Raw genomic sequence first — 461,373 nt, 5'->3', positions numbered from 1 at the left:
GGCGCGGAGGCCAAGTTCGAGGCCGGGACCGGCCTCGTCAAGACCAAGAAGATCCCGAAGAACCGCACCGGCACGCGCGTGCGCTACTGGGCCGACCGGCAGATCTTCCTCAAGGACGCCAAGCTCTCCCTGGACCACCTGCACCAGCGCGCCCGGCAGACCGCGTTCCTGGTGCCAGGCCTCACCATCGTCGTGCGCGACGAGATGGGCCTCGGTGACGGCGGCAGCAAGGGCGAGGAGTCCTTCCGCTTCGACGGCGGCATCAGTGAGTTCTGCGAGTACCTGGCGACCGACAAGCCGGTCTGCGACACGCTCCGCTTCTCGGGTCAGGGCACCTTCAAGGAGACCGTCCCGGTCCTCGACGACCACGGCCAGATGACGCCCACCGAGGTCACCCGCGAACTGGGTGTCGACGTGGCGCTGCGCTGGGGCACGGGTTACGACACCAACCTCAAGTCCTTTGTCAACATCATCGCCACCCCCAAGGGCGGCACCCACGTGGCCGGCTTCGAGCAGGCGGTCACCAAGACGATGAACGAGGTGCTGCGCGCGAAGAAGATGCTGCGCGTCGCAGAGGACGACGTGGTCAAGGACGACGCGCTGGAGGGCCTGACGGCGGTCGTCACCGTCCGCCTGGCCGAGCCGCAGTTCGAGGGCCAGACCAAGGAGGTGCTCGGCACCTCGGCGGCCCGTCGCATCGTCTCCACCGTGATCGCCCGGGAACTCAAGGCGTTCCTCACCTCCACCAAGCGTGACGACGCCGCGCAGGCGCGCACGGTGATGGAGAAGGTGGTCGCCGCCGCCCGCACCCGGGTGGCCGCCCGCCAGCACAAGGACGCCCAGCGCCGCAAGACCGCCCTGGAGTCCTCGTCCCTGCCCGCCAAGCTCGCCGACTGCCGCAGCGACGACGTCGACCGCAGTGAGCTGTTCATCGTCGAGGGCGACTCCGCGCTCGGTACGGCCAAGCTGGCGCGAAACTCCGAGTTCCAGGCGCTGCTGCCCATCCGGGGCAAGATCCTCAACGTGCAGCGCTCGTCGGTGACCGACATGCTCAAGAACGCCGAGTGCGGCGCGATCATCCAGGTCATAGGAGCGGGCTCGGGCCGCACCTTCGACATCGACGCCGCCCGCTACGGCAAGATCATCATGATGACGGACGCCGATGTGGACGGCTCCCACATTCGCTGCCTGCTGCTCACCCTCTTCCAGCGCTACATGCGGCCCATGGTCGAGGCGGGCCGGGTCTTCGCCGCTGTGCCCCCGCTGCACCGCATCGAGCTGGTCCAGCCGAAGAAGGGGCAGGACAAGTACGTCTACACGTACTCCGACCGCGAGCTGCGGGACACGCTCATGGAGTTCCAGCGCAAGGGCGTCCGGTACAAGGACTCCATCCAGCGCTACAAGGGCCTCGGTGAGATGGACGCCGACCAGCTGGCCGAGACCACGATGGACCCGCGCCACCGCACCCTGCGCCGGATCAACCTCGCGGACCTCGAAGCCGCCGAGCAGGTCTTCGATCTGCTGATGGGCAACGACGTGGCGCCGCGCAAGGAGTTCATCTCCAGCTCGGCGGCGACGCTGGACCGGTCGCGGATCGACGCGTAGCCGTGCGCACTCGGCTTTGACCGGGTGCGGGCGGAGGACGGGAGTGCCGGCTTTGGCCGGTGCTCCCGTTTTCGTTGCCGTGCCGTGCCGTGCCGTGCCGTGCCGTGGCGGCTTGGCTTGGCTTGGCTTGGGGAGCTCAGTGCTCCAGGTCGAGGGGCCGGGAGGTGCGGGCCGGCCGGGAGGCACGGCTCAGGGGTCGCCCCGAGATCGCTCCACCCGTGGGTGGAGAAGTCCGCCCCGTGGAGATCCACCCGTGATCCACCCCGGCTCCGATCCCGTGGCCTGCGGATTTCCGTAGTTTCGAGGGTGTCGGGAGCGACCGCCTCCGACACCCCCTCTCGTACACGGAGGCTCGGATGTCCGGGTTCGTCGACGCGTTGGTGATCGTGGCCGTCGCTGTGCTGATGATCGCCAGGCAGTTCCGCACCCATGCCATCGACGCCGAGCGGCGCTGGTGGCTGGCGCCGGCGATTCTGGCGGTCATGGCGCTGCGCGGGCCCGGCATAGTGGACTCCCACCATCGCGTCGAGTCGCTCGGACTGCTCGTCGCGGAAGTGGCCGTCGGGGTCGCCACCGGAGCCGGCTGGGCCTGGACCACCCGGATCTGGAGGGCACCGGACGGGGTCGTGTGGAGTCGCAGTACCAAGGCCAGTGCCGCGGTGTGGGCTGCCGGGATAGCCCTGCGCGGCGGCCTCTTCGGGCTCGGACACGCCCTCGGGGTCCGGCAGGACAGCGCCGCCCTGATGCTGGGCCTCGCCGCGACCCTGCTGGTTCGCGGTGCCATCACCGCCTGGCGGGCGTCGCTGCTGACCTCCTCGTCCGCCCTGGCGTCGACGTACGGTGACGGCACGCCGTCGGCACCGGCGGCCCCGCTGGCACGGCCGACGTGGAAGGAGCGGGTGTGAACGAGAACGCCTGGACCCGCTGGCCCTCACGCGAGGCGCTCAGCAAGGACGGCGTCAGCCGCCCCCGGCGTCTGCTGGCACAGGCCATCAGGGCGGTGCTGCTCGGGCTGCTGCTGTGGGCGGCCCTCCGGCAGGACGGCGTCCCTCTGTGGGGAAAGGCCGCCGCTGTGGTAGGCATCCTGCTGGCTTCCGGCGCGGCGTGGGGCTACTTCCGCGCCACCTACGCACACCGGCTGCTGCCCTCCCTGGCGCTCGTCGCCGTGCTCCTGGCCCTGGCGGTCACCGCCCAGGTGACAGGTTTCGGGAGGCCGGCCCTGGTGCTCTGGTGCGGCTGCGGCATCGTCGCCCTGGAGCGGCTGCCCCTAGCGGCTGCGGTACCGGTGACCTCGGTCGCCCTGGCCTCCTTCGCGCTCTTCAACAAGGACGTGTGGCTCACCACCGCGTCCACCGCGGCCGGACTGGCGCTGGCCGGCTACGTGGCGCGGCTGGACTCGGAGGCGCGGGGCAACGCGCAGCGGCTCCTCGTCCAGGAGCGGGCCGCGCGGGAGGCGGAGGCGGAGTCGGCCGCGCTGAGCGAGCGGGCGCGCATAGCCAGGGAGATCCACGACGTGCTGGCCCACAGCCTCTCGGCGCAGATGGTGCACCTGGAGGCGGCCCGCCTGCTGCTGGAGCGCGACGCGAGCCGTGAGCAGGTGCTGGAGCGGGTGGTGGCCGCCCGGGGCATGGCCCGTGACGGGCTCGCCGAGACCCGTCAGGCGCTGTCGGCGCTCAGGGGTGAACTGACCCCGCTGGAGGAATTCCTGACGGATCTCGTCAGCGTGACGGACGGAGGCGAGGTCACCGTCACGGGTGAGCGCAGGGTGCTGCCGGCCGAGGCGTCGCAGGCGGTGCGCCGGGTGGCGCAGGAGGCGATGACGAACGTCCGCAAGCACGCCCAGGGCGCCAGGGTGCGGGTTCGGCTCGACTACAGCGAGCACCAAGTGACCCTCGATGTGCGGGACAAGGGCGGGCGTCCGGGCGAACTGGCCGCCTCCGGCGGCGGGTACGGTCTGCTGGGCATGCGGGAGCGCGCCGAACTGCTGGGCGGCTCGCTGGACGCGGGGCCGGACGAGGAGGGGTTCGTGGTGACGTTGAAGGTGCCGGTATGACGGCGCCGGAGGGGGAGCGGAAGCCCGCGCGGGTGGTGGTCGCCGATGACCAGACCGTGGTGCGGGAGGGCATCGTGATGCTGCTGGGGCTCTTGCCCGGCCTCGAAGTGGTCGGAGCGGCCGGAGACGGCGAGGAGGCGGTGCGCCTGGTCGGTGAACTGGCTCCGGACGTGGTGCTGATGGACCTGCGCATGCCCCGGTGCGACGGGGTGGAGGCCACCCGGCGCATCCGGAGTGAGTACCCGGGTACCCAGGTGGTGGTGCTGACCACGTTCGCCGACGACGAGTCGCTGTTCGCCGCGCTACGGGCCGGGGCACGGGGGTACCTGACCAAGGACGCGGGCGGGGAGGAGATCGTCCGGGCGGTCCAGAGCGTGCTGTCGGGAGAGGCGGGGCTGGCGCCGGGCATCCAGCTCCGGCTGCTGGAGAAGCTGTCGCAGGCCGAGGCGCGGACGACCGCGGCGCCGACCGAGCCGCCCGACGGGCTGACCACCCGCGAGAGCGAAGTGCTGGTGCTGATCGGCGAGGGGCTCAGCAATCAGGAGATCGCGCGGAAGCTGCATGTCTCCACCGCGACCGTGAAGACGCACATCAACAACCTCTTCGCCAAGACGGGGCTCAAGGACCGTGCGCAGGCGGTGCGTTACGCGTACGCGAAGGGCATGGTGCGGCCGAGGGTGGAGTAACTCACCTGATGGGGTGAAGCGGTACGGGAAGGTGTGTCGCGGATCTTCCCGATCTGTCCATCCTTGGGTATGCAGTCAAGCAATGGTCGACACTTCGGTGCCGGGAACGGTCCAGGAAGTTTGGCCGACAACCAGGAAGAGCAGAGCGTGACTTCCCGCGACGTGCGGCAAGAGGACCCCTGGCACGACACGCTGACCGCCGGCTGGGGTGAGCTGGACGGGGCGGGGATGCCCGCACCGGCGGCCGTACCGCGGCCGCGCGGTACGGCCGAGCGGGAGATCGCGGAGGCTCGTGCCCGCGACGTCTATCTCGCAGTGCAGCAGAGCGAGGCGTTCCAGGAGGTGCGCAGCCGCTACCGGCGGTTCGTGGTGCCGGGAGCCGCCGCCTTCCTCGTCTGGTACGTGGGGTATGTGATCACCGCGACGGCGGCGCCCGGTCTGATGGCACGGCCCGTCATAGGGGCGGTGAACGTGGGGATGCTCGCCGGGCTGGGGCAGTTCGCCAGCACCTTCCTGCTCACCTGGGCCTACGCGCGGCACGCGCGACTGCGGCGCGACCGGCCCGCGCTGGAACTGCGCTGGGACACCCAGGAGCTGACCCGTGGCGTCCAGGGAGGCACCTCGTGACCAGCCACCACCAGATGCTGGCGCTGGTCCTGTTCAGCGCGTTCGTGGCCGTGACCCTGGGCATCACCACGTGGGTGAGCCGGCGCAGACACGGGTCGGCGGAGGAGTTCTACGCCGGCGGGCGCCTCTTCACCCCGCTGGAGAACGGGTTCGCCATCTCCGGCGACTACCTCTCGGCGGCCTCCTTCCTCGGGGTGAGCGGGCTCATCGCGCTGTACGGCTACGACGGACTCCTGTACGGCGTCGGGTTCCTCGTGGCCTGGCTGGTCGTGCTGTTCGTCGCGGCCGAACTGGTGCGGAACTGCGGCCGTTTCACCCTCGCCGACGTGGTCGCCGCCCGGATGGCGGAGCGGCCGGTGCGGATCGCGACGGGCACCGCCTCGGTCACCGTCTCCGTCATGTACCTGGTCGCCCAGATGGTGGGCGCCGGAAGCCTGGTGGCGTTGCTGCTCGGCGGCTCCGGCGGGGCCGCGCAGGCGTGGACGGTCATCGGGGTCGGCGCGCTCATGGTGATCTATGTGTCGCTGGGCGGGATGCGGGCGACCACCTGGATCCAGATCGTGAAGGCCGTCCTGATGCTGGTCGGGACGATCGTGATGACCGTGCTGGTTCTGGTGCGGTTCCACGGGGACATCAACCAGTTGCTGCTGACGGCGGCCGAGCGCAGTGGGCACGGGTCGTCGTTCCTGGCGCCCGGGCTCAAGTACGGCGGTGACTGGACGGCGCGGACGGACTTCATCAGCCTCGGCCTGGCGCTCGTGCTGGGCACGGCGGGTCTGCCGCACATCCTGTCCCGCTTCTACACGGTGCCGACCGCGCGGGCCGCCCGGCGTTCCACGGTGTGGTCGATCGGGCTCATCGGCAGCTTCTACCTGATGACGATCATCCTGGGCTTCGGGGCGACCGCCGTGGTGGGCGCCGACGCGCTGCGCCGGTCCAACGCGGCCGGGAACACCGCGATCCCGCTGCTGGCGCTCGACCTGGGCGGGGGTGCCTCCTCCACCGGCGGCACCGTGCTGTTCGCGGTCGTGGCCGCCGTCGCCTTCGCCACCATTCTCGCGGTGGTCGCGGGGATCACCCTCGCCTCCTCGGCGTCGGTCGCCCACGACCTGTACGCGTCGCTGCGGCGCAGGCCCACCACCCCGCGCGGCGAGGTGGCGGTGGCGCGGATCTCGGCGGCCGCCATCGGCGTCGTGGCGATCGCGCTCGGACTGCTGGCCCGGAACCTCAATGTGGCGTTCCTGGTCGGACTGGCCTTCGCGGTGGCCGCCTCGGCGAATCTGCCGACGCTGCTGTACTCGCTGTTCTGGCGGAACTTCACCACGCGCGGCGCCGTCTGGGCCGTGTACGGCGGACTGATCCCGGCGGTGATCCTGGTGCTGTTGTCGCCCGTGGTGTCGGGGAGCCCCGGCTCGCTCTTTCCCGGCGTCGACTTCCAGTACTTCCCGCTGCAGAACCCGGGCATCGTCTCCATCCCGCTCGGCTTCCTCGCGGGCTGGCTGGGCACGGTCACCTCGGACGAGGTGCCGGACGAGGCCAAGTTCGCGGAGACCGAGGTGCGTTCGCTGACCGGAGCCGGAGCCGTGTGAGGACACCGGGCCTGGGCGGCGTCACGGCGCCACCCAGGCGTACCGGTGCTCGGGCCGCCCGGTGTCCCCGTATCTGAGGGACAGCCGCAGGCGGCCCGCCTGCTCCAGGTGACGGAGATAGCGCTGGGCGGTGGAGCGGCTCAGCCCCGTGCGGGAGGCCACCTCGTGCGCCGACAGGGGCTGCTCCGCGCCGTGCAGGACACCGCAGATCAGGTCCGAGGTCGGCTCCGTGTGACCGCTCGGCAGCCCCGGGGCCGAGGGGGCGGGGGCCGTGCGCAGGGCACCGAAGATGCGGTCGACCTGTTCCTGGCCGGTCACCCCGCGTCCGCCCACTCGGTCGACGGTGCGGCGCAGGGCGGCGTACGAGTCGAGGCGGCCGCGCAGCGCGTTGAAGGTGAAGGGCTTCACCAGATAGTGCAGCGCGCCGAGGCGCATCGCCTGCTGCACGGTCGTCACATCGCTGGCCGCCGTGATCATGATGACGTCGGTGCCGTGGCCGTGCTGGCGCATCAGGTGGACGAGTTCGAGGCCGGTGCGGTCCGGCAGATAGTGGTCGAGCAGCACCAGGTCGACGCCGCCGCGTTCGACGGCGGCCAGCGCCTGGGCGGCACTGTGGGCGCGGGCGGCCACCCGGAAGCCGGGAACCTTGCCCACATACCTGGCGTTGATCTCGGCGACACGGAAATCGTCGTCCACGACCAGCACGTCAATCATCGGGCCTCTCCCTTAAGGCCGGCGAGCGTTAAGCCCGTGTTTCGGCTCCGCAGTTGTAGCGTGAGCAAAACGAGCACAACAGGTTCTTGCGAGCAAAAGAAGGGGTTGCGCGCACAAGACTGCTGCCGGAGCGGCGCCGCCCCTACCGTCCCGGTGCATGAGCGCAGACACCAGCCCCGCCATCGAGCTGAGGGGCGCGAGCAAGATTTTCAGAACCCCTTCCGGCGATCCGCACACCGCGGTGTGCGGCCTGGACCTCACCGTGGAGCGCGGCGAGTTCGTCGCCGTCGTCGGCCCGACCGGCTGTGGGAAGTCCACCACGCTGACCCTGGTCAGCGGCCTGGAGGAGCCCTCCGAGGGCGAGGTGCTCGTGGCCGGGCAGCCGGTCGACGGCGTCGGCGACCGGGTCGGCTTCGTCTTCCAACAGGACGCCACCTTCCCCTGGCGCACGGTGCTGTCCAACGTGATGGCCGGCCCCCGTTTCCGGGGCGTGCCCAAGGCGGAGGCCAAGCAGAAGGCCCGTGAATGGCTGGCCCGTGTGGGGCTCGCCGCGTTCGAGGACCGGTATCCGCACCAGCTCTCCGGCGGCCAGCGCAAGCGCGTCGCCCTCGCCGCGACCTTCGTCAACGACCCCGAGATCCTGCTGATGGACGAGCCGTTCTCCGCGCTCGACGTGCAGACGCGCGCCCTGATGTCGGACGAGCTGCTGGAGCTCTGGGAAGGCACCGGCTCCTCCGTCGTCTTCGTCACCCACGACCTGGAGGAGTCGATCGCGCTGGCCGACAAGGTCGTCGTGATGACCGCCGGGCCCGCGACGGTCAAGCAGGTCTTCACCATCGACCTGCCCCGACCGCGCAAGGTCGAGTCCATCCGGCTGGAGCCCAAGTTCATCGAGATCTACCGCGAGATCTGGGAGTCCCTCGGTGAAGAGGTCCGCATTACCCGTGAGCGAGGTGCCGTCGATGTCGCCTGAGACCGTGACCCCGCCGCTCGCCGGCCCTGTCAAGCGGCCGGCCCCGGCCCCGACCCGCTCGCGGGCGCAGGCCGCCCGCAGGCGCCGGGTGATCGTGATGGTGGCCCGCGTGCTCCTGCTGGTCGGCGTGCTCGGCCTGTGGGAGGCGCTGTCCCGCGCCGAGGTCATCGACCCGTTCAACTTCTCGATGCCGTCGGAGATCTGGAACCAGATCACCTCCTGGGTGCTGCACGGCACCGCGCTCGGCTCCCTGGCCGAACAGATCTGGTACACCCTGTACGAGGCGCTGCTGGGCTGGATCATCGGCGTCGTGGCCGGTGTCGTCCTCGGTATCGCGCTCGGCCGGGTCGCCTTCCTCGCCGACCTGTTCGGCCCCTACATCAAGGTGCTGAACTCCATCCCGAGGATCGTGCTCGCCCCGATCTTCCTGATCTGGTTCGGCCTCGGTCCCGCCTCCAAGGTCGCCTCGGCCGTGGTCCTGGTGTTCTTCCCGGTGTTCTTCAACGCCTTCCAGGGCGCACGCGAGGTCAACCGCGACCTGGTCGCCAACGCCCGCATCCTGGGCGCCACCGACCGGCAGGTCACCCTCCAGGTGGTCATCCCCTCGGCCACCTCGTGGATCTTCACCAGCCTCCACGTCAGCTTCGGCTTCGCGCTCATCGGCGCCATCGTGGGCGAGTACATCGGTGCCACCCGGGGCATCGGCCTGCTCGTCGCCCAGTCGCAGGGCACCCTCAACTCCGCCGGCGTGTACGCCGCGATGGTGATCCTCGCGGTCGTGGCGCTCCTCGCCGAGGGGCTGCTGACCTTCGCCGAACGCCGCGTCTTCCGCTGGAAGTCCTCCGACTCCGGGCACTGAACCGCCGTTCCGCGCCGAACTCCCCGTACCCGCACAGTCCCAAGGACGTGACTCCTCATGCGCAAGCGCACCAGAATCGCCTCGCTCACCACCGCGTGTCTGCTCTCCCTCACCTCCCTCACCGCCTGCGCCAACGAGGTGGCCGGCCCCAGCGGTTCCGGTGGCGGCGGCAAGGGCACCAAGGTCAAGATCATGGTCGGTGGTCTCGACAAGGTCATCTACATGCCCGCCATGCTCACCCAGCGGCTCGGCTACTTCGACGCCGAGGGCCTGAACGTGGAGCTGCTGACCGAGCCCGCCGGGGCCCAGGCGGAGACCGCGCTCGTCTCCGGCCAGGTCCAGGGCGCCGTCGGCTTCTACGACCACACCCTCGACCTCCAGGTGAAGGGCAAGTCGGTCGAGTCCGTCGTGCAGTTCTCGCACGCGCCCGGCGAGGTGGAGGTGGTGTCCGCGAAGAAGACCGGTGACATCCACTCGCCCGGCGACTTCAAGGGCCGCAAGCTCGGTGTCACCGGGCTCGGTTCGTCGACCGACTTCCTCACCAAGTACCTCGCGGTCAAGCACGGCGTCCAGGTGAACCAGTTCAGCCCGGTCGCCGTGGGGGCGGGGCCGACGTTCATCGCGGCGCTCCAGAAGGGCTCCATCGACGCGGGCATGACCACCGACCCGACCGTCGCCACGATCCTGGCCAAGAAGGCCGGCCGCGTGCTCATCGACATGCGCACCCCCGAGGGCTCCCAGGAGGCGCTCGGCGGGCCGTACCCCTCGTCGAGCCTGTACATGAACACGGACTGGGTCAACGATCACAAGGACACCGTCCAGAAGCTCGTCAACGCGTTCGTCAAGACGCTCAACTGGATGTCCACCCACAGTGCCGAGCAGATCGCGGCCAAGATGCCGTCCGACTACTCCCAGGGCGACGAGAAGCTCTACGCGGCCGCCATCAAGAGCACCCTGCCGATGTTCACCAAGGACGGGATCATGCCGGCGCGGGGACCGCAGACCGTTGAGAAGGTGCTCAAGGCATTCAGTCCCAACATCAAGAACGCCGACGTCGACCTCGACAAGACGTACACCACCGAGTTCGCGGAGAAGGCCGCCAAGTAGCCGCTCACAGGGCGCGGGGAGCCTGGTGCCCCCGCGCCTCCTCCGTGCCCGGCGGCACCGGGTCGCCCAGCGCGTCCGGCAGTACCACCGTGAACTCGGCGCCGCCGCCCGCCGCCGCGCCCACCGAGGCCGAGCCGCCCTGGCGTTCGGCCAGGCGCCGCACCAGCGACAGGCCGATGCCGCGCTTGCCGTGCGCGGGCGGCTCCTTGGTGGACCAGCCCTCCGTGAACACCGACTCCCGCTGCTCCTCGGGCACTCCCGGACCGGTGTCCCGCACCCGGAGCACCACCGTGCGGCCTTCGGGGCGCAGCTCGGCCTCCACGCGCGCGTGCGGAGTGCCCGCGACCGCGTCGAGCGCGTTGTCCACCAGGTTGCCCAGCACCGTGACCAGACCGCGCGGGTCGATCAGCCGGTCCGGCAGCCAGGTCTCCTCCGACAGCCTGAGGGCCACCCCGCGCTCGGCGGCCACGGTCGCCTTGCCCACCAGCAGCGCGGCCAGCAACGGGTCCTCGATCCGCTCCGTGACCTGCTCGGCCGTCGCCCGGTGCTCCCCGACCAGTTCCCCGATGAACTCCGCCGCCTCGTCGTACATCTCCAGTTCCAGCAGCCCGAGCAGGGTGTGCATGCGGTTGGCGTGCTCGTGGTCCTGGGCGCGCAGGGCGTCGATCAGGCCGTGCGTGGAGTCGAGTTCGCGGCCGAGGCGCTCCAGTTCCGTGCGGTCGCGCAGGGTGGCCACGGCGCCGCCGTCCTCGGTGGGCATCCGGTTGGCGACCAGGACGCGCCGGCCGCGCACGGTCAGCAGATCGGTGCCGGTCACCCGGCCGGCCAGCACGTCCGTCGTGCGGCCGGCGCCGAGCGCCTCGTCCGGTGAGCGTCCGACCGCCTCGTCCCCGATGCCGAGCAACCGGCCCGCCTCGTCGTTGAGCAGCCGTATCCGGCCGCTGCGATCGAGTGCCACCACGCCCTCCCGGATGCCGTGCAGCATCGCCTCGCGCTCCGCGAGCAGCGCGGAGATGTCGGAGAAGGCGAGGTCACGGGTCTGCCGGTGCACCCGGCGGGAGATCAGCCAGGCGGCGAGCGCGCCCACCGCCAGCGCGCCCCCGGCGTACGCCAGCAGGCCGGGAATGGCACCGAGCAGCCCGGCGCGCACGCTGTCGTAGGCGATGCCCACCGAGACCGCGCCGACGATCCGGTGCCCGGCGTCGTACAGCGGCACCTTGCCGCGCGCGGAACGGCCCAGGGTGCCCCGGTCGATCTCCATCACCTGGCGTCCGGCCAGGGCACGGCTGGGGTCGGTGGAGACGCGGCGGCCGATCTCCCTGGTGGTCGGGTGGGACCAGCGCGTCCCCCGCGCGTCCATCACCACGATGTACTCGGCGTGTGTGGCCCGTCTGATCCGCTCGGCCTCCCGCTGCACGGGCCCGTCGGGGGTGGGCCGGGTGTGCAGGACACCCTCGGCGATCGCCGGATCCTGCGCGGTGGTCTGCGCGATGACCAGCGCCCGGCGCATCGCCTCCTGGTCCAGCTGTCCGCTGAGCGGCGCGAGGAAGAGACCGGTCGCCAGGACCGCGACCCCGGCCGCGATCGTCACCTGGGTGAGCAGGACCTGCGCGAACGCCCGCCGGGGCAGACCGAGTCGCGGACGGCGGGCCGGGGGAGTGGGAGACATGCGGAGACGGTACGCGGAACCGCGCACGCCTCCCAGGGCGGCCGCGGTGTCAGCCCGCCAGGGCCGCCGTGTGCAGCTCCCGGATGCCGACGACGTCCATCCGCGCGGGGGTGCCCAGTACGTCGACCCCGCAGCTCTCCGGGCGCGGCGTCAGCGCGGCGGTCTGAGCCACGCTCACCCGCCAGCCCCGGCCGTCCGCGTGGCCGACGGTGACCTCCCAGCGGGGCGCCTCGCCCTCGGTGCGGACGACGTGCAGCGCGTCCGCCGTGTACTCGGCCGTCGCCGCCCGTACGGCCAGTTCGGCGGCCTGGCCGGGGCGGTCCCAGGCTGAGCGGCCGCGGCAGTCCTCCAGCAGTACCTGCCCCTCCCGGGCGCGGTGCAGGGCCTCTTTGACCGTGTGCGCCTCGGCACGGGCGTACGCGTATCCGTACGGCAGCACGAGCACGGTCGGGGCGAAGCGATGACCACCCAGATGAGTGACCTCCCAGACGCCGGGCACGTCCGACGCGGTCAGTTCGGCGGCCAGCGGGCGGCCCAGCAGGGCACAGCAGCGGTCGCGCTTGCCGTTGGTGCACACCAGCGCGAGCGGCTCACCGGTCTGCGGGCGCCCGCCGAGCACCAACGCGAAGGAGCGGGGGTCGCCCGCGCCCAGGGCGGCGAAGTCCAGGCCGAGGAGCCGGCGCGGGTCACTGGTGGTGGTGCCGTACAGCCACACGTTTCCCGGAACTGTGTGGGCCACGTACACCTGACGTACGGGCGGTGTACCGGGGTCGGCGTGCCGGCCGGGGTGTCTGATCAGCGCCACCCGTACACCGGTGTCCTTGGCGGCGGCCTCCAGGGCGCGGCCCAGCGCGGGGTCCAGATGGCTCGCGGTCAGCGCTTTCGCGCCCCAGGGGCCCGGCTGTTCCAGCAGCAGCCACGTCGTCGCCGTGGCCGCCGTGCCGGAAACGGGCTCGTCGAGGTTCCGGGAGACGGTCGCACACCTACTCACACAGGTGAGCCTAACCTGACTTGCAGGCGAATACGACTCACTGTTCGGGCAGTGGCCGCGGGGGTCGCGGGCCCACGTACAGGCCACTCGGGCGCATGCGCAGCGGGCGTTCGCCGTACTCCTCCAGGGCGTGCGCGATCCAGCCGGCGGTCCGGGAGACGGCGAAGAGGGTCTCGCCCGCCGTGTCGGGCATGCCGCAAGAGGCGGTGAAGACCGCCAGGGCGAGGTCCACGTTGGCGTGCAGCGGGGTGTGCCGCGCCGTTGTCGTGACGATGTCGCGCGCGGCGAGCAGGGCGGGTTCCGCGGACGGGAGCTGCTCCAGCAGCCCGAACAGTGCCTGCGCGCGCGGGTCCTCGCCGGGGTAGAGCCGGTGACCCAGGCCGGGGATGCGGCGGCCGGCCCGGAGTTCGGCGGCGATCACAGGGCCCGCGGTGCCCTGGTCGAGCACTTCGAGCAGCAGCCGGTGGGCCAGGCCGCTGGCCGCGCCGTGCAGCGGGCCCTCCAGGGCGCCCAGCCCGGCCGAGACCGCCGCGTACGCGTGCGCGCGGGCCGAGGCGGCGACCCGTACCGCGAGGGTGGAGGCGGCGAGATCGTGGTCGGCGAGCAGACCGAGCGCGGTGTCCAGCACCCGCACCGAGGCGTCGTCGGCGGCCCGGCCGGTCAGCCTGTGCCACAGGCGGCGGGCCAGGGGGCCGTCGCCGGGGTGGTCGCGCCGGGCCGGGGGGAGGGCGCCGACGAGCGTGGGGATGAGCACGCGCCCCGCGCCGAGTACGGACTCCTCGGACAGGTCGAAGCGCAGCGGGTCCTCGGCCGACGCGGCGATGGCCGCCGCGCGCAGGCGGTCGGTGGGGGAGGCGTGCGCGGGCAGGGCGTTGACGGCCCGACGGGCGGCGTCAACGGTTGATTCCGGCGCGGTGAAGGAAGCGCCGGGGACGAGCCGGCCGGTCCACAGCCACTCCGCGACCTCCTCGAACGAGTGACGCGCGGCCAGTTCCGTGGCATCGACCCCACGGAAGTAGTACCGGTCCTCCTCGATCAACGTGATGCCGGTCCGTACGGACAGGTCGACGCCGGAGGCCGAAGTCGCCGCCGCCTCGCGCCTGTTGCGCCGGGCCAGAGCCGTCACCTCCTGCGCGTCGAAGGTGCTGGCGCGGCTGCCGGGCTCCCTTCTGCTGCTGAGCAGTCCCCGGCTCACGTAGGCGTAGACCGTCTCCGCCTTCACGCCGAGCAATTCGGCGGTCTCCTTGGTGGTCAGCCGCCCTTCGGGCCGGCCGGGGGCGAGTTCGTGAGCGCGCATGAGGGTCACCGTAGCCCTCTCTGGACAGATGGACGGGCTACATTGATTCAATCAACATTGACAGGAAACTGGTCAAGCATGGACAGTCGGATCAAGTTCAGGGAGGAACATCATGGCCAGCAACAGGACCGCACCCCTCGTCCAGGCACCGCGTGGACTCGCCGGCGTCGTCGTCACCGACACCGAGATCGGCGACGTCCGGGGAGTCGAGGGCTTCTACCACTACCGCCAGTACTCCGCCGTCGAACTCGCGCGCACCCGCGGCTTCGAGGACGTCTGGCACCTCCTGGTCCACGGCGACCTCCCCGACCCCGAGCGGCGGGCCGCCTTCACCGCCGAGGTCGCCGGACTGCGGCACCTGCCCGAGGAGGTCCGCGCGGCGCTGCCCGCCGTAGCCGCCGCGAGCGGCGTCGCCGGCCCCCTCGCCGGACTGCGTACGGCCCTGTCCCTGCTCGGCGCGGCCTGCGGCTTCCGGCCCGTGTACGACATCGACGCCGGCCGGCGCCGCGCGGACACTCTCGCCGCCTGCGCCGCCGTCCCCACGTTGCTGACCGCGCTGTACCGGCTCGGGCAGGGACTTGAGCCGGTCGAGCCCCGCGTTGATCTGTCGTACGCCGCCAACTACCTGTACATGTTGACCGGTGAGGAACCCGGGACTCGCCAAGCCCGTGCGGTCGAGCAATACCTCATCTCAACCATTGACCACGGATTCAACGCGTCAACCTTCACCGCTCGCGTCATCTCCTCCACCGGAGCCGACGTGGCCGCCAGCCTGGTGGGTGCCCTCGGCGCGCTCTCCGGACCCCTCCACGGCGGAGCGCCCAGCCGCGCCCTCGACACCCTCGACGCGATCGGCACCCTGGACCGGATCGGCCCCTGGGTCCGTGAACGCGTCCTCGCCGGTGACCGGATCATGGGCTTCGGCCACGCCGTCTACCGGACCGAGGACCCCCGTTCCCGCATGCTCCGAGAGATCGCCCTCGACTTCGGCGGCCCGCGCGTCGACTTCGCCGTGGAGGTCGAGCGGCACGTCGAGGCGATCCTCGCCGAACTCAAGCCGGGCCGTGAACTGCACACCAACGTCGAGTTCTACGCCGGAGTGGTCATGGAACTGTGCGGGCTGCCCAGGGAGATGTTCACCCCCACCTTCGCCGCCGGACGCGTCGTCGGCTGGAGCGCCAACATCCTGGAGCAGGCGGCCGACCCGAAGATCATCCGCCCGGTGGCCCGCTACGTCGGCCCCGAGGCGCCCGTCCCCGTCCCGGCGCCGACGCCGGTGCCCGCCGGTATCTGACGCTCCCTCGCCGAGGTCCCCCGGCGTGCCGCCGCGGACCGTCGCACCCTTCGTATCCTGGTCGGACAGTCCGTCCTCCGGGCGCCCCACGCCCGTGCGGCGCCCGGCGAGAAGCGTGGGAAGGGTGCCACCCGTTGGCGAACAGCCGTAGTGCGCAGATTCCGGTCGTCGTGCTGGCCGGGTTCCTGGGGTCCGGGAAGACGACGTTGCTCAACCACCTGCTGCACCGCAGCGGAGGCAGCCGGATCGGGGCCGTCGTCAATGACTTCGGGTCGATCGAGATCGACGCGATGGCCGTCGCCGGGGCACTCGGGGACTCCACCGTGTCGCTCGGCAACGGCTGCCTGTGCTGCGCGGTCGACGCGAGCGAGCTGGACACCTACCTGGCCCGGCTCGCCGCGCCCGCCGCCGGGATCGACGTGATCGTCATCGAGGCCAGCGGGCTCGCCGAGCCGCAGGAGCTGGTGCGGATGGTGCTGGCCAGCGAGCAGCCGGAGATCATGTACGGCGGGCTCGTCGAGGTGGTGGACGCCGCCGAGTTCGACGACACCCGCGCCCGGCACCCCGAGATCGACCGGCACCTCGCCCTCGCCGACCTCGTCGTGGTCAACAAGCTCGACCGGGCATCCGACGCCGACCGCGTCCTCGGCCTGGTCCGCGAACTCACCGAGGGCGCCGTACTCCCCGCCACCTACGGCCGCATCGACCCGGAGTTCCTCTTCGACTGCCGGCCCAGTGAGGAGCGTGTGGGCCAGCTCTCCTTCGACGACCTGCACGGAGACGGGGACGAGCACGAGGACGGCCCGGACGCCCACCCCGGCCACCTGCACACCGGCTACGACACCCTGTCCTTCACCTCGGACGCCCCCATGGACCCCCGCGCCCTGATGCGCTTCCTGGACGGCCGCCCCGAGGGCCTGTACCGGATCAAGGGATACGTCGGCTTCGGCGCCCACGACCCCGCCAACCGCTACGCCGTACACGCCGTCGGCCGCTTCCTGCGCTTCCTGCCCGAGCCCTGGCCGCCCGGCGCGGACCGCCTCACCCAGCTCGTCCTGATCGGCACCGGCATCGACGCCGACGCTCTCGGCAAGGAGCTGGACGCCTGCCGGAGCGGCGCCGGAGAGACCGCCGACACCGACGAGCAGGCCATGTGGGGCGTGCTCCGCTACGTGCCGGGCTCCGAGGACGAGCCCGGCACACCGTGAAGCCGGCACACCGCGGCGCCCGCCACCGCGGCGCCCGCCACCGCGGCGCCCGCCACCGCGGCGCCCGCCACCGCGGCGCCCGCCATCGCGGCGCCCGGCACACCCCGACCCGCGGCTAGACCACCGGCCCGGCCACCACCGACACGGTCTTCGCCAGCGACGTCCCCGACCCGTCGCGGCGCGGGTCCAGCTCCGGCAGCTCCACCGGCAGCCCGGTCTTCTGCGCCGCCCGCGCCGGGGCGGGACCCGCCCAGGCCAGCGCGAGGCAGTCCTCGCCCTTCAGGAAGCGCTGGCAGCGCACACCACCGGTCGCCCGGCCCTTGCGCGGGAACTGGTCGAACGGGGTCAGCTTGGCCGTCGTCTGCACCGAGTCGTCCAGCGTGCCCCGCGAGCCCGCCACCGTGAACACCACCGCGTCGACGGCCGGGTCGACCGCCGTGAAAGAGATCACCTTCGCGCCCTCGGTGAGCTTGATGCCCGCCACGCCGCCCGCCGCACGGCCCTGCTGGCGCACCTGCGCCGCCTGGTAGCGCAGGAGTTGCGCGTCGTCGGAGATGAACACCAGGTCCTCCTCGCCGGTGCGCAGCTCCACCGCGCCGACGATCCGGTCGCCCTCCCGGAGGGTGATGACCTCCAACTCGTCCTTGTTGGACGGATAGTCGGGCAGCACCCGCTTGACCACGCCCTGTTCGGTACCGATCGCGAGGCCGGGCGAGGTCTCGTCCAGCGTGGTCAGGCAGACCACGGTCTCGTTGCCCTCGAGGGACACGAACTCGGCCAGCGGCGCCCCTCCGGAGAGGTTCGGCGCGCTCGCGGTGTCCGGCAGCTGGGGCAGGTCGACCACGTTGATCCGCAGCAGGCGCCCGCTCGACGTGACCGCCCCGATCTCACCCCGCGCGGTCGCCCGCACCGAGGAGACGATCACGTCGTGCTTGGCCCGGCCGCCCTCGCGCGGCACCGGCTCGGCGCCGGTCGTACGGGCCAGCAGCGCGGTCGAGGACAGCAGTACCCGGCACGGGTCGTCGGCCACCTGGAGCGGCACCGTGGCCACCTGGGAGGCCGCCGACTCCAGCAGGACCGTGCGCCGGTCGGAGCCGAACTTCTTGGCCACGTCGGCCAGTTCACCCGAGACCAGCTTGCGCAGCTCCGCGTCCGACTCCAGGATGCGGGTCAGCTCCTCGATCTCCCGCTCGAGCCGGTCCTTCTCCGCCTCCAGCTCGATCCGGTCGTACTTGGTGAGGCGGCGCAGCGGCGTGTCGAGGATGTACTGGGTCTGGATGTCGCTCAGGCCGTAGCGCTCCATCAGGCGCTCCTTGGCCTGCGCGGAGTTCTCGCTGGACCGGATGACCCGGATGACCTCGTCGATGTCGACGAGCGCGGTCAGCAGGCCCTCGACCAGGTGCAGCCGGTCCCGGCGCTTGGTGCGGCGGAACTCGCTGCGCCGGCGCACGACCTCGAAGCGGTGGTCGAGGTAGACCTCCAGCAGTTCCTTGAGGCCCAGCGTGAGCGGCTGGCCGTCCACCAGCGCCACGTTGTTGATCCCGAAGGACTCCTCCATGGGGGTCAGCTTGTAGAGCTGCTCCAGGATCGCCTCCGGCACGAAGCCGTTCTTGATCTCGATGACCAGACGCAGGCCGTGCTCGCGGTCGGTGAGGTCCTTGACGTCCGCGATGCCCTGGATCTTCTTCGCGTTGACCAGGTCCTTGATCTTCGCGATGACCTTCTCCGGGCCTACCGCGAAGGGCAGCTCGGTGACGACGAGGCCCTTGCGGCGGGCGGTCACCGCCTCGATGGCGACCGTCGCCCGCATCTTGAAGGAGCCGCGGCCGGTCGCGTACGCGTCCCGGATGCCGTCCAGGCCGACGATCCGGCCGCCGGTGGGCAGGTCGGGGCCCGGAACGTGCCGCATCAGGGCGTCCAGGTCCGCGTTCGGGTGCCTGATCAGGTGGCGGGCGGCCGCGATGACCTCGCGCAGGTTGTGCGGCGGCATGTTGGTCGCCATGCCGACCGCGATGCCGGAAGAGCCGTTGACCAGCAGATTCGGGAAGGCGGCGGGGAGGGCGACCGGTTCCTGCTCCTGGCCGTCGTAGTTCGGCGCGAAGTCGACCGTGTCCTCGTCGATCGACTCCGTCATCAGGCTCGCCGCGGCGGCCATCCGGCACTCGGTGTACCGCATGGCGGCCGGCGGGTCGTCGTTGCCCAGGGAGCCGAAGTTGCCGTGTCCGTCGACCAGCGGGACGCGCATCGAGAAGGGCTGCGCCATGCGCACCAGCGCGTCGTAGATCGACGCGTCGCCGTGCGGGTGCAGCTTGCCCATGACCTCGCCGACCACACGCGCGCACTTCACGTAGGCGCGCTCGGGGCGCAGGCCCATCTCGTTCATCTGGTAGACGATGCGGCGGTGCACCGGCTTCAGTCCGTCCCGGGCGTCCGGCAGAGCACGCGAGTAGATGACCGAGTACGCGTATTCGAGGTAGGAGCCGCGCATCTCGTCCACGACGTCGATGTCGAGGATCTTCTCCTCGTACGAGTCGTCGGGCGGCGGGGTCTTGGTGCTGCGGCGGGCCATCGCTGCCGGCTCCTTGCTGAAGGCGTGGGACGGATCGGACGCGGACCATTGTGGACCGGGGCACTGACAACGCGGGCCGCGACCCGGTCCGTACGGGTCCGCCGCCCCCGGTGCTCGGCGGCCCGGCGCTCCACCGCCGTACGCCGGCCGGGAGCGCGCTCGCCATGAGCACGCCTGACGCAGGCTAGTCGATCCGCTGTGGGCGTACGTCGGGCGGGAACTCCGCCGGGCCCTCGCACGCTTTGCATACAGTGGCTGGAACGGCAGGAAAACCGCGGTTTCACTCGACCGCCACCGCTTGCGAAGGGACGTACATGCCCATGGGTCACACGACCACAGCCCAGGCAGGCTCCGGGGGCCTGACAGCGACCGAGCACCGCCTGGCCAACGGTCTGCGCGTGGTGCTCTCCGAGGACCACCTGACCCCGGTCGCGGCGGTCTGCCTCTGGTACGACGTCGGCTCCCGCCACGAGGTCGCGGGCCGCACCGGCCTGGCGCACCTCTTCGAGCACCTGATGTTCCAGGGCTCCGGCCAGGTCAAGGGGAACGGCCACTTCGAGCTGGTCCAGGGCGCCGGCGGCTCGCTCAACGGCACGACGAGCTTCGAACGCACCAACTACTTCGAGACGATGCCCGCCCACCAGCTCGAACTCGCCCTGTGGCTCGAGGCCGACCGGATGGGCTCCCTGCTGGCCGCGCTGGACGACGAGTCGATGGAGAACCAGCGCGACGTCGTCAAGAACGAGCGCCGCCAGCGCTACGACAACGTCCCCTACGGCACCGCCTTCGAGAAGCTGACCGCCATGGTCTACCCCGAGGGCCACCCCTACCACCACACCCCGATCGGCTCCATGGCCGACCTGGACGCGGCCACGCTGGAGGACGCCCGCGCGTTCTTCCGCACCTACTACGCGCCCAACAACGCGGTGCTCTCCGTGGTCGGCGACATCGACCCCGAGCGGACGCTGGCCTGGATCGAGAAGTACTTCGGTTCCATCCCCGGCCACGACGGCAAGGCGGCCCCGCGCGACGGCTCGCTGCCCGAGGTCATCGGGGACGAGCTGCGCGAGGTCGTCGTCGAGGAGGTCCCGGCGCGCGCCCTGATGGCCGCCTACCGGCTCCCGGAGGACGGCACGCGCGCGTCGGACGCGGCCGACCTCGCCCTCACCGTCCTCGGCGGCGGCGAGTCCTCCCGCCTCTACAACCGCCTGGTGCGCCGCGACCGCACGGCCGTGGCCGCCGGGTTCGGGCTGCTCCGGCTGGCCGGCGCGCCCTCGCTGGGCTGGCTGGACGTGAAGACCTCCGGCGACGTCGAGGTCCCGGTCATCGAGGCCGCGATCGACGAGGAGCTGGCCCGCTTCGCGGAGGAGGGCCCGACCCCGGAGGAGATGGAGCGCGCCCAGGCCCAGTTGGAGCGCGAGTGGCTGGACCGGCTCGGCACCGTCGCGGGCCGCGCCGACGAACTGTGCCGGTACGCCGTCCTGTTCGGCGACCCGCAGCTCGCGCTGACGGCCGTCCAGCGGGTCCTGGAGGTGACCCCGGAGGAGGTCCGCGAGGTCGCGGCGGCCCGCCTGCGCCCGGACAACCGCGCCGTGCTCGTCTACGAGCCGAAGTCCCCGGAGGCGGTCGAGGACACCGACCTGCCCGACGACCCGGAGCACGAGGCCACCGTAGAGGCCGGCAACGACGACGAGGAGACGGCCAAGTGACCGAGCTCGCCCCCATGGAGTTCCACCCCCAGCCGCAGGCCGGCGAGGCCAAGCCGTGGGCGTTCCCGGCCCCCGAGCGCTCCACGCTGGACAACGGCCTGACCGTGCTGCGCTCCCACCGCCCCGGCCAGCAGGTCGTCGCCGTGGAGGTGCTGCTCGACGCCCCCCTGGACGCCGAGCCGGCCGGCCTCGACGGTGTCGCCACGATCATGGCGCGCGCCTTCTCCGAGGGCACCGACAAGGACTCCGCGGAGGAGTTCGCCGCGGAGCTGGAGCGGGCCGGCGCCACGCTGGACGCGCATGCCGACCACCCCGGTGTCCGGCTCAGCCTGGAGGTGCCCGCCTCCCGCCTGGAAAAGGGCCTCACCCTGCTCGCCGACGCCCTGCGCGCCCCCGCCTTCGCGGAGAGCGAGATCGAGCGCCTGGTCCGCAACCGCCTGGACGAGATCCCGCACGAGCTGGCCAGCCCGGCCCGGCGCGCCGCGAAGGAACTGTCCAAGGAGCTGTTCCCGGCCACCGCGCGCATGTCCCGGCCGCGCCAGGGCACCGAGGAGACCGTCGAGAAGATCGACGCGGGCGCCGTCCGCGCCTTCTACGACCGTCATGTCCGCCCCGCCACCGCCACCGCGGTGGTCGTCGGCGACCTAGACGGCATCGACCTCGACGCGCTGCTCGCCGATACCCTGGGCGCCTGGTCCGGCACGCCCGGCCAGGCCCGCCCGGTGCCGCCGGTGACCGCCGACGACACCGGCCGCGTGGTCATCGTGGACCGGCCCGGCGCCGTGCAGACGCAGCTCCTCATCGGCCGCATCGGCTCCGACCGGCACGACCGCGTGTGGCCCGCCCAGGTGCTCGGCACCTACTGCCTCGGCGGCACCCTCACCTCGCGTCTGGACCGGGTCCTGCGTGAGGAGAAGGGCTACACCTACGGCGTACGCGCCTTCGGCCAGGTGCTGCGCTCCGCCCCTGACGGCACCGGCGCCTCGATGCTCGCCATCAGCGGCTCCGTGGACACGCCGAACACCGGCCCGGCGCTCGCGGACCTGTGGACGGTGCTGCATACGCTGGCCGCCGAGGGTCTGACCGACGCCGAGCGGGACGTGGCCGTGCAGAACCTCGTCGGCGTGGCCCCGCTGAAGTACGAGACGGCCGCCGCCGTCGCCGGCACCCTCGCGGACCAGGTCGAGCAGCACCTCCCCGACGACTTCCAGGCGGAGCTGTACCGCACGCTGGCGGCCACCGGCACCGTGGAGGCCACGGCCGCCGTGGTGAACGCCTTCCCGGCCGACCGGCTGGTCACGGTCCTGGTCGGCGACGCCGCCCAGATCAAGGAGCCCGTCGAGGCGCTCGGCATCGGCGAGGTCAAGGTGGTCTCCGCCGAGTAGTCGCACGCGCGTGGGTCCTGACGTCACACAAGTCGTCAGGGCCCACTCGTGTGTTCGGGAGTGCCTTCGAACGAGGGTCACCAAATGTCCGGATTGGGGCGGAGGTTACCCCTCTGGCGTGTGGGATGCGCTACAAAAGTCCGGACCCGTTTGAAGATCCGCTCCCGTCCCCTTTAGCTTCATCCGGGCTGTTCGTCAGGCAGTGCGCCGCGCCCGCGGCACCGGACAGCCATCGCCGAGTCCCCCGTAGGGGGAGCCGGGGACCCACGCAGTCCCTGGGGTGAATCGGGCGCCCGCGCGTGAGCGAGGGTGGCCGTAGGAGACCTTCCTGCTCCGAACCCGTCAGCTAACCCGGTAGGCGAGAGGGAAGGAAAGGAACAGCCTGCTCATGGCGTTCATGTGCGCCACCGGGAAGCACCGCAAGCCCGGCCGGGTCAAGCGCACCACCGCGACGGCGGCCGGTGTGGCGGCTCTCACCACCGGTGTCGTCGGCACCCTCGCGGCCTCCCCGGCGCTCGCCGCGGACAACTCCGTCGAGAACACCGGCCTCACCCCCGTCATCGCCGTCAGCGACACCCTCGCCGACGAGATCGCCGCGCAGGCCACCGCCCAGAAGGCGTCCGCCGAGCGCAAGGCCGCCGAGGAGGCCGCCGAGCGCGCCGCCGCCGAGCGGGCCCGCGAGGCCAAGGAGCGCGCCGCCCGCAAGGCCGAACGCGAGCGCCTCAACTCCTTCGTCATGCCGATCACCGGCTCCTACGTCTCCACCGCCTACCAGTCCTCCAGCTCCCTGTGGTCGTCCGGTTCGCACACCGGCATCGACTTCCACGCCGCCAGCGGCACCGCGGTCCACGCGGCGGGTGCCGGCACCGTGGTCTCCACCGGCTGGGGCGGGGCGTACGGCAACGAGATCGTGATCAGGATGGCCGACGGGATGTACACCCAGTACGGCCACCTGTCGTCCATCGGCGTCAGCGTGGGCCAGCGCGTCGTCCCGGGCCAGCAGATCGCCCTGTCCGGCGCCACCGGCAACGTCACCGGCCCGCATCTGCACTTCGAGGCCCGTACCGGCCCCGACTACGGGTCCGACGTCGACCCCGTCGCCTACCTCCGCAAGCACGGCGTGAACGTCTGACCCTCACCCTCCCGTAAAGCCCCGGCCCACCCGGCCGGGGCTTTTCGCTGCCTTTTCCTCCGGGCGCTGTCCAAAAAATGGCCATGGATTCCGGCAGGCCATCGGAAATTCTCACGCATTGCCATAGAGTCACGGGACAAGCGCTGTCGTCGGCGTTTCACGGGCATTAAGGCGGAGGTGGGTCATGCGTATTCCGGCGCACTCGGTGTGCACGGCGATCCGGGACGACATCGTCGCCGGAGTCCACGAGCGCGGCGGCCGGCTCACCGAGGAGGTCCTCGCCCGCCGCTACGGCGTCTCCCGCGTCCCCGTCCGCGAGGCGCTGCGCACGCTGGAGGCCGAGGGCTTCGTGGTGACCCGGCGCCACGCGGGCGCCTGCGTGGCCGAACCCACCGAGCAGGAGGCCGCCGACCTGCTGGAGATGCGCCTGCTGCTGGAGCCGCTCGGCGCCGCGCGGGCCGCCCAGCGGCGCACCGAGGCCCATCTGAAGGTGCTGCGCGGCCTGGTCAGACTGGGTCAGGAGCGGGCCAGGCTCGGCAACAGCGACGACCTGCGCGCCCTGGACGGCTGGTTCCACGAGACGCTCGCCCAGGCGTGCGGCAGCCACGCGCTGACCTCGGCGCTCACCCAGCTCCGGCACAAGATCGCCTGGATGTACCGCGTGGACGGTCCGGTCAGCCCGCCGGAGACCTGGACCGAGCACGGCGCGATCGTGGACGCGGTGGCGCGCGGCGACAGCGACCGCGCGCGGGCGGTCACGGCGCTGCACACCGAGCGCGCGACCCTCGCCCACCGGCTGCGCACCCCCGCCGGCGACCGCGCCCGGCACGCGCAACATCCTGTAAACACAGCAGGACTCCGGAATTAACACGGGCGCTGTATACAAAGAGGGATATTCGCGTGCCGGGCAATTGTGCTGCCCAATTCCGGCGCGCCGTCGATTTCCGGCGGTGCGCCATTAGCGGCGCCTGAATTCGGCGGCCGGAAACACAGAAGCCGCGCCGTCCCCGAAGGGGCGACGCGGCTTCCGCCGAGAAGTGGGTCAGACCGTCTCGGGCAGCTCGTCCAGGCCCTCGGCGACCAGCTTGGCCAACCGGTCCAGCGCGGCGTCCGCGCCGTCGGCGTCGGAGGCGAGGACGATCTCCTCGCCACCCTGGGCGCCCAGGCCCAGGACGGCCAGCATCGAGCCCGCGTTGACCGGGGTGCCGCCGGACTTGGCGATCGTGACCGGGACGCCTGTGGCCGTGGCGGCTCGGACGAAGATGGAAGCGGGGCGGGCGTGGAGGCCCTCGGCCCAGCCGACGTTGACGCGGCGCTCAGCCATGTGATGCTGCCCTTCAGTCTCTCAGGTTGTCTAGACCAGTTTCCCATACGGGGAACCGTGCCCGAAGCGGCACTTCACCGCCCCGGAACCGCTCCGGACCGGCCGTCGGACCGCGGCCTCGGCCCGACTTCCGTGTCCCACACACTGCCTCGCGCCGTACGCCCGCGCGAGCCGTACGCTGGGGCCCATGCAGACCCCGGCGGACCGGCAGGACCGGCACGAGTATCCCGCCCACTGGGAGGCGGACGTGGTGCTGCGCGACGGCGGTACCGCGCGCATCCGGCCCATCACCGCCGACGACGCCGACCGTCTCGTCAGCTTCTACGAGCAGGTGTCCGACGAGTCGAAGTACTACCGCTTCTTCGCGCCGTACCCGCGGCTCTCCGCCAAGGACGTGCACCGCTTCACGCACCACGACTTCGTGGACCGGGTGGGGCTCGCCGCCACCGTCGGCGGCGAGTTCATCGCCACCGTACGCTACGACCGCATCGGCGCCGACGGCATGGCCGCCTCCGCCCCGGCCGACGAGGCCGAGGTCGCCTTCCTGGTGCAGGACGCCCATCAGGGCCGGGGTGTCGCCTCCGCGCTGCTGGAGCACATCGCGGCCGTCGCCCGGGAGCGCGGCATCCGGCGGTTCGCCGCCGAGGTGCTGCCGGCCAACACCAAGATGATCAAGGTGTTCACGGACGCCGGGTACACCCAGAAGCGCAGCTTCGAGGACGGCGTGGTCCGGCTGGAGTTCGGGCTCGAACCCACCGACCGCTCGATGGCCGTGCAGCTCGCGCGGGAACAGCGTGCCGAGGCCCACTCGGTGCGGCGGCTGCTCGCCCCCGGCTCCGTGGCCGTCATCGGCGTCGGCCGCGCCTCCGGCGGGGTCGGGCGCAGCGTGCTCGGCAACATCCGGGACGCGGGGTACGCGGGCCCGCTGTACGCGGTCAACAACGCCTTCCCCGACGGCTGTCACGAGGTGGACGGAGTGCCCGCCCACCGCTCGGTCCGGGAGATCGAGGGCCCGGTCGACGTGGCCGTGCTCGCCGTACCGGCCGACGTGGTGCCCGCGGTGGTCGCCGAGTGCGGGGAACACGGGGTGCAGGGGCTCGTCGTGCTGTCCGCCGGATATGCCGAGAGCGGGCCCGAGGGACAGGAGCGGCAGCGGGCGCTGGTCCGGCAGGCGCGGGCCTACGGCATGCGGATCATCGGCCCCAACGCCTTCGGCGTCATCAACACCGCCGAGGAGGTCCGGCTCAACGCCTCCCTCGCCCCCGAGATGCCCCGGCCGGGCCGGATCGGGATGTTCGCCCAGTCCGGTGCCATCGGCATAGCCCTTCTCTCCCGGCTGCACCGGCGCGGGGGAGGGGTCACCGGCGTCACGGGCGTCTCCACCTTCGTCTCCTCGGGCAACCGCGCCGACGTATCCGGCAACGACCTCCTCCAGTACTGGTTCGACGACCCCGACACCGACGTCGTCCTCATGTATCTGGAGTCCATCGGCAACCCCCGCAAGTTCACCCGGCTCGCCCGGCGCACCGCCGCCGCCAAGCCGCTCGTCGTGGTGCAGGGCGCCGGCTCCGCCCCCCAGGGGCACGCCGTACGGGCCACCCGGCTCCCGCACGCCACCGTGTCCGCGCTGCTGCGGCAGGCCGGGGTGATCCGGGTGGACACCATCACCGAACTGGTCGACGCCGGGCTGCTGCTCGCCCGCCAGCCGCTGCCCGCCGGGCCGCGCGTCACCATCCTCGGCAACTCCGAGTCGCTCGGCGTCCTCACCTACGACCGCTGTCTCGCGGAGGGGCTGCGGCCGTCCCGCCCCGTGGACCTGACCACCGGCGCCACCGCCGCCGACTTCCACCGGGCGCTCGCCCACGCCCTCGCGGACGACACCTGCGACGCCGTCGTGGTCACCGCCATCCCCGCCATCGGGGAGGGCTCGCCGGACGACGCCGAGCTGGCGGAGGCGCTGCGCTCGGCGGCCGCCGCGGTGCCGGGCAAGCCGGTGCTGGTCGTGCACGTCGAGCTGGGCGGGCTGGCGGAGGCGCTGTCCGCCGCCACCAGCACCGCCCCGAGAGCGGGCGCGCCCGTGCTGCCGCCCCTGCCGCCGCCGGACGGCGCCGCCGGCGAGGACGCCCCCCGGCTGATCCCGGCCTATCCGGCCGCCGAACGCGCGGTGCGCGCGCTGGCCGAGGCCGTCCGGTACGGACAGTGGCGCCGGGAGGCCGCCGATCCCGGCAAGGTGCCGGAGTACGACGACATCGACGAGCGCAAGGCCGCCGAGATCATCGCCGGGCTGCTGGAACGCGGCGAGGGCTTCGCCGTCGGCCCGGAGGACACCCGCGAGCTGCTCGCCACCTACGGCATCCACGTCCGTCCCGCGCTGCCCGCGCCCACCCCGGACGCCGCGGCGTCCGCCGCCCGCTGTCTCGGCTACCCGGTCGTCCTCAAGGCCACCGCGCCCCATCTGCGGCACCGCGCCGACCTCGGCGGGGTCCGGCTCGACCTCGCGGACGAGGAGCAACTGCGGCGCGCCTACGGCGAGTTGACCGAGCTGTTCGGGCCGCCGGAGCAACTGCGGCCGGTGGTCCAGGCCATGGCACCCCGAGGCGTGGACACCGTCGTCCGGGCGGTCATCGACCCGGCGGCCGGTGCCGTGCTGTCCTTCGGGCTGGCCGGGGCCGCGTCCCAGCTCCTGGACGACACGGCGCACCGGCTCGTCCCCGTCACCGACCGGGACGCCACCTCCCTGATCCGCTCCATCCGCACCGCACCCCTCCTCTTCGGCTGGCGTGGCTCCACCCCCGTCGACACCCCCGCCCTGGAGGAACTCCTCCTCAGGGTCTCCCGCCTGGTGGACGACCACCCGGAGGTGGTGGCCATCACCCTCGAACCCGTCGTGGTGGCCCAGCACGGCATCACCGTCCTGGACGCCACCATCCGCCTCGCACCCCCGCCGGCCCGCAACGACCTGGGCCCCCGCACCCTGCCGGCGTACTGAGGGGGAGCCCGACGCGGATCGCCGGCCGGGCGCCGCGTGACGGGAGCTGGCCCGGCTGACACGGTGGCTCGGCGGGGAGCCGCCGGTGATCGTGGCCTTCGAGGATCGTGGCCTTCGAGGCCGGCGGCGGCGGGGAACCGGTCTCCTGCCTCATCGCCGCCGAAGGCGTCGAGATACGGCCGGGACCCGTCCGGCGGGAGGTGCCGGGTCGTCCCGACTGGCCCGGAGTGCACCTGGCCACGGATTAGGATGGACGCCATGGCCAAGACCAGTACGACGACCCAGGGGCTTCGCACGGCGATCGAGCGCAGCGGCTACTACCCGGCCCTCGTGGCCGAGGCGGTGGAGGCCGCTGTCGGCGGCGACGCCGTCCGGTCGTACCTGGTCCACCAGGAGACCACGTTCGACCAGAACGAGGTCCGCCGCCATGTCACCGTCCTCGTGCTGACCGCCAACCGCTTCATCGTCAGCCACACCGACGAGCAGGCCGCCGACGGCACCTCCCCGACCCCGTACGCCACCACGTCCACCGAGTCCGTGAAGATCGGCCGGATCTCCTCCGTCGTGGTCAGCCGGGTGGTGGCCAACCCCGAGCAGTACACGCCGGGCACCCTGCCCCGCGAGGTCGTCCTCACCATCGGCTGGGGCGCGGTCAGCCGCCTCGACCTGGAGCCCGCCGCCTGCGGCGACCCGAACTGCGAGGCCGACCACGGCTACACCGGCAGCTCCACCGCCGACGACCTCAGCCTGCGGGTGAGCGAGGCCGGGGACGGCCCGGAGACCGTGCGCCAGGCGCTCGCCTTCGCGCAGTCCATCTCCGAGGCGACCGCGGACGCCACCCGCTGATGTCCCAGCCCTCTCCCTGGGACGCCCTGGAACCCCTCGCCCTGTCCTCCGCGCCGCTGCCCGAGTACGGCCACGGCTCCCTCGCCGACCTGCTGCCCACCCTCGCGGCCGGCCTGGGCGTCCCCGGCATGACCCCGGCCATCACCGAGCTGACCCCCGCCGACCGGGTCTGCGTCTTCCTCGTCGACGGCCTGGGCTGGGAGCAGCTGCGCGCCCACCCCGACGAGGCGCCGTTCCTGAACTCCCTGCTCTCCAGCTCGCGCGGCGGCACCGGCCGCCCCCTCACCGCCGGATACCCGGCGACCACCGCGACCTCGCTGGGCTCCGTCGGCACCGGTCTGCCGCCCGGCGCGCACGGCCTGCCCGGCTACACCGTGCGCGACCCGGACACCGGCCGGCTGATGAACCAGCTCCGCTGGCAGCCCTGGACCCCGCCGCACGTCTGGCAGCCGTACCCGACCGTGTTCGAGCTGGCCGACCGCGCCGGGGTGCACGCCGCCCAGGTGTCCTCGCCCCACTTCCAGAACACCCCGCTCACCAAGGTCGCGCTCAGCGGCGGCACCTTCGTCGGCAGCCTTGCCGGCGAGGAGCGCATGGACCTCGCGGCACAGCAGCTCGCCGCCGGGGACCGCTCGCTGGTCTACACCTACTACGCCGAACTCGACGGAGCCGGCCACCGCTACGGTGTCGGCTCCGACACCTGGCGCGGCCAGCTCATGTACGTCGACCGGCTCGCCCAGCGCCTGGCCGAGCAGCTTCCCCCGCGCAGCGCGCTCTACGTCACCGCCGACCACGGCATGGTCGACATCCCCTTCGACGAGGAGCACCGCATCGACTTCGACGAGGACTGGGAGCTGCGCGCCGGTGTCTCCCTCCTCGGCGGCGAGGGCCGCGCCCGGCACGTGTACGCGGTGCCCGGCGCGGAGAACGACGTGCTGACCTGCTGGCGCGAGGTCCTCGGCGACCGCTTCTGGATCGCCTCCCGCGACGAGGCCGTGCAGGCCGGCTGGTTCGGCCCGCAGGTCGACGAGCGCGTGTACCCGAGGATCGGTGACGTGGTCGCCGCCGCCCACGACGACGTGCTGATCACCGCCTCCGAGCGCGAGCCCAAGGAGTCGCTGATGGTCGGCAACCACGGCTCGATGACCCCCGGCGAACAGCTCGTCCCCCTCCTCGAAGTCCGTTCCTGAACTCCCCACCCCCCACTCGCCGAAAGGTGCTCAACCCCTCATGCCCGAGCTGGTGTTCTTCTCCGGAACGATGGACTGCGGGAAGTCGACCCTGGCTCTGCAGATCGAGCACAACCGCTCGGCGCGAGGACTCCAGGGCCTGATCTTCACGCGGGACGACCGCGCCGGCGAGGGCAAGCTGTCCTCCCGCCTGGGCCTGGTCACGGACGCGGTCGAGGCGATGCCGGGCATGGACCTGTACGGCCACGTCGTCGCCCTGATGTCGCGCGGCGGCAAGGTCGACTACGTGATCGTGGACGAGGCCCAGTTCCTCGGCCCCGAGCAGATCGACCAGCTCGCCCGCGTGGTGGACGACCTGGACCTCGACGTCTTCGCCTTCGGCATCACCACCGACTTCCGCACCAAGCTCTTCCCCGGCTCCCAGCGCCTGATCGAGCTCGCGGACCGGATAGAGACGCTCCAGGTCGAGGCGATGTGCTGGTGCGGCGCCCGCGCCACGCACAACGCCCGCACGGTCGGCGGCGAGATGGTGGTGGAGGGCGAGCAGGTGGTGGTCGGCGACGTCAACCGCCCCGCCACGGCCGTCGGTTACGAGGTCCTGTGCCGCCGCCATCACCGCCGCCGGATGACCGCCGCCGGAGCCCAGGCCGGCGCCCTCTCCCCGGACGTCCTGCCGGTGACCTCGGGCTGACGGCCGTACCGCAGTCTGCCGGCCGGCCCCGGCGAGGGGCATCGGCCGCGGGAGGAGGCGGTGTGCGGACCGTGCTCTTTGGTGGAACCGTGCTCCACCAAAGGCGCGGAAGTGATTCCGAGTGTGCGGTCGGCTCCGGCGCTCCTCCTACAGCGGATGACGCGGAGCCACCCGTTCCCCAGGATCGGTGCCTGTTCGGCTGAGTGTCCGGACGCGTACCAGGTCCTTTGGGGGAGAAGTGAACGAGCACGCAGCACCCCGTCGTATATCCGTCTTCGACACCACGCTCCGCGACGGCGAACAGGCGCCGGGCAACGCGATGAGCCCCGAGCAGAAGCTCGAACTCGCCCAGCTGATAGCGGGGTTGGGTGTGGACACCATCGAGGCGGGCTTTCCCGCCTCCTCGCCCAGCGACTTCGAGGCGACCCGGCTGATCGCCCGGCACCTGACCGGGACCAAGTTCGCCACGTTCTCCCGCACCACCCGCCGGGACGTGGAGATCGCCGTCGAGGCCGGAGGCACCGAGAACCACCAGGTGCAGATGGTGGCCACCGGCAGTCAGATCCACCTCACCCACAAGCGCGGCATCACCCGCCACGCGGCCGTGCGGGAGGTCGTGGACACGGTCAGGTTCGCGGTCTCCCTGGGCGTCACCGACATCGCCGTCGGTATCGAGGACGCCAGCCGCGGCGAGGACGACCTGCTGCGCGCGCTGACCGAGGCGGCCGTGGAAGCGGGCTCGACCTGCATCATCCTGGCCGACACGACCGGCTGCCACACCCCCGGGGAGTTCGGCGAGCTCATCGGCAAGATCCGCCGGTGGGCGCCGGCGCCCGTCAAGGTCTCCACGCACTGCCACAACGACTTCGGCCTGGCCACCGCCAACACGCTGGCCGGTCTCGCGGCCGGTGCGGACGAGGTCCAGGTCGCTCTCGGCGGCATCGGCGAGCGGGCCGGCAACACCTCGCTGGAGGAGGTCGCCGCCGTCCTCGCGTACAAGAGCGAGCTGCTCGGCATGACCACCGGAGTCCGCCTGGAGGCCATGTACGCGGCGTACAACCGGCTGCGCGAGATCATCCGGCTGGAGGAGCCCCGCAACAAGCCGATCTTCGGCAAGTACGTCTTCGGCACCGCGGCCGGCATCCACCAGCAGGGCATGCTCAACGACCCGAGCACCTACGAGTACGTGGAGCCCGCGCGGTTCGGCCGGGAGCGTTCCCTGCTCATCGGGCGCCACTCGGGGCGGACCGTGCTGCGCCATCTCATCGAGCAGCTCGACGTGCAGGTCGACGAGGCCGAGCTGGACGAGCTGTACCGCGTCCACATCGCCGAGCGCGAACAGGGCGACTGCGAGGACCTGTCGGTCGTACGGGCGCGGCTCGCCCGCGAGCTGGGCACGCGCCGGGCGGTGGCAGCGGCGCGATGAGGTACTCCTATCTGGGTCCGGAGGGCACCTTCACCGAGTCCGCCGTGCGGCGGCTCGCGCCCTCCGCCCAGCAGACCGTTCCCTTCCCCACGGTCCCCGCGGCGGTGGAGGCCATGCGGTCCGGCGGGTTCGCGCGGGCGGTGGTCCCGCTGGAGAACTCCGTCAGCGGTGTGGTGCCGCCCACCCTCGGGGAGCTCGTCGAGCACGCGGGGCAGCTCAGGATCGACGCCCAGGTGGCGATCGGGGTCACCTTCGCCCTGATGGCGGCCGAGGGCACACGGCTGTCGGACGTGCGGCGGGTGGTGAGCCACCCGCACGCGCTCGGCCAGTGCCGGCAGTGGGTGGAGCGGCACCTGCCGCACGCGGAGACGGTCCCCGCCGACTCCACCGCGGCCGCCGCGCTGGCACTCGCCGCCCGGGGACCGGCCGGCGAAGCCGCGATAGCCGCTCCCGCGACCGCCGCACGCTACGGACTGGGCGTGCTGGCCCACGACATCGGCACCCGCAACGACGCCACCACGCGGTTCGTGTCGCTGCGCCGCGCCGGCCCCGAGGGGCCGCCCACGGGCCGGGACCGCACCGCGCTGCTGATCACCTCCGACCGCTCCGCACCCGGCGTGCTCACCGGGGTGCTCGGCGAGCTGAGCCGGCGTCACGTGTCCATCGCCTGGATCCAGTCCTGGCCCCGGCAGACGGCGCGGGGGCGCTACCACTTCCTGGTCGAGGTCGACCAGCACATCGCGTATCCGGGGCTGGCCGAGGCGGTCGAGGCCATGCGCCGCGGCGTCGATTCGCTGGACCTGCTCGGGAGCTATCCGTACATCGTCGACCGTGAGGTCGAGGGGGAGAGGGCGGCCGCATGAGTGCGACACGCATCGCTGTCATCGGCAGCGGACCACGAGGGATGATGGTGCTGGAACGGCTCGCCGCCCGGCTCGCCGAACATCCGGGCCCGCTGGACGTCCGGCTGTTCCTGGTCGACGCCGTGGAGCCGGGGGCGGGCCAGGTGTACCGCACCGACCAGCCCGACTGGTTCCTGATGAACACGGTGGCGGGCCAGTGCTCCGCCTACTCGGGCGAGCCCGACGGCGGACCGGCACGGGCCGGGGCCGGCCCCTCGTTCGGCCAGTGGTGGGAGGCCGCCGGGAACTATCCGGGCCCGGACGGCTACGCCCCGCGCGCGCAGTACGGCCGCTACCTGCGCTCGGTGCTCACCGAGGTGGGAAGGACCCTGCCGCCCGGCGTGACGCTGAGAAGCATCCGGGAACGCGCGGAGGAGGTCGTGCGGGTCGACGGCCGCTACCGGATCGCCCTGTCGGGCGGCGAGCGGCTCGACGTCGACCGGGTCGTCCTGACCACCGGCCACTCCCGCAACCGGCTGACCGGCCGGGAGGGCGAGCTCGCCGCACACGCCCGCCGGCATCCGCGACTGCGCTACATCCAGGGCGAGTCGGCGGCCGACATGCCCCTGCACGAGATCGCGCCCGGCTCCGCCGTCGGCGTCATCGGCCTCGGTCTGTCCTTCTACGACGTGATGGCGGCCCTCACCATCGGCCGGGGCGGCCGCTTCACCCCGGGCGAGGCCGGCACGCTGGTCTACCACCCCAGCGGTGACGAGCCGGTGATCGTCGCCGGTTCGCGCAGCGGGATGCCGCTGCCTGCCCGGGGCCACAACCAGAAGCCGCCCCGGTACTCCTACCGCCCCGTGCTGTTCACCCCCGAGCGCGTGCGCTCCCACCAGCCGCGCGGACCGCTCGACTTCAAGAGCCACGTCTTCCCCTGGCTGCTGGCCGAGATCGAGCTCGTCCACTGTGCGACGGCGCTGCGGCGGACCCTGGGTCCCGAGGTCGCCGAACGGTTCGGCGAACAGGTGGAACTGGCGGCCGGGCAGGGCGTGCCCCCGGTGGCGGCCATCGCGCGGCGGCTGGGACTGGAGGACCTGCCGCCGATCGACATCGACGCGCTGGCCAGGCCGTTCGCGCACCGCACGTTCGCCGGTCCGGAGGACTTCGAGCGGGCGCTGCGCGAGGAGATCGGCCAGGACCTCGCGAACGCCGCCGAGGGCAACGTCGACTCCCCGCTGAAGGCCGCGCTCGACGTCATGCGCGACACGCGCTGGGTGATCCGCGACCTCGTCGACTTCTCCGGGCTGACCGGGCGCTCGCATCAGGAGGACTTCCTCGGCTGGTACGTGCCCCGGGCCTCCTTCCTCGCGGCGGGGCCGCCGAGAGAGCGGCTCCAGCAGGTACTCGCCCTCCTCGACCGGGGGCTGCTGCGCATCGTCGGCCCGCGGACCCGCTTCGACACCGACCCGGCCGGGGGGCGTTACGTCGTCTCCTCGCCCCAGGTCCCCGGTTCCGCCGTCCCGGTCACGACCCTGGTCGACGCGCGGATACCCGACCCCGACCTGCGCCGTGACGTCAGCCCGCTCACCGCGCGGCTGCGCGAGTCCGGCGCGTGGACGACCTACGTCAACCACAGTGGCGGAGCGGGCTACGACACCGGTGGCGTCGCCGTGACCCGCAGCCCGTTCCATCCCGTGGACCGTGACGGCGGCGTCGACGAGGGCATGTACGTCCTCGGCATCCCCACCGAGCACACCAGGTGGTTCATGCAGGTGGGCAGCAGCCGGCCGGGCATGTGGAGCGACTTCGTCCATGACGCCGACGCCATCGCGGCGCACGCGCTGCGCGCGCTGGGCCGGGCCGAGACGTCCTGGACGCCCACGCCCGAACTGGTCGGTCCGGGCGTGGAGACCGCGGCCGAGCGGTCGCGGGAGAGGAGGGCGGGATGAGCGTGCGGGTGGCACAGCGGTTCTCAGGGGTCGAACGGTCCGCGACCGTCGCGCTGCTGGAGACGGTCCAGCGGCTGCGGCGCAGTGGCGTCGAGGTGCTGGACCTCAGCGGCGGTGAGCCGGACTTCACCACACCGGCGCCCGTCGTCGCCGAGGCCGTCTCGGCGCTGGAGGGCGGGGACACCCACTACACCCCGAGCCGGGGCGTCCCCGAACTCGTGCGGGCCGTCGCCGACAAGCTGGAGGCCGAGAACGGCATCCGCCTGGACCCGGCCACCGGCGTCATCGTGACCCCCTCGGCCAAGCAGGCCGTCTTCACCGCGCTGATGACCCTGCTCGACCCGGGTGACGAGGTCATCGTGCCCACCCCCGCCTGGGTGAGCTACCCGGCCATGGCGGGCCTGCTCGGTGCCCGCGCGGTGCCGGCCGAGCTCCGTGCGGAGGACGGGTTCCGGCTGTCCCGGCGGCTCCTGGAGGGCCTGGTCACGGACCGCACCCGGGCACTGGTCGTCAACACGCCGGGCAACCCGACGGGGCACGTCCTGGACCGCGAGGAGGCCGAGGAGATCGTGGCGTTCGCGGTCGAGCACGACCTGGTCCTCGTGGTGGACGAGATCTACGAGAAGATCGTCTACGACGGCCGGGCCCACCTCAGCCTGGGCGCTCTGCCCGGTGCCGCGGAACGCACGCTCACCGTCAACGGTTTCTCCAAGGCGTACGCGATGACCGGCTGGCGGCTCGGTTACCTCGCGGGACCCGAGCCGCTGATCTCCCAGGCCCTCAAGGTCCAGGAGCACACGGTGAGTTGCGCCGCGTCCTTCGTGCAGCGCGGCGGGGTCGCGGCGCTGACCCGGACGGCCGACGACGTCGCCGCGATGCTGAAGGAGTACACGGTGCGCCGGGAGATGACGGTCTCCGCCCTGAACGCGCTGCCTGGCGTCACCTGCGCCTATCCCGAGGGCGCGTTCTACGCGTTCGCCGACGTGCGGGGCACGGGGCTGTCGTCGGCCGCCTTCGCGCAGCGTCTGCTCGACGAGGCCGCGGTCACGGTGGCCCCGGGTTCGGCTTTCGGGCCGGGCGGCGAGGGGTATGTGCGGCTGTCGTTCGCGGCGTCGCGCGAGGTCCTGCAGGGCGCGGCGGAGCGGCTGTCGCGACTGGCCGGCCAGTGGGCGGGCAACTGACGGCCGGCGCCACGGACGCCGTGAGGCCGGCCCCCGGCGGAGGGAAACCGGCCTCACGGTGTGTGCGCTGTCGAGCCCGTTTCAGGCCACTTCGGCGGCGTGGTGCGGGGCGGCGGGCAGGGCTTCCATCTCCGCGCTCCAGGACTGCTGGAAGAGCAGCACGGCCTCCAGCCGGTTGCGGGCCCCGAGCTTGGTCAGCGCGTGGGAGACGTGGCTCTTGACGGTGGCCGGTGACACGCGGAGCCGGACCGCCGTCTCGGCGGTCGACATGCCCTCCGCGAGATTGCGCAGTACCTCTTGTTCGCGGGACGTGAGGGTGTGCAGGAGGTTCTTGGCGCCCGCGGGGGCGGCGACCGGCGCGGTGGCCGTCCGCCGGGCGTACAGAGCGCGCAGCTCCGGGGAGAGCACGGTGTGGCCGCAGGCCACCGCGCGGACGGCGGCGGCGACCTTGGCGACCTTGATGTTCTTGACCAGGCAGCCCGCGGCACCGGCCGCGAAGAACGCGTCGAGGCGCCGCTGGGTCCAGCCGGTGCCGACGACCAGTACCCGCACCTTGCGCAGGTCGAGCTGGCGGATCAGGCCGGCGGCGTCGTCGCGCGGGGCGACCGCCAGGACGGCCACGTCCACGCGGTCGAGCGGCCACTGCCGCAGTGGCTGCTGCTGGTTCACGCTGCCGACCACGTCGAGGTGGGCCGAGGTGTCGAGGACGCGGGTCAGGACATGGCGGGAGATGGGGTCGTGATCCGCGACCAGCACGCGGGCCGGGGCGTCCTGGGCGTGTTCCGCGCCGAAGAGATCACGTTCCAGAGACATGAGGCAAGTCCTTCGTGAAGGTGTTCGATCCCGGTACTCAGAGCCTAGTTTTGGGAACGCTGTTCATCAATGCTGAACAATGTTTTGGCGAGTTTTAGGCGCTCCGTGAGCGGGTGGCCACGTTTCGTGGATCAAGGCGCCGGTTTTTCCGGCAAGACCTTGATCCAGCCTTGTTCCAGCGTTTGTTGACCCCGGCAGAGTCCGCATCTACGGTCTAGCTTTTGCGGGGAAGCCTGGGCCTGTCGCCTGAAAGCACAGGGGGCTCAACGGGGGTCTCTCCGTCGGGGGTCGTTTTCGACAGCGTTGTCGGGTGTCGACTTCCGCATGCCGCCGCAGCGGAGGGAGAAACATGCAGGACAACGCGCTGGCCAGGGCTTGGCTCCGGACATTCGCACGAGCGGTCGAGGAGGGGGAGCAGCGGCTCACCGCCCTCGACTCCGCCATCGGGGACGGGGACCACGGCGTCAACATGCGCCGGGGCACCTCACACGTCCACCACATGCTCGCGCGGGACGGGACGCCGGCCGCCACGGGCCAACTACTGGACGAAGCAGGGGTGTTACTCCGTACCCACGTGGGCGGAGCCTCCGGGGTCCTGTACGGCGGCACCTTCCAGGCGATGGGTGCCGCGCTGATGGTCCGCCGGGCCGGGATGGCCCACCTCGGCGACGCCCTGGACGCGGGACTCGCCGCCATCGTCAGACTGGGCGCGGCGGACCCGGGCGACAAGACCATGGTGGACGCCTTCGCCCCCGCCGTACGGGCGTTCCGTGAGGTGTGCGCGCGGGGCGGGACCATGGCGGCGGCCGTGACGGCCGCCGCGGCCGCCGCCGAGGCGGGCGCCCGGTCCACGATCCCGATGCAGGCCCGCAAGGGCCGCGCCTCGTACCTCGGCCATCGCAGCGTCGGTCACCTGGACCCGGGGGCCGCCTCCACCGAGATGCTCTTCAGGTCGCTCGCCGAGGAGGTCGTGGGCGGCCCCGCGCCGGCGATGGCCCACGGATGGCAGGACTCGTGCCCGTAGTGAGCCGGTGGGTGTCCGCGCCCGCGCACCGGCGGCCCGCGGAGGCTACCCCCAGGCGCCCGCCACGGCGAACGCCTGCTGGGGATTGAGCCGCGGACCGCACGGCGAGACGGATCGCCCGGCCGCCCGGTCCACGCCGAGGGCTCCCCAGGCGCACTCCGTCACGGAGTCGGGCGTCGTCTCCAGCCGTAGCCCCGCGGCGACGCCGCCCGCCTCCGCCACGGCCTGCCCGAAGGCCACGACCTCCTCGATCAGCATCGGCACCAGCCGTGTCCGGTGGCCCGCGCGGGCGGTGATCGTGTTGCCGCCCATCGGATCGCACATCCAGGCCGCCGGGTGCCCGGCCTCCCGCACGGCGGTGACGAGCGGGGGCAGCTCGGCCGCCACCCGGGACGCGCCCATGCGGGAGACGAGGGTGAGGCGGCCCGGCTCGCGGCCGGGGTCCAGCGCGTCGCACAGGCGCAGGAGGCCGCCGGGGGAGGTGCCGGGCCCGACCTCGCAGGCGAGCGGGTTGACGGCGTCGGCGAGCATGCTCACGAGCGCCCCGTCCGGCCGGCTCCCCGTGCGGGTGCCGAGACAGGGCAGATGAGTGGACGTCAGCAGGGTCCGGCCGGCGGGCGTGCGCCGCAGGAAGGGCCGTTCGTGGTCGGGTGCCAGGGCCTCACGGCTCGTCCACACCGGCACCCCCGAGGGCCGGCCGGCGAGAGTGCCGATCCGGACGACCGGCCTGCCGGTGTTCGTCCCGATGATCCCGGCAAGGGCGTCCAGCAGCCGGAGCCTCGGGGTGAGGGCGGCCGGGTGGCACGCGCCGCCGTCGCCGGCCTGGATCACCTGGTACTCGCCCGAGGCGGCCCGGGCCAGCAACCGCCGCAGGGCCTCTGCCTCTTCCCGGGTGACCACGCCGGGCTGCCCGGACACGGGCACGGGAGGCCATGCCCCGGGCCGCGCCGCGGGTGCCGCCACCGCGTCGTCGGCCGGGAGGGGGTACGGCGAGACCACGGTCAGGCTTCCTCTGGCGCGGCGGCGGGCGCCTCCGGGGTCAGATCGGGGCGCAGCGCCGCGGCACCGTGCAGGTACACGTGCGCGGCCGCCGCCCGGGGCCGGCTGGAGTGGGTGTGGATCAGCACGCGTACCGTGCGCGGGCTGCCGCCCGGTACGTCGATCTCGCTCGCGCACATCAGCGGCACGTCCACGAACCCCATCTCCCGGGCGGCGCGGGCCGGGTAGGCGGCGGTCAGGTCGGGGCTGGCGGTGAACCAGATGCTGATCAGATCCGCCGGGTCGACCGCGTTGCGGACGACCAGCTCGCGGAGCAGCTCGGTGGTGGCCCGCACGATCCGGTGCGGATCGTCCGAATCCACCTGGGTGGCACCCCGCAGCGCCAGCACCCGGGAGGCGGGTGGGGCCCCCGTCGGGCGCGGCCGCCCGAGGGAGGCGTGTCCGTTCGCTTCACGGTGTCTGGTCACTTCTTCTCCGGAGGTGCTGACGGCAGGCCGAACAGGTGCGGAACGCCCGTCATCCTGATCGCCCCCCGGCCCCCGCGTCATCCACCGACGGAGGACGTCGGCGGCCCCCGTGACACGGGTGCGCGGAAGGAGGAGGGCCGTGCACCGGTGGAGGAGGTCTCCACCATCGGCCGATGCCCGGGCGCTCCACGGGCCGCGAGCCTTGCGGCCATGGGTTCAACGCTTGCGCAGAAGGTCTGGGCCGGTCACACGGTCCGCAGTGGCGAGGCAGGGGGCGACGACCTCCTCTACGTCGACCTGCACCTCCTCCACGAGGTGAACACGCCCGCGGCGTTCGACGGCCTGCGGGCCGCCGGGCGTACCGTGCGGCGCCCCGAGCTGACGGTGGGAACGGAGGACCACAATGTGCCCACCACGTCCCCGCTCGACGGATTCGACGACCCCGCGGGCCGCCGGCAGGCCGCCCAACTGCGGGACAACTGCGACGCCTTCGGCATCCCGGTGCACCGGCGCGGCGCACCGGGACACGGCATCGTGCACGTCATCGGGCCGGAACAGGGCCTGGTCCGGCCCGGGATGACGGTGGTGTGCTGCGACTCGCACACCACCACGCTGGGCGCCTTCGGCGCCATCGCCTTCGGCATCGGCACCAGCCAGGTGGAGCACGTGCTGGCCACCCAGACACTGTGGACGCGCCGGCCGCTGGACATGGCGGTCGACGTCACGGGGACGCTCCCGGCGGACGCGACCGCCAAGGACCTGGTGATGGCGCTGATCGCGGTCATCGGGACGGGTGGCGGCCAGGGGCACGTCATCGAGTACCGGGGCCCGGCCGTCGAGGCGCTGTCGATGGAGGGCCGGATGACCCTGTGCAACATGTCGGTGGAGGCGGGGTCCAAGGCGGGACTCGTCGCCCCCGACGAGACCACCTTCGCGTACCTGCGCACCCGCCCCGGCATGCCCCGGGGAGCGGACTGGGACGCCGAGGTGGCCTACTGGACCTCCCTGCGCACCGACCCGGACGCGCGGTTCGACAAGAAGATCACCCTCGACGCCTCCACGGTCCGGCCGTACGTCTCCTGGGGGACCAACCCGGCGCAGAGCCTGCCGCTGGACGGACGGGTGCCGAGCCCGGGGGACTTCGCCACCGCCACGGAGCGCGCGGCCGCCGAACGCGCCCTCGACTACATGGACCTGAAGCCCGGCGGCCGGCTGACGGACATCGGGATCGACACCGTGTTCGTGGGCTCGTGCACCAACGGCCGGATCGAGGATCTGCGCGCCGCCGCCGAGGTGCTCCGGGGCCGCAGGGTCGCCGACGGGGTGCGCATGCTCGTCGTGCCCGGCTCCGCCGCCGTGCACCTGCAGGCCGTGGAGGAGGGGCTGGACCGGGTCTTCACCGGCGCCGGCGCGGACTTCCGCCCCATCGCGGGCTGCTCCATGTGCTGCGGCCTGAACGAGGACCGGCTGCGGCCCGGTCAGCGCGCCGTGTCCACCAGCAACCGCAACTTCGAGGGCCGGCAGGGCAAGGGGTCGCGCACCCACATCGCCTCCCCGGCGGTGGCCGCGGCCAGCGCGGTCGCCGGCCGGATCACCGCACCCACCGACCTGTGAGGCCACGCACCGCCATGGACCAGTTCACCGTGCACGTCGGCACGGCGCTGCCGCTCAGGCGCAGCAACGTCGACACCGACCAGATCATCCCCGCCCGCTTCGTCCCCTACTTCAGCCCGACCGGGCACGGCAACGGCCTGTTCGGGGACTGGCGCGACGACCCGGCGTTCACCGCGAACCTGCCCCAGTACCAGGGGGCGACCATCCTCGTCGCCGGGAACGAGTTCGCCACCGGCTCGTCCCGTGAGTCCGCCGTGTGGGCGCTGCAGAAGTCCGGGTTCCGTGTCGTGATCGCCGCGAGTTTCGGAGACATCTTCCGTGAGAACGCCCTCATGCGCGGCCTGCTGCCCGTCGTACTGCCGACGGCGGCGGTGGAGCGGCTGTGGGAGCTGACCGAGGCCGACCCGACCACCCGGGTCACCGTCGACCTGGAGCGGCGAGAGGTCCGGTTCGCGGGCGGGAGCGAGGAATTCCAGGTCAACGAGGGGGCCCGGGACCGGCTGCTGCGCGGTGCGGACACCATCGGCGACACCCTGCGCCACGAGGCGGAGATCGACACGCACGAGCGGGGGCGCCGGCCGCTCCTGCCCACGACGAAGAGGAGCGCGACATGACCCGGATCCCCGCCCTTCTGGTGCTGGACCTCGTCAACGAGATCGCCCACCCGGACGGAAAGTACAACGACGTCTGCCTCGGCCAGATCGAGAGCAGAGGCGTCCTCGGCCACGCCCGCCGCGCCATCGACCACGCCCGGGAACAGGGCATACCGGTGGTGTACGTGGTCGTCGGCTTCTCCGAGGGACTCGCGGACTGGCCGCCGGCGTCGCCGCTGTTCGCCGAGGCGGCCGACGGCGACCGGCTGATCCTGGGGACCTGGGGCACCGAGGTCCACGACTCCCTCAAGCCCGAGGCGCACGAGCAGGTCATCGCCAAGCGGCGGGTCAACCCGTTCCTCGGCACGCACCTCGAACTGCTCCTGAGGTCCTACGGCGTGAACACGCTGCTGCTGACCGGCGTGACGACCGACCTGGTCATCCTGTCCACCGCCCGCGAGGCCCACGACCTGGACTTCCGCGTGGAGGTACTGGAGGACGCCACCGCCACGTCGAGCCCGGAACTGCACGAGGCGGCGCTGACCCTGCTGCGCCGTACCGCCGAAGTCACCACCGTGGACGAGGCGCTGGGGCGGACGGCGGCCGCCCCGGGATACGAGACCGAAGGGAAAGTGTGAGCCGATGCAGCCGTTCCACGTCATGACCGACCGGGAGAAGGACGAACTGTACGGGGTTCTGGAGACCGTCGGGACCAGCCCCTACGACGACTACCACGCCTTCTCCGCGGCTGTACGGCAGGTGACGGAGGGCAATGTTCCGCAGTCGCTGCTCCAGGCCGCCGAACGGATCAGGGCGGACCGCGCGGAGGGTGTCTCCGACACCCACGTGATGCGCAACTGCCCGGTGGACAAGGAGCTTCCGGAGCTCGGCCACGAGGACCCGCAGGCGGACAAGTACGCCCGCAAGCGGACCTTCGTCGGCGAGGGCTTCCTGGAGCTCGTCGCCCAGCTCACCCGCACCCCCGTGATGGCGTACGCGACCCGCTTCAACGGGGACTTCTTCACCGACGTGTACTCGATCAGCAAGTACCACGGGAAGCAGACCGGTTACAGCGACGGCGAGCTCGTCTACCACAACGACCGCACCGCCCATCCCGTGCGGGCGGACTACATCAGCCTGCTGGGCATGCGGTGCCCGGTGCAGGAGTACACCTGCACCAGCCTCGTCGAGGCCCGGACCCTGCGGGCCGCGCTGCCGGAGGACACCCTGCGCGTGCTGAGCGAGGCGCACTTCGTGACCCCCTTCGACGTGGTGTCCCGGGACAACAACAGCAGCCTGACCTTCTCGGAGAAGCACCCGGTCTTCCAGGGCGATTACGGCATCCGCTACCTGGACACGCACACCACGGTCCCGCCGGACGCCCCGGCGGAGGCCAAGGACGCCCTGATCGAGCTGAAGAACGCGCTCACCCGGGCGGAGAAGAAGCGGCACCGCATCCTGGAGGGCGACCTGCTGATCTTCGCCAACCAGAACGGGCTGCACAGCCGCGAGCTGATCGAGGTCAACGACCCCGAGCGGTCCCGCTCACGCTGGCTGCTGAAGACGTACACCCTGCGCAGCCAGGCCGTCGCGGACGGCTTCGCGGACCGCTGGGTGGAGGGTGTGGCCGGCCTGGTCGGCGACTGACCTCGCCGCCGGGTCCTGGGGCCCGAGGGGGAGGTGCGCGGGAGGTGTTCCCGCGCACCTCCCCCTTCGCCGTTCCCGTCCCCCGGCCCCGGCCGCGGTCAGTCGGTCACGCGCCACGCGACGCCCCGGCCCGCACCGAGCTCGCGGGAGAGCAGCGTCGCCGCGTCGCGCACGGCCGCGGCGTGCCGGGTCCGGTTCTCCTCGGACAGGATCCGCTCCACGGGGCCGATGACGCCGATCGAGCCCACCGGGTCGCCGGAGTGGTCGAACACGGGCGAGGCGATGCCCGCCTCGCCCAGCACGCTCTCCTGGTCCTCCAGGGCGTAACCGGTCTGCCGGGTCCGGGTCAGCTGCTCCGTCAGGACATCGGGGTCCGTCACGCTCTTCCCGGTCAGCCGCGCCAGTTCGCCCCGCAGCAGTTCCTCCTGCCGCTCCCGTGGCAGGAAGGACACGAGGGCCTTGCCGAGCGCGCAGGTGTTCCACGGAACGGTGGCGCCGAGCTCCAGGATCTGCACGCCGCCGCCGCGCCGGAAGGCGTGGTGCACGACGAGGATGTGCCGGTCGCCGTCGAGCACCGCGACCCACACCGTCTCCCCGGTGTGCTCGGCCAGCATGTCCGCACGCCCGGCGGAGCGGGACCGCAACTCCTGCGTCGCCAGGTAGGAGTTGCCAAGGCGAAGCAGGGCCGGTCCCAAGAGGTATTTACTCGTCCCCTTTTCCTGGCGTACCAGACCTTCGGACTCCAGGGTGCGCAGCAACGCGTGGACGGTCGGCTTCGAGACGCCGAGCCGCGCGGCGAGCTCGGTGACGCCCAAGCGGGGCCCCGATGTCGACAGTTCCCTCAGGATGCGCGCCGCACGCTGAACGGACTGCACCATATTCGACTCGCATTCAGTATTGCGGAACGCCGTTTACAATAGCATTACTCGCCAAGAATGCGCTTGCCGCCAAATGTGTAAGTCGTAACCCTTTGCGATCGGTATGGGAATGAGATCGCAAAGGGTTATGGGACGGATCGTGTGCCGTGTGGGGCCCTCGTGAACGCCGCGCGCCGGCGGGCGATGTGCCGGGGCATCACCCGTTCGGACGGGCGCAGCCTACGCCCTGGTGGCGGGAAAGGGGAGGTGTGTGCCGGACGCGTTCCGGCCGCCGCCCGGGCGGCCGGAAACCCGTCGACCGGACAGCCCCGGGGGCGGCTCGCGGAGCGCGCCGGGGATTCCCCGCCTCACCGGCGGCGGGGAATCCCCCATGGCCTCAGCGGGTCCGGGCGGCGTCCGCCCGGCGCCCGGTGGCCGCGGCCAGCACCGACGCCACCAGGAACGCCACAGCCGCGATGACCGCCGAGGTGTGCAGCCCGCCGATCATGCCGCCGGTCGAGCCGAGGAGCGTCCCGAAGAGGGCGACACCCAGGGCGCAGCCCACCTGACGGGAGACGTTGAACACCGCCGACGCCACGCCGGCCTTCTCCGCGGGGCTCGCCTCCATGATCGCGACGGTGGCGGCGACGACGGTGACGGGCGTAGCCAGGCCGGTGGCCATGAGCGCGAAGAGCAGGACGGGGTAAGGCGTGTCGGGCCCGGCCGCCAGCCAGCCCAGGAAACCGACGCTTCCGAGCAGCAGTGCGCCGGCCATGGGCAGGTAGGGACCGCTGCGGGCGGTCAGACGGCTCGACAGCGGCGCCGCCAGGAAGCCCATGCAGACCGACGGCAGCAGGGCGAATCCCGTCGCCAGCGGGCTGAGGTGACGCTCCTGCTGGAAGTACAGCGTGGCGACGAAGAGCAGCCCGTAGTAGCCGAAGCTGAGCAGCAGACCGATGACGTTCGTCGCGGTGAGCCGGATCTCGCGGAAGAGCGACAGCGGCAGCAGCGGCCGTACGCCCTCCGGTCGCAGGACGGCGCCCTTCTCCAGGCGCAGTTCGAGGACGACGAAGGCGGCCAGGGCCACCACGCCCCCCGCGAACAGTGTCAGCACCTCCGGCGACGACCACCCCTTGGTGCCCGCCTCGTTGAGGCCGCCGGCCACCCCGAGCAGCCCGACCACGCCGAGCAGCAGTCCGGCCGGGTCCATCCGGCCGGGCCGGGCCCGCCGGGCGGGGGCGGGAACATGGCGCAGGGTCAGCAGTACCGCCACCGCGGCCACGGGCAGGTTGACCCAGAACACCGAACGCCAGTCGAAGCCCGAGACCAGCAGCCCGCCCACCGCGGGACCGGCGCCGAAGGCGACCGCCGAGACGAGCCCCCAGTAGCCGACCGCCCGGGAACGCTGGGCCCGGTCCGGGTAGGCGGCCTGCAGCAGGGCGAACGAGGCGGGAACCAGGAGCGCGGCTCCGGCACCCTGGGCCAGCCGGGCCGCGATGAGCACCTGGGCCGAGGGCGCCACCCCGCAGCCGACCGAGGCGGCCGCGAAGACTCCGAGGCCCGCGAGGAAGAGTGTGCGGTGTCCGAAGCGGTCACCGAGTCCGCCGCCGAGCAGCAGCAGTCCGGCGAAGAAGGCGCTGTAGCCGTCGACGATCCACTGCATGTCCGACGGGCCGGCGTGCAGCGAGTCCTGGATGGAGGGCACGGCCACGTTCACGACCGTGACGTCGAGCATCACCAGGAAGTAGCCGAGGCTCAGCGCGATGAGCGGCGGCAGCGAGAGGGGCGGCCCGCCCGAGGGCGGATCGGCGGCGACGGCCGCCTGCGCGGACGAGACGGAGGGGTCGGTGGAGGTCATGTGATCCAGTCTCGGGCCGCGAAACTTCGTCACGCGTCGAAGTGTCATCGGACTACGCTTGCCCCATGGCCAGGACGACGACCGGTCGAGACCGGGACCAAGTGCACCACCAGCCCGACATCGCCCGGGCCGCCGCGCTGATCGCCGACCCCTCCCGCGCCCGGATGCTGAAGGCGCTCAGCGACGGCCGCGCACTGCCCGCCGGCCTGCTCGCCGCCGAGGCGGGCGTGAGCGCCGCGACGGCCAGTGCCCACCTGGGCAAACTCGTGGAGGCGCGCATGGTCAGGATGGAGAGCGCCGGCCGGTGCCGCTACTACCGTCTGGCCACCCCCGACATCAGCCTCGCCCTGGAGGCGCTGGCCGTCATCGCGCCGCCCCTGCCGGTCACCTCACTGCGGGACAGCAGCACCGCCGGCGCCCTGCGCCGCTCCCGCACGTGTTACGACCATCTCGCCGGCCGGCTGGGCGTGGGCCTGCTGGAATCCCTGCTCGCGGGTGGCCTGCTGGCCGGGCACGACGGCACCCACCGCCCCGACGAGGCGGTGCGCGACGGCGCGACCGGATACGGACACGACTTCGACTACCGGCTCACCGAGACCGGCCGGCGGACGCTGGTGCGGTTCGGCGTCGACCTGACCCGGCTGCCGGCCCGCCGCCCCCTGATCCGCTACTGCGTCGACTGGAGCGAGCAGCGCCACCATCTCGCCGGGGCGGTGGGCGCGGCGCTGACCGCCCGCCTCTTCGAGCTGGGCTGGCTGCGCTACGGCTCGAGCCCCCGGGTCGTCCATGTCACCGAGGCGGGCGCCGAGGGCCTGGCCGGAACCTTCGGGCTGCGTCCGGCGGACTGACCGCCCGGCGCCACCTCCACCTCGGCCGATCGGTGTACTCCTGCGGAGGAGTGGACCTCGGTGGTTCCTCCGATGAGCGATGACGTGCCGCCCGCCTCCGCCGAGCCTGGGTCCAGCCCACCGGCAGAAGCAGAGGAGAACACCGACGTGCCCATCCCACCGAACTCCGTCGGCGGCCCCACGGACCGGACCGTGACGGTGCTGCGCGACCTGCTGTCCCCGGAGGCGCTGGACTCCGTCGAATGGAAGCGCTGGATCGAGCCGGGGCGCACCGGCACGGCGATCCACCCCCTGTACGAGACCGACGACGACCGGCCGGCGTCGGCGCAGCTCATCCGCTTCGACCCGGGATCCCACGGCGATCTGCACGAGCACCTCGGCTACGAGCTGATGTTCGTCCTCCAGGGGGAGTTCAGCAACGACAACGGCGACCGGTACCGGGTCGGCGACCTGGTCATCGAGGAGCCGGGAAGTGTCCACCGCATCGGCACGGAGACGGGTTGCACGCTGCTCGGCATCCGTGAGGCCCCGGTCGTACCGAAGAACTGAGGGATGGCGTGAGCCCCGACAGCCCCACCAGACCCTGGCAGTCCCTGCCCGCGGCGCAGCAGCCCGAGTACCCCGACCCGGAGGCCCTGCGCGCGGTGCTGGCGGATCTCGAGACGTTCCCGCCGCTCGTCTTCGCGGGCGAGTGCGACCATCTGCGCGCGCGGATGGCCTCCGTCGCCGAGGGGAAGGCGTTCCTCCTCCAGGGCGGCGACTGTGCCGAGTCCTTCGAGGCGGTCTCGGCCGACCACATCCGCGACAAGCTGAAGACGCTGCTCCAGATGGGGGCCGTACTGACGTACGCCGCCTCCGTGCCCGTGGTCAAGGTGGGCCGCATCGCGGGCCAGTACTCCAAGCCGCGGTCCAGCACGACCGAGACCCGGGACGGGGTGACCCTGCCCAGCTACCGGGGCGACTCGGTGAACGGCCGGGCGTTCACCGAGACGGCCCGCGTCCCGGACCCGGAGCGGCTGAAGCGGATGTACCACGCCTCGGCCTCGACGCTGAACCTGGTGCGGGCCTTCACCGCCGGCGGCTACGCCGATCTGCGTCAGGTGCACGCCTGGAACCAGGACTTCGTGAAGTCCTCCCCCTCCGGCCGGCGCTACGAGCGACTGGCCAGGGAGATCGACAACGCGCTGAACTTCATGCACGCCTGCGGGGCCGATCCGGAGGAGTTCAGGACCGTCGAGTTCTACTCCTCGCACGAGGCGCTGCTGCTCGACTACGAGTCCGCCCTCACCCGGGTGGATTCGCGCACCGGGCGCCTCTACAACGTGTCGGCGCACATGGTGTGGATCGGTGAGCGCACCCGTCAGATGGACGGCGCGCACGTGGAGTTCGCCGCGCGGATCAGCAACCCGATCGGGGTCAAACTGGGACCTGGTGTCGAAGCGGACGAGGCGCTGACCCTGATCGACCGTCTGGACCCCGGCCGGGAGCCGGGCCGGCTGACCTTCGTCACCCGGATGGGCGCGGACAAGGTCCGCGACCGGCTCCCGGAACTCGTCGAGAAGGTCACGGCGTCGGGCGCGCGGGTGGCCTGGGTGTGCGACCCGATGCACGGCAACACCATCGAGGCGGCCTCGGGGCACAAGACCCGCCGCTTCGACGACGTACTGGACGAGGTCAAGGGCTTCTTCGAGGTCCACAAGGCGCTCGGCACCCATCCCGGCGGCATCCACGTCGAGCTGACCGGCGACGACGTCACCGAGTGCGTGGGCGGCGGCGACGAGATCCTCGTCGACGACCTGCACCAGCGCTACGAGACGGCCTGCGACCCCCGGCTCAACCGCAGCCAGTCGCTCGACCTCGCCTTCCTCGTGGCGGAGATGTACCGGAGCCAGTGAGGGAGCGGGCCGTGCCTCCCCTCGGGGAGCCGCACGGCCCGGCTCCTTCGGCGGGGCGGAGGGCCGTCCCGCCGGCGGGACGGCCCGGCCTCGGGCGTCAGGCGGGCGTCTGGAGCACCGCGAAGACCGCCCCTTGCGGGTCCGCGACCGTCGCCGACCGGCCGGACGCGGTGTCCCGGGCCGGTTCCCGTACCCGGCCGCCGAGCGCCGCCACCCGGGCGAGTGCCCATTCCACGTCCGTGACCCGGAAATGGGTGAGCCAGTGGGCGCCCCGGTCGCGGAGCACCGCGCGTCCGGCGCCGCGCAGCGCGGCCGCCGGTCTCCCGGCGCTGCGCAGGGTCACCCGGTCCAGGCCGTCCGTGCCCGGCTCCCGCTCGTAGCCGCACACCGCCTCGTAGAACCTGACGACGCGTCCGGTCTCGTAGGTGATCAACTCGGTCCACACCGGCAGTCCGTGTCCGTCCTCGTCCGGCGCCGCGGACGGGCCGGTGCACTCACCGAGTCCGAAGACCGCGCCCGCCGGGTCCGCGGCCACGACCGTCCGGCCCTCCCCGGCGCTGTCGAGCGGCCCGACGGCCACCGTGCCACCGTGCAAACGCACCTGATGGGCCGTCAGGTCGACGTCGGGCGACGTGAAGAACGGCGTCCAGGCGGCCGCGAACTGCCGGTCCGGCGGCGACTGGCCGATGCCCGCCACCTCCTGGCCGTCCAGCAGGGCCCGCGCGCGGCGTCCGGGCCCGGGCCCGAACTCCCAGCCGAAGAGCGCACCGTAGAACTCCTCGGCGGCGGCCGGCCGGTGTGTCAGCAGGCTCACCCGCCAAGGTGCGCCGGGTGCCCGCGTCGCCCGGGGGATCGCCGCCTGCCGTACCTGCGTCATCCGCCACTCTCCCTCCGGCCCCTCTTGGGGGCCGTGTCGCATCCGCTCCCTGAGGGCCCGTGCCGCCACCGGTACGTGGCGGCGCGCGGTCCAGGCGGAAGGCCCGGTCGGCCGCCGTCCGCCCTGTGGGCGATGACCGGCGCGTGCCGCCGAGCGCACACTGTGTGCCCGATACCGTACGCCGTGTGATCGGGGCTGTCCGGCCCGGCAGAGCAGTGGCAGCCGGGCGTGGCGGCCACCCCGTGCGCGAGGATGGCGCCATGACAGTCATCATCACCGCCGCCGAACTGGCCGGGGACCTGGCCGGACCCACCCCGCCGACGCTGCTGGACCTGCGCTGGCAACTGAGTGCGCCGGACGCCCCCGCCTTCGACGCCCGCGCCGCCTACGAGGCCGGACACCTCCCCGGGGCGGTCTTCGTCGACCTGGACCGGGAACTGGCCGCGCCCCCCGGCCCGCGCGGCCGCCATCCCCTGCCGGACCTCGCGGAGTTCGGCGCCGCGATGCGCCGCGCGGGCGTCTCCGCTGGCACCCCGGTCGTCGTGTACGACGGCGGCCAGGGCTGGGCGGCCGCCCGCGCCTGGTGGCTGCTGCGGGCGACGGGTCACCCGGACGTGAGGGTGCTCGACGGCGGGTTGACGGCGTGGGAGGGCCCGCTGTCCACGGAGGTACCGACCCCGGCCCAGGGCGACTTCGAGCCTCTGCCGGAGCCGGCCGGCGCCCTCGACGCGGACGGCGCGGCCCGGCTCGCGGGCTCCGGCGTGCTGCTCGACGCCCGCGCGGGGGAGCGGTACCGGGGCGAGGTGGAACCCATCGACCGGGTCGGCGGCCACATTCCGGGCGCGCTGTCGGCCCCGACCATGGAGAACGTGGGCCCCGACGGCCGCTTCCTCCCCGCGGCCGACCTCCGCGACCGCTTCAAGGCCCTCGGCGTCTCCGGCGACGCCCCGGTCGGCGTCTACTGCGGCTCGGGCGTCTCCGCGGCGCACGAGGCGCTGGCCCTGGCCATCGCGGGCATCCCGGCCGCGCTGTACGTGGGCTCGTGGTCGGAGTGGTCCAACGACCCGTCCCGCCCGGTCGCGGTGGGGCCGGACCCGCGCTGAGAAAGCGTGAGGGGTGGAGCGCACCCGCGCTCCACCCCTACGGGTCCCGCCACTCCCGCTATTCCTGCTTCTTGCGCCGGGTGCCGAACACGATCTCGTCCCAGCTCGGTACGGCGGCCCGGCGGCCGGGGCGCACCCCGTCGGCCTCGGCCTGGCGGTCCGTCGCGCCGGTCAGCCGGTCGCGGTGGCTGGAGACGGCACGGGGCATCAGTACGTCCGCGTAGGCGGAACCGGCCGACGCGGCGGGCGCCGGAGGCTCCTCCTCCATGACCTCCTCGGCCGGCTCTTCCGCAGGCTCCGGCGGCCGCTCCGGCACCACCAGGTCGCCCCGGAAACTCGGCACGGCCTCCAGCAGGCTGGTCAGGGAGTCGCGTTCGCCCGTGGACTCCTCGACGGGCTCGGACGGCTGCGCGGGCAGGCTGGGCCGCTCGCGGTCGCCCCGGTCCAGTGCGCGGTCCATGCCGCGGTCGCGCGGGAGCCGTGCGATACGCGGGACGAACGGGAAGCTGGGCTCCGGCACCGCGAGGTCGTCGGACTCGCCGATCAGCGAGCGCGCCTCGTCGTCGACGGCTTGGACGAGCCGCCGGGGCGGGTCGTACGTCCAGCTCGCCGAGTGCGGTTCGCCGGCGACCAGGTAGACGAGCAGGACCTCCCAGGTGCCGTCGTCCCGGCGCCAGGAGTCCCACTGGACGGTGTCCTTCTCCGCGCCCCGCAGCAACAGCCGCTCCTGCACGGCCTCGCCGAGCAGCGGGCCGGAGTTCTCGCCGGGGCGGCGGACGGGCGTCTTGCGGGCGCGCTCGGCCATGAAGGCGCGTTCGGCGAGCACCGGTCCCTCGAAGCGGCGGACCCGGTCGACGGGGATGCCGGCGAGCTGGGCGACCTCTTCCGCGGTGGCACCGGCTCGTATCCGCGCCTGGATGTCACGGGGGCGGAGGTGGCTCTCCACCTCGATCTCGATCTGGCCGAGGCGGGGGCGGTCACCGCGCACGGCGGCGCGCAGCCGCTCGTCGATCGGAAGGGTGTACTCCGTCGCGTCGGCAGCCTTGAGCACCAGCCGTGTGCCGTCATTCGAGACGGCCACGACACGCAGTTCGGGCATGGGGACCTCCCGGATGGTGCCTGCCGACGTCACGTGCGTCGCTGCTTCCGCTAGTCGAGTGTGGCCTGCCCGAGCGCAACCTGCCACAACCTTGCCGAGTTGCCCGGCGTGTCGGGCGCGAGCCGAGCACCGCCGTTATGGCACGGTTACCTGTTCGCAACGCTGAGTGACGAACCTCATCACCCTGTGCAACTCTCCCCCTCCTGGCGGCCCTGCGGGGCTCCGGACATCCCGATGGGACACCGGTGCCCAGGGCTCGCAACAGTACTCCATTCGGGCCATGCGCGTCGTTCGGCGCGCCCGTCAACTTCTGCCGGGGGGTGCGACTTGGCCGCTCGTGGGCGGGTTCCGGCCGTCACCAACGTGGCGAAGTTCACGCAATCCGGCGAAACGGAACTAATGGTTTCGTCGGCACGTCCCTCACTCGTCACAGGTCGGCAGGAGCCGACGCCGAGCGAGGGAAAGGCAGCGGGTTCCGGGTATGCGTGAAACGCCCGAAGCGGGTCGGAAGCGGTTCGACCTGAACGTCCCCCAGGTCGCGGGCAGCGCGCTCGCGGCTGTCGTGGCGGCCAAGATGGCCTCCTACTTCGGGGTGTACGGCACGATCCTGGGCGCCGGAGTGGTCAGCATCGTCGCCACCTGCGGCGGCTCGGTCTTCCAGCAGTTCTTCCGGCGCACGGGCGAGCAGTTCCGCGAGGTACGGGACCCCACCCGGTCCCGTACGCCGGCTGTCGCGGGCCGGCCGGTCCCGGAGCCGGAGCCGGTGCCGGGGGAGTTCACCGAGGGCACCGTCTACCGGGCGAAGGTCAAGAGCTGGAAGCGCCCGCTGCTCGCGGCGGCCCTGGTCTTCGGGGTCACCATGGGCGGCATCACGGTTTACGAGGCGGCGTCCGGCAACAGCTTCAGCGGCGGCTCGGGCACCACGGTCAGCGACGCGGTCGGCGGCCACCACTCCTCCCACCACCGCAGGAACGACGACCCCGCGCCCGCCACCACGCCTTCCGGCACCACCGACCCCACCGGGCAGACCCCGTCCGAGGGCGGCTCCGCCACCAGCCGGCCGACGTCACCCGAGACCACCCGGACCCCGGGCGACGGGCCGAGCAGCGCCCCCGGGGAGGGCGCGGCCACCCCGGCCCCCACACCGAGCGAGGGCGCGACCGACCCGGCGCCCACTACCCCAGAACCCTCCGCAAGTAGTCGTTCTGGAACAGCCGTTCCGGGTCCAGCCGGTTCCGCAGCGCCGTGAACTCGGTGAAGCGCGGATACACCCCTTCGAGGTACCCCGCGTCCCGCGTGTGCACCTTGCCCCAGTGCGGCCGCCCCTCGTGTGCGGTGAACACGCGCTCCGCCGCGCTGAAGTACGCCTGGTACGGGGTGCCCCGGAACATGTGGACCGCGATGTAGGCGCTGTCCCGGCCCGAGGCGGTGGACAGGGTGATGTCGTCGGCCGGGGCGGTGCGCACCTCGACCGGGAAGCTGACCCGCAGCCCGGACCGCTCGATCACCGCCCGCAGTTCCCGCAGCGTCTCGGCCAGGGCCGCGCGCGGCACCGCGTACTCCATCTCCACGAACCGCACCCGGCGCGGCGAGGTGAAGACCCGGTACGGGATGTCGGTGTACGACCGCGCCGACAGGGCCCGGCTGGCGACCCGGGCGATGGCCGGGACGGAGACGGGGGCGGCGCGCCCCATCCACTGGACCGCCTGGAAGACGCCGTTGGACAGGAACTCGTCCTCGAACCACCCGGCCGCCCGGCCCACCGGCTGCGCGGGGCCCTCGCTGCGGTTGTTGCGCTTGGTGTTGGTGCTGCCGGTGTGCGGGAACCAGTAGAACTCGAAGTGCTCGTTTTCCGCCCAGAGTTGGTCGAACTCGGCCAGCACCCGGTCGAGCGGCATCGGCTCCTCGCGTGCGGCGAGCAGGAACAGCGGTTCGACGGCGAGGGTCAGCGCGGTGACGACGCCCAGGGCGCCGAGGCCGATCCGGGCGGCCGCGAAGATCTCGGGGTTCTGCTCGGCGGAGCAGGTGAGCACCGATCCGTCGGCGGTGACGAGTTCGAGCCCGGTGATCTGGGCGGCGATGGAGCCGGACTCCCGGCCGGTGCCGTGGGTGCCGGTGCTGGTGGCCCCGGCGACGGTCTGCTCCATGATGTCGCCCATGTTGGTGAGCGACAGGCCCTCGCGCGCCAGCGCGGCGTTGAGCCGCTTCAACGGGGTGCCCGCCTCGACCGTGACGGTCATGGCGGCGCGGTCGACGGCGCGGATGCCGGTCAGCAGATCGGGCCGGATCAGCACCCCGTCCGTGGCGGCGACGGAGGTGAAGGAGTGTCCGGTGCCCACCGCCTTCACCCGCTGCCCGCGCTCGGCGGCCGCGCGCACCTCGGCGGCCAGTTCCTCCACCGAGGCCGGTGTCACCTGCCGGGCGGGCCGGGCGGTGACATTGCCGCCCCAGTTACGCCACGTTCCGTGCTTCCCGTTCGCCGTGCTGCTCAACGGTGCCTCCCCGCCCCGTGACCGGCCTGCGCAGCCGGCGGTACCCGAGGAAACCGACCACGACCGCGGCGGCTCCGGCGGCCACCGGGACCCCGTACCCGGCGCGCGCTCCGGCCGCGTCGATCACCCAGCCCGCCATGGCGGAGCCGAGCGCGACCCCGACCGCCAGACCGGTACCCACCCAGGTCATGCCCTCGGTGAGGTTCGCGCGAGGTACGTGCTTTTCGATGAGGGACATCGTCGTGATCATCGTCGGTGCGATGGACAGCCCCGCAACGAACAGTGCCGCGGCCAGAAGGACCAGGTTTCCGACCAGTAGGAGTGGGATCATACTCATGGCCATCGCGGCCACGCCCAGCAGCCACCGGCGCCGCGGCGGACCGGAGAAGCGCAGCAGGCCGAAGACCAGGCCCGCGACACAGGAACCGGCGGCGTAGAGCGCGAGGACCACACTGGCCGCGCTCTTGTGGCCGCGCTCCTCGGCGAAGGCCACGGTGACCACGTCGATCGCGCCGAAGATCGTGCCCGTGGCCACGAAGGTCGCCACCAGCACCTGGAGTCCGGGGGAGCGCAGCACGCTGCCGGTGCTGTGCTCCGCCCGCGGATGCGGCACCGGCTCGGTGCCGCGCTGGGCGGTCAGCCAGAAGACGCCGACCGCCAGGAAGCAGGCCGCGAGCAGCGGTCCCGCCTCCGGGAACCAGGCGGTCGACAGACCGATGGACAGGATCGGCCCGAAGATGAAGCAGACCTCGTCGACGACCGACTCGAACGAGTAGGCGGTGTGCAGCCTCGGGTCGCCGGCGTACAGCGCGGCCCACCGGGAGCGGATCATCGCGCCGAGGCTGGGCACGGCGCCGATCCCGGCCGCGAAGGCGAACAGCGTCCAGTCCGGCCAGCCGAAGTGCGCGGCGAGCAGCAGCCCGGCCCCGGCCGTGAGCGCCACCAGGGTCGCGGGGCGCAGCACCCGGCGCTGTCCGTGCCGGTCCACCAGGCGGGAGATCTGCGGTCCGAGCACGGCGGCGGAGAGCGCCATGGTGGCCGAGAGGGCGCCCGCGAGGCCGTAGCGGCCGGTGAGCTGGGAAATCATCGTGACCACGCCGATGCCCATCATCGACAGCGGCATCCGGCCGACGAGACCCGCGGCGGAGAAGCTCTTGGTGCCCGGTTCGGTGAACAGGGCGCGGTAGGGGCTGGGCACGCGGGGCTCCGTCTGGACTGCTCAGTAAGGCGCGAAGTAAGTGGATACAGCTTACAAGTTAGGCGACCCTAACGCAGCGGTTTCCGGCGGGGGGCGAATGGTAAGAAGAGCTGCTTTCCCGGCGCGACCCCGTGCCGTTTCCTCCCTGTCGGTGGGGGGTGGCAGGATCGAGTCATGCCAGACGCGCTCGATGTCACCCCCTACGACGCCCTCCTCCTGCTCTCCTTCGGCGGCCCCGAAGGCCCGGACGACGTGGTCCCGTTCCTGGAGAACGTCACGCGCGGCCGCGGCATCCCCAAGGAACGCCTCAAGGAGGTCGGGCAGCACTACTTCCTGTTCGGCGGGGTCAGCCCGATCAACGAGCAGAACCGCGAACTGCTGGACGCCCTGCGCAAGGACTTCGCCGACCACGGGCTGGACCTGCCGGTCTACTGGGGCAACCGCAACTGGCAGCCGTACCTCACCGACACCCTGCGCGAGATGACCGCCGACGGCCGCCGCCGCGTGCTGGTCCTCGCCACCAGCGCCTACGCCTCCTACTCGGGCTGCCGCCAGTACCGGGAGAACCTGGCCGACGCGCTCGCCACGCTGAAGGCGGAGGGGCTGACACCGCCCGAGGTCGACAAGCTCCGGCACTACTTCAACCACCCCGGCTTCGTCGAGCCCATGGTCGACGGGGTACTGCGCTCGCTCGCCGACCTCCCCGACGAGGTGCGCGCCGGCGCCCACATCGCCTTCACCACCCACTCCATCCCGCTCGCCGCCGCCGACACCTCCGGCCCCGCCGAGGTCCACGGCGACGGCGGCGCCTACGTCGCCCAGCACCTGGACGTGGCCCAGCTGATCGCCGACGCCGTCCGCGAGCGCACCGGCGTCGACCACCCCTGGCAGCTCGTCTACCAGTCCCGCTCCGGCGCCCCGCACATCCCCTGGCTGGAGCCGGACATCTGCGACCACCTCCAGGAGCGGCACGCCGCCGGGGTCCCGGCCGTGGTCATGGCCCCCATCGGCTTCGTCTCCGACCACATGGAGGTCCTCTACGACCTCGACACGGAGGCCACCGCCAAGGCGGCGGAACTGGGCCTGCCGGTACGCCGCTCGGCCACCGTGGGCGCCGATCCCCGCTTCGCGGCCGCCGTCCGCGACCTGGTCGTGGAGCGGTCCGCCGCCGAGCGCGGCCGCGAGATCACCCCGTGCGCGCTGGGCGCGCTCGGCGCGAGCCACGACGTCTGCCCGGTCGGCTGCTGCCCGGCCCGTGCCCCGCGCCCCGCCGCCGCGGGCGCCGACAGCCCTCACGCGTAAGGACACCCGTGACCGACCCGCTCCCCTCCGAACTGCTCCAGCTCGCCCAGGAGGCCGCCCGCCGGGCAGGCGCTCTGCTGCGTGACGGTCGGCCGGCCGACCTCGCGGTGGCGGCGACCAAGTCCAGCCCGGTCGACGTCGTGACCGAGATGGACCTGGCCGCCGAGAAGCTGATCGTGGACCTGATCTCCGGGCGACGTCCCGACGACGGGTTCCTCGGCGAGGAGGGCGCCAGCACCGAGGGCACCAGCGGGGTCCGCTGGGTGATCGACCCGCTCGACGGCACGGTCAACTACCTGTACGGGCTGCCGACCTGGGCCGTCTCGATCGCGGCCCAGGTGGACGGCGAGACCGTGGCCGGAGTGGTCGCGGCTCCGATGCGCGGCGAGACCTACCGTGCCGTGCGCGGCGGGGGCGCCTGGGCCACCGGCTCCTGGGAGGGCGAGCGGCCGCTGGCCTGCCGCCCGCCGGCCCCGCTGGACCAGGCGCTGGTCTCCACCGGGTTCAACTACGTAGCCGAGGTCCGTGCCCGGCAGGCGGAGATCGCGGCCCGGCTGATCCCGCTGGTCCGCGACATCCGGCGCGGCGGTTCGGCGGCGATCGACCTCTGCGACCTGGCCTGCGGCCGGCTCGACGGGTACTACGAACGCGGGCTGCACCCGTGGGACGTCGCCGCGGGGGACCTCATCGCGCGGGAAGCGGGCGCCGTGACCGGTGGGCGGCCCGGAGAACGCCCCTCGGCCGAGCTGACGCTCGCCGCCACCCCGGCCGTCTTCGAGCCCCTCCAGCGGCTGCTGGGGGACTTCGGCGCCTGGCAGGACTGAAGCGCGTCCGGGTCGGGTCAGGCGGGGGTGACCCCGACCTCGACCCCGTGCTCGGCGGCGAGACGGCGCAGGTCGTCCAGCTCACCCTGCTCCACCTCGACGAGGAAGTCGTCCCCCTCGTCACGCGCCCGTGTCAGATCGGACTCGGTCGCCTTTATGCGCTGCAGAAGTCCCGTGGTGAAAGCGTCCATGCTGCGCCCCCTCGTCCTGGGTCGTGGGTCGGTGGCACGGGATGTGCCGGGTCAAGGAAGGGGCGATCATCGCCGCGGGTGCCCAGCGCTGCCCTGCCGGGCGGCGACGGTGCCGGACACCCGCGCCCGCTCCGCCGAGTGATCGCGGAGTACCGCATGGTGCTGCGGCACATGCAGAGCGTGATCGCGGGGTGTAAAGCCGTCCTCCCCGTCCGCCTCAGCGCGGAAACCTCGCCGGCGGGAGAAATTCCGGCATTCTCGTCCCGCCCCCTCCGTCCCAGCGGCCCCCGCCTCCGGCTTACAGCCGACTTATGGCCGAAAAGGGCAGGATGGAGGCCCGATCCCACGGCCGTCTCCACCCGTCCGCGCCCCGGCGCGGCACCCGCGGGTGGACTTCAGGAAGGACTAGCGACGTGCGTGTACTCGTCGTCGAGGACGAGCAGTTGCTCGCCGATGCGGTGGCCACCGGACTGCGCCGGGAGGCCATGGCCGTCGACGTCGTGTACGACGGTGCGGCCGCCCTGGAGCGCATCGGCGTCAACGACTACGACGTGGTCGTCCTCGACCGCGACCTCCCCCTGGTGCACGGCGACGACGTCTGCCGCCGCATCGTGGAGCTGGGGATGCCCACGCGCGTGCTGATGCTCACCGCCTCCGGTGACGTCAGCGACCGCGTCGAGGGCCTGGAGATCGGCGCCGACGACTACCTGCCCAAGCCGTTCGCCTTCAGCGAGCTGATCGCGCGCGTGCGCGCCCTCGGCCGCCGCACCAGCGTGCCCCTGCCCCCCGTCCTGGAGCGGGCCGGCATCAAGCTCGACCCCAACCGGCGCGAGGTCTTCCGCGACGGCAAGGAGGTCCAGCTCGCGCCGAAGGAGTTCGCGGTGCTGGAGGTGCTGATGCGCAGCGAGGGCGCGGTCGTCTCGGCCGAGCAACTGCTGGAGAAGGCGTGGGACGAGAACACCGACCCCTTCACCAACGTGGTGCGCGTGACGGTGATGACGCTGCGCCGCAAACTCGGCGAGCCCCCGGTGATCGTGACGGTCCCCGGCTCCGGCTACCGGATCTGATCCGCCGTGGCCGCCTCGCCCGCGCCGCCCCAGGCGCCCCCGAAGCCCACCTGGGACCCCCGCCCCCAGCCGCCCTTCCCCTGGCTGCGTCCGACCATCCGGATACGGCTCACCCTGCTGTACGGCGGCATGTTCCTGATCGCCGGCATCCTGCTGCTGTCGATCATCTATCTGCTGGCCGCGCAGGCGATCAGCACCGGCAACCAGCCGCTGTTCAAGATCGTCGGCTACCAGGACCTCCGGGTCTCCAGCGGCAACTGCCCGGCGATCAACAACACCACCAGCCTGTCGCTCCAGGACTTCAACACCGCGATCAGCCAGTGCGTCGACCACCAGCGCCAGGTGGCCCTGGACAACCTGCTCAGCCGCTCGCTGCTGGCCCTGCTGGGCCTCGCGGTGATCGCCTTCGCGTTCGGCTACGCGATGGCCGGCCGGGTGCTCTCCCCGCTGGGCCGGATCACCCGCACCGCCCGCCAGGTGGCCGGGTCGGATCTGTCCCGCCGGATCGAGCTGGACGGGCCGGACGACGAGCTGAAGGAGCTGGCCGACACCTTCGACGACATGCTGGAGCGGCTCCAGCGGGCCTTCACCGCCCAGCAGCGCTTCGTCGGCAACGCCTCCCACGAGCTGCGCACCCCGCTGGCGATCAACCGCACCCTGCTGGAGGTCCACCTCTCGGACCCGAACGCCCCGGTGGAGCTCCAGCAGCTCGGCAAGACCCTGCTGGCCACCAACGAACGCAGCGAGCAGCTGGTGGAGGGCCTGCTGCTGCTCGCCCGCAGCGACAACCAGATCGTCGAGCGGGGTCCGGTGGACCTCGCGGAGGTGGCCGGGCAGGCCATCGACCAGGTGCGCGGCGAGGCCGAGAGCCGGAGCGTGGAGATCCGCAGCGAGCTGGAGCCCGCCGTGGTGCGCGGCAACGGCGTGCTGCTGGAACGCATCGCGCTCAACCTCGTCCAGAACGCGGTGCGCTACAACGTGGCCCCGGACGAGACGCAGCGCGACGGCGAGGCGGCGGAGAGCGGCTGGGTGGAGGTCGGCACGGCGGTCGAGCACGGCCGCGCGGTGCTGACCGTGGCCAACACCGGCCCCGTGGTGCCCGCGTACGAGATCGACAACCTCTTCGAGCCCTTCCGGCGGCTGCGCACGGAGCGTACGGGCAGCGACAAGGGGGTCGGGCTCGGGCTGTCCATCGTGCGGTCCGTGGCGCGGGCGCACGGCGGTCACATCGCGGCCGTTCCGCGCGAGGGCGGTGGTCTGGTGATGCGGGTGACGCTGCCGTTGTGACCGTCCTTGTCACAGATCCCGACACTCGCGGAGGATGTTCGCTTCGCGCGGAATTTTCCGAGCACCGAAAGAGGTTTTCCCTGTGTGATCAATCACATGGGCGGATTTCCGGCCATGCACTGTCTGTGATCATGAAGAGGGCCGAAAGGCCGGGAAAATCCGGGTTTTCAAGGCTCCTGATCACGGGAAGTACACGATGAGGCGCCTTTGAGGTGCGGCATTCGAACCGTGTACGGTCCTCACCGCCATCCAAGCCGATCACTCACGAGGGGCCGGGTTGGGTGTCGATTGAGTAACAGACCTTGATGTGAGGCAAAATCTCCGCCTCAGGTCGGGCACAAGTCCGGCCTCTCACGCGTTACGTGCGCTGAAGACACCGCAGACACCCAGAGGGGGAGAGCGACACATGGCAACCGATTACGACACTCCACGCAAGACCGACGACGACGTCGACTCGGACAGTCTCGAAGAGCTGAAGGCCCGCCGGAACGACAAGTCCACCTCCGCGGTGGACGTCGACGAGTTCGAGGCCGCTGAGGGCCTCGAGCTTCCGGGAGCCGACCTCTCCAACGAGGAGCTGGCCGTCCGCGTGCTGCCCAAGCAGCAGGACGAGTTCACCTGCATGAGCTGCTTCCTGGTCCACCACCGCAGCCAGTTGGCCCGTGAGAAGAACGGCCAGCCGATCTGCCGCGACTGCGACTAGGGACGGGTCGGCCGTGACTGGCTCGACCCCTCCGCGGAAGCGCCGCTTCCACCTTCCGGGAGCGGACAAAGGGCTCTTCAAGGGCTCGCACGGCACACGTGACCAAGACGAGCGGGGCCCCGCCGGACCGGGGGCCTCGCTCGAACCGGCGTCCGAAACCGACGCGGCCAGGACGGCAGAGCCCCCCGGCCGCGCAGCGGGGGTGCGCTCCCGCGCCCGCCTGCTGGCCCACGAAGGCGCCCGCAGGGGGCGCACGCACGCCCGCGCGGGACTCGCCTACGTCGCCGACCGGGTCATCGACCTGGCCCCACGCGTCCCCGTACGCGACCTCGCGACCCTGCGCCGGCAGTTCCCGGGCCTCGGGCCCGAGCAGCTCGCCGACAAACTGGTGGCCGGAGCGGCCGCCGGAACCTCCACGGTCGGTGCCGGGATCGGCGCCGCCGCCATGCTCCCCGTACCGCCCGCCATGCCTACCGAGCTGGCCGCCGAGATCACCGGGGTCGCCGCGATCGAGCTGAAGCTCATCGCCGAACTCCACGAGGTCTACGGCCTGCGCCCGCCGGGCGGCCTCCGCGTCCGCAGCATCGCGTATCTCTCCTCCTGGTCGGGGGAGCGCGGAATCGACGTGATGAAACCGGCGTCCATCGACGTCGCCCTCAGCGGAAGGATGAAGCGCGAACTGCGCCAGCGGATCATGAAGCGCATGGTCCGGAACCTGCCCAACCTCATGCCGTTCATGGTCGGCGCCGCCGTCGGCGCGGTCATGAACCGCCGGGACACCCGGAAGCTCGCCGCACGCGTGCGGACCGACCTGCGCAAGAGCCAGGTCCCCTGGGACAGGCTGACCGACCTGCCGCCGCTGGAGGAGCCCGAGGACCCGCTGAGGATCACCGGATACCCGGAGGGCACCGGCAGCTGACGTCCCGCCGGGCTCAGGCGGCCGGCGTCTTCGCGTCCGCGATCGCCGCCGCCAGCCTCTCCGGCTCCCGCGTCGACAGGTACAGGTACGGCGTCGGGTCCTCGGGATCGGTCACCTCGACCCGCAGCGCCGTCGGGATGTAGGCGCGCAGCAGCAGGAACGCGCGGACATCGGCCTTGTGGGTGCGCCAGGCGCGGGCCTCCTCCGCGTCCAGCACCTCGGCCGCGCCGAGCGCCGACACCGGGATGCGCGCCTCGCCCGCGATCAGCGCGTCGCCCACCACACGGATGCGCGGGGAGCCGTACGCGCTGGCCATCACCGCCGCGACAGCCGTGCCGCCGACCAGGCCGCCGAGCAGCGGCAGGGTGCCGAAGGGCAGCAGGATCAGGGCGAAGGAGACGCCCACGAGCACGCTGATCAGCCACCACGAGCGCGGGGCGGTCAGGCGTTCTTCGTAGGGGGCGGCGGAGAGCTGCATGAGCCAAGCTTGGCACGGTGGACGGACATCCCGGACGCCGGGGCGGCGGCGTGGTGGCGGCCACAGGACGGAACGGTAAGGTCTGCGCCTGTGAGTTCAGCCAGTCTCCAGCCCCCCGCCGACGCGCAGCCCCCCGTCCGGCATCCCGACGCCCCCGCGCCCGGTGAGCCGCTCGGTGCCCACTACGAACACTGTTTCGGCTGCGGCCCCGGCCAGCCGCACGGGCTGCACCTGGAGGCACGCGCGGGCGACGGCGTCTCGCTGACCGCCGAGTTCACCGTCCAGCCCGCCCACCAGGGCGCCCCCGGCCTCGCGCACGGCGGGGTGCTGGCCACCGCCCTCGACGAGACCCTCGGCTCGCTGAACTGGCTGCTGCGCACCATCGCCGTCACCGGACGGCTGGAGACCGACTTCGTGGCTCCGGTGCCCGTCGGCACCGTGCTGCATCTGCAGGCCGAGGTCACCGCGGTCGCCGGACGCAAGATCTACTCCCGCGCCACCGGCCGCATCGGCGGCCCCGAGGGCCCCGTCGCCGTCCGCGCGGAGGCGCTGTTCGTCGAGGTGAAGGTCGACCACTTCACCGAACACGGCCGCGAGCAGGAGATCCGGGCCGCCATGAGCGACCCGGACCAGATCCGGCGCTCCCGCGCCTTCGAGGTGAACCCGTGAGCGCCCCGCTGGACGTCTCCCTGCGCCGCATCGACCCCGACGTACCGCTTCCGGCCTACGAGCACCCCGGCGACGCCGGGGCCGACCTGCGCACCACCGAGCGTTGCGAGCTGAAGCCCGGCGAGCGGGCCGTGCTGCCCACGGGCGTGGCCATCGCGCTGCCGGAGGGGTACGCGGCCTTCGTGCACCCCCGCTCGGGGCTGGCGGCCCGCTGCGGAGTGGCGCTCGTGAACGCCCCGGGGACGGTTGATGCCGGGTACCGTGGAGAGATCAAGGTGATCGTGGTGAATCTCGATCCGCGCGACAGTGTGCGGTTCGAGCGCTTCGACCGGATTGCCCAACTGGTCGTCCAGCAGGTCGAGAGGGTCCGCTTCCAGGAGGTCGCGGAACTTCCCGGTTCGGTGAGGGCCGAGGGGGGCTTCGGGTCCACCGGAGGCCACGCCTCGGTGGACGGCTAGCGCGGCACGACGGTCCGGCCGCCGCAGGTGGCCGGGCGGGTGGGAATCGATACGCTTCGGTCGTATCCGACCGGGAAGGACAGTGACGTGTTCGGACGTCGCAACAAGAAGGGTGCCGCCGAGGACGCGGCCGGCGAGGCCGAGCAGGTCGTCGACAGCGTCGACACCGAGGCGGAAGAGCAGACGCGGGTACGGCTCGAGCCCGAGCCGCGCCCCGACGGACCCTGGGACTCCACCGAGGTGCGCGACCCGGCCGAGGGCCGCGTCGACCTGGGCGGTCTGTTCGTGCCCGGGGTCGACGGCATGGAACTGCGGGTCGAGGTCGCCGGTGACGCGATCGTCGCCGCGACCGTCGTACTGCGCGACAGCGCCGTCCAGCTCCAGGCGTTCGCCGCTCCCAAGCGCGAGGGCATCTGGGGCGAGGTCCGCGAGGAGATCGCGGGCGGCATCACCCAGCAGGGCGGCATCGTCGACGAGGTCGAGGGCCCCCTCGGCTGGGAGCTGCGGGCCCAGGTGCCGGTGCAGCTCCCCGACGGCACGGGCGGCTTCCAGGTCGTGCGGTTCATCGGCGTGGACGGCCCGCGCTGGTTCCTGCGCGGGGTGATCTCCGGCCAGGGCGCGGTGCAGCCGCAGGCGGCCGGGCTGCTGGAGCAGATCTTCCGCGACACGGTCGTGGTGCGCGGCGAGGGCCCGATGGCGCCCCGCGACCCGATCGTCCTGAAGCTGCCCAACGACGCCCAGATGGTTCCCGAGGGCGTCCAGCAGCAGGAGGAGGGCTCCCGCTTCTCCGGCGGCATGGGCCAGCTCCAGCGCGGCCCGGAGATCACCGAGGTCCGCTGAGCACCGAGGTGCGCCGAGTCGAGAGACAGCCGCGAAGGGCCGTACCCCCGGGGGTGCGGCCCTTCGTGCGCGCCCGACGCGTCAGGGTTGCGTCAAAGCGTCCCGTCGCGCCGCCCCCCGCCCGCTTTGTCCGCACCGGCCGCCGTATGGTCGACCCGGCGCAGACGGCAGACACCGGAAGACAATGGGGCCATGGCACGCGGCAAGCTTCGGATCTACCTCGGCGCGGCACCCGGCGTGGGCAAGACCTACGCCATGCTCGCCGAGGCCCACCGCCGCCTGGAACGGGGCACCGACTGCGTGGTGGCGTACGTGGAGCACCACGGCCGCCCCCGTACCGAGACGCTGCTGCACGGCCTGGAGCAGGTGCCGCGCCGCCGGCTGGAGCACCGGGGCACCTCCTTCGAGGAGATGGACGTCGACGCCGTACTGCGCCGCGCGCCCGCCGTCGCCCTGGTGGACGAACTCGCCCACACCAACGTGCCCGGCTCCCGCAACGCCAAGCGCTGGCAGGACGTGGAGGAACTCCTCGCCGCCGGGACCGACGTCGTCTCCACCGTCAACATCCAGCACCTGGAGTCCCTCGGGGACGTGGTCGAGTCGATCACCGGGGTCCGCCAGCGCGAGACGGTGCCCGACGAAGTGGTCCGCAGGGCCGACCAGATCGAGCTGGTCGACATGTCCCCGCAGGCGCTGCGCCGCCGTATGGCGCACGGCAACGTCTACCAGCCCGACAAGGTCGACGCGGCCCTGTCCAACTACTTCCGCCCCGGCAACCTCACCGCCCTGCGCGAACTGGCCCTGCTGTGGGTGGCCGACCGGGTCGACGAGCATCTGAACGCCTACCGCAGCGAGCACCGGGTCTCCCGGATCTGGGGCTCCCGCGAGCGCATCGTGGTCGGCCTGACCGGCGGACCCGAGGGGCGCACCCTGATCCGCCGCGCCGCCCGGCTCGCCGAGAAGGGCGCCGGCGGCGAGGTGCTCGCGGTCTACATAGCCCGCAGCGACGGCCTCACCGCCGCCTCCCCGAAGGAACTCGCCCTCCAGCGCACCCTGGCGGAGGACCTCGGCGGCACCTTCCACCACGTGGTCGGCGACGACATACCCGCCGCCCTGCTGGCCTTCGCACGCGGCGTCAATGCCACCCAGATCGTGCTCGGCTCCTCGCGCCGCAAGACATGGCAGTACGTCTTCGGACCCGGTGTCGGCGCGACCGTCGCCCGGGAGTCCGGCCCCGACCTCGACGTGCACATCGTCACCCACGAGGAGGTCGCCAAGGGCCGCGGACTGCCCGTCGCGCGCGGCTCGCGGCTCGGCCGGGGCCGGATCGTCGCGGGCTGGGCGACCGCGCTGGCGGGCCCGGCGCTGCTGGCGCTGCTGCTCAACGCCGTCGACCTCGGCCTCGCCAACGACATGCTGCTGTTCCTGGCCGTCACGGTCGCCGCGGCCCTGCTCGGCGGACTGCTGCCCGCGCTCGCCTCGGCCGCGCTGGGCTCCCTGCTGCTGAACTTCTTCTACACCCCGCCCCTGCACCGGCTGACCGTCTCCGACCCGCGGAACATCGTCGCCATCGCGATCTTCTTCGGCGTCGGCATGGCGGTCGCCTCCGTGGTCGACCTCGCCGCCCGCCGCACCCACCAGGCGGCCCGGCTGCGGGCCGAGTCGGAGATCCTCTCCTTCCTCGCCGGCAACGTCCTGCGCGGCGAGACGAGCCTGGAGGCGCTGCTGGAGCGGGTCCGGGAGACCTTCGCCATGGAGTCCGCCGCCCTGCTGGAACGGGCGGGCGACCTGGAGCCCTGGACCTGCGCGGGCCGCGCCGGACTCGGACCCCCGCTGGAGCGGCCCGAGGACGCCGACGTGGACATGCCGGTCGGCGACCACATGGCGCTCGCCCTCACCGGCCGGGTGCTGCCCGCCGAGGACCGCCGGGTCCTGGCCGCCTTCGCCGCGCAGGCCGCCGTCGTGCTCGACCGGCGCCGCCTGAAGGCCGAGGCCGACCGGGCGGGCGCGCTCGCCGAGGGCAACCGCATCCGCACCGCCCTGCTCGCCGCCGTCAGCCACGACCTGCGCACCCCGCTCGCCGGGATCAAGGCCGCCGTCTCCTCGCTGCGCTCGGACGACGTGGCGTGGTCCGAGGAGGACCGGGCCGAACTGCTGGAGGGCATCGAGGAGGGCGCCGACCGGCTCGACCACCTGGTGGGCAACCTGCTCGACATGTCCCGCCTTCAGACCGGCACCGTCACCCCGCTGATCCGCGAGATCGACGTGGACGAGGTGGTGCCCATGGCGCTGGTCGGCGTCCCCGAGGACAGCGTCGGCCTGGACGTGCCCGAGACGCTGCCCATGGTCGCCGTCGACCCCGGCCTGCTGGAGCGCTCGGTCGCCAACCTGGTGGAGAACGCCGTCAAGTACAGCCCGCCCGGCCGGCGCGTCACCGTCTCCGCCAGCGCCCTGGTCGACCGGGTCGAGGTCCGGGTCGTGGACCGGGGGCCCGGCGTGCCGGACGAGGCGAAGGACCGTATCTTCGAGCCGTTCCAGCGGTACGGGGACGCCCCGCGCGGTGCCGGGGTCGGACTCGGCCTCGCGGTGGCCCGCGGCTTCGCCGAGGCCATGGACGGCACCCTGACCGCCGAGGACACCCCCGGTGGCGGACTCACCATGGTGCTCAGCCTCCGCGCCGCCCGGCCCGGCCCCGAGCCGGTGCCCGCCGGGGAGGACACCGCAGAACAGGAAAGGCAGCCGCAATGACCAGGGTGCTGGTGGTCGACGACGAACCGCAGATCGTGCGGGCCCTCGTGATCAACCTCAAGGCGCGCTCGTACGACGTCGACTCGGCCCCCGACGGCCGCACCGCGCTCCAGCTCGCCGCCTCCCGCCACCCCGACGTGATCGTCCTCGACCTGGGCCTGCCCGACATGGACGGCGTCGAGGTGATCCGGGGCCTGCGCGGCTGGACGCGGGTGCCCATCCTGGTGCTGTCCGCCCGCCACTCCTCCGACGAGAAGGTCGAGGCGCTGGACGCGGGCGCCGACGACTACGTCACCAAGCCCTTCGGCATGGACGAACTGCTGGCCCGGCTCCGGGCCGCCGTGCGCCGGGCCGAGCCGGTCGGGCCGGGCGAGGACGAGGTGACCACCGTGGAGACGGCCGGCTTCACCGTCGACCTGGCCGCCAAGAAGGTCGACCGGGGCGGCAGGGACGTACGGCTCACCCCGACCGAGTGGCATCTGCTGGAGGTGCTGGTCCGCAACACCGGCCGGCTGGTCGGCCAGAAGCAACTGCTGCGGGAGGTCTGGGGGCCCTCCTACGGCACCGAGACCAACTATCTTCGGGTCTACATGGCCCAGCTCCGCCGCAAGCTGGAGGCCGACCCGGCCCACCCCCGGCACTTCATCACCGAACCCGGCATGGGCTACCGCTTCGAGAACTGAACCGGTGTCCCGGCCGGGGCCCTCTGGAGTACGGCCTCGGGGGCACACCCCGGTACGCTTCAGATATGAGTGGCGTTCCTCGATCCGAAAAGTCGGCAGGCCGGTTCCGCCGCATGCTGGACCGGCTCTCCACCTCCCAGGAGGACCTGGAGTCGGAGGAGCTGCGGGAGGACACCGAGACCGCGGGCTGCACCCGGATCGGCGACTGCCACGACCGGCAGATCGTCACCGTAACTGGTACCTTGCGCACGGTCACCCTGCGACCGCGGGCGGGAGTCCCGGCGCTGGAGGCGGAGTTGTTCGACGGCACCGCCGCGCTGGACGTGGTGTGGCTCGGCAGGCGCTCCATCACGGGCATAGAACCGGGACGCAAGCTGATCGCATCGGGCCGGATCTCGATGAGCCGGGGCCGCCGCGTGCTGTTCAACCCGAAATACGAACTGCGACCCCTCGGACGGGAGTAGCCGGTGACGTCCCTCGACAAGCCGACCCAAGACGCCGGACAGAGCCCACCGGGCGGCGGGCGCGAGGACGACGGCCAGGTCCACGACTCCCGGGCGGTCACCGAGGCCGCGCTGTTCGAGGCGTTCGGCGGCATCCGCGGCATGGTCGAGACGGTGCTGCCCGGCCTGATCTTCGTCACGATCTTCACGATCAACAAGGACCTGCACTTCTCCGCGATCGCCGCGCTGGCCGTCTCGGTGGTCATGCTGGTGGTCCGGCTGTTGCGCAAGGACACCGTCAAGCACGCCTTCAGCGGTGTCTTCGGGGTCGCCTTCGGTGTCGTGTTCGCCATGTTCACGGGCAACGCCAAGGACTTCTACCTGCCCGGCATGCTCTACACCCTGGGCCTGGCGCTGGCGTACATCGTCACCACTCTCGCCGGGGTGCCGCTGATCGGGCTGATGCTGGGGCCGGTGTTCAAGGAGAACCTCTCCTGGCGCACCCGCAACCCCGGCCGCAAGAAGGCGTACACCAAGGCCAGTTGGGCCTGGGGCCTGATCCTGCTCGCCAAGTGCGCGATCCTCTTCCCGCTCTACTGGTGGGCCGACACCACCCAGCTCGGCTGGGTCCTGGTCATCCTGAAGATCCCGCCCTTCCTGCTGGCGGTCTGGCTCACCTGGGTCTTCCTGGCCAAGGCGCCGCCGCCGATCGACGTGTTCGCCGAGATGGAGGCCGCCGAGAAGGCCGAGGAGGCCGAGAAGGCGGCGAACGCCGAGCGCGAGGGCGCCGCCGCCGAGAACGGCGAGCCCGCGGCGGGACGGCACCGCAGGGGCGTTTGAGGGCAGACGGAGAAGGGCGCCCCCGGAGAGATCCGGGGGCGCCCTCTGCGTGTGCGGTCTCAGACGCTGTCGCGGCGGACCGACAGCAGGTCCTCCAGCTGCTCCTCGCGGGCCTGCGCGGCCACGAAGAGGAGTTCGTCGCCCGCCTCCAGGGAGTCCTCCTTGGACGGCGTCAGCACGCGGGTACCGCGGATGATGGTGACGAGGCTGGTGTCCTCGGGCCACTCCACGTCCCCGACCTGGGTGCCGGCCAGCGCCGACTCCTCCGGCAGGGTCAGCTCCACCAGGTTGGCGTCGCCGTGGCTGAAGCGCAGCAGCCGGACCAGATCGCCGACGCTCACCGCCTCCTCGACCAGGGCGGACATCAGACGCGGGGTGGAGACGGCCACGTCGACGCCCCAGGACTCGTTGAAGAGCCACTCGTTCTTGGGGTTGTTCACCCGGGCGACGACGCGCGGGACGCCGTACTCCGTCTTGGCGAGCAGCGAGACGACCAGGTTGACCTTGTCGTCGCCGGTCGCGGCGATCACGACGTTGCAGCGCTGGAGCGCGGCCTCGTCCAGGGCGGTGATCTCACAGGCGTCGGCCAGCAGCCACTCCGCCTGCGGCACCCGTTCCACCGAGATGGCGGTCGGCGCCTTGTCGATCAGCAGGACCTCGTGGCCGTTCTCCAGCAGTTCCGCCGCGATCGAGCGGCCGACCGCACCGGCTCCGGCAATGGCGACCCTCATCAGTGACCGCCCTCCTCTTCGGGGCCGTCGGCGAACGCGGCCTCGACCTTCTGGACCTCGTCCGTCCGCATCATCACGTGCACCAGGTCGCCCTCCTGGAGGACCGTCTGCGAGGTGGGCAGCACGGCCTCGCCCAACCGGGTCAGGAACGCCACCCGGACGCCCGTCTCCTCCTGGAGCTTGCTGATCTTGTGGCCGACCCACTTCGCGGAGGCGTGCACCTCGGCGAGCTGGACCCCGCCGGTGGGATCGCGCCACAGCGGCTCCGCGCCCGAGGGCAGCAGCCGGCGCAGCATCTGGTCGGCGGTCCAGCGGACCGTGGCGACGGTCGGGATGCCCAGGCGCTGGTACACCTCGGCACGGCGCGGGTCGTAGATCCGGGCGGCCACGTTCTCCACGCCGAACATCTCACGGGCCACGCGGGCGGAGATGATGTTGGAGTTGTCACCGCTGGAGACGGCGGCGAAGGCGCCCGCCTCCTCGATGCCCGCCTCGCGCAGGGTGTCCTGGTCGAAGCCGACACCGGTGACCCGGCGACCGCCGAATCCCGGCCCCAGCCTGCGGAAGGCGGTGGGGTCCCGGTCGATCACGGCGACCGTGTGTCCCTGTTGCTCCAGGGTCTGGGCGAGAGCGGAACCCACTCTGCCGCAGCCCATGATGACGATGTGCACGACCGTCCTTCCGGTGTCCAAAAGTTGCTGCTCGGCATCAGGGTCTCAGACCGGGGCCCAAAGCTGCACACGCGTGCACGTCCTGGCCGCCGTCAACCCACCGTGACGGCGTTCATCTGCGCTGTTCGGTGACCGCGGTCACGCCCGGCGCCCGGCGCCGAGTGATGCTGCGCACGCTGCACCCGGTGAGGACGGCGAGACCGGCCAGGGCGAGCACGGCTCCGAGCAGCTCAGCGGCGGCGGGCATGGGACCTCCGAAGTGCGACGACGGGCCGGAGCTGTCATCTAGGCACGGGGGCGCGCGCACCCGGCACACCCCACTTCCGGGCGCCCCGGAATTCACTCGTGAGGCAGAACGTGCCCACCGGTTGCGCGCCCGCCTGTTCGAAGCCTTACGATCCTCTCTCGTGTCCAAACTGACCGACGTGCCCAAACGGATTCTGATCGGGCGCGCTCTGCGCAGTGATCGGCTGGGCGAGACGCTCCTGCCGAAGCGCATCGCCCTCCCCGTCTTCGCCTCCGACCCGCTGTCCTCCGTCGCCTACGCGCCGGGGGAGGTTCTGCTGGTCCTGTCCATCGCGGGCGTGTCGGCGTATCACTTCAGCCCCTGGATCGCCGTCGCCGTCGTCGTGCTCATGTTCACGGTGGTCGCCTCCTACCGGCAGAACGTGCACGCCTACCCCAGCGGCGGCGGTGACTACGAGGTGGCGACCACCAACCTCGGTCCCCGCGCCGGCCTGACCGTCGCCAGCGCCCTGCTGGTCGACTACGTCCTCACCGTGGCCGTGTCCATCGCCTCCGGCATCGAGAACCTCGGCTCGGCGGTCCCCTTCGTGGTCCAGCACAAGGTGCTGTGCGCCTGTGCCGTGATCATCCTGCTGACGCTGATGAACCTGCGCGGGGTGAAGGAGTCGGGCAAGCTCTTCGCCATCCCCACCTACGTGTTCGTCGGCGGCGTCTTCATCATGATCGCGTGGGGCGCCTTCCGCGGACTGGTCCTCGGGGACACGATGCGCGCGCCCACGGCCGGCTTCCACATCCGGGCCGAGCACCAGGGCCTCGCGGGCTTCGCGCTGGTCTTCCTGCTGCTGCGGGCCTTCTCCTCCGGCTGTGCCGCGCTCACCGGCGTGGAGGCCATCTCCAACGGCGTCCCCGCCTTCCGCAAGCCCAAGTCGAAGAACGCGGCGACCACGCTCGCCATGATGGGCCTGCTGGCCGTCACCATGTTTTGCGGCATCATCGCGCTCGCCATGACCACCAAGGTCCGCATGGCCGAGTACCCGGCGACCGACCTGCTGCGCGACGGCGTGCCCATCGGCTCCGGTTACGTCCAGAACCCGGTGATCTCCCAGGTCGCCGAGGCGGTGTTCGGCAAGGGCAGCTTCCTGTTCATCGTCCTCGCCGCCGCGACCGCGCTGGTCCTCTTCCTCGCGGCGAACACGGCGTACAACGGCTTCCCGCTGCTCGGGTCGATCCTGGCGCAGGACCGCTACCTGCCCCGCCAGCTGCACACCCGCGGCGACCGCCTGGCGTTCTCCAACGGCATCGTGCTGCTCTCCGGCACCGCGATGCTGCTGGTGGTGATCTACGGCGCCGACTCGACGCGGCTGATCCAGCTCTACATCGTCGGCGTGTTCGTGTCCTTCACGCTCAGCCAGACCGGCATGGTCCGGCACTGGAACCGGCACCTCGCCGCCGAGAAGGACCCGCTCAAGCGCCGCCACATGGTCCGCTCCCGCGCGATCAACGCCTTCGGCGCCTTCTTCACCGGCCTGGTGCTGGTCGTCGTGCTGGTCACCAAGTTCACCCACGGTGCCTGGGTCGCCCTGCTGGGCATGTGCATCTTCTACGTGACGATGACCGCGATCCGTAAGCACTACGACCGGGTCGCGGACGAGATCGCCGCCGTGGACGGCCCCACCGACGACAGCGTGCGGCCCTCGCGGGTGCACTCCCTGGTGCTGGTCTCCAAGATCCATCGCCCCACGCTGCGCGCCCTGGCCTACGCCAAGCTGATGCGCTCCGACACCCTGGAGGCGCTCACCGTCAACGTCGACCCGGCGGAGACCAAGGCGCTGCGCGAGGAGTGGGAGCGGCGCGGGATCACCGTACCGCTGAAGGTGCTGGACTCGCCGTACCGCGAGATCACCCGGCCGATCATCGAGTACGTCAAGAACCTCCGCAAGGAGTCCCCGCGCGACGCGGTCTCGGTGATCATCCCGGAGTACGTGGTGGGTCACTGGTACGAGCACCTGCTGCACAACCAGAGCGCGCTGCGGCTCAAGGGCCGGCTGCTCTTCACGCCCGGCGTGATGGTCACCTCGGTGCCCTACCAGCTCGAGTCCTCCCAGGTGGCCCGCGACCGGGCCCGCCGCAGGCAGGAGTGGAGCGCGCCGGGCGCGGTGCGCCGGGGTCCGGCCGAGCGGCCGAAGGACGGGGCCGGGGCGAAGGAGTGACCGTAGGGGTCACCGGGACCCCGTAGACTGGTCGGCTGTTGTCCTCGCGGGCCCTTGTCCGTCCGCCACCCCCTCCTCCCCGATCTTGGAGTCACCCCACCATGCAGGCAGAACAGAAGAAGTCTCTGGTGGGCGAGGAGTACGAGGTCGAGGTCGGACCCGTCGCCCACGGCGGTCACTGCATCGCCCGCACCGCCGAGGGCCAGGTGCTGTTCGTCCGGCACACGCTGCCGGGGGAGCGGGTCGTGGCGCGGGTGACCGAGGGCGAGGAGGGCGCGCGCTTCCTGCGGGCCGACGCGGTGGAGATCCTGGACGCGTCCAAGGACCGCGTCGAGGCGCCGTGCCCGTTCGCCGGCCCCGGCAAGTGCGGCGGCTGCGACTGGCAGCACGCGAAGCCGGGCGCGCAGCGACGCCTGAAGGGCGAGGTCATCGCGGAGCAGCTCCAGCGGCTCGCGGGCCTCACCCCGGGGGAGGCCGGCTGGGACGGCACGGTCATGCCGGCTGAGGGCGACAAGCTGCCCGCCGGCCAGGTGCCCCAGTGGCGCACCCGCGTGCAGTACGCGGTCGACGCGGACGGCAACGCCGGCCTGCGCCGCCACCGTTCGCACGAGGTCGAGCCCATCGACCACTGCATGATCGCCGCGGCCGGTGTCAGTGAACTCGGCATCGAGGAGCGGGACTGGTCGGGCATGGCCTCCGTCGACGCGATCGCCGCGACGGGCTCGCAGGACCGCATGGTCATCCTGGAGCCCCGCCCCGGGGCCCGGCTCCCGCTCGTCGAGCTGGACCGGCCCGCGTCGGTGATGCGCGTCGACGAGAAGGACGGCGGCGTCCACCGCGTCCACGGCCGCGCGTTCGTGCGCGAGCGCGCCGACGGCCGCACGTACCGCGTCGGCAGCGGCGGCTTCTGGCAGGTCCACCCGAAGGCGGCGGACACCCTGGTGACGGCCGTCATGCAGGGCCTCCTCCCGCGCAAGGGCGAGATGGCCCTGGACCTCTACTGCGGCGCCGGCCTCTTCGCCGGTGCCCTCGCCGACCGCCTGGGCGAGACCGGCGCGGTCCTCGGCATCGAGTCCGGCAAGCGGGCGGTGGAGGACGCGCGGCACAACCTCGCGGACTTCCCCCGCGTGCGGATCGAGCAGGGCAAGGTGGAGTCCGTGCTGCCCCGGACCGGGATCACGGAGGTCGACCTCATCGTCCTCGACCCGCCCCGGGCGGGAGCCGGCCGCAAGACGGTCCAGCACCTGGCCGGCCTCGGCGCCCGCCGCATCGCCTACGTGGCCTGCGACCCGGCCGCGCTGGCCCGGGACCTGGGGTACTTCCGGGAGGGCGGGTACCGGGTGCGGACGCTGCGGGCGTTCGATCTGTTTCCTATGACGTCGCACGTTGAGTGCGTGGCGATTCTGGAGCCTGCTAGCAAGGGTTCCTGACCTGCGCTTTTGTCATCCGGGTGAGTTGCTCGACCTGTTTCCCGCCGTTCAACCGGTGAACGGCGGAGTTCATCGCTGGATGCCGCTTGACCAGCACATAAGGGCAAGCGCGGCGACAGCGGAGCAGATCGTGTCTGCGTGTTCCTCAGGATGCTGACGCTCACATGACGCTTGTCCTGAGGCCCCGTCATGTGGGTAGGCCCGCGTCCGACGGCTGTGCGGCTCTGTACCACGACGGTGTCGGCAACCTTGGAACCGTCACAGGTAGGAGCTGCGTGGCGGCTCGGCGGTGCTCTTCGCGCCAGGTGGATCAGTGCAGCAGCATGGTGAAGGGCTGCGTTGATGAGCCGGGAGACCTTAGAGACGGTCAGGTCGATCGAGGCGCGGTTGGGGCGATCCAGGATTGCCTTTGGATGGTGGGTGAGGGAGACCGGCGCGACCATGCTGAGGCGTCGCGCCGGCAATCGACCGCCCCGGACAACCCCGGCCTAAGCGTGCAAGGCGTTTGGTTGGACGCCGTCTTCCGTCGGTGCCGAGCGTCCATTGCGATGGCTGGCGGCCGGACTGATCTTGTCCTGCGCCTGGAATACCGGTCGTCCCATTCCTCCGGGGCGCCGGATATGCGCACGATCGACCGGAGTTGAGTGGCTGTCGGCTATCAGGAAGGCGGTGTGGCAGGGATCGTCAGGGAGCTACACGAAGCGGGCGACGGAGCGCGAGGCGTGGTTTTCGCGTGGCATGAGGGCGCAGACCTAGGACACTACTTCAATGCGGTGAACTATGGAGGGGACGTGAAGTTCCTTGATGGGCAAGCCGGTGGATACGCCGACTTGGACTACGATCATAGGGAGTTCATGCACACGGCGGGTGGTAAAAAATGATCACACTGGAGGCTGCTAGGGTGATCGCGCAGGAATTTGGGTCTCGCGATCTTCCTGCAAGTGATGAATTTCAGTGGGGATTTGCCTTTCGAGGTACATCAAAGGGCGGTCTCTATCTGTTCCAGGTCACTGTCAACCCTCCAGCCCCTAGCGGCAGGCCACGGTTCGGTGGCAGCCCGGGGGTCGTGGTTGACTCCAAGAGCGGTGACTGCCGTTACGTGCGAGGCCACGCGGAGTACAGAGAACTTCTGCGTGAAATAGCCGACGATACTCTCTGACCTCCAAAACGCCCGGTATCCCCTCTTCGTGAAGGGGTGCCGGGTGTTTTGTGTTTCGGGCATAAAGTGGACGTATGCCCTGCCAGGTGGGGGTGCCCAAAAATCTGAAAACGGGGCCTCGTAAATGTTCGCTTACTGTCTGTATTGCCCGCTCTGGTGCCCACAGCGGTGAGCTCTAGCGGCTACCAGGCACCCAGCAGCACAGTCTTTTCATCAAAGACCGCGATCTTCTGGTGCATGATGTTCATCGGGATCACGATAGGGGCCACCACGCGAAGATCCGTGACCAGCGCATGACTTGCGCCCTTGCGCTGCAACTGGTCGGTGCAGTCGCGGATGAAGAAGGGGATTCATACCAACCGGCTGGCGGCGGGAGCCGGTGCGGGTTATAGGGAACGCTGCGGCTTCGCGACCCACGGCGCCCAGAGTCACAGTGAGTGCTCTGCTCGGTTGATCTCCTCCGCGAAGGTATCGTTGAAGGTTGTCTCGTCGTGAACGTCGGTTACCTCCACGTGCCGACCCGGTAGCTCCGCCAGGTTCGTGCCGTACTCGCTGCGGAGCGGGACCGGGGCTGTCGGTGGAGCGATGATGCGCTTGGCCTTGAGGACCCGAACAGTGTGGCAAGGTGTGCCGTCAACGTTCCTGACGCAGGCTCCGCCGGCGACGACGTGGAGCCGGGCCTTCTCCTGGTCACTGCCACGTTGAAAAGACGGATGCCGTTGCGGTGTCACGGGTCGGCCCCCGGATGCCGATGAGTGAGGGCCATCCACAGCTCGCGGCTGTCGCAGTCGCCTTCCATCATGTCGAAGACGACGACATCGAACTCCCAGCCCTGGCACCGGTGGGTCGTACCGGCTTCCGCGAGGGGGCGCGTAGCGATGTCGACGTCGTGCGGCGCCTCAAGAGTGGCCTCGGCCTGGATGCCGTTCGGCGGGACGATGCCCAGCCCCTTCACCCTGTTCGCGGTGGAGTTTCTACCAAGGCGCAAGCGAGGAGCGAGCCGGCGGCTCACCATCCTTTGGGGCTGCCCGTCAGGTGGGCGCGAGCCAGTTCGTCTGAGCCGTCGGTGTCTATGAGGACGATTTCGGGGTGCTGCATCTGCTCGCCGTCATCGCACTGCACCGTTCAGCGCCCGAGGCGTCGCGGATACCGGCCGCGCCACTACCGGTTCCGAACCCGCAAGGCCGCCGATGCCCTGTTGTCCGTGCTGGACAACCCTGAGCAGTTGCAGGAGATGCGAGTGCGGGCTGGCACGCTTCTGGCGGACCTTGGCGACCGCCGGGCAGAGTGCTGCCTTGAGCTGCTCACCCAGCGGCGTTCGGTCCGGCAGTGCGGATCCGTGCCGCCGACGCGCTAGGCAAGATCGCCCTATGGAACGGGTGCCAGACACTGGAAGAGCTGCTGACAGACGCGGCGGTCGACCTGGCTCCGCGAGTCCGGTCACTGGAGATGCTGTGCCGGTCGCACCCGAAGCGGGCCAGGCACGTGCTGCCCGGCGTGGCGGCCGACAAATCCAAGTGACGCCGGTCCGAATCCGCGCACTGGCGCTGACCAGGGGCCGCCTGCTGCCGGAGACGAGCGCCGCCGGCCAGGCGATCACTGCGGCCCGGAACACATGGCTGGGGTCCGCTTCGGCGCGGTCCAGGTGTTGAAGCACCTCGGCGGCGCCGACGTGTCGGGCTTGCTCGAACGGTTGGCAAGTTCGAGGTGCTCCAGGTGCTGGCCGGTTCCCCAGTCGGGGAGCTGCGCCAGGTCGTTCGGGACATCTCGCTCAGGACGGTCCCCTCCGATTTGTTGCAGGACCACTGCCGCGCGCTGCTCGCGGACGCACGCAGATCCGGCCCCCGCAAGGTCGGCACCGACTGACCGCGCGAGGACTACCGTGCCCAGCTCACCGCGCACGCCAGTGGACGGTTGTTGCCGCGGTCCACCCGCTGCGGGAGCGCCTTGCCAGCTTGCTCATTCCGAACCGGCGTTAGGCCGTGACGCTCACTTGACGCTCCGGCCGCCCACAGGCCCTCATTCGGAACCCCAAAGCCATCCTGACCTGCGATTTTATTGTGTGTGTCCGGGACGACATGTTTCCTATGACGCATCATGTGGAGTGCGTGGCGATTTTGGAGCCGGTTAAGTAGGGCGGCTGACCTGCGGCTTTGTGGCCTGCGGATTCAGACCTTGAGGGCTGGGTCACCCGTCGTCCGGGTGCCCCCGCCCTCAGGCGCACCGCTGGTTAGACAGCGGCCGGGGCACCACCGTTGTGCTCCTCGTCGACACCCTCTAGAGCAGGGGCTTCTGTCGTGCGTCGCATTTCGTCGAGAGCGTCTGACGGTGCTGCGGGCCCTACGGGAGTCCCGCACTGGCGTGGAAGCCCTCGACCTCACGGTCATGCGGCTGCGCCACATCCAGGACAGGTTCGCCAGGGCAGCCGACGCATCCCGCGCCCGCGCGGACCGCTATGCCGAACAGGACCATACCGGTGGAGTGCACCCGGTGCGCCTGCCGTGTCCTGGGGGCAGTGCCGTGATCGTTGGAGCGGCCGCGTGACCGCACCCGTACGGGATTGACGCGTGCTTGGACGCCGTGGTTCGAGGACACTTGTGAGGCTCCTGTTTTCAGACGTTCCATGTACACCGTGCTGCCTACTGCTTCGCTGACTTCAGGCGCCTGGGAAGCCGCCCATAAGCCCTTTCGTGGCGCCTTCTTGGGTGTTCATTTATCGGGTCCTGACTAACTCTTGATCCTCGGGCTGCACTTTTGATTCTTTCTTGAATTAACGACTTTCGGTCATGCCGGCCCATGCTCGTGGTGAATCCCTGTCGTGGGATTCGATCTGCGGTTAGGTTGGCCGCTGCATTCCGAACCCATGAGCGGATCTGCGGGGTCAACACCTCTGCCCCCGCAGTCCGTGATGGGCTCGGATTGTGCTGTCAGTGGGGGGCTGGCACGGTGCTGTCTGTGCGGCTTGGAGTGATCTTCAGGGGGCTAGCGAACATGACCAATGTCAGGGCAAGTCTGCGCCGTGAACGGCTGCTGCGCTTCTGACCTTAGGTGCGACGGTGGGGCCGTAGGCGATGGCCGCTGAACGGCCTGCGGTCTCGATCTCGCCGAGTGCCGATGCGACCATTCGGGCCCTCGGAGGCGTTCCGCTCCCTTGAGGCACGAACCCCATCCAGCGGTTTGGCACGCTGTTCTCCTGCCGGAACCGGAGCAAGGGGTGGGCCATCCTCGACAACAACGTCGGGGTGTCGCAGTACATGTACCTGCACGTCTGCAAGGTGGACAACACGGGTTGCGACACGGACTCCGGGAACTTCACCGAGTGCGCCGGCCCCGTCTACGTCGCCGGCTCGGTGTGCGCGCCCGTGACAGCAAATATGGGCCAAAGCTCAAGTAGCTTGTACATCAACTTGAAAAGCGAGTACATGTTCGCCTGTGACTGACAACCTGCCCGGCAAAGCCCGGGTTTCCGCGCGCTTCCTGTTACTGACCACGGCAGCAGGCACGCTCGCTCTGACCGCCTGCGGCACCCAGGGAAGCCAGAAGGCCGACGCGTCCACTCCTCCGCAACCCTCGGTGGCTGCTGAGGCAGCGTCCACGCCGCCTCAGCCGTCGAAGAATGCCAGCGGCCTCAGCAAGGCAGCACAGGAAGCAGCTGCCCAGCGCGCGGCCGCCGCTCCCAGTGGTGATCCCGTCAGCCCTGCCGACACCGCTGTTCCGGACCCCTCGGATTATGGGTTCGGCAAGGCCGCGGCCACAGCAGCGCGCGGTGAGGTCGTGGCGTACACGCCTCGCATGGAGTCCGGACGAGAGGTCGTACCGCTGACCATCCACAACAACGGAGACAAGCGGATGACGTACACCGTCACCGTGACGGTCGCAGGCGGCACGCAGAAGTCTGCGTTCTCGGTGACCGAAAAGGCTGACGGTGTGTGGCCGGGCACCACGTGGCCGACCAAGACGGACATCACGGCCTCCGGTCTCAAGGGGACGGAAGGCGGCACGAAGATCAGCCTCAAGGTCGTCAAGGCCGACCCGTTCGCCGACGCCCACTGACAGGGCAGGCGCTTTCTCCGCTCTGCGAACTCCATCTGGCGCTCGACCACTTCGGACAGCTGTGCTCTGAAAGTCGCGGCTGACAAGGGCAGCAACACGGCCACGTCCGTCGCGCATTGGCAGACACCTCGTCTGGCAGACCGCCTCAACTACCGCCCGTCCTACAGGCTCCTCGTGGGCCGGGGCGGGCGGGCTCAGTCGTGCCCGAGTCAGCGAGGGAGCGTCGGACATGCCGGCCAGGTCGCCGTGGACGAGGCGGCGCATCGCGTGGGCCAGGTCGCGGATGGCGTCTGCGAGGTGTCCCGCCGTCATCCTGGCCGCCTCATCGAGCGCGCCGGGGTTGTTGAGGGTGGCGGCGATGTCGGCCAGGGGCGGGGTGCGGCCGCTCTCGGCTGCCCGGGTGACGACCGTATCCAGGGCGACGTCCAGGGCGGTGTGTTCCCTGGGCATCAGCTCGCGTCCCAGGATGGTCCTGGCCAGTGACCCGAGCAGCAGCAGGCGGTGCTTGCGGATCAAGCAGCCGGTATCGCCGTCGCATTCGCTTGCCGGGGCGGCCCAGGCACGAGTGGGATGACTGTGGCGGTCAGAGCGTAGAAGGGATCAGGGAGCGGAGCTTTTCGCGGGTCTCCGGGTCCGTCGAGTAGATGATCGTGCCGATCATGCCCCGGGTCAGCAGCACTTTGTACGTGTTGCGGACGAGGCGGTCGACGTCCTCGTCCGGGGTTGCCTTGGTGAAGGACGGGTCCTTGGAGGCGCTGCGGTCGACCACCCATCGGTCCGTGCGCCAGACGAGGTCCGGACCCATGATCACGCCGGACCAGTCGTACTCGAAGCCCTGCGCGGTGTAGACACAGCCGACCTGCCCGAACCCTGCCGGGTCGGTGGCCCAGAGGGGTGCCGGAGGGGCGCCGAGCAGGGCGCGGTCGCCGTAGAGGTTCCACGGCTTGGCCCAGTCGCCGATGACCACGTCGGTGGGCAGGGTGTGCATGCTGGAAGTGATCTTTGTCGTCCACTTCCAGCAGTAGCCCGCGGACATGCGCGCACCGTAGCCCTCGGCCCGGCGGGCGGCCAGGAAGTCCTCCAGTTCCTGGGGGGTGTTCGCGGTCAGGAGCCGTACCTTGTCGTCGGGCTCCCACCCGGTGGGCGCGTTTCCCTCGAGCCCCAGCAGGTCGACCACCCAGCGCAGGTAGGCGTCGCTGCCCCCGCACCGGAACTGGCTGTCGAGTTCCACCACCGTGCAGTCGAGCCCCTGCTCGGCCGCCGCCTCCTGGATCTGTTCCACCGTTCCCATCTCGCCCGGACGCACCACCTGGTGCTGGTCCAGCAGGAACACCGGTACCCGCGCGGCGTCCATCAGCTCCGCCACCTGCGGCCGGCCGGTCCGCAGAGCCGCCTTGGTGTAGCGGTTGGCGGAGGTCTTGCGCAGCCGGTGCGCCTCGTCGCAGACCAGCACGTCGAGGTCGTTCGGCTCGGCCTCCATGAAGCTGTTGAAGTAGCGGAAGAGTCGCTGCACCTCGGGCTTGCGGGCACCGGCGACCTTGCGCATCGTCTTGGTGAAGGACTGCGAACCGGTGGCGTGCAGGGCCGGTACCCCGCGCCGGTAGAGGTCGCCCAGCAGGGAGAGGGCGATCACGCTCTTGCCGGAGCCCGGCCCGCCGGCCACGACCACGACCTGCTTGCGGTTGGAGCGCCGGGCCCGTCGGACGGCCGACATCACCGTCTCGTAGGCGAGCCGCTGTTCGTCCAGCAACACGAACTGTTCCCGGTTGCGCACCTCTTCCGCGGCAACTGCCATCAGCTGCTTCGACGGGCGCACCTTGCCCTGCAGCAGGGCGTCGGCCGCCTCGGCTCCCGGCTTCGCCGCGAGCCTGGAGCGGAGGTAGCCGAGGAAGGCACCACGCTGGTCACCGGTGAACATCCGGCCCCGGTCGTCCTCGGTGACGGCGCGGAGTCCCGCCACGCCGAAGTCGGTCGCGTTGTGCAGGTAGGCGACCCCGGCGACGGAGTGGGGAATCCGTTCCAACGCCCCGTTGAACGAGACGAGATAGTCGCAGTAGCCGCGCACCTGCTCGATCGGGTTGAGGACCGGGTCCGGGTAGGCGTCGATGCGGCAGAGCAGCGGATCGTCCTCCTCCGGGTACGCCTCGCTCCACTGCTTCAACTCGACCACCACGTACGAGGGTTCTCCGGTACCCGGGTGCACGCCGGCCAGTATCACGTCCGCGCGCTTGCTCGTCAGGGGCAGCGTGTACTCCAGCATCATCTCGACATCACCGAGCCCGGCTTCGACGAGCGCGTTGGTGAGCGCCGGGATGCTCCGCTCCCAGGAGCGCACCTCCGACGGCTGGGGCCGGTGGCGGTGTCTGTGGAGGAAGTTCTCGGTCAGGAGCCCGGTCAGCTGTCCTTCGAGGTGGGTGCGGTGGGCCAACGAGGCCGCGGACTCACGGAACAGCAAGGAAATGCCCCCAGGCAGCACGAAGTAGCTCGTGCGGGTGGGGGCATGTCCTTCGGTTCCACGGAAGTGGAGCGGAAGCCCGTCGGGCCGCTGAGATGGATGTCGCCATCCTAGAACAGGCTTCGGACCGGGAGTTGGGGCGTCAGGCCCCTTCGGGGACGCGGCCCTGGTGGCTTGCCTCAGGCGCGGAACACAGCGTTCGGCCGACCTTCACCGCGGTCAGGTGAGGGCCCCCGGCACGAGGAAGGCCCGCAGCGAAGCCCGGGACGAGCAGCCGCGCGCTCGCCGAGGATCGTTCGTGCTGCAGCCGACCAGCGGGGAGAGCCCGTCCGGTAGTGGGCGGCGAAGCGCGCAGGCGGGGGAGAAGCTCATCGGAGCGCGGGGGCGCGGGGCGCATCGAGATTCCTGGGGTCGACGACCGCGGGTGCCGGCCGGTTGTCCGGCGAAACGGGCATCCTCGAAAACTCGTACCGGATGACTCGTACCGACCGGGTGCGGCGGGTACCCGAGGCTTCGGCCGGACCGGGGGGCTCGGTCCTGACGAGGAGGCTGTGGTGAGTGCGAGTGACGTCCCGCGTGCCGGCGCGAGCGGTACGCGGCAGGGACGGCTCCGGCTGGACCTGCTCGGCATCTATCTCAACGACCATCTGGCGGGGTCCACCGTCGGCACCAACCGGGCCTGGTATCTGGCCCGGGCGAGCCGCGGCACCTCTGTCGGTGAGGCACTGGGACCGATCGCGCGTGAGATCGCGCAGGACCGGCGGAGCCTGCTGGACATCATGGCCCGGCTGGGTGTCCCGGCGCGGCAGTACAAGGTCTGGGCGGGCCGCGCGGCCGAGCTGGCCGGGCGGTTCAAGGGCAACGGCCGCCTGGTCCGCCGGTCCCCGCTCACCACGGTCGTCGAGCTCGAGTTCCTGCTGCTCGGCGTCGAGGGGAAAGCGGCCGGCTGGCGCACGCTGCGTCCGCTCGCCGAGACGGACGAGCGCCTCGACCCGCTGGAGCTCGACGAACTGCTCGAGCGGGCCGAACGGCAGCTGCGGACGCTCGAGGAGCTGCGCTTCCGGCGGTCGCAGGAGGTGTTCCGGGGCCTCCTGGGAGACTGACTGGGGCCCGCGCGGGCGGTAGGCCCGGGCTGTCCCAGCATCTGCGGGAGGAGCCGACGGCCCCGGTCCAGGAGGACCGGGTGCGCCGGCTGTCCCAGCACCTGCGGGAGCAGCCGAAGACCCCGGTCCAGGAGGACCGGGTGCGCGCCACCGCCCCCGACGGCATCGGCTGCGCGACCGACCTGTTCGGTACGGAGACCGCCGAGACCGCCCTCGCCCCCGGCGCCCCTGCCGAGCGCGTCTCCACCATCGCCGCAGGCCCCCAACCCGCCCGGTGGGGTGCGCGCGACCGGCGGCGTCGACGCCGAGCACGAGGACCACGCCGGTCTCGGAGCCGCTCGCTACCGACGTCACCGGGAGGGGGAATCCCGTGCGTCACCGGCCCGCACGGAGGGTATTCTCCGCTGATTCGATCAACAGTTCCCAGGGGAGGGCACATGGAGCGCCGTGCGGAGACCGCGGTGGGGGAGCATGTCGAGCTGGAGTACCAGCTGACGCGCGAGGACATGAGGCAGGCGCTCAAGGCGCGGGCCAAGGCGTCGGGCCGTGCCCGGCGGATGCGTGGGTTCGCTCTGGTCGGCGTGGCCGCGCTGGTCGGGGGGTCGGCGGTGCCGCTGGCGCACGGTGAGGCGCCCGACACCGGGACGTGGGTGATCGCCGGGCTGGTCGTCGTGTCGTTGTTCGTGCTGCAGCCCTGGCTCCTGGCCCGCCAGTTCCACAAGATCGCGTCCCGGAACGGGGCCTGCCACTCCCGGGTCGACGACTGCGGTGTCACCGTCGAAAACGCGGGCGGCTCCAGCCGGCTGAACTGGACCGCCGCCCCGCGTTACGCCGAGACCGCCGACACCTTCGTCCTGCTCAGCGGGGACGACAACGCCTCGTGCCTGACCGTGCTGCCGAAGCGGGGCGTGCGGACCCCGGAAGACGTGGACGCCGTCCGGGCCCTCCTGGACCGGCAAATCCGCAGGCTCTGACGCGTCCGCCCGGCCGGTGTGGGCCGCCGGCGGCAGGGGTACTCGGGTGCACCCACCGTGCGGGGCACCCCGCAGGAATGCAGGCCGTCACGGCTCGACGGCCGCGAGGCGCCCCGGCGTCCCCCACCCCTCCTGCGAGGCCCATCATGAGCCGTCTCTTCTCACCGCTCACCCTCCGCGGCACGACGTTCCCGAACCGGGCCTGGGTGGCTCCCATGTGCCAGTACAGCTCGGTCGACGGCTATCCGCAGGACTGGCATCTGGTCCATCTCGGCTCCCTGGCGCGTGGCGGCTCCGGCCTCGTCATGCAGGAGGCCACGGCAGTGGAACCCGAGGGCCGGATCACCCCTTCCGACGCCGGTATCTGGGAGGACGGGCAGGCCGCCGCGTACAAGCGGATCACCGACTTCGTCCATGAGCAGGGAGCCGTCGCCGGCATCCAGATCTCCCACGCCGGCCGCAAGGCGTCGACGGCACCGCCCTGGGAGGGCGACGCTTACGTCGGACCGGAGGCCGGGGGATGGCAGACGGTCGCACCGTCACCGCTGCCGTTCGACGACTGGCCGGCCCCGCTGGAGCTCGGCGCGAACGACATCCGCGCTCTGGTCCGGTCCTTCGGCGAGGCCGCCGCGCGGGCGCTGGCCGCCGGCTTCGAGGTTCTGGAGATCCACGCCGCGCACGGCTATCTGCTGCACCAGTTCCTGTCACCCCTGTCCAACCACCGCAGTGACGAGTACGGAGGCGATCTCGACGGACGCAGCCGCTTCCTCGTCCAGGTCACCGACGCCGTACGGGCCGAGTGGCCGGAGGACCGTCCGCTGTTCGTACGCTTCTCGGCCACGGACTGGGCCGACGGCGGCTGGACCCCGGAGGAGACGGTCGAGCTGTCGCGGCAGCTGGTGGCCCATGGCGTCGATCTGGTGGACGTCACCAGCGGCGGGCTCGTCCACAACGCGCGTATCGAAGTGGAGCCCGGCTACCAGGTGCCCTTCGCCCGGGCCGTCCGCGAGGGCGCGGCCCTCCCCGTCTCCGCGGTCGGTCTGATCACCGCACCGGAGCAGGCCGACCAGATCCTCGTGGACCGCTCGGCCGACGCGATCATGCTCGCGCGCGAACTGCTGCGCAACCCGACCTGGCCGCTCCGCGCGGCCTACGTGCTCGGTGACGACGTTCCGTGGCCGAAGCAGTACCAGCGTGGCCGTCTGCGTCATCGCTGAGGCCGTCGGCGCGAGTTGAGGCCGCGGGCTCCGCAGCGTACGGGTGGACACGCTGACGACGGCCGACCGAGCCCCGACCCCGGGCAGTCGGACGGTCACGACCGGCCGGAGGCACGCGACTTGGCCGTCTCCGCCGCGAAGTCGGCACCGACGGCGCCCCGAGGCGGCGTGCCCCCCACCGCACCTCGGGCGGCCACGTCGGCGCCCGAGGTGCGCAGAGGTACGGCAGCAGTCGAGATGCGGTCTCCGACCCGCGCTGGATATCCTTGCGGGGGACCGGGCGGAGCCGCCCGGGGCGTGGCCGTGCAGGCCCCCATCCCGCCCGGCGAAGAGGGCGTATCCCGCAAGCCGCCTTCGCGGCGCTCACACCTCCATGGGAGGGAGTTGCGATGAGGCTCACCCACATGCACACGGTCAGGTTCACCGGGGCGGCACTGGCCGCCATCCCGCTCGCGCTCGGTGTTCTCACATCCCAGAGCAGTGCTCAGGACGCGTCCCCCAGTCCCTCGGGCACCTTCGGATCGGGCTGCTCGGCGCTCTCCCAGAAGGCCGACACGGCCAAGGACAAGGTCGTGGACGCCGCGGCCGCCTACCCGCAGCTCAGTCAGCTCGTCTCGGCGGCCGTCCGGTCGCATCTCACCGACACCCTCAACGACAAGTCCGCGGTGACCGTCTTCGCGCCGAACAACGACGCCTTCAAGAAGGTGACCGCCTCCCAGCTCTCCTCGCTTCTCAGCAACGAGGGGCAGCTCAAGAAGGTGCTGACCTACCACGTCGTCGACAAGCAGATCACGCCCGATCAGCTGTCCGACGGTTCCTTCACCACGGTGGAGGGCGGCAAACTGACCACGTCCGGGTCGGGCAGCGACTTCAAGGTCAACGGCAAGGCGAACATCGTCTGCGGCAACATCAAGGCGGCGAACGCCACCATCTATGTCGTGGACTCGGTCCTCCAGCCTCCGTCCTGACCTGCCCTCGGGCTCTCCGCCCCGCTCGACGAGGCACGGCGTCGCACACCCGCGCGGCCGCCGTGCCTCGTCCTGTCACCGTACGAGGGACTTGATCGGGCCGACGGCAGCGTGGATATGGTGGGCGCCGTGCCCGACGGGACTTGGGGGAAGCGGTGGCGTTCGAGCAGGAGTGGGCAGCGATGCGGGCGGCGGCGTCCGAGCGGAGTGCCGTGCGGCTCAACAGTGTTCCGGCCGAGGGCGGCGGAGGCGGTGGCGGGTACGACCTCGTGGTCAACCGGGACGACCTCGGCGCCATCGGCAGTGACGCGTACGACCTGTTGGGCCGGATGGGCAAAGAGGGCGACATCGCCCGCGCGTCCACATTCGACGCCGCGACGGCGTTGACCAACGGGAACTTTGCCAGCGGTGCTGCCGTGTTGAAGGTGCACGACTTCTGGCAGACGCATCTGAAGACGCTGCTGGACGCCTGTGCGCAGATCTCGAACCACCTCGACTACAGCAAGGCGCGGCACGCCAAGGACGAAGTGAAGATCGTCGGGGATCTGACGCAGATCTCCGCGCTCACGGACTACATGAAATAGGGCTCGGGGGAGCGCTGCATGCTGAAGTACGAGGACATCATCGACGCCCCGCTGGGGAAGCTAAAGGCCGCCGCCGACGACTGGTCGGAGATGGCCGGGAAGCTGGACAAGCTCGCCGCCGACGCCGCCGCCGGGATGAAGGCGAAGGCGGACAAGGCCGACTGGGAGGGCGTCAACGCGGGCGTCACCAAGGCGTTCATCGGCAAGACCGTCAAGGAGTTCGAGGACGCCGCGGCGGAGGCCAAGGGTGTGAAGCTGGTCCTCGAAGACGGTTACACGGCCATCAAGCAGGCCCATGACGACCTGGTCGGCATCCGGGATCACGAGGGGCCCGCGGCCGGCATCCGCGTGGACGAGAAGGGCAAGGTCACGGCGCGGAAGCCGATTTCGGAGATCACCGCCGCACGGCACGACCCCGACTACGGCAAACTTCTCCAGCAGGAGCGGAAGAACATCGAGTCGTGGCAGAAGAGGATCGACCTCATCGTCGACAACTGCAACGACACCGACGTCGCCCTCAAGAACGCCCTCGAGGCCAACGTCACCGACCGCAAGGACTTCAGCGCCCCCACGTACACCAAGCTGGACCAGGAGGAGGCCGCCCGCGCCGCCGCTCTGGCCGCCAAGGGCCGGGACCTCACCCACGCCGAACTCCAGCAATTGAACGAGCTGTTGAAGGACAACAGTTCGTCGACGGAGTTCGCCAAGGACTTCTACGGGAAGCTCGGCCCCGAGAAGTCGCTCGCGTTCTTCGGTCAGCTCTCCACGAACACGTACGACTACAGCAAGGTCGACCCGGAGCGCCTCAAGGACGTCCAGGAGCTCCAGAAGAACCTCGGCCTCAACCTGGCCACCGCCTCCCACGACAAGGACTTCACCGACAAGTGGGGTCCGGAGCTGCGCAAGTTGGGCACGGAGCGCATCCCGCTGGCCAAGCACGACTACGGCGGCCCGTTCGGCTACCAGCTCCTCGGCGGGATCATGCGGAACGGCAACTACGACGCCAAGTTCCTCAACCCCATCGCCGAACATGTGGCGCAGCTGCATGCCAAGCACCCGGACATGTTCGCCGAGAACAAGGTGGTGAACGGCTGGCTGAAGAACCCGTTCAACCCCTCCGGCGTGAACGGAGCCGGTTACGACCCGGCCACCGCCATGCTCGAAGCCCTCGGCAACAGCCCTGACGCGGCGAAGCACTTCTTCGCCGACCCGCCGACCGCGTACCACCAGGACGGCACGGTCGACCACGGTGCCACGGCCGCCCTCGGGAAGGACAAGGACGGCAACGCGATCGACAACTACCTGGACTTCTTCAGCAACGAGAAGTGGGAGTCCTTCCCTGACGTCAACTCGACCGACCCGGACGAGCACAAGGCGTCGCTCAACCAGATGCCCGACGCCCTGGGTCACGCCCTGGAGGCGGCGACCCTCGGCTACCCGGCCGGGCACCCGGACGGGCATGTGGTGCGGGACGCGGACAACGCCGCGATCATGCAGAAGGTCATGGAGAAGTACGCCTCCGACCCCGAGCTGCTGAAGAAGCATCACGAGGCCATGGCCGACAGCCTGGGCACCATGGGCGCCGGCTACATCGACGACATCAACTGGGCGCTGGACAAGAACGATTCGCAGAGTGTGTTCGCGCCGGGCAGGAATCCGGAAGGACACATCGACTTCGGAGACACCGTGGATGGGAACGGGCGGAGTGTCGTCCGTGGCTTCCTCAGCACGCTGGGTCAGCATCCGGACGCGTACGCGACGGTCTCTGCCGCCGAGCAGGTCTACACCCGCAGCGCACTGGAAGGGGCGGTGGGCCCGGACGGAAAGATCACCGACGAGGTCGCCGCCCAGGCCAGGGCGACCGTCCGTACGGGCGCCGAGGTGCAGGGCATGCTCGACCAGTCGCGGGCCGATCAGGTGGAGGCGACCAACCTCAAGACCCACGAGGACTACGAGAAGGCGGTTGCCAGCCGGGCGGGCTGGGTCGAGTTCGGAGCCACGGCGGGTATCGCGGCGGGGGTCGCCTTCCTCCCCGCGACCGCAGCGGTGGGTGCGGCGGCGGTGCTCATTCCGCTGGCGACGGATACCGCGAGCGGGGCGGCGGAACAGGTTATCGGGCAGATGGTCGGGGATGTGGCGGACGGCTCAGTGGATGAGCACAAGGAGAAGTTGGAGGACCTGTCCCGGACCGAGAAGACCAAGATCTACTCCGCCGGTGAGAGCATGGCTGAGGCTCCCGCAAGGGCCTTCCTGGACCTCCACGGCGTGGGCAGGGACAGCCAATTCAGGCAAGACCTGATCGAATCGATGCTACTCGGCTATGGAGTCGGCAACGATCGGGCGCGGCAGCAGGGCAACGACCCGGAGACCGGCTGATGGCGGCCGACGGCCAAGGGCACGTAAGGATGCGGACAGTGTTCAATCGCAGGTCGGTGTACGGGGGGCTGCTCACCGCGGCCGTGGCCGGCTCGTTGCTTCTCGGGGCCGTGGGTTGTAGCGGTGATGAGGACGAGGACGGCCTTCCGGAGGACTACAAAGTCGTCGCGGGGACACAGCTGTGCGGTGGTCACGCCATATCCGAAGACGCGGCTAAGGCGCTGAAGGTGATCACGGGGTCGTCGCGGTTCGAGGCATCGGAGGAAAAGTACACCGTCGCGCAGGCCGCGACGGAGCTTGTCTCTGTGTTCCCATCCACCGGCGTCGGCAGGGAGGACGCCTGCCGCATCTTCACGGCCATCGGTACGCCGAATTTTCAGCTCAGAATCACTTGGAGCTTGGAAGACAGCGCCCCGACGGGTGCGCCGGCTTCGAAGTTCACCGTACTGAAGATGGGGGAGCGCACCGATGCAGCGACGGAAAAGGCTTACGTCTTCTTCGCGTGCCGGAGCGACAAGGTGCTCGGCTCGTCGAGTGCGGCCCACATCGCAATCGGCGTGGAGTACTGGGGCATGCCGAAGGACCCGCAAGACAACGTGCAGGCCTTGAAAAACGCCTACGCCACCGTCGCCCACTCCTACTCCCTCGCCATGGCCAAAGAACTCCGCTGCGACAAGAACGGCGGCCTCCCCCCGAAGCCCGTGCTGGACCCCGCGTAACCGTCCTACGCCGCCATCTTCTGGTTGTACGACGTGCCGGTCGTCGGGTGCTGGGACTCGGGGTACTGGGCGGACACCGTGTGCCGGATCTTCTTGCGGAGGGCGGTCGGGCGGATGCCGTGGCTCTCGTTGTGGGCCGTCTGCAGGGCGCGGCGGCGGTTGGTCTCGTCGATGGCGCGCGCCATCGAGGGGGTCAGCCGGTTCGCGTACATGTGCACCTCGCCGCTGACGTTGCGCGCCGCGCGGCCGATCATCTGGATCAGCGCCGTGTCGTTGCGGAAGATCCCGTCCTGGTCGGCGTCGAGGATCGCGACCAGTGAGACCTCCGGCAGGTCGAGTCCCTCGCGCAGGAGGTTGATGCCCACGAGGACGTCGTACTCGCCCCGGCGCAGGTCGGCCAGGAGCTCGACGCGGCGCAGGGTGGTCACGCCGGAGTGCAGGTAGCGGACGCGGACTCCCTCGGCGTCGAGGTAGTCGGTCAGCTCCTCCGACATCCGCTTGGTCAGCGTCGTCACCAGAGTCCGCTCGCCCCGGGCGGACCGCTCGCGGATTCCCGCGAGCAGGTCCTCCATCTGGCCCGCGGTCGGCTTGACCGTCACCTCCGGGTCGAGCAGGCCGGTCGGCCGGATGATCTGCTCGACGACGGCGCCCCGCGCCGCCGTCAGCTCGAAGCGGCCCGGCGTCGCGGACAGGTAGACCCGCTGCGGGCAGCGCGCGGCGAACTCCGACCACGTCAGCGGACGGTTGTCCATCGCGGACGGCAGCCGGAAACCGTGCTCGACCAGGGTGTTCTTGCGCGCGGCGTCGCCGTGGCTCATGCCGGAGAGCTGCGGCACCGTGACGTGGGACTCGTCGATGACGACGAGCATGTCCTCGGGGAAGTAGTCCAGCAGCGTGGACGGCGGTGCGCCGGGGGCGCGGCCGTCCAGGTGCCGGGAGTAGTTCTCCATCCCGGAGGCGACCTGGGTGTGCCGGATCAGCTCGATGTCGTACTCCGTACGCGTCCGCAGACGGTCGGCCTCGAGCAGCTTGCCGGCTCGGGTCAGCTCCGCGACGCGCTCGGCCAGCTCGGCCTTGATGGAGTCGGCCGCCGTGCGCATCCGCTCGGGGCCCGCGAAGTAGTGGGTGGCGGGGAAGACGCGGGTACGGTCGATGACCTCGCGCACCTCACCGGTCTCCGGGTCCGCGACGGTCAGCCGTTCGACCGTGTCGCCGAACATCTCCACCCGCAGCATCGTCTTCTCGTAAGCGGGGTGGATGTCGATGGTGTCGCCGCGCACGCGGAACCGGCCCGCGGCCGGCTCGCCGTCGGTACGGGTGTACTGGATGTCGACCAGCGCCGCGAGCAGCTCCTCCCGGTCGACGGTGTCGCCCACCGCCAGCTGGAACGAGCGGTCGAGGTAGGACTGGGGCGTGCCGAGGCCGTAGATGCACGACACGGACGCCACGACGATCACGTCACGGCGGCTGAGCAGCGACCAGGTCGCGGAGTGCCGCAGCCGGTCGACCTCCTTGTTGGAGACCGACTCCTTCGCGAAGTAGGTGTCGGTGCTCGGGGCGTACGACTCGGGGCGGTAGTGGTCGTAGAAGGAGACGAAGTACTCGACCGCGTTGTGCGGGAACAGCTCGCGCAGCTCGTTGGCGAGCTGGCCTGCGAGGGTCTTGTTCGGCGCGAGTACGAGGGTGGGGCGCTGGAGCTTCTCGATCAGCCAGGCGGTCGTCGCGGACTTGCCGGTGCCCGTGGCACCCAGCAGGACCACGTCGCTCTCCCCGGCGCGGAGGTGCTTCTCCAGCCCGGTGATCGCCTGCGGCTGGTCTCCGGACGGGGTGTGGGGAGAGACCACCTGGAACGGCCGACCGGTCCGTATGACCTGGTCGGCGGTGTGCTCGGCGAGAGTGACGCGCCGGTTCTCGGACGGGAATGCCATGGGGGTCGCTCCTGAACTCGATGTAACCGCACAGAAGCGGACAAAAGCTGCTCAGACTTCGTCCATTTTGCGTGTAGCATCCAATCTTGTCAATGTCTAATATCTTTATGGTCGAGTTGTGTGATACAGCACCCGTGTGTCCGGTTCAGGGGGTCACAGCACGGCCAGCCGGTCCACCAGGAGTTCCAGCCTCCGCTCCGCGTCCCCCGGCGGCAGCCGTCCCGCTCGGGTCAGGGTGGCCAGGCCGTGCAGGGAGGCCCAGAACGTCTCGGTGAACAGGCCGGGGTGGCCGCCGTCACCGGCGACCTCCGCGAGGCACTCCAGCAGGGCGGCAAACGCGTCCTTCAGGGGCTCCGGGGTGTCCTCGTGCGCGAAGGCCAGGCCGCCATCGAGGCTGAACATGGCGTCGTAGACCGCGGGATTGCGCTCGGCGTAGCCGAGGTAGGTGCGGGCGAGGGCGGTGACGCGGTCGCGGGGGTCGTCCGCGGCGGAGGTCGCGGCGCGCAGGGCTACGGCCATCTCGGCGGCACCCTCCAGGGCGACCGCCCCGATGATCTCGCGTTTTCCGCTGAAGTGGCTGTAGAGAACCGGCTGGCTGTACTCGATGCGCTCGGCGAGCCGGCGTGTGGTGACCGCGTCCCAGCCCTGCTGTTCGGCGAGTTCACGGGCCGTCGCCACGATGAGGCGTTCACGGACCGCCCGTTCGCGTTCCTTGCGTTCCTGTACGGACATACTTCGATTCTAGCAGTGCTAGACAATCGAGCGTTGGCAGTACTAGCGTTGAATCAATCGCTAGCAGTGCTAGAAAAACGGAGGGTCAGCCATGCTCACCGCACTCGAGGTCTTCACCACCGTGGTCGTCGGTCTGATGGTGGGGGTGGAGTTCTCCGTCGCCTTCGTCGTCAACCCGATCCTCGCCGGGCTCCCCGGCGACAACGGCCTGCGCGGCCGCGTCCATGGGGCGCGGATGCTCGGCGCCGTCATGCCGTTCTGGTACGTCGGCTCGCTCGTGCTCGGTGCCGTGTGGGCCACGGCCGGCTGGGATCACCAAGGCGCCGGCCTCGTCGTCATCGCCGCCGGGCTGCTGGCGGTGAGCGTGATCATGTCGGTCCTGCTGCTCGTCCCGATCAACAACCGGACCAAGACGTGGACCACGGGCAGCCTGCCGGAGGACTGGAAGGAGCAGGCTGCCCGCTGGGACCGCTTCCACCACGTCCGCGTCGGCATCCTCATCGGCGCCTTCGCCCTGCTGGCGGCCGCGCTCGCCTGACGGGTCTGCCCTGAGGTTCTTCCCGCCGGCTCCCGCTGAGGAGCTGAGACGTCGCGCGCTGACGAAGATCGCGTGAACACCGTCGACGCGGTCCGCGAGGTCGTCGCCACGATCCCGCGTGGCCGTGTCGTCACCTGCGACGGCATCGGTGGGCGGCCCGAGGGCCGGGGTGTGGCGAGAAGTCGTTCGGTGGTTCGAGAAGATGTCCCCATGACAGAAAGCAACCTGGCCGCCGAGGCCGCGCAGCGCCTCGTGGCCGGTGACCGTGCCGCCGCCCTCTCCCTCTACCTGCGGGCCTGGAACCGTCCGGACGACGAGGTGGCGGAGAGGATCTTCGACCTCGTCTCCGAGTGGGGTGACATCGACGCCGCGCTGAAGACCGTCGAGGCCGAGGCGCAGGGCGGCAACCCGGCCGCCTACGAGGCCCTCGCCGAGCTGCTGGTCGAACTCGAGCGGCCCAAGGAGGCGTTGGCGGCACTCCGGTCGGCGGCCGACGGTGGCCGGGACGTCACCCTGATGATCGCCTCCGTCCTGGCCGACGAGCTGGGGGACCGCGCGCAGGCCGAGGAGTACTACCGCCAGGCGCTCGTCGACGACAACCCCCGCGCCCTCAACGACTACGGCGCCTTCCTCAGCGAGGACGACGAACGACTGGACGAGGCCACCGACTTGCTGCGACGGGCCATCGAACGCGGTGACACCATGGCGGCCGGCAACCTCGGCCGGCTGCTCGCGGACGAGGAGAGGTACGAGGAGGCGCTGCCCTGGCTGAAGCAGGCGCTGGACGCCGGGCACCGTTCCGTACTGGCCGTGCTCGGCGAGACCGAACACACCCTGGGCGACCTGGAGTCGGCCCGCACCCACCTCCGCGAGGCCCTCGCCGAGGAGGTCGCCGGCGCCCACTTCGCCTATGCCCTCCACCTGGCCGACACCGGTTCCCCCGAGGAGGCCGTACGCCACTACGAGGCCGCCGCCAAGGAGGACGGCGAGACCAACGCGTACCTCAACCTGGCCTTGCTGCACGAGGAGTTGGAGCAGTGGTCCCGCGCCGACCACCACTACCGGGAGGCCCTCGCCCATCAGGACGAGACGGCGTACGTCTACTACGCGCAGTTCCTCGCGGACCAGAACCGGGGTGACGAGATCGCCGCGTTGCTGAAGTCGGCGGAGCGAGTCGACCTGGACGAGGAGGACTTGGCCGAGCTGCGGACGCTCGCCGAGGAGAGCGGCTCCCGCACGTCCTGACCCTTACGGGGGTGAACCTGCCGGGGTCCGTCAACGGTCCTCGGCAGGAGAGGAGTTCACGAAGAGCGCGCGCCCAGGACCCGCAGTGCCAGTTCCCCCCACCGCAGGTTCTCCCCCTCGAAGGCGATGCCCCGCAGCAGGGTGAGGTACGGGCCCACGCGGTCGGCGCCCGCCAGGTACTCGTCCTCCGTGCGCCCGTCCAGCAGCCGTTCGCGCAGGCGCTCGTAGCGTGCGAGTTTGTCGCGGGCCCAGGTCATGTGGGCGGTGATGTCGGCCTGGACGGGGGCGAGTTCGCCGATGTCGGCGCACTGGACCTTGACCAGCAGGCCGTCGCGGATGGCGGTGGGCCGGGTGATGGGGTCGGCGAGGTGCGCGCGGAGGGCGTCGTGGCCGGCGTCGGTGAGGGAGAAGAGGCGTTTGTCGGGGCGGCGGTCCTGGCGGACCACGCGCGCGGTGACGAGGCCCTCGCGCTCCATCCGGTCCAGTTCGCGGTAGAGCTGCTGGGGCGTCGCCGTCCAGAAGTTGGCCACCGAGGCGTTGAAGCCCTTGGCCAGGTCGTAGCCGGATGCCTCTCCCTCCAGGAGGGTGGCCATCACCGCATTGCGCAGGGTCACGTTCTCACCCTACTCTCCAACACACCTATTCAACTTGTTGAGTAAGGAGCACCCCGTGCATCCCTTCCGTGCCGCCGTGGAGAACCGCGACGCCGACGCCATCGAGGACCTCCTCGCGGACGACGTCGTCTTCACCAGCCCTGTCGCCTTCAAGCCGTACGCGGGCAAGCCCATCACCGCCGCGATCCTGCGCGGCGTGCTGCGGGTGTTCGAGGACTTCCGGTACGTGAAGGAGATCGCCGAACCGGACGGCCGGGACCACGCCTTCGTCTTCACGGCCACCGTCGGCGGCCGGGAGATCCAGGGCTGCGACTTCCTGCACTTCGACGAGGAGGGGCGGATCGACGACTTCACCGTCATGGTCCGCCCCCTCTCGGCGGCTCAGGCGCTGTCCGAGGCCATGGGAGCGCAGTTCGAGCGCATCAGCCGCGAGGCCGCAGGCGCCTGAGCGGCTTCCTCAGCCGAGCCGCTTCAGGACCTCCTGGGCCAGCGGCGCGGAGGAGGCCGGGTTCTGCCCCGTGACCAGGTTCCGGTCGACCACGACCTTCGGCGCCCAGGGCTCTCCCACCTGCACGTCGACGCCCGCCTCGCGCAGGCGCGTCTCCAGCAGCCACTTCGCCTTGTCGGCGAAACCGGCCTGCGCCTCCTCGGCGTTGGAGAATCCGGTGGCCTGGTAGCCCGCGAAGGCGTTCGTGCCGTCAGGCCGGGTCGCCGCGAGCAGGGCGGCCGGGGCGTGGCAGACGATCGCGAGCGGCTTGCCGGAGTCGAGGGCGTCGACCAGCAGCCGGCCGGAGGTGGCGTCCACGGCGAGGTCCTCCATGGGGCCGTGGCCGCCGGGGTAGAAGACCGCGTCGTAGTCGTCCAGGTTCACGTCCTCCAGCGGGACGGGGCGCTTGAACTCGGGCGCGGCCTCCAGCGCGGCGGCGATCCGGTCGGCGCCCTCCTGGCCGCCGTTGACCTCCGGCGCGAGGCTGCCCTTGTCGACGGTCGGCACGACTCCGCCCGGCGTGGCCACGACCACCTCGTCACCGGCCTTCTTGAACGCCTCGTACGGCGCCACGGCCTCCTCGGCCCAGAAGCCGGTCGGGTGCCGGGTGCCGTCGGCCAGCGTCCAGTGGTCGGCGCCGGTCACCACGAAAAGGATCTTCGACATGAGGTCTCTCCAAGCACTCTGAGGTCAGGGGAGCACCGGCTCCCCGCTCGACCGTAGACGGATGCCCGGAACGGTACCCCTGAAGCCGGGGCCTGACCTGCGGCGACGTCTACTCCACCCCGGCTCCCCGGAACGTCCGCCGGTATGCCAGCGGGGTCACCCCGATCGCCGCGTGCAGATGCTCGCGCAGGGAGGTCCCGGTGGCGAAGCCGACCTGCGCGGCGAGCTCGTCCACGGCGAGGTCGGTGGTCTCCAGCAGGTGCCGGGCGCGGGCGACGCGCTGCTGGATGAGCCAGCGCCCGGGACTCGTCCCGACCTCCTCGCCGAACCGCCGCGCGAAGGTGCGCCGGCTCATCCGGGCGTGCCCGGCCAGCTCGGTCAGCGACAGCGGCTCGTGCAGGCGCTCCAGCGCCCACTGACGGGTCGCCGAGGTGCCGTTGGCCTGCTCCTCGGGGACCGGGTGCTGGATGTACTGCGCCTGCCCGCCGTCGCGCCACGGCGGCACCACGCAGGCGCGGGCCACGTCGTTGGCGACGGCCGCGCCGTGGTCCTGGCGTACGACGTGCAGGCACACGTCGATCCCCGAGGCCGCGCCCGCCGAGGTGAGGAGGTCTCCGTCGTCCACGAAGAGCACGTCCGGGTCGAGGCGCACCGCCGGGAACCAGGCGCGGAAGGTGTCCGCGAGGGCCCAGTGGGTGGTGGCGCGGCGGCCGTCGAGCCGTCCGGCGGCGGCCAGGACGAAGGCGCCGGTGCAGATGGAGACGATCCGGGTGCCGGGGGGCACCGCCGCCAGCGCCGCCTCCAGCTTCGGTGGGAGGCCGCGGCGGACCTGGGAGACGTCGAACGGCACGAGGACGACCGTGTCCGCCGTCGCCAGCACCTCGGGCCCGTGCCCGACCGTGACCGAGAAGTCGGAGTTGGTGGCGACGGGCCCGCCGTCGGCCGAGCAGGTGAGCACCTCGTAGCGGCCCCCGGCCGAACCGAAGACGCGGCTGGGGATGCCCAGCTCGAAGGGGTAGACCCCGTCCAGGGCGAGGACGACGACGCGGTGCGGAGCGGTCATGGCACGATCCCGTTGAAAGATGGCATTCATGCCATGGTACGTCGGCTCCGCCCGGGTGAACCTGGACGTATGACGAACCACGCCACCATGCACGCCATCAGCCAGGACGAGTACGGCACCCCCGACGTCCTCAAGGAGACCGAGGTCCCCCGCCCGAAGCCGGGCCCGAGCGAGATCCTGGTCGCGGTCCGCGCCTCCGGACTCAACCCGACCGACTGGAAGCACCGCACCGGGGGCATGTTCCTCGACCGGCTCCCGCTCGTCCTCGGCTGGGACGTCTCCGGTGTCGTCGAGGAGGTCGGCTACGGCGTGACCCTCTTCAAGCCCGGCGACGAGGTCTTCGGCATGCTGCCCTACCCGTACGGCGTCGGCGCCCACGCGGAGTACGTGAAGGGGCCGGCCCGCGCCTTCACCCACAAGCCGGACTCGATCGACCACGTCCAGGCGGGAGCACTGCCGCTGGCCGCGCTCACCGCGTACCAGGCGCTGGTGGACACGGCGCAGGTCCGTCCCGGCCAGCGCGTGTTGGTGCACGCCGCCGCCGGAGGCGTCGGCCACCTCGCGGTGCAGATCGCCAAGGCGCTCGGGGCGTACGTCATCGGGACCGCGAGCGAGCCCAAGCACGAGTTCCTGCGGTCGCTCGGGGCGGACGAGGTGATCGACTACCGGTCCGTCGACTTCCGGGACGTCGTGGGGGACGTGGACGTGGTGCTGGACACCATCTCCGGGGAGACCCGGGTGCGTTCGCTGGAGGTGCTGCGGCCCGGGGGCGTGCTCGTCTCGCTGCTGCCCGGTACCGATCCGGAGGAGCCGGCCAAGGCCGAGGCCCGTGGCGTGCGGGTGGAGACGTTGCTGGTGGAGGCGGACCAGGCGGGGATGAAGGCGGTTGCCGAGCTGGCTTCCTCCGGCGCGCTGCGCGCCCACGTCGAGGGCGTGTTCCCGCTCGCGGAGGCGGCCAAGGCGCACGCGGTGGGGGAGACGGGGAGGGTCACCGGCAAGCTGGTGCTGACCGTCGGGTCCTGAGGGATGTGGGTGAGCCCTGCCGCTCCGTCTTGGGGGAGGGGCAGGGCTCTTCGCTTTCGCGCGTACGGAAGTCGGCGCGGACCATCTCGGTGCGGTCGTCGGGAGCCGAGTGAAGGTACGTTCTGGCCATGACTGGTGACTGGCGGACGGACCGGATCGGGTCTGCGCTGAGGGGGGAGAACCCCACCGTGCTGCGGCGGTTGACGGCGGGGTTCGCGGTGATCGGGGACGTTCAGTTCCTGCCTGGCTACTCGGTTCTGCTCGTGGACGAGCCCGGCGTGCAGCGGCTGTCGGACCTGCCGAGGGCGAAGCGGCTGTCGTTCCTGTCGGACATGGAACAGCTCGGCGAAGCGGTGGAGCGTGCCTGCCGGCGGCTGGACCCGGCTTTCCGCCGGGTCAACCTGGAGATCCTGGGGAACACGGACCCGTTCCTGCACGCGCATGTCTGGCCGCGGTTCGAGTGGGAGCCGGCGGAACTGGTGGGCAAGCCGGTGTGGCTCTATCCGGGCGACCGGTGGAGCGACGTCCGCTTCCGGCTCGGACCGGGGCACGCCGAGCTGCGGGACGCGATCAGCGCGGAGTTGGACCACCTGCCGTCGGACACCGCGAGCAGCGTGTGAACGGCAGCGCTCCTGCCCCGTCCCGTCTCCCGGCCGCGATCCTCCTACCGGGCGCGGCCGCCCTGGCCGCCTTCGCCCAGTTGCTGCTCCTGCCGTGGGACCCCCGCAGCAACGTGCCGGTGAGCCCCGGCTCGGACACCCTCACCACCGGCTACACCTGGTGGGGCACCGCCCTGTTCGCCGTCGTGCTGGCCGCGCTGGCCTGGGCGGTCGGGCGCTGGTACCGGACGGGGGCGGCCGTGCTGGTGGTGGGCGGGGTGCCGGCCGTGCTGCTGCTGGCGTCCTTCCTCGCCCACGAGCCCGACCCGGACGGGTTCGCCGGGCTGTGGCCCACCAGTTGGCTGAGCGGCGCGGTGCTGATGCTGGCGGGAACCGCACTCGTGGCGGGCTGGGCCGGCGTGGATCTCCCGCGCACCGCACAGGCGTTGCTGGTGCCGTTGCTGGTGGCGGGCGCCGCCGCCTTGTCGGGCTTCCTGTGGGAGTCGGTCGCCTCCGATGAGGGGTGGATCGCCCGCGTCGTCTCGGCCGTGCTCGCGTCGGCGGCGGGCTACGGCCTCGGTCGGGTGCTGCGCGTGTGCGGGTGGGACGCCCGCTGGAGCGTGGCGCTCACGACCGGCGCGGTGCTGCTCATCGCGGTGGTCGACAGCGCCTCCGGCCCCCTGTGGGGCTGGGCGCCCCCGGACGTGACCGCGTGGCTCGTCACCGTCACGGCCTACGTTGCGGGGACGGCTTCAGCGTGGGCGTGGTGGACGCGGACCTGACCTCGCCTGCCGCTGGCGTCGCCCGTCGGCTCACCCCCTGCCCCGTCCCAGCCGTACCGGCGCCTCCCTGTGACCGTTACTGATCAGCGACGGCACCGGCTGCAACTCCCCGACGGGCACCGCGAGTTCCAGCTCAGGGAACCGTGCGAACAACTCCCGGAGCACCGTCCCCACCTCCAGCCGGGCCAGCGGAGCGCCCAGGCAGAAGTGGATGCCGTGGCCGAAGGCCAGGTGGTCCTTCACCGGGCGGGTGGCGTCGAAGGTGTCGGCGGAGTTTCCGTGCCAGGACGGGTGGCGGTTGGCGGCCGCGTAGGAGGCGAGGACCGGGGCGCCCTGGGGGATGATCCGGCCGTCCGGCAGGGGGATGTCGCGGACCGCGTAGCGCAGGGGGAGGTGTTTCACCGCGGGCTCGTGGCGGAGGGTCTCCTCGACCACGTCGGCCCAGCTCGCACGGCCCTCGCGGACGTGGGCGAGCTGGGACGGGTCGGTGAGGAGGGCGGTGATCGCCTGGTCGATGACGTTCACCGTCGTCTCGTAGCCCGCGCTGATCACCAGGAGGAGGGTGTCGCGCAGCTCCTCCTGGGTCAGCGCGTCGCCGGCGCCCTCCTCGTCGCGGGCCATGATGAGGGCGGAGGTCAGGTCGTCGGCCGGAGTCACCCGCTTCGCCTCGATCAGTGCGTCCAGCCACTTGTACAGCGACCTCGTGTTCTGGGTCGCCTGCTCCACGGTCAGCGTCGTGTCGAACACGCCGTCCACCGCCGCACGGAACTCCGGCGTGTGCACCTCCGGTACGCCCATCAGCCTGCTGATCACCGTGATGGGGAGGGGGTACGCGAGGTGTTCGCGCAGGTCGACCACCTCGTCACCCGGGCGCTCGGCCATGGCGTCCAGCAGGTCCGCCACGATCGACTCGATCACCGGCTGGAGCGCGGCGATCCGGCGGGCGCTGAACGCCGGGGCGACCATGCGGCGCAGCCTGCGGTGATCGCCGCCGTACGCCGTGAACATGTTGGTCACCGCCACCCAGAGAGCCAGCGGCCAGGTCGGTGCCGTCTCGGCGAAGGCCGGCCAGTGGGCGCGGGGGTCCTTCGAGACGTCCGGGCTGGTCAGGAGGGCTTTCAGCAGGGCCGGGTCGCTCACCGACCAGGCCGTGACCCCGAGGATGTCCACCTGCGTGGCCGGGCCTCGGGCGCGCAGCGCCCGGTGCTCGGCGTGGTGATCGGCGCCGGTGGGGTCGAGGACCAGGGGTGGCGGCTGCTCGGGCACGACAGCTCCTCGGCGAGGGGAGTACGGCACGTTCAACGGTAGGAGCGGCACATCCGGTAGAACAGGCCGCCTCACCAGGGCAGCACCCCCGCGCCCTCCTGGAACGTCCCGCTCACCTCCGCCTCGCACGCCAGGCGCACGATCACCTCCGCTCCTTCCGCCACACTCTGCGTCCCCGTGTTGTGGTTGAGGTCGGTCGCCGTGAAGCCGGGGTCCGCCGCGTTGACGCGCAGGTTCGGGAACGCCTTCGCGTACTGCACGGTCAGCATGTTCAGGGCTGCCTTGGAGGCCGGGTAGGCGAGGTCGGGGTAGAAGTGCTCCGGGGCGGACGGGTCGGCGAGGGCGCGGGTGAGGGCGAGGCCGCTGCTGACGTTCACGACGACCGGGGCGGGGGAGCGCAGGAGGAGGGGGAGGAAGGCCTGCAGGACGCGTACCGGGCCGAAGACGTTCGTCTCGAAGACCTCCCGGACGTCGTCCGCCGTGACCGCCGCCGGGTCGACGAAGCCGCCGTCGGGGCGGCGCGGCTCGATGCCGGCGTTGTTGACCAGGACGTCCAGGCCGCCCGCCGCCTCCAGCGTGCGGACCGCCGCCAGGACGGACGCGTCGTCGGTCACGTCGAGCTGGACGAACGTCGCGCCCAGCTTCTCCGCCGCCCGCCTGCCCCGCTCCTCGTCGCGGGCGCCGACGTAGACGGTGTGGCCCTCGGCCAGCAGGCGGCGGGCGGTCTCGTAGCCGAGGCCCTTGTTCGCTCCGGTGATCAGTGTGTTCGTCATGGTTCCAGCCTCCGCCGGGTGCCCGCCGGCAGCCAGAGGACCGGTTTTCCTGGGACTGGCGGTACCAGGCGGCCGCACGCCCCGCGCGGCACACTGGACCGTATGGCGAGCGCGGAACTCGGGACGGCGATCCACCGCTGGCGGGACCGGCTCCCGCCCGGTGAGGCGGGGCTGCCCCAGGGCGGCCGCAGGCGGGCGTCCGGGCTGCGGCGGGAGGAGCTGGCCCAGCTCGCCGGGATCTCCGTCGACTATGTGACCCGTCTTGAGCAGGGCCGCGCCACCAACCCCTCCTCCCAGGTCGTGGAGGCGCTCACCCGGGCGCTGCGTCTGTCGGCGGCCGAGCGGGACCACCTGTACCGGCTCGCCGGGCTCGCCCCGCCCGCCCCGACGGCCGTGCCCACCTTCATCCCGCCCAGCGTGCACCGCCTGCTGGACCGGCTCGGCCGCACCCCGGTCGCCGTCTACGACGCCAGCTGGACCCTGCTCACCGCCAACTCGCCCTACGCGGCCCTCATGGGCGACTCCACCCGCTGGAAGGGGCGCCGACTCAACGGCGTCTGGCGGCACTTCGCCGGCCCCGGCTCCGGTGTACGGCACACCCCCGAGTCACTGGCCGCCTTCGAGTCAGCCCTCGTGGCCGACCTTCGCGCGGCCGCCGGACGGTACCCGCACGACCGCGCCCTCGTCGGTCTGATCGCCGAACTGCGCACCCACAGCAGCCGGTTCGCCGAACTGTGGGACAGCGGCACCGTCGGCGTCCACGAGGCGGCGCGCAAGACCATCGACCACCCGGCGGTCGGCCCGCTCACCCTCGACTGCGACATCCTCACCGTCGCGGGCAGCGATCTGCGGATCATGGTCTACACCGCCGAACCCGGCACCGAGGACGCCGAACGCCTCGCCCTGCTCATGGTGCTGGGGACGCAGGAGGTGGCCGTCTGAGTCCCACCGGGTACCCGTGACCGCATCCCGCCGTACGGAAGGGAAGCACCATGGCCTCCGCAACACGCGCCCGCTCACGTCGACTTCGGTCCTGGCTGACCCTCGCCACCGACAACTGGCTCTCGCGGGGCTACCTCGTGGTGGCCGGCTCCGCGCTCGGGTTCTTCCTCTACGCCGTCTACCTCTCGCCGGACCCCGGCTTCGCCGCGATCTGGCCCTTCGCCGCGACCCTGCCGCTCAGCGCCGTCGCGTTCCTCGCTCCCTCGCCGGAACTGGACCCTTCCGTCAACTGGCTCACCCCGCTGCTCTTCGCCGCGTGGGTGTCGGTGTGCGCGCTGGTCGACGCGGGGCTGCTCGGGATGGCCGTACGCGCCTTCCGCACCCGGTCCGCCGCCTAGGCGCCCGCCAGCGGATACCGGTGCACCGGCGGCAGGCCCGTCAGCAGGCCCGGCCACACCGTGTCGATGACGTGCGCGCTCGGGGTGAACAGCGGCCGGGGCAGCACCGCCGGGTCGTGCCACTCCCAGCGGTCGATCAACTCCGGCTCGCGCACGCTCGGTTCACCCTTGTACGCGCTCACCCGCACCGCGGCCGTCACGCGCGGGATCCCGTGCACGGAGTCCATCAGCAGCGCCAGCAGCCGCGCGTCCTCCGCCTCGGCCCGCAGCCCCGTCTCCTCGGCCAACTCCCGTACCGCGGCCTCCGCGAAGCCCTCCCCGGCGTCGTTCTTGCCGCCGGGCAGCTCCCACACCCCGCGCTTCTTCGACCAGCCGAGCAGGACCCGGCCCGCCGCGTCGGTCACGGCGACCCCGGCACCGGTGAGCGCGTGCGGCGAGGGCCGTCCCTTGTCGGCGTAGGCGATGTCCTCCACCACTTCCCCTTCCGATGAGGCGGAAGCGCCCGTCACTCCTGCTTCCGCCATGCCTGGACCCCCAGTCTGCCCGTCGTCCCGAGGTCCAGTTCCGGCGTCAACGTCACCGGCGCGGCGCCCGCCTTGGCACGGACGCGGAGGTAGGGGGCGTCCACGGCCCCGCCGAACGCCTCCACCGTGTTGCGCCAGACGATGCCGGACAGGGCGCGCTCGCCGGGGCGCAGGGTCAGCGGGCGGGCCACGTCGGGGGTCCCGTCGAGCGGGGCGACCTCGGCCGAGGGCACGATCCGCACCCCTTCGACGCGCTCGTGCCCGGCGTCGATGATCTCCAACTCCGGCCGGCCGTCCACCGCGTAGGGCTCCTTGCCGCAGTTCTCCAGGTGCAGGCCCACCATGCGCAGCCCCATCGCCGCGTCCCCCGCGTCGGCGTACACCCGCACCCCCGACGCGGGGCACGGTCCGCCGGGGGCCGGGGCCTCGGCGCTCGGGATGCTGCGGACGGACAGCAGCGACACGCTGGTGCCGCCCGCGACGTCCCCGTAGCTCCGGCTCATCGCCACCCGGCCGTGCACGGTGCTGCCATGCCGCACCGGCCCCACGACCCGGCTCGCCCCGGTGTACCCCTTCGCGTCGAACAGGACGGTGTACGTCATGTCGTGCGCGGCCGGGTTGGTCACCTCGAACTCCGCCGTCAGGCCACTCGGCCGGCAGACGCCCTCCTCGTCGATCGCACCGGCGTACTGCCGGGTGATCCGTACCCCGTCCCGGGAGGTCCCCGTGCCGGACGGCACCGGGGTGGGCGTGCCCGGCGGGCGGGAGGCGTCGGCGGTGGCCGTGGGGCGGGCGCGAGGGATCTCGCCGTAGCGCGGGGCCTTCGACGGGCACAGGGCCTCCGCGCGCACCCCGTCCGCGTCCGCGCCGGGCCCGGCGGTACCGCACCCGGCGAGGGCCAGAAGGGCGAGCACTCCCACACCTGCGAATGATCTGCGCATCCGGTGAGTCGATCAGGAGCGGTTCCCACCGGCTGTGGTGGAAGCCACTCCTCCGGTCACAGGGCTGTCACAGTGCCCCGTCCCGCTTCTCGAACGCCCGCAGAATCCGGTCCGCCGCCAGGGTCGCCGTCAACGACCCGTCCCTGACCTCCTGTTCGAGGTCCGGTGCGAGTCTCCTGACCTCGGGGTCGGCGTGCAGCCGGCCGAGCAGCTCGTCGCGCACCATCGCCCAGGTCCAACGCACCTGCTGGTCACGTCTCTTGGCGGTCAGCCGGCCCGTGGAGTCCAGCAGGGTGCGGTGCTGCTCCAGCCGTTCCCACACCGTGTCCAGACCGCTCGTCTCGCGGGCACTGCAGTGCAGCACGGGCGGGGTCCAGAACGCGTCCTTGCCGTGCATCAACCGCAGCGCGCCCGCGAGTTCACGGGCCGCGGCCCGCGCGTCCTTCTCGTGCGGACCGTCCGCCTTGTTGACGGCGATCACGTCGGCCAGCTCCAGCACGCCCTTCTTGATGCCCTGGAGCTGGTCGCCGGTGCGGGCCAGGGTGAGCAGCAGGAAGGAGTCCACCATGTCGGCGACCGCGGTCTCCGACTGGCCGACGCCGACCGTCTCCACCAGGATCACGTCGTACCCGGCCGCCTCCATCACCACCATGGACTCACGGGTCGCCTTCGCCACTCCGCCCAGCGTGCCCGCGCTGGGGGAGGGGCGGACGAACGCGTGCGGGTCCACCGCGAGGCGCTCCATCCGGGTCTTGTCGCCCAGGATGGAGCCGCCGGTACGCGTGGAGGACGGGTCCACGGCGAGCACGGCCACCCGGTGACCCTGCTCGGTCAGCATCGTGCCGAACGCGTCGATGAACGTGGACTTGCCGACGCCCGGCACCCCGCTCACCCCGATCCGCCGCGCCCGCCCGCTGTGCGGCAGCAGCTCGGACAACAACTCCTGCGCCAGCGCGCGGTGCTGGGGGCGGGTGGACTCGACCAGGGTGATCGCGCGGGCCACCAGGGCGCGCTTCCCGTCCAGCACGCCCTTCACATAGGTGTCGAGATCGATCGCGGCCATGCCGGGCTCAGAGATCGTGGCCGAGGTCGGCGGCGAGCCGCTTCACCAGGTCGTGCGCCGCGTCCGGGATGACCGTGCCGGGCGGGAACACCGCCGTGGCGCCCATCTCCAGCAGCGTCGGCACGTCCTGCGGCGGGATCACCCCGCCCACCACGACCATGATGTCCCCGCGCCCCTCCTCGGCCAGCTTCTCCCGCAGCGCGGGGACCAGCGTGAGGTGCCCGGCGGCCAGCGAGGACACGCCGACCACGTGCACGTCCGCCTCCACCGCCTGCCGGGCGACCTCCTCCGGCGTCTGGAACAGCGGGCCGACGTCGACGTCGAAGCCCAGGTCGGCGAAGGCGGTGGCGATCACCTTCTGGCCCCGGTCGTGCCCGTCCTGGCCCATCTTGGCGACCAGGATGCGCGGCCGGCGCCCCTCCGCCTCCTCGAAGGCGTCGACCAGGGCGCGGGTGCGGTCCACCGACGGGGACTCGCCTGCTTCGTTGCGGTACACCCCGGAGATGGTACGGATCTGGCTCGCGTGCCGGCCGTACACCTTCTCCAGCGCGTCCGAGATCTCGCCCACCGTCGCCTTGGCGCGGGCCGCGTTCACCGCCAGCTCCAGCAGGTTGCCCTCGCCGTCCGCCGCGCGGGTCAGCGCGTCCAGCGCGTCCCGGCACGCCACGTCGTCCCGCTCGGCGCGCAGCCGCCGCAGCTTCTCGATCTGCTGGGCGCGGACCGAGGAGTTGTCGACCTTGAGCACGTCGATCTGCTCGTCGGTGTCCACGCGGTACTTGTTGACGCCGATCACCGGCTGCCGCCCGGAGTCGATACGGGCCTGGGTGCGCGCCGCGGCCTCCTCCACCCGGAGCTTGGGGATGCCGGCGTCGATGGCCTGCGCCATGCCGCCCGCGGCCTCGACCTCCTGGATGTGCTGCCACGCCTTGCGGGCGAGGTCGTACGTCAGCCGCTCCACGTACGCGCTGCCGCCCCACGGGTCGATGACCCGGGTGGTGCCCGACTCCTGCTGGATCAGCAGCTGGGTGTTGCGGGCGATGCGCGCCGAGAAGTCGGTGGGCAACGCCAGTGCCTCGTCGAGGGCGTTGGTGTGCAGCGACTGGGTGTGGCCCTGGGTCGCCGCCATCGCCTCCACGCAGGTGCGCGTGACGTTGTTGAAGACGTCCTGCGCGGTCAGCGACCACCCCGAGGTCTGCGAATGGGTGCGCAACGAGAGGGATTTGGCGTTCTGGGGGTCGAACTGCTTCACCAGCTTGGCCCAGAGCAGCCGGGCCGCCCTGAGTTTGGCGACCTCCATGAAGAAGTTCATGCCGATCGCCCAGAAGAACGACAGCCGGGGCGCGAAAGCGTCCACGTCCAGCCCCGCCTCCCGGCCCGCCCGGATGTACTCCACGCCGTCCGCGAGGGTGTACGCCAGCTCCAGGTCGGCCGTCGCGCCCGCCTCCTGGATGTGGTAGCCCGAGATGGAGATGGAGTTGTAGCGCGGCATCCGCTGCGAGGTGTACGCGAAGATGTCGGAGATGATCCGCATCGACGGCTTCGGCGGATAGATGTAGGTGTTGCGGACCATGAACTCCTTGAGGATGTCGTTCTGGATGGTCCCGGCCAGCTTCTCGGGCGGTACGCCCTGCTCCTCCGCCGCCACGATGTAGAGCGCCAGCACCGGCAGCACGGCGCCGTTCATCGTCATCGACACGGTCATCCTGTCCAGCGGGATGCCGTCGAAGAGCTGCCGCATGTCGAGGATCGAGTCGATGGCCACGCCCGCCATGCCGACGTCGCCCATCACCCGCGGGTGGTCGCTGTCGTACCCCCGGTGCGTCGGCAGGTCGAAGGCGACCGACAGGCCCTTCTGGCCGGCGGCCAGGTTGCGCCGGTAGAAGGCGTTGGACTCCTCGGCCGTGGAGAAGCCGGCGTACTGCCGGATCGTCCAGGGCTGGTTGACGTACATCGTCGGGTACGGCCCGCGCAGATACGGCGCCATGCCCGGGTACGTGTCCAGGAAGTCCAGGCCCTCCAGGTCACGGCCGGTGTAGAGCCCCTTGACCTCGATGCCCTCGGGCGTCTCCCACAGCGGCTCGCCGCCCCCGGTGTCCCGCTCGACGGCGGCACGCCACTCCTCGGCGCCGCCGTCGACGGCCGGGGTGCCCAGCTCGATGCCGGAGAAGTCGGGGATTCCCATCAGGACACTCCGATGCGGTCGAGGGTCGCGGTCAGGACGGCGACCGCGTCGCAGCCCGCGAAGACGTAATGGTCGACGCCGGTGTACCCGGCGGGGCGGCCTGCCAGGTGGATCTGCCGGGCGCCCGCCGCGCGCAGGGCCTCGGCGGCCTGTGCGGCCTCCTCGGCGTAGCGGGCGTCGCTGGAGCAGAGGACCGCCTCGGTGGCGCCGCTCTCCTCGAAGTTCCCGCCGGTGACCGGCTCGATGCCGCCCGCCTGGAAGAGGTTGGCGGCGAAGGAGGCGCGGGCGGTGTGCTCGGCGGCCGGGCCGAGCGTGGCGAGGAAGACCCGGGGGCGGGCGCCGGTCGCGGCCAGGTGGGCGTCGGAGCGGGCGCGCAGTGCCTCGTACGCCTCGTCCCGGCGCACGCGCGGCAGACCGCCGGACGGGGGCTCGGGGGCGGGCTCGCGGTGCACCGGCTTCTCGTCCAGGAAGGGGAACTCGCTGACCCCGGTGATGGGTTCGCGCCGCTTGGCGAGCTTCGCGGACCGCTCCGCCCAGGTGCGCGCGAGGTCGTCCCGGAGCCGGCCGGAGCGCAACACGGCCGCCTGGCCGCCGTCCCGCTCGATGGACCGGAAGAACTCCCAGGCCGCGTGCGCCAGTTCGTCGGTCAGCCGCTCCACGTACCAGGAGCCGCCCGCCGGGTCGACGACCCGCGCGAGGTGCGACTCCTCGACCAGGATGGTGGAGGTGTTGCGGGCGATGCGGCGGGCGAACGCGTCGGGCAGCCCCAGCGCGTGGTCGAACGGCAGCACCGTCACGGAGTCGGCGCCGCCCACTCCGGCGGCCAGCGTGGCGACGGTCGTGCGCAGCATGTTCACCCACGGGTCGCGCCGCGACATCATCACCGGCGAGGTCACCGCGTGCTGTACCTGGGCGCCCGCGCCCGGCGCCCCGCACACCTCCGCGACCCGCGCCCAGAGACGGCGCGCGGCGCGGAGCTTGGCGATGGTGAGGAACTGGTCGGCGGTCGCCGCGTACCGGAACTCGATCTGGGCGGTGGCCTGTTCGGCGCTCAGCCCGGCCTCGGTCAGCTCCCGCAGACAGGCCACGGCGGTGGCCAGCGAGGCGCCCAGTTCCTGCGCGGCCGAGCCGCCCGCCTCGTGGTACGGCAGCGCGTCCACGGTCAGCGTGCGCAGCCCCGGATACGCGGCGGCACGGGCCGCGAGCGCGGCGACGGGGGCGAAGTCCAGCGGGGTGCCGGTGCGGGCCTCGTACCCCAGCGGGTCGGCGCCGAGGCTGCCGCGTACGTCCTCGGGGGAGACGCCCCGCTCCTCGTACAGCTTCAGCAGCGCGTCCGCGGCCGCCTCGGTGTCGGCGCCCGCGTCCAGGGCCACGGGGGCGAGGTCCAGGTAGACGCCGTCGAGCGCCCGGCCCAGGTCCGCGACCGGGATGCCGCCCTCGCCGAGCACCAGCCAGAGCGAGGTGACGCCGTTCTCCAGATCGGCCAGCACCGACCCGTCGGACAGGGCCGCGTGCCGCTGCCGGACGTCCCAGCCCCCGGGGGTGTTGCCCACCGGGCGGCCGCCGCGGGTGAACGGCGCGAAGCCGGGCAGGCCGGGGTCGGGCGCGGCGTCGCGCGGGGTGTACAGCGGCCGGGTGCGCAGCCCGTCCTCCAGCGTCGTGGACAGGGCGTCCTCGACTGCCGCGCCGGAGACTTCCTTGCCGGACTTGCGCAGGACACCCTCGACCAGGCGTTGCCACTGCTCATGCGTCGCGTCAGGGAACTCGGCGGCCAGTGAGAGCCCGTCGTCAGGCAGGACCGTCATGCTCGGATGTTAGGACAGGGTGCTCAGGTGACAGCAGAACGATGGCCTGTGACGTTCCCCTCGTTGCGGTTGTGATCCGGGCCTCCCGGGGGGCCTGCCGGCGCCGTGTGCACGGCAGATGGGCCGGACGCCGGATCAGGGCCGTGTCGCACAGTGTGTCGTTGTTGGGCCGAACGGGTGACTTGGCGTAAGAATTGGCTGGTGCAGGCATCGAAAGCGAGTCAGGTCAGGGGGAGCCGGTGAGCCGTTACGACGTCACCGATGAACAGTGGGAAGGGCTCGCCCAGGTCGTGCCGCTGCGAGGCCGGGACGCGTGGCCGTCCGCGGTCAGCCACCGGACGCTTCCCGACGCGGACACCGAGACGCGCCGCCGGTTCGTCGTCCTGCGGGTCAACATCTTCGCGGACGCCCGCGACGTCGCCGAGACCCTGATGGCGGGGGTGCCGGTGCTGCTGGACCTGTCCGGCGCGGAGGGCGATGTCGCCAAGCGGGTGCTGGACTTCAGCACCGGCGTGGTGTTCGGGCTGGCCAGCGGGATGCACCGGGTGGACCGCAACGTCTTCCTGCTGACGCCGCCGGGGACCGAGGTCAGCGGGCTGATGGGGATGGAGGCGTCGGGCTGAGGGCCCCTCGCGCTCATAGGCTCGTAGGACGGTTCGGCCGAGCGGGTGGCGCGCCGGGGGCCCGGGCGGTCGCCCGATCGTAGGAAGGTCCGGGGAGAAAACGGTTCGCCCCGCGAGGGCGGTCCTACGGTCCGCACATGTCGGTCACCTCCCTCCCCACGCCCCCTCCGGCCCCGTTCCCCGACGGGTACGACGTGCTCGCCCGGATCACCGAGCTGCGGCTGTCCGCCTTCGCCGGGCACCGCCGGGCCGCGTTCCCGCTGGGCGCCGTCACCCTGTTCGCCGGGCCCAGCGGCTCCGGCAAGTCCACCGCGCTGGCCGCCTACGAGGCGCTCGCGCGGCTGGGCGGCGGGGCCGCGCTGGCGGAGGTGTTCCCCGATCCGTCGGCCTGGGTGCCGGACCGGGCCCGGCCGGACGCCGAGGGGCGGCGCGGGTTCCGGATCGGCTGCACCGCCGACGGAGCCGGGGGACCGGTGCGGCTCGACGTGGCCGTGCAGGCCGAGCCCCGGCTGCGCGTCGTGGGCGAGCGGCTCAGCGCGGGCGGGGTGGTCCTGCTGGAGACCGCGCTGCGCGATCCGGCACGCCGCACGGTGCAGGCCGCCTGGCACACCGCGGGCGCCGCACCGGTGACCCGCGCGCCGCTTCCGGACGACGTGCTGGGCACGACGCTGCTGCCGCTGCGGGTGGCCGGCAAGACGGACGGGCAGCGCCGGGTGCTGGCCGCCGCCGAGCAGATGGTCGTCGCGCTGCGCTCGGTCTTCGCCTGCGACCCCGCGCCGGCCCGCATGCGCGTCCCGGTGCCGACCGGCTCGGGCCGGCTGCTGCCGGGCTGCGACAACCTGGCCGACGTGCTGAGCCGTACCCGCAGCGAATGCGGGCGCAGACACGCCCAGTTGGTCGATGTGGTGCGCGCCGGGTGCGTGGGCCCGGTGACCGACCTGGCCGCCGAGCGGCTGCGGGACGGCACGGTCCGCGCGCTGCTCGACCGGGGTGACGGCCACCGCACCGAGCTGTCCCGGCTGGGCGAGGGCGAGCTGCGGTACGTCGCGCTGGCCCTTGTCCTGCTGACCGGGCCGGGGGTGCTGGAGGTGGACGCGCCGGGGGAGGTGCCGGACGCTCTGCGCACCCTGACGGTGCTGGCCGACGGCTTCGACCGCTGCCTCGACCCCGGCCAGCGGACCCAACTCCTCGCCACGGCGGCCCGGATGGGCGAGCGCGGACACATCCGCTGCGTGGGCGCGATCAGCGATCCCGGCTGGGCCGCGGGGACACCGGGCGTCACGGTGGTACACCTGAGGCCGTGACCGAACACTCCGATCTGGCCGGACTCCAGCGCAGGCTCGCCGAGTTCGCCGCCGCCCGCGACTGGCAGCCCTACCACACCCCCAAGAACCTCGCCTCCGCCCTCAGTGTGGAGGCGGCCGAACTGGTCGAGATCTTCCAGTGGCTGACCCCGGAGGAGTCCGCCGCCGTGATGTCCGACCCGTCCACCGCGCACCGGGTCGCGGACGAGGTCGCGGACGTCCTCGCCTACCTCCTCCAGTTCTGCGAGGCCCTGGGCATCGACCCCCTGGTCGCCCTCGCGGCGAAGATCGACCGGAACGAGGGGCGGTTCCCGGCGCCGGGAGCGGAGGACGCCACCTGACCGATCGTCCGGACCGATGTACTCCGCTATCACTCTATGGAGTCAATTTCCCTGCCGATTCCGAATTGTTGTCCACAGATTTCCGGCTTCCTCTGGCTTTTCGCACCAAGTGGCGTCACTCTGGGTAGTGAAGACGTGTGTGCGGTCGAACGGACGGACGGGGACGGGGCGGCGGATGGACGCGTTACGGCTCATCGAGATCGGCAGAGAGGCGTTGGTGGCGGGTGCCGACGCGGCGGGGACTCTGAGGGAGGTGTGGCAGGCGCAGGCACTGTCCCAGGCGATCGGCAGCAGGCTGGCGGTGTCCGGGCCGCCGGAGCTGCGGGGGGAGGCGCTGGGGCTGATGGAGCTGGCGGGACGGGGGTGCGGGGTGCTGGACCCGCCCGAGCTGGACACCGGCGAACTGCTCGCCGCCCGGCTCACCGAGCTGGCCGACGCCCGCCGGACCCTGCTGGGCCTGTGCGGGCTGCTCGGAGAGGTCGGCATGGCCCTGGTCGCCCTCGCCAGCGGGGCCTCCGACGAGGCGGTGTACTGGCAGTGCATGGAGGCCATCGACGCGGCGGACGAGTCCCGTGACCGGGTGCTGGAGATGCTCCGCAAGCTGGCGGCCAGGGAGGAGCTGCTGCCGGAGGGGGAGCGCGGCTGAGCCGGCCAGGGGGAGGCCCGTACCGCGGTGCCGGGGGCTTCGGCCCGGTGCGGGTGGTGCCGATGCGGCTCGGCGGGCCGAGGGCGGGCAGGATGGAGGCCATGGACCTTCGTATCTTCACCGAGCCCCAGCAGGGGGCCACCTACGACACCTTGCTCACCGTGGCGAAGGCCACCGAGGACCTCGGGTTCGACGCCTTCTTCCGCTCGGACCACTATCTGCGCATGGGCGGCGCCAGCGGCCTGCCCGGACCGACCGACGCCTGGATCACCCTCGCCGGACTCGCCCGTGAGACCAGCCGCATCCGGCTCGGCACCCTGATGACCGCCGGTACCTTCCGGCTGCCCGGCGTGCTCGCCATCCAGGTCGCGCAGGTCGACCAGATGTCCGGCGGCCGGGTCGAACTCGGTCTCGGCGCGGGCTGGTTCGAGGAGGAGCACAAGGCGTACGGCATCCCCTTCCCGAAGGAGAAGTTCGCCCGGCTGGAGGAGCAGCTGGAGGTCGTCACCGGTCTGTGGGCCACCGAGGCCGGCAAGACCTACGACTTCCACGGCACCTACTACGACCTCACCGAGTCCCCCGCGCTCCCCAAGCCCACGCAGCAGAAGATCCCTGTGCTCATCGGCGGCCACGGCGCCAAGCGCACCCCCCGCCTCGCGGCCCGCTACGCAGACGAGTTCAACATCCCCTTCGCCTCCCTGGAAGACACCGAGCGCCAGTTCGGCCGGGTCCGTGCCGCCGCCGAGGAGGCCGGCCGCGCACCCGACTCGCTCGTCTACTCCAACGCCCTGGTCGCCTGTGTGGGCCGGGACGACGCCGAGGTGGCCCGCCGCGCCGCCGTCATCGGCCGCGAGGTCGACGAGCTGAAGGCCAACGGCCTGGCCGGCACTCCGGCCGAGGTGGTCGAGAAGATCGGCCGCTTCCAGGAGGTCGGCTCCCAGCGCGTCTACCTCCAGATGCTCGACCTGGACGACCTGGACCAGCTCGAACTGATCTCCGCCGAGGTCATGCCCCAGCTCTCCTGAGCCCGCCGCCGGGGCCCGCCGACCGGGAAGAGGCGGGCCCCGGCTCCGGAAAACCTGTGGTCAACGCACCCCACGACCGCGAGACTCGGACATGTGTTCCTGACGATCTCCACACGCGGCACCGCCGCCACCCCCGCCACCGACCTCGGGTTCCTGCTGCACAAGAACCCCGGCAACGCGCAGACGTTCAGCACGTCCCACGGGACGGCGCACGTCTTCTACCCCGAGGCGGAGGTCGAGCGCTGCACGGCCGCGCTGTTGCTGGAGGTCGATCCCATCGCGCTGATCCGGCGCGGCAAGGGCAAGGGCCGGGGCGGAGCCCCCGACGCGGCCCTCGGCCAGTACGTCAACGACCGCCCGTACGCCGCCTCCTCACTGCTCGCCGTCGCGCTCAGCGCCGTCTTCTCCACCGCCCTGCGCGGGGTGTGCAAGGCCCGCCCGGAGCGCGCCGCCGCCCCGCTGCCGCTGCGCATCGAGGTGCCCGCCGTCGCCGCGAAGGGCGGCCCCGACCTGGTGCGCGCCCTGTTCGCCCCGCTGGGCTGGGACGTCACCGCCGAACCGGTCGCGCTGGACCCCCAGTTCCCCGACTGGGGCGACTCCCGTTACGTCCGCCTGGTGCTGGAGTCGGAGCGGCTCACCCTCGCCGAGGCGCTCCGCCACCTCTACGTCCTGCTCCCGGTGCTGGACGACGCCAAGCACTACTGGGTCTCCCCGGACGAGGTCGACAAGCTGCTGCGCGCGGGTGAGGGCTGGCTGCCCGGTCACCCCGAGCACCGGCTGATCACCAACCGCTACCTCTCCCGCCGCTGGTCGCTGACCCGCCAGGCGATGGAGCGGCTGGAGCTGGTGCGCCTGGCCGAGACCGACGACAGCGAGGTCGAGGACATCGACAACGCCGTCGAGACGGAGACCGAGGCCGAGCCCCGGCCGACCCCGCTCGCGGTCCAGCGCCGGGAGGCCGTCCTCGCCGGGCTGCGTGAGGCGGGCGCCACGCGCGTGCTCGACCTCGGCTGCGGCGAGGGCCACCTCGTACGGGAGCTGCTGCGGGACACCCGGTTCACGGAGATAACCGCCGTCGACGTGTCCGCGCGCGCCCTCGCCATTGCCGCCCGCCGCCTGAAGCTGGAGCGCATGGGCGAACGCCAGGCGTCCCGTGTGCGGTTGCTCCAGGGCTCGCTCACCTACACCGACAAGCGGCTCACCGGCTACGACGCGGCCGTGCTCAGTGAGGTGATCGAACACCTCGACCTGCCCCGGCTGCCCGCGCTGGAGTACGCCGTGTTCGGCGCGGCCCGCCCGCGGACCGTCCTGGTGACCACGCCGAACGTCGAGTACAACGTCCGCTGGGAGACCCTGCCCGCCGGGCACGCCCGGCACGGCGACCACCGCTTCGAGTGGACCCGCGCGGAGTTCGCCGCCTGGGCCGCCGCCGTCGCCGAACGCTACGGCTACACCGTCGAGTTCCGCCCGGTGGGCCCCGACGACCCCGAGGTCGGCCCGCCCACACAGATGGCCGTCTTCCACCGCGACACCACCGAGCAGGACACGACCGGGCAGGACAAGGCCGGGCACGACAAGGCCGGGCAGGACAAGAAGGAGGCGAAGGCCGCATGAGCGGGACCAGCACGGGACGGGCGCTGCCCGTCACCGACCTCTCCCTCGTCGTCCTCGTCGGTGCCACCGGCTCCGGCAAGTCGACCTTCGCCCGCAAGCACTTCGCGCTCACCGAGGTGATCTCCTCCGACTTCTGCCGCGGCCTGGTCGCCGACGACGAGAACGACCAGAGCGCCACCGGCGACGCCTTCGACATCCTGCACTACATCGCGGGCAAGCGGCTCGCGGCGGGCCGCCGTACCGTCGTCGACGCCACCAGCGTCCAGCCGGACGCCCGGCGGCAGCTCATCGAGCTGGCCAGGAAGTACGACGTGCTGCCGATCGCCATCGTGCTGGACGTGCCCGAGGAGGTGTGCGCCGAGCGCAACGCGGCCCGACCCGACCGCGCGGGCATGCCCCGCCGGGTCATCCAGCGGCACACCCGCGAACTCCGGCGCTCGCTCAGGCACTTGGAGCGGGAGGGCTTCCGCAAGGTGCATGTGCTGCGCGGGGTCGCCGAGGTCGAGGGCGCCACCATCGTCACCGAGAAGCGGTACAACGACCTCACCCACCTCACCGGCCCCTTCGACATCATCGGCGACATCCACGGCTGCTCCGCCGAACTGGAGTCGCTGCTGGCCAAGTTGGGCTACGACGACGGAGTCCACCCCGAGGGCCGTACCGCCGTGTTCGTCGGTGACCTGGTCGACCGGGGTCCCGACAGCCCCGCCGTGCTGCGGCGCGTGATGGGCATGGTCGCGGCGGGGACCGCGCTGTGCGTGCCGGGCAACCACGAGAACAAGTTCGGCCGCTACCTGAAGGGCCGTACCGTCCAGCACACCCACGGCCTCGCCGAGACCGTGGCCCAGATGGAGGGCGAGAGCGAGGAGTTCAGGGACGAGGTGCGCCGCTTCGTCGACGGGCTGGTCAGCCACTACGTCCTCGACGGCGGCCGGCTCGTGGTCTGCCACGCCGGTCTGCCGGAGAAGTACCACGGCCGCACCTCCGGCCGGGTCCGCTCGCACGCCCTGTACGGCGAGACCACCGGTGAGACCGACGAGTTCGGGCTGCCCGTGCGCTACCCGTGGGCCGAGGACTACCGGGGTCGGGCGGCTGTGGTCTACGGCCACACCCCCGTGCCGGAGGCCACCTGGCTCAACAACACGATCTGCCTCGACACCGGCGCCGTCTTCGGCGGCAAGCTGACCGCGCTGCGCTGGCCGGAACGCGAGATCGTGGACGTCCCCGCCGAGCGGACCTGGTACGAGCCCGTCCGGCCGCTGCGGGTCGACGCGCCCGGCGGCCAGGACGGACGGCCGCTCGACCTGGCCGACGTCACCGGCCGGGGCGGGGTCGAGACGCGGTACCTGGGCCGGGTCGCGGTGCGCGAGGAGAACGCGGCCGCCGCCCTTGAGGTGATGAGCCGCTTCGCCGTGGACCCGCGCCTGCTGCCGTACCTCCCGCCCACCATGGCGCCGACCCCCACCTCCCGGGAGGAGGGGTACCTGGAGCACCCGGCCGAGGCGTTCGCGCAGTACGCGCGGGACGGGGTCGGGCGGGTCGTGTGCGAGGAGAAGCACATGGGCTCGCGCGCGGTGGCCCTCGTCTGCCGGGACGCGGCGACGGCCGCCAAGCGGTTCGGCGTGGGGGAGGGGCCCACGGGCGCGCTCTACACCCGTACCGGGCGGCCGTTCTTCGACGACGGCGCGGTGACCGAGGAGATCCTCGGACGGCTCCGCGCGGCGGTCACCGAGGCGGACCTGTGGGAGCGGCTCGACACCGACTGGCTGCTGCTGGACGCCGAGTTGATGCCGTGGTCGCTGAAGTCACAGGGCCTGCTGCGCCGCCAGTACGCCGCCGTGGGCGCCGCCTCCGGCGCCGTGTTCCCGCCCGCGCTCGCCGCGCTGGAGGCGGCCGGGGACCGGGGCGCCGACGTGTCCGCGCTGCTGGCCCGGCAGCGGGAACGGGCCGCCGACGCGGCCGCGTTCACCGACGCCTACCGCCGCTACTGCTGGCCGACCGACGGCCTCGACGGCGTCCGCCTCGCCCCCTTCCAGGTGCTGGCGGTGCGCGGCCGCAGCCTCGCCACGCTTCCCCACGACGAGCAACTCGCCCTGCTGGACCGGCTGGTGGAGCACGATGCCTCCGGCCTGCTCCAGACCACCCGGCGCCTGTACGTAGACACCGGCGACCCGGAGTCGGTCAGGGCCGGCGTCGACTGGTGGCTGGAGATGACCGGCCGGGGCGGCGAGGGCATGGTCGTCAAGCCGCTCGGCGCGCTGGTCCGCGACGGACAGGGCCGGCCGGTGCAGCCGGGCGTCAAGTGCCGGGGCCGGGAGTACCTGCGGATCATCTACGGTCCCGAGTACACGCGCCCCGACAACCTGGCCAAGCTGCGGGGCCGGTTCCTCAACCACAAGCGGTCGCTGGCGCTCCGCGAGTACGCCCTCGGTCTGGAGGCCCTGGACCGTCTCGCCGACGGTGAGCCGCTGTGGCGGGTGCACGAGGCGGTGTTCGGCGTCCTCGCACTGGAGTCGGAGCCGGTGGACCCGCGGCTGTAGGCGGACGCATCCCAGGGGCGGGCGGCGGCTTCAGCCCACCAGCCGCAGCCGCCGCCCGCACACGCCGACCCGCACCGTCTGCCCCCAGGTGAGCTGGAGCGCGTCGGACTCGACGCCGTCGCCGAAGGCGATCAGGCGGTCGGACTCCACGGTGAGCGTCAGGGCCGCCGAGGCGGTGAGGCCGCCCCCGACCAGGCTCGTGCCGGTGGCGGGGGAGGGCCACGCCTCGCGGACGAACCACAGCAGCCGGTCCTCGGCCGGCGCGGGCAGGGGCAGGGTGCCGCCCCGCTCCTGCCACACCGACCGGAGCCAGCCGGTCGCCCCGGTCCCGGTGCCCACCAGGACCCCGGAGGAAGCCTGGGCCTCGACGACACCCCTGTCGCCGTCGAGACCCAGGCGGTACCGGGCGGTCTGGTGGCCCGGCGCGCCGAGGTAGATCTCGTTCAGCGCCACCAGCCGCTGCGTGTCGTCGGTGACGGCCTCGACCATGGTCAGCTCCTCGACCGCGCCCCCGGCCGAGGCCAGCAGGGCGGCGGCGTCGCGCGGCCGGTGCCGTACCAGCACGCCGGGGTTGCGTCCCGGATCGGTGTCGATGCCGATCACCGGCTGGCCGTCCAGGTACTTGGCGGCGTTCGCCACCAGCCCGTCCTGGCCCACCACGACGACGACGTCCTCGGGGGCGAAGAGGAAGCGGTCCAGGTCGGCCCGCTCCACGAGCGCCTGGCGCCAGTTCAGCGGAACGGCGGCGGTCACCTGGGCGAGGGCGCGGCGCGCGCGGCGGTGGCGTTCCGCGACCTCCTCGATGTCCCGGCCGCGTGAGGAGAGGAAGAACGCGGCCTGCCCATGCGTACCGTGCCGGGCCACCAGTTCCTCGTACTCCGTGGTGCGGTGGACCATGACGGCGCGCGGGGCGAGGCTCACCGAGCGCCGTCCGGTGTCTCGCCGGTGAGCCGGGCGAGCAGCCCGGTCAGCACGTCGGGGGAGACGGTCACGCTGTCGACGCGCGGCAGGTTCTCCGCGAGCCGGGCCGCGGTGAGCGCCCGCAGCGCCTCGGCGCCGCCGACACCGGCCTCGGTGTGGACCCGCAGCCACGCCGCCCGCTCCTGGGCCCGCGCCTCGCCGGTATCGCGGGCGGCCTCGGCCTGCGCGCGGGCGATCCGTACCGTCCGCTCGGCCTCCGCCTCGGCCAGCCGGGCCGTCCGCGTGGCCTCGGCCTCGGCCAGCTGCACCGACCGGGCGGCCTCCGCCCGGGCGCGCACCGCGTCGGCCGCGGCCTCCTCCTCCGCCTCGCGGCGGGCGTTGGTGCCCCGCTGCTCCACCAGCCGCTCCTCGCGGCGGGCCAGCTCGATGCGGCTGGCCAGTTCGTTCTCCGCGATGGCGCGCTCCCGCTCGACGGCGACGGCCCGCCGTTCGTAGGTCGCGCGGTCGGCCTCCTGCTGGATCTGCTCGCGGGCCGGGGTGCGCAGGGCCCGCTCCACCTCCGGCTCGGGGCGCAGCGCCATCACGCGCACCGCCACCACCTCGATGCCGGTGGCCGGCAGCCGGGGCTCGGCGCCCAGTCCCGCGGTGACGCGTTCGCGCACCGCCGCCGCCCCGTCCACCAGCGCCACCGCCAGGGGCGTGCGGGCCAGCACGTCCAGCGCGTGCTGCTGGGCCGTCTCGGTGAGCAGGGTGCCGAGCTGCTCCAGCGGGGCGCCGCGCCAGACGCCGGTGTCCGGGTCGATGGAGAAGTCCAGGCGGGCCGCGGCGGTGGCCGGGTCCGCGATCCGGTAGGTCACCGTCGCGCTGACCGCCACGTCCTGGAAGTCATGGGTGCGGGCGTGGAAGGTCATCGCCAGTTCCCGGTCGTCCACCGGCACCTCGGAGAGCGCGGCGGTCAGCGGCCGGAACCAGAAGCTGAGCCCGGGCCCGTCGTGCACCAGCGTGCCGGAGCGGTGGTGCCGGATGTGCGCCGTGGGCACACCGCGCAGGTGGCGCCGGCCGAGGCGCCGGGTGATGTCGGCCATGGGAACCCCTCACTTCTCGTCATGAGGACGATAAGCGGGGCGGCGTGTTCTCGTCAACAGGACGAAAAGAGGGAGTGCCGAGAGAAGAGTGAACGCGCCCCCCGGCGGCCAGGATGAAGGCATGGGATTCCACGTCGACTCCGAGGCCGGGCGGCTGCGCCGGGTGATCCTGCACAGACCGGACCTCGAGCTCAAGCGCCTCACCCCCAGCAACAAGGACGCCCTGCTCTTCGACGACGTGCTGTGGGTGCGCCGGGCGCGCGCCGAGCACGACGGCTTCGCCGACGTCCTGCGCGACCGGGGGGTCGAGGTGCACCTCTTCGGCGACCTGCTCGCCGAGACCCTCGCCGTCCCCGAGGCCCGCACCCTCGTGCTGGACCGCGTCTTCGACGAGAAGGAGTACGGCCCCCTCGCCACCGACCATCTGCGCACCGCCTTCGACGCGATGGCCCCCGGCGAGCTGGCCGAGGCGCTGGTCGGCGGCATGACCAAGCGGGAGTTCCTGGCCGGCCATGCCGAGCCCGCCTCCGTCCGCTTCCACGTCATGGAGCTGGACGACTTCCTGCTCGGCCCGCTGCCCAACCACCTCTTCACCCGGGACACCTCGGCGTGGATCTACGACGGCGTCTCCATCAACGCCATGCGCTGGCCCGCCCGGCAGCGCGAGACCGTGCACTTCGAGGCGATCTACCGGCACCACCCCCTCTTCAGGAAGGAGGGCTTCAACATCTGGTCGCGCGGCCAGGCCGACTACCCCTCCACCATCGAGGGCGGCGACGTGCTGGTGATCGGCAACGGCGCCGTGCTGATCGGAATGAGCGAGCGCACCACCCCGCAGGCGGTCGAGATGCTCGCGCACAAGCTGTTCGCGGCGGGCTCCGCCCAGACCATCGTGGCGCTGGACATGCCCAAGCGGCGCGCCTTCATGCACCTCGACACCGTGATGACCATGGTCGACGGCGACACCTTCACCCAGTACGCCGGGCTCGGCATGCTGCGCTCGTACACCATCGAGCCCGGCGTCGGGGAGCGCGAGCTGAAGGTCACCGACCATCCCCCGGAGCACATGCACCGGGCCATCGCCGCGGCCCTGGGTCTCGGTGAGGTCCGGGTGCTCACCGCCACCCAGGACGTGCACGCCGCCGAGCGCGAGCAGTGGGACGACGGCTGCAACGTCCTCGCCGTCGAGCCGGGGGTCGTCGTCGCCTACGAGCGCAACGCCACCACCAACACCCATCTGCGCAAGCAGGGCATCGAGGTCATAGAGATCCCGGGCAGCGAGCTGGGGCGGGGGAGGGGCGGACCGCGCTGCATGAGCTGCCCGGTCGAGCGGGACCCGGTCTGAAGGAAGCCGCCCCGGGAGCCGGGCGCCGTGTGAATCCGCGCATAATCATGCCGCAGCGTGAATAGAAATGCCGAGGCTCGTATAGAATTACCGGAGTCAGTGCACCACGTACCCTTGGAGCGCCCCCATGGCGACAGTCCCGACCGCCCTCACCGGCCGCCACTTCCTCAAGGAGCTGGACTTCACGGCCGAGGAGTTCCGCGGGCTGCTCGCGCTGGCCGCCGAGCTGAAGGCGGCCAAGCGGGCCAGGGCCGAGACGCGGTACCTGACCGGCCGCAACATCGCCCTGATCTTCGAGAAGACCTCGACCCGCACCCGCTGCGCCTTCGAGGTCGCCGCCGCCGACCAGGGTGCCCACACCACCTACCTCGACCCGTCCGGCTCCCAGATCGGGCACAAGGAGTCCGTCAAGGACACCGCCCGCGTGCTGGGCCGGATGTACGACGCCATCGAGTACCGGGGGCACGGCCAGGGCGTCGTCGAGGAACTGGCCGCGTACGCGGGCGTCCCCGTCTACAACGGGCTCACCGACGAGTGGCACCCCACCCAGATGCTCGCCGACCTGCTCACCATGACCGAGCACAGCGACAAGCCGCTGGAGAGCCTCACCTTCGCCTACCTCGGCGACGCCCGGTACAACATGGGCAACTCCTACCTGGTCACCGGCGCCCTGCTCGGCATGGACGTCCGCATCGTCGCCCCCCGGCTGCTCTGGCCCGACGAGACCATCGTCGCGCTGGCCCGCCGGCTCGCCGACGCCTCGGGCGCCCGCGTCACCCTCACCGAGGACGTCAAGGAGGGCGTGCGCGGCGCCGACTTCGTCGCCACCGACGTCTGGGTGTCCATGGGTGAGCCCCAGCAGGTCTGGGACGAGCGCATCGGGCTGCTCGGCCCGTACGCGGTGACCATGGACGTGCTGCGCGCCACCGGCAACCCGGACGTGCGCTTCCTGCACTGCCTGCCCGCCTTCCACGACCTCGGCACCAAGGTCGGCCGCGAGATCCACGAACGGTACGGACTGACCGAGCTGGAGGTCAGCGACGAGGTCTTCGAGTCCGAGCACTCGGTGGTCTTCGACGAGGCGGAGAACCGGATGCACACGATCAAGGCCGTGCTCGTCGCCACTCTCGGGGATACGTCACAAACCCTTGCGTGACCCACCTCACCTGGCCTTATCCTGACCGACGGCCTGGCCCCCACCCTTAGTGCCGCGCCGACGCAGCGGCCTGACCCGGGCCGTCCGCACCACCAGAAACGAGCACCACCCGCATGCCCGCTCCCCGCATCAAGTCCCCGCATCTGCTCGTCGCCGAATCCGGCGCCGACCGCGAGGGCCACGGTCTGAAGCGCACCATGGGCCTCTTCCAGCTCATCTGCTTCGGTGTCGGCGCCATCGTCGGTACCGGCATCTTCGTCGGCCTCTCCGACTCCGTCGCGCAGGCCGGACCCGCCGTGGTCGTCTCCTTCATCCTCGCCGCGATCACCTGCGTGTTCACCGCCTTCTCCTTCGCCGAGCTGGGCGGCGCGATACCGGTCTCCGGCTCCTCGTACTCCTTCGCCTACGCCGGTCTCGGCGAGTCCACCGCCTTCCTGGTCGGCTGGTGCCTGCTGCTGGAGTACGGCATCTCCATCTCGGCCGTCGCGGTCGGCTGGAGCCAGTACGTCAACGAACTCCTGCACAGCCTCACCGGCTGGCAGCTCCCCGACGCGCTGTCCGCCGGTCCCGGCGACGGCGGTGTGGTGAACCTGCCCGCTGTCATCGTCATCGCCATGGCCGCCGTGCTGCTGGTGCGCGGCGTGCGCGAGAGCGCGCGGGCCACCGCCGCGATGGCCGCCGTGAAGCTCGTCATCCTGCTCGCGTTCTGCGCCATCGGCTACAGCGCGTTCAAGGACGGCAATCTCACCCCGTTCTCCCCGGCGGGCCTGGGCGGCATCGGCGCGGGCACCACCGCGGCCTTCTTCTCGTACATCGGCTTCGACGCGATCACCACGGCCGGCGAGGAGGCGAAGAACCCGCGCCGGGACATCCCGGTGGCGATCCTCGTCTGCATGGGCCTGGTCACGCTGCTGTACTGCGCCGTCGCGGTCGCCGCGATCGGTGCCATCGGCGCCCACCAGGTCGGCGGCCGCCCCGCCGCGCTGTCGTACGTGGTCAACATGGTCACCGGCTCCACCATCGGCGGCGGTGTCATCGCCTTCGGCGCGGTCGTCGCCATCGCCTCGGTCGTGCTCGCCGTGATGTACGGCCAGACCCGCATCCTGCTGTCGATGTCCCGCGACGGACTGATCCCGCGCGTCTTCGAGAAGGTGTCCCCGAAGACCTCCACGCCGGTGGCGGGCACGCTCATCGTCGCGGTCGTCTTCGCCGTCCCCGCGGCCTTCGCCTCGCTCGACTCCGTGGTGAACCTCTGCACCATCGGCACGCTCGCCATCATGGCGGTCGTCAACATCGCGGTGATGGCCCTGCGCCGCCGCGAGCCGGGTCTGAGGCGCAGCTTCCGGGTGCCGCTGTACCCCGTCGCCCCGCTGCTCGGCGTCGTCTTCTGCCTCTACCTGATGTACGAGACGGGCTGGCAGACCTGGCTGCAGTTCGCGGTCTTCCTGGTGGTCGGCCTCGGGGTGTACTACGCCTACGGCCGCCGGCACTCCACGCTGGGCCGCGCCGAGGCGGCCGGGGTCACGCCGAACGCTGAGCGGGAACGACAGGCAGTCTGAACCACACCGCCTTGCCCGACGAGGTCGGGCGGTGACCACAGGACGAACTGAGGGCGCGGATCAGCAACAGGCCGCGCCCTCCTTCCTGCCAGGGGTCGGGCTCCTCGATCACCGGACGGGTGAGATGGCCGGGCGGCTCCGGGTCGGGGTCGTGCACCTCGACCTGGCAGCCGGTCGGCCGAAGCTCCACCACCAGCTCGATCGGGCCGCCCCCCGCGGTGTGCTCCACCGCGTTCGCCACCAGCTCGGCGGTCAGCAGCTCCGCCGTGTCGCAGTCGGCCATGTGCCCCACCTCGGCCAGGGCCGACCGCACCAGGGCACGCGCCACCGGCACCGCCGCGGCGGTGTGCGGCAGCGCGATGCGCCAGGAGGCCGATTCGGTGGGGCGTTCGTGCACGGCGAGTCCGTTCATGGAGCAGGCTGTCCTGCCTTCGACTGTAGGAAATGGTACGGGTCCGGCCATCGGAACCCTCGGCGGGCGGTGGCCGGAACCACAGGGCCCGATACCCGTCCGCACACCGCGCCGAACGCCCCACCACCCCCTCGCGTAGCTGCTGTTACGTCCCTGTCGATCACCGGTGACACCGGTGACGGGACGGTCGCGCGCCCCGGGCCGCCCCCCGCGCCGAGTGACCACAGTCACAGCCCGGTGGTGTCCGTTCCAGCCGTCCGGTGCCACGGAGCGAGCGGCCGGTCACCGGCCGCCGCGTTCACACCCCGACGAAGGCCGCGCCCGCGTCCCGCAGCCGCTCGTGCAGTGCCCGGAACACCCGCGCCGAGCGCGCCCCCGGCCAGTCGGCGGGCAGCAGCCGGGCCGGCAGGCCGGGATCGGCGCCGGGCACCCGGCGCCAGGAGTCCAGGGCCAGCAGATAGTCCCGGTAGGCGTCCTCGGCCGGGGTGTCCGCCCGGTCCTCCCAGGCCCGCAGTACCGGCGCGTGCGCCGCGAGGAACCGCTCGTGCTCCGCGGCGATGGCCGGCAGGTCCCACCAGCGGCCCACCGCCTCGACGGTCGGGGCGAACCCCAGATGATCGCCCCGGAAGAGATCCACATAGGCGTCCAGACCCAGCCGGCCCAGCGTGTGCCGGGCCTCCTCGTGCAGCCGGGCCGGGGCTATCCACACCCCCGGCGCGGCCGCGCCGAAGCCCAGTGCGGCCAGCCGGGAACGCAGAACATGCCGCTTCTGCCGCTCCGACTCGGGCACCGAGAACACCGCGAGCACCCACCCCGCGTCCTCGGCGGGCCCGGTGGCGTGGATACGGCGGTCGTCGGCGCTCAGCAACCGGTGCGCCTCCGCCGACAGCTCGTATCCCGCCGCGCCCCCGGCGGTGCGGGCCGGCAGCAGCAGGCCGCGCCGCTTGAGCCGGGACACCGAGGAGCGCACCGAGGGCGCGTCCACCCCGACCGCGGCCAGCAGACGGATCAGCTCGGCGACGGGCACCGGGCCCGGTACGGAGCGGCCGTAGGCGCCGTACAGCGTGACGATGAGGGACCTGGGGGCGTGCTGCTCGGACACGTTGATCATTTTAGGTTGTCGGCATACCTGCTGGTCACCATCGGTGCGCGGGCCCGGAGCGGGTTACGGGGACGACTGCGCCCGGCCCATTGACGCGCCACCGATGGGGTGACGGTCGCGTGGCGCGCGGGGTGCCGCCGGTACCTGTGGAAGCCCCCACACCCCACACCGGGAGGCATCCGATGCCCGTACGCCCCGTCCTCGCCGCCGCGCTCGGCGGCACCGCCCTGCTGTGCGCCCTCGCCGCCCCGGCCGTCGCGGCCCCCGGAGAGAGCGTCACCGTCGACTCCACCGCCCGCCTCGCGGCCGACGGCACCGTCACGCTCTCCGGCACCTACCGCTGCCTGCCCGGCACCGGCCCGGTCTTCGTCAGCTCCTCCGTCAGCCAGGCCGACCCGCGCGTCCGGCACGGCATCGGGGGCGGCGCCGCCCGCTGCGACGGCGTCGAGCACCGGTGGGAGAACACCGGGAAGGTCTCCTCGGAGACGCTGAAGGCGGGCGCCGCGCACGTCCAGGCCAACGTGATGGAACTGCGTCCGAGCGGTCTGGTGCCGCTGCCCGTGTTCCATGCCACCCAGGACCGGGACATCATCCTCGTCCGGAGCTGACCCGCGGGCCGGCGGCGGGCTAGGGCGGAGGCATCCGCCCGGTGTGCCGCCGCCACTCCAGCCGGGCGGCCTCCAGCTCGGCGCGGGCCTCGGCCAGGCGGGGGTTGTCCTTGTTGCGGGCCTGGATCTCGGCGTGCCGTGCGCGCGCCCGGTCCACCGCCTCGGTGTCCTGCTCCAGCAGCTCGCGGTCGTGCTGGGCCTGCTTCAGCTGCTCCGGCAGGGTGGCGCGGAAGGCGTTCTCCCTGGCCACCGCGCGCTGCACCGCGTCGGCGAAGTCCCGCACCCGGTCCTCGGTGAACCCCTTCGCCTCCTCGCCCTCGCCGGTGCGGCGCGGGTAGTCGGTCCGCTCGGGGGTGCCGTCCGCCTCCAGGACGTACAGGTAGTAGGCGCTGTCGCCGGAGTCGATCCGGACCCGTCGCTCGGCCAAGTGGACAGTCCGGAGACTGCCGTTGGTCTCGCGTTTCACCAGCGCGTGCTCGTACAGGGTGAGTTCGCCCAGCGCGCCGAGCCGCTTGCCCCGGCCCGGCTTCTCCAGCGAGGCGACCCGCCGCGCGGCGGCACGCAGGTCCTGCTCGCGCTTCTGCTCCTGCCGCGCCACCTCGGCCCGCGCGGCGGACTCCTCCGAGCGGGCGATCTCCTCCAGGCTGCGTACGTTCGCCCGCGCCTGCGCCAGCGGGCGCCGGTCCTCCGCATGCCTCGGCAGGACCGCCAGGGCGAGGCTGCCCGGAAACCTCCGCGCCCGCGCGTGCACCGCCCAGCCGGCCAGTGCCGCCGCGAAAAGCACCACGATCAGGTACGCCATGCTTCCCCCCAAGGCCGCCGCCACCGTCCGCTGTCTGTTACTGCTCAGCGGACGATGACGGCAAACTGGCCTGCGGGGCCCAGTGGTTGTGCGCCGTACGGATCGAGCCGCCGCTCAGCCGAAGGCGTCGCGCAGCGCGGGCAGCAGTGTCTTCTCCGACCAGTCGATGAAGGCCGGCTGGGTCGGGCCGCCGATCTGGACCAGGGCCACCTCGGTGAATCCGGCCTCCGCGTAAGGCCGTACGGCTTCCACGAAGGCTTCCGGGTCGTCGCCGCACGGGATCGCGGAGGCCACGTCGTCCTCGGTGACGAACTGGGTCGCCTGCTCGAAGGAGTCCGGGCCCGGCAGCTCGGAGTTGACCTTCCAGCCCAGACCGAACCAGCGGAACTGGTCGTGCGCGCGCCGGATCGCGGCGTCCCGGTCGGGGTCGAAGCTGACCGGGAGCTGGCCCACGCTGGGCCTGCCCGTGCCGCCGTGCCGCTCGAACGACTCCAGCAGGTCCTTCTTCGGCTCGGTGGCGATGACCAGGTCAGCGAGATGCCCGGCCAGCGCGCAGGACTGCTCGCCCGAGACGGCGATGCCGATGGGCGGCGGCGGCTCGGGCAGGTCCCACAACTTGGCCGACTCCACGTCGTAGTGCTTGCCGTGGTAGGTGACGTGGCCGCCCTCGAACAGGGCGTGGATGATCTCCACCGCCTCTTCCAGCATCTCGTGCCGCACGTCCACCGCGGGCCAGCCCTGACCCACCACGTGCTCGTTGAGGTTCTCCCCGGAGCCCAGGCCGAGCCGGAAGCGGCCCTCGGACAGCAGTTGCAGGGTCGCCGCCTTCTGCGCCACCACCGCCGGGTGATAGCGGAAGGTCGGGCAGGTCACGTAGGTCATCAGCGGTATCCGCGACGTGGCCTGCGCCGCCGCGCCGAGGACGCTCCACGCGTACGGGGCATGGCCCTGCGAGCGCAGCCAGGGGAAGTAGTGGTCCGACGTCACGGAGAAGTCGAACCCCGCCTCCTCGGCGCGCACGACATGCTCGACCAGCTCCCGCGGCCCGGCCTGCTCGGTCATCATCGTGTATCCGATTCGCACCATGAGCCACGAGTCCCCCCTATGACGAGGCGAAAACAGCCGGGCGCGCGGGGCGCGTGTCCGGCTGCTTCGTCCTCGCGCCCACTCCGCCGGCGGGCACCGGCCCCGGACCCGCTGCCCGGCGGGCGGTGGCACGCGCTCGTCGCGCACACCCTGGCCGAGGAAGCGGGCCGCCGGCCCTCGCCGCGATCACACCGTGGCGGTCGCCGGATCGCTCGTGCTGGGCGCGCCCGTCTCGACGTGCCCGGCGAAGCGCCGTACGAAGGCGGAGTCGCCGCTCGCGGTGACCGTGACGTCGTACCAGCGGTTCCCGGCGGCCACGCCCCACCCCGCGACGACACGGGAGGCGCCGGGCGGCACGGTGTACGTGTAGTGCTGGGCCGGGGCGTAGGCGTCGGTCGCGGTGAAGGTGACGGCGCCGCTGCCCGCGTTGGTGAAGGTCAGGGTGACCTGCCCGGTGGAGGTGTCGTGCCGGGCGGTGACCTCGGGACCGACGGCGGAGTTGGTCCCCGCCTGGCGGCGCAGGAAGCCGCCCGGGCCGTACACGGAGAAGTCGTAGCGGCTGCCCGGCAGCGCCCAGCTGTCGGTCAGGCTCTTGCCCGCCTCCACGGTGTAGGGCCAAGGGCCGTCGGTGCGGGTGGCGGAGGTGACATGGAAGGCTGCCCCGGCGGCACCGAGTGCGGCGAAGGTGAACTGCATCCGCCCGCCGACCGCCTTGGTGTCCACGGCCAGGTCGTAGGGGAGCGCCCGCGCTCTGCGCGTCCCGCGCTCCTGCTTGGGCAGCGCGCCGGCGGCCGGCGGCCTGGGCACGTAGTTGCCGGGGTTGGAGTGGTCCGGCGGCCGGTACCCGCTGGTGTCGGGCAGGCCGGGCGCGGTGGTGTCACCGCGGGAGAAGTCGAAGGCCGAGGTGAGGTCCCCGCACACCGCGCGCCGCCACGGCGAGACATGGGGGTTGCGCACCCCGAACCGCTTCTCGATGAACTGGACGATGGAGGTGTGGTCGAAGGTCTGCGAACAGACCCAGCCCCCCGTGCTCCAGGGCGAGATGACGAGCATCGGCACGCGAGGACCGAGCCCGTACGGTCCGGCCGCGTACCCGGCCGAGCCGCCGTACAGCTCCTTCGTCACATCGGCGGTGGACAGCCCGCGCGCGGCGGAGGCGGGCGGGAAGGGCGGTACGACGTGGTCGAAGAAACCGTCGTTCTCGTCGTAGGTCAGCAGCAGGACGGTGCGGCTCCAGACGTCCGGGTTGGAGGTGAGCGCGTCCAGGACCTGCGAGATGTACCAGGCGCCGTAATTGGCGGGCCAGTTGGGGTGTTCGCTGAAGGCTTCGGGAGCGGCGATCCAGGAGACCTGGGGGAGGGTCCCGGCCTTCACGTCGGCGCGCAGACGGTCGAAGTAACCGTCGCCGCCCGCCGCCCTGGTGCCGGTGCGGGCCCGGTCGTAGAGGGGGTCGCCGGGCTTGGCGTCGCGGTACTGGTCGAAGAACAGCAGGGAGTTGTCGCCGTAGTTGCCGATGAACGCGTCGCTGGTCCACCCCCAGCCGCCCGCCGCGTCCAGCCCGGTGCCGGTGTCCTGGTACACCTTCCAGGAGACGCCCGCCTGCTGGAGTATCTCCGGGAACGTGGTCCAGGAATATCCGGCCTCCTCATTCCCGAGCACCGGCCCACCGCCCTTGCCGTCATTCCCTGAATAGCCGGTGTACATGTAGTAACGGTTCGGGTCGGTGGAACTCAGCATCGAGCAGTGGTACGCGTCGCACACCGTGAACGCGTCCGCGAGCGCGTAATGGTACGGAATGTCCGCGCGGGTCAGATACGCCATCGTCGTCGTGGACTTGGCGGGAATCCACTTGTCGTAGAGGCCGCCGTCGAACGCCGCGTGCGTCCCGGCCCAGCTGTGGTCCAGGTCCTGGATGAACTGCATGCCGAGCCGATCGGCGTCCGGCCGGAACGGCAGCGTCTCCCGCCCCGACCCGTCGGCCTGGTGAAACACGCTCTTCCCCGACGGCAGAGCGACCGGCCGCGCGTCCCCGAACCCCCGCACCCCTCTGAGGGTGCCGAAGTAGTGGTCGAAGGACCGGTTCTCCTGCATCAGCACGACGACGTGCTCCACGTCGGCGAGCGTCCCGCTCTTCACCGCGGGCGCGATGGACGAGGCCCGCGCGATCCCGTCGGACAGCTGCGTGGCGGCCGCGCTGCCCGCGGCGATCTGCAAGAACCTACGACGACTGACATCGGGCACGGAATATTCTCCTTTAATTCATCCACCGTTCTCGGGCGGAGTATTCTGGCGAATTGCCGCGAGAGCTGAACAGTGCAACGCGGCCCGTCTTGCCTTGTCAATACGTGCGCCGGAATTAACGGCCCGGGAGCCGGCACGGCGTCGGCGAGGCCCAGCGCAAACACCTCAGGGCCGCGCGGCTCGGCTGCTGATGCCGAACAGGTATCACAGACGCCGGAAAGGGTCTTGGACGGGCGGGTGAGCGGGGGCGCAGGCTGGTGACCGAAGCAATCGAGCTGCGGAAATCGGAGCCATATCCATGAAGGTTTTCCTCACCGGAGGATCCGGCTACATCGGAAAGGCCACGATCAGCGTCCTGGTCGCGGACGGACACACCGTGGAGGCGCTGGCCCGCGGTGACCGCGCCGCCGAGGTCGTCAGCTCCTTCGGGGCGACACCGGTGCGCGGTGGGCTCGGGGACCTCGGTGTGCTGAACGCCGCCGCCGCCCGTGCCGAGGCGGTCGTCCACCTGGCCCAGGCGGAGACCGGTGCCGAGGACCTCGCCGCGGCCACCGCCATGCAGGACGGCATCGGCAGCGGCACCTACGTGCACACCGGGGGAACCTGGGTCTACGGCGACACCGACGGCATCGTGGACGAAACGGCACCCTGGAACCCGCCCGAGCTGGTCGCCTGGCGTGAGCCGGTCGAGGACACGGTCCTGCGGCGCGCCCGGCAGGGCGGCCGCCCCGTGGTGGTGCGGCCCGGTCTGCTGTACGGCGGCGAGAATCGTCTGATCGACGTCTTCTACACCGCTCCGGGCAAGGAGGCGGGCTTCATCCCCTTCATCGGCGACGGCTCGAACCGCTGGCCACTGGTGCACGTGGAGGACGTCGCCGCGCTGTACGCCGCCGCGCTGAAGGCCCGGGCCGGGTCCGTGTACGTCGGTGTGGGCGGCGTGAACCCGACTGCCAGGGAGGTTTCCCTCGCCGTCGCCGCATCCGTCGGTCTGCCGGGCAAGGTCGCCTCCATCACGCTGGAGCAGGCGCGCGAACAGATGGGTCCGGTCGCGGACGCGTTCGCCCTGGACCAGCAGCTCACCCCGGCGCGCGCCGAGGCGGAGCTCGGCTGGAAGCCGAGGTTCACCGACCCGCTCGGCGTCCTCTCCAGGGGCGAGTGACAGGGCCGTGGACACAGCGGTGGGCGTCGGCCGTCCACCGGGTCCGGACGGTAGATTCAGACATCCCCCTTCGGGGTCGTCGCGGCGAACACGACCGGGCGAGTCGACGCGGGAGCGGCCCGGCGGGGAAAGCGGCCGACTACCTCGGAAAGCGAGCGGTGCGTCCAGGTGGACCCTGACCTGAGGAAGCTCCGGTATTTCGTGGCCGTGGCCGAAGAACTCCACTTCGGACGCGCGGCCGAACGACTGCACATCGCGCAGCCGGTGCTGTCCCGGCAGATCCGCAGCCTGGAGGAGGACCTGGGTGCCGAGGTCTTCCACCGCGACCGGCGTGGCACCCTGCTGACGCCGGCCGGGGAGCAGCTGCTTAAGGACGCTGTGCCGCTGCTCGCCTCGGCAGAGGCACTGGTCCGGCGGGTGAGGCGGGCAACGCAGGACACCCCCACGCTGACCATCGGCTTCATGCCGGGCATCACGCTCACCCCGGCGACGGTGCTCTTCACCGGCCGCCATCCCACCGTGCGGGTGCGCCTGCTGCGGACGAGTTGGGGCGACCAGGCGGCGGTACTGCTGGACGGCCGGGCGGACATCGGCATCGTACGGCTGCCCCTCGACCAGCGGGGCCTCCAGGTGCGGCCGCTCTTCCGGGAGCCCCGGGTCGTCGTGCTGCCGGCGGGGCACCGCCTGGCGGAGAGGCCGGTGGTGACCGTGGCCGACCTCGCATCCGAGCATCTGCTCCAGGACCCCGACGCCGTCCCCGAATGGCGCGATGTCGCCGTGGAGTTGCGCGCCGGACGACGCCCCGACACTCCGGTGATCCACCAGGTGGAGGAGAAGCTGGAACTTGTGGCCTCCGGAGCCGGCATCTGCGTACTGCCGCTGTCCACTGCCAGCTTCTACACCCGCCCGGACGTCACTGCGCTCCGCGTGGACGGTCTCGGCCCGAACGAGGTGGCTCTGGCATGGGTGGCGTCCCGCCGCTCCCCTCTGGTCCGCGCCTTCGCCGAGGCCGCGGCGGAGACCCTGGGCCGGCCCGGCACCTCAGATCCGGGTGCGGGCGCGGGTGCGGAGCCGTAGACGAGGAGCGGGTGGGCGCGGCAGCTCCCGTGCGCTGGGCCGTTCTCTCTACGTCGTAGGGACCGTCAGAGCTGCCGCGTCCCCGAGTGCTCCGCTCAAGGCCGCTGTTCGAGGGTCTGGTGCAGGGCGTCGAGGCCCTCGCGGTAGATGTCCGTGAAAAGCGCCACGACGTCGTCGTCGCCCGCTCCCTCGGGGACGAAGCGTCCGGACCACTGGACCTCGGCGACCTCGCCGTCACCGCTCACCGCGTGCACCCGCAGTGTCGAGAGGTAGTCGACGACGGGGAAGGGGGCCTGCACGATGGTGTAGGTGTAGTACCGCTCGGTGTCGTCGAACTCCACCAGGCGCTCGACGATGACCTCACCGTCCGGGTTCCTCAGCCGCCGCACCCGGCCGCCCTCCGCGAAGGTGCTCTCGGGGATGAAGGGAAGCCAGTCCGGAAGGGACCCGAATCCGCCGATCAGCCGCCACACGCGGTCGGGGGAGGCCGGCACGAGCCGGCTCACTGACGTCGATGCCACGGGATTCCTCCAGATCGTTCCGGCCGTCCATGCCGTGCGGACCGTCGGGTATGGACTCGGACGCGCCGGAGAGACGGGCGGTCGCGCACGGGCCACCGGTTGCGGCGCAGGAGCCCTGCGGGCCGCGTACGGGCGGTTCAGCTCGGCTGCGCGGTGGGCATGATGGTGACCTGCTGAAGGTTCACGCGCGAGGGAAGAGCGGCCAGGTAGCCGACGACATCGGCGATGTCCTGCGGAGTGAGCCACTCCATGCCGCTCTCCTTGGAGTCGGCGAGCCACTCCAGCGTGCCCTCGTCGGTCACGTGGTTCTGCAGTTCGGTGCCGACGATCCCGGGTTCCAGGGCGGACACGCGTACGTTCTTGGGGCCGAGCTCGACGCGCAGATGCCGGGACAGGTGGGTGACGAACGCCTTGGTGCCCGAGTACACCGCGAAGTTCGGGAAGATGTTCTGGGCGGCGATCGAGGACATGTTGACGAGATCGGCGACGCCGCGCTCCTGGGCGGCTTTGACGAGCTGAGGCGTGAAGGCGCCGATGACGTTCATCAGCCCGGAGATGTTGAGATCGACCTGCTGCTGCCACTGGTCGGTCGCCCGCTCCTCGATGGGGGCGGGAAGCATGACGCCCGCGTTGTTGACGAGCAGGTCGGCGTCGCCGAAATCGTCGGCCACGCGGTCGGCGGCCGACTGGACGGCGGCGGCGTCGGTCACGTCCACCGCGATCGCCAGAGCGCGCCCGCCCTTCTGTCCGATGCGCTCGACGAGACCGTCGAGCCGCTCGGCACGGCGTGCGAGGACGGCGACCTGAGCGCCCATGGCCGCCAGACGTTCGGCAGTCGCCTCGCCGATTCCGCTGGAGGCTCCGGTGACGACGGCGACCCGTCCGCTCAAAGGCTGGTCGGGCGTGGCGGGAGTATTCACAGGACCCCTTCCGGCATGCAGGAGAGATTCAGCGGCTCTGGTACTTGGGCGCGTCTTTCCGGCGCAGCCTCAAAGATACGTCAGAAACGGATTCCGCACCTGCGGACAGGCGACGGGCCAAGTCCGTTTCCCTGCGGGTGAGTTGGCCGGGACCGAGCAGGCATGTCCATGGGGTCACGGCCGGCGACGCCCTGTCCTGTGCTTTCCGAAACGTGAATCCCGCCTACCCGTGAAGTCCCAGCGCTCGATGGACCGCCGCCACCACGATCGAACCCTCACCCACCGAAGAAGCCACACGTTTGACCGACCCCGAGCGGACGTCACCGACAGCGAATACGCCCGGCACGCTCGATTCCAATTCCATGGGGCGGCCGTCCGTCGGGATGGCTGAGGTGTCGGACACTTGATGGCCCACGCGGATGAATCCCTTTTCGTCGGTCTCCAGGCAGTCCGTCAGCCATGACGTGTTCGGAACGGCCCCGAGCATCAGGAAGGCATTGGAACTGGGCGTCGCCCGCACCTCACCCGTGCAGTTGTCCCTCCAGCGCACTTCCTGCAGATGTCCCTTTCCCCGCAGCTCGACGACCTCGCTCCTCGTGTGCACGGATATCCGGGCCGCCGCGTCTATACGTCTGGACAGGTATTGCGACATCGAGTTCGAGAGCGCCGAGCCGCGGACCAGCATGCGTACGTGCTCGGCGACCCGGGACAGGAACACCGCGGCCTGGCCCGCCGAGTTGGCGCCGCCCACCACGAACACCTCCTCGCCCTGACAGCACGCGCCTTCGAGGGCTGTGGCGGCGTAGTGAACGCCGTTGCCCTCGAAACGAGGCAGTTCCGGCAGATCGAGACGCCGGTAGTGGGCGCCGGTGGCGACGATCACCGTACGGGCGGACAGCGCCTCCCCGTCGCCCATCCGGAGGGTCAGCGGGTGGGCGGAACAGTCGAGCCTCTCCACGGTGTAGGGAAGGGCGATGCGTGCCCCGAACTTCATCGCCTGCACCTGGGCGCGTGTCGCCAGATCGCGTCCGCTGATCCCGAGCGGGAACCCGAGGTAGTTCTCGATCATCGACGAGGTTCCGGCCTGCCCTCCCGGAGCCGTGGCCTCGACGACGACCGTGCTCAGCCCCTCCGACGCCGCGTACACCGCTGCGGCCAGGCCCGAAGGCCCGGCACCCACCACGGCCACATCCACCGTTCCCAGATCGCCGATGTCCTCCCTGAGCCCCAGGCACTCCGCCACCTCGGAGATCTCCGGATTCTGCATGTACGTACCGGGGCGGCAGATGACGACCGGCCAGCGGGCGTCCGGCTGCACGCCGTAGTCTCGCAGCACGCCGGCCGCCTCGGCCTCACCGGGGTCGATCTGGCGCACGGGGTAGTTACTGCGATCCAGGAAACTACGGATCCTCAGCGTGTCGCCCGAATCGGGAGGACCCGCGAGAAGAACGGTGCCGAGACCCAGGTGAACGTAGCGCAGCCGCCGCCGCATGAATGCCTGGAGAACAATCTGCGCGATGTCGGGCTCGTTCGCTATCAAGGCCCGTAGTTGGGCCGGGCGCAGGCGGATCACGGCGCAATTCTCGCGTGCCACCGCCTGGACGAGCGATTTCTGCCGGTGCAGCAGGGACAACTCGCCGGTGAACTGTGCCGCGGTCAGCACGGCGACGGTCCGGTCCTCGACAGAATCACCGGGGTTTCCCTCCTGGTAGATGTCGATCACTCCGTCCAGAATCAGGAAGAAATCAAAACCCGTCGTTCCGCGACTGTAGAGAATCTGCCCCCGTTCCAATGCGTCGGCGTTTCCGTATTCACGGACCCGGCTCACCTGGTCCTCGGAAAGCACCGGAAAGGCTTCCTCGTCCATGCCGGCCCGGACAGAACCTTCGTCGCTCGTCATGTCATCCACCTCCCGAGCAGGTCGGTGTACCGATGCCCCGGCTCCCTACGCCCCCAGTGTGCTCCCGCACGGGGAGACGCGGCATCCGGGGCGCGAAATCCGCGCCCCGGTATATGCCGCTCGATCTCGCCACCGTATTCCACTTGGATGGACACGCCAGATTATTGGACGACCGCGCCTCGTTCGACACACCTGGACGGCACGCCTCATTCTGCGAGTTGCTCCCGTTCTCCTGCCGCGTTAGCTTGAGTGGGACTGCCTGAAGTCCTCACCTGACGACTCGTCACTCACTCCTTCATATAACGAGGAGAAGATTCGTGGCTGAAATTCTTTTCGTGCTGACCGGCGCGAGCTACTGGACACTCCGGGACGGGCACCGCCACCCGACCGGCTACTGGGCCGAGGAGTTCGTGGCCCCTTACACCGCGTTCACGGAAGCCGGACACAAGGTCACCGTCGCGACGCCGGGGGGAGTCGTCCCCGTCGTGGACACGATGAGCCTGCGGCCGAGCATGACCGGCGGCGAGGAGAACTCCCTGGAGCTGGAATCCGCCATCGAGGCAGCCGAGGAGCTGCGTCATCCGGTGCGCCTCGACCAGGTCGGCATCGACGATTTCGACGCGGTGTACTACCCCGGTGGCCACGGGCCGATGGAGGATCTCTCCTCCGACGCGGACTCCGCCCGGCTGCTGCGCGAGACCCTGGCGTCGGGCAAGCCCCTGGGCATCGTCTGCCACGCTCCTGCCGCGCTCCTCGCCACACGTGACGAGAACGGGACCACGCCCTTCGCCGGTTACCGCGTGGCCGGGTTCAGCAACGAGGAGGAAGCCGGTGTCGGTTTCGCCGACCGCGCCAAGTGGCTGCTCGAGGACGAGCTGAAGAAGCTGCCCACGGAGTACTCGCGGGGCCCGGTGTGGGAGCCGTACACGGTGGTGGACCGCACGCTCTACACCGGGCAGAATCCCGCGTCCTCCGGACCGCTGGCCGAGGAAATGCTCAAGGTCCTCACCTGAGGGTTCCGCCGGGCACGGACAGGACGCCGACCTCCAGCACCGGAAAGGGAACCGGTCATGGCCCTCGATCACGTACTCCCCGGGCGTATCGGCTTCGGCACGGCCCCGCTCGGGAACATGTTCCGCGCCGTCCCGGACGAGGAGGTGTCGGCGACCCTCGACGCGGCCTGGGACCAGGGCATCCGCTACTACGACTCGGCGCCGCTGTACGGAGCCGGACTCGCCGAGATCCGCCTGGGCGAACTGCTGTCGAAGAAGCCGCGGGACGAGTTCGTGCTGTCCTCGAAAGTGGGCCGGGTGGTCCTCGACGAGGTCGAGCCGGGCAGCAGGGACCTGGGCGACAAGGGTGATCTCTTCGCGCACGGGAGGCCCAACAAGATCCTCCACGACTGGACGGCCGACGCGACCGAGCGCTCCGTCGAAGGCAGTCTGGAACGTCTCGGAGTGGACCGGCTGGACATCGTCTGGGTGCACGACATCGCACAGGACTTCCACGGCGACGGGTGGCTCGGCAAGTTCGAGGAGGCGCGGACGGGCGCCTTCCGCGTGCTGTCCCGTCTCCGGGACGAGGGCGTCATCAGAGCCTGGGGGCTCGGGGTCAACCGCACCGAACCCATCGAGATCGCCCTCGAACTGGACGAGCCCAAGCCCGACGGCTTCCTGCTGGCGGGCCGGTACACCCTGCTGGACCACGCGCACGCCCTGGAACGCCTCCTGCCGATGGCGGAACAGAGGGACGTCGGCATGGTCGTCGGCGGCCCCTACAGTTCCGGCATCCTCGCCGGCGGTACCAACTTCGAGTACCAGGACGCACCCCCGGAGATCGTCGAGCGGGTCAAGCGCATCAAGGAGATCGCCGGCCGGCACGGCGTCTCGGTCAAGGCGGCCGCGCTCCAGTTCTCCCTCGCCCACCCCGTGAGCGACGCGGTCATCCCCGGTGCGACCAAACCCAGCCGCATCAGCGAGGACCTCTCCGCCCTGCGGGAGGACATCCCCGTCGGGTTCTGGCGGGAACTGCGCGAAGCCGGCCTCGTCAGCCCACTGGCCCCCCTGCCGGGCGGCGTCTGAGAGTCCCGAGAGCGGAGGCGGTGCGACCGGAATGATCCTCGGGGTCGTCTTCGCCGTCCTGGCCGCTGCCAGCAACGCCCTGGGCACCGTGCTGCAACGGCGAGCAGTGGTCCATGTGCCCGACTCCCGGGGGCGGGGACTCGCTCTCGTCGGCGACCTGCTGCACAACCCGGCCTGGTTCGTGGGGATTCTGGGCACCGTTCTCGCCGCGCTGTTCCAGGCCCTCGCCCTCCTCACGGGGTCGCTGGCCACCGTCCAGCCGATCTTCATCCTGGAGCTGCCACTGGCTCTCGTCTTCGGCAGCGCCGTGTTCCGGGTCGGGGTGTCGCCGAAGGCCTGGGCCTGCGTGATCTGCATCTTCGCAGGCCTGGCCGTCGCTCTGTTCTCGGCGGCTCCCTCAGGGGGACGGCCCCAGGTACCGGGCATGGCGTGGGTGCCGACGCTCCTCGTCCTCGGCGGAGGGGGCGCGGCCTTCGCCGTCGCCGGACTGCGGCGCCCGCAGGGACTCGCGCGGGCCGCCCACCTGGCGCTCGCGGCGGCGATCGGCAACGCGCTCACGGCAGCCCTGGTGAAGTCCTCGATGTATGTCCTGTCCCAGGAGGGAGCGGCGGGCTTCTTCCTGGCCTGGCAGACCTACGCGTTCGCGATCACCGGGTCGGCGTCCATCCTCCTGCTCGGTTACGCGATGCAGGGAGGCCCCCTCATCGGCTCCCAGCCCGCGCTGACGCTCGGTGACGCCGCAGTCAGCTTCCTCCTCGGGGTGACGCTCTACGCCGAGTCGCCCCGCGGCGGCTGGTGGCTCGTCCCGGCGCTCGCGGGAGCGGCCCTGGTGGTCTACGGGGTGTTCGCGCTCTCCCGCACCCGCTGCCTCACCAAGTGCGTCAATCCCGCCGAGGAGAACCGGGACGAGTCCCGGCACGGGCGGTCGGCGGCCGAGGCCATGTGAGGCCCGCCCGGAGATCGCGCCGTCGTGCGCGCTGCCTCCGCACGGACGCCGCGGCGGCGCTGACGGGGCCGTCGATCTCCGCCTGGAGGCGGCGCATCGTGTCGAGGTGATCTGCCATCCAGACCATCCGCACCGCCGTCGCCGTGCCCTGTTCCGTGCCCGCCCTCAGATCGCGGCTCACGCTTCCGCGCAGGGCCGCCTGCACGACCGGACGGCTCAGCGGGCGGCCGGGCGCGGCCCCGCCGCCGGCCAGTGCCCGGCCGGCCGACTCGAACCACGAGGTGAGGGACTCGCACGAGTCGAGGATCTCCTGACCGGCCGCCGCCCGGCCGTGCCCAGGGGCCTGCCCCGCGCGCGACCACAGATCGGTGACGGCGTCGGAGGTCAGCCGGAGAATGGTGACCGCGTCCACCAGCGCGGTCACATCGGCCAGCGCGAGGTGCTTGGTGCCGCGTTCTGACAGGTACTCGCGGAACGCGTCGTCGAGCCGGCGGGCGGAGGCCAGCGCGCGCCGCCGGTCGTCGTCGCTCACGGCCGGGTCCGCGGCTCCCGCCCTGTCGCACAGCGCCAGCCCTGTCACGACGGCACCGCGCAGATACCGCGCGCCGTCGCCGAGGGCGTCGCACAGCACCCGGCCCAGCGCGGCCGCGGCACCCAGCGGCCAGAGCAGCAGACCGACCACCAGGCTGACGGCGCAGCCGAGAGCCACGTCCTCGATCCTGACCAGTCCGAGCTGCCACCCCTCGGGGTCGATGATGCTGAACAGGACCAGCAGCACGACGGTGAATCCGGCCTGTCCGGCGGTGAACGCCGTCACGGCGGTCTCCATCCCCACGAGGAGGATCGCCACGGGCAGCAGCAGCCACAGCACGACGGGATGCGCGCCCAGGGCCAGAATCAGGGGTGCGCCCACGACGAACCCGAGCACCGTGCCGAGGAGGGCCCGCCTGACCGTCTGGCCCGTGCTCACGGCGTTGGAACGCAGCACGGCGAGCGTGCCGGAGGCCACCCAGAAAGCGTGGTCCAGGCCGGTCAGATGGGCGATCACCACGGCGAGACTCAGCGCCGCCGCCCCGCGCAGGCTGTTGTGGAGCCAGACGGAGTTGCGGCTCAGGTGTGCCGCGAAGCGTTCCCGCACCGAGGACAGGGCGGAGTCGCTTCCCGGAGGACGACGGCCGAGCAGCCGGTCCCGGCGGCTGCGCTGCCGCGCGGTCACGGCGAGCTGGACGTTGCCCGCGATCGCGCTCACGACGTAGCTCATGCTCTGAGCCCGGAAGCTCGGCCCCAGCGAACCGATCAAGATGTCGGCCGGCCCCGGGGCGGCGGCCGGCGCGGTCCCGTTCCCGGCGCGGGCCACCGGGACGGCGGACCGCCGGGGGAGGAGCCCGATCATGGACTCCTCCAGCCTCGACCGAGCCTCTTCGAGCCGGGTGACATGGGGATCGAGGCCGTGCGGTACCGAGACATCGGCCTGGAGCAGTGCCGCGCTGTGCTCCAGGAGCTCCACCGTCGCCATCTTGGTCTCGCACACCATGAGCTCGCTCAGCGCGTCCCTGTTCCGAGGCGGGTCCCGGTGCAGTACGGAGCCCAGCCAGATCACCTGGTCCACGAGCCGGACCACGGCCCGCGACGACAGTGACAGTCCGGTGGGCCGGTACGGCGTGCCGTAGAAGGTCTTCCGCAAGTCGGCCACGCCCTGCCGCGCCTCTCGGACCGCTGTGTCGAGGGCCTGACCGTGCACGGCCGGATCGGGGGCACAGTCGACCTCGGCGCGCAGTCTGCCGGCGAGCAGGGCACAGGCGTGGGCGCCGGCCACGCGCAGCGGCTCGCTGGCCGGGACCGGCCACATCAGGGTGACGGCGATCATCGAGGCCGCACCGCCCAGCCCCCACCCGGCCGCGTGCGCCGGGATGGCGCCGAGGGGCCCGCCCAGCGTCACCGGAAGGATGTAGGCGAACAGGAGTGAAGTGGTCGCGCCGGCCAGGGCGGAGCTGACGATCCCGGAGAACAGGACGCAGAACGCGATGACGAAGGTCACCGATCCCGTCAGCCAGAGCGTCCGGCCGGCCAAGGTGCCCAGGCAGGTTATGACCGTGGTGGCCAGGATCAGCGCCGTCTGGCCGGCGATCCGCTCGCGCATCGGGCCGCCGAAGTCCACGAACAGCGTCAGCACCAGCGTGCCGAAGGCCGCGAAGACCGCGATGTCCGGCCGGTCCAGGCCGAAGTACGTCCCGGCGAGGACCAGGGGGGTCAGGATCGCCGCCCGCAGCGCCCGCCGCAGAGCGGCCAGTCCCGGATCGCGGCCGCGCAGCCACGCGAGCGCGCCGCCCGGCACCTGGCCGGGGTGGACGCGCCCGCCGTCACGTCTCCCTCTCGTCACCCGCCCACCCAGACGGTCCTGGCGTTCATGAACTCGCGCATGCCGCGGTCCGGCAGTTCGCGGCCGTGGCCACTGCGTTTGACTCCGCCGAAGGGGATCTCCGGGTGGCTGGTGGGGTGGCCGTTGATGAAGGCCCTACCGGACTGGACGTCACGCACGGACAGCGCGCGTTCGGCCTCGTCCTCGGCGACGTCGTCCGCCTCGCTCTCCAGGCGGTCGGCGGTGGCCCGCGCCGGCCGGTCCTCCAGCTGATCGGCAGTCAGCTCCTCGAATCTCTCGACAACCTCGCCTGAAGTCGGATTCGTCGATGCGATGGCCATATCGATAAGGGTACGAGCGGCATCTGGCGTCGGCAAGTTCTGGAATTACCTTGAGATCACGGCGCCGGAAAGAGATTCCTTTCTTCGTCGGAATGTGCTGCGCGTGGCGCTCGGATTCCAGAAAAAAGGCGTTCCTGTTCTACTCGATATCACCGATCGCGCCGCCCCCGGTCCGTATTCCGCTCCACCGTCCGCCCGTCACTCACCGCTCGTACGTGGCGAACATGGAGGCCCGCGCGATCGCGTGGGTGAACAGCAGGAAGTCCATGAGCGCGGGGGTCGTCGTCCCGGACACCTCCAACTCCTCCACGTCGACGGCGTGCACCACCAGGAAGTAGCGGTCAGGGCCGTTCCCGGGAGGTGTCGCCGGCCCGAGGTACCTGCGGTGACCGGCGTCGTTGGCGAGTGTCACCGCGTGACCGGGCAGATCGCTCCCGTCTCCCGCGCCGGCGGGGAGCTCGGTCACGGAGGCGGGCAGATTGGCCACGGCCCAGTGCCAGAAGCCGGAGGCGGTGGGGACGTCCGGGTCGAACATGGCGACGGTGAAACTGCGGGTCTCCTCGGGGAATCCCGACCAGCTGAGCTGTGGGGAGACGTCCGCTCCGCCCGCCCCCAGGACACCGCTCACCTGCTCCATGGCCAGCGGGGCACCATGGGCCACGGACCGCGAGGTCAGGGAGAAGGCCGGAATCGACGGGACATGGTCGTACGGACCATAGGGCTTGATCATGGCAGCCCCTCGCATTCGCGGTGGATCGTCTGCTGGAGGCGACCGCCCGGCGTCACCGCCGCGCGAGCCGTGCGGCAACCGGATCTGCCCGGGGCGCACCGGCGAGGCAACTGTGCCTGCGGCGGCCGTCATTCAACGCTAGGAGCAGTGTTTCGGGTCGGCAATCCGGACCTGGCCGACCGGAAGGCGGGCCCTGCTCCGGGAAACGGGACCCCGCTCACGACGCCTCGGCAACGGGCCGCGCCCGCCCGCTGCGAGCCCCGGCCGACCGTGGAACCGCCCCGCGCGCGATGCCGGTTCATCGGTGCGATGGCGCTGAACGACGATCGCCGTCGTTCCCGGCATCGATCGCGTCGCGCGGTTCCGCCGGGCGCGACCTGCCGTGACGCGGGAAAGCCGAGCACGGCGACCGAGCGGCCGACTATCACATGACGCCTCGGAATCAGATGCCGATTGGCGCCCATATTCCATGGGATATCAATGCGCCGGGGCCCCGGTTGCGTGGCGAGGGAGTCGTGCAGGATTCTGGTTTCCATGGCATCGGTTGCAGCGATATCGGCGTGAGGCCGGCGACCGTTCCGCGACATCCCTCGCCCCGGAAGAAAGGCGGCTGCTCCATGAAGAAGATGCGCGCGGCCCGAATGCACGGGTACAACGAACCACTCCGGATCGAAGAGGTCCCCGTACCCGAACCCGGGCCGGACGAGATCCTGATCAAGGTGGCCGCGGTCGGGATGTGCCGCAGCGACTACCAACTCCTCGACGGCTACTTCAAGGGCCCCTTCCCCGTGGACTTCCCCTACATCCCGGGCCATGAGGTGGCGGGCCGCGTGGTCGGGCTGGGCAGTGAGGTCCCGGACACGGTCGACTACGCGGTGGGTGACATGGTCGTGGTCAACCCGAGCTGGGGCGACGGCACGTGCCGCCAGTGCCGGGAGGGCAACGAACAGCTGTGCAGCGGTGACGGCAGGTGGGTCGGCTTCGGCCCGCAGGGCGGGTTCGCCGAGTACATGCCGGTGCAGTACAACCACGCCATCCCGGTCTCCGAGGAAGCCGCGAAGCATCCCGAACTGCTCGCCCCCATGACCGACGCGGGCCTCACCCCCTTCCGGGCGATGAAGAAGCTCCGCGACACCGGGAAGATCGGCCCCGACCGGGTGGTCGGCGTCACCGGCATCGGCGGCCTCGGCAGCTACGGCATCCAGTACGCGAAGCTGCTCGGCGGCGGCGCGACCGTCGTCGCTCTGGCCCGGTCCGACAACAAGCTCGACGTGGCGAAGAAGAACGGCGCCGACTACGGGATCAACGTCAGGGACAAGTCCACCGAGGCCATCCAGAGCGAACTGGAGGACCTCACCGGCAGCGCGACCTTCGACGCCGTCCTGGACTGCGTCGGCAGCGAGCAGTCCATCCCGATGGCGTTCGACCTGCTCGGCCCGGAGGGTGTGGTGGCGAGCGTCGGCCTGATGAGCGATCACGTCAGCATCGCCCAGTTCCCCTTCGTGGGCACCGAGCGCACCTACCTCGGTTCCTTCTGGGGCAACCACGCGAATCTGGTCGAGGTGCTCTCGCTGGCCGAGAAGGGCCTGGTCGAACACGATGTCACCAAGGTCAAGCTCGAGGACGTCAACGAGAACCTCGAAGCTCTCGGGCGAGGAGAAGTCGTCGGCCGCCTGGTCATCGTGTTCGAGGACTAAGGGCTGTCCCGCGAAGATCGGCTTGCGTGCCCGGCCTCAGGGGAACTGAGCCTGGGAGGCAGGATGTCCTCCGTGATGAGCAGTGCGGATCTGCATCCTGCCCGGATACCGGGTTACGACGGTGGCCCCCTCACGTACCCGGCCGGGCTCCTGGAGGAGCCGCACTTCTGGCTGGGTCACCTCTCCTCGTGTGTCCAGAGCGAAGAGGCCGAAGAACTGCTGTTCGGCGCGGACTACGACGTTGGATCCTGCGACGACGGACCTGCTGTGAAAGCGAAGAGGCTCAGGTGATGTACCGAGAAGCGAACAGCAGTGAATCCGCGCAGTCGAGCCGGAGTCGGCCGACGGACTTTCGCTCCGCCATTCACCTGCCCACTCGGCAGACCGACCGCACCGAGAACATCGTCCGGGCCTGGGAGGGGGGACCCCTCGCCCACTTGAACCGCCTGGCCATCCCGGAGCCCGATGCCCGCAACGGGTTCAGGTTCCTGGCGAACGGCCACTACTTCGAGAACCTCCTGTCGATCAGCGTGTACTGCGACTCGCTGTCGGGGATCTCAGGTGACGACCGGGAACAGGACCCCGTCGTGGCGGACCTGGTCACCGCCGGCAAGATCCTGTTCACGAGCAGGCATGCCTCGCACGTCGTCACACCGGGCCGTATCTGCATCCGTGACACGAAGGCGTCCTGGGAGTTCTACTGCGCACCCGCGACGCGCGTACGCGTGGTCACCCTCCCGCGTCACCTGGTGTTCTCGGGCACCGCGTCACCGGAGAGCGTGAACGGGTCCTGTCTCGCGGACGTCAGCACCCCCGAGGTTCGCTTTCTGCTCAACTTCCTGGAGGCGATCGAGAAAAGCGGGGACGATCTCCATCGTTCCGCGTCGGCGCAGGCTCTCGCGGCGGACGCCTGTACGGCTCTCTTCTCCGGAATGCTCTTCGGCCGGCACGCGTCCGCCTTCCAGGACCACCCGGACGCGGCCGTGACGGCTGCCCGGAATTTCATCGAGAAGAATCTCGGGAGCGCTCACCTCTCTCCCGCGATGGTTGCCCAGAACGTCGGGGTGCCCCTGCGCACTCTCCAGCGATCCTTCTCGGATTCGGATGACACGATCATGGCCTTCATCCGCCGCCGGCGTCTGCAGAACGCACACGCGGACCTCAGGCGGCTGGGCAGCACCGCGACGATCTCCGAGATCGCCGCACGCTGGCAGTTCGCGGACGCCAGCCACTTCATCAGGCACTTCAAGGCGCTCTACGGGAGCACACCGGCTTCCTATCTGAGGAACCTCGACGGCGGGGGTACGGCGGAGTGACCCCGGCCTTCTGCCTGCCTCACGCCCCCTGCGGGCTGCCGTCCGGGCCGCCCCGTGCCGACCGTCAACTCGGCCCCCAGGGCTGCCCGATCTCCCAGGACGGAAGGGTCGTCCAGTAGGGGGTGGCGCGCGCTGTCCGCGGACGCCGGGCGCGGCCGCGCGCAGCGCGGGGAGGAGTCCGCGGCGCGCCAGGACGGCGAGCAGCGGCTGGTCGTACGGCCCTCAGCTGGTCCGGAAGGCCGCCGGCCCGGAGGGGTCGAGCCCGGTGGGCCCGAGGGGGGTGTTGATACCGGACTACCGGCCGTCACCGCCGCAGCTTCTTGTGCCGGCGGTGCGGGACGTGGGCTGTCCGGTCACCGGCGAGGTTGCTGTCAGGACGAACGTGCACGGGCTCCGTGCCAGGCCGCTCGCGGAGGCGGAGGCTGATCAGCGCGGTGACCGTGAAGGCGGCGGCTTGGTAGAGCATGGCGTGCCGGAACGCGGTGCCCGCGTCGGCGGCGGGGGCGTAGTAGGCGAGTCCGGCCGCGGTCACTCCGATGGATCCGCCGAGCTGCTGGGCTGTGGGCAGCAGTCCGGAGACCGAACCGGCGGCGGGGCCGTGCACCTCGGCCAGGACCAGGGTGAACACCGAGGCGGTGAAGGCGCCGAACGCGGCTCCGCCGAGGGCCAGCACGGGCAGTGCCGCCTGGCGTCCCGCTGCCGAGCCGATGAGCGGGGCCAGCGTCAGGCACATCCCGGCCAGTGTCAGGGACGCGACGGAGAGCACCGTCGGCCCGTGCCGACGGGTGAGAGCGGGCGCGGCTCTGCTGCCGAGGACGGCGGCGGCGGCGAACGGTGCTGACGTCAGCGCGGCCGCCAGGGCCGAGTACCCGACGGCGGACTGCAGGTGGAGGAAGAGCAGGTAGGTGAAGGAGGGCACGCCCGTGTTGAACACGAACACCAGCAGCGTGCCCCGGCGCGCCGACCGGTCACGCAGCACCGCGGGATGGATCAGCGGGTCGGGTCGGTGCGGAAGGCTGTGAACGAAGTGGCCGAGGGCGGCGACGGCCACGGCGAATCCAGCCCATGTCCACCAGGGCCAGCCCGCTTCCCGCCCCAGCGCCAGGGGCAGGACCAGCGCCCCGGCTCCCACGGTGACCAGCAACGCGCCCAGCTTGTCGACGCGGAGTCCCGCCGTCCCGCGGGTGCGGGGCAGCGCGGTCGCTCCGGCCAGCGAGGCGAGCGCCACCGGCACGGTGAGGAGCATCACCGGCCGCCACCCGAGGCCGAAGAGGTCGGCACTGAGTACGAGGCCGCCGAGCAGGGGCCCGGCCAGTGACGCGACGGCCATGGTCGCGCCGTACAGGCCGAGGGCGCGCGGCCGGCCTGTCGCGGGAGTGGCGGCCTGGATGAGCGACAGGACCTGGGGAGCGACCAGGCCGCTGCCCGCGCCCTGCACCAGCCGGGCCGTGATCAGTGACGCGGCGTCGGGGGCGCACGCGCCGGCCACCGAGCCCGCGGTGAAGACCACGGTGCCCGTCACGAACAGGCGGCGGTAACCGTACCGGTCACCCAGCCGTGCGGCGGGGATGAGCAGGCACGCGTACGTCAGGGTGTATCCGGCGAGGACCAGTTGCACGGCGCCCGGACCGGCGCCCAATCCGGCCTGTATCGCCGGCGCGGCCACCTGCGCGACAGTGACGTTGAGCAGTTGCACGAAAGTGGCGCTGAGCACCACCGGCAGCACGAGGCGTCCCCGGCTCACGGCAGCAGCGCCGCGGCGAGCTCACGGGGCCGGGCGGCGAACGGGCTGTGACTGCCCGGGAGGGTGCGCACGGTGAACGGGTCCCCGGGCATGGCCCGGTCGGCTTCCGCGATCATCAGGTCCTGCACGGCCGTCGGCAGCGCCCGGTCGTCCGCGCAGCGCAGGAAGGTCCGCGGGATACGCCCCCACCGGCCCGGGGTCACGACGACCGGGGTGGTGGGGATCGCCAGAGGCAGATCGGGGCTCAGCGCCGATCGCCAGCGGTCGAAGCGGTCCAGGGGGGTGTCGTGGTAGTGGGTCTGCCGCAGTTCCTCGACGTAGACGGGGTCCTGCGAGAGCGGGTTGATCCGCACGGCGCCCAGTTCCCCGGGGTCGCCGAGGTTCAGACTCCGGCCTCGCGCCGTGGCGTTCTCGGGCGAGCCGAGGTAGTCGAAGAACCGGGGCCGTCCGGCGGGTACGAAGGCGGAGAGGTAGACGATCTCGTCCACGAGTTCGGGTGCGCGCTCGGCGGCGAGTGACGCGGGGCCGCCGCCCGCGCTGTGTGCGACGAGCACGACACGACGGTGGCGGCGGGCCTGGCGCAGCGTGTCCAGCACGGCCTCGGCGCTGTCGTCCATCGTCACGGTGGCGAGCGCGGACCTCTCGGTCGACAGGCCCGGCTGGCCCGGCTGGAGGTATCCGCTGGGCAGCGGCACGTCGAAGCCATGCCCCGGCAGGTCGACGGCCATGCTCGCGGCACCGTGTGCGGCGAGTGCGCGCCGCGTCGCCGCCCACTGCCCGGAACCGTGCCAGGCCCCGTGCACGAGGACGAAGACGGTGTCTGTGGAGGGAGAAACAGTCATGACCGCATTCCACGCGGCCCGACTTCGATCATCCATCAAAAGATCTGGCAAGCTGATGCGCGATACCTGTGAGATATGGAGGGGGAGTCTGACATGGAGGCGCGGCACCTGCGATACGCACTGGCCCTCGCCGAGCACGCACACTTCGGCCGGGCGGCCGGTGCGCTCGGCATCGCGCAGCCTCCCCTGTCCAAGCAGATCGCCGACCTCGAACGAGAAGTGGGCGCCCGCTTGTTCGACCGCACCCGCCAGGGGGTGTTCCCGACAGCCGCGGGTGCGGCCTTCCTCTCCCGCGCCCGCAGAGCGCTCGACGAGATCACGGCGGCCTCGGTCGACGCGGCCAGGGCGGCACGCGGCGAGACGGGTCGGCTGCGCCTGGGGTTCATCGCCTCGGCACTGCTCGAACCCCTGCCGGACGTCCTCGGCCGGTTCGGCCGCGAACGGCCCGACGTGCGGCTGGAACTGCACGAGATGGCGACCAACCGCAGCACGGCCGCGCTCGTCTCCGGCGAACTCGACGTGGCGATCGGCCTCGGCCGTCCACGAGGCGTCGGGGCCGAGCAGTTGGTATCGGTCCCGATCGGACACGACCACCTGGTCGCGGTCGTGAGCAGCACGCATCCGTACGCCGGGCAGTCGTCGGTGGACGTGGACCAACTGCGGCGGCAGCCGTTGATCGTGGCGCCCGGCGAGGACGAACCCGCCGTCGTCACCGGCCTGCGGACCCTGTTGGGCAAGGACTCCCCGGCGCTCTCCGGCGCGACCGTCGCGAGGGACATCCACACCATCATCGGCCTCGCTGCCTGCGGGGTGGGAGTCGGTCTGGGACCCTCCCGCATGCTGGCGGCCCCACGACGGGGCACGTGGTTCTGCCAGGTGACCCCGCACACACCCCTGCCCGATCTGGTCCTGTCCTTCCAGGCCCGGGACCGCTCCCCGGCACTGAACGCCTTCCTCGACGTCATCCGCCAGAACTGCCCCGAGGTCGGCGCCGCCCTCGACCACCGGCTCAGCCCGCTCGGACCCCGATGAAGAAGGCGACGGCGCCTCGGCCTTTCGGCTGTTTCAGGCTCGTACCTTCTCGAACGGGTCGCGGCCAGTGAAGATCACGCGTCCTGGGAGCCGGGTGGCCGGTTTACGCTGTGCACGACCGTGGCTTCCGGGCGTCAGGTGCCGTGGCGGCGGGGGGTGTGCGAGGCCGCCGAGGCCGGCCGCTTCCGTCCTCCGCGGGCGGGACATGGCGGTTCGCCGAGAGCCTGAAGTCCGTGAGTGGCCGGTAGCGCACCCCGCTGGCCAGGACCCTGAGGAGGAGTGCCCGACGGACGGGCACGCGCTTCCGCTCGCGTACGGCGCGTCTCGTATCTTTGAGCGATGAGGACGCACAACAACGCTGATGTCAGCGTCGACGCCATGCTCGAGGATCTGCGCAGGCTCGTCGAGGTGGAGTCTCCCTCGCGTGACCTAGACGCTCTGCGCGCGTCGGCACGGACGGTGGCGGCGGTGGTCGAGAGCCGGCTCGGGGGAGAGGCCGTCCTGGTGGAGAGCGAGGCGGGGCCGCATGTGCGCTGGACGGGCGGTGGCGTTCCCCGGGTGCTGATCCTCGGCCACCATGACACGGTCTTTCCTCTGGGCACGCTGGAGCGGCGCCCGTTCCGGGTGGAGGACGGCCGGGCGACGGGCCCCGGGGTCTTCGACATGCTGGGGGGACTGGTGCAGGCCGTCCACGGCCTCGCGGCGTTGGACGACCTCTCAGGCGTGGAGATCCTGGTGACCGCCGACGAAGAGGTCGGTTCGGGCTCCTCAAGGGCCCTGATCGAGGAACGGGCTCTCGCCTGCGGCGCCGTGCTTGTGCTGGAAGGCGCGGCGGAGGGTGGGCATCTGAAGACGGGCCGCAAGGGATGTGGCACGTTCGAGGTCCGCGTCAAGGGCCGCGCGTCGCACGCGGGGCTGGAGCCGGAGGCCGGCGTGAACGCGTTGGTGGAAGCCGCGCATCAGGTGCTGGACATCGCGGCGCTCGGCAGGCCGGAGATCGGTACGACAGTGACGCCGACAGTGGCGTCGGCGGGAGCCGCCGACAACGTCGTCCCGGCGGACGCGACGGTGTGGGTCGATGTTCGCGTCGAGACCCTTAAGGAGAAGGAGCGGATCGAATCGGCCTTCGCGGCCCTCGCTCCGCATCTGGACGAGGCGGACATCGTCGTCCGGGGTGAGGTGGGGCGCCCTCCCATGCCCGAGTCGGCTTCTTCCCACCTGGTCGAGATGGCGCAGACGCTGATGCCGGGCATCAAGGGCGTGGCGGTCGGCGGCGGCAGCGACGGAAACTTCACGGCCGCGCTGGGAGTGCCGACGCTCGACGGGCTCGGGGCGGTCGGTGGGGGCGCTCATGCCGATCACGAGTATCTGGTGATCGGCATGATGGCTGAACGGGCGCAGCTCATCACCGGACTGGTGAAGGCGATCCGAGGCGCCAGCCGCGAGTGACCAGGCACGTCCTGCCGGCGGCATCACGTGGAACCCCCAGGCGTTGAGGGGATCCGGGTGCGGATCGTCCCGGCCCGGGGGTGCCGCAACGATCCGCATCGGCGTGGCCGTCCCGCCTGCCGGCGGCGCGCCCGGCGTCGTCCTCCACAGGATCAGGTCCAGGGGGAGACGGCTTGCGGCGATTCCGTCCCATCGCGGGAACCGCGCCGTGACCGCCGATGGCCATGTGGTGGCCGAATCACGGCAAGTGGCGTTTCACGAAGGCGAGTCCGTTGGCGAACTGCTTGACTCGTTCCTCCATCACCAGCGACCCGTGACCCGCCTCGTAGCGATAGAGTTCGTGGGGTTTGCGCAGTGCCTCCAAGCGGCTCACGTAGTTCTCTATCTGACGGATCGGGCAACGCGCGTCATTGACGCCAGCACTGATGAGAACGGGTGCCCCGACCTTGTCCACGTACGTGAGCGGAGAAGAGGCCTCGTATCTGTCGGGTACGTCGGCGGGAGAGCCTCCGAACAAGGCGCGGTCCAGCGCCTTGAGCGGCTCCATCTCGTCTTCGTAGGCGCTCACGTAGTCGGCCACGGGCACGGAAGCCAGTCCGACGGCCCACGACTCAGACTGAACGCCGAGTCCCAGGAGCGTCAGGAAGCCTCCCCACGAGTTGCCGGCCAGGACCAGGCGTCCGGGATCGGCCAGCCCCTCGGCGACGACCCACTCGCGTACGGCAGCCACGTCCTCGAGCTCGATCAGCCCGACACGCCCCCAGAGGGCATCGGTCCACGCCCTGCCATATCCCGTCGATCCGCGGTAGTTGACGCGGACGACAGCGAAGCCGCTGGGTCGGCGGGACGCCGGGCGGTGACGGGCAGACCCAGTGGAACGCCCAGGTGCTCATCCGGCTGTTGATGGACGGCCGCTCACCCCTGGCAGCGCTATCGCTGCCGCGGTGGACGTACTACCCGGGGTGTGACAAGGCCGAGGCGGACATGAAGCTTCAGCTCCGAGTCGATTCCGGCATCCCCGACGGCACGGTGGACGCGCTTCGGGACAAGGGGCACACGGTCGTCCCCAAAGCGAGCGTCGGTGGGGTCGTGCGCGTTCTCGAACGGGGTGCCGGCTTCGTGTGCGGTCTGGACGAAGGGCGCCACGAGGGGCTCACCGCCGGCCGGTGATTCCCGTGGGGTCAGGCAGAGGCAGCAGAGACGGAGGACGAAAGATGCAGCAGACGGAACGGCTCACGCCGTCCACTCACTATGACGTGATCATTGTCGGGGCGGGAGCGGCAGGGCTGTCGGCCGCGGTCATGACGGCACGGTCCAAGCGCAGCGTTCTTGTCGTCTCCTTGCCGGAGCGCCGCAACTCCACCGCCACCAGCGTCCGTAACGTTCCGTTCGCCCATGGTGAGCGGCCCGAGGTCATCTACGCCAAGATGGAAAAGGACGCCGCCGAGTGCGGAGCCCAGTTCGTCTGGGATCACGTGGACGGCGTCTCCGCCTCCGAATCGGGCGTGCTGGTGACCACCCGCACCCGTGGCGGTTTCACCGCCCGGCGGCTGATCCTCGCCACCGGTCGCGAGGATCGTCTCCCTGGATGGATCCCGGAAGGCACGTGGGGAAAGAGCATTTTCGAGTGCCCCTACTGCCACACCTTCGAGAACGACGGGAAGGACTTCGCTGTCGTCGGCCGCGGCGGGAATGCGGTCTGGATGGCCCGACTGGCCCAGCGGCACGCGGGTCGTATGACCGTGATCGTGGCTGACAGCCAAGCGCCGGAAGCCGAGAAGCGCGCGGCCGAGTTGCTGGTGAAGGACGGCGCCGAAATCGTCATCGACGAAATAGCCGAGGCCGAGGAGCTTCCCTCCGGAAGGCTTCAGCTGCGCACCCGGGAGTCACGGGAGCTGGTCGTCGACGTCGTCCTGCTGACCGAAGTGGCCCAGCCCGAACGGCGTTTCACCGGCTCGCTCGGCCTTGAGCTGCTGGACAACGGGTATCCCAGAACGGACATCAACGGCCGTACCTCACACCCCCTTGTCTACAGTGCGGGAAACGCGATAGGCACCTCGTATTACATGTGGACGGGTGCTGCCAGCAGCGGACTGAACGCTGCCCGAGCGGTGTGGGAGGACTTCGCCATGGAGTGAGCCGTCTCCCCGCCTGCCCCAGGAAATGAAGAAAGACATACGCATGGGCCTCCCCTCCGTGACTTCCCGTACAGGCCGGCTGATTCTCGGCCGCGGCACAGCCGCGCTGGCCACCGCGCTCATCCCCACCACGCTGACTTTGGCCGTCATCGGCACCACCGGCGCCGCGGGGGACCTGGGTGTCGTGCTGGCCTGCGAGACGCTCCCCATGGTTCTGCTGCTGCCGGTGGCCGGCGTAGCAGCCGACCGGTTCCCGCCGCAGAGAATCGTCCTTCTCGCGGACCTGACGCGTTGTGCGGCTCAGGGGGTCATGGCACTGCTTCTGCTGAACCATCTCGCCACTGCGCCACGGCTCGCCGTCCTGGCGGCCTGCACCGGTGTCGGCGTGGCATTCGGGATGCCCGCGGTACGCAGACTGGTGGCGAACACCGTGCCGCCGACGGATCGCCTCAAGGTCAACTCACGGATCAGTGTGATCAACGGAGTCGCCCAGATCGCGGCTCCCGCCCTCGCCGGCACGTTGGTGCTCACCCTGGGAGCGGGATGGTCGTCACTCAGCACGGCGCTGCTCTTTCTGGGCTCCGCGCTGACACTCGGCGGAATCACTCCCGCGACGGTCACCAAGGCCACCGCACGCGCCGGCAGTTTTCTTCAGGAGGTCCGCGGAGGCTGGCAGGAGACCCGGCGTCACCCCTGGTTCATGTATTCGGTGTTCGGTCACGGGGTCTGGCACCTGACGGCGGGCCTGCTGATGTCCCTGGGGCCGCTGGTGGCCGTGAAGGAACTCGGCGGTGATGCCTCCTGGGTGATCATGATGCAGGTCGGGACAGCAGGCTTGATCGTCGGTGGTCTGAGCGCTCAACGCCTGCCCGTCCGGCGTCCGCTTGCCGTCGGCGCCTGCGGTACGGCCCTCTATGCCCTGCCGCTGGCCGCGTTCGCCCTGTCGGCGCCCCTGGCCGTCTGTGTCGTCGCCTACCTGCTGGCGATGACCGGTATCGGGGTCCTGACGCCCCTGTGGGAGACCAGCCTGCAACGGCGTATCCCCGAACACGCGTTGGGGCGGGTCGGATCGTTCGACGCCCTGATCTCTCTCTCGTGCCGGCCGCTCGGTTTGGCCGTGGCCGCCCCCGTGGCGGCGTGGGTCGGGAAGAGTTTCCTTCTGGGCGTCGCCGCCGCGGCCGTGGCCGTCGTCAATCTCGCGATTCTCGCGATTCCCGATGTCAGAGCCTCCTCCCCCCGGGAGGATCGGCGGACGGAGGATGCCAAGGCGACGGTCTGAGCTGCGGAGCGGATTGCTCACGGCGCCGCGGACGCCGTCGTGAACCCCGGGTGGGCCCGGCGCCCTCCCGGCGGGGGATCGATGTCCGCTGCCGGTCGATGACGGCTCGTCACGTGGTTCCCCGCGCCCCTTCCGGGCGTCGCGCCGTCCGCCGAGTACTCCCCAGGGAGTAATCCGCACCCGCCGTCGCCTCCGGCAGTACGCGTCACCTCGCCCTCTCGCCCGACGAAAGCCGTGGTTCTCACCGGAAGTCTGGGGACCGAAGCAGACGTCACCCGGAGGGAGTCGGCCAATGAGGGCCGCAGAAACAACCACGACGAGGACGGGACGCAGGCGAGTCGTTCCATGGGCGGTGCTCGGGCTGTGGATTGCCGTGATCGCGATCGTCGGGCCGTTCGCGGCGAAGCTCGCCGACGTGCAGCACGACCAGGTCACCGACTACCTGCCGGCGAGCGCGGACTCGACGCGAGCGGCGAAGATCGAGGACAAGCTGCCTGGGGGCGAGACCACCGAGATGGTGCTCGTCTACCACCGGGACGGCGGGCTCAGCGCCGCCGACCGGAAGACCGCGGCCAGGCAGGTCGCGGAGATCACGCGGCAGCACGAGCTGATCGGCGGGGCTCCCAAGGGGATTCCGTCCAAGGACGGCACGACCCTGATGTACCCGGTCGCCAGCAACGAGCCCGGGGCGAACGAGGAACAGCGGGACAAGCTCGTCAACGACGTCCGCGAAGTCGCCCAGGGCGAAGGCGGGTTGAGCGTCGACGTGGGCGGCACCAGCGCGCTGGCCACCGACTCCGGCGCGGTCTACGACTCGCTCGGCGGACCGCTGCTCTACACCACCGTCGCCGTCGTCGCCGTACTGCTGATCCTGATCTACCGCAGCCCCGTGCTGTGGCTCGTGCCCCTCGTCGTCGCCGGGGTCGCCGACTACATGTCCATGGGTGTCGCCTACGGCATCAACCAGGCCTTCGGCACGACCGTCTCGGGGCAGAGTTCGGGTGTGATGACGATCCTCGTGTTCGGGGCGGGCACGGACTACGCGCTGCTGCTCGTCTCGCGCTACCGGGAGGAGCTGCGGCGCTTCGAGCGACCGTACGAGGCCATGGTCGCCGCCCTGCGAGGCTGCGGGGCCGCCGTGCTCGCCTCCTCAGGCACCGTCGCCGCCGGACTGCTGTGCCTGCTCGCCGCCGACCTCAACAGCAGCCGGGGCATGGGCCCGCTCGGCACCGTCGGTGTGCTGTGCGCGCTGATCGCGATGATGACCCTGCTCCCCGCCATCCTCGTAGTGGTCGGACGGCGTGTGTTCTGGCCGCTCGTGCCCGTCTTCGGGAGTACGCCCAAGCAGCGGCGGAGCCTGTTCTCGGCGATGGGCAGCTCTGCCGGACGCAGGCCGCTGACCGTGCTCGCGAGCGGTGCCCTACTGCTCGGCGCCCTCGCGCTGGGCTCGCTCAACCTGCCGGGACCGCTCAAGCAGGAGGACTCCTTCGTCAACAAGCCGGAGGCCGTCGTCGCGATGGAGACCCTTGCCAAGTCGTATCCCGGGCAGGGCAGCCAGCCCATCGACGTGATCACCCCGCAGGGGCGCGCCGACGAGACCCTCGCGACCGTCCGTGGCACACCGGGCGTCGGCAGCGCGGAGAAGGGGCGTACGGGAGACGGCTGGACCGAGATCTCCGTCTTCGCGAAGAGCGCACCCCAGTCGGCGGGGGAGACTGCCACCATCAAGTCCCTGCGGGACGAACTGAAGGGCTCCTACGTCGGCGGGGACAGCGCCCAGCAGATCGACCTGGAGGTCACCAACGCCCGGGACACGAAGATCGTCGTGCCGCTCGTCCTCGTCTTCGTGATGCTCATCCTGATCGGGCTGCTGCGGAGTCTGGTCGCACCGCTGCTCCTGGTGGTCGCGGTCGTCGCGGTGTGGGGCGCCTCCCTCGGGATCGGCGGACTGGTCTTCGAACCGCTCCTCGGCCTCAAGGGCACCGATCCGGGGCTCGGACTGCTGTCCTTCGTGTTCCTGGTCGCCCTCGGCGTCGATTACGGCATCTTCCTCATGCATCGGATGAGGGAGGAGTCCCTGGCGGGAGCAGAACCGACCGCGGCGGCACTCACCGCGCTGCGCACCACCGGCGGCGTCATCGCCTCCGCCGGACTGGTCCTCGCCGCGACCTTCGCCGTGCTGACGAACATGGGCCTGGTGCAGCTGGTCCAGCTCGGCTTCGTGATCGCCGTCGGCGTCCTGCTCGACACCTTCCTCGTACGGACGTACCTGGTGACCAGCGCCAGCGTCGCCCTGCGCCGGAAGGTGTGGTGGCCGGGCGTGCTCTCACGAGAGCCCGACCCGGCCGAACGGACCGGACCGTCCGAGCCGCCGCGGCAGGCGGAAACCGTCGGCGCACCGTGAGCACGCTGATCGAACGCCTCGATCGAGCAATCTGATCGAACGCTCCGATCCAGCACGCCGATCGAGCACCTTGAACCGGCGGGCCCGCCCGGGTGCCTCTCCTTCCTGAGGGGCCCTGGGTTCCCGCACGAGTACCGGAAGATGGAGCCGTGGAAGAACGGGGAGCGACCACAGGGGTACGCGATCGGCCGGCGGCGGAGACGACGGCCGGTGGCGGCGGGCGGTCCCGTCGCGTCGAGCACGTCATGTCCGCCATCAACCGCGAACCGCTGACCGCACCGCACCGCACCCGCAACGACGCGGTCCTCGCGCTGGGCGTCGCCGTGCTCGCCGTAGCCATCGCCCTGATGGGCGGCGAAGGGATCCCGCCCGACCATCTCGGCTGGACGCTGCTGCTCGCCGGGCATGTGCCCCTCGTATGGCGGCGCCGCCGTCCGGTGGTGGCCCTGCTCGGGGTGGTGGCCTGCGTGGCTCCGTACTACGCCCTCGACTACAACCCCACCCTGCCCATTCCCGCGACCGTCCTGGCGCTCTACACCGTCGCGGCGACCGGCACCGTACGCCGCACGCTGATCACCGGTGTCGCCGTCCTCGGCCCGACAGTGATCAGCGACGGCCTCGCCAACCCGAGCGGGGCGCCGGAGTCCCTGGAGATCTCCGGCTGGATCATCGCGGTCCTGTTCATCGGTATCGACGTCCGCTACTACCGCTGGTTCGTCGCCTCCATCGTCGAGCGGGCCGAACGGGCCGAACGCACCCGGGAGGAGGAGGCCAGGCGCCGCGTCGCCGAGGAACGGCTGCGGATCGCCCGTGACCTGCACGACCTGCTCGCCCACAGCATCACGCTCATCGGCGTGCAGACGTCCGTGGCGGCCCACGTCCTCAACCTCGACCCCGATCGCCTCGACCGCAAGGCCGTCGCCCAGGCGCTGGACGACATCGCGGGGACCTGCCGGACCGCCCGGGGGGAACTGCGTGCGACGCTGGAGGTGCTGCGGGCGCAGGACACGGTCGTGAGGGTGGGCGCGGATCTGGGAGCGGGTGCCGGTTCCGTGTCCAGTTCTGTTTCCGGGGCCGAGGACATGCGGGGGCCGCTGCCCGGGATCGACGGACTGGCCGGGCTCGCGGAGACCGGCCGGGTGGCCGGGACCAAGGTCGAACTGTCCGTCCGCGCGGACGGCGTCCCGCCCTCCGTGGGCGCCGCCGCGTACCGGATCGTGCAGGAGGCGCTCACCAACGCCGTACGTCACGGTGGCCGCGAGGACCTCACCGTGCGGGTGGGTCTGTGGGCCGCGGACGGCGCACTGCGGGTGAGTGTCAGGGACGACGGGACGGGCGGGAACGCCGGCCCGGGCGGCGAGGTGGGCCCGTCCGACGGCAGGCCGGGGTTCGGGCTCGTCGGAATGCGGGAGCGGGCCCGTAGCGTGGGCGGGACACTGGACGCCGGTCCGGGGCCCGCTGGGGGCTTCGAGGTGACCGCCACACTGCCGCTGTCCCGGGAGGACGAGGTTCGATGACCATCCGCGTACTGCTGGCCGACGACCAGAACCTCGTACGGGCCTCCTTCGCGATGCTCGTCTCGTCGGCCGGGGACATGGAGGTCGTCGCCGAGGCGGGCACCGGGCGGGAGGCCGTGGCGCTGGCCCGGTCGGCGCGGGCCGATCTCATCGTGATGGACATCCGCATGCCCGACCTCGACGGGATCGAGGCGACCCGGCTCATCGCCGCCGACGAGGATCTCGCGGGGGTGAAGGTGCTCGTCCTGACGACGTACGAGACCGACGAGCACATCGTCGAGGCACTGCGGGCCGGGGCGTCCGGCTTCCTCGTGAAGGACATCAGGCCGGCCGAACTCCTCGACGCCATCCGGACGGTGGCCGGGGGGGAGTCCCTCCTCTCGCCCGGTCCCACCTCGCGGCTGATCGCCCGCTTTCTCCGCGCGCCGAACACCGCGACGGCATCCGCAGCGGGCGGGCCGAGCGGGCTGTCCGAACGGGAACGGCAGGTGCTCGCGCTGGTCGCGCGCGGTCTCAACAACTCCGAGATCGCCGACGCGTTGGGACTCAGCCCGCTGACCGCCAAGACCCATGTCAGCCGGATGATGGGCAAGTTGGGGGCGCGGGACCGGGCACAGCTGGTGATCGTGGCGTACGAGTCGGGGCTTGTGATACCCGGGACTGCCTGAGTCCGGGTCGGGTACGGGTCGCGTTCCGGGGGCTGTTGTGCGTCTTCCGGTCGGCGGCCTGGTCCTTCTTCTCCGGGATCACCGCCTTGATGCCGTCTGCGCAGGTGGGCCCGGTTGCCGCAGGACGAGTAAGCCTGTGAGGGCTGACGGGAGCTCAGACATCTCTGACGTGGAGGTGTCGTGCCCCTTGTCTCCAAGGGGCACGACACCGCACCGATCAGATGTCCCGGAAGATCTCGATCTGCGCCCCGATCGAGTTCAGCCGCTCCGCCAGGTCCTCGTACCCCCGGTTGATGACGTACACGTTGCGCAGTACCGACGTGCCCTCGGCGGCCATCATGGCCAGCAGGACGACGACCGCGGGGCGCAGCGCGGGCGGGCACATCATCTCGGCGGCGCGCCAGCGGGTCGGGCCCTCGACCAGGACGCGGTGGGGGTCCAGCAACTGCAGGCGGCCACCGAGGCGGTTGAGGTCGGTGAGGTAGATGGCCCGGTTGTCGTAGACCCAGTCGTGGATGAGGGTCTGGCCCTGGGCGACCGCGGCGATGGCCGCGAAGAAGGGGACGTTGTCGATGTTGAGGCCGGGGAACGGCATGGGGTGGATCTTGTCGATCGGCGCCTCCAGCTTGGAGGGGCGGACCGTGAGGTCGACCAGCCGGGTGCGGCCGTTGTCCGCGAAGTACTCACGGCTGCGGTCGTGGTCGAGCCCCATCTCCTCCAGGACCGCCAGCTCGATCTCCAGGAACTCGATCGGCACCCGGCGCACCGTCAGCTCCGACTCCGTCACCACGGCCGCCGCGACCAGGCTCATCGCCTCGACCGGGTCCTCGGAGGGGGAGTAGTCGACATCGATGTCGATGTTCGGCACGCCGTGCACGGTGAGGGTGGTGGTGCCGATGCCCTCGACCCGTACGCCCAGGGCCTCCAGGAAGAAGCAGAGGTCCTGCACCATGTAGTTCGAGGACGCGTTGCGGATGACGGTCACGCCGTCGTGGCGGGCCGCCGCCAGCAGCGCGTTCTCCGTCACGGTGTCGCCGCGCTCGGTCAGGACGATCGGGCGGTCCGGGCGGACCGTGCGGTCCACCACGGCGTGGTACTGGCCCTCGGTCGCCGCGATGTCCAGGCCGAACCGGCGCAGGGCGATCATGTGCGGCTCGATCGTGCGGGTGCCGAGGTCGCAGCCGCCCGCGTACGGCAGCATGAAGCGGTCCATGCGGTGCAGCAGCGGGCCGAGGAACATGATGATCGAGCGGGTGCGGACGGCCGCCTCCGCGTCGATCGCGTCCATCTCCAGCTCGGCCGGCGGGACCAGTTCCAGGTCGACGCCGTCGTTGATCCAGCGGGTGCGCACGCCGATGGAGTTCAGGACCTCCAGCAGGCGGTACACCTCCTCGATCCGCGCCACCCGGCGCAGCACCGTACGGCCCTTGTTCAGCAGCGACGCGCACAGCAGCGCCACACACGCGTTCTTGCTCGTCTTGACGTCGATGGCGCCGGACAGCCGACGGCCACCGACGACCCGCAGGTGCATCGGACCCGCGTAGCCCAGCGACACGATCTCGCTGTCCAGGGCTTCGCCGATCCGGGCGATCATCTCAAGGCTGATGTTCTGGTTGCCGCGCTCGATGCGGTTGACCGCGCTCTGGCTGGTGCCGAGCGCGTCCGCGAGCTGCGCCTGAGTCCAGCCACGGTGCTGACGGGCGTCACGGATGAGCTTGCCGATGCGTACGAGGTAGTCGTCTGACATGAGGTTGAGGCTATCTCAGATATGAGATCGCGCCTCCTCGGGGGGTCCGTTCGGGTGACGTGGGGTCAGCGGCCGCCGGTGACGGTCAGCGCTTCTTGGTCGTGGTCTTGCGCCACCCGAACGGACCCGGCAGGTCCATCGAGGTCGTACGGCGCCCGGTGCTGCTGTGGGTGTGACGGGGACCGTGCTTGCCACCGCCGGTCGTGATGGACCAGGAGTGACGGTTGATGTTCAGCCGCACGCCGGGAAGGATGCGGAAGCTCTTGCGGAACGTCAGGCCCATGACTGTCTCCTCCGATTCTCGGCGCTCCTGAGTGGCGCACAAGCCGGATACCCCCGTTCGGGGAACTGATGACCGACAGGACGTGCGGTCCAGGGGCGGTGCGCCTTGTGGCAGGGGTGTGACGGGTATGAACTTGTCTTCTGCCGTTCGCGGTCGTGATGACGGCCGTATGTCTCGTGCCGCTGGGCGGTGAACAGGCGCTGCTGACCGCCGACTTCAACGGACAATGGCGGGCGTCGGCGGATCTTCCACCCCGCCGGCGGAGGATGAGATGAGACTGATCGGTTTCCACCAGGAGCTGGACCCGGCCTATGCCGCGGACTTGGGTGACTCCGTGCCGCCGGCCGAGTCGGGTGCGGGAAAGCGACTGTCCACCGAGGCGAGCCGTGCGCTCAGAACCGGCTCTTCCGCTTCGACCCGGGATCTCCCAGGGCTCGGCACCGGTCCTCTCCCGGTACCGCGTGGGACCTCACCCGCGCGGCTGACGGCAGCGGGCGGTTGGACCTCTGGCTCGATACGTGGGGTGAGCCGATGTTCTCCTGGGAGGAACTGCGCCGGCTCCTCTATGCCTGCGGGGCGCGGGCGGTGGCCGACCCGGTGGTGGTGGGGGTCGGCTCCTGGGCGGCCAAAGCAACCGTCTGAGCGGCGAGCCCCCGATCGTCGGTGGCCGCTCGCGAACACCTCGCCCGCCTGCCGTGGGGTGAAGAGGGGTGCGCTCGCCGTCGCCGGTCACCCCTCCCGCCCGCGCTCCTTCCGGCGCAGGGTCCGGCGCTGCTTCCCGGGGAGGGTCCGCGCCAGTTCGCCGACCGCGCACAGCTCGTGGCCCTCGCCGGCCCGGCACCACCACACGTCCCGCTCGCCCGCCCCGACGCCCGAGTGCACCCCGGTGCGGTGCTCAGGGCACAGCGGCCACACCTGCCAGAGCACGGCTTGGACCGTCTCCTGGGCCGCCTCGGCGATGCCCGCGGCGGGGTCGGTCGTGTATCCGTGCCAGCGGCCGTCGGGCAGGGCCGCGTGGTACTGGTCCGGGATGTCCTCGTCGTCCGAGGGCGTCCACAGCAGCCGCATCGGCCCGGCCTCCGGCAAGGTCGCCGCCAGGTCGCGGTTCACCGCCTCCAGCGCGGCCGGCAGCTCGGGTCGGCTGCCGGGCCCGAGCGGGCGGGTCCGCGACTCGGGGTCCTGGCCCGGGGTGGCGGGGCGGTACGAGAAGTGGTTCATCCGGTGATCGTCCCAGCCGCCCGCCCCTGTGGGCCTCCCCATGGCGGGCGTGACGGACCGGTCACACCCGCCATCCGGGCATGACCATCCAGCCCCCATGTACTAGAGTTATCTCGACATCGAGATATCTGCCGAGGCGCACCGCGGCAGTCACCCTGGTAAGGGTTACCTAACTTAGCCTTACCTTAGCGGAACGCTGGACCGGCGTGGCGGCAGGATGCGGTGGAACGCGCACATCAAAGAAGGAGACTGTCGTGTCGGCGAACAGCTTCGACGCCCGCAGCACGCTGCAGGTGGGCGACGAGTCGTACGAGATCTTCCGGCTGGACAAGGTCGAGGGCTCGGCCCGCCTGCCGTACAGCCTGAAGGTCCTGCTGGAGAACCTGCTCCGCACGGAGGACGGCGCGAACATCACCGCCGACCACATCCGCGCCCTCGGCGGCTGGGACTCGCAGGCCCAGCCCAGCCAGGAGATCCAGTTCACGCCGGCCCGCGTGATCATGCAGGACTTCACCGGCGTCCCCTGTGTCGTGGACCTCGCGACCATGCGTGAGGCCGTCGCGGCGCTCGGCGGCGACCCGGCGAAGATCAACCCGCTCTCCCCGGCCGAGATGGTCATCGACCACTCCGTCATCGCCGACAAGTTCGGCACCAGCGACGCCTTCAAGCAGAACGTCGACCTGGAGTACGGCCGCAACAAGGAGCGCTACCAGTTCCTGCGCTGGGGCCAGACCGCCTTCGACGACTTCAAGGTCGTCCCGCCGGGCACCGGCATCGTCCACCAGGTGAACATCGAGCACCTGGCCCGCGTCGTCATGGTCCGTGACGGCAAGGCGTACCCCGACACCCTGGTCGGCACCGACTCGCACACCACCATGGTCAACGGCCTCGGTGTGCTCGGCTGGGGCGTCGGCGGCATCGAGGCCGAGGCCGCCATGCTCGGCCAGCCGGTCTCCATGCTCATCCCGCGCGTCGTCGGCTTCAAGCTCACCGGTGAGCTGCAGCCCGGCACCACCGCCACCGACCTGGTGCTCACCATCACCGAGATGCTGCGCCAGCACGGTGTGGTCGGCAAGTTCGTCGAGTTCTACGGCGAGGGCGTGGCCGCCACCTCCCTGGCCAACCGCGCCACCATCGGCAACATGTCGCCGGAGTTCGGCTCGACCGCCGCGATCTTCCCGATCGACGACGAGACGCTGAACTACCTGCGCCTGACCGGCCGCAGCGACCACCAGGTCGCGCTCGTCGAGGCGTACGCCAAGGAGCAGGGCCTCTGGCTGGACCCGAAGGCCGAGCCCGACTTCTCCGAGAAGCTGGAGCTGGACCTCTCCACGGTCGTCCCCTCCATCGCCGGCCCGAAGCGCCCGCAGGACCGCATCGTCCTCGCCAACGCCGCCGAGCAGTTCAAGTCGGACGTCCTCAACTACGTCGACGTCGTGGACGAGGCGGGCAAGGAGTCCTTCCCGGCCTCCGACTCCCCGGCCGTCGCCCCCAACGGCACCCCGTCGAACCCGGTCACCGTGACCGCCCCCGACGGCACCACCTACGAGCTGGACCACGGTGCGGTGACGGTCGCGGCCATCACCTCCTGCACCAACACCTCCAACCCGTACGTCATGGTCGCCGCGGCGCTCGTCGCCAAGAAGGCCGTGGAGAAGGGCCTGACCCGCAAGCCGTGGGTCAAGACCACCCTCGCCCCGGGCTCCAAGGTCGTCACCGACTACTTCGAGAAGGCGGGCCTGACCCCCTACCTCGACAAGGTCGGCTTCAACCTGGTCGGTTACGGCTGCACCACCTGCATCGGCAACTCCGGCCCGCTGCCGGAGGAGGTCTCCAAGGCCGTCAACGACCACGACCTCGCGGTCACGTCGGTCCTCTCGGGCAACCGCAACTTCGAGGGCCGGATCAACCCCGACGTCAAGATGAACTACCTGGCCTCCCCGCCGCTGGTGGTCGCCTACGCCCTCGCGGGCTCCATGAAGGTGGACATCACCAAGGACGCCCTGGGCATCGACCAGGACGGCAACCCGGTCTTCCTCAAGGACATCTGGCCCTCCGAGGCCGAGGTCAACGAGGTCGTGGCGAACGCCATCGGCGAGGACATGTTCGCCAAGTCCTACCAGGACGTCTTCGCGGGCGACGCCCAGTGGCAGGCCCTGTCGATCCCGACCGGCAACACCTTCGAGTGGGACGCCGAGTCCACCTACGTCCGCAAGCCCCCCTACTTCGAGGGCATGCAGACGGAGCCGGCCCCGGTCACCGACATCACCGGTGCCCGTGTGCTCGCCAAGCTGGGCGACTCGGTCACCACCGACCACATCTCCCCGGCCGGTGCCATCAAGGCCGACACCCCGGCGGGCCAGTACCTCACCGAGCACGGTGTGGAGCGTCGTGACTTCAACTCCTACGGCTCGCGCCGTGGCAACCACGAGGTCATGATCCGCGGCACCTTCGCCAACATCCGCCTGCGCAACCAGATCGCGCCGGGCACCGAGGGCGGCTACACCCGCGACTTCACCGTCGAGGGCGCGCCGGTCTCCTTCATCTACGACGCCTCGCGCAACTACATCGACCAGGGCATCCCGCTGGTCGTGCTGGCGGGCAAGGAGTACGGCTCCGGCTCGTCCCGCGACTGGGCCGCCAAGGGCACCGCGCTCCTCGGCGTCAAGGCCGTCATCGCCGAGTCCTACGAGCGCATCCACCGCTCGAACCTCATCGGCATGGGCGTGCTGCCGCTCCAGTTCCCGGAGGGCGCCACCGCGGCCTCCCTCGGCCTGACCGGCGAGGAGACCTTCTCCTTCACCGGCGTCGAGGAGCTGAACAACGGCACCACCCCGCGCACGGTCAAGGTCACCACCGACACCGGCGTGGAGTTCGACGCGGTCGTCCGCATCGACACCCCCGGCGAGGCGGACTACTACCGCAACGGCGGCATCATGCAGTACGTGCTGCGCAGCCTGCTGCGCAAGTAGGGTCTGGCGCGACGCGATCGAGGGCCGCACTCCCGGTGACGGGGGTGCGGCCCTTCGCCGTGCTCGGGGAGGTGAGCGCGGGGTGCTCCGGGCGGGGCCGGGGGGACGGGGTGCCCGCCCGGAGCGGACAGGGGTCGTGCGCGGTGCGGGTGGCTTGGCCTGCGGTGGGGCGCGACAACGTTGTCTAGTGGGTCCGCTCCTGACTCTACCGGTCCAACGGACAACGATGTCAAGGTACTTGGGGCAACACGGTGACCCTCTTCCGTGGGCCGTGGGCACGCGTTACTGTCCCTGCGGCTTGTGCGACCCGTGGTGCGCGACCCGTCCGCAAGGAGGAAGGGCCGCGTGATGCGTTTCCGTCCCATGTCCCTGCTGCTGGCCGCCGCGCTCGCGGTGGGCGGCGCCACCCCCGCCCTCGCGGCGGGCACCGCACCACCCGGCCTGGTCGACGACCCGACGCCGTACGTCGATCCGCTGATCGGCAGCAGCAACGGCGGCGACACCTACCCCGGCGCCGTGGTGCCCTTCGGCATGCTCTCCTGGAGCCCGGAGACCACCAGAGGCGACGCCACCCGCACCACCGCCCCCGGCGGCTACCACTACGACGCCACCCGCGTGCGGGGCTTCAGCCTGACCCACATGTCCGGCACCGGCTGCGCGGGCGGCAGCGGGGACATCCCCTTCTTCCCGTACGCCGGTGACGTCACCTCGTCCCCGGCGAGCGACACCAAGGACGCCGTCTACGCCTCCGACTTCCGTCACACCGACGAGACCGCTGAGCCCGGCCACTACCGGGTGGGCCTCGCCTCCGGCGTCACCGCCGACCTGACCGCGACCGCCCGCACCGGCTCGGGCCGCTTCACGTACCCGGCCGGCAAGCCCGCCTCGCTGCTGGTGCGCACCGCCAACTCCGAGGTGGGGTCGGAGGACTCGACGGTCAGCATCGACCCCGCGAGCCGCACCGTCTCGGGGTCCGTCACCTCCGGCAACTTCTGCGGGTACCTCGACCCCGAGGGACAGCGCTCCTACTACACCCTGTACTTCACGGCCCACTTCGACCGTGCCTTCAAGACCACCGGCACCTGGCAGGACGACAAGCTGAACCCCGGCTCCACCAGCGCCTCCGGCGGCACCGGCGGCTTCTCCCACGGCGGCCGGCCCGTCGCGGGCAAGGGCGCCGGCGGTTACGTCGAGTTCGCGCCCGGCGAGGGCCCGGTGAACGTCAAGGTCGGCATCTCCTACGTCAGTCAGGACGCCGCCGAGGCCAACCTCCGCGCGGAGAACCGCCCCCACCGCTCCTTCGAGGCGGTACGGGACGCGGCCCGCGCCGCCTGGCGGGAGCGTCTCGGCGCCGTCCGGGTCGGCGGGGGCACCGAAGCCGAGCGCACCACCTTCTACACCGCGCTCTACCACGCCCTGTTCCACCCCAACGTGATCAGCGACGCCGACGGCCGCTACCGGGGCAGCGACGGCAAGGTGCACCGGGTGGGCCGCGGCCACCGCGCCCAGTACGGCACCTTCTCCGGCTGGGACGTCTACCGCGACCAGGTCCAGCTGCTCACCCTGCTCGACCCGCGCACCGGCTCGGACATCGCCCAGTCGCTCTACGAGCTGGCCGGCCAGAACGGCGGGACCTGGGACCGCTGGCTGCACAACGCGGGCGGCACCCACGTCATGAACGGCGACCCCTCGCCCAGCGCGCTCGCCGGGATCCACGCCTTCGGCGGCACCGGCTTCGACCTCAAGGGCGCCCTGAAGTCCCTGGTCGAGGCGGCCACCGTACCCACGGAGCAGGATCTCTCCGCGGCCGGGAAACCAGTGCTCTCCGTCGGCCAGCGCCCTTCGCTCGACAAGTACCTGAAGCTGCACTACATGCCCAGCGTCTCCAACGCCTGGGGCGGCGCCGCCGAGACCCTGGAGATGTCCACCGCCGACTTCTCCCTGTCCCAGCTCGCGGCGGCGGCAGGGGAGAAGCGGACCGAGAAGCGGTTCGCCGAACGCGCCCAGTGGTGGCAGAACAACTTCAACATCGCGGCCGACGCGACCGGCGGCTACATCGCCAACCGCAAGGCGGACGGCAGCTGGGTCACCGGATTCACCCCGGACACCGGCAACGGGTTCGTGGAGGGCAGCGCCGCCCAGTACACCTGGATGGTCCAGCACAACCCGGCCGGGCTGTTCGCCGCGCTGGGCGGCACCGACCAGGCACTGGCCCGGCTGGACTCCTTCTTCCACACCGCCGACGGCAAGTGGGCCTTCACCGGCCAGGGCGGCGCCAAGTCCGAGATGGACAACGAGCCCTCGATCAACGTGCCGTACCTGTACGCCTACGCGGGCGCCCCCTACAAGACGCAGGAGACGGTGCGCGCGGCGATGGGGCAGCTCTGGTCCACCGGGCCGGGCGGCATCCCCGGCAACGACGACCTGGGCGCGATGTCGGCCTGGTACGTCTTCTCCGCCATGGGCATGTACCCGCAGGTGCCCTCACGGTCCGAACTCGTCCTTGCCTCACCGCTGTTCGAGCGGGTGGAGATCGACCGGCCGCAGGGGAACGACATCTCCGTCCGGGCCGAGGGCGCCGCCGCCGACGCGCCGTACGTGCAGTCGCTGAAGGTAGACGGCCGTCCCAGCGACCGCGCCTGGCTGCCCGCGTCCTTCGTGCGGGACGGCGGCCGGCTCGACTACCGGCTGGGCACCACCCCGAACCGCGCCTGGGGCGCCAAGACCCCGCCGCCCTCCTTCCGGCAGGGCGAGCAGCCGTACCAGATCGGCGTCGGCCCCACCACTGCTACCCTCGCCCCCGGTGACAGCACCGCGATCGACGTACGGGCCCGCTCCCTGAACGGCGGCACCGGGCCCGAGGTCCGCTTCAAGGCCGAGACACCCGCCGGAGTCACGGCCACCCCCGCCGAGGGCACGGTCACCGGCGGCGCGCGGCGGATCACCCTGACCGCGGCCGACGACGCCACCCAGGGCTTCTACACCGCCAAGGTCACGGTGACCTCCGGCGACACCTCCTACGAGCAGCCCGTCGCCCTGACCGTCGCCGCCCCCGGCACCCTGCTGGCCGCCTACGACAACACCGGCGTCTCCGACGACACCGGCGACCACGACGAGGCGGACTACGACGGCGGCGGCTGGAGCTACTCACAGCAGGCCCTCGCCGCGGCCGGCCTCACCCCGGGCAAGCGGGTCACCACCGGCGACCTCGCCTTCACCTGGCCCGACTCGCCCGCCGGCCGCCCGGACAACGCCTCCGCCCACGGCCAGACCGTCGAACTGAAGGACCCGACGCCCGCGTTGGCCTTCGTCGGCAGCGCCGTCAACGGCAACCAGACCGCCAAGGCGACCGTCACCTACACCGACGGCAGCACCGCAACCGCCGATCTCTCCTTCACCGACTGGACCGTCGGCGGCGGGGGCGGCACCGTGCAGTACGGCAACGAGGTCGTCGCCAAGGCCGCGTACCGCAACGTCGCGGGCGCCGACAAGGACCCGGTGGCCACCTATGTGTTCGCCACCAAGCCGTTCGCCGCGCCGGACGGGAAGGAGATCAGGAGCGTGAAGCTGCCGGACGACGGCGACCTGCACGTCTTCGCGCTCGCCGGCAGGTGAACCGGGGCGGTTCCGTCTCCTCGGCGGGGTGCGGCGGCAGTAGCATCAGTCTCCCCACCCAAATCCACACCGACAAGGCGGAACCGCCCGATGGCCGACGAGGCTTACCTCTTCCTGCTCCCCGACCGTCACCCGAGCCTCGGCGCGGCCATGGCCGCCGTCGCGCCGCTGGAATGCGACCAGACCCCGGCCGTGCGGGGCTGGATCTCCGCCCACGATGTCGCCCCGTCCTCCGAGCAGTTGAGGATTCTGCCCGCCTCCTCGGAGATCCTCATCCCCGAGGAGGCCGAGCGGCTGCCGATCCCGCTGACCGCGGAGGAGGAGGTCCGGGTCCAGCAGGAGTGCGCGCCCCAGTCGGTGACCGACATGGAGCGGGAGCTGCTGGACTTCCGGGACACCACCCAGGGCTGGGAGACCCTGGTGCACCGGGCGCTGACCGCCGGGGTCCCGGCCCCGCGCATCGCCCGGCTGACCGGGCTCGACCCGCACGAGATCGGCCGGCTGACCGGCGTGTGACGCGGCTCAGCGGGGAGTGCTGTCCGGCTCGGGACGCGGGCCGGACAGCTCGGGCTCCAGCCCCTCGGCGACGTGCGTGGGCCGTTGGCCGGTGTCCGACCGCCACGCCTCGAAGGCCCGGCTGGTCAGGACGACGACGGCCAGCCCGAGCAGCCACCCGCCCAGCACGTCGCTGAACCAGTGCACGCCGAGCGCGACGCGGGTGAAGCCGACCCCCACCACGGACACCACCGCGACCACCCAGCACGCGATCCGGGCCCGGCGCGGCACCATGGGGAGCAGGACCAGCAGGAACACCGCGAACGAGGTCGTGGCCGTCATCGCGTGCCCGGACGGGAACGAGTAGCCCGGAGCGTGCGCCACCGGGTCCACCAGGACCGGTCGGGCCCGTTCGACCAGCGTCTTCACGCCGAGCCCGAGCAGGCCCCCCACCACCGCCGTCACCGCGGCCCACGCGGCCAGCCGCCGGGCACCGCGCCACAGCAGCCAGCCGGTCAGCAGCGCCACGCCCACCCGCAGGGTGAGCGGGTCCCAGACGTAGTTGGACAGCACGCGCAGGGTGCTCGTCCACGCCGGATGGCCCACGGCGACCTCGTGCAGACCGTTCGCGGTGTCGCGGTCGAGTTCGCGCAGCGGCCGCCAGCGGCCCTCCACCAGGACCAGCAGCAGGGCGAACGGCACGGCGGCCGCCGCGGCGCCCCCGGCCGCCGCCAGCAGCCGGAGGCCGAACCGCCGGTCGGTGGCCCGCAGGGTCGTGGTTTTCGTCGGCATCAGACCCCCGGATCGGGTTGGATCGGTTCGGGCCGCCGTCCGCGCGCCGCCTCCAGCTGGGCCGCGAAGGACAGCCCGAGGAACAGGGCGAGCGAGGTCAGGTAGGCCCACAGCAGCAGGGACATGAAGGCGCTCAGCGGACCGTAGACGGTGTCGAAGGAACCGCTCAGGTCCAGGTACAGGGTGAGTACCCAGGTCAGCGTCATCCACAGCACCAGGTACACGGCCGCGCCGAAGGCGAGCCAGGTGTAGCCCGGCTGTTTGCGGCGCGGTGAGCGCCGGAAGATCGCGCTGGCGGAGATCAGCGCGAGCAGCAGCCCGAAGGGCCAGCGCACGATGTTCCACACCATCTGCGCGTTCGAGCCCAGCCCGTAGACCGACCCCGCGGCGGAGGCCAGGTCGTCGCCGGCGACCATCACGACGAAGCCCAGGCCGAGCGGGAACCCGGCGCACAGCGCCATCACCAGCCCGCGCGAGTACTTGAGGTGGAAGGGCCGGTCGCGTTCGTTGCCGTAGATGCGGTTGGCGCCGCGTTCTATCTGGCACATCGCCGTGGTGACGTTCACGATCGAGAAGACCGCGCCGAACCAGAGGGCGACCTCGGCTCCGTCGCCCGCCTTGCGGCGGCTGCGGTCGAGCGCGTCGTCGACCACCTCCGCGCTGGGTCCCTCGGCGATGCGGTGGATGGTCAGCTCGGCCATCCGCCCGATGTCCTCGGTGTGCAGGCTGGTGGAGAGGCCGACGAAGGCCAGGGCCAGCGGGATCACCGAGAGCACGGTCTGCAGGGCGAGCGCGCGGGAGTGGCTGAAGCCGTCGGCGTACCGGAAGCGGAGGAACGCGTCGCGCAGCAGGGACCAGCCGCCGTAGCGGCGCAGGGTCACCCACGCCTCGTCGGCGGAGAGTTCGTCCCCGCTCATGTCCCGTGTCTCCGGGACCTTGGTGGCGCTGCCCATGTCAGCCCTCCCGGTTCGGCACCAGCACGGTCAGCGCGCCCGGCACGACCTCCACGGTGAGCCGGAGCCCGGTGCCGACCGGGTCGCCGTCGATCTCGCGGGGCTCCGGGGCGTCGAAGGTGAACTCGGCCCGCCGGAAGGTACGGAACTCCGGCCGCCCCTCGCCCTCCTCGCCGTCCCGCTTCCGGTGCAGCAGCAGCGCGTTCACCGTACGCAGCCAGCCGGCGGGGCCCGAGGGGTCGAGGATCAGCAGGTCCAGCCGCCCGTCGTCGGGACGGGCGTCCGGGATCAGGCGCAGACCGCCCTGGAGTTCACCGGTGTTGCCGACGAGCACCATGCGGGCGGTACGGCGCAGTGGCTGGCCGCCGTCCAGGCGGACGCTCAGGCTCATCCGGGGGCCGCGCATCGCCTTCGGGGCGGCCAGGACGTAGGCGGGCCAGCCCAGCACGGCCTTGGCCCGGTCGTGCTCCTCCGCGTACTTCATCATCGCGGCGTCCAGGCCGACGCCGGACATCACCGCGAAGTGGGTGGCCGGGAGGCCGTCGCCCTCGACGCGGGCGAGGTCGATGACGCGGGGCGCGCCGCCGAGGGCCGCGTCCAGCGCCTCGGCCGGGGTGAGCGGGAGGCCGAGGTTGCGGGCGAGGAGGTTGCCGGTGCCGAAGGGCACGACGGCGAGCGGGACCCCGCTGCCGGCCAGCCGGTCGGCGGCCGCGCGGACGGTGCCGTCACCGCCGCAGACCACGACCAGCGCGGCACCCTCGTCGAGCGCCCGGGCGGCCTGGCCGCCGCCGGGGTCGGCGGCCGTCGTCTCGATGAAGACCGGTTCCCGGTGGCCGTGCTGGGCGAGGACCCGGCGCAGCTCGTCACGCGCGCTCTCGTCGACCGTGGTGGGGTTGACGACCACCGCGACCCGGCCCGGCTGCCGCTCGGCGCGGGCGGCCTCCGGGAGCTCGGGCAGGGCGGCGGGCGCCGACACGCGGCCGTCACGGAGCAGGGCGTGCCCGACGATCAGCAGGGCCAGCGCGCCGTTGATCATGCCGCCCGCCACGTCGGTCGGGTGGTGCATGCCCCGGTACAGCCGGGAGAGGCCCACGACGACCGGCAGCAGGAGCAGCAGCGCGGCCAGCAGGCGGCGCCAGGGGCTCTTCACGCGGGACAGTACGAGGACCGCGAGACCGCCGTAGATCGCGGTGGCCGCACCGGTGTGGCCGGAGGTGTAGCTGGAGGTCGGCAGGGAGCCGTCGAGCCGGTGCACATGGGGGCGCTGGCGGTCCACCGCGATGGTGATGACCAGGAACACCAGCGACTGGAGCGCGACCCCGAGCGCCAGGAACGACACCTGACGCCACATCGGCAGCCTGGGTATGAAGATCATCGCCAGGCAGGCCGCCAGCGTCACCCCGATCACGGTGCCCGTGTTGCCCAGCTCGGACCCGATCGAGGACAGCGTGGTCAGGGTGGAGGTCCGCAGTCGCTCCAGGCCCCGGTTGACGCCGTCCTCGGCCGTCATCGGCCACACGTGCCGGGCGGGACCGGTGATCAGGAAGCCGATGCCGATCATCAGGACGGCCTGGCACACGGCCAGCGCCCCGATGGAGGCCGCGGCCCGCGCCATACCGCGCGGCAGCTCGCGAGGGCGCCCGGTGGACGTCGCCCTGACGGGGCGGGTCCCGTCCTCGGGCAGACCCGCTGATCTCTCCGGTACGGCGGTCGGCATCGGTACAACTCCTCGGCTCGGTCGGCTGGTCGGGCCGGACCGCGCGGGCCCGACCAACGGGCTAATGCCCCCTCAACGGCCGAGCAGACGGCACGAGTCACGAGGAAGGGGCGGCCCCCGCACGGGGACCGCCCCTCCACCCCTCGATTCGGAGCCGTCAGGCCAGCAGTTCGACCTCCGCCAGCGTCGACTCCCCGTCCAGCACCAGCCGGTACTTGGCGTACGAGCCCGGCGCGCTCACGCTGAACGCCCGTGTCTGCCGGTCCCAGGCGAAGGACTCACCCGAGCGCTTGTCCAGCGTCCGCCAGGTCGTCCCGTCGGTGGAGCCCTGGAGGGTCCAGCCGGTGGGCGCCTTCGTACGGTCCGCCGACGAGGTCAGCGTGTACTGGACCGCCTTGGTCGCGTCACCCGTCGGCAGGTCCACCGAGGTGACCGCCGCGCTCGTCGCCGAGGTGTTGTCGAACAGCGCGCCGTCGCCCTTCAGCACGTCCGCGCGCGGGGTCGGCACCTTGTCGTCCTCGGTGACCGACACCGGGGCGGCGTCCTTGCCCGAACCCCACGACGAGGGCCGCGGCCCCATCGAGAAGTCCAGCACCCCGCCCTTGGACAGCAGCGAGTGGGGGAGCGAAGTGGAGTTCCAGGAGCGGCCGTTGAAGCGGACACCCTGGATGTACACATTGCGGTCGCTGTTGTCGGGCGCCTTGATCACCAGATCCCGCCCGTTCTCCAGGTGGACGGTGGCCTTCTTGAACTGCGGCGAGCCGATGGCGTACTCCCCGCTGCCCATGACCAGCGGGTAGAAGCCGAGCGAGGAGAAGAGGTACCAGGCCGACTGCTCGCCGTTGTCCTCGTCGCCGTGGTAGCCCTGCCCGATCTCGCTGCCCGTGTACAGGCGGGACAGCACCTCGCGCACGTTCTTCTGCGCCTTCCAGGGCTCGCCGGCCGCGTCGTACATGTAGTTGACGTGGTGGGCGACCTGGTTGGAGTGGCCGTACTGGCCCATCCGGACGTCCCGCGCCTCGGTCATCTCATGGATGACACCGCCGTAGGAGCCGGTGAACTCCGGGGAGGCGGTCTCCGGGGTGGCGAAGTACTCGTCCAGCTTGTCGCCGAGGGCCTTGCGGCCGCCGTACAGGTTCGCCAGGCCCCGGCTGTCCTGCGGGGCGGTGAAGGCGTAGCCCCAGCCGTCGGTCTCCGTGTAGTCGTAACCCCACACGCGCGGGTCGTACTTGGCGGAGTCCAGGCGCCAGTCGCCCTTGGCCGTCCGGCCCTGGAAGAAGCCCGCCTTCGCGTCGAAGAGGTTCACGTAGTCGCGGGCCCGGTTGAGGAAGTACGCCGACTCCTCCTTGTACCGCTTCTCGCCGGTCTTCTTGTACAGGGCCTCGCCCATCTTGGCGATGCCGTAGTCGTTGACGTAGCCCTCCATGGCCCAGGAGAAGCCCTCGCCCGTGTCGGTGCTGGTGTACCCGAGGAAGGGCGAGGTGGCCATGCCCTTCCGGCCGACGCCCGAACTCGGCGGCACCACGGTCGCGTTCTTCACCGCCGCGTCGTACGCCGCCTTCGCGTCGAACTTCACGCCCTTGACGTAGGCGTCCGCGAACGCGACGTCCGAGGAGGTGCCGGTCATCAGGTCGGCGTAGCCCGGGGAGGACCAGCGGGAGGTCCAGCCGCCGTCCTTGTACTGCTGCACGAACCCGTCGACCATCTCGCCCGCCTGGGAGGGCGTCAGGAACGAGTAGGCGGGCCAGGTGGTGCGGTACGTGTCCCAGAAGCCGTTGTTGACGTAGACCTTGCCGTCGACGATCTTGGCGCCGGTGTGCGTCGGGGTGTCCGGGCCCGGCATCGGGGAGAACGGCGAGGCGTACTGGTCCTTCTCCCCCACCTTCTCGAAGCCCGAGTTCGGGTAGAGGTACAGCCGGTACATGCTGGAGTACAGCGTGGTGAGCTGCTCCGGGGTGGCGCCCTCCACCTCGACCCTGCCGAGGATCTTGTCCCAGGCCCGCTGGGCGCGCGCCTTGACGGTGTCGAAGGAGGTGCCGTCCGGGATCTCCTGGCGCAGGTTGTCCTTCGCCTGGTCCAGGCTGATCAGCGAGGTCGCCAGGCGGAGGGTCACCGTACGGTCGGCGCCCGCGGCGAACCGCAGATAGCCCTTGACCCCGCTGGAGGAGCCCTCGGTGACCGGCTTGTCGAAGGTGCCGTAGACGAACAGCCGGGTCGCGCCGGTGGACAGCCCCGACTTCACGTCGGAGTAGCCGGTGACGATCCCGTGCTCCTTGTCCAGCGTCAGCCCCGCCTGCTCGGTGACGTTGTCGAACAGCACGCTCGCGTCGTCACCGGGGTAGCTGAAGCGCAGCACGGCCGCGTGGTCGGTCGGGGTCATCTCGGCCTTGAGGCCGTTCTCGAACCTGACCCCGTAGTAGTACGGCCGGGCCGTCTCGTTCTCGTGCCGGAAGGCCAGCTCACGGGCCTCGCGGCCGGTGTCCGGGGTGCCCTTGGCGGCCGACGGCATCAACTGGAAGGTCTGCCGGTCGCCCATCCACGGACTCGGCTCATGGCTCGCGCTGAACGCCTGGACGGTCGGCAGGTTGTCCTCGTTGTTGGCCCGCGCGTACTCGTACAGCCAGCTCAGCGAGGACGCGTTGGTCACCGGGGTCCAGAAGTTGAACCCGTGCGGCATCGCGGCGGCCGGGAAGTTGTTGCCCCGCGAGAAGCTGCCGCTTGAGTTGGTGCCGCGCGTGGTCAGCGCGTAGTCCGACAGATGCGCCTTGGGCCGCTCGGGGGCCACCCGCCGCAGCGCCACGTCGTCCACCCAGCCCCGGAACTTCGCCGGGCCCTTGGGGGAGTCGTACGCGACGAGAATCCGGTCGACGGTCTTGCCGGCCGCCACCGAACCGATCCGGGACGCCACGTCGTTCCACTGGTTGACGTACAGCACCTTGGCGTCGCCCTGGCCGCGCGGGGTCAGCGGGAACCCGTGCTGGTCCCTCGCGCCGAGCTGGCTGAGGTAGGTGCCGTCGGTGAAGGCCAGGTCCACGCTGACGTTGGTCGCGTCGTAGTCCCGGTCGCCGTCCGCCATCGACGGGAAGAGGCGGTACGACAGCCGGGTGTCGCGGGCCACCTTCACGTCGACGTCGAAGACCTTGTTGTACGAGTAGCCCCGGCCGTCGGCGGTGTGCCGTCCGGCGTAGCGCAGGGCGTGGGTGCCGGTGAAGCCCGCCCGGGCCTTGGCGGTGGGGGAGCCGCTCGGGCCCTTGTCCACCAGGCTCAGCATGTCCTGCGGCGCGGGACCGTCACCGCCGCCGGTGGAGAACTGCACGTCGGCCAACTGGAGTGCGTCCGAGGCGCCGTTGTTCTTCGTCACCTCCAGCCGGAAGTGCTGGTACTCGGCCGGCTGGGTGAGCTGGTACGACTTGGTCCCGAACCGGTCCGGGAAGGTCTCGCCGGTCCGGGTGTCGAGGGTCTTCCAGTCCTTGCCGTCCGCCGAGCCCTCCAGCCGCCAGTCCTTCGGGTCCCGCTCGTCGTGGTCGTTGGCCGAGGTGAGCGCGTAGGCGGCGAGCTCGACCGGCTGGTCCAGGTCGAACTCCACCCAGCCGGTGGGTGCGAACGTCAGCCATTTGCTACCGGGATCGACATCGGTGAGGTTCTCCTTCACCTCGCCCGCGCCGGTGTTCTCCCCGCTCGCCCGCAGATCGGTGACGTGGTCGGTGACATTGCCCGGAATGCCGGTGGTGTAACCGCCGTCCACGCCCGAGGAGCGCTTGGCGCCGCCCGGTCCGGTCTCGACGGTGTTGAGCCAGTCCGGTGCCGGGTCCCCGGACTCGAACGAGGACGCGAACTCCGTGGTGGCGGCGGGGGCCCTGGCCGGCACGGCGACCGCCGCCCCCTGCGCGCCGACGCCCATGACAAAGGCGGTCGTGAGGACGACCGCCGGAGTCCATCTGTGCCGAGATCTCCGCTGCATCTACGGATTCCCCTCCCGCGCTTACTTCGGACAACGTTGTCAGCTTGCTGCGCAGGAACCAGTAGGTGGTCAAGTGGCCGGTGATGTCAAGGGTGTTGCCTGCGGCATTCAGGGGGCTATATCGGTAATTCATCCGGCAGGGTGTGCCGAGCCCGGCGATATTTCCACCAGGTCTCAACTCGGAAAAGACCGGCGGCCGACCTTGCATTCGATCTTGCCCCCTTGGCGGGAAGTGGACTATACCTGTCGGCGTTTCCTGCACGAGCCAGCACAACCCGACCGCGGTGCCGGGGGGAGATCCGGTTCACCGCCTGAGTCCTGGAGAAGGCGAGGACTTGAGCATGGGTTCCACCGGACAGCATGGCAGCGAGGGCGTCGGCCGTCGTGATCTGATCAAGCGCACCGCGGCGCTCGGCCTGGTGGCCGCCCCCGGAATGGGGCTGCTGTCGGCCTGCGCGAGCAGTGGCGGCGACGGGCAGGACAAGGCGAAGGCGGGCAAGAAGACCGAGAAGAACCCGCTGGGCGTCAACGACACCGCCAAGCTGGACTTCGTCCTCTTCGACGGCGGCTTCGGCAAGGAGTACGCCGAGGACGCGGTGAAGCTGTACGAGAAGGCCTTCCCCAAGGCCCAGGTGAAGTTCTCCGCCACCCAGAAGATCCAGTCCACCCTCCAGCCCCGCTTCAACCAGGGCAACCCGCCGGACCTCATCGACAACTCCGGCGCCGAGCAGATGGACATGGGCGTCCTGGTCGGCAAGAAGCAGCTCGCCGACCTCACCCCGCTGCTGGACGCGCCGTCCTACGACGACCCGTCCAAGAAGGTCCGCGACACCCTGCGCCCGGGCATCGTGGAGATGGGCCAGTTCGACGGCGACCCGGTGTGGATCCTGAACTACGCCTACACCGTGTACGGCGTCTGGTACTCGCAGAAGGCGCTGGACGGGCTGGACGAGAAGTACCCCGAGACCTGGGACGACATGCTCAGGGTCTGCGCCAAGGCCAAGAAGAAGGGCATCGCGGGCTGGACCTACGCGGGCAAGTACCCGTACTACCTGCCCTTCTCGCTCTACCCGATGATCGCCAAGGTCGGCGGGCGCGAGGTGCTGGACGCGATCGACAACCTGGAGCCCAACGCCTGGAAGCACCCGGCGGTCAAGGCGTGTTTCGAGGCGTACTACGAGCTGTTCCAGAAGGGCTACATCCTGCGCGGCACGCCGGGTCTCGACCACATCCAGTCGCAGACCGCGTGGGCCAAGGGCAAGGCGCTGTTCATCCCCAACGGCTCCTGGGTGGAGAACGAGTCGGCCAACGTCATACCGGCCGACTTCGACCTGGCGGTCTCGGCGCCGACCGGCATCGACAGCTCCGACAAGCTGCCCTTCGGCACCATCTGGGCCTCCGGCGGCGAGCCCTTCGTCGTGCCGGCCAAGGCGGCCAACCCCGAGGGCGGCATGGAGCAACTGCGCGTCATGCTCTCCGAGGCGTCCTCGCGGAACTTCACCTCCAAGGTGAAGTCGCTCTCCGCGCTCAACGGCGGCATCGACGGCATCGAGCTGACCCCGGGTCTGAAGGCGGGCGTGGCGGCGCTGGACAAGGCCGGGGACAACGTGGTGAACCCGCGCATCCCGGACTGGTACGTCCAGTTGGAGAAGGAGAAGATCGGGGTCGGCGGCCTGGGCGAGATGATGGCCGGCCGGCTCACCCCGGCCGAGACGGTCAAGAAGATCCAGGGCTTCGCCGACGAGGCCGCCAAGGACACCTCCATCAAGCACTACAAGCACAAGTAACACCCCCTCACGGGTTCGTCACCAGCGGCAGCACGTGTCCCAGGAACGGGGTCGTCCGGCAATGCAGCACGGCAAGTACGGGTTCATCACGGGGTTCCTCGCGGCCCCGCTCGGGCTCTACGCACTCTTTGTGATCTGGCCGTTCATCCAGTCCATCTACTACTCGTTCACGGACTGGACCGGCCTGAGCCCCGAATTCAGCATGGTCGGTGTCGACAACTACACCCGGATGCTGCACGACGACATCTTCTGGAAGTCGTTGACGCACAGCCTGCTCTTCGCCCTGCTGCTGCCGCTGGTGACACTCGGCATGGCCCTGTTCTTCGCTTTCATGATCAATGTGGGCGGCCGGCACCGAAAGGGCGGTCCGGTGGTCACCGGAGTGCGCGGTTCCGGCTTCTACAAGATCGTCTATTTCTTTCCGCAGGTGCTCTCGATCGCCATCGTGGCCCTGCTGTTCGCCTTCGCCTACAACCCGGACAGCGGCGCGATCAACTCGTTGCTGCGCGGTGTCGGACTGGACTCCCTCCAGCCGCTCTGGCTCGGTGACCCGGACCTCGCGCTGTGGTGTGTGATGGCGGTGCTGATCTGGTCCACCACCGGCTTCTTCGTGGTGATGTTCAGCGCGGGCATGGCCTCCATCCCGGCCGAGCTGTACGAGGCGGCGCTGCTGGACGGGGCCGGCCGCGCGACCACGTTCTTCCGGGTCACCCTGCCGCTGCTGTGGGACACCGTGCAGTCCGGCTGGGTCTACATGGGCATCCTCGCGCTCGGCGCCGAGTCGTTCGCGGTCGTGCAGATCATGACGACCGGTCCGGGCGGCCCCGACTACTCGACCACGGTGCTGGTCCTGTACGTGTACCAGAAGGCGTTCCGGGACGGTCAGGCCGCCTACGCCACCACCATCGGCGTCGCCCTGCTGGTCGTCACCCTCGCGTTCGCCGCGATCGTGATGCGGCTGGGCCGCCGCGAGCGGCTGGAGTACTGAGCCCCATGACAACCACCGACGCTCCCGTCCCGCCCCCCGCGCCCGTCGTGAAGACCGACGCGGTCCCGCCCCGTCCCGCCGCCCGCCCACGCTCCGAGGGCTCCGTCCTCAACGTCTTCTCGCACGGTGTGCTGGTCGTCTGGGCGGTGATGGTCGTCCTGCCGCTGCTGTGGGCGGTGATGACCTCGTTCAAGGACGACAGCTCCATCTTCGGGTCGCCCTGGGCGCTGCCGGACAAGCTGCACTTCGCCAACTGGTCCCGCGCCTGGTCCCAGGCCCACATGGGCGACTACTTCCTCAACACCGTCCTGGTGGTGGGGGGTTCGTTGATCGGCACCCTGGTGCTCGGTTCGATGGCGGCCTATGTGCTGGCCCGCTTCGACTTCCCGGGCAACCGCTTCATCTACTACCTGTTCGTCAGCGGCATGAGCTTCCCGATCATGCTCGCGCTGGTGCCGTTGTTCTACGTCGTGAACAACATGGGGATGCTGAACACGCTCCACGGACTGATCGTGGTCTACATCGCCTACTCGCTGCCGTTCACGGTCTTCTTCCTGACCGCTTTCTTCCGTACCCTGCCCACTTCGGTGGCGGAAGCGGCCTTCGTGGACGGCGCCTCGCACGCCCGGACCTTCTTCCAGATCATGCTGCCCATGGCCAGGCCCGGGCTGATCAGCGTGGGCATCTTCAACTTCCTCGGCCAGTGGAACCAGTACATGCTGCCGACGGTGCTGAACACCGACCCGGACAAGAAGGTGCTCACCCAGGGACTCGTCCAACTCGCCGTGAGCCAGGGGTACAAGGGCGACTGGTCGGGCCTCTTCGCGGGGCTGGTGATGGCGATGCTGCCGGTGCTGGCGGCGTACATCGTCTTCCAGCGGCAGGTGGTCGCGGGACTGACGGCGGGAGCGCTGAAGTAACGGCGCCCCTCCCGTACGGCTCCGACCGGCCCCGGTGCGCTCCACCGGGGCCGGCGCACGTCCGGACATCGGCGGTCACTTTGCGATCGTTACCGGTCACCCCGTGCGAACGTCGTCGTCAGCGCGTGAAGCCACTCCTGGTCACAGCCTCGTCACGCGCCGAAACCCGCTCGGGGGAGGGGCGGCGGATCACGGCGGGAGTCAGCGATTTCCGTCAAGGACTTGACTGCGGTTACCCCTTCAGCAGAGCTTGGAGTTCATAACTTGTAAGTGGCCCGGTTCCGCAGATGTGACCTGGGCCACGGGTGGCGATGGGGCCACCCGCCGATGTCGGGAGTGGATGGGTCGATGGAGACTCCGGGGTCGCAGTCGTCACTGCACCGAGCCAACCTGGAACGAGTCGTACGGGCGGTGCGGCTGGCCGGGTCGCTCACGCAGGCGGAGATCGCCCGTACGACCGGCCTGTCCGCCGCGACGGTCTCCAACATCGTGCGCGAGCTGAAGGACGGCGGGACCGTCGAGGTCACGCCCACCTCGGCGGGCGGCCGCCGGGCCCGCAGCGTCTCGCTCAGCGGGGACGCCGGGATAGTCGTCGGTGTCGACTTCGGTCACACCCACCTGCGCGTGGCCATCGGCAACCTGGCCCACCAGGTGCTCGCCGAGGAGTCCGAGCCGCTGGACGTGGACGCCTCCTCCACGCAGGGCTTCGACCGCGCCGAGGAGCTGATCGACCGGCTGATCGCCGCCACCGGCGTGGACCGGGACAAGGTGGCCGGAGTCGGCCTCGGCGTACCGGGGCCCATCGACGTGGAGTCGGGCACCCTGGGCTCCACCTCGATCCTGCCCGGCTGGGGCGGCACCCGGCCCGCCGAGGAGCTGCGCGAACGGCTCGGCGTGCCCGTGCACGTGGACAACGACGCCAACCTGGGCGCCCTCGGCGAGCTGGTCTGGGGCAGCGGCAAGGGCGTCCGCGACCTCGCCTACATCAAGGTGGCCAGCGGGGTCGGGGCCGGCCTGGTGATCAACGGGCAGATCTACCGGGGGCCCGGCGGGACGGCCGGGGAGATCGGGCACATCACCCTCGACGAGGGGGGCCCGGTGTGCCGCTGCGGCAACCGCGGCTGCCTGGAGACCTTCACCGCCGCGCGCTACGTCCTGCCGCTGCTCCAGCCGAGCCACGGCAACGCCCTGACCATGGAGGGCGTGGTCCGGCTGGCCCGGGACGGGGACCCCGGCTGCCGTCGCGTCATCGCCGACGTGGGCCGGCACATCGGCAGCGGCGTGGCCAACCTGTGCAACCTGCTGAACCCCAGCCGGGTCGTCCTGGGCGGCGATCTCGCCGAGGCCGGGGAACTGGTCCTGGCCCCCATCAGGGAGTCCGTGGGACGCTATGCGATCCCCAGCGCGGGGCGTCAACTGTCCGTGCTTCCCGGGGCACTTGGGGGCCGTGCCGAGGTGCTCGGGGCGCTCGCCCTGGCACTGAGCGAAATGGGTGATTCGACCCTGCTCGACGGCTCCGCCACGGCCTCGCTGCCCGTGGTCGCTCCTGCCTTCACTTAGATAACGGATGGCACCGTTGCCATCTCGTTAAGGATTTACTTCTTGACGCCGAACGCGTGGCCGAGTTGACTTCCAGCCACCTCGGCCGCAACGACGCGGCCTCGTCAGGGAGGTTTCTGAAGTGAACACGCGTATGCGTCGTGCGGCCTTCGCCGTTGCTGCTGGTGCCATGGCCGTCTCGCTCGCCGCCTGTGGCAGTGCCAAGGAGTCGAGTGGCGGTGCCAGCAAGTCCGCTGACAGCAAGAAGAAGGGCGACGCGATCACGGTCGGCCTGCTCCTTCCGGAGAACCAGACCGCGCGTTACGAGAAGTTCGACCGTCCGCTGATCGAGAAGAAGGTCTCGGAGCTGACGAACGGCAAGGGCAAGGTCGTCTACGCCAACGCCAAGCAGGACGCGACCCAGCAGAACCAGCAGGTCGACACCATGATCACCAACAAGGTGGACGTCCTGATCATCGACGCGGTGGACGCCGCTGCGATCAAGAACTCGGTGCAGAAGGCCAAGGACGCCGGCATCCCGGTCGTCGCCTACGACCGCCTGGCGCAGGGCCCGATCGACGCCTACACCTCGTTCGACAACGAGACGGTCGGCAAGACGCAGGGCGAGGCCCTCCTGAAGGCCCTGGGCTCCAAGGCCAAGTCCGGCAAGATCGTCATGATGAACGGCTCCTCCACGGACCCGAACGCCGCCCAGTTCAAGAAGGGCGCGCACGACGTCCTCGACGGCAAGGTGAACGTCGGCAAGGAGTACGACACCAAGGAGTGGAAGCCGGAGAACGCCAACTCCAACATGGAGGGCGCCATCTCGGCCCTGGGCAAGAAGAACATCGTCGGCGTCTACTCCGCCAACGACGGCATGGCCGGCGGTATCATCACCGCCCTGAAGTCCGCGGGCATCGCCAACGTCCCGGTCACCGGCCAGGACGCCGAGCTCGCCGGTGTGCAGCGCATCGTCTCCGGTGCCCAGTACATGAGCGTCTACAAGCCGTACGCCCCGGAGGCCGACGCCGCCGCGGAGATGGCCGTCAACCTGGCGCAGGGCAAGTCGCTGGACTCCGTCGCCAAGGACAAGGTCGACAGCCCCACCACCAAGGCCGTCCCGTCGATCCTGGTCGCCGTCACCTCGCTGACCAAGGACAACATCAAGGACACCGTCATCAAGGACGGCGTCTACACGGTGGCCGACATCTGCACCGCCCAGTACAAGGCCGCCTGCGACAAGGCCGGCCTGAAGTAACCCGACGGACCCCTACCCCGCCGGCCGGATTCCCGCCGGCGGGGCGGTAAGGGCCGCTCAAGGCTCCTCCGGCGCCCCGCGCATACACACAGCCCCGCAAGCTCGGCGCGGGGCGCCGGACGGAATTCCCCCAAACTTCTGCACAACCTCCCGCCGGGTCAGGCGGCGAAGGAGATGGTTCACGTGTCCGCTACGCCCGTGCTGGCGTTGCGCGGAGTCTCCAAGCGATTCGGTGCCGTCCAGGCGCTCACCGATGTCACGCTGGAGGTCCACGCCGGTGAGGTGGTCGCCCTGGTGGGCGACAACGGTGCCGGAAAGTCCACGCTGGTCAAGACGATCGCCGGCGTGCACCCCATCGATGAGGGTGTCATCGAATGGGACGGCAAGACCGTCCAGGTCAACAAGCCGCACGACGCCCAGAACCTGGGCATCGCCACGGTGTACCAGGACCTCGCGCTGTGCGACAACATCGATGTCGTCGGCAACCTCTACCTGGGCCGGGAGATCCGCCGCGCGGGCGTCCTGGACGAGGTCGAGATGGAGCGGCGCTCGCGTGAGCTGCTGGACCAGCTCTCGATCCGCATCCCCAGCGTCCGTATCCCGATCGCCTCGCTCTCCGGCGGTCAGCGCCAGGTCGTGGCCATCGCCCGGTCCATGCTCGGCGAGCCCAAGCTGGTGATCCTCGACGAGCCGACCGCCGCGCTCGGTGTCGAGCAGACCGCCCAGGTCCTCGACCTGGTCGAGCGGCTGCGGGAGCGCGGCCACGCCGTGATCCTCATCAGCCACAACATGGCCGACGTCAAGGCCGTCGCCGACAAGGTGGCCGTGCTGCGCCTGGGCCGCAACAACGGCGTCTTCGAGGTCAAGTCGACCTCGCAGGAAGAGATCATCTCCGCCATCACCGGCGCCTCGGACAATGCCGTCACCCGTCGTGCGGCGCGCACCAATGGGGAGATCAAGAAGTGAGCATCGAGAAGACCTCCACGCCTCCGGGTGACGCCGCCCCCGAGCCCTCCACCGACGCCGCCGCGGTGAACCCGGAGGCCGCCCCCGGCGCCGGTGTCGCCGTCGACCCCCGGCTGCTGGTGCGCGAGCAGGGACTCGCGGGCTACGTGGGCGAGTTCAAGCGCAAGATGAAGGCCGGCGACCTGGGCTCCATGCCCGTCGTGGTCGGACTCATCGTCATCTGGATCATCTTCCAGAGCCTGAACTCCAACTTCCTCACCGCGGGCAACCTCTCCGACATCTCCGTCGCCATGGTCGGCACGGGCATGATCGCCGTCGGTATCGTGTTCGTCCTGCTGCTCGGCGAGATCGACCTCTCGGTCGGCTCCCTCTCCGGTGTCGCGGGCGCCACCTTCGCGGTGCTCAACATCACCCACGGCATGAACGAGGTGCTGGCCTTCGTGCTGGCGATCCTCACGGGCACCGTCGCCGGCGCCATCCAGGGCTTCTTCTTCGCCAAGATCGGTGTGCCGGCCTTCGCCGTCACCCTGGCGGGACTGCTGTTCTGGAACGGCCTGATGCTCAAGGTGCTGGGCGACAACGGCACGATCAACCTGAACAGCGACGGGCTGGTCGCCAACCTGACCAGCTACTACTTCTCCGACGTGGCCGCCGCCTACGGCCTGGCCGCCGTGGTGACGGTGCTGTTCTTCGTCAGCTCCTTCCTCGGCAACAAGCGCCGGGACGCCGCCGGGGTGCCGTCGAAGCCGCTGAGCGAGATCGTCCTGCGCACGGTGCTGCTGGGCCTGGTCTCCTTCGCCGTGGCGATCGTCTTCAACCAGTACAAGGGCCTGCCGCTGGCGGTCGTGATCTTCGTCGCGGTCCTCTTCGTCACCGACTTCGTGCTGCGCCGCACGGCGTACGGCCGCAAGGTGTTCGCGCTCGGCGGCAGCGTCGAGGCGTCCCGCCGTGCCGGTATCAACGTGGACCTGGTCCGCATCTCGGTGTTCGCCATCTCCGGCACCTTCGCGGCGCTGGGCGGTCTGTTCATCGCCTCCAAGATCGCCTCCGCCAACCAGGGCGCGGGCGGCGGTGACCTGCTGATGAACGCCATCGCGGCGGCCGTCATCGGCGGCACCTCCCTCTTCGGCGGCCGCGGCCGCACCTGGAACGCGCTCCTCGGCGTGCTGGTCATCGTCTCGATCCAGTACGGCCTCGCCCTCCAGGGCATCCCCTCCCCGGTGCAGTACATGATCACCGGTGGCGTCCTGCTGGCGACCGTCGTCATCGACGCGGTGACCCGCAAGACCCAGAAGTCGGCCGGCCGCGCGTAAGCTCGGCAGGCTTGGCAGGAGCCCGGCGCGACGGAGCGCCGGGCTCCCGCGTTTTCCCTGGTCGCATCCCCGCTCGTGGGGGGTGCGGCCGTTCGCGTGACCCGTGGGGGAGCCCAGGGGGCACCGCCCGGCCATCGGCCGCCGGGGCGGAACATTAGACTCATCAAGCCCGGCAACAGCTCGATCAGCTCATACTTGCAAGGAGGCACGGGTGCCGCTGCTGACCCGCATCACGGGACCGCGCGATCTGGACCGGCTCAGCCTGGAGGAGCTGAACCAGCTTGCTGAGGAGATCCGGACCTTCCTCGTGGAGGCCGTGTCCAAGACCGGCGGTCACCTCGGCCCCAACCTCGGTGTGGTGGAGCTGACCATCGCCCTGCACCGCGTCTTCCACTCGCCCGCCGACAAGGTGCTGTGGGACACCGGCCACCAGTCCTACGTCCACAAGCTCCTCACCGGACGCCAGGACTTCTCCCGCCTGAAGATGAAGGGCGGCCTCTCCGGCTACCCGGCGCAGAGCGAGTCCGAGCACGACGTCATCGAGAACAGCCACGCCTCCACGGTGCTGGGCTGGGCCGACGGCATCGCCAAGGCCAACGAGCTGAAGAAGTCCGACGACCGCGTGGTCGCGGTCATCGGCGACGGCGCGCTGACCGGCGGCATGGCCTGGGAGGCGCTCAACAACATCGCCGAGGCCAAGGACCGCCCGCTCGTCATCGTCGTCAACGACAACGAGCGCTCCTACGCGCCCACCATCGGCGGCATGGCCAACCACCTGGCCACCCTGCGCACCAGCGACGGCTACGAGCGCTTCCTCGCCCGCACCAAGGACCTGCTGGACCGCACCCCGGTCGTCGGCCGCCCGCTCTACGACACCCTGCACGGCGCCAAGAAGGGCCTGAAGGACTTCATCGCCCCGCAGGGCATGTTCGAGGACCTCGGCCTGAAGTACGTCGGCCCGATCGACGGCCACGACATCGAGGCGCTGGAGTCGGCGCTGGCGCGCGCCAAGCGGTTCGGCGGCCCGGTCATCGTGCACTGCCTCACCGAGAAGGGCCGCGGCTACCAGCCCGCCCTGCAGGACGAGGCCGACCGCTTCCACGCCGTGGGCAAGATCCACCCCGACACCGGCCTGCCCATCGCCTCCTCCGGCGCCGACTGGACCTCCGTCTTCGGCGAGGAGATGGTGCGGCTCGGCGAGGAGCGCGAGGACATCGTCGCGATCACCGCGGCCATGCTCCAGCCGGTCGGCCTGGACAAGTTCGCCAAGCGCTTCCCCGAGCGGGTCTACGACGTCGGCATCGCCGAGCAGCACGGCGCCGTCTCCGCGGCCGGCCTCGCGCACGGCGGGGTGCACCCGGTCTTCGCGGTGTACGCCACCTTCCTCAACCGCGCCTTCGACCAGGTCCTGATGGACGTCGCCCTGCACAAGTGCGGCGTGACCTTCGTCCTGGACCGGGCCGGTGTCACCGGCACCGACGGCGCCTCCCACAACGGCATGTGGGACATGTCGATCCTTCAGGTCGTGCCCGGCCTCAGGCTCGCCGCCCCGCGCGACGCCGACCAGGTCCGCGCCCAGCTGCGCGAGGCCGTCGCCGTCGAGGACGCGCCGACCGTGGTCCGCTTCTCCAAGGGCGCCGTCGGCCCCGCCGTACCGGCCGTGCGCCGGGTCGGCGGCATGGACGTGCTGCGCGAGCCGGGCACCGAGCGCCCGGACGTGCTGCTGGTGTCCGTGGGCGCGCTCGCGCCGATGTGCCTGGAGATCGCCACGCTGCTGGACAAGCAGGGCATTTCCACCACCGTCGTCGACCCCCGCTGGGTCAAGCCGGTCGACGAGGCGATGGCCCCGCTCGCCGAGCGGCACCGGGTCGTCGTCACCGTCGAGGACAACAGCCGCGTCGGCGGCGTCGGCTCCGCGATCGCCCAGGCGCTGCGCGACGCGGGCGTGGACGTGCCGCTGCGCGACTTCGGCATCCCGCCCCGCTTCCTCGACCACGCCTCGCGGGCCGAGGTCATGGCCGAGATCGGACTGACCGCCCCGGACATCGCCCGCCAGGTCACCGGTGTGGTCGCCAAGATCGACGGCCGCTTCGGCCAGGGCGCGGAGGCCATGGACTCGGTGGAGTCCGCGCGCGACTGACCACCCGAACGCCACGCTCCCGGGCCGGTTCCGCTGCCTTCTCAGGTGGCGGAACCGGCCCGGTTGCGTGAACCTGCCATTGCCGGGGCACCCGCACCCCGTCCCTCTCGATCATGTCGAGGACGACAAGCGTGGGAGGTAGGCACGTGAGCACGCTCTTCCGTACGAAGAACGTCGAGCAGTCCATCCGGGACACCGAGGAACCGGAGCACTCGCTCAAGAAGTCCCTCTCCGCCCTCGACCTGACCGTGTTCGGTGTCGGTGTCATCATCGGCACCGGCATCTTCGTGCTGACCGGTCAGGTGGCGAAGAACAACGCGGGCCCGGCGGTGGCCATCTCCTTCGCCGTCGCGGGCGTGGTCTGCGGCCTGGCCGCGCTCTGCTACGCCGAGTTCGCCTCGACGGTCCCCGTGGCGGGGTCGGCGTACACCTTCTCGTACGCCTCGCTCGGTGAACTGCCCGCCTGGACCATCGGGTGGGACCTGGTACTGGAGTTCGCGCTCGGCACGGCGGTGGTGGCGGTCGGCTGGTCCGGGTACATCCGGTCGCTGTTCGACAGCTGGGGCTGGCACCTGCCGGCGTACCTGTCCGGACGGGACGGCGCGAGCGGGTTCGGTTTCGACATCCTGGCGGCGGCCCTGGTGCTGCTGCTCACCTGCGTGCTCGTGGTCGGCATGAAGCTGTCCGCGCGGATCACCTCGGCCGTCGTCGCCATCAAGGTGGTCGTCGTCCTCATCGTGATCGTGGCGGGCGCCTTCTTCGTGAACGGCGACAACTACAAGCCGTTCATCCCGCCGGCCCAGCCGCAGGAGGCGGGCGCGAGCCTCAAGGCACCGCTGATCCAGCTCATGTTCGGCTGGGCCCCGGCCAACTTCGGTGTGATGGGCATCTTCACCGCCGCCTCGGTGGTGTTCTTCGCGTTCATCGGCTTCGACATCGTCGCCACCGCCGCCGAGGAGACCCACAACCCGCAGCGGGACATGCCGCGCGGCATCCTCGGCTCGCTGCTCATCTGCACGGTGCTGTACGTGGCGGTGTCCCTGGTCGTCACCGGCATGCAGAAGTACACCGAGCTGTCGGTGGAGGCGCCCCTCGCGGACGCCTTCAAGGCGATCGGGCATCCCTGGTTCGCGGGCATCATCAGCTTCGGTGCCGCCGTCGGCCTGACCACGGTGTGCATGATCCTGCTGCTGGGCCAGACGCGGGTGTTCTTCGCCATGAGCCGCGACGGCCTGCTGCCCCGCTTCTTCTCCCGCGTCCACCCGCGCTTCCGCACCCCGCACCGGCCGACCATTCTGCTGGGTGTGATCATCGCGATCATCGCGGGCTTCACCAGCCTCAGCGAACTGGCCGAACTGGTCAACATCGGCACCCTGTTCGCGTTCATCGTGGTCGCGATCAGCGTGATCATCCTGCGCAGGACCCGCCCCGACCTGCCCCGCGCCTTCCGCACCCCGCTGGTCCCGGCGCTGCCGATCGTCTCGGTGTGCGCCTCGCTGTGGCTGATGCTGAACCTGCCCGCCGAGACCTGGCTCCGGTTCGCCATCTGGATGGCGATCGGCTTCGTCGTGTACTTCCTCTACGGCCGCACGCACAGCCGCCTGGCCCGCGAGGAGCAGCCCGAGGAGACCCCGAAGGCGACCTGAGCCGGGCGCCGGTCCGCGCCGCGGAAGCCCTCAGCCGAGGGCCGTACGCGGACCGGCGACGTCGGCGCCCAGCGCGCCCACCCGGCGCCGCAGCTCGCGGTCGGCGGTCACCACCAGGCGGTCCCGGTCGGCGGACCCGGCGACCAGCTCCACGATCCAGTCGTCCCCGCTGCCCGGTGCGGACTCCACCCGCACCCCCGGCACCGACTCGACCCCGCGCGCCGCGCCCTCCACCACCAGCACGATCTCCGCCTGGTCGGTCCGCCCCGGCAGCCCGTCACTGGCCAGCCGGTCCCGCAGCCGCTCGGCGGCCCCCTTGCGGTCCTTCCACCAGCCGTCCGGCCGCGAGCCCATCACGTTGGCACAGTCCACGATCGCCAGCAGGGGATCGTCCTGACCCGGAACACCCTGTACGTCGTCCATGGGGCCAGGGTCCCACGGGAGCCGCGCGGGGGCGCGGTCCGGAGCTTTGAGCAGGCAGCTTATGGTGATGCGGTGAACGGCGACTGGCTCATACGCGGCCGCGACGGCCGGCTCGGTGTCTACCAGCCCACGGACGACGGCGTCCTGTCACGGGCGGAACACCGGCCCGGCGGCGGCTGGTCCGCCCCGCGCAGGGTGGGCGGCGAACAGAAACTGCGCCCCGGTCTCGGAGTGGGGCAGGGCGCCGACGGCTATGCCCACCTCGTCTCCTGGCACCCGGCGGCCGGCGGCCAGGCCGTGCTGACGCACTCCACGCACTACCGGCCCGACCTCACCGCCATGGACTGGGCCCCGCTCGGCCACCCCAACCGCAAGGGGACCGCCACCTCCGACCCGGCGGTAGCGGTGGACCACCAGGGCCGGGCCCATGTCTTCGTGGTCAACGGCGGCCAGGGCCTGAGCATGATCGCCCAGCGGGAGAAGGGCGGCTGGGCACCCTGGCGCGATCTGAACGGCTCCCGGGTCCAGAACGGCCTGGCCGCGGTGACGGGTGAGACCGGCCTGGTCGCCGTCTACGGGGCGGTGCCCGGCGGCATCGTGCACTGGGCCCAGGAGAAGCCGGACGGGCAGATCACCATGACCGAGTCACTGGATGCGCGGGTCAGGCCCGGCACCCTGGCCGCGCTCGCCACCTCCGAGCAGCACACGACCGTGTTCTACACGGACACCGAGGGCATGGTCTGCGCCTGGCGCCCCGGCCGGTCCCCCCTGGCGCTGCTGCCCGCGGCCGGTCCCGGCCCGACGAGCGCGGTGCGCTGCCGGCTCGACGGTCACGATTGCACCGTGCTGGCGCAGCGCGCGGCGAGCGGCCGGGTGGCCATCGCCGCGTATCCCACGGAGATGGAGTCGGCGGGGGCCTGGTGGGCCGAGTCGGGCCCGGTGCTGCCGGAGGACGCGCGGGTCTTCCTCGCGGGCGACGCCGGCCTCGGCAGGCTGACCGCGGCCGCGCTGTCCCCGTCGGCCGGGCGGCTCGTCCTCACCCACCGCAAGGACGAGCCGGGTCTCGCGCTGGAGCCCTGGCGGGAGGTCTGACCCCCGCCCTGTCGTGACGGCGCCGTCCCTACGGGGTGGCGCCGCCGCGCGCGGGCGACTTCTTGGCCGACTCGGGGATGGTCCCGTCGGAGCGCAGGGCCGTCCAGAGCTGCTTGGCCTGGGGCTCGGCGGCCACCACGCGGTTGGGGTCCTGGGTGTCGTACTGGACCGGCAGCATGATCGTCTCCATGGTGGAGGTGTCGACGCCGTTCATGCTGCGGCTGAACTCGGCCAGTCTGGTGAGGGAGGCGAGCCCGGAGTCGGTGGTGAGCGCGGTGGTGAGGTCGTCGGCCACGGCGTACGCCTTGGTGGGGCTGCCCATCAGGTCCTGCTTCTTGATCTCGGCGAGCAGGGCCATCAGGAACTTCTGCTGCATGCCGATCCGGCCCAGGTCGCTGCCGTCGCCGATGCCGTGCCGGGTGCGGACGAACTGGAGCGCCTGGGTGCCGTCGAGGCGGTGGGTGCCGGCGGCGAGGTCCAGCCCGCTGGAGGAGTCGTGGATGTCGCGGTCGACGGTGACGGGCACGCCGCCTATCGCGTCGACCAGGCCCTTGAACCCGGCGAAGTCGATCTCCACGAAGTGGTCGAGCCGCACGCCCGACATCTTCTCGACCGTCTTGACCACACATGCCGGACCGGCCGCGGAGTACACCGAGTTGAACATGACGCGGTTCGCCGACGGCAGCTTCGTCCCGTCGTCCTTGACGCACTCGGGGCGAGTGACGAGGGTGTCGCGCGGGATGCTGACGGCGACGGCCTGCTTGCGGCCCTCGGGTATGTGGATCACCAGCGCGGTGTCGGAGCGGGCGCCGGCGACATGCCCGGTGTCCAGCCCGGCGTTGGCCCCGGCACGCGAGTCGGAGCCGAGGACCAGCACGTTCTGCCCGGAGGTGGGCAGCTTGGCGGGGCGGTCGTCGCCGAGGGACTTGTCGAGGTCGACGCCCTTGATGTTGCCGTCGAGCTGGCTGTACATCCAGTACCCGGTCCCGGCACCGGCCACGACCAGCACCGCCAGGGTGAGCATGACCCACCGTCCGGTCCGGCGCCGGCGGGGCGCCTTGGGCGGGCGTGAGCTGTCGGGAGCCTCTGGGGTCGTCATGGCGTCGCTGTCCTCGTTCACTGGTGCCGGGAAGTGCTGGGTGCTCGGGTCAGACCCGTGACAGGCCACGTGCGTTGTGCGGCAGTGGCGCGCATCACACGACATGTCCGTGCAGGTCGGGAGCCCGGGTGGGGCGGTCCGGCGCTCCGGTGGGGCATCCCTGCTCACGGCTGATCAGTGTGGGCTGTGTGCATATTATGTGATGGCGCGATCTGTCCCCGTCGCGCCGGGGCGATTCTCGCGTGACGCGGACTCAGCGGAGCTCCGCAGGTTGTACCGGTGTGGGATGAATGACAAGAGTCCCCGGATACCCATGCTCTTCTGGACAGTCGGCAAACCAGATGTAAACATTCTGTGTGATCGCAAAGGCTCGGTGAGTCGTAGTCATCACCGCGCGAGCGGGGGGCGTCGGCGGTCCGGTGACTGCGGCGATGAGGGCGACGGTCGCGGTCGAGGGTGGGGTGGCCACCGGGGCGTTCTGCTTCGGTCCGAGTTGGATGGTGTGGAAGTCGGGTGAGCCTGAACAACCCCGAGGCGAGCGCGCTCGTGTCGACATATCGATCTGTCATTCCGGCGGGAGCGCGGCGCTGGATCGTGCGACGGGTACCCGGCTCGATGCGTACCTCGGTGAAACGTTCCCTCGCGTCCGCCGACGCCGTGCGCTCCGCCGCCGTCGTCCGGGCCATGGAAGGCCGGCGCGGCGCGGGCGTGGACACCGCCGACGGCGTGCGACGCGTCGTCAAGGTGGCCGGCAAGTTCCTCCGCGCGGTCGAGGTCCCCGGAGCCACCGAGTGGGCCGCCCGCGCCCGCAACCTTCATCTCCTCGTCTCCTTCCTCGAAGAGGCCGGACTCGACTACTTCTGCGTGCGCGGCACCGGCTCCCCGCGTCTGCCGTGCGTCGCCGTACCCGCCCGGCTGCGGGCCCGGTTCGAGGAACTGCTGCGCCTCGCCTTCGCGGAGTACCCCGGCTACGTCGGCGCCGGCAACCCGGTGCAGCTGCGGCCCGGCAGCGCCGCGGCGAGCTGGCGCGCGCTGCGCGAGAAGCCGGTGCTGCGCGTGGTCTGGATCGTCAGCGACCCCAGCGGGAACCTGGTGTTCGGTGCCGAGTCCGGCTGTGAGATCGAGTTCTGGGACGAGCGGGACGGCACGCTCGTCGCACCGCGCCCCAACAAGGTGGCCACGGAGATCCCGGCGGACGCCGGTCGGTGCTGGGGGGAGCAGAAACGATTCAGCGTGGTTCCCGGGCTCTACACCACCGGCCACGCCCGCACCGTGCCGGAGTTCCTCGCCGCGCTGCCGGACGACCACCTCTTCCCGATCGACGTGGTCTACACCTGGGTGGACGACTCCGACCCCGTGTGGCGCCGGAACCGCGAACGCGCGCGCGGGCACCTGACCTCGTCCGGAAACGGTGAACTGCACGAGCAGGCCGCCAACGACTCCCGCTACACCAGCCGGGACGAACTGCGGTACTCGCTCCGCTCGATCCACCAGTACGCGCCCTGGGTGCGCGACATCTACCTGGTCACCGCCGGACAGGTACCCGCCTGGCTGCGCACCGACCTGCCCGGTCTCCGGGTCGTGGACCACCGCGAGATCTTCGCCGACCCGAGCGCGCTGCCGACCTTCAACTCCCACGCGATCGAAAGCCAGTTGCACCACATCCCCGGACTCTCGGAGCACTTCCTCTACCTGAACGACGACGTGTTCTTCGGTCGTCCCGTCGAGCCGGGCCACTTCTTCCATCCGAATGGACTGACCAAGTTCTTCCAGTCCAAGGCGCTCATCCCGTCGGGCCGGGCCAGCACCGACGACCTGCCGGTCAACGCGGCCGGCAAGAACAGCCGGGGCCTGATAGCCCAGCAGTTCGGCACCGTCATCTCCCAGAAGATGAAGCACACCCCGCATGCTCTGCGGCGCAGCGTCCTCGCGGAGATCGAGCAGGTCTACGACAAGGCGCACCGCGTCACCCAGCACTCCCGCTTCCGCTCGCCCAGCGACGTGCCGATCGCCTCCTCGCTGCACCACTACTACGCCTACGGCTCCGCCCGGGCCACGGTGGGCGACATCCGCTACGTCTACGTCGACCTGGCGGACCGGCTGGCCCAGCGCCGGCTGGACAACCTGCTCGCCCGCCGCAACTTCGACACCTTCTGCATGAACGACACGGTCACCGCCGCCGATCCCGAAAAACAGGCCCACATGGTCGCCACCTTCCTGGACACCTACTTCCCGGTGCCCAGCCCCTACGAGGCTCCGGCGCAGGCACGCCAGTCCCGGCGCCTGCCGAGCCGAGGAGAGCTGGGGGTCACCACCCCGTGAGTACCTCCTCTGCCCGCGCCGCAGGCAGCCGCCTCGGCCGCCGCCTGCTGGCCCTCGCGTTCGCCGTGCGCACCCGGCTCATGATGGGCCTCTTCGTCCCCCTGCGCCGGCGGCGTACCGCCGCGCTGCGCTACGCGGCCATCCTCGACGGCCAGACCGTCAACCTGCACGCCCAGCTGCCGCCCTCGGCGGGGATGCCGGAGCACGCCGAGGTCGTCCTGCGCCGACGCCGCCGCACGTACCCCTGCGAGGCGCACCTCCACCAGGGCCCGGCGGGGGAGACCCTGGTCGACGCCGCCGTACTGCTCGGCGCCGAACTCGGCGGCGTACCCGTCTCCGGCGGCCGCTGGCGGATGACCCTCCGCGTGCGCACCGGGCGCCGTACCCGCACCCTGCCGCTGCTGCTGCTCGATCCGCCCGTCCCCTACGCCGGACCGACCAAGCCCATGGCGGCGTCCCCGGTGACCGGCGACCGGCACCGGCTCAGCCGCTCCTTCCGGGGCACCGCCCGGATCGCCAGCACCGCCGCGCAACCCGCCGTCGAGGTCGCCAAGGTGCACCTCGGGCACGCCGGGGTCAGCGTCGACTTCCGGGTGCTGGGCACCCGTGCCGATGCCCCGTGGGTGGAGTTCGTCGCGTCCGGCCGCCTGGTCGAGCAGCCCGTCTCCGCACTGGGCGGCGGTGTCTTCCGGGTCGACGTCCCGCTGGACCGGATGCCCCCGCGGGGCAGCCGCCCCGACCACTGGGAGGTGCGGCTGCGTGACGGCGCCGGTCTGTCGCTGCGGCTGGGGCGCCGCCTGCACGACGTACGCAACCCCCGGCGCGTCTTCGCCATGCGCCGGCTCGCGGTCACCCCGCCGGGCCACTCCACCATGATCGTCCAACCGCGCTACACCCCTGCGGGCAATCTCCGGATGACCTGCACGCGTATGCCCGAGGCAGGCTGAACCGACAGATGAAGATCACGTTCCTGCTGACCACGGCCGACGCGGTCGGCGGCACCGAGCGGGCGGTGTTCAACCAGGCCTCCGAGCTGGCCGCGCGGCACGACGTGCGGGTGCTGAGCGTCTTCAAGAGCAAGACCGAGCAGTTCTTCACCCCGGACGCGCGGGTCCGCGTCGACTACCTGATCGACCTCACCGCCGGGACACCCCGCCCCCTGAGGCCCACCTCGGTGGAGAACGCGGTGTGGGAGGGGCTGGCGGCACAGCCGAGCCAGATCGTCGACCGGTCCTGGGAATCGGCGTTCAACCGGCTCTCGGACCTCGAGCTCGGCCTCGAACTCCAGAGCACCGACACCGACATCCTCGTCACGACCACGCCCGCGCTGATGGCGCTGGCCGTCCACTTCGCGCCGGCGCACGTCATCACCGTGCACCAGGAACACCGGGTCTCCGAGCTGCGCGGCACCAGCGGCGAGCCACTGCGCCGGTACGCCGCCCGGCTGGACGCCCTCGCCGTGCTCAGCGAACGCACGCTGGAGTGGTTCGCCGAGACCCTGGGGGACGCCGCGCCGCGACTGGACGTCGTACCCAACGCGCTGCCCAGCGGGTTCCGGCCCCGGTCGACCCTCCAGACCCGCACCGTGGTCATCGCCGGACGGCTCGTCGCGGAGAAGCAGATCGACCACGCCGTCGCGGCCTGGGCGATCGTCGCGCGGCACCACCCGGACTGGCAGTTGCGGATCTTCGGCGACGGCCCGCTCAGCGGTGCCCTGCGCCGGCAGATCGACATGCTCGGACTGCACGACTGCGTCCAGCTCAACGGCAACTCCCGGCATCTCGCCGAGGAATGGGCCAAGGCCAGCATCGCCACCCTCACCTCCCGCAACGAGGCGTTCGGCCTGGTCCTCGCCGAGGCACACGCCGCCGGCGTCCCCGTCGTCTCCTACGACTCCCCGAACGGCCCCCGCGAAGTCGTCATCGACGGCCGGACCGGAGTGCTGGTTCCGCCCGGCGACACCGAGGCCCTCGCCTCCGCGCTGATGCTGCTCATCCAGGACGACGGACTGCGCCGCGACATGGGGGCCGCCGCCCTCGCCTCCGTCAACCGCTTCTCGCCCGCCGTGGTCACCGCGCACTGGGAGCGCATCTTCCACGAACTGGTCGCGGAACGCGACAGCGGACGCCGGGCCGTCGCCAAGGCCGAACGCGAGGCGGTGCACGCCTACTACAGCGGTCCCGACGGCATCGTCGCCGCCGCCGCGCCCGCTCCCGCCACCACCGTCCGCACGGCCGACCAGCGCGCCGTCGAGCAGCGGCTGCTCCAGCGCCGCGAACTGGTCGAGGACGGCGGCCAGGTGTGCCGGGTGATGGACTGGGAGTCGCCCTGGGACGGCGTCCAGCGGAACCTGGCCCTGGCGGCCGACGCGCTGGAGGCCGCCTCCATCCCCTACCTCGTGGTGCGCGACAACCTGATCCGGCACACCGTCGCCGTGCACGCCGTGCACCGCGACGCCGTCTTCAAGGCGCTGGGCGAGCACTTCGCCCAGGAGGCGGTCTACGCCGGCGTCCTGAACGAAGGCCAGAAGACGATCGCCACCGTCCTCGCCGGCCTGGTGACCCCGCACGCCGATCCGGCCGTCTCCGGCATCCGGGTGTACCAGAACCTCGTCTCCCACTCGCGGCTGCTGCGCCTGGGCGCGGTCTACGGCTGCACCATCTCCTTCTGGGAGACCGACCCCGAGGACGAGAGCCTGCTCGTAGCCCCGGCCCGCACACTGATCGGTGACCGGGTGCCCCTCAGCGCCATGCGCCGCAGACCGCTCACCCTGGGCGGCCGCGTCTACTCGAGCATCGAGGCGTTCACCCAGCGGCTGCACGGGGACATCGACTTCCCCGTCGACGCCGTCTACACCTGGGTCAACGGGGCGGACGTGAACTGGCTGGAGCGCAAGAACGCCGCCCTCGCCGCCCTGGGCATGGAGACGGAGGACGCGGCCACCAGCGCGGCCCGCTTCCGGGACCGGGAGGAACTGCGGTACTCGCTGCGCTCCATCGACATGTACGCGCCGTGGATACGCAACATCTACCTCGTCACCGACCAGCAGGTCCCGCACTGGCTCGACCTCGAGCACCCGCGCGTGCGGGTGGTGGACCACACGGAGATCTTCGGTGACCGCGGCGCGCTGCCCAGCTACAACTCGCACGCCATCGAGAGCCAGTTGCACCACATCGAGGGCCTGGCCGAGCACTTCCTCTACTTCAACGACGACGTGTTCCTCGGCCGCACCCTGCGGCCCGACGCGTTCTTCCTCGGCAACGGCCAGTCCAAGTACTTCATGTCGCCGACCTCCGTCCCGATGGCGCCGGTCGCGGAGACGGACGAGTTCAACGTCGCGGCCGCCAAGAACAACCGGGTCCTGATGGAGCGGGAGTTCGGGCAGACGCTCGTGCACACCTTCCTGCACGCACCGCATCCGCTGCGGCGCACCGTCCTCGCGGACATCGAGCGGCGGTACGCCGAACCCGTCTCGGTCACCGCGCGCAACCAGCTCCGCAGCCACCAGGACGTGTCGGTGGCCTCCTCGCTCCACCACTACCTGGGCCACCACACCCTGCGCAGCGTGCCCGGCAGCATCTCCTGCGGCTTCGTCAACGTCGGCCTGAGCGAGCACAAGCCCCGGCTCAGCCGCATCCTCGCGGTCCGGCCGCACGACGTGTTCTGCCTGAACGACTACCACGACGGCGATGTCTCCGAGGAGGAACAGGACGCGATCCTCGCCGCGTTCCTGCCGAGCTACTTCCCGGTGCCGAGCCAGTTCGAGTCCGGCTCGTCGCGCAACCGTCTCGCCCGCCAGGGCCGGCTGCCCGCCTGGCCGCTGTGACACCCCGCCGGACCGTACCCGTACCCGTACCGCCGTCCGCTCGTCCGCCACTGGCCGACGTCCGCAGCTGAGGGGAAAGCCGCCATGCACTCCGCCGAGGGAACCACGCCGCGCCCTTCGCTGCTCCAGGTCCTCGCCCACCCCGACGACGACCTGTACTTCATCAACCCCGACCTCCAGCGCGCGCTGGAGGCGGGGCACCGGGTCACCAGCGTGTACCTGACGGCCGCCGAGGCCGACGGGCGCAACATCGACACCCGCGACCCGCACCGCCTGGACAGCCCACCGGACTACGCCGGTTACGCCGAGGCACGCCAGCAGGGGCTGCGCGCGGCGTACGCGGCCATGGTGACGGGGGACCGGGAGAGCGAGTGGGCGCGTGACGTCGTCTCCTTCGCGACCGGGGTGGCGGCGGAGCGGTCCACCCTGCTCGCGGCGCCCCACGTCCAGCTCTTCTTCTTCGGGCTGCGCATGGTCGACACCCAGCACGGTTTCGGCGCCGACGTGCCGCCCGCCCGGCTGGCCACGCTGTGGGCCGGGCAGTCCGCCACCCAGCTCACCCTGAACGCCGCCGAGTCCCCGCTCGGCCCGGTGCAGCGGATCAGCCGGGACGGCCTGCGCCACTCCCTGGCCGAGCTGCTCCACCACACACGGCCCGACCAGTACTGGACGATGGACCCCGACCCCTGGCACAGCGAGTGGGACGAAGTCCGGGGGCCGAAGTCCAGCGACCACCCGGACCACACGGCCACGGCGCAGTTCGCGCTGGCCGCCCTCGACCAGTACCTCGCCGAGGGCGGCGTCCCCCCGCTCGTCGACCACTGCGTCGGCTACGGCAACAAGCTGGCGCCCAGCAACCTCACCGAGCACGCCTGGGCCGAGAAGAAGCGCGTCATCGAGGTCTACACGGCCGCCGACGGCCACGACTGCCGCCGCCGCCACTGCGGCGACCGGCAGCTCTTTGACGGTTCCGACATCCGCCGCTACGGCTGGAGCACCCGGGCCCGCTACGAGGGCGGCACCGACTGGCTCCACCTCCAGGCCGACGGCCGGCTCGCCGCGTACGCCGTGCTCGGCGACCGGGTCGCGGTCTGGACCGAGAGCGAGCCGGGCAGCGGTGCCTGGGACCGGCCCGTCCTGCTGCCGGGCGGCCGGCTGACCCCGGCACTGTCCGTGGCGCCGGACCGCGACGGCGGGGTGCACCTCGTGGGCATGCGCCGTACGCCGGGGCCGGACGGCCGGGTGGACGTGGAGGTCGTCCGCATGTGGCGGCAGGCCCACACCGGTGCCGCGACCTCGTGGGAGAGCGTCGGCAACCCCAACGAACGGTCCAGGGACTGGCAGCGCTGCCGCGAGGTCGGCGTGCCCGAGGCCGTCGTCGACCCCTCGGGGCGGCTGCACGTGTTCCTGCGGAACTTCGGAGCGGGCATCAGCGCCCGGCGGGAGACCGCCGAGGGCTGGGGCGCCTGGGAGGACCTGGGCGGCCGCGGGATGCAGGACTGCCTGACCGCCGTGCTGAAGTCCACCGGCCGCGTCCAGCTGTTCGCCGCGAACCGCGTCGGCGCCGTGCACTGGTACCAGGACGATGTCTACGGCCCGTACAAGCTCCAGGACGGCGTGACGCAGGCGGACCCGGACGCCTGGCGGCCGGCCGGCGGGATCACCCCCGTGCAGATCGGGCGCTCCCGTATGGCGGTGGTGTACCGCGAGGAGGACTCCGGCGAGGTGATGTGTGCGACGCAGCGCCCCGACGGCCGGTGGAACACCCGCGTCGGGCGGCTCGGCGGCCACGGCGGGACGGGCCGGATCGCGGCGCTGCGGCAGGTCACCGACCGGCACGACACCCTCGTCCTGGCGCGCCGCGACGCGCGCAACGGCCTGAGCGTCGCGACGCTCGCCGCGCAGGGCCGGTTCGAGGCGCCCGAGTGGACCGGCCACGACGTGCTGATGGCCCGTCCGCCCGCCCTCGCCCTGGACCGCGCCGGCCGGGTCGTGGTGGCCGTGCTGGGTAGCGACGCACGGCTCAGGGTGATGCGGCAGAAGGCACCGGACCCCGCCGAGGGCTTCGGGCCGCTGACGATCGTGTGACCGCCGCCCACCGGTTCGGAAGGCACCGGTCCGGCAGGACAACGGCAAGACAGGCGCGACACATGAGGAACACATGAGGAAGATCTGCATCATCGGGAACTCGGTGGCCGCCTCGCGGACCGAGGCGGAGGCACCGCTCGCGGGCTGGGGGCAGTACCTGGGCGAGTTCCTCGGCACGGGCTACGAGGTGCGCAACTACGCCCGCGACGCCATGACGTTGCGGGGCTACTTCACCGAGCGCCTCGCCACGCTCCTCGGCATCCTCGCCCCCGGCGACCTCGTGCTGCTCGCCTTCGGCAGCGTGGAGCAGCGCGTCAACCAGCTCAACCGCCACCACGGCCCGCGCGAGTACAAGGAGTACCTGCGCCTGTACGTCGAGGCCGTACGGGGCGAGGGCGCCGTCCCCGTACTGGTCACCCCGGCGGTCCGCTGCACCTTCGACGAGGCCGGAAACGTCGTCGGCACCCATGACGGATACCCCGCCCTCACCCGGGAGGCGGCGGCCGAGACGGGCGCCGCGCTGCTCGACATGGACGCGTTCACCACGGAGATGATCGCGGAGCTCGGACCCACCCGGGCGCGCCGGCTCTTCCGCTGGCTGGACCCGCGCGAGCACCCCAACCATCCCGACGGCATCATCGACGCCAGCCACTTCAACGACCTGGGCGCCCGCGAGGTGGCCCGGCGCCTCGCCATGAGCGCCCTCGACGTCCCCGGTCTGCCGCGCGACATGATCGACCCGGAGCGGCTGGGCCCCGGCCCGCTGCCCCCGGTGCTCGCCGAGTTCACCGTGAGCCGCCCCGAACTGGCCCTCACCATGGAGCCGGCGCTGCCGGACGGACCGACCGTCGTCTCGCCCGGACCGGGTGCGCTGGTGGGGGTCGCCCGCAAGCTGAGCGGCAAGGCGCCCGCCGGGTCCGACTACGTGCTCTTCTTCGAGCAGGGCCGCTATCTCGGCGGCACCGCCGTCTCCGCCTCCGGCACCTGGCAGTGGCGACGTGTCGTCAACTGGCCGGCGGGCCCGCACACCGTGCAGGTCCTCGCCATCGCGGGCGGCGGCGTCTCCCGCACCACGGCGGTGGACTTCCACGTCCTCGACCGAGTGGAACCGCCGCAGGTCCTGGGCCCGCGGCCCCACGCCTGGTGCGGTCCCCGGCCCCGCTTCTCCGGCACGGCGGCCCGCGGGGTGGAGAAGGTCATGGTGCTCGAACAGGGCAGGCTCATCGCCGAGGCCCCGGTCCAGGAGGACGGGACCTGGCGGGTCACCCACGCCCACGACTGGCGGCCCGGCACCTACACGGTCGAGTTCGTGGCGGTGTTCAGCGCCATCCACTCGGCGCCCGCCTCCCTGACGCTGCGCGTCCACGGCATCCCCGAGGACAACTGGCTGCGCACGTCGCTGGCCTCCCGCGAGCCCTGCTCCGCCGACTGCGCGCACTACCCGGCGATGCCCGCCTGGTGAACGAGAGGAGGGCCCCCGCGCCGCAGCGCCGGGGCCCTCCTCCGTACAACCGGCCGGTGTTACGCGGGCACGCTCGCCACACCCTGCTCCAGGAACCGCTTGCCGTTCACCCGCTCGGAGACACCCTCACGGTCCAGGTACGGCGTGATGCCGCCCAGGTGGAAGGGCCAGCCGGCGCCGGTGATGAGGCACAGGTCGACGTCCTGGGCCTCGGAGACGACGCCCTCGTCCAGCATGAGGCCGATCTCCTGGGCCACGGCGTCTAGGACGCGGTCGCGGACCTGCTCCTCGGTGAGGACGGTGTCGCCCTGCTTGAGCAGCGCGGCGACCTCGGGGTCCAGCTCCGGCTTGCCGCTGTCGTAGACGTAGAAGCCGCGCTTGCCGGCCTCGACGACCGCCTTGAGGTTCGGGGAGACCGTGAAGCGGTCCGGGAAGGCCCGGTTGAGGGTCTCCGAGACGTGCAGGCCGATCGCCGGACCGACCAGCTCCAGCAGCACCAGCGGGGACATCGGCAGGCCGAGCGGCTCGACGGCCTTCTCCGCGACCTCGACCGGGGTGCCCTCGTCGATGACGTTCTGGATCTCGCCCATGAAGCGGGTCAGGATGCGGTTGACGACGAACGCCGGGGCGTCCTTCACCAGCACCGCGGTCTTCTTCAGCTTCTTGGCCACGCCGAACGCCGTCGCCAGCGCGGCGTCGTCGGTCTGCTCGCCGCGCACGATCTCCAGGAGCGGCAGGATCGCGACGGGGTTGAAGAAGTGGAAGCCGACGACCCGCTCGGGGTGCTTCAGCTTCGATGCCATCTCCGACACCGACAGCGAGGAGGTGTTGGTGGCGAGGATCGCGTGTGCCGGGGCGACCGCCTCGACCTCGGCGAACACCTTCTGCTTGACGCCCATCTCCTCGAAGACGGCTTCGATGACGAAGTCGGCGTCCGCGAAACCCTCGGCCTTGTCCAGGACACCGGTGACCAGCGCCTTGAGGCGGTTGGCCTTGTCCTGGTTGATCCGGCCCTTGCCGAGCAGCTTGTCGATCTCGGCGTGGACGTAGCCCACACCCTTGTCGACGCGCTCCTGGTCGATGTCGGTCAGCACGACCGGCACCTCGAGGCGGCGCAGGAAGAGCAGCGCGAGCTGGGAGGCCATCAGACCGGCGCCGACGACGCCGACCTTGGTGACCGGACGCGCCAGCGACTTGTCGGGCGCGCCCGCCGGACGCTTGCCGCGCTTCTGCACCAGGTTGAACGCGTAGATCCCGGACCGCAGTTCGCCGCCCATGATCAGGTCGGCGAGGGCCTGGTCCTCGGCGTCGAAGCCCTTCTGCAGGTCGCCGTCCTTGGCGCCCTCGATGATCTCCAGCGCGCGGTAGGCGGCCGGGGCCGCGCCGTGCACCTTGGAGTCCGCGACGAAGCGGCCCTTGGCGACGGCCTGGTCCCACGCCTCGCCCCGGTCGATCGCCGGACGCTCGACGGTGAGGTCGCCCTTGAGGACCTGCGCGGTCCACAGCAGCGACTGCTCCAGGAAGTCGGCACCCTCGAACAGCGCGTCGGCGATGCCGAGTTCGAAGACCTGCTTGCCCTTGAGCTGGCGGTTCTGGTTGAGGCTGTTCTCGATGATGACCTGGACGGCCTTCTCGGGACCGATCAGGTTCGGCAGCAGGGCGCAGCCGCCCCAGCCGGGCACCAGGCCGAGGAAGACCTCGGGCAGCGAGAACGCCGGGATCGCCTTGGAGACGGTCCGGTACGAGCAGTGCAGGCCGACCTCGACGCCGCCGCCCATCGCCGCGCCGTTGTAGTAGGCGAAGGTCGGGACCGCGAGGCCGGAGAGGCGCTTGAAGACCTCGTGGCCGCCCTTGCCGATGGCGAGCGCGTCCTCGTGCCGCTTCAGCAGCTCGACACCCTTGAGGTCGGCGCCGACCGCGAAGATGAACGGCTTGCCGGTGATGCCGACACCGACGATGTCACCGTCCGCGGCCTCCTTCTCGACCTGGTCGATCGCGGCGTCCAGGTTCGCCAGCGAGGCCGGGCCGAAGGTGGTCGGCTTGGTGTGGTCGAAGCCGTTGTCCAGCGTGATCAGCGCGAACCTGCCCGCGTTGAAGGGCAGTTCGAAGTGGCGTACGTGGGCCTGGGTGACGACCTCGCCGGGGAACAGCTCGGCAGCACCCTTCAGCAGCTCGGTGGTGTTGCTCACTTGTCCCCCTCGAAGTTCGGGTTCTCCCAGATTACCGTCGCGCCCATGCCGAAGCCGACGCACATGGTGGTCAGGCCGTAGCGGACGTCCGGGTTCTCCTCGAACTGGCGGGCGAGCTGCGTCATGAGCCGCACACCGGAGGAGGCCAGCGGGTGGCCGAACGCGATGGCGCCGCCGTACTGGTTCACGCGGCTGTCGTCGTCGGCGATGCCGTAGTGCTCCAGGAACGCGAGGACCTGGACGGCGAACGCCTCGTTGATCTCGAACAGGCCGATGTCGGAGATCGACAGGCCGGCCTGGGCGAGGGCCTTCTCGGTGGCCGGGATCGGGCCGTAGCCCATCACCTCGGGCTCCACGCCGGCGAAGGCGTAGGAGACCAGGCGCATCTTGACCGGCAGGCCGTTCTCGCGGGCGAAGTCCTCGGACGCGATGAGGGAGGCGGTGGCGCCGTCGTTGAGACCGGCCGCGTTGCCCGCGGTGACCCGGCCGTGCACGCGGAACGGCGTCTTGAGGCCGCTCAGGTTCTCCAGCGTGGTGCCGGGGCGCATCGGCTCGTCGGCGGTGACCAGGCCCCAGCCCGTCTCACCGGCCTCCTCGTTGGTGCGGCGCACCGAGATCGGGACCAGGTCCTGCTGGATCTTGCCGTTGGCGTACGCCTTGGCGGCCTTCTCCTGCGAGCGGACCGCGTACTCGTCGGCGCGCTGCTTGGTGATGGTCGGGTAGCGGTCGTGCAGGTTCTCGGCGGTCATGCCCATGAACAGCGCCGACTCGTCGACCAGCTTCTCGGAGACGAAGCGCGGGTTGGGGTCCACGCCCTCGCCCATCGGGTGCCGGCCCATGTGCTCGACGCCGCCCGCGATGGCGATGTCGTACGCGCCGAAGGCGACCGAGCCGGACACCGAGGTCACGGCGGTCAGCGCGCCCGCACACATGCGGTCGATGGAGTAGCCGGGAACCGACTGCGGCAGGCCCGCGAGGATGCCCGCGGTACGGCCGAGGGTGAGGCCCTGGTCGCCGATCTGGGTGGTCGCGGCGATGGCGACCTCGTCGATCTTCTTCGGGTCCAGACCGGGGTTGCGGCGCAGCAGCTCCCGGATCGCCTTCACGACGAGGTCGTCGGCGCGAGTCTCGTGATAGATGCCCTTCGGGCCCGCCTTGCCGAACGGGGTGCGGACGCCGTCGACGAAGACGACGTCCCTGACGGTACGAGGCACGATGGCTCTCCTCCAGGGTGCGGGACGCTGAGCGCTTGCTCAACCCCATGCTACTTATGAGTAACGTAGCTGCACAGTCCCACCCCGGCTAGCGGTGAACGTCACACCGCGGCCCCGCCCGGCCGGACGGATTGTGGCGTGAAATCGCCTATTCCGGGGTGGCGGAAAGCACCGCGACCAGCACCGGGGTCACCTGCTCCACCTGCCAGGGCCGGGCGCCGTGGCCGGTGAGGGCGGCGGCCACGGTCCGCTCGTCGGCGGGGACCGGGGGCTCCCAGCAGATCCGGCGCACGGTGTCGGGGGAGATCAGGTTCTCCTGCGGCATCTCCAGCCGCTCGGCCAGCGCCGAGACCCCGGCGCGGGCGGCCGACAGCCGGGCCGCGGCGGCCGGGTCCTTGTCCGACCAGGCGCGCGGCGGCGGCGGACCGGTCATCTGCTGGCCCTGCTGCGGCAGCGCGGACTCCGGCAGCGCCTTGGCCCGGTCGACCGCCGCCTGCCACTGTTCGAGCTGACGGCGGCCCACACGATGGCCGAAACCGTTCAGCGCGGCCAGCGCGTGCACATTGGCCGGCACCGCGAGCGCGGCCTCCACGATCGCCGCGTCACCGAGCACCTTGCCGGGCGAGACGTCCCGGCGCTGGGCGATGCGGTCCCGCGCCTCCCACAGCTCCTTGACCACGGCGAGCTGCCGCCGCCTGCGCACCTTGTGCATTCCGGAGGTTCGGCGCCACGGGTCCTTGCGGGGCTCGGCGGGCGGCGCCGCCGCGATGGCGGCGAACTCCTCCAGCGCCCACTCCAGCTTGCCCTGCCGCTGAAGCTCCTTCTCCAGGGCGTCGCGCAGATCGACCAGCAGTTCCACGTCCAGCGCCGCGTAGCGCAGCCACGGCTCGGGCAGCGGGCGGGTGGACCAGTCGACGGCGGAGTGGCCCTTCTCCAGTACGAAGCCGAGCACGTTCTCCACCATCGCGCCGAGGCCGACGCGGGGGAATCCGGCGAGCCGCCCGGCCAGCTCGGTGTCGAACAGGCTGGTGGGCACCATGCCTATCTCGCGCAGGCACGGAAGGTCCTGGGTGGCGGCGTGCAGCACCCACTCGACTCCGGACAGCGCGTCGCCCAGGGAGGAGAGGTCGGGGCAGGCGACGGGGTCGATCAGCGCGGAGCCCGCGCCCTCGCGCCGCAGCTGCACCAGATAGGCCCGCTGGCCGTACCGGTAACCGGAGGCGCGTTCGGCGTCCACGGCCACCGGGCCGGTGCCGGCCGCGAAGGCGGCGACGACCTCGGCGAGCGCGGCGGCGTCCGCGACGACCGGCGGAATCCCCTCGCGGGGTTCGAGCAGGGGGGTGGGCGCCGCCGCCTCAGCAGGCCCCGCGTCGGGGGGCGTGCCCCCGTTGATGCGCCGGGAACTGTCTGCTGCGGTCTCTTGGGCGTCCGTCACATGCCAAGGGTATCCGCATGCCCGCGCCGCTGGCCTGCACGTTCGACCGACATCCCCGCTGACCGGCCAAAACGCGCCGCGCGCGGGCGCACGCCGCGCGCCGTACGGCGCACCCCGCCCGGCGCGCACGCCGGTGCCCGCCGACGTAACGTTCCGCCGACGGGCACCGGGGGTCAGGAGGGTGCGGGGTGGGGGACAGGAAGGGGGAGTCAGTGAATGATTCCGGTGCGCAGGGCCACCGCGACCATGCCGGCGCGGTCGCCGGTGCCGAGCTTGCGCGCGATGCGGGCCAGGTGGCTCTTGACGGTCAGGGCGGACAGGCCCATGGAGACGCCGATCGCCTTGTTCGACTGGCCCTCCGCGACGAGGCGGAGCACCTCGACCTCGCGGCCGGACAGTTCGCGGTAGCCGCCGGGGTGGCTCGGGGCGCCAGGCGGACGCCGGTGCCCCATTCGGGCCGCGGCGGAGCCGATGGGGGCGGCGCCGGGGCGGGTGGGCAGGCCGATGTTGGTACGGGTGCCGGTGACGACGTAGCCCTTCACGCCCCCGGCGAGGGCGTTGCGGACGGCGCCGATGTCGTCGGCGGCGGACAGGGCGAGGCCGTTGGGCCAGCCCGCGGCACGGGTCTCGGACAGCAGGGTGAGGCCGGAGCCGTCGGGCAGGTGGACGTCTGCGACACAGATGTCGCGCGGGTTGCCGATGCGGGGACGAGCCTCCGCGACGGACGAGGCCTCGATCACGTCGCGCACACCGAGGGCCCACAGATGGCGGGTGACGGTGGAACGGACGCGGGGGTCGGCCACGACCACCATGGCGGTCGGCTTGTTCGGGCGGTAGGCGACCAGGCTTGCGGGCTGCTCGAGGAGAACGGACACCAGGCCTCCTGGGTGGGGGGGGACGGGGCCGGCTTGTGGGGAGGAAGCCGGGGAGAACCGTGCTTTCAAGGTCACAGTCGTCTTCGGCAGCAAACCCGTCCGCCTTTAGAGAATGATCACGATCTAGTGAGTCACAATCTGTGCAATTCGGACACGCGATCGATCATCCGAAGATCGAATCGGCTTCAGGGTGGTGCGATTCGAGTGCGGAAAGTGGCCGTATCGACAAAGTGATGGTCCAGGAAGTGATCACAAAGCAGCGCCCCGCCGATCCCGGCGGGGCGCTGAGAAGATGATCAGTCTGGGAGGGCTAACGGGACTGCGGACCCCTGCGCTGCGGCAGCGTCACCACCGAGCCGTCGCCCGGCGCGGCCGGAGGCAGGCCGCCGACCTGGGCCAGCAGATCGCACCACGAGGCGAGGTGCGCGGCGGTGTCCGGAACGCCGCCGAGCCCTTCGAGGGGCGTCCAGGAGGCGCGGATCTCGATCTGTGAGGCGGGCGGCCGCTCCGACAGCCCGCCGAAGTAGTGCGAACCGGCGCGGGTGACCGTGCCGCTCGGCTCCCCGTAGGTGAGCCCGCGCGACTGGAGCGCGCCCGTCAGCCAGGACCAGCACACCTCCGGCAGCAGCGGGTCGGCCGCCATCTCGGGCTCCAGCTCCGCCCGTACCAGCGTCACCAGGCGGAAGGTGCCGTGCCAGGCGTCGTGGCCGGCCGGGTCGTGCAGCAGGACCAGCCGGCCGTCGGCCAGCTCCTGCTCCCCGTCGAGCACGACGGCCTCCAGCGCGTGCGCGTACGGCGCCAGCCGCTGCGGGGCGGGCGTCGGCTCCACCTCCACCTGCGGCCGCAGCCGCGCGTTGCGCAGCGCCTCCACCGCGCTGCTGAACGCAGGGGGGACCTCTGGCACCCCGGCTCCCCCTCTCTCCTTCGCCTGCGTGTCCTTCACGTCGTCCATTCCGCCGGTGCCGTCCGACGATCGTCCCTGAGCCGCAGCCATGCGGGGAAGAGTAAGGGGAAGCGGGCCTTCGCGCAGGGCATGACACCCCCCGAGGGCTGGGGCACTTCTCCCGCGCGGACCGTGCGAGACTTGCCGACGTGAGTGCCAACGCGATCCCCACGGGCCAGCAGCCAGAAGCGACGTACGACAGCGCCTTCCTCAAGGCGTGTAGGCGCGAGCCCGTGCCGCACACACCGGTGTGGTTCATGCGCCAGGCCGGCCGGTCCCTGCCGGAGTACCGCAAGGTGCGCGAGGGCATCCCGATGCTGGAGTCCTGCACGCGGCCCGAGCTGGTCACCGAGATCACGCTCCAGCCGGTGCGCCGGCACGACGTGGACGCGGCGGTCTTCTACAGCGACATCGTCGTCCCGCTCAAGGCCATCGGCGTCGACCTCGACATCAAGCCCGGCGTCGGCCCGGTCGTCGCCGAGCCGGTGCGCACCCGCGCCGACCTCGACCGGCTCCGCGACCTCACCCCGGAGGACGTGTCCTACGTCACCGAGGCGGTCCGCATGCTCACCCGCGAGCTGGGCTCCACCCCGCTGATCGGCTTCGCGGGCGCCCCCTTCACCCTCGCCAGCTACCTGGTCGAGGGCGGTCCTTCGCGCACGTACGAGAACGCCAAGGCGATGATGTACGGCGACCCCGAGCTGTGGGCCGACCTGCTGGACCGCCTCGCGGACATCACGGCCGCCTTCCTGAAGGTGCAGATCGAGGCCGGTGCCTCGGCGGTGCAGCTCTTCGACTCCTGGGCGGGCGCGCTGGCCCCCGCCGACTACCGCGCCTCGGTGATGCCCGCCTCCGCGAAGGTCTTCGACGCCGTCGCCGGGTACGGCGTCCCGCGCATCCACTTCGGCGTCGGCACCGGCGAGCTGCTGAAGCTCATGGGCGACGCGGGCGCGGACGTCGTCGGCGTCGACTGGCGGGTCCCGCTGGACGAGGCCGCGCGCCGGGTCGGCCCCGGCAAGGCGCTGCAGGGCAACCTCGACCCGACGGTGCTGTTCACCGACCGCAAGACGGTCGAGGCCAAGGCGCAGGAGGTGCTGGACGCGGCCGCCGCCCTGGAGGGCCACGTCTTCAACCTCGGCCACGGCGTCATGCCCAACATCGAGCCGGACGCGCTGACCCACCTGGTCGACTACGTCCACTCCGCGAGCGCCCGCTGACCCGCTCCGCTCACCACGCCTGACGGTGCCGCGCCCGCCTGCCGAACAGCAGGCGGCCCGGCTCCGGCGGGGACGGGGTGCCCGCCTTCAGCGGCCAGGCGAGCAGCATCCCGGCCACGAAACCCACGACGTGCGCCGCGTACGCCACCGTGCCGGTGCCGGCCTCGACCCCGCGTCCCGAGGAGTACACGGCCTGGAGGCCGAACCAGAAGCCCAGCACGATCCAGGCGGGCAGCCGGAGCGGCAGGAAGATCAGGAACGGGACCAGCACCCACACCCTGGCCTTCGGATACAGCACCAGATACGCGCCGAGCACCCCCGCGATCGCGCCGGACGCGCCGATCAGCGGGTCACCGGAGTCGGCGTTCAGCAGGGCGAATCCGTAGCTCGCCGCGTAGCCGCAGACGAGGTAGAAGAGCGCGAAGCGGACGTGGCCCATGCGGTCCTCGACGTTGTTGCCGAAGATCAGCAGGAACAGCATGTTGCCCAGCAGGTGCAGCCAGCCGCCGTGCAGGAACATCGCCGTCACCACGGACAGCGCCGGCGACTTGTCGTACCCCGGCACCCCCATCACACACCCCGGCCCGGCCGCCCCCGCTCCCACCTGCCCGGTCGGCACCAGCCTGGGCAACTGATGATGGATCATCTCCCGCGGGATCGCCGCGTAATGATCCATGAACGCGTGCAACTGACAGAGCTGCGCCACATGGCTCTCCCCGCTCGCCGCCCCGGCCGCACCGGGCGTCAGCAGGAACACCAGCACACTGGCGGCGATGAGCGCGTACGTCACATACGGCGTGCGGCGCGCGGGATTGACGTCATGGACGGGTATGACCACACAGGATTAGTGCCCGGGATCAGGTGCGCGAATCCGTGATGAGGCCCTGGGGCGTACGGCTCAAGACGAAAGCCCCGGCAGGACGACCTGGCGGGGCTTCCACGAGCAACATGCGCCGGATGTCAGTCCGATCTCTCGGCGAGGTCGATCCACGCGGCTACTTCTTTTTCCCAGTGGAAAGGGCTGTCGCTCTCAAGGAACCCTGCCGCTGACCATCGATCCCATGGTCCGCCGGGTGCGATGAGATCCTCCGAAATGTCCAGGCCCACATGCTTCTCGATGAACAGCAACGAACCCAGGCACCAGGGCTGGCTCTCTCGATTCGTCAGGTCGGGCAGGCTTCGCTCCAAGCTCCGCTTCAGCGCGTAGGCGTCAGAAGGATGGCAGAAACGAGCCAGCGCGAAGGCCACTCCCTTCCCTGTGCGACGGACCGGCCCTTTCTCGACCAGGCTGTGCAGCTCGGGCTGGAACTCGCACCTCTTTCCGAATCCGATGAGCCAGCAAGCCGTGAGGATTTCCCGCCAGTCACCGGCCAGCAGCTCGGTCAGTTCGTTCGTCGCGATCTCGCGACCGTCGTCGATCATCGAGGCGGCGAATTCCGTGGCCTGCTTCCGATCGGCCCTGATGAAACTCCCGGAGAGGAGCTTCTTATACCTGTTACCAGGCAAGCAATAGCGAGTGAAAAGGTCGCTGCCGTCAGTCTCGGGCATTCGAAACTCCTTTCCTTGTTCCGGGTATCTGGCCGTCTTCACTTGAAGGGTCCCCATTCGCAGCTCACCTGACACCCTGTGACGCGGCCCTCGATCAGGACTTCCAACTCCTGGAGTCCTCGGTCTCCCGCAACCTTCATGCGACTCGGGGAGACTGCCGAGCGCGGAATTCGGAGCACGAGGGCCCCGGTGCTGCCGAATTCCTCCGAGAATTCTCGGGCCGTGTCCAGGTCGGGTGACCATGAGGTGAAGACGCTCTCGGTGTCGTCCCCTGAATGCGCCACGGGATCGCTGTGCCCACCCCGAGGTTCCGCAATGCCGGCCTTCGCTTCGTCGAGCTTGTAGTGGTTGTTGGTGACTCCCCGGTAGAGGTATTCGCCATCCGAGTCACCGTACTTCGCGGCCCGTGCGAATACGTCGTCCACTGACGGGTCGCAGTTGTGCACGAGCAGTGGTGTGGTGCCAGCCAGCACATAGTAGGCATGGACCCCGGTAACCGTCAGGTCATGTGTCCGCTGGCGTTTTTCGAAGTGGCGAGTGGCGGTGAGGTGGACGGTGTCGCCGGACGGGGTGCGAAGGAGCATGCCGGGGGTGAGGTCGCCGGCCTTGATCCAGGCGTGCTTCGACTCCACCCAGAACGGGTGAGTCGTGGTGGCGATCAGGGCCTCGGTCCTGCCGGACCTGGACTTGATGCTGAGGTCGGCGAAGGCCTTGTCGTCCTCGGTGACGATGGTGCCCGCGACTTCGCGGATCGTCGTCCTGCCCGTCGCGGAGTCGGTGACGACGACCTTGTCGCCGAGCCGGACCTTCTCGATGGGTTTGGTGGCACCCCCGGCCAGCAGCACCTTCGTGCCGGGCAGGAAGCTGTGGCACGCCTTGCGCTTCTTGAGAGCGGCGGCTGCCATCTTCCTGGCGTCGGCGAGCTTGCCCTTCGCCTTGGCGAGTGCGGAACTCGCCTTGCCGACGGCCTTGCTCGCGTTCCACAGGCCCTTGGCGCCCCCGATCAGATCGCCGACCAGTCCCGCTACCCGCTTGGCGAGCTTGATGCCCTTGGCCCACTTCCACGGTGTGCCGTACTTGGCGAGGATCTTGCCGGCGAGACCGCCCGCGAAGCTCCCCGCGATGTTGAGCAGGGTCTCGCCGCAGGAGCCGACGTCACCGGTGGAGATGCAGTCAAGAGCCGCGTCCACGCCGAGGATGTCCCGGGCGATCTTGACGAGGGCCTTGCCCGCGGACTTGATGCGCTGCTTGGCGGACGCCTGTTGCTGCTGCGCGCCGGCGAGGTTGGAGTTGGCCCGGCTGACGTCGGACTGAGCCTGAGTGACCCTGGAGTCCGAATTCGTGGTCGTGACGGGCATGCCGCCGCTGCACTCGATCAGACCCTGGTAGCACTCCGCGAGGATCAGACCGCTCGGGTCCGCGTGCGTGACGGGCGAGTTGTTCGCGTAGGCGTAGCCGTTGATCTGCTGTGGCTGCGTGTAGTCGATGATCGGGTCGACGGATATGAACTTGCCGATGGACGCGTCGTATTCGCGTGCGCCCAGGTGGGTCAGGCCGGTCGAGGCGTCGATGGTGCCGCCGACGTAGCCCTTCTCGCCGGGCCACGTGCCGGTCTTCGCGCCGCGCTCGACGCCGAAGGGATCGAAGCGGCGCTGACTGACCGCGCCGGTCGCGGAGTCGATGGCCAGCTCACCGGTGCCGTGATGGTCGGAGGCGAGGAAGGACAGCTTGCCCCCGGTGCGGACCGCGACGGACTGCCCGGCGAACTCGTAGTAGCGCGTGGCCTCTGTCTTCGTACCGTCGGCCGCGAGCTTCAGCTCGGTGCCGGGCAGGTAGACGGTCGTACCGGTCGGGTCCTTGCGGACCAGCCGGTTGCCGGAGCCGTCGTAGAGGTAGCTGGTCTTCGACCCGTCCGCCTCGGTGACCTCACTGAGCTTGCCGGAGTCGTTCCAGACCAGTGACTGGGCGTCGCCCCCGATGGTGCGCTTGGTGGTGCTGCCGGCGTCGTCGTACTCGTACGTCGACTGCTTGTCGCCGGTGGGGGTGTGCTCCTGGACCTTGGTGACCTGGTGCGGCCCGTCGCCCAGGGAGCCCGCGGTGCCGTACTCGTAGCTGCGGGTGATGTTCTTCGCGGCGTCGAGCCCGGTGTCGTGGGTGGTGTCCGACAGGCGGTTGCCGATGGCGTCGGTCTCGTAGGACTTCCAGTACGCAGCCGGTCCGCCCAGCGCGCCGGAACCGGGTGCCGAGGCACAGGCGCTCGGGCCGCCGCCGTCGAGCGGAACGGTGGATCCCTGGGTGCCGGTGCCCGCCGCGGTGGCGGCGGTGGCGGCGGGAGTCCAGGCGTCCTTCAGACGCTGGCGCGTGTCATAGGCGAAGCACTGCACGTCCGGCGCCGCGGAGTTGGCGGTGTCCGCGATGGAGAGGATGTTGCCGGCCTGGTCGTAGGAGTAGTTCGACTCCTTGGCCGGGGCGGTCGCGCCGTAGACGTCGGTCACCGAGCGGGTCAGCCGGTCGGTGCCCTTCTCGTAGTCGTAGGTCTGCCAGACTTTCTTGCCGCTGCCGGAGTTCAGCTCGAGCTGCTGCAGCTGGCTCGTCTTGGAGTAGCGGGTGTTGGTGACGTACGACGTCGTGCCCGTCATCGTCATCGGGCGCTGGAGTGCGTCGTACGTGTAGGTGAGTGCCTCGGCAGGCAGGTCGCCGATGGCGGGAAGGCCCGTGCTCTGCACGGTTCCGTCCCGGTTGTAGGTGCTGGTGAAGACATAGGTCCCGGCGAGAGAGGTGCCCTGTGACGCGGGCACCTGGTAGGCGGTCTTCAGCGGCTGGTAGAACTCGTCCATCGACTGGACGACGCTGGCGAAGTACTCCGTGGGCGAGACATAGCTGAGGGAGGCCCATGCCTGGCCGAGCCAGCCCGCCTTGTCGTACCTGGTCTCCGTCAGCTTCGTGCCGGTGTCGGCGTCACCCTGCCAGGTCGAAGTGACGCGTCCGAGCTTGTCGTAGACCGTGGAGATCTTCTTGTTCCGGCCGTCGTACCCGGCGACCGGCCGGTCCAGCTCGTCGTACTCGGTGCGCGAGGTGCCCGCGTCCGGGTCGACCGACTTGGTCTTGCGGCCCAGCTGGTCGTACTCGTAACGCCAGACGTTCTCCTTGGAGTCGGTCACCGTCTCCAGCAGCCCGCGGGTGTTGTAGGTGTACTTCGTCGAGTCGAAAGGCACGCCGGCGGCGGCGGAGGCGCCCCGGTAGTGGCGGATCTCCGACACGTTGCCCTGGCCGTCGGTGATCGTCTTGGTCGGCACGCCACCCACCGGCGGGTCGACCGTGGTCACCTCGCCGTCGTAGGACGTGGTGGTGCGCCACTGCTCGGCACCGCTGACCGCGAGGATCTGTGCGGTGGGGCGGCCGAGCCCGTCGTACCGCAGGATGCTCTGCGCGCCGACCTCGCCGTTGCTCACCAGCAGCAACTCGTCCGAGGCCGCTCCTGCGGCGTTGTAGGTCGCGTTGGTCCTGGCGATGTTGCCGGTCGCGCCGTAGAAGGTGTCCGCCACCATGCGGCTGCCGTCGGGGCCCTCGGTCTGGATCTGCCGGGGGCGCAGGAGGCTGTCGTACAACTGGTACTCGGCGCCGTAGGAGCCGTCGTTCTCGATCTTCTCCGTCTTGATCGAGGTGACCTTGTCCTTGCGGACGTTGTAGGAGTATTTGATGCTCGGCGTCTGGGTCGTCGTCCGGTCCGCCAGCCACACCGAGGTCAGCCGGCCGAGCGCGTCGTAGGCGAGATCCGTCCGCCTGCCGTTGGGGTCGGTCTGGCCCTTCGACATGCCCCAGGCGGGCGCGTAGTCGGTGGTCGTCTTGTACTGGAAGGCGTCGTAGACGTCCGTTTTGGTCAGCAGGCCGTTGGTCTCGGTATAGGCGGTCCGGGTCGGGTTCTGCTTGGCGTCGTTCTGCAGCAGCGGACGGCCGTAGGCGTCATAGGTCGTGGTGCCGGTGACCTGGTACGTGGCGGTGGTGCCGTTGTGAGCGGTCATCCGCTCGGTCTTGGTGGCGTCGCCCGCGGTGGGGGCGGCGCCGAACGCGAGGCTGTCGTAGGAGGTGCGTTCGTCGGCCAGTACCTGGGTCTTGCGGTCGGGCGTGGCGGAACACTTCACCGACACTGACTCGCTGCGGGCGGGCAGCGACAGGATGTTCTTGGCCGCGTTGTCCGCGTACGTGGTGCGGGTGCAGGTGTCGTCCTTGGGGGTGGAGACATCGCCCAAGTCCTCCACCTGAAGGACGCGGCCGGTGCCGTTGCCGGTGTCGAACGTCGTGGTGGACGTCGTCTCCTGCCAGCTTCCGTCGGACTTCAGGCTGAAGCCGCGGCCGGTCTGGGAACGCACGATCACCGCGTGGGTCGTGGCCCAGCTCTTGGTCTGGGTGGCGGAGTAGTGCTTCCACGGGATGTCGATGGTCCTGGAGACCAGCGTGGCACCGTCGTAGGTGGCGGCCTCGAGCTGGTGGCCGGTGAACTCCTCCGCGTCGGTGTAGGAGGCGCCGGTGGAGTCCTTCACGCTGACCGAGCGGGTGCCGCCGGCGGAGTCCTTGTCACCGTCCATGCCCTGCATGAAGGTGTAGTCGACGCGGGTCGTCTGCTGGTCCGCCGAGCCGCTGGTGACCTTGACCTTGCCGTAACCCTGCCAGCCGCCCCACGTCAGGTACTTGGCGTCGGTGATGCCGTCCGGCTGAGCCTTACGCCAGGCCGCGTCGCCCTGGTAGTCGTAGCGGGTGACCTGGGACTCGCTGCCGCCGGTACGGTCGGTCTCGATGACCGCCTCGACCACGTACTTGTGGAACCAGTCGGTGATCGGCTCCACGTAGCCGGGGGGAGCCCACTTCACCGGGTAGCAGCGCTTGGTCGACTCACCCGGCTTGGGCAGCGTCGCCTTGGCGCAGTCGGCGGGCGCGTAGTTGACGTCGAGCTGCGCACCGGTCTCGCTGAGCACCATCGACAGCCTGAAGCGGTGGAACGGCGCGATGTTGTCGCCGATCGCGTCCACGCGGTTGGCGAGCTGCTCGCCGAACAGGTCGACGGACGGCAGCTTCACAGCGGTGCCGACCCGGCCCTCGTTCTCGATCTTCGACAGCCACAGCGTCTTGGAGTCGTCGCCGTTGTCGGTGAACAGATGGGTGAGGGTCCAGGCGTCCACGTCCTGGTAGGACGTGGCGTCCTTGCGCATCTGGGTGACGACCGATGTCAGCCGCTTGGTGGTCCAGAAGGTCTGGAAGGGCGAAGTGCACTTGGTACCGGACTTGCATTCCTGGTCCACCGGGACGTCCGGCCAGTAGGCCGCGTTGGCCTTCGTGCGCTTGCTCTCCGCGCAGTCGAAGCCGGATGTGGGCAGGCAGCGTTCGGCGGTGTCGAAGGTGACCCGGGCCGGAGCCTTCGCCGCGTACACCTGCCCGTCGCGCTGACCGTAGTCGACACGCTTCAGGTAGCCGCCACGGTCGTACGCCGTGCCGTTGACGTCCGTCTTCCCGTTGAGCGCGTAGTAGTTGGTCTCGCGGTCGTAGAAGTAGGACATCACGTTACCGTGGGTGTCCTTGACGTAGTCGAGGCTCCAGCGCCAGGCCTGCTTGCAGGAAGCACTGGCGAAGGTGGCGTTGTAGCACGGCTCGCCGGAGTCGTCACCGAACACCGGTGCCGTCCAGACCGAGTTGGTCTCCTCGTTGCCCGTCGCCCAGCCCGGCAGCCGGTTCTTGCCGAAGTAGTACTCCGTGCCGTCCGAGGTGGTGATGCGCCAGTACTCGCCGTCGTTGTCGCCGTTGACGCCACCGGTCAGCTTCTCGACTTTGCTGCCGTCCTCGGTCGACATGTGCCACTCGCCGGTGGTGTCGTCCTTGACCAGCTCGCCGGCGGACCCGTTGAGCATGACCGTGGCGTTGTCGAAGGCCCAGCACTGTTCCGCGGAGGTGCTGTGGCCGTCGTCCGAACACGGTTTGTAGCGGCGCTCGATGTAGCCGGGATCGTAGGAGAAGCCTTCCCCGACCCATGAGCCCTGGTTGTTCGTCGCGGATGTTCGGCCGTCCGCCGACTGGGAGGAGTAGCCCAGCCCGACTGTGGGGACCTGACCGCCCGGCGTGGGCACGGTCCGCATCGGGTAGTTCCAGTTGAACGCGCCCGAGGAGGTCGCCACACTCCAGCTCGCCGACGGCGTCAGAGCCGTCGCCTTGTACGTGCCCTGCGCGCCGGACGGGCCGGCCGCGACGGCCACGAGGGAGCGCGCGCCGGCCGCCATGGTCGACACGCCCTCGGCGGGCGCGGGAGCGGCCGTCACGTCGGCGGAGACGGTGCCCGTCCGTACGTCGTTGACGGTGGGCAGTTCCTTCGGCTGCTCGGGACAGCCCTTGCTGCCCGGAGCGCTGACGGCCGCGCAGGAGGGGAGTTGCACCAGCCGCAGACGGGAGCCGTAGGAACCGCCGAAGCCTTCCGCGAACTTCGAGTAGTCGACCGTCAGCCGGACCTTGCCCGTGCGGCTCCCGCCGTCGGCGCGCTCGAGCCCGAGAAGGACACCGGCGCCGAGCTTCGCGGCGTGCTGCGAGTCGAGTACGTCGACCCTCACCTTGCCCGGAGCAGTGGAGGCGGTAGCACGCGTGCCGGCCGTGACCTTTGTCTTCGCCCGCGGCGCGGCGATCCCGACCGGCAGACCGCCCACCCGTGCGGAGGCCCCGGTCTTCACCTCGGCGCTGCCCTGCTCGGGCCACACCGCCTTGTCCAGCCCTCTGACCGCTGCCTTACGGGCGGGGTCGGAGGGCCGGGTCTTGGATCTGGCGTCATGTCCCTTGGCGGGATCACCGTCGTCCTGAACGCCGGGGCGGCTGGTACGGCCCCGTGCGCCGTCGTCGAGCGCCAATGCCTGGACCGACGACGCGGACAGCGCGAGCGAGAGCCCGAGCACTGTGGCGACGACCGTCCGTCTGGGCATGCGGCGGCTCAGTGAGCGGCCACGAAAGAGCATGCGGACAACTCCCTTTCGAAGGAGAACGTCATGAACGGGCAGCGGTCATGACGGCCGTGGGAAATGCAGGAGGGAGTGGCCGGGCCCCTCGGGGAGCCCGACCACACAAAGATCGACGGCGACGGATCACATGTCCGGCAGAGCGGTCAGCGCGGCCATCTGCTGCACCGCGACCTGGTCCGCGGCACCGCTGTACACACGGACCTCGTCGACGGCCCCGGCGAAGTACTCACTCGCGCCGCGCAGCGAGCGGCCCACCTGCAGACCGCCGGTCGCGGGCCAGAGCGTGTTGTCCGTCCCGTAGGCGCCTGCCACGAGCTGACCCTCGACGTACAGCCGCACCGAGTCGGCGAACGCGTCGTAGACGACCGCCAGGTGCTGACCGGAACCGCCGGTGTCGGGCAGTTCCTGATTGTCCGAGAACGTGACCACCTGGGGAGCGGCGGCATCGGTCTTGGCGATGGCGAGTTCCCACTGCTGGGTCCCGGCCTGGTACCGCACCTGGACACGGTTGGCGTTCGTGCCCGGCAGCGAGAACACTGTCTGGGACTTCTCCGGGTCGAGCGAGGTGAGCTGGGCCCGGGCGGAGATGGTGAAGCTGCTGTTTCCGGACACCGGCGCCGTGGCGGTGGACGCGTAGTCTCCGTCACCGTCCAGGACCAGGTTGCCGTCACCGACCAGGGCCGCGACGTCGAACAGCGGGTCGAGCGGCCGGTAGACGGTCGCGTTGCCCGCGAGCGTCAGCGCCTGGCCGCCCCCGGTGTCCGCGACGGTGTTGCCGTTCGCGGCGTCCAACTGCCAGTAGCCCTTGCGCTCCGGCTTGACCGTCATCAGTTCCGCCACCTGGGTCGACGGCAGGACGCGGTCGAAGACTCGCACCTCCGCGAGATCGCCGGTGAAGTGGTCGCGGTAGCCGCTCTTGGCGGTGGCCCGGCCGATCTGCAGCGGGCCGTACGACTTCCATGTCGACCGGCGTCCGGTGAATGCCTTCGAGTCCTTGTTGACGTACAGCCGCAGCTCGGGGCCCCCGGTCTTCTGCGCGTCGTACACACCCGTCAGCAGGACCCACTGGTCCTTGACCGGTGTCACGCCCGTGGTGACGGCCTTCCACTCGCCGAGCGAGTCCACGTCATTGACGGGTACCGAGAACTTCCAGGTGGCCGCCGCGGCGTCGTAGCCCAGCGTGAAGCCGGGTTCGCCGGTACCGTCCTGGCTGACCACCGCCATGTTCTTGTCGAGCGCGGTGGGCCTCACCCATGCGCTGACGCTGAAGCTCTTCGAGGTGTCCAGCACCGTCTCCGAGGCGTCGAGGTAGGACTGGGGGGTCCCGTCGAAGTGCGCCGCCCGGTCGGCCTTGCCGCCGGGGCCGTCCGCCCCGAAGGTGACCGCGCTCCCGGCCGTCGCGGAGAACTCCTCACCTTCGTCGTGTGCCTCGACATCGCCGGCCTGGTCGGCGAGATTCCACTGCGCCACCACCGGTGTGCCCTCGCTCACCAGGAACTCGTAGTGCGCCTTGCTGCTCGGGTGGTTGGCCCGGTCGACGGCGATCACGTCGACCCAGTGCCGGCCCGCCCGGGTCGGCATCCACTGCGTGGAGACCGGACCACCCGCCGCGGAAGGCAGGAGAGAAGTCGCGGGAGTGGCGTCGCTGTCGAAGGCATACAGGTACTTGACGACGTCGGTGTCCGGGATGGAGTCGTTCGGGTTCGGCGCGAACTTGAACGTGCCGTACGTACCGACGCCGTCGTGGTACACGGTGTCGGACGGATACTCCTTGGACAGCACGTTCGGCTTGCCCGGGAACGACTTGTCGTACATGAACTCGCAGCGCTGTGCGGCGTCGCCGTCGTAGCTCCACGGGCCGTAGCCGTCACCGTCGTAGGCGCGGGCGCTCCAGTAGATGACGGTGTTCTGCGGGATCGACGACTTCACCGTGTGCGTGAACTTCGTGCTGGCCGTCGGGGACAGCCAGTAAGGGCTCAGGTAGGTGTAGGACTTGGCCTCGCGCGTGGCGGGGTCGGTCCATTCGACCTTGAACTCCACCTTCACCTTGTCGGTCTGGCCGTCGCCGTGGTCCGGGTCGCTCGCGATGGCCTGCAGCGTCGGCGGGACATCGGTGTATTCCCGGCTCGATCCCCACTTGCAGAGGCCGCCAGGATCGGTGTACATGTCCGACTTCTTGATCTGGCGGGGCAGGTTGTTGTACTTGACCGACAGATAGGCGTTGCCGCAGATCCGCTTCCACTCCGCGAAACGCGACTCGTCCGCGGCCCGCAGACCCAGCGTCATCGAGTTCCAGCCGCCGGCGGCCGCCGTCTTGACCTCGCTGGTCAGCTCGCCGGTCGCACCGCTCTCGAAGTTCAGGTTGGCCTGGCTGGAGCAGGACGTGGGTGAGATGGCCTTGTCGACCGTCTGCAGATAGTCGTCCCAGTCGTCGGAGGTGTTCGACCAACTGCTCGACGAGGACAGGCTGTAGTTCTGTCCGCCTATCCGGTAAAGCTGAATCGGCTCCGCCGTCGGCGAGGCACTGTAGATGTGTTCCACTCGGGCCGAGAAGGTGGCGCCCAGGATCTGCTTGCCCTTGTAGAAGGACATCGGCATCGTGAACATCACCCGGCGCACGCCGACACCGTTGCAGGACACAGGGTTGTAGTCGGTGGGGCACTTGCCCGCGCCCGCACTGCCGGAGTACTTCCAGTCCTGCTCGCTCGGCATCCCCGACATCACACCCGTCCACGACGTACGCGACGTCGTGCGCTGGATGGGGTCGATGACGACCGGGAAGACGGTGTCCTCGTCCCGGAGGAGTTCCTGGTCCGGGACGAGACTCAGCTTGTCCTTGGTCACCTCCACGTCCAGCCGCGCCACACGCCCCCCGCCCCCGGGTCCCTCGAGGGGCGCATCAGGGACGTCGGCCACGGCCGGCTTCAAGGACTTCGCCACCGCCTTCGGCCCGGCGGTCCTCGCCGCGGTCTCCGTCACGGCGGCCGAGTCCCACATCGCCGGCTTGCCCGCCTCGAAGACGGTGCCGCCCACCGCCGAGTCCTCGGCGACGATCGCCCCCGATCCGTTCTCCGAGATCTTCAGGCCGTCCGCGGCCATGCCCAGGTCGAGCCGAGCCAGTCTCGGATCGGCGGCCGCCTCCGGCGTCTTGACCACCAGCAGGTGACCGAAGCCGTCCGCCTCGGCCCGCACAGCCAGGTCCACACCCGGCAGCGCGTCCACATACGTCGCGGTGTCGCCCTCCACCCGCGGCTCCGGCAGCTTGCCGTACGGCCACGTCAGTGAGAACGTCCGCCCGGCCCGGCGCATCGTCACGAAGGGCTGAGCCGCACGGCCGGTGGAGAACGAGAGCCCGACCGTGGCCGCCTTCGGGCCCCAGCTGCCGTCCGCACGTCTCACCAGGGTCGCGTCGACATCGACCCACTTGCCGCCCTGAACCGTACGCACCGGATCGGTGTACTCCCGGGCGGTGAACGTGCCGTCCGGTGCGGCGAAGACCTCCCTGCGCTCCGTGCGCAGTCCGAGGACCTCGGTCGTCCGGCCGCTGTCCTTCGCGGCGGCCAGCGCCTGCTGCTCGGTCTGCACCGGCCGGCCGGCGGCGACTGGTGACTGCGGGGTCGCCGTGTCACCGCCGTGCGGAAGGACCGTCAGGCCACCCACCACCGCACCGGTCATGGCCGTCGCGACGGCGGCACGTCCTAGTGCCCCTCGCCGTATCGGTCTCTGTTGTCCTGCGAACACGTGTCGCGTCTCCCCTTGGTGTGAAGCTGCCTGGTGAAGGCGGAGCTCAGCGGACGGTGGCGCCGAAGGCGCCGCCCTCGGCCGGAAGGCCGTCTGCTCCGGGCTTGAACGTCTGCGTCGGCGCGCCGCCGGCGGCCACGTTCCACGGGAAGCCGTAGACCGCCCGGCCCTCGGCGGGTCCGTAGGGCACGCCCACGTACAGCAGCGACGGGGTCGCGCCGAGGGAGAGACCGGTGAGCATGCTCGGGGCAGCGGCGGACGGAATGCCGTAGCCGGGTTCGATCCACTGGTCCGAGGCGCCGACGGCTCCGACCATGGGGAAGATCTGCACGCCGCCCTTCTCCGGGTGTTCCTCGGACGACTCCTCACCGGGAACGCCGACCGCGAGCCGGGTGTTCGTGCCCGTGGAGGAGGAGTTCGGGGCAGAGTTGACGGCGGTGAGCCGCTGACCGAAGAAGTCTCCGGCTTCCGGCGCCTGGTCCACGTCGGCGGCGTTCTGGTCGACCCACGCGGTCTCGGTGTACGCGCCGCTCGCCGTGAGCCGGAAGATCTGGACGGCTCCCGCGTCCACGGTGGTCGACAGGTCCTCGCCGGGCACGCCGACCGCGATCAGCGATTCGGTGGTCGAGGTCGCCCCGGACGGGCGATAGGGGACCATCGCCAGCGCGGCGCCGAACTGGTCGCCGACCTCCTCCGAACCGTTGACGTATTCGCTGTCCTGGGCGAGCGCGCCGGTGGGCTTCGGGTAACCGGAGGTGAGGGCGTGGGTGAAGAGGCCCACCCCGCCCGCGAAGGTCGCGGTACCGAGCGCCTCACCGGGTGTGCCGACCGCGAAGTGGGTCGGGGTGGCGGCGAGCGTGGCGCCGTACCGGTCGTCCTGTTCGGCCACGCCGGCCACGGAACCGGCGACCTCCGTGTCCTGAGTGTTCATGGTGACCGTCTGAGCGGTGCCGCTGACGTAGTAGAAAGCGCCGGCGTCCTCGACAGTCCCCAGGGACTCACCCGGAGAGCCGATGAGCAGATACGGCTGGCCTGCCGAGGTCTTGCCGGCAGCCACCGCGTAACCGACCCAGTCGTCGGTCTCCGGGGCACCGCCGCCCAGCGGCTTGTCGGTGCTCTGGGAGAACTCCTTCACGGGCCTGCTGCCGGCGTTCAGCCCGCTCGTCGAGCCGTAGACGACGTGCACGCACCCGGAGTCGGGCACGGTGCCCAGATCCTCGTAGGGGGCGCCGACCACCAGATCGCTGCAGCCGTCGAGGTCGGCGTCGTAGACGGCCAGGGAGTAGCCGTACCGGTCACCTGTCTCGGGCACGCCCGGGACGTTGGCGGGCGCCTGGGAGATGGTGGCCGTGCCCTTGCCGCCCCCGTAGACGATGTGCACCGCACCCGCCTGTGCCACACCGTCGACCGTCGCCTCCGGGTCGGCGATGGCCGTGTCCCTGACGCCGTCCCCGTTGAAGTCCGACTCGACACCCGACGGACACGCGACGGCGGCCGCGGCCGGCGTTCCGCCCGTTCCGAGTCCCCATACGAGCAACACCCCTGCGAACAGAGCCGCGGCCGTGCCGCGACCCGATTTCCCCACCCTTGCCACAGCAACTCCGCAGCTAATGAATCCCTAAAGAAGGTCAAGGGATCATCTCTTCACGCGGAGTGCACCGGCAATGCACAATCCGGCTCCCTGCTGTGAAGATCCTCACAGGGAATCCATAGTTCTCACCTGGATCACACCGGTAACAGCGTGAGTGGCATGGAATAGCCTCACTGTCCAATGTCCACGGTTTCGCTGCGTTTCGTGCCGTGGTGTTGCCGCTGGGCGACAGGTGGGTCATCGGTGCGGGGCCCAGGGGCATCTTTGAGCCCCGATTACCTTTCGGAGACCAAAAAGGCCCGATTTCCACGTCCCGGTAAAGAAAAGGCGATGCCACCGCTAGCCGGTCTCGCGGACTTTCTTCACCGCCTTGCGGGCCGCGACCAGGACCGGGTCCCAGACGGGGGAGAAGGGTGGGGCGTAGCCGAGGTCTAGGGCGGTCATCTGTTCCACCGTCATGGCGGCGGTCAGGGCCACCGCCGCGATGTCGACGCGTTTGCCCGCGCCCTCGCCGCCGACGATCTGGACGCCGAGAAGGCGGCCGGTGTTGCGTTCGGCGATCATCTTGACGGTCATGGGGGAGGCGTCGGGGTAGTAACCGGCGCGGCTGGTCGACTCGATGACGACCGCCTCGTACTGGAGGCCGGCCCGGCGGGCGTCGCGTTCGCGCAGGCCGGTGCGGGCGATCTCCAGCTCGCAGACCTTGCTGACGGCGGTGCCGACGACACCGGGGAAGGTGGCGTAACCGCCGCCCACGTTGGTGCCGATGACCTGCCCGTGCTTGTTGGCGTGCGTGCCGAGCGGGATGTACTGCTCCTGCCCGGAGACCAGGTTCAGCACCTCCACGCAGTCACCGCCCGCCCAGATGTCCGTATGGCCGCGCACCCGCATGGCGAGGTCGGTGAGGAGTCCGCCGTGCGCGCCCAGCGGGAGCCCCGCCTGGCGGGCGAGGTCGGTCACGGGCTCCACGCCGATGCCCATGACGACCACGTCGGCCGGGTACTCCGCGTCCTCCGTGACCACCGCGCGCACCCGGCCGTCCTCGTCCGTGCGCAGGCCGGTCACCTCGGTGTCGCCGACCATGACGATGCCCATGCCCTCCATGGCCCGCCGCACCAGCCGGCCCATGTCGGGATCGAGCGTCGCCATCGGCTCCGCGCCCCGGTTGACCACGGTCACCTCGAAGCCCCGGCGGAGCAGCGCCTCGGCCATCTCGACGCCGATGTACCCCGAGCCGACGACGACCGCGCGCCGGCCCTCGGTACGGGTCAGCGTGTCGATCAGCGACTGCCCGTCGTCCAGGGTCTGCACCCCGTGCACCCCGGCCGCGTCCGACCCCGGCATGTCCGGCCGGATCGGCCGCGCCCCGGTGGCGATGACGAGCTTGTCGTACGGGGTCCAGTACTCGGTGCCCGACTCCAGGTCGTGCGCCCGCACCCGGCGCCCGGACACGTCGATCTCCGTCACCTCCGTGCGCAGCCGGAGGTCGATGTGCCGTTCCCGGTGCTCCTCCGGGGTGCGCGCGACGAGCTGGTCGCGGTCCTCGACCGCGCCGCCCACCCAGTAGGGGATGCCGCACGCCGAGTACGAGGTGAAGTGGGTGCGCTCGAACGCCACGATCTCCAGCTCGTCCGGTTTCCGCAGCCGGCGGGCCTGCGACGCCGCGGCCATTCCCGCGGCGTCGCCGCCGATCACGACCAGCCGCTGGGGCCCTTCACGCTTGTCCATGGGAACAAGCTACGGGGCGCGCGCTGCTGACGCACCGTCACTTGTGCTCGCCCGAGACCGGCGCGCCGTCCTCCGACACCGGACGCGCCTGCGGCAGCGGGCCCGGCACGGGTGTCTGCGCCGGACGGCGCGGAAGCCGGGGGCGGACCACCCGGCGCCACAGGAACACCAGCAGCGCGAGCAGCGCCGCGAACGGCAGCACCGCGCCCACCACCAGCGCGATCCAGCGCAGCATCGTCAGGAACGCGTGCCAGCCGCCCGACAGCGCGTCCAGGAAACCGGGTGTGCCGTCACCGGCGCCCGGGTGCGCGCCCCGGCCGGCGAGCGACAGGGTGATGGTCGCCAGGCCGGTACGGTCCTTCAGCGACGCCTGCTGGGCCAGCAGCGCCTCCAGGTCGGCTTCCCGGCTGCTCAGCTCGCCCTCCAGAGCGACCACGTCGGTCAGCTTGTCCGCCCGGTCCATCAGCTTCCTGACCCGCTCGACGCTGGCCCGCTCGGACTTGATCCGGCTGTCCACGTCCACCACCTGGTCGGTGACGTCCTGGGCCCGCGCGGTGCGCCGCAGCAGCTTGCCGGTGCCCTGGAGCGAGCCGAGCACCTCCTCGTACCGCTCGGCGGGGACCCGCAGGACGACACGGGTGCGCTCGCTGCCGTCGTCGTCCCGCTCCGTGCTCTCCTCGCCGACGTAGCCGCCCGCGTCCTCGGTGACCCGGCGCGCCTTGGCCAGGGCGCCGGGCACGTCCCGCACCTCGACCTCCAGGGAGGCGGTGCGGATGACGCTCGGCGCGAGCCGGGGCGAGCGGCGGGCGGACTTGCCGTCCTCGGCCGCGCCCCGGCCCGCGCCGGGAGCGGCGGTCGGGGCGTCGGCGTAGGACGACTTCTTGGAGTCCCCGCCCGACTCGCCGCACCCGGCGAGCGCGAGTGAGGCGGTGAGCAGGACCCCGGCCAGGACCCGGACCTGAGTACGCATGTCTGTTACCCCCCGATGAGACGCGGTGCTGTTTCCTCTTAGACGGCCCGGCCTGCGGGAACGGTCACGTTTTCCGGTCCCGATGCGGTCACGGTCCGGTGACGTACCGGGCACCGGGACGCCCCGCGGGGTCTGAGAGAGTGGGGTGCATGAGCGCAGCGAGCAAGGGCCACGTCGTCGTCATCGGAGCCGGTGTCGCCGGACTGGCCGCCGCCCACCGGGCGCTCGCGCGGGGCGCGCGGGTGACGGTGCTGGAGGCCGCCGACCGGGTCGGCGGCAAACTGCTGCCCGGCGAGATCGCGGGCCTGAGGGTCGACCTCGGCGCCGAGTCGATGCTCGCCCGCCGCCCCGAAGCGGCGGGCCTCGCCCGCGAGGTGGGCCTCGGCGACCGCCTCCGGCCGCCGTCCACCGCGACCGCCTCGGTGTGGACCCGGGACGCGCTGCGGCCGATGCCCAAGGGCCATGTCATGGGCGTACCCGGCACCGCCTCCGCCCTGTCCGGCCTGCTCACCGCCGAGGGCCTGGCCCGGATCGAGCGCGACGCCGAACTGCCGCCCGCCGAGATCGGTGACGACGTGGCCGTGGGCGAGTTCGTCGCCGCCCGGATGGGCCGCGAGGTCGTCGACCGGCTGGTGGAACCCCTGCTCGGCGGGGTGTACGCGGGCGACGCCTACCGTCTCTCCCTGCGCTCGGCCGTCCCCCAGCTCTACCAGGCCGCCCGTACCCACGACACCCTCACCGCCGCCGTCCGGTCCCTCCAGGCGAAGGCCGCCGAGGCGGCGCAGACCGGCCCGGTCTTCCTGGGCATCGAGGGCGGCGTCGGCACCCTCCCGCTCGCCGTCGCCGACTCGGTACGGGCGCGCGGCGGAGAGATCCTCACCCGTAGTCCGGTGAGCGAGTTGCGCCGGGACGGCGACGGCTGGCGCGTCACGGCCGGGGACCGCACGCTGCGGGCGGACGCCGTCGTGGTCGCCGTACCCGCCCCCGCCGCCTCGGCGCTGCTGCGCGCCGAAGCCCCGGCGGCCGCCGCCGAGCTGGCGGCCGTGGAGTACGCCTCCATGGCGCTGATCACCCTCGTCTACCGCCGCGCCGACGCGGTCCTGCCCGAGGGCAGTGGATTCCTGGTGCCGCCGGTGGACGGCCGCACGATCAAGGCCGCGACCTTCGCCTCCCAGAAGTGGGGCTGGGTCGGCGCCGAGGACCCGGACCTCCTGGTGGTGCGCACCTCGGTCGGCCGCCACCACGAGACCGAGATCCTCGAGCGCGACGACGCCGAACTCGTCGCGGTCGCCCGGCACGACCTGCGCGCCGCGACCGGGCTGGACGCCCGGCCCGTCGCCACCCGCGTCACCCGCTGGACCGACGGCCTGCCCCAGTACCCGGTCGGCCACCACGCGCGCGTGGCCCGCGTCCGCGAGCACATCGCCAAGCTGCCCGGCCTCGCGGTGTGCGGCGCGCAGTACGACGGTGTGGGCATCCCCGCCTGCGTCGCCAGCGCCCACGCGGCCGTCGACCAGCTCGGCGGCGACCTCGCCGGGGTGCGCGAGCTGACGGCCAACCCGGTGCAGAGCCTGCACGGCGGAGCGGGAGAATAGGGGGCATGAGTGACGACGCCCCCACCACCGAGCCGGCCCGCATCCCGAACAAGGGCAAGCTGGCCAAGGACCTCAACGAGGTCATCCGCTACACCCTGTGGTCCGTCTTCAAGCTGAAGGACGTGCTGCCGGAGGACCGCGCGGGCTACGCCGACGAGGTCCAGGAGCTGTTCGACCAGCTCGCCGCGAAGGACGTCACGGTCCGCGGCACCTACGACGTCTCCGGCCTCCGTGCCGACGCCGACCTGATGATCTGGTGGCACGCCGAGACCGCCGACCAGCTCCAGGAGGCGTACAACCTCTTCCGCCGCACCAGGCTGGGCCGCGCGCTGGAGCCGGTGTGGTCGAACATGGCGCTGCACCGCCCGGCCGAGTTCAACCGCTCGCACATCCCGGCGTTCCTCGCCGACGAGACGCCCCGCGACTACGTGAGCGTGTACCCCTTCGTTCGCTCTTACGAGTGGTATCTGCTGCCCGACGAGGACCGCCGCCGCATGCTCGCCGACCACGGCAAGATGGCCCGGGGCTACCCCGACGTGCGGGCCAACACGGTCGCCTCCTTCTCCCTGGGCGACTACGAGTGGATGCTCGCCTTCGAGGCCGACGAGCTGTACCGCATCGTCGACCTCATGCGTCACCTGCGTGCCTCCGAGGCCCGGATGCACGTCCGCGAAGAGGTGCCGTTCTACACCGGCCGCCGCAAGTCCGTGGCGGAACTGGTGGCGGGGCTCGCCTAGGCGCCCTTGTCCTTGAGGGCGTCCCGGTCCGGGGTGCCGCGTCCGGCCGGCTCGGTGGGGCGCGGCTCCGGGCGCGGGGCGCAGGCGGCGCGGCGGCCCGGCAGGCGGCCTTCGAGCAGGTAGGCGTCCAGGTGGGCGTTGACACACCGGTTGGGGCCGCCGCCGATGCCGTGCGTGCCCGCGTCCCGCTCGGTGACCAGCGTGGATCCGGCCAGCCGCCGGTGCAGCTCCAGCGCCCCGTCGTAGGGGGTGGCCGCGTCCCGCTCGGCCGCCAGGATCAGCACCGGCGGGGTCTCGCCGGGGCCGGTGCGCACGTCGAGCGGAACCTGACGGCGCGCGGGCCAGTACGCGCACGGCAGGTTCGTCCACGCGTTGTCCCAGGTCTCGAAGGGGGCGGTGCGGGCGAGGCGGGTGTTGTCGCGGTCCCAGACCCGGAAGTCGGCAGGCCAGGGCGCGTCGTTGCACTCGACGGCCGTGTACACCGCGCTGCCGTTCTCCGCCTCGGCGGCCGTCTCCGGGCTGGGCGCGCCCAGCCGGACCAGTGGTTTCGGGTCGCCCTTCAGATAGGCGGCGAGAGCGGCGGCCCGGCTCGGCCAGTAGTCGTCGTAGTACCCCGCCATCAGGAACGTGTTCTGGAGCTGGCCCGGACCGACCTTGCCGTCCGCCGGGTGCGCCTGGAGCCGGTCGCTCGCGGTGTCGTAGGAGCGCTGGACGGCGGCCGGGGTCGCGCCGAGGCCGTACACGTCGTCGTGGCGGGCCACCCAGGCCCGGAAGTCGGCCCAGCGGTCCTCGAACGCGGCCGACTGGTCCAGGTTCTCGCGGTACCAGACCTTCGCCGGGTCCGGGTCCACCGCCGAGTCCAGCACCATCCGCCGTACGTGACCGGGGAAGAGAGAGGCGTACAGCGCGCCCACATACGTGCCGTACGAGGCGCCCATGAAGGTCAGCCGGGACTCGCCGAGCGCGGCCCGCAGGACGTCCAGGTCACGGGCGTTGTCGAGCGAGTTGTAGAACTCCAGCCCGCTGCCGGAGCGTTCGGCGCAGCCGCGCGCGTACGCCTTCGCCCGCGCGATCCGCTCCCGCTTGTACGCCTCGCTCGGGTGGACCGGGGCGAGCGAGGGGGCCTTGAAGAACTCCTCCGGCTTCTCGCAGGACAGCGGGGCCGAGGGCGCGACCCCGCGCGGGGCGTACCCGACCAGGTCGTAGGCGGAGGCGATGCGCCGCCACTCGGGGATCACGCCGATCATCGGGAAGTTCAGGCCGGAGGCGCCGGGGCCGCCGGGGTTGTAGACGAGGGCGCCCTGCCGGGGCACCTTGCGCTTGCTGTTGGCCGGGTCGCGCTGGGTGGCCGGCATCCGGCTGACGGTCAGCTCGATCTGAGCGCCGCCGGGGCGGGCGTAGTCCAGCGGGACGCGTACGGTGGCGCAGCGCATCCCGGCCGGAGAGTCGTCCGGGCAGGCGCCGAAGGCGAGGCCGGCCGCGTGGGCCCGGGCGGCGGCGACGGCGGTGCCGCGCAGCTCGGCCGCGCCCGGTGTGCCGGGGGTACCACCGGCCGGGGTCACGGCGAGCCCGGTCAGCAGCAAGGAACCGGCGGCCGAGTACAGGGCGGCAGCTCTCATCGGACATCCCTTCGGTGCGCGGCGGCGATGGCACGGCTGCCATGGCCCGGCCGCGACAGAAGGGATGTTTCGGAAGAGGCCTCGGGAAAGGCAAGCACCGGCACGCGGGTGTCGGCGTCAGTGCTCCCTGTGCGCCCCCGGCGCATCGCGGTGGGTGAACGCGGCCCGCAGCTCCGGCTCGTTCAGCGCGCGCACGCCCCGCGTCGCGAGCCGCATGAGGAAGGAGCCCTCGTCGCCGTCCCCCGCCGGACGCCGGGCCACCTCCCCGAGGAGCCGCTGCCCGGTGGGGGAGGCCCAGCGCGGGTAGGGATGCACCTCGACGCGGGCGATGGCCAGGCAGCTCAGGGTGAGGACGAGGGGCAGCGCGAACCACATCGCGATCTGGAAGCGCGGCACGTCCACGGGGGTCGGCATGAGCAGTGCGGCCGCGCCCAGCGCGAGCACCGCCACGGCGGCTGCCCGCACCTGACGCACCCCCGCGGCCACGGTCGTCCCGGTGTCGAAGGGGACCGCCAGCCCGGCCGCGATCAGCCGCTCGGCGAGCCGCTGCACGGCCTCCGTACCGGCCGCGGCCGCCCTTACGGGGGCGATCCGGGACTGTCCCTGCGGGCCGATCGCGCCGATGACGGAACGTTCCATCTCGTCCTGCCCGCGCGGGTCCACCACGGTGGCCCAGCCGGTGTGCGCGAGCAGCAGCCGGCGCTGCCGGGCCATCCGGACCATGGCGAGGTCGGCGACCCGGGAGGGGCCCCCGGACAGGAACGCCGTCTCGTACAGCGTCAGGTCGCGGTCGTGGCCGTCGGCCCCTGCCGCGCGGTCCGCGGCGGTCGCGCGGACGGCGGCCAGGCAGAGCCGGGTGCAGGCGATGGCGGCGAAGGCCCAGGCCGGGAGCAGGAGGAGGACCCAGAACATGAGATTTTTCTATGCCAACGGCCCCTGAAAAACCATGGGTTGTTCACTATCCGGACAGAGCGTTAGCGGTACGTGACGTTCCGTTTTTCCGCGGCTCGGGGAGGGTGGTCAGCGCCGGCCCGACAGCACCCGCCTGGCCAGCCGGGCGGCCGGGCCGGAGGTACGGGGTGCCGGACCCGCGCGGTCGAGCCACCATTCCCGCAGCCTCCTGCGCGCCCGCGCGTCCGCCGGGCGCCCCGTCTTGAGGAGCTGGGCGGCGAACTCCAGCGCGTCCTGCCGGTATCCGCCGCGCATCGGGCGGGTGCGCGCGTAGCCGAGGAACGCCTCCCGGTACCCGGCGCCGAGGATCACCGGCAGCTCGGGTGCCACCTTGGCCACCACGTCCGCCCGCTTCGCCGCCAGCGACCGCGCCTGTACGCCCATCCGCCCCCGGTCGAACCCCTCGGGCAGCGGCGTGCGCGCCACCAGCGCCGACAGCACGGCCGTCTGTGCGACGGCCAACCGCTGCCGTGCCTCGGCGGAGGCCGCGGGCGGGACGGGAAAGGTCTCGCTCCGGGGAGTTCGCGCGGCCCCGCCGCCCTTGCGCACCGCCTCCCCGATGTCGGCCAGCTCCCGCTCCAGCTCAGCCGGTCGAGGGAAGTTCTCGTCCCGTTCCAGCAGGACGCCGGGCGGTGCGACGCGCGACGCCAGGTCGGTCAGGATGTCCAGCACCAAGGGCGGCACGGGGTGCGCGTGGCTGTCGTGCCAGACGCCGTCCCGCTCGAAGCCGCCCGCGACGTGCACATAGGCGAGCGCCTCCAACGGGAGCCGGTCCAGTGCCTCGGCGGGGTCCTCGCCCCGGTTGACGTGGTTGGTGTGCAGGTTGGCCACGTCGATCAGCAGCCGTACGCCGGTCCGCCGGACCAGCTCGGCCAGGAACTCGCCCTCGCTCATCTCCTCGTCCGGCCAGGAGAACAGGGCGGCGATGTTCTCCAGCGCCAGCGGCACCGGCAGCGCCTCCTGAGCGATCGCCACGTTCTCGCACAGCACGTCGAGGGCGTCCCGCGTGCGCGGTACGGGCAGCAGGTGGCCCGCCTCCAGCGGCGCCGAGGCGGTGAGCGGTCCGCCCGCGCGGACGAACGCGATGTGCTCGGTGACCAGCGGCGCCCCCAGCGCCTCGGCCCGCTCGGCCAGCGCCCGCAGCCGCCCCTCGTCCGGCCGCTCGGCACCACCGAGTCCGAGGGAGACCCCGTGCGGGACCACCGTCACCCCGCGCTCCCGCAACCGCACCAGCGGCGCCGGCAGATGGCCGGGGCAGACGTTCTCGGCGACGACCTCCACCCAGTCGATCCCCGCCATCCCCGCCACGGCGTCCGCGATCTCCGGCCGCCACCCGATCCCCGTCCCGAGCCGCATCCCCGTCCCCCTCCTTCGTCTGCCGGGGGTATGGCCCCGGCGGGGGCGGGCGAACCGCCGGGGCGGGGGGTTCAGAGCAATATTTGAGGTTCGCCGGTCAGTGCAGCGCCGGGTGGTCGGCGACCACCGTGGCGGAGCCGGGAGCGATCTCCGTGAAGCCCGCGTCGCGGACCAAGGGGAGGTGGCCGTCGGTGAGTTCACGCCAGCGGGCCGGGGTGGCGGTGCGGACGGCGAGGGGGTGGCCGGCGGTACGCCAGGCTTCGCGGGCCGCATCGGACAGCGCCCACCAGGCGAGCTGGGCACCGTGGCCGACCTGGGCCATCTCCTTGCCGGCCGACATCTCCAGCTCCGGGTTGAGCCAGAGCACGGGGGCGGTGCCGTCGGGGGCGGCGGGCGGCTCCGGGTCGTCCAGTTCGGTGCCGGAGACCTGGAGCTTGGCCAGCTCCTTGGGCCAGCCGTCCAGCGGGATCGGCGGGAAGACGCGTACCTCGGCGCCGGCGCCGGTGACCGTGATGCCGGGCAGCTCCTCGGCGCGGCGCCACTCCGCGCCCCGCGCCCGCCGGACCACCTTGCGGATGCGGGCGTCCTCCCAGGCCCGCACCGCCCCGGCCCACTCGCCGTCACCGCGCGCCCGCTCGTCCCCGAGCAGGACGAGCACGGCGCGTGCGGCGGTCTCCAGCGCGTCGGTACGGGCGGGCGGCGCGCTCTTCTCGATCCGTACGACGAGGGGCAGCACGAACTGCGGTGCCTCGTCGCGCGGGGTGGGCTCGGTCTGGAAGGGGCTGTCGCCGGGGGCGGCTGGAACATGGGTCACGTCAGCCAACCCTACGAGCAGTCCGGCGCCGGTCAGCGCGGGGTACCGGACTCCCGGACCAGGTCCGAGACCTTCACGAAGCGGTAGCCCTTCCTGCGCAGCTCCGGCACCACCGAGCGGACGACCTTCTCGGTCGTCGGGGCGGCACTGCGGGTGCAGTGCATGACGACCACCGAACCGGGCTTCACCCCGTCCAGCACCTGGCGCACGACCGCGTCGGCGTCCGTGGCGAAGGCGTCGCCGCTGATCACGTCCCACTGGACGGCGGTGACACCGGCGCCGCTGATGGCGCGCAGCGCGTCCCGGTCGTAGCAGCCGCCGGGGAAGCGGAAGTACGGCATCGGGTGCGGCACGCCCGCCTTGCGCAGCGCGCCGTAGGTGCGCTGGACCTCGGTCAGCTGGGCGTCCGCGGCGACGGTCGGCAGGCCGTAGCAGTCACCGGTGAACGCGTAGTGGCTGTAGGAGTGGTTGGCCACCTCGAACTGGGCGTCGTGTCCGAGGGCGCGGGCCTGGTCCGGGTACTCCTCCGCCCAGCGGCCGGTCATGAACACGGTCGCCGGGACCTTCAGCGTGCGCAGGGCGCTGATCAGACCGGGATTGTCGAAGCGCTCACCGGCGGCGGCGCGGGGCCCCTCGTCGGCGGTCATGTCGGCGTCGAAGGTCAGCGCGACGGTCTTGCCCCTGTCGCGCGGGCCGTGCTCGAACACGGGGGTGAGGCCGCCCGGACCCGCCGCCATGGTGGGGGTGCCGGAGGGGGAGGGGGAGGCGGAGGCGTGGGGCTCGGCGTGCGCCGGGCGTACGGGCTTGGCGGGGGTCGCGGTACCGCAGGCGGCGAGGGCCGCGCCGAGGACGCAGACGGCGGTGAGACGGCGTGCGAGTGCAATCACCGTATGAAAATAGGGCTGTCTGACTGATCGTATGTTCATCCACCCCCCGACGCCCCGAGCGGGTCACTCGCGCGGCGGGTGGGGTGTCACCTCACCTCGGTGGGCGGCTGGTCGAGGATCGCGCCGAGTTCAGGTGTCCTGGTGACGGCGTCGAGGTCCGGCGCTCCGGCCACGGGGACGGGCTCGACGGGCGGTGCCGGCTCCGGGGCGGGCTCCTTCCTCGTCTCCCTGGCCGGGGCCGGATCGCGGGCGCCCCGTTCCAGGAAGTGGAGCAGCTCCACCGGGATGGGCAGGACCAGGGTCGAGTTCTTCTCGGCGGACACCGCCATCACCGTCTGGAGCAGCCGGAGCTGGAGGGCGGTCGGGGTGTCCGACATCTGCTGCGCGGCCTCGGCCAGCTTCTTGGACGCCTGGAGTTCCGCGTCCGCGTTGATGATGCGCGCCCGGCGCTCCCGGTCGGCCTCGGCCTGGCGGGCCATCGAGCGCTTCATGGTGTCCGGCAGGGAGACGTCCTTGATCTCGACCCGGTCGATCTGTACGCCCCAGCCCACCGCCGGGCTGTCGATCATCAGTTCCAGGCCCTCGTTGAGCTTCTCCCGGTTGGACAGCAGATCGTCCAGGTCGCTCTTGCCGATGATCGACCTGAGCGAGGTCTGCGCCATCTGCGACACCGCGAACTTGTAGTCCTCCACCCGCACCAGCGCGCTGGTCGGGTCGACGACCCGGAAGTAGACGACCGCGTCCACCCGCACGGTGACGTTGTCCCGGGTGATGCCCTCCTGGGCCGGGATCGGCAGCGTGACGATCTGCATGTTCACCTTGTGCAGCCGGTCCACGAACGGAATGATCAGCGTCAGCCCCGGGGTGCGGGGCTCACCGGTGATCCGTCCCAGCCGGAACAGCACTCCCCGTTCGTACTGCTTGACGACACGCATCGCCGCGGCCAGCAGCACGAGACCCGCAGCGCCGGCCACCGCTATGAGCGTGATCACGAGCTCCCACATGGTCGCCCCCCTCATCGAGAGGTCCGTTTAATCCCTTACTCAACAGTACGTCCCGGATGTGTGCGGAAGCTACGGGCTGTGGACAGGGAACCTTTCAGGCGAAAAGGGGGCCGGGGCGGCGGGAAGGCTCCCGTCACCCCGGCCCCCGGCCGGCCCGGCTCAGCCCGCGGGGGTGCCGGCGGGCTCACCCGCCCCGGCTCCGGACGTCAGCCGTACCGGTTCCGTACCGTCCGCGCTGTGCCGCTCGGCCCAGTTCTCCAGGGCGGTGCGGCAGGCGTGATCCAGGTGCAGCAGGCCGGAGAGGTCCAGCCGCACCGGGCGGTCCTTGGGCAGCGCCTCCAGGCTGTCCAGTATTTTCGGCAGCCTGAGGAAGGTCGCGTTGCCCGACAGATAGGCGTCCACGGGGCCCGCGCCCTTGTCTATGACGGTGACCTTGATGTGCGACGCCTCCCAGGCGGTCTTCACGATCGCCAGCGCCAGCCCGACCAGCACGCCCTCGAACATGCCGACCGCCACGATGGACACCGCCGTCACCGCCAGGATCAGCGCCTCGCCGCGCTGCTCGCGCCACAGCCCCGCCAGCGCCTTGACCGGCACCAGCTTGGCCCCCGAGTAGATCAGGACGCCCGCCAGCGACGGCAGCGGGATGTGGGCGAGGGCGCCCGGCAGCAGCGCCGCGAACAGCAGCAGCCAGACACCGTGCATCACGCGGGACGCCTTGGTCCGCGCGCCCGCCTGCACATTGGCCGCGCTGCGCACGATCACCGCGGTCAGCGGCAGCGCGCCGAGCAGCCCGCACACCGTGTTGCCGACGCCCTGGGCGGTCAGCTCACGGTCGTACTCGGTGCGCGGGCCGTCGTGCAGCCGGTCCACCGCCGCCGCGCTGAACAGCGACTCGGCGGACGCGATCAGGGTGAACGCGACGATCGTGCCGAGCACCGCCACATCGGCGAACTCGGCGAAGGCGCCGAGCGGCGGCGGCTGGAGGGCGCCCAGCAGCCCCTGCACCTCGACCATCGCCACCCGCATGCCGAACACCGGCACGGCCAGCGTGGCCAGCCCGACGGCGGCGAGCGGACCGGGCACCGCACGCACCCGCGCCGGGAGGTGCTTCCACCCCACCATGACGGCGATGGTGCCGGCGCACAGCGCCAGCGAGGCCAGTGCCCTGCCGTCGCCGACCGCGCCCGCGAGACCGCGCGGCAGACCGAGCATCTTGTCCAGCCCGGTGTCCGGAGCCTTGGCGGCCATCGCCGGATACAGCTGTCCGGCCATCAGGACCAGACCGATTCCCGCCAGCATGCCTTCCACGACCGCCAGCGATATGGCCCGGAAGTACCGGCCGAGCCGCAGCACTCCCATCCCGATCTGGAGCAGCCCGGTGGCGAGCACGATCGCGCCCAGCACCGGCAGTCCGAACTCCTTGACCGCCTCGAAGACCAGCACGGTCATGCCGGCCGCCGGGCCCGACACCTGGAGACTGCTGCCGCGCAGCACGCCGGTGACGAGACCGCCCACGATGCCGGTGACCAGCCCGAGTTCGGCCGGCACCCCGGAGGCGACGGCCACCCCCACGCACAGCGGGAGCGCGACGAGGAAGACGACGAGGGACGCGGCGAAGTCCCGCCGCAGATGCGGAGCGCGCGATATGAGCCCTTGCCCGGTCATCGGCGCGCTCACAGGGCTTCGAAGGTGTCGGTGCCGGGCCGGTGCGCGCGCACGGCCCCGGTGTGGACCTCGTAGTACCAGGCGTGCAGGGCGAGCGTGCCCTCCGCCGTCCGGCGCTCGACGCACGGGTACGAGCGCAGACGCAGCAGCTGGGTCAGCGCGTGGCACTGCACGGCCTCGGCGACCTCCGGGTCCCCGGCCTCGCCGGCCGGGCGCGGGGCGGCGTGCGCCAGCCAGTCGCGCACGGCGGGTACGGCGGTCAGGTCGTCGCCGCGCACCAGCGCGCCGACCGCGCCGCAGTGCGAGTGTCCGCAGACGACGATGTCGCGCACGCCGAGCACCTCGACGGCGTACTCGATGGTGGCGGCCTCGCTGGTGGGGTGCTCGGAGGTGTGCGGCGGGACGATGTTGCCCGCCGTGCGCAGCTCGAACAGCTCGCCGGGGCGGGCGCCCGTGATCAGGGCCGGGACGACCCGTGAGTCGGAGCAGGTGATGAACAGGACCTGGGGGGACTGTCCCTCGGCGAGGCGGGCGAACTCCTGGGGGCGCCGGCCGAACGTGCGGGCGTAGTCGATGAGGGGCTGCATGATGGTGGACTCCTCCTGGCGCGCCTCGGCGGCGCGTCGGGCTTGCACGACTGTGGTGGGGGGAGCGAGCCCGCCCGTCAGCAGCGGAAGACCTGCAGGACCGCCGTGGAGTGGGCTCCGGAGGATCTGGTGGCACCGGCGTCCGGCGCGCCGGACCGCGCCGGCGGTACGGGCTCGGCCGGACGCCGGGATATGAACGGGCGCTCCGGCGCGGGAGTGGGCGCGGCGCCGCGCTGGCGGTGCCGGTCGGTATGGGCGGCGACCGGCGGCGTCTGGGAACGGCCGGGTTCGCGGGCGACGTCGGCGCCTTCGCCCGAGGGCTGGGCGACGAGGACGATCCCCGGCGTGTCGTGGGCCTTTGCCTCACCGAGCGTATGTGCGGTGGTGAAGGGTCCGGTGGGTGCGAAGAGCTGGAGGGAGAGCAGCGCGACCGCGAACAGGGCGAGCACCGCGCCGAGCGTCCTGCCTCGGGACATGCGCACCCCCCTGCGAATCCCACGTCTCTTGTACGCACCAAGCATTGGTCAATGGATGGTCAAGAAACACGTTAACCCGGCGAGATGCTTTGCAGGGTTAACGGCGGGTTACCTGTCGCAGGAAGCGTGAAAAAAGCGGGTCAAGCGGCTGAAATCAGCCCTTGACCCGCATAAGTTGATGGGATATCAGAAACGGGACGACCGGTCTGTTACTCCGTCACCAGGGGCTTGGCATCGCGCGCCAGCGCGGTGAGCCGGGAGATCGCGCGGAAGTACTTCTTGCGGTAGCCGCCGTTCAGCATCTCCTCGCTGAACAGCTTGTCGAAGGGCAGGCCCGAGGCCAGCACCGGGACCTCGCGGTCGTAGAGCCGGTCGGCCAGCACCACCAGCCGCAGCGCGGTCGACTGGTCCGGCACCGGCCGCACATCGGTCAGGCAGACCGCGCGCACCTCCTCGGTCAGTGCGCCGTACCGGCTCGGGTGCACCTTCGCCAGGTGCTCCAGGAGTCGCGGGAAGGCGTCCAGCGAGGCGCCCTCGGCGCCGTAGGCGGCCTTGGTCACCTGCTCGTCGGTGTACGGCGCCGGGGCCTCGGGCAGACCGCGGTGGCGGTAGTCCTCGCCGTCGATGCGCAGGGCGCGGAAGTGGGCGGACAGGCCCTGGATCTCGCGCAGGAAGTCGGCCGCCGCGAACCGGCCCTCGCCCAGCTTGCCGGGCAGCGTGTTGGAGGTGGCGGCCAGCGCCACGCCCGCCTCGACCAGCTTGCCGAGCAGGCTGGAGACCAGCACCGTGTCGCCGGGGTCGTCCAGCTCGAACTCGTCGATGCACAGCAGGGCGTGGCCGGACAGGGTCCGGACCGTCTGCTGGAAGCCGAGGGCGCCCACCAGGTTGGTCAGCTCCACGAAGGTGCCGAAGGCCTTGCGGGAGGGCTCGGCCGGGGTGGCGTGCCAGAGCGAGGCGAGCAGATGGGTCTTGCCGACTCCGTAGCCGCCGTCCAGGTAGACCCCGCGCGGGCCGGCCGGGGCCTTGGCCTTCGCGCGGCCGAAGCCGAACAGGCCCCGCTTGCCCTCGCCGGGACGGGCGGCGCCGAGGCCCGCCGCGAAGCCCTCCAGGACGCCCACGGCGTCGGTCTGGCTGGGCTGGTTCGGGTCCGGGATGTACGTGGCGAAGCGCACCGAGTCGAAGCGGGGCGGCGGCACCATCTCGGCGACCAGGCGGTCGGCGGGGACGTGCGGCGCGCGTGCGCACAGGGACAGCGGACCGGCGTCGGTCAGCGGGGTGGAGCCGGAGGCTGCGGTGGAGGACACGGTTACCCATGCTAATCGCCATGTCACACTGCACGAATGCGACGCCTGTTCCCTGTGACCGACGAAACAGCAGCTCGGGCCGTCGGCCAGGAGGGTGCGGCGCCCGACGGGGCCGGTGAGTGGAGTCTGGCCGAACTGGCCGCCGCCTACGCCTATCCCGCCGTGGGCGACGGCGGTCCCCGCGCCTGGCTGCGGGCCAACATGGTCTCGACCCTCGACGGTGCGGCCCAGCACGACGGGCGCTCCCAGCCCATCTCCTGCGCCGCCGACATGCGCGTCTTCGGCACGCTGCGGGCGCTCGCCGATGTCGTGCTCGTGGGTGCGGAAACGGTTCGGCAGGAGGGGTACCGGCCCGCTCGCGCCCGTACCGAGTTCGCGGCGGCGCGGGCGGCGGCCGGGCAGGGGCCGGCTCCGGCCGTGGCGGTGGTGTCGGGCAGCCTCGACCTGGACTTCTCGCTTCCGCTGTACACCTCGCCGCTGGTCCCGACGGTCGTCCTCACGGGTGCGGACGCGCCCGCCGACCGGGTGGCCGCCGCCGGGCGGGCCGGGGCGCGGGTGATCGTCGCGGGGGAGGGGCGGCGGGTCGATCCCCGGCGGGCCGTGGAGGCGCTCGCCGGGCTCGGGTACGTCCGGCAGCTCACCGAGGGCGGGCCGCGGCTGCTGGGGCAGCTGGTCGCGGCGGGGGTGCTGGACGAGCTGTGTCTGACGCTGTCACCCATGCTCACCGCGGGGGACGCGCAGCGCATCGCGGGCGGACCGGGTGTCTCCGTGCCGCGCCGGTTCGAGCTCGCGTCGCTGCTGGAGGAGGACGGATTTCTGTTCGGGCGGTACCGCCGACCCTGAAAACAGCGGAATCTACCGTTCCGTTTACCTTCCGAGGGGCACACTTAGTCCCGGTACTCCCCGTGCGGTAACGGGGCAGGATGGTTTCCGCAGGCTCGGTTCGGGCCAACGGAGGACAGAGGGTCACGAGGACCCTCGAGGGAGAAGAGGCGGCTGGTGTTCACAAGCGTTCTGATGATCGAGAAAGCCCTGACGTCGGCCGACGTGGAGTTCGTGACGACCTTGCACGGGGACGAGCCGGTCTTCTTCCATGTGCTCCTCCAGCCACGCGGTGACCAGGCGGACCGGCTGCTGCGGGCCATCGACGACATCGCCCTCGGCGAACTGGACGAGGCCGTGCACGAGGGCGAGACGCCCGAGGGCACGGACGCGCGCAGCGTGGGGGAGAAGGCCCTGGAAGTCTCCCTCCAGGCGCTGCGCGCCGCCGGCAGCCGGGCCGAGGGAAGACTCGTCGAGAACCACCCGCTGGAGGCGCTCAAGTCCCTCGTGGCGGAGGTCGACGCCGACGAGGTCATCGTCCTCACCGACCCCCACTACGTCGAGGAGTTCTTCCACCGCGACTGGGCCTCCCGCGCCCGCCACAAGGTCGGCGTCCCGGTCCTGAAGCTCTTCAGCCACAGCAAGGCGTAGCCCTGCGGGGCTTCGGCGGCTGATCCGGCACGGCGCAGGCGGCGGGGCGGGCGGCCGCTCCGGCCGCGCGCCTGCCGCTCGGCGCCTCCGCTCCGGCGGCGGTTCCGAGTCGTGAGCCGGCCGGGCGCCTGCCCTGACGGACCGGGTCCCGCCCCCATGACCTTGCCGGGTGCCCTTCCACAGGCCCCCGACCGTGCGTGACCGGCCGGGGTGCGGTCACCGTCGACCGCCCGGACGGCCGCTGCCCGGGGCGTGCTCCCGCCCGTGACCTACGAGCGCACCCGCCACCGGCCGGTGGCCGCCGACCGGCGCGCCACCGGCCGGGGTGCGGCAGGCGCCGGATCTGCGCATAGGGTGGGCATCCTCTGGCTCGCTCGTATATGGGAGAAGAACGCATGGCACCCGGCCTTCCTATCGCCATGGACCGACCGCACTTCATCGGGATCGGGGGGGCCGGGATGTCGGGGATCGCCAAGATCCTGGCTCAGCGTGGCGCGCGGGTGGCGGGCAGTGATGCCAAGGAGTCCGCGACCGCCGAGGCGCTGCGGGCGCACGGGGCGACCGTGCACATCGGGCACGCCGCCGGGCACCTCGCCGACGACGCGAGCTGTGTGGTCGTCTCCTCCGCGATCCGGCAGGACAACCCCGAGCTGGCCCGCGCCGCCGAGCTGGGCATTCCCGTGGTGCACCGCTCCGACGCGCTCGCCGCGCTGATGGAGGGCCTGCGGCCGATCGCGGTGGCCGGTACGCACGGCAAGACCACCACCACCTCGATGCTCGCGGTCTCCCTGACCGAGCTGGGCGCCCGCCCGTCGTACGCCATCGGCGGCGACCTGGACGCCCCCGGCTCCAACGCCCTGCACGGCGAGGGCGAGATCTTCGTGGCCGAGGCGGACGAAAGCGACCGCAGCTTCCACAAGTACGCCCCCGAGGTCGCCATCGTCCTCAACGTCGAGCTGGACCACCACGCCAACTACGCCTCGATGGACGAGATCTACGAGTCCTTCGAGACCTTCGCGGGGAAGATCGTCCCCGGCGGCACCCTGGTGATCTCCGCCGACCACGAGGGCGCCCGCGAGCTGACCCGACGGGTGACCGGTGTGAAGACGGTGACCTACGGCGAGGCCGAGGACGCCGACGTACGGGTCCTCAAGATCGTGCCCCAGGGGCTCAGGAGCCGGGTCACCGTGCTCATGGACGGCAGCGAGCTGACCTTCGCCGTCTCCGTCCCCGGCCGCCACTACGCGCTCAACGCCGTCGCGGCGCTCGCCGCCGGCGTCGCCCTCGGCCTCCCGGCCGACGAGCTGGCCCCCGCTCTCGCCGCGTACACCGGCGTCAAGCGGCGCCTCCAGCTCAAGGGCGAGGAGGCGGGCGTCCAGGTGATCGACTCCTACGCCCACCACCCCACCGAGATGACCGCCGACCTGGAGGCCATGCGCGGTGCCGCGGGGGACGAGCGCCGCATCCTCGTCGTCTTCCAGCCGCATCTGTTCTCCCGCACCCAGGAGCTGGGCAAGGAGATGGGCCAGGCCCTCGCCCTCGCCGACGCCTCCGTGGTGCTCGACATCTACCCGGCCCGCGAGGACCCGATCCCCGGCATCACCAGCGCACTGATCATCGAGGCGGCCCGCGCGGCCGGCGCCGACGTCACCGCCGTGCACGACAAGGCGGACATCCCCGAGGTCGTCGCGGGAATGGCGAAGCCCGGTGATCTCGTTCTCACCATGGGCGCGGGTGACGTCACCGACCTGGGCCCGCTGATCCTGGACCGCCTGTCGCAGAAGTAAAGGGGCTGATCCTCATGGCGTACGACGTCGAGAAGCCGGACGAGCAGTGGCGGGCGGAGCTGAGCCCGGCCGAGTACACGGTGCTGCGCCAGGCGGGCACCGAACCCGCCTTCACCGGTGAGTACACGGACACCAAGACCGAGGGTGTCTACTCCTGCCGGGCCTGTGGCGCCGACCTGTTCACCTCGGACACCAAGTTCGCCTCGCACTGCGGCTGGCCGTCCTTCTTCGACCCGAAGGACAGCGACGCGGTCGAGCTGATCGAGGACCGCTCGCACGGGATGGTCCGCACCGAGGTCCGCTGCTCCAACTGCGGCTCCCACCTCGGCCATGTCTTCGAGGGCGAGGGCTACCCCACGCCCACGGACCAGCGGTACTGCATCAACAGCATCTCGCTGCGCCTCACCCCGCAGGAGAGCTGACACCCTCCCCGACGATGCCCACCTGCCGGAAGCGGCGGGTGGGCATCGTCGCACGGGCGGGACGGTATGAGCGGTGTCACATGATCAGATGAATGGATGGGCCGTGGCTGGGTAGCAGCCTCCCGATTCATGGGACCGTCCGGCCGTGGCACGACCACGGGTGCGCGCGCCCGCACCCCGGTCCGGTCGCCCTTCCGCGCTCTCCGGGTGGCGTGGCTCGGGCCGACTGGACTCGGCCGGCACGGTCCAGGCACTCCTGCCAACCGAAGGGCGCGCGGCGTTTTGATACGGATAGATTCAGTCACCAAGCGATACCCGGACGGCACGGTCGCGGTCGACCGGCTGTCGCTCGACATACCGGACCGCGCGATCACCGTCCTCGTCGGCCCCTCCGGCTGCGGCAAGACGACCACCCTGCGGATGATCAACCGGATGGTGGAGCCCAGCGAGGGCAGCATCCTCCTCGACGGCGCAGACATCCGGCAGCAGCCCGTCAACTCCCTGCGCCGGTCCATGGGTTACGTCATCCAGAACGCCGGGCTCTTCCAGCACCGCACCATCATCGACAACATCGTCACCGTGCCCCGCCTCCTCGGCTGGAGCAAGGGCAGGGCCCGTGAGCGCGCGGCCGAGCTGATGGAGCGGGTGGGACTGGACAGTTCGCTCGCCAAGCGTTACCCCTACCAGCTCTCCGGCGGCCAGCAGCAGCGCGTCGGGGTGGCCCGGGCGCTCGCCGCCGACCCGCCGGTCCTCCTCATGGACGAGCCCTTCTCCGCCGTCGACCCGGTGGTCCGCAAGGGACTCCAGGACGAACTGCTGCGCATCCAGGACGAGCTGGGGAAGACGATCGTCTTCGTCACCCATGACATCGACGAGGCCGTGAAGCTCGGCACCATGGTCGCCGTCCTGCGCACCGGCGGACACCTCGCCCAGTTCGCGCCGCCCGCCGAACTGCTCACCGCGCCCGCCGACCCCTTCGTGGAGGACTTCCTCGGCGCCGACCGGGGCATCCGCCGGCTGTCCTTCTTCCCGTCCGACGCGCTGGAGCTGGAGACCGGGCCGATCGTCCCGCTGGACGCCGACGCCACCCGGCTCACCCCGCGCGGCGGGGCCCCGTACCTGCTCTTCACCGACGCCGACGGCCGTCCGCTCGGCTGGGGCGAGCCGGGCGCGCTCACCGCGGGTGCCATCGACACCGGCCGGCTCCTGTCGCACGGCAGGCCGTTCCGGCCGGGCACGGACTCGCTGCGCACCGCGCTCGACGGCGCCGTGCTCTCGCCGACCGGCTGGGCCGTCGCCGTCGACGGCGAGGGGCGCGCGGTCGGCGTGGTCTCGCAGGCGGCGATCGGCGAGGCCATCCGCACCGCGCACACCGAGGACCGTCCGGAGGTGACGGCGGCCGGATGAACGGCTTCTTCGACCTCCCCAGCGACCTCCAGCACAGCTACCTCGGACTGATCGGCCTGCATCTGCGCGAAGCGCTGCTGCCGGTGCTGGCCGGACTCCTGCTCTCGCTGCCCGTCGCCCAGCTCTGCGCCCGCTTCCGCTGGCTGTACCCGCCGGTCCTCGGCGTCACCACGGTGCTGTACGCCATACCGTCACTGGCGTTCTTCGTCATCCTCATCGACTACACCGGGCAGAGCGAGATGACGGTGATGATCCCGCTCGCCGTGTACAGCCTGGTGGTGCTCGTGCCCGCCATCGTGGACGGCGTCCGCTCGGTGCCCCCGGAGACCCTGGCCGCCGCCGAGGCGATGGGACTCGGTGCCGTACGGCGTTATCTCCAGGTGCAGTTGCCCATCGCCGTGCCCGCCATCATCGCGGGCCTGAGGGTCGCCACCGTGTCCAGCATCTCGCTGGTCAGCGTCGGCATGCTCATCGGCAACCAGGGCGCGCTCGGCAACATGCTGAACGACGCCAACCTCTACCACCGGCCCGAACTCGCGGTGAACTCCGTGGTGACCACGGCCCTGTTGGCGATCCTGGTCGACGCGGCGCTGGTGCTCACCCGCAATCTGCTGACCCCGTGGATGCCGAAGAAGGGTGCCGCCCGGTGAACGTCCTGGACTTCGCGCACTCCTTCTTCGCCGACTCCGCCCGCTGGCACGGCTACGACGGCATCCCCACCCGCCTGCTGGAGCACATCGGTTACTCCCTGGAGGCGCTCGCCGTCGCGGCGCTCATCGCGCTGCCCGTGGGGCTGGTCGCCGGGCACCTGAGGCGCGGCGGCAACGCCCTGTCGATGGTCGCCACGGCGGGCCGGGCACTGCCCAGCTTCGGTCTGCTGGTACTGCTGTTCATCTGGTTCGGCTTCGGCACGCTGCCCGTGATGGTGCCGCTCGTCGTGCTCGCCGTGCCGCCGATCCTCGTCACCACCTACGAGGCGATCCAGACCGTCGACCCGTCCCCCGTGGACGCGGCGCGCGGGATGGGCATGACCGAGCCGCGCATCCTGTTCCAGGTCGAACTCCCGGTCGCGCTCCCGGTGATCCTCGGCGGACTGCGCACCGCGGCCGTCCAGATCGTCTCCACGGCGACCATCGCCGCGTACGTCAGCTTCGGCGGGCTCGGCCGGTACATCATCGACGGGCTCTACCAGAAGGACTACGAGAAGGTCGTCGGCGGCGCCACCCTGGTCGCGGGACTCGCCCTGGTGACGCTTCTGGTGTTCTGGGCGCTGTCGAAGCTCACCGTCTCGCCGGGGGTCCGGCGCAGTGGGTGACCTCCTCGGCGGGGCCGTTCACGCGCCCGACACAAACGGGCGCGATCGAGGCCAATCGGTGACCTCGCTTCCCTTGACTGACAAATCACGAACTGGCTTGGATCAACAGGTGACTTACAACAACCGCATCAGCAAGTCCATCCGGGGGAACCGAGGGGCGGCGCTGGTCGCCCTCGCGGCGGCGACGACGCTGCTTGCGGGCTGTGGCTCCTCCGACGGCAAGTCCGACAACCCGCTGAGCGGAGGCGAGGCGAGCGGTGACACCGTCGTCGTCGGCTCCAACAACTTCGCCGAGAGCATCCTGCTCGCCGACATCTACGGCGAGGCCCTCAAGGCCAAGGGCGTCAAGGTCAAGTACCAGCCCAACATCGGCAGCCGCGAGACCACCTACGGTCTGCTGAAGAACGGCTCCGTGACGCTGCTGCCGGAGTACAACGGCGCGCTGCTGGCCTACCTCGACCAGAAGGCGGCCCCGAAGTCGACCGAGGAGACCACCAAGGCCATCGAGGCCAAGCTGGACTCCAAGCTGACCCTGCTCGCCCCCTCCCCGGCGGAGGACAAGGACTCGGTCACGATCAACGCGGCCACCGCGAAGAAGTACAACCTGACCGCCAAGTCCTCCATCGGTGACCTCAAGGGCATCGCGGGGGACCTGGTCATCGGCGGCTCGCCGGAGTTCCAGACCCGCCACCAGGGCCTGACCGGCCTGAAGTCGCTGTACGGCCTGGAGTTCAAGTCCTTCAAGTCCCTGGACGCCGGCGGCCCGCTCACCCAGGCGGCGCTGAAGAAGGACTCCGTGCAGGCCGCGGACCTCTTCACCACCGACCCGGTGATCGCCAAGGAGAAGTTCGTCGTCCTGAGCGACCCGAAGAACCTCTTCGGCTTCCAGAACGTCCAGCCGCTCGTGCGCAAGAACGCGGTGCCGAAGAAGGGTGTCGACGCGCTCGACGCCGTCTCCGCCAAGCTGGACACCAAGGCCCTGCTCGACCTCGACACCCAGGTGCAGGTCCAGCACAAGGACCCGCTGGACGTCGCCAAGGCCTGGCTGAAGGCCAACGGCCTCGGCTGACCCGCACCGCACCGCACCACCCGGACCGCCCGGCCGACGCCACCCCGTCGCCGGGCGGTCGGCGTGTGCCCGCTCGGCCCCTAGACTGACTGGCCGGACAGCGACCGGCCACGGCGAGACGCGGCGAGGAGGAGACCAGTGGAGACAGGGCCCGGCAGTGGCCGGCAGGACCCCTCCCCGCAGGTTCTCGCCGAGGCGGCGGCCGCCTTCGGGCTGCTCGCCTCCCCGGCCCGGCTGCATCTGGTGTGGGCGCTCGCCCAGGGCGAGAGCGACGTCACCGGGCTCGCCGAGCGGGTCGGCGGCGCACTGCCCGCCGTCAGCCAGCACCTCACCAAGCTCAAACTCGCCGGACTGGTCCGCTCCCGCCGCGAAGGCCGCCGCCAGGTGTACTTCGTGGACGCCGACGAACAGGCCGCGCTCGTGGACGTGGTCCACCTGCTGGTCGGCCGGCTCACCGAACGGACGGCACCGGCACCCGCCGCCCCGGCCCTCCGCCTGCGCGGACTGTGACCGACGTGCCGGACACCTCGCTGCGGCTCCTGCGGCGCCTGGAGACCGGCCCGCGCGGACTGACCGACACCGAGGCCGCAGCCCGGCTGGCCGAGCACGGCGAGAACACCCCGGCCGCCGCACCACCCGCCCCGTCCTGGCCGCGCCGCTCCGTACGGGCCCTGCGCGATCCGTTCACCGCCGTACTGCTCACCCTCGGGCTGGTGTCCGCGTTCGTCGCCTCCTGGGGCACCGCCACCGTGATCCTCGCCCTGGTCGCCGTCAGCTGCGCGCTGCGCGCCGCCGGGGAACGCCGCGCCGACCGCTCCCTGGCCGCGCTGCGCGGCCTGGTCACCGGCACCGCGACCGTACTGCGCCGGGCCGACCGCGCGGACGAGCCGTGCGCCCGCGAGGTGCCGGTCGCCGACCTCGTACCCGGGGACATCGTCCGGCTCGGCCCCGGCGACCTCGTACCGGCCGACGTACGGCTGCTGCGCGCGCGGGGGCTGACCGTGCGGCAGGACACGCTCACCGGCGAGTCGGCGCCGGTCGCCAAGCAGGCGGCCGACGCGCCGAGCCGCTTCGCCGAGTCCCCTCTGTGCTTCCAGGGCAGCCACGTCGTCTCCGGCAGCGCGAGCGCCGTGGTGGTGGCGACCGGGGCGCGCACCCGGTTCGGCGCCGCCCGGCGGGTCCCCGTGCGGCGGGGGCCGAGCGCCTTCGACCGGTCCGTGCACGGCATCTCCTGGGTGCTGGTCCGGTTCATGCTGCTCACCCCGCCGCTCGTGCTCATGGCGAGCGCCGCCGTGCACGGCCGGGTCCTCCAGACGCTGCCCTTCGCCGTCGCGGTGGCCGTGGGGCTCACCCCCGAGATGCTCCCGGTGATCGTCACCACCTGTCTGGCGCGCGGCGCGTCCCGGCTGGCCGACGCCCACCGGGTCGTCGTACGGCGGCTGCCGGCCCTGCACGACCTGGGCGCGGTCGACGTGTTCTGCCTGGACAAGACCGGCACCCTCACCCGGGACCGGCCCGTCCTCGCCACCGCGCTCGGACCGGACGGCCGGGACGATCCCGAGGTGCTGCGCTGGGCCGCCGTCGCCGCCTGGTGGGGCCTCACCCTCTCCGAACTCCCGGCGCCCGACGCCCTGGACGAGGCCCTGCTGAGCGCCGCCGGGCCGGTCGGGGAGGAGTACGACGGGGTCGCCGCGCTCCCCTTCGACCCGGCCCGCAGACTGGCCACCGCCGTGGTCACCGGCGCCCTCGGCCGGCACGTGCTGATCACCAAGGGTGCCGCCGAGGCCGTGCTGGAGCGGTGCGAGCTGTCCGACGCGGAGCGCGGCCGGCTGCTCGGGCTGGCCGCGCGGCTGGCGGGGTCCGGGCTGCGCGTCCTCGCCGTCGCCACCGCCGACCTCCCCGCCCGCGCCCGGCCCTACCGTGGCGAGGACGCCCGCGGGCTCACCTTCCGCGGCCTGCTCACCTTCCGCGACGACCTGACCCCCGGTGCCGCCGACGCCCTGCGGACCCTGACCGGGCTCGGCGTCGAGGTGCGCGTCCTGACCGGCGACCACCCGGCCACCGCCGTACGCGCGTGCCGGGACCTGGGGCTGACGGTGGGCGCGGTGCGCACCGGTGGCGCACCGCGGGCGGCCGGGACACCGGGCACCGTCACCGTCGTGGCCCGGTGCACGGCCGAGGACAAGGCGCTCGTGGTGGCCGGACTCCGCGCCGCCGGGCACACGGTCGGCTTCCTCGGGGACGGTGTCAACGACGTGCCCGCGATGCTCGCCGCCGACGTGGGCGTGGCACCGCGCGGAGCCGCCGACGTGGCGCGCGAGAGCGCGGACGTGGTGCTCGGCGAGAAGGACCTCGGCGCGCTCGGGCACGCGGTGCTCGCGGGACGGCACAGCAGCGCCAACATCGCCTCCTACCTGCGTGTCACCCTCTCCTCCAACCTCGGCAACGTCCTCGCCATGCTCGCCGCCGGGCTGCTGCTGCCCTTCCTGCCGATGCTCCCGGCCCAGGTCCTCGCGCAGAACCTCTGCTTCGACGCCTCCCAGCTCGCCTTCGCCGACGACCGGCCCGACCCCGAGGCGCTGCGCCGGCCGACCAAGCTGCGGCCGCCCGCCTTCCTGCGCTTCCTCACCGGCTTCGGCCTGCTCAACGCGGTCGCTGACCTCGCCACCTTCGCCGTGCTCACCCTCGCCCCGCCCAGCGGCCTCGGCCTGAGTGACGAGACGCTGTTCCACTCGGCCTGGTTCACCGAGAACCTGCTCGCCCAGGCGCTCGCGATGCTGCTGCTGCGCTCGGGGCGCCGCATCGCGGGCGGCCGGCCCGGCCCGGTCGGCTGGGCCTCGGCAGCGCTGGCCGGTGCCGGGCTGCTGCTGCCGGCCACCCCGCTGGGCGCGGTCCTCGGGCTGAGCGCGCTGCCCGCCGGCCGCTACCTCCTGCTGGCCGCCGTCCTCGTGCCGTACGCGCTCGCGCTGGTCGTGGCGCGGGTGCGGCACGACCGGCGTCAGCCGTAGGTGAGGTTCGCGCAGGGGTTGTCGTCCGCCGAACGCGCCCCGTTCGCCACTTCGCTGGGTACCGAGGAGGACGTCGAGGACGGTGTCGGGTCGGTCGCGTACGCCTGGCCGAGGACCACGTTGATCCGGGGCGCGCCGATCTGCTCGAACTGGGCGCCGGGGAAGACCTTGGCCACCGTCCGGGCGCGGTCCGCCATGCCGGGGCCGTACTGGACGACCGTCGCCAGATGGTTCTGGGAGAGCGCGGTGGCCGTACCGGTGACGGTGAAGCCGGACGCGGTGAGCGCGGCGGAGCCCTTGGCGGCGAGTCCGGTCACCGTGGTGCCGTTGTAGACGGCCACCGCGATGCCCTTGCCGGAGACGGGGGCGGGGGAGTGGCCGGCCGGGCCGGGCTTCTTCGCCGCGTGGCCCTTCCCGCCGCTGGCGTCGGCGCCGTCGATCGTCCGGTCCGCCTTCAGCGCGGCCCACAGCTCACCGGCGTCCGGCTCCACGACCGCGACCCGCGCGCCCGCGTACCGCCAGGGCACGGTGACGAACTTGGTGTTGTGCAGGTCCACGTCCTTCAGCGACATGGCGAACGACAGCAGCTTGTCGGCGCTGCCCAGCCCGGGGTCGACGGTCATCGACCTGGTCGCCGCGTCGGCCAGCGGCAGCAGCTTGGTCGGGGTGAACCCCTTGTCCTTGACCTCCTTCAACAGGCTGCCGACGAAGGCCTGTTGCCGCTTGATCCGTCCTATGTCGGAGCCGTCCCCGATGCCGTGCCGCAGGCGCACGTAGTCCAGCGCCTGCTGGCCCGCGACCCGCTGCTCGCCCTGCCGGAAGAGGAGCGTGCCCCGGGTGGTCCGGTTGGGGTTGAGGTCCTTCTGGTACACGTCGTTGGGCAGGCAGACCTTCACTCCGCCGACGACCTGGGTGAGCGCGGCGAAGCCCTTGAAGTCCACGACCACCGTGTGGTCCACGCGGAGCCCGGTGAGCTGCTCCACGGTGTTCTGCGTGCAGGCCGGGTTGCCCTTGTCGGTGTCGCCGACCGAGAAGGCCGCGTTGAACATGGTGTTCGGCTGAGCCTGGGTCCAGCCGCCGGTGGGCAGCTTGCAGGGCGGAACGGTCACGAGTGTGTCGCGCGGTATCGACACGGCCAGCGCGTGCTTGTGGTCGGCGTATATGTGCAGCAGCAGCGTGGTGTCGGAGCGGCCGATGCCGTCCTTGTCGCCGCCGCCCAGCGCCGCGTTGCCGTCGGTGCGCGCGTCGGAGCCGATGACCAGGACGTTCTCACCCTTGGACGAGCCCGCCGGGCGGTTGTCGGAGAGGCCGCCCGCGTCGAAGGTGTGGATGTTGCCGTTGAGCTTCAGGTACACCCAGCCCGCCCCCGCGCCGCCGAGGACCACCAGGGACAGGCAGACCAGGAGCGCCACCCGTGCCCGGCGCGCACGACGGCGCCGCCGGTCCCGCGCGCCGGACCGGGGCCCCTGGCCCGCGTCGCCGGAACCGCCCTGGTCCCCCGGGGAGTCCCGGCCGCCGCCGCGCCGCCGTGACGGTGCCGTCCCCCGACTGCTCGTGATGCTCATCGCCCGCCCTCTTGTGTCTCTCCCCGGGTTGTACAGTTGCGCAATGTAGCAATCATCGCTGAACGGTCCGGAGGCGCGGGAGCCCCCGGCCGTCGGGAACCGCGTGGGAAAAGGGAGGGCGACCGTGCTCCGCAATGGACTGGAACCCTGGCATCTGCTGGTCGTGGCGATCGTCTTCATCGTGCTGTTCGGCTCCAAGAAGCTGCCGGACACCGCTCGCTCGCTGGGCCGGTCCCTGCGCATCCTCAAGAGCGAGGCGAAGGCACTGAAGGACGAGAGCGTCGCTCCCGCCGCCGCCGCGCCGGCCGACCCCGCTGCCCGGTGAACTCGGGCCGACGGGGGAGAAGTTCCCGTATCACCTGAAAGAGGGAGAACCCGGCGGCAAGGTGCCGCCGGGTTCCCGGGGGACCCAGGTTCACGCGTCGGCGCGCTCCCGGCGCCGCTGCCGTCGGGAACGGGCCTCCTGGTCGGGCAGCCAGCCGAAGGCGAGGCAGCTGCCGACGACGCCGAGGAGCAGGCCGACGAAGAAGCCGCCCAGGTTGGACGTGAGCCAGCTGCCCAGCGAGACCAGGACGCCGACGATCGAGTAGAACAGCCGCTGGGCCGGGTTGAAGAGGATCAGCAGTCCGAGCAGCAGCATCAGGGCCGGCAGCAGATAGCCGGCGAGCCCCTGCATGCCGATGTGCATGACGACCTTCAGGGACGCCTTCTCGGTGAGGAGGATCTCGGTTCCGCCCAGCGCGAGCAGCAGCCCGCCCCAGAACGGCCGCCGCCCCCGCCAGTCGCGGAAGGCCGCCCGCGCTGTCCGGTGCCCAGGCTCCGCCATCGGCTCAGCAGCCCGAGTCGCTGAAGCCCAGCTTCAGACCGGGCAGTTTGAACACGCCGGCGGTGGTCGCGTAGTTGGTCTGGCGCAGGTCGGCGATGTGCACGGTGTCGGCCTGCTGGGAGAAGACACCGATCGGGCCCTTGGCGTTGGCCTTGTTCAGCGTGCTGGCGTCGTTGCCGATCTCGATGTGGTCGAAGGAGGCGTCGCCCGACAGTTCGGTGGAGTCGGTGGTCAGATCGGTCGCCGTCACCTTCTTCTCGCCCTGGCCCGCCTTGATCAGCAGGTTGGTGCCGCCCAGGTCGACGCTCTGGCACAGCTTGGTGAGGGTCGCGTTCTTGATCGCGGAGGTGACGACGAGCACCTGCCCGCCGGTGTCACCCGCGTTCGGGCTGCCGTCCGCCATGTTGTCCAGGCCGCCGAACTGCTCGAAGCCGGTGCCGGTCAGATCGGTCGCCGTGACGGTGAACGGCATGCCCGAGATGGCGAACTGCACCCCCAGCGCGCCCTCGGCGGTCAGGATCGCGAGCCCGGCCGCGACAAGGGTGGCGGGTATCGCCAGTACGGCGGCCCGGCGGTACCGGACGCGCCCGCGCCGTGAGCCGCCGGCCGGTCCGGGCGCGGGGGTGGGGTCGGTGGACGGGAGGTCCGGGGACGAGGCCATGTCTGCTCCCATGGGCGTAGATCCATGCGGGTTTCAGGTGGCGCGTTGTCCTGGCGCGGACAAGGGCGGCCGCGTGGGCCGCCTCGCTGTCCCTGGTGGACGCGAGAGCTCCGGCCGGTTACGCGACGGTAGCCTTCTCGGAAGTTACCGCCGGTTACATTGAAGGGTCAAGAGAGTGGTGAAAAGAAGGTGCCGACCCTGCGCGGATGCGTGCCCCTGACCTCCAACTCCCGTGCACCTTATTGACGTTGGCGTCACTTCAGGTCTACAACTCTGCCTGATTCCTCGGGACCGTGGCGCCGGGCCCGACCCACGGCACGCGCCGGTCCCCGGCATCTCCGGGCGGCCGTCCCGTATACGAAATCCCGCACCTCGCATCGCATTCCGGCGCACCCCTGCTCTCCGCCCCCCCACCTCGGAAGAGAGGCACCCGCATGCGCACCTTCCTCGCCCTTGCCGCAACCGTCACCGCGCTCACCGCCGCCGTGGCCGTCCCCGCGTCCGCCGACGCCGGAACCGTCCTCACCACGGGCGGTGTCGGCGGCACCGCCGTGGCCGTCGGCGACACCCTCACCGCACCGCTGGCCGCCGGCACTTCCGCCACCCTGTACTCCAGCGCGACCGGCACCAGCGGTGTCACCTGCAAGGCGTCCCAGTTCACGGCCCAGGTCACCGGCAACCCGGCGGCGCCGGGCTCCGCCACCGAGTCGGTCACCGGCCACACCTTCGACAGCTCGACCTGCACCAGCAACGTCACCGGGGTCCTCGGCGTCAGCGGCATCACCGTCGACCACCTGCCCTACACCGCCTCGGTCTCCTCCGACGGCACCCTCTCCGTCGCCCCGGCGAGCGGCTCGACCATCCAGACCACGGTCAAGCTGCGCACCCTGCTCGGCTCGGTCACCTGCGTCTACCAGGCGCCGAGCCTGACCGGGAAGGCGGACAACGCCGACAACAGCATCACCTTCACCAACCAGCAGTTCAGCAAGGTCTCCGGCTCGTCGCTCTGCTTCGCCAGCGGCTACTTCACCGCCAAGTACGCCCCGGTCACCGACGCGGGCGCGCCGGTGTTCGTCAACTGACCCGTCACTGAGATCTCGTTCAGCGTCGGCGCACGCCACGGGCGCACGGCACCTGTAGTGACTCGGTGCCGTGCGCCCGTCGCGATCACGAGGTTCTGCCGTGGTGGTACGGGGTCAGCCCGTCCGCGGGACGGCTAGGCGACGGTGCCCACGTGCATCGAGCCGTCGGGCAGGCCGGCCGTGTAGGTGTCGAAGATGTCACCGTTGCTGTCGATGTTCGTGGCGTACGACCACGCGCCGGCGGAGCTGCGGGTGCGGTCCCAGACTCCGGATCCCGGCACGACCGCGTCGACGTGCATCGAGCCGTCGGGGAGGGCGGACGCCGACACGGAGGCGACGTCACCGTTGGTGTCGATCTGCGTGGCCGAACCGGCCCACGTGCCGGCGGAGCTGCGGGTGCGGTCCCAGACTCCGGAGCCCGGCACGACCGCGTCGACGTGCAGCGAGCCGTCCGGGAGCGCCGTCGAGGCGATGGCGGAGATGTTGCCGTTGTCATCGATCTTGGTGGAGGAGCTCCAGCTACCGGCGGAGCTGCGGGTGCGGTCCCAGATCCCGGAGTCGGGCACGAGCGACTGGATGTGCAGGGTGCCGTCCTTCAGGGCGGAGGAGCTCAGCGCGGTGATGTTGGCATTGGAGTCGATCTGGGTGCTGGACGACCAGCTCCCGGACGTGCTCCGGGTGCGGTCCCAGACACCGGCGCCCGGCACGAGGGTCTGTACGTGCAGGGTGCCGTCGGGCAGCGCGGCGGCCGAGACCGCGGTGATGCCGCCGTTGGAGTCGATCTTGGTGGCGGCCCCCGCCCAGGCGCCGGAGGCGCTGCGGACGCGGTCCCACACACCCGAGCCCGGGACGACGGTCAGCACGTGCACGGTGCCGTCCGGCAGCGTGGCCGACGCCACCGCGGTGACGGCGCTGTTGTCGTCGATCTCGGTGGCGTGCGCGTCCCAGCCGCCGGAGGCGCTGCGGGTGCGGTCCCAGACGGTGCCGGCCGGGGTGACCGGGTCGTCGACGATGTTCTGGTAGCGGTACGCGTCGTAGTTGCTGGTGGGCCAGCCCTCGATGCTCGACGAGTTGATGTTGGCGTGGGTCGGGCCGTGGGTGGGGTTGTTGGGGTTGCTCTCCGCGTAAAAGGTGAAGTCGCCGTTCGTCTTGTTGGTCCAGCCGGCGAAGAGGAAGGTGTGGTCGGCGGTGTAGTCCATGATGTCGCCGGGCTTGAGGTCGGAGTAGCTCTCCTTGGTGGAGACGTTCGGCAGGGTCTGCGTCACCAGGGACGTCGACAGGTGCCAGGCCATCGAGACGTAGCCGGAGCAGTCTTGCCGGTAACCGCCGTAGCGGGTGCCCTGGTTGTAGGCCACGTGGGCGTCAACCCAGCTCTGCGCCCGGGTGAGCACCTCGCTTCTGGTGATCGGGCCGTCGACGCTGGAATCGGCGTGCGCGGGCAGACCGGCCGCCAAGGTCGTGGTGGCCGTGACGGCCACGAGGACGGCCAGGGCGCGCAGGCGGGAGGTACGGGACTTCGGCATGGTGAATTCGTCTTCCGTGAGAGAGACAGGGGTGGTGTCGCGGTTACATGTGCTCGGCGATGGTGGACAGGTCCGCCCGGTCGCCGGAGTCCTGGTGGTTCGGGTCGGCCGTGGTGACGACGCCCGGCTGGGTGTACTGCACGACCGTCAGGAGCGCCCCGCGCCTGACGACGTAGTAGTGGTTGGTCTGCCGGCCGGGCATGGAGATGCCGGCCACGGCGGTCCAGGAGCGTGAGTAGGCGGTGCCGTCGGTGATGGACGCGGTCTTCGTGACCACCGCGTCCTGGGGCGTGCCGTGCTGTGCCTGGAAGGCGCGCAGGTTGTGCCCGCAGCCGTCGAAGGCGGTGAGCAGCGTGCGGTAGGCGGCGTCGGCGGCCGAGGCGGAGGTGAAGGTGAACGTGTCCTGGATGGCTGGGGTGTTCGCCTTGCTGGCGTAGCCCTGCTGCCGCCAGCCGACTGCCCCGTGGACCGAGCCGCACTCGCTGACGTTCACGTCGTGGGTGGTCTGCCGGGTCCGGGGCGGACCGATCGCCTTCCAGGCGGAGCGGTGCGCGTCGGGCAGCTTCGCCGCGGGCAGCGCGTGCACGGCGGGGGCGGCGCCGGCCGCGGGCCCGGACGGGGAGCGTGACGCGGACGGGGAGTGGGATGGGGAGTGGGACGGGGAGCGGGAGGCGGACGCGCTGTGGGACGGAGCGGTGGGCGCACTGCCGGGCGCGGTGTCGGTCGTCCAGTCCTCCGGGCCCGTCGACTCCGCGGCGACCGGAGCCGCCGTGGCGACGGGCACCTTCGCGGCGGAGGGCGCGGGATCGGCGGCGTATCGGACGGCGCCCACAGCCGCCGCCGCGGCGAGCGGCACTGCGGCAAGGGCGACGACACGGACACGGCCTCGGGCGCGGCTGAGCATGACGGATCTCCTTCGCTGGCAGCGGGAGCCCGGCAGGAGGACCTGCGACGGGCACGCGTCACCGGCGTGCCGCAGGAGCGGGGCCGGTCGACGGAGCGGTCCGCGGTTTCAGGTCTTCGCTGCGGAGCGCCGTGAAGAGACTGGCCGTCATGCGCGCGTCAACGACAGGGGTTTGGCCTGGACAGATGCGTCCATGGACGGTTTCGGCCGTGAGCGTGGAGGAGGGGGACCGGGCGCGAGCCGGATGCGACGGAGAGCCGGAGCGGGGAGAGGGCTGCGCGGGAGGGAAGCGGCCCGGCGGAGAGGAGCGGTTCCAGGGGAACCGGTCCGTTGAGGGGCCGGGCGGGGGAGAGGCGGGACGAGCCCGAGCGGAAGGCTGGAGAGACCGTGGCGGGTCGGCCTCAGCTCACCCGAGCCAGCCGCGCTGGGCCGCGCGTGCCCCCGCCTCGAAACGGCTGCGCGCGTCCAGGCGTTGCATGAGACCGGTCGCGATCCGGCGGGCGGTGCGGGGCGAGACGCCGAGGCGTTTGGCGATCGCCTCGTCCGTATGGCCGTCGGCCAGCAGCTTGAGCGCGGCCTCCTCGATGTCCGTGAGGCCCTTCGGGCCGCGCCGGCCGTTCTCACCGAGAGGCTTGGCGGACTGCCAGATCCTGTCGAACAGCGCGCACAGCGCGGTCAGTGTGCCCTGGCCGCTGAGCACCACCGCGCCGGCCGCGGAGTCATCGCTGCTGAGCGGGATGACCGCATGCCTGCGGTCGACGATGATCAGTCGGGTGGGCAGCGTCGCCGCGGTACGGATCTCACCGCCGCGCCCGCTCAGCCATTCGAGGTACTCCTGGGTGTGGGGACTGTTGCTGACGCTCTCGAGGTAGACGGTGCGCAACCGCACGCCGCGCTCCAGCAGCGAGTTGTTCAGCGGCCGGGCCGCCGCGATGGACTGAGGCGTGTGCTCACCGTCCGGGGCGAGCGTCATGACCTCTGCGGCTACTTGACGAGTGAGCCGGGCCAGCCGGTCGCGGATCTCGTCGATGCCGGTGAGCTGCTCCACACCGGGGGCGGCGAAGGGGCGCAGTGCGGCGTGCTCGGCGATCAACTGCGCGGCCGTCGCCCGGGAAGTCGCCACACGCTGCTGCTGGGCGGCGAGCTCCGCCTGCTGGCGGGCCAGCAGTAGCTCCAGGCCGACCTCAGGGCTGACGGCGTGCAGGGAGCCGGGCATCGTGTAGGAGGCGCGGACCAGGGAGAGTTCACTGAGCTGGTCGAGCGCCCGGCGCACGTCGTCCTCGGCAAGCTCCAGGCGCCCCGCCAGCTCGGCGACGCCATCGGCGCGCTCGGCGAGCATGGCCCGGTAGACCGCTTCTGCGACCGGATCGAGCCCCAACGCGGTCAACATGCTTCCCCCCACGGTCAGCAATGGGCACTGAATGATCTTCGTGGGATCATCGCATGGCACAGTCGACTGTGTTACGGCTGCGGCGCGGTGTGGCCTTTTCCGGCCTCCGGTACAACCGTCCAGGCTCGGCACGTTGCTTCCGTCAGCGCCTTGTCGTGAGTGTTGACCGGTATGTATCTCGTTCACGCCCGACTGTGCCCGCCCGAAAGGGGCATCCCCCTGTCGCCGGAGGCCCCGGGCCTGCTGCGTGCCGTCGCCGGCCCCGAGGATCGCCTGGAGCACGTCAGCGTTCACCCGGGCGTCGAGCCCAGCCCGGTGGTCGGGCTGTGGCTGCGCGGCCTGTCGCTGCGCGAGGCCGAGCGGACGGCGTCCGCCCTGTGCCTGCGGGCGCTGGCCGCGGCCCCTGAGTTCGCCGGCTGGTCGCTGCTGCGAGCCGAAGTGCCCCTGCTGGCCCCTTTGGGACACGGCCTCTTGTGGCCGGACGAAGCCCCTTCCGAAGGTTCTGACCAGGGCGGACATTAGTTCCAGGTCGCAGGACGCGTCACCGCGGGACGTGTCTGAGGCGGCCGCTCCACGAACTTCGTACGGCTCGCGCTCCCCACGTCCCTCATCCGGAAGGTAGTTCCGCCATGCCCGCATTCCGTCCCGTCGCCGCCGCGGTCGCGACCCTCGCCCTCGGCCTCACTGCCGCCGTCGGCGTCCACACCGTCCACGCGTCGTCCGTCGCTCTCACCGCCGTCGCCGCCAAGGAGCGCCCGGCCGCTGCCACGGTCGAGCTGCCGGTCGGCACCGCGGTGACCCCCCGCGACATGATCTGGCAGTGAGGGGCGCGAACATGAGATCCTCCACGTCGCCTTCCGCCTCGTCCTCCCGTTCGCACTCCCGGCGCTCGCTCCTGCTCGGCGGCCTGGGGGCCGCCCTGGGGATCGCGCTGCCGCTCGGCGGCAACGCCCGGGCCGCCGCCGCGCCCCCGGTTCTCGTCGGCGACCAGAAGGCGCGCAAGGTGCTGCTGCTCGACTCGACGAAGACCAACTGGGACCCGGCGGCCGATCCGTCGGTGGTGCAGTGGTCGTTCACCCCGGACGGCGACTCCCGGTACGCGGACCTCCAGCCGGCCTCCAGCTTCACCTACGTCAGTGAGGCCAAGGCGCGTACCTCGGGCGGATCCACGCTCGTGCTCGTCACTGCCTCGTACGGCTTCGCCGCCGTGGTGGAGTACCCGACCGGCGAACGCCGTTGGGCCGGTCTGGTCGCCGGCTCAGGACCGGGTGACGATCTCAACCCGCACAGCATCGAACTGCTCCCGGACGGCAATGTGGCTGTCGCGTGCAGTAACGGCAACGCCGTCCGGGTCTACGCCGCGTCCCAAGGTCCCACCGCGACCGACTACTTCACCACCCCGCTCACCACGGCGCACGGCGTCCACTGGGACTCCGGCGCGAACGTGCTGTGGGCGGTGGGCGGCAGCAAGCTCGCCGCGTACACCGTCGCCGGCACCCCGGCGCAGCCCGTCCTCGCCGAGAAGACCTCGCTCTCCGTGCAACTGCCCACGTCCGACGGTCACGACGTGGGTGCCGTGGCGGGGTCGTCCGACCTGCTGTGGGTGTCCACGGGATCGGCGCTCTACCAGTACTCCAAGTCGGCCCGCACCTTCACGCCGTACGGAAGCACCGCCTGCGGCCGCGGTCCGTGGGGCGGTGTCAAGGCCGTCAGCAACTCCGGCGGCACCGTCCTCTTCACCAAGCCGGACGGAGACCTGAGCCCGAACTGGCTGACCCGCTACGTCCGCGACGCCTCCGGCACAGCCAGCCCGTACGCGCTCGCCGACGGCGGCATCTACAAGGCCCGCTGGTGGCAGCCGTGACCCGCTGACGCACCGTTCGCACGTCCCCTTGCTTGTCATGTGCACCCCCATCATGGAATGAGGAGAGTTCCCGTGCCCGTACCCGCAGCCCTGCGCAGAGCGATACGCATATCCCTTACGGCCACCGCCACCGCGGCCGTGCTCACCGGCGTGGCCCTCCCGGCCGCCCACGCGACCGAGGCGGCGAAGTCCCCGGCCCGCCATGTCACCTACCGGGGTCACCACTTCACCGTGCCGGCCGGCTGGAACACGGTCGACCTCGACCGCGCCCCGCACGCCTGTGTGCGCTTCGACCGTCACACCCTCTACTACGGCACCCCCTCGGCGGACCAAAACTGCCCCGCTCACGTCGTCGGCCGCACTGAGGCGCTGCTCGTCCAGCCGGCCGGGTCCCGGGGCGCCGGCCAGGCGCGCACCGACAGGACCGCCCACCAGCTGGCCGCCTCCGACGCCCGGATACAGCTCACCGGCACCTACAAGAGCAACCCCGGGCTCATCGAGGACATCGCCACGGACGCGGACCTCACGCCCCAGGCCGCCGCTCCCGCGCGCCGAGCGGCACCCACAGGCCGGCTGACGCCCTCCACACTCGCCGCGACCACGGTCTCCAGCGCCACCACCCACTACACCGGCAAGGGTTTCGACGCCTGCGCCGCGCCCTCGGCGAGCACCATGAACACCTGGAACAGCGCGTCCCCGTACGGCGCCGTCGGCATCTACATCGGCGGAGCCTACCGAGGCTGCAGCCAGCCCAACCTCACCGCCTCATGGGTCTCCCAACAGGCTTCCGCCGGATGGCACTTCCTCCCCATCTACGTCGGCGTGCAGGCGAGCGGCATCAGCTCACCGACCTCCCAGGGCACGAGCGCCGCCGACGACGCCATCACCCAGGCATCCTCGCTCGGGTTCCCCGCGGGCTCGGTCCTCTACTACGACATGGAGGCCTACAGCCCCTCCTCTTCGTCCAGCGTGCTGAGCTTCCTCTCCGCCTGGACCAAGGAACTCCACGCCCAGGGCTACAAGTCCGCCGTGTACAGCAGTTCCACCTCCGGCATATCCGACCTCGCCGACCACTACGGCAGCGGCTACCAGATGCCCGACGTCATCTACGACGCGCTGTGGAACGGCAACGCCGACACCGCCGACCCGGCCGTGTCGTCCACGCTCTGGGCGAACCACCAGCGCGTCCACCAGTACAGCGGCGGTCACACCGAGACATACGGCGGCATCTCGATCAACATCGACTCCGACTATCTCGACGTCGCCCCGGCCACGTCCACCGTCCCGCACGGCACCGTCTGGGACCGCACCCGCGGCTCCTCGGGCACCTGGGCCGGCAGCGCGAGCGAGGTCGACGACAACGACGCCATCACCGCCGTCGCCTCGGCCGCGCTGCCCGATGGCACCCTGCACACCTTCACGGTGGTCCCGGGTTCCGGCGTCTGGGAGCGGGTGCGCAGCGCCTCGGGCGTGTGGGCGACGAGCGCCGTCAAGATTGACGACAACGACAACATCACCGCCGTGACGGCCGCCGCGCTGAAGGACGGCACGATCCACGTCGAGGTGATGGTGAAGAACTCCGGCGTGTGGGACCGCACCCGCAACACCGACGGCACCTGGACGACGGCCACGAAGGTCGACGACAACACGTCCATCACCCGGATCGCCGCCGCGGGTCTGACCGACGGCACCCTGCACCTGGAGTCCCTCGTGCCCGGCTCGGGCGTGTGGGAGCGGGTGCGTGGCGCCTCGGGCACCTGGCAGACCTCTGCCACGCAGATCGACAGCAACGGCGACATCACCGACCTGGCCACGGCCGCGCTGCCCAACGGCACCCAGCACCTGGAGGCCGTGGTGCCCGGCTCCGGCATCTGGGACCGCGTCCGTACCGCCGCGGGCACCTGGCAGAGCTCCTCCCACCTCGACACCAACGGCGACATCACCGCGGTGGCCCTCGCCGTGCTGCCCGACGGCCGCATGACCGCCGACGCGGTCGTCCCGGGCTCGGGCGTGTGGGACCGCTCGTACAGCGCTGCCGGAACCTGGCAGGCAGCGGCGACGAAGATCGACGCCAACACTGACATCTTCGCGGTCCAGTCGACGGGCCTGCCGGACGGCACGGTGCACCTGCACACGCTCGTCTGATCGCCGGTTCTCTCGATACGTGCCTGGACGCCCCCATACGCGTCCAGGCACGCCGGCGACAGGCCCTGCCGCCCAAGCGTCCATATGCTCTCCTGGACGGGCCGTCGGGCACGGACGACCACGACCCCCTTTTCGGCCGGGCCCCGCTCGTCGTCGGCGGCGTCCACGCCCATGGTCGTCCACGTCCCCAATACGAGTGACAGCACTGAGGTGTTCAGAACCCCGGACGACTGAAGAAGTCAATTCACAGACCGCATCGGCTGTTTTTGCCGCACCCCTCACCGCCCGGGAATCTTCGCGTAAGCGACGCAGCGCACCCGGAAGCCCCCGGAGCCGGATAAAAGCGGAAGGCCCAGTTCACCCCGGTCGAGCAGGGGAGGAAGTGTGGAAGAGCGCGGAATCTCGGTGTGTCCCGCGTGACTCCCGTCGCGGCTCGGTGAGTTATCGTATGCGAGGGGTCAAAACAAACCGCGTGTCCCGTTCGTGCAGGAGAGGGGTCGGCCGATGGTGAGGCAGTTGCGCGCTGAACAGACCCGGACGACGATCATCACGGCGGCGGCCGACCTGTTCGACCGGCAAGGGTATGAATCCACCAGCCTGAGCGACATCGTCGGACATGCGAACGTCACCAAGGGCGCCCTGTACTTCCACTTCGCCGCCAAGGAGGACCTGGCCCACGCCATCCTCGAACTCCAGTCGGTGGCCGCCCGACAGGTGGTGTCCGAGGTCGAGAGCCGGGGCTGCTCGTCTCTGGAGGCGCTGATGCGGGCCACCTTCGCCCTCGCCCGCCTCGCCGTGCACGACCCGGTGCCCCGTGCCGGGCTCCGCCTGGTCACCACCAACCTGCCCATGCGGCCGCCGCTGCGCCACCCCTTCACGGAGTGGCTGGAGTTCGCCTCCCGCAAGCTGCACGGCGCGGTCCGGGACTGCGATGTGCACGCCGAACTGGACGCCGGGGTCGTCGCGCACTCCCTGGTCTGTTTCTTCGTCGGCACCCGGGTCGCCGGGCGCACCCTGGAACCGCCCGCGCGGCTGCCCCGCCGGGTCGCCGAGATGTGGTACCTGATGCTCCGCAGCCTGGTCCCGGTGCACCGCCGCCCCCGCTACCTCGCCCTCGCGGCACAACTGGAGCGGGAGGCCAGGACCGGCTGACCTGCGGGGTACGGTGACGGCATGTCCGACGCCGCCCCCACCGCGCCCGTCATCCGCGCCGACGCACCCGGCTCCTTCCCGCACCGCACACTGGCCGAACGGCACCCGGCGATCATCCGCCAGGTCCGCGCCGGCCTTCCCTACGAACCCCCGCAGCAGCGCGCGCTGGACGCCCTGCTGAAGAACTGCACCGAGGGTGTCATCGAACCCCTCCCCGCCGACGCCCCCGACCGCGAGCGCTGGCAGAGCTGGGGCATGGACACCTACGCGGGCCGATCCTGGTTCGACGTGCCGTGGCTGTGGGCCGAGAGCTACTTCTACCGCCGTCTGCTCGGCGCCGTCGGCTACTTCGGCCCCGGTGCCTGGCGGGGCGTCGACCCGTTCCGCCCCTCCAAAACCGGCGAACTCGACTCCGCCGAGACCGACGCCGAGCTGTCCGCACTCGACGGACTACGGGACCGCCCGGCCGGCGACCGCGACCGCGCCCTGCTGAGCGGCTCCCTCTGGGGCAACCGCGCCGACCTCAGCTTCCAGCTGTCCTCGGAGGGCGGCGAGCGACGCGAAGCGGCCCCCGGCCTGGTGGCCGACGACAGCGACCTCCTCTGGTCGCTGCTCCCGGCCGGCGGCACCGGCACCCTCTGCCTGGTCGCGGACAACGCGGGCCGCGAGCTCGTCCCCGACCTGCTGCTCATCGCCGCGCTCCTCACCGAGCCCCGCATCGGCCACGCGGTCCTGCACCTCAAGCCGACCCCGTACTACGTCTCCGACGCCACCACCGCCGACGTGATCGACGCCCTGCACCGGCTCCGCTCGGCGGGCGGTCTGGCGGGGGAGTACGGGGACACGCTCTGGTCGGCCCTTGGCGACGGGCGGCTCGTCCTGCGCGCCCATCCCTTCTCCTGTGCGCCGCTGCCCTACACCGACATGCCGGACGACCTCCGCGCCGACTTCGCGGCGGCCGACCTCACCCTCTTCAAGGGCGACCTCAACTACCGCCGCCTGGTGGGTGACCGGTACTGGCCCGCCACCACGCCCTTCGACGAGGTGACCGCCTACTTCCCCGGCCCCGTGGCCGCGCTGCGCACCCTCAAGTCCGAGGTCGTCACCGGGCTCTCCGCGTCCACCGAGGCCGCGCTGGAGAAGGCGGAGGGAAGGAAGTGGCTCACCAGCGGCACTCACGCGATGATCCAGGTCAACCCGTCAGCCGGCCCGGACGGGCAGTGACGCGACACCGTTGGTGACGCCGGAGCCGGACGGCAGCACCGGCCCGGCGAGCCGCAGGACCGGCAGGGCGCACAGCACCTCCTCGTGGAGGACGCGCAGTTGCAGCCGGGCGAAGTCGGCGCCCAGACAGAGGTGCGGCCCCGCGCCGAGGGAGAGGTGCGGGTTGGGCGAGCGGGCGAGGTCCAGGCGGTCGGGGGCGGCGAAGACCTCGGCGTCGCGGTTGGCGGCGACCAGGGAGACGACGACCCTGTCACCGCGCCGGACGCGGCGGCCGGAGAGATCGGTGTCCGTCGCGGCGGTGCGGCTGAGGGTGCGCAGGGGCGGGTGCAGGCGGAGCAACTCCTCGATGGCGGGGTCGAGTTCCGCTGTTCCTTCACGCAAGCCCCGGTACGCCTCGGGATGCCGGGCCAACACCGCGAGTCCGCCCGCCGCCGCGTCGCGCATGGGGGCGAGGCCGGTGGTCAGGAGGAGGGCGACGAGCATGTCCAGCTCGTCGGAGGTGAGCCGGGCGTTGTGGGCCAGCACCGTGGTGAGGTCGTCGTCCGGATAGCGGCGGCGGTGGACGACGAGCCGGCGGGCGTAGCCGGTCGTGTCGTCGAGCGTATGCGGCCCGGTCCGGCCGGGCAGACGGCGCCGGTCGGCGTGCGGGACGCCCAGCAGGTCGGCCAGGTTGAGCGCGGTGTACGGGTCGGAGACGGCGGTGGCGAGGTCGAGGACGCCGTCGGTGGCGCGGGCCGCGTCCAGTGCGCGGGTGAGCAGGGTGCGGGCGCGCTCTCGGGCGGTCGCCGTGAAGCGTCCGACGCGTCCGGGGGTGAGGGCGCGGGCCGCGTGGTCTCTGAGACGGGTGTGCTGGGGCGGGTCCTGGCCGGACAGCAGCCGTCTCACGAGGGGGAGTTCGCCGGGTCCCGGGAGGGAGGAGTACGTCACCGGGTCCTCGAGGACGCGGAGGGCGTCGGCGTGCCGGGTGACCGCCCAGAACCCGGGGCCGGGCGGTCGGTCCGCCGTGCCGGGCTCGTCCTGCCAGGACACCGGGGCGGGGGCGTGCGGTAATCGGTGCTGGGGAGGCGGGGAGGGGATCATGGGCCATACCGTGGCCCCGGCCCGGAGGACGGACAAGGGGAGTGACGGCCTTTGGTGCCGGGCTGTCCGGATGTCGTCGGCAGGGCCGGAAAGAGGCCATGGGCAGGGGTGTGGCCGTGACGGCCAACGCCACACCGGGCGGCGAGAGTTCCCGGTTTCGGCAGGGGTTCACGCGATGGTGTGATCATCCCAGTCGTGGCGGATGACCCGATTGCCCGGCGGGTAGCCCCCCGCCATGACGCAGCCGTTCGAACTCCCGCACTTCTACATGCCGTATCCCGCGCGGCTCAACCCGCATCTGGACGAGGCCCGTGCCCACTCCACCGAGTGGGCACGGACCATGGGCATGCTGGAGGGCTCCGGGGTCTGGGACCAGGGCGACCTGGAGGCGCACGACTACGGCCTGCTGTGCGCCTACACCCACCCCGACTGCGACGGCCCCGCGCTCTCGCTGATCACCGACTGGTACGTGTGGGTGTTCTTCTTCGACGACCACTTCCTCGACATGTTCAAACGCACTCCGGACCGCGTGGCCGGCAAGGCCCACCTGGACCGGCTCCCGCTGTTCATGCCGCTCGACCCCGCCGCCCCCGTCCCCGAGCCGGAGAACCCGGTCGAGGCCGGCCTCGCCGACCTCTGGGCGCGCACGGTTCCGGCCATGTCCGCGGACTGGCGCCGCCGCTTCGCCGTGGCGACGGAGCATCTGCTCAACGAGTCGATGTGGGAGCTGTCCAACATCGGCTCGGGCCGGATCGCCAACCCGGTCGAGTACATCGAGATGCGCCGGAAGGTGGGCGGCGCCCCCTGGTCGGCGGGACTCGTGGAGTACGCGACCGCCGAGGTGCCCGCCTCGGTCGCTCGGTCCCGGCCGCTCCGGGTGCTGATGGAGACCTTCTCCGACGCCGTCCACCTGCGCAACGACCTGTTCTCCTACCAGCGGGAGGTGGAGGAGGAGGGCGAGAACAGCAACGGCGTGCTGGTGCTGGAGCGGTTCTTCGGCTGCTCCACCCAGGAGGCCGCCGAGACCGTCAACGACGTCCTCACCTCACGGCTGCACCAGTTCGAGCACACCGCGCTCACCGAGGTGCCCGCCCTCGCGCTGGAGAACGGCCTGCGGCCCGACGAGGTCGCGGCGGTGGCCGCGTACACCAAGGGGCTGCAGGACTGGCAGTCCGGCGGCCACGAATGGCATCTGCGCTCCAGCCGCTACATGAACCAGGGCGCCCGCTCCGAGACGCCCTGGCGGGTGCCGAGCGGTCCAGGCACCTCCGCCGCCGACATCCGCGCCCTGCTGGCCTCGGCGGGCGCCGAACGGCTGCGCGCCTACCGCCACGTCCCCTACCGGCAGGTCGGGCCGTCGCTGCTGCCCGACTTCCACATGCCCTTCCCGCTTCAGCTGAGCCCGCACGCCGACGCCGCCCGGCAGCACCTCGTCACGTGGTGCCACACCATGGGCATCCTGAGCGAGGGCGTCTGGGACGAGGACAAGCTCGCCGCGTACGACCTCGCGCTGTGCTCCGCCGGACTCGATCCCGACGCCACGCCCGAGGCGCTCGACCTGAGCGCGCAGTGGCTCGCCTGGGGGACGTACGGCGACGACTACTACCCCCTCGTGTACGGCAACCGCCGCGATCTGGCCGCCGCCCGGCTGACCACCGCCCGGCTGTCCGGGTGCATGCCGGTCGACGGCGAACCGGGGACCGTCCCGGCCAACGCCATGGAGCGCGGCCTCGCCGACCTGTGGGCGCGGACCACCGCACCGATGAGCGCCGAGCAGCGGCACACCCTGAAGGCAGCCGTCGACGTGATGACCGAGAGCTGGGTGTGGGAGCTGTCCAACCAGCTCCAGCACCGCGTCCCCGATCCCGTCGACTACCTGGAGATGCGCCGCGCCACCTTCGGCTCCGACCTCACCCTGAGCATGTGCCGGATGGGCCAGGGTCCGGCCGTCCCGCCCGAGGTCTACCGCACCGGAGTGGTGCGCTCGCTGGAGAACGCGGCCGTCGACTACGCCTGCCTGCTCAACGACGTCTTCTCCTACCAGAAGGAGATCCAGTACGAGGGCGAGATCCACAACGCGATCCTCGTCGTGCAGAACTTCTTCGGCATCGACTACCCGGACGCACTCGCCGTCGTCCACGACCTGATGACCCAGCGGATGCGGCAGTTCGAGCATGTGATCGCGCACGAACTGCCCGTGCTCTACGACGACTTCCAGCTCTCCGGAGAAGCGCGGGCCGCGATGGACCACTATGTCCTCGACCTCCAGAACTGGCTCGCGGGCATCCTCAACTGGCATCGGGAGGTGGACCGTTACAAGGCCGAGTGGCTGGGCGGCCGGGCCCACGGCTTCGTACCCGGCCAGGCACCGGGGCGGCTCCAGCCGACCGGCTGACGGCGCCGTCACGCCCCGGCGGCCACCGGGAACCCGGTGGTCGCCGTACGCCCCGCGCGTCATGATGGCCGTACGCCCCGCCGCCACGACCACACCCGGAGGCCCGGATGACCGGCAGTGCACCCGCGATCTTCACCGCCGAGGACTACCGCGCCCGTATGGCGCGCGCGACCGGCGCCGCCGCCGAGGCGGGGCTCGGCGGGCTGCTCGTGGCGCCGGGACCGGACCTGGTCTGGCTCACCGGGTACGCGCCCCCTGTCACCGAGCGGCTCACACTGCTGGTCCTCGTGCCGGGCCGTGACCCCGTGCTCGTGGTGCCCGCGCTGGAGGCCCCCGACGCCGAGCGGGCCGCGGGCGCCCCCGCGCTCACCCTGCTGAAGTGGACCGACGGCGAGGACCCGCACTCCCTCACCGCCGAGCTGCTCGACCCCAAGGGCGGTGTCGGCGTCAGCGACAACACCTGGGCGCTGCATCTGCTGGCTCTGCAACGGGCCCTGCCGGACCTCCACTGCGCCGCGCTCACCGACGCCCTGCCCATGCTGCGGGCCGTCAAGGACGCCGCCGAGCTGGAACTGCTGGCCGCCGCCGGGGCCGCGGCCGACGCCGCCTTCGAGGAGATCAGGAAGCTGCCCTTCGCCGGGCGCCGCGAGGACGAGGTGGGGCGCGACCTCGCCGGCCTGCTGCGCCGCTTCGGCCACTCGCAGGTGGACTTCACCATCGTCGGCTCCGGTCCCAACGGCGCCAACCCGCACCACGAGGTCGGGGAGCGGGTCATCCAGCGGGGTGACATGGTCGTCCTCGACTTCGGCGGGCTGAAGGACGGCTACGGCTCCGACACCACCCGCACGGTCCACGTGGGCGAGCCGACCGAGGAGGAGCGCCGCGTGCACGACGTGGTGCGGGCCGCGCAGGAGGCCGGGTTCCGGGCCGTCCGGCCGGGCGCCACCTGCCAGGACGTCGACCGTGCCGCCCGCGCGGTGATCGAGGACGCGGGCTACGGGCCGTACTTCATCCACCGCACCGGGCACGGCATCGGCGTCACCACGCACGAGCCGCCCTACATGATCGAGGGTGAGGAGCAGCCGCTCGTGCCCGGCATGTGCTTCTCGATCGAGCCCGGCATCTACCTGCCCGGCCGGTTCGGGGTCCGGATCGAGGACATCGTGACGGTGACGGAGGAGGGCGGACGCCGCCTGAACGACACCACCCGTGAGATGGTCGTGGTGGACTGACCTGACCCCGGCAGCCACCTCCGCGACGACCTTCCGGAACGGCGAGACACGACCCATGACCCGGCCACCGACCCCCACCCCGGACACCGTGCGCGCCCTGGTCCGCTCGCTGCTCAGGAGCGGTACGGCCAAGGGGCCCGAAGTACGGCCCGTCGCACCGGAGCACCCGTACACCTGGTGGGTCGGGACCCGGTACGTGCTGCGGCTCGCGCCCGACCGGGAGGCGTCCGTCCGGCTGCGGCGGGAGACGCGGCTCAGGGACCTGGTGCGGCCCCACGTGCCCGTCGTCGTCCCGTCCGCGGTGGCGCACGGCGACTGGACGCCCGGCCTCGCCTGCACGCTCGACGCCCGGCTGCCGGGTGACTACGGCGGCGGGCACGAGGTGTCCGCCCTCGGGGAGGCCGACCTCGCGGGCCTGCTCACCGGGCTGCGGGCGGTTCCCGTGCGGCAGACCGAGACGCTCGGGGTGCCGCACGTGGCCCCGCGGTCGCTGGGGGCGCTGCGCCGGATCGCCGCCCACGCGGCCGAACGGCTCGCCGCCGCCGACGAGTTCGACGCGGGGCGGTTGCACCAGCTCACCCCTTCCGGCGCCGCGCAGCTCGCCGCCCAGGGCGGCTCGGCCGTGCTCACCCACCACCGGCTCACCGACGAGCACGTGCTGATCAGCGCCGACGGCCGGGTTCGCGCGGTCCTCGACTGGACCGGCGCGGCGCTGGGGGACCCCGCCGAGGACATCGCCGCCCTCGCCACCTCCGTGGGCGCCCCCGCCGCCGTCCGCGCCGCCACTCTCGCCGGGTACGGCCCCCGCCCCTGCCTGCGTGGCCTCTGGCTCGCCCGCTGCGACACGGTGATCGCCTTGACGGAGCACCTGGACACCCCGGCGGCGGGCTCCCCGCACGCGGCGCTGCTCCGGGCGTGGGAGCCGATCATGCTGGAGCGGGTCACGGAGCTGAAGGAGAAGGAGTAGGCGTGCCGGCGGGCACGGGGAGAGCGACCACCTCCCGTTACCCGCCACCGCGCCCGGCGGCGGCCTACGGCTGTGACAGCACCACGCAGGACTCGGCCGGTACCTGGAGCATGCCGTCCGGGCCCGGCGGCTCCACCGACTCGTCCCAGGCGGCGAGGATCTCCAGCTGGCCCGTGCCCAGCGGGATGGCGGCCGGCTCCTTGCCGAGGTTGACCGCGACGCGGATGTCGCCCCGGCGGAAGGCCAGCCAGCGGGCGGACTCGTCGTAGGCGACCTTGGTGTCCGCGAGGTCGGGCACGGTGAGGTCGGGGCGGTCGTGGCGCAGCGCGATGAGGCGGCGGTACCAGGCGAGGACGCGGGCGTGGGGATCGCGCTCCGGCTCGGACCAGTCCAGGCAGGAGCGGTCGCGGGTGGCGGGGTCCTGCGGGTCGGGCACGTCCTCCTCCGCCCAGCCGTGGGACGCGAACTCCCGCCGCCTGCCGCGCCGTACGGCCTCGGCCAGCTCGGGGTCGGTGTGGTCGGTGAAGTACTGCCATGGGGTGCCGGCCGCCCACTCCTCGCCCATGAACAGCATCGGGGTGAGCGGCGAGGTCAGGGTGAGCGTGGCCGCGCACGCCAGCAGGCCGGGGGAGAGGGTGGCGGCGAGACGGTCGCCCTGGGCGCGGTTGCCGACCTGGTCGTGGGTCTGGCTGTACCCCAGCAGCCGGTGCCCGCTCAGCCGGGCCCGGTCCAGCGGGCGGCCGTGGGCCCGGCCCCGGAAGCTGGAGTAGGTGCCGTCGTGGAAGTAGCCGCCGGTCAGGGTCTTGGCCAGCGCGGCGAGCGGGGCGCGGGCGAAGTCGGCGTAGTAGCCCTGGGCCTCGCCGGTCAGGGCGGTGTGCAGGGCGTGATGGAAGTCGTCGTTCCACTGGGCGTGCAGACCGAGACCGTGCTCGGTGCGCGGGGTGATCATCCGGGGGTCGTTGAGGTCGGACTCCGCGATCAGGAACAGCGGGCGGCCCACCTCCTCGGCCAGGGCGTCGACCGACTCCGACAGCTCCTCAAGGAAGTGCCGGGCGCGGTCGTCGTGCAGGGCGTGCACGGCGTCCAGACGGAGCCCGTCGAGGCGGTAGTCCCGCAGCCAGGCCAGGGCGCTGTCCCGGAAGTAGGCCCGCACCTCGTCCGAGCCGGGCGCGTCCAGGTTCACGGCGGCACCCCACGGCGTCTGGTGCGTCTCCGTGAAGTAAGGCCCGAACGCCGGGAGTTGGTTGCCGGACGGGCCGAGGTGGTTGTGGACCACGTCCAGCACGACCCCCAGGCGGAGTTCGTGCGCGCGGTCCACGAACCGCTTCAGCGCCTCCGGCCCGCCGTACGGCTCGTGCACCGCCCACGGCGCGACTCCGTCGTACCCCCAGCCGTGCCGGCCCGGGAAGGAGGCGAGCGGCATCAACTCAACGTGGGTGACGCCCAGTTCCCTCAGATGGCCGAGACGCTCGGCGGCCGCGTCCAGGGTGCCCTCGGGGGTGTACGTACCCACGTGCAGCTCGTACAGCACCGCGCCCGGCAGCCCGCGCCCCGGCCAGTCGGCGCGCCACGCGTACCGGTCCTGGTCCACGACCGCGCTCAGCCCCTCCGGGCCGTCCGGCAGGCGGCGCGAGCGCGGGTCGGGCAGGACGGGCCCGTCGTCCAGCGCGAAGCCGTACCGCGCGCCGTCCGCCGCGTCCGCCTCCGCCGTCCACCAGCCCGTCCGCCGCGGATCGGGTTCCATCGCCCGCGTGGCGCCCTCGCACTGGAGCGCGACCCGGTCTGCCTGTGGTGCCCACACCTCGAACTTCACGGACGGTTCCCCTTCGTCTGCTCACCGTGATGCAGTCGGTCCATCGTGCCGCGAATTCGATCAGTCCGCTTTCGAATCGGGGCTTTCCGCCCGGGTGTCGCGGAAGTGGGCGGCCACGGGCACCGGTTGCCTCGCTGGACACCCCGGGGTGCGCTGCCCGACAATCACGAACGTGACGTCGTCCTTCGAATTCCCCGTGCATCCCGTACGGGTCTCCGACGCGGAACGCGACAAGGCGCTGCGGGTACTGCGGGACGGCGTCGCCCTGGGCAGGCTCTCGCACGACACGTTCGTGCACCGCATGGAGCTGGTCCTCGCCGCACGCAGCCCCCGCGAACTCGCCGTGCTCACCGCCGACCTCAAGGACGGCAACCGGCTGAGCCGCGCGCTGTTCGGCACCGTGGAGGCCGTGTCGGGCTTCGGCGTCCGGCTGAGCCGGGCCTGGCGCGCCGAGCGGCTGCCCAAGCTGCTGCTGCCCCACCCCGCGCACGGCCATCCGCTGCGCATCGGCCGCGACCCGGCCAGCGGGCTGCGGCTCAACCACGACACGGTCTCCCGGGTGCACGCCGAGCTCCGGTACCAGGGCGGCATGTGGGTGCTGCGGGACCTCGGCTCGACCAACGGGACCACGGTGAACGGGCGCCGGGTGCTGGGTGCGGTGGCGGTGCGCGAGGGGGACCTCGTCGGCTTCGGCACGGTGTCCTACCGGCTCGCGGCCGACTGACACGCCGGACCGAACTGGTGTGCCCGTATCGGGCCTCCTGGCTGCCGTTCGGGTGAGCCGGGCTGGCGCGGCCCGGCTCACGTGCCGATGCACCGGGCATGAACCGTCTGACACGCACGGCGGCGCTCGCCGCCGCCCTCATGGCCACCTGTCTGCTCGCTCCCGGCACCACGGCCCACGCGGCGTCCGGTGACTGGCTCTCCCTCACCGTCACCCGGCCCGGCACCACCGGGGGCGGCACCCGCGCCGCCCTGCTGCTCTGCGACCCGCCGCAGGGCCACCCGAAGGCCGCCGAGGCGTGCGCCGAACTGAGCGCCGCCGACGGCGACTTCAGCCGCCTGGGCGACAGCGCCACCCTCTGTCCGCTGATCTACGCGCCCGTCCGCGCGAGCGCCCACGGCCGCTGGAACGGCCGGCGGATCGACCACGAGCGGACCTACGGCAACGCGTGCGAGCTGCGTGCCGCGACGGGTGACGTGTTCGCCCTGGAGGGCTGACGGCGAGGCCGGTGGCGCGCTCCTCCCGCGTCCCCGCGCCACCCGGCCCGCCCCACTCGCTCAGACCACGTCGCCCGCTTCGTCCACCCGCTCCAGCAGCCCCACCGGCAGCGCGGAGAACAGCTCCTCCGCGCGTACCTCGCCGGTGAACTCGCGGTCCGGGGCGAGCACGTCCCGCCAGCGGCCGGGCGGCAGGGTGAGCCGGGTGTCCCGCCAGCCGCCGGCCTCCTCCAGGTGCACCGAGAGCCGGGTCGCCGCCGCGATCACCTCACCGGAGCGGGAGAACGCCAGCACGTGCTCGGCCGACGGGCCCTCGGCGAGCAGCGGGGCATAGGCGCCCTCCCTGCCGAAGACCTCCGGCCGGCGCGCCCGGAGCCGCAGTGCCGCCCTGGTCAGCGCTTCCTTCTCACCGGGCGCGGCCGGCGGGAAGGGCACCGGTCGCCGGTTGTCGGGGTCCACCAGCGCCCGGTACTCGCTCTCCGTCCCCTGGTACAGGTCGGGCACGCCCGGCATCGTCAGGTGCACCAGCGCGGTGCCCAGCACGTTGGCCCGGATGTGCGGCTCCAGCCCCTTGCGGAAGGCGGCCACCCGCTCCCCGGGCGGCCCGCAGGGGCCGGTGGCGACGAACGCGGCCACCGCGTCCTCGTACGGCGCCTCCCGCTCGGTCCAGCTCGTGTACATGCCCGCCTCGCGGACGTGCTTCAGCAGCGCCTCGCGTACCCGCTCCTCCTCGGCCGGGCCGAGCCCGAACACCGTCTGCCAGGCCGCCCAGGCCAGTTGGCCGTCGGGGACCACCTCCGGTTCCCGGCTCACCTCGGCGAGCAGCTTGGCCCAGCGGCCGGGGCACTCGGTGAGCACGTTCAGCGCCGCCCGGACGTCCGCGCTGCGCTTGGTGTCGTGCGTGGTGACCACCGTGCCGGTGTCCGGCCAGTGGCTCGCCACCCGGGCGCAGTATGCGTGGAACTCCGCCGGGGAGACCCCGGGCCGGCCCGGATCGCCGCCGACCTCGGTCGCCGACAGCAGCGGGACGTAGCGGTAGAACGCCGTGTCCTCCACCGACTTGGCCCGCAGCGCCGACGCGGTCTGCGCGAACCGGGCGCGGAACTCGGTGAGTTCGGGCAGCGTGCCGTGGTCCGGGCCGATCAGCAGCCCGCGTACCAGGTCGACCGCGTCGGCCTCCTCCGCCACCGCGAACGCCCGCCGGGCCTCCGCGGCCGCCTCCTCGGTGACCACGGCGGCGGCGTCCCCGGAGGTGTACGGCCGGTAGACCGGCATCCGTACCAGCAGTTCCTCCAGGGCCGTGCGCAGCGCCCAGGGCGCCCGGTCGCGCAGCGCCAGGTCCGGCGAGGCGGCGCACAGCCGGACCGCCGAGCGGGTGAGCCGGTCCGCCTCGGCGGCCAGCTCATGGGTGAGCACCTTGTACGCGGCGCGCCGCACCGTGGCGTCCCAGTCACCGCCCCGGTCGAGCTGAGGGGCCGCGAATCCCCGGTAGTGGGCCTCGAGTTCGGCGGCGCCGGCCGGACCGGTGAACACCCCGTCGATACGGCGCAGGGCGTCGTAGCCGGTGGTGCCGGCCACGGGCCAGGAGTCCGGGAGCTGCTCCTCGTCGGCGAGGATCTTCTCCACCACCGTCCAGCGGCCACCGGTCGCCTCGTCCAGCCGGGCGAGGTAGGCGTCGGGGTCGGCGAGGCCGTCCGGGTGGTCGATGCGCAGGCCGTCGATCACGTCCTCGGCCAGCAACTGGAGGATCTTGCCGTGGGTGGCGTCGAAGACCTCGGGGTCCTCCACCCGCACCCCGATCAGCTCGGAGATGCTGAAGAAGCGCCGGTAGTTCAGCTCGGTGCGGGCCAGCCGCCACCACACCGGGCGGTACCACTGGGCGTCCAGCAGCTCGGGCAGCGGCAGGCCCTCCGTGCCGGAGCGCAGCGGGAAGAGATGGTCGTGATAGCGCAGCAGCTCGCCCTCGGCCACCAGATGCTCGCGCTCGGCGCTGATGGGCCCGCCGAGCACCGGCAGCAGCACCTGGCCGCCGCGCGAGGCCCAGTCGATGTCGAACCAGCGCGCGTACGGCGACTCCGGGCCCTCCCGGAGCACCTCCCACAGGGCGCGGTTGTAGCGGGGTGCCATCGCCATGTGGTTGGGCACGATGTCCACCACCAGGCCGAGCCCGTGCTCCCGCGCGGTGCGCGACAGGGACCTGAGCCCGTCCTCGCCGCCCAGCTCCGCGCGCACCCGCGCGTGGTCCACGACGTCGTAGCCGTGGGTGGAGCCGGGGACGGCCTCCAGGACGGGGGACAGATGCAGGTGCGAGACGCCCAGCGACGCCAGATAGGGCACGGACGCCTCGGCGGCGGCGAAGGGGAACGAAGGCTGGAGCTGTAGGCGGTAGGTGGCCGTGGGCACCCCTGGTCCGGGTCGCACTGAAGTCATGCAGAGCTACGTACCCCGCCTGCCGCTCTTCGTGTCATCCGCCGGGGCATCCGGCCCGGGACGGCCCACACGAACCGGACAGCCGGGGACACGGCGGCTCCCGTGTCCCCGGCCGTGGGCGCTACGCCGGGCGCTGGAGCACGGTCAGGCTGCGGTCCGGCAGGGTGAGGTGGTCGCCGGCCGCCACCTTCGGACCCTGGCCCGGCGGCACCCCCTCGGGCCGCGCGGTGTCCACGACCACCTGCCACTGCCTGCCGTGGTCCACCGGCACCAGGAAGTCCAGCGTCTCGTGCGAGGCGTTGAACATCAGCAGGAACGAGTCGTCCGCGATTCGCTCTCCCCGCGGGCCGGGCTCGGAGATGGCATTGCCGTTCAGGAAGACGGCCAGCGCGGAGGCGGGCGCCGAGTCCCAGTCGGCCTGGGCCATCTGCTCGCCCTCGGGGGTGAACCAGGCGACGTCCGACAGCTCGTCCTGGGTGCCCTCCACCGGGCGCCCGTGCAGGAAGCGGCGGCGCCGGAACACCGGGTGCTCGCTGCGCAGCCCCACCATCGCGCGGGTGAACTCCAGCAGCGCGGCCCGCTCGTCGCCCTCGGCACCGGTGGCCTCCACCGCGTCCTCGGGGTCCGGCCAGTCCACCCAGGAGATCTCGTTGTCCTGGCAGTAGGCGTTGTTGTTGCCGCGCTGGGTGCGGGCGAACTCGTCACCGTGGCTGATCATCGGCACGCCCTGGGACAGCATCAGGGTGGCGATGAAGTTGCGCATCTGCCGGCCGCGCAGCTCGCGCACCTCGGTCTCGTCGGTGTCGCCCTCCACTCCGCAGTTCCAGGACCGGTTGTGACTCTCGCCGTCCCGGTTGTCCTCGCCGTTGGCGTCGTTGTGCTTGTCGTTGTACGAGACGAGGTCGTGCAGGGTGAAGCCGTCGTGGCAGGTGACGAAGTTGATCGACGCCAGCGGGCGGCGGCCGTCGTCCTGGTAGAGGTCGGAGGAGCCGGTGAGCCGGGAGGCGAACTCCGCCAGCGCGCGCGGCTCCCCGCGCCACAGGTCCCGCACGGTGTCCCGGTACTTGCCGTTCCACTCGGTCCACAACGGCGGGAAGTTGCCCACCTGGTAGCCGCCCTCGCCCACGTCCCACGGCTCGGCGATCAGCTTCACCTGGGAGACCACCGGGTCCTGCTGGACCAGGTCGAAGAACGACGACAGCCGGTCCACCTCGTGGAACTGCCGGGCCAGGGTCGCCGCGAGGTCGAAGCGGAACCCGTCGACATGCATCTCGGTCACCCAGTACCGCAGCGAGTCCATGATGAGCTGCAGGACGTGCGGCGAGCGCATCAGCAGGCTGTTGCCGGTGCCGGTGGTGTCCATGTAGTAGCGCGGATCGTCGGTCAGCCGGTAGTACGACGGGTTGTCGATGCCCTTGAACGACAGCGTCGGACCCAGGTGGTTGCCCTCGGCGGTGTGGTTGTAGACCACGTCGAGGATGACCTCGATCCCGGCCTCGTGCAGCGCCCGTACCGCCGACTTGAACTCCAGCACCTGCTGGCCCCGGTCGCCCCAGGAGGCGTAGGCGTTGTGCGGGGCGAAGAAGCCGATGGTGTTGTAACCCCAGTAGTTGTTCAGGCCCATGTCGACCAGGCGGTGGTCGTTGACGAACTGGTGGACCGGCATCAGCTCCAGCGCGGTCACGCCGAGCCGGGTCAGATGCTCGATGACGGCCGGGTGGGCGAGGCCCGCGTAGGTGCCGCGCAGCTCGTCCGGCAGGCCCGGGTGACGCATGGTCAGGCCCTTCACATGGGCCTCGTAGATCACCGTGCGGTGGTAGTCGGTGCGCGGCGGGCGGTCGTCGCCCCAGTCGAAGTAGGGGTTGATCACCACCGAACTCATGGTGTGCGGGGCGGAGTCGAGGTCGTTGCGCCGGTCGGGGGCGTCGAAGTGGTAGCCGTACACCTCCTCGCCCCACTGGACCGACCCGCTGACCGCCTTCGCGTACGGGTCGAGAAGCAGCTTCGCCGAGTTGCAGCGCAGCCCCCGCTCGGGCGCGAAGGGGCCGTGCACCCGGAACCCGTACCGCTGGCCCGGCATCACGCCGGGCAGGTACGCGTGCCGGACGAACGCGTCGCTCTCGCGCAGTTCCACCGCCGTCTCGGAGCCGTCGTCGTGCAGCAGACACAGCTCCACTCGGTCCGCGGCTTCGGTGAAGACCGCGAAGTTGGTACCGGCACCGTCATAGGTGGCGCCGAGGGGATACGCCTCTCCAGGCCAGACCTGCATGCGCTCGACTCTTCCAGGTGCGGGGCCCCGATGGGGGCGCGTTGGCGGTGAGTCTCCCCGAAAGTGAGGGCACCTGACGTCTACCGCCCTCCGCTGCCGGCCGACCCGTGGTCACGGATGACCTCTACCCCCACCCGAAGGAGGGAAGCCGAGCCGGCCCCGGCGAGCCCGGCTCGGTCCGCCCCCGGCCGGGGGCGCTCAGGGCGGGAGTCACCGGCACACGCGCCGCTCACCAGCGGCGCACCGCCCCCGGTACCGCTTCGCGCCGCTATGACTCCGCTCACTCCCCGCGCTCCGGAACCCCCGGAACGGCCACTGGAGGCAGGCAAGTTGAGAAACCGACCTGTCCATCCGGCTGCACCGCCGACCGCTCCCGGAGTACCCTTCCTTGATCGTTGGGACGGGGAAGGTCCGGGGGACGGAAGGCGGTGCAGGGTGGGCTCGGGAGGGCTGGAGCTGCCCCCTGGTGGCGAGGGTCACGAGGGGAGCGGTTCCACGGATGTCCCGCCCGGCGCGGTGTCCCTGGCACGTCCGATGGGCGCGGGGTCGATCGGACCGGAACTGGACTGGGACGCGGGCGCCTGGCTGGAGGTGCGCACCCGGGCCCAGCGGGCGGGTCGCGCCTACATCTGGCTCAACCTCGTCGAGCAGCGGCTGCGCGCGGTGGTGGCCGCCGTGCTGCGCCCCGTCTACGAACCCGTGCACGGCGACGACTGGGTGGTGGCCGCCGCCGGGCCGGCTGGCCAGGAGTGGGTGCAGCGGGCCGTGGCGGTTCGTGAAGTGAGCCGCCGCAAGGGCTACTTGCTCGACCCGGCCGACGACAACGTGCTGAGTTTCCTGACGTTGCCCCAACTGCGCGAGCTGATGGTGCAGCACTGGCCGTGCTTCGAACCGTACTTCGACGAACGCCGGGACCTCGAACTCGCCCTGGACGAGCTGGAGGTGACCCGGAATGTCGTCTCCCGCAACCGGGCGCTGTCCGAGGCGGTGCTGAACCAGGCCGAGCGCGCCTCCGCCCGGCTGCTGGAGCTGCTGGGCGCCGCCGGCGACGTGCCCTCGGCGGGCCGGCTCCCGGTCGACGCGGTCGAGGACCTGGTCGGCGACCGGTACGCGGACGTGGTCGCGGTGCACTCCGACCGGGTGCGGCTGATGGGCCAGTTCCCGGCCGAGGACCTGTTCGGCGGGGCCCGCCGGCTGGACGCCATCGGTATCGGGCTCAACCTCCTGGTGCAGAACTTCTCCGGCCGGCGCCTGGTCCGGCTCGCCGAGTCCGGCTGCCGGGTCCGGCTGCTCTTCCTCAACCCCGCCTCCAGCGCGGTCAAGCGCCGCGAACGCGAACTGGGCATGAAACGCGGTGAGTTGGCTCGCTCGGTCGAGATGAACATCCTGCACATGCGCCGCGTCCGCTCCCGGCTGCGCGACCCGGGCGCCTTCGAGATCCAGGTGTACGACGAGACCCCGCGCTTCACCGCCTACCTGGTGGACGGCGACGGCGCGGACGGCATCGCCGTGGTGCAGTCCTATCTGCGGGGGGCGCGCGGTATGGAGTCGCCGGTCCTGGTGCTGCGCGGCGGTAGCCGGGTGGTCACATCGGACCAGTCGGGCGATTCCGGACTCTTCCCCACCTATCGGGAGGAGTTCGAGCTGGCCTGGGCGGACTCGCGGCCGGTGTCCTGAAGGCGGCGGCAGACGGGCGGCCGGGGGCGTTGTCAGTGCCCCGTGTCATGGTGGAGCCACTGGGGGAACGCACCACCAAGAAGGGGGGCCGCCCATGGGCTGGCACCGGGAGCCGCTGCTCGGCTTCGACCTGGAGACGACCGGAACCGATCCGCGTCAGGCGCGCATCGTCACGGGCGCCGTGCTGGAGGTCAAGGCCGGCGAGGCCGTGGGACGCCGGGAGTGGCTGGCCGATCCGGGCGTGGAGATACCGGCCGACGCGGTCGCCGTGCACGGCATCAGCAACGAACGCGCGGCCGCCGAGGGCCGCCCGGCCGACCAGGTCGCCGACGCCCTGGCGAACGCGCTGACCGCCGCCTGGGACGCGGGCATGCCGGTGGTCGCGTACAACGCGGCCTTCGACCTCACCCTGCTCTCCGCCGAGCTGCACCGCTACGGACTGCCCTCGCTGGCCGAGCGGCTGGGCGGCCGGGTCCCGGCCCCTGTCGTCGACCCGTACACCATCGACCGGCGGGTCGACCGCTACCGCCGGGGCAAGCGCAACCTGGAGGCGGTCTGCGCGGAATACGGAGTGGTGCTCGACGCGGCCCACGACGCGTCGGCCGACGCGCTGGCCGCCGCCCGGCTGGCCACCGCGATAGCCGAGCGGTACCCGAAGATAGCCGGGCTGGGTCTGGCGGAGCTGCACCGCCGCCAGGTCGAGTGGTACGCCGAATGGGCCGCCGACTTCGAGGCGTTCCTGCGGCGCAAGGGCGAGGCGGACGCGGTCGTCGACCGGGTCTGGCCGGTGCGCGAGCTGACGGACGCCGTCGTGCCGTAGCCCGCTTCGGCCGCGATCAGAAGGGGTACCAGCGCACCGACTCGTCCCCGTCCCGCAGGGACGCCACCCGGCGTTCGAACTCCGCGAGTGCCTTGGGGTTGGCCGGGGCGTGCTGGGCGACCCAGGCGCAGCTCGCCGTCTCGCGGGCGCCGCGCAGCACCGAGCAGCCCTCCCACTCGCGCACGTCCCAGCCGTAGGTCGAGGTGAAGGCGTCGTACGCCTCGGCGGGCAGGCCGTAGCGGTCGCGGGAGAGGGCCATCACCACGAGGTCGTGCTCGCGCAGGTCGGCGGAGAAGGTCTCCAGGTCCACCAGGACCGGCCCGTCCGGGCCGATGTGCACATTGCGGGGCAGCGCGTCCCCGTGGATCGGGCCGGGGGTCAGACGGGGGGTCAGCGCGGCGGCGGCCGCGGCGAAGCCGTCGCGCCGGGCGCGCAGATAGGCCGCGTCCCCGGGATCGATCGCGTCGCCCGCCAGCCGCAGCCAGCGTTCCACCCCGCCCAGCAGTTCGCGGGGCGGCAGCGGCACCGGGGGAGCGGGCAGGGCGTGCACGGCCCGCAGCAGCTCGGCCACATCGCGGGGTTCGGCGGGGCGTACGGGGTCGGGCAGCCGGTGCCAGACGGTCACGGGGTGACCGTCGACCAGCAGCGGTTCGGGCTCGGCCGCGCGCACCGAGGGCACCCCGGAATCGGCGAGCCAGGTGGCCACGGCCAGTTCGCGGCGGGCCCGGTCGAGCAGCTCGGCGTCGCGGCCGACCTTGACGACCAGGTCCCCGGCGGCGAACACGGCGTTCTCGCCCAGGGCGAGGAGGCGCGCGTCCGTCGCCGGGGGCAGCACCTTCGCGCCCGCCAGTACCGCTCGCGCCCGTGCCTCGTCCATCGTCCGCCTCCGTGCCCTGTGGCCGTCGTGTGTCCCGCTCCGGGCCAGTCTCGCATTCACACAGGTCGGACGGTGTGCGGTCCCTTGACGGACCGCGCTTCGTTCACGACCATGAACACGCCAACCGGGCCAGGCAAAGGGGCTGATTCCATGACATCGCCGGTGACATCGCCGGTCGAAGCGCGGCCTGCGTCCGTGCCCACCGGTGGCCGCGACCACGCCGTCTGGTTCCTGGTGCTGCCCGCCCTGATCCCGATCCTCGTGCTCAGCGTGGGCCCGCTGCTCTACGGCGTCCTGCTCTCCTTCACCGACGCCCAGTCCGGCCGCACCGCGCCGACCCACTGGATCGGCGCGCTGAACTTCCAGGACCTGCTGCACGACACGCTGTTCTGGGAGTCGTTCCGGATCGGCCTGGTGTGGGCGGTCGGCGTGACCGTCCCGCAGTTCCTGCTGGCGCTCGGCCTCGCCCTGCTGCTCGACCAGGACCTCAGACTGCGCTGGCTCGCGCGCGCCCTCGCCATCGTCCCCTGGGCGATGCCCGAGGTGGTCGTCGGCATCATGTGGCGCCTGGTCTACAACCCGGACGCGGGCATCCTCAACGAGACGCTGCGTGACCTCGGTCTCGGCGACGGACGGGACTGGCTGAGCGGTCTGGCCACCGCGCTGCCCGCCGTGATCGTCGTCGGAATCTGGGCCGGGATGCCGCAGACCACGGTCGCCCTGCTCGCCGGCCTGCAGAACACCCCGCGCGAACTCCACGAGGCGGCCGCCGTGGACGGCGCCGGCGCCTGGCGGCGGTTCCGCGCGGTCACCTGGCCCGCACTCAGACCCGTGGCCCTTTCCATCACCGCGCTCAACCTGATCTGGAACTTCAACTCCTTCGCCCTGGTGTACGTGCTCACCAGCGGCGGACCCGGCGGAAAGACCCGGCTGCCCATGCTGTTCGCCTACGAGGAGGCCTTCCGCTACGGCCAGTTCGGCTACGCGGCCGCGATGGGCTGCGTGATGGTCGCCGTCGTCTCCGTCATGCTCGCGGTGTTCCTCGCGGGCCGGCTGAAGGGAGGCGAGGACGCGTGAGGACCCGGCCCGCGGCCCGCGCGGGGCAGTACGCCGCCCTGCTGGCCTATCTGATCTTCCTGGCGTTCCCGTTCCTCTGGCTGCTGTCGACCGCGTTCAAGCCGCCGCGCGAACTCGGCAGCCTCCACCCCACCTGGATTCCGCGCCACCCCACCCTCGCCAACTTCCGGCAGGCGTTCGACGAGCAGCCCCTCCTGCACGCCGCCCTCAACTCCCTGCTCGCGGCGCTCGGCGCGGCCGTCGTCGCCGTACTGATCGCCACCCCGATGGCGTACGTCACGGCCCGGCACCGCACCTGGCCGGCGCGGGCGGCGAGCGGATGGGTGGTGGTCAGCCAGGCGTTCCCGTTCGTGCTGGTCATCATCCCGCTGTTCCTGGTGCTGAAGCGGCTGCGGCTGATCGACTCCCTGGCCGGGCTGACCCTGGTCTACGTGGTGTGGTCGCTGCCGTTCGCGCTGTGGATGCTGGTCGGGTACGTACGGGCGGTCCCCGCCGAGCTGGAGGAGGCCGCCGCCGTCGACGGGGCCGGGCGGCTGCGGACCCTGGTGTCGGTGACGGCGCCGCTGCTCGCGCCGGGCATCGCGGCGACCGCGCTGTTCGCGTTCGTCACGGCGTGGAACGAGTTCTTCTTCGCGCTCGTCCTGCTCAAGAGCCCCGGCAACCAGACCCTGCCGGTCGTGCTGACCCATTTCATCGGCGCGGAGGGCGTCGCCGACCTCGGCCCGCTGGCCGCGGCCGCGTTCCTCGCCACCCTGCCCTCCCTCGTGGTGTTCGCCCTGCTCCAGCGGCGGATCACCGGGGGCCTGATCGCCGGAGCGGTGAAGAGCTGATGCGGACCAGGATCACCATGGCGGCCGCCGCCCTCCTGCTGCTCCTCGCGGGCTGCTCCTCGGGCGGTCAGAAGGGCGGCGGACCCGTCACCCTGCGCTTCCAGTCCCTCGCCTGGCAGCAGGAGTCGGTCGCCGCCAACAAGGAACTCGTGCGGGAGTGGAACGCCGCCCACCCGGACGTCCGGGTCGAGTACGTGCAGGGCAACTGGGACGGCGTCCACGACCAGTTGCTCACCTCCTTCGAGGGCGGCGAGGCTCCCGACGTCATCCACGACGCCTCCGACGACCTGGCCGACTTCGCCTACGGCGGCGACCTCGCCGACCTGAGCGGACTGCTGCCCGCCCGGCTCACGTCGGACATCCCGCAGCGCAGCTGGCAGGCGACCACCTTCGGCAAGGGTGTCTACGGCGTGCCCTTCCTCCAGGAACCCCGCGTGCTCATCGCCAACTCCGCCTGGCTGCGGAAGGCGGGGGTGCGCATCCCGACGCCCGAACACCCCTGGAGCTGGGCGGAGTTCCGCGAGATCACGGCGCGCCTGAGCGGCGGCGGCAAGTACGGCGTCGCCTGGCCGCTGAAGGAGCCCGTGTCCGTCACCCTCAACCTCGGGCTGTCGGCGGGCGGCACGCTCTTCCACCGGGGGAGCGACGGCAAGGTCAGCGTGCGCTTCGGGGCCGGTGACGCCGTCGTACCGCGCACCGTGCACGACCAGGTCGCCCGCGACCGCAGCGCGCCCGCCTCGACGCTCGGCAGCGGGGGCTCGGACACGCTGCCCGGCTTCTTCGGCGGGCGGTACGCGATGGTCCCGCTGGGCTTCTCCTACCGCCAGCAGATCGAACAGCAGGCCCCCGAGGGCTTCGAGTGGGAGGTGCTGCCCGCCCCGGCCGGCGCCGACGGGCTCACCCAGGGCGTCAGCCCGCAGACCCTCTCCATCGCCGAGGACTGCCCGCACAAGAGGGAGGCCGCCCGGTTCATCGACTTCCTGCTCAGGCCCAGGAACATGGTGCGCCTCGCCCTCGGCGACTGGATGCTCCCCACCGGCACCCAGGCCCTCGCCGACCCGGCCCTGCACACCGCCGACCGCGGCTGGGCCACCGGTACCGCCCTGGCCGCCCGGCTGCGCCCGGCGCCCGCCCAGTCGGTGCGCGGCTACCCGGAGTGGAAGGACAAGATCGCCACTCCGGCCTTCCAGGAGTACTACAGCGGCGCCATCGGCCTCGCCGAGCTGCGCAGGAGACTGGAGAAGGACGGCAACCTGGTCCTCGCCCGCTACCAGCGCTGAGCGGCCGGGCGGAATTCGCTGGAGCGGGTCATCGGTCTCCCCCTAGCCTCGACGGCATGACCCCCCAGCGCCCCGCACACATCGCCATGTTCTCCATCGCCCAGCACGGCCATGTGAACCCCAGCCTGGAGGTGATCAGGGAACTCGCCGCACGCGGCCACCGCGTCACCTACGCCATCCCGCCGCTCTTCGCCGAGAAGGTGGCCGCCACGGGCGCCGTGCCCGTGCCCTACACCTCCACCCTGCCCGGCCCCGACGCCGACCCCTCGGCGTGGGGAACCACCCTCCTGGACAACGTGGAACCCTTCCTCGCCGACGCCGTCCAGGCGCTGCCCCAGCTCATCAAGGCGTACGAGGGCGACGAACCCGATCTGGTCCTGCACGACATCGCCTCCTACCCCGCCCGCGTCCTGGCCCACCGCTGGGGCGTGCCCGCCGTCTCGCTCTCCCCGAACCTCGTCGCCTGGGAGGGCTACGAGAAAGAGGTCGCCGAGCCCATGTGGGCCGAGCCGCTGAAGACCGAGCGCGGCCGGGCGTACTACGCCCGGTTCGCGGGCTGGCTCGCGGAGAACGGCATCACCCAGCACCCGGACCCGTTCGCCGGCCGCCCCGCCCGTTCCCTGGTCCTCATCCCCAAGGCGCTCCAGCCGAACGCCGACCGGGTCGACGAGCGCGTGCACAGCTTCGTCGGCGCCTGTCAGGGTGACCGCGCGGACCAGGGCACCTGGGAGCGGCCCGAGGGCGCCGAGAAGGTGGTCCTCGTCTCCCTCGGCTCGGCCTTCACCAAGCGGCCCGCCTTCTACGCCGAGTGCGTACGCGCCTTCGGGGACCTGCCCGGCTGGCACCTGGTCCTCCAGATCGGCCGGCACGTGGACCCCGCCGGACTCGGCGAGCTGCCCGCCAACGTCGAGGTGCACTCCTGGGTACCGCAGTTGGCGGTGCTCCGGCAGGCCGACCTGTTCGTCACGCACGCGGGCGCGGGCGGCAGTCAGGAGGGGCTGGCCACGGCGACCCCCATGATCGCCGTCCCGCAGGCCGTCGACCAGTTCGGCAACGCCGACATGCTCCAGGCACTCGGCGTGGCCCGCACCCTGCTCACCGAGGACGCCACCGCCGACCGCCTCCGCCAGACCGCCCTCACGCTGGTGGACGATCCCGACGTGGCGGCCCGGCTGCGGCAGATCCAGGCCGACATGGTGCGCGAAGGGGGCACGACGCGGGCCGCCGACCTGATCGAGGCGGAGCTGCCGGGGCGCTGACCTCGGTGGAGAAACGTTGTTGAACCAGTCACAAGATCGTGGAGGAGTTGCCCGGCACCCACTCGATCCGACAGAGTTTCCCGCAACGGGCGTACCGTCCGGTACGGCCGTCGTGCCCGCCCCCACGGGGCACGACGGCCGTTCTATCGTGGGCGGATGACGACGACGTACGCGGCGCTGCTGCGCGGGATCAACGTGGGCGGCACCAAGAAACTTCCCATGGCCGACCTGCGAACTCTCCTTGCCGAGCTGGGACATGGCGACGTTCGCACTCATCTGCAGAGCGGTCAGGCCGTCTTCACCGCCTCACAGGGCGACGAGGGCATCCTGGCTCAGGAGTTGAGCGTGGCCATCGAGAAGCGGTTCGGCTTCCCGGTCGACGTCGTCGTGCGGGACCACGCCTACCTGGCGGCGGTCGCGGAAGCCTGCCCGTTCCCCGCCGACGCGCTGGAACCCAAACAGGTGCACGTCACCTACTTCTCCGGCCCGGTGGACCCCGAGCGCTTCGCCGGGATCGACACCGCCGCCCGCCTCCCCGAGGAGTTCCACCTCGGCGACCGCTGCCTGTACCTCTACGCACCCGACGGGCTCGGCCGCTCCAAGCTCGCCGATGAGCTGAGCCGCCCGCGCGTCACCAAGGGCCTGATCGCGACCACCCGGAACTGGAACACCGTCCGCAAACTGGTCGAGCTGACCGGCTGAGGGCGCCCTCTACCGGACGGCCGGGGAATGTCAACCCCCTTTCACTCCAAAGGGGTTGATTGCTGGTGCCGCCGGCCGCCTGGTGGGTAACGTCACCGACCGAGCCGACCCGGCACGCTTCCCTCGCCGCTACCCGGCCCCCGTAAGGCCCCCGGATCAGGAGTGAGGACGACAGACGTGAACGCGTACAACCACCCCGGCAGCACCTCGGGCCGACCGGTACCCGGCGGCGACGGTACCGACCTGGAGACCCTGATCCAGCTCGCGGACGGCCTCGTCGCCGCGCTGCACGCCGAGTACCCGGTACTCCTCGAACACGGCGAGATCATCCAGGCGGAGCTGGCCCTCGCGGCCGACGACGGCTTCCCGCCCAACCGGGGCCGCATCCGCCACCAGCTCGACGACCTCTGCATCGGCGCCGCGGCCGGGACGGGCACCCTGGAGTACACCCGGCGCCTGACGACGGCGCTCAACCTGTAGGCGGGCACCCCTGGTACTCCAGCTGTAGATCGCGATCTTCATGTCTGATTCGCTGCTTGTCCGCGGTAGTGGCTGGTTTGAGCTCGGGCCTGGTGGCGGCGTCGCCAGACGAACCGGCGGAGCCGATGGGCCGCGCCGCGGGTAGGGCGCACGACGAGCTTCGTGAACAGTCGCTGGATCTCGTTGCAGGTTCCACGGAGGCCAGATCGGCTGGTCAGTCTCGCTGCTCCCCGGCCTCCTACGAACTGCGGCGGCGCGCACGGGCTTCCGTGCGCGCCGACGCTGTTGGCGCGGCCTACGTCCAGCGCTCCGTGTAGGACCGCGAGACCGACAACTCCCACCGGATCTCCGACTCCTACGACCGCGCCGGGAACGTCACCTCCAGCGCGCAAGCTGACCACCGGGTCGGCGAGGTCCTGGCACAACCAGTGCTACACCTATGACTACCTCAGGGAGATGGTCGACGCCTGGACCTCCTCCCAGACGGTCGGCACCGCCAGCACCGGCTGCAAGTCCGCCTCCGGCACGGTGTGGGGATATCGCCAGGACGGGCAGCCCTCCGCCGGCCCCGTCGCCGAGGCGCCGGACTACGCGACGGACGCCACGGCGCCCGACAGCGACATGGCGGCCTCGCTCACCGCCGCCGCGCCCGCGGCCGGCACAGTCTCCACGGACGCCAACGCCTACTGGCAGTCCTTCACCTTCGAACGTCCGCGTGATCTGGCCCCCCGCGTACCCGGAGTGGAGACGGAACCGAGAGCGGGCGGCGGAACGCGCGTGGGTAAGGTCATGGGTGCCTTCGGAGTGCTCGGCGACCTCGCCATGGGCTGGGACATCACCCCGCAGGTGGCATGCGACAGCGACTGAGGAGAGGGCCGCGAGGGCCATGGCGAAAGAGCGAGTGACCGTGTGCGTTCCACGGTGCGAGCCGGGGGACCTGCCCGGGGTGATCGGCGCCGCCATGGCTCCGTACGAGTACGGCCGCCGTTTCGCCCCCGGGGAGCCGGAGGTGGAGACCTGGTGGGACTACTGGCGGATCGACGGAGGGGGCTGCGAGTTCTCCGTCGTCGCGGGCCACGAGGACGACCCGCGTCTCGTCCGGGCGACCCACACGCTGTCGGGGGAGCGGCGGGATCTTCCCCTCTCGCTGTGCGACGGCGGGCCGCGGGGGTTGCTGGATCTGGAGACTCCGCGTGCGCGGGCGGCCGCGGAGGCGCGCGGTGCCTTCGAGGCCTGGCAGGCGTTCGCCGCCGGGTATCCGCCGGTGCGCCCGTCGGGTTACTTCTGGGCCAGGCACCACGCGGACCCCGAGGGCTACCCGGTGCCGCAGGCCGTGGAGGACTACCGCACCCAGCCGGCGTTGGTCGCGCTCGCCGAACGGCCGGAACTAGAGGACCTGGTGGGCGGCGACCCAGCCGCCCGGCTGGTGGGCGACCTCGGCGCCCACCTGCGGGAGGCCGCGGACCAGGCGCTTCTCACGAACGCGCTGCTGACCCTGGACGGCCGCTGGCTCGTCATCGCCGGGCCCGAACGGTACCGGTACTTCAACGAGTACCTGGATTCCCGCACGCCGGACACGATGGTCGTACGCGTGCTCTACCACGGCTGAGGCAGGGCTGCCGGAACGCGGGGCTGCCGCCCTTCACCAAGGTTCCCGACACCGCCGAGACCGCCCTCGCCGGGCTGCTGGAGCAGGCGGCGGACGCCGGCAGTGCCGGGCTTCGCAGACCGTGGCCTTACGGAAGCAGGCACTGCCCTTCAACTTGGCGGTCACCTGACCCATGGGACAGGCTCTAGGCCGTGTCGTCAAAAGGGTTGCGGCCCGTGAGGTTGGGCTGACCGACGCGGAGGACGGACTGCCTGGTCAACGAATCTCACGTGCCAGCGCCGCTGCGCCTGGCTGATGATGGACCGATGTTGAACGTCACCGGCGCGGACGATGCCGAAAGCACGGCTCTCTTGCTGACCCTGATGCACCGACTGCACAAGCAACTGGACGATTTCACCACTCAGCTCTACCTCGCGCACAACTTCGGACATGAGTCCGGGCTGGTGCCTGCCATTTTGATCGAGAAGCATGCCGCAGGACCTGAACTGCGGCTCCACCACCGCTTCAGCTTCCTCGCGGAGGGTGATGCCGATGTCAGTGAGCTGCGATTTTCGGCAGGAGTGACCATCACCTCGGCCGGGTGCATCGTTCAAGCCATGGTGGATGTCGACCTTGAGCGACCCTTCGGAGAGTTCGGAGCCGACGTCCACACCCTCTATTTCGAGCGGATCGATCAACTTTCCCTCATGGACGCCCTAAGCCGTTTGCAGGAGCAGGTCACGGCGCTCTGCACGATGGGCGATGTCCCGGACCGTCTGGGCTTTTGATACACGCTGATTGCGATCAACTCGTCGACAGCACCCGGGAAGCCAGGCGAGAGGATCACGCCCACATCAGGAGTGATGCGAGGGCGACCGCAGCTTCGTAGGGCTGGGCGGTCTTGTCAGACCGGGTGGCATGCCCCGCCACTGCTTCAAGCGGTTGAAGCACCGTTCCACGACGTTGCGATGCTTATAGACCTCGCGGTCGAAAGCCGGCCTCCGTTACTCCATCGCCGGGCCCGGTTGCGGGCCTGGTCTGCCCGCTCGGGGATCGTGTGGGAGATGCGCCGCCGGCGGAGCCAGGTGCGGATCGCTTTCCAGCTGTAGCCCGTGTCGCCGAGGACGTGATCGGGCCGGATGCGGGCCCGTCCGGATCCGATGCGTGGCACTCTGATCGCGTCCATGACCGCGGTGAACTGGGTGCAGTCGTTGATGTTGCCGCCCGTGACGACGAATGCGAGCGGGCGGCCCGATCCGTCGCAGGCCAGGTGGATTTTGCTGGTCAGGCCGCCTCTGGACCGGCCGAGGGCCGGGTCGCGGAGCCCCTTTTTCGGGCCCCGGCCGCGTGCTGGTGGGCGCGAACGATCGTGGAGTCGACCGACACCAGCCATTCGACGTCGCCTGCTGCGTCGGCTTTCGCCTGGGCGGCCCGGAGCATCCGGTCGAACGTGCCGTCCGTCGCCCACCTGCGGATGTGGAGCGTGGCCCACGGCCCGTATCGCTCGGGCACGTCCCGCCAGGCGGTCCCGGTCCGGAACTTGCACACGATCCCGTTCAGGACCCTGCGGTCGTCCAGCCGTTTCCGCCCCCGCATCGACTCGGGCAGCAACGCCCGGACGAACTCCCACTCGGCATCGGACAACTCATGACGACGTATCACGACCCCGTGATTCACCACCCAAGATCATTTGAAGACACCGCCTAGGCCCCCACGGCCACCGGAACCGTCCGCAGCGCCTCGGTGTAGCGGTCGAGCAGCACCCGCGCCACCTCCGGCGCCGGGCCCAGCACCTCGGCCAGGACGTCCGCGTCGGCCGCGCCCCGCGCGATCCGGTCGGGCAGGAAGCCCGGCGCCAGCACGTAGGGTGCGACGGCCACGCGCTCGCACCCCTGGGCGCGCAGCTCGCGCACGGCGTCCTCGGTGCGCGGGAGGCGGGCGGAGGCGAACGCGGGTCGCACGGCGCGCCAACCGGTGCGCCACCACTCCCGCGCGATGTCGGCGATCACCGCGATCGCCTCCGCGTCGGAGGACCCCGCCGAGGCCAGCACGACCCCGGTCGAGGACTTGTCGGCGGGGTCCAGTCCCGCCTCGGACAGGCGCCGTTCGAGCGCCGAGACCAGCAGCGGCGACGGACCGAGCACGTCGGCCTGCCGGACCCGCATCCCGCGCGGCGCCTCCCGCAGCACGGCCGGGATGTCGGCCTTGGCGTGGAAGGCGCGGGTCAGCAGCAGCGGCTGCGCCACCACCTCGCGCACCCCGTCGGCCGCCAGCGACTGGAGCACGCCGCCGACCGAGGGCACGTTGAAGTCGAGGAAGCCGGTCACCACCCTGAGGTCCGGCCGCATCGCCCTCACCCGCGCCACCAGGGCGTGCACGGTCGCGGCGTGCCGGGGGTCGCGGCTGCCGTGGGCGACGATCAGGAGAACGGGTGTGTGGTGCATGGGAGTTCAGCTCTTCACCAGCAGGCCCCGGCTGCGCAGCACCCACCGCTCCAGCGGACTGAAGATCAGCAGGTCGACCGCGATGCCGACGAACAGGATCAGCAGGATGGCCTCGAACACCATCGCCATGTCCAGGGCGTTGCGGCCGTTCTCCAGCAACTGGCCGAGGCCGACGCCCAGATCGGGGAAGGACGCGATGATCTCGGCCGCCATCAGCGAGCGCCAGGAGAACGCCCAGCCCTGCTTCATCCCGGCCACATAGCCGGGCAGCGCGGCGGGCAGCGTGATGTGCCAGACACCGCGCAGCCCGCCGGCGCCCATGGTGCGGCCCGCCCGCAGGAACAGCGGGGGCACCTGGTCGATGCCGGACACCAGGCCGTTGGCGATGGAGGGCACGGCGCCGAGCAGGATCACCGCGTACATCATCGAGTTGTTCAGCCCCAGCCAGATCACCGCCGGGGGCACCCAGGCCACCGAGGGCAGCGACTGGAGGCCCGACAGGATCGGCCCGAGGGCTGCGCGCACGAACTTCACCCGTGCCACCAGCAGGCCCAGCGGGGTGCCGATGAGCAGGGCCAGACCGAAGCCCAGCAGACCGCGCGAGACGCTGGTCCAGATGTAGCCGAGGAGCTTGCCCTCCAGCCAGTCCCGCTGGACCGCCTCCCACACCGCCCTCGGCGCGGGCAGCTTGGTGGGGTCGGTGACGACCCCGAAGGACACCAGGGCCTGCCAGACCAGCAGCACCACCAGCACGGCGGTGACCGGCGGCAGCACCTTGGTGACCAGGGTCTGCCTCAGCGGCACCCGTGCGCCCCGCGGGGTCTCCAGGGCGTCGAGGCCCGCCTCCACGCTCCCCGTGCCGGGAGCCGGTGTCGTCTCAGTGCTGGCCATGGCGGCGGATCTCCCCTCGCAGTGCCTCGGTGATCTCCAGGGACAGTTCCGCCACGGGGGCGTCCTCAATGCGGCGGGGCTGCGGGATGTCCACCGTCCACTCGTGGGCGACCTTGCCCGGTCGGGAGGACAGCAGCACGACCCGCTGGGCCAGTCGTACCGCCTCGCGCACGTTGTGCGTCACGAAGAGCACGGACAGGCCGGTCTCCGTCCAGACGCGGGTCAGCTCGTCGTGCAGCACGTCGCGGGTGATGGCGTCGAGGGCCGCGAACGGCTCGTCCATCAGCAGCAGTCCGCTCTCCTGCGCCAGCGCGCGGGCCAGCGCCACCCGCTGCCGCATACCGCCGGAGAGTTCGTGCACCCGCTTGCCGTACGCGCCGCCCAGCCTGACGAGTTCGAGCAGTGACTCGGCCTTGTCGCGGCGCTCGCCCTTGGGCACGCCCCGCAGGCGCAGGGCGAGTTCGATGTTCTTGCCCGCGGTCAGCCACGGGAAGAGGGCGTGCTCCTGGAACATCAGGGCCGGACGGCCGTCGGTGTCGATGGACCCGGCGCTGGGCCGGTCCAGGCCCGCCACCAGGTTGAGCAGGGTCGACTTGCCGCAGCCCGAGGCCCCCAGGAGGGTGACGAACTCGCCGGGCGCGACATCGAGGTTGATGTCGTCCAGCACGAGCTGCTGTCCGCCCGGGCCCGGAAAGGACTTGGAGACGTGGTCGAGGCGGGCGGCGTACTCGACCGCCGGGCCGGCCGTGGTGAGGGTGGTGGCCATGGTCGTCACCTCCTGGGGACTCATCGGTTGGCGTCGGTCAGTCGGTGCCGAGCCCGGCGGCGTCGACCTTGGGGGCGCCCTCGGCGCCGAGGACCTTGTTGAGCAGGGTCAGGTCGTAGATGCCCTTGAGGTCGGGCTTGGCCAGCAGGCCCGCCTTGACCGCGTGGTCGGCCTCGGTGCCCAGGGTCGCGGCCAGCGGGTCGTCCGTGGTCTGGATCGACTTCCACGCCGGGTCCAGCACGGCCGGAGCCAGCGCCTTGCCGGAGTCGGCCTGCAACTGCTTGTTCGCCGACTCCTTCGCCTTGTCCGGGTTGGCCTTGATCCACTTATTGGTGCGCACCGAGGCCCGCAGGATCGCCTCGACGGCCTTCGGGTGGGCCTTGAGGAACTTCTGCGACACGATCACGTTGGTGATCACGAACTTCTTGTCCGGCCACAGGTCGGACTCGTCCAGCAACACCTTGCCGCCCTCGGCGACCAGCTTGGACGCGGTCGGCTCCGGCACCCACGCACCGTCCAGGGAACCGGCCTTGAAGGCGTCCGGGGTCACCTTGTTGTCGCTGCGGACCACGGTGACGTCACCCTTGCCGCTCTGCGCGTCGACCCGGTAGCCCTGCTCCGCCGCCCAGTTGAGGAAGGCGACGTCCTGGGTGTTGCCGAGCTGGGGCGTGGCGATCCGCTTGCCCTTGACGTCCTTCAGCGACTTGATCTTCTTGGGGTTCACGACCAGCTTCACCCCGCCGGACGCCGAACCGCCGATGATCTTCAGGCTGCGGCCGCCGGACTTGGTGTAGCCGTTGATGGCGGGGGAGGGGCCGATCCAGCCGATGTCGATGGAGCCGGAGTTGAGCGCCTCGATCTCGGAGGGGCCCGCGTTGAAGGTGGCGTAGTCGGCCTTGGTGGCGCCCAGTTCCTTCTGGAAGAGGCCCTGCTGGCGGCCGACCAGCGCGGTGGCGTGGGTGAGGTTGCCGAAGTAGCCGATCTTGACGGAGTCCAGGCCGTCGATCTTCTTGGCTCCGGAGGCGACCTTCTGGTTGGCGGCGTCGTCCTTGGCCTCGGACCCGTAACCGCAGGCCGCGAGGGCCAGCAGGGGGAGTACGGCGAGGACGGTGAGACCGCGGCGCGGCAGCGGCGAACGGGTGGCAGGCACGGGAGGCGTTTCCTCTCGTCGGCCCGGCGGTCACGGTGTCAGGCCGTGGCCGGGAGGTCGATGGGTCTTCGTCGTCGCAACCGGGACGTCGTCGGGTGGGGGGAGGGCATGGCGTGGGGGAGCAGGGCGCGCGAGCGGTGCGCGTACGTCAGCGCGCACATCGCGCGACCCCGCCCTGCCCGGAGCCGAGCGCGCCGCTGCCGATGCGGCCGCCCTCCTTGGCGAACGTCGAGAAGACCTCGGTGGTCTGCATGGTCAGAAGTCCCACCCGTCGTCGTCGGCTTCCGCGACCGGCTCGGGCGCGGCGAAGGACTCGCCGACCATGCCCGCGGTGAGCGTCGTGCCGTCGGCCGGGTCGATCAGGATGAAGGACCCGGTGCGGCGCGAGTCGGCGTAGGAGTCGACCGGCAGCGGCTCTGCGGTACGGATCTTCACCCGGCCGATGTCGTTGGCGGCGAGCGTCCCCGGATGGGGGTGCAGGGACAGGTCGGCCAGGGTGAGCCGGGACGGGATGTCCTTGACGATCGCCTTGACCGTACGGGTGCCGTGCTTGAGCAGTACCCGGTGGCCCACGGTCAGCGGCTGGTCGGCCACATGGCAGACGGTCGCCTCCACGTCCTGCGTGGTCGCGGGCGCGTCCTTGCTCGGCACGATCAGGTCGCCGCGCGAGACGTCCACGTCGTCCGCCAGCAGCACGGTCACCGACTGGGTGGTCCAGGCCACGTCCACCGGCTCGCCCAGGAGGTCGATCCCGGCGATCCGGCTGGTGCGGCCCGACGGCAGCACCGTGACCTCCTCGCCCACCCGGAAGGTGCCGGACGCGATCTGTCCGGCGTACCCCCGGTAGTCGGGGAGTTCGGCGGTCTGCGGGCGGATCACGTACTGCACCGGCAGCCGGGCGTGGCAGTGCGCCAGGTCGTGGCTGACCGGCACCGTCTCCAGGTGCTCCAGCACGGTCGGGCCGCCGTACCAGTCCATCCGGGCGGAGGCGTCGACCACGTTGTCCCCGGCGAGCGCCGAGATCGGGATCGCGGTGACCTCGGGGACGCCCAGCTCGGTCGCGTACGCCGTGAACTCCTCGGCGATGGCGGCGAAGACGCGCTCCTCGTAGCCGACCAGGTCCATCTTGTTCACCGCGAGCACCACGTGCGGCACGCGCAGCAGGGCGGCGATGGCCGCGTGCCGGCGGGTCTGCTCGACCACGCCGTTGCGGGCGTCGACCAGGACCACGGTCAGCTCGGCGGTGGAGGCGCCGGTGACCATGTTCCGGGTGTACTGCACGTGTCCCGGCGTGTCGGCCAGGATGAAGCGGCGGCGCGGGGTGGCGAAGTAGCGGTAGGCCACGTCGATGGTGATGCCCTGTTCCCGCTCGGCCCGCAGGCCGTCGGTGAGCAGCGCCAGGTCCGGCGCCTCCTGGCCCCGGCTCGCGGACGCCCGCTCCACGGCCTCCAACTGGTCCACCAGGACCGACTTGGAGTCGTGCAGCAGCCGTCCGACCAGGGTGGACTTGCCGTCGTCGACGGAGCCCGCGGTGGCGAACCGGAGCAGGGTGGTGGCCGACAGCGCCTCGGCGGTGATCGTGCTCATGGTCAGAAGTACCCCTCGCGCTTGCGGTCTTCCATCGCGGCCTCGGAGAGCTTGTCGTCGGCGCGGGTGGCGCCCCGCTCGGTGAGCCGGGACGCGGCGATCTCGGTGATGACCGCCTCCAGCGTGGTGGCGTCGGAGTCGACCGCGCCGGTGCAGGACATGTCGCCCACGGTGCGGTAGCGCACCAGCCGCTTCTGGACCGGCTCGCTCTCCCGCGGGCCGCCCCACTCGCCGGCGGTCAGCCACATGCCGCTGCGGGAGAAGACCTCGCGCTCGTGCGCGAAGTAGATCTCCGGCAGCTCGATCCCCTCGCGGGCGATGTACTGCCACACGTCCAGCTCGGTCCAGTTGGACAGCGGGAACACCCGGACGTGCTCACCGGGGGCGTGGCGGCCGTTGTACAGGTTCCACAGCTCCGGGCGCTGGCGGCGCGGGTCCCACTGGGAGAACTCGTCGCGCAGCGAGAACACCCGCTCCTTGGCGCGTGCCTTCTCCTCGTCGCGCCGCCCGCCGCCGAACACCGCGTCGAACCGCTCGCTCTGGATCTTCTCCGTCAGCGGCAGCGTCTGCAGCGGGTTGCGGGTGCCGTCGGGACGTTCCTTGAGTACACCCCGGTCGATGTAGTCCTGTACGGAGGCCACATGGAGGCGCAGCCCATGTGCGGCCACCACACGGTCCCGGTACTCGAGCACCTCGGGGAAGTTGTGTCCGGTGTCCACATGGAGCAGGGCGAAGGGCACGGCCGCGGGCGCGAACGCCTTCAGCGCCAGGTGCAGCATGACGATCGAGTCCTTGCCCCCGGAGAACAGGATCACCGGGTTCTCGAACTCGCCTGCCACCTCACGGAAGATGTGCACCGCCTCGGACTCCAGCGCGTCCAGGTGGGAGAGGGCGTACGGGCTGTCCGTGCCCTCGCCGCCCCCCGTCACCTCGGCGACGGTCGTCATGCCAGTCCCCTCTCGCCGAGCAGGGCGTGCACCGCGGCCGCCGACTGCGTGACGCTCTGATCCTGCGTCTCGATCCGCAGGTCCGGCGCCGCCGGCTCCTCGTACGGGTCGTCCACACCGGTGAGCCCGGTCAGCTCGCCCGCGGCCTGCCGGGCGTACAGCCCCTTCACATCCCGCTCGCCGCACACCTCGACCGGCGTCGCCACATGGACCTCCAGGTACGGGGTGCCGTTCGCCGCGTGCCGCTTGCGCACCGTGTCCCGGCTGTCCGCGTAGGGCGCGATCACCGGGACCAGCGCCAGCACGCCGTTGCGCGCGAGGAGTTCGGCCACGAAGCCGATGCGCTGGACGTTGGTGTGCCGGTCCTCGCGGGCGAAGCCGAGTCCGGCCGAGAGGAACTCGCGGATCTCGTCGCCGTCGAGCACCTCCACGCGCCGTCCCCCGGCCCGCAGGCGGACGGCCAGTTCGGTGGCGATGGTGGTCTTGCCCGCGCTCGGCAGACCAGTGAGCCAGACGGTGGCCCCGGTCGTCACGTGTTCTCGCTCCTCGTATCGATCGGTCGTCATCCGTGCAGCCCGCACTCGGTCTTGCCGCGCCCGGCCCAGCGGCCGGCCCGTGCGTCCTCGCCCTCCAGCACCCGGCGGGTGCAGGGGGCGCAGCCCACCGAGGCGTAGCCGTCCATCAGCAACGGGTTGGTCAGCACGCCGTGTTCGGCGACGTAGGCGTCCACGTCGTCCTGGGTCCAGCGGGCGATGGGGGAGACCTTGACCTTGCGGCGCCGGGCGTCCCAGCCGACGACCGGGGTGTTCGCCCGCGTCGGCGACTCGTCCCGGCGCAGTCCGGTCGCCCACGCCTGATAGCCCCTCAGGCCCGCTTCGAGCGGCTTGACCTTACGCAGGGCGCAGCACAGGTCGGGGTCGCGGTCGTGCAGCCGGGGCCCGTGCTCCGCGTCCTGCTCGGCCACCGTCCGCTCGGGGGTGAGCGTGATGACGTTGACGTCCATCACGGCGTCGACGGCGTCACGGGTGCCGATGGTCTCCGGGAAGTGGTAACCGGTGTCGAGGAACACCACGTCCACGCCGGGGCGCACCCGTGCGGCGAGGTGGGCCACCACGGCGTCCTCCATGGAGGAGGTCACGCAGAACCTCTCACCGAAGGTGTCCACCGCCCAGCGCAGCACCTCCAGTGCGGGCGCGTCCTCCAGCTCACGGCCCGCCCGCTCGGCCAGTTCCCTCAACTCGTCCTCGGTACGCTCCGTCTGAGCGGTCGTCATATCCGGTCGTCCCCTCCGTCGTCGCCCCGCTTCAGCCCCCGGGCGAGCAGCCCGAGGAACTTCAGCCGAAAGGCGCGATTGCAGGCTCCGCATTCCCAGGCGCCGTGGCCCTCCTCGCTCGGGCGCAGGTCCTCGTCCCCGCAGTAGGGGCAGTGGAACGGTGCGGCACGCTCGCTCACGACAGCGCCTCCTCACTGGCCCGCGCGGCCCACACGGCGAACCGCTCGCCGTCCGCGCGCTCGGCCTCGAAGCGGCGCAGGACACGCTCGACGTAGTCGGGCAGCTCCTTCGACGTCACCTTCAGACCGCGCACCTTGCGGCCGAAGCCCGCCTCCAGACCGAGCGCGCCGCCCAGGTGCACCTGGTAGCCCTCGACCTGGTTGCCGTCCTCGTCCACCACCAACTGGCCCTTGAGGCCGATGTCCGCCACCTGGATGCGGGCACAGGCGTTCGGGCAGCCGTTGAGGTTGATGGTGATCGGCTCCTCGAACTCCGGCAGGCGGCGCTCCAGTTCGTCGATGAGGGCACTGCCGCGCGCCTTGGTCTCGACGATGGCCAGCTTGCAGAACTCGATGCCGGTGCAGGCCATCGTGCCGCGCCGGAACGGCGAGGGGCTGACCCGGAGGTCCAGCGCCTCCAGGCCGGCGACGAGGGAGTCGACCTGGTCGCCCTCGACGTCGAGCACGATCATCTTCTGCTCGGTGGTGGTGCGGACCCGTCCGGAGCCGTGCTCCTCGGCGACTGCGGCGATCTTCGCCAGCGTGGCGCCGTCGACCCGGCCGACGCGCGGGGCGAACCCGACGTAGAAGCGGCCGTCGCGCTGGCGGTGCACACCGACGTGGTCGCGCCAGCGTTCCACCGGCTGCTCGGGCGCCGGGCCGTCGAGCAGCTTGCGGCCGAGGTATTCGTCCTCCAGCACCTGCCGGAACTTCTCCGGGCCCCAGTCCGCGACCAGGAACTTCAGCCGGGCGCGGTTGCGGAGCCTGCGGTAGCCGTAGTCCCGGAAGATCGAGATGACGCCCTCGTGGACGTCGGCCACCTCGTCGAGCGGCACCCAGGCGCCCAGCCGGACGCCGATCTTCGGGTTGGTGGACAGACCGCCGCCCACCCACAGGTCGAAGCCCGGCCCGTGCTCGGGGTGTTCCACGCCGACCAGCGCGATGTCGTTGATCTCGTGCGCCACGTCCAGCAAAGGGGAGCCGGAGATCGCCGACTTGAACTTGCGCGGCAGGTTGGAGAACGCCTTGTTGCCGATGACCCGGCGCTGGATCTCCTCGATGGCCGGGGTGCCGTCGATGATCTCGTCCTCGGCGATCCCCGCGACCGGCGAGCCGAGGATCACGCGGGGGGTGTCGCCGCACGCCTCCGTGGTGGACAGCCCGACATCCTCCAGGCGCCGCCAGATCTCCGGCACGTCCTCGATCCTGATCCAGTGCAACTGGATGTTCTGCCGGTCGGTGATGTCGGCGGTGCCGCGCGCGAACTCCTGCGAGACCTCGCCGATCACCCGCAGCTGGGCGGTGGTCAGCCGGCCGCCGTCGATGCGGACGCGCAGCATGAAGTACTTGTCGTCCAGCTCCTCCGGTTCGAGCACCGCGGTCTTGCCGCCGTCGATACCGGGCTTGCGCTGGGTGTACAGACCCCACCAGCGCATACGGCCGCGCAGGTCGTTGGGGTCGATGGAGTCGAATCCCCGCTTGGAGTAGATCGTCTCAATGCGTGTCCGCACGTTGAGACCGTCGTCGTCCTTCTTGAACTGTTCGTTGCCGTTGAGCGGGGTGTGGTGTCCCGCCGCCCACTGGCCCTCACCACGGTGACGACTCACCTTGCGGCGGGGCGCGGCGGCAGCGGGGTCCTGGGGACTGGGGGCCATGGTTTCTACGTCCTTAGGAACAGGCGGAAAATCAGCTCTGGCCTGCGCGCTTCTGCGCACGCGGGCACACCTGCGCGGCGTTGCGCTGAACGGGGGGGTGGAGCAGAGGCCGGCGGTGCTGGAGTGCTCAGCTCGCCCGACACATGGCGCTGGACATGCGGCCGAGGTCGACGTGGCGTCGACTCACCAAGGCGATTCCAGTTCCAGACATGACGGCAGCGTGTCACGCACGTCTCCGGGCAGTCCAGCATTGTCCGTCATCTGGACGGATCTATTCTGAATACCGAGACAACAAGGAGGGGCGGGCGCCGGGCGGGCGCCGCTCAGTCGCCCAGGAACGCCCCCGGCCACGGTCCGGGCGTCGGGAGGTCCGCCTCCAGCTCCACCCTGGTGTCGAACAGCGTGAAGCCGCGCCGCAGATAGTTGTCCAGCGCGTACGGGCCGTCCTTGCTGCACGTGTGCAGCCACACCCGCTTCACCGGGGTCAGATCCGGCCACCGCGTCGCCAGGTCCCAGGCGCGCGCCGTCCCCACCGACAGCAGGTGCCCGCCGATCCTGCGTCCCCGGGACGCGGGCAGCAGCCCGAAGTAGGCGATCTCCACCACGCCCTCCCCGGTCGCCTCCAGCTCGAGGTACCCGGCCGGTGTGCCCCGCTCGTACGCCACCCAGGTCTCCACGCCGGGGCGCCCGAGGTACTCCCGCCACCGGGCGTGGGTCCAGCCGAGCCGGTCGGTCCAGCGGATGTCGCCGCCGACCGAGGCGTACAGGAACCGGCTGAACTCGGGGGACGGCACCTCGGCCCGTACGATCCGCACCGCGTCGCCCTCGGGCGCCGCGGCGGGCAGGAGGTCGGACGGCGAGGTCTGTTCCAGGGACCAGGTGGTGACAGGGACGCTGCTCATGGGCTCAGGGAATCATCCCGCCCGTCGGACTGTCGATCGCCGCCGGCGGGATCACGGCTCAGTCCAGCGAGCGTTCCAGCGAGGCCAGCGGGACGGCGAACAGCATCCGGTCGGACAGCGACCACACCTCGCCCGTCTCCTGCCAGTACGAGAGTGACACCGCCGACTCGGTCCAGCAGTGGTGCGAGCCGTCCGACCCGCACCGCGCCCCCTTCGCACCGTCCGCGTCCTGGCGCCACAGCCCGCCCCGGCCGTCCTCGCCGCCGGGCAGCTGGCCGGTGTACCAGGACGCGCCCTCGGCCCCGGCGGGCCGGTACGACAGCACTCCCCGCACCCCCCGCGCCTTGGTCCGGAACACCTCGACGGCGTCGGCGTGCCCGGCGGAATCGGTGGCGAGCAGCCCGGCCCGCGCCGGGGCCGCGCTGAAGGCGTACCGCCACAGCCGGGCGCGCCGTGCCCCGTCCGGGGAGGTGCGCTCGGCCGCGACCAGGCTGTCCGGGGAGGTGCTCCGGTCCAGCGCCAGCGGGCCGGGACAGGGCGGCCGGCCGTCTTCGCAGCGGCCGCGGGTGTAGCGGTAGGAGCCCACGGCGGGCAGCACGTACCGGTACCCGGCGGCCGACCAGCCGTGCGGCACCCGGCCGACGGCGGGCTCGTTGGTGGTGGTGCGCTGAATGCGGTCCAGGTCGTAGACGTAGAGCGCCTCGGCGCCGCCGTCGGACGCGGTGACGAGCAGCTTGCCGTGGTTCCAGACCATGCCGGAGACGCCCGAGGTCAGGGCCCGGTAGTCCCGGCCGCCGTCGGCCGGCACCACCAGCAGGACCCAGCGGTAGACCGGGCGGGCGGGGTCGTCGAGATCCGTGAAGGCGACGCGGGTCAGGCCGCGTTCGGCCACGCGCCCGGTGTCGGTGGCGTGCGTCCAGCCGGTGAGCACGACGCGGTGGCTGCCCCAGACGCCGTCCTCGTCGGCGTCGCCGGAGGTCGTCACGGCGGCGGGGCGCCAGGCGCTGTCGGCGGTGTCGGCCGGGTCCCAGCAGTAGGAGCGGGTGGCCTCGGGGGTCAGGGGCAGGGAGGAGCGGTCGTCGCCCGCGCAGTCGGCGCCCGTACGCATCCGGCGGTCGGCGTCGCCGAGCACGGTGTCCACGCCGACCGGGCGGCCCATGGCGGCGGAGAGCCGGTTCAGCACGGGGGCGGGCTCCAGGCGCTCCTGGAGGCGCAACGGGGCGGTGTCGGAGGCGGAGGTGAGCGGCTTGAGCGCGCCGGGGTTGCCGGCGACCTCGGCCTGGGAGGTGCTGATCAGCGTGGCCGCCGCGGTGAGCGCCAGCCCGGTCCCGGTGAGGGCCGCGCGCAACGCCAGGCCCCGTCTGCGCCTGCGGTGCCTGCCGCGTTGCTTCATGTCTCCTCCCGAGGCGGGCCAACTGTGCCCGATGATGGTCGTGTTGCTCACCCGGCACGGGGCGGACCCGCCTCGGATGCTACGGCAGCACGCGGCGCGCCGGGGCCAAGAGGCCGCAAATACGCGGCAGGCGCCCGGTGTGCGGCAGGAGGCGCCCGGCGTGAAAGGGGGCGCTCAACGCGTCCCGTGAGCCGTGCGGCGCACCGCCACCCCCGGTGCCGTGGAACGCGGCAGCAGGTCACGGGGGTCGTCCGGGAGCAGCACCTCCGCCTCGGCGTCCTCCCGCAGCCGGTACGGCCGATGCAGGAGGAGCGCCCCGAGATATCGGCGTACCCGCGACATCTCCGCGCGGACGGTGACCGTGCGGGTGGGGTCGCCGAACACGTCCTCGGCCAGCCCCGCAGCGCTGCGCCCCGCGCGCTGGGCCACGAGCAGGTACAGCAACTCCGCGTGCCGCTGGCTGGGTTCGCGAGTCCAGGTGCCGCCCGCGTCGGACACCGTGAGCAGCCGGCGCTCCGGCCGGGACAGGTCGAGCACCAACCTTCCCGCTCCGAGAAGTGTTTCGGCGGACGCCCGCAGCAACCAGCCCCCGGCCAGCGGCTCCACCGCGCACGCCCCCAGCCCCGGCACCCGACGCCGCCCCGGTGAGAACGACTTGGGCAGCGCGACCCGCCGTACGTACGGCATCCCCGTCACCGCCGCCGACCAGCCGTCCCGGTCCACCACGAGCGCGGGCCCGGTCAGCCGGGCCAGCACCGGCGCGGCCACCGACCGCAGCCGCTCCAGGGAGTCGAGGTGCAACTCGCGCAGCCGGGCCTCGGCGAGCCGGGCGACCGACTCCACCCAGGCGAGGGTCGCCGGATGCATGCTCTCCAGTGGGCCGCTGACATCCACCACACCGATCAGCCGCCCGTCCCTGGGATCGGTGACCGGTGCGCCCGCACAGGTCCAGGAGGCGTGCGAGCGGACGAAGTGCTCGGCGGCGAACACCTGGACCGGCCGCCGTACCACCGCCGGGGTACCGACCCCGTTGGTGCCCACCACCGCCTCGCTCCAGTCGGCGCCGGTCTCGAAACCGAGCCCGTCCGCCCGGCGCAGCACCGCCGGCGAGCCCTCCCGCCACAGCACCCGGCTGTCCGCGTCCGCGACGACCATGATGTGCCGGGCCACGTCCGCGACCGAAAGAAGCCCCTCGCGCAGCACCGGCAGGACGCGGGCGAGGGGCGACTCCTCCCGCCGGCGGCGCACCTCCTCGGCCGTCAACAGCCCCGCCCTCACGTCCCGGTCGGGGTCGACACCGTCGCGCAGCATGCGGTCCCAGGACTGTCCGATCACCGGCCGGGGCGCCATCGGCGCAGATCGCCCGGCGAGCGTCGCCTCACGGACCTGCGCGAGCAGCCGCGCGGTGCGCGGCGCGTCGGCGGCGGTCGGACGCCCCACGTCCCTCGGCGGGTTCACCACGGGAGTCCTTCCCTGTCCGGACAGCGCGCACGGCCTGTCAAGCCGTCCGGACGGCGGTTTCCGGTCGGCCGACGCCCCCATACTGCCGTCGTTCCGGGGTCGGGGAACACCCTCCGCGCACTGTCGGCGACAAGTTGCAACCCCCTGCAACCCTGGTGAACCCGGAGGAGCGGCGGGAGACTTGGGTCCCGCGCCGCCCGTGGGCGGCGTCGACGCCCCGTCGCGGGCCCGTGTCGTGGGGGCGGTGCCGAGTCGGCGCGGCACCACCCCCGCGGCGCCGCACCGGTGGCCGGCCGCCGCGGAGCGCGCCCCCGCGAGGTGAGGGGCGGGTGGTGCGGCGGATACCGTTAGGACGTGCAGTCAGCAAGCGATTCCTCCAAGCGGCCCCACGGTCGCCTCCACCGGGCCAAGGCTCTCTACCGGAACGTCTCCAAACGGAGGACGGTCTGGCTGCTGCTGACGGACACCGTCAATTCCTGCATGGAGTACCGCATCCTGGGCCTCGCCGCCGAGGCCGCGTTCTTCACGCTGCTCTCCGTGCCCCCGCTGCTGCTCAGCCTCATCGGCCTGCTCGGCTACGTCGACGACTGGACCGGCGCCGACACCATCCACAGCCTGGAGACCAACCTCCTCGAAGCCTCCCGCACCGTCCTGTCCGACAAGGGCGTCAAGGAGATCGCCGAGCCGATCCTGGACGACGTGATGAAGGGCGGCCGGCCCGACGTCATCTCCATCGGCTTCCTGTTCGCCCTCTGGTCGGGCTCGCGCGCGGTGAACGTCTTCATCGACACCATCACCGTGATGTACGGCCTCGACGGCGTCCGGGGCATCGTCAAGACCCGGATCATGGCGTTCCTGCTGTTCGTGGTCGCCCTGCTGATCGGCTCGGTCGCGCTGCCGCTGATGGTGGCCGGACCGGACGCGGTGGTCGGGGTGCTGCCCTGGTCGGCGACGGTCGTCCAAGTGCTGTACTGGCCGGTCGTCATCGTGCTCTCCATCGTCTTCCTGACCACGCTCTACCACGTCTCCGTCCCGGTCCGCTCGCCCTGGATCGAGGACGTGCCCGGCGCGCTGGTCGCCCTCGCCATGTGGGTCCTCGGCAGCCTCCTGCTGCGCGTCTACCTCACCCACACCATCGAGGGCGCCACCATCTACGGCTCCCTCGCCGCCGCCGTCGCCGTGCTGCTGTGGATCGGCGTGTCCGCCTTCGCCGTGCTGGTCGGCGCCGCGGTCAACGCCGCCATCGACCGGGTCTGGCCCGCCGCCGCGACCGCCGCCGCCCGCGAGGCCAACGAGCGCCAGCGGGAGGCCCAGGTCGCGGACTACGTCGCCTGGGCGGCCGGGCTGCGCGACGCCGACCCGGACGACCCGGACATGCCGTCCGAGTTCCCCGAGCGCTGGTCCCGCTTCCTGCCCCCGGAGGACATCACCGGCCGGCTGCGTGGCCACACCCGGAACGGCCACCAGCCGCCCAAGGGCTCCGAGGAGGACTGACCGTACGTGCGGTCGGTGCGCCGGAATAGATCCACTGCGCGCGGCGCTCTGGGAGACAGATGTGGTGCGTGCCGCCACGGCGGCCGTACCGGCGACGAAGGGCTGGTGGGCGATGACGGCTGACCGGACGGGCCCGGTGGCCCGCACGCCGTACGGCGCGGTACGCGGCCGGTACGAGCACGGGAACGCGGTGTTCCGAGGCATCCCGTACGCGGCACCCCCCTTCGGCAGCCGCCGCTTCCGCGCCCCTGAGCCGCCCGAGCCCTGGGCCGGTGTGCGCGACGCCGGAGCCTTCGGGCCGACCCCGCCGAAACCCCCGTACTCCGAGGCGTTCGCCCGGTACCTCTCCGACCCCTCGGTGCCCGGCGACGACTGCCTGAACCTCAACGTCTGGACCCCCGAGCCCGGCCCCGGCGCCCGCCTCCCGGTGCTGGTCTGGCTGCACGGCGGCGCGCTGACCAGGGGTTCCTCTGCGGTTCCGGTGTACGACGGGCGGGCCTTCGCCCGCGACGGCGTCGTGCTCGTCTCGGTCAACTACCGGCTCGGCGTAGAGGGGTACGGCCTCTTCCCGGACGCTCCCGCCAACCTGGGCCTGCGCGACCAGCTCGCCGCGCTGCGCTGGGTGCACGAGTCCATCGCGGCCTTCGGCGGCGACCCCGGCAACGTCACCCTGGCCGGGCAGTCGGCCGGCGCGATCAGCACGGGCGTCCTGATCGCGGCCCCGCAGGCCCGCGGGCTGGTCCGGCGGGCGGTGCTCCAGAGCGGGGCGCCGGAGGTCTCGGACCGCGAGAAGGTACGGCGCATGGTCCGCCGGATGGCCGGCCGTCTGAAGGTCCCCGCGACCGCCGCCGCCTTCGCCGATGTCGACCGCGACCTGCTGCTGCGCACCCAGGCCGAGGTCAGCCGGCGCAGCAGCCCGATCCTGGGCGGGCCCGGCTTCGGCATCGTCGTCGACGGCGACCTCGTCCCCACCGACCCGCTGGCTGCCCTCACCGGCGGCGCGGCGCCCGGCGTCGACCTGCTGATGGGCTGGACCCGCGACGAGTACCGGCTCTGGCTGGTGCCCGGGGGCCTGGTCGACCACGTCGACCGGCTCGGCGCGGTCGCCCTGGCCGGCGCGATGGCCCGCTGCCACGTCGGCTCCGAGGTCCCGCGAGGCTACCGCGCCCTGCGCCCCGCGGCGGGCGCCGCCGAACTGGTCGGCCAGATGGTCACCGACCACATGCTCCGCCTCCCCCTGCACCGCCTGGCCGACGCCCGCCCGTCCCGCTCCCACGTGTACGAGTTCGCCTGGCCGTCCCTCCGCCCCGCCCTCGGCGCCTGCCACTCCCTGGAACTCGGCTTCGTCTTCGACACCGGCGAGGTCGAGGACGCGGTGAGGCTGGCAGGCAAGGGCGCCCCCCAGTCCCTGGCCGACACCATGCACACCGCCTGGGTCGACTTCGCCACCACGGGCGACCCCGGCTGGCCCTCCTGGGACGCCTCCCATCCGACCCGCGTCTTCGACACCACCGGCCCCGGCCTGGCCCACGGCCCCCGGGACGCGGAACTCGCCCTCTGGGCGCACCCCCTCGTCCCCCACCAGGCTCCCGCCGCCAACCGGCTCGCGGCGGTACGGCGCCTGCGGAGGTCGCCGGTGCTGCGGAGGCGCTGACCTGAGGGTCAGACGCGGCCCAGCGCCCGGGCGATCGCGGTGATCGTCTCCGGGCCCACGCGGCAGCAGCCGCCCACGAGGCGGGCGCCGGTGGCCGAGAACGCGGGGGAGAGGGTGGGGGAGTCGTCCCAGGCGCGGGTCCGGGGGTTCCAGGTCTCGCCGCTGTTGGGGTAGGCGACCACCGGTTTGCCCGTCACCCGCGCCGCTGTTTCGACCGCGTGCGGGACGTCCTCGGGGGCGCAGCAGTTCACGCCCACCGCGATGATCTCCTCGGCGTCGGCGGCCAGGGCGAACGCCTCGTCCAGGGGCTGGCCGGCGCGGGTGCGGTCGCCGTCGACGCTGTAGGAGAGCCAGGCCGGGACGCCCAGGCCGCGTACCGCGCGCAGCAGGGCCTCCGCCTCGTCGGTGTCCGGGACGGTCTCCAGGGCCAGGACGTCGGGGGCGGCCGCCGCCAGGACCTCCAGGCGGGGGCGGTGGAAGCGCTCCAGCTCGGCTCGGGTCAGGCCGTAGCGGCCCCGGTACTCGGAGCCGTCCGCGAGCATCGCGCCGTACGGGCCCGCGGAGGCGGCCACCCAGAGGGGGCGGGCGGCCTCGGCGCGGCGGGCGGCCTCACGGGCCAGTTCCACGCTGGAGGCCAGCAGGCGCGCGGCTTCCGCGCGGTCGATGCCGCGCCGGGCGAAGCCCTCGAAGGTGGCCTGGTAGCTGGCGGTGATCGCCACGTCGGCGCCGGCCGTGTAGTAGGCGAGGTGGGCCTCGGTGATCGCCTCCGGAGCCTCCGCGAGCAGGCGCGCGGACCACAGCTCGTCGCTCAGGTCGTACCCGGCCGACGCCAGCTGGTTGGACAGCCCGCCGTCCAGAACGAGCGGCGGGCCCTCGGCGAGGGCGGTGGCGAGATCGGTGCTCATCCCTCGACGCTAATCGACGCCGGGTGCCGTCACGCGCTCTCCCTCGGCCAGTTCTCCAGGGCCCGGTGCAGCGCCTCGACGCCCTTGTCCCACGAGGCGTCCACCGGGCGGCCGGCGCCGAAGCCGCCCGCCGACTCCAGGACGCAGTAGCCGTGGAAGGTGCTGCGCAGGAGGCGTACCGCGTCCGTGAGGTCGGGTTCGGCCAGGCCGTAGGCGCGCAGCATTCCGTAGGTGATCTCGGCGGTGCGGCGCAGGGCGGGGGAGTCCGCGATCAGGGACTGGTCGATGCGGATCTGGGTGGCCGCGTACCGGCCGGGGTGCTCCAGGGCGTAGGCGCGGTAGGCGTTCGCGAAGGCGGTCAGCGCGTCCCGGCCCGCGCGTCCGGCGACCGCCGCCGCGATGCCGTCGATCAGCTCGCCGCCCGCGTACAGCGCCAGCCGGGTGCGCAGGTCGTTCAGGTTCCTGACGTGCGAGTACAGGCTCGCGTCCTTCACCCCGAAGCGCCGGGCCAGCGCGGAGAGGGTGACGTGCTCGAAACCGGCCTCGTCCGCGAGTTCGGCGGCGGCCGCGACCAGCCGCTCGGCCGTGATTCCCGCACGTGCCATGGACCCACCTCCTTGGATGCCTAGGCCATATCCTAGAGGGCCTAGGAAAGGATCTCCCGCACGAACGCGTTGGCGAACTTGCCCGCCGGGTCCAGCTCGGCCACCAGTGCCCGGAAGTCGGCCAGCCTCGGGAACCGCTCCCGCACCACCGCCGACGGCATCTCGAACACCTTCCCCCAGTGCGGCCGGGCGTCCAGCACGCCGAGCGCGGCCTCGACCGCGCGCACCGCGGGGAGCACGGCCGCCGCGTCCTCGATCCAGGTGAAGTGCAGCGCCACCGAGTCCCGTCCGTACGCCGGGCTGAGCCACTGCGCGTCGGCCGCGACCGTCCGTACCTCACAGGTCAGCAGGACCTCGGCGAGCGTCGCCCGGATCGCGTCCAGGGCGTGCAGCGCGGCCGTGGCGTCCGCCCTCGGCAACAGGTACTCCGACTGGAGTTCCGACCCGCTGCTCGGCGTGAACTCGGCCCGGAAGTGCGGCAGTCGCTCGTGCCAGGGGCCGGACACGCCGCCCTGCTCGGTGCAGTTGACGGCCGGCATCCCCGGCACCGGATGCATCGCCCCCACCGCCGGCCGGGCCCACGGGAAGTCCACCGGCGCCTGATCGGTGCGCCGCTTCAGCCACACCTGCCGGAACCCCGGCGCCCGCCAGTCGGTGAACAGGCTCACGCTGTACGCCGAGGCCGCGACCGCCTCGTACTCCAGCCTCTCCAGGGGGAGTTCGGTGAAGACGTACTGCTCGACCCCGTACGCCGGTTCCAGGTCGAGGGTGAGCGCGGTGACCACCCCGAGCGCGCCGAGCGAGGTCACGGCGCCGTCGAAACGAGCGTCGCCACGGGCGATCCGCAGCGTGCCGCCGTCCGCCGTGATCAGCTCGACCTCGCGTACCGCCGAGGCGAGCGGGCCGTTGCCCACGCCGGAGCCGTGGGTGCCGGTGGCGACCGACCCGGCGACCGAGATGTGCGGCAGGGACGCCATGTTGGCGAGCGCCAGCCCGTGCGCGTCCACCGTGCGGGCCAGCTCCGCGTACCGGACCCCGCCGCCGACCCGTACCGTCCGGGCCGTCGTGTCCACGTCGATCACCGGGGGCAGCCCCGCCACCGACAGCAGTACGCCCCCGGCGCCCGGGTCCGCGATCCGGTTGAAGGAGTGCCCGCTGCCCAGCACCCGCACCCGCGTACTGCCCGCCACCAGGGCCCGCAGCTCGTCCGGCGAGGTGGGCCGGTGGAACCCGTCGGCCGTGTACGTGATGTTCCGCGCCCAGTTGGTGACCGCCCGCGCCGACTTGGTCATCCCTGCCGTCCCTCCCGGAGAGTGCCTGTGCGCAGACCCTCTCATCACTCCCGTGACCTGGGGAGACCCGGGCCGGGGGGCAACACGTCGCGTGCCTCACAGCCCCCCGGGAGGGCTTGCCGGGAAGTGGGGGCATACGGTGTGAGATGTACGTGTGAGCCGGGAGGAGACAGGGATGGGCAGCCGCACCGCGCTGGTCGAGGATCTGATGGAGCGGTTCCCGCATGTGCCGCGGGAGGCCGTCTTCAAGGAGGACCTGCTCCGGGGCGGAGTCGCCTTCGACGCCTCGGCCCTCAGCGACAACGAGGACGGCGAGGTCAAGCCGAAGTCGTACTTCATCTTCTCCTTCGACCACGGCACCCTCCCCGAGCTGGGCGAGGCCGCGCTCCGCAGGCCCCCGGAGGAAATCATCCTCACCGGCGGCCCCTACGACCTGCGCCGTACGGTCGTCTCCGTGCGGGTGAATCCCACCTCCCCCTACCGGGTCGCCGCCGACGAGCACGGCCGGCTCGGCCTCTACCTCGACGGCAAGCGGATCTCCGACGTCGGCGTGCCGCCGATGCCGGAGTACTACCGGCACAAGCTCTCCAACGGGAAGTCCGTCATGGAGGTGGCCCCGACCATCCAGTGGGGCTACCTGATCTACCTGACCGCCTTCCGTGTCTGCCAGTACTTCGGTGCCAAGGAGGAGTGCCAGTACTGCGACATCAACCACAACTGGCGCCAGCACAAGGCGGCGGGCCGGCCGTACACGGGCGTGAAGGACGTCGACGAGGTCCTCGAGGCGCTCGAGATCATCGACAAGTACGACACCGCCAAGATCTCCACCGCGTACACCCTCACGGGCGGGGCGATCACGTCGAAGGTCCAGGGGCTGGACGAGGCCGATTTCTACGGGCGGTACGCCAAGGCCATCGAGGAGCACTTCCCGGGCCGCTGGATCGGCAAGGTCGTCGCGCAGGCGCTGCCCAAGCCGGACGTGCAGCGCTTCAAGGACTACGGCGTGCAGATCTACCACCCCAACTTCGAGGTGTGGGACGAGTACCTGTTCAAGATGTACTGCCCCGGCAAGGAGCGGTACGTCGGCCGGGACGAGTGGCACAAGCGCATCCTGGACTCCGCCGACGTGTTCGGCGCGAGCAACGTGATCCCCAACTTCGTGGCGGGCGTGGAGATGGCCGAGCCCTTCGGCTTCACCAGCGTCGACGAGGCCATCGCCTCCACCACCGAGGGGCTGCGCTTCTTCATGTCGCACGGCATCACGCCCCGCTTCACCACCTGGTGCCCCGAGCCGACCACCCCGCTCGGCAAGGCCAACCCGCAGGGCGCGCCGCTCGAGTACCACATCCGGCTGCTGGAGGCGTACCGCAACACCATGGACGACTTCGGCCTCTCCTACCCGCCCGGCTACGGCCCGCCCGGCCCCGGCAACGCGGTGTTCTCCGTCAGCTCCTTCATGGACAGCCTGTCCGCGGAGGAGCGAGTGGAGGCCTGAACCGGCCTGTGCCCGGGGAGATCTGAACCGTCGAGCGCCCGCCTCCGTATCCCCTGACGGAGTGGCGGGCGCGCGGCGGCGGTCTCGGTCACGCCGGGCGACGAGCCGCTCACCCGATCCGCCGGGTCCGCTTGTCAGCCCGGCGGCGGCGTGAAAGGCTCCTGCCTCCGCGAGGCCCCAACTCCACCATCACCGTGATGAGTTGCCCCTCGCTCGTGGACGCTGGAGACCGATGCCCGATCTGCCGCCCCCTCAGGATGCCGCCGAGGCGGCGCTGTTCGCCGAGTGCTGGGACGCGGTCCTCTCCTACGCCGACCTGTGCACGGCCGGAGCGGGAACGGCACACCAACTGGCCGAAGAGGCGTTCACGTTGGGGATGCGTGAGCTGCGGGCCGCGCAGGGCGCCGTGCGCGGCCGTACCGCCCGGCTGCCGGTCGTTCCCCAACTCCTGACCGCCGTACGGGAGACGGCGGCCGGCTGGGAGAGCGCGGGCAAGGGCCACAAGCTCGACCCCGACCTCCGCCTCTGGCTCAACTCCGAGGCGGCCGCCCGTTACACGGGCCCGCCGCTGGGCCGGCCCATCGCGTTGCGGGGTCTTCGGGACATGCCCGAGGCCGACGCGACGCTGCTCTGGCTCGCCGAGGTGGAGTCGCTCCCGCTGTCCACCGTCGCCCGTCGGCTGGGCCTGGACCCGCTGACCACGGCCGCCGAACTCGACCAGGTCCGCGTGCTGTTCCACGACCGCTGCCACCGCGCCCACCGCGACACCCCGCTGGAAACCGAGTGCCGCAGCTACGCCCGCCTGCTGGACGCCGTCACCCGCTCACCCGGCGCCGAGACCCCGGAGGACCTCTCCCGCCACCTCGCCACCTGCGTCCCGTGCGCCGAGGCGGCCGCCTGCCTGCGCCTGCACGGCGGCGGCGTCCCGGCCGCGCTCGCCGGAGGCGTCATCGGCTGGGGTGCCCTCGCCTACCTGGAGCGCCGCCGCCGCGCCGCCGAGGTCCGTCTCGGCGTGGGCGCCCCCTCGGGAGCGGGGGCGCGTACGGACGACGAGGCCGCGCGCGGCCGTGTCCTGCGCGGCGGCCTCCTCGCGGCGGCGGGCCTGCTGTCGGCGGTGGCCCTGGGGGTCTCCCTGATGCCGTTCGGCACCACCCCGGACGACGCCGACGTCTCAGCCCGCGACGACCAGAAGCCGATCGCCGCCCCCGACACCCCGCACCCCGACCCCACCCCGGCCCCCTCCCGCTCGGCGGTCCCGGAGACGACCCGCACCATCGTGGTCCCGGCGTCCCCGATCCCGACCCCGACTCCGACCCGGACTCGCACACCGGCGCCCCCGGCACCGAAGCCCTCCGCGACCTCTTCCCCCACACCGGGCACCCGTACGACCTGCCGCGTCGCCTACCACCTCGACGACGAATGGAGCGACGGCTTCCAGGCCAGCCTCCAGATCACCACCGACACCCCTCTCTCCGACTGGCAGCTCACCTGGACCTTCCCCGACGGCCAGCACATCGGCCAGACCTGGGACGCGACCGCGCACCAGACCGGCGCGCAGGTCACGGCCGAGGCCAAGAGCTACAACCGGTCGGTGGCCGCGCAGGGGACGATCGCGTTCGGCTTCGTGGGGACACATGACGGGGGAAATGGGGCGCCCCGGGCGTTCCGGCTCAACGGGGAGCCATGCGCGAACGGTTGACCGCTGCCGTTCCTCGGCCGTGGGGGAGGATGGCCATCATGACGGATCGCCATGGTGAACTGCACGAACTGCTCCATCGCGCCGGCCTGGAGAAGGTCGGGCCGGTCTCCGTGGCTCGTCCCTCGCGAGCCGCCTGGCGCCCGGTGATCTCGGCGAGCACGAAGCCCACGCTCGCGGTGCCGGACGACCGTCCGGATCTGGTCGCCGAGTTGAACCGCCAGTGGCACCGGCTCGCGGTCGAGCACGGTGTGATCGACGGGGACGGCGAGTTTCTGATCAGCGTCGCCGATCAGGGCTGCACTTGCTGGACGAGAGTGCGGCTGGCGGAGCAGTGGGATCTGGCCGGTCTGCTCGGCTCCAGGGCGGGTCAGCCGGAGTTCGTGACGATGTCCCCGGACGGGGAGAGTCTCCTCGGCGTCACCTGCGAGGAGTACGAGGTCTGGTTCGTGGCCGTAGCCCCGTTCACCGACTGGCTGGAGTCGTCGGCACGGGAGCGGGCGGTGGACCAGGGGGAGCGGGAGGCCGGGTGGGACATCGTCCTGCGGTGGAAGACCGCCCCGGCCCGGCTGCGCGGCGCTTGGCGCGAGGGGCTGGCCGGAAACCCCGCCGCCTCTCGCGCCGTACTTCGCCGCCTCCTCGACGTCGGGCCCGAGGAGCGGCTCTCGTCTCGGCTCAACTACCGCGACCTCCCGGATGACATGCTCGATGCCTGGGTCGCGCACCCCGAGTGGCGGATACGCAGGAATCTGGCGGATCGATGGCAGCTCGACGCCGAACGGCGCGCCGGACTCTTCCACGATCCCGACCCCCGACACCGGTGGGGATTGCTCGCCTGCGCGGTGGACGGCCGCTCGCCGCTCACCGCCGCGACCTTCGCCCAGCTCGCTACCGACCCTGACCCGCGCGTGCGCGCCGAACTGGTCCGTCACCGCGACCTGCCGGTGCACCACCTCGTCGCGCTCGCCGCCGACCCGGACACCGAGGTACGCAAGGAGGCCGTCCCGCGCGCCTGGACGCACCTGACTCCTGCGGCGCGGACGGCCCTGCTCGCGGACCCGGACGCCGGTGTGCGCGCCGAGGCCGCGCTGCTGCATCACGGCTCCACCCCGCTTCCGGCGGCCGACTTCGCCGCGCTTCCCGGTGACGCCGTGCGGGAACGCGCCGCGCGCACCTGCGTTCTCACCCGTGAGCTGGCGGAGGAATTGGTGAACGGCGCCGAGACCGCCCTGCGCAGCGCCGCCGCCCAGAACCCTCACCTGGACGCCGACCTGGTGACCCTGCTCGGCCAGGACCAGGACCCCGGCGTCCGCTGGCTGGTGTCCATCCGCCCGGAACTCACCGAGGTGGAACGCGCCCGCGTAGCCATCGAGTTCGATCCCGGCGCCCGCTGTCACCCACTTCCCTGGGTCCGGGACCTGGAGCACGACGAGGAGGCCATGCGCCGTTGCGCCACCTCCGCGCACGTCATGCTCCGCCGCAGTGCCGCGTGCGCGACGAACCTGCCGCCCGACGTGGTCGAGCTGCTGGCCCACGACGAGGACTGGGTCGTCCGGCTCTTCCTCGCCGAACACTGCGCCCAGGCCCCGGCCGGCCTTCTGCTGGAGATGGTGCGGAGCTGGAACGGCTACTCGTCCGCCCGGATGGCCGACCACCCCAACTTCCCCCGGCAGGGCACCCTCCGCTTCGCGGACGACCCCGACCCGGGCACCCGCCGGCTCGCTCTCCTCGATCCGGAGGCGCCCGCCGAACTGGTGGAACGCTTCAGCCGGGACGCGGACTGGGGCATCCGCCACTCCGCGCTGCGAGACGAGCGGCTGTCCGTCGCCTCCGTGATCCGCCTGCTCGACGATCCGCACTGGTTCGTGCGTGAGACCGCGGCCGCCGACCCCCGCCTCCCCACCCGCGTCGTGGCCACCCTCCTGAACGACTCCACCACCGCTATGGCCGCCGCGGCCAACCCCACCATCCCGGAAACCGTCATGCACCACCTGCTGGACCGGTAACCGGAGCGCCGCCAGGGGCCGCCCCGGGGACTCGCCCTCGCGGCGCGCGCGAACCCGAACCCTCGCCTCGCGGCGGGGCGCACGTACTCTGCCCTTGCCCATCGCGGTGCCCCGGGCAGGGCCCGCCGCCCACTCCCGCTTCCGATCCTCCGAAGGAACCATCGACCAGTGACGCCCACCCGGCTGCGGCTCTTCGCCGACTACTTCCAGTTGCACGTGATGGACGAGGACGCGGAGGACGACCTCGGCGAGGCATGGACGAAGGAGGCGGTGTCGGACGGCCTCGCCGCGGGCGAGCGGACCCTCGGCATCGGTACCGAGTCCAACGTGGACGTCGACGTTCTGGTCGAACTGCTCGGCCGTCCGCCGGGTGACGACACCGGCGCCTTCGACCACGTGGTGGAAGCGAGCCTCCAGGTGCCCTCCGGCCGCGTCGCGGTACTGGGCTGTACCGACTACCTGCCGGACGCCGCCCGCTTCGACGTCCCCGCAGGCTGCGTCCGGGTCCGCGCGTCGAGGACGAACCCGGACGTCCCCGATGCGATCGAACGGGTACACCTCCAGCTCTGGCCCGCCCCGTACGGTGCCCCGGCCGTGCTGAAGCGCTGGGCGCCGGGGGACTGACGGCTGGGGCACCCCGTTGCATGGGCGGCCGGCTCGCCGTTCACAGGACGTGCTCCGGCGCCGCGTAAAACCGATGGCGGGTCAGCGTGCGCCGCTCTAGAGTGAGAACCGCTTCGCGCGGCGGCTGTTCGCCGGCGCTTCAGGTCGAGTGAGGAACGGGAGGTGTGACCGATGGCTGTCTCTGTGACGGGTCTTGCCCGCGACCAGAAGTTCATCCACTCCACCTCCGTGGCCACCGGCTGATCCGATCGCGCCGCAGGCGCTCGCCGGGGTCACCCCTGTGAAGGGTCTCCCTTGCAACTCTCCTCCTCGCACGCTCTTCTCCCCCTCGGCTGGGACTCCCACTGGGAAGCCGAGTTCACCCCCTATGCCCGTCAGGGCCTGCTTCCCGGACGGGTCGTCCGGGTCGACCGGGGGCAGTGTGATCTCCTCACCGCGGACGGGATCGTCCGCGCCGACACCGCGTTCGTGACGCCTAACGACCCGATGCGGGTGCTGTGCACGGGCGACTGGGCCGCGGTCGACCCCGAGGGCGGCAGCCCCCGGTACGTCCGGGCCTACCTCCCCCGCCGGACGGCGTTCGTGCGGTCCACCTCGTCCAAGCGGTCCGACGGGCAGATCCTGGCGGCCAACGTGGATCACGCCGTGGTCGCCGTGTCGCTCGCCGTCGAGCTCGACCTCGGGCGGGTCGAGCGGTTCCTCGCGCTGGCGTGGGAGTCCGGGGCGCAGCCCGTGGTCGTGCTCGCCAAGGCCGACCTCGTACCGGACCCCGCGACACTCGCCCATCTCGTCCAGGACGTCGAGACCACCGCGCCCGGCGTCCCCGTGCTCACCGTCAGCGCGCTGTACGGCGACGGGCTGGACGTGCTGCGGGCGCTGATCGGCACCGGTACCGCGGTGCTGCTCGGGCAGTCCGGCGCGGGCAAGTCCACGCTGGCCAACGCGCTCGTCGGCGCGGACGTGATGGACGTCCAGGCCGCGCGCGACGTGGACGGCAAGGGCCGGCACACCACGACCACCCGCAACCTGCTCCCGCTGCCCGGCGGGGGCGTGCTCATCGACACCCCCGGACTGCGGGGTGTCGGCCTGTACGACGCGCAGAGCGGGGTCGGCCAGGTGTTCTCCGAGATCGAGGAGCTGGCGGGGCGCTGCCGGTTCCACGACTGCTCCCACGCCTCCGAGCCCGGCTGCGCGGTCGCCGCCGCCGTGGACTCCGGCGAGCTGCCCGTCCGGCGGCTGGAGAGCTACCGCAAACTGGTCCGCGAGAACCAGTGGATCGTCGCCAAGACCGACGCCCGTCTGCGTGCCGAGATCCGCAAGGACTGGAAGCGCAAGGGAGCCGAGGGCCGCGCGGCGATGCGGGCCAAGCGGGGTCCCTGGACGTGACCCGTAGGGGAGGTCTCCTCGGTCACGCGGCGTGATCGAGGACACCCCTGGGGGGGCCGGGCTCCATGTCCGTTTTCCGCTGGCCCGGCCCCCCTCCCAACGCCGACACTGGACGCATGACGGACGACGACAGCAGGTACGAGGCGGTGCGCAGCCGCGACGGGCGGTTCGACGGCGTCTTCTTCTTCGCCGTCCGGACCACCGGCATCTACTGCCGCCCGAGCTGCCCGGCGGTGACCCCCAAGCGGTGCAACGTCCGGTACTTCCGCACGGCCGCCGCCGCCCAGGGCGCGGGCTTCAGAGCCTGCCGCCGCTGCCGCCCGGACGCCGTACCGGGGTCGGCCGAGTGGAACGTCCGCGCGGACGTCGTCGGCCGGGCCATGCGGCTGATCGCGGACGGCGTCGTCGACCGCGAGGGCGTCACCGGCCTCGCCGCCCGCCTCGGCTACAGCGCCCGGCAGGTGCAGCGCCAGCTCACCGGCGAGGTCGGCGCGGGGCCCGTCGCCCTCGCCCGCGCCCAGCGCGCCCACACCGCGCGCACCCTGCTGCGCACCACGGAACTCCCGGTCACCGAGATCGCGTTCGCGTCCGGCTTCCGCAGCATCCGCCAGTTCAACGACACCATCCGCGAGGTCTACGCCCACACCCCCACCGAGGTACGCGACGCCACCCCCCGCTCCCGCCGGAGCGCCCCGGGCACCGGCATCCCGCTGCGCCTCGCCCATCGGGGCCCCTACCAGGCCGGCGCCGTCTTCGACCTGCTCGCCCGCGAGGCCGTACCCGGCGTGGAGGAGGTGACCGGCACGCCTGGCGGCCGCGTCCACCGGCGCACCCTGCGGCTGCCGTACGGCACTGGTGTCGCCGTCGTCCACGAGCGCGCCCACCTCCCCGAGCCGCGCGGCGGCACCCGGCCCGGCGGCTGGCTCGACGCCCGGCTGCTGCTCACCGACCCCCGCGACCTCACCACCGCCGTGCACCGGCTGCGCCGGCTGTACGACCTGGACGCCGACCCCTACGCCGTCGACGCCCGCCTCGGCGCCGACCCCCGGCTCGCCCCGCTGGTCGCGGCCCGGCCCGGCCTGCGCTCACCCGGCGCCGTCGACCCGCTGGAGATCGCCGCCCGCGTCCTGACCGGCTCGTCCGATGAGGTCGCGGGGCTCGTCCTCCGGTACGGCAAGGCGCTCGACGCGCCCAGCGGCACCCTCACCCACCTCTTCCCCGAGCCCGCCGTCCTCGCCGAGGCGGAGGCCGGCACCCCACTGGGGACGCTCGCCGCCGCCCTCGCCGACGGCCGGCTGCGTCTCGACCCCGGCGCCGACCGGGACGAGGCCCGACGCACCCTCGACGGGCTGCCCGGCATCACCCCGGCCGTCGTCGCCGCCCTCCGGGCGCGTGTCCTCGGCGACCCGGACGTCACCCCACCCGGTACGGAGCTGCCCGAAGCCTGGCGGCCCTGGCGCTCCTATGCCGTCCAACACCTACGGGTCGCCGAGGAGCCGGCCGACTGATGGCGATCATGGACAACCCCTACTGGACCGAACTGGCCTCCCCGGTCGGCCCCCTGCTGCTCACCGCCGACGCCGACGGCGCGCTGACCTCGGTCTCCGTGCCCGGCCAGAAGGGCGGCCGGACCGTCCAGGAGGGCTGGCGGCACGACCCCGGACCCTTCCGCGAAGCCACCGAGCAGCTCACCGCGTACTTCGCGGGAGATCTCAAGGAGTTCGACCTGCCGGTCCGTGTGCGGGGCACCGAGTTCCGCGAGCGGGTGTGGGCCGCCCTGGACACCGTCCCCTACGGCGCCACCACCACCTACGGTGCGATCGCGGCCCAGGTCGGCGCCCCGCGCGCCGCGATCCGCGCGGTCGGCGGCGCGCTCGGCGCCAACCCTCTGCTGGTCGTCCGCGCCTGCCACCGGGTCATCGGGGCCGACGGCACGATGACCGGGTACGCGGGCGGGCTGGAGCGAAAGATGTGGCTGCTGCGTCTGGAGGGGGGGCCGGGAGCCGCGTGAGCCCGTAGGGGACGCCCGTGCTGGGCCGTGCGAGTGGGCCCCCGGCGCTGGCGCCCCCTGAGGGCCCGCCGCGTGTGGCACCGTCGCCTCCGGCGGCCCGGACACGTGGACGGGCCCGGTGCGAAAGGGCGGACCTTGGGCTACGTCGTACGGCTCCTCGCGGCCCTGCTGCTCGTCCTCGTCCCGACCCCCGCCCGGGCCGCCGGAGGACAGCAGTCCTGGACCGGCACCTGGGAGGCCGCTCCCTCCGGCACCGCCCCCGCCCTGCCCGGAGCCGCGATCCGCAACATCGTCCACCTCAGCGTCGGCGGCCCCGAGCTGCGGGTACGCGTCACCAACCGGCTCGGCACCGCACCGCTCCACCTCGGCGCGGTCACGGTCGCCCTCCGGCAGGGCCAGGGCCCGGACGCCGTACCCGGCACCCTGCGCACCGCCACCTTCCACCGCGCCACCAGCACCACGGTCCCGCCCGGCCGGGACCTCCTCACCGACCCGGTCCGGCTCACCGTCCCGGCCGCCGCCGATCTCCTGGTCACCGTCCTCACCCCGGACGACTCCGGCCCCGCCACCCAGCACGGCACCGCCCTCCAGACGAGCTGGGTCGCGCTGGTCGGCGCCGGGCACGCGGCCGACGAGGACGGCTCCGCGTACCGCACCCCCATCAGCAACTGGTACTACCTCGCCGGTGTCGACGTGCGCGGCACCGCCACCGGCAGTGTCGTCGCCTTCGGCGACTCGCTCACCGACGGCCACGGTTCCACCCACGACGCCAACCACCGCTGGCCCGACCTGCTCGCCGCCCGGCACCGCCGTCTCGGCGTCCTCAACGCGGGCATCGGCGGCAATCGCCTGCTGCGCGACGGCACCGGCCCCGGCGCCCTCACCCGGCTCGACGCGGACGCGCTCGACCGCGCCGGGGTCCGTTTCCTGGTCGTCTTCGAGGGAGTCAACGACCTCAACGGCAAGCCCACCGCCGACGACGTCAGCGCCTTCGCCGACGCCTACCGCACCCTCGTCGCCCGCGCCCACGCCCGGCACCTGCGCGTCGTGGGCGTCACCCTCACCCCGTACGCCGGGTACCCGGCACACACCACGGCCCGCGAGAAGGTGCGGCAGGGGGTCAACGAGTTCATCCGCACCGGCCGGGCCTTCGACGCCGTCTGCGACGCGGACGCGGCGCTGCGCGATCCGGCCGACCCGGTGCGGCTGCTGCCGCGTTACGACCCCGGCGACCATCTGCACTTCGACGACGACGGGATGCGGGCGGTCGCCGACTGCGTGAGCCGCGTCCTGCTGTGACCCCGCGAGCGGTCAGCCCCACAGCACCGCGCCCAGCCACGCGGCCGCGATCAGCAGGCAGGCGAAGAGTTCCGTGAACACGCTGGAACCGCCCGAGCGCATCGCCGTACGCAACGCGGCCATCGCCTCGCCGTGGCGGCCGAGCCGGAGCCGTTCGCCGAGGTAGATCCCGCCCATGAAGCCGGGCAGCGCGCCCACCACCGGCAGCAGCACGAAGCCGGCGAGTGCGCCGGCGCCCGCGTACACCGCCGTCCGGGGCGTCGCGCCGCTCTCCCGCAGCCGGCGTGCGGGCAGCGTCCAGCGGACGACGTGCGCCACCAGCAGGACGACGGTCGCGCCGACCAGGAGCGCCCAGGCCAGGCCGGACGGGTTCGTCAGCGCCCACCACAGGACCCCGGCCCACACCAGCCACGAGCCCGGCACGCCGGGCACCAGCACTCCGCACAGGCCGAGCGCGATCACCAGGCCGACCAGCAGGAGTTCCCACGCTCCCATCTGCCCAGCGTGCCCGAGCCCGGCGGGAACCGCAGATCTCGTACGGCCGTTCGCCCCATCCCCCGACGCGCGGGGCGAGGAGGGCCCGATTTCGCCGATGCCCCGTTTCCACGCGGCCCGCGTGGTGACAATTACCGGCATGAGTCAGCAGGGGGACGGGCCCACTCGCCAGGACGACGACTGGTGGGGTCAGCTCTACGACGAAACGGCCGACGACACCGGACCGGCACCGGCCCCGGATTCCCTGGACGACCGGTACGCCTCGGCGAAACGCACGACGGTGCCCGGGCCCGGGGGCGCCGAGGACCGGGGGGCACGGCGGGAGGGCGCGCCGTCCTCGCCGAGCGAGAGATCCGACGGCCCGGTTCCCGAGCAGCGCCCGCCGTCCTCGGCGCAGCGGGGCGCCGAGCCCGCTGGCGGGGGAGGTGCGCCGCCGGTTCCCGGCGCTCAGTCAGGGGCCACGCCGGCGCCGGACGCGCGGCGGACCCCGCCGGCCGCTCCTCCGGTCCCGCCTCCCGTACCGAAGGCGCGGCGGACTCCGCCGGCCGAACCGGCGATCCCTCCGGTGCCGGACGCCCCGGTACCGCCGACGGCGCCCTCCGCACCGGACCCCCGGCGGGCCACGCCCACTGCGCCGGGGACGCCGAGCGCCCCGGACACACCGGCGGGCCGGGCCCCGGTACCGCCCGCCGTGCCCGGACCCCAGCCCGGCCGGCCCCCCGCCGTCCGGCCCATGCCCGGCTGGCCCGCGCCCACGGCGGAGCAGCCCCCCGAACCCCACGACCCCGGCGCCCCCCGGGGCCCGGTCGTCACCGGCGTGGCCCACTTCCCCCCCGCCGCGCCCCCCACGCCCGACTACGTCGGCTCCCGGCCGCCCACCTACGCGCCCGAGCCCACCGCACTGCCCGCCGCCGATCCCGAGGAACTCGGCGACCTGGTGCCGGACACCGTGCTGGAGGGGGCGAGGTACGGGGCGTGCACCTTGCGGGCGGTGTCGCTGCGAGGGGATTCCGCGCGGTACCGGGGGGAAACGCGGCGGGACGCGCTGCTCGTCGCGCGGTTCGGCACCGGGGAGCAGGCGCTCGTGCTGGTGGCGATGGCGACCGGCGCGCGGGCCGTGCCCGGCGCGCACCGGGCGGCGGCCGAGGCCTGCCGGTGGATGGGGCAGGCGGTGGGACGCAGCCACGAACGACTGGTCGAGGACCTGCGGGCAGGCCGGCGCGGCGACCTCAAGTCCGGGCTGAACCGCCTCACCGACCGCACCCTGGGCAAACTCCGCGCCGCCTCCGGCGAGCCCGCCGCGAGCCTGCGCTGTCTGCTGCTGCCCGCCGACCCCGACTGCCGTACCCGCGTGTTCTTCGGCGCCGGGGACGGCGGCCTGTTCCGGCTGCGGGACGGCGAGTGGCAAGACCTCGAACCGGCCGTACCGGGAGAGGGCACCCCGGACGGCGACCGGCTCACGACGGACCTCGGCATCCCGGTCCCGCCGAGCCCGTACGAGCCCGCCGAGCCGGCGCGGACGCCGTTCCGGTTCCGGGCCGCCATAGCCCGGCCGGGTGATGTGCTGATGATGTGCACCTTGGGCCTCGCCGACCCGCTGCACGGCGAGGCGTCCCTGCGGGCGTTCCTGGGCCGCCGCTGGTCGCGCGCCGCCGCGCCCGGTCTCGCCGGGTTCCTGGCGGACGTCCGGACGAGGGTGAAGGGGTACGCCGACGACCGCACGGCCGCCGCTGTTTGGGAGGCGTAACCGGGGCCCCTGTGACTTGATGGAAAGCGCAGGGGCGTATCCCAGGGACCGCGAAGGGGCGGACGACCGTCATGGCCAAACAGAACGTCGCCGAGCAGTTCGTCGACATCCTCGCCCGCGCCGGCGTGCGCCGTATGTACGGGGTCGTCGGCGACAGCCTCAACCCGGTCGTGGACGCCGTGCGCCGCAACGCCGCGATCGACTGGGTGCATGTGCGGCACGAGGAGGTCGCTGCCTTCGCGGCCGGCGCCGAGGCGCAGATCACCGGCAAGCTCACCGCGTGCGCGGGCTCCTGCGGCCCCGGCAACCTGCACCTGATCAACGGCCTCTACGACGCCCACCGCTCCATGGCGCCCGTCCTGGCGCTGGCCTCCCACATCCCGTCCAGCGAGATCGGCCTCTCCTACTTCCAGGAGACGCACCCCGAGCGGCTGTTCCAGGAGTGCAGTCACTACAGCGAGATGATCTCCAACCCGCAGCAGATGCCCCGGCTGCTGCAGACCGCGATCCAGCACGCCATCGGCCAGCGCGGCGTCAGCGTCGTCACCCTGCCCGGTGACGTCGCCGACCAGCCCGCGCCCGACCAGTCCTTCGAGAGCGCCCTGGTCACCTCCCGGCCCACGATCCGCCCCGGTGACGCCGAGATCGACCGCCTGGTGGAGATGATCGACCAGGCCGACAAGGTCACCCTGTTCTGCGGCGCGGGCACGGCGGGCGCGCACGCCGAGGTGATGGAGTTCGCGGGCCGCATCAAGTCCCCGGTGGGCCACGCCCTGCGCGGCAAGGAGTGGATCCAGTACGACAACCCGTTCGACGTCGGCATGAGCGGGCTGCTCGGGTACGGCGCGGCCTACGAGGCCACCCACGAGTGCGAGCTGCTGATCCTGGTCGGCACCGACTTCCCGTACAACGCGTTCCTGCCGGACGACGTGAGGATCGCGCAGATCGACGTACGGCCCGAGGTCATCGGACGGCGTTCGCGGCTGGACCTCGCGGTGTGGGGGGACGTCCGCGAGACGCTGCGGTGTCTGATCCCGCGCGTGCGGGAGAAGACGGACCGCCGCTTCCTGGACAAGATGCTGAGGAAGCACGCCGACGCGCTGGAGGGCGTGGTCAAGGCGTACACCCGCAAGGTGGACAAGCACGTCCCCATCCACCCGGAGTACGTGGCGTCCGTGCTGGACGAGTTGGCGGACGACGACGCGGTCTTCACCGTCGACACCGGCATGAACAACGTCTGGGCCGCCCGCTACATCTCGCCCAACGGCCGTCGCCGGATCATCGGTTCGTTCTCGCACGGCTCGATGGCCAACGCGATGCCGATGGCCATCGGCGCCCAGTTCGTTGACCGGAACCGGCAGGTCGTCGCCATGGCCGGTGACGGCGGGTTCACCATGCTGATGGGCGACTTCCTGACCCTGGTGCAGCAGGATCTGCCGGTCAAGATCGTGCTGTTCAACAACTCCGCGCTCGGCATGGTGGAGCTGGAGATGCTGGTCGCCGGACTGCCGTCGTACGGCACCACCGACGTCAACCCCGACTTCGCCGAAGTCGCCCGCGCCTGCGGGGTGTTCGGAGTGCGGGTGGAGAAGCCCAAGCAGCTGGCCGGGGCGCTGAAGGACGCTTTCAAGCACAAGGGGCCGGCCCTGGTGGACGTCGTCACCGACCCCAACGCCCTCTCGATCCCGCCGAAGATCAAGGCCGACATGGTCACCGGGTTCGCGCTGTCCGCCTCGAAGATCGTGCTGGACGGCGGCGTCGGCCGGATGCTCCAGATGGCCCGCTCCAACCTCCGCAACGTCCCCCGGCCCTGAACTCACCCCGAGAAGCGGTGATTTCCGGTCACTTTCACCGGGAGTGACCGATTGGGGGCGCAGGGTGCCCGCAGAGACCCGCAGCCGCCTCAGGCGGCTCCTGCGGCGCCTCACGTCCGCCTCGGCGCCTTCCGTACGCGGGTCGAGGCGGCCGGTGGACGGCCCGTACGGCCGCCGTGCGTGGCCGAACACCCGGCGGTCGGACGGCGGCCATGACTGGCCGTTGGTCCACTGGGCAACCATCCGTCGTGGACGCGGTCGACCAGGAGGGGGAGGGCCGGCGACGTGTGGGCGGGGGTCATGACGAGGCAGGCGCGAGGGGGCGGTCCCATGACGGTGGGGGCCTCTCCGGCGGACACCGGCGACGGCGAGAGTGGCGGTACGCGTGAGGCGCACCGGCTCAGACGCGAACTGGCGCGGGCCGACCTCGCGGCGGTACCCGCGGCGCGGCGCGAACTGCGCGCCCTGCTACGGCACTGGGACCGGCCCGACCGGTCCGACATAGCGGAACTGCTCACCAGCGAACTCGTCACCAACGCCCTGGTGCACACCGACGACGACGCGGTCCTCACCGCCGTCGTCTCCCCGCGCGGACTACGCGTGGAGGTGCGGGACTTCATGGCCCGAGGGCCCCTGATGCGCACCCCCACCCCGGACGAGGACACGGGCGGCCGCGGCCTGGTCCTGGTGCGGTCCCTCGCGGACGCCTGGGGGGTACGGGCGCACGCGGTGGGCAAGTCGGTCTGGTTCGAACTGGGTTCGGCGGCCGCGTAGACGACGACGGGGTGGGGACGCGCTCCTGACGAATCGCGTCCCCACCCCGTCGCCGCTCGGCCTCAGCCGAACTGCTGCTCAAGGTCCTTCAGTTTGCGCTCCAGTGAGTCGAGCCGGGGCAGTGCCATCGTGTCGTCCTCCGCGGTGAGGTCGACGGTGACCGGTTCGGTGCCCTTGCGGACCGACTGCAGCGAGGGCCGTGAGCGGGCGGTCAGCTTCTCCGCCGCTATGGCCGGCTCCCCGGTCGCCGGGGCGGGGGCGCGGTCCATCTGCACCTCCACGGTCCGCGCGGGCGTCCGGCTCACGAAGCTCCGGGCGCCTCGGCTCAGCGCCTTCAGCTGAGCGCGCTCCACGCGTTGCTGGTCGCGCCGGCGCTGACGGGTCTCGCTCTTCTCCCGCTTGTCGTCGCGTACCTCCTCGACCGCCTCGTCCAGGCTGCGCACACCCTCCAGGAGCATGAGCGACCAGGCCCCGTAGGTCTCGCGCGGCGCCCGCAGCCAGCGGACGATGCGGATCTGGGGCAACGGACGCGGCACCAGGCCCTGTTCGCGCAGGGCGGCCCGGCGGGTCTGCTTCAGCGCCCGGTCGAACAGCACCGCCGCCGACAGGGACATGCCGGAGAAGAACTGCGGCGCCCCGTCGTGGCCGATTCCCCGGGGCGCGTGCACCCAGTTGAACCAGGCCGCCGCGGCGGCGAACATCCACACCAGCATCCGGGAACCCAGCGCGGCGTCGCCGTGGCTGGCCTCGCGCACGGCGAGGACCGAGCAGAACATGGCCGCGCCGTCCAGACCGAACGGCACCAGGTACTGCCAGCCGTCGGTGAGGCCGAGGTTCTGCTCGCCGAAGCCGACCAGGCCGTGGAAGGAGAGGGCCGCCGCCACCGCGGCACAGCAGAACAGCAGGACGTACGAGGCGGTGCCGTAGACCGCCTCCTTGCGCCTGCGGCGCTCCTCGCTGCGTTCCCAGGAGTCGTCCGCACCCGCCTTCTCCCCGGAGGAGCGCTTGCCGCGCGCGAGCACCGCGATCGCCGCCAGCACGCCCAGGAGCAGCACGGCGCCCGGAAGCAGCCAGTTCAGCGATATGTCGGTCATTCGCATCAGGGGTCCCTTGCCTTGGGATAGGGCGTATCGCCCGTCATACTGACCCATTCCCGGCGGTGTGCCGGGGATTTTGAGGCAACGGTCCTTCAAAGGGGCGCGGGGGCGGCGCGATGGTGCCGTTCTGCTCGAACTGTGTGCTGCAAGGGGGTAGTTGAGTTCGATTTCCGCCGCCCGAACGAGTGGTTCCGGCTCGCTCAGGCCGCCGCGGACGCCGTCAGCCTGGCGACGCGGTCGCTGTCGCAGGTGCGGGGGCAGGTGGCGCAGGTGTCCTCGGGGCGCAGCGTGTAGAACATGCAGCAGCTCACCCGGTCGCGGGTGGCCAGCGGGGCGCCGTCCGGACCGGTCAGCTCGCGGAACGCGGCCGAGCCCGCGTACGGGCGGGTGGTGCCCGGCAGCAGCAGTTCCAGCTCGCGCATCGCGCGCCGCTCCTCGCCCTCGCCGAAGAGGGAGGCGAGGTACCACAGGCCCTCGACGATCTCGTCCGTCGCCATGCCCCACAGCGCCCGGCCGCGCCGCCGCATGCGGGGCCCGAAGCCGCCCAGTACCGGTTCGAGATGCTCGGCGACGGCCGCGCGCACCTCGCCGCGCAGCGCCTCCTCGTCGGCCACCACGACCGCCTCCGGCAGTCCGGCCGCCGGGTCGTCCGGCAGGCAGGCGAAGGTGCCCGGCCGTACGGTCATCCGGCCCTCGGTGCGGTGGTAGGCGACGTCGGCGGCGGGCAGCCGGGGCACGCGGCGGTGCAGGAACCAGGGGACGGTGATCAGCAGGCAGGCCGGCCACGCGTAGCGGTGCAGGCCGAAGCCGGCGATGACGTCCGGGCGCCCGCGCCGGCCGTGGTCCCGCAGCACCTGGGCGTCGTCCCAGGCGAGGAAGGAGTCGAGCTGGGCGCCGCCCGCCGCGAGCCCGTCGGCGGTGACCCAGCCCTCGCCCGTGGGCAGGGGGTGTGCCGGGTCCTGCGCGACCGTCACGGTCAGTCCCGGAAAGACCTCGCCGAGCCGGGCGTACGCTGCGGTGAGCGGCGAGGCCGTAGCGAGCATGGCGGGACCACCGATCCTTCGAACGCGGGGACGGATGTGCAGGTAAGCCTAACCTTACTCATCTTTCCCGGAATTTGAAGTGCCGCCTCCTGCGCCTAAGGTGCTTGACGGACATGTGACGGTCCGTCGTCCGTGTCCGGGGCCGGCCCCGGCCTGCCGAACAGCCCGAGGAGGACCCGTGAAGCAGGGCCTGCACGACGTCTCCGGTGCGGGGCTGCCCCGGCACGCCGCCCAGCCCGCCACGCGGGTACCGGCCCAGTCCCGCGAGCGGGCCGAGGACGCCTCGGCGGTACGGGGCGAGCACACGCACAGCGAGCCGCCGCCGCTCCGGCCGCGCGCGGTCGTGCAGCGTGCCTCGGTGCGCGGGCAGATCCTCGACGCGCTGCGCTCGGCGCTGACGACCGGGGAACTGTGCCCCGGCGAGGTCTATTCGGCGCCGGTGCTCGGTGAGCGGTTCGGGGTCTCCGCCACACCCGTCCGCGAGGCCATGCAGCAACTCGCGCTGGAGGGCGCCGTCGAGGTCGTCCCCAACCGGGGGTTCCGGGTGGTGCGGCGCGGTGCCCGCGAGCTCGCCGAGCTGGCGGAGGTACGGGCGCTGCTCGAAGTCCCCGTCCTGCTGCGGCTGGCCGGTACCGTCCCGGCCGCCCGTTTCGCCGAACTGCGCCCGCTCGCCGAGGACACCGCCCGTGCCGCCGCCGCCGGCTGCCCGGCCCGCTACGCCGAGGCCGACCGGGCGCTCCACCGCGCCCTCCTCGCCCTCGCGGGCAACGAACAGCTCCTCCGCATCGCCGAGGACCTCCACCGCCGCGCCCACTGGCCCCTCGCCACCACCCCGCCCCGCCAGCACCGCGCGGTCCTGCTCCGCGACGCCGCCCAGCACACCGCCCTGCTCGACGCGTTGGCCTGCGGAGACGTGGACCTGGTGCGGGACCTGGCGGCGGAACACTTCGCGCAGCGCGACCAGTAGCGGGACCGGGGGCCACGGCCCCCTCAGGCCGTGGCCGCCCCCGGTGCCGGTGGGCTCAGGTGATCGGCGAGCCAGGTCGGGAGGCCGCCCAGCAGGCGGAAGAGGCGGCCGGCCTCCTCACGGAGGCGGGTCGCCTCGGGTTCGGGTTCGGTCTCGGCCAGGGACACCAGGGCGGGGGCGGTGCCGATCAGGTAGCCGAGGTCTTCGCGGAGGCGGAGGGACTCGGCGAAGCCGTGCCGCGCCTCGGCCAGTTCCCCTTCACGCAGGGCCAGTTGGGCGAGGTGGCGCCAGGTGCAGGAGAGGAGGAGCGGGTCGGACTGGGCGGTGGCGCCCGCGTGGGCCCGGCGGTAGGCGGCGCGGGCGGCCTGCGGGGAGTGCGTCAGGTTCTCGGCGAGCAGGCCCCGGCGGAAGTCCAGCAGGGCCCGCCCCGGAGCCCCCGGCGGGATCAGGGCCGCGGCGCGGCCGAGCGCGGCCCGCGCCTCGTCGGCCCGGTCCCGTACCCGGTGGAGCGTGGCGGTGTAGGCGAGCCGGCCCCGCTCGCAGGCGGCCGCCCCGCGCTCCTCGTCGCTGTGGGCCCGCGCCTCGGCGGTGCGCAGCGCGTCCTCGGCCGCCTCCCAGCCCCGCTCGGTGTACAGGCACCGCTCCACCAGCAGCGCCGCCCGCTGGAGCGTCGCCCGGGGGGTGTCCGTGGGCAGGAGGGCCGCCGCGTCGGCCCAGCAGGCCCGTGAGCGCAGCCGCCACACCGCGGTCTGGAGCGGATCGTCATCGGCGGTCGTTCCGTCACCAGACATGGCGGGATGCGCCACGTTGCCCTCCCCGAGCACGCCGTCGAGCTGTTGAGTGCGTGCATTCCAGCACCGATCACCGGGCCGGGCCAAGAGGGTGGGTGAAACTTTTCACAAAGTTGCGGACCGGGGGCCGAACGGCCGTCCCGTGGCGCCGGAAGATCGAATGGGCACCCCGGCGCCGACCGCCGCTGATCACGCCGGTGCGGCGGTCCTCAGCTCATCCGCAGCGCGAGGAAGAAGTCCAGCTTGTCCTCCAGCCGGGACAGGTCCCGGCCCGTCAACTGCTCGATCCGCCCCACCCGGTACCGCAGCGTGTTGACGTGCAGATGCAGCCGGCTCGCGCACCGCGTCCAGGAGCCGTCGCTGTCGAGGAACGCCTCCAGGGTCGGGATCAGCTCGGCCCGGTGGCGCCGGTCGTACTCGGTGAGCGGGTCCAGCAGCCGGGCGGTGAAGGCGCGCCGCACGTCGTCCGGGACGAACGGCAGCAGCAGCACGTGCGAGGCCAGCTCCTGGTGCCCCGCCGCGCACACCCGGCCGGGCCGGGCCGCGGCGACCCGGCGGGCGTGCCGGGCCTCCTCCAGCGCCCCGCGCAGCCCCTCCGCCGAGTGCACGGCGGCGGACACACCCAGGGTGAGCCGTCCGTCGCCCTCCAGTCCCGCCGACAGCGCCTCGCGCACCGAGCGCAGCAGCGCGTCGGCCTGCAGCCCGGTCTCGGAGCCGTCGTGCTCGGCGGAGACGGCGGGCAGCGGCACCAGCGCCACCGCCTCGTCCCCCAGGTGCGCGACGGCGACCCGGTCCGCCGGTTCCGGGCCGGTGGCCAGCGGGTCGACGAGGACCTCCTCCAGCAGCGACTGGGCGACCGGCCCGCCCGCCACCGTGCCGTCCTCCCACTCGACCCGGGCCACGACGACCTGCCAGTGCGGCGCGGCCCCGAGCCCCGGCAGCAGCACGGGCGCGGCGACCCTGAGGCGCGCCGCGATCTCGGCGGGCGCGGCCCCGCTCTGCACCAGCTCCAGCACCTCCTGGGCGAGCCGGCGCCGCACCGTACGGGCGGCGTCGCGCCGGTCCCGCTCGACGGCGATGAGCTGGGTGACGCCCCGGAGCAGGTCGAGCCGCTCCTCGGGCCAGTCGGCGGCGTCGGCCTCGACGGCCAGCAGCCAGTCCGACAGGGCGGTCTCCCGCACGTCCGGCACCGCCTGCGGCGCGCGGCCGGAGGAGCGGACCGGGAACAGCGAGTACGTGACGCCGTCGAGCTGCACCCGGTGCGGCCCCCGCCGCCCGGTGCGTACGGCGGCCAGGTGCTCGGCGGCGAGCCGCGCACAGGTCTCCTGCCCCAGCGCCGGGCCCGCGACCTTGGACCCGGCGATCAGGCGGCCCGTGGGGGAGAGCACCCAGGCGCGCAGGTCGAGGTCGCTGCCGAGCAGGTCGAGGACCACGTCGGGGCCGCCGCCCGCCGGGCCGGAGGTCATCATGCGCCGGTGCCGGTCCACCACGGCGGCGAGGTCGCCGGCGCGCTCGCCGGAGACCTGGCGCACCACGTGCTCGGTGATGGTGGCGAAGGCCACCGACTCGTGCACCGCGAACAGCGGCATCCGGTGCTGGGCGCAGGCCACCACCAGGTCCTCGGGTATGTCTCCCAGCTCCGCCTCACCGGCGGCCAGGGCGGTGACCCCGGCCTGCACCAGGAGGCGGACGAACGGCTCGGAGTCGGCGGCGTCCCGGCGCCAGGCGAGGCCCGTGAGGACCAGCTCGCCGCCGGAGAGGTAACGGCTGGGGTCCCGCAGGTCGGTCGTCATGACCCCGCGGACCGTGCGGTCCAGTTCGTCCTCGCCGCCGAGCAGCCGCAGCCCCAGCGCATCGGTGTCCAGCAGTGCGCGCAGCCGCATCTCGTCGCCGCCGTTCTGTGTCGAAACTCTTCGTGATCTGGATGGGTGACGGAGGCGGAGCCGGTGCGGGGCGCGCGGGCCGTGCCCCGCACCTGCGGTGTCTCCTGTGTTTCCGGAGGAAAACGGAGGGGTTGCCGAGGGCCTTCGTTCATACGAATCTACAAGATGACCACAGTGGCCAGCCAACTCCTTCGGGTTTTCGGTGACTGACACCGTTGGAAGAAGGACCGGTGTACTGACTTCACGAGCCCCGTGTCATGAGACGGAAGAAGAGAGCCGGGCCATGGAATTCCTTCGCCCCGCAAGCTGGCAGGAGGCGCTCGCCGCGAAGGCCGAGCACCCCACCGCCGTGCCGATCGCCGGGGGCACCGATGTGATGGTGGAGATCAACTTCGACCATCGCCGCCCCACCCATCTCCTCGACCTCACCCGCATCGGCGAGCTGACCGAGTGGGAGACCGGCACGGACTCCGTACGCCTGGGCGCCTCCGTCCCGTACGCCCGGATCATGCGCCACCTGCGCGCCGAGCTGCCCGGTCTCGCGCTCGCCGCGCACACCGTCGCCTCGCCGCAGATCCGCAACCGGGGCGGGGTCGGCGGCAACCTCGGCACCGCCTCGCCCGCCGGTGACGCCCACCCGGCGCTGCTCGCGGCCGGAGCCGAGGTCGAGGCGGAGTCGGCGGCGCGCGGCACCCGGCTCATCCCCGTCGACGCCTTCTACACCGGGGTCAAGCGCAACGCCCTGGAGCCCGACGAGCTGATCCGTGCCGTCCGGATCGCCAAGGCGGACGGCCCCCAGCAGTACTCCAAGGTCGGCACCCGCAACGCCATGGTCATCGCGGTGTGCGCCTTCGGCCTCGCCCTGCACCCCGAGACCCGTACCGTCCGTACCGGCATCGGCTCCGCCGCGCCCACCCCGATCCGGGCCGAGGCGGCCGAGCAGTTCCTCAACTCGGCTCTGGAGGAAGGCGGGTTCTGGGAGAGTGGACGGATCGTCGAGCCCTCGGCCGTGAAGCAGTTCGCCGCCCTGTGCGCCGCCGCCTGCAACCCCATCGACGACGTGCGCGGCACCGCCGGCTACCGGCGCCACGCGATCGGCGTGCTGGCCCGCCGCACGCTGACATGGGCCTGGGAGTCCTACCGGGGCGGGCGCCGAGCCACCGAAGGAGCCGCGTGATGCGCGTCAGTCTGACCGTCAACGGACGCCCCCAGCAGGCCGACGACGTCTGGGAGGGCGAGTCCCTGCTCTACGTGCTGCGCGAACGCCTCGGCCTGCCCGGCGCCAAGAACGCCTGCGAGCAGGGCGAGTGCGGCTCCTGCACCGTCCGCCTGGACGGCGAGCTGGTCTGCTCCTGCCTGGTCGCGGCCGGCCAGGCCGAGGGCCGCGAGGTCGTCACCGTCGAGGGCCTGGCCGACCACGCCGAGGGGCGCCGCACCACCGCGCCCGGCGTCGGCCTGGACGAGGCCGGGCGCTGGCAGCCGGTGCCGGGGGAGGGCACCCGACTGGCGCCCGTCCAGCAGGCGTTCATCGACGCCGGCGCCGTCCAGTGCGGCTTCTGCACCCCCGGCCTGCTGGTCGCCGCCGACGACCTCCTGGAACAGAACCCGGAGCCCACCGACGCCGACATCCGCGAGGCGCTCTCCGGCAACCTGTGCCGCTGCACCGGCTACGAGAAGATCATGGACGCGGTCCGCCTGGCGGCCGCCCGGCAGGCCGAGGAGGTCTGACATGCCCGCATCCGGACCGGCCGGCGTCCCGACGAAGATCACTCAGGGCGCCCAGACGGCGGGCGGCATCGGCGAGTCCACGCTCCGCCCGGACGGCATCCTCAAGGTCACCGGCGAGTTCGCCTACTCCTCCGACCTGTGGCACGAGGACATGCTCTGGGGCCACCTGCTGCGGTCCACCGTCGCCCACGCCGAGATCGTGAGCATCGACGTCTCCGAGGCCCTCGCCCTGCCCGGCGTGCACGCCGTCCTGACCTACGACGACCTGCCCACCGACGTGCGCACCTACGGCCTGGAGATCCAGGACACCCCGGTCCTCGCCCACGGCAAGGTCCGCCACCACGGGGAACCCGTCGCCGCCGTCGCCGCCGACCACCCGGAGACCGCCCGCCGGGCCGCCGCCAAGATCCGGGTCGAGTACCGCGAACTGCCGGTCATCACCGACGAGTTCTCCGCCACCGCCCCCGACGCGGTCCTGGTCCACGAGGGGCGCACCGACCTCTCCCAAGGGCCTACGACAGGCTCCGGTCCAGGGGGGACCCCCCTCGCCCCCTACGTGACCCACCCCAACATCCTGCACCGCCAGCCCATCGTGCGCGGCGACGCGGCCGCGGCCGCCGGGCGGGCCGATGTGATCGTGCGCGGCGAGTACACCTTCGGCATGCAGGACCAGGCGTTCCTCGGCCCCGAGTCCGGACTCGCGGTGCCCGAGGAGGACGGCGGGGTCCACCTCTACATCGCCACCCAGTGGCTCCACTCGGACCTGCGTCAGATCGCTCCCGTCCTGGGCCTGCCCGAGGACAAGGTCCGCATGACGCTGGCCGGCGTGGGCGGCGCGTTCGGCGGCCGCGAGGATCTGTCGATGCAGATCCACGCCTGCCTGCTGGCCCTGCGCACCGGCCGGCCGGTGAAGATCGTCTATGACCGGTTCGAGTCCTTCTTCGGCCATGTCCACCGCCACCCCGCCAAGCTGACCTACGAGCACGGCGCGACCCGGGACGGCCTGCTCACCCATGTGAAGTGCCGGATCGTCCTGGACGGCGGCGCCTACGCCTCCGCCTCCCCGGCCGTCGTCGGCAACGCCGCCTCCCTCGGCATCGGCCCGTACGACGTCGGCGACGTCGACATCGAGGCCGTCGCGCTCTACACCAACAACCCGCCCTGCGGGGCGATGCGCGGCTTCGGCGCGGTCCAGGCGTGCTTCGCCTACGAGGCCCAGATGGACAAGCTGGCGAAGGAACTCGGCCTCGACCCGGTGGAGTTCAGGCAGCGCAACGCGATGGAGCAGGGCAGCACCCTGCCCACCGGCCAGGTGGTGGACTCGCCCGCGCCGGTCGCCGAACTCCTGCGCCGCGTCAAGGCGATGCCCATGCCGCCCGAGCGCCAGTGGGAGTCCAGCGAGGGCGCCGACGTGCGCCAGTTGCCCGGCGGCCTCTCCAACACCACGCACGGCGAAGGGGTGGTGCGCGGGGTCGGGTACGCGGTCGGCATCAAGAACGTCGGTTTCTCCGAGGGCTTCGACGACTACTCCACCGCCCGGGTCCGCATGGAGGTCGTCGCCGGGGAACCGGTCGCCGTCGTGCACACGGCGATGGCGGAGGTCGGCCAGGGCGGGGTCACCGTGCACGCGCAGATCGCCCGCACCGAACTCGGCGTGGAGAAGGTCACCATCCAGCCCGCCGACACCCGTGTGGGCAGCGCCGGTTCGACCTCCGCCTCCCGGCAGACCTACGTCACAGGCGGCGCCGTCCGCAACGCCTGCGCGCTCGTGCGGGAGCGGGTGCTGGAGATCGGGCGCCGCAAGTTCGGTACGTACCACCCGGCTTGGGCGACCGCCGAACTCCTGCTGGAGCGCGGCAAGGTGGTCACCGACGGCGGCGAGGTGCTGGCCGACCTCGCCGACGTGCTGGAGGGGGAGAGCGTCGAGGTCGAGCGGGAGTGGCGGCACCGGCCGACCCAGCCCTTCGACCGGAGCACCGGCCAGGGCAACGGCCATGTGCAGTACTCCTTCGCCGCGCACCGCGCCGTCGTGGAGGTCGACACCGAACTCGGCCTGGTCAAGGTGGTCGAGCTGGCCTGCGCCCAGGACGTCGGCAAAGCCCTCAACCCGCTCTCCGTCGTCGGCCAGATCCAGGGCGGCACCGTGCAGGGGCTCGGGGTCGCGGTGATGGAGGAGATCCTCGTGGACCCGGTGACGGCGAAGGTGCGCAACCCGTCCTTCACCGACTATCTGATCCCGACCATCCTCGACACCCCCACCATCCCGGTCGACATCCTCGAACTCGCCGACCACCACGCCCCCTACGGGCTGCGCGGCGTCGGCGAGGCCCCCACCCTGTCGTCCACCCCGGCGGTGCTGGCCGCCATCCGTGCCGCGACCGGACTCGAACTGAACCGCACCCCGGTCCGGCCCGAGCACCTCACCGGCACGGCATGAGAGCGATGCGTCAGGAGGCCGTCGGATGCTGGACATCGCCGAGGAACTGAGCGCGTGGGCCGCCGAGGGCCGGGACTTCGCGGTCGCCACCGTGGTCGCCGTCAGCGGCAGCGCCCCCCGCAGCCCCGGCGCCGCCCTCGCGGTCGACGCCCGGGGCACGGCCGTCGGGTCGGTCTCCGGCGGCTGCGTGGAGGGCGCGGTGTACGACCTGTGCCAACAGGCGCTGGCGGACGGCAGGCCCGTACTGGAGCGCTTCGGCTACGACGACGAGGGCGGCCTGGGCGTGGGGCTGACCTGCGGCGGAGCCATCGACGTCCTGGTGGTCCCGGTCCGCGCCGACAGCCGTCACCGGCCGGTGCTCGCGGCCGCGCTGGAAGCCGCCGCCGACAGCCGGGCCGTGGCACTCGCCCGGATCACGGCCGGCCCGCCCGAACTGCTCGGCGGCGCGCTCCTGATCGACGGAGACGGCACCCCGCGCGGCGGCCTCGGCGGCCACCCGGACCTCGACCGTACGATCGCCGCCGAGGCGGCCGCCTTCCTGGACGCGGGCCGCACCGGCACCGTGGAGGTGGGGGCACGCGGCGCGCGCTGCGGGAGCCCGGTCACCGTGTTGATCGAGGCGGCCGTCCCCCCGCCCCGGATGATCGTGTTCGGCGCCGTCGACTTCGCGGCCGCGCTGGTCCGCGTCGGCAAATTCCTCGGGTACCACGTCACGGTGTGCGACGCCCGCCCGGTGTTCACCACCCCCGCCCGGTTCCCCGAGGCCGACGAGGTCGTGGTCGACTGGCCGCACCGCTACCTGGAGCGCACCGCGACCGACGCCCGCACGGTGCTGTGCGTCCTCACCCACGACCCCAAGTTCGACGTACCGCTGCTCCGGCTGGCCCTCGGCCTGCCCGTCGCCTACGTCGGCGCGATGGGCTCCCGGCGCACCCACCTCGACCGGCTGGAGCGGCTGCGCGAGGCGGGAGTGAAGGACCGCCGACTGGCCCGGCTGCGCTCGCCGATCGGGCTCGACCTCGGCGCCCGCACCCCGGAGGAGACGGCGCTGTCCATCGCGGCGGAGATCGTCGCCGCCCGGCGCGGCGGCACCGGCGTCTCCCTGACCGGCGCCCACACCCCGATCCACCGCGACCTCCCCCTGCGGGTGGGCTCGCCCGCCTGAGCGGCGGGCGCGGAAAAACCGGTTACGGCCCCCGCGTCGGGCGTGCTTGCATGACGCCATGCTTCCCGCCGACCGGCTTCTCGCCTTCGCCGCGCTGTCCCTGCTGCTGATCGTGGTGCCGGGGCCGAGCGTGCTGTTCGTCGTCGGCCGGGCGCTCACCCACGGGCGCCGGGCGGCCCTCACCACCGTCCTCGGGAACACGCTGGGCGCCTGTGTGCTCGTCGCGGCCGTGGCGCTCGGTGTCGGGTCGGTCGTGGAACGCTCGGTCCTCGCCTTCACCGTGCTCAAGCTCGCGGGCGCCGCCTACCTGGTGTACCTGGGGGTCACGGCGTGGCGGCGGCGCGGCTCGCTGCGGGCCGCGTTCACCCCGCACGCCCCGGCGCACAGCGGGCCGCGCACCCTCATGGACGGGTTCGTGGTCGGGGTGGCCAACCCCAAGACGATCGTGTTCTTCGCCGCCGTCCTGCCCCAGTTCACCGCCCCCGACCGGGGCCGGGTGCCCCTCCAGATGCTGCTGCTCGGGCTGGTGTTCAACGCCATCGCGCTCGTCTGCGACAGCGTCTGGGGGCTTGCCGCCTCGGCCGCGCGGGACTGGTTCGCCCGCTCACCGCGCCGGCTGGCGGCCGTCGGCGGCGCGGGCGGGCTCGCCATGGTCGGGCTCGGGGTGACGGTCGCGGTCACGGGCCGTACGGACTGACGGTCCACGCGCCCCGAGTCCCACGCGCCCCGATCTCCCCGGCGCTGCGAGTTCCCCGCCCCCAAGCCAGACGCACCCTCACGGCCCCGCGCGGCCGGCCGAGGGCTCACTCCTGCCTGAGCAGCCCGTTCACCACGCGTCCGAACATCCACTGCGCGGCGCTCGTCACCACGCCGTCGAAGACGCGGGGCAGGAAGGACACGCGCAGTTCCTCCCGCCACACCACCCGGGCCCGGCCGCCGGGCCCCGGCCGTACCTCGATCTCCGCCCAGCCGAGCACCACCCGGCCGCGTTTCTCCAGCCGGCAGAACCCGGGTTCGCCCTCCAGCGGAGGGCGCCACACGGTGATGTCCATCGGATCGTCGAAGACCAGCGGGCCGACACCCGTACGGGCCAGGATGCGGGTGCCCACCCCGGTCGGCGGGGGCGTCACCACCGTCATCCGGGTGAGCGGGACCAGAACCCCGTGCCGGGGCCAGTCGGTGAGCCGGCGCCACGCCTCGGCGGGCGAGAGGGGGACGGTGCGTTCGAGCGTGAAGAGAGACACGCCCCGATCGTAGGGAATCGCCGTACGCCACCTGGGGGTTCACCCCGGCGGATCACCTGCCCGGCGGATGGACCGGAGTGCCACCGGCGCACGCGGGTCCCCGCACGCCCGCCGGCACGCCCCCGGAGCGTGCCCTCACGAACCATGGATAGGGAGGCGCTGCGGGCCGCTCGTGGTGGCTCGCAGCGCCCCCCTGGTCATGCACCCGAGCGTGCTCGGGAAATCTTCCGGGTCACGAGTTGACCTGCGCGGTCACCAGGCTGGAGAAGGTGGTCAGCCGGGTGTAGACCCCCGGGTAACCGGCCTCCGCGCAGCCCTCGCCCCAAGAAGTGATCCCTGCCAGGACGCCCCCGATGATCAGGGGACCGCCGCTGTCGCCCTGGCAGGTGTCGACGCCACCGGAGGTGAGTCCGGCGCAGACCATGTCGGACTGGACGAAGTCCGAACCGTAGGAGCTACGGCAGCTGGAGTCGGACACGGTCGGCACCGTCGCGGTCCGAAGCTGGTTGGAGGAGCTGCCGTTCTCCGAGGTGGTGCCCCAGCCGAGGATGCGGGCCGTGGTGCCGGCCGCGTACACACCGGTCTGGGAGGAGGAGACGTAGGACACCGGGGTGTACGGCATCAACGTCGACAGGGTCAGCACGGCCACGTCGTCGCCGCGGGTGGCGTCGGTGTAGTCCGGGTTGATCCAGATCTTGCTGACGCGGCTCACCGTGCCGTTGGTGCCGTTCAGGTACGTGCGGCCACCGACCACCCGGACGCTGCTCGTCGACTCGCCGACCATGCAGTGGGCCGCCGTGACCACCTTCTTGGCGGACACCAGGGTGCCGCCGCAGAACTGACTGCCGGACGCGTCCGTGATCTGCATGACGTACGGGTACGCGGTCGTGGTGGTGGTCGTGCCGCCCACGATGGGCTGGGGAGCGGCGCTCGCCGCGGGGGCGGCCACGAGCGCGGTCGCCGCGGCGGCGGCGGTCGCCAGCACGGTCACGGCGGTCTTTCTGGCACGTCTGAGCCCGAACATGAGTCTCCTCAGTGGGGGTTGCCGGTGGGGTTCGCGCGGGTGTGGGGGTGGTGCACGGGGACGGGGCACCCCCGACTCCGGTGGAGCGGAGAGGGGCGGGATTCCGAACCCGTGTGCCCGGCGAGCGGCACGCCCCTCACGCTAGGACCCGGAACTCCCGCCTCCCAATGAGGGAACCCCCTAGGGGGTCAGGGGAGGGAAAACCCTCGGTCCGGCTCAGTTAACCGGGGGCGCCGTCACTTCGCGCGGCGACCTGCGGCCAATCGGACGATGTCCACCCGTGAGCGGATGCCCAGCTTCCGGTACACCCGGGTCAGGGTCGCCTCCACCGTCTTCACGCTCACGAACAGCCGTGCGGCGATCTCCCGGTTGGTGGCGCCCTCCATCACCAGCGCGGCCACCTGACGCTCCATCGCGGCCAGTCCCGCCAGCGCGTCCAGCGTCTCCGGGGCGCCCGGCACGGACAGGGGCGACGCGGGCTCCGGCGTGCTGCGGGCCTCGTCCACCTGGCCCAGCCACGGCAGCGCCCGGCAGCGCCGGAACAGCCGGGTCGCCTCGTCGTACACGGTGCCCTTACGGCGGACCCCCTCCGGGGAACGGGCGCGGAGCTGGGCCAGGGCGAACGCGGCGCGGGCCGCCTCCAGCCCGTAGCCCAGTCCGGTGAGCCGGTCCTGAGCGGACGTCAGCCGGCCTGCCGCGCCCTCCCGGTCGCCGCGGGCCGCCCGCACCAGGGCCTCCGCCCGGTCCAGGACCGCGAGAACGCTCGCCCGGCCGAGGCGCTCGGCGTGCTCCCGGCTGGTGTCGATGAGGTCCTGCGCCTCGGCGGGTTCCCCGATGCGGACCAGCGCCTCCGCGAGGTCCCCCTGCCAGCGGCCGCGCGCCGGGTCGGTGATGCCGAGGTCCTGTTCCAGACGGCGTACCCGGCGCAGCGCGCGCACCGTCCCGGCCGCGTCCCCGGCCACCAGCTGGGCGTACCCGAGGGCGGCGAGCGCCCGTGAGAGGTACATCTGGTCGCCGTCCTGCTCGGCGTGCTCCACCGCCTCGTGGGCGAGCGACAGCGCCCGGCCCACGTCCCCGCCGGACGCCTCGGCCATCGAGGTCAGCATGGCGGAGGCGGTCTCCCCGATCCCGGAGTCCCGCGCGAGCCTGAGCGCCTCGCGGGCCAGCTCCAGCGCGCGCCCGCAGTGCCCGGCGTGCAGCTCGGTCTCGGCGAGCCCGCGCAGGAAGTGCACCTCGCTCTCCACCGAACCCCGCCGCCGCACCTCGCCCAGCAGCGCGGTCACCGTGCCGCGCGCCTCGGCCAGCCGGTCGCCCATGACCAGCCAGCGGAACCGCGCGCTGCCCGCCCCGTTGTGATGGCACGCCACCGACGCGTCCTGCGGCTCGCGCAGTGCCCGCTTGATGGTGCGGGGCGCCTCCGGATGGCCCATCAGGGTCTCCGTCTGCGCCTGGAAGGCCAGCGCCATCAGCTCGGTGCGCCGGTCCCCGCCGTGCTCGGCCAGCGCGGCCGCGTGCGCCGCGGCGGTACGGGCCTCGGTGAAGTCGCCCTGCACGATCAGCGCCCGCCAGGCGAGCTGGTAGTTGACCAGGGCCAGCAGCCGGGGGTCCTGCCCGGCGTCGGCGAGTGCCTGGGGGAAGACGGCGTCCACCTCGGCCATGGTGTGCCCCGCGGTGTCGATGACGACGATCCAGGCCCGCACCCGTTCGGCGGCCACGGTGGTACGGCTCAGCACCTCGCGGGCGATGTCCCGGGCCAGGTCGACCTCGCCGGCCGTGATCGCGTCCTCGGCGGCGGTCAGCCGGCGCTCCTCGGCGCCGGGCACGCCGTCGGCCGGGGTGCGGCGCGCGGCCAGCAGGCCGAGCTGGGCGGCGACCGAGGGCGCGCCCCGGTCGCGGGCGAGAGTCGCGGCCCCGGCGAGCTTCGCCGCCACCTCCGGATCGGTGCCGGTGGTGGCGAGCGCCAAGTGGCGGGCGCGCTCGATCGGGTCGGAGGCGGCGGTGGACAGGGCCGCGTGCGCGGCCCGCCGCTCCGGCGCGGGTGCCTCGGCGTACAGGGCGGCGGAGATGAGGGGGTGTGCGAACCGGACGGCCGGAGCCTCCGGCTCGGTGGCGAGCAGGCCGAGTTCGGCGGCCTGGGCGCACTCCGCCTCGGCGTTCTCCCGGCCGGCCGCGTGCAGCAGGGCCGGGGTGGGGCGGGCGCCGGCGCTGGCCACCAGCAGGGTGCGGCGGGCCTCCACCGAGAGCATGTCCAGCCGGCTGAGGACCAGGGCGCGCAGCGAGGTCGGCACCGGCAGCGGCTCGCCGGGCCGGGGCGGGGTCGGGCTGTCGGCGAGCGCGCGGCTCAGCTCCAGCGCGAACAGCGGGTTGCCGCCGCTGGTGCGGTGGATCTCGCGGACCGTGGAGCGGGGGAGCGCGCCGTGGCCCCGGTGGTCGAGCAGCCGGGCCACCTGGGCGCGGTTGAGGGGGCCGAGGCGGACGGCGGCGGTGTCCGGGGGACAGGCGCGCAGATGACGGTCGTACTCCTGGCTCTCCGGGCCCTCGGTGCGTACCGCGCACAGCAGTTGCACCGGGGTGCCGCCCAGGCGGCGGGCGGCGAAGCCCAGGAGCTCGGCGCTGGCCGGGTCGAGCCACTGGAGGTCGTCGGCGACCAGCAGGACCGGCCCGCGCGAGGCGAGGGCGCGCAGGGCGGAGAGCACCGCCAGGCGCAGGGCGAGGCCGTCGCGCTGGAGGCTGGACTCGCCCCGGCCGGTGAGCGCTGACTCCAGCGCGGTCAGCTGGGCCGAGGGGAGGTGCGGCGCGATCTCGTCCAGGACCAGCCCGAGGAGGTCGGCCAGGGCGAGGAAGGGCAGATGCGATTCGGACTCGGTGGCCGAGCAGCGCAACACGGTGTGCGCGGTGGCACCGTATTCCTCGGCCAATGCCCGCAGGAAGGTCGATTTCCCTATTCCGGCCGGGCCGTGCACCAGCACACTGCCGCCCGAGGAGAGCTGTTCCTTCGCGTCGGCGAACAGTTCCTCGCGGCCGATGAGCAGGTCGGGGCGGCATCGGGCAGGCTCCTGGAAGTCCCGTCGCACGGTTCGCCCGCTCCCCTCGTGTGTCGTGTCCGGGCCAAATTCTAGGCAACGGAGCCCGTAATTCGGCGAGAAGTCGTGGTGAGGGAAATAACAGCCCGTCAAGCATCGTGCAATTCAAAGCGGGCCTATGTGAATGGCATGTTTCGCCGGCGGTTGCCCGGGGACCGGAGTGTCCGGTTCCGGCCCCTAGGGGAGGACCCCGGCCCGGCGAGCCGCCGTCACCGCCTCCCCCCGGGTGTGCGCGCCCAGTTTGCGCATCGCCGCGCGCAGATAGCCCTTCACCGTCTCCGGGCGCAGGCCCAGCCGGTCGGCGACGGCCGCGTTGGTGGCACCGGTCGCCACCCAGGTCAGCACGTCCAGCTCGCGCGGGGCCAGCGCCGGACTCGCGTGCGGGGCCGGTGCGGTCAGCAGGTCGCAGGCCGCCAGCAGTTCGGCGCGCAGCTCGGGGTCCGCGATGCGCGGGGCCAGCGCGCGCAGCGCCGCGTGTGCCTCCCGCACGTGCTCCTGGCGGGCCCCCGGTTCCGGTGGGGCGGGCCGGAGCGCGGCCAGCAGACCCCGCGCCTCGTCCCGTACCGCGAGCGCCCGCTCCACCTCGCGGGCCGCCGCCACCGCACCGCCCAGCGCCCGGTCGCCCAGGGGCTGGGGGGTGCGCAGCGCGCCGTACAGCACCCCTCGCACCCGGTGCCGTACCACCAGCGGCACCGCGAGCACCGAGCGCAGGCCCTCGGCGGCCACCGGAGCGTCGTACTCGTGGCTGATCCGGCGGGAACTGGAGTAGTCCGGCACCGCGCACGCCCGGCCCAGCGCCACCGCCCGGCCGCCGAGCCCGGTGCCGGAGGTCACCACCAGCGAGCGCAGCGCGCCCGTGGCGGTGCCGCTCAGCTCGCTGATCCGGATCTGCGCCGCGCCCGGGCCGACCGCTCCGCCGAACGCGACCGGCAGTCCCGTCGCGCGCCGCAGCCCGGCGAGCGCACCCCGAATCTCCGCCGTCGCCACGGCATCTGCTGCCACCTTCTCGCTCCTTCGTGCCGCCACCCCCGTTCGGGGGTGGTGAGACCCGCATCACGGATTAGACGATGGGGGAGAGCCGCCCGGCAATGGTCCGGGACGCGGGAGTGCGGCGGCGGTGGACGGCCGCGGCAGCGAGGAGGACACGGATGACGACCCCGACGGAGCTGTTCCGCAGCGCCCGCGATTTCCTGCTGGAGCACCGGGAGGACTACCAGGGTGCCTACGACGGCTTCCGCTGGCCCGGGTTCGAGCACTTCAACTGGGCGCTGGACTGGTTCGACGTGATCGCGGAGGGCAACGACCGCACCGCCCTGCACATCGTGGAGGAGGACGGCAGCGAGACCCGGCTCTCCTTCGCCGAACTGTCCGACCGCTCCGACCGGGTGGCCAACCACCTGAAGGCGCTGGGCGTCGGCGCGGGGGACCGGGTCCTCGTCATGCTCGGCAACCAGGCCGAGCTGTGGGAGACCATGCTCGCCGCGATGAAGCTGCGTGCCGTGGTCATTCCGGCCACCCCGCTGCTCGGCCCCGCCGACCTGCGGGACCGGGTCGACCGGGGCGAGGTCGCGCATGTGATCGCGCGCGCCGAGGACACCGCCAAGTTCGACGAGGTCCCGGGCACCTACACCCGGATCTCGGTCGGCGGCCTGCCCGAGGAGGCGTGGGAGCCGTACGAGGACGCCTACGCGGTGCCCGGCGGGTTCCTGCCCGACGGGCCGACCCTCGCCGACGATCCGCTGATGCTGTACTTCACCTCCGGGACCACCGCCCGCCCCAAGCTGGTCGAGCACACCCACACCTCGTACCCGGTCGGTCATCTCGCCACCCTGTACTGGATCGGCCTCCGGCCCGGCGACGTCCACCTCAACATCTCCTCGCCCGGCTGGGCCAAGCACGCCTGGTCCAACCTGTTCGCACCCTGGAACGCCGAGGCGACCGTCTTCGTCGTCAACTACTCCCGCTTCGACGCCGCCCGGCTGATGGCCGAGATGGACCGGGCCCGGGTCACCACCTTCTGCGCGCCGCCCACCGTGTGGCGGATGCTGATCCAGGCCGACCTGACCCAGCTCGCCACTCCGCCCCGCGAGGCCGTCGCCGCCGGGGAACCCCTCAACCCCGAGGTGGTCGAACAGGTCCGGCGGGCCTGGGGGGTGACCGTACGGGACGGGTTCGGGCAGACCGAGACGGCCGTACAGATCTCCAACAGCCCCGGCCAGGAGCTGCGTTCGGGCTCCATGGGCCGGCCCAGCCCCGGCTACCGCGTCGAACTCCTCGACCCGGTCACCGGCGCGCCCGGCGCCACCGAGGGCGAGATCGCGCTCGACCTCTCCGCGCGCCCCGTCGGCCTGATGACCGGCTACCACGGCGACCCCGGGCGCACCGCCGAGGCGATGGCCGACGGCTACTACCGCACCGGCGACATCGGCTCCCGCGACGCCGACGGGTACGTCTACTACACGGGTCGGGGAGACGATGTCTTCAAGGCCAGTGACTACAAGATCAGCCCCTTCGAGCTGGAGAGCGCGCTGCTGGAGCACGAGGCGGTGGCCGAGGCCGCGGTGGTGCCCGCGCCCGACGACCTCCGGCTCTCGGTGCCGAAGGCGTACGTGGTGCTCGCCGAGGGCTGGGAGCCCGGACCCGGTACCGCGAAGGCGCTCTTCGAGCACTCCCGTGAGGTGCTCGCGCCCTACAAGCGGCTGCGCAGGCTGGAGTTCGGGCCGCTGCCCAAGACCGTGTCCGGCAAGATCCGCCGCATCGAGCTGCGCGAGGCCACGGCCGCGGGCTCGGCGGACGAGTACCGCGAGGAGGACTTCCGGTGACCCTCTCCTACGCGCACGGCACCGGCGACACCGCCCTGCTCGGTGACACCATCGGCGCCGACCTCGCCCGCACGGCGGCCACCTGGCCGGACCGGGAGGCCCTGGTCGACGTGCCCGCCGGGCGCCGGTGGACCTACGCCGAGTTCGCCGCCGACGTCGAGCGGCTGGCCTGCGCGCTGCTCGCCGCCGGGGTGGCCAAGGGCGACCGGGTGGGCGTCTGGGCGGTCAACCGGGCGGAGTGGGTGCTCGTCCAGTACGCCACCGCGCGGGTCGGCGCGATCATGGTCAACGTCAACCCCGCCTATCGCACCCACGAGGTGGAGTACGTCCTCCGGCAGGCAGGGGTCTCCCTGCTGTTCGCCTCCACCGGGCACAAGGGCAGCGACTACCGGGCCATGGTGGACGAAGTGCGCCCGAAGCTGCCGGAACTGCGGCGGACGGTGTACTTCGGGGACCCGGGCTGGGAGGAGTTCACCGCGCTCGGCACCGGGTTCCCCGCCGAGCGACTGCGGGCGCGGGAAGCCGAGTTGTCCTGCGACGACCCGATCAACATCCAGTACACCTCGGGCACCACCGGTTTCCCGAAGGGTGCCACCCTCTCCCACCACAACATCCTCAACAACGGCTTCTTCGTGGGGGAGCTGGTCGCCTACACCGAGCAGGACCGGATCTGCGTGCCCGTCCCCTTCTACCACTGCTTCGGCATGGTGATGGGCAACCTCGCGGCCACCTCCCACGGCGCCTGCATCGTCATCCCGGCCCCGTCCTTCGAGCCCAGGGCCACCCTGGAGGCGGTCCAGCGGGAGCGGTGCACCTCGCTGTACGGGGTGCCCACGATGTTCATCGCCGAGCTGAACCTCCCCGAGTTCGCGGAGTACGACCTCTCCACCCTGCGCACCGGCATCATGGCGGGCTCGCCCTGCCCGGTGGAGGTGATGAAGCGGGTGGTCGCCGAGATGCACATGGCCGAGGTGTCCATCTGCTACGGCATGACCGAGACCTCCCCGGTCTCCCTGCAGACCCGTGTCGAGGACGACCTGGAGCACCGCACCGGCACGGTCGGCCGCGTGCTGCCGCACCTGGAGGTCAAGGTGGTCGACCCGGCCACCGGCAGCACCCTGCCCCGTGGCGGGACGGGCGAGCTGTGCACCCGTGGCTACAGCGTCATGCTCGGCTACTGGGAGGAGCCCGAGAAGACCGCCGAGGCCGTCGACGCCGGCCGCTGGATGCACACCGGCGACCTCGCCCTGATGCGCGAGGACGGCTATGTGGAGATCGTCGGCCGCATCAAGGACATGATCATCCGGGGTGGCGAGAACATCTACCCGCGCGAGATCGAGGAGTTCCTCTACGCCCACCCCAGGATCCGGGACGTCCAGGTGGTCGGCGTGCCGCACGAGCGGTACGGCGAGGAGGTCCTCGCGTGTGTCATCCCGCTCGACCCGGCCGACCCGCTCACGCTGGACGAACTGCGCGCCTTCTGCCGGGACCGGCTGGCCCACTACAAGATCCCGAGCCGGCTCCGGCTCCTCGACGCCTTCCCGATGACGGTGTCGGGCAAGGTCCGCAAGGTGGAACTGCGCCGCGGTCACGACTCCTGACATGCCTGCGGGGCGCGGTCGCCCCCGTGGCCTTCCGGCCGGAACCGCGCCCCACAAGTCCCCCGTCCGCAAGGCCCGCCACCCCCGTCCCGGCGGGACCTCGCACCCTCAATCTGCCCTCTCCCGACGGCGGTTGAAGCCTTTCGGGCGGTCTTCAGAGGTTGATTTGAGGTTGGCCCCCGGAGCCGGGCGTCCTCACGCCTCGGGCCACCCGCTGCCTCACAGCTCGTGCTCCGACAGCCCGGGCCAGTCGTCGGGGCCGCCGCCGATCCAGTCGATCAGGTCGCTCTCCTCGACCTCGATGCGGTCGAGGTCGGCCAGGCGGAGGATCTCGATCACGTCGTCCAGGTGGGAGGCGAGCCCGAGGGTGACCTCACCCTCGGTGACCCGGCGGGAGCCGTCGAGCGCCGGGGGGTGGACCACGATGTGCGGATACCGCGTCGGATCGGCCATGGCTTCAGCGTCCTGCGGATCGGGCGGCGCCGCTACTCGACGAGGGGGCCCGAGAATTCGCCCAGGATTCACCGGCCGCCGCCCCCCGCCCTCTTCCCCGGCACCGGCCGGGCTTCTAGCCTCGCGGCGCCCCATGCTTCCCACGGAAAGGCAGACCCGACGCATGCGCCACGCTCTCCTACGCGCCGTGAGACGGCTCGGCACCAGGACGGCCGTCACGGCCGTCACCACCGCGCTCGCCGTGGCGGCCCCCTTCCCGGCCGTCGCGGCGAGCGGGCCGGAGCCGCTGTCGTCGCTGGTGGACCCGCTGATCGGCTCCGCGAACGGCGGCAACACCTTCCCGGGCGCCACCCTGCCCCAGGGCATGATCGCCTGGTCGCCCACCAGTACCGCCGGGGACCAGACCAGCACCGGCGCCGCCAACGGGTATGCCTACAACACCACCCGGATACGCGGTCTCAGCCTCACCCATGTCAACGGCGCCGGCTGCCACCCCGGCGCGGCCGGGGACATCCCGATCATGCCGTTCACGGGCGACATCACGTCCTCCCCGTCCGCCGACACCAAGGACGCCGTCTACGCGGCGAACTTCTCCCACGCCGACGAGAAGGCCGTACCCGGCCGCTACACCCTCGGCCTCGCCTCCGGCGCCTCCGCCGACCTCGCGGTGAGCCGGCGGGCCGGGGTCGCCGACTTCGCCTTCCCGGCGGGCCGCCCGGCGAGCCTGCTGTTCCGGGTCTCCAACTCGCTCAACGGCAGCGAGGACGCGCACATCGACATCGACGCCGCCCACCGCAAGGTCACCGGCTGGGTGCTGACCGGCGCGTTCTGCGGCCGCCGCGCCAACGGCGGGACCAACAACCGCAAGAGCTACTACCGGCTCCACTTCAGCGCCACCTTCGACCGGGCCTTCGCCACCACCGGCACCTGGCACGACGGCACTCTGTCGCCCGGCTCCACCACGGCCTCCGGCGGCGAGGGCTACGCCACGGGCGCCGACCGCGCCGGACGCGGCTCCGGCGGCTGGGTCGGCTTCGACACGGCGTCTGACAACGATGTCCACATGCGGCTCGGCATCTCCTACGTCAGCCTCGCGGGCGCCGAGGCCAACCTCCGCCACGAGATCCCGGCACGGGCGGGCGTCGCCGACGTGGCCGCGGCCGGGGCGCGGGTCTGGGACCGCGAGCTGAGCACCGTACGCGCCGAGGGCGGCAGTCCGGCCCGGCGTACCGCGTTCTACACCGCGCTCTACCACTCCCTGATGCAGCCCAACCTGATCAGCGACACCGACGGGCGCTACCGGGGCATGGACCAGGCCGTGCACCGGACGGCGCGCGGGCAGCGGGCGCAGTACAGCAACTTCTCCGGCTGGGACCAGTACCGGGCGCAGATCCAGTTGCTCGCGCTGCTCCGGCCCACGGTGGCGGGCGACTTCGCGCAGTCGCTCTACAACTTCGCCCGGCAGAACGGCGGGGTCTGGGACCGCTGGGTGCACATCAGCGGCGCCACCCACGTGATGACCGGCGACCCGTCCGCCGCCACCCTGGCCACCTTCTACGCCATGGGGGTCCGGAACTTCGACTACCGGGGCGCCTACACCTCCCTGGTCCGCCAGGCCACCGTCCCGACGCCGGACGACCTGTCCGACGCGGGCTGCCCCGGCCAGTGCGAGGGGCAACGTCCCAACCTGGCCCAGTACTTGGTCTCGCACTACGCACCCCAGGACGCCTGTCACTGCTGGGGAGGCGCGGCGGAGACCCTGGAGGACGCGGTGGCGGACTTCTCCCTGGCACAGTGGGCGCGCGGGCTCGGCCGGGACGCGGACGCGAAGGTCTTCACCGACCGCGCCGCCTACTGGCGCAACGTCTTCAACCCCGCCACAGGCCACGTCCAGGCCCGCAAGCTCGACGGCACCTGGATCACGCCCTTCAACCCCGCGAGCGACCTCGGGTTCGCGCAGGGCACCAGCGCCACCTACACCTGGATGGTGCCGCACGACGTCCAGGGGCTCGCCGGCGCGATGGGCGGCCGGAACGCGGCCGCGACCCGGCTCGACGGCTTCTTCCACAACCCGGACGGCTCCTGGTCCGTACGCGGCGGCGACCCCCTGCGCTACGACCCCACGAACGAGCCCGGCATCCACGCCCCCTGGCTCTACAACGCGCTCGGGCAGCCGTGGAAGACCCAGGCGACGGTGCGCCGGATCCTCGACACCGTCTACGCCACCGGCCCCGCCGGCCTCCCGGGCAACGACGACCTCGGCACCATGTCCGCCTGGTACGTCTTCTCCGCCCTCGGCCTCTACCCGCAGACCCCCGGCAGCGCCGTCCTGCTGCTCGGCGCCCCGGTGTTCCCGAAGGCGACCCTGGTCCGGCCGGGCCGGGCCGACCTCGTCATCACCGCCCCCGAGGCCGACGACACCCATGTCTACACCGCCGCCGTACACCGCGAGGGGCACCCGGTGAACCGCTCCTGGCTCACCCCGGGCGAGGCGCTCGACGGCGGCAGGCTGGACTTCGCCCTGACCACCGCCCCCGACACCGGCTGGGCGACGGGGCACCTGCCCGAGTGACCTCACCGGCCCCGCGCGGCCGCTGCCGCGCGGGGCCGGTTCGCAGGGGCGTCCACTAGGGTCGTACGACCGAGACCTGGGGGCAGAGTTGAGACTGCGAGTGGAGTTCACCACCGAACCCTTCGACCTGGACGTCCCGCCCGCGCACGCGGTGGCGGCCCGCGAGGTCGTGGAGGGCGGCGGGCTGGACACGGTGGACGTGGGGCCGTTCGGCACCATGGCCGAGGGCGGTGCGGACGGGGTGCTCAGTGCCGTGGACGCGCTGCTGCGGCGGAGCCTTCAGGCCGGGGCGACCCGGATATCCCTCCAGGTCAACGTGGTCGGGGAGGACGGTAGGTGACCGCCGAGGAGCCCTTCGTCGCCGCCGTGCGCCCCCTCGTGGACGCCATGGGCGGTGAACTCCTCCCGCCGGGCGAGGCCGGCCCGGACGACGTGGTGCTGGCCTGGGAGGGTGCCGAGGTCGTCGCCGTACGGCTGCCGCAGCTCGCGGAGTCCCTCGACCACATCCTCACCGCGCTGGAGCGCCGCGAGGGGCGGCCGCTGGCCGAGCTGGACCGCAAGGCCAAGCAGGGAATCGTCCGGACGCTGGAGGCGCGGGGCGCCTTCGCCGTGCGGCACGGCGTGGAGACCGTGGCGGGGGCGCTTGGCGTCAGCCGCTTCACCATCTACAACTACCTCAACCGGGAGAAGGGCCGCTGAGCCCGCCCGGTAACCCAGAATTTTCAACAAAGTGTTGACGTGCCGTCGCGGTGAGGCGTTAGCTGACGGCACCCCGTCCGGCACGACGGCCCTCGCGGCCACGGAGGCGCCCGTGACATCGCCCGCCACCCCCCTGGGCCTGGCCCGGTTCAACGCCCTCGGGGAGGACGCCGCGCTCGCCGCCCTGCACGAGGTGTGCGCCTCCACCGCCTGGGGCCGCCTGCTCCTGGTCGCCCGCCCGTACGCCACACCGGACGACCTGTACCTCGCCGCCGACGCGGCCCTCGCCGGACTCGGCGCCGGCGACCTGGCCGAGGCGATGGCGGGCCACCCCCCGATCGGCCGCCCCGAGCCCGGTGATCCCGCCTCCGCGCGGGAGCAGCGCGGCATGGCGGACGCCTCCGGCGCCCTGCGCGCCGAGATGCTCGAACTGAACCTCGCCTACCAGGACCGCTTCGGCCATGTCTTCCTGATCTGCGCCACCGGCCTGACCGGCGAGCAGATGCGCGACGCCCTGACGGAGCGGCTCGGCAACACACCGGAGCGGGAACGGGAGATCGCCCGCGCCGAACTGGGCAGGATCAACCGCATCCGCCTGGCCCGACTCGTCGCCTGAAGGACGCCCGCACCATGACCACCACCGCCTCCGTCTCCACCCACATCCTGGACACCTCGCTCGGCCGACCCGCGCCGGGCGTCACTGTCCGCCTCTCGGCCCGCACCGCGTCCGGCGCCGACTGGCGCCCGCTCGGCGAGGGGACCACCGACGCCGACGGCCGCTGCCGGGATCTGCCCGCCCCGCCCGGGGACACCGCGCGGGTCCGGCTCGACTTCGCCGTGGAGCCGTATCTGCGGGAGCGAGGGGACGCGTTCTTCCCCGAGGTGACCGTCACCTTCGCCGTACGGGCCGGGGAGCACTACCACGTCCCGCTGCTGCTCAGCCCGTTCGGCTACTCCGTATACCGAGGGAGCTAGCTTTCATGGCAGAAACGTCCCGCCCGTCCGGGCCCGCGATCCTGGGGCAGAACCAGTACGGCAAGGCCGAAAACCGCGTCGTCCGGATCACGCGCGACGGCGCCACCCACCACATCAAGGACCTCAACGTCTCCGTCACCCTCGGCGGCGACATGGACGACGTCCACTACTCCGGCTCCAACGCCCACGTCCTGCCGACCGACACCACCAAGAACACGGTGTACGCCTTCGCCAAGCGGTACGGCATCGAGTCCGCCGAGCAGTTCGGCATCCACCTCGCCCGGCACTTCGTCACCTCCCAGGAGGCGATCCGCACGGCCCGCATCCGGATCGAGGAGTACGCCTGGGACCGGATCGGCGCGGAAGACGGCGGGCACTCCTTCGTCCGCACGGGCCAGGAGGTGCGGCTCACCCAGGTCTTCCACGACGGCACCACCTGGCAGGTGGTCTCCGGACTGGGGGACCTGGTGGTGCTCAACTCCACCGACTCCGAGTTCTGGGGCTATGCCAAGGACGAGTACACCACCCTCCCCGAGGCGTACAACCGCGTGCTGGCCACCGAGGTGAACGCCCGCTGGCGGTACGGCTGGACCGGCGAGGGCGACGCGCCCGACTGGGACGCCTCCTACGCCGGGGCCCGGCGCCACCTGCTGGAAGCCTTCGCCGGAACCTACTCGTACTCGCTCCAGCAGACCCTGTACGAGATGGGCGCGCGGGTGATCGGGGAGCGTGCCGAGATCGACGAGATCCGGCTCTCCCTGCCGAACAAGCACCACTTCCTGGCCGACCTCACGCCCTTCGGGCTGACCAACGACAACGAGGTGTACCTCGCCGCCGACCGGCCCTACGGCCTGATCGAGGCGACCGTCCTCCGCGAGGGCCGCGAGGCGGCGATCCCGGTGGACCTCACCAACCTCTGAGAGCGAAGGACGAACCGTGGCACCAGCCGAGCGCATCGTCATCGAGAACTGCGCGATCGCCACCGTGGACGCGGACGACACCGAGTACGCCACGGGGCACCTCGTCCTCGCCGGTGACCGGATCGAGTCGGTCGGCGCGGGCCCGGCCCCCGCGGGGCTCACCGGGGTCATCCGCCGGATCGACGCCGGCGGGCATCTGGCCACCCCCGGCCTGGTCAACACCCACCACCACTTCTACCAGTGGCTCACCCGTGGTCTGGCCACCGACCACAACCTCTTCGAGTGGCTGACCGCCCTCTACCCGACGTGGGCGCGCATCGACGAGGACATGGTGTCCGCGGGCGCGCGGGGCTCGCTGGCGATGATGGCCCGGGGCGGGGTCACCACCGCCATGGACCACCACTACGTCTACCCGCGCGGTACCGGCGACCTGTCCGGCGCGATCGTGCGCGCCGCCCGCGACACCGGCGTCCGCTTCACCCTGGCCCGTGGCTCGATGGACCGGGGGGAGTCGGACGGCGGGCTGCCGCCGGACTTCGCGGTGGAGAGCCTGGACGAGGCGCTGGCCGCCACCGAGGCCACCGTGGCGGAACACCACGACCCCTCCTTCGGCGCGCTGACCCAGGTCGCGGTCGCGCCCTGCTCGCCCTTCTCCGTCTCCACCGAACTGATGAAGCAGGGCGCGGAGCTGGCGCGGCGGCTGGGGGTGCGGCTGCACACCCATGGCTCGGAGACGGTGGAGGAGGAGAAGTTCTGCCACGAGCTGTTCGGGATGGGCCCGACCGAGTACTTCGAGTCCACCGGCTGGCTGGGCGAGGACGTGTGGATGGCGCACTGCGTGCACATGAACGACTCCGACATCACCGCCTTCGCCCGCACCGGTACGGGCGTCGCCCACTGCCCGTCCTCCAACGCCCGGCTGGCGGCGGGGATCGCGCGCGTGCCGGACCTGCTGGCGGCGGGCGTCCCGGTCGGCCTGGGCGTGGACGGCACGGCCTCCAACGAGTCCGGCGAACTCCACACCGAGCTGCGCAACGCCCTCCTCGTCAACCGCCTCGGCCCGCACCGCGAAGCCGCCCTCACCACCCGCCAGGCCCTCCGCCTCGGCACCTACGGCGGCGCCCAGGTCCTGGGCCGGGCGGCCGAGACCGGCTCCCTGGAGCCCGGCAAGCTCGCCGACCTGGTCCTCTGGCGCATGGACACCCTGGCCCACGCCTCCATCGCCGACCCGGTGGCGGCCCTGGTGCTCGGCGCTCCGGCCCCGGTCACCGCCTCCTTCGTGGGCGGCCGGCAGATCGTGGCGGACGGGCGGCTGCTGCACGTGGACGAGGACGCGATCGCCCGGACCACCCGCGAGCAGGCGCGGCGGCTCGCGCGGAGCTGACCGGGGGTCATACCCGGCGCGGGGACGCCAGGAGGTGGCGGGTCCGGGTGCGGGCCTCGGTGTACTCGCCGCACTGCCAGCCCGCCGCCTCCAGTGTGGCCGCGTACGGCTGGAGCGCCGGGCCGTACACCGCGACCGCCTCGGGCTGCGGGGTCGCGCGGACGCGGTAGCCGGGGGTGCCGGCGTGCTCCGGCCCGTGGCCGGCCGCCTCCAGGGCGAGGGCGGCGGCGCGGACCAGGTGGGTGCGTTCCCAGCCGCAGGGGCGGTCGGTGGCGCTGTCGGGGTTGGTCATGCGGCGCAGCTCCATGAGGCCCTGCCAGGCGTCACGCACCTCGCGCATCCGGGAGGGCCCGGGCGCCGCCTCCTCGGCGCCGCCGACCCGCGCGGCGAAGACACCGGCGGGGGCGGCGGGCGCGGGGGCGGAAGCGGGCTCCGGCCCGGCCTCGCGCAGGCGGTGGCCGGCCGGGGTCAGGAAGTGGTCGTGGGGCGGCCGGGGGTGGCGGAAGGCGAGACCGAGCCGGACCAGCGCGGCGAGCTGGGCGGCCGTGCCCCGCAGCCGTCCCGTTCCGGGGTCGGCGCCCTCGACGACGCGCCGCTGGGCGGCGGTGGGCGGTCGTGCCATCGCGGTGCTCCCTTCCGGTCCGCTGCTGGTCCCCGAAGCGTACGGCCGGGCACTGACAGCCCCCTCGGGAGCTACTGCCGGTACCCGCTCAGGAAGCGGCCGATCCGGCCGATCGCCGCCTCCAGGTCGTCCGCGTAGGGGAGGGTGAGGATGCGGAAATGGTCGGGGGCGGGCCAGTTGAAGCCGGTGCCCTGGACGACCTGGATCTTCTCGCGGAGCAGCAGGTCGAGGACGAACTTCTCGTCGTCGTGGATCTTGTGCACCTTGGGGTCCAGGCGCGGGAAGGCGTACAGCGCGCCCTTGGGGCGGACGCAGGAGACGCCGGGGATCTCGTTGAGCTTCTCCCAGGCCACGTTCCGCTGCTCGTACAGGCGGCCGCCGGGCGCGGTGAGTTCGTGGATGGACTGGCGGCCGCCGAGCGCGGCCTGGATGGCGTACTGGGCGGGCGCGTTGGGGCACAGCCGCATGGAGGCCAGCATGGTCAGGCCCTCCAGATAGCTCTTCGCGTGCTGCTTGGGCCCGGTGACCACCAGCCAGCCGGAGCGGAACCCCGCCACCCGGTAGGTCTTGGAGAGGCCGCAGAAGGTGAGGACGACCAGGTCGGGGGCGAGGGCGGCGGCCGAGTGGTGGACGGCCCCGTCGTAGAGGATCTGGTCGTAGATCTCGTCCGCGAACACCATCAGCCCGTGGCGGCGGGCCAGGTCGAGGATGCCCTCGACGATCTCCTTCGGGTACACCGCGCCGGTCGGGTTGTTGGGGTTGATGATCACCACGGCCTTGGTGCGGTCGGTGATCTTCGACGCCATGTCGGCCAGGTCGGGCGCCCAGTCGGACTGCTCGTCGCACAGGTAATGAACGGCTCGGCCTCCGGCCAGCGTGGTGACCGCCGTCCACAGCGGGAAGTCCGGGGCCGGGATGAGCACTTCGTCGCCGTCCTCCACCAGCGCCTGTACGGCCATGGAGACCAGCTCGGAGACGCCGTTGCCCAGGAACACGTCGTCGACGTCCACCTGAAGGCCGAGGGTCTGGTAGCGCTGGGCCACCGCCCGGCGGGCCGAGAGGACACCGCGCGAGTCGGTGTAGCCGTGGGCGCGGGGGAGCATCCGGATCATGTCCTGGGTGATCTCCTCCGGCGCCTCGAATCCGAAGAGCGCCGGGTTGCCGGTGTTCAGGCGCAGCACGCTGTGCCCGGCTTCCTCCAGCGCGTCCGCGTGCTGGATCACCGGACCGCGGATCTCGTAGCAGACCTCGCTGAGCTTGTTCGACTGCCGGAACTCCATGCCGCGACCCCTCCGGTAACTGGTGTTGCTTGGTTTTACCAAGTTGGAGCTTGGAAAGTCCAACAACATGTCTAGACTGCGTCGCATGCCACCTCGCCGACGCTACGACCAGTACTGCTCCGCGGCCCGCGCCCTCGACCTCGTCGGGGACCGCTGGACCCTGCTGATCGTCCGGGAGTTGCTGGCCGGACCCCGCCGCTACACCGACCTGCACGCCGACCTCCCCGGCGTGAGCACGGACGTACTCGCCTCCCGGCTGAAGGACATGGAGCGCGACGCGATCACCGCCCGGCGGAGGCTGCCCCCGCCCGGCGCCGCCTACGTGTACGAACTCACCCCGCGCGGCCGGGGCTTGCTGCCCGTGCTGCACGCCCTGGGGGAGTGGGGAAGCCCCGAGCTGGCGGAACCGCGGCCCACCGACGCGGTACGCGCCCACTGGTCGGCGCTGCCGCTGCTGGCGGTGCTGAACGCGGCGGAGCTGGGGGCCGGGGTGGCCGAAGTCAGCACGGAGGACGGGGAGTTCCATCTGTACGTCGGCACGGAGGACGGCCCGGCGTACGGGCACGGACCGGCGCCGGTGGCCGCCGACGCCCGGCTGGTGATGGACGCGGCGACCTGCGTGGAGGTCTGCCGGGGCGAGACGGGGATCGCGGACGCGGTGCGGGCGGGGCGGGTCACGGTGACCGGTGGCGGGACCCTCGCCAAGGCGCTGCTGAAGTGACGAAGGCCCGCCGTGTCGGCGGGCCTTCGTCCGGGTCAGGCGCCCGGTGGGACGTACGCCGGGCGGCCCCGGCCCCGGGTCAGCGCGTAACCGCCGATGCCCGCGAGCGCGGCCAGCACACCGCCGGCGGCCGTCCATACCCAGCGGCTCGACCACCAGTGCGAGGACCAGCCGTCATCCGGCTCGATCGCGGAGAGCACGGCCGACTTCGAACCGTCCTTCTCCGCCTCGGGCTCGACCGCGATACCGGGGACGAGCGGCTTGCCCAGCGAGCCGTCCACGGCCGCGGCGCCGCCGATGTTCCTGGAGTCCGCGCGGACTTCCGCCCGTACCGGCAGGCCGAGGTCGGCGGAGCCGAGGTTCAGCACCGTCAGCCGGACGTAGTAGGTGCCGGGCAGCGGGTCGTTGGCCCACGGCTCGGACCAGGCGCGCACCGTGCGCAGCACACAGGTCAGGTCGACGGTGGCCGTGCCCTGCCCGGCGGTGCGGGTGGCCGCGCCGTACTGGCAGGACTGGTGGCGGCGCAGACCGTCGTAGACGTCGAGCTGCCAGGTCTGCGCGGCATGCGCGTCCGGCAGCTTCACCGTGGCCTTGACGGTCGGGCGCTGCCCGGTGTCGGCCGGGAACGACCAGTACAGGTAGTCACCGGTGGACGCGGAGGCGGTGGCGGTCTGCCCCTGGTCCATCTCGGCCGCCGTACGGAAGGACGTGCCCGCCTGTGTGGGGGCCTTGCCGTCCGCCGAGGCGCTCGGGGAGGGGGAGGAGTCGGCCGCGGCGGGGGCGGCGGCCAGGCCCAGCGTCAGCAGGGCCGCGCTCAACACGCGTATCGCACGCATCAGTTCGTCCTCCAGACCGCGACCCGCCAGCGGGACAGCCAGCCCCACAGCAGACCCGCGACGAAACCGGTCAGCACCAGCGCGGCCAGCAGCCACCAGCCCCGGCCGAGGCCGAAGGAGGCCACGTCGGAGGAGGCGGAGGGCCCGTCGACCACGTCGACCGTCAGCTCCAGCGGCATGCCCGGCGTGGTCTTGACACCGGCGCCGGCCGAGAAGGAGTGGGTCACCTGGAGGCACACGGTCTCCGGGGTCGCGTCGTCATCGTCGGACTCGGGCTTGGGATAGCGCAGTCCGGTGGAGATCGCGTCGGTACGGCCGGTGCCGGCGCCCTCGCCGCGTACGATCTCGCGGCCCTGCTGGGTCACCGCCCGCAGCAGCACACCGTAGTTGGGGTTCGTGGCGCGGTCGTCGGCGACGCTCACCGAGGCGCGCAGCTCCTGGCCGGGCCGGACGTCGACCTTGTACCAGCGCTGCTTGCCGAACTCCTCGCGGTCCGTGTACAGACCGGACTTCAGGGCGGGCGCCCCGGCGCACGCGTCGGTGCCCTCGGTGGCCACCGGCGTCACCACCGGATCGGCGGCCCGCTCGACCAACTGGCCGACCCGGTCCGTCAGTTCCTCCTTGTGCTGCACGGAGGTGTACGTGCCGCCCGTGGCGTCCGCGATGCAGCTCAACTGGTCGCGGGTCTTGGCGTCCGGCACCAGGCCCAGGGTGTCGATGGTCAGGCCGATGCCCTTGGCGGCTATCTCGCGGGCCACCTCACACGGGTCGAGGGGCTGGCAGGTGTCCTCGCCGTCGCTGATCAGGACGATGCGGCGGGTGCCGTCACCGGTCCCGAAGTCGTCTGCCGCCTTCAGCAGCGCCGGGCCGATGGGGGTCCAGCCGGTGGGTGCCAGGGTGGCCACGGCGGTCTTCGCCTCGGTGCGGTCCAGCGGGCCCACCGGATAGAGCCGCTCGGTGTCCTTGCAGCCCTCCCTGCGGTCGTTGCCGCGGTAGTTGGCGCCCAGCGTGCGGATGCCCAGCTGCACCTCCTCGGGCGTCGCGTCGAGCACCTCGTTGAACGCCTGCTTGGCCGCCGCCATCCGGGTTCCGCCGTCGATGTCCCGCGTGCGCATGGAACCGCTGACATCCAGGACGAGTTCGACCTTCGGAGCGGGCTGCGGCTCGGTCTCGTCCGCTGCGGCCCCGCCGGGACACGCGATCCCGGCCGCCAGGGCGGCGAGCAGGGCGCAGACGCCCGCCGCCAGCCGTTGTCTTCTGATCATCGGCGGATCTTATTGATCGTAGGTGTCGCGCTCCAAAACGAACGGGCTGGGAAGCTCCGTCCACAGGTCGCCGGGGGTCTCCGGAGACAGCCTCATCAGGGTCAACGCCTTGACGGGCAGCGGATTTTCACACAGCGCCGCCAGGTCGGGCGTACGGGGCAGATCCGGCAGCGCGGCCCGCAGCGCGGCACCCAGCGCCGGGCCCGAACCGGCGGTCGCCGCGAGCGCGCCCCCGACCATCGATCCGAACAGCTTGCGCCGCAGGGCGAGTTCGTCGTCCGTGATCAGGCGTCCCGTCAACTCGCCGCTGGATATGCCGTGTCGGGCGAGGCGGGCCGGGCTGACGCGTATGTCGGCCAGGTCGCGGTAGATCAGCCGCAGCGGGGTGTCGTCCGGCGCGAGCACCACCAGGAGGTTCTGGCCGTGCGCCTCCAGCGCGACCCCCAGGTCCAGCAGGCGCAGGCCGGCCGTGAGCGTGAGCCGGGTGAACGCGGCCAGCCAGCCCGGCGACCGGGGCAACGCCGTGGTGGCCAGCGCGGCCACCGGCAGCACCCGCTCGCCCTGAGCCAGGTACTCCTCGGGCGACTCGCGCAGCAGCACCGCGAGATCCGGCGAGTGGGCCGTGGCCGCCCCGATGGTGTGCGTGACCTCCAGCAGCCCGTCCATCCGCCCGACCAGCTCCGCCGCCAGCACCGACAGGTCTGCCGACGCCCGTACCGAGTAGGCGGAGATGTCCCGCACCGAGGAGGTCAGCCGGGCGCTCAGCGAGGTCTTCACATGGGGTCCGCCGGGCAGCGCCAGCGTGCGCAGCGACATCAGCGGATGCGCCGGACGCCACGGCTCGGTGCTCCGCTTGAGCACATGCGCCGCCTGCCAGGGATGCACCGGCAGCAACAGGTCGTCTCCGGAGCGGAGTCCGGCCGGCCACTCGCCCGACACCAGGCACTCGCCCGCCGGCACCGCCACCGTGCCCAGCTCCACCACCGGCCGGTGCTCGGGCCCGTACGCCAACTGGTCGGCCACCGAGAAGCCCGGCCGGGAACGGCAGTTGGGGTGGAAGGGGTGACCGTCCACCACCCGCTGCTCCCACTCCCAGTCCCGCTCCGGCCACCCGGCCCCCGGCTCCGCCGCGTCGGCGCGGGACAGCGCCAGCGAGGCCACGCTGTTCGCCAGCTCGGCGGCGAACGCGGCCGCGTGCGGCACCGCGAGGTCCGTCATCAGCCGCGCGGGGTCCGCGTACCGCTCCCGGCCGAGCCGGACCTCGTGGACGCGGTCACCGGTCGCGTACGGGTCCGAGTGCGGGCCGTGCAGCGCGCGGCCGTCCGCCAGCCGTACCGTCAGTCCGTGTGCCCCCGGCGTCCGGGAGGCGACCCACGGAAGCGGTTCGTGCGCCAGCGCCCGCCACAGCCTGGTCAGCACCGCCGCGCGGGCTCCCGGCAGCGCGGCCGTGCAACGGTCGCGCAGGGCGGGCCGTACGGCGGCCAGCTCCTCGGCGACCTCGGCCTCGGCGGTGGGGGAGTGGTACACGGTCGGCTCCTCGGAGACTGGCAGCTCAGGGCACGATTGTCGGATACCGCAGACTTACCTGGCACGGTCGGCCCCCCGGACCGGCCACAGCACGACGAGAACGAGTGGAACGCGTGGACCTCAACCCCCCGACCGACGCCGCACGGCGCGCCGACGCCTACGCCTCGGCGCCGCTGCTGAACTGCCTGCTGCGCGAGGTGGCCCGGCCGGTCCCGGAGCGCGGGGACCGGCCCGTGTACCGGCTGCCCGGCACCGGCCGGCTGCTGCGGGTGCGCCCCGGCCGCCGTCCCGCCGAGCCCGAAGTACGCGCGGACGGTGCCTGGCAGCCGCTGAGCCACGCCGAACTGGTCAAACTGGTCGCGGAGGAACTGCGCGCCCACACCGGGCTGCCGGGAGACGACCTGCCCGCCGAGATGCTGGACAGCCGCGACACCGTCGCCGCCCTGCTCGCGGCCCGCGCCCGCGCCGTCGCCCCCGAGGACCCGTATCTGCGCTCCGAGCAGTCGCTGATCACCGGCCATCCGCACCACCCGGCGCCCAAGGCGCGCGGCGGCGGCCCGGTCGCGGCCTGGCTGCCCTACGCCCCCGAGGCGCACGCCCGGTTCCCGCTGGTGCTGCTCGGCGTCCGCGAGGACCAGGTCGCCGAAGAGGGTGACACCCGCGCCCTGGACGCCCTCGGCACCGCCCCGCCCGGCTACCGGCTGCTGCCCGCCCACCCCTGGCAGCTCGACCTGCTCGCCCCAGGCCTCGCCCCCGCCTTCGCCGACCGGCGCCTGATCCGGCTCGGCACCACCGAGTCCGCGGTCCGGCCGACGGCAGCCGTGCGCACCGTGTACGAGCCCGGCCGCGACCTGTTCCTCAAGTTCAGCCTCGACGTCCGCATCACCAACGACATCCGCCGGCTGTGGCGCCACGACCTGCAGAGACTCGACCGCAGCGACACCGCGGCCCGCGAGGCCTTCGCCGCGATGGGACCGCCCGCGGCCTGGCTCAGCGACCGGGGCTACCGCACCGCCGCGTTCGCCTTCGAGGAACTCGCCGTCCTGGTCCGCGACGGCCTGCGCGGCCACCTCCTGCCCGGCGCCACGCCGTTGCTCGCGGCCGGGCTGGCCGAGGGCTTCGACGGCAGCCCGCTCGCCGCCGCCCCCGACCCGGACGCCTGGTGGGCCGCGTATCTCCGCCAGGTCGTCCCGCCCGCGCTCCGCGCCTTCGACGAGTACGGCGTCGTCGTGGAGGCGCACCTGCAGAACACCCTGGTCGCCGTCGACGCCGCCGGAATGCCCGTGCAGGCCCTGTTCCGGGACGCCGAGGGCGTCAAGCTGCTGTCCGACGTGGGCCGGGAGGCCGGGTGGGAGCGGCTGGTGTACTGCCTGCTCGTCAACCACCTCGGCGAGATCGCCGCCGCCCTGGCCGAGGCCCACCCCGGCCTCGACCCCTGGCCGGCCCTCCGCGCCGAGCTGTCCCGCCATCCGCTCCCCGAGATACCGGCCCTGCTCGCCGCCCCCGCCCTGCCCGGCAAGACCAACCTGCTGCTCCGCTGGACCGGCGCGGACGGTGCGGACGCCCGCTACCTGCCGCTGCCGAACCCGCTGCGCGCGGGCGACGCCGTGCGGGGAGGGCGGGACAGGTGAAGCCCTGAGGGCCATGGCCCTCAGGGCTTCACCTGTGCTGGAGTCGCGGCGGTGCTGGAGAGGAGACGAGGCCGGCCGACGATTCAGCGGGAGCCGGCGAGGACGCCCAGGGCGTCGCCGTGTTCGTCGACCACGCGCACGGGTCCGAGCCGCCCGGGAGGCGTCCCCTTCTCGGCTCCTTCCCTCGTGGCCCACGGTGGGCCGGAGGGCTCCCTGCTGTCTGTGATGCCGTCGAGGCGGAGCCGGTCGGTGTATCCGGCGCTGTCCCGAACGGCGGTGAGCTGGGACTGGGTGACCAGGCCGACACACAGTCCGTCCTCGTCGCAGACGACGAGATACTCCGTACGGGCGGCGGCCATGACGGACAGCGCCACTTCGACGGTCATGTCGTACCAGACCTGCGGGCCGGCCGCGTCCACGCTGCCGGCCACCGTGCCTCGCACGGGGCGAACGCTCACGGATCGAGTGTGCAACTTTCCCAGCATCAAAGGGTTCCTCCTGCGCAGACGGACGGATTTCTGACCAAGACGGTTCTAGGCGGCCGCACCGGCGGTGGACTGGAGTGCGGGTGCGCGGCGGGCCGCCGGGGCCTGGTGGCGCCGGCCGCGTGCGGGGGCCCTGCGCCTCTTGGGGCGGTCGGCGACCGGCGCGGTGATGACGACCGGGATGCCGGAGGGGGCCTGAGCACCGGTGATGCGGTTCAGTGTCTCGTCGCCCGAGCGGACCTGGGTGGTCTGTGGCCGGATGCCGGCGTCCGTCATGAGGCGGTTCATGTCGCGGCGCTGGCTCGGGGTGACCAGGGTGACGACGCTGCCGGACTCGCCCGCACGGGCGGTACGGCCGCCGCGGTGCAGGTAGTCCTTGTGGTCGGTGGGCGGATCGACGTTGACGACGAGGTCGAGGTTGTCGACGTGGATGCCGCGTGCCGCGACATTGGTCGCCACCAGCACGTTGACATGACCCGTCTTGAACTGCGCCAGGGTCCGGGTGCGCTGCGGCTGCGACTTCCCGCCGTGCAGGGCCGCGGCCCGGACCCCGCTGTTCAGCAGGTGCTCGGTGAGACGGTCGACGGCGTGCTTGGTGTCGAGGAACATGATCACGCGGCCGTCGCGGGCGGCGATCTGGGTGGTGGCGGCGTGCTTGTCGGCGCCGTGGACGTGCAGCACGTGGTGCTCCATCGTCGTGACCGCGCCGGCCGAGGGGTCGACCGAGTGCACCACGGGGTCGCTGAGGTAACGGCGCACCAGCAGGTCGACGTTGCGGTCCAGGGTCGCGGAGAACAGCATGCGCTGGCCCTCCGGACGCACCTGGTCGAGCAGGGCCGTGACCTGCGGCATGAACCCCATGTCGGCCATCTGGTCGGCCTCGTCCAGAACGGTCACCGAAACCTGGTCCAGCCGGCACTCACCCCGGTCGATGAGGTCCTTCAGACGTCCCGGTGTGGCGACGACCACCTCGGCGCCCCCGCGCAGCGCGCTCGCCTGCCGCCCGATCGACATGCCGCCCACCACCGTGGCCAGCCGCAGCCTCACCGAGCGGGCGTACGGCGCCAGCGCGTCGGTGACCTGCTGCGCCAGCTCACGCGTCGGTACGAGCACCAGCGCCAGCGGCTGCCGGGCCTCGGCACGCCGCCCGGCCGTACGGGCCAGCAGCGCGAGCCCGAAGGCGAGCGTCTTGCCGGAACCGGTGCGGCCCCTACCCAGCACGTCCCGGCCCGCGAGGGAGTTCGGCAGGGTCGCCGCCTGGATCGGGAACGGCACGCTCACCCCCTGCGCGCCGAGCGCGGCCAGCAGCTCCCCCGGCATGTCGAGATCGGCGAAACCCTCCACCGCGGGAAGCGCGGGAGTCGTCGTCCGGGGAAGCGCGAACTCCCCCTGGACCGCGGGAGCCCGGCGGCCGGAATTGCCGTGACGGCTGCGGGCGAAGCGGTCGTTCGTACGTGTGCGGTTCATACGGAACCTTCCTTGATTCGGCACATCTCAAGGAATTCCCGCGGTATTGAGCCGCACGAGGAATTGCAAGAATGAGCCGACGGGGTGGCAGCAGCTTGCACTCGCACGGATTGTCCGTCGCCAGATTCGCAAGCGCTGAAATAAGTGGCGCGGTGTGGGCTCAGCATTTGAAGCGTCCACTGCGCTGTGGCTGGGAAGGGGTGCATGTGCACCCCCGAAGGGCGATCCGCCGACGAGCCTACGGATTTCCTGGGTGCCGTCCACAGGTCACATCACTGTGGGAAATGCATGCAGCTGGGGCCCGCACCCCGAGGGATGCGGGCCCCAGCTGCAAGTGTGCGACAGTCAGCGTCAGGCGAGAACGATGTTCTCGGCCGTCGGGCCCTTCTGGCCCTGCGCGATGTCGAAGTTCACCTTCTGGCCCTCCAACAGCTCGCGGAAGCCCTGGGCGGCGATGTTGGAGTAGTGGGCGAAGACGTCGGCGCCGCCGCCGTCCTGCTCGATGAAGCCGAAGCCCTTTTCCGCGTTGAACCACTTCACGGTACCAGCAGCCATGTCATTTCTCCTTTGGGGCAGTACATCGGAACCCGCACCGTGCGGACGCCGTGTCGCCGCGATGATTGCCCCGCCCGGAAAAGACCGGAAATACAAAAGCGCTCCCCGGCGGCACAGAGCCGACCGGAACACTTGAAGTTTTCGGGAACCACAACTGCAACTGAGGACGACAGTAGCACGCCGCGGCAGCCGGTGTCCGAAGAAGAAGGTCACCCTTTTTATTGCGGCAGAGAATCTATCCGCATGCCTCGTTGAAATCTCCGCCGGCGGGCACAGGTATTCACTCACCCGCGCGACGTCATATTTTGCGCGCCGCGCTTGCGTGATCCGGTCCCAACACGCCCTCGAAGACCTGTCTCCGGCAGGCTGCGGCACGCGTACGCCTCGACCATGCTGGAGGCGGGGGAGTCCGTGATGACGCCGGCGCGGTGGCTCGGGCACTCGCCCCCCGCTGTCACGCTTGGTTACTATGCTCACTTCATGCCGGGGGCCGGGAGCAAGGCCGTAACGCCGTCGACAGGCTGCCGGGGAGCGAGGAGGATGACGGTGCCAACCAGGACTCCCCAGATTCTCCCCGGGACTGATCCGGGAGATTCCCAGGATTGCGCCGCAACGGAGCCAGGCGTGGAAGCTGAGGCTAATAGACGCTGGAGCCTTGGAAGATGCTGAGAGAAGTCGCTGCGACCCGCTACGTCGAACCCTTGCACACCGGCGGCTCCGTACCCGCCGTCGTCGAGGCCGACGACCTGGGGACCTACGTCGTCAAGTTCACCGGCTCCGCGCAGGGCCGCAAGGCACTCGTCGCCGAGGTGATCGTCGGCGAGCTGGCCCGCGCCCTGGGGCTGCGCTTCCCCGAGCTGGTGCTCGTGCACTTCGACCCCGCCGTGGCCGCCGACGAGCCGCACCAGGAGGTGCGCGACCTGCACGACGCCAGCGCGGGCGTCAACCTGGGCATGGACTACCTGCCGGGCGCCCGCGACCTCACCCCCGAGATCGCCCGGAACTTCCCCGTAGACCCGCTGGAGGCGGGCCGGATCGTCTGGCTGGACGCGCTCACCGCCAACGTGGACCGCACCGTCCACAGCTCCAACCTCATGGTCTGGCCGACCTTCGGCACCGCGCCCCCGCGCCTGTGGCTCATCGACCACGGCGCCGCCCTCGTCTTCCACCACCGCTGGGACACCACGAACCCCGGCCGTAGGTACGACTTCCGCCACCACGCCCTCGGCCAGTACGGCCCCGACGTGCGCGCCGCCGACGCCGAGCTGGCCCCCCAGGTCACCGAGGAGCTGCTGCGCGGCATCCTCGCCGAGGTGCCCGACGCCTGGCTCACCGACGATCCCGCCTTCGCCGGGCCGGACGAGGCCCGCGCCGCCTACGTCGACCATCTGCTGGCCCGCGCCCGGCTCTCCGCCGAGTGGCTGCCCACCGACTTCCCCGACCGCGCGGAACTCGCCGCCGAGGAGGCCGCCCGCGCCGAGCGGTCACAGCGGGGGCGTCCGGACTGGCTCAAGCGCGTCCCCGACCTGCACGGACGCCCGGCGGCGGAACAGGACTGGTCGGTACACCTGGGATGAAGGGATCTTCGTGAGTCACCGCGTCGAGATCGAGTACTGCACCCAGTGCCGCTGGCTGCCCCGCGCCGCCTGGCTGGCGCAGGAGTTGCTCACCACCTTCGAGACCGAGCTGGAGGCCCTCGCGCTCAAGCCCGGCACCGGCGGCGTCTTCGTCGTCCGGGTGGACGGCGAGCCGGTCTGGGACCGCCGTGAGCAGGGCTTTCCCGAGCCCACGGCGGTCAAGCGGCTGGTGCGGGACCGGGTGGCGCCTGAGCGGTCGCTCGGGCACTCCGACAAGTGAGCGTGCTCAGCCGGTGAGGCGCCGGTAGGCCGGAAGGGTGAGGAAGTCGGCGTACTCCTCGTCCAGCGCCACCGTCAGCAGCAGGTCGTGCGCCTCCTGCCAGTGGCCGGCCGCGAACGCCTCCGCGCCGATCTCCGCCCGCACCGCCTCCAGTTCGGCCGCCGCCAGCCGGCGGGCCAGCTCCGGGGTGGCGCGCTCGCCGTTCTCGAACTCGACGCCCGCGTTGATCCACTGCCAGATCTGCGAGCGGGAGATCTCGGCGGTGGCCGCGTCCTCCATCAGGTCGAAGATGGCCACCGCGCCGACCCCGCGCAGCCACGCCTCGATGTACCGGATGCCGACCCGTACCGCGTTGACCAGCCCGGCGTAGGTCGGTTTCGCGTCCAGCGAGGCGATGTCGATCAGGTCGGCCGCCTTCACGTGGACGTCCTCGCGCAGCCGGTCCTTCTGGTGCGGGCGGTCGCCGAGCACCTTGTCGAAGGACTCCATGGCGATCGGCACGAGGTCCGGGTGGGCCACCCAGGACCCGTCGAAGCCGTCGGCCGCCTCGCGGTCCTTGTCGGCCCGTACCTTCTCGAACGCCACCTTGTTGACCTCGGCGTCCTTGCGGGACGGGATGAAGGCCGCCATCCCGCCGATCGCGTGCGCGCCCCGCTTGTGGCAGGTGCGGACGAGGAGTTCGGTGTACGCGCGCATGAACGGCGCCGTCATCGTGACCAGGTTGCGGTCCGGCAGCACGAACTCCGGCCCGCCGTCGCGGAAGTTCTTCACGATGGAGAACAGGTAGTCCCAGCGGCCCGCGTTCAACCCGGAGGCATGGTCGCGGAGTTCGTAGAGGATCTCCTCCATCTCGTACGCGGCCGTGATCGTCTCGATCAGCACGGTGGCCCGCACGGTGCCCTGCGGGATGCCGAGGTGGTCCTGCGCGAACACGAACACGTCGTTCCACAGGCGGGCTTCGAGGTGGGACTCGGTCTTCGGCAGGTAGAAGTACGGGCCCTTGCCCAGCTCCAGCAGGCGGGCGGCGTTGTGGAAGAAGTACAGGCCGAAGTCGACCAGGGCGCCCGGCAGGGGCTCGCCGTCGGCTCCCTCGAGGTGCCGCTCGTCCAGGTGCCAGCCGCGCGGCCGCATCACGACCGTCGCCAGCTCCTCCTGCGGGCGCAGCGCGTACGACTTGCCGGTGCGGGCGTCGGTGAAGTCGACGCGGCCGGCGTAGGCGTCCATCAGGTTGAGCTGGCCGAGGACCACGTTCTCCCAGGTGGGGGAGGAGGCGTCCTCGAAGTCGGCGAGCCAGATCCTGGCGCCGGAGTTGAGCGCGTTGACCGTCATCTTGCGGTCGGCCGGCCCGGTGATCTCCACTCGGCGGTCCCGCAGGGCGGGCGGCGCGGGTGCCACCCGCCACGAGTCGTCGGCCCGCACCGCGGCCGTCTCGGGAAGGAAGTCCAGCGTGCCGGTGCGGGCGATCTCCGCGCGGCGCTCGGTCCGGCGGGCCAGGAGTTCGTTCCGGCGCGGGGTGAACCGCCGGTGCAGCTCCGCGAGGAAGTCCAGCGCCGGGCCGGTGAGCACCTCCTCCTGCCGGGGGAGCGGCTCGGCGTCGACAACGACCGGCGGGGACGCGGGTGCGGACATGAGCGGTCACTTCCTCCGTGGCGGGCTGGTCGGACTGGGCAGCGTAATTTCCTGATCGCCGAACCTCAATGGGCCCCGCCGGGGCGCAGCCTGCCCAGGTCGGCAGCGGTGTCGATGTCGTACGCCTCGGCCACGTCCCCGCATTCCACGAGCCGGATCTCTGCGGAGTGCCGCCGCAGATACTCCCGGGCGCCCTGATCACCCTGGGCGCTCTCGGTGACACCGGCCCAGTGAGCGGCCCCCAGCAGCACGGGGTGCCCGCGCGTGCCGTCGTAGGCGGCCGACACGAGGGAGGTCTCACCGGTGAAGGCGTCCAGTACCCGTGCGTACGCCTCGGCTCCTACTCCCGGCTGGTCGACGAGGCCCACGAGAGCGCCGCGCGCGTCCGTACCCCCGAGGGAGCGAAGCCCGGCCCGCAGGGAGGACCCCATTCCCTCGCCCCAGCCGGGGTTCTCCACGAGCACGCATCCACTCAACTCGGCCTCCGCGCGCACCTCTTCGGACCCTGCTCCCAGCACCACGTGGACGCGGGCACACCCGGCGTCCCGCAGCGCACGAGCCGCCCGCTCTACGAGGAGTGCCCCGTCATGCCGCAACAGCGCCTTGGGTCGCCCACCGAGCCGCCGCCCCCCTCCGGCGGCGAGCAGCAGCCCGGTGACCCGGGGGTGGCGGGGGGCCTGGTCGGACGTCATGGGACCAGGATGCCGGGATGTGGGCAGGGGTGGGGGCACCTGGGCCGGTGGCCGCCTGCGCGGACCGCGTCACGGGGTCCGGCCCGCCGGGCGTCAGCGCCGGTGCGGGACGGACGGGGGTCACCTCCCCAGGGCGCGCGGGGGCACCGGTCCGCGGGGCCCGGACAGCTGCGGCCGACCGCCCGTGAACACCCCCTCGTCCGCTCAGGCCCCGCGGCCCCGGCGGCTGGCACCCTTGACTCGTGCCGGAGCGGGCGGCGAGACTCCTTCAACAGAACGTTGAAGTCCGTTACGTGGGTGTTAACACCGTTTCCTGGACGTGAACGGCTGAGAGGGGTTCGGGTGTCCGACGACGTCGAGCTGGCGTTGCGTTCCACGCGTGTGGTCACCCCGGAGGGGGTGCGGGCCGCGACGGTCACCGTCGCCGGCGGGACGATCGAGGCCGTGCTGCCGTACGAGGCGGGAGTCCCGGCCGTCGACCTGGGGGACGACGCGCTGCTGCCCGGGCTGGTCGACACGCACGTGCACGTCAACGACCCCGGCCGGGCCGAGTGGGAGGGGTTCTGGACGGCGACGCGGGCGGCGGCGGCCGGGGGTGTCACCACCCTCGTCGACATGCCGCTGAACTCCCTTCCGCCGACCACCACGGTCGACCATCTGCGGGTCAAGAGGGAGGCGGCACAGGGCCGCACCCACGTGGACGTCGGCTTCTGGGGTGGCGCCCTGCCCGGCAATGTCAAGGACCTCCGCCCGCTGCACGAGGCCGGGGTGTTCGGCTTCAAGGCGTTTCTCTCGCCGTCCGGCGTGGACGAGTTCCCGCACCTGGACAGCGCCCGACTGGCGCGCTCGCTCGCGGAGATCGCCGGATTCGACGGCCTGCTCATCGTGCACGCCGAAGACCCCGCCCACCTCACGGACGCCCCCGCCGGACCGGCCTACGCGGGCTTCCTCGCCTCCCGCCCGCACGCGGCCGAGACGAACGCCATCGCCCAACTGCTGGGTTTGGCGCGCACGCTGGACGCCCGTGTGCACGTGCTCCACCTCTCCTCCGCAGCCGCCCTCCCGCTCATCGCCGCCGCCCGCGCCGAAGGCGTCCGCGTCACCGTGGAGACCTGCCCGCACTACCTCACCCTGAGCGCGGAGGAAGTCCCGGACGGGGCGAGTGAGTTCAAGTGCTGCCCGCCCATCCGTGAGGCCGCCAACCGGGACCTGCTCTGGCAGGCGCTCGCGGACGGCACGATCGACTGCGTCGTCACCGACCACTCGCCCTCCACCGCCGACCTCAAGACGCCGGACTTCGCCACCGCCTGGGGCGGCATCTCCGGCCTCCAGCTGAGCCTCCCCGCGATCTGGACCGAGGCACGCGAGCGCGGGCACCGACTGACCGACGTTGTGCGGTGGATGTCCGCCCGCACCGCGGCCCTCGCCGGCCTCGACCGCAAGGGCGCCATCGCGCCGGGCCGTGACGCCGACTTCGCCGTCCTCGCCCCGGAGGGCACCTTCACCGTCGACCCGGCCCGCCTCCACCACCGCAACCCGGTCACCGCGTACGCCGGCAAGACGCTGCACGGGGTGGTGAAGTCCACCTGGCTGCGTGGCCAACGGGTGTACAGCGAGGGTGAGTTCACCGCCCCGAAGGGCCGTCTGCTCACCCGTACCGGCTGAAGCCCGCAACCCCTGCCGAAAGGACCCCCGATCACCGTGACGGCGCAGCAACCCTCCGACCCGCCCCGCTTCACCGGCGACGCGGCTCCCTACGGCGGCGGCGACCCCTACGCCGACTACCGCACCGCCGACTTCCCCTTCGCCCACCACCCCGACCTCGCCGACCGGCGCCTGGGGGCCGCGGTGATCGCCGCCAACGACGAGTTCTTCGCCGAGCGGGAGAACCTGCTGCTGCCCCACCGCGCCGAGTTCGAGCCCGGCCGATTCGGCCACAAGGGCAAGATCATGGACGGCTGGGAGACCCGGCGCCGGCGCGGCCCGAGCGCCGAGGAGCCCTGGCCGGGCGCCGACGACCACGACTGGGCGCTGATCCGCCTCGGCACGCCCGGTGTGATCCGGGGGATCGTCGTCGACACCGCCCACTTCCGGGGCAACCACCCGCAGGCCGTCTCCGTGGAGGCCACCTCGGCTCCCGGCAACCCGTCCCCCGAGGAACTGCTGGGCGACGACGTGAAGTGGACGACGCTCGTCCCCCTCACCCCGGTCGGCGGCCACGCGGCGAACGGCTTCCCCGTCTCCGCGCCCCAGCGCTTCACCCATCTCCGGCTGAACCAGCACCCGGACGGTGGTGTCGCCCGGCTGCGCGCCTACGGCGAGATCGTCCCGGACCCGGAGTGGCTGGCCACGCTCGGCACCTTCGACGTGGCCGCGCTGGAGAACGGCGGCCGCGCCGAGGACGCCTCGGACCGCTTCTACTCCCCGGCCGCCAACACCGTACGGCCGGGCCGCTCCCAGCGGATGGACGACGGCTGGGAGACCCGGCGCCGTCGCGACCGGGGCCACGACTGGATCACGTACCGGCTGACCGAACAGGCGCTGGTGCGCGCGGTGGAGATCGACACGGCGTATCTGAAGGGGAACAGCGCCGGCTGGGCGTCGGTGTCGGTGCGGGACGGCGAGAGCGGGGAGTGGACCGAGATCCTGCCGCGCACCCGGCTCCAGCCGGACACCAACCACCGCTTCCCGCTCCCGGCGGCGGCCGTCGGCACGCACGCGCGCGTGGACATCCATCCGGACGGGGGGATCTCCCGGCTGCGCCTGTTCGGCTCGCTGACCGAGGCCGGGGCGGGCCGCCTGGCCGCGCGGTTCCGGGAGCTGGACGGCTGAGGCATGCCGGGGGGACCGATGAGTTGCGGTCCCGGGCGGGGTCTGCACCGTTGACAGCAGGACCCCGCACCCGGAAGAAGGCACCTCATGGGCAAGCTCGTCTCCACCGTCTTCGTCTCGCTCGACGGCGTCTACCAGGCTCCCGGCGGCCCCGACGAGGACACCAGCGGCGGCTTCGGCCAGGGCGGCTGGACCTTCCCGTACGCCGACGACGGCTTCGGCGGCTTCGTCGCGGAGAGCTTCGGCCGGGCCGGTGCCTTCCTGCTCGGCCGGCACACCTACGACATCTTCGCCGGGTACTGGCCCAAGGTGACCGACCCGGAGAACCCGGTCGCGGCCAGGCTGAACGAGCTGCCGAAGTACGTCGTCTCCGCGACCGTCGAGAACCCTGGGTGGGCCGGGACGACCGTGCTCTCCGGCGACCTCGGCAAGGAGGTCCAGGCGCTGAAGGAGCGCACCGAGGGCGAGGTGCAGATCCACGGCAGCGGAGCGCTGGTCCGCTCGCTGGTGAACCTCGGCCTGATCGACACCCTGCACCTGCTGACCTTCCCCGTGGTGCTGGGCGAGGGGCGCCGGCTGTTCGTGGAGGGCGCCGTCCCCACCCGCTTCAGGCACGCGGGCGGCACGGTCACCGGCAAGGGGGTCTCCATCCAGTCGTACGACCTGGCGGGCCGCCCCGAGTACGGGTCCTTCTAGCCGGTCGACGGGATGCCGACAGGAGCCCGAACGGCTCCTGTCGGGGCAGGCCGACGCCGGGAGAACCCATCGGACCTGCCGGGAATATCCACATCTCCCTCATTGACATGAACGCGTCTACGCGCGTCATCATGAACCCATGAGATTCCCCCCACGCACCACTCGCATCGGCGCCGCGGCGGCCCTCTTCTCCGCCCTCCTCCTCGGCGGCACCGTCTCCGCCACCACCGCGGACGCGGCCACCGCCTCGGTCGGCAGCATCTGCTACGGCTCCCTGCCGTCCCAGGCGTACGACACCCTCGACCTCATCGCCCAGGGCGGCCCGGACCCGTACTCCCAGGACGGTGTCGTCTTCCAGAACCGCGAGGGCGTCCTCCCCGGCCAGTCCTCCGGGTACTACCACGAGTACACGGTCATCACCCCGGGCGAGTCCACCCGCGGTGCCCGCCGCATCGTCACCGGCCAGCGGACCCAGGAGGACTACTACACCTCCGACCACTACGCCACGTTCGACCTCGTCGACTACGGCTGCTGACCACTCCGGTTCACCCCGCCCCGCGACCCTTCCCCCCACAGCGGGGGTCGCGGGGCGGGGTCGTGTCCGGGGCGGGTCAGACGTACGAGGACCGCAACCGGTCGGGAACCTCCGTCAGGGCGACGGCTCTTCGTTCGCGCCGGGAGATCTCGCACGCCTCCGCGACGCGCAGGGCCTGCAGCGCCTGCCAGCCGTCGCAGGGGTTGGGGTGTTCGCCGCGGACCACGTCCACGAAGGTGCAGAGCTCGGACTCGTAGGCGGTGCCGAAGCGTTCGAGGAAGCCGGGCCAGGGTCTGTCGGCCGGGGGAGGGCCGGTCGGTTCGGTGGAGGCGACCGGGGTGCGGTCGTCCAGGCCGACGACGACCGTGTCGAGCTCGCCGGACAGCTCCATGCGGACGTCGTAACCGGCGCCGTTGAGGCGGGTCGCGGTGGCCGTGGCGAGGGTGCCGTCGTCCAGGGTGAGCAGGGCCGCGCCGGTGTCGACGTCGCCTGCCTCGCGGAACATGGGGGGACCGGCGTCGGAGCCGGTCGCGTACACGTCGGTCACTTCACGGCCGGTGACCCAGCGCAGGATGTCGAAGTCGTGGATCAGGGTGTCCCGGAACAGCCCGCCGGACAGCGGCAGCCACTCGCGCGGGGGCGGGGACTGGTCGGAGGTCAGGGCGCGCACGGTGTGCAGCCGGCCGAGCCGGCCCGAGCGCACCGCCTCACGGGCACCCACGTACCCCGCGTCGAAGCGCCGCTGGAAGCCCATCTGGAGCACGGTGCCCGCCGCGGCGACCTCGGCGAGCGCGTGCAGCGTGCCGGGCAGGTCGAGCGCGATGGGCTTCTCGCAGAACACCGGCAGCCCGGAGCGGGCCGCGCGGCCGATCAGCTCCGCGTGCGCCGCTGTCGCGGTGGTGATCACCACCGCGTCCACGCCCCACTGGAAGACCTCGTCCACGCCCGGCGCCGCCGTCTCCCCGAGCCGGTGCGCCAGTTCCTGCGCGCGTAACGGATCGGAGTCCGTCAGGATCAGCGATCCGACCTCCCGGTGGCGGCTCAGCGTGTTGGCGTGGATGGCCCCGATGCGGCCCGTCCCGATGACCCCGATGCGCATGAGGACACATTGAGGGGGAACAACGTGCACCTGTCAATCAAAATGTCAGGACAACCGGACTTCACGACTTCCCGTCATCCGGGCACCGGACTACGCTCGAGCCCGTGCCGAAACCAGATGTGGACCCGACCGCGCCGCTCGGCCTCCGCGTGGACCGAAGCTCCCCGGTGCCCCTGTACTTCCAGCTCGCCCAGCAGCTGGAGGCCGCCATCGAGCGTGGCGCCCTCACCCCCGGCAGCCTGCTCGGCAACGAGATCGAGCTGGCCGCCCGGCTCGGCCTGTCCCGGCCCACCGTCCGCCAGGCCATCCAGTCCCTCGTGGACAAGGGACTGCTGGTGCGCCGCCGCGGTGTCGGCACCCAGGTCGTGCACAGCCAGGTCAAGCGCCCGCTGGAACTGAGCAGCCTCTACGACGACCTGGAGGCGGCCGGCCAGCGGCCCGCCACCAAGGTCCTGGTCAACACGGTCGTCCCGGCCACCGCCGAGATCGCCGCCGCGCTCGGCGTCACCGAGGGCCATGACGTGCACCGCGTCGAGCGGCTGCGGCTGGCGCACGGCGAGCCGATGGCGTACCTGACCAACCACCTGCCGCTCGGCCTGCTGGACCTCGACACCGCCCGGCTGGAGGCCACCGGCCTGTACCGGCTGATGCGCTCGGCCGGCATCACCCTGCACAGCGCCCGCCAGTCCATCGGCGCCCGCGGCGCCACGCTCGCCGAGGCCGAACGGCTCGCCGAGCCCGAGGGCGCCCCGCTGCTCACCATGAGGCGCGTCACGTTCGACGACACCGGCCGCGCGGTCGAGCAGGGCGACCACACCTACCGTCCGGCCCGGTATTCCTTCGAGTTCCAGCTCCTGGTACGCCCCTGAGCCAGGCCCAGCCGCGTCATATTGTCCGGACAAATGCCCTGTCGAAACCGCCCCGGACGGGTAACGAGTGTTCCGCGTGTTCGATACTGAAGTGTTTGCGTCAGAACACGGCAAGCGTTCAGAACACGGCAAGAAGGGGCACGGCCTCGTGGCACGGTTTCAGAACCGGGTAGGCATGACGGCGGCAGGAGCGTTCGCACTGCTCGCCTGCGTCTCGCTGACCGCCTGCAGCAGCACCGGCGGCAAGAAGGCCGAGGACGCCCGCAAGGCCGCCACGGCCCAGGGCAGGGCAGCGGTGACCACCCCCCGCTGGACCATCGCGATGATCACCCACTCCGGCGACGGCGACACCTTCTGGGACATCGTGCAGAGCGGCGCCAAGCAGGCGGCGGTCAAGGACAACATCAACTTCCTGTACTCGCACGACGACGAGGCCCAGCAGCAGGCCCAGCTCGTGGACGCCGCGATCGACAAGAAGGTCGACGGGATCATCGTCAGCCTGGCCAAGCCCGACGCCCTCAAGGCGGCCGTGGCCCGCGCCCGCAAGGCCGGCATCCCGGTGGTCACGGTCAACTCCGGCTCGGCCCAGTCCAAGGCGTTCGGCGCCCTCAGCCACATCGGCCAGGACGAGACCATCGCCGGTGAGGCGGTCGGTGAGGAGCTGAACAAGCGCGGCCGCAAGAACGCCCTGTGCGTCCTGCACGAGCAGGGCAACGTCGGCCACGAGCAGCGCTGCGACGGCGTGGAGAAGACCTTCCACGGCAAGGTCAGCAAGCTCTACGTCAACGGCACCAACATGCCCGACGTCCAGTCCGCCGTCGGCGCCAAGCTCCAGGCCGACCGGGACGTGGACGCCGTCGTCACCCTGGGCGCCCCCTACGCCGACACCGTGGTGAAGGCCAAGGCGGACGCCGGCAGCAAGGCCGAGGTCGACACCTTCGACCTCAACGCCAAGGTCGCCGCCGAACTGAAGGACGGCACGCTCGGCTTCGCCGTCGACCAGCAGCCCTACCTCCAGGGCTACGAGGCGGTCGACCTGCTGTGGCTCTACAAGTACAACGGCGACGTCCTCGGTGGCGGCAAGCCGGTCCTGACCGGCCCGCAGATCATCACCAGGGACCAGGCGGGCGCGCTCGCGGCGTACACCGATCGGGGCACCCGATGAGCACCACCACCGGCACGCGGCCCACCGAGGGCCCCGCACCGGGCGGCGAGCGGCCCCGCGACGAGCGGCTGCTGCGCACGTCCCCCCTGCGCAAGCTGCTGTCCCGGCCCGAACTGGGCTCGGTCGTCGGCGCCCTCGCGGTCCTGATCTTCTTCGCGGTAGCCGCCGACGGCTTCCTGCGCCCGTCCAGCATCAGCACCGTGCTGTACGCCTCCTCGACCATCGGCATCATGGCCGTACCCGTGGCCCTGCTGATGATCGGCGGCGAGTTCGACCTCTCCGCGGGCGTCATGGTCACGTCGTCCGCGCTGATCTCCTCGATGTTCAGCTACCAGATGACGGCGAACATCTGGGTGGGCGCGGGAGTGTCCCTGCTGGTCACCCTGGCCGTCGGCGCGTTCAACGGGTTCATGCTGACCCGCACCAAGCTGCCCAGCTTCATCGTCACGCTGGGCACCTTCCTGATGCTCACCGGCATGAACCTGGGCTTCACCAAGCTGATCGACGGCACGGTGTCCACCAAGTCGATCGGCGACATGGAGGGCTTCCCGAGCGCGCACGCCGTGTTCGCCTCGACCCTGAGCCTCGGCGGGGTCGACCTCAAGGTCACCGTGTTGTGGTGGCTCGGCCTGGTGGCCCTCGCCTCCTGGGTGTTGCTGCGCACCCGCGTCGGCAACTGGATCTTCGCGGTCGGCGGCAACGAGGACGCGGCCCGCGCGGTCGGCGTCCCCGTCGCCAAGACCAAGATCGGCCTCTACATGGGCGTCGCCTTCGGCGCCTGGGTGTCCGGGCAGCACCTGCTGTTCTCCTTCGACACCGTCCAGTCCGGCGAGGGCGTCGGCAACGAGCTGATCTACATCATCGCGGCCGTCATCGGCGGCTGCCTGATCACCGGCGGCTACGGCAGCGCCGTCGGCTCGGCGGTCGGCGCCCTGCTGTTCGGCATGACCAGCAAGGGCATCGTCTTCGCCGAGTGGAACCCGGACTGGTTCAAGTTCTTCCTCGGAGCCATGCTCCTCCTGGCGACCCTGCTCAACACCTGGGTCCGCAAGCGCGCGGAGGCCACGAAATGACCGTCACCGAAGAGCGCGTGCCCCTGGTCGAGCTGACCGACGTCAGCAAGCACTACGGCAACGTCCGCGCCCTGGAGGGCGTCTCCCTGGAGGTGCACGCCGGGGAGATCACCTGCGTCCTCGGCGACAACGGCGCGGGCAAGTCCACCCTGATCAAGACCATCGCGGGGCTCCACCAGCACGACGGCGGCACCCTCAGCATCGAGGGCGAGGAGACCCGGCTCGCCTCCCCGCGCGACGCCCTGGACCGGGGCATCGCCACGGTCTACCAGGACCTCGCCGTCGTCTCCCTGATGCCGGTCTGGCGCAACTTCTTCCTCGGCTCCGAGCCCCGCAAGGGCAAAGGCCCCTTCGCGCGCCTGGACACCGATCTGATGCGCCGCACCACCCGCGAGGAACTGCTGCGCATGGGCATCGACCTGCGCGACGTCGACCAGCCCATCGGCACCCTCTCCGGCGGCGAGCGCCAGTGCGTGGCCATCGCGCGCGCCGTGCACTTCGGCGCCAAGGTGCTCGTCCTGGACGAGCCCACCGCCGCACTGGGCGTCAAGCAGTCCGGTGTGGTCCTCAAATATGTGGCCGCGGCACGTGATGCGGGCCTGGGTGTCGTACTGATCACCCACAACCCGCACCATGCGCATCTCGTCGGCGACCGCTTCGTGCTGCTGCGGCGCGGAGCCATGGTGGGCAACCACACACGTGACGAGATCACCCTGGACGAACTGACCAAGCAGATGGCGGGCGGAGCGGACCTGGACGCTCTGCACCACGAGCTGAGGCGCGGCTGACGGGCGCGGAGCCGCGGGGATTCGCGGCTCCGCCCCCGACAGCGCCGCGCCCGGCGTGAGCGTGAGGCACAATCGAGCCCGATGAGCACCTACCGCGACCTCGCCGCCCCCATCGGCTCCCGCCGCGCCCCCGTCCTGCGCACGGTGGGCAGCCGGGAACGCCGCTCCCACCTGACCGCGCCCCGCGTGCCCACGGTCGGCATCGACATCGGCGGCACCAAGGTCATGGCGGGCGTCGTGGACGCGGACGGCAACATCCTGGAGAAGCTCCGGGCGGAGACCCCGGACAAGTCCAAGAGCCCGCAGGTCGTCGAGGACACCATCGCCGAGCTGGTGCTCGACCTCTCCGACCGGCACGACGTGCACGCCGTCGGCATCGGGGCCGCCGGCTGGGTCGACGCCGACCGCAACCGCGTCCTGTTCGCCCCCCACCTGTCCTGGCGCAACGAGCCGCTGCGCGACCGTCTCGCCGCCCGGCTGTCCGTGCCCGTCCTGGTGGACAACGACGCCAACACCGCGGCCTGGGCCGAGTGGCGCTTCGGTGCCGGGCGCGGCGAGGACCACCTCGTCATGATCACCCTCGGTACCGGCATCGGGGGCGCCATCCTGGAGGACGGCCAGGTCAAGCGGGGCAAGTTCGGCGTCGCGGGCGAGTTCGGCCACATGCAGGTCGTGCCCGGCGGACACCGGTGCCCGTGCGGCAACCGCGGCTGCTGGGAGCAGTACAGCTCCGGCAACGCCCTGGTCCGCGAGGCGCGGGAGCTGGCCGCTGCCGACTCCCCGGTCGCCTACGGGATCATCGAGCACGTCAAGGGCAGCATCGGCGACATCACCGGCCCGATGATCACCGAGCTGGCCCGCGAGGGCGACGCCATGTGCATCGAGCTGCTCCAGGACATCGGCCAGTGGCTCGGCGTCGGCATCGCCAACCTGGCCGCCGCCCTCGACCCGTCCTGCTTCGTCATCGGCGGCGGGGTCAGCGCGGCCGACGACCTGCTCATCGGCCCCGCGCGGGAGGCCTTCAAGCGGCACCTCACCGGCCGCGGCTACCGCCCCGAGGCCCGCATCACCCGCGCCCAGCTCGGCCCCGAGGCCGGCATGGTCGGCGCCGCGGACCTGGCCCGGCTGGTCGCCCGCCGCTTCCGCCGCGCCAAGCGCCGCCGCGTGGAGCGCTACGAACGCTTCGAGCGGTACACCCAGGGCCGCCGGGACCGGGACACCGCATGACCACCTCGCTTCCGCACCAGGCCGCCGCCCCGGGCACGCCGCACCCGGCGGGGGAGGACCCGCGCCACCGCGTCAAGCGCCGCGCCCTCACCCTGCTGATCATCGTGCTGCTCATCGGCGTACCGGCCGGATACCTGGTGATCTCCGCCAACCAGAGCCGGGACAGCGGCAAGGACAAGGAAGCGAAGTACTCGGCCACCGGCCTCACCCCCGGCTGGCCCTCCAAGGTGCAGCGCCGCCTCTACCAGGTGCCCGTGCCGCACCCCGCCGACCGGCTCGCCTACTACGAGACCAACAACTGGAAGACCAGCCGCCTGTACGTCCAGTTCCGTACCAACGGCGCGGGCCTGGACAGCTTCCTCGGCACCCTCGGCATCCGCCGCGACCAGCTGAAGCAGGGCGCCGTCACCATCGGCGCCCGCGACCGCCAGATCTCCGGCTGGAACCTCACCGGCCCCGGCCCCTGGTCCGGCTGGACCCACCAGCAGAAGAACCCGGCGCCCACCCAGGACGTGGTCGTGAACATGGCCGACCCGGTCTATCCGACGGTGTACGTGGTCAGCCGCACGGTGCCCTGACCCCGCCGGAGAACGCGTTGTCAGACCCCGCCCGTACAGTCGGACACGGCTCATCCGACAGGGACGGGAGGTGACAGGACACATGAGTGACGGCACGGCCACGGCGACCCCCCGCGCGCTGACCGGGGACGCGGTCCCCGCACGCCTCGCCTGCGTGTTCCTGCCCGCGCCCCTCCCGCGCGAGGCCCGCGTCGCCTTCTGGGACCCCGACGGCGAGCCCCTCCTGGACGCCACCGACGAGCTGACGGTCGTACGGCCGCACGGTTCGGGTGTACGGCGCCGTCAGGTGCCCGCGCTCACCCTGTCCCTCGCCGACGCGCTGCCCCTGCTGGTCCGGGCCCGGCACGATCCGGCCGCGCATCCGGCCACCGCCTGCTGGGGGGCCGCCGCGCTGCACGCGCTGCGCCTGACCGCGCGGGGGCGCCTGCTGCCCGGCCTCACCCCCGGCGGGCACGACGCCTGGCGTGCCGGGCCGCTGGAGCCCGACGACATCGCCCACCTGCGCTCGGTGGCCGCCGCGCTGCCGCCCGAGGGCCACGCCGTGCCGCTGCCCGGTCCCGGACCGCTGACCCTGCCCGAGCCCGAGGCCCTGGTCCGCTCCTTCCTGGACGCCGTCGCGGACACCCTGCCCCGCACCCCCGCCGCCCCGCACACCAGCGGGCGCCCCTTCGCCGCCCGCGAGCCCCAGCCGCTGCCCGGCGCCCGGGACTGGGCGGCCGAGGTCGCCGCCGGCATGGACGCCGGCGTACGGGTCTCGCTGCGTCTGGACCTGTCCGGGTACAGCGTCTTCGACACCGGTGACGACCAGCGGGCGCGGGCGGCCGGTGCCGCCGTCGTGCAGGTCCACAGCCTGGCCGACCCCACCCTGGTCGCCGACGCGGCCGCCGTGTGGGCCGGGGACGCGGACGCCTTCGGGCCCCGCGCGCACGTGGACGCCGCCCTCGCCGTCCGGCGCGCCGCGCGCGTGTGGGCGCCGCTGGACCGGCTCGCCGAGCAGGACGTGCCCGACGTGCTGGCCCTGTCCGAGGAGGAGGTCACCGACCTGCTCGGCGTGGCCGCCGGCCGGCTCGCCGCCGCCGGGGTCGCCGTGCACTGGCCCCGGGACCTCGCGAGCGACCTCGCCGCCACGGCCGAGGTCCGCACCGCTCCCGGCTCCGCGACCGACGGCACCGGGTTCTTCGAGAGCGAGGAACTGCTCAGCTTCCGCTGGCAGCTGGCGCTCGGCGGCGATCCGCTCACCGAGGCCGAGATGGACACGCTCGCCGAGGCCCACCGCCCGGTCGTCCGGCTCCGCGACCGCTGGGTCCTGGTCGATCCCGCCCTGGTCCGCAAGGCGCGCAAGCGCGAACTGGGCTTGCTCGACCCCGTCGACGCGCTCGCCGTCGCCCTCACCGGCACCGCCGAGGTCGACGGCGAGACCGTGGAGGCCGTCCCGACCGGCGCCCTCGCGGCTCTGCGCGACCGGCTCACCGCGGGGCTGGCCCCGGCCGAGCCGCCCGCCGGGCTCGACGCCACCCTGCGCGACTACCAGTTGCGCGGGCTGGCCTGGCTCGACCTGATGACCTCCCTCGGCCTCGGCGGCTGCCTCGCCGACGACATGGGCCTCGGCAAGACGATCACCCTCATCGCCCTCCACCTCAAGCGCGCCCGCACCGAGCCGACCCTGGTGGTCTGCCCCGCCTCCCTGCTGGGCAACTGGCAGCGGGAGATCAACCGTTTCGCGCCCGGTGTACCCGTCCGCCGCTTCCACGGCGCCGACCGCACCCTCGACGCCCTCACCGGCGGCTTCGTCCTCACCACCTACGGCACCATGCGCTCCGCCGCCGCCCAGCTCGCCGAGCAGCCCTGGGGCATGGTCGTCGCGGACGAGGCCCAACACGTGAAGAACCCGTACTCCGCCACCGCGAAGGCGTTGCGCACGATCCGGACCCCCGCGCGCGTGGCGCTCACCGGCACCCCGGTGGAGAACAACCTCTCCGAGCTGTGGGCCCTGCTCGACTGGACCACGCCCGGCCTGCTGGGCCCCCTGAAGTCGTTCCGCGCCCGGCACGCGCGTGCCGTGGAGAACGGTGAGGACGCCGAGGCGGTGGAGCGGCTGGCCCGGCTCGTCCGGCCGTTCATGCTGCGCCGCAAGAAGTCCGACCCCGGCATCGTCCCCGAACTCCCGCCCAAGACCGAGACCGACCACCCGGTGCCCCTCAGCCGCGAGCAGGCCGCGCTGTACGAGGCCGTGGTGCGCGAGTCGATGCTCGCCATCGAGGAGGCGAACGGCATCGCCCGCCGGGGCCTCGTCCTGAAGCTCCTCGGCGCCCTCAAGCAGATCTGCGACCACCCGGCGCTCTACCTCAAGGAGGAGCCCGCCCGCCCCGACCGGCTCCTGGCCCGCTCCGGCAAACTCGCCCTGCTGGACGAGCTGCTGGACACCGTGCTCGCCGAGGACGGCTCGATCCTCGTCTTCACCCAGTACGTCGGCATGGCCCGGCTCATCACCGCACACCTGGCCGACCGCGCGATCCCCGTCGACCTCCTGCACGGCGGTACCCCGGTGCCCGAGCGGGAGCGGATGGTGGACCGTTTCCAGTCCGGCGAGATCCCGGTCCTCGTGCTCTCCCTCAAGGCGGCGGGCACCGGGCTGAACCTCACCCGCGCGGGACACGTCGTGCACTTCGACCGCTGGTGGAACCCCGCCGTCGAGGAACAGGCCACCGACCGCGCCTACCGCATCGGGCAGACCCAGCCCGTGCAGGTCCACCGCCTCGTCACCGAGGGCACCGTGGAGGACCGCATCGCCGAGATGCTCACCGCGAAGCGGGCTCTGGCCGACGCGATCCTCGGCTCCGGGGAGGCGGCCCTGACCGAGCTGACCGACCGCGAACTGACCGACCTCGTGTCCCTGCGGAGGCCGGAATGAGTGCTGAGGAGCGGACTCCGGCGGAGGAGGCCCGCGAGGCGCTGCGCGCGGCTCGGGCGGGTGCGTCCGGGGAACCCGCCGAGGGGTCGGCGGACGGTCTCGCGCAGGGCGTGGCGCCCGACACCCGGCCCGGCGAGTTGGCTCGGGCCGGCGAGGCGGCTCGGGCCGGCGAGGCGGCTCGGGCCGCGCTGCGCGCGGCCGTGGCGGCCCGGCGGGAGGGTGAGGCGGCCCCGGAGGAGGCCGATGCCGGTCCCGAGGAGCCGGCCGCGCCCGCCGCCCCCCGGCCGAACCCCACCGGCCCCCGCCCCGGCGACGCGGCCCGCGAGGCGCTCCGCGCCGCCCGCCAAGAGGCCGACCGAGCGGAGCGGCGCCCCCGGAAGACCACCCGGCGCCCCGCACCCGCCCCCGCCGAGGACCGCTCCGCCCCCGCCCAGGCAGCCCGCGACATGCGGAACTTCCTCAGCACCGCCTTCCGCATGCCCGACACGGCCGACGACGACCCCGGCGCCGACACCCGGCCGGGCACCGACACCCCGCAGCCCCCCGCCGAGCACGCCCCCACCCCGCCCGCGCCCGGCACCACCGGGACCCGCACCCCCGGCCACCCCGCCCCGCCCCACCATCCCTCGTCCATGGCCAGCCCCCACCGCGACAGCGAACTCCGCCGCACCTTCCCCCCGTTCGCGCCCCGCCCCGAGCCGCAGGACTTCGCCACCACCTGGTGGGGCCAGGCATGGGTCGACGCCCTGGAGCACACCGCGCTGGACGTCAACCGGCTGGCGCGAGGGCGCGGTTACGCGGACGCGGGCCACGTCGACGCGATCACCGTGACACCAGGACTGGTACTGGCGTACGTCCGGGGGAGCCGCCCCCGGCCGTACCGGGTGCAGTTGCGCCTCAGAAGGCTGAGCGACGAGGACTGGGAGCGCCTCCTGGAGGCGGCCGTGGACAGCCCGGCCGACATCGCCGCGCTGCTCGACAAGGAGCTGCCGCACACCCTGGCCGACCTTGGCCTGCCCCTGCTGCCCGGACCCGGCGACCTGATCCCGCAGTGCAGTTGCCCCGACTCCGGCCGCCCCTGCAAGCACGCGGCCGCGCTCTGCTACCAGACGGCCCGGCTGCTGGACGCCGACCCCTTCGTCCTGCTCCTGCTGCGGGGCCGGGGCGAGCGGGAGCTTCTGGACACCCTGTCCCGGCGCAGCGCGGCGAGCGCGGCCCGCGCCGCCCGGGAGCGGGGCCCGGCCGCGCGGCCCGGCGTACGCGCGTCGGAGGCGCTCGCCGGCCGCCCGCTGCCCCCGCTGCCGGCCCCCCAGCCCGCGCCCGCCCACCCCGAGGCGCCCCCGGCGTACCCGGCGGCGCCGGGCGGACCCGACCCGTTCGCGCTGGACCAGCTGGCCACCGACGCGGCCGCCCGCGCGCACGCGCTGCTCACCACCGGCCGCGACCCGGTGGGCGGACTGACGCTGTGGCAGGACGCGGTGCGCCTCGCGGCCGCCCGCCCCGGCTCCGGTCTGACCGCCGCCACCCGCAGCCTGTACGCCACCCTGGCCGCCGCCGTGGACCGCACCCCGGCCGAGCTGGCCCGCGCGGTCGCCGCCTGGCGGCAGGGCGGCCTCGCGGGGCTGGCCGTGCTGGAGGAGCCCTGGGACCCGCCCGCCGGCCGCTTCGACCGGGCCCGACCGCTGCTGCTCGCCGCCGACCTGCCCGCCTTCCGCCCCTGGCGCAACCACCTCACCCACCCGGCGGGCCACGCCCAACTCCGCCTGGGCCAGGACGGCTTGTGGTACGCGTACGAGTCGGAGCCCGGCCAGGAGGACTGGTGGCCGCGCGGCGCGCCCGACCTCGACCCGGTTTCCGCCCTCACCACCCTGGACATACCGGACACCCTCTGAGCGCGGTACACCCGCGGTGAAGACGGTGTGAGAGTTCGCCGCGCTTTCCGGGGAGCCCTCCGTCACGCACCGGGCCCCCCGGCCCGGCGGGGGCGTCCGGGCGGTTAGCGTGGTGCGGTGAGTGAGAAGAAGACCCCCACCCTTCAGTACCGGTTCGACGGCCCGGAAGACGCCCCCGTGCTCATCCTGGGACCCTCCCTGGGCACCACGTGGCACATGTTCGACCGCCAGGTGCCGGAACTGGTCAAGCAGTGGCGGGTCCTGCGCTTCGATCTGCCGGGCCACGGCGGCGCCCCGGCCCACCCGGCCGGGTCGGTCGCGGAGCTGGCCACGCGCCTGCTGGCCACCCTGGACAGCCTCGGCGTGCAGCGTTTCGGCTACGCGGGCTGCGCCCTCGGCGGCGCCGTCGGCATCGAGCTGGCCCTGCGCCATCCCGAGCGGCTCGCCTCGCTCGCGCTGGTCGCCGCCTCGCCCCGGTTCGGCACGCCGGACGAGTTCCGTCAGCGTGGCGTGATCGTACGGACGAACGGGCTCGACCCGATCGCGCGAAGCGCGCCCGACCGCTGGTTCACCGGGGGCTTCGCCGCCGCGCAGCCCGCGATCACCGAGTGGGCGGTGCAGATGGTCCGCACCACCGACCCCGGCTGCTACATCGCCGCCTGCGAGGCGCTCGCCGCCTTCGACGTACGTCCGGAGCTGGGCCGTATCGGCGTGCCCACGCTGGTGCTGGTCGGCTCCGAGGACCAGGTCACCGGCCCCGCCGAGGCCCGCACCCTGGTCGCCGGCATCCGGGACGCCCGGCTCGCGGTCGTGCCCGGCGCCTCCCATCTGGTGCCGGTCGAGCAGCCCGCCGCCGTCACCGACCTGCTGGTCCGGCACTTCTCCACCGCCTGGCAGCAGCCCTTCGACACCGGCCAGACCGCCCTCCCGGCCGCCGCCGCGCCCGTCACGGCCCCGGCCGCCCCCGCGCCGGTCGCCATGCCCACCCCGGCCGCCGCCCCCGTACCCGCCCCCGCCGCACCCCCGCGTACCGCGCCGGTCGCCGAGATCGCGGCTGCAGCCGAGCCGCCGCAGCCGGTCGCCCCGCCGGACCGGTACGAGACGGGCCTCAAGATCCGCCGCGAGGTACTGGGCGACGCGCACGTCGAGGGCGTGCTCGCGCGGGCCGACGAGTTCTCCGGCGACTTCGAGGAACTCGTCACCCGCTACGCCTGGGGCGAGGTGTGGGACCGGCCCGGCCTCGACCGCAAGTCGCGCAGCTGCGTCACGCTCACCGCGCTGGTCGCGGGCGGACACCTCGAGGACCTGGCGGTCCACACCCGCGCCGCGCTCCGCAACGGCCTCACCCCGCAGGAGATCAAGGAGGTGCTGCTGCAGGCCGCCGTCTACTGCGGTGTCCCGGCGGCGAACGGCGCCTTCCGCGTGGCCCAGCAGGTCATCCGCGAGGAGACCACGCCCGTCGAGTGAGGCCACCGGCGGCCCGAGGCGGCCCGAGGCGGCACGATGGAGAGGGAAGCGGCCCGACGACGGGACGGGAAGCCATGAAGTTCATCAAGAAGTCCCACTCCTGTGTCCGCCTGGAGAAGGACGGCCGGACGCTCGTCATCGACCCCGGCGGCTTCAGCGAGCCGGACGCGGCGGTCGGCGCGGACGTCGTGCTCGTCACCCACGAGCACCCGGACCACTTCGACGAGGGCCAGCTGCGTGCCGCGCTGGAGGCGAACCCGGAAGCCAGGATCTGGACCCTGAAGTCGGTCGCGGACCAGCTCGCGGCCGCCTTCCCCGGCCGGGTGCACACCGTCGGCCACGGCGACACCTTCACCGCCGCCGGCTTCGACGTCCAGGTCCACGGCGAACTGCACGCCGTGATCCACCCGGACATCCCGCGCATCACCAACGTCGGCTATCTGATCGACGACGGCAAGGTCTTCCACCCCGGCGACGCCCTCACCGTCCCCGACCAGGCCGTGGAGACGCTGATGCTGCCGGTGATGGCGCCCTGGAACAAGATCTCCGAGGTGATCGAGTACGTCCGCGAGGTCAAGCCCCGCCGGGCCTACGACATCCACGACGCCCTCCTCACCGACCTCGCCCGCCCGATCTACGACCGCCAGATCGGCGGCCTGGCCGACGCCGAGCACCTGCGCCTCGCACCGGGGGCCTCCGCCGAGTTGTGAGGCCCGACGGGTGCCGCCCGAGCTGTGAGGCCGGTTGTCACACCCGGCGGGTAGGTTGTGGGACATGCGCATCGCCACCTGGAACGTGAACTCGATCACCGCCCGTCTCCCGAGGCTGCTGGCCTGGCTGGAGAGCAGCGGCACCGACGTGCTCTGCCTCCAGGAGGCCAAGGTCGCCGAGGAGCAGTTCCCGGTCGAGGCCCTGCGCGAGGTGGGCTACGAGTCGGCGGTCCACGCCACCGGCCGGTGGAACGGGGTGGCGGTGCTCTCCCGCGTCGGCCTGGAGGACGTCGTCAAGGGCCTGCCCGGCGACCCCGGCTACGAGGGCGCCCAGGAGCCCCGCGCCGTGTCGGCCACCTGCGGCCCGGTCCGCGTCTGGTCGGTCTACGTGCCCAACGGCCGCGAGGTCGGCCACCCGCACTACGCGTACAAGCTCCAGTGGCTGGACGCCCTGAAGACCGCCGTCGCCGGGGACGCGGCGGGCGGCCGCCCCTTCGCCGTCCTCGGCGACTACAACATCGCCCCGGCCGACGACGACGTCTACGACCGTGCCGCCTTCGAGGGCGCCACCCATGTCACCCCCGCCGAGCGCGCCGCGCTGGCCGCACTGCGCGAGACCGGCCTGAGCGACGTGGTGCCCCGCCCGCTGAAGTACGACCACCCCTTCACGTACTGGGACTACCGCCAGCTCTGCTTCCCCAAGAACCGCGGCATGCGCATCGACCTGGTGTACGGCAACGGCCCGTTCGCCGGTGCGGTCAAGGACGCCTATGTCGACCGTGAGGAGCGCAAGGGCAAGGGTGCGTCCGATCACGCGCCGGTGGTGGTCGACCTCGACGTCTGATGCCACGCTGGGGGCCATGAACATCCCGTTCCTGGGCCCCCGGCACGGCAAGAGCGGTGACGCGGCGCTCCCGGCCGACCCCGAGGCCATCGCCGCGCTGCTCTCCGAGTGCGAACTGCTGCGCTCCCAGGCGGACCGGGCGGGTGTACGCCTGGACGACACCCCGGCCTCCCTGGAGGCCCTGGACCAGCTCGTCCCGCGCTGGCGTGACGACCCCGAGACGCTGCTCTGGCTCGGCAACGACGCCGGGCTCTACCTGGGCACCGTCGTCGTGCGCACCGTACCCGGCGCGGTCTGGCGCATCAGAAGGGACGGGGAGCCCGTTCTGCGGCTCTCCTCCGGCCGGGAGTTCGAGGTCACCGAGCCCGGCCGCCAGTGGGCCACCAGCGGCCTTCCCGAGCTGTCCCAGCTCTACGCGGAGATCGCCGAACCCTGACCCCCGGTGCCCCCCGCGCCACAACTGGGGCTTAAATACGGCTAATGCCCCCAAGTGCGTGTCGTCCATACGGTCCGGCACGGTCTGGATAGTTTCGGCCACTACGACTCGGCGAGAGTGAGTAGGGCTGCGGATGGCCGTCGATCCGTTGATCGAACTGCGTGACGTCAACAAACACTTCGGGGAGCTGCATGTCCTGCAGGACATCGACCTGACCGTCGGCAAGGGGGAGGTGGTCGTGGTCATCGGCCCCTCCGGGTCGGGGAAGTCGACGCTGTGCCGGGCCATCAACCGGCTGGAGACCATCGAGTCCGGCACCATCACGCTCGACGGGCAGCCGCTTCCCGAGGAGGGCCGGGCGCTGGCCAGGCTCCGGGCCGAAGTGGGCATGGTCTTCCAGTCGTTCAACCTCTTCGCCCACAAGACGGTCCTGGAGAACGTCTCCCTCGCGCAGACCAAGGTGCGCGGCCGCAAGAAGGCCGACGCCGACCGCCGCTCCCGTGAACTCCTGGACCGGGTCGGGCTGTCCGCCCACGCCGACAAGTACCCCGCCCAGCTCTCCGGCGGCCAGCAGCAGCGCGTGGCCATCGCCCGCGCCCTCGCCATGGACCCCAAGGCGCTGCTCTTCGACGAGCCCACCTCCGCGCTCGACCCCGAGATGATCAACGAGGTGCTGGAGGTCATGCAGCAGCTCGCCCGCGAGGGCATGACCATGATCGTCGTCACCCACGAGATGGGCTTCGCCCGCTCCGCCGCCAACCGCGTCGTCTTCATGGCCGACGGCCGCATCGTGGAGGACCGCAGCCCCGAGGAGTTCTTCACCGCCCCGAACAGCGAGCGGGCCAAGGACTTCCTCTCCAAGATCCTCAAGCACTGACCGGGGGAGTGCGACCCATGTCCCGCCACACCCGCGCGCCCCGCGCCATCGCTCTGCTCCTCGCCCCGCTCGCCCTGCTGGCCGCCTGCGGCAAGGACGGCAGCCCGCCCGTCAAGGGCCCCGCCGCCGAGCAGCTCCCGCACTACGCGGTGGACCGGAACTTCAGCCTGCCCGACTCCCCGACCTGGACCCGCGCCAAGAAGCGGGGCCACTTCGTCGTCGGCGCCAAGGAGGACCAGCCCTACCTCGGCGAGAAGGACCCGGCGACCGGCCGGTACTCCGGGTTCGACATCGAGATCGCCAAGATGCTCTCCGCCTCCCTCGGCTTCCCCGGCGACAGCGTCCGCTTCCGCACCATCGCCTCCGCCAACCGCGAGACGGCCCTGCAGAACGGCCAGATCGACTACTACGTCGGCACCTACACCATCAACGCCAACCGCAAGAAGCTGGTGGGCTTCGCCGGCCCGTACTACATGGCCGGCCAGTCCCTGCTGGTCCGCAAGGACACCGACGACATCCACGGGCCCGAGGACCTCGCCGGCAAACGCGTCTGCTCGGCGGCCGGCTCGACCCCGTACCAGCGCATCAAGGACGACTACCCGAAGGCCGTCCTGGTCGCCTACGACACCTACTCGGTCTGCGTCGACAACCTGCTCACCTACCAGGTCGACGCGGTCACCACCGACGACGCCATCCTGATCGGCTACGCGGCCAAGGCCCCCGACGAACTCAAGGTCGTCGGCAAGCCGTTCTCCAAGGAGCCCTACGGCATCGGCGTCCCGCGCGACGACAACGCCCTCCGCTTCGCCCTGGACGACGCCCTCGCCGCCCGTGAGAAGAACGGCGACTGGAAGCGGGCGTACGACGCCACGCTCGGCCTGTCCGGCGTGCCCGCGCCGAAGCCGCCGCCCATCGACCGCTACCCGGCGAGCTGACCGAGGACGCCATGAACGTACTGACAGACAACTTCGCCGTCTACGCGGAAGGGTTCCTCGGCACGGTCGAACTGACCGTCTACGCCTCGCTGCTGGCCCTCGCGCTCGGCTTCCTGATGGCGTCCTTCCGGGTCGCGCCGGTGGCCTCGCTGCGGGTCTTCGGCACGGTGTGGGTGACCGTGCTGCGCAACACGCCGCTCACCCTGCTGTTCTTCGCGGTGCTGCTCGGGCTGCCCCGGTTCGGACTCGTGCTGCCCTTCCAAGCGTTCGCGGTCCTCGCCCTGGGCTGCTACACCTCCGCCTTCATCTGCGAGGCGCTGCGCTCCGGCATCAACACCGTGCCCAAGGGCCAGGGAGAGGCGGCCCGCAGCCTCGGCATGACCTTCTCGCAGACGCTCGGCGTGATCGTGCTCCCGCAGGCGTTCCGCTCGGTGATCCCGCCCGTCGGTTCCACCCTGATCGCGCTGGCCAAGAACTCCGCCATCGCCGGGGCCTTCAGCGTCACCGAACTGCTCGGCACCTACAAGACGTTGAGCGAGCTGGGCTACAACATCATCTGGACCTTCGTCTGGATCGCGGTCGGCTACCTGATCATCACGCTCGCCATCAGCGCCCTGTTCAACCTGCTGGAACGCAAGTGGGGAGTGGCCCGATGACGACCCAGACCACCGCTTTGTACGACGTCCCCGGCCCCACCACCCGGCGGCGGCACGCGCTGTACGCGGTGCTGTCCAGCGCCGTGCTGCTGGGCCTGGTGGCCTGGGTGCTCTATCTGCTCTTCTCCACCGGCCAGTTCACGGCCACCAAGTGGATGCCCTTCGAGTACAAGGGCATCCAGGAACTGCTGCTGCGCGGCCTCGGCAACACGCTCAAGGCCTTCGCCATGGCCGCCGTGCTCTCCCTCGCCCTCGGCGGGGTGCTCGCCGCCGGACGCCTCTCCGACCACGCGCCGGTGCGCTGGCTGGCCACGCTCGTCGTGGAGTTCTTCCGCGCGATGCCCGTGCTGGTGATGATCTTCTTCATCTTCGTGGCGCTCAAGGTGCAGCCGCTGCCCGCCCTCGTCGCCGGACTGACCCTCTACAACGGCTCGGTGCTCGCCGAGGTCTTCCGCTCCGGTGTCAACGCGGTCGAACGCGGTCAGCGTGAGGCCGCGTTCGCTCTCGGCATGAGAAAAACCCAGGTCATGTCCTACGTGCTCGTACCGCAGGCGGTGCGCGCCATGTTGCCAGCGATCATCAGCCAGTTGGTGGTCGCGCTGAAGGACACGTCGCTGGGCTTCCTCATCACCTACGAGGAGTTCCTCCACGCCGGGAAGCTCATCGCCTCGAACCTCGACTACGATTTGCCGTTCATCCCCGTGGTGATGGTGATCTCGCCGATCTACATCGGGATGTGCATGCTGCTCTCGTGGTTCGCCGTCTGGGTGTCCCGCCGGGAGCAGCGCAGTCCCAAGACCGAGGCCGTGGCTGTCGCCGCGCCCGGCCCTGGGGCGCCGCTGCCGGGTGGGGAGCCACCCACGGCTCAGAAGCCGTGACGAAGGCAGCGGTCCACACGGGCCATGCTCGTCCGGCGGCGGCCGGAGATCACTGCTCGCGCAGGGGGACCGACACGTACGACGGGTCGCCCTCCGGCGAGGAGAAGGTCAGCCGTGCGCCGGACGGGTTGTGCTCGATGTAGAGCGGATCGACCGTGTCGGCCACCAGGGCCAGCCGGTGCCCGGCCGGGACGTCGTAGGCCGTGGAGAACAGGTCCAGGTCCACCCCGAAGGACTGCCCCGGCGTACGGCCGTGCCAGGTCAGGGGCGCGTGGGTGACCAGCTTGCCGATGCCGAGCGGGCCCACGTCGTACAGGTAGGCCACGAAGGTGCCGCTCTCGGCGGTCGGGGTGAGCGTGGTGTGCAGCCTCGCGGTCCCGCGCACCCGCTGGGGCGCCGCGTACCGCTCCGACTGCCAGACGGCCGCCCAGCGGCGCGGGAGCAGCGGTATGGAGGCCAGCGGGGGCAGCTTGGTGACCTGGTCCGTGAGACCGGAGAGCAGGACGATCCCGCCGTCGGCGCCGGAGTCGACGTTGGTGTGGATGGTGGTGCTGCCCGTCAGCGCGATCTTGCGGTCGGTGGCCGCGACCGACTTCCAGTCCGGGTAGCCCTCGTAGCCGCCCCCGGTGCGGGACTCCAACTGGACCGGCTGCTCGCGGTCGACGCCGTTGTCCACGCCCCGGAGGTAGTGGTCGAACCAGCGGCCGGTGTCCTTCCACACGTCGTTGGGCAGCCCGAACAGGCCGGTCAGCTCCGGGGTCGCGTGGTCGCCGGGGCGCAACTGGAGGCGCTTGGGGCCGGCCAGCTTCTCGTAGAAACCCGCGTACTGGTTGGCCGGGAAGACGGAGTCGCTCCAAGCGTTGGCGAGCATGACGGCGGGCTTGCTCGCGTTGAGCCGGTCCAGGTACGTCACGGCGGAGCGGCGCTCACCCCAGTCGATGAGGTTCTGCTCCTGGGAGAGGTCGGAGGCGTAGAAGCGGTCGAAGATCTGCCGCAGCTCCGGGCCCCGCCGGCCGGTGATCCCGCCCGCGCCGTCCAGCAGGGCGACCGCCTGGACGTGCTGGGTGCGGCCGGAGTAGATCGAGCTGATCAGGTCGGCCCAGCCGCTGAGCGCGGCCACGGCCCTGATCCGCCGGTCGTGGGCGGCGGCGAGCAGGCTGATGCCCGCGCCGTAGGAGACACCCGCCATGCCGATGCGGGCGGAGTCGGCGGGGGTGTTGGCCAGCGCCCAGTCGATCACCTTGGAGGCGTCGGCCAGGTCGGGCGCCCCGGCCACCTCGATCTCACCGCCCGACTGCCAGAAGCCGCGCACGTTGTAGGAGAGCACCACGTAGCCGGAGTCGGCGAGCTTTTGCGCCTGGGCGAGGTACTCGGCCTGCGGGAAGCCCCAGCTGGTGGGCAGCACGAGCAGCGGATGGCTGCCGGAGCCCGCGGGGGTGACGACGTTGGCCTTCAGTACGGTGCCCCCGTCACCGGGAATGTCGACGAACCGTACGGCGGGGGCCGCCTCGGCCGCGGGCGCCAGCCCGACGACCGCGCCGGCGACCAGCGCCGCCGAGACGGTGCCGACGGCGCAGGTGCGCAGGGGGTTACGAGCGAGTGCCATGGTCACTCCTGACGCGTGCCAGTGCCAAAGTGACCCGACAGTAGTGGGTTGTTCTTACCTCAAGTAACCCGTCGGTAAGTTACGTACGGGTAACAATTGCTGAAGGCGGTTGCGCGCTACGGGGCGGGCGTCGCCGGAGCCGGGGTCCCCTCGGTCTCCTCGGTCTCCGGGAACGGGGCCCGCGCCGCCCGGGTGACATCGGCGACCACCTCGACCAGATCGGGGCCGTACGCCTGGGAGTTGACCACCTTCAGCAGCAGCGCGAACGAGTTCGAGCCGTGCTTGCGGGCCAACCGCTCGTGATTGCGGGCCAGATAACGCGTCGCCGCCTGGTTGGTGATCGCCCGCTGCCCGCAGAACAGGAACACCGGCCGCGTCTGCCGGCCCGCCGCGACCTTGGCCAGCAGGACGTACTCGGTCGTGCCGGGCTCCATCCGGTAGGTCTCGGTGCCGATCCGGAACGCGCCCCGGTTCGGGCCCTTCTCCTTCTCGGTGTTCATGCGCACGCCGGGCAGCATCGCCGACATGTGGGCGAGCATCCGACGGTTCGAGGCCGGCCCGCCCACGCAGAACTCCGTGCGCTCACCGAAGCCCTGGTGCGACACGTCCTGCGTCATCAACTGCATGTTCGCGCCGCAGTCCTTGATGAGCGCGGACAGCTCCAGCAGCGCGAACACGTCGAACCGGTGCACCGCCGGCTCCGTCGCCCCAGGGTCCCGGTTGACGACGAACAGCGTCTCCGAGTTGTCCGGCAACCCGAAGAACACCTGCTTGCGCCGCAGCTTCCGCCGCCACAGGTAGGTCCGGGCCAGCCATCCGATCGCGGCACTGATGCCGGTGGCTATGACCCCCAGGACGATGTTGCGCACGTCGTCGTTCATGCGGCGGGATGGTAGCGGGTCCCGGAATACGGAGGGCGGGCGCGGGCCCGCTGCGCGATGCTGGGCGCATGATCGAAATGGATGCCGCGGTACGGATCGTCGAGGAAGAGCTGGAGCGGGAGTTCCAGCGGCAGTCGGCGCTGGGGGTGCGGCCGCCGAACGTGGTCGTCGCGAGTACCGCGCGGCATGAACTGGTATGGGTCGTCAGCTTGGCGACGGCCGAGTACCTGCGGACCCGTGACCCCGCTTTCCTGCTGGTCGGGGGCGGCCCCTATCTGGTCGACCTGGTGGACGGCGGGCTGCACTCGGTCGGTGCCGTCTCCTGGGCGTCCGGGGCGTGGGAGACCGACTACCGGGTGCGTATCCGGGGTGAGGCCGTGCGGACCGCCGTGGACGACCTGCACGACGAGGTGCGGGCGGCCGTCGCGGAACGGGGCCGGCTTCCCGCCGTGCGGTTGCTGCGGGAGCGGGTGCCCGCGCTGGTGCTCGGCCAGGCCCTCGCGTACGTGAGCGGGTTGGGCGGGGACGGGCCTCCTCCCGAGCTGGTGCACGTCGTCACGCGGGAACTGGTGCCGCCGTTCGACCCGGTGATGGCCGTCCGCACCCTCCGGGCCGGCTGAAGCCGGCATGCGGGGGTCCGGGGCGCGAGGCATACTGTCGGGGGCCTTGGGGATCTGGTTACGCTGCGCGGACAGTGTTCTCGGGAGGTTCGGATGGGTCGTCCTGGTACGCGGAAGCTGGCGGTGGTCGTGGTCTCGGCCGCCGTCGCCTCGATGGGCGCCGCCGCCCCGCCCGCAGCGGCGGGCGGCCCCGGCGGGAAGGTGCCCGTGGCGGTCGGCTACGGAGGCGCGGTCTCCAGCGTGGACGCCGACGCCAGCGCGGCCGGCATCGAGGTGCTGCGCAACGGCGGCAACGCGGTGGACGCGGCCGTGGCCACCGCCGCCGCGCTGGGTGTCACCGAGCCGTACTCGGCGGGCGTCGGCGGAGGCGGCTACTTCGTCTACTACGACGCCAAGTCCCGCACCGTGCACACCATCGACGGCCGTGAGACAGCCGCGCTAAGCGCCGGCTCCGACCTGTTCCTGGAGAACGGCAAGCCGCTGGCCTTCGCGGACGCCGTCACCAGCGGCCTGAGCGTCGGCACACCGGGCACGCCGGCCACCTGGCAGACGGCGCTGCGCAGTTGGGGGACCAACAGCCTCGCCAAGGTGCTGCGGCCGGCCGAGCGGATCGCCCGCGACGGCTTCACCGTGGACGACACCTTCCGCTCGCAGACCGCCGCCAACGAGGCCCGGTTCCGCTACTTCCCGGACACTACCCGGCTGTTCCTGCCCGGCGGCAAGCTCCCCGTGGTCGGCTCCACCCTCAAGAACCCCGATCTGGCCAGGACGTACCAGGAGTTGGGCCGCAAGGGTGCCGACGCCATCTACCGGGGCGACCTCGGCCGGGACATCGTCGCCACCGTCAACAAGCCCCCGGTCGACCCCTCTTCCGGCTGGAACGCCCGCCCCGGCAAGCTGACCGCCAAGGACCTGGCGGGCTACCGCGCCAAACTCCAGCGGCCCACCGACACCTCGTACCGAGGTCTGAAGGTGTACTCCATCGCACCCTCCTCCTCCGGCGGCACCACCGTGGGCGAGGCGCTCAACATCCTGGAGAAGAGCGACCTCGCCAAGGCGAGCGAGACCCAGTACCTGCACCGGTACATCGAGGCGAGCCGGATCGCGTTCGCCGACCGGGGCCGCTGGGTCGGGGACCCCGCCTTCGAGGACGTACCCACCAAGGAACTGCTCTCGCAGCGGTTCGCCGACTCGCGGGCCTGCCTGATCAAAGCCGACGCCGTCCTGACCAGCCCGCTCGCCCCCGGCGACCCCCGTCACCCGGCCGCCTGCGCGACCAAGGGCAAGGCCGCGCCGACCACCTACGAGGGCGAGAACACCACCCACCTCACCGTCTCCGACAAGTGGGGCAACGTCGTCTCCTACACGCTCACCATCGAGCAGACCGGCGGCAGCGGCATCACCGTGCCCGGACGGGGCTTCCTGCTCAACAACGAGCTGACCGACTTCTCCTTCGCCCCCGCGAGCCCCGGCGTCCCCGACCCCAACCTGCCCGGACCCGGCAAGCGCCCGCGCTCCTCGATCTCCCCGACGATCGTCCTGGACCGGCACGACCGGCCCGTGGTGGCGCTCGGTTCGCCCGGCGGCGCCACCATCATCACCACCGTGCTCCAGACCCTCACCGAGTTCCTCGACCGGGGGCTCCCGCTGGTCGACGCCATCGCCGCGCCCCGTGCCAGCCAGCGCAACGCCGCTCAGACGGAACTCGAACCCGCCCTGTACGACAGCGCGTTGCGGGACCGGCTGGAACAGCTCGGGCACAGCTTCAAGCTCAACCCCGAGATCGGCGCCGCGACCGGCGTGCAACGGCTGCCGGACGGCAAGTGGCTGGCCGCCGCCGAGACGACCCGGCGCGGCGGCGGCTCGGCCATGGTGGTGAACCCGACGGGCTGACCCCGAGGGCGCCTGACGCCGCGAGTCCGAAGCCCCAAGGGGCCTCAGGCGCCCTCGCGCTGCGCCTCGGCCGGCTGGGCCTCCTGGCCCTGGACCCGGAAGTCCAGCCGGCCGTCCGCCACATCGACCGTCACCTCGCCGCCCTCGGCCACGGTGCCCCGCAGCAGCAGCCGCGACAACTGGTTGTCCACCTCGCGCTGGATCGTGCGGCGCAGCGGACGGGCCCCGTACTCCGGCTGATGGCCGCGCTCCGCCAGCCAGTCCACGGCCGCGTCGGTGAACTCCACGCTCACGCCCCGCGCGCTGGACAGTTCGCGGGTGCCGTTGAGCAACAGGTCGGTGATCCGGCGCAGTTGCTCGGGCGTGAGCTGGCGGAACACCACGATCTCGTCGATCCGGTTGAGGAACTCCGGCCGGAAGTGCTCCCGCAGCGGCCGCAGGATCTGCTCCCGCCGCGCCTCCTCGTCCGCGTCCGCGCCACCGGGCCCGAACCCGATCCCGGCACCGCGTCGGGTGATGACGTCCGAACCCAGGTTGCTGGTCATCACGATGACCGTGTTGGTGAAGTCCACCGTCCGCCCCTGGGCGTCGGTGAGCCGGCCGTCGTCCAGGACCTGGAGCAGGATGTTGAAGACATCCGGGTGCGCCTTCTCCACCTCGTCAAGGAGCAGCAGCGAGTACGGGTTCCGGCGCACCACCTCGGTGAGCTGGCCCGCCTCCTCGTGGCCGACGTAACCGGGCGGCGCCCCGACCAGCCGGGAGACGGTGTGCCGCTCCTGGTACTCGCTCATGTCGAGCCGCACCATGCGGTCCTCGCTGCCGAACAGCGACTCGGCGAGCGCGCGGGCCAGTTCGGTCTTGCCCACCCCGGTCGGGCCGAGGAACAGGAAGCTGCCGATCGGCCGGTCCGGGCTGGACAGCCCGGCGCGGGAGCGCAGTACGGCGTCCGCGACCACGTTGACCGCCTCGTCCTGACCGACCACCCGCTCGTGCAGGTGCTCCTCCAGGCCGAGCAGGCGCTCCTTCTCCTCCTGGGTCAGCCGGCTCACCGGTACCCCGGTCTGCCGGGACACCACCTCGGCGATGGCCTCCGCCGTCACCTCCAGATTCTGCCCCTCCACGACCTCCCCGTCGTCGGCCGCCTCCGAGATCCGCCGCTGGATGTCGGCGATACGGTCCCGCAACTGGGTCGCCTGCTCGTACTGTTCGTCCGCCACCGCCTGGTCCTTGTCCCGGACCAGTTGCTCGGCCTCGCGCTCCAGGGCGCGCACGTCCGCGCCCTTGGTCCGGGCGCCGAGCCGTACCCGCGCGCCCGCCTGGTCGATGAGGTCGATCGCCTTGTCGGGCAGCCGCCGGTCGGTGAGATAGCGGTCGGACAGCTCCACGGCCGCCGCCAGCGCCTCGTCCGTGTAGCGGACCTGGTGGTGGGCCTCGTAGCGGTCGCGCAGCCCGCGCAGGATCTCCAGCGCGTCCTCGACGGACGGCTCCGGTACCTGGATCGGCTGGAACCGGCGGGCCAGCGCCGCGTCCTTCTCGATCCGCCGGAACTCCTCCAGTGTGGTCGCGCCGACGATGTGCAGCTCGCCGCGGGCCAGGGCGGGCTTGAGGATGTTGCCCGCGTCCATCGCGCCGCCCTCGCCGCCGGTGCCCGCGCCGACGACGGTGTGCAGCTCGTCGATGAACACGACCAGCTTGTCCGAGTTCGCGCGGATCTCCTGCACGATGTTGTTCAGGCGCTCCTCGAAGTCGCCCCGGTAGCGGGTGCCGGCCACCACCGCGGTCAGGTCCAGGGCCACCACCCGGCGCTCCTCCAGGCCCTCGGGCACGTCCCCGTCCGCGATGCGCTGCGCCAGCCCCTCGACCACGGCGGTCTTTCCGACGCCCGCGTCACCGATCAGCACCGGGTTGTTCTTGCCGCGCCGGGACAGCACCTCGATGGTCTGCTCGATCTCCTTCTCCCGGCCGATCACCGGGTCTATGCGGTTCTCACGGGCCAGTTCGGTCAGATCACGCCCGTACTTGTCCAGCGTGGGCGTGGTCGTGGGCCGGGGGCGCTCCTGGCGGCCCTGCGCGGCGTCCGGGGCCTCGGGCGGAGCCGGCTCCGACTTGAACCGGGCCGCGTGCAGGATGTGCCCGGCGGCCGAGTCCGGGTTCATGGCGAGGGCGCTCAACACGTGCTCGGGACCGATGTACCCGGCGCCGCTGGCCCGTGCCATCTCGTGCGCCTCCATCAGCGCCCGTTTCACGGCCGGGGTGAGGGACAGCGCGGTCGGCGGCACCTTGCCCGGCTGGTGCTGCACGGGTCCGGCGCGGCCGTCGATCTCGGTGGCCATCGAGTCCGGGTTGGCTCCGGACCGGCTGAGCAGGCTGCGTGTGGGCTCGCTGGACAGGGCGGCGCGCAGCAGGTGCTGGGTGTCCAGATCCCGGCTGCCGTGCTCCGCCGCGTACTGCGCGGCCCCCTTGACCAACTCGCGTGCGGGCTGGCTCAGCAGGCGGCCGATGTCCACCTGGCGGGGGCCGCCGGGCTGGCCCGGATTCCCGGAGCCGCCGAAGAAACGGGAGAAGAACTCCCCGAAGGGGTCGCCCTCGGGGCCGGTGTAGCCGCTGGTCATCGTTTCCGTCCTTCGCAGACGACGCGTGCGGAGCGGCCGGGTACCCCGGATCGGCCGCTCTTGAAACGATGGCACGCCGGGGAGGGAAGGGCACCCGCAGGCTTCGCCCGCCCCGCGTCACCCCCCGGCGCCCTGCCGCACCGGCTCGCGGGCCGTCAGGACGCGGGGGCCCGCGTCCGTGATGGCCACCGTGTGCTCGGCGTGGGCCGCGCGGGAGCCGTCGTCGGTGCGCAGGGTCCAGCCGTCGGGATCCGGGTGGTAGCCGTCCCGGCCGCCCGCGATCAGCATGGGCTCGATCGCCAGGACCATCCCGTGGCGCAGCGGCATACCCCGGCCGGGGCGGCCCTCGTTCGGTACGCCGGGGTCCTCGTGCATCCTGCGTCCGATGCCGTGGCCGCCGAAGTCGGCGGGAACGCCGTACCCGGCGGCGCGGCACACGGTGCCGATGGCGTGCGCGATGTCGCCGATGCGGTTGCCGACGACGGCGGCCTCGATCCCGGCTGCCAGCGCGCGCTCGGCGGTGTCGATCAGGGTCAGGTCCTCGGGGCGCGGGCGGCCGACCACGAAGCTGATCGCCGAGTCACCGGCCCAGCCGTCCAGCAGGGCGCCGCAGTCCACGGAGAGGAGGTCGCCGTCGCGCAGGCGGTAGCCGGTCGGGATGCCGTGCACGATCGCGTCGTTCACCGAGGCGCAGATCACCGCCGGGAAGGGGGTCGGCGCGAAGGAGGGCCGGTACCCGAGGAAGGGTGATGCCGCGCCCGCCTCACGCAGGACGCCGCGGGCGACCTCGTCCAGTTCTCGCAGGCTCACGCCCACGTCAGCGGCTTTCCGTACCGCCGTCAGGGCGCGCCCGACGACCTGGCCGGCCGCGTGCATGGCCTCGATGGAGGCGTCCGTCTTGAGTTCAACCATGCCAATTACTATACCGGTATTAGAATGGGCGCCATGGTGCGCACCCCCCTGACCCCCGAAGAGCGCGAGCGCGGCGAACAGCTCGGCCGGCTGCTGCGCGAGGCGCGCGGCCCGCGGAGCATGACCGAGGTCGCCGCGGTCGCCGGCGTCTCCGCCGAGACCCTCCGCAAGATCGAGACCGGCCGGGCGCCGACCCCCGCCTTCTTCACCGTCGCGGCGCTGGCGCGGGCGCTCGGACTCTCCATGGACGAGCTGGTCGTCCGCTGCGCCCTGGTCCCGGTCTGAGTCCTTCCGCAAACTGTGCGTAGCAGGCCCGTAACACGGCTGGTGTTGCCTGGCTCCCGCAGTGCTGGCGAGCGGGCGGGAGCCGGTCCATGGCGGAACAACTCACGGCGGTGGCAGGGGAGTTCGGGGTCTACCTGGACGGCCTCCTGTCCCGCCTCGACCAGAACGCGGGCTGGTGCGGGATCTTCTGGCACCGCGACCCGGAAGGCATCCGCGCCTGCCGCGAGGGGCGTGAGGTGCCCCCGTGGGACGTGGTCGACGCCCTGCTGCGGGATCTCGCGGCGACGTACGGCACCGAGCCGGCCCTCGCCGAGCGCGAGCGGGCCCGCGCGCTGCACACGGCGGCCCTCGGCGCGTACGACGCCTGCCCCGGCGCCCAGGACACCCTGACCCGGCGCCTCCGCGCGACCCTGCGCGAGCGCCATGACGCCGAGGAACGGGAGGCCGCGCTGGCCCACCGTCTGGCCGGGGCGAGGACGGAAGGAGAGGCGGAAGCCCTCCGCGTCGACCTGGCCTGGGCCCGGGATTCGCGGCACCGGGCGACGGCCCGCATCGCGGAGCTGCGGGACCGGCTGTCGCGGATGCCCCGCCCGGAGCCGGCGGCACGGGTCCCCGGCCAGGGAGTGCCCGGCCGTGCCTCGCACCCGGCCGCGTCCGCCCTCGCGCCGGACGGCCCCGCCGAAGCCGCCGCCCGGACCCGCCGGCGGACCGAGGGCCGGCCGGCCGCCGAATCCACCCCCGCGAAGCCCCGCAGACGCCGCCGGGGCAGCGCCCGTTTCGCCGGGCTGGACGACGAGACTCCCGCCCCGCTGGTCCTCCCCGGCACCCAGCCGGATGCCTCCGACCTCCGGGGCGCCCGCTTCGCCGGCGCCGAGGCCGAGGCCGAGACCGACGGGCAGGGAACGGCCGCCCCCGTACCCCACCCCGACGACCACCGCGCCGTGGCCCATGCGGTGGAGCACCTCGCCGCTCTCCGCGCCGCCGGCCGCAGCGGTGAGGCCTACACGCTCCTGGCGGAAGCCGCCCGCTGGCCCGCCGTGCGCCTCCCCCTCCTCGCCGACGCCCTCACCCACGCCGACTGGACCACCCTCCGCTGGGAGGCGGCCGCGCTGCCGCCGGAGCAACTCCTCGCCGGAGTTGCCGTGTTGGCCGAAGCCGGTCGCCCCGACGAGGCCCACCGCCTGCTCCGCGAGGGCGCGGCCCGCCCGCCGGAGGAAACCGGCGCCGCGGTCGCGCGACTCGAAGCGGAAGGCCGTACCCGCGACGCCCGCACCCTCCTCGACGCCTCCCTGCGCACCCGCACCCCCGAGGACACCGCCCGCCTCGCCGCTCCGGACCCCGACCGCCTCGCCCCCCTCCTCCTCCAGGCCGCCCGGCAGGTCTCCGAGGACCACCACCGGGCCCTCCTGCACGCACTCCGCGCCGCCGGGATCGCCCCCTGACCGGCGCGCCGCTCACCCGCAGGAGTGTGAAACGGGACCGAATCAGCGGGTTGGCGACGATGGTCTTGGCAAGGGCGTCCAGGAGGCTTACTTTCGTCCCTCTACGGCCCGTTTCTACGGGCGTAGAGGCTCGGACGCCGCGTCGAAGGAGCAGCTCATGGCCAACGTCGTACGTGCCGCACTGGTTCAGGCCACCTGGACCGGCGACACCGAGTCCATGATCGAGAAGCACGAGGAGTACGCCCGCGAAGCCGCGCGGCAGGGCGCGCGGATCATCGGGTTCCAGGAAGTCTTCAACGCCCCCTACTTCTGCCAGGTGCAGGAGCCCGTGCACTACCGCTGGGCGGAACCGGTGCCGGACGGGCCGACCGTGACCCGGATGCGGGAGCTGGCCCGCGAGACCGGCATGGTGATCGTCGTCCCGGTCTTCGAGGTCGACGGCTCCGGTTTCTACTACAACACCGCCGCCGTGATCGACGCGGACGGCGGCTACCTGGGCAAGTACCGCAAGCACCACATCCCCCAGGTCAAGGGCTTCTGGGAGAAGTACTACTTCAAACCCGGCAACCTCGGCTGGCCCGTCTTCGACACGGCGGTCGGCAAGGTCGGCGTCTACATCTGCTATGACCGCCACTTCCCTGAGGGCTGGCGTCAACTGGGACTCAACGGCGCCCAGTTGGTCTACAACCCGTCCGCCACCCACCGAGGGCTCTCCGCCCACCTCTGGCAGCTGGAGCAGCCGGCGGCGGCCGTCGCCAACGAGTACTTCGTCGCCGCCATCAACCGGGTCGGCCAGGAGGAGTACGGCGACAACGACTTCTACGGCACGTCCTACTTCGTCGACCCGCGCGGCCAGTTCGTCGGCGAGGTCGGGGACGACAAGACCGAGGAACTCCTCGTCCGGGACCTGGACTTCGACCTCATCGACGAGGTCAGGCAGCAGTGGGCGTTCTACCGCGACCGCCGCCCCGACGCCTACGAGGGTCTGGTGAACCCGTGAACGACCTGTACGCCCGCCACCGGAAGGTCATGCCGGACTGGCTCGCGCTCTACTACGACGACCCGCTGGAGATCACCCACGGCGAGGGCCGGCACGTCTGGGACGCGCAGGGCAACCGCTACCTGGACTTCTTCGGCGGCATCCTCACCACCATGACCGCGCACGCGCTGCCCGAGGTCACCAAGGCGGTGAGCGAGCAGGCCGGGCGGATCATCCACTCCTCGACCCTCTACCTCAACCGCCCGATGGTCGAACTGGCCGAGCGCGTCGCCATGGTGAGCGGCATCCCCGACGCGCGGGTCTTCTTCACCACCTCCGGCACCGAGGCCAACGACACGGCCATGCTGCTCGCCACCACCTACCGCCAGGGCAACACCGTCGTGGCGATGCGCAACAGCTACCACGGCCGGTCCTTCGGCGCGGTCGGCATCACCGGCAACCGCACCTGGTCCCCGACCTCCCTCTCCCCGCTCCAGACCCTGTACGTGCACGGAGGTGTCCGCACCCGCGGCCCGTACGCCGACCTGGACGACCGCGCCTTCATCGACGCCTGCGTGGCCGACCTGCGCGACCTCCTCGGCCAGACCAGGGCCCCGGTCGCGCTGATCGCCGAGCCCATCCAGGGTGTCGGCGGCTTCACCTCCCCGCCGGACGGGCTGTACGCGGCGTTCCGTGAAGTCCTCGACGAGCACGGCATCCTGTGGATCTCCGACGAGGTCCAGACCGGCTGGGGCCGCACCGGCGAGCACTTCTGGGGCTGGCAGGCGCACGACCGGAGCGGCCCGCCGGACATCGTCACCTTCGCCAAGGGCATCGGCAACGGCATGTCCATCGGCGGGGTGATCGCGCGTGCCGAAATCATGAACTGCATCGACGCCAACAGCATCTCCACCTTCGGCGGCACCCAGATCACCATGGCCGCCGGGCTCGCCAACCTCGGCTACCACCTCGAACACGACCTCCAGGGCAACGCTCGCAGGGTCGGCGGCCTGCTCATCGAGCTGCTGCGCGGGGTCACCGCCGGGCTGCCCGGCGTCCGCGAGGTGCGCGGCCGCGGGCTGATGATCGGCATCGAGCTGGTGAAGCCGGGCACCGACGAGGCCGACCCCGCCGCGGCCGCGGCCGTCCTGGAGACGGCCCGCCGGAACGGCCTGCTGATCGGCAAGGGCGGCGGCTACAACACCAGCGCCCTGCGCATCGCCCCGCCGCTGACGCTCACCGTCGCGGAGGCCGAGGAGGGCGCGGCGATCCTCGAGAACGCGCTGGGGAGCACGTACTAGGGGGCGTCTTGTCGATCAGGCCGGATCGGGGAGCGGCGTCTGGTGCCGTGCATCGCACGGCGGAGGAGGGAGTCGATGCGGAGCATCGGGGACCGACGACAACGCGGCGAGGTGCGGTGCCGGGCGCCGCGAGCCCGGCGTGATCGACAAGACACCCCCTAGAGACGAGGTACAGCGGATGACCACGACCTCGGATGTCCGGCACACGTCCTGGCGGCCGGAGGAACCGGCCCTGTCCGTCCGGCAGGTGCTCACGCTGGAGCGGGTGCTGGCCGGGGAGCCCGAGGTGGTGGCCGGGGCCGGCGGGCTGGACCGGGCGGTGCGCTGGGTGCACGTGGCCGAGGCCGCCGACGTGGGCGTGATGCTCACCGGCGGCGAGATGGTGCTCACCACCGGGGTGCTGCTCGCCGGGGACGAGGCCAAGCAGGCCGCGTACGTCCAGTCGCTGCACCGGGCGGAGGCCGCCGCCGTCGTCCTCGGGCTCGGCCGCGCCTTTCCCACGCCGCCCGAGGTGATGCGCCGGGTGGCCGAGCGGTGCGGGCTGCCGCTGGTCGTGCTGCACCGGCCCTTCCCGTTCGCCGAACTCACCGAAGAGGTCCAGTCCCGCTTGGTGCGGGCGAAGTTCGCCGCCGTCAGCCTCTCCGAGGCCGTCCGCACGAGCCTCACCGCGCTGATCACCTCCGGCGCCCCGCTGCAACGGCTGCTGGACGAGGTCGCGCAGCACTCCGGGTGCCCGGTCGTCCTCACCAACCTCGCGCACCGGGTCCTCGCCACGGCGGGGGAGCGGTCCGCCGTGGACGACGTGCTGCGCGACTGGGAGCGCATCGCCCGGCAGGCCTGGGGGCACCACCCGGGCCTTTCCGGCACCGGGGGAGGCGGCGAGGGCGACGGCTGGGTCCGCGCCGAGCTGGGCGGACGCGGGGAGCGCTGGGGCAGGCTGCTGCTGTGCGGCTACCGGGGCGACCCGGCCAGCGGTCGCCTGCTCGCGGACCGGGCCGCCGAGGCGCTGGTGCTGCACCGGATGCTGGGAGGCGCCTCGGGCCGCTCCTGGGAGGAGCAGTCCGCGCACGGCCTGCTGACCGACCTCGCCTCCGGGACCGTACCCGCCCGGCATCTGCTGCCCAGGGCGCGGGCGGCCGGACTGCCCGTCAACCGGCGGACGTTCGTGCCGCTCGTGGTGGCCGGCGCCGGGCCCGAGCGGATGGACCGGGTGCTGCGCACGCTGGGCCTGACCGGGCTCGTCGCGGAGCTGGCCGACGGGGCGACCGCCGTGCTGCTCAGCCTCGCCCGCGACCAGGACGCCGAGGCGCTCACCGGCCGGCTCGCCGCCCGGCTGCGCACCCCGGAGCTGCCGGACGCGGTGGTCGCCGCCGCCGACCCGCGCATCTGCTGGGACGACGTACCCGCCGGGCTGCGCGAGGCCCGGCACGTGGCGGACGCGGTGGCCGGGGCCGCCCTGGACCGGCCGGCGGTGGTCCGGCTGCGGGACGTCCACCTGCGCGGGCTGATCCGGCTGCTGCGCGACGATCCCCAGGTGCAGTCCTTCGCCGAACGCGAGCTGGACGGCCTGCTGTGCGGCGGCGAGGGCGAACTGCTGGACGTGCTGCGCACCTACCTGGCGACCGGCCGCAACAAGTCCCGCACCGCCCAGCTCCACCACGTCTCGCGGCCCGCGCTGTACCGCCGTCTGGAGGCCATACAGGCGCGGCTCGGGATCGATCTGGACGACTTCGAACAGGCGGCCTCCGTGCACATCGCACTCCTCGCGCACGACGCGCAACAGGGCTGAAACATGCCACGACCTGCGAAAACGGCGGTGAAACATGGCTCTGGCAAGACGTGACACGGTGCCACGCCCGCACCCCGCGGACGTGACACGCTGCCACTCAAACCGGCCGCGCAACCTTCTTAGGGTTCAGGGGCGGGCGTCGGAAGCCCCCGCACACCGAGCGACCCGGAGGTCCCGATGAGCCGAGTGATCCGCGCCGCCCTCTTCCAGACGGCCTGGACGGGCGACAAGGAGTCCATGATCCAGGTGCACGAGCAGGCGGCCCGCGACGCCGCCGCCCAGGGCGCCCAGGTGCTCTGCTTCCAGGAGCTGTTCTACGGCCCCTACTTCTGCCAGGTGCAGGACAAGGCGTTCTACGAGTACGCCGAGCAGATCCCGGAGGGTCCCACCGTCCGCCGCTTCCAGGCGCTGGCGAGGGAACTGGGCATTGTCCTGGTGCTCCCCATGTACGAGGAGGAGCAGCCCGGCGTCCTCTACAACACCGCCGCCGTGATCGACGCGGACGGCTCCTACCTCGGCAAGTACCGCAAGACCCACATCCCCCAGGTCCAGGGCTTCTGGGAGAAGTTCTACTTCCGCCCCGGCAACAGCGGCTGGCCCGTCTTCGACACCGCCGTCGGCCGGATCGGCGTCTACATCTGCTACGACCGCCACTTCCCGGAAGGCTGGCGGGCGTTGGGCCTGGCCGGCGCCGAGATCGTCTTCAACCCCTCGGCCACCTCGCGCGGACTCTCCCGTTATCTGTGGCAGTTGGAGCAGCCGGCGGCGGCCGTCGCCAACGAGTACTTCGTCGGCGCCATCAACCGGGTCGGGGTGGAGGACCTGGGCGACAACGACTTCTACGGCACCACGTACTTCGTGGACCCCGAGGCCCAGTTCGTCGGCGAGGTGGCGAGCGACAAGGAGACCGAACTGGTCGTCCGCGACCTCGACATGGCCAAGCTGCGCGAGGTCCGCGACCGCTGGCAGTTCTACCGCGACCGCGAGCCGAACGCGTACACGCCGCTGACGGCGCCGTAAAGGCGGACGGCAAGCAGAACAGGGGCGCGGGGAACTGCGCGACAAGCCACACACGACCCGCAGCGGACCCACCAGGAGAGGACCCCATGTCCCGCCGCACGCTCATCAGGAACGGCCTCGTCATCACCGCCTCCGACGAGATCCACGCCGACGTACTGATCGAGGACGGCCGTATCGCCGCCCTCGCCGCCTCCGGAACCCCCGCCGCCGAGGCGTTCACCGCGGACCGGACGATCGACGCGACCGGGAAGTACGTCATCCCCGGCGGCGTCGACGGCCACACCCACATGGAGATGCCGTTCGGCGGCACCTACGCGGCCGACACCTTCGAGACCGGCACCCGCGCCGCCGCCTGGGGCGGCACGACCACCATCGTGGACTTCGCCATCCAGAACGTCGGCGGCACCCTGCGCGAGGGCCTGGACGCCTGGCACCAGAAGGCAGAGGGCAACTGCGCCATCGACTACGGCTTCCACATGATCGTTTCCGATGTGAACCAGGAGACGCTCAAGGAGATGGACCTGCTGGTCGAGGAGGGCGTGACCTCGTTCAAGCAGTTCATGGCCTACCCCGGCGTCTTCTACTCCGACGACGGCCAGATCCTGCGCGCCATGCAGCGGGCCGCCGAGAACGGCGGGCTGATCATGATGCACGCCGAGAACGGCATCGCCATCGACGTCCTGGTCGAGCAGGCCCTCGCGCGCGGCGAGAGAGACCCCCGCTACCACGGCGAGGTCCGCAAGGCCCTGCTGGAGGCCGAGGCCACCCACCGCGCGATCAAGCTGGCCCAGGTCGCCGGCGCGCCCCTGTACGTGGTGCACGTCTCGGCCCAGGAGGCGGTGGCCGAGCTCACACGGGCCCGCGACGAGGGGCTGAACGTCTTCGGCGAGACCTGCCCGCAGTACCTCTTCCTGTCCACCGACAACCTCGCCGAGCCGGACTTCGAGGGCGCCAAGTACGTGTGCAGCACCCCGCTGCGGCCCCGCGAGCACCAGGCCGCCCTCTGGCGGGGCCTGCGCACCAACGACCTCCAGGTGGTCTCCACCGACCACTGCCCGTTCTGCTTCTCGGGCCAGAAGGAACTGGGCCGGGGCGACTTCTCCAAGATCCCGAACGGCATGCCGGGCGTGGAGAACCGCATGGACCTCCTCCACCAGGCCGTGGTCGACGGCCACATCTCGCGCCGCCGCTGGATCGAGATCGCCTGCGCCACCCCGGCCCGCATGTTCGGCATGTATCCGAAGAAGGGCACCATCGCCCCCGGCGCCGACGCCGACGTGGTGATCTACGACCCGCACGCCGAGCAGGTCATCTCGGCCGAGACCCACCACATGAACGTCGACTACTCGGCGTACGAGGGCAAGCGGATCACCGGCCGGGTCGAGACCGTCCTCTCGCGCGGCGTCCCCGTGATCACCGAGCGGGAGTACACCGGCCGCGCCGGGCACGGCGTCTACACCCCGCGCTCCACCTGTCAGTACCTCAACTAGGAGTGGTGCCCATGGACTTCGGTCTCGTACTCCAGACCGACCCGCCCGCCTCCCGCGTCGTCGACCTGATGAAGCGGGCCGAGCGCAACGGCTTCACCTACGGCTGGACCTTCGACTCGGCCGTGCTCTGGCAGGAGCCGTTCGTCATCTACAGCCAGATCCTGGCGAACACCGACCGGCTGACCGTCGGCCCGATGGTCACCAACCCGGGCACCCGCACCTGGGAGGTGACCGCCTCCACCTTCGCCACCCTCAACGACATGTACGGCAACCGCACGGTGTGCGGCATCGGGCGCGGCGACTCCGCGATGCGGGTCGCGGGGCGCAAGCCCAACACCCTCGCCCGGATCAGTGAGGCCATGAAGGTCATCCGCGCCCTCGGCCGGGGCGAGGAGACCGACCTCGGCGGCACCCCGATCCGCCTGCCCTGGGTGAAGCCCGGCGCCGAACTCCCCGTCTGGATGGCCGCGTACGGGCCCAAGGCGCTGAAGATGACCGGCGAGGAGGCCGACGGCTTCATCCTCCAGCTCGCCGACCTCTACCTCACCGAGTTCATGGTCAAGGCCGTCAAGGACGCCGCCGTCGCCGCCGGGCGCGACCCCGGCGAGGTCACCATCTGCGTGGCCGCCCCCGCCTACGTCACCGCCGACGACTCGCCCGAGGCGCTCGCCCACGCCCGCGAACAGTGCCGCTGGTTCGGCGGCATGGTCGGCAACCACGTGGCCGACCTCGTCTCCCGCTACGGCGAGCACTCCGCGCAGATCCCGGACGAGCTCACCGACTACATCAAGGCACGCGAGGGCTACGACTACGCCCACCACGGACGCAGCGGCAACCCCGACACCCGGTTCGTACCCGACGAGATCGTGGACCGCTTCTGCCTGATCGGCCCGGTCGAGGCCCACATCGAGAAGCTGGACGCGCTCCGGGCCCTGGGCGTCGACCAGTTCGCTGTGTACGACATGCACGACGCCCAGGAGGCCACCATCGACGCCTACGGCTCGAAGGTGATCCCCGCCGTCAACGCCTGAACACGGCAGGCGAATCGCACTCCCCCTTCCCGCCCCGCGCGCGGAAGGGGGCCAGGACGCCCGTACGGACCCCTTACGGCGCACCCCCCCCGCACGGCCTGTCCCGACCCTCCCAGCCGATTGGCCTGCACCATGACCGATACCGCACCCGCGGCCATACCACCGTCCGCCCAAGTCACCCTCGCCGACGGCCGGGTGGAGATCGCCCCCGGCGCCCCCGCGCCCAGCGGTCCCTACGCCAACGAGGACCTGCTTCCCGTACCGGCCGCCAAACGGACCTGGACGACCTACAACTTCTCCGCGCTGTGGGTCGGCATGGCCCACAACACCGCCTCCTGGACGCTCGCCTCCGGCCTGATCGCGGTCGGCATGGACTGGAAACAGGCCGTGTTCACCATCGCCTTGGCCAACCTGATCGTGCTGGTGCCGATGCTGCTCACCGGGCACGCCGGACCCAAGTACGGCATCCCCTTCCCGGTGTTCGCCCGCGCCTCCTTCGGAGTGCGCGGCGCCAACCTGCCCGCCGTCGTGCGGGCGTTGGTGGCGTGCGGCTGGTTCGGCATCCAGACCTGGATCGGCGGTGAGGCCATCTTCTTCCTGGCCGGCAAGCTGATCGGCGACCGCTGGTCCGGGGCCGGGCACATCGGGGGCTACGCCTGGACCATGTGGCTCTCCTTCGCCATCTTCTGGGCGCTCCAAGTGGCCATCATCCTGCGGGGCATGGAGACCATCCGCCGCTTCGAGAACTGGGCCGCGCCCTTCGTGCTGGTCGGCGCGTTCGTGATGCTGTGGTGGATGAGCGACCAGGCCGGGGGAGTCGGCCCGCTCTTCGACCAGCCGTCCAAGCTGGGCTGGGGCGGCGACTTCTGGAAGCTGTTCTGGCCCTCCCTGATGGGCATGATCGGCTTCTGGTCCACCCTCTCCCTGAACATTCCCGACTTCACCCGCTACGGCCGCAGCCAGCGTGCCCAGACCCTCGGCCAGGCCTTCGGCCTGCCGACGACCATGACCCTGTTCGCCTTCCTGTCGGTGCTGGTCACCTCGGGCTCGCAGGCGGTGTACGGCGAGCCGGTCTGGGACCCGGTCCAGCTCGCCGCCAAGACCGACAACGTGGTGGGCCTGGTCTACGCCCTGGTCACCGTGCTGGTGGCGACCCTCTCCGTGAACATCGCGGCCAACCTGGTCTCCCCGGCGTTCGACTTCTCCAACGTCGCGCCGCGCAAGGTCAGTTTCCGTACCGGCGCGCTGATCACCGCCGTCCTCGCGGTGCTGATCTTCCCGTGGCGGCTCTACTCCGACCCGCAGGGCTACATCTTCACCTGGCTCGGCCTGGTCGGCGGTCTGCTCGGCACGGTCGCGGGCATCCTGGTCGCCGACTACTGGTTCCTGCGCCGCACCCGCCTCGACCTGGCCGACCTGTACCGCGCGGGCGGACGGTACTGGTACGCGGGCGGCTGGAACTGGCGGGCGGTGGTCGCCTTCGTGGTGGGCGGCGTCCTCGCCGTCGGCGGCGCCGACTTCCACCCGCTGGTCGACGGCCGCCCGATCCCGGCCCTCAGTCCGCTGGCCGACTACGGCTGGGCGGTCGGCCTCGGCACCTCGCTGGTGCTGTACGTGGTGCTGACGAAGGCGACCGGCAAGAGGGAGGCCGCCGCTTCATGACGGAGCGAGCCCCGGCGGTCGTCCACCGACCGCCGGGGCGCTGCCGTCACCCGGCGCCGCCGCGCAGGGAAGCCACCGCTTCCTTGGCCGCCCTGATGGCGCCCTTGTTGATCTCGGAGGTCTCCGGAGCCTTCTTGCTCTCGAAGTCACTGCCGCTGTACGTGACGACCACCAGGGCGTTGGCGGCACGGGCCAGCACCACGCCCTCGCGCGTCTGCTGCTTGTCCTCCGTGTTCAGGTTCACGACGGAGTAGCCGCCGTCACCGAGCCCCGGTACCGCGCCGCCGCCGCTCTTCTCGGCGACCCGCTGCTGGTACTCCTTCACGGCCGCGTCGTCGGAGGCGGTCACCTCGTAGGAGACGTCCAGCCAGCGGTAGTCGTATCCCTTGAGCGCGTTCCACGAGCAGGTGCGGCGCAGCCTGGAGTCGGTGGACGGTATCTCCTTGCCGGCCGTCTTCGCGCCGGGCACCAGGGACTTGACGGTGGCCACGGGCACCCCGGTGCAGGGCGCGGGCGCGGCGGCGTAGGTCTTCACGGCGGAGGCGGCGGAGGGCGCGGCCGGGGCGGCGGAGGCACCGGCGGACGCCTGACTCGTGGGCGCCGGACCGGAGTTGGCGGTGGCGGCCGGACCCGAGCTGAGGGCCCAGCCCGCGACGGCCAGCACGACGACCGGGGACAGACGAGCGGTGAGGGCGAGCGGCAGAGGCAGAGAACTCACGGCGCACTTCTCGTGGGAGAGGGGGTGACGGAAGGGGGCTGCGGGGACGGGGGACGCCAGTCTCACACGAGGGGTCCGCGCCACGGAAGCCCGAACTCGCTGCGTACTCGAGCCGTGACGCGGCCCGTGTGGCCAGGTGGCGCAAACCGCCCGTATCTCCTCCGCCTTCACGGCGGTGAGAGAGGGCGTGTGATTGGCATGGACCTGTTGTGAAGGTGCCGCTAGGCTCTGCCCCGCACTGATGAGAGCGCTCTCAGAAATCGGCTGTTCCACCCCCACCTCGTTGGAACGACGAAGGGCAACTCCCCATGAGACGCAAGAAAGTCATGCGCGCCGCCGCGGCCGCACTCCTCATGCTCGGCGGTCTCTCCGCGGCGTGCACCCTCCCCGCCGCCGCGCAGAACGCCGGCGAAGCCCCCGCCTCCAAGAGCCTGCTGACCGCGATGCAGCACGACTTCGGCCTCACCGAGTCCCAGGCCGAGGCCCGCCTCAAGGCCGAACGCGCGGCCACCGATCTCGACCCGAAGGCCCGCGCGACCGCCGGTGCGGCCTACGGCGGCTCCTGGTTCGACGCCAGGAGCAACCGCCTGACGGTGGCCGTGACCGACGACGCCTCCGCCGGCGTCCGCCAGAAGCTCCGGGCCGCCGGGGCCACCGTACGCACGGTGGACCACAGCGCCCGCGAGCTGAACGCGGCCAAGGCGCGCGTCGACCGGCTCAAGGCGCCCAAGTCCGTGACCAGTTGGCACGTCGACCCGAGCGCCGGGTCCGTCGTGATCGACGTGGTCCGCTCCAGGGCCGCAGACAACGATGTCCGGCGCTTCCTGGCGAGCGCCCGCGAGGCGGGCCCCGTCACCGTCAACAAGGTCGCCGAGTCCGCGAGCACCCTGGCGGCCGGCACGGTCGGCGGCGACCCGTACTACACGGGCAACGTCCGCTGTTCCATCGGCTTCTCGGTGTACGGCGGCTTCGTCACCGCCGGGCACTGTGGCCAGCCGTCCGCCGCCGTCTACGGCTGGGACCGGTCCTACGTCGGCAACTTCCAGGGCTCGTCGTTCCCCGACAACGACTACGCCTGGGTCAACGTGGGCAGCGGCTGGTGGACCGTACCGGTCGTGCTCGGCTGGGGCACCACCTCCGACCAGTTGGTGCGCGGCTCCAACGTGGCGCCTCCCGGCACCTCGATCTGCCGTTCGGGCTCGACCAGCCACTGGCACTGCGGCAGCGTGCTCGCGCTGAACGAGACCGTCAACTACAGCCAGGGGGCGGTGCACCAGCTCACCAAGACCAGCGTGTGCGCCGAACCCGGCGACTCCGGCGGCGCGTTCATCAGCGGCGACCAGGCCCAGGGCGTCACCTCCGGCGGCTGGGGCAACTGCTCCAGCGGCGGGGAGACCTGGTTCCAGCCGATCAACGAGATCCTGAGCCGGTACGGGCTGACGCTGCACACGGCCTGAAGTCCGCTCTCGCACGACGGCCCCGCGGGTGTGCCTGCCCGCGGGGCCCCTCTCGCGTGGTGCCTCTTGCGTCCGCCCGTCCGGAACAAGTTTCATCCTGCATGAGTCACCGGGCGGGAAGAGCCGGTGCGCAGAGGAGCCCGTGCAGAGAAGAGGCCGTATGTTCACCACCCGTCCCACCCTCCAGGGCACCTTCGGCATGGTGTCCAGCACCCACTGGCTGGCCTCGCAGTCGGCGATGGCGGTGCTGGAGGACGGGGGCAACGCCTTCGACGCCGCCGTGGCGGGCGCGTTCGTGCTGCACGTCGTGGAGCCCCACCTGAACGGCCCGGCGGGCGAGGTGCCCATCCTTCTCGCCCCCGTCGGCGGCCGGGTCCAGGTGCTCTGCGGGCAGGGCGTCGCCCCGGCCGGCGCCACCGTCGCGCACTACCGGGGCCTCGGCCTGGACCTCGTCCCCGGCACCGGCCCCCTCGCGGCCGCCGTCCCCGGAGCCTTCGACGCCTGGCTGCTGCTTCTGCGCGACCACGGAACCAAGCCTCTGGACGAGGTGCTGAAATACGCCATCGGATACGCCGAGCACGGCCACCCGCCCGTGGAGAACGTCACCGCCACCGTGGAGAGCGTCCGCGAGCTGTTCGAGACCGAGTGGACCAGCTCGGCCGAGGTGTACCTGCCCGGCGGCCAGGCACCCCGCCCCGGTGAGCTGCTGCGCAATCCCGCCCTCGCCGCGACCTGGCAGCGCCTGCTGGCCGAGACCGGCGGCGCGGGCGGCCGGGAGGCCCGTATCGACGCCGCCCGCGCGGTGTGGCGCACGGGCTTCATCGCCGAGGCGCTGCTCCGCCAGTCCCGCCGCCCCACCCTCGACTCCAGCGGCGCCCGGAACACCGGCACCCTCACCGAGTCCGACCTCGCGGACTGGACGGCGACCTACGAGGCTCCGGCCACGTACGACTGGAACGGCTGGACCCTCTGCAAGGCGGGCCCCTGGAGCCAGGGCCCCGCCCTCCTCCAGCAGCTCGCCCTCCTCCCGGCCGACCTCCCGCGGTACGGCAGCCCCGACTACGTCCACCTGCTGATCGAGGGCTGCAAGCTCGCCATGGCCGACCGCGAGGCCTGGTACGGCGACGCCGACGAGGTGCCGCTCGCGGAGCTGCTGTCGGCGGAGTACAACACCGGCCGGCGGGAGCTGATCGGCGCCGAGGCGTCCTGGGAGCTGCGGCCGGGGAGCCCCGGCGGGCGTACGCCCCGGCTGCCGGAGCTCGCCCACGCGCGCGTGCCGGGCGGCGGCGCCGGCGTCGGGGAGCCGACCGTGGCCATGGCCGCGGAGCCGCGCGTGAGCGCCGACGGCACCACGCGCGGGGACACCTGCCATCTCGACGTGGTCGACCGCTGGGGCAACATGATCGCCGCCACGCCCAGCGGCGGCTGGCTCCAGTCCAACCCGGTCGTGCCCGAACTGGGCTTCCCGCTCGGCACCCGGCTCCAGATGACCTGGCTGGAGGAGGGTCTGCCGAACACGCTGACACCCGGCCACCGCCCCCGTACGACCCTCTCCCCGTCGCTGGCCCTGCGGGACGGTGTGCCGGTGCTGGCCTTCGGCACGCCCGGCGGTGACCAGCAGGACCAGTGGCAGACGCACTTCTTCCTCGCGGCGGCCCTCGGCGCACCGGTCCGGGGCGGCCTCGACCTCCAGGGCGCCATCGACGCCCCGAACTGGCACAACGACGGATTCCCCAGCTCGTTCTACCCGCGCGGCTGGCGCGCCGGCAGCGTGACCGTCGAGTCCCGGATGCCGGAGGAGGTCGTCGCCGGACTGCGGCGCCGGGGGCACGACGTGACCGTGGGCCCGGCCTGGTCGGAGGGCCGACTGTGCGCGGTCGCCCGCGATCCGGCCACCGGGGTGCTCTCCGGCGCGGCCAATCCGCGGGGGATGCAGGGGTACGCGGTCGGCCGCTGAGCGGGTGGGCCTGGTACGAGCGGCCCGCTCACCTGCGGGCCGGGAGGTTGTCCACAGCCAGGAGGGGGATGTCGCCCGACCGTGGTCTCATGGACACATGATCGACGACACCGGAACCATCGAGGAGTTTCTCGCCCACCACTCCGCCGACGTGGAGGAGGCGATCCGCAAGGCCGCGGCCACCGAAATCCTGCCCCGCTTCCGCCGCCTGGCCGAGCACGAGGTGGACCAGAAGAGCGGGCCGCACGACCTGGTGACCGACGCCGACCGGCTGGCCGAGCGCCGCCTCACCGAGGAGCTGCGCCGCCTGCTGCCCGGCTCGGCCGTGGTCGGCGAGGAGGCGGTGCACGCCAACCCGGCGACCTACGAGGCCATCCGCGGCGACGCACCGGTGTGGATCATCGACCCGGTCGACGGCACCCGCCAGTTCGTGCACGGCAACGACGGCTTCTGCACCCTGGTCGCGCTCGCCCACCGGGGCACCGTGCTGGCCTCCTGGACATATGCGCCGGTCCGCGACCAGTTCGCCACCGCCGTGCGCGGCAAGGGCGCCTACCTGGACGGGGAGCGGCTCTTCGCGGGGCCGCCCGGTCCGGGCCGGGACCTCAAGGTCGCCGTCTCGCACCCGGACTACACCACCGAGGACCAGAAGCGCGCGCTGCGGGCCCTGTGGACCGACGGGGTCGCCCCGCGCTCCTGCGGCTCGGCGGGCCTGGAGTACCTGGCCATCGCGCGGGGCGAGACCGACGCCGTGGCGTTCTCCTGGGAGGCCGCCTGGGACCACGCGGCGGGCCTGCTGCTGGTCGAGGAGGCGGGCGGCGCCCACCGCACCCTCACCGGCGAGCCGTTCCGGATAACCGGGGGCAACGCGCTGCCGTTCACCGCCGCCCGCGACGCCGCCACGGCCCGCCGGGTGGGAGAGCTGCTGCGCACGGGGTGAGGTGAGCGGCCGGGGCCGGTGAGGGTGCCCCGGCCTATGCTGACCGGAGTTGCCATCGGCTGACGAGGGGGTCGGAAGGTGCCGTCGATGCTGGACGCGGTCGTGGTGGGGGCGGGGCCGAACGGGCTGACCGCCGCCGTGGAGCTGGCCCGCCGGGGCTTCTCCGTGGCCGTCTTCGAGGCGCGCTCCACCGTGGGCGGCGGCGCCCGCACCGAGGAACTCACACTCCCCGGCTTCCGGCACGACCCCTGCTCGGCCGCGCATCCCCTGGGCGTCAACTCGCCAGCCTTCCGCGCGATGCCGCTGGAGCGGTACGGACTGCGGTGGCTGCATCCGGAGCTGCCCATGGCCCACCCGTTCCCGGACGGCAGCGCGGCGGTGCTGGCCCGCTCGGTCGCCGAGACGGCGGCCTCCTTCGGCCCACGCGACGCGGGCGCGTACCGCAGGCTGATCACGCCGTTCCTGCACCGCTGGGACACCCTGCTGCGGGACTTCATGTCCCTGCCGCTGACCGCGCTGCCGCGCGACCCGGTCACCCTGGCCCGCTTCGGCCTGGCCGGCCTGCCGCCCGCGACGGCCCTGATGAGCCGTTTTCGCGACGAGCGCTTCAAGGCCCTCTTCTCCGGCCTGGTCGCCCACACGATCGCCCCGCTGAGCGGGTTCGCCACCAGCGCGATCGGCCTGGTCTTCGCACTGGCCGCGCACGCGCGGGGCTGGCCGGTACCGCTGGGCGGCTCCCAGTCGATCCCGGACGCGCTGACGGCGTACCTGCTCGACCTGGGCGGCACGGTGTACACCGACTACGAGGTCAAGCGCCTGGACGACCTCCCACCGGCCCGCGCCTACGTCTTCGACACCTCACCCACCGCGCTGGCCCGGATCGCCGGCTTCGGCAGCCACTACGACGGCTACCGCTACGGCCCCAGCGTCTTCAAGATCGACTACGCCCTGGACGGCCCGGTCCCGTGGACCGCCCCCGAGGCCCGCGTGGCCGGCACGGTCCAGTTGGGCGCGAACCGCGCCGAGATCGACCGCGCCCTGCGGGCCGCGTCCCGCGAGAACCGCGCCCCCGACCCGCCGTTCCTGATCACGGTGCAGCCCAGCGTGGCCGACCCGACCCGCGCCCCGGAGGGCAAGCAGGTCTTCTGGGTGTACGGCCACGTCCCGAACAACTGGCAGGGCGACCTGACGGACGCGATCGAACGCCAACTGGAGCGCTTCGCACCGGGCTTCCGCGACCGAGTCCTCGCCCGCGCCACGGCCGGCCCACCCGAGCTGGCCGCCCGCAACGCCAACTACGTCGGCGGCGACATCGCCTGCGGCGCGGTGGACGGCCTCCAGCTCCTGCTGCGCCCCCGCCCCACCCTGTTCCCCTACCGCACTCCTCACCCCGCCGTCTTCCTCTGCTCCTCCGCGACTCCCCCCGGCGCCGGGGTACACGGCATGTCGGGCCACAACGCGGCCAAGTACGTCTGGAGAAGGCTGAGGCAACGATGACCACGATCACCCTCGTCCAGGGCGACATCACCGAACAGCGCGTCGACGCGATCGTCAACGCGGCGAACTCGTCCCTGCTGGGCGGGGGAGGGGTGGACGGCGCCATCCACCGCCGCGGCGGCCCCGCGATCCTCGCCGCCTGCCGCGACCTCCGCGCCTCCCACTACGGCGGCGGCCTCCCCACGGGCGAGGCGGTCGCCACGACGGCGGGGGACCTCCCGGCGGAGTGGGTCATCCACACGGTGGGTCCGGTGTGGCAGGGTCCCGGTTCCGACCCGGCTCCGCTGGCGTCCTGCTATCGGGAGTCGCTGCGGGTGGCGGATGAGGTGGGCGCACGGTCGGTGGCGTTCCCGGCCATCTCGACCGGGGTGTACCGGTGGCCCGTGGAGGAGGCGGCACGGGTCGCCGTGGAGACGGTGCGGGCCGCTGAGACGGGGGTGGAGGAGGTGCGGTTCGTGTTGTTCGACGGGGGGACGTTCGGGGTGTTTGCGGGGGTGGTGGGGTGAGGGGGGTTGGCGTGGCTGGGGGGCAAGCGCTTAGAAGGCGTCTGATGTGATGACGTTCGCCCCCTGGATGACCTGCGGGTCTTCTCGCCGTTAGCGCCACGGTGGCCGCCTTTCGACACCCATTCGACAGTGCGCCAGAACCCGATCTCGCAGTGAGCGACGGGGTCTGGCTGGCGCGTGTTGCAGCGGTCCGGGGTCGAGGATGTCAGCGGAACAGTTCCGGTACTGGGCAGACCTCGAAGGGATCGTCCGGCCGGTCCGCCCAGCCCCACCAGACGTGCCGACCGCGGCACCTCCACAGCGTCCGGCAGGCCCGCCGGCTATCGTCCTGCCGCTGAGAGAGAACGAAGCCGCCGGACCCCATGGGCTTGCCGCACTCGGGACAGGCAGCGACATCGTTCATACGGCGCACCTTAACGCAGCGACTGCCTTCGTCCCGAAGCAACTTAGGTGGGCGCATGGCCTTGGGCTGATGTGCCGCCCACCTGCGCTGATGATCCGTCGGCGTTGTCACGCAGTTAGACACGCACCCTTGCTGCGGCAGCGCCTTCCGCTGGACCTTTTAAGAGGATCCCCCCTGACCGGGCACAAGGGCACGGTGAGCCGCCCAGCCTGCCTCGGTGAGCGCCCAAGGATCACCGCGCCTCTCGTAAGGCTTGAGAAGCCCTGCCTTGACCATCCGGTTCCGCTGCCAAGCGGTTCGGTTCTCCCACTTGACTTCTCCGTTGGAAGGCTGCGGAAGGTGGTCGGTGCCGGTGAGCTGGGAGCCATATCGCTCCTCGATTCTCCGAAGCACGGCCTGCTTGGAACCCGCGCCGCCCATCTCGCCAAGCGTTATGAGAAGCCAACGGCCGAGTACCTCGTGGGGTGTCAGCTGCATGTTGGTGATCGTAGGAGCCGATCTGGTCCGTGTGGCGCCCTCTGCTGAGAAAGTGGCTTGGAGTTGGACGTAGTTGGGGCACCGCGCTCCGCTGGCAAGAAACACCCCAGCTTGCCTGACCGCCACCCCTGGGGGGAAACGCGTGACCCCAGGACGGTCTGACCTGGGGTTCCGCGGATAGCGGCTCCGGCTCGGCTGTCACTGTCGGTCCTCCTCGGTCGTCCTCGGGCGCCCGCGCACGGCCCGGAGACGGCCCAGCGGGGCCTCGTTGTCAGTGGGTGGCGCTATGGTGCGTCCGCCATCGAGGGCGACGCTTCGGGGAGGGCTGCTTTGGGAGCCAAGACGGGCCTGCTGGTCTACGCCGACGGCGATGTGCCGGGGGCGCTGCGACGAGCAGGGGCAGCGGACCTTGATCGGACCGTCATGATGATGCGGCGGCTCTACCCAGGCCGGCAGATCGAGGAGTGCGAGGGCTCGACACTCTGGGACGGCGTGTACCCCCCGAAGGGGACGACGTACGCGGCCAGCTGGCCTGGCGTGGACGTCATCGGTGATCAGAGGGTGATGATCGATGCTCCCTCCCAGCTTCCCGAACACCTCGTGGCGGCAAGCGCCGACCGACAGCTGGTCCTGCACGCCATGCACAGCGTCGTCGACTGGCTGGCATTCGCCGTGTGGGAGGACGGGCGTCTCGTCCGTTCCCTGAGCCTGTCTCCGGACAGCGGCATCATCGAGAACATCGGCGAACCGCTCCCCTTTGAGCTGCCCTACTGGGCCGGAGACCGCCCGGCCGACGTCATCCCCTGGCCGGACGAGGACGAAGATACGTACCCGCTGCCGTTCCACCCCTTGGAACTGGGCGAAGACGCACTGCGAGCGCTGTGCGGATTCACCCAGGAGGGCCTCCCCGAGCCGGACGACGTCGACGCAGACACCATCCGACTGCACGGCTTCCAGGTCCGAGACCCGCACGCCCCTGGCCCCGCGGAGCAGGAAACTCAGCTGCGAAGGGCCGTGGAAGTTATGGGACCGCCACGCGTGTACACGTTCGGCCCCGACGGCTCGCTGATCGAGCGCGACGGCCTTTAGCTGACGACCTCTTCGTCCCGAAACAACTTGGGCGGGGGTGCTGCCTTGGGCTGGTGCGGCTCCCGCCTGTGCTCATGGTCCGCTGACGTTCGTCCTCGTTCCGCCGTTGTTCGTAGGTGTTGTCACGCAGTTGGACACTCACCCCGCGAGTCCGGCCTACTTTGGGCGGCGCCTGCTCGCCTTCTTCTCGAGCTCGGTCTGGCCGCGCTTCGTCCAGTCACCTTGGTGGCGGTAGCAACGCGACGTGCCTTTCATCGTCTTGTTGCGGCAGCTACCTCGGTCCGTCGGCCAACCGCACTTACCCTGCTTCCACTCACCCACGGTCCCTCCCCCTCCCACTGGTCCGTCTCTGGGCATCCAGCGTGGGGCACCTTGCCTATGCAGGGCAGGGCGCAAGGCCGGCGGCGTCAGGCACGGGGGCGTACGCGGGTCAGTACGTCGAGCGCGCCACCCGAAGAGCACGCTTTCCAACTGTGGTGGCCTCTCCTGAGGCCACGTCCGGGGCGTTCACCTGGGTGCATGGGCGGCCCGCTTGTGGGTTGCGTCCGGCTCTTGATCCAGTCTGAACGGCCGTGCACGAGGCTGAATGAGACGGAAACTGAGACGGATGCGCACGCAGGGTTGAGGCGCCCGACCTGCCAGACTGCTGGTCTGACAGCTTCGTCCGTACGAGGATGCTGCAATGCGTTGTACTGACGAAGAGGACGAGCGGCTCAAGTTGATTCGCCGCTATGTCACGCCTGGCCGGCGGTACCTCAAACTAGGGGGCGTCCTGATCGGTATGAGTGGGAGCGACCGTGCCAAGTTCATGCGGAAGCTGGGCCAGGCCGCCGGTGAGATCAGTCCTCGCGAACTGAGCTTGCTGCTCGACGGCGGATGGCGCGAGCGGAAGACGGCAGCCTGGCTCATCGCCGTTGCTGGCCGATCCGAGTTCCGGGAAAGTCTGGGCGAACTCCTACTCGCCAGTGAGGGGCCGTACACGGGGCAGGCGTACTGTGTCGCTCTCACTACCTTCGGCACCTCGGCCGACGCAGCGCCCTTGGCGGCCTACCTCGACCGCTACTTGCAGCGCCCTGACCTCTACTACGACCAGACGGCCGCGCTCGGCGCGCTCTTGCTGCTCGATGCCAAGCTCGGTGCTGACCACGCGGGCCGGTTCCTCACTCCGAACGGACTCTGGCAGCAGTGGATCGACGGACCGCCCAGCAAGGACCGTGAGGCCCCGGACACCTACCGAGAGTTCATTGGCCAGCTCTGCGCTTTCGCTGATGAAGCTGCCAAACGCTGTTCGACACGTAGGCTCGGTGTGACCGCCGCTGGCAGCTGAGGGCATCTACCTACTTCTTCTTGCCCTGGGTCTTGCCGGGGATCTTGGTGAGCTGGGTTCTTGCTGGTCAGGGCCAGTGGGCTCGTGCTCCTGGTGGTCGTCGTCGGTCATCATTGGCCACTGTCGAGCGGCCTCGGACGGCCCAGGGACGGCCCAGCTTTGCCGCTGTCGACTGACGGCCGGCATGCTCGATACGGCCTGTCTGAACATCAGCCGACGACAGTCAGCCAAGCTGGCGGGCGCGCCGACCGATCATGCACACGTGTGCCTCACCGCACCCCCGTCGGCCTCAGCCACGCTGCCATGCCGTCGACCAGAGAACGCCACGACGACCGCCTGCGATGACGATGCCTGAGCCCTCAGATTGGGAAGGGACGGCGCTCGACTGGTCCCGGGGCGCGAAGACTGGTGGGCAGAGTGCGCTCTCGGACGGGCACGGTGTCGAGCCGGACTCGGTCGGACGTCCAGTCGGGGAACGCTTTTCGCGTGCACAGAGACTGCTGCCGCGTGGTTGTCAGTGGCCGGCCTTAGTGTGCCCGTGTGACGACCTTTCGATCCGGCTTCACGCTCTGGCAACTGGTCCAGACGGCACGGGAACTGACTGAGGACGCGCGCGTTCGGGAGCGCGTCGACGCGGTGTTGCACATCATGGGCGGCCTCGGTGGGAAGTACGGCAAGGGCAGGCCGCTGGTGAACGCCTTGGAGGACGTGGCCCAAGAGGCGCTCCTCCAGGGCGACTTCGCATTCGCCCAGCGCTTTCAGCGCTTCGCCGCCTATGCCGGAGGCGAACTGTTCCTTGACATCCTTGAGAACTACTACGACGACGAAGCCCGACAGCGCAGCGAGAAACACATGCGCAGGATGGCCGCACTGGGTGCAGACAGGGCGGTCGCCGCCCTTGACGTCCTGTGCCGCGATAAGGCCGGTGCAAGCGCCGCCGATGCCCGTGACCTCTTTCGCGGCATAGCCCAGTCCATTGACTACCTGGGCCTCGGGGACGGCGAGGGCGGGATCCGGCTCTCCACCAAGGAGGCGAGGCGACTCCAGGAATACGGACACATGGAGATGGTCCTCCGCAACCTGCCCCGGCCCGCCTCCGCCGATGCTGCCCGGATGATGAGCGACGTCCTGGCCGATGTCGACGCCGGCATGCTGGCCCAGTTGCTCGAACTGCGGGCCAGGCAGGTCGGCCTGGCGGCCCTGCGTACTGCGGTGGAGGACCCAGACAGCTCCGAGAGCGCCCTCCATGGCTGTCTGAAGAACCAGGAATGGATCTTCGGTGGGGCCTACGTGGCCGAGCTGGCACGCCGGCAGTACACCCCGGACGCGATCCTCGATATTCCGCTCCTGCGCGGCGACGGCTCCCTGCACGTGGTGGAGCTCAAGCGCGCCAACATCAAGGACCTGGTCATACGACGCTCCGGGCACCTCATGTTGGGTGCCCCGGCGCACCGCGCGGTCTCCCAGGCGCAGAACTACCTCCGGGCCATGGACGAGAACCGCCCGAGCATCCTGGCCGAGCACGGAGTCGACACCCGCCGGGCGTCGGCGACGGTCGTGATCGGACACTCGCGGTACGTGACCGGGGACGTCACCTCCCAGGAGATCGCGGAGACGCTGCGAACCTACAACACACACCAGGCGCGCATAGAAGTGATCACATACGAGACCTTGCTGGATTCAGCCTCCCGCATGCTGGCTCTGTCATCGGCACGGCAGGACGCAGACCCCGACCCGGACGAGGAGTCCGCTGCATGACCAACACACCACCCGCGATCGAACCGCTCCTGGCCCGCTTGTGCGGCGGTGAGATCACCGACAAGGACTACGTCGGATACTTCATGAACGAGTACGGAGAGGAACTCGTGTTCGCCCAGCGCCGGGGCGAGAAAACCGCTCGGCTCTGGCACAGCGACGCGGATTGGAAGATGTTCCTCGTCGGTGACCACTCGATTCGGCTCGACGGCCCGATGGACGGGATGATCACCGTTGCGGACCTGATCATCAACCGCGAGGAGGCGACATGGCTGTCCTCCTGCCTCGCCGCTTCCCGCCATCTACGGCAGGGACGGACCTGACCACGCACCGTGCTGAGGCCTCAACGGACGGGCCTGGCTCAGGGGAGGCGGCCAGACCCCTGCACATGAGCCCTGCTCTGCCCAGGCTGTGACGCGCGTTCGAATCTCGCCGCCGGCGCCGTGCCGGTGTCGTCCAGCGGCCCAGGGCGCCTCTACAGTGCGTGGCCGCCTACCTCGATGTCTACCCCTGAGATGGCACCTAATCGAAAGCCGTAATGATTACGTCAATTATGGCTTGAACCCCTGACCAGTCTTGGCTCTCCAAAACGGACTTATCACGAAGTGCAGCATCCATCTTGGCCTTGAATTTTTCTTGGAGTTGCACCTTACCCATTACCTCGCCCTGGTATGAGCGCGACCCTTCAATGTAGGACTTCCACTGGACAGGACTCAAAATCCCATCCGGCCGCTCCAATACGTCTCGTCCCAAGTAGAGCTCTATTGAACCGGCCAATCCGTTAACGTCAGCTAGTGCTATTTGCCCCTTGAGTGAGTCCTCAGTCGGGGGGCCGAGCGTCGGATAACGCGCCGCTATCTCAAGGGGTGGATATTGGCGAACTTGAATATTATTCGGCAATTTTCCCTGGTCGAGCTTCCGAATGGCATCGCTCGCCGCGGTGTCATTGTCGAATATTGCAACCACCCTATTTGCTATACCCGCTGCTGCGAACGCTCGGACCGTGTTCACCAAAGTTGAAGCGCCGCCCGGAGGTCGCCCCCCGTAGTCCATGAACTTGATGAAGTCAACTAGATGAGGGGCAAGAAGTTCTAGGGATGGCCGCAGTATTTCGACGTCCGTCTTCCCTTCCGTCAAAACAACCAAGGGAGCATGGGCGGCACCTTCTTCTCTCAGGCGATTCAAAGAGGTCGAGCATAGTGTCGCCAATTCTGGTTCATCCTTGGGTTCCTCGATAAAGTCGAGGTCCACGGTTACCTGTGCGTCCGGAACAGCTAGGAGGGCGGTTCGCAAAGCCAATCGTTCGTCCATGTAATCGATGTGGCGAACTACCCAGCGCATGCCGTCCATGCCGACTTCCTCAGGTGAGGGTCCACCCGCCTTGAAGTCCTCGATCCAGTCGTCTACCGAGTAATTGAGCAAGTATGTAGCGTCCAGGGCGTACGGTTTGAGCTCTGGGTCTAGGTTCTCATTTCGTTCTCTGTCGTTTTCTATGCACTCTGCAAGGTAATCGCGTGCTAGGGGTGCGGTGAAGCCCATTATGTCCAGCCTTTGGGCTACAGCCCTGCCTGGTGCGGAAAGTCTCGCTACTTCAATTATTTCCTCACCATATTCTTCTCCGTAAGCCTCATTTGCCGTCACTGAATGGATGGTTAGGGAATCGTCCGTAAAGGTGGCTAGGAGTTCCGGTGGGCACCCCTCCCGAAGCCTGTTAATCTGTGTGCCATTTACACGAAGTCCACCCCAAGTACTCACCTCGACATGATCCCCCATATGCCGGTCGCTTCGGTGCTTGTTCCCGAACTTCGAGAGCCTGGCGTCGCCGATCGGACGGCGCAGAGGTAACGAGGTATGAGGGAGCCGACCGCCCCAGCCACGACGTACCCCTTCTCTGACGTCAGGCGGCTGATGACTGTGCGCGCGGCACGGGCGCCGGCCGGGCTGGAGCGGGGCGGAGACAGGAGCGCAGGCCCGGCCGGGGGCCGGGCCGCGCGCGGGGAGCGGAGCGAGCCGCCTTGAACCCGTAGAGAAAGTTGTAACTCAGTCGCTCGCGCTGGTGCTTGGATCAGCCTCCGGCTTGCGGGTTTCTGCGATATGCCGGCCGTGTTCGGCAGCTCGTAGCAGTGACTGAGCTACCCGTTCGGCCTCGTCGGGGTGCAGGTAGACCTCCTGGGTCCACAGCACGGACAGGCGAATGGTGCCGTTTAGCAGGTTCGTTGCCACGTCCACCTCGGCGCCGTTGCCGGTGGCGTCGGTGACGTTCAGGTCTAGGTCGCTGCTGTAGGCGCTCATGCCGCCGAGCATGCCTGAGCCCCGGCTCACGGACGTGCCCGGGCCTTCGGGGTCAGCTGAGAGGGGACATCCTGGATCGGGGTCTGAACTCCTGGGCGCAGGGCGGGAGCTCTGTTCGGTGAGTTAGCGGTAGGTACGTCACCGGTCGGATGGTCCAAGTGACGCGGGTGCCGGCGTGTGTGACTGACACCCTGCAAGACTCCGACCGCAGTAGGGCTCTTCTGGTCTCCGCGCGACCGTCGTGCAGCCACTCCCACGCCTCGCCCGAAGCGTCCGGGTCCGAAGCCGGTGAGATCGTGCGGAGTGCCACCGCCACCCATCGGTCGGCCTGGGATGCCGAGTGGGCATCGAAGGATGCTAGGTGTGCCTGCCCCCGCTGCTCGGTGCGGTCCTCTGTCCAGCACTCGCACCAGAAGCCGCGGCGGGTTTCCTGACTCAGCACGGATGACCTCCTCGCGGCGCGTCTGCGTAGAGCTCCGCGGTGACCGTGTGGCCTTGGTCGCCGTCGTGGACGACAACCCGGTGGGCGATGGCGCTGACCGTGCCCAGCCCCCCGCCGTGCTCGGCGTCCTGGTCCTGGTGCTCGACCTTCGGGGCCGTTCCGTGCCGCCGTCGTCCGTGACCGATACCGCGACCACCTGAGCGGAGACCGCGACGGCCAGGTAGAAGCTGCCGTACTCCTGGCCGCTCGGGGTATGGAGGATCGCGTTCGCGCTTAGCTCGCTCAGGATCAGTTCGGCGTCCTCGGCTAAGGGCGAGCCGCGCAGGATGTCGCGGGTCCATCGGCGGACGCGGCTCACCTCGTCCGGGAATCCTGGGCAATGAGGCGGTGTTCGCGCCACCCAAGGAAGGCAAGCTCCGCGACGTGCCACTCCCCTTGCCGGTCGCTGGGGCCTCCGTACGCACATGAGGCGGTTCCGGCCGGTCGAGAACACCTTGCCGTTGAAAGTCGCCGACGAGCCCTGGTGACCAAGCGGCTGATCTTCACCGGACCGCGCGGCGGTCACGTCTGGCGTACCTCGCTCAACCGAGGAGGCGTGGAAGCGAGCGCTGGCCGGCGCCGGGGTGATCCCGTCCCTGAGCATGGTCGGCCCTACTCGAGTCCCGCGAGAACTACATGCACGCCTTCCGACACTTATACGCGTCGGTGCTCCCGGACGTGGGCGAGAACATCAAGGCCCTCGCCGATTACTTGGGCCACTCGGACCCCGGTCTCACCCTAGGTGCGTACGCGCACCTCATACCGTCCAGCCAGGAACGGACCGCCAGAGCGGTGTCCGACGTGTATCTGAGGTGTCGGCACCCCGAACCGTGAGATCAGCGGGCAGTACGGCAGGATGCTCGGGCCTCATCACTTCGGGGAAGGAACCCATGGACTCGACGGATGGCGTCATCAATCTGATCCACCTGGCCGACACGCCCGGCACCAGCGGCCACAGTGTCTCCGTGCGCGTCCTGGGTCGCTTTCAACCCGGAATTCTGACCGGCCACGACTTCCTCGATTGCGAGATCGTCATCGTGGCGGAATCGGTGAACGCCTCCTTCTCCGTGACGCTCCTCCCTGAAGACCTGGAGGACTGGGAGAGCGCCTTGGCAACCCTGGAGTCCGGTCGGTTCGCCTTGTGGCTCGAATCCGGGCGGACCCCCTCGATGAAGTTCGAGCCCGATGAGAGCCGCGGGCTCTGGGTGTCCGTTCACGACGGGCCGTCGTCAGGAGTCACTGTCACCATCCCGCTGTTCGCGCCACCGGAAGCATGGGCCAGCGAGCAGCGTGACCTACTCGCCCGGGTACGCGAGGTCTATCCGCAAGAGGTCGTCGAGACGTCACCCGGTGCCTACGAGTGGCGGCGTGCCAGTAACGCCTGACGGCCCGGCCGAGCAACTGACGGCCCAGAGACGGCCCAGCCCCACCAAAAAGCCCCCGCCCTGCGAAGAAACCGCAGGTCGGGGGCTTAACGGTGTCGTGTTACTTCTTCTTGCCCTGGGTCTTGCCGGGGATCGTGGTGAGCTGGGTCTTTGCTGGTCAGGACTGGTGGATTCGTGCGCCTGGTGGTCGTCGTTGGTTGTTCTTGGCCACTGTCGAGCGACCTCGGATCACAGGCAACGGCTCTACTACAGCTTGTGCTCTGATCTCACACTAACGGTGACACCACTTGCGGAGCTCGTCCTGGGCATGCTCGTCGGGGACCTCCAGCGGATCATCGAGTACCCAAAGCTCGGCTTCGCCGTCGAACAGGAGGTCCCGGAAGACGTGTGGGAGGCCTACGAATCCCTCGTCCGCGACGGCTTCACCACCCGTCTCATCGCTCCCTGACCCGCCCGAGCTGACCGGGACCACACGCACCAGCCGCCCCCGACCGATAGGGCGGGTCCTGCGGTGAGCCTCGCCCGGGGGCGATGGTGCCGTCCGCCGACCGGCCCAAACCGTGCTCTACTTCCCGCCGTGACCACCCACTGCTGCGAGGCGATGACCCGTCAGGTGAACCTGGCCTGCGACGAGCACACCGACCCGTTCTCCTGCCCGGACGCGCTCATCGAGTTCAGTGCCAAGTTCCAGGAGTACGGGCTGATCATCCACGACGGCGGCACATCGAGCAGTGCCATCGCGTTCTGCCCCTGGTGTGGGCGGCGGCTGCCGGAGTCGCAGCGTGACCGGTGGTTCGACGAGTTGGAGCGTCGGGGCATCGAGCCGGGGGAGGACGGCATCCCCGCCGAGTTCGAGGACGACCGCTGGCTCGCCGGCCCGACCCGGGGCTGACGAGCCGGCGGTGCGCGCCCCGGGGGCCGCGGCTCAACGGGCCTCGGCCGGCTGAAGGTCGACGGGCGCCGGCACCGGCCGGGCCTTGCGCGGGCCGAACGTGCTCAGCCCCGCGCTGATCGCCGTCGCGACCACCGCCGCCGCCAGTGCCGCCCGTAGCCCCGTCACGAAGTGGCCCGAGGACGCCTGTCCCACGAGCAGCCCCATCACGGCCACCCCGATGAGCCCGCCCAACTGGCGCGAGGCGTTGAGGACTCCGGAGGCGATGCCCGCGTTCGCGGGGTCCACCGAGCCGAGCATGGCGTTGGTCATGGACGGCACCACGAGACCGAGGCCGAACCCGGCGACCGCGAACTGCGCGACCATCCGTACGTAGGAGTCCGAGCCGACGACCGGGATCATGGCCAAGTAGCCCAGCGTGGCAAGGGAGTTGCCGGTGATCAGTACGGAACGGGCGCCGTACCGCCTGACCAGCGGGCCGCAGGAGAGGTTGGCGACCATGATGGCGGCCGTCATCGGCAGGAACGCCAGGCCCGCGGTGATCGGCGAGTAGTCCCACACCTGCTGGAAGAAGAGGCTGAAGACGAAAATGAGGCCGTAGAACGCGAAGTTGAGCAGCATGCCGATGAGCGACGTGGCGGAGAAGGCGTGCCGGCGGAACAGGTGCATCGGCAGCATGGGATCGGGGGTGCGGCGCTCGGCGACGAAGAAGCCGGCCAGCGCGAGCACGAAGACGACGAGGCAGGTCAGCACGGTGGCCGAGGTCCAGCCCCGCGCGTTGGCCTCCACGATCGCCCCGGTCAGCGCGCCCAGGCCGACGACGGCCAGGAGCTGGCCCGGCAGGTCCAGCGAGCGGGCCGCGGCGGCGTCACGGGCGGGCGCCGGGCGGGCGTAGGCCCGGACCAGGACGATGCCGAGCACGGCGATCGGCACGTTGACGAAGAAGATCGAGCGCCAGCCCAGCGCGTCCACCAGCAGACCGCCGGCCACCGGCCCGAGGGCCAGCGCGAGGCCGCCCGCCGCCGCCCACAGGCTCACCGCGCGGGTGCGCTCGTGAGGGTCGGGGAAGTTGGTGTTCAGGATCGACAGCGAGGACGGCACGATCATCGCGGCGCCCACGCCCTGGAGGACGCGGGCGGCGATCAGTGCGACCAGCGTGGGAGCGGCGCCGCAGATCAGCGAGGTCGCGGCGAAGAGCGCGAAGCCCCACATGAAGATCTGCCGGGGGTCGTAGCGGTCGCCCATGGCGCCGGCGGTCAGCAGGAAGGCGGCGAAGGTGAGGGTGTAGCCGTTGATCACCCACTCCAGGCCGGAGAGGCTGCCGCCGAACTCGGCGCCGAGGGCCTTGGTGGCGACGTTCACGACGCTGACGTCGAGGATGACGACGACGAAGCCGAGGCATGCCGCGAACAGGGTCAGTCCTGGCCTGGTCTTGCGGGGGGAGGTCTGGGGCACGGGTCTTCCTTCCGGCGGCGGGAGGGGGCGACGAGAGGTGCGGGAGCAGGGCGTGGCGCCACCGGCTCCGGTAGACTGTTCGCCGTTGGACGAACAGTCGGAGTGTACGCAGATCATCGAACACTCTGCAATCCGTATCCGCCCGAAGCCCGGCGGGTACCGAGTGAGCGCGACGGGACGGAGCGATCAGCCATGGCGGCACAGACCCCTCGGCGGCAGGACGCGGCGAGCCACCGCACCCCGCCCGCCCACACGGCCCCGGAGGACGTCGCACTGGAGACGGCCCTGCTCGCCCTGGCCGACCCCGTACGCCAGACGCTGGTCAAGGAGTTGGCCGAGGCCGGGGACTGGGAGCGGGCCTGCGGCACCTTCGACGTGCCGGTCACCAAGGCGACGCTGAGCCGTCACTTCACCGTGTTGCGCGAGGCGGGCCTCCTGGAGCAGCGGGACGCCGGGCCCAGGCGCCTCAACCGGCTCCGCAAGCCGGAGTTCGACGCCCGGTTCCCGGGCCTGCTGGACCTGGTGCTCGGCCAGGCAGGCACCGCCCGGCAGGCCTGACCGGCGTGCGGGGAACGCCGCTCACGCGTCCGGCGCGGTCCCTCGGCGTGCCGAGGTGACGTCCCCGGCCGTGCGCGGAGCGGGAATCGCCGGAGAGAGGCGGGCGTGCGCGCGGGCCCGGCGGTCGTCGGACTTCGCGCACAACTCCCTCACGGCCGAAGCGAATCGCTCGGGGGAAGGTGGGTCGGCCGGGCCGAGCAGGTGCTCCTTGAGCTTGGCGCGGTCGGCCGTGTGGCGGTCCTGGCGCGGGTCGCGCACCGCGTCCAGCAGGTACCGCACGGTCGTCGCGTCCGGGGTCAGCACGGTACCGGCCGACACGGTGGGGAAGGCGGCCCGGAAGTCGTCCTCGGACAGCCCCGAGGTGTTGGCCACGGCGTACGGCTTCTCGCTGCTCAGCCAGTCCGACACCACGCTGGAGACATCGCTGATCAGCAGGTCGGCCACGTTGAAGCAGGCGTACAGCGCCGGGCGGGGGCCGGTCACGATCCGGTGCTCCCACTGCGGGAACGACGCCCAGTACGCCCGCTCCCAGGCGGCCGTGGCCCGCGCGAGCCGTTCCTCGCGGTCGCCGTCCGGGGTGCCCTGGAGCATCATCCGCTCCAGCTCGTCCGCCGCGCCACGGAAGGTGGTCGAAGTGAGGCGGTCCAACTCGTGCGTGCGACGCAGTAGTTCAGTTTGGGCCTCGGGGCAGGGGCGGGGACCGGAGCGCTTGCTGTTGGCCTCGTGGATCAAGGTCCGGATGCGTTCGTCGGCCGCGCCCGCTCGGGGGTCCACCGAGCCGGTCATCGGGTGCGGCTTGTAAAGGACGCGTACCCGGGGGTCGTCGAGCAGCCGCGCGACGATGTGCTCGCCGGCGAGGACGACCGAGGTGTTGCCCGGATTGCCGTCCCAGCCCTCCCAGGTGGGGGCGTACAGCACGGTGGTGTAGGCGCCGGTGGGCGGGCCCGAGTACGGCCGGATCGGCGCCAGTTGGGGGCGTCCGACCTCCACCACGTCCTTGTCCTCCACGCCGACGTCCGCGAGCGCGTACCGCTCCCGCGCTGCCGGTCCCGCCACCCACACCTCGTCGTACGCCTTGGCGTAGGGGTTGCAGGAGGACAGCTTGTCGCTCTCGCCGTGGTTGACGAACGCGTGCCTGATGGCAGGGATGCGCAACACCTGCGACGTCTTGCCGGAGTTGGCCGGGTGCAGCATCGCCTTCAGCGTCGAGTTCTCCAGCGCGAACAGCGTGGCGACCTTGGGAAGGCAGAGCACGGGTACGTCCGTGGCGTCGATCTTCTGCACCATGAACCGCTCGCGCAGCACGATCAGCGGCCGCTCCAGCCCGGTGAGCGTGGAGAGCCACATGTTGGCCTGGTAGGCGGAGGTGGGGCCGCCGGAGAAGTACATCGCCACGGTGGGGCGGTACTCGGCCAGCCAGCCGTCCAGCCACTCCATGACCTGCGCGTCGCTCGCGGCCCGGTTCTCGGGCAGCAGCCAGGTGGCCAGGCGGGCGACGCCCATGCCGATCAGGGTGAGCGAGGCGGCGAGGCCGATCGCGCCCCAACGGCCGTGCGCGGTGAGCGCGGTGGCCAGAAGGCCCGCCGTGGCCGGGACGGAGAACGCCAGCAGGCGGTGCCCGGGCCGGCGGGCCAGGATGCGGGGCGGGGCGGCGGTCGGGTTCAGCGCCGAGACGTCGATGTTGCGGGTGACGACCGGCAGGGTCCGGGCGCGGCGTACCAGCAGGGCGACGGCCTGGCAGGCGAAGTGCAGGACGTAGAACGCGCTCAGCGCGGCGAGCAGCGGGGGCATCTCCCGTTCCGGGTCGATCCCGTCGATCCGCAGCAGCGCCACCACGATCAGCATGTCGCGCAGCAACTGCCGTACGGTCACGTCCAGCCGGATGCGGCTCAACGCGGACAGCAGGGCCGGGCGCCGGTGCAGCAGGCAGGCGTCGAGCGCGAGACCGGCCGCGCCGGAGGCGACGAGGACCGGGGCGTTCGGCAGCAGCGCGCCGGCCAACTGGGTGGCGAACAGCAGGAACAGCGTGGATATCGCGCACAGCACGGGTAGTTGGGTCCAGATTCTCGGGAGGAGTCCGGCGAGGGGCACGGTGTGAGCTCCTGCTGTTGGCGCGACGGGACACGCGGGCACCGGAACGACCCCGGCCACCCGTGCCCGCCCCGGCCCCACGCACAGCCAACGACCGGCCCTACCCCCGGTCACGTACCGCCGTGCTTTCGAATCCGCCCCGCCCTCCCGAGCAGCGGGACCTGTGGCCCGGCCCGTCCCGGCGCCGTGGCATCATCGGCCGGGGTTCCGGCGGAAGAAGGGTCGCGCAGCGTGGTGGAGAGGGTTCCCGGGGTGTCCGGCGGGGCCGGGGCGTTGCTCGACGGCGTCTCCCTGGAGATGACCGGGAAGGACGTGCCCCGGCTGGAGGAGGCGCGGACCTCGCTGGACGGCGGGACCCGGATCAACGTCACCTACCTCGCGGGAGAGGACGCCGGTATGCGGCTCGCGGCCGCGCGGGCGGTGCGTGAGCAAGGGCTCGTGCCGGTGCCGCACCTGTCGGCACGGCGGCTGCCCTCGAGCGCCGAGCTGGAACGTTTCCTCGCCGGGCTCGCCGAGGCGGGCGCCGTGGACAACGTCTTCGTGGTCGGCGGCGACCCCGCCCGTCCCGAGGGTCCCTACGAGGACGCGCTCTCCGTGATCAGCGGCGGCCTGCTCCAGCGGTACGGGGTACGGCACGTCGGCATCTGCGGCTACCCCGAGGGGCACCCGGCGATCGGCGACGACGCGCTGTGGTCCGCGCTCACCGGCAAGGCGGCCGCGATCGCGGAGGCGGGGCTCGCGGGCGACGTCATCACCCAGTTCGGCTTCGACGCCGAGGCCGTCCTCGGCTGGCTGGAGGCCCTGCGCGAGCGCGGGGTGCACCTCCCGGTACGGGTCGGCGTACCCGGCCCGGCGGGGGTGCGGCGCCTGCTCGGGTACGCGACGCGGTTCGGGGTCGGCACGGGGGCCTCCGTCGCCCGCAAGTACGGTCTCTCGCTGACCAACCTCATGGGTACGGCGGGTCCCGACCGCTTCCTGGACGACCTGGCGGGCGGCTACGACCCGTCCCGCCACGGCGCCGTCAAGCTGCACTTCTACACCTTCGGCGGCCTCCGGACGACCGCCGAGTGGATCACCCGCTACCGGGGGGAACGCGGCTAGCAGCCCCACAGGGCCGGGCCGATGGCAGAAGCGTGCCCGCGCTGCCTCCGTCGCCTCGCGGCGATGTCCCGACGGCGGCAGGCTTGGGGGGAGGGGAAGCAGGCCGCCGCCGCGTCACGTCGGGCCCGGCGGTGCCGCCCGCGGGCCCGTCCCCCCGGCCGCCCGCGAGCGCGACGGACGTATCCGGCCCCTGGTCCGCAGGGGGAACGGTATCGGGACGCGAAGTGAGGCGATCGAATGGACCAGGCTCCCGAGGTGGCCGTGATAGGAGCCGGCATCGTCGGACTCTGCACCGCGTACGCCCTGGCCGAGCGCGGTACGCCGGCGCGGGTCTTCGAACGCGGCGTTCCGGGCCACGGGCAGTCCAGTGGCCAGTCGCGCATATTCCGCCACGCGCACGACGACCCCCGCATGGTCGAGCTGACCCGCCAGGGCCGCGCCGTCTGGGACGAGTGGTCCGACCGGCTGGGTGTCGAACTGATCTCCGGGGACGGAGTGGTCGCCCTGGGCAGCCCCGTGCCGCGCAGACTGCGCATTCTGCGGGACGCCGGCGGCATACCGGCCCGAAGCGTGGACAGCGCCGAGCTGCACGCCCGTATGCCGCTGCTCGCCGACTACCACGGTCCCGCCATGCTCGACGAGGGCGGCGGAGCCATCCGCACCCGCGCCGCGGTCGAGAGCCTGGCCGACGCGCTGGGGGACTCCGTGGTCACCGACGAGGTCATCTCGCTCCACCCGACGGACCGGGGGACGGTGGAGGTGCTCAGTGCCGCCGGGCGCGAGGAGTACGCGACGGCCGTGGTCTGCGCGGGTCTCGGCACCGCGCGGCTGGCGCGCACCGTGGGGCTTTCGCTCCCCGTGCAACCGGCCGCCCACGTCCGCCTCACCTTCCAGGTCGTCGGAGCGCCTCCGGAGCGGGTCGCCTGCCTGCAGGACAGCAGCGGCGAATTCGGGGAGGTCGGCGTCTACGCGGTCCCCTATCCGGGCAACAGCCGGTACGCGGTGGGCCTCAGCCAGACGGTCGAGGTGCGGGAGGACGGCAGCTTCGCGGACCCCGAGGCCCTGGCGGAACTCGGCGACCGTGCCCGCGCGTACGTCTCCCGCGCACTGCCCGGCCTCGACTCGGAGCCCGTCGAGCACCTCCACTGCTGGGTGACGAGCCTGCCGTGGAGCGAGGACGGCATGGCGGTCTGGGAAGCCGGCGGGATCTTCTTCGCCGCCGGGCACAACCTGTTCAAACAGGCTCCGCGGCTGGGACGGGCCCTGGCCGCGGCGGCCCTGGGCGAGGGACTCGAGGAGGATCTGCGTCCCGCCGCAGCACTCGGCCGGCCCCGCTGAACCCCGGCAGGCAGGCAGGTCGGTCGGCGTATCCGCCCCTCCCGTGGCCGGACCGAACCGCCTGGCCGCCCCCGACGTGCATGTCGGAAACTCGCCAGCCTCCGGTGCCGTACTGCCCGATGCTTGGGGCATGCGGAACGAGACCCCCAGCATCCAGGCCCCCCATCCCGACCGGGAGCACTGGGTGCACGCCGTCCAGTCCAAGGACGCCCGGTTCGACGGCTGGTTCTTCACCGCCGTGCTCACGACCCGCATCTACTGCCGCCCGAGCTGCCCGGTCGTGCCGCCGAAGGCCGAGAACATGACCTTCTACCCGAGCGCCGCCGCCTGCCAGCGCGCCGGGTTCCGCGCTTGCAAGCGCTGCCGGCCCGACGCCACCCCCGGCTCGCCGGAGTGGAACCACCGTGCCGACCTGGTCGCCCGCGCCATGCGGCTCATCGCGGACGGGGTCGTGGACCGGGAGGGCGTGCCCGGACTCGCCGCCCGGCTCGGTTACTCCGCCCGCCAGATCGAGCGCCAGCTCCTCGCCGAACTCGGCGCGGGGCCCCTCTCCCTGGCCCGCGCCCAGCGCGCCCAGACCGCGCGGCTGCTGATCGAGACCACCGTGCTGCCCATGGCGGAGGTCGCCTTCGCCGCCGGTTTTCCTCCATCCGCACCTTCAACGACACCGTCCGCGAGGTCTTCGCCCTCGCCCCGTCCGACCTGCGCGCCCGCGCACCCCGGACCCGAGCGGCCGGCACCGCGGGCACGCTCACGCTCCGGCTGCCGTTCCGCGCCCCGCTGAACCCCGGCAACCTCTTCGGCCACCTCGCCGCCACCGCCGTACCCGGCGTGGAGGAGTGGCGGGACGGCTCCTACCGGCGCACGCTGCGGCTGCCGTACGGGCACGGCATCGTCGCCCTCACACCCGGCGACACCCACGTCGGCTGCCGGATCGCCCTCAGCGATCTGCGCGACCTCACCGTGGCCATCAGCCGGTGCCGGAGACTGCTCGACCTGGACGCCGACCCGGTGGCCGTGGACGAGCGGCTGCGCGCCGACCCGCTGCTCGCCCCGCTGGTGGACGCCGGGCCGGGGCGCCGGGTGCCGCGCACGGTGGACGAGGAGGAGTTCGCCGTACGGGCGGTGCTCGGGCAGCAGGTGTCCACGGCCGCCGCCCGTACGCACGCGGCCCGGCTGGTCACCGCGCACGGCAAGCCGCTGGACGACCCCGAGGGCGGGCTCACCCATCTCTTCCCCGACCCCGACGCGCTGGCCGCCGTGGACCCGGAGACCCTCGCCATGCCGCGCAGCCGCCGCGCCACGCTGACCACGCTGGTCGGCGCGCTCGCGGGCGGCACCCTGAACCTGGGCGTGGAGGCCGACCGGACCGAGACCCGCGCCCGGCTGCTGGAGCTGCCCGGCTTCGGACCCTGGACCGCCGACGTCATCGCCATGCGCGCCCTCGGCGATCCCGACGCCTTCCTCCCCACCGACCTCGGTGTCCGGCGCGCGGCCGAGGCCCTGGGCCTGCCCGCGACCCCGGCCGCGCTCACCGCCCGCGCGGAGGCGTGGCGGCCATGGCGGGCGTACGCCGTGCAGTACCTGTGGGCGACCGACAGCCACCCGATCAACTTCCTCCCGGCCTGAAGGACTTCCCGTGCGACACCACACCGTGACCGACAGCCCCTACGGGCCGCTGACCCTCGTCGCGGACGCCGAGGGCGCCCTGTGCGGCCTGTACATGACCGACCAGCGGCACCGCCCGGCCCACGACACCTTCGGCCCGCGCGACGACCGCGTGCGCGTCTTCGCCGAGACCCGGGAGCAGTTGGCGGCCTACTTCGCCGGTGAGACCCGGCGCTTCACCGTCCCGCTCGGTCTGCATGGCACGCCGTTCCAGCGCAGGGTGTGGGACCAGCTCACCGAGATCCCCTACGGGGAGACCCGGAGCTACGGCCAACTCGCCCTGGCCCTCGGCACCCCGGGTGCCTCCCGCGCGGTCGGCCTGGCGAACGGCCGCAACCCGGTCGGCATCATCGTCCCCTGCCACCGCGTGGTCGGCTCCGACGGCAGCCTCACGGGATACGGCGGCGGCCTGGACCGCAAGCGAAGGCTGCTGGCCTTCGAACGTGGCTCGGAGCGGGCCGAGGAGGGGGTGCTCTTCTAGCCTTCGGGTCTAGCTCTCGGGCGCCAGGCCCCGCAGCAGCTTCGGCAGCGCCGTGCCGATCGGCTCGCGCACCACCTCGTCCGCGAGGTCGTCGTACGGGGTCGGCTCGGCGTTGACGACGATCAGCCGGGCGCCGTGGTCCGCCGCGACCCCGGCCAGCCCGGCGGCGGGCTGCACCTGGAGGCTGCTGCCCACGGCCACGAACACCGAGCACGCCTTGCTGATCGCCAGCGCCTCCCCGAGGACCACGGGGTCGAGGTTCTCGCCGAACATCACGGTCGCCGACTTCAGGATGCCGCCGCACGCCAGGCACGGCGGGTCGTCCTCGCCGGCCTCGACCCGCGCCAGCGCGTCCGCCATCGAGCCGCGCACCTCGCACCGGGTGCACACCACACTCCGGGCGCTGCCGTGCAGTTCCAGCACCTTGCGCTCCGGCAGCCCGGCCCGCTGGTGCAGTCCGTCCACGTTCTGGGTGAGGACCCGTACGGGCACCCCCGAGCGCTCCAGCTCGGCGACAGCCTGATGCGCCGCGTTCGGCTCGGCGCGCAGGGTCTGCTGGGAGCGCCGCAGCTGCCAGGACCGCCGGCGGATCCCGGGGTCGCCCATGTAGTACTCGTAGGTGACGAGCTTCTCCGCCTCGGGGTCCTTGCGCCACAGCCCGTTGGGCCCGCGGTAGTCGGGGATGCCGGAGTCGGTGGAGATTCCCGCGCCGCTCAGCACGGCGACCAGAGGCTTGCTCATGCCCCCGAGGCTAGGCCGGTGCCACCCCGGCCGGCCAACGAAATACCCCTCACCCCTCTAGGGCCCACCGCACCCCCGCGACCACCCCCAGCACCACCGCCGGCACCACCCACCCCCACCCCAGCACCCGCCGCACCGACGGCAGCACCCACACCGCCGCCGCCACCCCGGCCGCCCCGACACTCATCACACACGCCAGCACGATCCCCGCGTACGCGTCGTCGTCCCAGGGCCCGGAGGGCCGGATGGTGAGCGCGGTCCAGCAGAAGTAGGCGGAGACGAGGGTCAGCAGGACGATCGGCATGGCGAGCACCGTGGCGAGCGGGCGGCGGTCGCCGTCCTCCGGGCAGGGACCGGGCACCGTCAGATCGCCCGGTGCCCGTTCTCCAGTTCCGCCGGGCCGTCGCCGTCCTCCAGGGCGTCCAGGGCGGCGAGGACGCGGCGGCCCAGGGGCGGGGGGAGGTAGTCGGGGAGGTCGGTGCGCGGGACCAGGCGCCAGGAGAGAAGTTCCTCCTCCTGGAGGCGGATGGCCTTGAGGTCGGCGTCGGTGAGGACGCCGCCGTCGTAGAGGTAGGCGACCATCGGGATGTGGCCGGGGACCGGGACCCAGTCCACGGCCAGCAGGCGGCCCGGCGCGCGGTCCAGGCCGATCTCCTCCAGCGTCTCGCGGCGGGCGCCCAGGCGGGGCGTCTCTCCGTCGTCGGACTCGATGGTGCCGCCCGGCAGACCCCACCCCGGCCGGTAGTTCGGCTCGACCAGCAGGACCCGGCCCTCCGCGTCCCGGAACAGGGTCGCGGCGGCGGACAGGACGCGGGGCAGACCCGCGATGTACGTGGCGAAGTCGTCAGAGGTGGTCATCCAGGCAGGGTAACCAGGGGGCGTCGATCACAACCCCTAGGGTGGACGCCGCGCCGACCCGCGGGGGGTGGTGCAGCGAGCGGTGAGGGGACGCGGAGTGACGGACGGTGTGGGGCGCGGGGTGCTGGTCGCCCCGGACAAGTTCAAGGGGTCGCTGACGGCGGCGGAGGTGGCCGCGCACGTCGCGGCCGGGCTGCGCCGCGCCGTACCGGGCGTCGTGGTCGAGACGCTGCCCGTGGCCGACGGCGGGGACGGGACCGTGGACGCGGCCGTCGCCGCCGGGTTCGAGCGCCGGGAGGTGCAGGTCGCAGGTCCCCTCGGGCATCCGGTGACCGCCGCCTTCGCGGTGCGCGGGGACACGGCGGTCGTGGAGATGGCCGAGGCGAGCGGACTCCGCCGCCTCCCCGCCGGGACCTTCGCCCCGCTCACCGCATCCACCCACGGCTCCGGCGAGCTGCTGCGGGCCGCGCTGGACTCGGGCGCCCGGACCGTCGTCCTCGGCGTGGGCGGCAGCGCCACGACGGACGGGGGAGCGGGGATGCTCACGGCGCTCGGCGCGCGGTTCCTGGACGAGCGGGGGGAGCCGGTCGGGCCGGGCGGCGGCGGACTCGCCGACCTCGCGGAGGCCGACCTGACCGGCCTCGACCCCCGCCTCGCCTCCGTCGAGCTGGTCCTGGCCAGTGACGTCGACAACCCCCTCACCGGTCCGCACGGCGCCGCCGCCGTCTACGGCCCGCAGAAGGGCGCCTCCCCGACCGACGTACCCCTCCTCGACGCCGCCCTCGCCCGCTTCGCGGCCGTCCTTGCCCCCGGCCTCGCGGAGCGTCCCGGCGCGGGCGCGGCGGGCGGCGTCGGCTACGCGGCCCTCCTCCTCGGCGCCCGCTTCCGCGCCGGGATCGAGGTCATGCTCGACGTCCTCGGCTTCGCCGAAGCCCTGGCCCGCGCCGACCTCGTCATCACCGGCGAGGGCGCCCTGGACGAACAGACCCTGCACGGCAAGGCCCCGGCAGGCGTGGCCGCGGCCGCCCGCGCCGCGGGCAAGGAGGTTCTCGCGGTCTGCGGCCGTCTGACCCTGCCCCCCGAGACCCTCCACCGGTCCGGCATCACGGCGGCCTACCCCCTCACCTCCCTGGAACCCGACCCCGCCACCTGCATGGCCCAGGCCGGCCCGCTGCTGGAACGGGTCGCGTTCCGCATCGCGGAACAGCACCTGAGGTGACACCCCAGGGCAGGGAAAAGATAAAGAGGTCAGGGCAAAGCGAAGGGCCCCGGACCAGTGAAGGTCCGGGGCCCCGAAGCAGAGCGATCGCGCGTTACGGCAGCTGCGCCGCTCGCGCCTCCCGGCGGTTGTCGCGGAAGTTGTTCACCCGGCGCGCCGTGGCGAACAGCGGGATCACCGCGCCCATGACGAGCTGGAGTGCGCACCCCGCCTGGAGCAGGAGCTGCCCGCCCGGCGCGTCGAAGGCCCAGGCTGCCAGCAGCCCCATGGACAGGACGATCCAGCCGAGCACCGCCCCGGCGAGGCGGCCCCGCGGCTTGGGGTACTCGACCCGGCTCACCATCAGCCAGGCGATGCCCACGATGGCCAGCAGGGTCGCCGGGAACGGCAGCTCCAGGAGCACGATGGACACGACCGTCAGCGCGCCGAACGGCGAGGGCATGCCCTGGAACATGCCGTCCTTCACCGTCACGCACGAGAACCGCGCGAGCCGGAGCACGACGGCGAGCAGCACCACGATCGCCCCGAGAGCCGCCACCCGCTGGTGCGCGTCGTCCGCGACCATGCCGTAGACCAGGACGAAGTACGCCGGGGCCAGGCCGAAGCTGATCAGGTCGGAGAGGTTGTCCAGCTCCGCGCCCATCGGGGAGGAGCGCAGCTTGCGCGCCACCAGCCCGTCGAAGAGGTCGAACACCGCCGCGCAGAGCATCAGGATGACCGCCGTGGCCGCGCTGTGGCGGGCCATGCCGGATTCCTGGCTGCCGGTGAGGTGCGGGATCAGGATGCCGGTGGTGGTGAAGTACACCGCCATGAAGCCGCAGGTCGCGTTGCCGAGCGTGAGGGTGTCCGCTATCGACAGGCGCATAGAGAGGGGCATCTCCTCCTCGTCGCCCGCCTCGTCGGCCTCAGGCACCCAGCCCGCCTGTGTCTCTGGATCAATCACGGTCAATGCGAGTCACCCCAGCCACGGTCTTCTGACCGACCTCGACGTCGACCTCCACGCCCTCGGGCAGGTAGAGGTCGACACGCGAGCCGAAGCGGATCAGACCGATGCGGTCACCCTGCTCGACCTTCGTGCCCTTCGGGATGTAGGGCACGATGCGACGGGCCACAGCGCCCGCGATCTGGATCATCTCGATGTCGCCGAGTTCGGTGTCGAAATGCCAGACTACGCGCTCGTTGTTCTCGCTCTCTTTGTTGAAAGCAGGAACAAATCCGCCGGGGATGTGCTCGACCGACGTCACGGTGCCCGCCAGCGGCGCCCGGTTGACGTGGACGTTGAGCGGGCTCATGAAGATGGCTACGCGGGTGCGGCCGTCCTTCCAGGGCATGATGCTCTGCACCACACCGTCGGCGGGCGAGATGACGCGGCCCGCGGTGATCTCGCGCTCCGGGTCGCGGAAGAACCACAGCATGCCCGCCGCGAGAGCGGTGGCGGGCACGGCGACGGCCTTGGCGGCGCCCGAGCGGCGGGCCCGTGCCAGGCTGAGGGCCGCGGTGGCGACGGTCGGGAGGAGCCACGGCGATGCTCCGCGCGCGAGGCGTACGCCGCCGGCTCGGCTGTCGCTGGGTGCAGAGGTTTGGCTGTGGGGCATGGATGACCTTCGTAGCGGATGATGCCGCGCAATGACGGGGGACGGCGGCTTTCCGGGGATCGTACCGGGCGCGGGCCGCAACTGGGCAAGCCAGGAAGCCGAGTCGGCGGCCGAAGACCGTCGACGGGGTGTGATCTTCTTCTCGGCGATAACACCCCGTCTCCGGACAATCAGCCCTGGAACCGATACTCTTCGAGCAGGCGCCGGCCGATGATCATTTTCTGGATCTCGGCGGTACCCTCACCGATCAGCAGCATCGGCGCCTCGCGGTACAGGCGCTCGATCTCGTACTCCTTGGAGAAGCCGTAGCCGCCGTGGATGCGGAAGGCGTCCTCGACGACCTCCTTGCAGTACTCGGAGGCCAGGTACTTGGCCATTCCGGCCTCCAGGTCGTTTCGCTCCCCGGAGTCCTTTTTGCGCGCGGCGTTCACCATCATCGCATGGGCGGCCTCGACCTTGGTGGCCATCTCGGCCAGCTTGAACTGGATGGCCTGGTGCTGGGCGATCTGCTTGCCGAAGGTGTGCCGCTGCTGGGCGTACTGGACGCCCAGCTCGAAGGCGCGCTGGGCGACACCGCAGCCACGCGCCGCGACGTTGACCCGGCCGACCTCCACGCCGTCCATCATCTGGTAAAAACCCCGGCCCGTGACGCCGCCGAGGACCCGGTCGGCCGGCACGCGCAGGCCGTCCATGATCAGCTCGGTGGTGTCGACGCCCTTGTACCCCATCTTGTCGATCTTGCCGGGGATGGTGAGACCGGGCCGGACCTCGCCGAAGCCGGGCTCCTTCTCCACCAGGAAGGTCGTCATGGACTTGTGGGGCGCGGTGCCCTCGGGGTGTCCTTCGTCACTCCGGACCAGAACGGCCACCAGCGAGGACGTTCCGCCGTTCGTCAGCCACATCTTCTGGCCGTTGAGGACGTACTCCTCGCCGTCCTTCACCGCCTTGGAGGTGATGGCCGACACGTCCGAGCCGAGCGCCGGCTCCGACATCGAGAACGCGCCCCGGATGTCGCCCGCCGCCATGCGCGGCAGGAAGTGGTCCTTCTGCTCCTGCGTGCCGTGCTGCTTGAGCATGTACGCCACGATGAAGTGCGTGTTGATGATCCCGGAGACCGACATCCAGCCGCGGGCGATCTCCTCCACGCACAGCGCGTAGGTGAGCAGCGACTCGCCCAGGCCCCCGTACTCCTCGGGGATCATCAGGCCGAACAGGCCGAGTTCCCTCAGGCCGTCGACGATCGCTTGCGGGTACTCGTCGCGGTGCTCCAGCTCGGTGGCGACCGGGATGATCTCCTTGTCCACGAAGTCGCGGACGGTGGAGAGGATCTCCCGCTGGATGTCCGTCAGACCGGCGGTCTGGGCGAGGCGCGCCATCTACTTCACCTGCTCCTTGAGCTCGGGGCGGCCGGGCTGCTCGCCGCCGCGCTCCTTGATGTACGTCTCGGTCGGCACCATGACCTTGCGGCGGAAGACGCACACCAGGGTGCCGTCCTGCTTGTAGCCCTTGGTCTCGACGTGCACGATCCCGCGGTCGTCCTTCGACTTCGACGGCCACTTGTCGAGCACGGTCGTCTCGCCGTAGATGGTGTCGCCGTGGAAGGTCGGCGCCACGTGCTTCAGCGACTCGATCTCCAGGTTGGCGATCGCCTTGCCGGACACGTCCGGCACCGACATGCCGAGCAGCAGCGAGTAGACGTAGTTGCCGACCACCACGTTCTTGCCGAAGTCCGTGGTGCTCTCGGCGTAGTTGGCGTCCATGTGAAGCGGGTGGTGGTTCATGGTGAGGAGGCAGAAGAGGTGGTCGTCGTACTCGGTGACCGTCTTGCCGGGCCAGTGCTTGTAGACGGCCCCGACCTCGAACTCCTCGTAGGTGCGCCCGAACTGCATGCTCACGCCTCCGGAATCTCGAACTTGGACGTCCGCCGCATCCCGGCCGCGCGGCCCTTGCCCGCGATGACCAGGGCCATCTTGCGGCTGGCCTCGTCGATCATCTCGTCGCCGAGCATCGCCGAACCCTTCTTGCCGCCCGCCTCGGAGGTGCAGTACTCGTAGGCGTCCAGAATCAGCTCGGCGTGGTCGTAGTCCTCCTGCGAGGGGGAGAAGACCTCGTTGGCGGCGTCCACCTGGCCGGGGTGCAGCACCCACTTGCCGTCGAAGCCGAGGGCGGCGGCACGGCCGGCGACCTCGCGGAAGCCGTCCACGTTGCGGATCTGGAGGTAGGGGCCGTCGATCGCCTGGAGGTCGTTGGCGCGGGCGGCCATCAGGATCTTCATCAGGATGTAGTGGTAGGCGTCCGCCGGGTAACCGGGCGGCTGCTCGCCCACGACGAGCGACTTCATGTTGATCGACGCCATGAAGTCGGCCGGACCGAAGATGATCGTCTCGATACGCGGACTGGCCGCCGCGATCTCGTTGACGTTGTTGAGGCCCTGGGCGTTCTCGATCTGGGCCTCGATGCCGATCCGGCCGACCTCGAAGCCCATCGTCTTCTCGATCTGCGTCAGCAGCAGGTCCAGGGCGACCACCTGCTGGGCGTTCTGCACCTTGGGCAGCATGATGCAGTCGAGGTTGGGGCCGGCGCCCTCGACGACCGTCACGACGTCGCGGTACGTCCACTCCGTCGTCCAGTCGTTGACCCGTACGACCCGCGTCTTGCCCGTCCAGTCGCCCTCGTTGAGGAACTTGACGATGGTGTGCCGTGCCTCCGGCTTGGCGAGCGGCGCGCACGCGTCCTCCAGGTCCAGGAAGACCTGGTCGGCCGGGAGGCCCTGCGCCTTCTCCAGGAACCGCGGGTTGCTGCCCGGCACCGCCAGACAGGAGCGGCGCGGACGCAGGCGGTTGACAGGGGTCGTCATGCGGGGACCTCCAGGGGGTCGAGCTTGTTCGCTGTGCGGATCTCGTCGACGATACGGCCGATGATTCCGGTGATGTCGAAGTCCTTCGGGGTGAACACGGCGGCCACGCCGGCCGACTTCAGCAGTTCGGCGTCGGCGCCCGGGATGATCCCGCCCGCGATCACCGGGATGTCGTGCGCCCCGGCCTCACGCAGCCGGTCCAGCACGTCCGGCACCAACTGGGCGTGCGAGCCGGACAGGATGGACAGGCCGACCGCGTGCACGTCCTCCGCGAGGGCGGCGTCCACGATCTGCTCCGGGGTCAGCCGGATGCCCTGGTAGACCACCTCGAACCCGGCGTCACGGGCGCGTACGGCGATCTGCTCGGCGCCGTTGGAGTGCCCGTCCAGGCCCGGCTTGCCCACCAGGAAGCGCAGCTTGCCCACGCCCAGGTCGCGTGCGGTGGCGTCCACCCGCGCCCGCACCCCGGCCATCGCGGACCCGGGCTCGGCGGGCACCGCCACCGGGGCGGAGGAGACACCGGTCGGCGCCCGGTACTCGCCGAACACCTCGCGCAGCGCCCCCGCCCACTCGCCGGTCGTGACGCCGGCGCGGGCGCACTCCAGGGTGGCCTCCATGAGGTTGCCGGTGCCCTTGGCGGCCTCCTTCAGCTTCTCCAGCGCCTTGCACGGGCGCGGGTGGTTGAAGGGCGGCTGGTAGCGGGTGTCCCGCCAGGTGCCCAACGCCTCGATCACCCGGTTCTCCACCGCCGGGTCGACCGTCTGGATCGCGGTGTCCAGGTCGGCGGTGAGCGGGCTGGGCTCGGTCGTCTCGAAGATGTTGACGCCGATGATCTTCTCGTCGCCCGACTCGATCCGCGCCCGCCGCTCGGCGTGCGAGGCCACCAGCTGGGCCTTGAGGTAGCCGGACTCGACGGCCGCCATCGCGCCGCCCATCTCCTCGATCCGGGCCATCTCCGCGAAGGAGTCGTCCACCAGGGCGGACACCTTCTCCTCGATGACGTGCGAGCCGGCGAAGATGTCCTCGTACTCCAGCAGGTCGCTCTCGTGCGCCAGCACCTGCTGGATGCGCAGCGACCACTGCTGGTCCCAGGGGCGGGGCAGGCCCAGCGCCTCGTTCCAGGCCGGCAGCTGCACCGCACGCGCGCGGGCGTCCTTCGACAACGTCACGGCCAGCATCTCCAGCACGATGCGCTGGACGTTGTTCTCCGGCTGCGCCTCGGTCAGGCCCAGCGAGTTGACCTGGACGCCGTAGCGGAACCGGCGCTGCTTGGGGTTCTCGATGCCGTACCGCTCGCGGGTGACCTGGTCCCAGATGCGGCCGAAGGCGCGCATCTTGCACATCTCCTCGACGAAGCGGACGCCCGCGTTGACGAAGAAGGAGATCCGGGCCACCACGTCGCCCATGCGCTCCTCGGGCACCTGGCCCGAGTCGCGCACCGCGTCCAGCACCGCGATGGCGGTGGACATGGCGTACGCGATCTCCTGGACCGGCGTGGCGCCGGCCTCCTGGAGGTGGTAGCTGCAGATGTTGATCGGGTTCCACTTGGGGATGTGGGACACCGTGTACGCGATCATGTCGGTCGTCAGGCGGAGCGAGGGTCCCGGCGGGAAGACGTGCGTCCCGCGCGAGAGGTACTCCTTGACGATGTCGTTCTGGGTCGTGCCCTGGAGCCGGGTGATGTCGACACCCTGCTCCTCGGCGACGACCTGGTAGAGCGCCAGCAGCCACATGGCGGTGGCGTTGATCGTCATCGAGGTGTTCATCTGGTCCAGGGGGATGTCCTGGAACAGCCTGCGCATGTCACCCAGATGCGAGACGGGCACGCCGACCCGGCCGACCTCGCCGCGGGCGAGGATGTGGTCGGCGTCGTAGCCGGTCTGGGTGGGCAGGTCGAACGCCACCGACAGACCGGTCTGGCCCTTGGCGAGGTTGCGCCGGTACAGCTCGTTGGACGCCTCCGCCGTCGAGTGCCCGGCGTAGGTCCGCATGAGCCACGGACGGTCCTTCTGACGCGCCTGCGGCGTCTGACGCTCTGTCACGTGTCGCTCCTCAGACGTTCCGGAAGCGGTTGATCGCGTCGATGTGCTCGGCACGCAGCTCGGCGTCGCGGACGCCGAGGCCCTCCTCGGGGGCCAGGCACAGCACGCCGACCTTGCCCTGGTGCAGGTTGCGGTGCACGTCGTACGCGGCCTGGCCGGTGTCCTCCAGCGAGTACACCTTGGACAGCGTCGGGTGGATCTTGCCCTTGGCGATCAGGCGGTTGGCCTCCCACGCCTCGCGGTAGTTGGCGAAGTGGGAGCCGATGATGCGCTTGAGCGACATCCACAGGTAGCGGTTGTCGTACTCGTGCATGTAGCCCGAGGTCGAGGCGCAGGTGGTGATGGTGCCGCCCTTGCGGGTGACGAAGACGCTGGCGCCGAAGGTCTCGCGGCCGGGGTGCTCGAAGACGATGTCGATGTCCTCGCCGCCGGTGAGTTCGCGGATGCGCTTGCCGAAGCGCTTCCACTCCTTGGGGTCCTGGGTCCGCTCGTCCTTCCAGAACTTGTAGCCCTCGGCGTTGCGGTCGATGATCGCCTCGGCGCCCATCGAGCGGCAGATGTCGGCCTTCTGGTCGCTGGAGACGACGCAGATCGGGTTGGCGCCGCCGGCGAGGGCGAACTGGGTGGCGTACGAGCCGAGTCCGCCGCTCGCGCCCCAGATCAGCACGTTGTCGCCCTGCTTCATCCCGGCGCCGTTCCGGGAGACGAGCTGGCGGTACGCGGTGGAGTTGACCAGACCGGGGGCGGCGGCCTCCTCCCAGCTCAGGTGGCCCGGCTTCGGCATGAGCTGGTTGGACTTGACGAGGGCTATCTCCGCGAGCCCGCCGAAGTTGGTCTCGAAGCCCCAGATGCGCTGCTCGGGGTCGAGCATCGTGTCGTTGTGGCCGTCGGAGGACTCCATCTCGACGGACAGACAGTGCGCGACGACCTCGTCACCGGGCTTCCAGGCGTTCACACCGGGGCCGGTGCGCAGGACGACGCCCGCGAGGTCGGAGCCGATGATGTGATACGGCAGGTCGTGCCGCTTCGCCAGCTCGTTGGTGCGGCCGTAGCGCTCCAGGAACCCGAAGGTGGACAGCGGCTCGAAGATCGAGGTCCACACCGAGTTGTAGTTCACCGAGGAGGCCATGACGGCCACCAGGGCCTCGCCCGGGCCCAGCTCGGGCAGCGGCACCTCGTCGAGGTGAGTGGACTTGCGGGGGTCCTTGTCGCGGGTCTCCAGGCCCGCGAACATCTCCGTCTCGTCCTTGTGCACGGTGATCGCGCGGTACGACTCGGGCAGCGGGATGGCGGCGAAGTCGGCGGACGTGGCGTCCGACTGGATCGCGGCGAGGATGTCCTTCACGGTCACGGTATTGCCTCCGGCGGTGAGCGCCCTTGAGGGAGGGGCGCTGGGGTTTCGTCGGTGCGGGAAGTGCGCTCGGGGGTGCGAGGGGGTGCCGTCGGTTGGCGGCGGGTGCTTCGGCGGCGCTTTGTGGCGCGGGAGGTTGCCTGTGACGCAGGCGTCCGGACGCGCGAGCCGGGTGGCTTGCGGGGACAGCCGACGCGCGGGATTTCGCTACGCGCCGGCCGTCCGGACACTCTCAACGTATGACACCGCGTGTCAGGCGGCAAGGCACTGAGTGCCAGAACTTCCTCTCACATGAAATCTTTACGTAACAAATGAGCGATGATCGATCGAACGGGCTCCGGAGGGTGCCGGAAAACGGGCCCGGACATGGCAAAACGGCCACCCCGGGGGGTGGCCGTCGTCACAGCGGGAAGGGTGTGCTCAGCGCTCCTTGAGTGCCTGCTCGATGGTGCGCATGACCTCGTCCAGCGGGGCGTCGGTGCGGGCGACCGTCACCAGTACCTCGCCCTGCGCGGAGACCGTCGCCGGAGCGGCCGCGGCGGCCGTGCTCCGGCCGGCGCCGATACCGGTGCCGAAGGTCCGGCGCACGATGGCGAAGGCGTGGTCGAGCTGCGCCTCCACGTCGCCCTGGCCGTCCGCCCGCAGCCAGCGCCGCAGCACGTGGTTGTGGGCGGTGACCACGGCGGACGCGGCGACCTCGGCCAGCAGCGGGTCGTCGTTGGCGTCGTCGGCGTGCGCCCGCTCGTCGAAGTGGCCCAGCAGATAGCGGGTGAAAAGCCGCTCGTAACGGGCCACCGAGGCGATCTCCGCCTCGCGCAGCGTCGGCACCTCGCGGGTCAGCCGGTAGCGGGCCACCGAGATCTCCGGCTGGGCCGCGTACATCCGCATGACCTCCTTGATCCCGCGGCACACGGTGTCGAGCGGATGCTCGTGCGCCGGGGCCGCGTTGAGCACCGCCTCGGCCCGGATCAGGGTGTCGTCGTGGTCGGGGAAGATCGCCTCTTCCTTGGAGCGGAAGTGGCGGAAGAAGGTGCGCCGGGCCACCCCGGCCGCCGCCGCGATCTCGTCCACCGTGGTCGCCTCGTACCCCTTGGACGCGAAGAGCTCCATCGCGGCCGCCGCCAGTTCCCGGCGCATCTTCAGCCGCTGGGCGGCGGCGCGGCCGCCCGCGGCGCTCTCCGGGGCGTCGGAGGCGGCGGATGTACGTGAGGACCTGACGGGCTGGGACATGACCCGAACGTACTGCATGGACGCCGTGCCACGCGCGGGTGCCGGGAGGCCCTCGTCCCCGGAGCGGGTGGGGGCCCGGCCGGGCGGGGTGAGGCCGCCCGGTTCGAGCAGCCCGCCCCACTCCGGCCCGTCCCGGAGACCGCCGCCGTCAGCGGCGGGCATACTCGCGGAAACCCCGGCCGGTCTTGCGGCCCAGGCAGCCCGCCGCCACCAGGTGCTCCAGCAGCGGCGCCGGGGCGAGGCCCGGGTCGCGGAACTCGCGGTGCAGCACCTTCTCGATGGCCAGCGAGACGTCGAGACCGACCACGTCCAGCAGTTCGAACGGGCCCATCGGGTAGCCGCCGCCCAGCCGCATCGCCGCGTCGATGTCGTCCAGGGTCGCGTAGTGCTCCTCGACCATCTTGATCGCGTTGTTCAGGTACGGGAACAGCAGCGCGTTCACGATGAAGCCGGCGCGGTCGCCGCAGTCCACCGGGTGCTTGCCCAGCCTGGCGCAGACCTCGCGGACGGTGGCGTGGGTGTCGTCGCCGGTGAGGACCGTGCGCACCACCTCCACCAGCTTCATCGCCGGGGCCGGGTTGAAGAAGTGCATCCCGATCACGTCCTGCGGGCGCGAGGTGGCGCGGGCGCAGGCGACGACGGGCAGCGAGGAGGTGGTGGTGGCCAGGACCGCGCCCGGCTTGCAGACCTTGTCCAGCGCCTGGAAGAGCTGCCGCTTGACGTCCAGGTCCTCCGCGACCGCCTCCACGGCCAGATCGACGTCCGCGAACGCTTCGTAGCCGCCCGCCGGGGTGATCCGCTCCAGCATCCCGGCCGCCGACTCGGCGGTCAGACGGCCCCTGGCGACGGAGCGGTCCAGCGACTTGCCGACGCGCGCCTTGGCGGCCTGCGCCTTCTCCTCGCTGCGGGCGGCCAGGACCACCTCGAACCCGGCCTTCGCGAAGACCTCCGCGATGCCCGACGCCATCGTGCCGGACCCGGCCACGCCCACCGAGCGCACCGCACGGCCCGTCGCCGCGGCGTTGCCGGGCGCCGGGGTGAGGGCGTCCGGGACGGTCTCGGCGCTGCCCGGAGCCGCGTAGGTGTAGAAGCCGCGGCCCGCCTTGCGGCCGGTCAGGCCCGCCTGGCTGAGCTGCTTCAGGATCGGCGCCGGGGCGTGCAGCCGGTCGCGGGACTCGGCGTACATCGCCTCCAGGACCCGGCGGGCGGTGTCCACGCCGATCAGGTCCAGCAGGGCGAGCGGTCCCATCGGCAGACCGCAGCCCAGCCGCATCGCGGCGTCGATGTCCTCGCGGGAGGCGTAGCGCGCCTCGTACATCGCCGCGGCCTGGTTCAGATAGCCGAACAGCAGGCCGTCCGCGACGAATCCGGGCCGGTCACCCACCGCGACCGGCTCCTTGCCCAGCTCCACCGCGAGGTCGGTGACGGCGGTGACGGCCTGCGGCGCGGTCAGCACCGACGAGACGACCTCCACCAGCTTCATCGCCTGCACCGGGTTGAAGAAGTGCAGGCCGAGGACGCGCTCGGGGTGCTCCGAGCCGGCGGCGAGCCGGGTGACGGAGAGCGCGTTGGTGCCCGTGGCCAGGATGGCCTCCGGCCGCACCACGCGGTCCAGTTCGGCGAAGATCTGCTGCTTGATCTCGTACGACTCCGGGGCCACCTCGATCACGAGGTCGGCGTCGGCGGCCGCGGCGAGGTCGGTCGAGGTGGTGACCCGGTCCAGCAGGGCGGCACGCTCGGGCTCGGTGAGCCGGCCGCGCTCGACGGCGCGGGCGGTGGAGCGCTCCAGCGCCTGGACGCAGGTGGCGGCCTGGGCCGCGTCGATGTCGACGCCGACCACGGTACGGCCGGCCCGCGCCAGGACCTCGGTGAGACCGGTGCCCATGGTGCCGAGACCGACCACGGCGATCGTCCGCAGCGGGGAGGGAGGGGTGTGGGACAGGGGAGTGGCCATCGCGGAACTCCAGGAAGAGTGGTGACGACGAGGAACGCGCGGCACGCGTGAGGACGCGTGCCGAAGCGCGGGGATGCGGGTGTTGCCGGGCTGCCAAGCGCACACGCCCGGTGCCGTCGTGGCGGGCGCGCACACGCCCAAGACGGTCCAACTTGCCGACCGGCCCTGTCCCGGAGCCGGGTCGTGCTCTCGACGGTTGCGTCACCAGACCGTCGCCAGCCGAAGCGCGAGTGGGTAACTCGCTCGTCTGAGCTTAACCAGTGAGTAACGAGCGCGCCAGTGGCGGGCGCCAACTCGGCTTTGTGATGTACCTCCCTTCACCGTCATCACGCGCCTACGCTGGGTGCGTGGACGACGGGTTGCGAGTTCTCACCGAACGCCTACGGCGTGAGTCGCGGGGCGGGGCCGCCTACGAGAGGCTGGTGGGCACCGGGGATCAGGACGAGCTGGCCGGTGTCCTCACCGCGCCCGGACAGCCCCTGTGGGCCCGTGAGTTGGCCGCCTACCGGCTCGGAGTCGCCGGGGACCGGCGGGCGTTCGAGTCCCTGGTGCTGCTCCTCAACCACCGCGACCCGCCCCGGTGCGCCGCCGCCGCCGACGCGCTGGCCCTGCTCGGGGACCCGCGTACCGCGCGGGCCGCCGCCGCGCTCGCCACCAACGAACTCCGCGTCGCCTACGCCCTGCAACCGGTCCGCCTGCTCGTCCGGTTGCGGGCCCCCGAGTCGGTCCCCGCGCTCATCACCACCCTCGAACGCCGTCTCCGCCCCCACGACCCCTACCGCCGGGTCGCCCTCGCCTGCGTGGAGGGTCTCGGCACCCTGGCCGACCCGCGAGCGAAGCGGGTACTGACCGAGGCCCTCGCCCATCCGGCCCTGGCGGAAGCCGCCGTGACCGCGCTGGGCCGCATCCCGCGTCAGCAGCGACGGAGTTGAGTCCTCACGTACCGCACCTCCGGCACCGACGTACCGTCCCCGGCACCGAAGGCCATCGTGGCGCCGGCCGCGCGCCCCGGATTTCCGGTGCCCGCCGGAAGGGCGGGCACCGGTGGGGGTCAGTGGCGGAAGCCCAGGAGGCCGTGGAGGGTCGAGCCCTTCGCGGCGGCGGGGGCCGTCCTGGCGTCCAGGGGTTGTGGGGCGGGGGACTTGTCGCAGACCGCGTCCACCGCGCCGCGGCCGCGTGGGACCGTGCCGTCGGTGAGGTAGGCGGTGAGGTGGTCGTCCAGGCAGGAGTTGCCGGTCAGGGTGATGCCGTGGTTGCCTCCGCCCCGCTCGACCACCAGGCTGGAGTGGGCCAGGAGGCGGTGGGTCATGAGGCCGCCCGAGTACGGGGTGGCCGCGTCGTCCGTCGCCTGGAAGAGCAGGGCCGCGGGGAGCTTGCCGTTGGCGATGTTGACCGGCTCGCGCGGGGGCGTCGGCCAGAACGCGCACGGCGCGTTGTACCAGGCGTTGTTCCAGGTCATGAAGGGCGACTTGCGGTGGGCCGCCCAGGTGTCCCGCGACCAGCGGCGCCAGTCGCGCGGCCAGGGCGCGTCCTGGCACTGGACGGCCGTGTAGACGCTGTAGTTGTTGTCCCCGCCCGCGTCGACGGCGGCGAAGTTCTCGTACGCCTGCTCCAGCGGGCCGGTGTCCTTGTCGTGCACCCAGGACGCCAGGGCCTCGGCGAGGTAGGGCCAGTAGCCGTCGTAGTACCCGCCCGGCATGTAGGTGTCCTCCAGCTCGGCGGCGCCCACCTTGCCGTCCGCCGGGTCCTTGGCCAGCGCGGCCCGCATCGCGTACCAGTCGGCCTCCACCCGCGCGGGGTCGGTGCCCAGGCGGTACGCCTCGTCGTGCGCGGCGATCCAGGCCATGAGGGCCTTGTGGCGGGCGTCGAAGGCGTGGTCCTGGGTGAGGTTGTCCTCGTACCAGACACCGGTCGGGTCGACGATCGAGTCCAGCACCAGGCGGTGCACCCGCGCCGGGAAGAGCTTGGCGTAGACCGCGCCCAGGTAGGTGCCGTAGGAGTAGCCGAGATAGCTGAGGCGGCCGGCGCCCAGGGCCGCGCGGACCGCGTCCAGGTCACGGGCGGCGGAGACCGTGTCCATGTACGGCAGCACGTCCGCGTGGGCCCGGCCGCAGGCGGCCGCGAAGGACCGCACCCGGTCCAGGTTCCGCCGCTCCAGCTCGGGCGTGGCCGGGACGGTGTCGGGGCGTACCGGCGTGAAGTGGTCCGGGGCGCAGTTCAGCGCCGGGGCGCTCTTGCCGACGCCGCGCGGGTCGAAGCCGATGACGTCGTACTGCGCGGCCACCTTCGCCGGCAGCGCGGAGGCGATGTACCCGGCGAGGGTGAGCCCGCTGCCACCGGGACCGCCGGGGTTGACCAGGAGCGGGCCCTGGGAGGTCTTCGCGGTGTGCGGGACGCGCGACAGGGCGAGCGAGATCTGCCGCCCGGCGGGCCGCGCGTGGTCCAGCGGGACCTTCAGGGAGGCGCACTGGAGGGTGGGGTAGTCGCCGGTGCCGCATTCCTTCCAGGTCAGGCCCGGCGCGGCGGGGGCGGGGGCGGCCTGGACGGGCAGGGCGGTGGCCGAGGCCGCCAGCAGGACGGCCGTCGCGCCCAGCACGGCTGCGCGTGTTCTCATGCGTGGCAACTCCACGGGACGGAGGATGGCGCGGACCGCGGGGGATGCGGTCCTCGCCGCATCGTCCCTGCGATCCCCGCCCCCTTCGGCCCGTCCGCCCCGTACTTGACCCGAACGGGTCGCCGGATGCCCTCGAACGCCCTCACATGAGGGTGAGCTGCGTCGGCTCCGGCTCCGCCGGCCGCTCGTCGGTGCCGGCCGGGCGGATGCGCCGGGTGGCGCCCGCGCGGGTCGGTCCGATGCCGTACTCCCGTGCCAGCTCGTGCACCTGGCGGGTGACCCGGCGCTGGTACCAGGTGGGGGCGTAGGAACCGCCCGCGTACAGCCGCCGGTAGCGGGCCACCAGGTGTGGATGGTGCTCGGCGAGCCAGCTCATGAACCACTCCCGAGCGCCGGGCCGCAGATGCAGCACCAGCGGCGTCACCGAGGTGGCCCCGGACTCCGCGATGGCGCGGACGGTGTCGCGCAGCTGGTCGGGCCGGTCGCTGAGGAAGGGGATCACCGGGGCCATCAGCACCGCGCAGCCGATGCCGTGCTCGCCGAGGGTGCGCACCACGTCCAGCCGTCGCTCGGGCGCCGGGGTGCCCGGCTCCACCGTGCGCCACAGGGCCGGGTCGGTGAAGCCCACGGAGACCGAGATGCCGAGGTCGGTGACCTCGGCCGCGCGCACCAGCCGGTCCAGGTCGCGCAGGATCAGGGTGCCCTTGGTGAGGATGGAGAACGGGTTGGCCCGCTCGGTGAGGGCGTCGATGATCCCCGGCATCAGCCTGTACCGGCCCTCCGCACGCTGGTAGCGTCCACGTTGGTCCCCATCGCCACGTGCTCCCCGCCCCAGCGCGGCGAGGCCAGCTGGCGGCGCAGCACCTCGGGCGCGTTGACCTTGACCACGATCTGCGAGTCGAAGCCGAGCCCGGTGTCCAGATCGAGATAGCTGTGCGTCTTGCGGGCGAAGCAGTACACACAGGCGTGCGAGCACCCCCGATAGGGGTTCACCGTCCACTCGAACGGCATCCGGGACGCGCCCGGCACCCGGTTCAGGATCGACCGCGCCCGCACCTCGTGGAAGGTGATTCCTCTGAACTCGGGTGTGTCGAACGTGCGGGTCACCACGGCGTCCGCGCCGAACAGCGCGCCGTCGGGGGTCCGGCCGTGACCACCGGACTCGTCGGTCAGGTTCTCCCAGCGCATGACGCCTCCTCGGTAGCTCGTTCCCCACAATAGAACATGTGTTCCCATGATCGGGCGGACCCGGATTTGGGAGCCGGGGTGCCGGGGTGGTTGGCTGATCCGAAACGCTGGAAAACAGGTCCTGGAGGAGAGCGATGGCGCAGGTCGAGGCCACTACGGAACGAGTCGTCGCGGCGAACGCCGACAGGGTGTTCGACGCGCTGACCGACTACCGGACCACCCGCCCGGAGCTGCTCCCTGAGCACTTCAGCGAGTACGAGGTCCGCGAGGGCGGCGACGGCGCGGGCACCCTCGTGCACTGGAAGCTGCAGGCCACCAGCAAGCGCGTACGCGACTGCCTGATGGAGGTCACCGAGCCGACCCCCGGCGAGCTGGTCGAGAAGGACCGCAACTCCACCATGGTCACCACCTGGCGCGTCACCCCCGCCGACGAGGGCCGCTCCCGCGTCATGGTCACCACCACCTGGAAGGGCGCCGGCGGTATCGGCGGCTTCTTCGAGCGCACCTTCGCCCCCAAGGGCCTGGGCCGTATCTACGACTCGGTGCTCGACAGGCTCGCCGCCCGGGTCGAGAGCTGATTTCTCCAAACACCGGCCGGTGCGGGGGGCGTTGCTCCCCTCACCGGTTCGAGTGATCTCCGCCGAGACCGGATTCATGCCGTAACTCGCCGTATGTGTTCGCAGTTGTCGCGTAACGCGGGATGTGCGACAGGTGTGAGCGAGGGGAGCGGTACGTGGGCGGAACGACGCTGGTGTGCGAGGAGCCGGTCACCGAGGTGGTGCCGGCTCCGGACGGACACCTGGAACCACCACCCGCCCCGGCACCCGAACTCGGCGCCCGCCAGGTGCGCTTGGTCTTCGTCGGGCTGATGCTCGCGCTGCTGCTGGCCGCGCTGGACCAGATGATCGTGGCCACCGCGCTGCCGAAGATCGTCGGTGAGCTGCACGGCCTGGACAAGATGTCCTGGGCGATCACCGCCTACCTGCTGACCTCCACCATCGGCCTGCCGCTCTACGGCAAGCTCGGTGATCTCTTCGGCCGCAAGGGCGTCTTCCAGTTCGCCATCCTGGTCTTCGTGGTCGGCTCCGCCCTCGCCGGGCGGGCGCAGAGCATGGACCAGATGATCGCCTTCCGCGCGGTGCAGGGCATCGGCGCGGGCGGCCTGATGATCGGCGTGCAGGCGATCATCGCGGACATCGTGCCGCCCCGGCAGCGCGGCCGCTACATGGGCCTGATCGGCGCCGCCTTCGGCCTCGCCTCCGTCGCCGGGCCGCTGCTCGGCGGCTACTTCACCGACCACCTCTCCTGGCGCTGGTGCTTCTACATCAACGTCCCCTTCGGTCTGGTCACCCTCGCCGTGGTCGCCGCCGTGCTGAAGCTTCCCCGGCCGAGCAAGCGCGCCCGGCTCGACGTGCCCGGCGCGCTGCTGCTCGCCATCGCCTCGACCTGCCTGGTGCTGCTGACCAGCTGGGGCGGGACCGAGTACGCCTGGGACTCCAGGGAGATCATCGGCCTCGGCGCGGGCGCCCTCGCCGCCGTGATCCTGTTCGTCGTGGCGGAGCGTTTCGCCTCCGAACCCCTCATCCCGCTCCGGCTGTTCCGGGACTCGGTCTTCAACATCGCCGGCCTGGTCGGACTGGTCATCGGCGTCGCCCTGTTCGGCGCGGCCAGCTATCTGCCGACCTTCCTCCAGATGGTCGACGGGGCCAGCGCCACCGAGTCCGGGCTGCTGATGCTGCCCATGATGGCGGGCATCGTCGGCGCCTCCATCGTGGGCGGCCAGCTCATCAGCCGCACCGGCCGCTACAAGGTCTACCCGGTGGCCGGTGCCGCGCTCGCCGCACTCGGCATGTGGCTGCTGTCCCGGCTGGAGACCGACACCCCCCGGCTGTCCTACAGCGTCTGGATGGCCGTCCTGGGCACCGGCATCGGACTGGTCATGCCCGTCCTGGTGCTCGCCGTGCAGAACTCCGTCCGCCCCGCCGACCTCGGCACCGCCACCAGCGCCAACAACTACTTCCGGCAGATCGGCGGCAGCGTCGGCGCCGCCATCTTCGGCACCCTCTTCGCCGACCGGCTCGCCGACGCCCTGCGCGAGGACCTCCCGCCGGACGCCTCGGCCGCGCTGCCCGACCCCGAGGCGATCACCCCGCAGCTCGTGCACGCGCTGCCCCCGGCGCTGCGGGACGCCTACATCCACGCCTACGCCGACGCGATGCCCCGGATCTTCCTGTACCTGGTGCCGGTGCTCGTCCTCGGCCTGATCATCGCCTTCTTCCTCAAGGAGAAACCCCTGGTGTCCCAGCACGCCCCCACCGCCACCGACCCGGACACCGTGCCGGGCATCCCCGTACCGCCCCAGGCCCGCGTGCCGCACACCGCCGGGATCGCGGTCTGCGGCACCGTCCAGCACCCGGACGGCACCGTCGTGCCCCGCGCCGCGCTCACCCTCATCGACGTCGGCGGGGTGCAGATCGGCCGGGGCGCCAGCGGCGACGACGGCCGCTACGCGCTGGCCACCCCCGGCGCCGGCTCCTACGTGCTCATCGCGGCGGCGGGCGGCCACCAGCCGCAGGCCGTCTCCGTCACGGTGGGCGAGCGCCCCGTCGAGCTGGACGTGGTCCTCGGCGGCGCCGGACGCCTCGCGGGTGCCGTGCTCACCGCCGACGGCAGCCCCGTGCGCGACGCCACCGTCACGCTCACCAACGTGCACGGCGAGGTGGTCGCCGCCACCCGCAGCGGCCGTGAGGGCGGGTACGTCATCGGCGAGCTGGTCGCGGGGGAGTACACCCTCGCCGCCAGCGCCCCCGCCTTCCGCCCGGCCGCCCTCCCGGTCACCGTCCAGGCGTCCCGCGAGACCCGGCAGGACGTCGAACTGGCGGGCGGGGCCGTGCTGAAGGGCACCGTCCGGGCCGGGGGCGGGCGCGCCGTGGAGGACGCGCGGGTGACCCTGCTCGACGCGGCCGGGAACGTGGTCGACACCCTCACCACGGGCGCCGACGGCACCTTCCGCTTCGTCGACCTCTCCTCCGGCGAGTACACCGTCATCGCCGCCGGCTACCCGCCGGTCGCCACGGTCCTCCAGGTCGCGGGCGGCGGCCGCACCGAGCGTGACCTGCAACTGGGGCACGAGGACTGAGGGTCACGGGCCCTCTTCACCCACGGGGGATCTCGGGGACGGAATTCACGGTTTGCCACACATGGCGACGTGACTCCCCCGTACCGTAGTGGCGGGCGGCATTGATCGTTCGCGTACAGCCGTGGGGAGAGAGGGCCTGGGCCATGGACCGTGGCAGCGAGCGGGACGCGTCTCCAGGCCGCGGTGCGGAGAACACCGCGGCGGGCCGGATTCCGCTGGCCGTGGTGATCGTCGACCGCGCGGGCCTCGTGTCCCACTGGAGCAGCGGGGCCGGGCGGATGTTCGGCCCCGGCCGGGAGACGGCCGTCGGACAGCCCGTCGCGGACCTGCTGCCCGTCTCCGGGGCCCTGCCGGACGACCTGCGGGACGACAGGCCCGATGACGGAGACGGCCCCGACCTGGAGACCTCTCTCGGCGCCCACACCGGCTACCCCACCGCGGGGCGCGCCCGGCTCACCCCGCCCGGGCACGGGGACGACGAGCGGATCGACGTGCTGTGGTGGGCCTATCCGCTGGTCGGGCCGGGCCCCTCCCGGCTGCTGGTACTCGCCGCCGACGCCACCCGGCTGCGCGAGGCGCGCGGCCACCCGGACGAGAGCACCGAACGCATCGCCCCCGGCTTCGCCCGCCACACCGAACTGCCCACCGCCGCCGACCTGGAGCGCAGACTTCCCGAGATCCTGCCCAACATGGGTCCCGGACTCAGCGCCCGCATCGTGTCCCAGATCCTCGAACTCGGCTACCCGGTCCTGGAGTTCAGCCAGTACGAGCGGGTCCCCGTCACCCCGTACTGGGGAGTGCCCCGGCGCCCCGGCCGCTCCGACAGCGTTGTCCCGCATCCCCGCAGCGAGCCCCTGATCCCGGCCGACGCCCTGGCCGACCTGGAGTACGCGGCCGTACGGGAGCGGCTGGAGTTCCTCAACGAGGTCAGCTCCGCCATCGGCACCTCCCTCGACCTCGGGGAGACGATCCGCGAGGTCACCAGCGCGGCCGTGCCCCGGTTCGCGGACTTCGCCGGCACCCATCTGCGTTCCGCCGTCCTCGCGGGCGAGGGCTTCCCCGACGGGCCGCCCGACGCCAGCACCCTGATGCACCGGGTGTGGGTCGAGCACAACGACGAACCCGGCCGCTGGGACGACACCGTGCCGGTCGGCGAGGCGTTCGCCTTCCCCGAGCACACCCCGTTCTACCAGTGCATGGTCACCGGCGAGCCGGTCCTCATCCCGAGGATCAGCGACGAACTGGGCAACCGGATCTCCGGCGAGTTCGAGAAGCGGGACCTCAGGCCGCTCATCACCGGCCGCTCCCTGCTGATCGTCCCGCTCAAGGCCCGCAACGTGGTCCTCGGCTTCATGGTGCTGCTGCGCCGAGCCGACCGGCTGCCCTTCGACGGCATGGACCGCACCACCGGCGCGGAACTCGCCGCCCGCGCCGGGCTGGTGCTCGACAACGCCCGCATGTACACGTACCAGGAGAACGTCGCCGAGACCCTCCAGGACAGCATGCTGCCGCAGGTCACCCCGCGCATGGCCGGGTGCGACGTGGCGACCCGCTACCTCCCCGGCACACTGCTCGGCCGGATCGGCGGCGACTGGTTCGACACCGTCAAACTCCCCGGCTCACGCACCGCGCTGGTCGTCGGTGACGTGATGGGCCACGGGCTCAACTCGGCGGCGATGATGGGCCAGCTGCGCACCGCCGTCCAGACCATGGCCGCACTGGAGACCCCGCCCGCCCAACTGCTGCGCAACCTGGACGACCTGGCCCGCAGGCTGGGTGAGAACTACCTCGCCACCTGTCTCTACGCCGTCTACGACCCGATCCGCGGCGAGTTGCAGATCGCCAACGCCGGGCACATCCCTCCCGTCCTGGTCCGGGCGGCGGACGGCGGCAGCGAGCTGCTCGAACTGCCCACCGGCGCGCCCATCGGTGTCGGCGGAGTGCCCTTCGAGGCCACGACGGTACGGGTCGCGCCCGGCGACCGGCTGGTGCTGTGCACGGACGGCCTGGTCGAGGTGCGCGGCTCCGACATCGGGGAGGGGCTGGCCGCGCTCTGCGAGTCCGCCGCGCATCCGGCCGCCTCGATGGACGCCGCCTGCGACACCATCATCCGCGCCCTCAACACCCGCGGCGGCCGCAAGGACGACGTGGCCCTGCTGATGGCCCGGCTCAACGGCATCCCCGACGACCACGTGGCCCAGTGGCAGCTGGAGTCCGGCCCGCGCGAGGTCTCCCGCGCCCGGCACCTGGTCCGCGATCGCCTGCTGAAGTGGGGGCTGCCGCAGGCGGTGGACACCGCGCTGCTGCTGGTCAGCGAGGTCGTCACCAACGCGGTACGGCACGGTGGGGGAGGCCCGGTCGGGCTGCGCGTGGTGCGTGCCGGGGACCTGCTGTTCGAGGTCACGGACGGGGAACCGGAGCTGCCGGACATGCGCACCGCAGGACCGGACGACGAGGCGGGCCGGGGCCTCGGCGTGGTCAGCCGGCTGGCGAAGGAGTGGGGCGCGACGACGAGCGGGCACCGCAAGACGGTGTGGTTCGAGCAGGCGCTGATTCCGTAACAGGTGCCCTTGGACCCCTTGTCCGGGGGCAGTCGGCGCGATATCCCGATCACGGCACCGACCTTGGGGAGATCGCAGTGAACGTTTCCGACGACTACCGCTCCAACTGGGAGAGTTACTGGCGGGAGACCTCCGACGAGCGGGGGGACGCGATCTGGGACTCCGACCCGTCGCTGACCGCCGAGCCCCACAGCGATCTCCTGCTGCCCCATGCCGAGGCCGGCCGCGTCATAGTGGACCTCGGCTGCGGCAACGGCACCCAGACCCGCTACCTCGCCACCCGGTTCGCCCGCGCGGTCGGCGTCGACCTCTCGGACGCGGCGATCGACCACGCCCGCCGCGCCACGGCCGGGCCCGCCGCCGAGTTCGAGCAGCTCGACCTGACCGACACCGACGCCGTGCGCGACCTGCACGACCGCCTCGGGGACAGCAACGTCTACATGCGCGCCGTCATCCACCAGAGCGAGCCCGCGGCCCGGCCCCTGGTCGCCGCCGCCGTGGCCGAGCTGCTCGGGGAGGCGGGCCGGGCCTTCGTCGTGGAACTCACCTCCGCCTCCCGCGACGTCCTGCGGCGGGCGGCCTCCGGCCCGGCCGGGCCCCCGCCGAAGCTCCGTCGCGTCTTCCACCACGACCTCAAGCCCGCCGACGCCGGGGACGAGGAGATCCCCCGTCTGCTGACCGAGGCGGGTCTGAAGATCCTGGCCACCGGGGAGACGGTCCTGCCGCAGACCGAGCACTTCCCGGACGGCGTCCGCATCGACCTGCCGGCCAGGTGGTTCGTGCTGGCGCGCGAGTGAGAACGGCCCGTGCCGGGCGGCGGCCGGGGACCGGGTCGTAGCCGCCGCCGGGCCGGGCGCGTAACCTGCGCGGCATGAAGATCCTCATCAGTGCCGACATGGAAGGCGCCACCGGGGTCACCTGGCCCGCCGACGTCCTGCCGGGGACGCCGCAGTGGGAGCGGTGCCGGGGGATGTTCACCTCCGACGTGAACGCCGCCGCCCAGGGCTTCTTCGACGGCGGGGCGGACCAGGTGCTCGTCAACGAGGCGCACTGGACCATGCGGAACCTGCTGCTGGAGGACCTGGACGAGCGGGTGGAGATGCTGACCGGGCGCCACAAGTCGCTGTCCATGGTGGAGGGCGTCCAGCACGGTGACGTCGACGGCATCGCGTTCATCGGCTACCACGCGGGCGCCGGCATGGAGGGCGTCCTCGCCCACACCTATCTCGCCAACCAGATCACCGGGGTCTGGCTGAACGACGTACGGGCCAGCGAGGGCCTGCTCAACGCGTTCGTCGTCGCGGAGTACGGGGTGCCGGTGGTCCTGGTCACCGGGGACGACCTGGCCTGCGAGGACGCGCTCGGCTACGCGCCGGAGGCGCTGAAGGTCGCGGTCAAGGACCACGTCTCGCGGTACGCGGCCGTCTGCCGCACCCCGGCCCGCACCGCCGCCGACATCCGCGCGGCGGCCAAGGAGGCGGCGCGGCTCGCCGTGCGTCAGGCGCCCCTGGACCAGGGGCCGTACACGGTCGCCGTCGAGTTCGACGCCGAGCATCTGGCGATGGCCACCACGGTGGTGCCGGGGGTGCTGCGGACCGGGGAGCGCAAGGTGGCGTACACCAACGGCACGATGTACGAGGCAATTCGCACGTTCAAGGCGGTCACCACGATCGCCTCGGCCGCCGTGGAGGAGCAGTATGGCTGACCAGCGCGCGCTGGACGAGGTGGTCGAGTTCACCTCCGAACTGATCCGGATCGACACCACCAACCGGGGCGGCGGCGACTGCCGGGAGCGGCCGGCCGCGGAGTACGCGGCCGAGCGCCTGGCCGGTGCCGGTCTCGAACCGCTGCTGCTGGAGCGGACACCGGGGCGCGGCAACGTCGTCGCCCGCGTCGCGGGCACCGACCCGTCCGCCGACGCGCTGCTGGTGCACGGCCATCTGGACGTGGTGCCCGCCGAGCCCGCCGACTGGAGTGTGCACCCCTTCTCCGGCGAGGTCCGCGACGGCGTGGTCTGGGGGCGCGGCGCCGTCGACATGAAGAACATGGACGCGATGATCCTGGCGGTGCTGCGCGGCTGGGCCCGGCAGGGCGTGCGGCCGCGCCGGGACCTCGTCATCGCCTTCACCGCCGACGAGGAGGCCAGCGCGGAGGACGGCTCCGGCTTCCTCGCCGACCGGCATCCCGAGCTGTTCGAGGGCTGCACGGAGGCCATCGGGGAGTCGGGGGCCTTCACCTTCCACGACGGCACCGGGCGCGAGATCTATCCCGTGGCGGCGGGGGAGCGGGGCACCGGCTGGCTGCGGCTCAGCGCGGGCGGCCGCGCCGGACACGGCTCCAAGGTGAACCGGGAGAACGCGGTGACCCGGCTCGCCGCCGCCGTCACCCGGATCGGCGAGCACCAGTGGCCGCTGCGCATCACCCCGACCGTGCGGGCCGCCCTCACCGAACTGGCGGAACTGTACGGCGTGGACGCCGACTTCGACGACATGGAACGGCTGCTGGACAAGCTCGGCCCGGCCGCCAAGCTGGTCGAGGCGACCGTCCGCAACAGCGCCAACCCGACCATGCTGGACGCCGGTTACAAGGTCAACGTCATCCCCGGCGAGGCCCACGCGCACATCGACGGACGTTTCCTGCCCGGCGGCGAGGAGGAGTTCGAGTCCACCCTGGACCGGCTCACCGGACCGGACGTCGACTGGGAGTACGTGCACCGCGAGGTCGCCCTCCAGGCCCCGGTGGACGCACCCCTGTTCGGCAGGATGCGGTCTGCCGTGGAGGAGTTCGCGCCCGGCGCGCACGTCGTCCCGTACTGCATGTCCGGCGGCACCGACGCCAAGCAGTTCTCCCGGCTCGGAATCACCGGCTACGGGTTCGCCCCGCTGCGGCTGCCCGAAGGCTTCGACTACCAGGCGCTGTTCCACGGCGTGGACGAGCGGGTGCCCGTGGAGGCGCTCCGGTTCGGCGTCCGCGTCCTCGACCGGTTCCTGCGGACGGCCTGACGACATGGGGGAAGAGATGCCCGTCCAGCCGTATGGCTCCTGGCCGTCGCCGATCGACGCGGCGCTCGCCGCCGCGCACGACGGACACCCCGAGTGGGTGGGGTTCGTCGGGGACGAGATCTGGTGGACCGAGCCCCGGCCCGCCGAGGGCGGCCGCCGCGCCCTGGTGCGCCGCACGGCCGCCGGTGCCGAGGAGCCGGTGCTGCCGCCGCCGTGGAACGTGCGAAGCCGCGTCCACGAGTACGGCGGACGCCCCTGGACCGCCGCCCCCGGGCCGGGCCGCCCCGTGGTCGTCTTCACCCACTTCGCCGACCAGCGGCTCTACCGCTACGAGCCCGGAGGCGAGCCGGTCCCGCTGACGCCGCTCTCTCCGGTCGGCGGCGGACTGCGCTGGGCGGAACCGGAGGTGGACCTTGAGCGTGGCGAAGTCCGCTGCGTGCTGGAGGAGTTCACCGGCGAGGACAGCGGGGACGTACGGCGTGTGCTCGCCGCCGTGCCGCTGGACGGGTCGGCCGCCGAGGACCGGTCGGCCGTACGCGAACTCATCGAGGAGCGGCACCGGTTCGTCACCGGCGCCCGCGTGTCCCCGGACGGCCGCCGGGCCGCGTGGCTCGCCTGGGACCATCCGCGGATGCCGTGGGACGGCACCGAACTGCTCGTCGCGGAGGTCGGCGACGACGGCCGGTTCCGGGACGTGCGCACGGTCGCCGGCGGCGAGGACGAGGCCATCTCACAGGTGGAGTGGGCGCCGGACGGACGGCTGCTGTACGCGAGCGACCGGAGCGGCTGGTGGAACCTGTACCGGGACGGCGTACCGCTGTGCCCGCGCCAGGAGGAGCTCGCGGGGCCGTTGTGGAAGCCCGGCCAGCGCTGGTTCGCCCCGCTGGCCGACGGGCTGCTCGCGGTGCTGCACGGCCGCGGGGCAGCCGTGCTCGGGATACTCGACCCGGAGACCGGTGAGATCGCCGACGCGGCCGGTCCCTGGACCGAGTTCGACTCCTCCCTCGCCGCCCACGGCAGCCGGGTCGCGGCCATCGGCGCCAGTCCGCGCACCGGGTACGAGGTGATCGAGCTGGACACCGGCACCGGACGCGCCCGGACGGTCGGCGCCCGGCACCGGGACCCCGTCGATCCCGTGTACTACCCCGAGCCGGAGGTCCGCACCTTCACCGGACCCGGCGGCCGCGAGGTGCACGCTCATGTCTATCCGCCCCGGCACCCCGAGATCACCGGCCCCGACGACGAGTTGCCGCCCTACGTGATCTGGGCGCACGGCGGCCCGACCAGCCGGGCCCCGCTCGTGCTGGACCTCGCCATCGCCGCCTTCACCTCGCGCGGCATCGGCGTCGCCGAGGTCGACTACGGCGGCTCCACCGGATACGGGCGTGAGTACCGCGAGCGGTTGCGGCACCAGTGGGGCGTGGTCGACGTGGAGGACTGCGCCACGGTGGCCCTCGCGCTGGCCGAGGAGGGCACGGCCGACCGGGACCGGCTGGCGATCCGGGGCGGCAGCGCGGGCGGCTGGACCACCGCCGCCTCGCTGACCGGCACCGACGTCTACGCCTGCGGCACGATCAGCTACCCGATCCTGGACCTCGCCACCTGGGGCCCCGGCCGCACCCACGACTTCGAGTCGCGCTACCTGGAGTCCCTCGTCGGCCCCTTCGCCGAGGTGCCCGACCGCTACACCGAGCGCTCGCCCGCCCACCGCGCCGACCGGCTCACCGCCCCCTTCCTGCTCCTCCAGGGGCTGGACGACGTGATCTGCGCGCCCGAGCAGTGCGAGTACTTCCTCGACCGCATCGCGGGCCGGGGCGTCCCGCACGCCTACCTGGCCTTCGCCGGAGAGGGCCACGGCTTCCGCCGCGCCGACACCATGGTCCGCGCGATGGAGGCGGAACTGTCCCTGTACGCCCAGGTGTTCGACTTCGACCTGCCCGGCGTCCCGAAACTGGAGCTCGGCACGTGAAGCAACTGAAGCGCCCCACCCGTCTCGCCCCCGGCGCCCGTGTGGCCGTGGTCGCGCCCAGTGGGCCGGTGCCCGCGGAACGGCTGCGCGCGGGCCTCGACGTGCTGCGCGGCTGGGGCCTCGACCCGGTCGCCGCACCC

387 protein-coding genes, 9 pseudogenes and 1 riboswitch (2 of these 397 cut by a window edge) are annotated in these 461,373 nt (G+C 71.8%); of the genes and pseudogenes, 238 read left to right on the top strand and 158 right to left on the bottom strand.

What is annotated here, in order from left to right:
• From EV284_RS23360 to EV284_RS23335, 6 genes are all read left to right on the top strand, one after another.
• Positions 1-1,605: the 3' portion of a DNA topoisomerase IV subunit B gene (locus EV284_RS23360; RefSeq protein ID WP_130337324.1), read on the top strand. The gene continues 519 nt to the left of window position 1, outside the view; 1,605 of the gene's 2,124 nt are visible here — the last part of the coding sequence; the start codon falls outside the window, past its left edge; the stop codon is at positions 1,603-1,605.
• Between the two features lie 356 nt (positions 1,606-1,961).
• The gene (locus tag EV284_RS23355) at positions 1,962-2,510 is read left to right on the top strand and encodes a DUF1453 family protein (RefSeq protein ID WP_130337322.1); all 549 of its coding nucleotides are present in this window, start codon (positions 1,962-1,964) and stop codon (positions 2,508-2,510) included.
• Positions 2,507-3,658, top strand: a complete 1,152-nt coding sequence (locus EV284_RS23350; protein ID WP_165425624.1) for a sensor histidine kinase — start codon at positions 2,507-2,509, stop codon at positions 3,656-3,658. The genes EV284_RS23355 and EV284_RS23350 overlap by 4 nt, the downstream gene beginning before the upstream one ends.
• Entirely contained in the window at positions 3,655-4,344 is a 690-nt protein-coding gene (locus tag EV284_RS23345; RefSeq protein ID WP_130337320.1) for a response regulator transcription factor, read from the top strand. The genes EV284_RS23350 and EV284_RS23345 overlap by 4 nt, the downstream gene beginning before the upstream one ends.
• Positions 4,345-4,413: 69 nt before the next feature.
• The gene (locus EV284_RS23340; RefSeq protein WP_207229110.1) at positions 4,414-4,971 is read left to right on the top strand and encodes a DUF485 domain-containing protein; all 558 of its coding nucleotides are present in this window, start codon (positions 4,414-4,416) and stop codon (positions 4,969-4,971) included.
• On the top strand, positions 4,968-6,560 hold the full coding sequence (locus EV284_RS23335; RefSeq protein ID WP_130337318.1) for a cation acetate symporter: 1,593 nt from the start codon (positions 4,968-4,970) through the stop codon (positions 6,558-6,560). Before EV284_RS23340 ends, EV284_RS23335 begins: the two co-directional genes overlap by 4 nt.
• A gap of 21 nt (positions 6,561-6,581) precedes the next feature.
• Here EV284_RS23335 and EV284_RS23330 read toward each other — a convergent pair whose 3' ends face one another.
• Entirely contained in the window at positions 6,582-7,274 is a 693-nt protein-coding gene (locus tag EV284_RS23330; protein ID WP_130337316.1) for a response regulator, read from the bottom strand.
• 157 nt (positions 7,275-7,431) lie between these two features.
• On the opposite strand from EV284_RS23330, the gene EV284_RS23325 reads away from it, so the two are divergent.
• From EV284_RS23325 to EV284_RS23315, 3 genes are read left to right on the top strand one after another with little or no spacing between them, the layout of a single operon-like run.
• On the top strand, positions 7,432-8,247 hold the full coding sequence (locus tag EV284_RS23325; protein ID WP_130337314.1) for an ABC transporter ATP-binding protein: 816 nt from the start codon (positions 7,432-7,434) through the stop codon (positions 8,245-8,247).
• Positions 8,237-9,106, top strand: a complete 870-nt coding sequence (locus EV284_RS23320) for an ABC transporter permease (protein WP_130337312.1) — start codon at positions 8,237-8,239, stop codon at positions 9,104-9,106. Before EV284_RS23325 ends, EV284_RS23320 begins: the two co-directional genes overlap by 11 nt.
• A 57-nt stretch (positions 9,107-9,163) precedes the next feature.
• A complete protein-coding gene (locus tag EV284_RS23315; protein WP_130337310.1) occupies positions 9,164-10,213 on the top strand; it encodes an ABC transporter substrate-binding protein in 1,050 nt (349 codons plus the stop codon).
• A gap of 4 nt (positions 10,214-10,217) precedes the next feature.
• Here the strand turns inward: EV284_RS23315 and EV284_RS23310 are convergent, their stop codons facing one another.
• The 3 genes from EV284_RS23310 to EV284_RS23300 are packed head-to-tail and all read right to left on the bottom strand — an operon-like array spanning position 10,218 to position 14,170.
• Positions 10,218-11,882 carry a sensor histidine kinase gene (locus EV284_RS23310; protein ID WP_130337308.1) on the bottom strand — a complete coding sequence of 555 codons (1,665 nt, stop codon included), beginning with the start codon at positions 11,880-11,882 and terminating at the stop codon, positions 10,218-10,220.
• Between the two features lie 49 nt (positions 11,883-11,931).
• Positions 11,932-12,873 carry a sucrase ferredoxin gene (locus EV284_RS23305; protein WP_130337306.1) on the bottom strand — a complete coding sequence of 314 codons (942 nt, stop codon included), beginning with the start codon at positions 12,871-12,873 and terminating at the stop codon, positions 11,932-11,934.
• Positions 12,874-12,910: 37 nt separating this feature from the next.
• A complete protein-coding gene (locus EV284_RS23300) occupies positions 12,911-14,170 on the bottom strand; it encodes a citrate synthase (protein WP_130337303.1) in 1,260 nt (419 codons plus the stop codon).
• 112 nt (positions 14,171-14,282) lie between these two features.
• On the opposite strand from EV284_RS23300, the gene EV284_RS23295 reads away from it, so the two are divergent.
• Positions 14,283-15,464 (top strand): citrate synthase/methylcitrate synthase, encoded by a 1,182-nt coding sequence (locus tag EV284_RS23295; RefSeq protein ID WP_130337301.1) that lies wholly within the window; start codon positions 14,283-14,285, stop codon positions 15,462-15,464.
• 134 nt (positions 15,465-15,598) lie between these two features.
• Entirely contained in the window at positions 15,599-16,672 is a 1,074-nt protein-coding gene (locus EV284_RS23290; protein WP_130337299.1) for a GTP-binding protein, read from the top strand.
• Between the two features lie 115 nt (positions 16,673-16,787).
• Here the strand turns inward: EV284_RS23290 and EV284_RS23285 are convergent, their stop codons facing one another.
• Positions 16,788-19,241 carry a DNA topoisomerase IV subunit A gene (locus tag EV284_RS23285; protein WP_130337297.1) on the bottom strand — a complete coding sequence of 818 codons (2,454 nt, stop codon included), beginning with the start codon at positions 19,239-19,241 and terminating at the stop codon, positions 16,788-16,790.
• A gap of 314 nt (positions 19,242-19,555) precedes the next feature.
• Here EV284_RS23285 and EV284_RS23280 point away from each other — a divergent pair, with 314 nt between their 5' ends.
• From EV284_RS23280 to EV284_RS23265, 4 genes are all read left to right on the top strand, one after another.
• A complete protein-coding gene (locus EV284_RS23280) occupies positions 19,556-20,950 on the top strand; it encodes a pitrilysin family protein (RefSeq protein ID WP_130337295.1) in 1,395 nt (464 codons plus the stop codon).
• Complete coding sequence (locus EV284_RS23275) at positions 20,947-22,335, top strand: pitrilysin family protein (protein WP_130337293.1); 1,389 nt, start codon at positions 20,947-20,949, stop codon at positions 22,333-22,335. Before EV284_RS23280 ends, EV284_RS23275 begins: the two co-directional genes overlap by 4 nt.
• Positions 22,336-22,558: 223 nt before the next feature.
• A riboswitch (cyclic di-AMP (ydaO/yuaA leader) is annotated at positions 22,559-22,711 on the top strand.
• 12 nt (positions 22,712-22,723) lie between these two features.
• The gene (locus EV284_RS23270; RefSeq protein ID WP_086695431.1) at positions 22,724-23,467 is read left to right on the top strand and encodes a M23 family metallopeptidase; all 744 of its coding nucleotides are present in this window, start codon (positions 22,724-22,726) and stop codon (positions 23,465-23,467) included.
• 184 nt (positions 23,468-23,651) lie between these two features.
• A complete protein-coding gene (locus EV284_RS23265) occupies positions 23,652-24,335 on the top strand; it encodes a GntR family transcriptional regulator (protein ID WP_130337291.1) in 684 nt (227 codons plus the stop codon).
• Positions 24,336-24,509: 174 nt separating this feature from the next.
• Here the strand turns inward: EV284_RS23265 and EV284_RS23260 are convergent, their stop codons facing one another.
• A complete protein-coding gene (locus tag EV284_RS23260) occupies positions 24,510-24,791 on the bottom strand; it encodes an HPr family phosphocarrier protein (protein ID WP_030803123.1) in 282 nt (93 codons plus the stop codon).
• A 187-nt stretch (positions 24,792-24,978) separates the two neighbouring features.
• Here EV284_RS23260 and EV284_RS23250 point away from each other — a divergent pair, with 187 nt between their 5' ends.
• From EV284_RS23250 to EV284_RS23215, 8 genes are all read left to right on the top strand, one after another.
• Complete coding sequence (locus EV284_RS23250; RefSeq protein WP_207229109.1) at positions 24,979-27,780, top strand: bifunctional GNAT family N-acetyltransferase/acetate--CoA ligase family protein; 2,802 nt, start codon at positions 24,979-24,981, stop codon at positions 27,778-27,780.
• Between the two features lie 249 nt (positions 27,781-28,029).
• A complete protein-coding gene (locus tag EV284_RS23245; protein ID WP_130337289.1) occupies positions 28,030-28,626 on the top strand; it encodes a DUF5998 family protein in 597 nt (198 codons plus the stop codon).
• A complete protein-coding gene (locus tag EV284_RS23240) occupies positions 28,626-29,816 on the top strand; it encodes a nucleotide pyrophosphatase/phosphodiesterase family protein (RefSeq protein WP_130337287.1) in 1,191 nt (396 codons plus the stop codon). Before EV284_RS23245 ends, EV284_RS23240 begins: the two co-directional genes overlap by 1 nt.
• A 40-nt stretch (positions 29,817-29,856) precedes the next feature.
• On the top strand, positions 29,857-30,507 hold the full coding sequence (locus EV284_RS23235) for a thymidine kinase (RefSeq protein ID WP_130337285.1): 651 nt from the start codon (positions 29,857-29,859) through the stop codon (positions 30,505-30,507).
• A gap of 238 nt (positions 30,508-30,745) precedes the next feature.
• Positions 30,746-31,933 carry a pyruvate carboxyltransferase gene (locus tag EV284_RS23230; RefSeq protein WP_130337283.1) on the top strand — a complete coding sequence of 396 codons (1,188 nt, stop codon included), beginning with the start codon at positions 30,746-30,748 and terminating at the stop codon, positions 31,931-31,933.
• A complete protein-coding gene (gene pheA / locus EV284_RS23225; RefSeq protein WP_130337281.1) occupies positions 31,930-32,796 on the top strand; it encodes a prephenate dehydratase in 867 nt (288 codons plus the stop codon). Before EV284_RS23230 ends, pheA begins: the two co-directional genes overlap by 4 nt.
• Entirely contained in the window at positions 32,793-34,727 is a 1,935-nt protein-coding gene (locus tag EV284_RS23220; RefSeq protein ID WP_130337279.1) for an FAD/NAD(P)-binding protein, read from the top strand. The genes pheA and EV284_RS23220 overlap by 4 nt, the downstream gene beginning before the upstream one ends.
• Positions 34,724-35,908 carry a pyridoxal phosphate-dependent aminotransferase gene (locus tag EV284_RS23215; RefSeq protein WP_130337277.1) on the top strand — a complete coding sequence of 395 codons (1,185 nt, stop codon included), beginning with the start codon at positions 34,724-34,726 and terminating at the stop codon, positions 35,906-35,908. The genes EV284_RS23220 and EV284_RS23215 overlap by 4 nt, the downstream gene beginning before the upstream one ends.
• Before the next feature lie 81 nt (positions 35,909-35,989).
• Here EV284_RS23215 and EV284_RS23210 read toward each other — a convergent pair whose 3' ends face one another.
• Entirely contained in the window at positions 35,990-36,721 is a 732-nt protein-coding gene (locus EV284_RS23210; RefSeq protein ID WP_130337275.1) for a response regulator transcription factor, read from the bottom strand.
• 349 nt (positions 36,722-37,070) lie between these two features.
• Here EV284_RS23210 and dhaL point away from each other — a divergent pair, with 349 nt between their 5' ends.
• Positions 37,071-37,745 (top strand): dihydroxyacetone kinase subunit DhaL, encoded by a 675-nt coding sequence (gene dhaL / locus EV284_RS23205; RefSeq protein ID WP_130337273.1) that lies wholly within the window; start codon positions 37,071-37,073, stop codon positions 37,743-37,745.
• A gap of 45 nt (positions 37,746-37,790) precedes the next feature.
• On the opposite strand, the gene EV284_RS23200 is transcribed toward dhaL, so the two are convergent.
• Together EV284_RS23200 and aroH are read right to left on the bottom strand one after the other, a co-directional pair.
• Entirely contained in the window at positions 37,791-38,663 is an 873-nt protein-coding gene (locus tag EV284_RS23200; protein ID WP_242625794.1) for a 3-deoxy-7-phosphoheptulonate synthase, read from the bottom strand.
• 83 nt (positions 38,664-38,746) lie between these two features.
• The gene (gene aroH, locus EV284_RS23195) at positions 38,747-39,133 is read right to left on the bottom strand and encodes a chorismate mutase (RefSeq protein WP_242625802.1); all 387 of its coding nucleotides are present in this window, start codon (positions 39,131-39,133) and stop codon (positions 38,747-38,749) included.
• A 288-nt stretch (positions 39,134-39,421) separates the two neighbouring features.
• Here aroH and leuC point away from each other — a divergent pair, with 288 nt between their 5' ends.
• Genes leuC through EV284_RS23175 form a run of 4 tightly spaced genes read left to right on the top strand, consistent with a single transcriptional unit; the run spans position 39,422 to position 43,065 of the window.
• Positions 39,422-40,825, top strand: coding sequence for a 3-isopropylmalate dehydratase large subunit (gene leuC / locus EV284_RS23190; protein WP_130337269.1), 1,404 nt, complete (start codon positions 39,422-39,424; stop codon positions 40,823-40,825).
• Between the two features lie 14 nt (positions 40,826-40,839).
• Positions 40,840-41,439, top strand: a complete 600-nt coding sequence (gene leuD, locus EV284_RS23185) for a 3-isopropylmalate dehydratase small subunit (protein ID WP_130337505.1) — start codon at positions 40,840-40,842, stop codon at positions 41,437-41,439.
• Complete coding sequence (locus EV284_RS23180) at positions 41,436-42,056, top strand: isochorismatase family cysteine hydrolase (protein ID WP_130337267.1); 621 nt, start codon at positions 41,436-41,438, stop codon at positions 42,054-42,056. The genes leuD and EV284_RS23180 overlap by 4 nt, the downstream gene beginning before the upstream one ends.
• A gap of 4 nt (positions 42,057-42,060) precedes the next feature.
• A complete protein-coding gene (locus EV284_RS23175) occupies positions 42,061-43,065 on the top strand; it encodes a TauD/TfdA family dioxygenase (protein ID WP_130337265.1) in 1,005 nt (334 codons plus the stop codon).
• 98 nt (positions 43,066-43,163) lie between these two features.
• Here EV284_RS23175 and EV284_RS23170 read toward each other — a convergent pair whose 3' ends face one another.
• Both EV284_RS23170 and EV284_RS23165 read right to left on the bottom strand, forming a co-directional pair.
• Positions 43,164-43,943, bottom strand: a complete 780-nt coding sequence (locus tag EV284_RS23170) for an IclR family transcriptional regulator (protein ID WP_130337263.1) — start codon at positions 43,941-43,943, stop codon at positions 43,164-43,166.
• Between the two features lie 376 nt (positions 43,944-44,319).
• Positions 44,320-45,780, bottom strand: a complete 1,461-nt coding sequence (locus tag EV284_RS23165; RefSeq protein ID WP_130337261.1) for an MFS transporter — start codon at positions 45,778-45,780, stop codon at positions 44,320-44,322.
• Positions 45,781-45,845: 65 nt separating this feature from the next.
• On the opposite strand from EV284_RS23165, the gene EV284_RS23160 reads away from it, so the two are divergent.
• The 3 genes from EV284_RS23160 (at position 45,846) to EV284_RS23150 (ending at position 48,523) form a co-directional block, all read left to right on the top strand.
• A complete protein-coding gene (locus tag EV284_RS23160; RefSeq protein ID WP_130337259.1) occupies positions 45,846-46,628 on the top strand; it encodes a winged helix-turn-helix domain-containing protein in 783 nt (260 codons plus the stop codon).
• A gap of 147 nt (positions 46,629-46,775) precedes the next feature.
• Positions 46,776-47,177, top strand: a complete 402-nt coding sequence (locus EV284_RS23155; protein WP_165425623.1) for a cupin domain-containing protein — start codon at positions 46,776-46,778, stop codon at positions 47,175-47,177.
• A gap of 8 nt (positions 47,178-47,185) precedes the next feature.
• Positions 47,186-48,523, top strand: coding sequence for a 3-deoxy-7-phosphoheptulonate synthase class II (locus EV284_RS23150; protein WP_242625792.1), 1,338 nt, complete (start codon positions 47,186-47,188; stop codon positions 48,521-48,523).
• A gap of 97 nt (positions 48,524-48,620) precedes the next feature.
• Here EV284_RS23150 and EV284_RS23145 read toward each other — a convergent pair whose 3' ends face one another.
• A complete protein-coding gene (locus EV284_RS23145; RefSeq protein WP_130337254.1) occupies positions 48,621-49,400 on the bottom strand; it encodes a VOC family protein in 780 nt (259 codons plus the stop codon).
• A 260-nt stretch (positions 49,401-49,660) separates the two neighbouring features.
• Between EV284_RS23145 and EV284_RS23140 the strand changes: the two genes are divergently transcribed.
• A complete protein-coding gene (locus EV284_RS23140; RefSeq protein ID WP_130337252.1) occupies positions 49,661-50,503 on the top strand; it encodes a sulfurtransferase in 843 nt (280 codons plus the stop codon).
• Positions 50,504-50,561: 58 nt separating this feature from the next.
• Here the strand turns inward: EV284_RS23140 and sepH are convergent, their stop codons facing one another.
• Positions 50,562-51,602: a septation protein SepH gene (gene sepH, locus EV284_RS23135; RefSeq protein ID WP_130337250.1), complete on the bottom strand. Its 1,041-nt coding sequence runs from the start codon at positions 51,600-51,602 to the stop codon at positions 50,562-50,564.
• A 481-nt stretch (positions 51,603-52,083) separates the two neighbouring features.
• Here sepH and EV284_RS23130 point away from each other — a divergent pair, with 481 nt between their 5' ends.
• Entirely contained in the window at positions 52,084-52,851 is a 768-nt protein-coding gene (locus EV284_RS23130; protein ID WP_130337248.1) for a hypothetical protein, read from the top strand.
• Here the strand turns inward: EV284_RS23130 and EV284_RS23125 are convergent.
• Both EV284_RS23125 and EV284_RS23120 read right to left on the bottom strand, forming a co-directional pair.
• Positions 52,778-54,094, bottom strand: coding sequence for a D-arabinono-1,4-lactone oxidase (locus tag EV284_RS23125; protein WP_130337246.1), 1,317 nt, complete (start codon positions 54,092-54,094; stop codon positions 52,778-52,780). The two genes, EV284_RS23130 and EV284_RS23125, sit on opposite strands and share 74 nt — an antisense overlap.
• Positions 54,054-55,292 (bottom strand): MFS transporter, encoded by a 1,239-nt coding sequence (locus EV284_RS23120; protein ID WP_130337244.1) that lies wholly within the window; start codon positions 55,290-55,292, stop codon positions 54,054-54,056. Before EV284_RS23120 ends, EV284_RS23125 begins: the two co-directional genes overlap by 41 nt.
• A gap of 174 nt (positions 55,293-55,466) precedes the next feature.
• On the opposite strand from EV284_RS23120, the gene EV284_RS23115 reads away from it, so the two are divergent.
• Positions 55,467-56,594: a ferrochelatase gene (locus EV284_RS23115; protein WP_130337242.1), complete on the top strand. Its 1,128-nt coding sequence runs from the start codon at positions 55,467-55,469 to the stop codon at positions 56,592-56,594.
• Positions 56,595-56,602: 8 nt separating this feature from the next.
• The gene (locus EV284_RS23110; RefSeq protein ID WP_130337240.1) at positions 56,603-57,418 is read left to right on the top strand and encodes an inositol monophosphatase family protein; all 816 of its coding nucleotides are present in this window, start codon (positions 56,603-56,605) and stop codon (positions 57,416-57,418) included.
• A 17-nt stretch (positions 57,419-57,435) separates the two neighbouring features.
• On the opposite strand, the gene EV284_RS32810 is transcribed toward EV284_RS23110, so the two are convergent.
• Positions 57,436-57,609 (bottom strand): hypothetical protein, encoded by a 174-nt coding sequence (locus EV284_RS32810; protein WP_165425622.1) that lies wholly within the window; start codon positions 57,607-57,609, stop codon positions 57,436-57,438.
• A 413-nt stretch (positions 57,610-58,022) separates the two neighbouring features.
• On the opposite strand from EV284_RS32810, the gene EV284_RS23105 reads away from it, so the two are divergent.
• The 4 genes from EV284_RS23105 to EV284_RS23090 all read left to right on the top strand — a co-directional run bounded on the left by EV284_RS23105 (position 58,023) and on the right by EV284_RS23090 (position 61,585).
• Complete coding sequence (locus tag EV284_RS23105; RefSeq protein ID WP_007387794.1) at positions 58,023-58,676, top strand: response regulator transcription factor; 654 nt, start codon at positions 58,023-58,025, stop codon at positions 58,674-58,676.
• A 6-nt stretch (positions 58,677-58,682) separates the two neighbouring features.
• A complete protein-coding gene (locus EV284_RS23100) occupies positions 58,683-59,963 on the top strand; it encodes a HAMP domain-containing sensor histidine kinase (protein ID WP_130337238.1) in 1,281 nt (426 codons plus the stop codon).
• 406 nt (positions 59,964-60,369) lie between these two features.
• Positions 60,370-60,666, top strand: coding sequence for a DUF4193 domain-containing protein (locus EV284_RS23095; protein WP_005481602.1), 297 nt, complete (start codon positions 60,370-60,372; stop codon positions 60,664-60,666).
• Between the two features lie 13 nt (positions 60,667-60,679).
• On the top strand, positions 60,680-61,585 hold the full coding sequence (locus EV284_RS23090) for a hypothetical protein (RefSeq protein ID WP_130337236.1): 906 nt from the start codon (positions 60,680-60,682) through the stop codon (positions 61,583-61,585).
• 13 nt (positions 61,586-61,598) lie between these two features.
• On the opposite strand, the gene EV284_RS23085 is transcribed toward EV284_RS23090, so the two are convergent.
• Positions 61,599-62,063 (bottom strand): DUF3093 domain-containing protein, encoded by a 465-nt coding sequence (locus tag EV284_RS23085; protein ID WP_130337234.1) that lies wholly within the window; start codon positions 62,061-62,063, stop codon positions 61,599-61,601.
• Positions 62,064-62,153: 90 nt separating this feature from the next.
• Here EV284_RS23085 and EV284_RS23080 point away from each other — a divergent pair, with 90 nt between their 5' ends.
• The 7 genes and pseudogenes from EV284_RS23080 to EV284_RS23050 all read left to right on the top strand — a co-directional run bounded on the left by EV284_RS23080 (position 62,154) and on the right by EV284_RS23050 (position 68,744).
• Positions 62,154-62,732 (top strand): PaaI family thioesterase, encoded by a 579-nt coding sequence (locus tag EV284_RS23080; protein WP_031183439.1) that lies wholly within the window; start codon positions 62,154-62,156, stop codon positions 62,730-62,732.
• Positions 62,729-63,276, top strand: a pseudogene (gene dut / locus EV284_RS23075) (dUTP diphosphatase). Before EV284_RS23080 ends, dut begins: the two are co-directional and overlap by 4 nt.
• Position 63,277: 1 nt before the next feature.
• On the top strand, positions 63,278-64,030 hold the full coding sequence (locus EV284_RS23070) for a DUF3710 domain-containing protein (protein ID WP_130337232.1): 753 nt from the start codon (positions 63,278-63,280) through the stop codon (positions 64,028-64,030).
• 192 nt (positions 64,031-64,222) lie between these two features.
• Positions 64,223-66,778, top strand: a complete 2,556-nt coding sequence (locus tag EV284_RS23065) for a sensor histidine kinase KdpD (RefSeq protein ID WP_130337230.1) — start codon at positions 64,223-64,225, stop codon at positions 66,776-66,778.
• Complete coding sequence (locus tag EV284_RS23060) at positions 66,775-67,461, top strand: response regulator (protein ID WP_130337228.1); 687 nt, start codon at positions 66,775-66,777, stop codon at positions 67,459-67,461. The genes EV284_RS23065 and EV284_RS23060 overlap by 4 nt, the downstream gene beginning before the upstream one ends.
• 65 nt (positions 67,462-67,526) lie before the next feature.
• Entirely contained in the window at positions 67,527-67,925 is a 399-nt protein-coding gene (locus EV284_RS23055; protein ID WP_130337226.1) for an OB-fold nucleic acid binding domain-containing protein, read from the top strand.
• Between the two features lie 3 nt (positions 67,926-67,928).
• Complete coding sequence (locus EV284_RS23050; protein WP_130337224.1) at positions 67,929-68,744, top strand: DUF3159 domain-containing protein; 816 nt, start codon at positions 67,929-67,931, stop codon at positions 68,742-68,744.
• A 59-nt stretch (positions 68,745-68,803) separates the two neighbouring features.
• Here the strand turns inward: EV284_RS23050 and EV284_RS23045 are convergent, their stop codons facing one another.
• From EV284_RS23045 to EV284_RS33605, 3 genes are all read right to left on the bottom strand, one after another.
• Positions 68,804-69,475, bottom strand: a complete 672-nt coding sequence (locus EV284_RS23045) for a TrkA family potassium uptake protein (protein WP_130337222.1) — start codon at positions 69,473-69,475, stop codon at positions 68,804-68,806.
• Positions 69,475-70,146, bottom strand: a complete 672-nt coding sequence (locus EV284_RS23040) for a TrkA family potassium uptake protein (RefSeq protein ID WP_030803045.1) — start codon at positions 70,144-70,146, stop codon at positions 69,475-69,477. The genes EV284_RS23045 and EV284_RS23040 overlap by 1 nt, the downstream gene beginning before the upstream one ends.
• 112 nt (positions 70,147-70,258) lie before the next feature.
• Complete coding sequence (locus EV284_RS33605) at positions 70,259-70,393, bottom strand: hypothetical protein (RefSeq protein WP_267881251.1); 135 nt, start codon at positions 70,391-70,393, stop codon at positions 70,259-70,261.
• A gap of 160 nt (positions 70,394-70,553) precedes the next feature.
• Between EV284_RS33605 and EV284_RS23035 the strand changes: the two genes are divergently transcribed.
• The 3 genes from EV284_RS23035 to EV284_RS23025 all read left to right on the top strand — a co-directional run bounded on the left by EV284_RS23035 (position 70,554) and on the right by EV284_RS23025 (position 74,913).
• Positions 70,554-72,602, top strand: a complete 2,049-nt coding sequence (locus EV284_RS23035) for an APC family permease (RefSeq protein WP_130337220.1) — start codon at positions 70,554-70,556, stop codon at positions 72,600-72,602.
• A gap of 101 nt (positions 72,603-72,703) precedes the next feature.
• Positions 72,704-74,032 carry a TRAM domain-containing protein gene (locus EV284_RS23030; RefSeq protein ID WP_130337218.1) on the top strand — a complete coding sequence of 443 codons (1,329 nt, stop codon included), beginning with the start codon at positions 72,704-72,706 and terminating at the stop codon, positions 74,030-74,032.
• 644 nt (positions 74,033-74,676) lie between these two features.
• Positions 74,677-74,913, top strand: a complete 237-nt coding sequence (locus tag EV284_RS23025) for a toxin glutamine deamidase domain-containing protein (protein ID WP_130337216.1) — start codon at positions 74,677-74,679, stop codon at positions 74,911-74,913.
• A gap of 460 nt (positions 74,914-75,373) precedes the next feature.
• Here EV284_RS23025 and EV284_RS33600 read toward each other — a convergent pair whose 3' ends face one another.
• Positions 75,374-75,508: a hypothetical protein gene (locus EV284_RS33600; RefSeq protein ID WP_278045866.1), complete on the bottom strand. Its 135-nt coding sequence runs from the start codon at positions 75,506-75,508 to the stop codon at positions 75,374-75,376.
• A gap of 410 nt (positions 75,509-75,918) precedes the next feature.
• Positions 75,919-76,179 (bottom strand): hypothetical protein, encoded by a 261-nt coding sequence (locus tag EV284_RS33420; RefSeq protein WP_242625791.1) that lies wholly within the window; start codon positions 76,177-76,179, stop codon positions 75,919-75,921.
• 728 nt (positions 76,180-76,907) lie between these two features.
• Here EV284_RS33420 and EV284_RS32805 point away from each other — a divergent pair.
• Positions 76,908-77,057 carry a hypothetical protein gene (locus EV284_RS32805; RefSeq protein WP_165425620.1) on the top strand — a complete coding sequence of 50 codons (150 nt, stop codon included), beginning with the start codon at positions 76,908-76,910 and terminating at the stop codon, positions 77,055-77,057.
• Between the two features lie 1,566 nt (positions 77,058-78,623).
• Positions 78,624-79,244 (top strand): hypothetical protein, encoded by a 621-nt coding sequence (locus EV284_RS32800; protein WP_165425608.1) that lies wholly within the window; start codon positions 78,624-78,626, stop codon positions 79,242-79,244.
• Positions 79,245-79,457: 213 nt separating this feature from the next.
• On the opposite strand, the pseudogene EV284_RS33415 reads toward EV284_RS32800, so the two are convergent.
• Positions 79,458-79,757: pseudogene (locus tag EV284_RS33415) on the bottom strand (ATP-binding protein); the annotation flags it as partial.
• Positions 79,758-79,827: 70 nt separating this feature from the next.
• Positions 79,828-81,699, bottom strand: coding sequence for a DUF2075 domain-containing protein (locus tag EV284_RS23000; RefSeq protein ID WP_165425619.1), 1,872 nt, complete (start codon positions 81,697-81,699; stop codon positions 79,828-79,830).
• A gap of 554 nt (positions 81,700-82,253) precedes the next feature.
• On the opposite strand from EV284_RS23000, the gene EV284_RS22995 reads away from it, so the two are divergent.
• The 7 genes from EV284_RS22995 (at position 82,254) to EV284_RS22960 (ending at position 89,640) form a co-directional block, all read left to right on the top strand.
• Positions 82,254-82,802, top strand: coding sequence for a hypothetical protein (locus EV284_RS22995; protein WP_130337210.1), 549 nt, complete (start codon positions 82,254-82,256; stop codon positions 82,800-82,802).
• A gap of 437 nt (positions 82,803-83,239) precedes the next feature.
• Positions 83,240-83,776: a YcxB family protein gene (locus EV284_RS22985; protein ID WP_130337208.1), complete on the top strand. Its 537-nt coding sequence runs from the start codon at positions 83,240-83,242 to the stop codon at positions 83,774-83,776.
• Between the two features lie 146 nt (positions 83,777-83,922).
• A complete protein-coding gene (locus tag EV284_RS22980) occupies positions 83,923-84,993 on the top strand; it encodes an NADH:flavin oxidoreductase/NADH oxidase (protein ID WP_130337206.1) in 1,071 nt (356 codons plus the stop codon).
• A 389-nt stretch (positions 84,994-85,382) separates the two neighbouring features.
• Positions 85,383-85,961, top strand: a complete 579-nt coding sequence (locus EV284_RS22975) for a fasciclin domain-containing protein (RefSeq protein WP_130337204.1) — start codon at positions 85,383-85,385, stop codon at positions 85,959-85,961.
• 155 nt (positions 85,962-86,116) lie between these two features.
• The gene (locus tag EV284_RS22970) at positions 86,117-86,545 is read left to right on the top strand and encodes a hypothetical protein (RefSeq protein WP_130337202.1); all 429 of its coding nucleotides are present in this window, start codon (positions 86,117-86,119) and stop codon (positions 86,543-86,545) included.
• Between the two features lie 18 nt (positions 86,546-86,563).
• The gene (locus tag EV284_RS22965) at positions 86,564-88,921 is read left to right on the top strand and encodes a hypothetical protein (protein ID WP_130337200.1); all 2,358 of its coding nucleotides are present in this window, start codon (positions 86,564-86,566) and stop codon (positions 88,919-88,921) included.
• Positions 88,921-89,640 (top strand): hypothetical protein, encoded by a 720-nt coding sequence (locus EV284_RS22960; protein ID WP_242625790.1) that lies wholly within the window; start codon positions 88,921-88,923, stop codon positions 89,638-89,640. Before EV284_RS22965 ends, EV284_RS22960 begins: the two co-directional genes overlap by 1 nt.
• 5 nt (positions 89,641-89,645) lie before the next feature.
• Here the strand turns inward: EV284_RS22960 and uvrB are convergent, their stop codons facing one another.
• Both uvrB and EV284_RS22950 read right to left on the bottom strand, forming a co-directional pair.
• The gene (gene uvrB, locus EV284_RS22955; protein WP_130337198.1) at positions 89,646-91,568 is read right to left on the bottom strand and encodes an excinuclease ABC subunit UvrB; all 1,923 of its coding nucleotides are present in this window, start codon (positions 91,566-91,568) and stop codon (positions 89,646-89,648) included.
• Between the two features lie 153 nt (positions 91,569-91,721).
• Positions 91,722-92,300 (bottom strand): TetR/AcrR family transcriptional regulator, encoded by a 579-nt coding sequence (locus tag EV284_RS22950; RefSeq protein ID WP_130337196.1) that lies wholly within the window; start codon positions 92,298-92,300, stop codon positions 91,722-91,724.
• Between the two features lie 91 nt (positions 92,301-92,391).
• Here EV284_RS22950 and EV284_RS22945 point away from each other — a divergent pair, with 91 nt between their 5' ends.
• Both EV284_RS22945 and EV284_RS22940 read left to right on the top strand, forming a co-directional pair.
• Complete coding sequence (locus EV284_RS22945) at positions 92,392-92,838, top strand: DUF1772 domain-containing protein (RefSeq protein WP_130337194.1); 447 nt, start codon at positions 92,392-92,394, stop codon at positions 92,836-92,838.
• Between the two features lie 210 nt (positions 92,839-93,048).
• On the top strand, positions 93,049-94,083 hold the full coding sequence (locus EV284_RS22940) for a tetratricopeptide repeat protein (RefSeq protein WP_130337192.1): 1,035 nt from the start codon (positions 93,049-93,051) through the stop codon (positions 94,081-94,083).
• Positions 94,084-94,139: 56 nt separating this feature from the next.
• Here the strand turns inward: EV284_RS22940 and EV284_RS22935 are convergent, their stop codons facing one another.
• Positions 94,140-94,697, bottom strand: a complete 558-nt coding sequence (locus EV284_RS22935) for a PadR family transcriptional regulator (RefSeq protein WP_130337190.1) — start codon at positions 94,695-94,697, stop codon at positions 94,140-94,142.
• Between the two features lie 55 nt (positions 94,698-94,752).
• On the opposite strand from EV284_RS22935, the gene EV284_RS22930 reads away from it, so the two are divergent.
• Positions 94,753-95,145 (top strand): nuclear transport factor 2 family protein, encoded by a 393-nt coding sequence (locus EV284_RS22930; RefSeq protein WP_130337188.1) that lies wholly within the window; start codon positions 94,753-94,755, stop codon positions 95,143-95,145.
• Between the two features lie 9 nt (positions 95,146-95,154).
• Here EV284_RS22930 and EV284_RS22925 read toward each other — a convergent pair whose 3' ends face one another.
• Both EV284_RS22925 and EV284_RS22920 read right to left on the bottom strand, forming a co-directional pair.
• On the bottom strand, positions 95,155-95,850 hold the full coding sequence (locus EV284_RS22925) for a type 1 glutamine amidotransferase domain-containing protein (RefSeq protein WP_130337186.1): 696 nt from the start codon (positions 95,848-95,850) through the stop codon (positions 95,155-95,157).
• 109 nt (positions 95,851-95,959) lie between these two features.
• A complete protein-coding gene (locus tag EV284_RS22920; protein WP_130337184.1) occupies positions 95,960-96,913 on the bottom strand; it encodes a helix-turn-helix domain-containing protein in 954 nt (317 codons plus the stop codon).
• Between the two features lie 69 nt (positions 96,914-96,982).
• Here EV284_RS22920 and EV284_RS22915 point away from each other — a divergent pair, with 69 nt between their 5' ends.
• The 3 genes from EV284_RS22915 (at position 96,983) to EV284_RS22905 (ending at position 99,317) form a co-directional block, all read left to right on the top strand.
• The gene (locus EV284_RS22915) at positions 96,983-97,936 is read left to right on the top strand and encodes an NADP-dependent oxidoreductase (protein ID WP_242625789.1); all 954 of its coding nucleotides are present in this window, start codon (positions 96,983-96,985) and stop codon (positions 97,934-97,936) included.
• A gap of 128 nt (positions 97,937-98,064) precedes the next feature.
• Entirely contained in the window at positions 98,065-98,556 is a 492-nt protein-coding gene (locus EV284_RS22910) for a diadenosine tetraphosphate hydrolase (protein ID WP_130337182.1), read from the top strand.
• On the top strand, positions 98,553-99,317 hold the full coding sequence (locus EV284_RS22905; protein ID WP_242625788.1) for a hypothetical protein: 765 nt from the start codon (positions 98,553-98,555) through the stop codon (positions 99,315-99,317). Before EV284_RS22910 ends, EV284_RS22905 begins: the two co-directional genes overlap by 4 nt.
• Before the next feature lie 30 nt (positions 99,318-99,347).
• On the opposite strand, the gene EV284_RS22900 is transcribed toward EV284_RS22905, so the two are convergent.
• Positions 99,348-100,583, bottom strand: coding sequence for a cytochrome P450 (locus EV284_RS22900; RefSeq protein WP_130337180.1), 1,236 nt, complete (start codon positions 100,581-100,583; stop codon positions 99,348-99,350).
• 71 nt (positions 100,584-100,654) lie between these two features.
• Positions 100,655-101,356, bottom strand: coding sequence for an SDR family NAD(P)-dependent oxidoreductase (locus tag EV284_RS22895; protein WP_130337178.1), 702 nt, complete (start codon positions 101,354-101,356; stop codon positions 100,655-100,657).
• A 102-nt stretch (positions 101,357-101,458) separates the two neighbouring features.
• Between EV284_RS22895 and EV284_RS22890 the strand changes: the two genes are divergently transcribed.
• On the top strand, positions 101,459-102,298 hold the full coding sequence (locus EV284_RS22890) for a helix-turn-helix transcriptional regulator (RefSeq protein ID WP_130337176.1): 840 nt from the start codon (positions 101,459-101,461) through the stop codon (positions 102,296-102,298).
• A 50-nt stretch (positions 102,299-102,348) separates the two neighbouring features.
• Complete coding sequence (locus EV284_RS22885) at positions 102,349-102,696, top strand: hypothetical protein (RefSeq protein WP_130337174.1); 348 nt, start codon at positions 102,349-102,351, stop codon at positions 102,694-102,696.
• Here EV284_RS22885 and EV284_RS22880 read toward each other — a convergent pair.
• From EV284_RS22880 to EV284_RS22860, 5 genes are all read right to left on the bottom strand, one after another.
• On the bottom strand, positions 102,693-103,169 hold the full coding sequence (locus EV284_RS22880) for an NUDIX hydrolase (protein WP_278045865.1): 477 nt from the start codon (positions 103,167-103,169) through the stop codon (positions 102,693-102,695). The genes EV284_RS22885 and EV284_RS22880 overlap by 4 nt on opposite strands.
• Before the next feature lie 32 nt (positions 103,170-103,201).
• Positions 103,202-104,134, bottom strand: coding sequence for a DUF4232 domain-containing protein (locus EV284_RS22875; RefSeq protein WP_242625787.1), 933 nt, complete (start codon positions 104,132-104,134; stop codon positions 103,202-103,204).
• 94 nt (positions 104,135-104,228) lie between these two features.
• On the bottom strand, positions 104,229-105,224 hold the full coding sequence (gene meaB / locus EV284_RS22870; RefSeq protein ID WP_130337168.1) for a methylmalonyl Co-A mutase-associated GTPase MeaB: 996 nt from the start codon (positions 105,222-105,224) through the stop codon (positions 104,229-104,231).
• Positions 105,225-105,231: 7 nt separating this feature from the next.
• Positions 105,232-107,406, bottom strand: coding sequence for a methylmalonyl-CoA mutase (scpA, locus tag EV284_RS22865; RefSeq protein ID WP_130337166.1), 2,175 nt, complete (start codon positions 107,404-107,406; stop codon positions 105,232-105,234).
• The gene (locus EV284_RS22860) at positions 107,406-109,211 is read right to left on the bottom strand and encodes a methylmalonyl-CoA mutase subunit beta (protein ID WP_130337164.1); all 1,806 of its coding nucleotides are present in this window, start codon (positions 109,209-109,211) and stop codon (positions 107,406-107,408) included. The genes scpA and EV284_RS22860 overlap by 1 nt, the downstream gene beginning before the upstream one ends.
• A gap of 239 nt (positions 109,212-109,450) precedes the next feature.
• Here EV284_RS22860 and EV284_RS22855 point away from each other — a divergent pair, with 239 nt between their 5' ends.
• The 7 genes from EV284_RS22855 (at position 109,451) to EV284_RS22825 (ending at position 117,304) form a co-directional block, all read left to right on the top strand.
• The gene (locus EV284_RS22855; protein WP_130337162.1) at positions 109,451-109,834 is read left to right on the top strand and encodes a cell division protein SepF; all 384 of its coding nucleotides are present in this window, start codon (positions 109,451-109,453) and stop codon (positions 109,832-109,834) included.
• Between the two features lie 137 nt (positions 109,835-109,971).
• Positions 109,972-111,138, top strand: coding sequence for an ATP-binding protein (locus EV284_RS22850; protein ID WP_130337160.1), 1,167 nt, complete (start codon positions 109,972-109,974; stop codon positions 111,136-111,138).
• Entirely contained in the window at positions 111,135-111,479 is a 345-nt protein-coding gene (locus EV284_RS22845) for a nucleotide pyrophosphohydrolase (protein ID WP_130337158.1), read from the top strand. Before EV284_RS22850 ends, EV284_RS22845 begins: the two co-directional genes overlap by 4 nt.
• 175 nt (positions 111,480-111,654) lie before the next feature.
• Positions 111,655-112,125, top strand: coding sequence for a DUF6099 family protein (locus EV284_RS22840; RefSeq protein ID WP_165425618.1), 471 nt, complete (start codon positions 111,655-111,657; stop codon positions 112,123-112,125).
• Between the two features lie 101 nt (positions 112,126-112,226).
• The gene (locus EV284_RS22835) at positions 112,227-113,150 is read left to right on the top strand and encodes an LLM class F420-dependent oxidoreductase (RefSeq protein ID WP_130337156.1); all 924 of its coding nucleotides are present in this window, start codon (positions 112,227-112,229) and stop codon (positions 113,148-113,150) included.
• A gap of 93 nt (positions 113,151-113,243) precedes the next feature.
• Positions 113,244-114,764: a 3' terminal RNA ribose 2'-O-methyltransferase Hen1 gene (locus tag EV284_RS22830; protein ID WP_130337154.1), complete on the top strand. Its 1,521-nt coding sequence runs from the start codon at positions 113,244-113,246 to the stop codon at positions 114,762-114,764.
• Positions 114,761-117,304 carry a polynucleotide kinase-phosphatase gene (locus EV284_RS22825; protein WP_130337152.1) on the top strand — a complete coding sequence of 848 codons (2,544 nt, stop codon included), beginning with the start codon at positions 114,761-114,763 and terminating at the stop codon, positions 117,302-117,304. The genes EV284_RS22830 and EV284_RS22825 overlap by 4 nt, the downstream gene beginning before the upstream one ends.
• Before the next feature lie 30 nt (positions 117,305-117,334).
• Here the strand turns inward: EV284_RS22825 and EV284_RS22820 are convergent, their stop codons facing one another.
• On the bottom strand, positions 117,335-118,225 hold the full coding sequence (locus EV284_RS22820; RefSeq protein ID WP_130337150.1) for an NAD(+)/NADH kinase: 891 nt from the start codon (positions 118,223-118,225) through the stop codon (positions 117,335-117,337).
• Complete coding sequence (locus EV284_RS22815) at positions 118,222-119,310, bottom strand: SPFH domain-containing protein (protein WP_130337148.1); 1,089 nt, start codon at positions 119,308-119,310, stop codon at positions 118,222-118,224. The genes EV284_RS22820 and EV284_RS22815 overlap by 4 nt, the downstream gene beginning before the upstream one ends.
• A 121-nt stretch (positions 119,311-119,431) precedes the next feature.
• Here EV284_RS22815 and EV284_RS22810 point away from each other — a divergent pair, with 121 nt between their 5' ends.
• The 3 genes from EV284_RS22810 (at position 119,432) to EV284_RS22800 (ending at position 123,370) form a co-directional block, all read left to right on the top strand.
• Complete coding sequence (locus EV284_RS22810; RefSeq protein ID WP_130337146.1) at positions 119,432-120,655, top strand: arginine deiminase; 1,224 nt, start codon at positions 119,432-119,434, stop codon at positions 120,653-120,655.
• Between the two features lie 127 nt (positions 120,656-120,782).
• Positions 120,783-121,811 carry an ornithine carbamoyltransferase gene (gene argF, locus EV284_RS22805; protein ID WP_130337144.1) on the top strand — a complete coding sequence of 343 codons (1,029 nt, stop codon included), beginning with the start codon at positions 120,783-120,785 and terminating at the stop codon, positions 121,809-121,811.
• Positions 121,812-121,924: 113 nt separating this feature from the next.
• Positions 121,925-123,370, top strand: a complete 1,446-nt coding sequence (locus tag EV284_RS22800) for an amino acid permease (RefSeq protein ID WP_130337142.1) — start codon at positions 121,925-121,927, stop codon at positions 123,368-123,370.
• Here the strand turns inward: EV284_RS22800 and EV284_RS22795 are convergent.
• Together EV284_RS22795 and EV284_RS22790 are read right to left on the bottom strand one after the other, a co-directional pair.
• Positions 123,333-123,782 (bottom strand): ATP-binding protein, encoded by a 450-nt coding sequence (locus EV284_RS22795; protein ID WP_130337140.1) that lies wholly within the window; start codon positions 123,780-123,782, stop codon positions 123,333-123,335. The two genes, EV284_RS22800 and EV284_RS22795, sit on opposite strands and share 38 nt — an antisense overlap.
• A 298-nt stretch (positions 123,783-124,080) precedes the next feature.
• A complete protein-coding gene (locus tag EV284_RS22790; RefSeq protein WP_130337138.1) occupies positions 124,081-124,893 on the bottom strand; it encodes a PaaX family transcriptional regulator C-terminal domain-containing protein in 813 nt (270 codons plus the stop codon).
• A 173-nt stretch (positions 124,894-125,066) separates the two neighbouring features.
• Between EV284_RS22790 and EV284_RS22785 the strand changes: the two genes are divergently transcribed.
• A complete protein-coding gene (locus tag EV284_RS22785) occupies positions 125,067-125,492 on the top strand; it encodes a DUF6299 family protein (RefSeq protein WP_130337136.1) in 426 nt (141 codons plus the stop codon).
• Positions 125,493-125,511: 19 nt separating this feature from the next.
• Here EV284_RS22785 and EV284_RS22780 read toward each other — a convergent pair whose 3' ends face one another.
• The 3 genes from EV284_RS22780 to EV284_RS22770 all read right to left on the bottom strand — a co-directional run bounded on the left by EV284_RS22780 (position 125,512) and on the right by EV284_RS22770 (position 129,621).
• Positions 125,512-126,294 (bottom strand): hypothetical protein, encoded by a 783-nt coding sequence (locus tag EV284_RS22780; protein ID WP_130337134.1) that lies wholly within the window; start codon positions 126,292-126,294, stop codon positions 125,512-125,514.
• A 114-nt stretch (positions 126,295-126,408) separates the two neighbouring features.
• The gene (locus EV284_RS22775; RefSeq protein ID WP_130337132.1) at positions 126,409-127,380 is read right to left on the bottom strand and encodes an LLM class F420-dependent oxidoreductase; all 972 of its coding nucleotides are present in this window, start codon (positions 127,378-127,380) and stop codon (positions 126,409-126,411) included.
• Positions 127,381-127,566: 186 nt separating this feature from the next.
• Positions 127,567-129,621: a phospholipase C, phosphocholine-specific gene (locus EV284_RS22770; RefSeq protein WP_130337130.1), complete on the bottom strand. Its 2,055-nt coding sequence runs from the start codon at positions 129,619-129,621 to the stop codon at positions 127,567-127,569.
• A gap of 298 nt (positions 129,622-129,919) precedes the next feature.
• Between EV284_RS22770 and EV284_RS22765 the strand changes: the two genes are divergently transcribed.
• Positions 129,920-130,780 carry an NAD-dependent epimerase/dehydratase family protein gene (locus EV284_RS22765; protein ID WP_130337128.1) on the top strand — a complete coding sequence of 287 codons (861 nt, stop codon included), beginning with the start codon at positions 129,920-129,922 and terminating at the stop codon, positions 130,778-130,780.
• Positions 130,781-130,948: 168 nt separating this feature from the next.
• Entirely contained in the window at positions 130,949-131,857 is a 909-nt protein-coding gene (locus tag EV284_RS22760) for a LysR substrate-binding domain-containing protein (RefSeq protein WP_130337126.1), read from the top strand.
• Between the two features lie 95 nt (positions 131,858-131,952).
• Here the strand turns inward: EV284_RS22760 and EV284_RS22755 are convergent, their stop codons facing one another.
• The 3 genes from EV284_RS22755 to EV284_RS22745 form a co-directional block, all read right to left on the bottom strand.
• Positions 131,953-132,378 (bottom strand): SRPBCC family protein, encoded by a 426-nt coding sequence (locus EV284_RS22755; RefSeq protein WP_130337124.1) that lies wholly within the window; start codon positions 132,376-132,378, stop codon positions 131,953-131,955.
• A gap of 137 nt (positions 132,379-132,515) precedes the next feature.
• A complete protein-coding gene (locus EV284_RS22750; protein WP_130337122.1) occupies positions 132,516-133,298 on the bottom strand; it encodes an SDR family oxidoreductase in 783 nt (260 codons plus the stop codon).
• 223 nt (positions 133,299-133,521) lie between these two features.
• Positions 133,522-135,198, bottom strand: coding sequence for a cyclic nucleotide-binding domain-containing thioredoxin-disulfide reductase (locus tag EV284_RS22745; protein WP_130337120.1), 1,677 nt, complete (start codon positions 135,196-135,198; stop codon positions 133,522-133,524).
• Between the two features lie 317 nt (positions 135,199-135,515).
• On the opposite strand from EV284_RS22745, the gene EV284_RS22740 reads away from it, so the two are divergent.
• Genes EV284_RS22740 through EV284_RS22730 form a run of 3 tightly spaced genes read left to right on the top strand, consistent with a single transcriptional unit; the run spans position 135,516 to position 138,225 of the window.
• Complete coding sequence (locus tag EV284_RS22740) at positions 135,516-136,211, top strand: type 1 glutamine amidotransferase domain-containing protein (RefSeq protein ID WP_130337118.1); 696 nt, start codon at positions 135,516-135,518, stop codon at positions 136,209-136,211.
• Positions 136,212-136,268: 57 nt separating this feature from the next.
• A complete protein-coding gene (locus tag EV284_RS22735; protein ID WP_130337116.1) occupies positions 136,269-137,279 on the top strand; it encodes an aldo/keto reductase in 1,011 nt (336 codons plus the stop codon).
• Positions 137,280-137,310: 31 nt separating this feature from the next.
• Complete coding sequence (locus EV284_RS22730) at positions 137,311-138,225, top strand: DMT family transporter (protein ID WP_130337114.1); 915 nt, start codon at positions 137,311-137,313, stop codon at positions 138,223-138,225.
• On the opposite strand, the gene EV284_RS22725 is transcribed toward EV284_RS22730, so the two are convergent.
• From EV284_RS22725 to EV284_RS22715, 3 genes are all read right to left on the bottom strand, one after another.
• Complete coding sequence (locus tag EV284_RS22725) at positions 138,161-140,605, bottom strand: FUSC family protein (protein WP_130337112.1); 2,445 nt, start codon at positions 140,603-140,605, stop codon at positions 138,161-138,163. The genes EV284_RS22730 and EV284_RS22725 overlap by 65 nt on opposite strands.
• The gene (locus tag EV284_RS22720) at positions 140,602-140,925 is read right to left on the bottom strand and encodes an aldehyde dehydrogenase family protein (RefSeq protein ID WP_130337110.1); all 324 of its coding nucleotides are present in this window, start codon (positions 140,923-140,925) and stop codon (positions 140,602-140,604) included. The genes EV284_RS22725 and EV284_RS22720 overlap by 4 nt, the downstream gene beginning before the upstream one ends.
• Positions 140,926-141,127: 202 nt before the next feature.
• The gene (locus tag EV284_RS22715) at positions 141,128-141,655 is read right to left on the bottom strand and encodes a YbhB/YbcL family Raf kinase inhibitor-like protein (protein ID WP_130337108.1); all 528 of its coding nucleotides are present in this window, start codon (positions 141,653-141,655) and stop codon (positions 141,128-141,130) included.
• Positions 141,656-142,272: 617 nt separating this feature from the next.
• Here EV284_RS22715 and EV284_RS22710 point away from each other — a divergent pair.
• The 3 genes from EV284_RS22710 (at position 142,273) to EV284_RS22700 (ending at position 144,668) form a co-directional block, all read left to right on the top strand.
• Positions 142,273-143,352 carry an NAD(P)-dependent alcohol dehydrogenase gene (locus tag EV284_RS22710; protein ID WP_242625785.1) on the top strand — a complete coding sequence of 360 codons (1,080 nt, stop codon included), beginning with the start codon at positions 142,273-142,275 and terminating at the stop codon, positions 143,350-143,352.
• 72 nt (positions 143,353-143,424) lie between these two features.
• Positions 143,425-143,643, top strand: coding sequence for a hypothetical protein (locus EV284_RS22705; RefSeq protein ID WP_242625784.1), 219 nt, complete (start codon positions 143,425-143,427; stop codon positions 143,641-143,643).
• 146 nt (positions 143,644-143,789) lie between these two features.
• A complete protein-coding gene (locus EV284_RS22700) occupies positions 143,790-144,668 on the top strand; it encodes a helix-turn-helix domain-containing protein (RefSeq protein WP_242625783.1) in 879 nt (292 codons plus the stop codon).
• Positions 144,669-144,972: 304 nt separating this feature from the next.
• Here the strand turns inward: EV284_RS22700 and EV284_RS22695 are convergent, their stop codons facing one another.
• Entirely contained in the window at positions 144,973-146,412 is a 1,440-nt protein-coding gene (locus EV284_RS22695) for an MFS transporter (protein ID WP_242625782.1), read from the bottom strand.
• Complete coding sequence (locus EV284_RS22690) at positions 146,409-147,254, bottom strand: alpha/beta fold hydrolase (protein ID WP_130337104.1); 846 nt, start codon at positions 147,252-147,254, stop codon at positions 146,409-146,411. Before EV284_RS22690 ends, EV284_RS22695 begins: the two co-directional genes overlap by 4 nt.
• Before the next feature lie 93 nt (positions 147,255-147,347).
• On the opposite strand from EV284_RS22690, the gene EV284_RS22685 reads away from it, so the two are divergent.
• Both EV284_RS22685 and EV284_RS22680 read left to right on the top strand, forming a co-directional pair.
• Complete coding sequence (locus EV284_RS22685; protein ID WP_130337102.1) at positions 147,348-148,286, top strand: LysR family transcriptional regulator; 939 nt, start codon at positions 147,348-147,350, stop codon at positions 148,284-148,286.
• Positions 148,287-148,625: 339 nt separating this feature from the next.
• Complete coding sequence (locus tag EV284_RS22680; protein ID WP_130337100.1) at positions 148,626-149,735, top strand: M20 family metallopeptidase; 1,110 nt, start codon at positions 148,626-148,628, stop codon at positions 149,733-149,735.
• A gap of 238 nt (positions 149,736-149,973) precedes the next feature.
• Here EV284_RS22680 and EV284_RS22675 read toward each other — a convergent pair.
• Positions 149,974-150,567: pseudogene (locus EV284_RS22675) on the bottom strand (prolyl oligopeptidase family serine peptidase); the annotation flags it as partial.
• A gap of 53 nt (positions 150,568-150,620) precedes the next feature.
• Here EV284_RS22675 and EV284_RS22670 point away from each other — a divergent pair.
• The 6 genes from EV284_RS22670 to EV284_RS22645 all read left to right on the top strand — a co-directional run bounded on the left by EV284_RS22670 (position 150,621) and on the right by EV284_RS22645 (position 157,741).
• The gene (locus tag EV284_RS22670) at positions 150,621-150,905 is read left to right on the top strand and encodes a gamma-glutamyltransferase (RefSeq protein ID WP_242625781.1); all 285 of its coding nucleotides are present in this window, start codon (positions 150,621-150,623) and stop codon (positions 150,903-150,905) included.
• Between the two features lie 44 nt (positions 150,906-150,949).
• Complete coding sequence (locus EV284_RS22665; RefSeq protein ID WP_130337098.1) at positions 150,950-151,873, top strand: NAD(P)/FAD-dependent oxidoreductase; 924 nt, start codon at positions 150,950-150,952, stop codon at positions 151,871-151,873.
• Between the two features lie 25 nt (positions 151,874-151,898).
• Positions 151,899-153,152, top strand: coding sequence for an MFS transporter (locus EV284_RS22660; RefSeq protein ID WP_130337096.1), 1,254 nt, complete (start codon positions 151,899-151,901; stop codon positions 153,150-153,152).
• 292 nt (positions 153,153-153,444) lie between these two features.
• Entirely contained in the window at positions 153,445-155,556 is a 2,112-nt protein-coding gene (locus tag EV284_RS22655) for an MMPL family transporter (RefSeq protein ID WP_130337094.1), read from the top strand.
• Between the two features lie 245 nt (positions 155,557-155,801).
• Positions 155,802-157,073: a histidine kinase gene (locus tag EV284_RS22650; protein WP_165425617.1), complete on the top strand. Its 1,272-nt coding sequence runs from the start codon at positions 155,802-155,804 to the stop codon at positions 157,071-157,073.
• Positions 157,070-157,741, top strand: coding sequence for a response regulator transcription factor (locus EV284_RS22645; protein ID WP_130337089.1), 672 nt, complete (start codon positions 157,070-157,072; stop codon positions 157,739-157,741). Before EV284_RS22650 ends, EV284_RS22645 begins: the two co-directional genes overlap by 4 nt.
• Before the next feature lie 217 nt (positions 157,742-157,958).
• On the opposite strand, the gene EV284_RS22640 is transcribed toward EV284_RS22645, so the two are convergent.
• The 3 genes from EV284_RS22640 to EV284_RS22630 all read right to left on the bottom strand — a co-directional run bounded on the left by EV284_RS22640 (position 157,959) and on the right by EV284_RS22630 (position 160,989).
• Positions 157,959-159,488 carry a UDP-N-acetylglucosamine 1-carboxyvinyltransferase gene (locus tag EV284_RS22640; RefSeq protein WP_031181604.1) on the bottom strand — a complete coding sequence of 510 codons (1,530 nt, stop codon included), beginning with the start codon at positions 159,486-159,488 and terminating at the stop codon, positions 157,959-157,961.
• A gap of 85 nt (positions 159,489-159,573) precedes the next feature.
• Positions 159,574-159,771: a DUF4236 domain-containing protein gene (locus tag EV284_RS22635; protein ID WP_031181605.1), complete on the bottom strand. Its 198-nt coding sequence runs from the start codon at positions 159,769-159,771 to the stop codon at positions 159,574-159,576.
• Positions 159,772-160,500: 729 nt separating this feature from the next.
• Positions 160,501-160,989, bottom strand: a complete 489-nt coding sequence (locus EV284_RS22630) for a hypothetical protein (RefSeq protein ID WP_130337087.1) — start codon at positions 160,987-160,989, stop codon at positions 160,501-160,503.
• 254 nt (positions 160,990-161,243) lie between these two features.
• On the opposite strand from EV284_RS22630, the gene acnA reads away from it, so the two are divergent.
• The 3 genes from acnA (at position 161,244) to EV284_RS22615 (ending at position 168,092) form a co-directional block, all read left to right on the top strand.
• Complete coding sequence (gene acnA / locus EV284_RS22625) at positions 161,244-163,961, top strand: aconitate hydratase AcnA (RefSeq protein WP_130337085.1); 2,718 nt, start codon at positions 161,244-161,246, stop codon at positions 163,959-163,961.
• Positions 163,962-164,309: 348 nt separating this feature from the next.
• Positions 164,310-167,576 (top strand): GH92 family glycosyl hydrolase, encoded by a 3,267-nt coding sequence (locus tag EV284_RS22620; protein ID WP_130337083.1) that lies wholly within the window; start codon positions 164,310-164,312, stop codon positions 167,574-167,576.
• A 90-nt stretch (positions 167,577-167,666) separates the two neighbouring features.
• The gene (locus EV284_RS22615) at positions 167,667-168,092 is read left to right on the top strand and encodes a DUF6003 family protein (RefSeq protein ID WP_130337081.1); all 426 of its coding nucleotides are present in this window, start codon (positions 167,667-167,669) and stop codon (positions 168,090-168,092) included.
• A gap of 6 nt (positions 168,093-168,098) precedes the next feature.
• Here the strand turns inward: EV284_RS22615 and EV284_RS22610 are convergent, their stop codons facing one another.
• From EV284_RS22610 to EV284_RS22595, 4 genes are all read right to left on the bottom strand, one after another.
• A complete protein-coding gene (locus EV284_RS22610; RefSeq protein ID WP_130337079.1) occupies positions 168,099-168,863 on the bottom strand; it encodes a phosphatase PAP2 family protein in 765 nt (254 codons plus the stop codon).
• Entirely contained in the window at positions 168,863-169,816 is a 954-nt protein-coding gene (locus tag EV284_RS22605) for a YihY/virulence factor BrkB family protein (RefSeq protein WP_130337077.1), read from the bottom strand. Before EV284_RS22605 ends, EV284_RS22610 begins: the two co-directional genes overlap by 1 nt.
• A 1-nt stretch (position 169,817) precedes the next feature.
• Positions 169,818-171,431 carry a diacylglycerol kinase family protein gene (locus EV284_RS22600; protein WP_242625801.1) on the bottom strand — a complete coding sequence of 538 codons (1,614 nt, stop codon included), beginning with the start codon at positions 171,429-171,431 and terminating at the stop codon, positions 169,818-169,820.
• A gap of 259 nt (positions 171,432-171,690) precedes the next feature.
• Entirely contained in the window at positions 171,691-175,494 is a 3,804-nt protein-coding gene (locus EV284_RS22595; protein ID WP_207229108.1) for a GH92 family glycosyl hydrolase, read from the bottom strand.
• A 341-nt stretch (positions 175,495-175,835) separates the two neighbouring features.
• On the opposite strand from EV284_RS22595, the gene ngcE reads away from it, so the two are divergent.
• The 9 genes from ngcE (at position 175,836) to EV284_RS22550 (ending at position 188,051) form a co-directional block, all read left to right on the top strand.
• Entirely contained in the window at positions 175,836-177,281 is a 1,446-nt protein-coding gene (gene ngcE, locus EV284_RS22590; protein WP_130337073.1) for an N-acetylglucosamine/diacetylchitobiose ABC transporter substrate-binding protein, read from the top strand.
• Between the two features lie 61 nt (positions 177,282-177,342).
• Positions 177,343-178,269: a sugar ABC transporter permease gene (locus EV284_RS22585; protein ID WP_130337071.1), complete on the top strand. Its 927-nt coding sequence runs from the start codon at positions 177,343-177,345 to the stop codon at positions 178,267-178,269.
• Positions 178,270-178,274: 5 nt separating this feature from the next.
• A complete protein-coding gene (locus EV284_RS22580; RefSeq protein WP_130337069.1) occupies positions 178,275-179,189 on the top strand; it encodes a carbohydrate ABC transporter permease in 915 nt (304 codons plus the stop codon).
• 348 nt (positions 179,190-179,537) lie between these two features.
• The gene (locus EV284_RS22575; RefSeq protein ID WP_130337067.1) at positions 179,538-180,749 is read left to right on the top strand and encodes an ROK family transcriptional regulator; all 1,212 of its coding nucleotides are present in this window, start codon (positions 179,538-179,540) and stop codon (positions 180,747-180,749) included.
• 133 nt (positions 180,750-180,882) lie between these two features.
• Positions 180,883-181,986 (top strand): substrate-binding domain-containing protein, encoded by a 1,104-nt coding sequence (locus EV284_RS22570; RefSeq protein ID WP_130337490.1) that lies wholly within the window; start codon positions 180,883-180,885, stop codon positions 181,984-181,986.
• A 174-nt stretch (positions 181,987-182,160) separates the two neighbouring features.
• Positions 182,161-182,952: an ATP-binding cassette domain-containing protein gene (locus EV284_RS22565; RefSeq protein WP_161149124.1), complete on the top strand. Its 792-nt coding sequence runs from the start codon at positions 182,161-182,163 to the stop codon at positions 182,950-182,952.
• A complete protein-coding gene (locus tag EV284_RS22560; protein ID WP_130337063.1) occupies positions 182,949-184,265 on the top strand; it encodes a sugar ABC transporter permease in 1,317 nt (438 codons plus the stop codon). The genes EV284_RS22565 and EV284_RS22560 overlap by 4 nt, the downstream gene beginning before the upstream one ends.
• A gap of 211 nt (positions 184,266-184,476) precedes the next feature.
• Positions 184,477-186,405, top strand: a complete 1,929-nt coding sequence (gene dxs / locus EV284_RS22555) for a 1-deoxy-D-xylulose-5-phosphate synthase (protein WP_130337061.1) — start codon at positions 184,477-184,479, stop codon at positions 186,403-186,405.
• Between the two features lie 146 nt (positions 186,406-186,551).
• A complete protein-coding gene (locus tag EV284_RS22550) occupies positions 186,552-188,051 on the top strand; it encodes an amino acid permease (RefSeq protein ID WP_242625780.1) in 1,500 nt (499 codons plus the stop codon).
• 30 nt (positions 188,052-188,081) lie between these two features.
• Here EV284_RS22550 and EV284_RS22545 read toward each other — a convergent pair whose 3' ends face one another.
• The gene (locus EV284_RS22545; protein ID WP_130337057.1) at positions 188,082-188,474 is read right to left on the bottom strand and encodes an NTP pyrophosphohydrolase; all 393 of its coding nucleotides are present in this window, start codon (positions 188,472-188,474) and stop codon (positions 188,082-188,084) included.
• 72 nt (positions 188,475-188,546) lie between these two features.
• On the opposite strand from EV284_RS22545, the gene EV284_RS22540 reads away from it, so the two are divergent.
• Positions 188,547-189,566, top strand: coding sequence for a hypothetical protein (locus tag EV284_RS22540; RefSeq protein WP_130337055.1), 1,020 nt, complete (start codon positions 188,547-188,549; stop codon positions 189,564-189,566).
• A gap of 28 nt (positions 189,567-189,594) precedes the next feature.
• Here the strand turns inward: EV284_RS22540 and EV284_RS22535 are convergent, their stop codons facing one another.
• Positions 189,595-190,665, bottom strand: coding sequence for an LCP family protein (locus EV284_RS22535; protein ID WP_130337053.1), 1,071 nt, complete (start codon positions 190,663-190,665; stop codon positions 189,595-189,597).
• Between the two features lie 615 nt (positions 190,666-191,280).
• On the opposite strand from EV284_RS22535, the gene EV284_RS22530 reads away from it, so the two are divergent.
• The 5 genes from EV284_RS22530 (at position 191,281) to EV284_RS22510 (ending at position 200,363) form a co-directional block, all read left to right on the top strand.
• Entirely contained in the window at positions 191,281-192,987 is a 1,707-nt protein-coding gene (locus tag EV284_RS22530) for a stealth family protein (protein ID WP_130337488.1), read from the top strand.
• A gap of 80 nt (positions 192,988-193,067) precedes the next feature.
• Positions 193,068-193,934 (top strand): hypothetical protein, encoded by an 867-nt coding sequence (locus tag EV284_RS22525; protein ID WP_130337477.1) that lies wholly within the window; start codon positions 193,068-193,070, stop codon positions 193,932-193,934.
• Positions 193,935-193,942: 8 nt separating this feature from the next.
• Positions 193,943-196,813, top strand: a complete 2,871-nt coding sequence (locus tag EV284_RS22520; protein WP_130337051.1) for a stealth conserved region 3 domain-containing protein — start codon at positions 193,943-193,945, stop codon at positions 196,811-196,813.
• A gap of 84 nt (positions 196,814-196,897) precedes the next feature.
• Complete coding sequence (locus EV284_RS22515; RefSeq protein WP_130337049.1) at positions 196,898-198,901, top strand: PIG-L family deacetylase; 2,004 nt, start codon at positions 196,898-196,900, stop codon at positions 198,899-198,901.
• 73 nt (positions 198,902-198,974) lie between these two features.
• A complete protein-coding gene (locus EV284_RS22510; protein WP_130337047.1) occupies positions 198,975-200,363 on the top strand; it encodes a hypothetical protein in 1,389 nt (462 codons plus the stop codon).
• A 59-nt stretch (positions 200,364-200,422) separates the two neighbouring features.
• On the opposite strand, the gene EV284_RS22505 is transcribed toward EV284_RS22510, so the two are convergent.
• From EV284_RS22505 to EV284_RS22485, 5 genes are all read right to left on the bottom strand, one after another.
• On the bottom strand, positions 200,423-202,552 hold the full coding sequence (locus tag EV284_RS22505) for a 3-hydroxyacyl-CoA dehydrogenase NAD-binding domain-containing protein (RefSeq protein WP_130337045.1): 2,130 nt from the start codon (positions 202,550-202,552) through the stop codon (positions 200,423-200,425).
• The gene (locus EV284_RS22500; protein ID WP_030802710.1) at positions 202,549-203,766 is read right to left on the bottom strand and encodes an acetyl-CoA C-acyltransferase; all 1,218 of its coding nucleotides are present in this window, start codon (positions 203,764-203,766) and stop codon (positions 202,549-202,551) included. The genes EV284_RS22505 and EV284_RS22500 overlap by 4 nt, the downstream gene beginning before the upstream one ends.
• 148 nt (positions 203,767-203,914) lie before the next feature.
• Positions 203,915-205,201 (bottom strand): ribonuclease D, encoded by a 1,287-nt coding sequence (locus EV284_RS22495; protein ID WP_130337043.1) that lies wholly within the window; start codon positions 205,199-205,201, stop codon positions 203,915-203,917.
• Positions 205,202-205,410: 209 nt separating this feature from the next.
• Entirely contained in the window at positions 205,411-206,076 is a 666-nt protein-coding gene (locus EV284_RS22490) for a response regulator transcription factor (RefSeq protein WP_031181634.1), read from the bottom strand.
• Between the two features lie 310 nt (positions 206,077-206,386).
• On the bottom strand, positions 206,387-207,070 hold the full coding sequence (locus EV284_RS22485; protein WP_130337041.1) for a DUF3000 domain-containing protein: 684 nt from the start codon (positions 207,068-207,070) through the stop codon (positions 206,387-206,389).
• Between the two features lie 98 nt (positions 207,071-207,168).
• Between EV284_RS22485 and hemE the strand changes: the two genes are divergently transcribed.
• Entirely contained in the window at positions 207,169-208,236 is a 1,068-nt protein-coding gene (hemE, locus tag EV284_RS22480) for a uroporphyrinogen decarboxylase (RefSeq protein ID WP_130337039.1), read from the top strand.
• A gap of 10 nt (positions 208,237-208,246) precedes the next feature.
• Here hemE and EV284_RS22475 read toward each other — a convergent pair whose 3' ends face one another.
• The 7 genes from EV284_RS22475 to EV284_RS22445 form a co-directional block, all read right to left on the bottom strand.
• On the bottom strand, positions 208,247-209,074 hold the full coding sequence (locus tag EV284_RS22475) for a rhomboid family intramembrane serine protease (RefSeq protein ID WP_130337037.1): 828 nt from the start codon (positions 209,072-209,074) through the stop codon (positions 208,247-208,249).
• 122 nt (positions 209,075-209,196) lie between these two features.
• Positions 209,197-209,784 (bottom strand): DUF6000 family protein, encoded by a 588-nt coding sequence (locus EV284_RS22470; RefSeq protein WP_130337035.1) that lies wholly within the window; start codon positions 209,782-209,784, stop codon positions 209,197-209,199.
• Between the two features lie 38 nt (positions 209,785-209,822).
• Positions 209,823-216,737, bottom strand: a complete 6,915-nt coding sequence (locus EV284_RS22465; protein WP_242625779.1) for an RHS repeat-associated core domain-containing protein — start codon at positions 216,735-216,737, stop codon at positions 209,823-209,825.
• 159 nt (positions 216,738-216,896) lie between these two features.
• Positions 216,897-220,448, bottom strand: a complete 3,552-nt coding sequence (locus tag EV284_RS22460) for a LamG domain-containing protein (RefSeq protein WP_130337033.1) — start codon at positions 220,446-220,448, stop codon at positions 216,897-216,899.
• 112 nt (positions 220,449-220,560) lie between these two features.
• A complete protein-coding gene (locus tag EV284_RS22455; RefSeq protein WP_242625778.1) occupies positions 220,561-222,054 on the bottom strand; it encodes a VCBS repeat-containing protein in 1,494 nt (497 codons plus the stop codon).
• A gap of 390 nt (positions 222,055-222,444) precedes the next feature.
• The gene (locus EV284_RS22450; protein WP_130337031.1) at positions 222,445-223,833 is read right to left on the bottom strand and encodes an FAD-dependent oxidoreductase; all 1,389 of its coding nucleotides are present in this window, start codon (positions 223,831-223,833) and stop codon (positions 222,445-222,447) included.
• A gap of 37 nt (positions 223,834-223,870) precedes the next feature.
• A complete protein-coding gene (locus tag EV284_RS22445) occupies positions 223,871-224,803 on the bottom strand; it encodes a DUF4349 domain-containing protein (protein ID WP_130337029.1) in 933 nt (310 codons plus the stop codon).
• Positions 224,804-224,952: 149 nt separating this feature from the next.
• Here EV284_RS22445 and hemG point away from each other — a divergent pair, with 149 nt between their 5' ends.
• Both hemG and hemQ read left to right on the top strand, forming a co-directional pair.
• A complete protein-coding gene (gene hemG / locus EV284_RS22440; protein WP_130337027.1) occupies positions 224,953-226,398 on the top strand; it encodes a protoporphyrinogen oxidase in 1,446 nt (481 codons plus the stop codon).
• A 5-nt stretch (positions 226,399-226,403) separates the two neighbouring features.
• Positions 226,404-227,135, top strand: coding sequence for a hydrogen peroxide-dependent heme synthase (gene hemQ / locus EV284_RS22435; protein ID WP_130337025.1), 732 nt, complete (start codon positions 226,404-226,406; stop codon positions 227,133-227,135).
• Here hemQ and EV284_RS22430 read toward each other — a convergent pair.
• The 10 genes from EV284_RS22430 to zapE form a co-directional block, all read right to left on the bottom strand.
• Positions 227,132-228,754 carry an alpha/beta hydrolase gene (locus EV284_RS22430; protein WP_130337023.1) on the bottom strand — a complete coding sequence of 541 codons (1,623 nt, stop codon included), beginning with the start codon at positions 228,752-228,754 and terminating at the stop codon, positions 227,132-227,134. The two genes, hemQ and EV284_RS22430, sit on opposite strands and share 4 nt — an antisense overlap.
• A gap of 117 nt (positions 228,755-228,871) precedes the next feature.
• Positions 228,872-229,666: a TIGR04222 domain-containing membrane protein gene (locus EV284_RS22425; protein WP_130337021.1), complete on the bottom strand. Its 795-nt coding sequence runs from the start codon at positions 229,664-229,666 to the stop codon at positions 228,872-228,874.
• Between the two features lie 108 nt (positions 229,667-229,774).
• Positions 229,775-231,061 carry a DUF692 domain-containing protein gene (locus EV284_RS22420; RefSeq protein WP_130337019.1) on the bottom strand — a complete coding sequence of 429 codons (1,287 nt, stop codon included), beginning with the start codon at positions 231,059-231,061 and terminating at the stop codon, positions 229,775-229,777.
• Positions 231,062-231,158: 97 nt separating this feature from the next.
• Positions 231,159-231,875, bottom strand: coding sequence for a peptidyl-tRNA hydrolase (locus tag EV284_RS22415; RefSeq protein ID WP_165425614.1), 717 nt, complete (start codon positions 231,873-231,875; stop codon positions 231,159-231,161).
• A 32-nt stretch (positions 231,876-231,907) separates the two neighbouring features.
• A complete protein-coding gene (locus EV284_RS22410; RefSeq protein ID WP_130337015.1) occupies positions 231,908-232,762 on the bottom strand; it encodes a polysaccharide deacetylase family protein in 855 nt (284 codons plus the stop codon).
• A gap of 86 nt (positions 232,763-232,848) precedes the next feature.
• Positions 232,849-233,766, bottom strand: a complete 918-nt coding sequence (locus EV284_RS22405; protein ID WP_130337012.1) for a slipin family protein — start codon at positions 233,764-233,766, stop codon at positions 232,849-232,851.
• Between the two features lie 159 nt (positions 233,767-233,925).
• On the bottom strand, positions 233,926-235,434 hold the full coding sequence (locus tag EV284_RS22400) for a SulP family inorganic anion transporter (protein ID WP_130337010.1): 1,509 nt from the start codon (positions 235,432-235,434) through the stop codon (positions 233,926-233,928).
• 8 nt (positions 235,435-235,442) lie between these two features.
• Positions 235,443-236,021, bottom strand: a complete 579-nt coding sequence (locus EV284_RS22395; protein WP_130337008.1) for a carbonic anhydrase — start codon at positions 236,019-236,021, stop codon at positions 235,443-235,445.
• Positions 236,022-236,098: 77 nt separating this feature from the next.
• Entirely contained in the window at positions 236,099-236,497 is a 399-nt protein-coding gene (locus tag EV284_RS22390) for a hypothetical protein (protein WP_130337006.1), read from the bottom strand.
• A 209-nt stretch (positions 236,498-236,706) separates the two neighbouring features.
• Positions 236,707-237,801, bottom strand: coding sequence for a cell division protein ZapE (gene zapE / locus EV284_RS22385; RefSeq protein ID WP_130337004.1), 1,095 nt, complete (start codon positions 237,799-237,801; stop codon positions 236,707-236,709).
• Between the two features lie 36 nt (positions 237,802-237,837).
• Here zapE and EV284_RS22380 point away from each other — a divergent pair, with 36 nt between their 5' ends.
• The 10 genes from EV284_RS22380 (at position 237,838) to mgtA (ending at position 248,282) form a co-directional block, all read left to right on the top strand.
• The gene (locus EV284_RS22380; RefSeq protein ID WP_130337002.1) at positions 237,838-238,644 is read left to right on the top strand and encodes a pyrimidine reductase family protein; all 807 of its coding nucleotides are present in this window, start codon (positions 237,838-237,840) and stop codon (positions 238,642-238,644) included.
• A gap of 174 nt (positions 238,645-238,818) precedes the next feature.
• Entirely contained in the window at positions 238,819-239,274 is a 456-nt protein-coding gene (locus EV284_RS22375; protein WP_130337000.1) for an indole-3-glycerol phosphate synthase, read from the top strand.
• Between the two features lie 395 nt (positions 239,275-239,669).
• A complete protein-coding gene (gene murC, locus EV284_RS22370; RefSeq protein WP_130336998.1) occupies positions 239,670-241,061 on the top strand; it encodes a UDP-N-acetylmuramate--L-alanine ligase in 1,392 nt (463 codons plus the stop codon).
• Between the two features lie 14 nt (positions 241,062-241,075).
• Positions 241,076-241,483 (top strand): peptide-methionine (R)-S-oxide reductase MsrB, encoded by a 408-nt coding sequence (gene msrB, locus EV284_RS22365; protein ID WP_130336996.1) that lies wholly within the window; start codon positions 241,076-241,078, stop codon positions 241,481-241,483.
• A gap of 282 nt (positions 241,484-241,765) precedes the next feature.
• On the top strand, positions 241,766-242,890 hold the full coding sequence (locus EV284_RS22360) for an ABC transporter ATP-binding protein (protein ID WP_165425613.1): 1,125 nt from the start codon (positions 241,766-241,768) through the stop codon (positions 242,888-242,890).
• Positions 242,887-243,540 carry an ABC transporter permease subunit gene (locus tag EV284_RS22355; RefSeq protein ID WP_086693097.1) on the top strand — a complete coding sequence of 218 codons (654 nt, stop codon included), beginning with the start codon at positions 242,887-242,889 and terminating at the stop codon, positions 243,538-243,540. Before EV284_RS22360 ends, EV284_RS22355 begins: the two co-directional genes overlap by 4 nt.
• Positions 243,537-244,205, top strand: a complete 669-nt coding sequence (locus EV284_RS22350; RefSeq protein WP_130336994.1) for an ABC transporter permease — start codon at positions 243,537-243,539, stop codon at positions 244,203-244,205. The genes EV284_RS22355 and EV284_RS22350 overlap by 4 nt, the downstream gene beginning before the upstream one ends.
• Before the next feature lie 109 nt (positions 244,206-244,314).
• Positions 244,315-245,274, top strand: coding sequence for an ABC transporter substrate-binding protein (locus EV284_RS22345; protein WP_130336992.1), 960 nt, complete (start codon positions 244,315-244,317; stop codon positions 245,272-245,274).
• 138 nt (positions 245,275-245,412) lie between these two features.
• Positions 245,413-245,784, top strand: coding sequence for a metalloregulator ArsR/SmtB family transcription factor (locus EV284_RS22340; RefSeq protein ID WP_130336990.1), 372 nt, complete (start codon positions 245,413-245,415; stop codon positions 245,782-245,784).
• A 5-nt stretch (positions 245,785-245,789) separates the two neighbouring features.
• Complete coding sequence (gene mgtA, locus EV284_RS22335; protein ID WP_130336988.1) at positions 245,790-248,282, top strand: magnesium-translocating P-type ATPase; 2,493 nt, start codon at positions 245,790-245,792, stop codon at positions 248,280-248,282.
• Here mgtA and EV284_RS22330 read toward each other — a convergent pair.
• Positions 248,273-249,847 (bottom strand): LCP family protein, encoded by a 1,575-nt coding sequence (locus EV284_RS22330; RefSeq protein WP_130336986.1) that lies wholly within the window; start codon positions 249,845-249,847, stop codon positions 248,273-248,275. The two genes, mgtA and EV284_RS22330, sit on opposite strands and share 10 nt — an antisense overlap.
• Before the next feature lie 124 nt (positions 249,848-249,971).
• Between EV284_RS22330 and tatA the strand changes: the two genes are divergently transcribed.
• A complete protein-coding gene (tatA, locus tag EV284_RS22325; RefSeq protein WP_130336984.1) occupies positions 249,972-250,172 on the top strand; it encodes a Sec-independent protein translocase subunit TatA in 201 nt (66 codons plus the stop codon).
• A 90-nt stretch (positions 250,173-250,262) separates the two neighbouring features.
• Here tatA and EV284_RS22320 read toward each other — a convergent pair whose 3' ends face one another.
• Positions 250,263-250,673, bottom strand: coding sequence for a DUF6114 domain-containing protein (locus EV284_RS22320; RefSeq protein WP_130336981.1), 411 nt, complete (start codon positions 250,671-250,673; stop codon positions 250,263-250,265).
• Between the two features lie 4 nt (positions 250,674-250,677).
• Complete coding sequence (locus tag EV284_RS22315) at positions 250,678-251,334, bottom strand: DUF6230 family protein (protein ID WP_130337468.1); 657 nt, start codon at positions 251,332-251,334, stop codon at positions 250,678-250,680.
• A 434-nt stretch (positions 251,335-251,768) separates the two neighbouring features.
• Here EV284_RS22315 and EV284_RS22310 point away from each other — a divergent pair, with 434 nt between their 5' ends.
• On the top strand, positions 251,769-252,416 hold the full coding sequence (locus EV284_RS22310) for a Tat pathway signal sequence domain protein (protein WP_130336979.1): 648 nt from the start codon (positions 251,769-251,771) through the stop codon (positions 252,414-252,416).
• 134 nt (positions 252,417-252,550) lie between these two features.
• On the opposite strand, the gene EV284_RS22305 is transcribed toward EV284_RS22310, so the two are convergent.
• The 3 genes from EV284_RS22305 to EV284_RS22290 all read right to left on the bottom strand — a co-directional run bounded on the left by EV284_RS22305 (position 252,551) and on the right by EV284_RS22290 (position 256,233).
• Positions 252,551-253,939, bottom strand: coding sequence for a peptidase S1 (locus EV284_RS22305; RefSeq protein WP_130336977.1), 1,389 nt, complete (start codon positions 253,937-253,939; stop codon positions 252,551-252,553).
• 43 nt (positions 253,940-253,982) lie between these two features.
• Positions 253,983-254,843, bottom strand: coding sequence for a hypothetical protein (locus EV284_RS32795; RefSeq protein WP_165425612.1), 861 nt, complete (start codon positions 254,841-254,843; stop codon positions 253,983-253,985).
• Positions 254,844-255,249: 406 nt separating this feature from the next.
• Positions 255,250-256,233, bottom strand: a complete 984-nt coding sequence (locus EV284_RS22290) for a helix-turn-helix transcriptional regulator (protein WP_130336971.1) — start codon at positions 256,231-256,233, stop codon at positions 255,250-255,252.
• 171 nt (positions 256,234-256,404) lie between these two features.
• On the opposite strand from EV284_RS22290, the gene EV284_RS22285 reads away from it, so the two are divergent.
• The 6 genes from EV284_RS22285 to EV284_RS22260 all read left to right on the top strand — a co-directional run bounded on the left by EV284_RS22285 (position 256,405) and on the right by EV284_RS22260 (position 262,618).
• Positions 256,405-256,755: a hypothetical protein gene (locus EV284_RS22285; RefSeq protein ID WP_130336969.1), complete on the top strand. Its 351-nt coding sequence runs from the start codon at positions 256,405-256,407 to the stop codon at positions 256,753-256,755.
• A 107-nt stretch (positions 256,756-256,862) separates the two neighbouring features.
• Positions 256,863-257,057 carry a hypothetical protein gene (locus EV284_RS22280; protein WP_130336967.1) on the top strand — a complete coding sequence of 65 codons (195 nt, stop codon included), beginning with the start codon at positions 256,863-256,865 and terminating at the stop codon, positions 257,055-257,057.
• A gap of 11 nt (positions 257,058-257,068) precedes the next feature.
• On the top strand, positions 257,069-258,097 hold the full coding sequence (locus EV284_RS22275) for a DUF6528 family protein (RefSeq protein WP_130336965.1): 1,029 nt from the start codon (positions 257,069-257,071) through the stop codon (positions 258,095-258,097).
• 72 nt (positions 258,098-258,169) lie between these two features.
• On the top strand, positions 258,170-260,242 hold the full coding sequence (locus EV284_RS22270; protein ID WP_165425611.1) for a DUF1906 domain-containing protein: 2,073 nt from the start codon (positions 258,170-258,172) through the stop codon (positions 260,240-260,242).
• A gap of 504 nt (positions 260,243-260,746) precedes the next feature.
• Positions 260,747-261,394 carry a ScbR family autoregulator-binding transcription factor gene (locus EV284_RS22265; RefSeq protein ID WP_130336960.1) on the top strand — a complete coding sequence of 216 codons (648 nt, stop codon included), beginning with the start codon at positions 260,747-260,749 and terminating at the stop codon, positions 261,392-261,394.
• Between the two features lie 21 nt (positions 261,395-261,415).
• The gene (locus EV284_RS22260; protein WP_130336958.1) at positions 261,416-262,618 is read left to right on the top strand and encodes a damage-control phosphatase ARMT1 family protein; all 1,203 of its coding nucleotides are present in this window, start codon (positions 261,416-261,418) and stop codon (positions 262,616-262,618) included.
• Here EV284_RS22260 and EV284_RS22255 read toward each other — a convergent pair.
• Positions 262,595-263,698, bottom strand: coding sequence for a cytochrome P450 (locus EV284_RS22255; protein ID WP_130336956.1), 1,104 nt, complete (start codon positions 263,696-263,698; stop codon positions 262,595-262,597). The two genes, EV284_RS22260 and EV284_RS22255, sit on opposite strands and share 24 nt — an antisense overlap.
• A gap of 235 nt (positions 263,699-263,933) precedes the next feature.
• Here EV284_RS22255 and cyc2 point away from each other — a divergent pair, with 235 nt between their 5' ends.
• From cyc2 to EV284_RS22240, 3 genes are all read left to right on the top strand, one after another.
• Positions 263,934-266,093 (top strand): germacradienol/geosmin synthase Cyc2, encoded by a 2,160-nt coding sequence (gene cyc2, locus EV284_RS22250; protein ID WP_130336954.1) that lies wholly within the window; start codon positions 263,934-263,936, stop codon positions 266,091-266,093.
• A gap of 107 nt (positions 266,094-266,200) precedes the next feature.
• Positions 266,201-267,325 carry an aminopeptidase P family protein gene (locus EV284_RS22245; RefSeq protein ID WP_130336952.1) on the top strand — a complete coding sequence of 375 codons (1,125 nt, stop codon included), beginning with the start codon at positions 266,201-266,203 and terminating at the stop codon, positions 267,323-267,325.
• 55 nt (positions 267,326-267,380) lie between these two features.
• Positions 267,381-268,292, top strand: coding sequence for an aminoglycoside phosphotransferase family protein (locus EV284_RS22240; RefSeq protein WP_130336950.1), 912 nt, complete (start codon positions 267,381-267,383; stop codon positions 268,290-268,292).
• Between the two features lie 64 nt (positions 268,293-268,356).
• Here the strand turns inward: EV284_RS22240 and treZ are convergent, their stop codons facing one another.
• The gene (gene treZ, locus EV284_RS22235) at positions 268,357-270,105 is read right to left on the bottom strand and encodes a malto-oligosyltrehalose trehalohydrolase (RefSeq protein WP_130336948.1); all 1,749 of its coding nucleotides are present in this window, start codon (positions 270,103-270,105) and stop codon (positions 268,357-268,359) included.
• Between the two features lie 172 nt (positions 270,106-270,277).
• On the opposite strand from treZ, the gene EV284_RS22230 reads away from it, so the two are divergent.
• Both EV284_RS22230 and EV284_RS22225 read left to right on the top strand, forming a co-directional pair.
• Positions 270,278-270,829 (top strand): DUF1707 and FHA domain-containing protein, encoded by a 552-nt coding sequence (locus EV284_RS22230; RefSeq protein WP_130336946.1) that lies wholly within the window; start codon positions 270,278-270,280, stop codon positions 270,827-270,829.
• 98 nt (positions 270,830-270,927) lie between these two features.
• Positions 270,928-271,326 carry an SSI family serine proteinase inhibitor gene (locus EV284_RS22225; protein ID WP_130336944.1) on the top strand — a complete coding sequence of 133 codons (399 nt, stop codon included), beginning with the start codon at positions 270,928-270,930 and terminating at the stop codon, positions 271,324-271,326.
• A 60-nt stretch (positions 271,327-271,386) separates the two neighbouring features.
• On the opposite strand, the gene treY is transcribed toward EV284_RS22225, so the two are convergent.
• Positions 271,387-273,756 (bottom strand): malto-oligosyltrehalose synthase, encoded by a 2,370-nt coding sequence (treY, locus tag EV284_RS22220; RefSeq protein WP_207229106.1) that lies wholly within the window; start codon positions 273,754-273,756, stop codon positions 271,387-271,389.
• 121 nt (positions 273,757-273,877) lie between these two features.
• Entirely contained in the window at positions 273,878-276,025 is a 2,148-nt protein-coding gene (gene glgX, locus EV284_RS22215; RefSeq protein ID WP_130336942.1) for a glycogen debranching protein GlgX, read from the bottom strand.
• Positions 276,026-276,460: 435 nt separating this feature from the next.
• Between glgX and EV284_RS22210 the strand changes: the two genes are divergently transcribed.
• On the top strand, positions 276,461-277,702 hold the full coding sequence (locus EV284_RS22210; protein WP_130336940.1) for an SAV2148 family HEPN domain-containing protein: 1,242 nt from the start codon (positions 276,461-276,463) through the stop codon (positions 277,700-277,702).
• Between the two features lie 94 nt (positions 277,703-277,796).
• A complete protein-coding gene (locus EV284_RS22205) occupies positions 277,797-278,522 on the top strand; it encodes a 3'-5' exonuclease (protein ID WP_130336938.1) in 726 nt (241 codons plus the stop codon).
• A gap of 16 nt (positions 278,523-278,538) precedes the next feature.
• On the opposite strand, the gene EV284_RS22200 is transcribed toward EV284_RS22205, so the two are convergent.
• Positions 278,539-279,399, bottom strand: a complete 861-nt coding sequence (locus EV284_RS22200; RefSeq protein ID WP_130336936.1) for an aminoglycoside phosphotransferase family protein — start codon at positions 279,397-279,399, stop codon at positions 278,539-278,541.
• A gap of 195 nt (positions 279,400-279,594) precedes the next feature.
• On the opposite strand from EV284_RS22200, the gene EV284_RS22195 reads away from it, so the two are divergent.
• The 6 genes from EV284_RS22195 to EV284_RS22170 all read left to right on the top strand — a co-directional run bounded on the left by EV284_RS22195 (position 279,595) and on the right by EV284_RS22170 (position 285,027).
• Positions 279,595-280,476 (top strand): sugar ABC transporter permease, encoded by an 882-nt coding sequence (locus EV284_RS22195; RefSeq protein ID WP_242625777.1) that lies wholly within the window; start codon positions 279,595-279,597, stop codon positions 280,474-280,476.
• A complete protein-coding gene (locus EV284_RS22190) occupies positions 280,473-281,306 on the top strand; it encodes a carbohydrate ABC transporter permease (RefSeq protein WP_130336934.1) in 834 nt (277 codons plus the stop codon). The genes EV284_RS22195 and EV284_RS22190 overlap by 4 nt, the downstream gene beginning before the upstream one ends.
• Complete coding sequence (locus EV284_RS22185) at positions 281,306-282,586, top strand: extracellular solute-binding protein (protein ID WP_130336932.1); 1,281 nt, start codon at positions 281,306-281,308, stop codon at positions 282,584-282,586. The genes EV284_RS22190 and EV284_RS22185 overlap by 1 nt, the downstream gene beginning before the upstream one ends.
• Positions 282,587-282,642: 56 nt before the next feature.
• Entirely contained in the window at positions 282,643-283,845 is a 1,203-nt protein-coding gene (gene mgt, locus EV284_RS22180; RefSeq protein ID WP_130336930.1) for a macrolide-inactivating glycosyltransferase, read from the top strand.
• A 156-nt stretch (positions 283,846-284,001) separates the two neighbouring features.
• Positions 284,002-284,547, top strand: coding sequence for a DUF1697 domain-containing protein (locus EV284_RS22175; protein WP_130336928.1), 546 nt, complete (start codon positions 284,002-284,004; stop codon positions 284,545-284,547).
• A 177-nt stretch (positions 284,548-284,724) separates the two neighbouring features.
• Positions 284,725-285,027, top strand: coding sequence for a hypothetical protein (locus tag EV284_RS22170; RefSeq protein WP_130336926.1), 303 nt, complete (start codon positions 284,725-284,727; stop codon positions 285,025-285,027).
• 38 nt (positions 285,028-285,065) lie between these two features.
• On the opposite strand, the pseudogene EV284_RS22165 reads toward EV284_RS22170, so the two are convergent.
• Positions 285,066-285,218, bottom strand: a pseudogene (locus tag EV284_RS22165) (IS701 family transposase); the annotation flags it as partial.
• A gap of 265 nt (positions 285,219-285,483) precedes the next feature.
• On the opposite strand from EV284_RS22165, the gene EV284_RS22160 reads away from it, so the two are divergent.
• From EV284_RS22160 to EV284_RS22150, 3 genes are all read left to right on the top strand, one after another.
• Entirely contained in the window at positions 285,484-285,894 is a 411-nt protein-coding gene (locus EV284_RS22160; RefSeq protein WP_130336924.1) for a hypothetical protein, read from the top strand.
• A gap of 94 nt (positions 285,895-285,988) precedes the next feature.
• The gene (locus tag EV284_RS22155) at positions 285,989-286,636 is read left to right on the top strand and encodes a hypothetical protein (RefSeq protein WP_130336922.1); all 648 of its coding nucleotides are present in this window, start codon (positions 285,989-285,991) and stop codon (positions 286,634-286,636) included.
• 305 nt (positions 286,637-286,941) lie between these two features.
• Positions 286,942-287,403 carry a hypothetical protein gene (locus tag EV284_RS22150; protein ID WP_130336920.1) on the top strand — a complete coding sequence of 154 codons (462 nt, stop codon included), beginning with the start codon at positions 286,942-286,944 and terminating at the stop codon, positions 287,401-287,403.
• 55 nt (positions 287,404-287,458) lie between these two features.
• On the opposite strand, the pseudogene EV284_RS22145 reads toward EV284_RS22150, so the two are convergent.
• The 14 genes and pseudogenes from EV284_RS22145 to EV284_RS22075 all read right to left on the bottom strand — a co-directional run bounded on the left by EV284_RS22145 (position 287,459) and on the right by EV284_RS22075 (position 301,302).
• Positions 287,459-288,277: pseudogene (locus EV284_RS22145) on the bottom strand (IS5 family transposase).
• Between the two features lie 41 nt (positions 288,278-288,318).
• Positions 288,319-289,059: a sirohydrochlorin chelatase gene (locus EV284_RS22140; RefSeq protein WP_130336918.1), complete on the bottom strand. Its 741-nt coding sequence runs from the start codon at positions 289,057-289,059 to the stop codon at positions 288,319-288,321.
• Between the two features lie 6 nt (positions 289,060-289,065).
• Positions 289,066-289,950, bottom strand: coding sequence for an ABC transporter permease (locus EV284_RS22135; RefSeq protein WP_130336916.1), 885 nt, complete (start codon positions 289,948-289,950; stop codon positions 289,066-289,068).
• Entirely contained in the window at positions 289,937-290,716 is a 780-nt protein-coding gene (locus EV284_RS22130; protein WP_130336914.1) for an ABC transporter ATP-binding protein, read from the bottom strand. The genes EV284_RS22135 and EV284_RS22130 overlap by 14 nt, the downstream gene beginning before the upstream one ends.
• A gap of 37 nt (positions 290,717-290,753) precedes the next feature.
• On the bottom strand, positions 290,754-291,866 hold the full coding sequence (locus tag EV284_RS22125; RefSeq protein ID WP_130336912.1) for an aliphatic sulfonate ABC transporter substrate-binding protein: 1,113 nt from the start codon (positions 291,864-291,866) through the stop codon (positions 290,754-290,756).
• Positions 291,867-292,121: 255 nt separating this feature from the next.
• Complete coding sequence (locus tag EV284_RS22115; RefSeq protein ID WP_130336908.1) at positions 292,122-293,453, bottom strand: GTP-binding protein; 1,332 nt, start codon at positions 293,451-293,453, stop codon at positions 292,122-292,124.
• Positions 293,454-293,455: 2 nt separating this feature from the next.
• Entirely contained in the window at positions 293,456-294,400 is a 945-nt protein-coding gene (gene cysD / locus EV284_RS22110; protein WP_130336906.1) for a sulfate adenylyltransferase subunit CysD, read from the bottom strand.
• Positions 294,397-294,933, bottom strand: a complete 537-nt coding sequence (gene cysC / locus EV284_RS22105; protein WP_242625776.1) for an adenylyl-sulfate kinase — start codon at positions 294,931-294,933, stop codon at positions 294,397-294,399. The genes cysD and cysC overlap by 4 nt, the downstream gene beginning before the upstream one ends.
• 29 nt (positions 294,934-294,962) lie before the next feature.
• Entirely contained in the window at positions 294,963-295,673 is a 711-nt protein-coding gene (locus EV284_RS22100; RefSeq protein WP_130336903.1) for a phosphoadenylyl-sulfate reductase, read from the bottom strand.
• Entirely contained in the window at positions 295,670-295,852 is a 183-nt protein-coding gene (locus EV284_RS22095) for a hypothetical protein (RefSeq protein WP_130336901.1), read from the bottom strand. The genes EV284_RS22100 and EV284_RS22095 overlap by 4 nt, the downstream gene beginning before the upstream one ends.
• Positions 295,849-297,546, bottom strand: a complete 1,698-nt coding sequence (locus EV284_RS22090; RefSeq protein ID WP_130336899.1) for a nitrite/sulfite reductase — start codon at positions 297,544-297,546, stop codon at positions 295,849-295,851. The genes EV284_RS22095 and EV284_RS22090 overlap by 4 nt, the downstream gene beginning before the upstream one ends.
• A 323-nt stretch (positions 297,547-297,869) precedes the next feature.
• Positions 297,870-298,448, bottom strand: a complete 579-nt coding sequence (locus EV284_RS22085) for a GNAT family N-acetyltransferase (RefSeq protein ID WP_130336897.1) — start codon at positions 298,446-298,448, stop codon at positions 297,870-297,872.
• A 58-nt stretch (positions 298,449-298,506) separates the two neighbouring features.
• Positions 298,507-299,841 carry a hypothetical protein gene (locus EV284_RS22080; protein ID WP_130336895.1) on the bottom strand — a complete coding sequence of 445 codons (1,335 nt, stop codon included), beginning with the start codon at positions 299,839-299,841 and terminating at the stop codon, positions 298,507-298,509.
• Between the two features lie 174 nt (positions 299,842-300,015).
• Positions 300,016-301,302: a GAF domain-containing protein gene (locus EV284_RS22075; protein ID WP_130336893.1), complete on the bottom strand. Its 1,287-nt coding sequence runs from the start codon at positions 301,300-301,302 to the stop codon at positions 300,016-300,018.
• Positions 301,303-301,656: 354 nt separating this feature from the next.
• Between EV284_RS22075 and EV284_RS22070 the strand changes: the two genes are divergently transcribed.
• Both EV284_RS22070 and EV284_RS22065 read left to right on the top strand, forming a co-directional pair.
• Complete coding sequence (locus EV284_RS22070; protein ID WP_207229104.1) at positions 301,657-302,796, top strand: YihY/virulence factor BrkB family protein; 1,140 nt, start codon at positions 301,657-301,659, stop codon at positions 302,794-302,796.
• Between the two features lie 112 nt (positions 302,797-302,908).
• Positions 302,909-304,450, top strand: a complete 1,542-nt coding sequence (locus EV284_RS22065; protein ID WP_207229117.1) for a carboxylesterase family protein — start codon at positions 302,909-302,911, stop codon at positions 304,448-304,450.
• Positions 304,451-304,458: 8 nt separating this feature from the next.
• Here the strand turns inward: EV284_RS22065 and mmuM are convergent, their stop codons facing one another.
• Genes mmuM through EV284_RS22050 form a run of 3 tightly spaced genes read right to left on the bottom strand, consistent with a single transcriptional unit; the run spans position 304,459 to position 307,252 of the window.
• A complete protein-coding gene (gene mmuM / locus EV284_RS22060; RefSeq protein ID WP_130336891.1) occupies positions 304,459-305,355 on the bottom strand; it encodes a homocysteine S-methyltransferase in 897 nt (298 codons plus the stop codon).
• A gap of 29 nt (positions 305,356-305,384) precedes the next feature.
• Entirely contained in the window at positions 305,385-305,960 is a 576-nt protein-coding gene (locus EV284_RS22055) for a TetR-like C-terminal domain-containing protein (RefSeq protein WP_130336889.1), read from the bottom strand.
• Between the two features lie 41 nt (positions 305,961-306,001).
• Positions 306,002-307,252: an FAD-binding protein gene (locus EV284_RS22050; protein ID WP_130336887.1), complete on the bottom strand. Its 1,251-nt coding sequence runs from the start codon at positions 307,250-307,252 to the stop codon at positions 306,002-306,004.
• Positions 307,253-307,427: 175 nt separating this feature from the next.
• On the opposite strand from EV284_RS22050, the gene EV284_RS22045 reads away from it, so the two are divergent.
• From EV284_RS22045 to EV284_RS22010, 8 genes are all read left to right on the top strand, one after another.
• A complete protein-coding gene (locus EV284_RS22045) occupies positions 307,428-308,747 on the top strand; it encodes a radical SAM protein (RefSeq protein ID WP_130336885.1) in 1,320 nt (439 codons plus the stop codon).
• A 232-nt stretch (positions 308,748-308,979) separates the two neighbouring features.
• Entirely contained in the window at positions 308,980-310,446 is a 1,467-nt protein-coding gene (locus tag EV284_RS22040; RefSeq protein ID WP_130336883.1) for a cellulose-binding domain-containing protein, read from the top strand.
• 38 nt (positions 310,447-310,484) lie between these two features.
• A complete protein-coding gene (locus EV284_RS22035; protein ID WP_130336881.1) occupies positions 310,485-312,449 on the top strand; it encodes a PE-PGRS family protein in 1,965 nt (654 codons plus the stop codon).
• A 168-nt stretch (positions 312,450-312,617) separates the two neighbouring features.
• Entirely contained in the window at positions 312,618-313,073 is a 456-nt protein-coding gene (locus EV284_RS22030) for a hypothetical protein (RefSeq protein ID WP_130336879.1), read from the top strand.
• Positions 313,074-313,367: 294 nt separating this feature from the next.
• Positions 313,368-314,459, top strand: a complete 1,092-nt coding sequence (gene rsgA / locus EV284_RS22025) for a ribosome small subunit-dependent GTPase A (protein WP_130336877.1) — start codon at positions 313,368-313,370, stop codon at positions 314,457-314,459.
• 116 nt (positions 314,460-314,575) lie between these two features.
• Entirely contained in the window at positions 314,576-315,967 is a 1,392-nt protein-coding gene (locus tag EV284_RS22020; RefSeq protein ID WP_130336875.1) for a DNA-3-methyladenine glycosylase 2 family protein, read from the top strand.
• A gap of 8 nt (positions 315,968-315,975) precedes the next feature.
• Positions 315,976-316,470, top strand: a complete 495-nt coding sequence (locus tag EV284_RS22015; protein ID WP_130337458.1) for a methylated-DNA--[protein]-cysteine S-methyltransferase — start codon at positions 315,976-315,978, stop codon at positions 316,468-316,470.
• A 135-nt stretch (positions 316,471-316,605) separates the two neighbouring features.
• Positions 316,606-317,769: an SGNH/GDSL hydrolase family protein gene (locus tag EV284_RS22010; protein ID WP_130336873.1), complete on the top strand. Its 1,164-nt coding sequence runs from the start codon at positions 316,606-316,608 to the stop codon at positions 317,767-317,769.
• A 12-nt stretch (positions 317,770-317,781) separates the two neighbouring features.
• Here EV284_RS22010 and EV284_RS22005 read toward each other — a convergent pair whose 3' ends face one another.
• Positions 317,782-318,264 carry a DUF456 domain-containing protein gene (locus EV284_RS22005; RefSeq protein WP_130336871.1) on the bottom strand — a complete coding sequence of 161 codons (483 nt, stop codon included), beginning with the start codon at positions 318,262-318,264 and terminating at the stop codon, positions 317,782-317,784.
• A gap of 733 nt (positions 318,265-318,997) precedes the next feature.
• Between EV284_RS22005 and EV284_RS33705 the strand changes: the two genes are divergently transcribed.
• From EV284_RS33705 to EV284_RS21990, 3 genes are all read left to right on the top strand, one after another.
• The gene (locus tag EV284_RS33705; RefSeq protein ID WP_347402202.1) at positions 318,998-320,011 is read left to right on the top strand and encodes a protein phosphatase 2C domain-containing protein; all 1,014 of its coding nucleotides are present in this window, start codon (positions 318,998-319,000) and stop codon (positions 320,009-320,011) included.
• A gap of 71 nt (positions 320,012-320,082) precedes the next feature.
• Positions 320,083-321,825, top strand: a complete 1,743-nt coding sequence (locus tag EV284_RS21995) for a pyruvate dehydrogenase (protein ID WP_130336867.1) — start codon at positions 320,083-320,085, stop codon at positions 321,823-321,825.
• 330 nt (positions 321,826-322,155) lie between these two features.
• A complete protein-coding gene (locus EV284_RS21990) occupies positions 322,156-322,599 on the top strand; it encodes an ATP-binding protein (RefSeq protein WP_130336865.1) in 444 nt (147 codons plus the stop codon).
• Positions 322,600-322,661: 62 nt separating this feature from the next.
• On the opposite strand, the gene EV284_RS21985 is transcribed toward EV284_RS21990, so the two are convergent.
• Positions 322,662-323,699: a DUF2637 domain-containing protein gene (locus EV284_RS21985; RefSeq protein ID WP_130336863.1), complete on the bottom strand. Its 1,038-nt coding sequence runs from the start codon at positions 323,697-323,699 to the stop codon at positions 322,662-322,664.
• Positions 323,700-323,896: 197 nt separating this feature from the next.
• Complete coding sequence (locus tag EV284_RS21980; protein ID WP_130336861.1) at positions 323,897-324,739, bottom strand: (2Fe-2S)-binding protein; 843 nt, start codon at positions 324,737-324,739, stop codon at positions 323,897-323,899.
• 178 nt (positions 324,740-324,917) lie between these two features.
• Here EV284_RS21980 and EV284_RS21975 point away from each other — a divergent pair, with 178 nt between their 5' ends.
• Positions 324,918-325,706 (top strand): GntR family transcriptional regulator, encoded by a 789-nt coding sequence (locus EV284_RS21975; protein WP_130336859.1) that lies wholly within the window; start codon positions 324,918-324,920, stop codon positions 325,704-325,706.
• A gap of 23 nt (positions 325,707-325,729) precedes the next feature.
• Here the strand turns inward: EV284_RS21975 and EV284_RS21970 are convergent, their stop codons facing one another.
• Together EV284_RS21970 and EV284_RS21965 are read right to left on the bottom strand one after the other, a co-directional pair.
• On the bottom strand, positions 325,730-326,497 hold the full coding sequence (locus EV284_RS21970; protein ID WP_130336857.1) for a hypothetical protein: 768 nt from the start codon (positions 326,495-326,497) through the stop codon (positions 325,730-325,732).
• 209 nt (positions 326,498-326,706) lie between these two features.
• Positions 326,707-328,380: a PucR family transcriptional regulator gene (locus EV284_RS21965; RefSeq protein WP_130336855.1), complete on the bottom strand. Its 1,674-nt coding sequence runs from the start codon at positions 328,378-328,380 to the stop codon at positions 326,707-326,709.
• A gap of 283 nt (positions 328,381-328,663) precedes the next feature.
• Between EV284_RS21965 and EV284_RS21960 the strand changes: the two genes are divergently transcribed.
• From EV284_RS21960 to EV284_RS21940, 5 genes are read left to right on the top strand one after another with little or no spacing between them, the layout of a single operon-like run.
• Positions 328,664-329,557, top strand: a complete 894-nt coding sequence (locus EV284_RS21960) for an FAD binding domain-containing protein (RefSeq protein WP_130337456.1) — start codon at positions 328,664-328,666, stop codon at positions 329,555-329,557.
• The gene (locus tag EV284_RS21955; RefSeq protein ID WP_130336853.1) at positions 329,557-330,108 is read left to right on the top strand and encodes a (2Fe-2S)-binding protein; all 552 of its coding nucleotides are present in this window, start codon (positions 329,557-329,559) and stop codon (positions 330,106-330,108) included. Before EV284_RS21960 ends, EV284_RS21955 begins: the two co-directional genes overlap by 1 nt.
• Position 330,109: 1 nt before the next feature.
• Positions 330,110-332,545 carry a molybdopterin cofactor-binding domain-containing protein gene (locus EV284_RS21950; RefSeq protein WP_130336851.1) on the top strand — a complete coding sequence of 812 codons (2,436 nt, stop codon included), beginning with the start codon at positions 330,110-330,112 and terminating at the stop codon, positions 332,543-332,545.
• Positions 332,546-332,570: 25 nt separating this feature from the next.
• Entirely contained in the window at positions 332,571-333,710 is a 1,140-nt protein-coding gene (locus EV284_RS21945; protein ID WP_130336849.1) for an XdhC/CoxI family protein, read from the top strand.
• 58 nt (positions 333,711-333,768) lie between these two features.
• Complete coding sequence (locus EV284_RS21940; protein ID WP_130336847.1) at positions 333,769-334,407, top strand: LysE family translocator; 639 nt, start codon at positions 333,769-333,771, stop codon at positions 334,405-334,407.
• A 106-nt stretch (positions 334,408-334,513) separates the two neighbouring features.
• Here the strand turns inward: EV284_RS21940 and EV284_RS21935 are convergent, their stop codons facing one another.
• From EV284_RS21935 to EV284_RS21920, 4 genes are all read right to left on the bottom strand, one after another.
• On the bottom strand, positions 334,514-334,954 hold the full coding sequence (locus EV284_RS21935; RefSeq protein WP_130336845.1) for an SRPBCC family protein: 441 nt from the start codon (positions 334,952-334,954) through the stop codon (positions 334,514-334,516).
• A 232-nt stretch (positions 334,955-335,186) separates the two neighbouring features.
• Positions 335,187-335,978: a serine protease gene (locus tag EV284_RS21930; RefSeq protein ID WP_130336843.1), complete on the bottom strand. Its 792-nt coding sequence runs from the start codon at positions 335,976-335,978 to the stop codon at positions 335,187-335,189.
• 236 nt (positions 335,979-336,214) lie between these two features.
• Entirely contained in the window at positions 336,215-339,052 is a 2,838-nt protein-coding gene (locus tag EV284_RS21925) for a LuxR family transcriptional regulator (RefSeq protein WP_207229103.1), read from the bottom strand.
• Between the two features lie 186 nt (positions 339,053-339,238).
• Positions 339,239-340,063: a LuxR C-terminal-related transcriptional regulator gene (locus EV284_RS21920; protein ID WP_130336841.1), complete on the bottom strand. Its 825-nt coding sequence runs from the start codon at positions 340,061-340,063 to the stop codon at positions 339,239-339,241.
• 146 nt (positions 340,064-340,209) lie between these two features.
• Between EV284_RS21920 and EV284_RS21915 the strand changes: the two genes are divergently transcribed.
• Positions 340,210-341,883: an AMP-binding protein gene (locus tag EV284_RS21915; protein ID WP_130336839.1), complete on the top strand. Its 1,674-nt coding sequence runs from the start codon at positions 340,210-340,212 to the stop codon at positions 341,881-341,883.
• Positions 341,880-343,484, top strand: a complete 1,605-nt coding sequence (locus EV284_RS21910; protein WP_130336837.1) for an AMP-binding protein — start codon at positions 341,880-341,882, stop codon at positions 343,482-343,484. Before EV284_RS21915 ends, EV284_RS21910 begins: the two co-directional genes overlap by 4 nt.
• Before the next feature lie 219 nt (positions 343,485-343,703).
• Here EV284_RS21910 and EV284_RS21905 read toward each other — a convergent pair whose 3' ends face one another.
• Positions 343,704-343,937: a hypothetical protein gene (locus EV284_RS21905; protein ID WP_130336835.1), complete on the bottom strand. Its 234-nt coding sequence runs from the start codon at positions 343,935-343,937 to the stop codon at positions 343,704-343,706.
• Between the two features lie 163 nt (positions 343,938-344,100).
• Here EV284_RS21905 and EV284_RS21900 point away from each other — a divergent pair, with 163 nt between their 5' ends.
• The 7 genes from EV284_RS21900 to EV284_RS21870 all read left to right on the top strand — a co-directional run bounded on the left by EV284_RS21900 (position 344,101) and on the right by EV284_RS21870 (position 350,487).
• Positions 344,101-346,509, top strand: a complete 2,409-nt coding sequence (locus tag EV284_RS21900) for a GH92 family glycosyl hydrolase (protein WP_130336833.1) — start codon at positions 344,101-344,103, stop codon at positions 346,507-346,509.
• 88 nt (positions 346,510-346,597) lie between these two features.
• A complete protein-coding gene (locus EV284_RS21895) occupies positions 346,598-346,849 on the top strand; it encodes a hypothetical protein (RefSeq protein ID WP_130336831.1) in 252 nt (83 codons plus the stop codon).
• Between the two features lie 47 nt (positions 346,850-346,896).
• A complete protein-coding gene (locus EV284_RS21890) occupies positions 346,897-347,208 on the top strand; it encodes a helix-turn-helix domain-containing protein (RefSeq protein WP_165425628.1) in 312 nt (103 codons plus the stop codon).
• Positions 347,209-347,320: 112 nt separating this feature from the next.
• Entirely contained in the window at positions 347,321-347,824 is a 504-nt protein-coding gene (gene uraD / locus EV284_RS21885) for a 2-oxo-4-hydroxy-4-carboxy-5-ureidoimidazoline decarboxylase (RefSeq protein ID WP_130336827.1), read from the top strand.
• A 14-nt stretch (positions 347,825-347,838) separates the two neighbouring features.
• Entirely contained in the window at positions 347,839-348,183 is a 345-nt protein-coding gene (gene uraH, locus EV284_RS21880; RefSeq protein WP_130336825.1) for a hydroxyisourate hydrolase, read from the top strand.
• Between the two features lie 5 nt (positions 348,184-348,188).
• The gene (gene pucL / locus EV284_RS21875) at positions 348,189-349,103 is read left to right on the top strand and encodes a factor-independent urate hydroxylase (protein ID WP_130336823.1); all 915 of its coding nucleotides are present in this window, start codon (positions 348,189-348,191) and stop codon (positions 349,101-349,103) included.
• Between the two features lie 16 nt (positions 349,104-349,119).
• Positions 349,120-350,487: an 8-oxoguanine deaminase gene (locus EV284_RS21870; protein ID WP_130336822.1), complete on the top strand. Its 1,368-nt coding sequence runs from the start codon at positions 349,120-349,122 to the stop codon at positions 350,485-350,487.
• A gap of 7 nt (positions 350,488-350,494) precedes the next feature.
• Here EV284_RS21870 and EV284_RS21865 read toward each other — a convergent pair whose 3' ends face one another.
• On the bottom strand, positions 350,495-351,109 hold the full coding sequence (locus EV284_RS21865; RefSeq protein WP_130336820.1) for a hypothetical protein: 615 nt from the start codon (positions 351,107-351,109) through the stop codon (positions 350,495-350,497).
• A 71-nt stretch (positions 351,110-351,180) separates the two neighbouring features.
• Positions 351,181-352,389, bottom strand: coding sequence for a pyridoxal phosphate-dependent aminotransferase (locus EV284_RS21860; protein ID WP_130336818.1), 1,209 nt, complete (start codon positions 352,387-352,389; stop codon positions 351,181-351,183).
• Positions 352,390-352,474: 85 nt separating this feature from the next.
• On the opposite strand from EV284_RS21860, the gene EV284_RS21855 reads away from it, so the two are divergent.
• Positions 352,475-353,110: a helix-turn-helix domain-containing protein gene (locus EV284_RS21855; protein ID WP_130336816.1), complete on the top strand. Its 636-nt coding sequence runs from the start codon at positions 352,475-352,477 to the stop codon at positions 353,108-353,110.
• 35 nt (positions 353,111-353,145) lie between these two features.
• On the opposite strand, the gene EV284_RS21850 is transcribed toward EV284_RS21855, so the two are convergent.
• The 3 genes from EV284_RS21850 to EV284_RS21840 are packed head-to-tail and all read right to left on the bottom strand — an operon-like array spanning position 353,146 to position 356,738.
• Positions 353,146-353,946, bottom strand: coding sequence for a hypothetical protein (locus tag EV284_RS21850; RefSeq protein WP_130336814.1), 801 nt, complete (start codon positions 353,944-353,946; stop codon positions 353,146-353,148).
• On the bottom strand, positions 353,946-355,211 hold the full coding sequence (locus EV284_RS21845) for a VWA domain-containing protein (protein ID WP_130336812.1): 1,266 nt from the start codon (positions 355,209-355,211) through the stop codon (positions 353,946-353,948). Before EV284_RS21845 ends, EV284_RS21850 begins: the two co-directional genes overlap by 1 nt.
• Positions 355,212-355,220: 9 nt before the next feature.
• Positions 355,221-356,738: an IucA/IucC family siderophore biosynthesis protein gene (locus tag EV284_RS21840; protein ID WP_130336810.1), complete on the bottom strand. Its 1,518-nt coding sequence runs from the start codon at positions 356,736-356,738 to the stop codon at positions 355,221-355,223.
• Between the two features lie 104 nt (positions 356,739-356,842).
• Between EV284_RS21840 and EV284_RS21835 the strand changes: the two genes are divergently transcribed.
• Positions 356,843-358,369, top strand: a complete 1,527-nt coding sequence (locus EV284_RS21835; RefSeq protein ID WP_130336808.1) for an IucA/IucC family protein — start codon at positions 356,843-356,845, stop codon at positions 358,367-358,369.
• Between the two features lie 83 nt (positions 358,370-358,452).
• Here EV284_RS21835 and EV284_RS21830 read toward each other — a convergent pair whose 3' ends face one another.
• From EV284_RS21830 to EV284_RS21820, 3 genes are all read right to left on the bottom strand, one after another.
• Positions 358,453-358,857: a CBS domain-containing protein gene (locus EV284_RS21830; protein ID WP_130336806.1), complete on the bottom strand. Its 405-nt coding sequence runs from the start codon at positions 358,855-358,857 to the stop codon at positions 358,453-358,455.
• A gap of 45 nt (positions 358,858-358,902) precedes the next feature.
• Entirely contained in the window at positions 358,903-360,321 is a 1,419-nt protein-coding gene (locus EV284_RS21825; RefSeq protein WP_130336804.1) for a DEAD/DEAH box helicase, read from the bottom strand.
• A 351-nt stretch (positions 360,322-360,672) separates the two neighbouring features.
• Positions 360,673-360,876, bottom strand: a complete 204-nt coding sequence (locus tag EV284_RS21820) for a cold-shock protein (RefSeq protein ID WP_030817331.1) — start codon at positions 360,874-360,876, stop codon at positions 360,673-360,675.
• Positions 360,877-361,538: 662 nt separating this feature from the next.
• Here EV284_RS21820 and EV284_RS21810 point away from each other — a divergent pair.
• Both EV284_RS21810 and EV284_RS21805 read left to right on the top strand, forming a co-directional pair.
• Positions 361,539-362,453: a HipA family kinase gene (locus EV284_RS21810; RefSeq protein WP_130336802.1), complete on the top strand. Its 915-nt coding sequence runs from the start codon at positions 361,539-361,541 to the stop codon at positions 362,451-362,453.
• Between the two features lie 10 nt (positions 362,454-362,463).
• Positions 362,464-362,733: a SelT/SelW/SelH family protein gene (locus tag EV284_RS21805; RefSeq protein ID WP_130336800.1), complete on the top strand. Its 270-nt coding sequence runs from the start codon at positions 362,464-362,466 to the stop codon at positions 362,731-362,733.
• A gap of 6 nt (positions 362,734-362,739) precedes the next feature.
• Here the strand turns inward: EV284_RS21805 and aceB are convergent, their stop codons facing one another.
• Together aceB and EV284_RS21795 are read right to left on the bottom strand one after the other, a co-directional pair.
• Complete coding sequence (gene aceB / locus EV284_RS21800) at positions 362,740-364,362, bottom strand: malate synthase A (protein WP_130336798.1); 1,623 nt, start codon at positions 364,360-364,362, stop codon at positions 362,740-362,742.
• 65 nt (positions 364,363-364,427) lie between these two features.
• Positions 364,428-365,054 carry a nucleotidyltransferase family protein gene (locus EV284_RS21795; RefSeq protein ID WP_130336796.1) on the bottom strand — a complete coding sequence of 209 codons (627 nt, stop codon included), beginning with the start codon at positions 365,052-365,054 and terminating at the stop codon, positions 364,428-364,430.
• Positions 365,055-365,396: 342 nt separating this feature from the next.
• Here EV284_RS21795 and allB point away from each other — a divergent pair, with 342 nt between their 5' ends.
• From allB to EV284_RS21775, 4 genes are all read left to right on the top strand, one after another.
• A complete protein-coding gene (allB, locus tag EV284_RS21790) occupies positions 365,397-366,719 on the top strand; it encodes an allantoinase AllB (RefSeq protein WP_130336794.1) in 1,323 nt (440 codons plus the stop codon).
• A gap of 36 nt (positions 366,720-366,755) precedes the next feature.
• Positions 366,756-367,886: an allantoicase gene (alc, locus tag EV284_RS21785; RefSeq protein ID WP_130336792.1), complete on the top strand. Its 1,131-nt coding sequence runs from the start codon at positions 366,756-366,758 to the stop codon at positions 367,884-367,886.
• Between the two features lie 87 nt (positions 367,887-367,973).
• Positions 367,974-368,582, top strand: coding sequence for a dihydrofolate reductase family protein (locus EV284_RS21780; protein ID WP_130336790.1), 609 nt, complete (start codon positions 367,974-367,976; stop codon positions 368,580-368,582).
• A 139-nt stretch (positions 368,583-368,721) separates the two neighbouring features.
• Complete coding sequence (locus EV284_RS21775; RefSeq protein ID WP_130336788.1) at positions 368,722-369,117, top strand: ribonuclease domain-containing protein; 396 nt, start codon at positions 368,722-368,724, stop codon at positions 369,115-369,117.
• 76 nt (positions 369,118-369,193) lie between these two features.
• On the opposite strand, the gene EV284_RS21770 is transcribed toward EV284_RS21775, so the two are convergent.
• Complete coding sequence (locus EV284_RS21770; protein ID WP_130336786.1) at positions 369,194-370,216, bottom strand: Gfo/Idh/MocA family oxidoreductase; 1,023 nt, start codon at positions 370,214-370,216, stop codon at positions 369,194-369,196.
• Positions 370,217-370,335: 119 nt separating this feature from the next.
• Here EV284_RS21770 and EV284_RS21765 point away from each other — a divergent pair, with 119 nt between their 5' ends.
• From EV284_RS21765 to EV284_RS21690, 16 genes are all read left to right on the top strand, one after another.
• Entirely contained in the window at positions 370,336-371,085 is a 750-nt protein-coding gene (locus EV284_RS21765; RefSeq protein WP_130337452.1) for a GntR family transcriptional regulator, read from the top strand.
• Positions 371,086-371,260: 175 nt separating this feature from the next.
• Positions 371,261-372,250 (top strand): sugar ABC transporter substrate-binding protein, encoded by a 990-nt coding sequence (locus EV284_RS21760; protein WP_207229102.1) that lies wholly within the window; start codon positions 371,261-371,263, stop codon positions 372,248-372,250.
• The gene (locus EV284_RS21755; RefSeq protein ID WP_242625775.1) at positions 372,247-373,323 is read left to right on the top strand and encodes an ABC transporter permease; all 1,077 of its coding nucleotides are present in this window, start codon (positions 372,247-372,249) and stop codon (positions 373,321-373,323) included. The genes EV284_RS21760 and EV284_RS21755 overlap by 4 nt, the downstream gene beginning before the upstream one ends.
• Positions 373,320-374,111 carry an ATP-binding cassette domain-containing protein gene (locus EV284_RS21750; protein WP_130336782.1) on the top strand — a complete coding sequence of 264 codons (792 nt, stop codon included), beginning with the start codon at positions 373,320-373,322 and terminating at the stop codon, positions 374,109-374,111. Before EV284_RS21755 ends, EV284_RS21750 begins: the two co-directional genes overlap by 4 nt.
• 81 nt (positions 374,112-374,192) lie before the next feature.
• Positions 374,193-375,338 carry an ROK family glucokinase gene (locus EV284_RS21745; RefSeq protein WP_130336780.1) on the top strand — a complete coding sequence of 382 codons (1,146 nt, stop codon included), beginning with the start codon at positions 374,193-374,195 and terminating at the stop codon, positions 375,336-375,338.
• On the top strand, positions 375,335-375,916 hold the full coding sequence (locus tag EV284_RS21740) for a sugar kinase (protein WP_130336778.1): 582 nt from the start codon (positions 375,335-375,337) through the stop codon (positions 375,914-375,916). Before EV284_RS21745 ends, EV284_RS21740 begins: the two co-directional genes overlap by 4 nt.
• 82 nt (positions 375,917-375,998) lie before the next feature.
• On the top strand, positions 375,999-378,827 hold the full coding sequence (locus tag EV284_RS21735) for a DEAD/DEAH box helicase (RefSeq protein WP_130336776.1): 2,829 nt from the start codon (positions 375,999-376,001) through the stop codon (positions 378,825-378,827).
• Positions 378,824-380,719 (top strand): SWIM zinc finger family protein, encoded by a 1,896-nt coding sequence (locus EV284_RS21730; RefSeq protein ID WP_130336774.1) that lies wholly within the window; start codon positions 378,824-378,826, stop codon positions 380,717-380,719. Before EV284_RS21735 ends, EV284_RS21730 begins: the two co-directional genes overlap by 4 nt.
• Before the next feature lie 117 nt (positions 380,720-380,836).
• Positions 380,837-382,186, top strand: a complete 1,350-nt coding sequence (locus EV284_RS21725; protein WP_130336772.1) for an alpha/beta fold hydrolase — start codon at positions 380,837-380,839, stop codon at positions 382,184-382,186.
• A gap of 74 nt (positions 382,187-382,260) precedes the next feature.
• Positions 382,261-382,896, top strand: coding sequence for an MBL fold metallo-hydrolase (locus EV284_RS21720; protein WP_130336770.1), 636 nt, complete (start codon positions 382,261-382,263; stop codon positions 382,894-382,896).
• Positions 382,897-382,960: 64 nt separating this feature from the next.
• The gene (locus EV284_RS21715; protein WP_130336768.1) at positions 382,961-383,740 is read left to right on the top strand and encodes an exodeoxyribonuclease III; all 780 of its coding nucleotides are present in this window, start codon (positions 382,961-382,963) and stop codon (positions 383,738-383,740) included.
• 16 nt (positions 383,741-383,756) lie between these two features.
• Positions 383,757-384,176 (top strand): DUF6278 family protein, encoded by a 420-nt coding sequence (locus tag EV284_RS21710; RefSeq protein ID WP_130336766.1) that lies wholly within the window; start codon positions 383,757-383,759, stop codon positions 384,174-384,176.
• 133 nt (positions 384,177-384,309) lie between these two features.
• A complete protein-coding gene (locus EV284_RS21705) occupies positions 384,310-385,053 on the top strand; it encodes an amino acid ABC transporter ATP-binding protein (RefSeq protein ID WP_130336764.1) in 744 nt (247 codons plus the stop codon).
• A gap of 17 nt (positions 385,054-385,070) precedes the next feature.
• Positions 385,071-385,988 (top strand): glutamate ABC transporter substrate-binding protein, encoded by a 918-nt coding sequence (locus tag EV284_RS21700; RefSeq protein WP_130336762.1) that lies wholly within the window; start codon positions 385,071-385,073, stop codon positions 385,986-385,988.
• Positions 385,989-385,999: 11 nt separating this feature from the next.
• Entirely contained in the window at positions 386,000-386,644 is a 645-nt protein-coding gene (locus tag EV284_RS21695; RefSeq protein ID WP_130336760.1) for an amino acid ABC transporter permease, read from the top strand.
• Positions 386,641-387,522, top strand: coding sequence for an amino acid ABC transporter permease (locus EV284_RS21690; RefSeq protein ID WP_130336758.1), 882 nt, complete (start codon positions 386,641-386,643; stop codon positions 387,520-387,522). Before EV284_RS21695 ends, EV284_RS21690 begins: the two co-directional genes overlap by 4 nt.
• A 49-nt stretch (positions 387,523-387,571) precedes the next feature.
• On the opposite strand, the gene EV284_RS21685 is transcribed toward EV284_RS21690, so the two are convergent.
• Together EV284_RS21685 and EV284_RS21680 are read right to left on the bottom strand one after the other, a co-directional pair.
• Entirely contained in the window at positions 387,572-389,128 is a 1,557-nt protein-coding gene (locus tag EV284_RS21685; RefSeq protein ID WP_130336756.1) for a CocE/NonD family hydrolase, read from the bottom strand.
• 116 nt (positions 389,129-389,244) lie between these two features.
• A complete protein-coding gene (locus EV284_RS21680) occupies positions 389,245-390,009 on the bottom strand; it encodes a hypothetical protein (RefSeq protein WP_130336754.1) in 765 nt (254 codons plus the stop codon).
• Positions 390,010-390,077: 68 nt separating this feature from the next.
• On the opposite strand from EV284_RS21680, the gene EV284_RS21675 reads away from it, so the two are divergent.
• Positions 390,078-390,629, top strand: coding sequence for a YrhB domain-containing protein (locus EV284_RS21675; RefSeq protein WP_130336752.1), 552 nt, complete (start codon positions 390,078-390,080; stop codon positions 390,627-390,629).
• 93 nt (positions 390,630-390,722) lie between these two features.
• Positions 390,723-392,522, top strand: coding sequence for a gamma-glutamyltransferase (gene ggt, locus EV284_RS21670; protein ID WP_130336750.1), 1,800 nt, complete (start codon positions 390,723-390,725; stop codon positions 392,520-392,522).
• Between the two features lie 44 nt (positions 392,523-392,566).
• Here the strand turns inward: ggt and EV284_RS21665 are convergent, their stop codons facing one another.
• Positions 392,567-395,134 (bottom strand): ATP-dependent Clp protease ATP-binding subunit, encoded by a 2,568-nt coding sequence (locus tag EV284_RS21665; RefSeq protein ID WP_130336748.1) that lies wholly within the window; start codon positions 395,132-395,134, stop codon positions 392,567-392,569.
• 117 nt (positions 395,135-395,251) lie between these two features.
• On the bottom strand, positions 395,252-396,046 hold the full coding sequence (gene map, locus EV284_RS21660) for a type I methionyl aminopeptidase (RefSeq protein ID WP_130336746.1): 795 nt from the start codon (positions 396,044-396,046) through the stop codon (positions 395,252-395,254).
• Positions 396,047-396,079: 33 nt separating this feature from the next.
• On the opposite strand from map, the gene EV284_RS21655 reads away from it, so the two are divergent.
• The 9 genes from EV284_RS21655 (at position 396,080) to EV284_RS21610 (ending at position 407,045) form a co-directional block, all read left to right on the top strand.
• On the top strand, positions 396,080-396,331 hold the full coding sequence (locus EV284_RS21655; protein ID WP_130336744.1) for a helix-turn-helix transcriptional regulator: 252 nt from the start codon (positions 396,080-396,082) through the stop codon (positions 396,329-396,331).
• Positions 396,332-396,420: 89 nt separating this feature from the next.
• Positions 396,421-397,773 carry a hypothetical protein gene (locus tag EV284_RS21650; RefSeq protein ID WP_130336742.1) on the top strand — a complete coding sequence of 451 codons (1,353 nt, stop codon included), beginning with the start codon at positions 396,421-396,423 and terminating at the stop codon, positions 397,771-397,773.
• 157 nt (positions 397,774-397,930) lie between these two features.
• Complete coding sequence (locus tag EV284_RS21645) at positions 397,931-398,773, top strand: nitrilase-related carbon-nitrogen hydrolase (protein ID WP_130336740.1); 843 nt, start codon at positions 397,931-397,933, stop codon at positions 398,771-398,773.
• The gene (locus EV284_RS21640; RefSeq protein ID WP_130336738.1) at positions 398,770-400,053 is read left to right on the top strand and encodes an aspartate aminotransferase family protein; all 1,284 of its coding nucleotides are present in this window, start codon (positions 398,770-398,772) and stop codon (positions 400,051-400,053) included. Before EV284_RS21645 ends, EV284_RS21640 begins: the two co-directional genes overlap by 4 nt.
• Before the next feature lie 178 nt (positions 400,054-400,231).
• Complete coding sequence (locus EV284_RS21630) at positions 400,232-401,842, top strand: PucR family transcriptional regulator (RefSeq protein WP_130336736.1); 1,611 nt, start codon at positions 400,232-400,234, stop codon at positions 401,840-401,842.
• 177 nt (positions 401,843-402,019) lie between these two features.
• Positions 402,020-402,862: a nitrilase-related carbon-nitrogen hydrolase gene (locus EV284_RS21625; protein WP_130336734.1), complete on the top strand. Its 843-nt coding sequence runs from the start codon at positions 402,020-402,022 to the stop codon at positions 402,860-402,862.
• A gap of 86 nt (positions 402,863-402,948) precedes the next feature.
• Positions 402,949-404,352: a dihydropyrimidinase gene (gene hydA, locus EV284_RS21620; protein WP_130336732.1), complete on the top strand. Its 1,404-nt coding sequence runs from the start codon at positions 402,949-402,951 to the stop codon at positions 404,350-404,352.
• Between the two features lie 11 nt (positions 404,353-404,363).
• Positions 404,364-405,383 carry a TIGR03842 family LLM class F420-dependent oxidoreductase gene (locus EV284_RS21615; RefSeq protein WP_130336730.1) on the top strand — a complete coding sequence of 340 codons (1,020 nt, stop codon included), beginning with the start codon at positions 404,364-404,366 and terminating at the stop codon, positions 405,381-405,383.
• 132 nt (positions 405,384-405,515) lie between these two features.
• Positions 405,516-407,045: an NCS1 family nucleobase:cation symporter-1 gene (locus EV284_RS21610; protein WP_130336728.1), complete on the top strand. Its 1,530-nt coding sequence runs from the start codon at positions 405,516-405,518 to the stop codon at positions 407,043-407,045.
• 46 nt (positions 407,046-407,091) lie between these two features.
• Here the strand turns inward: EV284_RS21610 and EV284_RS21605 are convergent, their stop codons facing one another.
• Positions 407,092-407,763, bottom strand: coding sequence for a hypothetical protein (locus EV284_RS21605; protein WP_130336726.1), 672 nt, complete (start codon positions 407,761-407,763; stop codon positions 407,092-407,094).
• Positions 407,764-408,071: 308 nt separating this feature from the next.
• On the opposite strand from EV284_RS21605, the gene EV284_RS21600 reads away from it, so the two are divergent.
• The 9 genes from EV284_RS21600 to EV284_RS21545 all read left to right on the top strand — a co-directional run bounded on the left by EV284_RS21600 (position 408,072) and on the right by EV284_RS21545 (position 419,494).
• On the top strand, positions 408,072-409,220 hold the full coding sequence (locus EV284_RS21600; RefSeq protein ID WP_130336724.1) for a S1 family peptidase: 1,149 nt from the start codon (positions 408,072-408,074) through the stop codon (positions 409,218-409,220).
• A 160-nt stretch (positions 409,221-409,380) separates the two neighbouring features.
• On the top strand, positions 409,381-411,177 hold the full coding sequence (locus EV284_RS21595) for a gamma-glutamyltransferase (protein ID WP_130336722.1): 1,797 nt from the start codon (positions 409,381-409,383) through the stop codon (positions 411,175-411,177).
• Positions 411,178-411,274: 97 nt separating this feature from the next.
• Positions 411,275-412,117: an inositol monophosphatase family protein gene (locus EV284_RS21590; protein WP_130336720.1), complete on the top strand. Its 843-nt coding sequence runs from the start codon at positions 411,275-411,277 to the stop codon at positions 412,115-412,117.
• Positions 412,118-412,195: 78 nt separating this feature from the next.
• Positions 412,196-413,614, top strand: a complete 1,419-nt coding sequence (locus EV284_RS21585; RefSeq protein ID WP_207229101.1) for an NAD(P)/FAD-dependent oxidoreductase — start codon at positions 412,196-412,198, stop codon at positions 413,612-413,614.
• Complete coding sequence (locus EV284_RS21580) at positions 413,611-414,120, top strand: O-acetyl-ADP-ribose deacetylase (protein WP_130336716.1); 510 nt, start codon at positions 413,611-413,613, stop codon at positions 414,118-414,120. Before EV284_RS21585 ends, EV284_RS21580 begins: the two co-directional genes overlap by 4 nt.
• Positions 414,121-415,330: 1,210 nt before the next feature.
• Positions 415,331-416,089, top strand: coding sequence for a hypothetical protein (locus tag EV284_RS21565; protein ID WP_130336710.1), 759 nt, complete (start codon positions 415,331-415,333; stop codon positions 416,087-416,089).
• Positions 416,090-416,771: 682 nt separating this feature from the next.
• Positions 416,772-417,416, top strand: coding sequence for a DUF6000 family protein (locus EV284_RS21555; RefSeq protein ID WP_130336706.1), 645 nt, complete (start codon positions 416,772-416,774; stop codon positions 417,414-417,416).
• A gap of 540 nt (positions 417,417-417,956) precedes the next feature.
• Positions 417,957-419,174 carry a Shedu anti-phage system protein SduA domain-containing protein gene (locus EV284_RS21550; protein WP_130336704.1) on the top strand — a complete coding sequence of 406 codons (1,218 nt, stop codon included), beginning with the start codon at positions 417,957-417,959 and terminating at the stop codon, positions 419,172-419,174.
• On the top strand, positions 419,171-419,494 hold the full coding sequence (locus tag EV284_RS21545) for a hypothetical protein (RefSeq protein ID WP_130336702.1): 324 nt from the start codon (positions 419,171-419,173) through the stop codon (positions 419,492-419,494). The genes EV284_RS21550 and EV284_RS21545 overlap by 4 nt, the downstream gene beginning before the upstream one ends.
• 199 nt (positions 419,495-419,693) lie before the next feature.
• On the opposite strand, the gene EV284_RS21540 is transcribed toward EV284_RS21545, so the two are convergent.
• The 4 genes and pseudogenes from EV284_RS21540 to EV284_RS33405 form a co-directional block, all read right to left on the bottom strand.
• Positions 419,694-420,812, bottom strand: coding sequence for a hypothetical protein (locus EV284_RS21540; protein WP_165425610.1), 1,119 nt, complete (start codon positions 420,810-420,812; stop codon positions 419,694-419,696).
• 399 nt (positions 420,813-421,211) lie between these two features.
• On the bottom strand, positions 421,212-421,463 hold the full coding sequence (locus EV284_RS21535) for a hypothetical protein (protein WP_242625774.1): 252 nt from the start codon (positions 421,461-421,463) through the stop codon (positions 421,212-421,214).
• A gap of 52 nt (positions 421,464-421,515) precedes the next feature.
• On the bottom strand, positions 421,516-421,905 hold the full coding sequence (locus tag EV284_RS33410; RefSeq protein WP_130336696.1) for a hypothetical protein: 390 nt from the start codon (positions 421,903-421,905) through the stop codon (positions 421,516-421,518).
• Positions 421,899-422,305 (bottom strand): annotated as a pseudogene (locus EV284_RS33405) (ATP-binding protein). Before EV284_RS33405 ends, EV284_RS33410 begins: the two are co-directional and overlap by 7 nt.
• Positions 422,306-422,834: 529 nt before the next feature.
• Between EV284_RS33405 and EV284_RS21515 the strand changes: the two are divergent.
• The 3 genes and pseudogenes from EV284_RS21515 (at position 422,835) to EV284_RS21505 (ending at position 424,221) form a co-directional block, all read left to right on the top strand.
• Positions 422,835-423,329 (top strand): DUF5959 family protein, encoded by a 495-nt coding sequence (locus tag EV284_RS21515; protein ID WP_130336694.1) that lies wholly within the window; start codon positions 422,835-422,837, stop codon positions 423,327-423,329.
• 292 nt (positions 423,330-423,621) lie between these two features.
• Positions 423,622-423,777 (top strand): annotated as a pseudogene (locus tag EV284_RS21510) (YdcF family protein); the annotation flags it as partial.
• Between the two features lie 129 nt (positions 423,778-423,906).
• The gene (locus EV284_RS21505) at positions 423,907-424,221 is read left to right on the top strand and encodes a hypothetical protein (RefSeq protein ID WP_130336692.1); all 315 of its coding nucleotides are present in this window, start codon (positions 423,907-423,909) and stop codon (positions 424,219-424,221) included.
• A gap of 33 nt (positions 424,222-424,254) precedes the next feature.
• Here the strand turns inward: EV284_RS21505 and EV284_RS21500 are convergent, their stop codons facing one another.
• Positions 424,255-425,676, bottom strand: coding sequence for an MFS transporter (locus EV284_RS21500; protein WP_242625773.1), 1,422 nt, complete (start codon positions 425,674-425,676; stop codon positions 424,255-424,257).
• 192 nt (positions 425,677-425,868) lie between these two features.
• On the opposite strand from EV284_RS21500, the gene EV284_RS21495 reads away from it, so the two are divergent.
• The gene (locus EV284_RS21495) at positions 425,869-426,234 is read left to right on the top strand and encodes a helix-turn-helix domain-containing protein (RefSeq protein ID WP_130336687.1); all 366 of its coding nucleotides are present in this window, start codon (positions 425,869-425,871) and stop codon (positions 426,232-426,234) included.
• A 21-nt stretch (positions 426,235-426,255) separates the two neighbouring features.
• Here the strand turns inward: EV284_RS21495 and EV284_RS21490 are convergent, their stop codons facing one another.
• Positions 426,256-428,325, bottom strand: a complete 2,070-nt coding sequence (locus EV284_RS21490) for a hypothetical protein (protein WP_130336685.1) — start codon at positions 428,323-428,325, stop codon at positions 426,256-426,258.
• Between the two features lie 297 nt (positions 428,326-428,622).
• Here EV284_RS21490 and EV284_RS21485 point away from each other — a divergent pair, with 297 nt between their 5' ends.
• From EV284_RS21485 to EV284_RS21470, 4 genes and pseudogenes are all read left to right on the top strand, one after another.
• Positions 428,623-429,426 (top strand): methylenetetrahydrofolate reductase, encoded by an 804-nt coding sequence (locus tag EV284_RS21485; RefSeq protein ID WP_130337445.1) that lies wholly within the window; start codon positions 428,623-428,625, stop codon positions 429,424-429,426.
• 237 nt (positions 429,427-429,663) lie between these two features.
• Entirely contained in the window at positions 429,664-430,764 is a 1,101-nt protein-coding gene (locus EV284_RS21480; RefSeq protein ID WP_130336683.1) for an FAD-dependent oxidoreductase, read from the top strand.
• Between the two features lie 130 nt (positions 430,765-430,894).
• Positions 430,895-432,393: pseudogene (locus EV284_RS21475) on the top strand (AlkA N-terminal domain-containing protein).
• Between the two features lie 10 nt (positions 432,394-432,403).
• Entirely contained in the window at positions 432,404-432,913 is a 510-nt protein-coding gene (locus tag EV284_RS21470; RefSeq protein WP_130336681.1) for a methylated-DNA--[protein]-cysteine S-methyltransferase, read from the top strand.
• A 9-nt stretch (positions 432,914-432,922) separates the two neighbouring features.
• Here the strand turns inward: EV284_RS21470 and EV284_RS21465 are convergent, their stop codons facing one another.
• Genes EV284_RS21465 through EV284_RS21455 form a run of 3 tightly spaced genes read right to left on the bottom strand, consistent with a single transcriptional unit; the run spans position 432,923 to position 434,512 of the window.
• Positions 432,923-433,654, bottom strand: a complete 732-nt coding sequence (locus tag EV284_RS21465; RefSeq protein WP_130336679.1) for a Sir2 family NAD-dependent protein deacetylase — start codon at positions 433,652-433,654, stop codon at positions 432,923-432,925.
• A gap of 49 nt (positions 433,655-433,703) precedes the next feature.
• The gene (locus EV284_RS33015; RefSeq protein WP_207229120.1) at positions 433,704-434,015 is read right to left on the bottom strand and encodes a hypothetical protein; all 312 of its coding nucleotides are present in this window, start codon (positions 434,013-434,015) and stop codon (positions 433,704-433,706) included.
• Positions 434,016-434,017: 2 nt separating this feature from the next.
• Positions 434,018-434,512 (bottom strand): NUDIX hydrolase, encoded by a 495-nt coding sequence (locus EV284_RS21455; RefSeq protein ID WP_130336677.1) that lies wholly within the window; start codon positions 434,510-434,512, stop codon positions 434,018-434,020.
• A gap of 121 nt (positions 434,513-434,633) precedes the next feature.
• Here EV284_RS21455 and EV284_RS21450 point away from each other — a divergent pair, with 121 nt between their 5' ends.
• Positions 434,634-435,731: a glycerate kinase gene (locus EV284_RS21450; protein ID WP_207229115.1), complete on the top strand. Its 1,098-nt coding sequence runs from the start codon at positions 434,634-434,636 to the stop codon at positions 435,729-435,731.
• A gap of 94 nt (positions 435,732-435,825) precedes the next feature.
• Here EV284_RS21450 and pssA read toward each other — a convergent pair whose 3' ends face one another.
• The 9 genes from pssA to EV284_RS21405 form a co-directional block, all read right to left on the bottom strand.
• Positions 435,826-436,680: a CDP-diacylglycerol--serine O-phosphatidyltransferase gene (gene pssA / locus EV284_RS21445; RefSeq protein WP_086691039.1), complete on the bottom strand. Its 855-nt coding sequence runs from the start codon at positions 436,678-436,680 to the stop codon at positions 435,826-435,828.
• Positions 436,667-437,326, bottom strand: coding sequence for a phosphatidylserine decarboxylase (locus EV284_RS21440; protein ID WP_130336675.1), 660 nt, complete (start codon positions 437,324-437,326; stop codon positions 436,667-436,669). The genes pssA and EV284_RS21440 overlap by 14 nt, the downstream gene beginning before the upstream one ends.
• Positions 437,327-437,496: 170 nt before the next feature.
• The gene (locus tag EV284_RS21435) at positions 437,497-438,702 is read right to left on the bottom strand and encodes an acyl-CoA dehydrogenase family protein (protein ID WP_130336673.1); all 1,206 of its coding nucleotides are present in this window, start codon (positions 438,700-438,702) and stop codon (positions 437,497-437,499) included.
• The gene (locus EV284_RS21430; protein WP_130337438.1) at positions 438,703-439,215 is read right to left on the bottom strand and encodes a MaoC family dehydratase; all 513 of its coding nucleotides are present in this window, start codon (positions 439,213-439,215) and stop codon (positions 438,703-438,705) included.
• 2 nt (positions 439,216-439,217) lie between these two features.
• On the bottom strand, positions 439,218-440,183 hold the full coding sequence (locus tag EV284_RS21425; RefSeq protein WP_086691030.1) for a CoA ester lyase: 966 nt from the start codon (positions 440,181-440,183) through the stop codon (positions 439,218-439,220).
• The gene (locus EV284_RS21420; RefSeq protein WP_130336671.1) at positions 440,180-442,225 is read right to left on the bottom strand and encodes a protein meaA; all 2,046 of its coding nucleotides are present in this window, start codon (positions 442,223-442,225) and stop codon (positions 440,180-440,182) included. The genes EV284_RS21425 and EV284_RS21420 overlap by 4 nt, the downstream gene beginning before the upstream one ends.
• Positions 442,226-442,235: 10 nt before the next feature.
• The gene (gene ccrA, locus EV284_RS21415) at positions 442,236-443,576 is read right to left on the bottom strand and encodes a crotonyl-CoA carboxylase/reductase (protein WP_037855229.1); all 1,341 of its coding nucleotides are present in this window, start codon (positions 443,574-443,576) and stop codon (positions 442,236-442,238) included.
• Between the two features lie 420 nt (positions 443,577-443,996).
• Complete coding sequence (locus tag EV284_RS21410) at positions 443,997-444,806, bottom strand: TetR family transcriptional regulator (RefSeq protein WP_030809530.1); 810 nt, start codon at positions 444,804-444,806, stop codon at positions 443,997-443,999.
• Positions 444,807-444,954: 148 nt separating this feature from the next.
• Positions 444,955-446,760 carry a 3-hydroxyacyl-CoA dehydrogenase gene (locus tag EV284_RS21405; RefSeq protein ID WP_130336667.1) on the bottom strand — a complete coding sequence of 602 codons (1,806 nt, stop codon included), beginning with the start codon at positions 446,758-446,760 and terminating at the stop codon, positions 444,955-444,957.
• Between the two features lie 347 nt (positions 446,761-447,107).
• Here EV284_RS21405 and EV284_RS21400 point away from each other — a divergent pair, with 347 nt between their 5' ends.
• On the top strand, positions 447,108-447,692 hold the full coding sequence (locus tag EV284_RS21400; protein ID WP_130336665.1) for an adenylosuccinate lyase: 585 nt from the start codon (positions 447,108-447,110) through the stop codon (positions 447,690-447,692).
• A 119-nt stretch (positions 447,693-447,811) separates the two neighbouring features.
• Here EV284_RS21400 and EV284_RS21395 read toward each other — a convergent pair whose 3' ends face one another.
• Both EV284_RS21395 and EV284_RS21390 read right to left on the bottom strand, forming a co-directional pair.
• Positions 447,812-449,374 carry an alpha/beta hydrolase gene (locus tag EV284_RS21395; protein ID WP_130336663.1) on the bottom strand — a complete coding sequence of 521 codons (1,563 nt, stop codon included), beginning with the start codon at positions 449,372-449,374 and terminating at the stop codon, positions 447,812-447,814.
• Positions 449,375-449,516: 142 nt separating this feature from the next.
• Positions 449,517-450,562: pseudogene (locus EV284_RS21390) on the bottom strand (Rv2578c family radical SAM protein).
• 134 nt (positions 450,563-450,696) lie between these two features.
• Between EV284_RS21390 and EV284_RS21385 the strand changes: the two are divergent.
• The 8 genes from EV284_RS21385 to EV284_RS21350 all read left to right on the top strand — a co-directional run.
• Positions 450,697-451,140 carry an SRPBCC family protein gene (locus tag EV284_RS21385; RefSeq protein WP_130336661.1) on the top strand — a complete coding sequence of 148 codons (444 nt, stop codon included), beginning with the start codon at positions 450,697-450,699 and terminating at the stop codon, positions 451,138-451,140.
• A 200-nt stretch (positions 451,141-451,340) separates the two neighbouring features.
• Positions 451,341-453,701, top strand: a complete 2,361-nt coding sequence (locus EV284_RS21380; protein WP_242625799.1) for an MFS transporter — start codon at positions 451,341-451,343, stop codon at positions 453,699-453,701.
• A gap of 143 nt (positions 453,702-453,844) precedes the next feature.
• On the top strand, positions 453,845-456,262 hold the full coding sequence (locus tag EV284_RS21375) for a SpoIIE family protein phosphatase (RefSeq protein ID WP_130336657.1): 2,418 nt from the start codon (positions 453,845-453,847) through the stop codon (positions 456,260-456,262).
• Positions 456,263-456,339: 77 nt separating this feature from the next.
• Positions 456,340-457,059: a class I SAM-dependent methyltransferase gene (locus EV284_RS21370; protein WP_130336655.1), complete on the top strand. Its 720-nt coding sequence runs from the start codon at positions 456,340-456,342 to the stop codon at positions 457,057-457,059.
• Positions 457,060-457,133: 74 nt separating this feature from the next.
• Positions 457,134-457,967: a M55 family metallopeptidase gene (locus EV284_RS21365; protein WP_130336653.1), complete on the top strand. Its 834-nt coding sequence runs from the start codon at positions 457,134-457,136 to the stop codon at positions 457,965-457,967.
• Positions 457,960-459,264 (top strand): M20/M25/M40 family metallo-hydrolase, encoded by a 1,305-nt coding sequence (locus EV284_RS21360; protein ID WP_130336651.1) that lies wholly within the window; start codon positions 457,960-457,962, stop codon positions 459,262-459,264. The genes EV284_RS21365 and EV284_RS21360 overlap by 8 nt, the downstream gene beginning before the upstream one ends.
• 16 nt (positions 459,265-459,280) lie before the next feature.
• Complete coding sequence (locus tag EV284_RS21355) at positions 459,281-461,233, top strand: prolyl oligopeptidase family serine peptidase (protein ID WP_242625772.1); 1,953 nt, start codon at positions 459,281-459,283, stop codon at positions 461,231-461,233.
• A protein-coding gene (locus tag EV284_RS21350; protein WP_130336647.1) for an LD-carboxypeptidase crosses the window boundary here: on the top strand, positions 461,230-461,373 show its start. It continues 780 nt past the right edge of the window; 144 of the gene's 924 nt are visible here — the first part of the coding sequence; the start codon lies at positions 461,230-461,232; its stop codon lies beyond the right edge, outside the window. Before EV284_RS21355 ends, EV284_RS21350 begins: the two co-directional genes overlap by 4 nt.

It is taken from the genome of Streptomyces sp. BK022, from assembly GCF_004217355.1.
In the GTDB taxonomy this organism is placed as follows: Bacteria; Actinomycetota; Actinomycetes; order Streptomycetales; family Streptomycetaceae; genus Streptomyces; species Streptomyces griseoluteus.
The sequence above is the reverse complement of the archived record's forward strand: the minus strand, read 5'-3'. Positions and strand labels throughout refer to the sequence as shown.

Excerpts from the sequence above, each read along its gene's own strand:
- EV284_RS22080 (WP_130336895.1), bottom strand. The coding sequence starts at position 299,841 with ATGAAGCAACGCGGCAGGCACCGCAGGCGCAGACGGGGCCTGGCGTTG.
- EV284_RS22485 (WP_130337041.1), bottom strand. The coding sequence starts at position 207,070 with ATGGCTGCGGCTCAGGGACGATCGTCGGACGGCACCGGCGGAATGGAC.
- EV284_RS21655 (WP_130336744.1), top strand. The coding sequence starts at position 396,080 with ATGGTGCGCACCCCCCTGACCCCCGAAGAGCGCGAGCGCGGCGAACAG.
- EV284_RS23345 (WP_130337320.1), top strand. The coding sequence starts at position 3,655 with ATGACGGCGCCGGAGGGGGAGCGGAAGCCCGCGCGGGTGGTGGTCGCC.
- EV284_RS22225 (WP_130336944.1), top strand. The coding sequence starts at position 270,928 with ATGAACCGTCTGACACGCACGGCGGCGCTCGCCGCCGCCCTCATGGCC.
- cyc2 (WP_130336954.1), top strand. The coding sequence starts at position 263,934 with ATGACGCAGCCGTTCGAACTCCCGCACTTCTACATGCCGTATCCCGCG.
- EV284_RS22950 (WP_130337196.1), bottom strand. The coding sequence starts at position 92,300 with ATGTCCGTACAGGAACGCAAGGAACGCGAACGGGCGGTCCGTGAACGC.
- EV284_RS22265 (WP_130336960.1), top strand. The coding sequence starts at position 260,747 with ATGGTGAGGCAGTTGCGCGCTGAACAGACCCGGACGACGATCATCACG.
- EV284_RS21410 (WP_030809530.1), bottom strand. The coding sequence starts at position 444,806 with ATGTCCCAGCCCGTCAGGTCCTCACGTACATCCGCCGCCTCCGACGCC.
- EV284_RS22800 (WP_130337142.1), top strand. The coding sequence starts at position 121,925 with ATGCCCGCTCCCCGCATCAAGTCCCCGCATCTGCTCGTCGCCGAATCC.
- EV284_RS21860 (WP_130336818.1), bottom strand. The coding sequence starts at position 352,389 with ATGGAGTTCCGGCAGTCGAACAAGCTCAGCGAGGTCTGCTACGAGATC.
- EV284_RS21665 (WP_130336748.1), bottom strand. The coding sequence starts at position 395,134 with ATGACCAGCGGCTACACCGGCCCCGAGGGCGACCCCTTCGGGGAGTTC.
- EV284_RS23085 (WP_130337234.1), bottom strand. The coding sequence starts at position 62,063 with ATGCAGCTCTCCGCCGCCCCCTACGAAGAACGCCTGACCGCCCCGCGC.
- glgX (WP_130336942.1), bottom strand. The coding sequence starts at position 276,025 with ATGCAGGTCTGGCCTGGAGAGGCGTATCCCCTCGGCGCCACCTATGAC.
- EV284_RS21775 (WP_130336788.1), top strand. The coding sequence starts at position 368,722 with ATGAGATTCCCCCCACGCACCACTCGCATCGGCGCCGCGGCGGCCCTC.
- EV284_RS21980 (WP_130336861.1), bottom strand. The coding sequence starts at position 324,739 with ATGCTCGCTACGGCCTCGCCGCTCACCGCAGCGTACGCCCGGCTCGGC.
- EV284_RS32810 (WP_165425622.1), bottom strand. The coding sequence starts at position 57,609 with ATGGACGCTTTCACCACGGGACTTCTGCAGCGCATAAAGGCGACCGAG.
- EV284_RS22045 (WP_130336885.1), top strand. The coding sequence starts at position 307,428 with ATGGGCAGCCGCACCGCGCTGGTCGAGGATCTGATGGAGCGGTTCCCG.
- EV284_RS21945 (WP_130336849.1), top strand. The coding sequence starts at position 332,571 with ATGCTGGACATCGCCGAGGAACTGAGCGCGTGGGCCGCCGAGGGCCGG.
- EV284_RS21990 (WP_130336865.1), top strand. The coding sequence starts at position 322,156 with ATGACGGTGGGGGCCTCTCCGGCGGACACCGGCGACGGCGAGAGTGGC.
- EV284_RS23270 (WP_086695431.1), top strand. The coding sequence starts at position 22,724 with ATGGCGTTCATGTGCGCCACCGGGAAGCACCGCAAGCCCGGCCGGGTC.
- EV284_RS23140 (WP_130337252.1), top strand. The coding sequence starts at position 49,661 with ATGACAGTCATCATCACCGCCGCCGAACTGGCCGGGGACCTGGCCGGA.
- EV284_RS21600 (WP_130336724.1), top strand. The coding sequence starts at position 408,072 with ATGAGACGCAAGAAAGTCATGCGCGCCGCCGCGGCCGCACTCCTCATG.
- EV284_RS21360 (WP_130336651.1), top strand. The coding sequence starts at position 457,960 with ATGGCTGACCAGCGCGCGCTGGACGAGGTGGTCGAGTTCACCTCCGAA.
- ggt (WP_130336750.1), top strand. The coding sequence starts at position 390,723 with ATGGGTCGTCCTGGTACGCGGAAGCTGGCGGTGGTCGTGGTCTCGGCC.
- EV284_RS22945 (WP_130337194.1), top strand. The coding sequence starts at position 92,392 with ATGCTCACCGCACTCGAGGTCTTCACCACCGTGGTCGTCGGTCTGATG.
- EV284_RS22645 (WP_130337089.1), top strand. The coding sequence starts at position 157,070 with ATGACCATCCGCGTACTGCTGGCCGACGACCAGAACCTCGTACGGGCC.
- EV284_RS22850 (WP_130337160.1), top strand. The coding sequence starts at position 109,972 with ATGTCGGTCACCTCCCTCCCCACGCCCCCTCCGGCCCCGTTCCCCGAC.
- EV284_RS22650 (WP_165425617.1), top strand. The coding sequence starts at position 155,802 with ATGTCCGCCATCAACCGCGAACCGCTGACCGCACCGCACCGCACCCGC.
- EV284_RS22840 (WP_165425618.1), top strand. The coding sequence starts at position 111,655 with ATGGACGCGTTACGGCTCATCGAGATCGGCAGAGAGGCGTTGGTGGCG.
- EV284_RS21690 (WP_130336758.1), top strand. The coding sequence starts at position 386,641 with ATGACGACCCAGACCACCGCTTTGTACGACGTCCCCGGCCCCACCACC.
- EV284_RS22460 (WP_130337033.1), bottom strand. The coding sequence starts at position 220,448 with ATGACCGGTGCGGTGGTGGGTGGCCTGACGGTCCTTCCGCACGGCGGT.
- EV284_RS22575 (WP_130337067.1), top strand. The coding sequence starts at position 179,538 with ATGGAGACTCCGGGGTCGCAGTCGTCACTGCACCGAGCCAACCTGGAA.
- EV284_RS22090 (WP_130336899.1), bottom strand. The coding sequence starts at position 297,546 with ATGGCCCCCAGTCCCCAGGACCCCGCTGCCGCCGCGCCCCGCCGCAAG.
- EV284_RS22205 (WP_130336938.1), top strand. The coding sequence starts at position 277,797 with ATGGGCTGGCACCGGGAGCCGCTGCTCGGCTTCGACCTGGAGACGACC.
- EV284_RS22890 (WP_130337176.1), top strand. The coding sequence starts at position 101,459 with ATGGCGAGCGCGGAACTCGGGACGGCGATCCACCGCTGGCGGGACCGG.
- EV284_RS22735 (WP_130337116.1), top strand. The coding sequence starts at position 136,269 with ATGGCCCTCGATCACGTACTCCCCGGGCGTATCGGCTTCGGCACGGCC.
- EV284_RS21820 (WP_030817331.1), bottom strand. The coding sequence starts at position 360,876 with ATGGCTGCTGGTACCGTGAAGTGGTTCAACGCGGAAAAGGGCTTCGGC.
- EV284_RS22635 (WP_031181605.1), bottom strand. The coding sequence starts at position 159,771 with ATGGGCCTGACGTTCCGCAAGAGCTTCCGCATCCTTCCCGGCGTGCGG.
- EV284_RS22305 (WP_130336977.1), bottom strand. The coding sequence starts at position 253,939 with ATGCCGAAGTCCCGTACCTCCCGCCTGCGCGCCCTGGCCGTCCTCGTG.
- sepH (WP_130337250.1), bottom strand. The coding sequence starts at position 51,602 with ATGCCCGAACTGCGTGTCGTGGCCGTCTCGAATGACGGCACACGGCTG.
- EV284_RS21770 (WP_130336786.1), bottom strand. The coding sequence starts at position 370,216 with ATGCGCATCGGGGTCATCGGGACGGGCCGCATCGGGGCCATCCACGCC.
- EV284_RS22780 (WP_130337134.1), bottom strand. The coding sequence starts at position 126,294 with ATGGCGTACCTGATCGTGGTGCTTTTCGCGGCGGCACTGGCCGGCTGG.
- EV284_RS21810 (WP_130336802.1), top strand. The coding sequence starts at position 361,539 with ATGCTGAGAGAAGTCGCTGCGACCCGCTACGTCGAACCCTTGCACACC.
- EV284_RS22525 (WP_130337477.1), top strand. The coding sequence starts at position 193,068 with ATGATGGGCCTCTTCGTCCCCCTGCGCCGGCGGCGTACCGCCGCGCTG.
- EV284_RS22885 (WP_130337174.1), top strand. The coding sequence starts at position 102,349 with ATGGCCTCCGCAACACGCGCCCGCTCACGTCGACTTCGGTCCTGGCTG.
- EV284_RS22115 (WP_130336908.1), bottom strand. The coding sequence starts at position 293,453 with ATGAGCACGATCACCGCCGAGGCGCTGTCGGCCACCACCCTGCTCCGG.
- EV284_RS22975 (WP_130337204.1), top strand. The coding sequence starts at position 85,383 with ATGAGGCTCACCCACATGCACACGGTCAGGTTCACCGGGGCGGCACTG.
- EV284_RS22395 (WP_130337008.1), bottom strand. The coding sequence starts at position 236,021 with ATGCAGCCCCTCATCGACTACGCCCGCACGTTCGGCCGGCGCCCCCAG.
- EV284_RS22515 (WP_130337049.1), top strand. The coding sequence starts at position 196,898 with ATGCACTCCGCCGAGGGAACCACGCCGCGCCCTTCGCTGCTCCAGGTC.
- EV284_RS21615 (WP_130336730.1), top strand. The coding sequence starts at position 404,364 with ATGGACTTCGGTCTCGTACTCCAGACCGACCCGCCCGCCTCCCGCGTC.
- EV284_RS21965 (WP_130336855.1), bottom strand. The coding sequence starts at position 328,380 with ATGCGGCTGCGCGCACTGCTGGACACCGATGCGCTGGGGCTGCGGCTG.
- EV284_RS22795 (WP_130337140.1), bottom strand. The coding sequence starts at position 123,782 with ATGAACGGACTCGCCGTGCACGAACGCCCCACCGAATCGGCCTCCTGG.
- EV284_RS22690 (WP_130337104.1), bottom strand. The coding sequence starts at position 147,254 with ATGACTGTTTCTCCCTCCACAGACACCGTCTTCGTCCTCGTGCACGGG.
- EV284_RS21545 (WP_130336702.1), top strand. The coding sequence starts at position 419,171 with ATGACCAACACACCACCCGCGATCGAACCGCTCCTGGCCCGCTTGTGC.
- EV284_RS21730 (WP_130336774.1), top strand. The coding sequence starts at position 378,824 with ATGAGTGCTGAGGAGCGGACTCCGGCGGAGGAGGCCCGCGAGGCGCTG.
- EV284_RS21535 (WP_242625774.1), bottom strand. The coding sequence starts at position 421,463 with ATGAGCGCCTACAGCAGCGACCTAGACCTGAACGTCACCGACGCCACC.
- EV284_RS22745 (WP_130337120.1), bottom strand. The coding sequence starts at position 135,198 with ATGACGAGCGACGAAGGTTCTGTCCGGGCCGGCATGGACGAGGAAGCC.
- EV284_RS22290 (WP_130336971.1), bottom strand. The coding sequence starts at position 256,233 with ATGTTGACCGCGTTGGGGCTCGATCCGGTCGCAGAAGCGGTCTACCGG.
- EV284_RS22285 (WP_130336969.1), top strand. The coding sequence starts at position 256,405 with ATGTATCTCGTTCACGCCCGACTGTGCCCGCCCGAAAGGGGCATCCCC.
- EV284_RS22965 (WP_130337200.1), top strand. The coding sequence starts at position 86,564 with ATGCTGAAGTACGAGGACATCATCGACGCCCCGCTGGGGAAGCTAAAG.
- hemG (WP_130337027.1), top strand. The coding sequence starts at position 224,953 with ATGAGCGCAGCGAGCAAGGGCCACGTCGTCGTCATCGGAGCCGGTGTC.
- EV284_RS22595 (WP_207229108.1), bottom strand. The coding sequence starts at position 175,494 with ATGCAGCGGAGATCTCGGCACAGATGGACTCCGGCGGTCGTCCTCACG.
- EV284_RS21795 (WP_130336796.1), bottom strand. The coding sequence starts at position 365,054 with ATGACGTCCGACCAGGCCCCCCGCCACCCCCGGGTCACCGGGCTGCTG.
- EV284_RS21740 (WP_130336778.1), top strand. The coding sequence starts at position 375,335 with ATGACCACCTCGCTTCCGCACCAGGCCGCCGCCCCGGGCACGCCGCAC.
- EV284_RS23325 (WP_130337314.1), top strand. The coding sequence starts at position 7,432 with ATGAGCGCAGACACCAGCCCCGCCATCGAGCTGAGGGGCGCGAGCAAG.
- EV284_RS23130 (WP_130337248.1), top strand. The coding sequence starts at position 52,084 with ATGCGTGAAACGCCCGAAGCGGGTCGGAAGCGGTTCGACCTGAACGTC.
- EV284_RS21425 (WP_086691030.1), bottom strand. The coding sequence starts at position 440,183 with ATGACGACCCCTGTCAACCGCCTGCGTCCGCGCCGCTCCTGTCTGGCG.
- EV284_RS23055 (WP_130337226.1), top strand. The coding sequence starts at position 67,527 with ATGAGTGGCGTTCCTCGATCCGAAAAGTCGGCAGGCCGGTTCCGCCGC.
- EV284_RS21960 (WP_130337456.1), top strand. The coding sequence starts at position 328,664 with ATGGAATTCCTTCGCCCCGCAAGCTGGCAGGAGGCGCTCGCCGCGAAG.
- EV284_RS21395 (WP_130336663.1), bottom strand. The coding sequence starts at position 449,374 with ATGAGAACACGCGCAGCCGTGCTGGGCGCGACGGCCGTCCTGCTGGCG.
- EV284_RS22065 (WP_207229117.1), top strand. The coding sequence starts at position 302,909 with ATGACGGCTGACCGGACGGGCCCGGTGGCCCGCACGCCGTACGGCGCG.
- EV284_RS21645 (WP_130336740.1), top strand. The coding sequence starts at position 397,931 with ATGGCCAACGTCGTACGTGCCGCACTGGTTCAGGCCACCTGGACCGGC.
- hemQ (WP_130337025.1), top strand. The coding sequence starts at position 226,404 with ATGAGTGACGACGCCCCCACCACCGAGCCGGCCCGCATCCCGAACAAG.
- EV284_RS22240 (WP_130336950.1), top strand. The coding sequence starts at position 267,381 with ATGACCCGGCCACCGACCCCCACCCCGGACACCGTGCGCGCCCTGGTC.
- EV284_RS22015 (WP_130337458.1), top strand. The coding sequence starts at position 315,976 with ATGGACAACCCCTACTGGACCGAACTGGCCTCCCCGGTCGGCCCCCTG.
- EV284_RS21825 (WP_130336804.1), bottom strand. The coding sequence starts at position 360,321 with ATGAACCGCACACGTACGAACGACCGCTTCGCCCGCAGCCGTCACGGC.
- EV284_RS22685 (WP_130337102.1), top strand. The coding sequence starts at position 147,348 with ATGGAGGCGCGGCACCTGCGATACGCACTGGCCCTCGCCGAGCACGCA.
- EV284_RS22585 (WP_130337071.1), top strand. The coding sequence starts at position 177,343 with ATGCAGCACGGCAAGTACGGGTTCATCACGGGGTTCCTCGCGGCCCCG.
- EV284_RS23340 (WP_207229110.1), top strand. The coding sequence starts at position 4,414 with ATGCAGTCAAGCAATGGTCGACACTTCGGTGCCGGGAACGGTCCAGGA.
- EV284_RS22620 (WP_130337083.1), top strand. The coding sequence starts at position 164,310 with ATGCGTTTCCGTCCCATGTCCCTGCTGCTGGCCGCCGCGCTCGCGGTG.
- meaB (WP_130337168.1), bottom strand. The coding sequence starts at position 105,224 with ATGGCCGCGATCGATCTCGACACCTATGTGAAGGGCGTGCTGGACGGG.
- EV284_RS21715 (WP_130336768.1), top strand. The coding sequence starts at position 382,961 with ATGCGCATCGCCACCTGGAACGTGAACTCGATCACCGCCCGTCTCCCG.
- EV284_RS23320 (WP_130337312.1), top strand. The coding sequence starts at position 8,237 with ATGTCGCCTGAGACCGTGACCCCGCCGCTCGCCGGCCCTGTCAAGCGG.
- EV284_RS23300 (WP_130337303.1), bottom strand. The coding sequence starts at position 14,170 with ATGCGCGCTCACGAACTCGCCCCCGGCCGGCCCGAAGGGCGGCTGACC.
- EV284_RS22825 (WP_130337152.1), top strand. The coding sequence starts at position 114,761 with ATGAGCGGGACCAGCACGGGACGGGCGCTGCCCGTCACCGACCTCTCC.
- EV284_RS23170 (WP_130337263.1), bottom strand. The coding sequence starts at position 43,943 with ATGGTGCAGTCCGTTCAGCGTGCGGCGCGCATCCTGAGGGAACTGTCG.
- EV284_RS21900 (WP_130336833.1), top strand. The coding sequence starts at position 344,101 with ATGCGCCACGCTCTCCTACGCGCCGTGAGACGGCTCGGCACCAGGACG.
- EV284_RS21700 (WP_130336762.1), top strand. The coding sequence starts at position 385,071 with ATGTCCCGCCACACCCGCGCGCCCCGCGCCATCGCTCTGCTCCTCGCC.
- ngcE (WP_130337073.1), top strand. The coding sequence starts at position 175,836 with ATGGGTTCCACCGGACAGCATGGCAGCGAGGGCGTCGGCCGTCGTGAT.
- EV284_RS22390 (WP_130337006.1), bottom strand. The coding sequence starts at position 236,497 with ATGTCCCGAGGCAGGACGCTCGGCGCGGTGCTCGCCCTGTTCGCGGTC.
- EV284_RS22940 (WP_130337192.1), top strand. The coding sequence starts at position 93,049 with ATGACAGAAAGCAACCTGGCCGCCGAGGCCGCGCAGCGCCTCGTGGCC.
- EV284_RS22005 (WP_130336871.1), bottom strand. The coding sequence starts at position 318,264 with ATGGGAGCGTGGGAACTCCTGCTGGTCGGCCTGGTGATCGCGCTCGGC.
- EV284_RS22520 (WP_130337051.1), top strand. The coding sequence starts at position 193,943 with ATGAAGATCACGTTCCTGCTGACCACGGCCGACGCGGTCGGCGGCACC.
- EV284_RS21430 (WP_130337438.1), bottom strand. The coding sequence starts at position 439,215 with ATGCAGTTCGGGCGCACCTACGAGGAGTTCGAGGTCGGGGCCGTCTAC.
- EV284_RS22330 (WP_130336986.1), bottom strand. The coding sequence starts at position 249,847 with ATGAGCATCACGAGCAGTCGGGGGACGGCACCGTCACGGCGGCGCGGC.
- EV284_RS33605 (WP_267881251.1), bottom strand. The coding sequence starts at position 70,393 with ATGCCCGCCGCCGCTGAGCTGCTCGGAGCCGTGCTCGCCCTGGCCGGT.
- EV284_RS21970 (WP_130336857.1), bottom strand. The coding sequence starts at position 326,497 with ATGTCTGGTGACGGAACGACCGCCGATGACGATCCGCTCCAGACCGCG.
- EV284_RS21735 (WP_130336776.1), top strand. The coding sequence starts at position 375,999 with ATGAGTGACGGCACGGCCACGGCGACCCCCCGCGCGCTGACCGGGGAC.
- EV284_RS23220 (WP_130337279.1), top strand. The coding sequence starts at position 32,793 with ATGAGTGCGACACGCATCGCTGTCATCGGCAGCGGACCACGAGGGATG.
- EV284_RS21595 (WP_130336722.1), top strand. The coding sequence starts at position 409,381 with ATGTTCACCACCCGTCCCACCCTCCAGGGCACCTTCGGCATGGTGTCC.
- pheA (WP_130337281.1), top strand. The coding sequence starts at position 31,930 with ATGAGGTACTCCTATCTGGGTCCGGAGGGCACCTTCACCGAGTCCGCC.
- EV284_RS22720 (WP_130337110.1), bottom strand. The coding sequence starts at position 140,925 with ATGGCCATCGCATCGACGAATCCGACTTCAGGCGAGGTTGTCGAGAGA.
- EV284_RS21985 (WP_130336863.1), bottom strand. The coding sequence starts at position 323,699 with ATGCGAATGACCGACATATCGCTGAACTGGCTGCTTCCGGGCGCCGTG.
- EV284_RS22245 (WP_130336952.1), top strand. The coding sequence starts at position 266,201 with ATGACCGGCAGTGCACCCGCGATCTTCACCGCCGAGGACTACCGCGCC.
- EV284_RS22035 (WP_130336881.1), top strand. The coding sequence starts at position 310,485 with ATGACGGATCGCCATGGTGAACTGCACGAACTGCTCCATCGCGCCGGC.
- EV284_RS21850 (WP_130336814.1), bottom strand. The coding sequence starts at position 353,946 with ATGCGTGCGATACGCGTGTTGAGCGCGGCCCTGCTGACGCTGGGCCTG.
- EV284_RS23060 (WP_130337228.1), top strand. The coding sequence starts at position 66,775 with ATGACCAGGGTGCTGGTGGTCGACGACGAACCGCAGATCGTGCGGGCC.
- EV284_RS23215 (WP_130337277.1), top strand. The coding sequence starts at position 34,724 with ATGAGCGTGCGGGTGGCACAGCGGTTCTCAGGGGTCGAACGGTCCGCG.
- EV284_RS21455 (WP_130336677.1), bottom strand. The coding sequence starts at position 434,512 with ATGACCACCTCTGACGACTTCGCCACGTACATCGCGGGTCTGCCCCGC.
- EV284_RS22430 (WP_130337023.1), bottom strand. The coding sequence starts at position 228,754 with ATGAGAGCTGCCGCCCTGTACTCGGCCGCCGGTTCCTTGCTGCTGACC.
- EV284_RS21495 (WP_130336687.1), top strand. The coding sequence starts at position 425,869 with ATGGCGGCACAGACCCCTCGGCGGCAGGACGCGGCGAGCCACCGCACC.
- EV284_RS21955 (WP_130336853.1), top strand. The coding sequence starts at position 329,557 with ATGCGCGTCAGTCTGACCGTCAACGGACGCCCCCAGCAGGCCGACGAC.
- EV284_RS23065 (WP_130337230.1), top strand. The coding sequence starts at position 64,223 with ATGGCACGCGGCAAGCTTCGGATCTACCTCGGCGCGGCACCCGGCGTG.
- EV284_RS22465 (WP_242625779.1), bottom strand. The coding sequence starts at position 216,737 with ATGCCCAGACGGACGGTCGTCGCCACAGTGCTCGGGCTCTCGCTCGCG.
- EV284_RS22710 (WP_242625785.1), top strand. The coding sequence starts at position 142,273 with ATGAAGAAGATGCGCGCGGCCCGAATGCACGGGTACAACGAACCACTC.
- EV284_RS21890 (WP_165425628.1), top strand. The coding sequence starts at position 346,897 with ATGGGCGGTGAACTCCTCCCGCCGGGCGAGGCCGGCCCGGACGACGTG.
- EV284_RS22375 (WP_130337000.1), top strand. The coding sequence starts at position 238,819 with ATGATCGAGAAAGCCCTGACGTCGGCCGACGTGGAGTTCGTGACGACC.
- EV284_RS23285 (WP_130337297.1), bottom strand. The coding sequence starts at position 19,241 with ATGGCCCGCCGCAGCACCAAGACCCCGCCGCCCGACGACTCGTACGAG.
- EV284_RS22660 (WP_130337096.1), top strand. The coding sequence starts at position 151,899 with ATGAAGAAAGACATACGCATGGGCCTCCCCTCCGTGACTTCCCGTACA.
- EV284_RS22730 (WP_130337114.1), top strand. The coding sequence starts at position 137,311 with ATGATCCTCGGGGTCGTCTTCGCCGTCCTGGCCGCTGCCAGCAACGCC.
- EV284_RS21385 (WP_130336661.1), top strand. The coding sequence starts at position 450,697 with ATGGCGCAGGTCGAGGCCACTACGGAACGAGTCGTCGCGGCGAACGCC.
- EV284_RS21855 (WP_130336816.1), top strand. The coding sequence starts at position 352,475 with ATGCCACCTCGCCGACGCTACGACCAGTACTGCTCCGCGGCCCGCGCC.
- treY (WP_207229106.1), bottom strand. The coding sequence starts at position 273,756 with ATGACTTCAGTGCGACCCGGACCAGGGGTGCCCACGGCCACCTACCGC.
- EV284_RS21480 (WP_130336683.1), top strand. The coding sequence starts at position 429,664 with ATGGACCAGGCTCCCGAGGTGGCCGTGATAGGAGCCGGCATCGTCGGA.
- EV284_RS23235 (WP_130337285.1), top strand. The coding sequence starts at position 29,857 with ATGCCCGAGCTGGTGTTCTTCTCCGGAACGATGGACTGCGGGAAGTCG.
- EV284_RS22545 (WP_130337057.1), bottom strand. The coding sequence starts at position 188,474 with ATGGACGACGTACAGGGTGTTCCGGGTCAGGACGATCCCCTGCTGGCG.
- EV284_RS22200 (WP_130336936.1), bottom strand. The coding sequence starts at position 279,399 with ATGGACGAGGCACGGGCGCGAGCGGTACTGGCGGGCGCGAAGGTGCTG.
- EV284_RS23175 (WP_130337265.1), top strand. The coding sequence starts at position 42,061 with ATGCAGCCGTTCCACGTCATGACCGACCGGGAGAAGGACGAACTGTAC.
- EV284_RS22040 (WP_130336883.1), top strand. The coding sequence starts at position 308,980 with ATGCCCGATCTGCCGCCCCCTCAGGATGCCGCCGAGGCGGCGCTGTTC.
- EV284_RS23160 (WP_130337259.1), top strand. The coding sequence starts at position 45,846 with ATGGCCAGGACGACGACCGGTCGAGACCGGGACCAAGTGCACCACCAG.
- msrB (WP_130336996.1), top strand. The coding sequence starts at position 241,076 with ATGGCGTACGACGTCGAGAAGCCGGACGAGCAGTGGCGGGCGGAGCTG.
- EV284_RS22315 (WP_130337468.1), bottom strand. The coding sequence starts at position 251,334 with ATGGCCTCGTCCCCGGACCTCCCGTCCACCGACCCCACCCCCGCGCCC.
- EV284_RS22960 (WP_242625790.1), top strand. The coding sequence starts at position 88,921 with ATGGCGGCCGACGGCCAAGGGCACGTAAGGATGCGGACAGTGTTCAAT.
- EV284_RS23210 (WP_130337275.1), bottom strand. The coding sequence starts at position 36,721 with ATGTCTCTGGAACGTGATCTCTTCGGCGCGGAACACGCCCAGGACGCC.
- EV284_RS22380 (WP_130337002.1), top strand. The coding sequence starts at position 237,838 with ATGCGACGCCTGTTCCCTGTGACCGACGAAACAGCAGCTCGGGCCGTC.
- EV284_RS22405 (WP_130337012.1), bottom strand. The coding sequence starts at position 233,766 with ATGTGGGAGCTCGTGATCACGCTCATAGCGGTGGCCGGCGCTGCGGGT.
- EV284_RS22790 (WP_130337138.1), bottom strand. The coding sequence starts at position 124,893 with ATGATCAACGTGTCCGAGCAGCACGCCCCCAGGTCCCTCATCGTCACG.
- EV284_RS22925 (WP_130337186.1), bottom strand. The coding sequence starts at position 95,850 with ATGTCGAAGATCCTTTTCGTGGTGACCGGCGCCGACCACTGGACGCTG.
- EV284_RS22310 (WP_130336979.1), top strand. The coding sequence starts at position 251,769 with ATGCGCACCTTCCTCGCCCTTGCCGCAACCGTCACCGCGCTCACCGCC.
- EV284_RS22185 (WP_130336932.1), top strand. The coding sequence starts at position 281,306 with ATGCGGACCAGGATCACCATGGCGGCCGCCGCCCTCCTGCTGCTCCTC.
- EV284_RS22980 (WP_130337206.1), top strand. The coding sequence starts at position 83,923 with ATGAGCCGTCTCTTCTCACCGCTCACCCTCCGCGGCACGACGTTCCCG.
- uraH (WP_130336825.1), top strand. The coding sequence starts at position 347,839 with ATGACCACCACCGCCTCCGTCTCCACCCACATCCTGGACACCTCGCTC.
- EV284_RS22530 (WP_130337488.1), top strand. The coding sequence starts at position 191,281 with ATGCGTACCTCGGTGAAACGTTCCCTCGCGTCCGCCGACGCCGTGCGC.
- EV284_RS22815 (WP_130337148.1), bottom strand. The coding sequence starts at position 119,310 with ATGGCCGACATCACCCGGCGCCTCGGCCGGCGCCACCTGCGCGGTGTG.
- EV284_RS23330 (WP_130337316.1), bottom strand. The coding sequence starts at position 7,274 with ATGATTGACGTGCTGGTCGTGGACGACGATTTCCGTGTCGCCGAGATC.
- EV284_RS22510 (WP_130337047.1), top strand. The coding sequence starts at position 198,975 with ATGAGGAAGATCTGCATCATCGGGAACTCGGTGGCCGCCTCGCGGACC.
- EV284_RS23260 (WP_030803123.1), bottom strand. The coding sequence starts at position 24,791 with ATGGCTGAGCGCCGCGTCAACGTCGGCTGGGCCGAGGGCCTCCACGCC.
- EV284_RS21440 (WP_130336675.1), bottom strand. The coding sequence starts at position 437,326 with ATGCCCCACAGCCAAACCTCTGCACCCAGCGACAGCCGAGCCGGCGGC.
- EV284_RS22420 (WP_130337019.1), bottom strand. The coding sequence starts at position 231,061 with ATGCGGCTCGGGACGGGGATCGGGTGGCGGCCGGAGATCGCGGACGCC.
- EV284_RS22775 (WP_130337132.1), bottom strand. The coding sequence starts at position 127,380 with ATGGTGCGAATCGGATACACGATGATGACCGAGCAGGCCGGGCCGCGG.
- EV284_RS22320 (WP_130336981.1), bottom strand. The coding sequence starts at position 250,673 with ATGGCGGAGCCTGGGCACCGGACAGCGCGGGCGGCCTTCCGCGACTGG.
- EV284_RS22860 (WP_130337164.1), bottom strand. The coding sequence starts at position 109,211 with ATGACGGTCCTGCCTGACGACGGGCTCTCACTGGCCGCCGAGTTCCCT.
- EV284_RS22765 (WP_130337128.1), top strand. The coding sequence starts at position 129,920 with ATGAAGGTTTTCCTCACCGGAGGATCCGGCTACATCGGAAAGGCCACG.
- EV284_RS22985 (WP_130337208.1), top strand. The coding sequence starts at position 83,240 with ATGGAGCGCCGTGCGGAGACCGCGGTGGGGGAGCATGTCGAGCTGGAG.
- EV284_RS21555 (WP_130336706.1), top strand. The coding sequence starts at position 416,772 with ATGCGTTGTACTGACGAAGAGGACGAGCGGCTCAAGTTGATTCGCCGC.
- EV284_RS22130 (WP_130336914.1), bottom strand. The coding sequence starts at position 290,716 with ATGGCCACCACCCTCACCACGGCCGGCCCGGCGGTCGAGTACGCCGCC.
- EV284_RS22355 (WP_086693097.1), top strand. The coding sequence starts at position 242,887 with ATGAACGGCTTCTTCGACCTCCCCAGCGACCTCCAGCACAGCTACCTC.
- EV284_RS22680 (WP_130337100.1), top strand. The coding sequence starts at position 148,626 with ATGAGGACGCACAACAACGCTGATGTCAGCGTCGACGCCATGCTCGAG.
- EV284_RS22715 (WP_130337108.1), bottom strand. The coding sequence starts at position 141,655 with ATGATCAAGCCCTATGGTCCGTACGACCATGTCCCGTCGATTCCGGCC.
- EV284_RS22570 (WP_130337490.1), top strand. The coding sequence starts at position 180,883 with ATGCGTCGTGCGGCCTTCGCCGTTGCTGCTGGTGCCATGGCCGTCTCG.
- EV284_RS21375 (WP_130336657.1), top strand. The coding sequence starts at position 453,845 with ATGGACCGTGGCAGCGAGCGGGACGCGTCTCCAGGCCGCGGTGCGGAG.
- EV284_RS22535 (WP_130337053.1), bottom strand. The coding sequence starts at position 190,665 with ATGACGACCCCAGAGGCTCCCGACAGCTCACGCCCGCCCAAGGCGCCC.
- EV284_RS32795 (WP_165425612.1), bottom strand. The coding sequence starts at position 254,843 with ATGCTCAGCCGCGCCCGAGGCCGTGTCCGTGTCGTCGCCCTTGCCGCA.
- EV284_RS22810 (WP_130337146.1), top strand. The coding sequence starts at position 119,432 with ATGGGATTCCACGTCGACTCCGAGGCCGGGCGGCTGCGCCGGGTGATC.
- aceB (WP_130336798.1), bottom strand. The coding sequence starts at position 364,362 with ATGTCCGCACCCGCGTCCCCGCCGGTCGTTGTCGACGCCGAGCCGCTC.
- EV284_RS21940 (WP_130336847.1), top strand. The coding sequence starts at position 333,769 with ATGCTTCCCGCCGACCGGCTTCTCGCCTTCGCCGCGCTGTCCCTGCTG.
- EV284_RS22580 (WP_130337069.1), top strand. The coding sequence starts at position 178,275 with ATGACAACCACCGACGCTCCCGTCCCGCCCCCCGCGCCCGTCGTGAAG.
- cysD (WP_130336906.1), bottom strand. The coding sequence starts at position 294,400 with ATGACGACCGTCGCCGAGGTGACGGGGGGCGGCGAGGGCACGGACAGC.
- EV284_RS21845 (WP_130336812.1), bottom strand. The coding sequence starts at position 355,211 with ATGATCAGAAGACAACGGCTGGCGGCGGGCGTCTGCGCCCTGCTCGCC.
- EV284_RS21685 (WP_130336756.1), bottom strand. The coding sequence starts at position 389,128 with ATGGCACTCGCTCGTAACCCCCTGCGCACCTGCGCCGTCGGCACCGTC.
- EV284_RS21995 (WP_130336867.1), top strand. The coding sequence starts at position 320,083 with ATGGCCAAACAGAACGTCGCCGAGCAGTTCGTCGACATCCTCGCCCGC.
- EV284_RS22260 (WP_130336958.1), top strand. The coding sequence starts at position 261,416 with ATGTCCGACGCCGCCCCCACCGCGCCCGTCATCCGCGCCGACGCACCC.
- EV284_RS23265 (WP_130337291.1), top strand. The coding sequence starts at position 23,652 with ATGCGTATTCCGGCGCACTCGGTGTGCACGGCGATCCGGGACGACATC.
- EV284_RS21745 (WP_130336780.1), top strand. The coding sequence starts at position 374,193 with ATGAGCACCTACCGCGACCTCGCCGCCCCCATCGGCTCCCGCCGCGCC.
- EV284_RS21610 (WP_130336728.1), top strand. The coding sequence starts at position 405,516 with ATGACCGATACCGCACCCGCGGCCATACCACCGTCCGCCCAAGTCACC.
- EV284_RS21760 (WP_207229102.1), top strand. The coding sequence starts at position 371,261 with ATGACGGCGGCAGGAGCGTTCGCACTGCTCGCCTGCGTCTCGCTGACC.
- EV284_RS21580 (WP_130336716.1), top strand. The coding sequence starts at position 413,611 with ATGACCACGATCACCCTCGTCCAGGGCGACATCACCGAACAGCGCGTC.
- dhaL (WP_130337273.1), top strand. The coding sequence starts at position 37,071 with ATGCAGGACAACGCGCTGGCCAGGGCTTGGCTCCGGACATTCGCACGA.
- EV284_RS21750 (WP_130336782.1), top strand. The coding sequence starts at position 373,320 with ATGACCGTCACCGAAGAGCGCGTGCCCCTGGTCGAGCTGACCGACGTC.
- EV284_RS22615 (WP_130337081.1), top strand. The coding sequence starts at position 167,667 with ATGGCCGACGAGGCTTACCTCTTCCTGCTCCCCGACCGTCACCCGAGC.
- argF (WP_130337144.1), top strand. The coding sequence starts at position 120,783 with ATGGCGACAGTCCCGACCGCCCTCACCGGCCGCCACTTCCTCAAGGAG.
- uvrB (WP_130337198.1), bottom strand. The coding sequence starts at position 91,568 with ATGGCATTCCCGTCCGAGAACCGGCGCGTCACTCTCGCCGAGCACACC.
- EV284_RS21680 (WP_130336754.1), bottom strand. The coding sequence starts at position 390,009 with ATGAACGACGACGTGCGCAACATCGTCCTGGGGGTCATAGCCACCGGC.
- EV284_RS23295 (WP_130337301.1), top strand. The coding sequence starts at position 14,283 with ATGGCCAGCAACAGGACCGCACCCCTCGTCCAGGCACCGCGTGGACTC.
- EV284_RS22655 (WP_130337094.1), top strand. The coding sequence starts at position 153,445 with ATGAGGGCCGCAGAAACAACCACGACGAGGACGGGACGCAGGCGAGTC.
- EV284_RS22175 (WP_130336928.1), top strand. The coding sequence starts at position 284,002 with ATGACGACGACGTACGCGGCGCTGCTGCGCGGGATCAACGTGGGCGGC.
- EV284_RS22785 (WP_130337136.1), top strand. The coding sequence starts at position 125,067 with ATGCCCGTACGCCCCGTCCTCGCCGCCGCGCTCGGCGGCACCGCCCTG.
- pucL (WP_130336823.1), top strand. The coding sequence starts at position 348,189 with ATGGCAGAAACGTCCCGCCCGTCCGGGCCCGCGATCCTGGGGCAGAAC.
- EV284_RS22630 (WP_130337087.1), bottom strand. The coding sequence starts at position 160,989 with ATGAACCACTTCTCGTACCGCCCCGCCACCCCGGGCCAGGACCCCGAG.
- EV284_RS22445 (WP_130337029.1), bottom strand. The coding sequence starts at position 224,803 with ATGCGTACTCAGGTCCGGGTCCTGGCCGGGGTCCTGCTCACCGCCTCA.
- EV284_RS21650 (WP_130336742.1), top strand. The coding sequence starts at position 396,421 with ATGGCGGAACAACTCACGGCGGTGGCAGGGGAGTTCGGGGTCTACCTG.
- EV284_RS21950 (WP_130336851.1), top strand. The coding sequence starts at position 330,110 with ATGCCCGCATCCGGACCGGCCGGCGTCCCGACGAAGATCACTCAGGGC.
- map (WP_130336746.1), bottom strand. The coding sequence starts at position 396,046 with ATGGTTGAACTCAAGACGGACGCCTCCATCGAGGCCATGCACGCGGCC.
- EV284_RS21905 (WP_130336835.1), bottom strand. The coding sequence starts at position 343,937 with ATGGCCGATCCGACGCGGTATCCGCACATCGTGGTCCACCCCCCGGCG.
- scpA (WP_130337166.1), bottom strand. The coding sequence starts at position 107,406 with ATGGGAATCCCCGACTTCTCCGGCATCGAGCTGGGCACCCCGGCCGTC.
- EV284_RS22050 (WP_130336887.1), bottom strand. The coding sequence starts at position 307,252 with ATGACCAAGTCGGCGCGGGCGGTCACCAACTGGGCGCGGAACATCACG.
- EV284_RS23240 (WP_130337287.1), top strand. The coding sequence starts at position 28,626 with ATGTCCCAGCCCTCTCCCTGGGACGCCCTGGAACCCCTCGCCCTGTCC.
- EV284_RS21710 (WP_130336766.1), top strand. The coding sequence starts at position 383,757 with ATGAACATCCCGTTCCTGGGCCCCCGGCACGGCAAGAGCGGTGACGCG.
- EV284_RS22135 (WP_130336916.1), bottom strand. The coding sequence starts at position 289,950 with ATGGCCAGCACTGAGACGACACCGGCTCCCGGCACGGGGAGCGTGGAG.
- EV284_RS22610 (WP_130337079.1), bottom strand. The coding sequence starts at position 168,863 with ATGCCGACGAAAACCACGACCCTGCGGGCCACCGACCGGCGGTTCGGC.
- EV284_RS21590 (WP_130336720.1), top strand. The coding sequence starts at position 411,275 with ATGATCGACGACACCGGAACCATCGAGGAGTTTCTCGCCCACCACTCC.
- mmuM (WP_130336891.1), bottom strand. The coding sequence starts at position 305,355 with ATGAGCACCGATCTCGCCACCGCCCTCGCCGAGGGCCCGCCGCTCGTT.
- EV284_RS21930 (WP_130336843.1), bottom strand. The coding sequence starts at position 335,978 with ATGTTCGGGCTCAGACGTGCCAGAAAGACCGCCGTGACCGTGCTGGCG.
- EV284_RS23245 (WP_130337289.1), top strand. The coding sequence starts at position 28,030 with ATGGACGCCATGGCCAAGACCAGTACGACGACCCAGGGGCTTCGCACG.
- EV284_RS21485 (WP_130337445.1), top strand. The coding sequence starts at position 428,623 with ATGACCGGGAAGGACGTGCCCCGGCTGGAGGAGGCGCGGACCTCGCTG.
- EV284_RS22450 (WP_130337031.1), bottom strand. The coding sequence starts at position 223,833 with ATGGACAAGCGTGAAGGGCCCCAGCGGCTGGTCGTGATCGGCGGCGAC.
- EV284_RS22055 (WP_130336889.1), bottom strand. The coding sequence starts at position 305,960 with ATGGCACGTGCGGGAATCACGGCCGAGCGGCTGGTCGCGGCCGCCGCC.
- EV284_RS23045 (WP_130337222.1), bottom strand. The coding sequence starts at position 69,475 with ATGAGGGTCGCCATTGCCGGAGCCGGTGCGGTCGGCCGCTCGATCGCG.
- EV284_RS23165 (WP_130337261.1), bottom strand. The coding sequence starts at position 45,780 with ATGACCTCCACCGACCCCTCCGTCTCGTCCGCGCAGGCGGCCGTCGCC.
- EV284_RS23315 (WP_130337310.1), top strand. The coding sequence starts at position 9,164 with ATGCGCAAGCGCACCAGAATCGCCTCGCTCACCACCGCGTGTCTGCTC.
- EV284_RS23030 (WP_130337218.1), top strand. The coding sequence starts at position 72,704 with ATGCAGGCAGAACAGAAGAAGTCTCTGGTGGGCGAGGAGTACGAGGTC.
- mgt (WP_130336930.1), top strand. The coding sequence starts at position 282,643 with ATGACCCCCCAGCGCCCCGCACACATCGCCATGTTCTCCATCGCCCAG.
- EV284_RS22910 (WP_130337182.1), top strand. The coding sequence starts at position 98,065 with ATGACTGGTGACTGGCGGACGGACCGGATCGGGTCTGCGCTGAGGGGG.
- EV284_RS22565 (WP_161149124.1), top strand. The coding sequence starts at position 182,161 with ATGGTTCACGTGTCCGCTACGCCCGTGCTGGCGTTGCGCGGAGTCTCC.
- EV284_RS23180 (WP_130337267.1), top strand. The coding sequence starts at position 41,436 with ATGACCCGGATCCCCGCCCTTCTGGTGCTGGACCTCGTCAACGAGATC.
- EV284_RS22100 (WP_130336903.1), bottom strand. The coding sequence starts at position 295,673 with ATGACGACCGCTCAGACGGAGCGTACCGAGGACGAGTTGAGGGAACTG.
- EV284_RS22020 (WP_130336875.1), top strand. The coding sequence starts at position 314,576 with ATGACGGACGACGACAGCAGGTACGAGGCGGTGCGCAGCCGCGACGGG.
- EV284_RS22150 (WP_130336920.1), top strand. The coding sequence starts at position 286,942 with ATGTTGAACGTCACCGGCGCGGACGATGCCGAAAGCACGGCTCTCTTG.
- EV284_RS22895 (WP_130337178.1), bottom strand. The coding sequence starts at position 101,356 with ATGACGAACACACTGATCACCGGAGCGAACAAGGGCCTCGGCTACGAG.
- EV284_RS21435 (WP_130336673.1), bottom strand. The coding sequence starts at position 438,702 with ATGGCGCGCCTCGCCCAGACCGCCGGTCTGACGGACATCCAGCGGGAG.
- EV284_RS21675 (WP_130336752.1), top strand. The coding sequence starts at position 390,078 with ATGATCGAAATGGATGCCGCGGTACGGATCGTCGAGGAAGAGCTGGAG.
- EV284_RS21630 (WP_130336736.1), top strand. The coding sequence starts at position 400,232 with ATGACCACGACCTCGGATGTCCGGCACACGTCCTGGCGGCCGGAGGAA.
- EV284_RS22085 (WP_130336897.1), bottom strand. The coding sequence starts at position 298,448 with ATGAGCAGCGTCCCTGTCACCACCTGGTCCCTGGAACAGACCTCGCCG.
- EV284_RS21755 (WP_242625775.1), top strand. The coding sequence starts at position 372,247 with ATGAGCACCACCACCGGCACGCGGCCCACCGAGGGCCCCGCACCGGGC.
- EV284_RS21720 (WP_130336770.1), top strand. The coding sequence starts at position 382,261 with ATGAAGTTCATCAAGAAGTCCCACTCCTGTGTCCGCCTGGAGAAGGAC.
- EV284_RS23280 (WP_130337295.1), top strand. The coding sequence starts at position 19,556 with ATGCCCATGGGTCACACGACCACAGCCCAGGCAGGCTCCGGGGGCCTG.
- EV284_RS21705 (WP_130336764.1), top strand. The coding sequence starts at position 384,310 with ATGGCCGTCGATCCGTTGATCGAACTGCGTGACGTCAACAAACACTTC.
- EV284_RS23250 (WP_207229109.1), top strand. The coding sequence starts at position 24,979 with ATGCAGACCCCGGCGGACCGGCAGGACCGGCACGAGTATCCCGCCCAC.
- murC (WP_130336998.1), top strand. The coding sequence starts at position 239,670 with ATGGCACCCGGCCTTCCTATCGCCATGGACCGACCGCACTTCATCGGG.
- EV284_RS22280 (WP_130336967.1), top strand. The coding sequence starts at position 256,863 with ATGCCCGCATTCCGTCCCGTCGCCGCCGCGGTCGCGACCCTCGCCCTC.
- EV284_RS22140 (WP_130336918.1), bottom strand. The coding sequence starts at position 289,059 with ATGCACCACACACCCGTTCTCCTGATCGTCGCCCACGGCAGCCGCGAC.
- hydA (WP_130336732.1), top strand. The coding sequence starts at position 402,949 with ATGTCCCGCCGCACGCTCATCAGGAACGGCCTCGTCATCACCGCCTCC.
- EV284_RS22915 (WP_242625789.1), top strand. The coding sequence starts at position 96,983 with ATGACGAACCACGCCACCATGCACGCCATCAGCCAGGACGAGTACGGC.
- EV284_RS23355 (WP_130337322.1), top strand. The coding sequence starts at position 1,962 with ATGTCCGGGTTCGTCGACGCGTTGGTGATCGTGGCCGTCGCTGTGCTG.
- EV284_RS21695 (WP_130336760.1), top strand. The coding sequence starts at position 386,000 with ATGAACGTACTGACAGACAACTTCGCCGTCTACGCGGAAGGGTTCCTC.
- EV284_RS21915 (WP_130336839.1), top strand. The coding sequence starts at position 340,210 with ATGACGACCCCGACGGAGCTGTTCCGCAGCGCCCGCGATTTCCTGCTG.
- EV284_RS21515 (WP_130336694.1), top strand. The coding sequence starts at position 422,835 with ATGGACTCGACGGATGGCGTCATCAATCTGATCCACCTGGCCGACACG.
- EV284_RS22665 (WP_130337098.1), top strand. The coding sequence starts at position 150,950 with ATGCAGCAGACGGAACGGCTCACGCCGTCCACTCACTATGACGTGATC.
- EV284_RS22155 (WP_130336922.1), top strand. The coding sequence starts at position 285,989 with ATGGCTCCGTACGAGTACGGCCGCCGTTTCGCCCCCGGGGAGCCGGAG.
- EV284_RS22470 (WP_130337035.1), bottom strand. The coding sequence starts at position 209,784 with ATGCCCGAGACTGACGGCAGCGACCTTTTCACTCGCTATTGCTTGCCT.
- EV284_RS21465 (WP_130336679.1), bottom strand. The coding sequence starts at position 433,654 with ATGAGCAAGCCTCTGGTCGCCGTGCTGAGCGGCGCGGGAATCTCCACC.
- leuC (WP_130337269.1), top strand. The coding sequence starts at position 39,422 with ATGGGTTCAACGCTTGCGCAGAAGGTCTGGGCCGGTCACACGGTCCGC.
- EV284_RS21365 (WP_130336653.1), top strand. The coding sequence starts at position 457,134 with ATGAAGATCCTCATCAGTGCCGACATGGAAGGCGCCACCGGGGTCACC.
- EV284_RS23115 (WP_130337242.1), top strand. The coding sequence starts at position 55,467 with ATGCCAGACGCGCTCGATGTCACCCCCTACGACGCCCTCCTCCTGCTC.
- EV284_RS21355 (WP_242625772.1), top strand. The coding sequence starts at position 459,281 with ATGCCCGTCCAGCCGTATGGCTCCTGGCCGTCGCCGATCGACGCGGCG.
- EV284_RS22275 (WP_130336965.1), top strand. The coding sequence starts at position 257,069 with ATGAGATCCTCCACGTCGCCTTCCGCCTCGTCCTCCCGTTCGCACTCC.
- leuD (WP_130337505.1), top strand. The coding sequence starts at position 40,840 with ATGGACCAGTTCACCGTGCACGTCGGCACGGCGCTGCCGCTCAGGCGC.
- EV284_RS21625 (WP_130336734.1), top strand. The coding sequence starts at position 402,020 with ATGAGCCGAGTGATCCGCGCCGCCCTCTTCCAGACGGCCTGGACGGGC.
- EV284_RS22835 (WP_130337156.1), top strand. The coding sequence starts at position 112,227 with ATGGACCTTCGTATCTTCACCGAGCCCCAGCAGGGGGCCACCTACGAC.
- EV284_RS21780 (WP_130336790.1), top strand. The coding sequence starts at position 367,974 with ATGGGCAAGCTCGTCTCCACCGTCTTCGTCTCGCTCGACGGCGTCTAC.
- EV284_RS22920 (WP_130337184.1), bottom strand. The coding sequence starts at position 96,913 with ATGACCGCTCCGCACCGCGTCGTCGTCCTCGCCCTGGACGGGGTCTAC.
- EV284_RS21405 (WP_130336667.1), bottom strand. The coding sequence starts at position 446,760 with ATGGCCACTCCCCTGTCCCACACCCCTCCCTCCCCGCTGCGGACGATC.
- EV284_RS22425 (WP_130337021.1), bottom strand. The coding sequence starts at position 229,666 with ATGTTCTGGGTCCTCCTCCTGCTCCCGGCCTGGGCCTTCGCCGCCATC.
- EV284_RS23145 (WP_130337254.1), bottom strand. The coding sequence starts at position 49,400 with ATGACGCAGGTACGGCAGGCGGCGATCCCCCGGGCGACGCGGGCACCC.
- EV284_RS22255 (WP_130336956.1), bottom strand. The coding sequence starts at position 263,698 with ATGATCCCCTCCCCGCCTCCCCAGCACCGATTACCGCACGCCCCCGCC.
- EV284_RS23310 (WP_130337308.1), bottom strand. The coding sequence starts at position 11,882 with ATGTCTCCCACTCCCCCGGCCCGCCGTCCGCGACTCGGTCTGCCCCGG.
- EV284_RS22160 (WP_130336924.1), top strand. The coding sequence starts at position 285,484 with ATGGTCGACGCCTGGACCTCCTCCCAGACGGTCGGCACCGCCAGCACC.
- EV284_RS21865 (WP_130336820.1), bottom strand. The coding sequence starts at position 351,109 with ATGGCACGACCGCCCACCGCCGCCCAGCGGCGCGTCGTCGAGGGCGCC.
- EV284_RS22605 (WP_130337077.1), bottom strand. The coding sequence starts at position 169,816 with ATGGGCAGCGCCACCAAGGTCCCGGAGACACGGGACATGAGCGGGGAC.
- EV284_RS22600 (WP_242625801.1), bottom strand. The coding sequence starts at position 171,431 with ATGGCGCGGGCCGCGGCCTCCATCGGGGCGCTGGCCGTGTGCCAGGCC.
- EV284_RS23095 (WP_005481602.1), top strand. The coding sequence starts at position 60,370 with ATGGCAACCGATTACGACACTCCACGCAAGACCGACGACGACGTCGAC.
- EV284_RS22400 (WP_130337010.1), bottom strand. The coding sequence starts at position 235,434 with ATGACCGGGCAAGGGCTCATATCGCGCGCTCCGCATCTGCGGCGGGAC.
- EV284_RS22640 (WP_031181604.1), bottom strand. The coding sequence starts at position 159,488 with ATGTCAGACGACTACCTCGTACGCATCGGCAAGCTCATCCGTGACGCC.
- EV284_RS33705 (WP_347402202.1), top strand. The coding sequence starts at position 318,998 with ATGCCCGGCTGGCCCGCGCCCACGGCGGAGCAGCCCCCCGAACCCCAC.